Origin of the sequence: Candidatus Sulfotelmatobacter sp., assembly GCA_035504415.1 — a bacterium.
GTDB lineage: Bacteria > Vulcanimicrobiota > Vulcanimicrobiia > Vulcanimicrobiales > Vulcanimicrobiaceae > Vulcanimicrobium.
This window is the reverse complement of record DATJRY010000017.1, coordinates 172,391-545,296: the sequence shown is the minus strand read 5'-3', so window position 1 is coordinate 545,296 and position 372,906 is coordinate 172,391. Positions and strand designations below refer to the sequence as shown.

The following is a 372,906-nucleotide window of genomic DNA, read 5'->3' as shown; positions in this document are numbered from 1 at the left end:
CGATCACCTCGGCGCCCATGCACAGCACGTCGCGGACGATCCCCCCGATCCCCGTCGCCGCGCCTTCGAACGGCACGACCTGCGAAGGATGGTTGTGCGACTCGTGGGCGACGACGACGCCGTAGACGTCACCCTGCCACTCGCCCAGCCGCACGATCCCGGCGTCCTCGCCGACCCCGAGCAGCACGGTCGGTCCCTGCGTCGGCAGCTTGCGCAAGAAGTTGCGGGACGACTTGTAGGAGCAATGCTCGCTCCACTGCGCGTCGAACGCGAACAGCTCGGTCGGCGTCGGCGTGCGGTCGAGCTGCGTCGCGATGCGGCGCAGCTCGTCGCCGTCCAGCGCGACGCCCAGCCGGCGTGCGAGCGCGATCGTCTCGGTGTCGACTCCGGCGGTCATCTCAGGCGTGCGCGGCGCCCGGCGGCGCCGGGACCGGAACGTTCAGCTGCGCGTCGGCGGCCAGCACTTCGCTGCGCGCGTTGGCCTGCAGCAGCAAGACGCGACCGAAGACGACGGTGTCTTCCAGCGCAAAGGCCTTGGCGCACGCCAAGGCGATCTCCGCGGGCCGCGCCGCGCTCGCGTCGACGGCGAGGACCGGGTTCGCCGAGGCGTTGTCGACCAACGCGGCGAGCGCGCTGCCGGGCGCGCCGACGGCGACGACGACCATCCGCGCGAACGAGGCCTCGAGCTGGGTGATCAACTGCAGCGCGTAGCCGGGCGTGCGCGTCACCGAGACGACGTGGCGCACGGTACGCAGCCCGAACGTCCCCAGCGCGCGGCTGAGCTGTTCGATCAAACCGACGTGCTCCGGGCCGTCCGAGAGCAGCGCGACCATCCCTGGCAGCATCTGCGGGAAGCTGCCGACGACCTCCGCGACCTGTTCGTAGTTGGCTTTGATGGTCGCCAGCGCGTCGGGCGTGACGGTCGGCAGGTTGCGATAGAGCTGCTTGTCGAGCATCCGCTCTTCGCGGCCTTGCGGCCAGACGCGCCAACTATCGTTGTCGATCACGTCGGCGATGACGAGCTGCCCTTTCCCCTCGCCGCTGGCCAGCCGGCCGAACTCGATCTTGAGGTCGACCAGCAGCGCGTCGCGGCGGCGCCAGGCGTGCGCGAGGATCTCGTAGGTGATCCGCGCCAGCTCGGTCATCGTCGCCAGCTCCTGCGGCGTCGCGATCCCCTGCGCCACGATCGCGTCGGGCTCGATGAGCGGATCGTGCTCGGCGTCGTTCTTGAAGAAGAACTCGATCATGCGCGGGACCAGCAACGAGCCGCGCGCGATGCCCGGCCGGCGCTTGACCAGCGACCCGGCGGCGACGCCGCGCACGACGACCTCCAGCGGGATCATCGTCGCGCGGCGCACGAGCATCTCGTTGTCGTCGTCGTCCTCGCCGCCGTTGATGTAGTGCGTCGGCAGCCCGCACAGATTGAGCAGCCGGAAGACGCGCGCCGTCGTCTGCGCGGCGATGCGCCCCTTGCCCTCGATCACGTCGCGCCGTGCGCCGTCGCCCGCGGTGATCCCGTCCATCTGCTGGACGACCAGCACGTCCGGCTGCCCCTCGAGCTCGAAGAGAATCTTGGTCTTGCCGCGGGCGATCTCGTGGCCCTTACGCATGGTTCTGCACGGTCTCTCGGATGCGGGTGGCCAGACGGCGCGCGCGAATCGGCGCGTCGCCGACGTGGGTGAGCGGGTCGAGGCGTTCGCGCACTTCGGCCGGGTCGACCCAGTGCGCGATGCGCTCGTCGTCGGCCAGCAGCGTCGCGAGCGGGTTCGAGCGGCCGGCGGCCAGCTCGTCGTAGGCGCGCATCGCGCTCTCGCGGATCACCTCGTGCAGCTCTTGCCGGTCGGCGCCGCGCTTGGCGGCCTCCATCAAGATCGCTTCGGTCCCCGAGAACGGGCCGTAGGTCCGCAAGTTCTCGGCGATGCGGCGTTCGTCGACGCGCAGGCCGATCACGATCTTGGTCGCCAGGCTCACGATCTCGTCGCTGCACAGCAGCGCTTCGGGCAACACGGTCCGCCGGTTGGCGCTGTCGTCGAGCGTGCGCTCGAGCAAGTTGGTCGCCGCGTTCTGCCAGGCGACGTCGGCGTACGCCGGCAGGAGCCGCGCGAGCGAGTCGATGCGCTCGGCCATCACCGGATTGCGCTTGAACGGCATCGCGCTCGAGCCGACCTGCTTGGCGCCGAACGGCTCGGCGACGTCGCCGAACCCGGGGCTGGCGAGGATGCGCACGTCGAAGGCGAACTTCGAGAGCGAGGCGCCCAGGCCGGCCAGCGTCGAGAGCAACAGATAGTCCAGCTTGCGCGGATACGTCTGCGTCGCGACGTCACGCGCGGTCAAGCCGAACGCGTCCAGCACGTCCTGCTCCTGCTCTTCGGGGGTGCGGCCGGTGCCGTCGAGCAGGCGCGTGTACGAGGCCGACGTGCCGACCGCGCCGCGAATCCCCTTGGCCGTCAGCTGCTCGCGCGCGTTGAGCAGCAGCGCGCGGTCGATCAGCAAATCCTGGCCGTAGACCGCCAGACGATACCCGAGCGTCGTCGGTTCGGCGGGCTGCAAGTGCGTGTAGCCCATGCAGACCAGCTCGGCGTGCTGGTCGATGCGCTCGGCGAAGGCCAGCAGCAACGCGTCCAGGCCGTGCACGATCTCGTCGAGTGCCAGACGCAGCCGGTACGTCTCGACGGTGTCCTCGACGTCCATCGAGGTCGCGCCGAGGTGGATCTTTCCGCCGCCGACCGTCGCCTGTTTCGCGAAGACGCGGATCTCGGCCATCAGGTCGTGACCGATCTCGCGCTCGATCTCCAGCGCCGCCTCCAGATCGATCTCGTTCGCGTGCGCCCGCAGGTCGGCGAGCTCGTCGGGGGACACCAAGCCCGCTTGCTGTTGGGCCTCGGCCAGGGCGATCCAAACGGCCCGCCAGAGCTTGCGGCGCTCCCGCTCCGAGAAGAGCGCTCGGAGGCTCGGTCGTGCGTATCGCCACGAGAACGGCGAAGCGTAGGTGGTGTCGTTCATCGCGTCCCGGCGGCGGCTTCGCGGGGCCGGCTGGCCTTGCCTGGACGAGAAAGGTCGGATCTAGCGGGCGAGCCGCGCCGCCAGGTCGGCCGTCAGCAGCTCGATCATGGTGCGCGGGTCGTCGATCCGGCCGGTGACCACGCCCTCGAACCCGCGCACCGCCGCCTCGTAGCCGTAACGCGCGCGCCGCTCGCCGATCCGCCGGGCGATCGGGCGCAGTTGGCGCTCGCGCCAGCGGTGCCGGGCCGGCAACTCGCCGCCGCGCGCCAACTCCCACAGCAGCGCGAAGTCGTTCGCCAGCGCGCTGGCCAGCGGCACCGCGGCGCCGCGCGCGTCGTTGCCGAACAGCTCGAACGCGATCGCCAGCGCGTCGGCCGGCCGCCCGTCGAGCAGCGCCTGCGCGTAGTGCCAGGCCTTGGCGTCCTCGACCGTCACGCTCTCGCGCTCGAGGTCCTCGAAGGTGATGGTCGTGCCGTTCAGCGCCAGCTTTTCCAGATCGTTCTGGATGCCGCCGAGGTCGGCTTCGCCGTTGGCCAGCAGCGCGATCGCGCGCGGCTGCGCCTTGGCGCCCAAACGCGCCAGCGTGTCGCGCACGAAGCGCTCGCGCACGTCGGCGTTGGGCGTCGTATCGATGCGCAGTGCCTTGCGCCCCGCCAAGACGCCGAACGGCTCGGGCTTCGTCTTCTTGGCCGGCGCGAAGAGGTCTTCGAGGATCAGCGTGTTGCCGGCCGGGACCTGCTCGGCCGCCGCCCACAGATCGCGCCGCGGCTGCGCCCGCATACGCTGGCAGTTGCGCACCACGACGACCCGACGATCGGCGAGGAACGGCATCGCGCCGACCGCGTCGGCGACCGCGCGTCCGATCGCGTCCGTCTCCGGCCCCTCGAACGTATCGCAGTTGAGCGCGCGCATGTCCGCGGGCAACAGCCGATCGAGCAGCGCGTCGAGCGCGCGCTGCGCCAACAAGGGCTCCTCACCCTCGATCACGACGAGCCCGTCGATCTTGGGCTCCTTGTCGAGGAAGTCGTAGAATTTCACGGGTTGACGAGGGCCGCCAGATTGGGGCGCAATTCGAGGTCGGGGATGCTGTCGGCGTAGGGAGGCGCCAGGACGCCGTACTCGGTGATGATGCCGGTGATCAGCCGGCCCGGCGTCACGTCGAAGGCCGGGTTGAAGACGGGATCGTCCGGCGCGATGCGCACCTCGCCCGGCGCGCGCTCCTCGATCGGAATCTCGTCGCCCGAGGCGAGCGTGAAGTCGAACGTCGAGCGCGGCGCGGCGACGTAGAACGGAATCCCGTGATACGCCGCCGCGAGCGCGACGCCGTAGGTGCCGATCTTGTTGGCGGTGTCGCCGTTGCGCGCGATGCGGTCGGCGCCGACGACGACCGCGCGCACGTCTTTGCGCGCCATCGTGATCGCGGCGGCCGAGTCGACGATCAGCGTGCACGGCACGCCCGCCTCGCGCAGCTCGAACATCGTCAGCCGCGCGCCCTGCAGCAGCGGTCGCGTCTCGTCGACGAAGACGTGGAGCTTCTTGCCGGCCCGGTGCGCGGCGATGAAGCAGCCCAGCGCGGTCCCCTCGCCACCGGTCGCGATCGGTCCGGTATTGCAGTGCGTGAGCACGTTGCCGGCCGGCGGGAAGAGCGCGACCGACGCCTCGGCGATGCGCCGATCGACGGCGCGCTGCTCGTCGTGGATGCGTTCCGCTTCGACCAGCTCGGCGCCGGGCGCGTGCAAGACGCGGTCGACGGCCCAGGCGAGGTTGACGGCGGTCGGACGCGCGGCGCGAATGCGCGCGGCAGCGGCCTCGAACGCGGCACGATCACCGGCGTAGCGGCGCGCGGCCATGGCGACGCCGTACGCGCCGAAGATCCCGATCGCCGGCGCGCCGCGCACGGCGAGCGTCGCGATCGCCGCGACGACGTCGTCGACGCTGGTCGCGCGCGCGCGCACCACCGAGCCGGGCAGCGCGCGCTGGTCGAGATATCCGACGGCCTCGCCGTCGTACCACACCGATTCCACGCCGCGCGTTTCGGCGCGCGGCGTGGAACTACCGTCCGAGCGTCGTGTCGTTCAGCCGGTCAGGCGCGTACGGCGTTCATCGCCGTGTAGCAGTTCCGGCAGTAGACGGGTCGGTCACCGCGCGGCTTGAACGGAACGGTCGTCGCCGTTCCGCATTGCGCGCACACCGCGTCGTACATCTCGCGCATCCCCGAGGCGGACCCAGAGACACCCAGACCGGTGGCCCGCTGCGTCTTGCGCGCGGACCGGCAGCCGCGGCACCGCTGCGGCTCGTTTTCGAACCCCTTCTCCGCGTAGAACATCTGGTCGCGGACCGTGAAGTCGAACGAGTTGCCGCAGTCTTTGCAAATCAGGACTTTGTTTTCGTACACCGACCCTGGCCGGACGCGAAAACGCCCGGCCCCCCTCTAACGTGGATGCGGAACGCGACGTCGACCGGTGGTCAGCGTCGTAGGGGGAGTATACGGTAGGGGACGTTGCTTGGCAATCGGCTGAGAAGAAGCTGGGGACCGGGACACACCATCCAGCCGCATCCCAAGGAACCGAGCGGCTACCCAGGAAAGCTAGTCCGCGATGGTCCACCGCCGGCTGATCGTCGCGTTGGCACTCGGGGCGCTGGCTCTTCCGACGGGGCTCGGAGCACAGCCGACCGCCTCGCATGCATCCGCCCTCCCGGGCACGGGGGGACCCGGAACGTGCGCCGTTCTGGTTGACGCCGTTCAGGTCGCGCCCGGGCGGTATGCCGTCGAAATCGAGGACAACGAAACGCTCGAAGAAGTCGACGTACGGGTCGACGCCGTCCAGGGCCACTGGCTGTTCCGCGTGAGCACGCCTGAAGTCGTATTGCAGGCGCCCGTTCCGTCCGGCCCCGTCAACGTGACCGTCGTCGGCACGCGGCGACCCAACGCCGCGCTCTACGCGTGCGACGCCGCGGTTCATCCGCTCATGACCGGCGATCCTGCCCAAGCCGTGATCGACGACGCGAGGGGGGCGCCCTTGCTCCAACCATTCGACTCGCGTGTCGATCCGCCGATGACGTGCGCGAAGCCGTTCGCGCGGGCGACGACCGTGCACACGGTGCAGCCCATCATGCCCGCGAAGGGCCGCCCCGGCATCGTTCTCGTTCGGGTCGATCTCGACGCCGACAGCCACATCGTCAACGCGGCCATTTACAGCAGCGAGGATCCGGCACTCGACGCCGAGTCGCTCCGCGTCGTGCGCGCATCTACCTTTCAGACCCAGGTCTTCCGCTGCGTCCCGTTGCCGGCGTCGTACCTGTTCGGCGTGGAGTACAACTGACGTGGTCCGCACCGCCATCATCCGACGCGTCCTCGTGTTGCTCGCGGCCTCGCTCGCCTCGTTCGGTGCGTTCGTCTTGCCGTCGCCGCCTGCCCTCGCCGCGCCGCTGATACCGCCGGCGCAGGCCTGTGGGGTCGAATGGGGGAGTGCCCAGATCTCGCGGGGCAGCTACGCCGTGCTGCTGATCGTGGGTCAGCCGCTCGACGAGATCGAGCTTCGGCTCGACGACCGCAACGGCCATTGGCTGTACACCGCGACCGACTCGCACGTCATCCTCACCGCACCCGTCACGTCCGACGCGGTCAACATCAGCGTCGTCGGAATCAAGGACACCAACGGCGCGCGCGCGACCTGCGATCCCGTCGGAGCGCCGCCGTTCACCGACGGGCGCGCGCAGTCGATTCGCAACGCCGCCGCGAAGGCGACGCCGCTGCAGCCGACGAGCTACGCCGCCGACATGCCGGTGACGTGCAAGACGCCGTTCGCGACGCAGCACTTCGTCGCGTATCCCACCTTCATGGACACCGGCGACCCGTCACTCGCCGGGACGCTCAAGGTCCACGTCGCGATCGACGACCAGAGCCGCGTGACCGACGTCGAGGTCCTCGAGAGCAGCGATATCCGGCTCACGCAACCAACGCTCGAGCTGTTCCGCCATTCGCAGTTTCAGGTCGAAACGTTCCGCTGCGTCGGCGTCCCGTGGAGCTTCGACGAGCGGTTCGAGTGGAGGAGCGGCGGCCCGATCGAGGTCTACTGACAGCCGGTCAGCGAAACCCGACCCGCACGCCGGCGCGCTTGGGCTCGATGAGCGCGACCGTCGCGGCGGCGACCGCGGCCTCGTAGCCCTTGTCGCCGCGCTTCGGGTCGGCGCGCTCCTCGGCTTGCGCCCGGTTCTCGGTGGTCAGGATGCCGAAACCGATCGGGATGCCGGTCGAGAGCTGCACGTCCATGATACCGCGTGCGCACTCGCCCGCGACGTAGTCGAAGTGCGGCGTGTCGCCGCGGATCACGACGCCCAGCGCGACGACGCCGTCGAGCTTCCCGCCCTCGATCAAACGCGAGGCCGCCAGCGGCAACTCGAAACAGCCGGGGACCCGCACGATCTCGATCGCCTCGGGCGCGACGCCGCAGGCGCGCAAGCCACGCTCGGCGCCGTCTTGCAGCCACGCCGCGAGGTCGGCATAGAAGTCGGCGACGACGATCGCGAAGCGTTTCCCCGCCGCGTTCGGAAGCGTCGCCGCGGTTTTCTCGGCCTTGGTCTTCATTCCGCGCCTGCCGGGTTGGGCGCGCCGAACATGTGGCCCATCTTGTCGCGCTTGGTCTCCATGTAGTGCACGTTGTACGGCGTGGGCGCGATCTGGATCGGGACGCGCTCGGCGATGCGCAAGCCGAAGCCGTCGAGGCCGGCGATCTTGCGCGGATTGTTGGTGAGCAGGCGCATCTCCTTGACGCCCAAGTCGACCAGGATCTGCGAGCCGATGCCGTAGTCGCGCTTGTCGGCCGGCAGCCCAAGCAGCACGTTGGCCTCGACGGTGTCGGCGCCGGCGTCTTGCAGCGCGTAAGCGCGCAGCTTGTTGGACAGGCCGATGCCGCGGCCTTCCTGGTGCAGGTAGAGGAACACGCCGCGACCCTCGCGCGCGATCGCGGCCAGCGCCGCGTCACGCTGCGGGCCGCAGTCGCAGCGCAGCGAGTGCAGCGCATCGCCGGTCAGGCACTCGCTGTGCACGCGCACCAGCACGCCTTTGCCGTCGCCGATCTCGCCGAGCACGAGCGCGACGTGCGCGATCTTGTCGGTCTTCGACTCGTACGCAACGCCGCGAAAGGCGCCGTAGGTGGTGGGCAGCGCGAACTCGGCGATGCGCTCGACCAGCTTCTCATTGCGCATGCGGTAGGCGATCAGGTCCTTGACGGTGATCATGCGCAGGCCGTGCTTCTTCGAGAACTCCTCGAGGTGCGGCCGCCGCATCATCGAGCCGTCCTCGTCCATGATCTCGCAGATCACGCCGCCCGGATACAAGCCCGCCAAACGCGCGAGGTCGACCGACGCTTCGGTCTGCCCCGCACGCACCAGCACGCCGCCGTCGCGCGCGCGCAGCGGAAAGGTGTGACCGGGCCGCAAGAAGTCGGCGGGCCCGCAGCTGGGGTCGATCAGCGCCTGGATCGTGTTGGCGCGGTCGTGCGCCGAGATGCCGGTCGTGACGCGGCCGCGCGCTTCGACCGAGACCGAGAACGCGGTGCCCAGCGGCGCCGTGTTGTCGTTGACCATGTTCGGGATCTGCAGCGCGTCCAGCCGTTCGCCCAGCAGCGGGACGCAAATCAGGCCGCCGCCCTCCTTACGCATGAAATTGATCGCCTCGGGCGTCACCTTCTCGGCGGCCATCACGAGGTCGCCCTCGTTCTCGCGGTCCTCGTCGTCCATCACGACGACCATCTTGCCAGCGCGAATGTCGGCGATCGCCGACTCGATCGAGTCCATCATGCTCCGTTCCGTCGAGCGGCCGGCCAAGCGAGGCAGTACGGCCGCGAGCGCCCGGACGGTCCGGTACGACGGCTCCCGCCGCCCGCTGCGCAACAGCGAGATGGCGGCCTCCGTCAGACCCGAGCGCTGGGCCAGCGCGGCGGCCGAGATTCCGGCCTCCACCATCGCCGCCCGCAGCTCGTCCGAGAATCGCTCCACCCTCCGAGCATGCTCCTCGGACTTAACAACTGTCAAGATGATATACTTGGCACCCCGTAAACGGCCACCCCGCTGGCACACTTGGACCGTAACCTGGGAGCATGGACCGGACGCCGACCACCCTCCTGGAAGCCGTGACCTACTTCGCGGACGCCGATCGCGCCCACGAGTACGCCGTCCGCCTCCGGTGGCCGAACGGCATCGCCTGCCCCCGCCAGGGCTGCGGCTCGGCCTCGGTCCAAGTCCTCGCCAAGCGCCGGAAGTTCCGCTGCAAGGAGTGCAGGCGCGACTTCACTGCCAAGGTCGGGACGATCTTTGAAGAGTCGCCCATCCCGTTCACCAAGTGGCTCCCGGCGATTTGGCTCCTGGCGAATACGAAGAACGGCACGTCCTCGCACGAGCTGGGCCGCGCGCTCGGCGTGACGCAGAAAACGGCGTGGTTCATGCTCCACCGCATCCGGGTCGCGATGAAGGCCGACAGCTTCTCCCCGCTCGCAGGTGAGGTCGAAGCGGACGAGACCTTCGTCGGCGGTCGCACCCACAAGACCAAGGTCACGCCGACCGGCAAGCGCGTTCCGATCCACGGGCCCGCGACAGGCAAGACGACGGTGTTCGGTATGATCGAACGCGGCAAACCCTCGCGGGTTCGCGCGATGGTCGTCCCGGACCACAAGCGCGCTTCGCTGCTCCCGCACATCCAACAGAACGTGCTGCCCGGCTCGGTCCTCTACACCGACGCACTGCGGTCGTATCGGAACATCGGGCCCGAGTACCGTCACGAGTTCATCGACCACATGGTCACCTACGTCGAAGGCCGCGTCCACACGAATACGATTGAGAACTTCTGGTCGTGCCTCAAACGCACGCTGCACGGGACCTACATCGCGCCGCGCGCCTTCCACCTCGGCGCCTACGTTGACGAGCAAGTGTTCCGCTTCAACGAGCGCAAGGACAACGATGGCGGCCGGTTCGCGAAGGTCTTGAAGGCCACGGACGGTCACCGCTTGACCTACGCACAGTTGACGGCTTCTCATACGGTTTGGCGCCTGCGCCCCGGACGCGTTGCTCGCGGAATCGCACGCCGCGCTGCAATGCAAGCCGCGCCGATCCAGGGAACGAGCGACCGCACCTAGTCGCTCTCCTCGTCAACGATGGCGGGGCCTTGAGCGGGCGGCGGTCCAAGCGCTTCGTCCACGATATTCTCGGCCTCATGCTCAACCTTTTTGAGGTCGTCCTTGGCAACGCGAAATAGGCGCTTCGTCAAGTCCTCGAAGCGCTCCATTGGCGTTTCAGATGCGTCGTCGTCGTTCATTGTTGTTTTGCTTTGAGTTCTAACCGCCGTCGGCACCACCTTGACCAGCGCCCCGACACGGGCCGAAGACGAACCTCGACTTCGACTGTGGTCGGATCAACCAACGGCACGTTCTCGAAGTTCACGAATTGGAAGGCGCTCCGCTTATCGCGTGCTGGGATCGCACCGACATTGCCAAGAACGCCTTCTTCGCGAAGAGCAAGAAACGGAGCTTTGTCACCAAAGCTTATCTGGCTTCCTGGCGGCACAACAGGAAGTAAGCCTACGAATTTTACGCGCCCTGCAACGAGCCGCGCCTCAAACTCAGCGATCGTGGCCGGTACGGTCGAATGGTTTTCAACATTCATTAGCAACACTACGGTATAGCCGTTTATCTGCTCCATTCTCTAGTGAGCTAGATTGAACACAATGGGCACGAGACGAGGCGTATCAGCAGGCCGGAATAGCGGACGTATCAACGGCCACGCAAACGCCAACGCAAATAGCACTAACGCGACCGTCGCGTATACGGCTATTGGGACCTCATGAAGTAAGGCAATGAACTGGGCTGTTGGCGACTTCGGTTGAACTATAATCCTGACGCCCAGTCTATCTAAGAACTCAACCCGGCCACCGAGGTCCGCGCCACGGCTAATGAGGCCAGCGAAGACTACCACGAGGCCACCAAGTGCGGCCACGAGCCGGTTGAGGGTTTCCATCGCCTCCAGGGTCCGTCAGCCCGATGCCACCACCCTGGCATTTTGGGGCGCCAAATATATCGTCCCCACAACTGTCAAGCCACCGCCCTGAGCGTACCGCTCGGACGGATGGTTTAGTGAGCAGCGCCAGCCACCCCACCCAACCGGCCCAGATAACTCCCGTCCCGGTCACCGTCACGCCGACGCCGTCCTCACGTGGAAGTCCCTTGGTAGAGCCCGCGACGGGCCGAGCGGCGCCGGGGAGCCACCGGCGGTCGCGAGCACTTTTCAGTATCCGGTGCAGAGCGGCTTCACGACCGAGGCCGTCGACGGCGGGAGTTCGGGAACGCAGCCGCCGGCCAAGGCAAAGCGACGCTCGACGTCGACAATCGGCGCGCTCGCAACGGGCGCGAACGTCATCATCTACGACACGGCGTCGCCAAGATCGTCAGCAGGTCGTTCGGATCCTGCGAGGCCGACGGCGGCTACATCACCGAGTCGCCGGTGCTCGCGAGCGCGACCGCGAGGGGAATCACGCTCGTCGCCGCGTCAGGTGATCACGGCAACGCCTGCACGAACACCAGCAACGCGTTAGAATTCGGCGTCGCGTCTCCGTCGAGCGACCCGAACGTGCTGAGCGCCGGCGGCGACAGTGCTGCTGCCCGACGCCGCGCGCTAGCGAGGATGCGCGTCTCGGCCAGGCGCTGCGCGCGCCGGGTTGACGGTCACGCGCACCTTCGCGACCCACCTGGCTGGACGACCTCGCCATCGTCGCGCATACCTCGAAGCCGATCTAGCATCCGGCTCGTAGTCAATCACTGATGCGGAGGTGTGCTCACCCTACACTTGCCGCAAGAACGGCAAGTTGCTACACTGCTGGTAAGCGAAGCCTCCAGGCGGCGCCGATTCGTATTGCGGGTGGACAACGATGAAGAGTGGTGAACTCGTCAGACGCATTGCCGAGATTGCAACGTTTACCGTCACGATCGTGCAACTCATCTCCGCAGGCGTCAACCTCATTACGCGCTATCGCACGACGGCGTTCACGCTCTCTCCGGCGGACCTTCAACGATTCGAGACGACGACCTACATCGTCGAGGCCGTCGTCTTGTTCGCGCTGGTGTTGACACCGTATGCGTTGCCGCTCTTCACGACGAAACCAGAGTACGGCCGAGCGATCTCCGTCTTCTATCAATTCAGGACCTATTGGTTCTTCATCTGGGTGGTGTGGTTCTTCTGGTACGGCGTCGAGGCGACACTGAAGTACCTGAACGTGACCCCTTCGTTCATCGGAGACCTCGGGCTCGATCTGCTGTACTTGGCGTCAACTGCCTTATTCTTACTCTGCTTTCTCGTGATGGTCTTGCCGTCGGCCGAGGAGGATCGAAGCCGATGGATGGCCATTGTGACGCAAGTCTTCATCATCGCGATCGCCCTCGTCATCGTCGAGGCCGTCGCGACCCGGTTCGGTAACGCGCAACCCTTCTGCCGTGGCTTTGACGGACTCCTATCCGGCGTCGTGCTCGCACTCTTCGTCGGCCGGTTCGAAAGCAAGCTCCTCGAGACGCCGCGTTGGCTCGTTGCGACGTTGTACGCGTACGCGGTGCTGCAGTTCGCCTATCCAGTCCTCACGTCGCCGTTGCCCAACTCCGACCCCGTGAGCCTCGAACTCGCGCAGATCTTCATCGCCTCGCTGGCGCTCTTCTTCAAAGTGCTGCTCTATTGGTATGTCGGTAGCTTGATGCGCTCCGGAAAGCTGATCTACTACTTCTACGAATACCGCAGCCTGTTCTACACGAAAGAGTTCACGGAACGGCGCGATGAGCGGATCGCCGATATTTTGACCCCAGGGCCACAACCTGCCGGCAGCGGCGCGACGACCGGCTCATGAGTTCGGCCGTCCGAGAACGGACGGTTCGACGGGCTTGGACCTCGAACGGAGCGGCAACATCGTCTCGCGGAGGTCCTCGAGTGAAGCATGGCCACTTTCGCCGCGCCCGCGAAGGCGCGGTTGGCCTGACGGCGGCGCGCGTCGTCTTCGGCCTTTCGGCTGTGGCGTTCGGCGTTGTCTCGCTCGTGTGGCACGACTCGGACCTATGGCAACACGTTCACGCGATCGGACCGCAGGCTGCCACGATCGTCGTCTGGTGTTGCACGTTCGCGCAAGTCCTGGGTGGCATCGCCCTGCTGCTCCCGCGCGCGGCGCGTCCGGCGTCGGTGGTGCTGGGCATCGTCTACGGGCTCTTGACGCTGGGGTGCGTCGAAGACATCGCCCAGGCGCCGGCGTCTTACGGCTCATACATCGATTTCTTCGAGCTCGGCTCGCTGGTGTGCGGCGCGCTCGCTGCCTGTGCCGCGACCGAGGCGAGCGCCACGCGATCGCTGATGCTCGGCCGTATCGCGCGCATCGGGCTCGGGATTTGCACGGTCTCGTTCACGATCGCACAGATCTACTATTTCGGCCTGACCACCAAGCTCGTGCCGACGTGGATTCCGTTCGGCCAGACGTTCTGGGCGATCGTGACGACGGTCGCGTTCGCGCTCGCCGCGATCGCCATCCTCGTCAACGTCCGCGCGCGACTGGCGGTGCGGCTGATGGCCCTGATGATCGGACTCTTCGGCGTGCTCGTCTGGGTGCCGCTCGTCGTCGCCAAACCTGGAACGCTCTTCGACTGGAGCGAGTTGTCCTTGAATTTCTTGATCGCGGGCGCTACCTGGCTGGTGGCCGAGCCAACCCGCTATGCGCAGTAGGCAGAATTAGGGTCGACATAAAGGCCGTGGAGAACCCTGAGCTGCGAATAGCGCCGATAAGGGCTCTCTACTCGAACATACGTTCGTATGGAGAGCCCTTTCAACGTGTGTCTTGACGTATCGCGATATATCGCATAATATCGCGGCATGAACCATTTCTTCCACGAGCACGGCCACATCCATGGCCGTGGACGACACCGCCGGGGTGTCTTCGGACCCGGCTTCCCCTTCGACGTGCGCTTCGAGCGCGGGTTCGAGAAAGGCTTCGGCGGCCGCTGGAAGGCGCGCACGCGCCGCGGCGACATGAAGTTCTTGGTCCTCGAAACGATTGCCGAACAGCCGCGTCACGGCTACGAGATCATCCGCGCCATCGAAGAGAAGCGCGGCTTCCGTCCCAGCGCCGGCTCCATCTACCCGACCCTGCAGTTCCTCGAGGACGGCGGCTTCGTCAGCGGCGCCGAGGTCGACGGCAAGCGCGTCTACACGATCACCGACGCGGGCCGCGCCATGCTGGCCGACCGCGCCAACGAGCGTGAGGACGACGAAGATGCGATCGACGAAGACGACGATGCCCGTCACCGCCTCAAGCACGCCGCCATCAAGCTGGCCGGTGCCGTCATGAGCGCCCGCGGCGCCGACGAGTCGACGCTCGAGAAGGTCCGTACCATCCTCGATCGCGCGCGCAAAGAGATCTACGGTCTGTTGGCCGAGGACGAAGCCTAACCACGTGAAGGCCGCGGTCGTCGCAGAGCTCGGGCATGCGCCCGCAGCGGGAACGTTCTCGCTAGACTCCTGGCAGGGCGATCGAGGCTTCGGCGGCCAGGGCGCTTAGGTACGGATCGTCGTCGTGCGTGAGCGTCTCTACGCCGAGAACGCGGCTCACCCGACCTTCACGCAGTACCACAGCGCGCGAACAGAGCGCGAGCACGTCCGTGAGACTCGTCGTCGCGAGGACCAGCGTACCCCCCGAGCGTGCCACGGCGCCGCGCACCGCCTCGCGCATCGTCGGACGATTCTCCGCATCGACGTTCGCGAACGGCTCGTCCAGCAGCAGCGCCTGCGCCCGCAATGCGAGCACGCGCGCGATCCCCACGCGCTGACGCTGCCCAGTGGAAAGCCGTCGGGCGTCAGTTTCGGCCAGATCGGCCAGCCCCACCGCCGCGAGCGCCTCGGCGGCGCGCGCCTGCGCGTTAACGACGCCAAGCCGGCGCAGCGGCTCGGATACATTCCACTCGACGCGGCCGCGCAGCAGGGCCGGGGCAGCGAATAGCGTCGCTATCCGCTCGGGTCGGTCGATCATGCCCGTCGTTGGAACCAGTCCCGCCAGCGCGTGCAGCAGCGTCGTCTTCCCCGCGCCGTTCGGCCCAAGCACTGCCAGGCCGCCGGCGCCCGCAACGAGATCCTCAACCTCTAGCCGGAACGCTCCGCGCTCGACGCGCAGGGCGCGTGCCCTCACGCCCACCGCGCTTGTAATGCCAGTGCAACTCCGCTCGCCACGGCCATGATCCCAAGCAGCACCGCGACGTATCCGAACGCCTCGCCGAACTCCCCACGGCCGACGGCCAGCATCGTCGCCGTCGTCAGCACGCGCGTCTGTCCCTCGATGTTCCCGCCGCTCATCTGCGCCGCGCCGACCTCCGCGATGGCCCGGCCGAACCCGGCCAGGAGCGCGGCCACTAGACCGGGCGCGACCTCGCGCGCCAAGAGCACGTAGCGGTCGCGGGCGCGCAGACCGAGCCCGGCCAGTTGCGCGGGCAGTGTCGGGTCGATCCCGCGCAGCGCCACGACCGCAAGGGTGCCGATCAACGGGAAGACGACGATCGTCTGCGCGAGCACCATCGCCCCGGGAGTGTAGAGCACGTCAAGAAACCCCAGGGGGCCACTGCGCCACAATGCGAACGCGACGGCAAGGCCAACCGCCACCGGCGGCAGCCCTAAGCCGACTGTGAAGAGTGCCAGCAACGCGCGGCGGAACGGCGAGCGGCCGAAGGCGATCCATAGCGCACCGGGGATTGCGAGGACCGCGCCGAGCGCCGTACCGGCGGCTGAGACCGCGACGGAGAGGGCCGCGATCTCGACCACGCTATTCGCCCTTGCCAGCGTCGGGCGTGAACAGCGGCCGACCGAACCGCTCACGACCGAACGTTCGGATGATCTGCTGCCCCTGCGGCGAAACGACGAATGACGCGAACGCCTCGCCGCCGGCCAGGTCCGAGACGCGTCCCGGAATCGGCTTCACGACGATGACGTGGTAGACGTTCAGCAGATCCTTCGCGTCCTCGACGACCGGCACGAGCGAGAGCGTCGCTCGCTGCGAGAGATAGGTGCCGTCATCGCTTAGCGTGTACGCCGCCTTCTGCGAGGCAACGTGCAGTGTGTCGCCCATCCCGCTGCCCGTCTTCACGTACCACGAGCCCTCCGGTGTCACGCCGGCCGCCTTCCAAAGCGCCAGTTCCTTGATGTTCGTGCCCGAGTCGTCCGCCCGTGAGACGAACGGCGCGCCAGTCCGCGCGATCGCGGCGAACGCGTCCTGAGCGGTGGCGGAACCCTTCACGCGCGCCGGATCCGACGGCGGCCCGACCACGATGAACGCGTTATGCATCACGAGTGCGCGGGAGAGCCCGCGTCCTTTGGCCATGTACGAAGCCTCGGCGCCAGGTGCGTGCACCAACAGCACGTCCGCGTCGCCCCGCTCGCCCATAGCCAGCGCCGCGCCGGTCCCGACCGCGATCGTCTTCACCGTGTACCCGCTGGCCTTCTCGAATGCCGGGACGAGCACGTCGAGTAAGCCGGTATCTTGCGTACTGGTGGTCGTCGCGAGGACGACGGCCGGTGGCGCCGCGGCTGCGGGCAATGGCAGCAGACCCAGGCACAAGAGCGCGGAGAGGAACGCATGGCGAAACATCGCCGACCGTTTGCCGAGCGTTCAGCGGTGCTCCTGTGCGCCGCGCCTGTGGTCGCTTGCTCACCTCCAAGCCCCTGGTCGGCAAGCCCCGACTAGGTGTCGAGCAGGGCGACGCGCAGCGGTTCGGGCAGACGCGTCGCCTTCATCGTGCGGCGGTCGAGCGCGGCGAGCACGAGGCCGCCGTCGGCCAGACGCGTGCCGTCCTCGCGCGAGATCGGAAACGCGAACGTCATCGACGAGCCGCCGACTTTCACCAGCTCGGCGTGACAGAGCACCTCGTCGTCCAGCCGCGCCGGCGCTTTGAAGTGCAGCTCGAGCTTGACCCGGGCGATCCACACACCCAGGTCCTCGCTCAGGCGGTCGTACGGAAAGCCGAGCGCGCGAAAGAACTCGCTCTCGGCGGCTTCCATGAAGCGCACGTAGCGCGCGTAGTAGACGACGTCCATCTTGTCGACGTCGCTCCAGCGCACGCGCTCGCGCACGCTCGGGCCGGATCGGATCACGCGGTCGGGACGCCGGCGCGTGCGTAGGCGTCGAACGCGCCGCGCGCGTAGCGCGCGACCGGATCGACTTCGAGGTTGACCCGCGCGCCGACGCCCTTGGGGCCCAGCGTGGTGCGGCGCGCCGTCTCCGGGATCAACGCGATCGTGAACGCACCGTCCTCGACGGAGGCGACGGTCAGGCTGACGCCGTCGACCGCGATGTAGCCCTTCTCGACGATGAAGGGGGCCAGCGAGTCGGGCAAGCCGACGCGCAGCCGAAAGCCTTGGCCTTCGTCGTCCTTGGCCAGGATCGGCGCGGTCGCATCGACGTGGCCGTAGACGAGGTGGCCACCCAGCCGGTCGCCGAGCCGCAGCGAGAGCTCGACGTTGACGCGGTCGCCGGCACGCAAATCACCGATCTCCGTGCGCGCCACCGTCTCGGGAACGACGTCGAAGCGCATCAAGCGCGCGTCGAACCCGACGACCGTCAAACACACGCCGTCGATCGCGACCGAGTCGCCGTGCGCGACGCCGTCGGCGATCGCGCCGGGCGCTTCGACGGCCAACGTCATTCCGCGCGCGCCGTCGCCTTCGATCCAGGCGACCTTGCCCGCGTGCGCGATCAGGCCGGAGAACACGTGGTGAGATCCGCGGAGAGCAGCATGTCTTCGCCGACGCGTTCGATGCGGTCGAAGCGCCACCCGTCTTTCCCGGTCACATCGGCGCCGGCCAGGACTGGAACCGCTGCCGGCCCGCGCAGCAGCACCGGCGCGACGAACCACACCAGCCGCTCGACCAGCCCGCGTGCCAGCAGCCGTCCGGCCAACGTCGGGCCGCCCTCGCACAGCACGCTGCTCACGCCGAGCGCGTGCAGCGCGTCGAGCGCGGCCCCCAGCTCCAGCTCGCGCGCGGCGGCGTCGCCGACGTAGACGACCTGCGCCAGCGGTTCGAGCTCGGCGAAGGCGGCGCGCGCGCCCGCCGGCGCCAGCACGATGGTCGGCGCGTACGCGCCCGGTGGCGCGTCGGGCGGGGGGTGCAGGACCCGGCTGCCGGCCGGGATCGGCGCCGTCTCGCAGACGACGACGCGCCGATACGGCGCGCGGCGCGTGATGTGCGGGCGTACGGTGAGCTGCGGATCGTCGACGCGCACGGTACCGGCACCGACCATCACCGCGTCGTGCTCCCAGCGCAAACGCCGCACGCGTTCCGTCGCGGCCGGCCCGGTCAGCTGGCGCCGCTCGCCCGGGCGCGCGACGACGTAACCGTCGAGCGACATCGCCATCTTCAGGGTCACGTACGGCCGGTCGTGCGCGACCGTCCAGCGAAAGCGCTCGATCAGCGCCCGCGCCGCGGGCAGCTCGACGACCGCGACGTCGATGCCAGCCGCACGCAAGCGGCGCACGCCGCCTGCGGCCGTGCGCGGGTTCGGGTCGAGCGCGCCCGCGACGACGCGCGCGATGCCGGCCTCGACGAGCGCGAGCGAGCACGGCGGCGTGCGACCGTGGTGATCGCACGGCTCGAGCGAGACGTAGGCCGTCGCGCCGCGCGGATCGTTGCCGCGCGCGCGCGCGTCGCGCAACGCCTCGACCTCGGCGTGCGCCTCACCGCGACGGTGATGCCAGCCCTCGCCCAGCGTGACGCCGTCGCGCACCAGCACGCAGCCGACCGGCGGATTCGGCGCCGCATCCGGGATCGCGCGAGCGGCCAATTCGCACGCGCGCGCGAGGTAGACGCCCTCGGGGCCTACGGCTTGACCTCGACGCCCTTCCAGAAGGCGACGTAGCCCTTGATGTTCTTGGCCTCGTCGCTGGTCTCCGGATAGTACCAAGCCGCATCCGGGTTGTTCTTCCCGTCGACCTGCACCGTGTAGTAACTCGCGGTGCCCTTCCACGGACACACCGTGTGCGTGTCCGACGGCGCGAAGTATTGCTTTTTGATCGCGTCGGGCGGGAAGTAGTGGTTGCCCTCGACGACCTCGGTCTTGTCGCTCTCGGCCAGGACGGCCCCGTTCCATGTGGCTTTCACGCTGGCCAAGACCGCTCGCGGTCGGACGGGGTTCCGCCGGCCCGAGCCAGCACCACGAACCCGGCGATCCGCACGCCCGCGCCGCGCAGGGTGGCAGCGGCATCGATCAGGGTCGCGCCGGTCGTGCAGACGTCGTCCAGCAGGGTCACCGCCTCGGGCAGCGCGACGCCGCGCCGCAGCGAGAAGCGCCCGGCGGCCGCCAAGCGCGCCGCCCGATCGCGGCCGGCTTGCGGGCGGCCGTGCTTGCGCAGCAGCTCGGCGGCCGGGAGCCCGCGGCGGCGGGCGACCCGCCGCACCAGCTGCGTGGCCTGGTCGAAACCGCGCTGCGCGGCGCGGGCGCGTGAGGTCGGGACCGGGACCAGCGTCGCGTCGATCGGGATCGCGTCGAGCAAGGCGGCGAACGCGTCGAGCGGGTCGCGCAGGCCGCGCTTCATCGCGACGATCGCGGTGCGCAGCGGTCCCTCGTACGGGCCGAGCGCGCGCGCCGGCACCGCGCCGAGCGCGAAGTGGACGGCGAGTCCCGGCGGCGGCGCGCAGGCCGCGCACAACACCGGGCCGGCACGGTCGCAGGCGACGCACGCCGGTGGGAACAGCAGCGCGCGCAACCGGTCCAGCACGCCCGTCGTTCACGACGGCGCGCCGCGACGGCTAGGGGCTACACCACGGTCGGTTCGTTGGCGACGATCGCGTCGGCAAGCGTCGTACCGCCGGCCACGTCGTAGCCCTTGCCGACGATCGCGTCACGCACGACCGCGCCGGCGCCGACGCGCGCGCCCGTCCACAAGATGCCGCGTTCGACCACCGCCCGCTCGCCGAGCACGACGCCGTCGCCGACCACGCTCGGCCCGACGATGCGCACGCCCGCGCCGAGCCGCACGCCGTTGCCGACGCGGACGTCGCCTTCGATCCGCGCATCGGCCGGCACGTGCACGTCGGCGGGCACGCCGGTCGCGCGCGTGCCGCGCACGACGACCTTCCCCGAGAGCACGTCGTCGTTGGCGCGCCGGTACTCGTCCGGCGTGCCGACGTCGCGCCAGTATGCGTCGCGCAAGTGCATTCCGTAAAACGGCAGCCCGTCGGCGAGCAGCTCCGGAAACACCTGTTTGCCGAAGTCGTAGAACGTGTCGGCGGGGATGCGCGCGAAGATCTCGGGCTCGAAGACGTAGATGCCGGTGTTGGCGAGCTTCGAGCGCTCCGTCCCCTTCGCGGGCTTCTCCTGGAAGCCCGTGATGCGGCCGTCGCCGTCGAGGATGACGACGCCGTACTGATCGACTTCCTCCGCTTCGACCAGGCCGATGGTCGCCAACGCGCCGCGCTGCTGGTGGAACGCCACCAGCGCGGTCAGGTCGGCGTCGGTGAGATCGTCGCAGCCGACGACGACGAAGGTGCCCGCGAACCAGCCCTCCATCTGTTTGAGCGCGCCGGCGCTCCCGGTCAGCTCTTTCTCGCGCAGGTAGTGCAGCCGCGTGCCGTAGCCGCCGCCGTCGCCGAACGCCTCCTCGACCGCGTCGGCCAGGTAGAACGTGTTGATCGCGACCTCGTCGTATCCGTGCGAGGCGAGCCAGCGCATCACGTGCCCGCTGATCGGTTCGCCGGCCACCGGGACGAGGGGCTTGGGGACCTGTTTGGTGAGCGGGTAGAGCCGCGTGCTCATCCCGCCCGCGAGAATCATCGCGCGCATGTCAGGTTCGTATCTTCCCTTCGCCGCGCGTGGTTACCGTCTCGTGCAGCGCCGCCAACGCGAAGCGCGGCAGAGCCAACTGCCGGCGCCAGCGCCGCGGCTCCTTGACCAATCGGTACGCCCACTCGAGCCCGAGCCGCTGGACCAGGCGCGGCGCGCGCTCGACGTTGCCCGCGTAGACGTCGAGCGAGCCGCCGATGCCGATGCCCACGCCGCAGCCCGTCTGCGCGAGGTGCTGCGTGAGCCACAGCTCTTGCTTGGGCGAGCCCAAGCCGGCGAGCAGCACGTTCGCGCCGCTGGCTTCGATCGCGGCCGCGATCGCGCCGCTCTCGTCCTCGCGGAAGTACCCGTCGCGCGCACCGACGATCAGCGCGCCCGGATGGATGCGCCGCAGCGCGTCGGCGGCACGCTGCGCGGTGTCGCCCTTGCTGCCCAGCAGGTACAGGCGCACGTCGCCGGCGCTCGCCGAGCGTTCCGCCAGCGCGTCGACCAACTCGACGCCGGTCACCCGCTCGCGCAGCGGTCCGCCGCGCAGCCGCGAGGCCAGCAGCAACCCGACGGTGTCGCAGGTGACCAGCGCCGCGCCGTTGACGGCGGCGCGAAACGGCGCGTCGCGCTGCGCGGCCATCACCATCTCGACGCCGAGCGTGACGACCAGCGCCGCGCCGCCGGCGTTCGCCAACGCCGCGATCCGCTCGGCCGCCGCTTCGCGTCCGACCGGATCGACCCGGCAGCCGAGGATCAGGATCGCGCCCACTCCGGCCGGTACGGCGCGATCAGCGGCTCGAGTGCCGCCTGCAGCGGCTCGGGCAACGCGCTCAGCGGCGAGCGGCACGCGCCGACCGCGAAGCCGTACGTTCCCATCGCCCACTTCACCGGGATCGGGCTGCTGGTCGCGAACAACGCGGCGATCAACGGCGCCAGCTCGCGGTGGATCGCGCCGGCTCGCGCCACGTCGCCGGCGATGAACGCGTCGACCATCGTGCGCAGCTCGTCGCCCGCCAGATGCGCGGCGACCGAGACCAAACCGTAACCGCCGACCGCCAGCGCGGGCAAGAACAAGTAGTCATCGCCGCACCAGAAGGTGACGTCCTCGCGGGTGACGCCACGCAGGATCGCGGTGAACTGGTTGAGGTCGCCGCTGGATTCCTTGATGCCCACGATGTTGGGGTGACGGCGGGTCAGCTCGACGAACGTCGCCGGCAGCATGTTGGCACCGGTGCGGCCGGGGATGTTGTAGACGATGCAGGGCAACGACGTCGCCTCGGCGATCGCGCCGAAGTGCGTCAGCATCCCCTCTTGCGTCGGCTTGACGTAGGCAGGCACGGTGAGCAGCACGGCGTCGACGCCGACCTGCTCGGCGGCCTTCGTCAGCACGATCGAGCGGCGCGTGTTGTTGTCGCCGGTGCCCGCGATGACGGTGCCGCGCTTTCCGAGCGCGCGCTTGACCGTGTCGAACAGCGCGAGCTTCTCGTCGCTCTCGAGCGCGTTGCCCTCGCCGGTCGAACCGGCCAGCACGACGCCGTCGTTGCCGCGTTCGACCAGGAACTGGGCGATGCGGACCGACTCGTCGAGGTCGAGCGCGCCGCTCGCATCGAACGGCGTGATCATCGCGGTCAGAAGACGACCCAAGGACTTCATCGTGCTACTGCTCCCCGGCCCAGCCGGAAGGCGTCGTGGAGTGCCTGCTCCGCGGCGTCGGCCTGGTCGGTCGAGACCAGGATCGAGATGGTGATGTTCGAGTCGGTCGAGTGGATGATCTCGATCCCCGCGTCGCTGATCGCCTTGACGACGCGGTAGATGACGCCCGAGGTCCCCCGCATGCCGGCGCCGACGATCGAGATCTTCGCGCAGTGCGGCCGCATCCGCAGCGCCAGGTTCAGGTCGGCGAGCGCGGGACGCACCTGATCGGCGTGCTCGTCGTCGACCAGGAAGAACACGCCGGCGTCGTTGACGTTGACCATGTCGATCGAGATACCGCGTTCGGCGATGCGCGCCAGCACGTCGCGGTCGAGCTCCGAGCGGGCGGCTTCGTCGGTCAGGCCTTGGATGATGCGGCAGAACGTCACGTCGCGCAGCACCGCCAGACCGGTGACGGGACGTTCCGGATCGACCGGCGCGTCCTCGTCGACGATCGTGCCGACCCCGCTGCGCAAGCCCTTGATGCCGTACGGCGTGCGGGTCGTGTGGGCCAACTCGGCGGCTTTGTGGTGCATCACCTTCGCGCCGTTGCCGGCCAGCTCGACCATCTCGGCCTGGGTGACCTCGGGGATCGGGTGCGCGCCGGCGACCCGCCGTGGATCGGCCGTCATCACGCCCGAGACGTCGGTGTAGATCTCGACGTCCTTCGCGTCCAGCGCTTCGCCCAGCGCGACGGCGGTCAGGTCGCTGCCGCCGCGGCCGAGCGTCGTCGTCGCCAGCGCGCGCGTCCCGCCCTGGAAGCCGGTCACGACGGGGATGATGCCGCGCGCCAGCACGGCACGAATCGGAGCCGGGTCGATCTCGAGGATCTCGGCATCGGAGTAGGCGTCGTCGGTGATGATCCCGGCCTGCAACCCGGTCATCGCCTGCGCCAGCGCGCCCAGCGAGCACAGCAGCTCGGCGAAGACCGCGCACGAGATCGCCTCACCGCACGCGATCAGCAGATCGCGGTTAGGACCGTCACGCACCGGCGCGACCAGCTCGGCCAGCGTATCGGTCGCATACGGGTCGGGCGCGCGTCCGATCGCCGAGCACACCACGACCGGCGCGTCGCCGCGCCGCATGACGTCGAGCACGCGCGAGGCGGCGATCTCGCGCAATTCGCTCGTCGCCAGCGAACTGCCGCCGAACTTGAGCACGATGACCTGCGCGGTCTGACTAATCACGCGTTTACTCCGGCCAGACGCCCTAGTTGCAACAGCAGTTCGAGGATCTGGACGCCGTTGGTGGCGGCGCCTTTGCGGAGCTGGTCGCCGACGATCCACATCTGGAAGCGCGTGTCGGTGTCGTCGTCGGCTTCGGGGCGCAGCCGCGCGACGTGCACGAGATCGGTGTCTTCGACGTCGCGCGGCGTCACGATGCCGTGCTCGTGGAAGACCAGGCCGGGTGCGCCGCGCAGGGCGTCGGCCAGCTCGCGCGCGTCGGTCGGCGTCTCCGTCTCGAAGAAGACCGCCTCGCTGTGCGCGCGCATCACCGGCACCCGCACCGTCGTCGCGGCGACGTAGAGGTCCGGGCGGTCGAGCATCTTCTTGGTCTCGGCGGCCACTTTCTGTTCTTCCCCGGTGTCGCCGTCGCCGTTGCCGCTGCCGACCAGCGGGACGACGTTGCGGAAGATCGGCGCTGCGAAGGTCCCGTTGGGCGCGCCCCCGTCCTCCTCGGCGGCCAACGCCTCCAGGCCGGCGCGGCCGGCGCCGCTGACCGCCTGATACGTCGCCACCCGCACCGAGCGCAATCCGACCGCGCGCTCGATCGGCGCAAGCGCGACGCACAGCACGATGGCGGTGCAGTTGGCGACCGGGAAGATGCGGTGGTGCGCGTGGATCGCGTGCGGGTTGACCTCGGGGATCACCAGCGGCACCTGCGGGTCGAGCCGGAAGGTCGAGGTGTTGTCGATAACCAGCGTCCCGGCGCCGGCCAAGCTGCGGGCCAGCTCGGCGCTGGCGTCGTCGCTCGAGGCGAAGAACGCGACGTCGGGACGGTCGGCGGCGAGGCGCTCCGGCGTCGCCGCGTACACCGGGACCGTCGCGCCGCGGAAGGCGACGCCGTCCGCGCGGTCGCGCGACGCGTACGCCAGCAGCGTGTCGACGGGGACGGCGCGTTCGTCGAGCACGCGCAGGATGGTCGCGCCGACCACCCCGGTCGCACCGATCACCGCGATCTTCACGGTGCCAGCATCCGGTCGAGCAGCGCGTCGAGGCCGACGACGAGCGCGGTGGACGAACGCACGCCACGCACCGCGGCGACGATGCCGGCGGCGAACGAGGTGTGCGCGAGCGAGTCGTGGCGGACGCTCAACGTCTCGCCGATCCCGCCGAAGATCACTTCTTGGTGCGCCACTAGACCCGGTAACCGCACGCTGTGGATCGGCGGTTCCGGGGCACCGGTGGCGGCGATGCGGCGCGCGGTCAGCTTCGCCGTCCCGCTGGGCGCGTCGCGCTTGCGATCGTGGTGCAGCTCGATGATCTCGGCCCGGCCGAAGACGCGCGCGGCCTGTTCGGCGAAGCGCATCATCAGGTTCGCTCCCAGCGAGAAGTTCGGCACCAGCATCGCGCCGACGCCCGCCGCCTGCGCGCGTTCGGAGAGGGTCAGGATCTCGGTGTCGGTCCAGCCGGTCGCGCCGACGACGACCGGGATCCCGGCGTCGACCGCGCCCAGCGCGACGCCGACCGTCGCCGGATGGACGGTGCAGTCGACGACGACGTCGAGCCCGGCGAGAAAATCGGCCAGCGTGTGGGCGACGCGCGCGTCGCCGCACGCCGCGAGCGCCGGTTCGCCGCCGCCGGAACGCACGAGCACCGCCGACAACTCCAAGTCGTCCGCAGCCCGCACTGCCTCACACGCGACGCGCCCTAGTCGTCCGAGCGCGCCGGCTACCCCGACGCGCAGCATGGCGTCGGGCTATACCTTCTCCAGCGGCGCGTATTTGAGCATGACCATCTTCTGGCCGACGTTCGGGAAGTTGATGGTGAGCAAACCGTCGCCGCCCGCACCGACGACCTCGGCCACGACGCCCTCGCCCCACTTGGGGTGACGGACCTTGTCGCCCGGCGAGAGGTCCATGCCGACGCCGGCACCGGCGTTCTCGTGGATCGAGACCTCGCGCCAGCGGCCGCCGCCCGGACGCTGTCCGAGCCCGATCCCGCCGATCACCTCGATCGAGGGCATCTCCTCGATGAAGCGCGAGCGCGGGTGCGAGAAGGTGTTGCCGAACAGCGTGCGCCGCGCGGCGAAGGATAGGTAGAGCCGGTCCATCGCGCGGGTGACGCCGACGTACGCGAGGCGCCGCTCTTCCTCGAGCTCGGTCATGTCGGTGAGCGCCCGCGTGTGCGGGAAGACGCCCTCTTCCAAACCGGTGAGGAAGACGATCGGGAACTCGAGGCCCTTGGCCGCGTGCATCGTCATCAAGGTGACGAACGAGGCGTCGGCGTCGAGCGAGTCGACGTCGCTGATCAGCGCGATGTTGGAGAGGAAGTCGTCGAGCGTCGAGCCCGTCTCCGGGTTCTGCTCGAACTCGCGGGCGACCCCGACCAGCTCTTGCAGGTTCTCGATGCGGGCGCGGCCTTCGGCCGTCTCGTCGGCCTGCAGCTCGCGCAGGTAGCCCGACTCCTCCATCACCGCGATCAGCAGCTCGGAGATCGAGAACGTCTGCGCGCGCTCGCGCAGGTCGGCGATCAGCTCGGCGAAGCGCTCGAGCTCGCGCTGCTTCTTGGGCACCGCGCGCTTGAGCAGGTTCGAGTCGAACACCGCTTGGCCGACCGAGACGTTGGCCTGATTCGCCGCCTCGAGCAGCGAGGCCAGCGTCTGTTGGCCGATCGAGCGGCGCGGCACGTTGACGATGCGGCGGAACGCGACCGCGTCGGACGGGTTGACGATGTAGCGGAGGTAGGACAGCATGTCCTTGACCTCCGTGCGCGCGTAGAAGCCGACGCCGCCGACGACCCGGTAGGGGATGCCGTCGGCGAGGAAGCCCTCTTCGAAGTAGCGCGACTGCGCGTTGGTGCGGTAGAGGACCAGGAAGTCACGGTAGGCGGCACCGCCGCGCACGTGCTCCTTGATCTTCTCCATCACGTAGCGAACTTCGGCGCGCTCCGACTCGGCCTGGAAGGCCGTGACCTTCTCGCCCTCGGCGCGGCGGGTGAACAGCTTCTTGGGGCTGCGGCCCTCGTTGTGCGCGACCAGCTCGTTGGCGGCCTCGAGGATGGTCTGCGTCGAGCGGTAGTTCTCTTCGAGCTTGAAGACCTTGGCGCCCGGGAAGTCTTCCTCGAAGCGCAGGATCATGCGGTAGTCGCTGCCGCGCCAGGAGTAGATCGACTGGTCGTCGTCGCCGACGACCGTGATGTTGCCGTGCTCCTTGGCCAGCGTCGCGACGAGCCGGTACTGCGCGTAGTTGACGTCCTGGTACTCGTCGACCAGGACGTACTTGAACTTCGTCTGGTAGCGCGTGCGCGCTTCTTCGTCGCTGTCGAGCAGGTGGATCGCGCGGCCGATCAGGTCGTCGAAATCCAGCCCGTTCGACTCGGCCAGACGGCGGTCGTACTCACGGTAGACCTGCGCGTACTTCTCACCGGCGAACGAGGGGTTCTTCTCCTCGTACTGGTCGGGCGACCACAGGTTGTTCTTGGCCTTCGAGATCTCGGCCAGCGCCGCGCCGGGCGCGATCTGCCGCTCGTCGAAGTCCAGGTCGGCGATCACCTCGCGCACGATCGCGCGCTGGTCGGCGTCATCCATGATGGCGAAGTTCGGGGCGACCCCGATCTTGCGGCCGTCGCGGCGCAGCATGCGCACGCACATCGAGTGGAACGTCCCGACCCACAGGTCGCGGGCCGGCGCCCCGACCATTCGCTCGAGCCGCGCCTTCATCTCACCCGCGGCCTTGTTGGTGAAGGTAACGGCGAGGATGCGGTCCGGGAAGACCTGCTTCTCTTCGAGGAGGTGAGCAATCCGGTTCGTCAGGACACGGGTCTTTCCGGAACCCGCCCCTGCGAAGATCAGCACGGGACCGTCGGTATGCTCGACGGCCGCGCGCTGGACATCGTTGAGAAGTTCGGTCTGCGCGAGCATCACGATAACGTTCGACGCGCAGGCCTCTACAGCCTAGTACGGCGTGCGGGAGCGGAAAGAACGCTCCGAATGCAACCACGGTGGCTGCGCGCGGGTTCCGTTCGCGCGCGCAAGGTCAGCCGCTTTCCGCCAGCGCGCCTGCGACGAACTCGCGCACGTCCTGGAGGAGGGCCCGACCGTCCGCCTCGGGCAGCGCACGGGCCAGGATCATCCCGCCTACCATGCAAGCAAGGACACCGGCCGCCCGCTGCTCGCGCCGCGCCGGTGTCGCCGCCCCCGTCGCCAGCTCGGCCAACCGGCTCAGGCGGCGGCGCACCTGGGCCGCGAGGGACTGCCGCACCGGACGCGCACCGCGCACGAGCTCGCTTCCGAGCGCCGCCAGCGGACAGCCGCGCTCGGGGTGCGCGAGGTGCTCGGGGCTCAGATAGCTCGTGACGGCCTCGAGCAACGCGGTCGCCGGCGTGCCGCCATGCAGGCGTTCGAGGGAGGCCTCGCTGTCGGCGCCGGCCACCGGGATGGCGGCGGCGACCAGCTCGTCCTTGGAGCGGAAGTGGCCGTAGAAGCCGCCATGCGTCAGCCCCGCCCGGCGCATGATCTCGGCCACGCCGACCGCGTCGACGCCGCGCTCGCGCAGGGCGGCCGCGGCGGCCTCGAGGATGCGCGCGCGCGTCTCGGGTTTGTGTTCGGGAGCCCAGGGCATCAGGCTTGACACCTCATGATGATCGTCATATTGTGTTCGCGAGACCCTCGCACCTGCCGCGAGGGCGGAGCAAACCATGCTGGATCTCGTCGGTGCGCTCGCGTTGAGCGCGGCCATGGTCGTCGCCGTCGCCGTCGTCGTCGGTTCGGCCGCCATCAGCCGGCAAGCGAAACTGGTCGCCTTCGCGCTCGCCGCGGCGTGGTTCGCGATCCTCGCCGCGGTCGGCTCGGCCGGGGTGACGCGGATCGGTCCGGTCCCGTTCGTTCCGCTCGCGTTCGTCCTCGCCGTCGTCGCCGGCGCGCTCGCGTGGACGACCGGACCGCGCTTCCGCGCCGCGCTGCGCAGCGTGCCGCTCGTCGCCCTGGTCGGGGCCAACGGGGTGCGGGTCGCGGGCGTCTTCTTCCTCGTGCTCTATGCGCAGCACCGGCTACCGGCGCCGTTCGCGCAGTCGGCCGGCATCGGCGACATCGTCACCGGGCTCGGCGCGCTCGCGCTCGTCGCGTACGCGAGCCGTGGGGGCACCGTATCGCCGCGGCTGCTCGCGGCGTGGAACGCGTTCGGCGCACTCGACCTGGTGGTCGCGATGACGCTCGGGGTGGTCTCACAACCGGGATTGCCGATCCAGCTGTTCGGTGCGTCGGCGTCGGCGATTACCGCGCTGCCGTGGATGCTGATCCCGACCGCGCTGGTTCCGTTCTTGCTGCTCACGCATCTGGCGATCGCGGCGCGACTGGCCGCACCGAGCGCGCAACCGGTCGCGTTCGCGCGCTGATCAGCGCACGGCGCGCAGCGGGATCGCCGAGCGTCTGGCCATCGTCATCGCGCTGGTCATCCAGCTCAGGGTCGACTCCGCGCCGCGGTTGGCGTTGAGCCCGAAGGCGTCCAGGCCGTCGGCGCAGCTGCCGTCCGACGCCAGCACCAACCCGTGGACGTTTCCGCCCAAGAACCAGGCGTGCGCGATCGCGGCGACCTCGTGCCAGCGCTCGTCGCCGGTCGCGTCGAGCGCGACGAAGGCCGCCTCGACCAGCGCCGCCGCTTCGAGCGGCTGCTGGGCGAACCGCGCCTTGGGGCCGCCGCGCGGATACCAGCCGTCGCTCCCGACCGGCTCGAACACCGCGTCGACGATGACGGCGTCGGCATAGAAGCGGAGCATCGACAGGCCAGCCTCGCGATAGCGCGCGTTGCCCAGCGCCGTGCCGGCCCGCAGCAGCGCTTCGGGGATGCGCGCGTTGTCGTAGGTCATCATGTCCTCGCACCAGATCCAGTCGTCGGCGCGATGACGGTCGTAGTCGTCGGCGATCGCGGATGCCAGCGCGTCGAGCTGGGTGCGAACAGCCAGCTCGTCGCTCGGGCGCGACGCCAAGGCGGCGGCCAGGCCGAGCACCGCGTACGCACGCGAGCGCAGGTGTACCAGACCCGGCAGCGCGTCGCTCGCGTGGCGCCGCAGCGCGGCGGCCAAGGCGCGCCAGCTCGAACGCGGCGCGCGCCCTTCGGCGTAGCCCAGGCCCCAGAGCGCGCGGCCGATCTGGTCGCCCGTCCCGCCCCGGTCCTGCCAGCGGCGATCGTAGCCCATGAAGCCGTGGAATCCGCCGCCGGGCAAGCGCGCGTCGTGCAAGAACGAGAGGTAGGTCCGCACGAGCTTGGCCGCGGCGCGATCCTCGGGGTCGTGCTCGGCGGCGTCGCAGGCGACGATCAGCGCGCGTCCGACGTCGTCCGTGCAATAGCCGAACGATCGGTTGGGGACGTCGAGCGTGGCGTGCTGCAAGATGCCCACGTCGTCGGTCATCGCCAGCACGTGATCGAGCTCGGGCCAGCGGTGCGCGGGCATCGCGCGTGACGCCTTCAGGCCGGCGTCGCCAATGCCGCGCGTCGCGGCAACAGCGCGTCGAAGTACTCACCGTAGGCGTGCGCCACGTTCGGCCAGGTCATGTTGCGGCCGAAGCGATATGCGCGCCGCTGCGTGCTCTCGCGCAGCGCGGGGTCGTCGAGCAGCGCGAGCAGCGTCGTCGCGATCGCCGACGCGTCGCGGAAGGGGACGACGAAGCCGCGGCCGTGCGCCAGCAGCTCCTGCGCGTAGAGATAGGGCGTCGAGATGACGGCCTTGCCGCAGCCGACCGCGTACGCCAGCGTCCCGCTGACGATCTGCGTCGGGTTCAGGTAGGGCGTCAGGTAGAGGTCGCTGGCGGCGAGGTAGTCGAGCAGCTCGTCGAAGTCCAGGTATTTGTCGACGAGCACGACGTTCTCGGACAGGCCGAGGTCGGCGATCTTCGCTTCGAGCTCGTGGCGATACGACTCGCCTTCGTGACGGCGCACGACCGGATGGGTCTGGCCGAGGATCAGGTAGAGCGTCTCGGGGTGCGAGGCGACGACGGCCTGCATCGCGTCGATCGCGTACTCGAGGCCTTTGCCGCGGTTGATGAGACCGAACGTCGAGATCGTCGTGCGCCCGGCGTAGCCGAAATGTCCCTTGGCTTCAGCGGTGTCGCTGAGCGGCACGTCGGGAACGCCGTGCGGGATCACGCGCACCTTGCGCGCGTCGACGCCGTAGCGTTCGATCAACAGCTCGCGACCGGTCTCCGAGAGGACGACGATGCCGGCCGACGACGCGCAGAGCGCGCGCGCGACCCGCAAGTGCTGCGGCGAGGGATCCGGCACGACGGTGTGCAGCGAGGTGATGACGGGTTTGCGGACGCGCGCGATCAGATCCAGGACCCACTCGCCTTCTTCGCCGCCGAAGAGACCGTACTCGTGTTGGATGTTCAGCGCGTCGCACGGATGATCGTTGACCACGTCCGCGACTCGCAAGGCCGAACCGCGATCGTGCTGCACCAACCGAGCAATCACTTCCGGCGGATAGACGCGACCCTCTCCGCCCGGCTCGTCGATCGCGATCACGTCGCTGCGGGTCCCGAAGGCGCGATCGTAGCTGGTGACCACGTCCTTCATGAAGGTGGCGATGCCGCATTCACGCGGCGGAAACGAACCGAGGAAGAGCATCCGGGGCGCGGCAGTCACGTATTGGGTTCCCCTTTTGGCGGCCGAACGGTGATCCGGCAAAGCCCACGGGGCGCGGCGGCAGACACCAAGGTCCACCCCTGCGAACGCGCTCGCTTGGGCCGTCAATGACGTACCCCGTCGAGGAGCGCTACAAACCGCGACGCCGTGCGGGTCGCGGGCTCGACGTCAGGGCTCGACGGCGACCCGGGCGTTCGTCTCTACCAAGGAACCGGGTGCAATGGTTGCACCATGGCCGATCACGGCACCACGCTCCACGCGCGCGCCCGCACCGATGCGCGCGCGACTGGCGACGATCGACCAATCGATCTGCGCGCCCGCTTCGACGATGACGTCGTCCCATAACAGCGAGTCGGCGACCGTCGCACCCGAGCCGACCTGGCAGCGGTCGCCGAGCACCGCGTAGGGCCCGACCACCGCGTCGGCGGCGACCCGGCAGTCGCGGCCGACGAAGACCGGCGGGCGCAGCGCCGAGCGGGGAACGGTCTCGCGGCCCGGCCCGTCGACGTCGGGCGCCAAGCCCAGCGGCATCGCCCCGTCGAAGACGTGGCGATGGGCCGCGAGATACGCCTCGGGGCGGCCGAGATCGATCCAATAGTCGTCGGTCGTATAGGCGTAGAGGGGGCGACCGGCGGCGATCAGCGCCGGGAAGGTCTCGCGCTCGATCGAGACCGGGCGACCGGCGGGGATGCGGTCGAGGACCTCGGGTTCGAGCAAGTAGGTGCCGGCGTTGACCTCGTTCGTCGGCGCTTCGTCGCGCGGCGGCTTCTCGACGAAGGCCGAGATGCGGCCCTGATCGTCATGAACGACGCAGCCGAAGGCGCTGGGATCCTCGACGCGGATCAGATGCAGCGTCGCGACGCCGCCCTTCTGCCGGTGATACTGCATCATCGCGCGCAGGTCGAGCGAGGTGAGCACGTCGCCGTTGAGGACGAAGAACGGGCCGTCGATGTATTGCGCGACGTTCTTGAGGGCGCCGGCGGTGCCGAGCGGCGTTTCTTCGATCACGTAGCGGACGCGCAGTCCGAGCGCCGAGCCGTCGCCGAAAAATGAGGTGATCGCGTCCGGGAGATAGCCGGCCGGCAAGATGACGTCCTCGATGCCCGCGTCCTTCAACCGCCGCAGCGTACGTTCGAGGAAGGGCATGTTCATGACCGGGACCATGGGCTTCGGGGTCTCGAGCGTGAGCGGGCGGAGCCGCGTTCCCTCACCGCCGACGAGGACGATTGCTTGCACGACGTTAGGTTCGTGCCACCCCGGTGGCACGTCCCTCCGCTACATTGGCAACATGCGCACACACGATTGGGCTGCCGTGCAAGCATACTACGATGCCGGCCACGATCGGGACGCGTGCCGCGAGCGCTTCGGATTCCAACTGGCAGCTTGGTACAAGGCGATCCGGCGGGGGCGCCTTCGCGCCGCGACGGTGCCGACACGCTACGATTGGTCTGCCGTGCAGCAGTACTACGATGCCGGCCACTCGGTCCGTGACTGCTGCCAGCGGTTCGGCTTCACGCTGATGGCCTGGACCAAGGCGGTCCGCCGGGGGAGCGTGCGGCCGCGTCCCCGGAGCTGGACCGTCGAGGAGGTCCTGGCCCGGAGCCGCTACCGGGGCTCCATCAAAAGGCGCTTGATCCAGGCTGGTATACTCAGGAACGTCTGCGATGAATGCGGCCTGGACAGCTGGAGGGGGAAGCCCCTGGCCATCCAAATCGATCATCGAAACGGCGTTCGGGACGACCACCGGTTGGAAAATCTCCGGATGCTCTGCCCGAACTGCCACATCCAAACGGAGACCTTCGCGGGCAGGAACCCGCGCCGACGCAAATCGACAATCGAGCAATCCCGGTTGATGCAACGGTAGCATGCCTCGCTCTGGACGAGGTCATCGTGGTTCGAATCCATGACCGGGAGCCAACGGCCCTATCGTCTAGAGGCCTAGGACGCCGCCCTCTCACGGCGGTAACACGGGTTCGAATCCCGTTGGGGCTATTTGGGAAATCCTTGTTTTACAAGGGTTTTTCCATTTCCAGGGTCCGATTTAGTCACATTTTAGTCACCTATCCCGCAGGTCTACGCGATTTTGACGCTCCTCGGCGCGTCTCGGCAAGCCGAACCGTCTTCGCTTCCGGGCCCCGTCGTGGCCGGCAAACTCCAGGTCATCATCCCGCCCCGCGCGACGGCGGCGAACGCCCACAGTCGTCGCCCGCAGTGGATTTCACCCTGGACTTCGTACGCGGTCGCGACCATCTCGGTCGTCAACGGCGACGGCTCGCTGACGCCCTACGCAACCGACACGCTCCCGGTGACCACGACCGGCACGAATCCGCCGTGCGCGGTCGTCGGCGCGGACACGGAATGCACGTGGCCGGTTGTCGCTCCCATCGGGAACGACAACGCTTACGTCGACCTGTACGACGGCAGCAACAATCTGCTGGCGACAAATCGGACCGACGGCAATAATCCGTACGAAGCAGCCTTCACCGCCAGAGATCCGGCAGCGACCTCGAATCGGAGGAGGACTGTGCAGGCTCGCTTACATCGGCACTCGGTATCGCGGCCTCGGCGCTTTCGCCAGAACGCGGCGCGTGCAGCGGCAGTTCGACATGCCGGTCCGTCACCGTCGCATCCAGATAAGGCCCGTTCCACCCGAGCAGCGCGAGCATAGCGCGATTGAAGAGGTTTGCGAGCACACCACTTCGGCGATAGTTGTCCCAGAGAGCGTCCGATGTACGTTCCGAGCCGACGTGCCCTTCATGGACAACTTCGTGCCGCGATTCCAGGACCTCGGCTTCCTCCGTCGTGAGATTGATCCCAAGGTCCGTCCAGAAGTCCCTCTGTCGCTGCGCTGCGGACGCGTTGTTCAACGACTGTAGCTTGTTCAGGATCTTCGTTGCTTTGTCCGACGGAACGGACTCGGCCGCGAGCGATCTCTCGACGGCCGCACGAATGGGCTTAATCGCCCGCTGGAAGATGCGATTATCAATAATGCTCGCCTGGCGTTGATTTCCGATTTGAAGCGCCACAAGCGTATCAATCGCCACTGCAAGCATCAAGATGCGCGTGACCGGATACGACGAGTTCACGCCTTCGAAATAATGATGAAACGCTGCATCCAACTTAACGGGAGCCTTATCGCGCAGCCTCCTGATCGCGGAAAGCATCGCCTCGAATTGCGGCGCCACTAAATTTGTTGTCGTCGTCCAGTGGTCGAGTTGGATCGGCGGCTGTCCACGCTCCGTTGGTCCGCTACGCTCGTTAAATTCATATGTGAGGCGGCCAGTCGCATCGAACGTTTCCGTCGTGATGTGCTGCCCGCGATTGCCGCATAGATATTGGATCAGGGTCTGGACATCGTCAACCTGGCTGTCTTGCAGCGGCTCACCTTCGTGGATCAGCGACACGTGGTTCGCGCCTGACTGAACGATGCGGGCGTCTCGTCCGTAGATATTCACGATGTACGCATCCCGGGCCGTCATAAGGTCAAACCCGGTCGGGTATTCGGGCATGATCCGGTGCCCGAACCCCTTCAGCGTGAGTCCGCGGAAAGTTTCACGCGTTGCGGCAATATCTCCGTCCCCAAACGCTAACGAGACACGGGGTACCATAAAACGGAAGACCGCGTCACTTCCCCCGAAAGAGCCGCCAACATAGCGCGCATCTGTCGCTGACCACAGAGGCGTCGAAGGAGTACTCGGCGCAATGGCCCCGTGCTCCAATTTGCGGTAGACGACTGCCACGTCGATTCCTGACGGCTCGTCTACAAAAAGCGGATGCTCCGGCGCTTTGACGGTCGCTTCCGCACGCCCGTCCCTGATCGCTAGTGAAGCCAGTCCCGCCATGCGTTTCGTCGGAAAGGCGGCGGTTGCCGGTATATCTTCGACTTGCCATTCAGTGATGATCGGTATGCGAAGAACGCTGAGAAAACGGTCCGGCACCGCACGGTATTGGAGCTGTGCCAAGCCGGCGAGTGACCGAACCGGCCGTCCCCCACGATGTCGACGAGAAATCTGGTCGCCATAGGGTCCGTGCCGGACGTCGAACCTGCGGACTATCGCTGACTTGTCGCGTTCGAGGTCGTTGTACGCGCGGAGGACGTCCTCCACGACCTGGTAAAAGCGGTACCGCGTCGGGTCATCCTTGAGGGCTTCGGCGAGCACCGTTCCTGCGGCAACTTCAATGATCGGTTCGAATGCGGCCCGCACGGGATCACTGGCTGTGCTCTGACGCGGTTCTATCTCCGGTTGTAGTCTTTCAAGCGCGACGACAGACGCCCTATCAACTTCGACAGCAACGTCACGTAGGAGATGCTTCGCCATCGGTACGCAGTACGAGCGCCCGTTCTCCGTCTTAGTGATTCCTATCCGGGAGCGGTCACCCGATATTTCGAAGGCGACCGCGACACCGTCTGGAATTTCAGCGTTCGGCTCAGTCATGCTGATGCGTGTCTAAAGTGGCGGGCAAGCCGTGGACTTCTACTCCTTTGGATTCACAATCCCATGGTGCTTCGGCACCATGCCGAACGCATCACAAACCCAGTACAACTTCCCACCGCGTTTTTCGAAATGAACGGTCGGGGGATCCGATAAGTGTGCCGGGCATTTGAGCCGGGCTTCTTCTGTCGATTGTTCGCTTTCGGGCATATGCTCGTACTCTCTGTCGTACTGCGGTTACTATGCTGGACGTCCGAACGATGTCCCGGCGATAATATATTGCGCCGTGGCGTCGCCGAGAAGCGACTGCTCAGCCGTAACGCCAAGCCGCGCTTCGATATCACGAATCATTGCTATCGTCCGCTCCGTCAGCCAACTGGTCTTGACCGATGGCACGCGTTCATTCACTGAGCGCACAAGCTCGTCGTAGCGCCCGACGCCGAGCGTATTCTTCAGCCACGCATCATCCCACTGATGGGCAATCCGGAACGAGTAATCGTTCATGACCGCGAGACTCACCAGCGGAAAGCGGCCTGCGTAGTTGGACAGCCCTTCGTCCAGCGTGCAGAGGATCGAGAGCCACGCCTCGGGCGGTTCATCGCTAGTACCCAAGAAGTTCTCATGAATGATCGTCAAGTAAAGGTCGTACGAGGAGCCGATTAGGTGCTTGCGGCCGAAATTCGGGTTACCCGCGGTGATTTTTAATAGCCGTGCCAGCGTTCCAGAAAAGAACAGACGCGCCAGCACATGGAGACGCGGTTGAACAGAAGCCAAGTCGCGCACGATAAACGCATCGACTTCAGCGAGCCTCTCATCCAGCGGCCGCTGTTTCATAGCAAGGCCGACGTCGATCATCTTGAGCAACGCTGCATATATCACGATGTGATCGTGCGCGTGTCCGACGTCCCCTTTTTGCAGCATAAGGTCGACCTGCTTGGACGCAGCCTCTTCGAACGTTCGTACACCAAAGCGCTCTTCGAAGTGGTCGAGTATGGCTTCATCGAAGATCAGCCGCCCCGCCCCCTCGCTCGATTGCGGCCGCAATGCCTGCATCTTGAACATCGACACGACTGCCTTTTCGGCGTCGTTTCGCAGGTCGGCTATGGGTAGGCGGAGGACGAGTTCACGCAGATATAGCATGGGCTGAACTTCCGCGCGCCAAATGCGCGCGTGCTTTGCAAGGTCGATGACCCTCCGCGTCCGCGTCGGATCATCGGAACCGTGAACGAAGACTTCACGGAGCAATGAACACAGGTTCGAGTCGAGCCCGAGGATAGTACGACGCTTCGCAGGCCGATATTTTTGCGTCACCGCGTCGAAATACATCAGCCGGCCCGGCGCAAATGGCGCGACGAAGCGCAGGCCGGAGTCAGAGCCGAACGAGATCGCAGGCGGCGACGGATCGTCGTCCCGGCGCTGTTCCGGATCGAAGATCCAAATGCGCTGCACGTTCTCGCGGTCCGCACGAAGGCTGTTCACCGCGGTACGCAGCGCATCGGTCGGCTGATCAGAGAACGGCGTAATTAGCATTCGGTCGCCGCCTCCCGCGCCGCTGCCTCGAGGCCAGAGCCACCCGCATCACAGCGCCGTTCGCCAAAGCGCCCACGCTTGACTTCCGCGAAGGAGTGTCAGGACGGTGGCGCTCAGCCCGCCCATATTCTAGGCGGGTCCTGTTGACCGGCTGTACGGCGTGCCATACCGGCTAGTTTATTGAACACACGTTCCCCCGAACGTCTATTCCCGGAGGCTATCGTGGCAAGAGGCGCTGCCGAGGGGACACCCACCAGGGAATCGACCGCATCGCGAGCCGGCTGCTCCAAACGAGCAAGAACCCCGACGTCCGCAGCATCGCCGGGGCAGCCCTGTCAGACACCCGGACGAGCCCGCGAGCGCTTAACCCCGTGGCTCACACGAGCGCCAAGGTCGCTTCGACCGCCGGGTCGTTGCTGGCCACCGGCAAGAGCCCGGCAGTGCGGTCGCCGCATCGGTCCTCTCGGACCGGCAGACCTAGAAACGCTGAGGGCGAGCGCGATGGCAACCCTCACGGTCCTTCCCGGCGCGCGCGACCCGAAACCGTTCTCGATGAGCGCTCGCGGCGTGGTCAAGTTCATGCTCGCCTCACCGTACGCCGCTCGCAAGGTCGTCGAGGGCTACGCCTTCCCGAAAGAAGACAAGGCCCGGAAGATCCTTCCCGAACCCGCGAAGGAGATCGTGTGGCATACTTTCGCAGCGGGCGTGACGGCGCCGTACTGGAAAGCGCCATCGCGCGGCACGAGATCGTTGCTGCGAACGAAAACGGCTTCGAGAAGGGCCGGCGACGTCAGGTGACGAGTTCAACGTTCTGTATTGGCGAGCGCCAATGGACACGTACGTCGAACTGGGCGAGCAGGTTAATCCTTCGCGGCTCGCGGTGTACGAGCAGATCGCCAAGGCCGTGTCGGAAATCGTTCCTGACGGCTACGTGCGCTTCGTCGCCATTGGACTCGATCCGAGCGAAGGCCTCACGAATGTCCAGTCCCCGAACCTTGCGATCACCAGCGACGTGGTCGAACGCGCCCTCGCCGACGCAGAGGCGCTGATTGCCTGCACCTGCGCCACGAGCGGCGTCGACCGCGTCCACACCGCGCTGCATGCATACCTGCGCGTCGCAGCCGACAAGCACAATCTGGCGTATGCGCCGGATGCCGACATCACCGCGCTCATGAAAGTTCTACTGAAAGGGCATCCCGCGGTCGCGCAGAGCAGCGAGCAGACGAACAAGATCGGACGGGCGTTCGCTACCATCGTCGACGCGCTGAATCCCCTCCGGAACCAGCAGAGTATGGCGCATCCCAACGTGTCACTTCTTGCACCGGCGGAGGCGATGCTCGTCATCAACTCCGTCAGAACACTCCCGCACTACCTCGATGCGAATTTGCGGTAGCCAACGGTGGAGATCATAATCGGCGGACGGGCCTTCCGCACAAAGAAAGAGGCGCTGGCCACGATCTACGAAGTTCGTGAGCGCACCAAAGTCGCGGGCCGAGCGTTAGGCGGCGACGACGAGTTTCTTCGAGACCTTCTAGCTCTCCATCCGCAAGCCGAGACGAAGGTCGGGAACGGGGTTGATCACTTCGACGTCCGCCGGAACATCAACAATGACGGATTCTGGATCGTGCGGAGCGACGGAAGCGAGACGGACTTCTCGTTTATGCAGTGCCTCTATGGGACGTCGCAAAGCGCAAAGGTGCAAAGCGCCATGCGATACGCCGTGCTCGATCAGAAACTTGCCGCTCGTGATCGCGCCTTCGGTGACGCAGAAACGTTGATCTGCCCGGTCACGGGCGAAGTCATAGGACGCCAAGGCTGCCACATGGACCACGACGAACCGACGTTCATCGAGATCGCGGACGCCTTTGCCCGGTCCGTGGGCGGCTACGACAAAATCGAGACGGTGTCCGACGACGGTGGCATCGGACGGCGGTTCGTAGACGAGGCGATTGCGGAGCGGTGGCGGACCTTCCACCGAGAGCGCGCCCGGCTTCGAGCCGTGAGCATCCGGGCAAACCTTAGCGTTCTCCGCAGAAGTGTACCGAGGACGCAGCGACCTTAGACAAACTCGGCGACGAGCGAATCCGGACCTCCGCCACGCGGTGATCATCGCGGCGCCGGCGGAGCAGCATCCGCGCGACAGTGCGGATGACGAGGTAGCGAACCAGCGACACGAACACTTCGCGAATCCACGGGCCGGAGGCGCTGCTTACGCGGCTGCCTCCTGCGCGTAGCGCTCGACCTTGCGGGAACGATTTGCGCACTCTTGCGCCGGGTGCCCGACGTGTCGTCATACGACCAGGTACGGACCGTTCTGGTGATGCGGACGAACTCGCCCTTCGCAAGGGCGGTGAGTTGCCCCGCCACGTTGCCGAAGCCGACGGCGTCGAGTAAATCGGCCTTGGCGGTCTTCTTGCGCGAGCGGTCGCTGGCGATGGTCGTTCGCGCGAGCGTGACGTTGCCTGCGGTCTGGACTTCGGCCTCGCGGACGATGCGGCCGGTGACGCTGAGCGTAAAGACGATCTCGCGCAGCATGCACTGAACGACACACGGAGTGGCGGATCGGCGAAGGGAAGGGCATTGGCCGGCACCATCGCGTAGGTCGCAAGCCTCGGGTAGCCGATACAATGACGGCGATGTCGTCGGTCGCGTGTTGTCACCGACTCTGCCGGTGCCTGCCGTTTTCCCGCGGTCTCAGTCGGCGTCGCACGCGGGAAAATGCCGGTTTTTCGACTCCAGCGGTTTCAAGCGGACAGAGCCAACAGTTTCGAATCCCGTTGGGGCTACCATAATGAAGAGCCAGACATCCGTATAAAGTGGATTCTGGCTCTTCTCTTTCGTCGTTCGAAGAAAGCGTCGGCCCTGGCACAACGAGCTGCAGCGCTAGGGTAAATATGGCGTCGGGTCGATCGGCATTCCGCCACGACGCACCTCGAAAATGAGATGGGGGCCGGTCGATCGGCCCGTGTTCCCCGAGGCGCCGATGGCCTGCCCAGCTTGCACGTCTTGGCCGACGGTCACATAGAACGTCGACAGATGACCGTAGCCCGTCGAGAGACCGTTCCCGTGGTCGATCGCGATGTAGTTTCCATAGCCGCTGACCCATCCGGCGATGATGACGCGTCCAGCTGCCGCCGCGGCGACCGTCGTACCTACGTCAACCGCGATGTCGATGCCCGGATGGAATTCGGTGTTCGCGTGCGTGAACGGATTGAGCCGCATACCGAATGGCGAGGTAATCGGTCCTCGCAGCGGCCACTGCATGCCGCCGATCCGCGGCGCCGGCGGCGTCGGGATCCGACCAGCACGTCGCTGCCGAGCAATCTCCGCTTCTTGTTCGCGAATGAGCGCCTCGAGCTGCGCTTCTTCTTGCGCGGTGAGGTCCTCGAGCACGTGCACCTCCCGCGCGACAGACATGCGGTGCGCATCAGCCAGTGAGACGAGATCGGAGCGCTGCCGCCCGAGCGCACTGAGCTGACTTTGCTCTTGCGATTTTGCAGCGCGCTCCGACTGCAAACGTTGACTAGTCGCGAGGAGCACTTCTTGCGCGCGCGTGACGCGACGAACCGCCGCCGTTCGATCGACGATTTCTCGCTGGTCCTCGTGTGCGACGAGTGCGAGATCGTGCCAACGCTCCGTCAGGTCGATGAACGACGTCGCGCCGAAGAGGACGGCCAGCAGCCGGTCGGACGGACGCTCGTACATTTGCACGAGCCGGTGATCCGATGCGCGTCGTTGACGGCGAAGCGCATCCTGAGCCGCGTCCAGTCGGCGACGCGCCTGTTCTTCTGCATCGGTCGTGTTCGCAATTTGCTGGTCCAATGTCCCGATGCGCCCTTGGACGAGCGCGATCGACGCCGCCGTCTCGCCAAGTTGACGCTGCAGATCACGCTCCCGGAGTTCTTCGAAATTCAACTGTTGCCGTTTCAGCTCGAGGCGATGCCGGTTCGCGGAGATCTGGGCGCGTTGCCGATTGATCGCGTCGGCGAAGCTGCTCGCACCCACCGGCGCCGGCGCCAGCAAGGTGCCGAGCGCCACGATCAGCGCCGCGCGCCGCGAGCTGCCGACGGAGCGGCACACGGTGGCTATCCACGTTGTCAAGGTGAGTTCATGGCGTGAATCGCGACCACGGCGGCCCATTGCCACCGGATGCTCAAGATGCGCCGTCAACCAATCGGTGAAAGTCCTCCAACAATGCGTCGGGGCTCGCTTCGCGTAGGCGGGGCAGATATTCGGCTGCAGAGACTTTCGGGCGCAGGATGACTTCCGAGACTTGCATACGTACGCCGTCTTGCAAGAGGTGCTCGGCATCTTCCGGATCTCGCGTGGCAAGCACCGCACGTAATGCCGAAACGTGACCTTCCAACTCGTCTAAGTGGTCCGTCAACATGCCGCGGACACTGCGGTAGTCCGGACTCTCGACGGACACCGGATCGAATCCCAGGTAGTACTCCGGCCTATCGAGCCGCAGACCGATGAGGAGGCGGAATTCTCTCACGCCCGCCTCGCCGGCTCTTCACGCGGCCGCGCCGGATTCACTGCGAGTGACCGACCGAAGAAATGGGCGCCGTTGAGCTCCCGCACCGCACGGTCGGCATCGGCGCCGTCCATCTCTACGAAGCCGAAGCCGCGCGGGCGGTGCGTTTGGTGGTCGGTTGGGATACGGACGCGGACGACGGTTCCGTACGGGCGGAAGAGCTCGACGAGATCGTCTTCCTTGACCGAATAGTTTAGATTGCCGACGAAAAGCGAGACGGACATGGGATCCCTCCAGGAGTGTTGCAGAGGGCTACTCCGGATATTGATAAACTCCTCTCATTATCATTAGCGGATGGGAGAACCACGCCTGTGTCGAACGATCCCCCGATGCGAAAGAGCTTGCCCGAGCGTAGCACCCGCCAGCAGCGTGCCATCCGCGAAGTCTTCGAGCAAAGCGAACGCCCCCTCGCGACAGAGGAAGTCATGGCCGAGGCGGAGCGGCTCATCGGGTCGATCGGCATCGCGACGGTGTACCGCGGGATCCGAGCGCTGATCGCGGACGGCTTTGTCACGCCGGTGGAGCTTCCCGGCTACGCTCCTCTATACGAGCGTGCCGGCAAGGGACATCACCACCATTTCATCTGCACCAGCTGCGAGCGGGCTTTCGAGCTCGAGGGTTGTGAAACGGATATCCGAGCGAAGATTCCGCGCGGCTTCCGCGTCACGGGGCATGACGTGACGCTCTACGGATCGTGCGCGACCTGCCGCGCGGATGCCCCGGTGCCGAACCGAAAATCCAGGCGCGCCGTCGGCGCCACCCGGTAGACGCCTTCGGTCATCGTTGGTGCTCCGGCAACGCCCTGCGGCCGGTTCACCCTGTCGACGACAAAGGGGCATTGACGTACGGCTCGTAGACCGGCAGCCCGGCCGGATACGCGGACGCAGCCGAGGCCGGTATTTTCGTCAAGACGACGGAGAGCGCCGCCGCCAGGTCGATTCCGATGACGGCCTTCCAATAGGCGTGAAGCGCCTTCGCTTGCGCTCCGCGGTAGCGGGCGGGTAACGGCGCGCGGACTTCGTCCAACATCATCTTCATGATCTCGGGGGCACTGAACGGCGACGGCGAGCTCTCCAGCTCGAGCGCTCCTTCTTTCGTCTCGCGATCGTAGTAGAAGAACTCCGTCGGGACCGGCGTCGCCGTCCCCGGGATCCAGTGCGAGTACGCGGTCTGCTTTCCGTGGGGGAACATCAGCGCGGTGACGTGTTCCGGCGCCTGCGTGGCGTTCAGCACGGGCGGTAGGAAGTGCTCATCGCAGGTATACGCCGCAAACGCGCGCCCGCGGGCTTGGGGATCGCGCAGCACGGCGAGCAGGTCGAGACGACGGCCGTACAGCTCGCGGTACTCGCCGACCATCCACGAGCTGCCATCGTGGGCGATATCCAAGAGCAGGCGCAGCAGGTCGACGTGCGAGGCGATCTGTGAGCGTTCGACGTCGGTCGACGCCGTGTAGCGCCCGGTGTGGTCGCGCACGATGAGCGGGACGCGCATCGTCTCCTCGTAGGCGGTGACGCCTTTCCCCTGCAGGCCGTGCGAGCTGGCGTACTCGCCGTGATCGGAGGTGAAGACGATCACCAGATTCTCCCGCATCGCGTCAGGGATACCGGCGAGCAGCCTCCCGATCTCACGGTCCACGTTCGTCATCGCCTGCGTGTACATGTCCAGCGCGCGCGTCCAATAGCCGTGCGGCGCGAAAACGGAGCTCCACACCGCCTCCGCCGTCCGCCACGACGCGCAGAGCGGCGAGGCCTGCACCGCGAACCCGAGGCGCGGCTCGTCGTTGATGCCGCCGCACGTGAAGTCGGTCAGGGCGGAGAAAACCGGGGCGACGGTCGGCATGCCGGGCTGCAGCATGACGCTTTTGGATTGCCAATTCGCCGGCAGCGTGTAGCCGTACGTCGGCGGATCGTCCTCACCGGGAACGTCCTGCGGCGCCGGCTGCCGCGACGAAATGAGGCGCTCCAACAAACCGGCGAAGCGGGTCGTGCCCGCGTCCGTGAAAGCTCGGCTGAAGCGCACCGCCTCCGGGCCGCTCCAGAACCACTGCTTGTCGTGCGGGTTGATGAATCCGACGGTCAGGCAAAACGGCGTGCGAGCGTCGCTCGCCGCGCGGTTTCGAAGCCATTCCAGCGCCTGTCCCGCGATGCCGGCGTCGTCGATCAATCCATGCGCCGCGCCGACTCCTTGACCGACCACGCCGTTGGGATCCGGATTCGTGAGCCCGACGAAGCCGTAGTCGTCGAGATAGCCCGGCTGCCCCGGCATCGGCGGCGGATTCGACAGATGCCACTTGCCGATGTACGGCGTGTCGTAGCCGCTCTCGCGCAGGAGCTTGCCGTAGGTCGGAAAGTCGGGATCGAGCGGCGGCGTTTGCTGCCCGCCGCGCACCAGCAGCATGTTCGTCTGCTGGGCGTAGAGCCCGGTCACGAACGTCCCGCGGGCCGGCGAGCAGTCCGCCGCCGCGGTGTAGTAGCGCGAGAATCGGACACCGGGTTGCCACAGGTGCTGATACGTGTGCGGCATGAAGCGCGCGACGAACGCGTCGGCTGAGTCGATGCCGTCCGGGAAATGGACGGGATAACGCAGCTCGTCTACGTGGATGAACAGCACGTTCGGACGTGGCACAGTCGACATCGCGGCACCCTCCCCGCTTTCGCGTTGCGTGCTGTCTTCGCGCTCGCGAGGCCGCTCTCCCCACGTCATCGGTTCAGCAGTACCGCAACGTCGCAACAACGCGGCGAAAGCGAAAGGCGTCTGCCGCTACAACTTCTTCCGTCACCAAAAGCATGCAAAATAGCCGATTTCAGCGCGATCGGCGCCTGCGATTTCGTACGCTCGACTGTTCTCGCGGACGGCGCGATGGCTTATCATGTGCGGACGAGACGACGTCGGGAGCAGACTCCTATGAACGTGACACGCCTTGCAGCCCTAAGAGTCGGGCTCGGTACCGCCCTTTCTGTGTTCAGTCCGTCGGCCGCGCGCGCCGGCCTTCTCCATCATCGTCAGGAAGGAAGTGCAATGTCGCACCATCTCGATACGCCGGAGGCTGCGATGAATGGGCAGCTGTTCATCGACGACCTGTACGTATTCCCGAGCGAGGGTGGAACGGTATTCATCCTGGACGTCAACTCGAGCATTACCGGCGTGTACCAAGAAGGGGGCTTTCATCCGGAGGCGCGCTACGAGTTCAAGGTGCATTTCGACGGGGCCGATTACGAAGGACTGACGTACCGCGTGTCCTTCGATCACGCGGACACGGCCGGTCGCCAGGCTGTGACGCTGCATCTTCTCACCGGCAGCGAGGCGCGCGAGGACTCCGCGACCGGCCAAGTGGTGCTGCAAGGACAGACGGGCCAGCCGGCGAGCGCGGGTGGTATCCGACTGTGGGCCGGCGGACGCATCCAGGATCCCTTCTACATCGACCTGTCGCTCCTCGGCCGCGTCAACAGCGCGATAAAGAACGGCACTGCGGTCGACCTTTCCGCATGGCACCCGAAAGATGCGAAGGACAGCTTCGCCGGTACGACGGTCGAATCGATCGTGCTGGAGATTCCGCACACCGACGCGCAGCTGAAACCCGGCGCCCGCATCGGTGTCTGGGCTGCCACCAAACTTGCCACGGATAGCGGCGGCTGGCGACAGATCAACCGCGCCGGGCATCCGATGATGTGGCCGATCTTTTGGCCGGACGACGTCCATTTCAACATCCCGGCGGATACCCGGCACCCCTCCCAAGACTATCCGCAAGAAGGCAAGCAGCTTGCCGACAAGATATCCGCCGTCGTCGCGGCCAACGGCACCTCGGGCGCGCCGCAGGCCTACGGTCAAGCCGTGATGCACGAACTCTTCCCCGACTACCTCAACTACGTGGTCGGGACACCCGCCTTGTACGGCTTCGCGGGCCGCAACGGCAGAACGCTGACGGACAACGCTCCGGAAGTAATGCTATCGCTCGTCTCCGGGATGGCCGTGCCGTCAGGCCTGAATCCCTCCATTGCCGCGAAGCAGCGGTCCAGCACATTTCCGTACCTCGTCCTCGCGTGAGCTCGGCGAGCGCCGATCCGTGAGATCCTCGACGAATAGGTAAAAGGAGCGCGCCGGCCAGATGCGCTTTTGCTTCACGTCCGTTCTGGTGTTGTCGATGCTTGTCGCACTCGGCGGCTCCGCGTTGGGCAAGCCCAATTGGTCGCATCATTCCAAGCCGTTCGATCTGGTTTGGGATCGCAACAACGAAGATCTGAACGGTCTGCCTTTGAACCCGCAGTGGGGATATCAGCTCGACAATCCCGGCAAGCTGCCGAATTTCCAGTCGATCTGCGGCGGTGCGTTTTACAACGCGCAAGGAATGCCGGCGTCGTCGACGTCCGGCAGCGGCAACAACGCCGTCAATAATGCGATCCTTGCCAGAACCTGCACCTCGCAGCACACGTCCCTCGACGTCAGCACGTCGTCGTACGTCGGTGATTGGGCGTTGGCGCACCTGGGCGGGATGTCGTCCGCCTACTGCACGAGCGGAGCGGGCGGGTTCAATGGCCATCTCACGTGGACGGTCGCGACGTACACCGGCACGGTGCTGTGGAGCGATTGGTCGGGCAACCCGAGCTTCTTTTCGAATTTCGATCTGGCCGACGGCGACTACAACCTCGACTTGTTCCCGAGCCAGTACCCGCCCGACGACAACGCCGGCTTCACGTCCTTGAACGACTCCAAGAGCGGCGAATACGGCATCGGCTTGGAGTTCAACGACGGCGAGACGGTCGACAACGCCGGCAGCGCGTGGTGGAAGCAGCTGGTCAACAGCGTCGAGAACGGCGGGCAGCCCAGTCCTGGGCAGCTGTTCATGTCCGGCCCTCGGTCTTCGGATGACCCGCTCGGCGCGTTGTCGGCCGTCGTCACCGGCGTCGTCGGCATCGACGGCGTTCACGGCGACTACGCCGAGGTGCATCCCGTCTTCGCGCTCGCCGTACGGACCAGCTCGAGCTCGTCCAAGGGCAAAGTCACCGAGACCTGGAGCTACTTCTTGCGCGACTCGGGGAGCGGCGGTGGATGCAGCTCGAGCACCCTCTATTGGGAAGCTCCGCAATTCGACGATTCTCGCGACGCGCGGTTCTTCATCGGCCTGCCGTGGCCGCAAAATGCGACCGCCGTCAAGGTGCTGCAGAGCAACGGATTCAGCTGGCAGGGTGAACAGCCCGTGGCCGGCTCCTGGGTCGGCGCGTCGGGCAAGAAAGGCTGGACCGAAGTCGACGTCGTCTTCTACGACAAGGCGCAAAACTACGTCGGCGGCCTCGACGGTCAGGTAACGCTGGAATACACGGTGTCGTCCACGTCCTCCCAGAAGAAGGCGACGCCGCACGCGCCGGCGCCGAAGACCGAACCCGAAAAGTTCCGCGAGGACGAGTTCAAGGTCACCGACATCGACTCGTGGATCCCGGACGCGGCCACGCGCAGCGCGTTCCAGGCGGACGCGAAGGCGGCACTGGGGCCTCTGGTCGCGCGGCCGACGTCCAAGACGGTGACGGCCCAGCGGTTGGCGAGCGCGATCGAACCGCGACCGTCCCGAACGGCCGCCAGCAACGAACAGCTCACGCCCGCGAAGGCGGCACCCGATCCCGCCAAGCAGCGCCTCAACACCGCGCTCAAGACGCTCACGGACAAGTACCGCCCGCAACTGCGGCCGCTGCACGCGACGACCACCGCGCACTAGCGTAGCTCGAGCCTGCGTGGCGCCCGAGACGCTGCTTCACGTATGGTTAGGGAGGAAGACGCGCTACCTCCACCGGTGAGGCGTCTGCTCGTACCGTGTACTCATGTCGGAAAAGCTCGAGCTCGATCATCGACGCTTCGTTCTCGGCGCCGGTTTGACGATCGCCGCCGCCCCATTCGGCTTGCTCGGCACCGCGCGAGGCAACAGAACGACGGAAAACTTCTCGGGAGGAAGGTCAGCCATGACTCAGGTCCTCGAACAGACGGGCAGCGGTGCGAGTGCCGTTCGACCGTTTCCGCAACTGCACGTTCCCGATGCGGACCTTGCCGACTTGCGCCGGCGCGTCACCGCGACGCGGTGGCCGACGCGCGAGTTGGTCCCGGACGACACCCAGGGCGTACAGCTGGCGACGACACAGGCGCTGGCAAAATACTGGGGGAGCGACTACGACTGGCGCCGATGCGAGGCGCAACTCAACGCGATTCCGCAGTTCCTGACCCAGATCGACGGGCAGGACATCCACTTCATCCACGTGCGGTCGAAGCACGAGAACGCCCTGCCGCTCATCGTCACGCACGGCTGGCCCGGCTCCTACATCGAGCAGCTGAAGATCATCGCGCCGCTGACCGATCCGACGGCGCACGGAGCGAGCGCATCGGATGCGTTTCACGTCGTGATTCCGTCGATCCCGGGCTACGGCTTCTCGCCCGAACCGACCACGCTCGGCTGGGACCCGACGCGCATCGCGAAGGCGTGGCTCGTGTTGATGCAACGGCTCGGCTACGACCGATTCGGGGCGCAGGGCGGCGACTGGGGTGCGGCCATCACGCAAGAGTTGGCGCTGCTCGATCAGGTGCACCTGGTGGGCATCCACTCGAACATGCCGGGCACGGTTCCGCCTTCTCTCTACGTCGGCGCGACCACCGGCGCGCCGCCGCCGGCCGGTCTCGCGGGCGATGAGCTCCACGCGTACCAGCAGCTGAGCGACTTCTACACCAAGCATCTGGGCTACGCGGTCGAAATGTCGAACCGGCCGCAGACGCTCTACGGCCTGGCCGATTCACCGATCGGGCTGGCGTCCTGGATCCTCGATCACGACAAGGACAGCTACGAGCTCATCGCGCCGGCGTTCTTCGGGCACCCCGGCGGCCTGACGCGCGACGACATCCTCGACAACATCACGATGTACTGGTTCACCAATACCGGTGTATCGTCGGCACGCCTTTACTGGGAGAACAAGGCCGGCTTCTTCGACGTCAAAGGCGTCACCATTCCGACCGGCGTGAGTGCGTTTCCGCACGAGATCTATACCGCGCCGCTGAGCTGGTCGCAGCAAGCTTTTCCCAAGCTCGTCTACTACAAGAAGCACGAGGTGGGCGGCCACTTCGCCGCCTGGGAACAGCCGCAACTCTTCAGTGAAGACGTTCGCGCGACGTTCCGATCGCTGCGATCCTGAGCGCTGTGGGCTCTTGGCCGCAGGCCTAGCCGGCCTGCGGCTCCTCGTGCGGTAATTTCGCTCGGCGTCGGGAATAGGGCGAAGGCGATCGATGGATATGCAAACAATCGATGCGTCCAACCTACCCCGCACGGCGAACGTATCGTTCAACGTGAACGGCGAGCGCGCCGAGCTCGTGCTGGACACGCGCACGACGCTGCTCGACGCCCTGCGGGAACATCTGCGGTTGACGGGCACGAAGAAGGGCTGCGATCACGGCCAGTGCGGCGCGTGCACCGTGCTGGTCAACGGCGTGCGCATCAATTCGTGCCTGAGTCTCGCCGTCATGCACGCAGACGACGAGATCACCACCGTCGAGGGGCTCGGTACCCCGGCCGCCCTGCATCCGATGCAGGCCGCCTTCATCGCGCACGACGGCTTCCAGTGCGGATATTGCACGCCCGGCCAGATCTGCTCGGCGGCGGCGGTGCTGCGCGAGATCGAGGCCGACGTTCCGAGTCACGTGACGCCCGACCTCACGGTTCGGCCGTCCGCGACCGACGCCGAGCTGCGCGAGCGCATGAGCGGCAACATTTGCCGCTGCGGCGCGTATGCGAACATCCTCGCGGCGATGCGCGACGTCGTCGAGGAGCGCGTATGAAACCCTTCACCTACGAGCGTGCCGCGACGCCGGCCGCGGCTGCCGCGACCGCCGCGGGCACGCCGAACGCGAAGTTCATCGCGGGCGGCACGAACTTGCTCGATCTCATGAAGCTGCAAGTCGAAACGCCGGCCCACCTCATCGACCTGACTCGGCTCGATCTCGACCGCATCGACGACACGCCCGACGGCGGTATACGGGTCGGCGCGCTGGTCACGAACACGGCCCTGGCCGCGAACGGGCGCGTGCGGCGGGAGTACGGGGTCCTCTCGCGCGCGATCGTCGCCGGCGCGAGCGGGCAGCTGCGGAACAAGGCGACGACGGGCGGGAACCTGCTGCAACGCACGCGTTGCCCCTACTTCCGATACCAATCAGCCGTGCAACAAGCGCCGGCCCGGCACGGGCTGCGCGGCGATCGGCGGCGTGAGCCGCCAGCTGGCCGTCATCGGCGGCAGCGACGCCTGCATCGCCACGCACCCGAGTGACATGGCCGTCGCCATGCGCGCGCTCGACGCGACGGTGGAGACCGTCCGGCCCGACGGCTCGACGCGAGCCATCCCGATCGCCGACTTCCACCGTCTGCCGGGTGCGACACCCCACGTCGAGACGAGCCTGGATCCGGGCGAGCTGATCACCCATGTGACGCTGCCCAAGCCCGTCGGCGGAAAGCACCTCTACCACAAGGTGCGCGATCGGGCGTCGTACGCGTTCGCGCTCGTCTCGATCGCGGCGATCGTTCAGCCCGACGGCTCCGGCCGCGTCGCGGTCGGCGGCATCGCGCCGAAGCCGTGGCGGGTGGCGGCGGCGGACGCGGAGCTGCCGCGCGGCTCGCAAGCCGTCGCGACGCAACTGCTGGCCGGCGCGAAGCCGACCAGCGAGAACGCGTTCAAGCTTCGGCTCGTGCAGCGCACGCTGGCCGCGGTCATCGCCCAGGCCAAGGCGTCCGTATGAAGTTCGACACGCCGGCGACGATCAATCCGATCGACCAGATGAAGGTGATCGGGAAGCCGACCGACCGCATCGACGGCAAACTCAAGACCACCGGGACCGCGCCGTACGCCTACGAGCGGCACGACGTGGTCGCGAATCAAGCCTACGGATTCATCGTCGGCGCAGCCATCGGGAAGGGACGAATCGCCTCGATGGACCTCGCCGCGGCCAACGCGGCGCCGGGCGTCCTAGCCATCGTGACCACGCTGGACGTGCCCCGCCTGCCCCGCGGGCGTTCCAATTACGCCTCCCTGTTCGGCGGGCCAGAGATTCAGCACTATCATCAAGCCATCGCCATCGTCGTTGCCGAGACGTTCGAACAGGCGCGGGCCGCGGCGCACTTGGTGCGCGTCGAGTATCTCGAAGATGCCGGACGCTTCGATCTCGCCGCCGGGGCACCGGATGCGCCGCTGGTGGACAACGTCGCCGAGCACGTGCTGGCGTTTCAGCGCGTCGGCGACTTCGCGAGCGCCTTCGCGGCCGCGCCGGTCACGATCGACGAAGTCTACACGACACCGGATCAGAGCCACGCCATGATGGAGCCGCACGCCTCGATCGCGGCGTGGGACGACGGCCACCTCACGGTCTGGACGTCGAACCAGATGATCAACTGGAGCCACGAAGATCTGGCCAAGATCCTCGGCATCGCCGCCGACGAGGTGCGGCTGGAGTCGCCGTACATCGGCGGAGGCTTCGGCGCAAAGCTGTGGGTGCGAGCCGACGCCGTGTTAGCCGCGCTCGGGGCGAAAGCCGCCGGCAGGCCGGTGAAAGTCGCCTTCACCCGCCCCTTCGTCATGAACAATACCACCCATCGCGCGGCAACCATCCAGCGTATCCGGATCGGGGCCGACCGCGACGGAACGATCACGGCGATCGCTCACGCGAGCACCTCCGGCAATGTGCCCGACGGATTTCCCGAGGGCGCCGTCGCGCCGACACGACTGCTGTATGCCGGGGCGAACCGTCTCACCGAGATGCGCCTCGCGACCCTGGATCTGCCCGAGGGGAACTCGATGCGCGCGCCGGGCGATGCGCCGGGGCACTTGGCACTCGAGATCGCGATGGACGAGACGGCCGAGAAGCTCGGCATCGATCCGGTCGACTTCCGCGTCCGCAACGACACGCAGGTCGATCCGGCAAAACCGGAGCGCCGCTTCTCGTACCGGAATCTGAACGGGTGCCTGCGCCTGGGCGCGGAGAAGTTCGGCTGGAGCGCACGGAACCCGAAGCCGGCCCAGGTGCGCGACGGCCGGTGGCTGGTCGGAATGGGTGTCGCCGCCGGCATCCGCAACAGTCTGTTGATGAAATCCGGCGCGCGGGTGAGCGTCGACAAGCACGGTGTCGTGACCGTGGCGACCGACATGACCGACATCGGCACGGGCAGCTACACGATCATCGCACAGACCGCAGCGGAGACGATGGGGGTCGACTTGGACCGGGTGGTCGTGCTGCTGGGCGATTCCAACTCACCCGCCGCGGCCGGGTCCGGCGGGCAGTTCGGCGCCAACAACTCCACCTCAGGGGTGTACGCGGCTTGCATGAAGCTGCGATCGCTCATCGCGCAGAAGCTCGGACTCGACGCGGAGCAGGCCGAGTTCGCCGGCGGCAGCGTGCACGGCGCCGGCCGGAGCGTCCCGCTCGGAACCGCGGCCGGCGACGCAGGTCTGTGGGCCGAGGACAGCATCGAATACGGCGACCTCGACGAGCGCTACCAACAGTCGACGTTCGCCGCACACTTCGTCGAGGTGGGCGTCGACGCCGCGACCGGCGAGATCCGCGTTCGCCGCATGCTGGCGGTGTGCTCCGCCGGCCGCATTCTGAATCCGAAGACGGCCCGCAGCCAGCTCATCGGCGCGATGACGATGGGCGTGGGCGCCGCACTGATGGAGGCGCTGGCGGTCGACAAGCGGCGCGGCTTCTTCGTCAACCACGACCTGGCCGGCTACGAGGTGCCGGTCCATGCCGACATCCCGCACCAAGACGTGATCTTTCTCGACGAGGTCGACCCGATCTCGTCGCCGATGAAGGCGAAGGGCGTCGGCGAGCTCGGCATCTGCGGCGTGGGCGCCGCGGTCGCGAACGCCGTCTACAACGCGACCGGCGTCCGCGTGCGCGACTATCCGATCACGTTGGACAAATTCCTCGACCAGCTGCCGGATTTCGACACCTGATCGCGGCGCTTTCCATTCGTGCTACTCGCGCTCGACACGCTCGATCAGCGCGTCGCCGTCGCGATCGACGACCACGGTGAACACCAGCGGACGGCAACAGACGGGACAATCCTCGACGAACTGCTGGCGCCGTCCTTGCGTCGGATCGACCCCGACCGCGTTGGTCTCGCCACAGCTCGGACAGGTGTACTCGGCGTCGTTCTCGATCGGCATCAGTCCCTCGACGCCCCCCGGCAAGGGGGTCGAGCACTCGGTCTGCAACTCCAGACCTCGCCGCTCCTCTTGCGGCCGTCATTGCGAAAAGGGTGTATATGCATATGTCAATCAAGGGGATCGCCGTGCTCGGAGCACTGGGCGTTCTCATCAGCTTGCCGTTGCCGGCGAAGGCCGACAACCTCTTCACGTGCGTGCAAAACCTCGACACACGCCACAACTACTGCAGCGAGAAGAAAAAGAACGGCCACGTGGCACAGGCAGACTGGGTCGCGAAGGCGGTCGAGCACTTCAGCATTCCCGCGCGCCGCTCCGTCAACACGTACGGCGTCTCGCAGTGCGACAAGAAAAACGTGACGTGCTGGGAGCCGCCGCGCTCCTGAGAGGCACCGTCGAGCCCCCGCCCGCGCGGGGGCTTTTCTTTGTCCGGAGGGCGGCGCCGGCCGGGACGCGCTGACCCGCTGGGCGGCGGCCCGGGACGCAAGCGCTCGCTCGTCAAATCAGGACTGCGTGTACCAGGCGGTTCTGGCGGCGCTAGTGCTAGCCGTGGTCGCTCCGCTGCGACCCGCCGCCGATACGGACGTCGATCTCTGGACGCGCGCCGATGCGATCGCGGACGACGGCGGCCGCCTCACGCTCGCCGAGGTGCGCGCGCCCGACGCGCCGTGGCGTTCGGCTCCCACGCTCGTCGACCGCCACACGGCGACGCGAGCGCATCCCGCGATCACCTGGTTTCGGCTGCGCATCCGACCGCGCGAGCCCGGCGCCTACGATCTGCTCGTCTCCTGGCACACGCTCGACGCCGAGCTGTTCGTCCCGCGCGCCGACGGCGGCGTGGAGACCGTGCACACCGGCGGCGACGTCCCGACGGCCGACAAGCCGTTCCCGCACGCCCAAAATTTGATCCCGCTGCCGCGCGACGCGCTCGACGGCCGGCCGATCTATCTGCGCGTCCGCTCGTCCTTCGCGCACGCCTCCGTCTTCCGCCTGATGAGCGAGCGCGCGTGGTTCGGCTGGCTGGTCGAAGGCGCGGGGACGCGCGGACTGCAGCTCCTCTCCGCCGGGTTCGTCGCCGCCTTCGGCGTGCTCAACGTCCTGCTGGCGCTGCGCCTGCGACGGTCGACGTACGCCTACTACGCCGCCGCCGTCGTCGCGGCGGCGCTCCACGTGCTCGTGCTCAGCGGCGACGCGTGGCGCTGGCTGTGGCCCGGTGTCGGGATCGACTACGATCTGGCCGACAACACGACCTACGCGCTCGCGATCGGCTCCGCCGTCGTCTTCGGCCGCGCGTTCCTGCGCACGCGCTCGACGTTCCCGCGCACCGACGCGCTGATCCTCGCGCTGCTCGGGCTCTTCGTGCTCACGAACGTGCTGCTCGTCGTCGCCCCGGAGCTGCTGATCGGCGCAGGCGTCTGGGATTGGGCGGAGATCGTCACCACCGCGCTCGTTCTCGCGCCGCTCGCGCTGTGCGGGATCGTCGCCGCGTCGCGCGGCGACCGTGAAGCGGTGCTCTACGCGTTGGCGGTCGTCGGCGTGATGCTGGGCAACGTGATCGGGGGCGCGGGCATCAACCTGCTGGTGCAGTACACGGCGCTGCTGCACGTCGCGCCGACGCTCGGCTTCGCCTGGGAGGCGCTGCTCCTCTCGATCGCGCTGGCGGAGCGCCTGCGCACCTTCGAGCACGACGCGTTCTTCGATCCCTTGACCCGGCTGACGAACCGCCGCGGCCTGGAGCGTGCGATGGCCGAGGAACGCGCGCACGCGCAGCGCACGCACGCTCCGTATTCCGTGCTGGTCCTCGACGTCGACAAGTTCAAGAGCTACAACGACCGCTACGGACACCTCGCCGGCGACCAAGCGCTGAGCGCGGTGGCAACCGCGTTCGGCGGAGCGCTGCGTGCGGTCGATTGCGCCGCGCGCTTCGGCGGCGAAGAGTTCGTCGCGCTCTTGCCGGGGACCGACATCGAGGGCGCCGTGGCACTCGGCGAACGCGTCCGCCGTGCGGTTCGGGCGAAGGCGATCCCGCACGCCGACGGGGTGGACGGCGTGCTGACGGTCAGCATCGGCGCCGCCTGCGCGCTGGGTGACGAGCCCGGTGAAGCGCTGCTCGAACGCGCCGACGCGGCGCTGTACGCCGCCAAGCACGGCGGCCGCGACCGCGTCGAACCCGCTGCCCCGGCGCTCGCGTAACGCGGAAGGCCGCCTCCGGGCTCTGGCCGAACCCGAGTCGCAACGTCCCCGGGCGGTGGGGTCCGCCCGTCGGCAGTCGCCGCAAACCGCCCGCGTGGCCAATGACTCCTACGACCCGTCTCCACTCGACGCGTCGGAGGAAGTTCAGTGCTGCGCAATGGTGATTCCCGGGGTAGGCAACGGTGACCTTGACGCCCTTGGCCGTCCAGGCGTGTCAGGTCGGAGCGACGCTGTTCGTCTCTCCGCTGCTCACCGGACTCATCGCCCGCGCCTCCGCGATCGTGCAGGGCAAACGCGGGCCGTCGATCTGGCAGGTCTATCGCGACATCGTGAAGCTGCTGCGCAAGCAGCGCGTCACGCCCGACGTCGCCTCGCCCGTCTTTCGCATCGCGCCCTACGTGGCATGCGGCTGCTACGCGACCGTCGCGACGCTGATCCCGGTCCTGACGACGTATCCGTTGCCCGGCGCCACCTATGGCGACATCCTCGGCGGCGCGTTCGTCCTCGCGCTGGCGGGCTTCGTCACCGCGCTCGCCGCTCTCGACGGCGGCTCGCAGTACACCTCGATCGGCGCCAGCCGCGCGACGATGGTCGGCATCCTGGTCGAGCCGACGCTGATCTTCGTCTTCTTCTCGGTCGCGTTCATCACCGGAACCGACCTCCCGTACGCGATGAACGCGCTGCTCAGCCACTCGGTCGCGGCGGTCGTGCGCCCGGCGCACCTGTTCGCGATGGCGGCCTTCTTCTTGATGCTCCTGGTCGACACGGGCCGCATCCCGATCGAAAGCTCGAGCGCGACGATCGAGTTCGGCATGATCGACGACGCGCGGCTGTTCGAGCACGCCGGCCCCGAGATGGGCCTGTTCAAGTGGGGCGCCTCGATGAAGCAGTTCGTGCTCTACACGATCTTCTGCAACGTGCTCTTCTTGCCGCCCGGCCTGGCCGCGACCGGCAGCGTGGGCGCCGTCGCGCTGGCGCTCGTCACCGTCTTCGGCAAGATGCTGATCGTCGGGGCGGTCGTCGTCGTCATCGACACGTCGTTCGCTAAGCTGCGCCTCTACAAGATCACCGAGTTCATCGCGACCGGCCTGCTGCTGGCGGTGCTGGCCGTCGTCACCTGGGCGGCGCGGGTGGGATGATGACGCCCCACCCGCTCACCGCGGCCGACGCGCTCGCGGGCACGATCGTCGTCGCGCTCATCCTGACCCAACTGGCCATGTTCCGCTCGGTCATCCTCGGCGAGCTGATCTCGCTCTACGCGGTGCAATCGCTGTTCGTCGCGGCGGTCGCGCTCATCGTCGGCATCGAAGAGCACGGCTGGGACCTGATCGTGCTGGCCGTCCTCACGCTGGTCTTCAAGGTCGTCGTCCTGCCGGCATACATGCGCGGCTTGGCGCGTTCGATCGCGGTGCGCATCGAGCTGCCGATTCACGTCAACGTCACGCTCTCGATCCTGCTGGCCGCCGCGTTGACCGCCCTCGCGCTGCTGACCGCCGCGCGCCTGCCGCTGCCGTTCGGCGCGCTGCTGCCGCGCGCGGACCTGGCCGCGACGATGGCGATCGTCTTCATCGGCTTCCTGCTCGCCATACTGCGGCCGAATGCTCTCGCGCAGCTGATCGCGTTCCTGACCCTCGAAAACGGGCTGTTCTTCGGCACGGTGACGCTCGCGCCGGGGCTGCCGTTCGTCGTCGGCGTCCTGCTGCTGATCGACGTCCTGGTGGCGGTCGTCGTCTTCGCGGTGCTCGCCCGCATCATGATCGCGCGCCGCAACTCGGCTTCGATCCGCAGCCTCTCGGAGCTGCGCGGATGAGCACGCTCTCGTGGCTCGTCGTCATCGTGCCCGGGGCGCTGGCCGTCGCGACGGCGCTGCTTCCCTCGCGCGCCGGGCGGCCGCTGACGGCCGCCGGCGGCCTGGTCGCCGCCGCGCTGATGCTGCTCGACGCGTTCGGCGCCGGACGTCCGGCGCTCGACGCGCTCTCCGGGCTCTTCCTGATCCCGGTCGCGGTGGTGTACGGCGGGGTCGGCCTCTACGCGGCCTGGTACGTCGCGGCCGAGAGCCGCGACGACGCGGCCGGCGAGCGCTACCGGCGGCAATTCCTCGCGCTCACCAACGCCTTCGCCTGCGCCGAAGCCGTCGTGCCGCTGCTCTCGAACATGGCCGGCTTGTGGGTCGCGATGGAGGTCACCACGATCCTGGCGGCGCTGCTCGTTCGCCTGCAGGGCACCGACGGCGCGTTGGAGGCGGCCTGGAAGTACATCCTGATCGCCTCCTGCGGTCTGGCGATCGGCCTGGTCGGCGTGGTCGTGCTCTACGACGCCGGCACCAGCGTGCTCGGCGCGCACTACGCGCCGGAGTGGAGCGCGTACGTGCACGCCGCCAAGGGTCTCGACCCGAACGCCGTGCGGCTGGCGTTCTTGTTGGCGTTGATCGGCTTCGGCACCAAGATGGGCCTCGCGCCGATGCACACCTGGCTGCCCGACGCGCACGGCGCGGGCCCCACGCCGACCAGCGCAATGCTCTCCGGCGTCTTGCTCTCCGACGCGCTCTACGTCATCCTCCGCTTCGCCGGCATCACCAATGCCAGCGTCGGCGACACCATGACCCACCGGCTGTTCGGCATCGTCGGCATCATCTCGCTCGCGCTCGCGGCCTTTTTCTTGCTGCAGCAGCGCGACATCAAACGCATGCTGGCGTACTCGAGCATCGAGCACATGGGCGTCGTCGCGGTCGGGCTGGCCTTCGGCGCGCCGCTGGCGATCGCCGGCGCGCTGCTGCACACCATCAACCACGCCGCCTCCAAGTCGCTGGCCTTCCTCTCCGCGGGACGCCTCGCCGAGCGCTACGAGACGCGCGAGATCGCCGGCATCCGGGGCGGCATCCGCAGCCTGCCGGTTTCGGGCGTGCTGTTCGCGTTGGCGGGTCTCTCGCTGGCCGGCTTGCCGCCGTTCGGCGTCTTCCGCAGCGAGCTGATGATCCTCGCCGGCGGCTTCGGGCGCACGCCCTGGTTCGCCGCGATCGTCGCCGTCCTGCTGACGATCGCGTTCGCCGGACTGCTGCGCTGGGTCACCGCGACCACGACCGGCGACCCGCCGGAGCACACGCGGCGCGGCGAGCGCGCGCTCGTGCCGATCGCCGGGATGTGCATCGGGCTGATCGTCGTGATCGGCCTGGGCCTGGTCGTACCGGAGCCGCTGGTCGCGCTGATCGCCCGCGCGCAAGCGCTGTTCGAGGGCTCGCCGTGATCGTGCAACGCGCCGATGCCACGGCGCGGCAAGCGCGGGCGGCGGCGCGCGCACGAGTGGACGGCGGCGCGCGCTTCGTATGGTGCTACGCCGATCGCGACGAGCACGGCACGTTCGTGCGTTATGTCGTCGACGAGAACGGCGCGCTGCGCTCGTTCGACGGCTATCTGCAGAACGCGCTCGAGTCGCTCGGCCTGCCGGCGGCAGGCTGGCACGAGCGCGAGCTGGTCGAGCGCTGGGGCGTGCAGCTCGATGCCGCGCCGGGCGAACCCTCACCGCTGATTCCTTCCGCCGCCGAAGGCTATCGTCACGTCGACTCGCCTGACGCGTCGACGGTCTTGTACGGCCCCGTGCGCTCGGGGATCGGCGAATCGGCCCGCTGGATCATCGAGACGCGCGGCGAGGACTTCGCGCACGTCACGCCCTCGTTCGGATTCAAGTACCGTGGGCTGGAAGCGCGTTTCGCGGGCGTTCCGCTCGACCAGGCGCCGTTCGTCGCGGAGCACGTTTCCGGTGCCACCGCGGTCAGCCACGCGACGGCTTTTGCGCGCGCCGCCGAAGCAGCGCTGAACGTCGAGGTCCCACCGCGCGCGCGCGCCGCTCGCGCGATCCTGAGCGAGCTGGAACGCATCCACCAACACCTGGACGCGCTGGCCAAACTGGCCGACGACGGCTCGCTGAGCGTCGGTGCCGCGCACACCTACGCCGCGAAGGAACGTGTTCACCGGCTGCTGGCGCGCGCGGTCGAGAACCGCTTCGGTCGCGGCGTCGTGTGCGTCGGCGGGACGCGATTCGACGCCTTCGAGGCACTGCACGCGGCCTGCCGCACCGACCTCGAGCTGGTCGAGCACGAGACGCTGGCCGCCCTCGAAGCGCTTTTCGCGACGCCCTCGCTGATCGACCGGCTGGTCGGCACCGGACACCTCGACGCGGCGACGATCGGCGCGTTCGGCGCGGTTGGCCCGGTCGCACGCGGCAGCGGCGTGCCGTGCGACGCGCGAACGCGCGACGGCTGGAACTTCACGTCGCAGGAGGCCGACGAGGCGTTGGCCGCCGGCGGCGACGCGCTCGCCCGCGCGCAGGTGCGACGCGAAGAGATCCATCGCTCGTTCTTGCTGGTACGCAACGCGCTCGACGCCGCGCCACCCGGTCCGTCGTGCGCCGCCGTACCGTCGTTCGGCGCCGCCGAGGGGATGGCGCGGGTGGAATCACCGCAGGGCGAGCTGCTCTACGCGGTCCGCTTCGACGGACAGCTGCGACGGGTCGCGATCCGCAGCGCGTCGTTCCAGAACTGGCCGTTGTTCGTCCCCGCATTACCGGGCAACATCTTCACCGACTTCTCGTTCATCGAGCACTCGTTCGGGCTGATCGTGGCGGAGACCGACCGATGAATTGGTTTCTGCGCGGCCTCTCACGCGGCATTCTGACAACCCGCTATCCCGGCGGTCGCGAAGAGATGCCGGCCGACTGGCGGGGAACGGCCGCCGTTCTGCCCGGCGCTCCGCCGGAGGCCTACGAACGCGGCGCACGCGCTTGTCTGTCGAACGCGATCGATCTCACGCACGCGCCGCCGGTCGTGCTGCGCCAACGCTGTTTCCAGTGCGGCTGGTGCGCGCGTGTCGCGCCCGATGCGTACGCGATGCGCAACGAGTACGAACTCTCGCTCATCCCGACCGATCTCGCCACCACGCAGGCGCGCCTGGCGCGCCGCGCTTCGTCGCTCGGGCGCTCGGTCTTCGTGCGGCACGTCGACGGCGGCAGCGACGCGTCGTGCGATCAGGAGGTGCAAGCGCTCTTCAACCCGTTCTACGATCTCAACCGGCTAGGGATCTTTCTCACCGCGACGCCGCGCCATGCCGACCTGCTGGTCGTCACCGGAGTGGTCACCCGCGCCATGGCCGAGCCGTTGCGCCGGACGTACGAGGCGATGCCCGATCCCAAGCTGGTGGTCGCGGTGGGCAGTGCGGCCAGCTCGGGCAGCATCTACGCTCCGCAGGACGTGCTCGGCCCGGTCGACCGCGTCGTGCCGGTCGACGTCAAGGTCCCGGGCGCGCCGCCGGCGCCGCTGAGCATCCTGCACGGCTTGTGGGTCGCACTGGGCCGCGTCGCCGCGCACGCCCGCGAGGCACCCGAATGAGCGCGCTGCTGATCGCCTTCGCGCTGCTCGTCGCGGGCTTCGCGCTGGCGGCGCTGGTGCAGGGGCCGGTCGGCCGCGCGGCCGGTTTTCTCGCCACGGCGCTGGGCGGAGCCGCGGCACTCCTCGCCGCGGGCGACGTGCTCGCGCACGGCGCGCGCAGTTGGCGTGCGGCTCCCGCCTTGCATCTCGCGCTGCGCGTCGACCCGCTCGCCGCCGCGTTCCTCGGCATCGTCGGCGCGGTCGGCGTCGTCGTCGGCATCTACGGTCTGGGCGCGCGCACCGCCGACGAACGCGGCGACGGCCGCGCCGCCGCGTGCGCCACCGCCGGCGTCCTGTTCGCCTCGCTGCTCGTCTGCACGGCCGACGACGCGCTGCTCTTCGTGTTCGGCTGGGAGCTGCTGGCGCTGGCCTTCTATCAGGCCATCGCCTACGCCGGCACCGACCCGCGCGGGCCGTCCGCCGCCTACCTCACGCTGCTGCTCACCCACGGCGCCGCGGCGGGCCTGCTGGCCGCGTTCGTCGTCGTCGGCCACGGCACGTTCGGATTGCCGACGCTCTTGGCGGCCGGCGCGAGCGCGACGCCGCTGGTGCGCGGTGTCGCGTTCGCGCTGTTCCTGTGCGCGTTCGGCGCCAAGGTCGGCATCTTGCCGTTTCCGATCTGGATGGCGCGCGGCTACACCGCCGCACCCTCGCTGGTCGCCGCGATGATGGCGGGCGGCGCGCTCAACGTCGGCTTCTACGGCATCGCCCGCGTCGGCCTGGGGATGAGCGGAGCGACGCCGCTGTGGTGGGGGTTGCTGGTGATGGCGTGCGGCGCGCTGGCGGCGTTCTTCGGCATCGCCTGGGCCGCGGTGCAACGCGACGCGCGCACGCTGGCGGCCTACTCGAGCGTCGAGAACGCCGGGATCGTGCTGGTCGGGCTCGGCGTCGCGATCGCGGCGCGCGCGTTGGACTTGCCGTTCCTGTGCGGCATCGGGGTGGCCGCGGCGCTCGCGCACGCGACCGCGCATGCGCTCGCGAAGTGCACGCTCTTTCTGGCCTGCGCCGCAGTGCGCGCCGACGCCGGCACGACCTCGTTCCAAGAGCTCGGCGGCCTGTGGCGTTCGCTCCCGCTGGTGACGGTCGTCGTGCTGGCGGCAGCCGGCTCGCTCGTCGCGCTGCCGCCGAGCGGCGGCTTCGCCGGCGAATGGATGACGCTCGAAGCGTTGCTGCAGGCGTTCCGCACCGGCAACGTCACGGCGACGATCACCTTCGCGTTGAGCGGCGCCACGATCGGCATCGCCGCCGGCGTCGCGATCGTCGCGTTCGTGAAGCTCGTCGGGATCGGTTTCTTGGGGGCCCCGCGCACGCCCGCGGCCGAACGCGCGAGCGCCGGCCGCGATCCCTTTCGCGGCGCCGCGCTGGTCCTGGGCGCGGTCGGTGCGCTCGGCGTCGGCATCCTCGCGCCGCAGCTCATCAGCGCCCTGGGGCCCACGATCGACGGCTTGGCCGGCGTCCCGGCGACGGCGCGCATCCTGGCCGACGCGCCGGTCATCGAGCCGGCCTTCGCCGGCTTCTCGTCGGCGTGGCCGCTCGGACTCGGCTTGGTGGTGGGCGGCTTCGCCGCGGCGTTCGCCGTGCTGGTGGCGCTGATCCGCCGCCCGCGCTCCGCGCGTGTGCCGGTGTGGACGTCCGGCGAAGCGTACCGGCCGTGGACGCAATACACCGGCGTCGGCTACGCGAACCCGACCCGCGTCATCCTCGACCTCGCGGTCCGCGCGCGCGCCTGGGTCGGCGTCGCCGTCTGGAACCGGATCGGCGCGGCCTTCTTGCGCGCCGCCGACGTCGTGCGCGAGACGCAGTCGGGCGTGATCGCGCTCTATCTCTCGTACATTCTGGTGTTCACGATCGTCATGCTGCTCCTTTTCCCGGCCGTTCGCCACTGGTAGGCAGTCTATGTTCTCGCACGTGCTGGTCGGTTGGGACGAGACCGCGATCGCCGATCGCGCGGTCGACGTCGCCGCGGAGGTCGCGCGCCGGTTCGACGCCCGCCTCGCCATCGTCGACGTCGTCCAACCGGTCCCGCACGGCGGTCCGGACGAACGCGAGCGTCAAGCGGAGCTGCGCGGACATCGGCTGCACGGCGAGGAAGCCGTGGCGCGTGCCGCGCGGCACGGCGTCACCGCGTCGTTCGCATTGATCGAGGACGGCGACGCAGCACACGCGCTCGTCGACGCGGCGCACCGCATCGGCGCCGACCTCATCGTGGTCGGGCGCCGTCACAGCGGCAGCCTCGAGCGCAAGCTCCTGGGCAGCGTGTCGGACACGGTCCTCCGGCTGGCGCAAACACCGGTCCTCGTCGTGAGCGACGAGCTGCGGGGCTGACCGGTGTCAGCGCGCGTTGAGAAAGCGCCGGTACTCGACCCGCTCGAGCGTCACCGCGCCTTCGTCGATCATCTGCTCGATCTGCGGCAGCAGCGCCGCGATGCGCTCCTCGGAGTCGACGACCTCGATCAAGATCGGCAGTTTCCCGCCGATCGCGAAGACGCGGTTGAGGTGGATCTCGTGATGCGAGCCGAAGCCTTCGATGCCCCGAAAGGCGCTGGCGCCGGCGACCCCTTCGCGCTTGAGCAGTTCGATGATCGCGAGGTGGAGCGGCTGCCCATGGTAGTGGGCATCCTCGCCGACGAAGATCCGCAGCAGCTGCCCCTGGACGAAGGACGGGTCAGCGATCATGGCCGAGTGATACGCTACCGCGGGCGGCGGGCCTGTCGGACGGGCCGTTTCGACGAGGAGATGACCGGACCATGATCGCTCACAACGCCGTGCTCATGCGGATCTACGTCTCGGAGAGCGCGCGCACCGGCAAACGTTCGACGACGCAGGCGTTGGTCGAACGGCTGCTCGAGCACGGCTTCCGTGGCGCGACCGTTTTTCGGGGGATCGAAGGTTTCGGAAGCCATCGGCGGCTCTCGGTCGACTGGAACCCCGACGCGCCGGGGGACCTGCCCATGCTGATCGAGGTCGCGACGGACGACATCGAACGGCTGCGCGGGTTCTTGAGCACGATCGACGAGGTCTTGACCGACGGCCTGGTCACGCTCGAGCGCATCCAGCGTCTGATCTGCAAGTCGGGGGGCACCTGATCCGGCGACCGCTTCCGGCTACGCGCGCTTCGGCTTGTTGATCGTTCCGCGACAGCCCGGAACGCGGCAGCCGCAGCGCTTGCGGTCGGAGTGGTACGTGTCGACGTAGTCGACGGTGATCTCCTCGCCGGGCCGGATGTCGCGCAGCGCGAGGACGAGCAGTCGTTTTCCGAACGTCTGCAAGAACGCGTTGGGTCGGCACGAGTGGTTGATGTAATGGGTGCCGTTGCCGCCCCGGCCGCCGTCGATCGACCAGCGCTGGTCCAGGCCGCTGATGCGCAGCACCGGCCGGCCGGCGCTGCGGCGCGCGGCCTCGGCGTTGGTGATCCGCTCGCCGGTGTACTCGGCGATCTTGCGCCGCCGCGCGAAACGCGCGGTGGCGAAGCAGCCGCGGCCGTGAATCGCCGACGGCCCGACGCGCAGTCCCGGTGCGAGCTTCATCGGCCCCCGCTTTCAGCTCGACGCCGGTCTGTTCCGCTGACCGGAACGGCGTGGAAGGTCGCCTTGGCGCCGTGACCGTAGACCGCGCCATGTCGAGTGGAGTGACGCGCACGCTGGCCCGCTACGTCGTCGAGGCGCGCCCCGACGCGCTGCCCGCGCCGGTCCGCAAAGAAGCCGCCCGTGCCGTCGTCAACTGGGCCGGCTGTGCGATCGGCGGGTCGCACCACGAGACGCTGGACGTCGCGATCGCCGCGCTCGGACCGTTCTCGGGGCCGGCGACCGCGAGCGTCCTCGGGCGTTCCGAACGGCTCGACCCGCTCCACGCGGCGCTGATGAACGGCATCAGCTCGCACGTGTTCGACTTCGACGACACGCACTTGCGTACGGTCATCCACCCCGCCGGCCCGGTCGCGAGCGCGCTCCTGGCCTGGGCGGAGCAGCGGCCGATGAGGGGCACCGACTTCGTCAACGCGTTCGTGCTCGGGGTCGAGGTCGAGTGCCGGATCGGCAACGCCGTCTACCCGGAGCACTACGACGTCGGCTGGCACATCACCGGGACGACCGGTGTCTTCGGCGCCGCCGCGGCGATCGGCAAGGTCCTCGGATTGGACGAACAGCACATGGCGTGGGCGCTCGGGCTGGCGGCGACGCAGCCGGTCGGCCTGCGCGAGATGTTCGGCACGATGACCAAGAGCTTCCATCCCGGCCGCTCCGCGCAGAACGGTCTGGCCGCGGCGCTCCTCGCGGAGCGCGGTTTCACCTGCTCGGAGCAGGCGATCGAAGCGCCGCGCGGCTGGGCCAACGTGCTCAGCGTGGCGCGCGACTACGACGAGATCACGCAGGGACTCGGCGAGCGCTACGAGCTGTTGGCGAATACCTACAAGCCGTTCGCGTGCGGCATCGTCATCCACCCCACCATCGACGGCTGCATCCAGTTGCGCAACGCCGAGCAGCTCGTGCCCGGCGACATCGCGTCGGTCGCGCTGCGCGTGCACCCGCTGGTGCTCGAGCTGACCGGCAAGAAAACGCCGCAGACGGGGCTCGAAGGGAAGTTCAGCGTCTATCACGCGGCCGCCGTCGCGCTGATCGCCGGTGCCGCCGGCGAGCCGCAGTTCTCCGACGCGGTGGTCGCCGATCCGGCGGTCGTCGCGCTGCGCGATCGCATCCGCGCGGAGATCGATCCGGCGCTGGCCGCGGACCAAGCCCACGTCGCGATCACGCTCACCGACGGCACCATGTACGAGCTGCACGTCGAGCACGCGATCGGCTCGCTGGCACGCCCGATGACCGATGCCGACCTCGAGGCGAAGTTCCACGGCCTGGCCGATCCGATTCTCGGCCCGGAACAAGCGCGGCGCGTGCTCGCGCTCTGCTGGGACGTCGCCGGGCTCGGCGACGTCGCCCAGCTCGCGCAGGCCGCGCGGCGCGAGGCACCGGTGGCCAACGGACACGCCGCCATGGCGGTGACGCGTTGACCGCCGCGGCCGCGCCGCGCGTCTCCGTGCTGGGGCGCATCGATCGGCTGCCGCCCTCGCGCTATCTGCTCGGCGTCATCGCTCGCATCGCGAGCGGCGGCTGGTTCGAGTTCTACGAGCTGTTCATGCCGGGCTTCATCGCCCCCGGCTTCGTGCGCTCGGGAATCTACACCATCGAGAACAAGGGGCTGTTCGACTACCACAGCTTCGCCAGCTTCCTGGCCTCGTTCTTCGTGGGGATGTTCCTGAGCACCGCGGTATTCGGGTTCGTCTCCGACCGCGTCGGCCGGCGCGCCGTCTTCGTCTCCTCGATGGTCGTCTACTCGCTCGCGCAGCTCGCGATCGTGTTCCTGAGCGACCCGCTCCTCATCGACACCGCGCGGCTGATCGCGGGCTTCGCGGTCGGCATGCAGCTGGTGAACAACGACAGCTACATGGCCGAGCTGACGCCGCGCAGCCTACGCGGCAAGTACATGACGACCTCGTTCGTCTTCGTGCTCTCGGCGATCCCGGTCGCCGCGTTCCTGGCCGCCTGGCTCGTGCCACACGACCCGCTCGGGTTCTCAGGCTGGCGCTGGGTGGTGCTGATCGGCGCGCTCAGCGGAATCGTCGTCTTCTTCGTCCAGCGCGGGCTGCCGGAATCGCCGCGCTGGCTCGAGGCGCATGGGCGTGCCGCCGAGGCCGACGCCGTCGTCACCCGCATCGAGCAGGGCGTGATCGCCGAACGCGGCGGTTCGCTGCCGCCGCCCGATCCGAGCTCGCCGGAGCTGGGGATGCAGCAAGGTCATTGGCAAGAGATGTTCAGCCGCTTCTACCTGCCGCGCACGCTGATGATCTCGGTGTTCCAGTTCTGCCAGACGATTGCGGTCTTCGGCTTCACCTCGTTCGTGCCGGTGCTCTTGACCAAACAGGGCTTCCCGATCATCCACACGCTGACGTACACGGCGATCATCGTGCTGCTGGCACCGGTCGGCGCGCTGGTCGGCAGCTACTTCGCCGAACGCGTCGAGCGCAAGTGGCAGCTGGTGCTGACCGCGATCCTCATCGGCGTCGCCGGGACGATCTTCGCCGGGGCGCGGAACGTGCCGCTGATCCTGGTCTGCGGCGGCTTGATCGCGCTCGGCAACAACTGGATGATCAGCGTCTTTCACCCCTACGCGGCCGAGCTGTTCCCGACCCGCATCCGCGCTCGCGCGATCGGCTTCACCTTCTCGTGGAGCCGGATCAGCTCGATCTTCGTCGGCTACTGGGTCGGGAATCTGTTGGCCGCGTACGGCACGGTCGGCGTCTTCACCATGATCGACGCGGCGATGCTGGCCATCATCATCGGTATCGGCGTCTTCGGCCCGGTCACCAACGGCCGCGCCCTCGAAGCGCTCTCGCCCTGAACCTCCCGCGGAGGGGAAACGCGACATGAAGATCGGTGTCCTCGAAGGCGACGACATCGGACACGAGGTCGTGCCCGAGACCGTCAAGGTGATGCGGGCCGCGGCGCGGCTGAGCGGCTTGCAGATCGCATGGCAAGACGTTCCGATCGGCCGCCGGGCGTACGAGACGCTCGGCACGACGATGCCGGCCGATACGCTCGAGCGACTCGCGCAGCTCGACGGCTGGGTGCTGGGCCCGATCGGGCACATGGCCTATCCGAAGGTCGCCGAAGCGCCCAACCCGCACCCGATCTTGCGCAAGCACTTCGACCTGTTCGCCAACATCCGGCCGGTCAAGTCGTATCCCGGCATCCCGTCCGTCCACCAGGACGTCGACCTGGTGATCGTGCGCGAGAACAACGAAGGCTTTCAACCCGACCGCAACGTCGTGGCCGGCAGCGGCGAGTTCCGGCCCACGCACGACGTCACCATCTCGGTGCGCGTCATCACCCGCAATGGCTCGGCCAAGGTCGCGCGCGAGGCGTTCGAGCTGGCGCGCACGCGGGGCAAGCACCTCACCGTCGTTCACAAGGACACCGTCTTCAAGCTCGGCTGCGGGATGTTCGTCGAGGAGGTCAAGCGCGTCGGCCGGGAGTTTCCCGACGTCATGCTCGACGAGGCGATCGTCGACACCTTCGCGATGCGCCTGGTGATGACGCCGCAGCGGTACGACGTCGTCGTCACCACCAACATGTTCGGCGACATCCTCTCCGACGAGGCGGCCGGCCTGGTCGGCGGATTGGGTTTGGCGCCGGGCCTCTCGGCCGGGCCGCACAAGGCGATGGCGCAAGCGACGCACGGCTCGGCGCCCGACATCGCAGGCCGCAACGTCGCCAACCCCTACGCCATGATCGTCTCCGGCCAAATGCTGCTGGCGTGGCTGGGCCGCAAGCACGGCGACGCCGCGGCGAGCGACGCCGCGCAGCGCATCGCCGACGCGGTCGAGGCGGTGATGACCGCGCGAACGACGCTCACGCCGGATCTGGGCGGCACCGCCACGACGAGCGCGATGGGCGACGCGATCGTGGCCGCCCTGCGCTGAGATTCCGCGCCGCTACCAGTACTTCACGCAGTTGTTGCCGTTCGCGTCGCATACCGCGACCCAGCCGACGTACGGCCACGAACCGGTGTCGTCTTCGGTCCAGTCGATCCCCTGGCTCGACGCGTTGTCGTAGTAGTACCGGCCCTGCACGTAGACGTACTGGCCGGTCGCGACCCACGGCCACGCCGGCGGCTGATCGGTCGACGCCTCGGCCATCGCATCGAGGTTCGAGACGATCTCGATCTGATACCCCGACGGCATCGTGACGTAGAAGTAGCCGTGGTGACCGCTGCTGGTGTCTTGCTCGGCCAGCACGGAGGTGACGTTGCCGCACACGTCGACCAGCTGATCGCCGCTGAGCGTGCCCGCGCCGAACTCGCTCTGATCGGTCAGGAACTGCGCGTCGTTGCAGGCGAACGGCGTCGAGCCGGGGGTGGATGACGGCGCGGCGGTCGGCGTCGGGGATGCCGTCGGCGTCGGCGACGCGCTCGGTCGCGCCGACGGTGTCGCGCTCGGCGTCGCGGTCGCGCTCGGAGCCGACTGCGATCCCGACGGCGCGGACGGCGCGGCCGGTGTCCCCGAGCCGCCGCCGGAACAGCCGACGGCGAGCGCGAGGAAGAACACCGCACCGAAGGATTGGAAACGCACGCCGGCCTCCGAACGGAGCTGAGGAGTCGCGGGCGCCCTTTGGTGCGGCGTCGGCGAGCTCCTACGGCGGTGCGCAGGGACCGCACGATTCGCCGACGAGAGGTCCTCTGCGATGGCACAAGTGGACTATGACGTCGTCATCGTCGGAGCGGGGATCTCCGGCATCGACGCCGCGTACCGTCTCCACGAGCGCAACCCCGAACTGACCTATACGATCCTCGAGAGCCGCTCCGCCCTCGGCGGCACCTGGGACGTCTTCCGCTATCCCGGCATTCGCTCGGACTCCGACATCGTCACGCTCGGCTTCCCGTTCCGGCCGTACCGCGGTGAGAAGTCGATCGTCGACGGCGCGACGATCCGCGCCTACGTCGCCGAGACCGCCGCGCACTACGGGATCGATCGCCGCATTCGCTACCGCCATACGGTCGTGGCCGCCGAGTGGTCGAGCGCGCAAGCGCACTGGACCGTGACCTGTTCGGTGAACGGCGCGACCGCGACGTTGACCTGCGGCTTTCTGTTGGCGTGCGCGGGCTATTACGACTACGCGGGCGGATACGCGCCGGAGTGGCCCGGCATGGCGCGCTTCGCGGGGCCGGTCGTCTACCCGCAGTTCTGGCCCGCCGATCTCGACGTGCGCGGCAAGCGCGTCGTCGTCGTCGGCAGCGGCGCGACGGCGGTCACGCTGGTGCCGGCGCTGGCCGGAACCGCCGCGCACGTCACGATGCTGCAGCGCTCGCCCTCGTACATCGCGGCGCTCCCCTCGCGCGACGAGCTCGCGCACCGCATCCGCCGCTGGCTGCCGCGCCCGCTGGCCGACGCGGTCGTGCGGTGGAAGAACGTCGCCTACAGCTCGTTCGTCTACGGCTTGGCGCGCAAGCGGCCCGACCGCTTCCGGCAGCTGATCCGGCGCGGCGTGCTGCGCGCGTTCGGCGCGTCCTACGATCCGGCACGACACGACGTCGACGTGCACTTCAACCCCTCGTATCAGCCGTGGGACCAGCGGCTTTGCCTGGCCGCGGACGCCGATCTCTTCAAGGCGCTGCGCAGCGGCGACGCCTCGGTCGTCACCGGACGGATCGCCGAGCTCACCGAACACGGCGTGCGGCTGGAGTCGGGCGACGAGCTGCCGGCCGACGTGATCGTCAGCGCGACCGGGCTGACGATGCAGTTCTTCGGCGGCGTCGCGCTGCGCGTCGACGGCGAGCCGGTCGACGTCTCGCAACGCCTGGTCTACAAAGGCACGATGCTCGAGGGCGTGCCCAACCTGGCCTTCGCGTTCGGCTACACGCACTCGTCGTGGACGCTCAAAGTCGACTTGAACGCGCGCTACGTCGCCCGGTTGATCCGCTACATGCGCCGCCGCCGTTTCACGACCGCGACGCCGCGCCCGCTGCGCGAGGACCTCGCGCGCGAACCGTTGCTCACGCTCACCTCGGGCTACGTCCAGCGCGCCCGCGGCCGGCTTCCGCAACGCGGCCCGTTCCCGTGGCGCACCGGCGACAACTACATCCTCGACTTCCTGGCCCTGCACACCGGCCGCCTCGACGACGGCACCCTCCGCTTCGCCTGAGTCTTGACAATCTAGCCATGCCCTGTAGTACGCTATAGCGGGCTCCACTACTGACTGGTATAATCATAGCCGAGTGGGACCGAACGATTGCGAAGACGGGGATGACTGTCGTCTCGCGCAACATTCATCATGTTCAAGATCCTTCCAGTGCCGAACGCGTGGGTAGGCGTCGCCTACTTTCTTCCAACGATTTGCTTCGGCGTCATTCTCGCGATCAAATGGCGGCAATGGTTCACATCACGGCCGCGTAGCGCGCGCATGCGGCAGGATCTGCTCGCACTGAGCGGTCTGGAGGTTTCGCTCACCGCAATCGTCATGAGCCTGATGCACTTCTAGTGCGTTCTACGGGGTGCCGGCGACGCGCTGGACCATCGCGTAGATGATCTGCATCTGCGTGCCGGCCTTGAGGGCATAGCTCGGGTCGTCGTAGCCCCACCAGTCCCAGCAGCCCTGCGGGTTGTACGGCTGCGGGCCGGCCGACTCGACGGCGTACGGATAGAGGACGACGATGCCGTTGCCGTCGGCCCACTGATCGATGCCGCCCTCGGTGACGAAGTCGTCGCCGATTTGCGCGTGGCCTTGCAGGCATCCGTGCAGCGCGACGACGAGGCCGCAGCTCGCGCCGGCGGCGCACGTCTGCGGAACGAAGACCGTGCCGTTGGTATCCATCGAGTTCGCCGCCGACGCGCCGAACTCGGTCTGGTCGAAGCGCAACAGCGCTCCGCGCAGCGTCCCGTCGTTACGAGGCTGCAGCGTGCCGAGGAACAGCGTCAGCCAGGTCTGCTCGGAGTCGTACGGCTGTCCGTTCGCGCCCTCGCAGGCGATCATGTACGGCTCGGCCGCCGTGCCGCACGCGACCTGCCCGTTGGGTGACTCCCAACCGTGGTTGGCCGGATAGCCGTTGTCGAACGTGACGCGAGCACCGTAATGCTCGTACTCGGCGGCCAGATCGGCCATCTCTTTCGGGTTGACGACCTGGTCTTGCGTCCCCGACCACAGGTAGACGGGCTGACCGGCGATGTCCGCTTCCGGATCGATCGTCTGCGCCGCCGACTGCTGGTCGACGTACGACTCCGATTGCGCGAGCGTACTGCTGTAGAGCGCCTGACCGTTCACCGTCTCGCCGCCGCAGTCGACCAGCGCCAGCGCGACGTTGTCCTGCGCGCACCAGTCGACGCCGCCGGCATAGATCGCCGCGCCGCGCACCACGCCGGCGTGCGCGAAATGCATCTGCACGGCGAAGAACCCGCCCGACGAGATGCCCGCCACGAAGATCTTCCCCGGCGCGATGTGATACGAGCCGAGCTTGGTGATCGTCGCCGACGGCGTCACCGACGCGGCTGGCGAGGGCGATCCGGGCGGGGATGCGGAGGGCGTCGCCGAGCGCGAGGCTCAGCGCGAGCAGCCACGCTACCGACCGGGCACGGGAGGCCATGCTCCCTTGTGCACCGGCTCGGCGCCGGAGAAACCTGGTCCTAGAAGATGCGCAGCGCGCGCGCCCGGATCAACTCTGCGGCGCTCAGGTTGTGGAAACCGTGCGCTTCGGCGAGACGAATGTAGTCGGTGTCGATCCGCATCGCGCGCAGCGTGATCAGGTCGTGAAAGTCGACCGCCGGCAGCGCCGCGCGCATCGCGTCGACGTAGGCGAGCGAAAGGTCGAGGCTCGCCGCGCTGAACAGCCGCTCGTCGCTCGGCGGCGCGAGTCCGCGTTGCCGCAACGCGTCCAGGTACCCCGGGTTCGGCGTGAACGTGAACGTCCCGGCGCCGGAGCCCCCGCCGACCCAGCCGTCGCAGGCGAAGCGTCCGGCGTCGCGGTTGATGGTGAAGGTGACGTGATGCCCCGGCGCGTCGAGCTCGTGCAGCGAAAGGCCCAGATCGGCCGGCGCGTAGCGATCGCTCGAGAAGTCGGCGTCGTCGGTATCCAGGCGCAGCGCGAGGCGCGCCGGCGGGCCGGGCCGCTCGTGAACGCTCCAGTCGCCGCTGACCTGCTGCGCGGCGAGCACGGGGCGCGGCGCCGCCAGCAGCAGCAGCGCGAGCGCGCCCAGCCGCGCGAGCGATCGAAACGTCCTCACAGCAACCCGCTGGCGCGGATCCGCACGAGCTGATCGACCGACAAGTTCGTGAACCCGTGCGCTTTGCAGCTCTTGATGAAGTCGGGATCGATGCCGAACTCGCGCAGGCGGCGCAGGTCGTCGAAGCTCAGGTTCGGCAGACCGGCCGCGCGCATCTGGTCGGCGTACTCGGGCGTCAGCCCGACGGCCCGCGCGTTGGTGAGTTGTCCCGCGCTCAGGTTCCCGAACCGCGTTCGCATCGAGCGCACGTAGTCGGCGTCGAGCCCGAGCGCGCGCACCTGCTGCAGCTGCCGCAGATCGAGGTTCCCGAGTCCGGCGACGCGCATTTGGTCGGCGTACTCCGGCGTCACGCCGACCGCCTGCGCGTTGCGCAGCTCGCGCACGCTCGCGTTGCCGAAGCGCGCGCGCATCGTGCGGATGTAGTCTCCGTCGAGTCCGACGGCGCGCGCGCTGACGGCGTCGGAGACGCTCGGCGAGGCGAGGCCGTCGGCTTTGAGCGTCTGCACGTACTCCGGCGTCACGCCGACCGCGCGCAGCTGAACGACGTCCTCGACGCTCAGGGTATTGCCGAACAGCGAACGCATGCTGCGCACGTACGGACCGTCGACTCCCACCGCGGCCAGATGGACCAGCTCGTCGGGCGAGAGGTGCGTGAAGCCGGCCGCCGATAGGTCCCGGATCAGCGCCGGCGTGACGCCGACGCTACGCATCCGAATCAGCTGATCGAGCGTGAGGTGCGTGTAGCCGGCGGCGGCGAGCTCGCTGATGTAGTCGTCGTTCGCGACCTGCGTCGGGTCACCGATTCGCGCCGGCGCCGGGCTCGGCACCGGCTCGGGACGGGCGGCGTAGGCGTACGCGTACGGGCCGTACGTACGCCTTCCGTCCGCGGGCCGCGCTTTCACCGCGGCTGCGGGGACGGGCCGCAGCGGCGCGAGCGAAGCGACGGCCGGCGCGCGCTTGGGCACGGCGCTCGCGAGGGCCACCGCGCTCGCGTGGGGCGCGGCGGCGGCCGGGACGACCGCCCACTCGACCAGCCGTTGTTCCGGCGAGAGGGTATGCACGACGTGCGGCGTCGCGATCGCCGGCGGCGCCGCCGCTGTCGCGGGCGGTTCGTCGGCGATCGACGGCGAGACGTAGGCCGCCAGGACGCCCAGCGCCGCGATCGACGCCACCGCCAGCGAGGCCGGTCCGAGCGCGACCCGCGAGCGCACGTCGCGGTGCGCCGAGAGCAGCCGCTCGATGCGGATCGACATGCTGCGCCGGGTGACGAACACGCCGGGCGCGGCCATCGCGCGGTACGGCCAGCTGGCCGATTCGACCACCCGCACCAGGCAATGCGCGTACGGCAGCGGCTGCGCGGTCTGCGTCACGACCCAATCGTCGCACGCGACCTCGCGCTCGAGATCGAGCCGGGCGACCAGCCAGAGCACGGCCGGGTTGAAGAACAGCACCGCGCTCACCACGCGCTCGAACGCGTTGAGCCAGTCGTCGTTCCGGCGCAAGTGCGCGAGCTCGTGCAGGATGATGCGATCGATGTCCTCGCTCGAAAGCGCGTCGAGCAGCGCCTCGGGGACCAGGATCATGGCGTCGAACAGGCCGACCGCGATCGGGATCGTCACCTCGGCCGAGCGGCAGAGGCGTACGCCGCGCGATCCCTTGACCGCGTTCGTCCACGCGACGAGGCGGTCGCGATAGGCGAGCGGCAACGGCAGCGCGTTGCGCTTGAGGCCTTCGAGGTGCGCGAGGCTGATGACCAGGCGCAGGCCGACGTAGAGCATTCCCAGCAGCCACGCGCCGACGACGCCGAGCGCCAGCAGACGCGGGATCGGCAGGTTCCAGCGCTGGAACGCCGGCAGCCGCGGCTCGCTCGGCGGCGTCACCAGTGCGGGCAGGTCTTCGCGCAGCACCCGCACGCGCAACCGATCGTCGGCGTTCGTGCGCAAGACGATCGTCGCCGGGGTCGTCGCGACGGTCGCGGGCGCGCTGCGCAGCGTCAGCCACGCGGTCAAGAGCGGGACGACGACCACCGCGCACAGCGCGAGCACCAGCACCGCGTAGCGGGTCGTCGCGTTGCCGCGCGGCATCGAGCGCAGCACGAGCGCGGCCGCCAAGGCGAACAGCGCGCCTTCCCACACGCCGTCGAGCAAGTACACGAAGAGGACGTGCGCGAGCGGCGCGATCATGGGTTCTCCTCTTCATAGCGCGAGATCAGCTCTTTGAGCTTGGCCAGCTCGGCGTCGGAAGGCCGCGACTCCGCGACCAGCCGCACCGCCAGCTCGCCCTTGCTGTTGGCGAAGAACGACTGCACCAAATCGCCGACCGCCGAACCGACGGCGTCGTCGCGCTCGACGACCGGGAAGTAGCTGTGGGCACGCGCGTCGGCCTGGCGCTGCACGAAGCCCTTCTGCTCGAGGATGCGCAGCATGGTGAGCACCGTCGTGTAGGCGAGCGGCTCGGAAATCGCCGCCTGGACGTCGGCGACGGTGGCGCTGCGCAGGGTCCACAGGACCTCCATCACGCGCAGCTCGGCTTTGGTCAGGGGTTTGCGCTTCTCGCGGCCCAACGGACACCTCACGGCGAGACTACTAAGGCTTTAGTACACCCTAGCGCCTCAGCCGCGACTTGTCAACTAAGGCCTTAGTACATTCGCGCTCGGTCACTGGGCCAAGACCAGCGTGGGCGCGAGGTCCCGTAGCGTCGAGCAACACTACACGTGTCCCGATTGCACGGTGACCGGCGCTCTATACTTGTCCCTACCCAATGCTAGTGGTAGCCTGATACGGTAGCTGTCGGATGTCCAGCGTGGGGAGCGGACATGAGTTGCTCAACGGACGCGAACACGGGTAACGCGCGATCAGAGTTGGCGACGTTCTTGCGAACCAAACGCAAGCAAATCACACCGAGTACGTACGGGTTCATGGCAAACGGGAAGCGTCGCACCGTCGGCCTGCGCCGCGAGGAAGTGGCCGAGCTCGCCAACGTCGGCTCGACCTGGTACACCTGGCTCGAACAGGGCCGCGACATTCGCCCGTCGGTGCGCGTCCTCAGCAACATCGCCGCGGTCCTTCAACTCAACACGGTGGAGACGCAGTATCTCTTCGAGCTGGCGGGCCGCCCGCCGCAACATCCGGACGTCGCCGACGACGTCGGCGAGCAACCGTCGCTGCGCGACGTCGTCGACGAGTTCCGCTGTCCGGCGTTCGTGCGCAACGGACGGTACGACATCTTGGTCTGGAACCGGGAATTCGCCGCGATCTTCGGGATGCGGCCGAATGCGCAGGCCCTCGAGCGCAACTTCCTCTGGCGGCTGCTGCGCCAGGAATGGGGGCCGGCACACCTTGCGAATTTCGAACCTCTGGCGCGCGCGTGCGTCGCGGACTTTCGCATGACGTACGCGCGGCGCGGCGCGCCGCCGTCATTCGCCGCGCTGGCCGAGCAGCTCAACGCGATCAGCCCGCTGTTCGTGAAGTGGTGGGCGGAGTATGCGGTCGACGAGATCCACGAAGTGCTGCAGCCGGTCGAGCACGACCGCGCCGGCGAGCTGCTGCTGCGGTTCAAGCAATTCGACGTCGTCGAGCAGCCGGGGCTCAAGCTGGTTCTGTTCTCTCCGCAAACCGGCAGCGACACCGCCGAGAAGATCGCACTCCTCGGGGGGAGCAGCGCCTGAGACGAGCGGCGCTCAGCGCGTCGAGGAGCGGGTGATGCCGGGCGCGCGCCAGATCGAGCCGTCCGCGAAGCGAACCGCGACCGGCCGGCACACGTTGGGCCGCGGGCCGAGATATGCATAGCCGTTGAACTGGCCGAACGTGTGCGTGATCGACACGCCGGGCGAGAACGTTCCCTCGTCGACGACGTGCTCGACGGCGCCGCGGTAGTTCACCAAGAACGCGACGCGGGTCGCCGGTTGGCTGCTGCGATTGACGTACGTAATCTGCAGGCCGTCGGTGTACGGGCTGCCGTTCGGCGGAACGAACCACGGGTTCCAGAACGGATGCGCGCGCACTGGTTGATATTGCAGTACCGTGCAGGAGGTGACGGCGATTGGTGCGGGCGCCTGCGCGCCCACGGCGCGCGGCGCGACTGCGGCGAGCACGCCGATGATCGAAAGCCAACGCATGCGCTGATGGTACTCCCGCTGAGGCGGCCCGACTAGGGGTGTGGCGAAATCGTCGGCCCCGGCGTCGGTGCCGGGGGAGCCGGTAGCGGCGTGCCGCTCGGCGTCTCGACGGGTGCCGCCGGTGCGGCCGTCAGCGTCGGCATGGCGGACGGCGAGGGCGTGGGCTTCGGCGTGGCGGGCGGCACGCAGGCTTGCGGCAGCACGACGATCGTCAGATGCGGTGCCGGCGTGGTGACGGTCGGCGTCGGCGTCGGGCTCGGCGTGGGCTCGAGGGTCGGCGTCGCGGTGGGGGTCGGCGTGGGCGTCGGCGGCGGCTCACGATGCCCGCGACGCGGCTCCGGTGTCGGCGAGGGCGACACGGTGGGTTCGGGGGTCGGCGTCGGCGTATCGGTCGGCGCCGGGCACGGCACGGGATCGGCGTAGTAATGCTCGGTGAAGCCGACGACGAGATCGCGCTTGACCAGCTTGCCGAAATACGAGTCCGGGAACAGCTGCACGAGCCGGTTGAGGTAGACCCAGGCGCGATCTTGGTTCGCTTTTACCCAGATCTTGCGGTCGACGACCGTTGCCAAGAAGTACGTGCGCGCCAACTGTGGATCGTGCGGATATTTGCGACCCCACGCGTCGAGCGCTTCTTCGGCGAACGCGACCTTGGCGATGATCGCGGGATTGGTCGTGTGGTCGCCCGCCGTGATTGCGGCGTCATGAAACGTGTTGTTCATGCCGAGAAAGCTCATCTTCATCCGGCCGAAATACTCGTCGGCCGGCGCGGAAGCGCGATACATCTCCAGCTCGTGCTGTTGCCACTTGCTCAGATGCGGCGTCGGCTTTGGCTTCGGCGACGGCGAGGTGGTCGTCGCCGGCCTGACTGCCGGCGTGCGCGCGGGCGCAGCGGCGATTGCGGTAACGCTCAAGCACAGAGCGAAACTCGCGGCGCGTAGCTTCATCCCGGCGCGCATTCGCAGCGCGCGCGAGCACGGCCTTCCCGTCAGTGCCGGCGACGCGGCTTCGGATACGACGGGCGTGGCGGCCGGCGCACGATTGTGCGGCGCGGCGGTGGAACCGTCGCGTGCGGCGCGTGCGAGCCCCGTGCGCGCAGCGTCGCTTGAATCCCCGCGTCGGCTTCGTCCCGCAGCTCCGCGATGAAGTGGGCGTTCACGTACACGTCGGGGAAGCGCTGCGCTAACCAGAGATACAACGTCGCCAAGCGCGAGCGGTCCTCGTCGATCATGAGCCGGTCGCGTCCGCCCAAGCGCGCCAGCTCGTCGCCGGCCACGACGCCCTCGCGCGCGTGCGCCGCGCCCCAGCGGGCCAGCACGTCCAGGCTCGGGCCGCGCGTCGACACCGGCGCCCGGCTGTACACCGCGCGCGTCTCAAACGGCAGCGCGAGGAAGCCGTCAGCGAGCTCGAGCGCCAGCGCCACGTCGATCTGCGCGCTCACGTCGGCGATCCGCAGCTGCGCATCGTTCGCGAGGACGCGGGTGCGAAAGAAGTCCAGCAGGCGGCTGACCCGCGTCGTGCCGATGATCGCTCCGAGTCGCCGCAGGTGCTCGTCGGTCGGCGAGATCCAGAGCGGACCGTCCGGCGCCTCCGGCGCACGTCCTTCGACCGCGCGGCGAATCAGGCCGACGTCGCGCGCGTCGAGCGCGGTCACCAGCCCTTCCTCGTGCAACCCGTAGCGGCCGGCGCGGCCGGCGATCTGGCGGATCTCGGCGGCGGTGAGGTTCCGCGTCGCGACGCCGTCGAACTTGCGCACCGCCGCGAAGACGACGCGCCGAATCGGCAGGTTCAGGCCCAGGCCGATCGCATCGGTCGCGACGACGACCTGCGCTGCGCCGGTGCGAAACCGCTCCGCTTCGCGACGGCGCACACCGGGCGAGAGCGAGCCGTAGATCACCGCCGACCCCAGGCCCGCGCGCACGACCTGCTGCTGATACTCGATGACGGCGCGCCGCGAGAACGCGATCACGGCGTCGCCCGGCTGCAAGCCGCTCACCCCCGCCGCCGGCACGACGCGTAGCGGGTTCTTGCGTTCGAAGCGCCGCACCGCGATCGTCGTACCGAGCCGCTCGGCCAAACGCGTCGCGGCGCGCAGCCCGTCTTCCGAGCCGCACAGGATGACGTGCTTGGCGCGGACCGCGGCGATCGCGAGCGTCCAAGCCCAGCCGCGCTGCTCGTCCGCCAGCAGCTGGACCTCGTCGACGACCGCGACCTCGACCTCGCGCGTCAGATCGACCATCTCGACCGTCGAGCTGACGTGGCGCGCGCCGGCTTCGAGGATGCGCTCCTCACCGGTGACGAGGGACGCGCGCCCGCCCCACTCGATCAGGCGCTCGTAGACCTCGAGTGCCAACAGTCGCAAGGGAGCCAGATACATCCCGCTCTCAGCGGCCGCCAGCAGCTCGAGCGCGGCGTGCGTCTTGCCCGAGTTGGTCGGGCCGACGAAATACTCGAGCGTGCGTTCCGCGCCGCCCAGGCCCTCGAGGTAGAAGCGCAGCCCGAGCTCGGCCTCGACGCGCTCGTCGACGCGCCGGTTCTCGAGCGCGCGCCAGGCGTCGAGCAGAAAACGCCGCGCCTCTTCGAGCGCCGAGAAGAACGAGGGCCGATCGAACGTGCGCGTCTGCGTAACGTCGTCGGGGTCGGTGAGGATCGTACCGACCGCACGCCGCATCGCGTGCGCGAACTGCGCGACCGTCGGGTCGACCAGGGGTGCGACGGCGGCCGCGGCGGCCTCCGGCGTCAACTCGGCCGGGACGTCGATCGGCACGCGGCCGCGAACGACGATCGTGCGCGAGCCGACCGTGACCGCGCGCTCGACGCGCACCTCGACCGTCGCCGCGTCGACCAGCACCCAGCCCAACCGTTTGACGGCGCGCTTGAGCGACGCGCGCGCCGCAGCGGCCGCGCGATGCGGATCGTGCTCGTCGACGCTCAACGGTCGTTCGGGTCGTTGAAGTCTTCGACCGGCGCGATCGCGTTCGGAGCGTCGACCGGCGTCACCGCCGTGATGGGAATCGTGTTGTCGCCATAGCGCCGAACCGAGATCGTCGCCGCCCGCGCGGCCTGGTAGAGCGAGAGCTCTTTCTCCATGAAGCCGGGCTGCCGGTACTTCGGCAGCGTCGAGGTGGCCTCGTCGCGCGCGTCCTCGTCCATGCCGCCTCCTTCCCCGTCGACCGCGCCGGCCCCCAGGAGCCGCGCGTTTCGCCTGCCAAGGTCGTCGAGCGATGCCGGAGCTGCCCGACGTCGAGGCGTACATCAGCGCGCTGGAGCCGCGCATCGTCGGCCGGCCGCTCGAGCGCGTCCGGCTGGCCAACCCGTTTCTGCTGCGCACCGCCGATCCGCCGATCGGCGCCGTCGACGGCCGCACCGTGCGCGCGCTGCGCCGGGTCGGCAAGCGCATCGCGATCGGTTTGGAGGGCGACCTGTGGCTGGTGCTCCACCTCATGATCGCAGGCCGGCTGCACTGGCGCGCGGCGGGCGCGAAGCTGGCCGGCCGCAACGCGTTGGCGGCGTTCGACTTTCCCGACGGCTCGCTGGTGCTGACCGAAGCCGGGACGAAGCGCCGCGCCTCGCTGTACCTGGTGCGCGGCGTGGAGGCGCTCGAAGCGCTCGATCCGGGCGGGATCGACGTCTTCGCCGCCGACTTGCCCGCCTTTCGCGCCGCGCTCACACGCGAGAACCGCACCCTCAAGCGCGCGCTCACCGATCCGCGCTTCCTGAGCGGGATCGGCAACGCGTACTCCGACGAGATCCTGCACGCCGCGCGCCTCTCGCCGATCGCGCTCACGCGCGCGTTGAGCGATCCGGAGTGGCAGCGCCTCTACGACGCGACGCGCGCGACGCTGCGCGCGTGGACCGAGAAGTTCAAGGCCGAAGCGCGGGACGGTTTCCCCGAGAAGGTGACGGCGTTTCGCGACGACATGGCCGTGCACGGCCGCTACGGCCGGCCGTGCCCGGTTTGCGGCGAGCCGATCCAGCGCATCCGCTACGCGGACAACGAGACCAACTACTGTGCCAACTGCCAGACCGGCCGGCGCGTGCTGGCCGATCGCAGCCTCTCGCGTCTGCTCGGCCGCGACTGGCCGCGCACGCTGGACGAGCTCGAGACGGTCAAGCGCGGCTCGTGAGCCGCGGTTCCGCGCGGCGAACCAGCAGCTCGAGAATGCGGCGGAGCCGCCCTTCGACGTAGGCGAGGTCGAGCTCAACCGCGGCGGACGCGTTGCGCACGGCGCGCCCACTGATGACCAGGCGCGTCCGCCCGGCGTCGATCCCGTCGGCGCGAATCGTTCCCTCGAACATCGGCTCGCAGCGGCCTTCGTGCTGCCCGTCCAGGGCGACGGCGAAGCTGTCCGGGCCGGTCCGCGTACACGTCAGCACGACGCGGTTCGGGCTCACCTCGGCTTGCAGCCGTCCGGCTTCGCGTTCGACCAGCGCCACCACGGCGGGCGCGGTGAGCGGGAGCTCGCAGCTCACCACGACGGCGCTCGCCGACGGGTCGCGCAGCATGTGCGGCACGCCGTCCCGCGTCGGTGCAGCGGCCGGGAGCAGCCGCGCGAGGACGCCGCCGGAGGCGGCGACCCAATCGCGGATCACGGTACGAATGCGCGCGCTGCTGGCCATCGACGACGCTCCCTCCTGACGGGTGCTTGGACACAGCGAAGCCGATCGACGAGAAGCCGGCGTGAAGGCCGCGCGAAGGTCGTCGTTCCGTTTCGTCCGCCCGCCCGCGCACCGGCCTTCACGCCGCGTTCATCGGCTCTTCCAAGCGGAGCGAGAGCATCGTGGCACAGCTCGAGCTCTCGACGAGGAGGATGTTTCGACGATGGACAGCGACACCACGTTGCAGCGAGACGTGATCGACGCGCTGGCGCTCGATCCCAGCATCGACGCCGCCCGTATCGGCGTCATCGCCAAGAACGGGATCGTGACCCTGACCGGGACCGTCGCCAGCTACGCGCAAAAGCTCGCCGCGGAGGCGGCGTGCCGGCGCGTCAGCGGCCTGGACGGCATCGCCGATGAGCTGACGGTCGACCTTCCCGTACTGCACCGGCGCTCCGACGCCGACATCGCGCGCAGCGCCGCCGACGCGCTGGCCTACGACGTCACGATCCCCGCCGACAGCGTCGTCGTCACCGTTACCAATGGCTGGCTGACGCTCTCGGGCGTGGTCGACTGGCACTACCAGAAGGACAACGCCGCGCACGACGTGCGGCGGATGGTGGGCGTGCGCGGCGTCGCCAACGAGATTCTGGTCCAGGAAGACCGGTCCACCCCGCGGCTGCGTGACGACCTTCGAGGCGCCTTCGCGAACCGTTCCGGCGCCGGGTCTCGCGTGACGCCATGAGGCCTGCATTTTCGCGCCTCACCGTCCCCGTCGACGGGACGGCCTCGTCGGGCGAAGGAGTGCGCTTCGCTCTCGAGCTTGCCGCAGGCGGCGGTTCGGTGACCTTCTGTCACGCCGTCGACCCGTCCGAGAGCCTGTTGCCGCTCGCCGAGGGCGCCGGCGCCGGCTTCGACCCGCTGGTCGAAACGCTGCGCGAGGAGGGGCAATTCTACTGCGACGCCGCTTGCGCGATGGCGCGCAAGCGCGGTATCGGCGCCGAGGCATACGTCGTGGTCGGATCGCGCGAACGCGTGGTCGAGGACGTCGTGCGCGGCACGCGGAGCGAGGCGATCGTCATCGGGACGCACGCGCGCACGGGTCTCGCGCACACGCTGCTGGGCAGCTTTGCCGAAGGGCTGATGCGGCGCAGCGACGTCCCCGTCATCGCCTGCCACGTCGGCGATGCGTCGGGACGCGGACCGGTCGTCGTCGCGATCGACGGCTCACTGCCGGCGCGCGCGGCACTCGAAACCGCGATCGCGATTGCGCGCGCACGGAACGTCGCGCTGCGACTGATCATGGTCGTCGAACCGGGGCTGCCGCCCGGCATCGGCAGCGAGACCCTGGCCGTCGCGAAGCGCCACGTCTACGACGACGGCGTCCCGTGCACGACCATCGTGCGCAGCGGCGATCCGGGTGAGCAGATCGTCGCCGAGAGCCGGAGCTGCGATGCGTCGCTGATCGTCACCGGCACCAACGGACGGGCGGCGATGCCGCGCTTTTTCTTGGGCAGTGTGGCGGCCGATCTGCTCCAGCGCGCGCACGTCCCGGTGGTGGTGGTGCGGGCGCCGCTCGGCGTCCACGCGGGCGGCGCGACCGGCGAGGTGACGCGCACGCGGTAGCGCCGCTTCCCCGCTCGGGCCAGGAGTTCATCGACGCAGCCACGGAGTCTCGCGGACATGCCGGTCGGCGGTCCGAGCGGGCGGCTCGACGTTCACCATCATTTCGCTCCGCCTCCGTACGTCGAGGAGATGGAGCGACGCAACGTGCCGCTCCAGCCGGTGCTGCGGAACTGGACCGTGGACCGCTCGCTCGCCGACATGGCGCGCGGCGGCGTCACGTCGGCGGTCCTCTCGATCACGGCACCCGGCTTCTTCTTCGGCGACGCATCCGCGGCGGGCGCGCTGGTCCGCACCTGCAACGAGGCCGGTGCCGCGCTGACCCGCTCGCACCCGGGCGTGCTGGGGCTGTTCGCCGCCGTTCCGATGCCCGACGTCGAGGGAACGCTGGCCGAGATCGCCTACGCGCTCGACGCGCTCCATGCCGACGGGATCGCGCTGTTCACCAGCTACGGGCGGCGCTGGCTCGGCGATGCGTCCTTCGCACCGGTGCTGGCGGAACTGGACCGGCGCGGAGTCGTGGCGTTCGTGCACCCGATCGGCAACGCGTGCTGTACGGGACTCGTGCCGGGCGTCCCCGACAGCGTCGTCGAGTACGGGACCGACACCAGCCGCACGATCGCGAGCTTGCTCTTCGGGGGGGCTGCCGCGCGATACCGCCGCATTCGCTTCATCTTCTGCCACGCCGGCGGCTCGATGCCGTTCATGATCGAGCGCTTCGCGATGCTGGGCGCCAGTCCGGCGATGCACGGCGCGCTGCCGTTCGGCGCGCAGCACGAGCTGGTGCGCTTCTTCTACGACACCGCGCAGTCGTCGAACTTGGGCGCGATGTCCTCGCTGCGCCAGCTCGTGCCGCCGGCGCAGATCCTGTTCGGGACGGACTATCCGTTCCGCAGCGCGGGCGAATACGTCGGTGCGCTCGAGCGCTGCGGCTTCGATGCTGCGGCGCTGGCGCAGATCGGCCGCGGCAACGCCGAGAGGCTGATGCCCTCCCTGCGCGCCGGCTAGCCGCTCACCCGCACGCGCGGCCGTTCGGCCACCGGCGCGAAGAGCGCGTGAACGCGCGGTCCGCGCGCCTTCGTACGACGTTCACGGCTTCGCCATCCGCAGGCTCTACGCTGCGGCCATGCACCTGACCGTCGCGCCCGCGCAGCCCGGGCTCTCACCGCTTCCGCCGCCACCGCCGCCGCGCTCGCGCCGGCGCCCGTTGCTGCTGTGGGCCGGGCTCGCGCTGTTGCTGGCGCTGGCGGCGCTGGCGCTGGTCCTGCGGCTGCGCGGCGGCCGCGCCGTCGGCTACTTCACCGCCCCGGTCACACGCGGCAGCCTCGTGCAGACGGTTACGGCCGAAGGCACCGTCAATCCGCAGAACTTGATCCTGGTCGGCACCCAAGTCTCCGGGACGATCGCCGAGCTGGACGTCGACTACAACTCGCAGGTCCGGGCCGGCCAGGTGATGGCGAAGATCGACCCGACGACCTTCCGCGATGCGTACGACCAGGCCAGCGCGGCGCAGACGCAGTCCCAGCGTCAGTTCGCAGCCGGCGTCGCCACGGCGCAGAGCGCGCGGCAGACCTTCGTCGCCGCCGGCCGGAACGCGGCCGCCGACCGCGCCGCGCTCGCGTCCGCGGTCGCGCAGGTCGGGAAGGCCAAAGCCGCGCTCGACTTCGCGAACCTCACCGTTCGACGCGACCGCGCCCTGCTCGCGCGCGGCTACATCGCACAAAACCAGACCGACGCCGACGTCTCGGCCGCGGTCGCCGCCCAGGCCGCCTACGCGGCGGCGCGCTTGGCGGTCGAGCAGGCTCGCGCGCAGCTCGCCGCGCAAGAGGCGACCGCCGCCGCCGGCGACGCCCAGGCCCGCAGCGCCGACGCGAGCGCGAGCGCCGCCGCCGCGGCCGTCGACGTCGAGCGCGCGCAGGTCGCGCAAGCCGACTACAACGTCCGCCAAAGCGTGATCACCTCACCGGTGAACGGCACGGTCATCGCGCGCAACATCTCGATCGGACAAACGGTCGCGGCGAGCTTCCAAACGCCGACGCTGTTCTCGATCGCACAAGACCTCTCGAAGATGGAGGTCGACATCGCCGTCGGCGAGCCGGACGTCGGCGGCATCCGCGCCGGCGCGATCGCCGACTTCACCGTGCTGGCCTATCCGAACCGCACCTTCCACGGCGTCGTCTACCAGGTGCGACAGAACCCGACGACCGTCAACAACGTCGTCACCTACGACACCGTCGTCTACGTCGACAACCGCGACGGCGCGCTCTATCCGGGCATGACGGCCAACGCGACCATTCACGTCGCGAGCGTGACGGGCGCGCTGATCGTGCCGCTCGAGGCGCTGCAGTGGGCGCCCCCGGCCGGCGGCACGCAGCATCCCTCGACGGCGTCGACCTCGCCGTGGGGCACCACGATGGCGTCCGTCACGCGCACGGTCGTCGCCGGGCGCACCGGCCGCGTCTTCGTGCTCCGCGCGGGTCAACCGCAGCTCGTGCCGGTACGCATCGTCCTCGTCAGCGAGACGCAAGCGGCGGTCACGCCCCTGCGCGGCGCGTTGAACGCCGGCGACCCGCTGATCGTCGCCGACGCGAGCGAACGCGCCGCGTCCGCGACGCCGGCGCCGGCCTCGGCACTGACGCGAACGTCGAGCTCGCTGACCAGCGCCGGCGCGCGGCGATGAGCGACGCGGTCCCGGTCGTCCGCCTGGAACGGCTGCGCAAGCTGTATCAGCTGGCCGATCAGCCGACGGTCGCGCTGGCCGGCGTCGACCTGACCATCGAGCGCGGCGAGTTCGTCGCGATCATGGGCGCCTCCGGCTCGGGCAAATCGACGCTGCTGCACCTGATCGGCCTGCTCGACCGCCCCACCTCCGGGCGCTATTGGTTCGAAGGCAATGACGTCGCGCGCCTCGACGCCGACGCGCTGGCGGACCTGCGCTCGCGCCGACTGGGCTTCGTCTTCCAATCCTACAACCTGCTCCCGCGCACCAGCGCGATCGAGAACGTCGAGCTCCCGATGCTCTACGCGGGCGTCCCCGACGACGAGCGGCGCGAACGCGCGCGCAGCGCGCTCGCCATCGTCGGGATCGCCGAGCTGGCGCAGCACGAGTCCAACCAGATGTCGGGCGGTCAGCAGCAGCGGGTCGCGATCGCGCGCGCGCTCGTGAACGATCCCGGCCTGATCCTCGCCGACGAGCCGACGGGCGCGCTCGACACCACATCGTCACACGAGATCACCCAGCTCTTCCGCCGCCTCAACGCCGAGCACGGGATGACGATCCTGATGGTGACGCACGAGCCCGACGTGGGCCGTGCCGCCCAGCGGATCGTGACCATGCGCGACGGCGCGATCGTCTCCGACGCGCCGGTCGCGGAGGCGCTGCCGGTATGAGCTTGCGTACCTTGCTGCGCATCGCGTGGGAGGCGCTGGTGCGCAACCGCGTCCGGTCCGCCTTGACGATACTCGGCGTGATCATCGGCGTCGCCGCCGTCGTCGTCACGGTGTCGATCGGCGCCGGGGCGCGGGCCTCGGTGCAGGCGTCGATCACCGGCTTGGGGAGCAATCTCATCATCGTCATTCCCGGCAACGTCACGCTGAGCGGCGTGCGGACGGGGACCGGCGCCGCCTCGACGCTCACCCCGGACGACGGGCTCGCGATCGCGAAGCTGCCGCACGTCGCAGCCGTCTCGCCGGGCGTCGGCATCCGCACGCAGGTGATCGCCGGCGAGAACAACTGGTCGACCACCATCCTCGGCGCCGCGCCCACGTACACGTACATCCGCCAATGGAGCCTTTCCGCCGGCTCCTTCTTCACCGACACCGACGTTGCGCAGTCGGCCAAGGTCTGCGTCCTGGGCCAGACCGTCGTCGACAACGTGTTCCCCGGCGCCTCGCCGATCGGTAAGACCGTGCTGATCCGCAACGTCCCGTTCACGGTGATCGGCGTGCTTTCCGTACGCGGCCAGAGCGCCTCCGGCCAAGATCAGGACGACACGATCATCCTGCCGTACACCTCCGCGATGCAGCGCCTGACCGGGACGATCTTCGTCAGCGCCATCGCGGTGTCGGCCGACGACGCGGATACGATCGCACCCGTCGAGACCGAGATCACGCGGCTGCTCGAGCAGCGTCACCGGATCGTCGGCGACGAGCAAGACGACTTCAACGTGCGCAGCCTGCAGGACATCGCCAACGCCGCTGCCGCGACGACCGCCGTGATGGAGTATCTGCTGGCCGGCGTCGCCGCCGTCTCGCTCCTGGTGGGCGGAATCGGGATCATGAACATCATGCTCGTCTCGGTCACCGAACGGACCCGCGAGATCGGCCTGCGCATCGCGGTCGGCGCGCGCGGGAGCGCGATCCTCGAGCAATTCCTGATCGAAGCGGTGGTGCTGGCCAGCGTGGGCGGCGCGATCGGGATCGCGCTCGGCGTCGCCGGCGCGGCGGCGGTGGCGACCTTCGGCCACTGGCCGATGCTCGTCCCGCTCGACGCCGTCTTGCTGGCCTTCGCGTTCTCCGCGCTCACCGGCGTCTTCTTCGGCTACTATCCGGCCTCGAAGGCCGCTCACCTCAACCCGATCGAGGCTCTGCGATTCGAATGAAGCGTTCCACTCCTCCGCTGCTCGGTGCCGCCGCGCTGCTCGCGCTGCTCGCGCTGACCGCACTCGACGCCACGCCGCGCGCGGCGGCCGTCGACGCGGGTGCGAGCGACGTGCTCGCCCGCGGGCGCGCGCTGGTCGCGTTCGGCGCCTGCAACGACTGCCACACGCCGGGGTGGCGTGACTCGGACGCGATGCTCCCGGCCGAACGCTGGATGACCGGCTCGGCGATCGGCTTTCGCGGCCCGTGGGGAACCGCGTATCCGGCCAACGTGCGCCTGCGTTTCCAGCAGATCGACGAGGAACAGTGGCTGGCGGCGGTCCGCACCCGCGGCGGCCATCCGCCGATGACCTGGCACGACGTGCGCTCCCTCAGCGACGCGGATCAACGCGCGATCTACCGCTTCATCCGCGCGCTCGGGCCGGCCGGCACGCCGGCACCGAAGGATCTCGGCCCGGACGATTCGCCCACCACACCCTACGTCGAGCTCGTCCCCGCCACGCCGGCGCCGTGATCGCCGGCATCGCGTGGGGTGCTTCAGCGCGCGCGCAGCGCGCGAACGAAGACGGCCGCGACGAGCGCCGTCGTCAACGCCAAGACGCCCAGCATCGCGGCGCCGGAAAGACCGGCCGACGCCGCGCCGCAGGTGGCCGCCGCGGCGGCCAGCCACAACCGCAGCGCGGTGAGCGGCGCGATGCGCTGCTCGGCGCGCGCGCGCGCCAGCGCCAGGACGTCGAGCGGATCCCAATCCGCGCCCGCGACGCGCTCGGCGATCGTGCCGTCCGGCGCGATCACGATCGCCGCCTCGGTGTGGACGATCGTCAGCGGCGCCGTTCGGCGCGTCGCGATGCCGAGCCGGGTCGCGAGGTCGGCGACGTCGTCCGGCCGGCCGGTCACGAGCGTCCAGCGCGCCGGGTCCTCGCCGAACGCGCGCCCGTACCGGCGCAGCACGGCGGGCGTGTCGTAGGCCGGGTCGAGCGTGATCTCGACCAAGCGAATCGGCGCGGCTCCGAGATGGCGCTGCAGCCACGCGAACTTCCCCGACGCCGCCGGACACGCGCGTTCGTCGCCGCAGCGCGTGTAGACGAACGTCACCACCTGCACGCGCCCGGCGCCGCGCGCGAGCGAGAACGGGCGGCCGTCCTGCGCGACGAGCGGGATGTCCGGGACGGCGTCGCCGATCCGTTCCTCGGGAACGAACGGCGACGCCGTCGCCAGCAGCAGCGCCAGCGCTGCTACCACGTGCGCATGCCCGGCGCGAGGTACGCGTGCGCGCCGAGCTGCTGCGCCAGCGGTCCGGCGTACGAGATCACCGCCACCAGCAGCGCGAGCAGCGCCCAGCGGCCGGTCTGGTCGAACAGCGCCGGCGTCGGGCCGGCGTGCGGATCGGCCGGCGCGAACGAGAGCTCCGGCTGGTGCTCGTCGCGGACCGGATCGGTGAGGAACGTCCCGGTCGCGACGATCACGAAGAACAGCACGCCCAGTGCGACCAGCGCGCCGCCCACGGCCGCGCCGACCATCTCGGGGTGCCAGAGCTGCGCGGCCTGCGCGCCCAGGTACGAGACGTCGGACGTGCGCCGCGGCGCGCCCAGCAGCCCGGCCCAGTGCATCGAGAGCGACATGACCGCCATCCCGACGAACCAGGTGTAGATCGACGTGAGCGCCAGCTTCGGCGCGAACAGACGCCGCCCGGTCAGCTGCGGAACGAGCCGGTACGACGCGCCGATGAACGTCAGCGCGGCCGGTCCGCCCACCGTGATGTGGAAGTGACCGACGATCCACATCGTGTTGTGCACCAGCACGTCCATCGAGTACGAGTTGTTCACGATGCCGCCGAAGCCGCCGAAGATGAACAGGATCATCCCGAACGCCGGGCCGGCGAAGACCGGATCCCGCCACGGCAGCCACCGCACGGTGGCGATGAAGCCGCGCACGCCCGCGTTCCGCGCCGCGCGCTCGAACGAGGCGAAGATCGCGAACGCGGTCATGAACGAGGGCACGACGACGCCGAAGGTCAGCACGGTGTGCAGAAACTTCCAGCCCGCCGAGATGCCGGGGTCGAGGTACTGGTGGTGCAGCCCGACCGGCGTCGAGAGCAGCAGCAGCAGGATGAACGCCAGCCGCGTCAGCGCGTCGCTGAAGATGGTGCCTTTGTAGGTCGTCGGGACGACGGCGTACCAGATCGTGTACGCCGCCATGATCCAGAAGTAGACCAGCGGGTGGCCGAAGTACCAGAACAGCATGCGGGTCAGCTCGACGTCGACGCCCGGCGTCCAGCCGAGCGACCACGGCAAGAGGATCAGCATCTCCGCGACGACGCCCAGGGTCGCGATCACCCACATCGCCATGGTGGTCGCCGCCATGAACGCGGGCAGCGGGACGCGCTCGCCGGGATGGTGCCGCTTGAACCACACCACGTTCTCGAACACGTCGTAGGCGACGAACCAGGTCCCGGCCACCAGCAGCGTCGCGCCCAGATAGAAGAACGGGCTGGCCTTGAGCGGCGCGTAGAACGTGTAGAGGACGCTCGCGTTCCCGCTCAGGATCGTGATCGTCGCCATCACGGTGCCGATCAGCATGACGACGTAGCCGATCCGGTTGACCAGCGTCGAGCGCACCCGCGGGATCGCGTGGTAGACGCAGTACGTGAACAAGCCGGTGATGAAGAACGTCGTGAAGACCAGCGCCATCAGCACGCCGTGCGCGGTCAGCATCCGGTAGTAGTCGAACCAGGCCGGCATGACGATCCAGTTCGCGCGCGTGAAGCCCTGCAGCAGGCCGAACAGCGCGCCCAGGCCGAGTACCAGCGTCGCGGTGTAGACGTGGCTGAGCGCGACCAGATCGCCCTCGGCCTTGGAGAGCGCGAGCGCATCGGTCGACCCGGCGCGCGGGGAGGTCGTGACCCTCATTGCACGATCACCTTGGCGGCCATGAGCTGATGGCCGGCGCCGCAGTACTCGTTGCAGAGCACCAGGTACGTGCCGGGCTTGCGGAAGGTCTGTGAGACGGCGTTCACCCAGCCGGGCGTGACCGACGCGTTGACGCCGGTCTCGGGGATCGAGAAGCCGTGCATCACGTCGGTGCTGGTCAGGTAGAAGGTGACGTGGGCGCCGGTCGGGACGGTGATCGTCGCCGGGTCCCACGAGAAGATGTGTCCGACGTAGTAGGCCTCGTACTGACCGGGCCCGATCTGGTGCAGACCCGGGTGGTCGAACGGCGGGGTCGAGGAGACCTTGGCCGGGTCGATCGTTTGCGTGCGGCTGGGCGGAACGAAGCCGTCGACGACGGCCGACGTCGCGATCACCGCGATGAAGAACACCAGCATCGCTAGGCCCATGCCGATCCAGATGCGCTCGAGGCGGTGGACGTGCATCCTCACCACCGCGCGCGCAGCAGCGCGTACATGAGACACCAGCCGACGAGGATGCACGCGCCGATGGTCAGCACGAACCGCATGGTCAAGGGAAGAGGCTCGTCGACGGAAGTCTCCGCGACGGGCACGTCGTCAGATTGCATGTCGGTGAGCCTAGCAGCGCTCGGTGGCGAACTTCGGAACGGCGCGTGAACGGGCGTTCGCGCGGCCTTCGCGAGCCGTGCCGCGCCGGTCGTTACGCTCGAACCATGAGCCAGCTGCACCTCCGCCGTCCCGTCGCCTGCGCCGTCGGCCTCGCGCCGGGCTTCATCGACCGGTTCCTGGCCGGTCACCGCCGCGGCGACCAGACCGTCCTGACCTTACGGGCACCGCTCGAGATCGCCGGCCTCGCCGCGTTCGAGCTGGAACGCGACTGCGCCGTGCACATCCGGCGAGCCGACGATCGTGCGACGATGGTCGCCTCGTACCAGCTCTCGTGGCAAGCGACCGGCCAGGGCCCGTTTCCGGTCTTCCACGGCACCCTGAGCGTCGACGGCGACGACGACTACACGTCCTGCATCCTCGACTTGCAGGGTGGCTACGAGCCGCCGGGCGGCGCGGTGGGGGCGGCGTTCGACCTGGCCGTCGGCCACGCGGTCGCCGAGCGCGTCTGCCGCCAACTGTTGGACGACCTCGGCATCTTCTTGGAGACCGCCTATCGGCTCGAGGAACGGGAGAAAGCCGACCGCCGCGCCGCCATCGGTCCGGGGTGACGCGGGCGCAGAAGGTCGGCGCGCGCCGGACCCGTGAACGCTCGGGTACCGTGGAAAGCGCGCGTGCCCGAACCGTGCTGCTCGTCGACGACGAGCCCGCTCTGGTCGACGTCCTCGAGCACTACCTGATCGAGGACGGCTTCAGCGTGCTGCGCGCCGCCGACGGGCCGACCGCCGTCGCGTTGGACGAGCAGCACCACCCCGACCTGTTGATCCTGGACATCAACTTGCCGGGCTTTCCGGGCACCGACGTGCTGCGCCGCGTGCGAGCCACCCGTGACGTGCCGATCATCATGCTGACCGCCCGCGGCGAGGAGATCGACCGCGTCGTCGGTCTGGAGCTCGGGGCCGACGACTACGTCGCCAAACCGTTCAGTCCGCGCGAGGTGGTGGCGCGCGTACGAACCGTCCTGCGCCGCGCGGAGCGCGGGGCAACCTCGCCGGCGGCCGCCGCGCGCACGATTCGCCGCGTCGGCGGGATCGCGATCGACCCGGTCGGCCACGAAGTCACCGTCGACGGCAAACCGGTCATGCTCACGCCGACGCAGTTCAAGCTGCTCGACGTCTTGGCCGAGCACGTCGGCCAGACGCTGACCCGCGAGCAGCTGATCGAGCGGGTCAGCGTCGACGGCGACGTCTACGATCGCACGCTCGACCGCCACGTGGCGAACCTGCGCGCGCGCATCGAGGCCGATCCGACACGTCCGCGCTACGTCATCACCGTCTTCGGGGTGGGCTACAAGATGATCGCACCCGCGTGAGAGCGGCGCTGCACGAGATCCGCAACCAGCTGGCGGTCGCGGTGGCGAACGTCGAGGCGTTTCGCGACGGCGTCATCGCGCCCTCACCCGAACGCCTGGATCTCGTCCTGCGGGCGCTCGAGCAGATCGACGTCCTCTTGGGCGAAGTGTCCGTCCGCGGCGAGGAATCGAGCGGCGAAGCGCGCTAGCTGCCAGCCCTCCCGCGCCGTGACGACCGCGACGGCGATCGTGCTCGACGCCGCGTCGATCCGACCGTCCCCGCCTTGGTGGCGATTGACCCGCTCGTCGAGCTGCGCGCCGTGCCCTTCGAGTCCCGCGATCGCCGCGGCGCGCAGCGCCGGCACGTTCTCGCCGATCCCGCCGGTGAAGACGACCAGGTCGACGCGGCCCAGCGCGGCCACGATCGCGCCCAACGACGTGCGCACCCGCCAGGCCAAGACGTCGAGCGCCAAGCGCGCATCGGGATCGTCGGCGGCATCGAGCAGGACGCGCACGTCGCCGCTGCGGCCCGAGATACCCAGCAGGCCGGACTCCCGCTCGAGAATGCGCTCGAGCGAGGCGGGCGTCGCGCCGCGCCGCAACGCCTCGAGCAGGAGGCCCGGATCGACCGCGCCGCAGCGCGTCGCCATCGGAACCCCCTCGAGCGGGGTCAGCCCCATCGTCGTATCGATGCTGGCCCCGTCGCGAATCGCGCACAGCGACGACCCGCCGCCGAGGTGCAGCGTCGCCGCGCGGCAGCGCCGGACGTCCAGACCGGCGAGCCGCGCGCCGCGGTGCACCGCGTACTCATGGCTCAAGCCGTGATAGCCGCGGCGCCGCAGGCCCACCCGCGTCCATGCGCGCGGGACCGCGTAGGTCGTGGCGGCAGCCGGCAAGGTGCGGTGGAACGCGCTGTCGGCGACGGCGACCTGTACGACCGTCGGGTCCGCGTGCGCGACCACGGCGCGCAGCCGCAACGCGAGCGCGTCGTGCAGCGGCGCGCTGCCGGCAGCGGTCCCCATCCGATCGGCGGCGGCGGCGTCGAACGTCGTGACCGCGTTCCAATCGGGCGGCACGGCCACGACGCGATGGGCGACCACGTCGCCGTCGCGCAGCAGCGCCGGCAGCACCTCCTCCGCCGCGGTCGGAGCGAAGCAGCGGCTGAGGACGGCCGCCGGTGGTTCGTCGAGCGAGGGAAGCGTACCCGACGCCAGCTCGTATCGCTCGACCTTGACCGAGGTCGAGCCGGCGTTGACGGTGAGGAACTGCACGCGGGAGATCGTGCGTCCCCGCGGTGAACTTGGGTGGAACCCGAGGTGAACGTCGTTCGCCGCGGTGGGGGAGGTTGCGTGTCCGATGCGGGATCATCTGCGGCTGATCGTCCATGCCGCGCCGGTCGCGATCGTCGTCGCCGACGACGCCGGCGCGATCGTGCTCGTCAACGAGCAGGGTGAGCGCCTCTTCGGATACGACCACGAGGAGCTGCTCGGGCGCTCGGTCGAGACGCTGGTGCCGGCCCGGCTTCGCGCCGCCCATCCCGCCCTGCGAGCGGGCTACCTGGGCGCCCCGATCGGCCGGCCGATGGGCGCCGGCCGCGACCTCTACGGGCTGCGGCGCGACGGGACCGAGGTGCCGATCGAGATCGGTCTCAACCCGGTCGAAACGCCCGACGGCACGTTCGTCCTGGCGGCGATCATCGACATCACCGAACGCAAGCGCGCGCAGGAGATGCGCACGCAGCGCGACAGCGCGCTGGCCGCCTCGAAGGTCAAGTCGCAGTTCGTCGCCACCATGAGCCACGAATTGCGCACGCCGCTGACCGCGATCATCGGCAGCGCCGAGCTGCTCTCCGAGACGAACCTGGACGCGCGCCAGCGCGTCTACGTCGAGACGATCAACCGCTCCGCCGAGGCGCTCATGGCGCTGATCAGCGACGTGCTCGACTTCTCGAAGATCGAGGCCGGCGCGCTCGAGCTCCAAGTCACGAAGCTGCTCATGCAGACCGTGGTCGAGGACGCCGCCGCCGTGCTGACGCCGCAGGCGCACGCCAAGGGGGTGGAGCTCCAGACCTTCATCGACCCGCGCGTGCGGGTCGCACTGCGCGGCGATGTCGGGCGCTTGCGCCAGATCCTGCTCAATCTCATCGGCAACGCGGTCAAGTTCACCGAACGCGGCCGGATCGTCGTGCGCGCCGTGCCGCTGGCGACGACCGCCGCCGAGATGGTGGTGCGTTTCGAGGTCGAGGACACGGGGATCGGCGTCGAGCCCGCGCTCGTCGAGCGGCTGTTCGAGCCGTTCGTGCAGGCCGACGCCTCGACGACGCGGCGTCACGGCGGGACGGGACTCGGCCTCTCGATCTCGCGCCAGCTGGCGACGCTGATGGGCGGTGAGATCGGCGTCGAGAGCGCGCCGGGACACGGCTCGACCTTCTGGTTCACCGCGCGCTTCGCGCTCGAGCAGGCCGCGGCCGTGGCGAGCGAGGTCGAACGCGTCGCCCAGCGCGAGGTCCGCGGCAGCGTGCTCGTCGCCGAGGACAACGCCGCGCTGCGCGAGGTGCTCGAGCAGCAATTCGAGCGGCTCGGCGTGCGTGTCGTGATGGTGGAGGACGGCGCCGCCGCCGTCGCGGCGGTGCGCGACGGCGACGTCGCGCTGGTGTTCATGGACTGTCACATGCCGGTCCTCGACGGGCTGGCGGCGACGCGGGCCATCCGCGCGGAGGAAGCGCAGCGCGGGACGCCGCGCGTTCCGATCGTGGCGATGACCGCCAACGCGTTCGAGGACGATCGCTTGGCGTGCCTGGCCGCCGGAATGGACGACTATCTGGCCAAGCCCGTGCGCCTGGCCGATCTGCGCCGCGTCGTCGAGCTGTGGCTGGGCCGCGGCGGGGTCAGCGCCGCCACGTCCATCCCGTGACCTCCGGCAGGTCGTACCCTTCGCGGCGGATGAACGCCGCGTGCCGCGCGAGCGCGCCCTCGAACGCGGCGATCGCGGCGTCGGGGACGACGACGCTCCGTTCGCGCGCGCGCCGCAGGACGTCGAGCGCGAGATCGTAGCGGCTGGCGTGGTTGAGGACGGTCATGTCGAACGGCGTGGTCGTCGATCCTTCCTCGACGTAGCCGTGGACGTGGAAGCGTTCCGGCCGCGGCCGGCGGTAGATCAGCTCGTGCACGGTTCTCGGGTATCCGTGGTACGCGAACACCACCGGCGGCGTCGTGCCGAACAACTCGACGAACGCCTCGTCGCCGGTGCCGTGTGGGTGCAGCTCGGGTGAGGTCAGCGCGAACAGGTCGACGACGTTGACGACACGCAGGCGCAGGGACGGCGCGTGCTCGCGCAGCAGCGAGACCGCCGCCAGCGTCTCGAGCGTCATCACGTCGCCGGCGCAGCCGAGCACGACGTCGGGATCGGGGTCGTCGGCGGCCCATGCCCAGCGGGCCGCGCCGAGCGCGAGATGCGCGCGCGCGGCCGCCAGGTCGAGCCATTGCGGCGCATCCTGCTTGGGCGCGACGACGACGTTGATCCGGTCGGTCGTGCGCAGCGTGTGCTCGGCGACGCACAGCAGGCTGTTGGCATCGGGCGGGAGGTAGACGCGCACGTAGTCGGCCTTCGCCTCCAGCACCGTGTTGACGAAGCCCGGGCCTTGGTGCGAGTACCCGTTGTGCTCCTGCCGCCACACGTGCGAGGTCATCAGGAAGTTGAGCGCCGAGACCGGCGCGCGCCACGGCACGCCGGCCGCGGTTTTCAACCACTTGGCGTACTGCGCGACCATCGAGTCGACGATCGGCACGAAGCCTTCGTACGAGGCGAACAGGCCGTGCCGCCCCGAGAGGACGTAGCCTTCCATCCAGCCCTCGCAGGTGTGCTCGCTGAGCATCTCCATCACGCGGCCGTTGCGGGCGAGGTGCGTGTCGCTGAACGCGACCGGCAGGGTCCACGCGCGCGCGGTGACGTCGAACAGTCCGTCGAGCTTGTTCGAAACGGCTTCGTCGGGCGAGAAGACGCGCAGGTTGCGCTGCTCGGCGTTCGCTTCCAGCGTCGCCGCGAGCCAATTGCCCAGGGCGTGCGTCGCCGAACAGCTCGCGGCGCCGGGCGCGCCGACCGCCGTGGCATACTCGTCGATCGGCGGCAGGCTCAGCGGCACGCGCAGGTTGCCGCCGTTGGCGCGCGGGTTGCGCCCCAACCGTCGCGCCGGCGGCGGCAAGCACGCCAACACGTCGGCGATCGGGTTGCCGGTCGCGCTGAAGAGCTCGTCGGGCCGGTACGAGCGCAGCCACTGCTCGACGACCGCGCGGTGGGCGGCGTTGCCGTACGGATCGTCGACCGGGATGCCGTGCGCGCGCGGCGTCCCTTCGACCGGCAGGCCGTCGAGCGTGCGCGGGCCGGTCATCCCTTTGGGGCTGACCAGCACCAGCACCGGCGGCGACAACGGCGTCGCGCCGAGCCGCGCGCGGCGGCGACGGTCGTCGAGCAGGTCGGCCGCGTCGTCGAGCGCGCGCCACAGCGCGGCGTGCACCGTGTCACGGGCGTCGTCCTCGTCGACCTCGACGAACAGCGGCTGATATCCCATCCCGCACAGGTAGTCGTGCACGGTCGCACGCGGCATGCGGGCCAGCACGCTCGGCGCCGACAGCTTGTAGCCGTTGAGGTGCAGGATCGGCAGCACCGCGCCGCTGGTGGCCGGATCGCAGAAGGCGTGCGAGAGCCACGAAGCCGCCAGCGGGCCGGTCTCGGCTTCGCCGTCACCGATCACGCACGCGACGAACGCCTGCGGGTCGTCGAGCGCGATCCCGTACGCGTGCGAGAGCGCATAGCCGAGCTCACCGCCCTCGTGCAGGGTGCCGGGCGTGCGCGCGGTGAGGTGGCTGGGCAGTCCGCCCGGCCACGAGAAGTCGCGCAGCAGCGCCTGCATCCCGTCCTCGCCACGCGTATAGCGCGGGTCGGTCTGGCCGAGCGTTCCTTCGAGGTAGAGGTTGGCGTAGACGGCCGGCGCGCCGTGACCGGGTCCGACGACCAGCATCGCGTCGAGATCGCGGTCGGCGATCAGCCGGTTGAGGTGCGCGTAGATCAGATTCAAGCCCGGCACAGTGCCCCAGTGGCCCAGCACGCGCCGTTTGCAGTCGTCCGCTTCGAGCGGACGGCGGAGCAGCGGGTTGTGGCGCAGGTAGAGCTGCGCTGCGGCGAGATAGTTCGCTGCCCGCCAATACCGGTCGAGCCGTTCGAGGCGAACGTCGGTCGTCAGCAGCGTCGCTTCCATGCTCAGCGCGCCGCCGCGGCGACCGGCGTGACGGGGACGACGAGCACGGGCACCGGGCTCGTGCGGGCGATCGCCTCGGCGACGCTGCCCATGCGGAAACCGCCCGTCGCGTTGCGGTGCGCGCCGACCGCGATCAGATTGGCGTGCATGGTCTCGGCGGCGACCAGCAGCGCTTCGACCGGATCGCCGCCGAGCGTCGCGGCATCGGTCGAGACGTGCGCGGCGTGGGCCAGGCGGCGACCTTCTTGCAGCGCCTGCCGTTCGGCGGCGCCGTCGTCGCGCTCGGCCACGTGCGCGAAGAACACGGCTCCCCCATCGTGCGCCGCCAGATCGATCGCAGCCCGAACGGCGTTACGTGCGCCGGCCGAGGGGTCGAGCGCGACCAGAATCTGACGGAACGGTCGGGCGGCCAGCTCGGCGCTCTCCTCGTGCACCACGAAGGTCGGGACGTCCGTCTGGTGCAGCACGCCGGCCGCGGTGTTGCCCAGGATCAGGCGCGCGAGTCCGCGGCGCCCGTGGGTGCCCATCGCGATCGCGTCGACCTTCCGCTGGCGGGCCAGCGAGCAGATCTCCCGGATCGGGTTGCCGTCCGCCGCCAGCGTCAAGCAGCGAACGTTCGCCGCGTGCGCCTGCTCCCGCGCCCGTTCGAGGAGCGTCTCTTCGTCCTCGTCGAGCGCCGCGAGAACCGGGGTCGGATCGCCGCCGTACGGGGTGACGCACTCCGCGGCGATCGTGGCCCGGTCGATGACGTGGGTGACGATGACCTCGCCGTCCGGCGCGGCCAGCCGCAGAGCGAGCGCGAAGGCCGCATCCGCCGCGGCTGAGCCGTCCATCGGGACGAGGATCGAACGAACGTGCCGTGTGTCCATGCCCGCAGCCTAAACGGCGGCCGCGAACGGCGTATGAAGCTCCGTGGAGCGTGCGTTCACGCGGCGTTCTTCGGGTCCCGGATCTCCCGCGTGAGGCGGTCGAGCACGCTGCGCACGCAGGTCTCGACAGCGTCCCGGTCGCGCGCGCGATCGCTGTTCGCGCCGTGCGCGATGTGACCGCGAACGACGAGCCGCGTGTGACCGGGCGCGATGGTCGTCAGCTGCACGGTCCCCGCGTAGACCGCGCCGTGCGAGCGAGGCGTCACGGAAAACGCGAACGTGGACCAGGACGTACGCGCGAAGCCGAGCGTCGCGTGCGGCGCGAGCTCGCCTTCGAGGCGCGCGGCGCCGCGCTCCACCAGCCAGGCGACGACGGGGAGCGCGACCGAAAGGTCGCGTGCCTGCGCGAACGCGCCGTGGGCAGCGGTGTGGGCGTGGAGGTCGAGCCGGTCGAACCCAAGCATGCGCCCGATTCTCTCCCGGCCGGGTGAACGCGTCGCGAACGGTCTCTTCCCAACCCGTTCGCCTATGTTCGGTTTCGGTTAGGCCTCGGGCGCGTAGGCGGCGATGCCGGCGGCCAGGATCTCGCCGGCCAGCGCGCGGTCGTCGACGGCGCGCGCCAGCGTGAGCGCACCGACCAGGCCCGAGAGCACCGCGATCGCCTTGCGCCGGCGCGCCGCCGCGCTCCGCCCCGGAACGAGGTTCGCGAAGCGTTCCACGTAGCCGCGCAGCCCGTCCGCGAAGGCCCGCCGCACCGGCGGCGCTTGGCGCGGGGCCTCGCCGGCCAATGCCGCGAACGGGCAGCCGCTGCCGCGGTGGGTCCGGTGCCCCTCCGAGAGATACGTCCGCACGAACGTCGCCAGCGCCGCCTCGGGGTTCTCCTCGAGCAGCGGAGCCCAAGCGTCGCGTCGCGTCTGGACGGCGCGCGTGCAGGCCGCCGCCGCCAACTCGTCCTTCGAGCCGAAGTGCCCGTAGAAGCCGCCGTGCGTCAAGCCGGCGCGTTCCATGATCTCGGCGACCCCGACGCCCTCGAAGCCGCGCTCGCGGAACAGCACCGCCGCCGCGTCGACGATCCGCTCGTGGTTGGCCTGGGCCTGCTCGCGCGTGACCTTCATCGAGGGAGGCGTACGGCGGGCTTTTTCATGATTCCCGTCATCATTGACATAATCATGACATGTATCATATAAACGGTCAATGGCACAGGCGGCGCTCCCTCGGCTCGCGGCGACGGGCCGGCCGGGCCCGACGGCGGCGCCCGCTCCGGTCTCGGTCGTGGAGTACGGCCGGCGCCGCACGCTGATCGTCGTGGGCGTCATGCTGGCCGCGCTGCTGCAGACGCTCGACGCGACGATCGTCAACGTCGCGCTGCCGACGATCGAAGGCAACGTCGGTGCGTCGATCGACGACGGCGCGTGGATCGTCACCGGGTACATCATCTCGAACGTCGTCGCGATCCCGCTGGCGCCGTTCCTGCTGCAGCGCTTCGGGCGCCGCCAGTACTACGCTATCTCGATCATCGGCTTCACCGCCGCCTCGTTCTTGTGCGGAACGGCAACGACGCTCTCGACCCTCGTCCTGTACCGCATCGTGCAGGGCGCGTTCGGCGGCGCGCTGATCGCGACCTCACAGATCATCCTGCGCGAGACGCTGCCGCCGGAGAAGATCGGGGCCAGCTCCGCCCTGTTCGCCGTCGCGCTGACGCTGGGACCCGCGCTCGGGCCGACGCTGGGCGGCGCGCTGACCGACAACTTCTCCTGGCCGTGGGTGTTCGAGATCAACGTCGTCCCGGGCACGATCGCGGCGCTGATCATCCTGACGACGCTGCGCAATCCGGCGCCGCCGCGGCGCCTGCCGTTCGACGCGCTCGGCGTCGCGCTGCTGGTCGTCGGGCTGGGCTCGCTGCAGTACGTCCTCGACGAAGGCGAACGCAACGACTGGTTCGGCTCGGACCGCATCGTGCTCTTCGCCTGCGCCTCGGTGCTCGGACTCATCGCCTTCGCCCTGTGGGAGCTGTGGGGAACGAAGACGCCGATCGTCGACCTGCGGATCTTCCGCTACCGCAACGTGCGGGTCGGCGTGGGCAGCGCGATCCTGATGGGCGCCGTCGTCTTCGGCCCGACCATCATGCTGCCGCAGTACACGCAAGGGATTCTCGGCTTCACCGCCATGCTCAGCGGCCTGTTGATGCTGTTGCGCGCGGCGCCCGTGCTCGTCTGCACGCCGTTCGTCGCCCGCCTCGCGACGCGATTGGACCCGCGCGCGCTGCTGGTGCTCGGCTGCGCGACCAGCGGCGCAAGCTTCTTCCTCATCGCGCAGCGGATGACGACCGGCAGCGACTTCGGCACCTTCGGGCCGCTGCTGGTGCTCAGCGGGATCGGCCAGTCGATGCTGCTGGTCCCGCTGCTGGTCAGCGTGATCGGCACCGTGGTGCCGCAGGACGGGCCGAAGGCCAGCTCGTTCATCAGCCTTTCGTTCCAGCTGGGCGCCTCGATCGCCAGCACGATGCTGATCACGATCTTCGACCGGCGCACGTACTTCCACGCCGACATCCTGCGCTCGGCCGCGACCGCGGCCAATCCGCTGCTGCGTGCCGACGTCCCGCACGCGCTGGCGCTGCTGGCGCGCGCGGTGCTCGTCCAGGCGACGAACCTCGGCTTCGCCGACGCCATTCTGGCGCTGGTGCCGGTCAGCGCGCTGGGCGTCCTGCTCGTGCTGTTCCTGAAACGACCCGGACCGGCGACGGGCCCCGCGCCCGTCGCCGCCGAGTAACCGCGCTTCGCGCTACTTGAGCGTGAAGATCGCGATCGTATCGCCCAGCGGGTAGCCCAGCTGGAAGTTGCCACCGGCCGCGACGGCGATGTACTGCTTGCCGCCGACCGAGTAGCTGACGGGCGGAGCGTTGACGCCGGCGCCCAGTCCGTAGTGCCAGATGACCTGACCCGTGCGCGCGTTGACGGCGGCGAACGTGCCGTCGCCCTCACCGTAGAACACGAGACCGCCCGCCGTGGCGAGCGCGCCGCCGATCAGCGGCTGTTTGGTCATGTGGGTCCAGTCGACTTTACCGGTGTCGACGTTGATCGCGACCAGTCGTCCGTCTTGGAGACCGCCCGGCGCGACGTTGGTGAACGCGCTGCCCAGCCGCAGCTGGCCGGGCGTGTTCACCGCCGGCTCGGTCTGGAAGTTCATCAGCTGGTCCATCGCCAGCACGTAGACGTCGTGCGTCTGCGGCGAGAACGCCGGCGGCGACCACTCGGCCCCGCCGTTGGCGCCCGGCAGCATCTTCACGCCGGTCTTGGTCGGCTGCGAGAACATGTTGCGCGACATCGCGACGTAGTTCTGCGAGCGGGTGATGAGCTTGCCGGTGCGCCGGTCGACGATGAAGAACCAGCCGACTTTGCCCGCCTCGCCCGCGGCCGGGATCGTCCGGCCGTTCTTGTGCACGTCGAAGAGCACGACCGGGCTGACGGCGTCGTAGTCCCAGACGTCGTGCTTGACCTCTTGGTAGTACCACTTCATCTTGCCGGTGTGCACGTCGAGCGCCACGATCGAGTCGCTCCAGCGGTTGTCGCCCTTGCGCTTGTCGCCGTAGAGGTCGGGGTTCGGGTTGCCGGTGCTGAAGATCAAGAGGCCCAGCTTGGGATCGAGCGCGGGCGTCGTCCAGTTCATCCCGCCGCCGCTCTTCCACGAGTCGCCCGAATACGTGCTCGGGTCGGTCGCGTTCCAGCGCCAGATCTGCTTGCCCGTGTGCGCGTTGTACGCGGCGTCGAAGCCGCGGATCGCCCACTCGCCGCCGGCGCTGCCGATCAGGATCATACCGTCGTAGACTTGCGGCGTCATCGTCTCGGAGTAGCCGACCGACGGGTCCGCGACCTGTACGCGCCACTTGAGCGCGCCGGTGCGCGCGTCGAGCGCGACCAGCCGGTCGTCGAGGGTCAAGAAGTAGACGTTGCCGTACGCGACGGTGACGCCGCGGTTGACCGGACCGCAGCAGATCTTGAACGGCGTGAGCGTGTAGGTCGTCTCCCAGATGCGCGCGCCGGTGGCGGCGTTCATGGCGACGACCTTCATCTGGTTGTTGACGACCGGCGTCGAGGCGTACATGACGCCGCCCACGACGATCGGCGTGGTCTCGAAGCTGGCGGTGAAGCCCGTCTGCGCGATCGCCACCAGCTGGAGCGATCGCACGTTCGACGTGCTGATCTGCGAGAGCGGCGAGTAGCGATCGTTGTCCCAGGTGCGGCCGTTGACCAGCCAGTCGGCGGGACTCGACCAGCCGCGGCTGATCATCGCGTCGGTGACGCTGACGTTGGCACCGCCGGGGATCGGGCCGAACTGCTTGGTGATCGGCGCCGCCGCGCGCACGATCTCGACTTTCGGTTCCGCAGCCATCGCGGCCGCCGACGTGGTCACGCCGGCGAGCTTCAGATCGCCCGCGTTGGCGGCGCTGAATGTCGTCGAGTTGGCGGGATAGCCGTTCTTCGAGATGACGAAGGCGGTGACGTCGGCGTACTGCTGCGCGCTCAGCGTGCCGGGCGCATCCGCCGGCATCTGCTTGCTGATGAAGTCGAGCAGATCGGCGCCGGTCTTGTACGACGCGTTGATCGACTTCTTGAAGGCCGCGCCGACCAGCGTGGGTCCGGCGCCGCCTTGCAGGCTCGTACCGTGACAGACGGCACAGCGGCTGGCGTACACGGTGGCGCCGGAGTTGGCCTGGGCCGCCGTGTAGCCACCGGTGGTCTGGGCACTGGTGACTGCACCCGTGATCAGCAACGCCAGCGCTCCCACCGCCGTTGCCGCACGCCAGACCGGCGACTTCATACCATGGACAGGATCGCTCATAGTCGCTCCTTGCTGAAATGATAGCCGGGACGGAGAATACTTCCAGGCACTAGCACTTCGGACGAGGTTTCGCCTGCACGAACGGTGCCGCCGGGCAGGATGCGCGATGCGGCAAGCGCCATTTTCTCACCACCATGGATGAGGCACCCCGCGTCGCGATCGACGCCGTCAGCGACGGCCTCGCGGCCGTCGGCTACATCGCCAGCCGCCGGATCGCGACCGCGGTCTTTCTCGCGCGGGCGCTGCACAAGCCGATCCTGGTCGAAGGGCCGGCCGGCGTCGGCAAGACGGAGCTGGCGCGGGCCGCCGCGCAGCAGCTGGGGCTGCCGCTGGTGCGGATGCAGTGCTACGAGGGCCTCGACGAGGCGAAGGCGCTCTACGAGTGGCAGTACGGCAAACAGCTGCTCTACACGCAGCTGCTGCGCGACCGGCTCGGCGAGACGCTGCGCGAGGCCGGCGATCTCGACGGGGCGCTGGCCCGCCTGCGCGGCCTCGACGACCTCTTTTTCTCCGAGCAGTTCCTCGCGCCGCGACCGCTGCTGCGCGCGCTGCGCGAGCCGGCCGGCGCGGTGCTGCTGATCGACGAGATCGACAAGGCCGACGCCGAGTTCGAAGCGTTCTTGCTCGAGCTGTTGGCCGACTACCAAGTCACCATCCCGGAAATCGGGACGATCACCGCGGCCGTGCCGCCGCTGGTCGTGCTGACCTCGAACAGCACGCGCGACCTGGGCGACGCGCTCAAGCGGCGCTGCTTGCACCTGCACATCGGGTTTCCCGAGGCGGCGCTGGAAGAACGGATCGTCGCCACCCGCGTCCCCGAGATCGGCGAGCGTTTGCGCGCGCAGCTGGTGGCGTTCGTCCACGCGCTGCGCGGGCTCGACCTGCGCAAACCGCCGTCGGTCGGCGAGACGATCGACTGGGCGCGCGTGCTGGTGCTGCTGCACGTCGACGAGCTGGGGGTCGAGGTCGTGCGCGAGACGCTGACCGTGCTGCTGAAGATCGAGACCGACGTCGCGACCGCAACCCGCGAGCTGCCCGCGCTGCTGGCGCGGCGGCCGGCGTGATCCCACCGCTGGTCGACTTCCTCCAGACCGCGCGCCGCGCGGGCCTCCCGGTCTCGCCCGCCGAGAGCATCGATGCGGCGCAGGCGCTGGCGCTGGTCGGCTACGCGGACCGCGCGCGGCTCAAAGACGCGCTGGCGCTGGTGCTGGCCAAGTCCGCCGACGAAGAGCGCGTGTTCGACGAGTGCTTCGAACGCTATTTCTCGAGCGCCCCCGCGGTGGCGGATGTGCAGCCGCCGGGGGGCGCCGAACGCGTCGCGTCCGCCTTGGGCGGGCTGTTGCTCGGCGGCGGCGGCGCGGCGCTGACCGCGGCGCTGGAGACGGCTGCCAACGAGACCGGCGTGGGCGCGATCCGGCTCTCGACGCAGGCGAACCTGGCCGCCTACCGGATCCTCGAACGGCTCGGGCTGCGCCAGCTCGATCGCGAGATCGCCGCGCTGCGCGCGGGCGATCCGCAGGCGGTCGTCCTCGCCCAGATGCTCGACGAGCGGCGGGCGGCGCTGCGCGAGCAGGTGCGCGCGCTGATCGCGCGCCGCCTGGACCTGGCCGCGCCGGAGAACGAGCGCTGGCGCGACGAGTACCTGGCGACGACCCGCTTCACCCACGTCGACCGGCGCGATCACGCGCGCCTGCGGATCATCGTGCGGCAGTTGGCGAAACGGCTCGCGACCCGCTACGGGCGAACGCGCCGCCGCGCGCGCCGCGGCGTGCTCGACGTGCGCCACACGATGCGCGCCAACGCCGGCACCGACGGCGTGCCGTTTCGCACGGTCTGGAAGCGGCGGCGCATCGAGAAGCCGCGCGTGCTGGCGCTGTGCGACGTCAGCGGCTCGGTCGCGGCCACCGCGCAGTTCTTCCTGCTGTTCCTGTTCAGCTTGCGCGAGGCGCTGGCCGACGTGCACGCCTTCGCCTTCTCGAACCGGTTGGTCGAGGTGACCGAGCTGCTCGAACGCCAACCGGTCGACGAGGCGATCGCCTCGATCTTGCGGGTGATCGGTTTCGGCGCCACCGACTACGGCCGCTCGCTGGCCGAGCTGGCCCTCGAGTGGCTCGACCGCGTCGACCGCCGCACCTCGATCCTGATCGTCGGCGATGCGCGCAGCAACTATGGCAACCCCCGGGTCGACGTGCTGGCCGCCCTGGCCGCGCGCGCGCGGCGCGTGGTCTGGCTCAACCCCGAGACGCGCTCGTCATGGGGCAGCGGCGACTCGGAGATGTTGCGCTATCTGCCGTTCTGCGACGTGGCGCGCGTTTGCAGCAGCGTGCGCGACCTCGAACGCACGCTCGGCGACCTGCTGCGCGCGACGGCGTAAAAGAAAAACGACCCGGTCGAAACCGGGCCGCTCTTCGTCATGGACGCCGCTTAGCGCGAGTGGCTACGCGCGTCGAAGCAGGTGCGGCAGTACACGGGCTTGTCGCCACGCGGCTGGAACGGCACCTGCGCGACGCCGCCGCAACCACTGCAGGTCGCGGAGAACATCTCGCGTTGCGGACGGCTGCCACCGTAGCCGCCTCCGCCGGAACGGCCACCGCCGAACCCGCCGCCGCCGCCACCACCGGCTCCGCGCTGGGCCTTACGGGCCGCACGGCAATCCGGGCAACGGTTCGGCTTGTTCGTGAAGCCCTTCTCGGCAAAGAAGGACTGCTCGCCGGCGGAAAACGTGAACGGCTGCGCGCAATCAACGCAGCTCAAGGTCTCATCTGTATACATGGGGTCTGACTCCAGGCGCCTGTTTGTTTCTAAGACGTGCCATGTACCAGAGTTGCCTGAGCGACCACGGGAACCGACTCGTACGCGACAGGGCGAGACGGACGCCGTCGGCCGGCCCTGCGCGGCTACTATAACACGAATCGCGTCGAAAGAGTGCCAAGGGACCCCACGACCCGCCCGCGCCGATCTGCTCCCCTGGCGACCAAGCGAGCGTTCGGCGATCGTCGGGCGCCCGCAAACCGGCCGCCCGTACGAAGCGCCCGACGCGCCCTCAGCGGCGCGTCTTGCGTCCCGCCGACTTCTTGGCGGCTTTCTTGCGGGGCGCGCCGACGCGCTTCTTGGCGCCGCCGGCGCGTGCCGCCGGGCGCGGCGAGCGCGTCGAGGTTTCGCTCACGCCGCGCTGTTTGGCGCGTTCCCAGCTCGCGCCGATCGCGTCGAGCTCCTCGGCGTCGAGCAGTTTCTTGGCGACCGAGAAGACCTTCGACTCCTCTTCCTCGACGTGGTGCTTCACGCTCTCGCCCAGGACTTGCAGCTCGGCCTTGAACTTCTCGTCCGGCTTGCGGCCCGAGCGCAGCATCTCCATCAGCGCCCGCGCCACCGCGTGCTCGGTGTACGCTTCGAACACGTCGACCTGCTGTTCTTGCTCCTCCGCGCGCTTGCGCAGCTGCGCGTAGAACAGGCGCTCTTCGATGGCGAGGTGGAGCGAGAGCTTCTGTTCGATCTCGCGCGCAAGCTCGACCAGGCGCTGGTCGCCGGGGTCGCACCCGTCGGCGTCGTCGATCAGCGCCCCCACTTCCCGGTGCTCTTGCTTGATGATGGTCAGGACATCCATTGCCGCTCCTCCGTGCGAATGCAGTCGGCAGTTTGTACCTGCCGATGCACGCGCTGAAACGAGCGTCAGTGCGCTCCGGAGTACGGCGGGACGGTTTTCGGGTCGCGCGCGATCCCCGCTTCGGCGGCGACGGCGTGCAGAACGACGGCGAAGTCTTCCTTCGCGTAGCCGAAACCGCGCGCGGCGGTGAAGCTCTGCTGCGCCGACGCGCCGGTGCCCAGCGGGACCCCGATCTCGTGCGCGAGGTCCAGCGCCAGCTGCAAGTCCTTCTGGATCATGGTGACGTCGAACCAGGCGTAGTCGGGGGGCTCGAGCGCGAAGGGCATGCGGTACTTGAGTGCCGGCGAGGCGATCACGCCGCCGAGCAGCGTCTCGAGTGCGAGCCGGCGGTCGATCCCCATCTTCTCGGCCAACACGACGCCTTCGCTCATCGCGACGACTTGCACGGCCAGGTTGAGATTCGCCGCCAGCTTGAGCGCCTTGGCCTGGCCGACCTCGCCCACGTGACGCACCGTCGAACCGATCGCCTGGAAGGCCGGTTCGGCGCGCGCATACGACGCCTGCGGGCCACCGACCATGACCAGCAGGTTGCCTTGGCGCAAGGTGAGGATGCTGCCCAGCACCGGCGCGTCGAGCAGGTGCGCGCCGCGCTCGGCGACGCGTTGGGCGACCGCGCGCACCAGCGTGGGCGAGGTCGTGCTCATCTCGGCGAAGATCGCGCCCTTCTGCAAGCCCGCCAGGATGCCGTCCTCCCCGTCGAGCACGGCGTTCAGCGCCGCGTTGTCGGTCACCATCGAGATGATCAGATCGCTGCGCTCGGCGACCTCGCGCGGGCTGCCCGCGACGGCCATGCCGCGCGTGGCGAAGCGCTCCGCCTTGGCGCGCGTGCGATTCCAGCCGGTCAGCGGAAAGCCGGCGTCGAGCAGGCGTTCCGCCATGCCGGCGCCCATGTCGCCCAGGCCGACGATGCCGACCCGCAGATGGTGTGTGGTCACGAGATGCTCCTGTGTGGCAAAGGACGGATCAGGCGGGCGCGACCGCGATCGCCTGGATCTCCAGGCGCAAGCGCGGATCGGTCGCCAGCCGTTTGACCTCGACCGTCGTGCTGGTCGGTAGGTGTCCGCGGAAGAACTCGCCCTGCACGCGGTTGATGGCGTCTTGGTCTTGCGCGATGTGGGTGAAGAACCGGGTCAGGCAAACGACGTCGCCCGGCGTGCAGCCGGCCGCGCTCAACGCCAGCGCGAGGTGCTCGTACGCGATGCGCGCTTGCGACTCGGCGTCGAGCGGCATCGCGTCGAAGACGGCCGGGACATGCGGGTGATCGTGATAGACGGGCGCGCCGGTCACGCCCGAGATGAAGACGAGCTTTCCGCTCGCGACCTTGATGGCCGGCACGAACAGCGAGTTGATGGTCGGGTCGTAGCCCTCGTGATGGATCGTCTCGAGGTGCGCGCTCATCGCCCCGACCAGGCGGGAAACGGCACGATCGGCTTGCCGTGCGCGGCGTTGCCCGGGTACACGATGACCTGCTTGCCCTTCTGCCACTGCAGGATGTACGAGGTGTAGCCGAGCTGGATGCCGGTGCGCGGATCGACGCGCCACTCGCCGAGCAGCGTCTTGATCCGCACCGCGGCCAGCGCGTCGCGCAGCTTGTCGTGGTCGAGCGAGCCCGCGCTCTTGATCGCGGCCGCCAAGACCTCGAGCGCCGAGAAGTTGCTGGCGGCGTGATAGTCGGGGTCGCGGTGGAACTCGGCCCTGTAGCTGGACTTGAAGGCTTGGTTCTCGCGCGAGGTGCCCGCGGCGTCCCAGCCGGTGACCGAGAAAACGCCGTCGACGTCGGCGCCGGCGCTCTCGGCGAAGCGCGGATCGGACGGCCCGATCGCTTCGTAGAACATCTTGGGAGCGTAGTTCGACACCTTGAGCTGCCGCAGCACGCCGATCGAGTCGTTGGGGAACGCCATCGCCAGCAGCACGTCGGGGTTGGCGGCCTTGACCTTCTCGATCACCGAGGAGAAATCGCTGGCGCGCGCCGGGTAGAACTCTTGGTAGACGACGGCCTGCCCGAAGCCGCGTGCGACCCCGGGGACAGCGTCGGCCAGCGAGTGCGCGAAGGCCGTGTCGGGTCCGATCACCGCCAGCGACTTGAAGTGATGGTCGTGCGCGATCGAGAGGACGCCGAACAGATAGGTCTGCACCGGTCCCAGGCCCTGGAAGATGTAGCGGAAGCCGCGCTGGAACATCGCGACGTCGGCCGTCTCGGGGCAGATCATCGGCATCTTGTAGCGCTCGGCGACGTTCGCCGCCGGCGCCGTGATCGCGGTCCCGTAGGGGCCCATGATGACGTCGACCTTGTCCTCGTTGATCAGCCGCTCGTAGAGGCGCACGCCGGTCGCCGGATCGCTCTGATCGTCGTAGTACTTGAGCGCGAGCTGACGCCCGAGCACGCCGCCTTTGGCGTTCTGCTGCTTGATCCACAGCTGATAGCCTTCGAGCGAGTACTTTCCGCCGTCGGCGAAGATGCCGGTCAGCGAGAGGGAGGCGCCGACCACGATCGGCGCGCCTTGTGCCGCCGCCGGCAGCGGCTGCAGCGCGGGCGCCAGTGCCGCGGCACCGCTCGCCGACAAGAAACGGAGTCTGTTCATGACGATCACACCTCTCCCAAGAAGCGACGTTGCACGTCGGCGTTGCCGCGAATCGCGGCGGCGGTTCCTTCCATGACGGTCTTGCCTTCGGTCAGCACGTAGGCGCGCGACGCCAGCTCGAGCGCTTGGACCGCGTTCTGCTCGACCAGGACGACGGCGACTCCGTCGCGGTTGACGTCGCGCACGACGCCGAAGATCTCGAGCGTCGTCTTCGGCGCGAGGCCGAGCGAAGGTTCGTCCAACAAGAGCAGGCGCGGATCCGACATCAGGGCCCGAGCGATGGCAACCACCTGTTGTTGACCGCCCGACAGCGTGCCTGCCAAACGCGCCCGCAGCGCCGGCAATTGCGCGAAGCGCTCGTAGATCGCGGCCAGCCGGCGCCGGCCGGTCGCGCGCACCCGCGGCGGATGGGCGCCCACGAGCAGGTTCTCCTCGACCGTCATCTCGCGGAAGAGATGACGGCCTTCGGGGACCAGCGCCAGCCCGCGCTCGACGATCTCGCGCGGCGGCCGGCCGTCGATGCGCTGCCCGTCGAAGACGATCGTTCCGGCGGACGGCCGCACGATCCCGATCACGCTCTTGAGCGTCGTCGTCTTGCCGGCCCCGTTGCTGCCGATGATGGTGACGATCTCGCCCGGCTCGACGGTGAACCCGACGCCGTGCAGCGCGCGAAAGTCACCGTAGCCGGCTTCCAAGCCGGCGACCGCGAGCAGGCTCATCCGTCACCGAGCGGGGCGCCGAGATACGCTTCGATCACGGCCGGATCGCGCCGAATCTGTTCGGGCGTCCCCTGCGCGATCAGCTTGCCGGCGTCGAGCACGACGATCCGGTCCGAGATGCGCATGATCAACCGCATGACGTGCTCGACGCCGGCGACGGCGGCGATGCCGCGCTCGTGCAGGCGCAGCACGAACTCCGCCATCCCGTCCATCTCGGTCGGTGTCAAACCCGCCATGACCTCGTCGAGCAAGAGCAGCTTGGGCCGCAGCGCCAGCGCGCGCGCCACTTCCAACCGCTTGCGCTGGGTGAGCGTCAGCGAGGCGGCGGGACGATCGGCGTACGCGTCCAGGCCGACGAAGCCGACGATCTCGCGCGCGTCGCGCCGCGCGCGGGCGATCGTCGGCTCGTGGAGCAGCGCGCCGACGGCGACGTTGTCGACCACGGTCAGCCGGCCGAACGGGCGCACGACCTGATAGGTGCGCGCGATCCCGGCGCGCGCGATGCGATGCGGCGCGGCTCGCACGATCGAGCGGCCCAAGAACCGCACGTCGCCGCGCGCGGGCCGGAACACGCCGCTGATGACGTTGAACAGCGTCGTCTTGCCGGCGCCGTTGGGACCGATCAAGGCCAGGATCTCGCCGGCGCGCACCTCGAGCGAGACGCCGGCCAGCGCGCGCACGCCGCCGAAGGACAGCGAGACGTCGTCGACGACCAGCAGCGAGTCGCTCATCGCCGCCGCTCCGCCAGCAGCTTGGAGAGCGCGGGGACGATCCCGCGCGGCAAGAGCAGCAGCAGCACGACCAGCAGCCCGCCGAAGATCATCAGGTAGATCTCCGGGAAGCGCGCCCACAGCGCTTCGGAGATCTGCGTCATCACGACGCCGCCGACCAGCGGCCCCCACACCGTCCCGACCCCGCCCAGGATCGCCATCACGATCGACTGCAGGTCCAGGCGCGACGAGAAGACGGCGTCGGGCTCGATGTAGGTGAGGAACAACGCGTACCCCCCGCCCAGCAGGCCCGGGATGAGCGCGCTGAGCGTGAACGCCGCCATCTTGGCGCGGGTGACGTCGACGCCGAGCGTGCCGGCGACCTGCTCGTCCTCGCGCAGCGCCTGCAGGCGCAGGCCGAACGCGCTGCGATCGACCCAGAAAGTCAGCGCGATCGCGCCGACCGCGATCGCCAGCGTCCAATAGTACGCGTCGGCGACGTTGAAGTCAGGCGAGAGATACAAGCCCGCGCCGGCGCCGCTGGCCGGCAGCGCCGTCACCAGCACGCGCACCAGCTGCGCCATGCCGAACATCCCCATCGCGAAGAACGGCCCGCGCAGGCGCAGCATCACGTAACCGAGCGGCACGGCCAGCGCGCAGGCGACGCCGCCGCCGGCCAGCGCCGCCAGCACCCACTCCCAGTTCAGGTCCTTCACCAGCAGGCCGGTCGCGTACGCGCCCAAGCCGAAGAACGCGATCTGGCCGAACGAGAAGTAGCCGGCGTAGCCGGAGATCAGGTTCCACCCGTAGGCCAGCGCGACCGACAGCAGCGTCGTGTAGAGCAGGTTGATCACGTAGCCGTTGAGCGCGAGCGGCGCGAGCACCAGCAGCGCGATCGCGACGACCGCGAGCGCGATCGGCAGCGGACGCCTCATGCGGTGCGGCGTCCCAAGATGCCGGCCGGCGCGACCAGCAGGACCAGGATGAACAAGACGTAGGGTGCGGCTTCGGCCAGCGTCGCGCCGAGCACGTAACTGGCGAACGACTCGGTGAGCCCCAGGATCAGCGCGCCGACGATCGCGCCGGTGTAGTTGCCCAAGCCGCCGATGACGACGACCGCGAAGGCGTTGACGGTGAACGCGACGCCTTGCCCGGCGTTCAGGCTGGCGACGAAGCTCATCAGCGTCCCCGCGGCGGTCGCGACCGCGGTGCCGATCGCGAACGCCAGCGTGCGCACGCGGTCGACGTCGATCCCGCAGGCCAGCGCGCCTTCGAGATTCTGGCTGGTCGCGCGGATCGCGCGGCCCAGCAGCGTCGTGCGCAGCACGTAGGCGAAGATCAGCGAGAGGACGACGGCCACGACGAAGGCCAGCAGGCGCGCCTGCGAGATCGCGATCCCGCCCAGGTGGAACGCGCCGGTCAGATACGGCACCGAGACGAAACGGCCGCCGAAGACGATCATCCCCAAGCCGATCAGGAAGTACGAGAGTCCGAAGGTCAGCGTCAGCGACGCCGCTTCGGCCGAGGACACCTCGGGCGGCAGCCGCCGCAGCAAGAAGCGGTGGATCAGCGCGCCGGCGACGAAGCCGACCGCGACCGTCAGCGGCAAGAGCAGCAGCGGGTTGATTCCCAGCTGCGCGAACGCCCAGGCCGAGAAGACCGCCGCCAGCACGACGAAGTCGCCGTGCGCGAGATTGACCACCCGCATCACGCCGAAGATGACGTTGAAGCCGAGCGCCGAGAGCGCCAGCACGCCGCCGAGGAGAATCCCGTCGACGGCGATCTGCAGCACGTTCATCGGCTTACGCGATCACCGCGGCCGGCTGCCGTAATCGTAGGGGTTGGTGATGAACAGCTCCTGCGCCGGGAAGCGCGTGATGATGCTCGGGCCGCGCTCGGTCACGACGATCTCTTCCTCGATGCGCGCCGCCGAGTAGCCGTCGCCGGCCGGGCAGTACGTCTCGAGCGCGAACACCATGCCGACCTGGATCTCCATCGGGTGCTCGAGCGAGTTGAGCCGCGAGATGACCGGGCGTTCGTGCAGCGCCAGCCCCAGCCCATGGCCGAACTGCAGACCGAACGCTTCCATCTCGCTCGAGAAGCCGAACTCTTGCGCCTTCGGCCACGCGCGCGCGACCTCGTCGGTTCCCACCCCCGGGCGGATCAGCGCGATCGAGCGATCGATCCACTCGCGGCACTGCTTGTAGGCGTCCCGCTGCGCCGGCGTCGCGTAGCCGACGCTGAACGTGCGGTAGTAGCACGTGCGGTAACCGTTGAAGGCCGACATGATGTCGAAGAACGCCTGATCGCCGGGCCGGATCAGCCGGTCCGAGAAGTTGTGCGGGTGCGGGTTGCAGCGCTCGCCCGAGACCGCGTTGATCGACTCGACGTCGTCGGAACCCAGGTCGTAGAGCTTCTTGGTCGCCAGCGCCACGATCTGGTTCTCGCGGACGCCGGGTTTGAGGGCCTCGACGATGTCCTGATAAGCGCCGTCGACCAGCGCCGCCGACGTGCTCAGCAGCATGATCTCGTCTTCCGACTTGATCATGCGCGCGTCGTGCATGACTTGCTGCCCGTCGCGCACGGTGATGTTGTGCTGCTGCAGCGCGAACAAGAGCGGCGGCTCGAGGATGTCGATGCCGACCGGCAGCTTCTCGACGCCGGCTTCCTTCAACAGCGAGGCCAGCTCGGCGGCCGCGCCCTCGAACAGGCCGACGTCCGGCGCGATCGCGCCGCGCAGCCCGAGCAATCCGGCCTTGCAGTCGTGCGGATCGAGCCAGGGCGCGTGCAGACGGTGATGCTTGGCCGCCGAGCCGAAGTCCCACACGATCGGCGCGCGGCCGCGGGCCAGCAGACAATAGCGCGTCATCTTGTCGCGCGACCACTCGCCGATCATCGTCGAGCTGACATAGCGGATGTTGTTGACGTCGAACAGCAGCAGCGCGCCCAGCTCGCTGGCCTCGAGCGCGGCGCGCGCGCGGCGCAGCCGGTACTCGCGCAGCCGCGGGAAGTCGACCCGCTGCTCGAAATCGACCGCCATCACGCCCGGCGCGGGGATCGGCGCCGTCTCCGCGGTGCTCGGGGTCAAGCCGTCGATCGAACCAGCCTGCGTCGTCATGCGGGAAGAGACGACGCCGCGGGTCAGCCTTCCTGGGCGCCGCCCTTGCCGCGCGGCGGTCGAGCCGGGGGCACCTTCGGCGCGGCGCCGACGATGCCGGAGCTCATCGCCTTCGCGACCAGCGCCGCCGAGCTGACGACCTGCAGCTTCGCGAACAGCTTCTTGAGGTGGTTGCGAATGGTGAACTCGCTGCGGCCCCACTCTTGCGCCATCGTGCGTACCGAGACGCCGGCGCAGAGCGCCTCGAGGACGCGCCGCTGCTCGGGCGAGAGCACGACGGCCCCGCCGGCGCCGAGCTCGGCCGAACCGAGCCGGCGCTGCAGCTGTTGCGCGAGCGGATGCGTGGGCAGCGCGTCGACCAGCGCGCGCAGGCGTGCCGACTCGATGCGTTCGCCGCGCGCGGCCAGCTCGGCCGCCGCCGTCAGCGCACGGCGTACGTAGCGCAGCGACTCCCAGCGATCGAGCGCGTCGCGCAGCAAACGCGCGCGCTCGGCGTCCTCGCTCGCGGTCGCCGCGCGCGCGTGCACCTCGCGGGCGTGCACGCGCGGGTCCTGCACGAACGCCGCGTCGCCCGCGCCGGCCAGCTCGAAGTAGCGCGCGAGCCATTCCGTCGCGGCCGGTTCGCCGAAGCGCGCCGCGAGCACGACCGACTCGAGCAGCGCGCTGAGATCTTCGACTTCCGCCGTGGCCCAGTCGACCGTGCCGAGCTCGCGCACCGCGCGCGCCACCAGCCGGCGCGCCGCGGTCGGCTCGTCGAGCAAACGGTAGATCTCCGCGCGCTCGAGCATCGCGTGCGCGCGCAGCGCGGACCGGCTCGCCGCGTGCTCCGCGGCGTCGAGGCGGTCGAGCGCGCCGTCGACGTCACCGCGGTTGAGCGCGGCCAGACCCAATTGCACGTCGAGCTGGAACCGCAGCACCGCGTCGGCACCCGTCACGCCGCGCGCCTGGGCCGCGACGTAGTCGGCTAGTTCCGTGTCGCCCAGCTCCACGGCCAGGCTGCCCAGCGTTCGCAGGATCGCGACCGCCAACTCGTCGTCGCGTTCGGTGCGCTCGCGGAGCGCGCCGAGCGCGAGCCGGTAGGCGCGCGTCGCGGCGCCGAAGTCGCCGCGCGCCTCGGCCACCCAGCCGCTCAGGGCCAGCCCGCGCGCGTACAAGCTCCCGCGCGCCTCGTCGAGCGCGCGCGCCAACCACCGCTCCGCGACGTCGAAGCGCCGCTCCGCGTAGGCGGCCCAGGCCGACCAGTACGCCGCCTGCGCTCGCTCGTCGCCGGGGGGCGCCTCGCGGTAGCTCTGCTCCAGGCCCTCCAGACCGCGCGGGCGCGCACCGTCTCGAAAGCGGGTCAGCGCGGCCTGATACTCGCCGGTCGAGAAGACACGCGCAGCGTCGGCCAGGTCGGAACGCGTCCGGGTCGGCTTTGGCATTATGCGGAGGAGCGGCATAATCGTCACCGCTTCCTGCCACCGGCGGGACGCCGCCCGCAGCCAAGGGACCCAAGCGAACACTCGGCGGCATGCCGGCGCTAGTGGAACTCGGCTAGCTGACCGAGTGAGCCGAACGCCGCGATCCCGAACGGCAACGAAGCGCTAGCGATATCGCTAGTCCCCGCGACGAGACAAGTACGCAGGGGCTAGTTAATTGCTGTCAATCCAAAAATTTTCTGCGCCGGCGTTTCGCACCACAGCGCGCCGGCCGCCTCGACGACCCGGCGCCGGTGCCGGCGCCCCGCCTCGGCGGCACGCTCGGCCAGCCCCTCGTCGATCCCGCGCGCCGCCGGCGCCAGCTTCTCGTACGCGATGTGGATCTGATCGGGGAAGCGCGGCTCGGCCCGTTCGATCAGGGCGAAGGTGCGCCGTAGCGCCATCGCCGCCACGCCGGCCGGCTGGACCAGGGCCGCCAAGCGCGCACGCGCCAAGCGGTCGAGGAAGGCGCCGCGGTGATCTTCGGGGAGCATCGGAAAGCGCGACTCCATCGCCAGCGCGACGGCGACGTCTTCGGACCGCCCGCTGGCGAGCCGGATGTCGACCAGCGTCGAGAAGGTCATGATGGCGTTGATCGGCGTGTTGCGCGCCCACGGCGAATGGACGACCCGCTCGGACTCGACCAGCGCGGCCTCCAGCTTGCCCGACGCCGAGAGCGTGTGCGCCAGCGCCAGGCGCGCATGCCACTCGAAGTGTCCGAGCGGGACCGATCCGAGCGCGCGCCGGCGCCGCACGCCGGCGATGATGCGCAGCGCCTCCCGCACCCGTTCGACGGCCGCGTCGAGCCGGTTCACCGCGTAGTCGACCGAGCCGATCGCATAGTGCGCCTGCGCTTCGAGGACGGGGCCGGCCAAGACGGCGGCTTCGAGCTGCAAGCCAACCCACACGTAACAATCCGCGAAGCGCAGCCCGCGCCGCGCGGCGTCGGCCGCCGACTGCGCCAGCGCCGAGGCGACGGTCCACTCGCCGGCGTCGCGCGCTCGCGCATAGGCCGGCGTCGCACACGCGAACGCGTCCTCGCTCGCGCCTTCGATGAAACGCAGCCGCGCGGTGAGACTGTGCGCCTCCAGCTCGCTCGCCAACGCGCCCCCGCGCTGCGCTTCCGCGGCGGCTTGGCGTGCGACCGCGTGCGCCGCGTCGAGATGATTGAGCGAGATGAGCGCGTTGCCCATCGTCACCAGCGCGCCGGCGCGCGCGGCGGCGTCCGTCTCCGGCTCGCTCAGCTCGAGCGCACCGTCGAGCGAGTGCACCGCGGCCTGGAATTGGCCGGCGTGATATTGCGCGGTGCCGCGCGCGAGGTACAGCTCGCGCAGCAACGCCGTCGCGGCCGCCGACGTCGCCAGCGGTTCGAGTACCGCGATGCCGGCGTCGAAGGCGTCGAGCGCGCTGCTCCAGCCGGCGAACGCGACGTACGCGCGGCCGGCGTCGGCGTACGATTGCGCCGCCTCACGCGGCCGTCCAAGCGTGACCAGATGCTCGGCGACGCGCACCTTCGCGCTGGGATGCTCGTGCAGCGCGAGCCGCTCGGCGATGCGCGCGATCGTCTGGTGCCGCCGGGCCGGCGTCAGCCGCCGCAGCGCGACCTCGCCGAACAGCCCGAAGCTCAGCCGGATCGGCGGCGCGTCGGCCAGGATGCCGAACGCGATCAGCCGTTCGCGCGCGTCGCCGACGCGTTCGCTGCTCCAATCGAGCAGCGCGACCAGATCGTCGCCGTCGAGCTGCGGCTCGAGCGCGAGCAGCTCGGCGACGCGCTCGGCGTCGTCGCCGGCGGCCTGCAGCTGCTCCTCGAAGCGGCGCTCGACCGCGCGCGGAAAGTGCGGTGCCAGCGGCGAGTGTCCGCCGCGCGCGTCGGCGAGACGCTGGATCTCGGCCTGCACCAGCAGCGGGTGACCTTGCGCGCGCGGCCAGACCGACTCACCCAGCCGGCGCGCGTCGTCGGCCGGGAAGCAGCGCGCGAGCGCCAGCGCGACCTCGTCGGGACGCAGCGGACCCAGCACGAGCTCGCGCGCGTCGGGGTGCGCCGCGCGCACGGCGGCGAGCGTTTCGGGGCGCGCCTCGTGCACGCCGCGCCGTCCGCTCGCGAGCGCCGCCGCGAAGCCGTGCAGCGCGCCGCGCGCGTGCGCGAGCAGGGCCGACTTGCCGATCCCGGCCAAGCCGCTGACGATCAGCGCCGGCGCGGCGGCCTCGTCGGCCAACCACGCCGCGATCTCGGCCAGCTCGCTGGCGCGGCCGACGAAGCCGAGCGCGGCGACCGGCGGCGTCTGCTCGCGGGCGCCCACGCGCACCGCCAGCTCCGAGCTGGGCGCCGCCCCGAGGTCGGCCAGCGCCGCCGCGTAGCGGTGATAGACGAACTGCGCTTCGCGGCGATTGCCCGCCCGCAGCGCGTCTTCGATCAGCAGCAGGTAGGCGTCGCCGCAGTACGGATCGAGCAGTAAGATGCGGTTGGCCAGCGCCGGCGAGGGCCGCTCGGCCAGCTCGGCGCGCAGCATGTCCTCGTAGCGCGCCGCCAACCGGTCGCGCAGCTCGCTCGCCCAGGGCGCGTAGTCGCCCGGAAGCAGCTCGCCTTGGTAGAGCGCGAGCGCGCGTGCGCGCTCGGCCGGGACGTCGACCGAGCTGCGCTCGAACTCGACGGCGTCGATGGCGACGCCGGCGATCCAGCGCACGACCTCGCGACCCGCTTCGAGCACGCCCGACGGATCGACGCCGGCGTCGCGAAACGCTTTGCGAATCGAGGAGAGCGCGGTCTTGAAGTTGTTGCGCGCGCTGGTCGGGTCGGCGTCGGGCCAGAACTCGCTCATCACCGTCTCGCGACGGATGCGTTCTCCGGCTCGTCCGGCAAGATAGGCGAGCAGCGAGCGGGCTTTGACCGTCGCCGGCGGCGGCGACGCGACGCCGGCGACACGTAACTCGAAGTGGCCGAGCAAGCGTAACGCGACGTCGGGCGCGTGCGCGGAACGTCGCGCGACCCCGTTTACGATCGATTTACGGCGCGGTGCTACGACATGCGGAACGTTCCGGGTCGGAAACCCGGACGGGTCGTTCACGGGGGAGTCACGTCGTATGCGCTCCGGGTTAATTGCTATTGCCCTCCTATGTACGGGCCTGGCCGCATGTAGCGGCGGCGGGTCCGGGACCGTCACTCCGGCCGCCGGCACGCAGTCGGTCAGTCCGACGCCCGTGGCGACGGCGACGCCCACGCCGGCGCCGTCACCGAACGCGCTCGCCGCTGGAGACACGTTCGTCTACGCGGGGCAACTGGTGCAAAGCTTCCAGACCTTCACCGAGATCACCCCTCCCGGCGCTTCGCCGGAACCGATCGCCACGACGACGACGAACGTGACGCAAACCGTCACCGTCGCCGCCGGGCAGAACTTCAACGGCACCGCGGGTCTGGTCGATCTGCACGATGCCGAGACCGACGCGCTCAGCAGCGGGCTCAAGACGACGACGTCGACCACCGACGCCTACGAAGCGCTGACCAACACGCAGCTGCTCGCGTACGGCTCGCAGTTCGCCGACGAGGCGGGCGACACGCAGACGACGTTGGCGACGCCGGCCGACGTGCTCGACCAGCTACCGGAGACCGCCGGCGCGCGCTGGTCGAACGGTCCGGGCGCGACGATCGACGAGGCCGTCGCGGGCGACGCGAGCGGTTCGCCGATCACCGTCGTGCGCACCGTCAACGACGACGGCACCTACAACGAGAAGACCACCTACCCGCCCAACTACGCGGTCGCCGGCGCCGACGGCGTCGGCGACATCCAAGAGAACGCCGACGGCAGCGGAACGTTCGCGTTCGAGGCCAACGGCGAGACGCTGACGATCACCTACAGCCCGCCGGAACCGCAAGCCTCGGGTCCCGCGCTGATCACGATCAACGAGTATCTCGGACTCGACACGACCGTCGCCCCGTACCAGACCTTCCAAGTGCCCACGTGGTACGGCAACGCGCCGGCGCTCTACGACGAGAACGATCTGGACCAGGGGACGCAGACGATTCCGTCCGGCTGCGGGCTGACCGCGGCGTTCCCGGCGCAAGCGACGGCGCTGGCGCAGACGATCGCACGCACCGACACCATCCTGGGCTACACCGAGCAGGAAACGACGACGCGCTACGTCGCGCCGGGCTACGGGGTGCTGTGCACGGTCTCGACCGACCAGCAGACGTTCGACTACGACTTCAGCGGCGATCAGGCGTTCGCGTTCACCATGACCCCGCCGCTCGAGATCGCGACCGTCACCGAGACGCTCGGGATGCAGCCGAGCTCGACGATCCCCGGCCTCACGCTGAGCGGCGCGCGCCGCGCTCGCGGCACCGCGAGCGCGGCGAGCGTGCCGGGCGCCCGGCTCGACGTCGGCGCCGTGCTGCACGCGCGCTTCGAGCGCGCCGTCTTGGCCGCCCGTGTCCAGCGCGCCGCCCAGCTGGCGCGCGCGGCGGCCGCGCGCCTGCACCGTTCGGGAGGAGCCCTGTGAATCGCACCGCTTCCACGCTGGCCGCGACGCTGATCGCCGCCGTCGCGCTCTCCGCTTGCAGCGGCGGCGGCGGCCACGCCGGCGCGCTGCCGGCGACGCCGACGTCGTCCGGCGGCAGCAACGCCGCCACCGCCGGCGCCGCCACCTTCGCCTACGGCGCCGACGCGCCGGCCGGCGCGCAGTACGTCGGGCCGGCCAACGTCGGCACGATGGGCGTCGACGTCGCGCTGCAGCTGCAGAACGCCGACGGTCTGGCGCGCTACGCCGCCGCCGCCAGCACGCCGGGCTCGGCCAGCTATCGGCACTTTCTGACCCCGCAGCAGATCGGCGCGCAGTACGGCGCGTCGAGCGCGTCGCTCAACGCCGTCGCCGCGTACTTCGCCGGCTACGGTCTGCGCGTCGCGACCTGGCCGCAGCACCTCTCGCTGTTCGTCAGCGGCCCGCAGCACGCGCTCGAACAGGCCTTCCAGACCACCTTCGGCGTCTACCGCGCCGGAACGACGACGTTCCTGGCGCCGCACACGACGCCGCACTTCACCCGCGCGCTGCCGGTCAGCGCGATCACCCGGCTGGTCACCGCCAAGCGGCAGTTCCGCAACTACGTGCCGATCAGCGGCGGCGCGATCACGACCAGCGGCTACGGTCCGCTGCAGATCCGCAACGCGTTCGACTACACCGGCGCCTACGACGCCGGCTACACCGGCACCGGCATCTCGGTCGGCATCATCGGCACCGGTCCGATCAGCGCCGCCGACGTTCCCGCCTACGGCACGATGTTCTCCACCAGCGTCGCGCCCGTCAGCCAGGTCGACGTCACCGACGCGGCCATCGCGCAGAACGGCATCGAGAACCCGCCCGACACCGGCTTCCAGACGCCGCCGCCGGTGACGGCGCTGTGCGGCGGAACGCTGCCCGGCTGCAACCCCGAGGACGGCGAGGCGCAGATCGACACCGAGGCGGCCGCCTCGCTCGCGCCGGGCGCGCAGGTGCTCTTCTATCTCGGCTACTTGCCGGGATACTGCGAGGACAACAGCGGCAACGTCACGCCGCCGCCGTGCGGCAGCGGCACGACGCCGATCGACTTGATCGGCCTCGACGTCGCCGACGACGAGATCCAACAAGCGATCGCCGACGACAAGGCCGACGTGCTCAGCTTGAGCTACGGCGGCCCCGAACAAGCGCAGGTCGGCCTGGAGTTCGGTCCCGCCAACGATCCCACCGCGGGCCTGGGACCCGAAGAGTTCGCCGCGCTCGCAGCCGAGGGGATCGCGGTCTTCGTCTCCTCGGGCGACGCCGGCGCGGAAGGCTGCCAGCGTCCGGTCTATCAGGCCGCGATCGATCAGCCGTGCGTGAGCTATCCGTCGACCGATCCGAACGTCGCCGCGGTCGGCGGGGTCACCGTTCCACTCGACCGTTTCGGCAACCTCACCAATCAGATCACCGCCTGGGGCTTGGAAACCAGCGACGGTTCGGGCGGCAGCGGCGGCGGCGTCTCGGCGTACTTCTCGACCAGCCTCACGCCATGGCAGCAAGGGATTCCCGGCCTGATCGGCAGCACGCGCAACGTCCCCGACGACTCGCTGCTCGGCGATCCCGAGACCGGGATGTCGACGCTGATCAACGCCGCCTTCAGCCCCGTCGTCGAGTCGATCGGCGGCACCAGCGTCGCGGCGCCCGAGATGGCGGCGATGTGGGCGCTGGTGCTGCAAGCCTGCGCGTCGGCGCCAACCTGCGCGACCGCGCAAGGCGCCAAGAGCTACCGGCTGGGCAACGCGGCACCGCTGCTGTACGGCTTCTATTCCAAGAACGGCACGGTGCTGCCGGCCTACGCGCAGACGTTCTACGACGTCGTCTACGGCGACAACGCGCAAGTCGTCGCGCAGCCCGGTCCGACCTCGCCGCCGCTCGATCCCGGCTATCAAGCCGGCACCGGTTACGACCAGGTGACCGGGCTCGGCGTTCCGTTCGCGCGCGCGCTCATCAAGGCGGTGACCAACCAATGACCATCCGACACCTGACCGCCGGCGTCGCGGTGCTGGCCGTCTGCGCGCTCCAGGCGTGCGGCGGCGGCGGCGGCACCAGCTCGCTGCCGCGCACGAGCGGGAGCACGCCGACGCCCACGCCGGTCCCGTCGGGGACGGCGCAGCTCGCGGAGCAGTTCACGATCACGGTACCGACCGCGAGCGGCACCAGCGCACACCTGCGCTTGCCGCGCTACGTCTCGCCGAACACCGGCTCGGTCCGCATCGCCGTGCAGAGCGTCAACGGTGCGACCGTGACGCTGACGCCGACGATCGCCGCGCTGGCGGCGAACGCGCCCGGCTGCGCCACCGGCAGCGGCGGCGCGCTGGTGTGCACGATCAGCGCCGCAGCGGCGATCGGCCAGGACGTGTTCGCGATCTCGACCTTTCAGTCGAGCAACGGCAGCGGCACCGCGCTGGCGACGACGACCGTTGCCGAGACGGTGACCGCGACGAGCGCGGCGCCGGTCGCGCTCTCGCTCGGCGGCGTGCCGGCCAGCATCGCCTTCTCGCCGAGCGTCTTGCCGCTGGTCGACGACGGCGCGATCCATCGCTACGCGGTCACGCTCGACGCGCTCGACGCGTCGGGCGCGACGATCGTGGGCGCCGGCCCCTACGCCTCGTCGATCGGGCTGCAGATCTTCAGCGACCCGACCCACGCGCTCTCGCTCTCGACCGCCAGCGTCACCCAACCCGGCACGGTCGTGACCGTCACCTTCGATGCGAGCAAACAGCTGGTGAACGGAGCGATCCAGGCCACCGGAACCGGCGTGAGCGCGACGCTGACGGCGGCGCCGCTCTCGGTCGCGCCGCAGCCGCTGCTGGTGTACGACGACGCGAGCTCCGGCGTCGCGGCGACGCTGACGCAGGCCGGCTTCACCGGCAGCTTCACCGCCACGGTCGCGAACGCGGCCGACGCCAGCGTCAGCATCGCCGGCGGACCGCTCCAGAGCGGCAGCGCGGTGGCGACGATCGTGCCGCACACGACCTTCGACGTCACGCAGCTGCAGATCGGCAACGGCGCCTTCACCGCACCGGTGACGCTGACGGTCGCGCCGCACCCGGGCAGCTACGCCGGTTACGGGAGCGACCACCGGCTCTTGCAGCCCTACGGTCTCGTCGAATCGCCCGACGGCAAGCTGTGGACCGCCGACGACGGTCAGGGTCAGCTCACCTCGTTCGACCCGGTCGCGAAGACGTACACCTCGTACACGGTCGCCGCGCCGTTCGCCGGACCGTACGCGGTCGCGTTCGACGCGCAAGGCAATGCATGGTTCGCCGCCGGCTCGAGCGTCGGCGAGCTGACGCCGAGCACGAGCAACGTCGCGACCTACACCACCGGCCTGGAAGCGAACGCGAACGTCACCGGGATCGTCGCCGGCCCGACCGGGACGATGTGGTTCTACGATCAGGGGCTGAACCAGCCGCCGCTGAACGTCGGCCAGCCCAGCTGGTTGGGCAGCATCAACACCGGCAGCGGCGCGATCGTCGAATATCAGACACCCGACGCCGCCACGCCGGCGAACCCGTTCGGTCAGCCGATGATGTCGATGGTGCTCGGTCCCGACAACGGGATCTGGTTCGCCGACGGCGGCAACGACGCCGTCGGTCGCCTCGACGTCGCCGCCGGCAGCTACGTCGTGACGCCGGTCAGCACGCCCGCGTTCCCCGATCAGAGTCCGTTGCAGCTGGTGAACGGGCCCGACGGCAACGTGTGGTTCGACAGCTACAGCAACGCGGGGACCTCGACGATCGGCTCGATCGCACCGGCCACCAAAACCGTGCAGCTCATCACCGGCGGCGTACCGGCCGGCGCGTACGGCGCCGCGGCGCTGGGCTCCGACCACAACCTGTGGTTCGCGGAGCTACCCGGCAGCGGCTTCTTCTCCAGCTACGCCGACGTCACCGTCGTCAACCCGACGACGCGCGCGGTGTACACCTATGCCAACCTGATTCCGCAGTCTTCGGTCATCGCCGGTCTGGTCGACCGCGGCGATCGCACCCTGTGGATGCTCGACAACGCCTACGGTCAGATCGGAGCGGTGCCGTTCAAATGATGCGACGCACGTCTTCTCGCCTCGTCGTGCTCGGCGCGCTCGCCGCGCTCGCGCTGGCCGCCTGCGGCGGCGGCGGCGGCGCGACGCCGGCCGCGCTCGGCACCACGTCCGCCCCGACGCCCACCCCGACACCCGCAAGCGGCGCGACGGCCAGCCCGACGCCGGCGGCGACGCAGCTGCAAGCGTCGACGACGTCGATCGCGTTCAGCTCGAACGCGCCGGCCACGTTCACGGTCAGCGAGAGCGGCTACAGCGGAGCGTACACGCAGACCAACACCTGTAACCCGCTCACCGGCGCGATCGCGACGGTCAGCGGCGGCTCGTCGGGCGGCACCGCGAGCTACGCGGTGACGCCGGTCGGTCCCGGCACGTGCGCCGTCACCGTCAGCGACGCCAACGGCCACAGTGTGTCGGTCGCGGTCTCGGTCTCGGCCGCCGCGATCACGGTGAACTAGGAGATGCAGGTGAAACGATTGCTCGCTGCCGGCACGCTGTTCGCGCTGGCCGCTTGTTCGGGCCGCGGCGGCTCGACGGTCCCCGCCACGCCGGCCACGACGCCCGGCGCGCCGTCGGCGCCGAGCGGCGCGACGCGCGCGACGCTCACCATCGCCGTCCCGCGCGCCGGCGCGTCGAGCGCCGCCAACCGGCGCGCGCCGCGCTACGTCTCGCCCTCGAGCGCGAACTTGGTCGTCGCCGTCAACGGCGGGACGGCGTCGACCTACGGTCTCACGCCCCAGTCGCCGGGCTGCGTGACGCAGGCGGCGCAACTGCAATGCACGTTCCAAGTCGTCGCGCCGGCCGGCAGCGACACGTTCTCGCTGCAGCTCACCGACGGCGCCGGCAACGTCCTCTCGCGCAACGTCGTGCGCGCGACGATCGCCTCCGGCGTCGCGACGCCGATCGGTCTGACGCTGGCGGCCGCGACCGCGTCGGTCGTGATCGTGCCCGGCGCGGCCGCGACGGTCGACGGAACCAAGCCGCCGTATCACGTCCCCGGCTTGTTCGCGCAGCCGGTCGAGGTCGAAGCGCTCGACGTGGACGGCAACGTCATCATCGGCCCCGGCGCGCCGAGCGTCACCACCGTGAGCATGAGCACCGGTGGCAGTTACGCCGGCGTCGCCTCGGCGCAGAACAGCGATCCGTTCGCGTACGTGCTGCGCGCGAGCGGCGGGAGCGCCGGCGGCCAGACGGTCGCGATCAGCGCGACCGTGCAGGATGCGACCCTCGGCGACGGCACGACGCCGGCGCCGGTCAGCGGCACGACCGCGTACACGTTCACGCCCGCGATGGTCATCGCCGCCGGCACCCTCATCACCGCCGTCAGCCTGGAATCGCTCAAGACCGTCGCGCAGTTTCCGGTCTGCGCCTGCGAGGGGCTGACGATCGCCAACAGCATCGCGGCGGCGTCCGACGGTACGATCTACGCCGTGCACGCCTCGTTCCTGGGCCTGGGCGAATCGTTCGCCGTCTCGGTCTTCTCGCCGGGCGCGGAGAGCGCCGGGCGGTCGATCACGACCGGCGTCGGCGGCGCGCTGGCGCTGGCGGTCGACAAGAACGACGACCTCTGGGTGTTGACCGGCGGCGGCTTTCGCCAACCGCCCCCGAGCATCGCCGAGTTCGCGCCGAACGCGAGCACCGCGTCGTTCACGATCAGCGGCGGGAGCGCGCAGCTCTCGGAACCCGCGGGCATCGCAGTCGACGCGAGCGGCGACGTCTACGAGAGCGACAGCGCCGGCTACGTCAACGTCTACCCGGCCGGAACGAAGACGCCCGGGACGCAGCTCTCGGATCCCTCGCTCGCGCAGCCGGGTCCGATCGCGCTCGACGCCTCCGGCGGTCTGTACGTCAACGACGAGGCGAATCAGGACATCGCCTACTTCGCGGCCGGCTCGACCGCGCTGACGACGACGCTGTTCGACAGCTCGTTCTACAACAGCGGCGGTTCGATGCCGCTGGTGGTCGACGGCGGCGGCAACCTGTGGGCGTCGCTCAGCAGCATCCCGGAGATCGAACAGCTGGCCGCGTCGAGCCTCCCCAGCGCGGTCACGATCGACGCGTACATCAACGCCGTCTCCGGACCGATGGCAATCGTGCCCTAGCCCTGACCTGCTCGGGTGTGGGCGCGCGGGCGGATCGCCGGTGACCTCGCAGGGCCGGCCGGCGATCCGTTCGTCATGAACGGCTCATTGGCCGGACGCCTTCGCGGCACGTTCGATGAACCGTGCCACCTCGTCGGGGCGGGATCGGTAGACCGCGTGGCTGCCGGCGACTTCAATCGTTTCGCTGCCGGCGCGCTTGGCCATGGTGCGCTCGAGATCGGGATTGATGTTGTGGTCGTCGGTCGCGACCAGCGCCCAGCTCTTCTTCCGGTGCCAAGCGGCGGTGGTCACCGGCGCGCTCCCGGCGTCCTTCGCCGAAAGCATCGGCTGCGAACGCGCCATGAAGCTCGCTTCGGCCGGCGGGACGTCGGCGGCGAAATCGGCCGGAAAGGCTGCCGGGTCGATGTACAGGAAGCCGTCCTCGGTGGCACGCATGTCGTCGTTCGCGGCGGGAGCCGACGACAGCAGGCTGACCGCGCTTTCGCCCGTGTCGGGGATGAACGCGGCGACGTAGACGAGGCCGACGACGTTCGGCGCTTCGCCCGCTTCCGTGACGACGACGCCGCCGTAACTGTGACCGACGAGAAGCGTCGGGCCGTGTTGCATCGCCAGCACGCGTTTCGTCGCCGCGACGTCGTCGGCGAGTGACGTCAACGGTATCTGCACGACGCTGACCGTGTAGCCGTCCTTCTCGAGGATGTCGGCCACGCCGCGCCACCCGGAGCCGTCGGCGAATGCTCCGTGAACGATGACGATGTTGGTGGTCGGCGCGGCCTGCGCCGGCGCGACGGCGCCGCTCAGCAGTGCGGCCGCTGCCGTCGCGGCGGCAACGGGTTTGATTCCCATCGAGCTCTCCTTCATGATCGAAATAATTCAACCTATAGGTTGAATATAAGCCCGAGCTCGACGGATTGTCAACCTTCGGGTAGAATATCAGCAGCAGCGAGCATCACGTGGGCGGACACATGACCAAGATCGAAGCCGGGAGGACGCCCGCGTCGCGCACCGCGCGCCTGGACGCGGTGTTTGCCGCGCTGGCCGATCCGACGCGACGGGCGATCATCGAGCGGCTCTCGCGCGGCGAGGCGCGGGTGACCGAGGTCGCCCAGCCCTTCCACATGTCGTTGAACGCGGTGTCGAAGCACATCCGCGTGCTGGAAGCGAGCGGCGTGATCGAGCGGCACAAGCGGGGCCGCGACCACATTCTCTCCATCAACGTTCGTTCGCTGGACGAGGTCGACGGCTGGATCGAGCGGACGCGCTCGTATTGGGAACACCGGCTCGACGCCATGGAGTCCGTGCTGCGCGAGCTCGAGAGCGAAGGCACGTCACGCCGGAAGGATCGCAAGCATGGTTCGCGATGACGCGACGGGACCGACCGTGCGGATACGCCGCCGCGTGCGCGCCGGCGCCGAGCAGATCTTCGACCTGTGGACCAAACCCGAGCTGATGGTCCGCTGGATGAGCCCCTATCCGGGCCCGGTCGATTGCAAAGCGACCTGCGACCTGCGCCCCGGCGGAGCCTTCAGCCTGGTCATGTCATCGCAGGACTCCCGGCGCGAGGTGTCCGGCACCTACGTGCAGATCGACCGGCCGCGCAAGCTCGTGTTCACCTGGACCGGTCCGCTGACCGACGGCGTGGACACGCTGGTCACCCTCGAGCTCACCTCGCGCGGCGACGAGACCGATCTCGTGCTGACGCACGAGCGTCTGCCCACGCTCGCGATGCACGAGGGCCATACGCGAGGCTGGGGCATCATCTTGGACCACCTGGCCGACGTGGCGTCCGACGCGTAGCGCTCAGCCTCATCCGCCGTGCGGGAAGAGCGGCGACTCGAGGATGCCGTTGAGCATGAACTGCACCGCCAGCGCCGCGAGGATGATCCCGAGCAGCCGGGTGACGACGTGGATGCCGGTCTTGCCGATCGCGCGCAGCACCAGCGTCGCGCCGCGCATGCACGCCCACGTGACGATCAGCGCCGCCACGAACGCGCCGAACACCACCAGCAGCCGTTCGCGATCGCCGTGCGCGAGGCTCACCAGGAGCAAGATCGTCGCGATCGTGCCGGGTCCGGCGATCATCGGCACCGCCAGCGGGAAGACGGCGGGGTTGAGCGTCTCGGCCGCCTCGCGCTCCTCGGCTTGCGTCCCCTTCGCGCCGACCGGACGCGCGAACAGCATGTCGATCGCGATCAGCAGCAGCAGGATGCCACCGGCGATCGTGAACGCCGGCAGGGTGATCCCCAGGTAGCTGAGCAGCGCGCGGCCCAGGACGGCCATGAACAGCATCACGCCGGCGGCCACCAGCACGGCCCGGTCGACGATCGCCGAACGCTGCACCGGCGTGGCGCGCGCGGTCGCCGAGAGCGTCAGCGGGATCATCCCGATCGGGTCGATGATCGTGAACGCGGTGGCGAGCGCGGTCGCGGCGAAGCGGACGTCCATGACGGCGGCTACTCGCCCCGAGACGAACCCTCCTCGACCGCCCGACCTGGCCGACGCGGAAGACCTCGGCGCGCTCGGGGTCGTGCACCTCAAACGCCTGTGGTCGCGGACGATGCGCGCGCGCGCCTGCCTCCCGAAGACGGACGAGGATCGGCACGAGTGGGATCGCGACGACCTGGTCATTCGTGGGCTCGGGCTCAACCTGCGCGAGGCGTTCTCGCTGGCCCACGATACGTGGCCGAGCTTCGCGGCGTTCGAGACGGCCGTCGCGGAACGCGTCGGGTCCCGGCTGGCGCCCGACAACGTCGCGCGCTTGAACGCCGCGCTGCGCGGCGAAGACGTCGGGGCCCCGCCCGGCGTCGACGAGGCGCCGGTGCTCGACGACGCGGCGCTGGCGTTCTTCGCCGAGCACGGCTACGTCGTCGTCCCCGATGCGGTCCCGGCGGCGCAGTGCGCCGACGCCGCCGCCGCGATCTGGTCGTTCGTCGGCGCCGAGCGTTCACGGCCGGACAGCTGGTACGACGGACCGCAAGGCCACAGCATCTGGGTCCCGCTGTTGCAGCACGCGGCGATCGAAGCGAACCGCCGCGCGCCGCGCGTCTTTCGCGCCTTCGCGCAATTGTGGGGCCGTGAGGACCTGTGGCCCAACGTCGACCAGGTCGGCTTCAACCCACCCGAGCGCGAAGGCTGGACGTTTCCCGGCCCGCACCTGCACTGGGACACCAGCCTCACGCCGCCGATTCCGTTCGGACTGCAGGGGATTCTCTATCTCGAGGACGTCGCGCCGGACCAAGGCGCGTTCACCTGCGTGCCCGGCTTTCACCGCCGCGTCGAGGCGTGGCTGGCGTCGCTCCCGCCGGACGCCGATCCGCGCCGGCAAGACCGCGTCGACGCGCTAGGCGCGGTGCCGATCGCGGCGCCCGCGCGCAGTCTGGTGATCTGGCACCACGCGCTGCCGCACGGCAGCAGTCCCAACCGCGCGACGCGTCCGCGCGTCGTGCAGTACCTGCAGCTGGCTCCCAGCCGCTACGCGGTCAACCCGGTCTGGCGCTGAGCGTCAGCTCAGGCCCATCAACAAACCGCCGTCGATCGGAATCGTCGTGCCGGTGACGTAGCCGGCGGCCTGCGAGCACAAGAACACCACCAGCGGCGCGTACTCCTCGGGCGAGGCGAAGTGCTTGGCGGGGATCTCCGCGGCGGCTTTCTGCATCGCGGCGGGATCGTTGTACATGCTGCGCGCGCGATCGGTCAGGATGCGGCCGGTGGCGATGACGTTGACGGTCACGTTGTCGGCCGCGACCTCCCGCGAGAGCGTCTTGAGCGCGCCCAACAGGCCGGCGCGGAAGGTGTTCGAGAGCGCGAGGTTGGGGATGGGCGCCTTGATCGAGGTCGAGGCGAGGTTGACGATGCGGCCCCACTTACCCGCGCGCATCGGCGGCAGCACCGCTTCGACCAGCTGCAGCATCGAACGCAGCAGCAGCTGGTAGGCCGCGTCCCAGTCGGCCAGTTGCATGTCGGTGAAGGCGCCCGGCTTCGGGCCGCCGCCGTTGAGCACGGCGATCTGCGGATCGCCCTGCGCGGCACGCATCTGGTCGAGCAGCTTGGCGATCGAGGCCGGGTCGGTGAGATCGACCGCGTAGCCGTGCGCTTGCGGGCTGCCCGCCGCACGGGCGGCGGCGACGACCTCGTCGAGCTCCTCGCCGCGGCGCGCGGCGACCGCGATGCGCGCGCCCTCGGCCGCCAAGCCGAGCGCGACGGCCCGTCCGATCCCCGAGCTGCCGCCGGTGATCAACGCGAGCTTGCCGGCGATCCCCAAGTCCATGTGCTTACAGCATCTCCGGTGCGACGCCGACGATCACGTCGTCGAGCTGCTCGATTCGTTCGAGCGTCGCGACCGCATCGGCGACGAAGTGGCGAAAGAAATACCGGCACGTGGCGAGCTTGCCGGCGGTGAAGTCGCCGGGCGGCGACGCGGCGGCCGCGCGCGCCATCGCCAGCCAGCGGCCGGCGACGGCCAGCGTGCCGAACGCGTCGAGGTAGTCGGTCGACTCGGCCAGCGCGCGCTCCGGGCCGAGCGTCAGCTGCGCGGCGAGCAGCGCGCGCGTCACCCGTTCGAGCGTCGCGCTCGCCGCGCTCAGCGCGGCGCGCTCCTCGCGCAACAGCTCGACGCCGGCCGCCGCATCGACTTCGCCGGCCAGCGCGGCCAGGAACAGCCGCAGGCCCGCGCCGTCGTGCAGGCGCAGCTTGCGGCCCAGCAGGTCGAGCCCTTGAATCCCGGTCGTGCCTTCGTGGATCGGGTTGAGGCGCTGATCGCGCAGGTGTCGCTCGACCGGATACTCCGGCGAGTAGCCGTACCCGCCCAGCACTTGGATCGCAAGCGACGTGCACTCCACGCCGCGCTCCGAGGGCCAGGTCTTGGCGACCGGCGTCAGCACGTCGACCAGCAGCTCGGCGTCGGTGCGCGCCTGCGCGTCGGGGTGGGCCTTGGTGACGTCGATCAGCCGGCTGCACCACAGCACCAGCGCCAGCCCGCCTTCGGCGATCGCTTTGGCGCGCAGCAGCATTCGTTTGACGTCGGCGTGCTCGACGATCGGCACCGGCGGCGCGAGCGGGTTCTTGTCGGTCAAGCGCCGGCCTTGCGGACGGTCTTTGGCGTATTGCAACGCATACTCGTACGCGGCGACGTTGAGCGCGCTGGCGCCTGCGCCGACCGCGATGCGCGCCTCGTTCATCATGTGGAACATCTGGCGCATCCCGTCGTGCGGTTCGCCGACCAGGTAGCCGACGCACGCACCGCGCTCACCGAAGGTCAGCACCGTGTTGATGATACCGCGCTGGCCGAGCTTGTGGTTGAGCCCGGTCACGACGACGTCGTTGCGCTGCGCGCGCCGGCCCTGCGCGTCGACCAAATACTTCGGCACGATGAAGAGCGAGCTGCCCTTCACGCCCGGCGGTCCGCCGGGGATCTTGGCCAGCACCAGGTTGACGATGTTCTCGGCCAAGTCGTGCTCGGCGGCCGAGATCCACATCTTCGTTCCGGTCAGCCGGTACGTGCCGTCGCCGGCCGGTTCGGCCTTGGTGGTGATGTCGCCCAGCGAGCTGCCCGCTTGCGGTTCGGAGAGCGCCATCGTGCCCAGGTAGCGCCCCTCGACGAGCGGCGCCATCCAGCGCTCGCGCTGCTCGTCGTTCGCGAACGCGGCCAACAGATGCGCGGCGCCGATGGTCAGGAACGTGTAGCCGTTGGCCCCGTTGTTGGCGGCCGAGAAGACGAGCCCGGCCGCCGAGGTGACGGTGTCGGGCAGCTGCAGGCCGCCGTCCTCGGCCGAAAAGGTCGCGCCGACGAAGCCGGCGTCGACGTACGCGCGCACGGCGGCCTTGAGCGCGTCGGGCATCGCGACCTCACCGTCGACGAGCCGGAACGGGTAGGCGTCGAGCGCGGCGGCGAACGGCGCGTAGACCTCGCCGGCGATCGCGTAGGCGGTGTCGAGGATGCCGTCGACGGTCGCGCGGTCGTGCTCGGCGTAGTACGGAAAGCGCAGCAGCTCTTCGAGGTCGAGCACGTCGTAGAGCTGGAAATCGAGCTCGCGGCGGCGCGGCGCAACCGGCGCAGCCGCGGTGGCCACCGCCGTCATGCGCTGGTCACCTGGGCGGCGGCGTTCGCCGGCGCCGCGTACGCGCGCGCGATCAGGTCGGCGAAGCGCTGCTCGACGACGCGCCGGCGTACCTTCATGGCCGGCGAGAGGTCGCCGTCCTCGATGGTCAGGTCGCGCGGCAGCAGCGCGACGCGACGGATCTGCTCGAAGGTTGCCAGCTCCGCCGTCATCGCCGCGACTTCGTTCTGCACGAAGGCGTGGACGTCGTCGCGCGCGGCGATCTCGGCGGTCGGCACGTCGGGCGCGATGCCGAAGCGCGCGCGCACCGCCGCCCATTCGGGCGCGACCAGCGCGATCGGGAACGGGTGACCGTCGCCGAGCACCAGACACTGACCGACATACGGCGAGCGGCGCGCGGCGGCCTCGACCCGGCTAGGGGCGACGTATTTGCCGCCCGACGTCTTGATCAGCTCCTTCTTGCGGTCGGTGATGGTCAGAAAACCGTCGCCGTCGAGCTGGCCGATGTCGCCGGTCTGGAACCAGCCGTCGGACGTGAACCCCTCGGCGCTGCGATAGTAGCCCTTCATCACGCCCGCGCCGCGCACCAGGATCTCGCCGTCGTCGGCGATGCGAATCTCCATCCCCGGGATCGGCCGGCCGACGGTGCCGTAGCGGACGTCCTGCACGCGCTGCGCGGTGATCGTCGGCGAGGTCTCGGTGAGCCCGTAGCCCTCGCCGATCGGAAGTCCCATCCCGGCGAAGGTCAACGCGACGTCGAGGTGCAGCGGCGCCGAGCCGCTCACGAAGTAGCGCAGGCGGTCCAGGCCGAGCCGCTCTTTGATCGCCGGAAAGACCATCGCGCTGACGGCGGCGTGCTGCTGCGTGAGCTCGGCGCTCGGGGTGCGACCGGCGTGCAGCTCGGCGGCGTACGCGCGCGCGATCTCCAGCGCCTTGGGCACCATGACGGCGGCCTCGCCGCCCTGCGCGGCGGCGCCGGCGCGAATGCCGGTCAGGATGCGCTCGTAGATGCGCGGCACCAGCGAGATCGCGAACGGGTGCGACGCCTGCAAGTCGGCCAGCAAGAAGTCCGGCTGCGTGACGTAGACGTCGTAGCCGACGTGGAAGTATCCGAGCAGGCCGGTGTGCTCGTAGATGTGCGCGTAGGGCAGCACCGAGAGCACGATCTCGCCCGCCGTCTCGACGCCCTGCAGGCCGTAGTCGTACGAGCTGGTCGCGTTCGAGAGCAGGTTGTCGTGCGTGAGCATCACGCCTTTGGGGTTGCCGGTCGTCCCCGAGGTGTAGATCAGCACGGCGACCTCGCCCGGCTGCACGCCGTCGGCGAGCCGCAGCGCCGCCGCCGGATCGGCCGCGGCGCGGGCCGCACCGACCGCTTCGAACGCGCCGAGTCCGTCCGGACCCGGATCGTCGAACGCGACGATCCGCGGCGCGTGCGGACAGGCCGCGCGCACGCGCTGCGCTTGCGCCGCGCTCTCGACGAACAGCAGCTTGGCCTCCGAGTCGGCCAGGATGTAGTCGAGCTGGTCGAGCGCGATCGTCGCGTAGGTCGGGACCGGGACGCAGCCGGCGAACAGGATGCCGAAGTCGGCCGCGATCCAGTCGACGCGGTTGTTCGCCATCAGCACGACGCGATCGCCGGCCTGCGCTCCCGCTTCGCGCAACGCGCAGGCGATCGCGCGCGCGCGCTCGAGCATTCGCGTCGACGAGGTGAAACGCCACTCGGGCGCGCCGAGCCGCTCGGCGAAGGCGCGCTCACGGGGAGCGCGCAGGTGCTCGGCCAGGTACCGCGGGAGCGTCTGCATGCGGACGACTTGGCGGCGGGGCGGCCGCGTCCTGGCGCCCGCCCGCGCTACTGCGCCAGCGGCGTGATGCGGTACGCCGCGATGCGCCGGTCGCCGTCGAGCCGAAGCTGAACCAACATCCGGCCTTTGTCGAAGGCGACCGTGTAGTCGTAGCGCCCTTGCGCCGGCGTGCTGCCGGCGACGCTGAACCCGTGCATCGCGCCCATCGCGTGCATCGCGTCGGAGAGCTGCGCGACCGACGCGCTCGTGACCTGACTGCGCAGCGCCGGCTCGAAGTTCGCGACCGCCGCGTTCACGTTGTTCGCGTACACCGCGCGCGTCGTGGCGACCGCCAACTGCTGCGGCCCGGTGGGCCGCGAGCAGCCCGCGACGAGCGCCGCGAACGCGATCGCCGCGACGAGCGCCGGCGCGCGCATCGTCAGAGCGTGCCCCAGCCGTAGGAGCCGTCGGCGGCCGGCTTCAGCGTCGCGGGCGCGCGGCCGCTGGACGCGACCTGGCCGGCCGGCCGGCCGCGCTCGCGCAGCTGCTGCTCGAGCCCGACGACGATGCGGTGCTGCACCGCGGTCTCGTGCTTGTACTCGGCGACCAGCGCCGCTTCGTGCACGTACGCCTGGTGCTCGGCGGCGTACGCGGCCTGCGCATTGTTCGCCGCGGCCTGCTCCGCCGCGACCTCGTGATCGTAGGCGGCGTACTTCTCGTGCACCTTCTTGTTGTGGTTGATGATCAAGAGCGTGCCGGCGGCGGCGGCCGCGCCACCGATGATCCAGCCGGTCGCGTTGGCCGATGCCGGAGCGGGTCGCATGCCGAGGGTGGCGAGCGAGGCGGCCAGGACGATGCCGGTGAGCGTGCGTGTGGTGTTCATGGTGCGTTGGCGTACGTTGTACCCGCGCGCGGCGCGCGATTATCGCCCGACGGCAGCCTGCTTGCCTGCGTTTTCGCGCGCGCGGCGCCGGGTATCTGAGCAGGTGCGTCGACGTCCCGGCGGGGCCGGGAGACCGATCCGTCGGCGCGCTGTTGTGTGGAATCGGTGGGGTCAAACGCGTGGACTATCTGATGCTCTGCCCGAGCTGCCGGCACACGGCCTCGCTGCACTATCCCGACGGGTGTCATGGGAAAAACCTGCAGTGCGACTGTATGCTCGGACGAGACGAGGTCTACGCGTCGGTCGCGCGCACCGAAGCGCCGCGCACGCCGGCGCGCGTCGCCAAGACGCGCGCCGGCAGCCACCGCGCGCCGTAGCTAGCGCCGCGGCAGCCGGAAGATCGCGACCTCGTCGCCGCGCGCGTAGTTCAACTGGAAGTTGCCGCCGGCCGCGACGGCGACGTACTGCACGCCGTCGACCGCGTACGAGATCGGCGGCGCATCGACCCCGCACGGAAACGTGTGGTGCCAGAGCTCGCGCCCGGTGCGCGCGTCGAAGGCGTCCAGCGTCCCCGTGCCCTCGCCGACGAAGACCAGGTCGCCGGCCGTCGCCAGCGCGCCGCCGATCAGCGGCTTCGCCGTCGGGTGCTGCCAGGCGATCTTGCCGGTCTGCGTGTCGATCGCGCTGAAGGTTCCGGTTTGGACGGTCGGCTTGTAGGTGCTCGTGAAGACGCTGCCGACGTTCATGAAGCCCGGCGCGTGCGTGACGGTCGACGGTTTGAAGTCCATCAGCTGATTGATGCCGAGCACGTAGACGTCGTGGGTGCGCGGCGAGTACGCGGGCGGCGACCACTCCGAGCCGCCGTTGGCGCCCGGCAGCACGTGGTGCAGTCCGAACATGTTGGCGTTCATTCGCACGTACGGGGCCGACTTGCGAATCAGCTTTCCCGTCGCGCGGTCGACGATGAAGAACCACCCGACCTTGCCGGCCTCGCCCGCGGCATGGATCGTACGCCCGTGGTTGCGCACGTCGAAGAGCACGACGTTGCTGGCGGCGTCGTAGTCCCAGACGTCGTGCTTGACCTCCTGATAGTACCAGCGCAGGCGGCCGGTGCGCGCGTCCAGGGCGACGATGCTGTCGGTGTAGCGGTTGTCGCCGGCCCGCACCGATCCGAAGATGTCCGGGTTGGGGTTGCCGACGCCGAAGATCACGAGCCCCGTGCGCGGATCGAGCGCGGGCGTCGTCCACACCGTGCCGCCACCGTGCTTCCAGGAGTCGCCGGCGAAGCTCTTGGGATCGGTCGTGTACCAGCGCCAGCGCTGCTTGCCGGTGTGCGCGTCGTAGGCGGCGATGAAGCCGCGCAGCGCCCACTCGCCGCCCGCGCTGCCGACGATGACTTCGCCGTCGTCGATCTGCGGCGCCATGCTCTCGGAGTAGCCGGCGTGCGGGTCCGCGACGCGGGTCTCCCAGCGCTCCGCGCCAGTGCGCGCGTCGAACGCGACCAGCTTGGCGTCCATGGTCGTCACGTAGAGGTTACCGTAGGCCAGCGCCGGACCGCGGTTGTTGGCCCCGCAGCAGCCCTTGAAGTAGCCGATCGCGTACGACGTGCTCCACAGCGTCGCACCGGTGGCGGCGTTCACGGCCATGATCTTCATGCGGTGGCCGACGACCGGCGTGGTGATGTACATGACGCCGTCGGCGACCAGCGGCGTCGTCTCGAAGCTGGCGAACATCCCGGTGTGGACGATCGCGGCCGGCGTCAGCCGGCCGACGTTCGCGGTCGTGATCTGCGCCAGCGGCGAGTAGCGCTCGTTGTCGTACGTGCGTCCCGGCAACGGCCAGTCGTTCGCGTCGCGCGGCGCGGCGCGCAGCGCCGCGTCGTCGAGCGTGACCCGCGCGCCGGCCGGTACGTGCGCGGACGACCGCGGCGCCGCCGTCAGCGCCGGCGCCGGGTTGGCGGCGTTGCGTGGAAACGGCAGCAGCGCGACCTGCGCGAGCGAACTCTCGCCGAGCGGGCGGTCGCCGGACGGATACCCGTTCTTGCTCAGGATGAACGCCAGCACGTCGAGATACTGCTGCGGGGTCAGGCTCCCCGGCGCGTTCATCGGCATGCTGCCGCGGATGAAGGCGTACAGCGTCGCGGTCGTCAGGTGGCCCGTCGTCAGCGAGGTGCCGAAGCTCGCGCCTTGTAGCGGCGGCCCCGCCGCGCCCTCGAGCTGCGCGCCATGACAGGTCGCGCAGGTCTTCACGAAGATGAACTCGCCGCGCGTGGCCTGCGCGGGCGTGAACGCCGACGTGGCCGCGCCGCGCGCGGGCAGCACGGTGCCTGCCGCGAGGACGACCACCACGAGCCCAGCCAGCGAAGCGCAGGTCTGCAGACGCACGTCGAGGCGATACCCGGCGGCACCGCGCGCTGAAACCCGGTCAGGCGGGCGGGGTCAACACCTCGCGCGCCGCCACGGCGAGCAGCGCCACGTCCTCGGCGATGCGGCGCAGGGGTGCGAGGGCGTCGCCCGCGCCGTCGGGCGGGACCGTGCTCGGAACGAAGACCGCGCCGGAGGCGCCGGGAACCTGCGCCAGCACGTCCGCGAACGCGTCGACCGCGGCGTCGACCTCGCGCTCGCCCGCCGCGATCGGCTCGTTCGGCACGCTGGCGTGCGCGCCCAGCGCTTCGCGGGCCAGCAGGCGAGCGCGATACGCGCAATCGGCCAGCGTCGTCAGGGTCTGCTCCTTCGCCGGCGCGGGGACGTCGCTGCGCGGGCCCTCGGCGAGCGGACGCACGCGAGCCAGCAGCTCTTGCAGCTGCGCGTCGAGGGCGCGGGCCGCGTCGAGCGGTCGGGCGTCACGTCCTCGCAGCGCGTCGGTGCTGGCATGCACGCTCGCGCGCAGCTTGTCGGCGAACCCGCGTGCCGTCGCGGCAACCACGGCCCGCGTGCGCAGCGGCACCACGAAGGTCGCGGCCAAGCCGCCGCACACGCCGCCGATCAGCGTCTCGGTCAATCGCGCCAGCAACAGCTGGTCGGCCGGCCGACCGACCAGATCGTACGCCATCGCGATCAGCGCCGTCAGGAAGAACGTGAACAGCCAGTAGCGCCAGCGGAACGCGTACAGCGCCGCCATCGCGCAGAACAAAATCAGCAGCAGCTCCACCGCGTGCCGTCCCTGCAGCAGCGAGACCAGCGCCGTCCCGATCGCGACGCCGGCCATCGTCCCGACCACCCGCGCGATCGATCGCCGCCGGGTCTCGCCCGACGAAGCGACTTGGTTCGCGACCACGTACGCGGTCAAGACGGCCCAGTACGGCAGGTGCGGCGGCAGCGCGGCGCCGATCGCCATCGCCGCGCAGGCGGCGACGGTGACCTGCCAGGCGATGCGCGTCGTCGGCGCCATGCCGCCGATCTCCGGCGGCCGCGGTCCGGGCGGAATCGGCGCGTCCTTGTCCCCCGCCGGACGCGCTCGCGCGGCGCCGTCGAGGACGCTCGCCGCGCGCGCGTCGGCCTCGACGAGACTCACGACCGCGCCGGCCAGCGCGTTGTGTCCGGCCAGCGGCGCCGCGGCGGTTTTCGCGGCTGCCGCGTCACCGTGCGCGAACGCGTCGAGCGCGGGGGCGGCGGCAAGGCGCACGCCGCGGTCGCTCGCGACGGCCAGCTCGGCGAGTCGATCGGCGGCCAGCTCCGCGTCGAGCACCGCCAGCCGGGCGGCCTGCCGGGTCTGCTCGTCGAGCCCCAGCATCTTTTCCGCGAAGACGCGATCGACGGCGAGCGCGGCGGCGTCGAGCGCGACCGCCTCGCCGCGCAGCGCGTGCCACGGCGCGTGCGGCTCCGCTTCGGCGACCGCGCGGACGACGCCGGCGAAGACGCGCATCCGCGCGCGCAGCGCGATCCGCGCCGAGCGCAGCACCAGCAGCGGCGAGTCGGTCACGACGACGAAGTGCGCGAGCCACGCGCACGCCGAGCCGATCGCGATCGCCAGCAGCGCGCCGGGAACCTGCGCCAACGGCACGTTCACCCACAGCGTGAAGAACGCCGTCAACAGCGCCATCATCCCCAGGCCGAAGCCGCGCGGTCCGTACCGCCGCGCCCACTCGCACGGAAAGGTGATCGCCAGCAGCCCCAGTGCGCCCAGGATCGGGCTCACCGCCGCCAGCGCCGCCGCGAAGGCGACGCCCGAGGCGGCCGCGAGCGGCAGCAGCGCGGCCGTGACCCGGCGATCGCGCGGCGCCGGATCGTTCGCCATCAGCGTCGTCCACAAGGCCACCAGGACGCCGATCAGCGCGGCCGGTCCGGCCACCACGCCGAACCGCATCGCGAGCAGCACGATCCCGCCGGTCGCAAGCATCGCGAGCGTCGCGCGCAGCATCAGCCGCAAGCGCTCGAGCGGCGGATCGGAAGCCAGCAGGCGGTCACGCAACGACATCGCTCGTTCGTACCCACCAGCCGCCGAACTCCGGCTCCTACGTGCGCCAGCGGCCGCGGATCATGACGCGCAGCGGCTGCGCGCGGTCGCTGGCGAAGACGTAGCGGTCGACGAGCTCGCTGGGCGGCGCGCCCGCCAGCGGCGGGATCGTGTCGTCGAGCACGATCAGGTCGGCGCGGTTACCCGGTGCCAGCGCGCCGGCGGCGAAGCCGCACGCCTGGGCACCGCCCGCGGCGGCGCGCGCGTAGAGCGTCTCGCCGGCCGAGGCGCCGGGATCGAGCGCGGCGACGATGCGCCGGCGTTGGGTGAGCCGCTGGCCGTACTCGAGCCAGCGCAGCTCCTCGGCCGGCGCCAGCGAGACGTTGCTGTCGGAACCGACCCCGATCGCGCCGCGCGCGGCGAGGTACGGGTGCAGCGGGAACAGCCCGTCGCCCAGGTTCGCTTCGGTCGTCGGGCACAGGCCGGCGACGGCGCCGCTGCGCGCCAGCGCGTCGCGCTCGGCGTCTTCGAGGTGCGTCGCGTGGACCAGACACCAGCGCGCGTCGACCGCGAAGTTGTCGAGCAGCCAGGCGACCGGCGCGGCGCCCAACGCGGCGCGCACCGCCTCGACCTCGCGCAACTGCTCCGCCGCGTGCACGTGGACCGGCACGTCGGACGGCGAGCCGGCCAGCAGCGCGCGCAGCTGCTCGGGCGTGACCGCGCGCAGCGAGTGCGCACAGGCGCCGACGACGACGTCGGGATCGCGCGCGTAGTCGGCGCGCAGCGTGCGCGCGATCTCGAGCACGTCGTCGACATCGATCGCGAAGCGGCGCTGCTCCTCGCGCAACGGTGCGCCGCCGATGTCGGCGTGCGCGTAGAGCGCTGGCAGCAGGCAGATCGCGATCCCCGCCTCGCGTGCGGCCTCGACCAGCGCGCGCGCCATGATCGCGCGATCGGCGTACCAGGCTCCGTTCGCATCGCGATGGAGATAGTGGAACTCGGCGACGGCGGTGTAGCCGGCGGCCACCATCGCGCGGTAGACGTCGGCCGCCAGCGCGCGCAGCGCGTCGGGATCGAGCCGGTTCGCCAGCGCGTACATCGTCTGGCGCCAGCCCCAGAAGTCGTCGCCGCCGACACCGCGCCGCTCGGCCGTCCCGGCCATCGCGCGCTGGAACGCGTGCGAGTGCAGGTTCGGCATCCCCGGCATGACCGGCCCGTCGATCACCTCCGCGCCGCCCGGCTCGGTGCCCGGCTCGACCGTCAGGATCGTCCCGTCGGCGGCCAGCTCGAACGCGACGTCGGGGGCCCAGCCCCCGGGGAGGAACGCTTCACGCGCGAAGAGCCGCATGGTGACCTCGTACGACACGCTGTGGGTGAACGCCCGGCTCGCGACGATGACGCCCGGCGCCGATCCCTACGGCACGATCGACGACGGTGCGCTCGCGGCACGCGAGGGTGCGATCGTGTGGATCGGACCGCGCGCGGAGCTTCCCGCCGCGTCCGCCGCGCGCGGCGCGCGCGTGATCGATGCCGGCGGCCGCTGGATCACGCCCGGCCTGATCGATCCGCACACGCACGTCGTGTTCGGCGGCGACCGGATCGACGATTTCGCGCGGCGCGTCGCCGGCCAGCGCTACGCCGACGCGGCGCAGGGCGGCAGCGGCATCGCGTACACGGTCGCCCGCACGCGCGCGAGCGACGAAGCGACGCTCTTCGCCGCCGCCGCGGAGCGCGTGCGCGCGATGATCGCGAGCGGGACGACGACCCTCGAGAGCAAGTCCGGCTACGGGCTCGACGTCGAGACCGAGCTGCGCCTGCTGCGCGTCGGCCGCCGGCTGGGCGGCGAGCTGGGCATCAGCGTGCGCACGACGTATCTGGGCGCGCACGTCGTGCCGCCCGACTACGCGGCGCGCCGCGCCGAGTACGTCGCGCTGGTGTGCGAGACGATGATCCCGCGCGTCGCGCGTGAGCGGTTGGCCGACGCGGTCGACGTTTTCTGCGAGGGGATCGCGTTCGACGCGGCCGAGAGCGCGCGCGTGCTCGAGGCCGCGCGCGCGCACGGGTTGGCGGTGAAGGTCCACGCCGATCAGCTCGAGGACACCGGCGGCGCGCTGCTCGCCGCCGCGCACGGCGCGCTCTCGGCCGACCACCTCGAGCACACCGAGGAAGGCGGCGTCGCCGCGCTGGCGGCGGCGGGGACGGTCGCCGTGCTGCTGCCGGGCGCGTTCCACTACTTGCGCGAAACCGTCGCGCCGCCACTGGCGGCGCTGCGTGCGCACGGCGTTCCGATCGCGCTGGCGACGGACTGCAACCCCGGGACCTCGCCGGTCGGCACGCTGCCGACGGCGATGAACTTGGCCTGCGTGCTGTGGGGGCTGGCGCCGCACGAGGCGCTGGCCGGCGTCACGCGCAACGCGGCGCGCGCGCTGGGCCTGCGCGATCGCGGCGAGTTGCGGGTCGGCGCGCGCTGCGATCTGGCGCTCTGGGAGGTCGCGCAGCCGGCCGAGCTATGCTATTGGCTGGGAACGCACCGCTGCGCGGGCGTCGTCGTGGCCGGCCGGGAGCACGCGGTCGAGCGCGTTCTCGAACGCCGCTAACGCGCTGCGCAAGCGCGCCTCGGGCCCGGTCCCGTTCGGCACCGGCGTGCGCGCGTGCAGCTGCGCCGACACCAGCGCCGCACTCAGCACGAAGGCGCCTTCCAAGGCGTGCGCCGCCGACGGGTGCCGGCTCAACTGACGAGCCGCAGGAAGGGGACGTCGCCGGCCTGCGGCGGCTGCAGCGGCGCCGATTTCTCCTCGACGACGAAGTGCGCGACCAACGCGTCGAGCGCTTCGGCTTGCTCGCGCAGCGAGCGCGCCGTCGCGTCGACCTCTTGCACGCCCGAGGCCAGCTCGCTGGTCGCCAGCGCGGCTTGATGTGCCGCCGCGGACTGCTCTTCGGCCGCCGCCGCGACCGGCAGGATCGCCGCGCTGACGTCGCGCGTGGTGACTTTCATCTGCGTCGCGGCGGCCGCGTTCTGCTCGACCCCCGCCGAGGCGGTGGCGACGCTCTGCGTGACCTGCAGCGAGGCCTCGCGCATCGCGAGTGCCCGCCGCGCCAGCTCTTCCGCGACCGCGGTGGTCGCGGAGATCGCACGCTCGACGCCCTCGAGGGCCGTGCCGGCACGCTCGGCGACGTTCAGACCGCTCGCCACCGAGGCGTCCGAGGTGCGCATCGCTTCCGCGGCGGCCACGGTTTCGCGCCGGATCGCGGAGAGGATCTGCGAGATCTCGCGCGTCGCTTCGGACGAACGCTCGGCCAGCTTGCGGACCTCGTCGGCGACGACGGCGAAGCCGCGGCCGTGCTCGCCGGCGCGCGCCGCTTCGATGGCGGCGTTGAGCGCGAGCAGGTTGGTCTGATCCGCGATCTCCTCGATCGCGCGCACGATCTCGCCGACCTGCGCCGAACGCCCTTCGAGCGCGAGCATCGCGTCGGCGGCGCCCTGCGAGACGCCGCGCAGGTTCTCCATCGTGGCGCGGGTGGCGGCGACCGCGTCGCTGCCGCCGCCCGACTGTTCCGAGGCGTCGCGCGCCGAGCGCGCCAGCTCGCCGCCGTGGCTCGAGAGCGACTCGATCCCGTCGTCCAGCTGCCCGATCCCGGTGGTGGCGACGCCGATCGCTTCGGCCTGATGGGCCGCGCCCTCGGCGATCGACTCGGCCGAACGGGCCAGCTCTTCGATCGCCGCGCCCGCGCGCGCGATCTGCTCGGCCTGATCGCGCGCACCGGTGGCGACGCTGTCGACCGAGCGCGCGATCTGCTCGACCGCGCGCGAAGCTTCGTTGGCCGCGCTGGACGTCTGCTCCGAGGCCAGCGCGAGGCTGCGCGACGCGCCGACGACGCCGGCGATCAGCGAGCGCAGGTTCGCCAGACCCGCGTCGACCTCGAGCGCGAGCTGCCCCAGCCCTTCGGCCAGCTCGTCGTAGCTGCGCACGACCTCGGCGATCTCGTCGCCGCCGACGTCGCCGATCGGCTCGCGCGCCGACGTGAAGCTGCCGCACAGGTTGCCCTCGGCCAGGCCGCGGACGGCGTACGAGAGCCCCGCGAAGTCCTCGGTGACGACCGCGCGCAGCGCTTGCGCGACGCGCGCCAAGCGCGCGGCGATGCGGCGCGTCAGCACCAGGGTGATGCCGACCGTCAGCAGCAGTGCGGCCAGGCCGAGCGCGATCAGCCCCAGCTCCACCGCGCGCAAGCGGCCGTCGAAGGTCGCGCGCGCGTCGGCTTCGTCGCCGTCGGTCATCGCGGTGAGCTGGCCGATGTCGTCGTCGATGCCGTTCGCGTCCGCATCGGTCGCCTTGCGGTACCCGGCACGCTCGCGATCGATGGCCTTGTAGGCCGCCGAGTTGCGATCGAGCCGCTGCTGGCGTCCGATCAGGCCGAGCGTCATGTGCAGCCGGCCGGACAGCGAGCCGACGTGCTGCTTCAAGTCGGCGTAGATCAGCGCCATGTCGGGCTCGTTGCGCAGTTGCGGCCCGAGCTCGTCGACGTCCTTGTCGAGCCGGTCCGAAGCCTGGTTGAACATCGGCAGCGCGTTGGCGGCACCGACCGAGTAGCGCACCAGCGCGTAGCGCAGCTGCCAGGTCCGCAGCTCCGTGTCGTGGACGCTGCGCGCGATGTCGCGCTTGGCACGCGAATCGGTCTGGAGCGACTGCAGCTGCCCGAACAGCACCCAGACCGCCCCCAGCGTGCACGCCAGGGCCAGAATCGGAACGGCCACGGGCACGGCCACCTGCGCCGCGATGCGAAGCTTCATACGAGAAAGATCGGCTGGGCAAGCACGCGGACGGTGCCGAAAGCGGGGACTTGCGTCAAGCGATGATCAAGCGCCGGTTCAGTTCTCTTGACGGAGTCGCGAGCCGCGCGATCGGGATGCGGCCGACCGACGCCGACCTGCCCAACCCCATCCCGGCCGGCTTCAACCCGCGGCGATCGGTCAGCCGGCCAGCGCCGCGCGTTCCGGCGTCGAGACGACCAGGTGGAGGTGCTCCGCGCGCGACAGCCGCGCGTCGGCCGGCTTGGCCGTCCCCTCGCCCTCGACGACGAAGCGCGCGACCAGCGCGTCGAGGCGCTCGGCCTCGTCGCGCAACGAGCGCGCCGTCGCGTCGACTTCTTGCACGCCCGAGGCCAGCTCGCTGGTCGCCAGCGCGGCTTGATGTGCCGCCGCGGACTGCTCTTCGGCCGCCGCCGCGACCGGCAGGATCGCCGCGCTGACGTCGCGCGTCGTCTGCTTCATCTGCGTCGCCGCCGCGGCGTTCTCTTCGACGCCGGCCGACGCCGTCGCGACGCTCTGCGTGACTTGCAGCGAGGCCTCGCGCATCGCCAGCGCGCGGCGCGCCAGCTCTTCCGCGACGGACGCCGTCGCCGAGATGGCGCGCTCGACGCCTTCGAGCGCGGTCCCCGCGCGCTCGGCGACGCTCAGACCGCTCGCGACCGAGGCGTCCGAGGTGCGCATCGCCTCCGCGGCCGCGACGGTCTCGCGCCGGATCGCGGAGAGGATCTGCGAGATCTCGCGCGTCGCCTGCGACGAGCGTTCCGCCAACTTACGGACTTCGTCGGCGACGACCGCGAAGCCGCGGCCGTGCTCGCCGGCGCGCGCCGCTTCGATGGCGGCGTTGAGCGCGAGCAGGTTGGTCTGATCCGCGATCTCCTCGATCGCGCGCACGATCTCTTCGACCTGGGTCGACCGGCCTTCGAGCGCGACCATCGCGTCGGCGGCGCCTTGCGAGACGCCGCGCAGCTTCTGCATCGTGTCGCGCGTCGCGGCGACCGCGTCGCTGCCGCCGTCGGACTGTTCCGAGGCGTCGCGGGCCGAGCGCGCCAGCTCGCCGCCGTGGCTCGAGAGCGATTCGATCCCGTCGTCGAGCCGCTGAATCCCGGTCGTCGCGACGCCGATCGCCTCGGCTTGGTGCACCGCGCCGTCGGCGATCATCTCCGCCGAGCGCGCCAGCTCTTCGATCGCCGCGCCGGCGCGCGTGATCTGCTCGGCCTGGTCGCGCGCGCCGGTGGCGACGCTGTCGACCGACCGTGCGATCTGCTCGACCGCGCGCGAGGCTTGGTTGGCCGCGCTGGAGGTCTGCTCCGAGGCCAGCGCGAGGTTGCGCGAGGCACCGACGACGCCGGTGATCAGCTGGCGCAGGTTCGAGAGACCGGCGTCGACCTCGCCGGCGATGGCGGTCATGCCTTCGGCCAGCTCGTCGTAGCTGCGGATGAGGTCGGCGATCTCATCGCCGCCGTCGGCACCCATGGCCGGCCGCGTCGAGTGGAAGCCGCCGCGCAGGTCACCGTGCGCCAGCCGCTGCATCGCGCTCGAGAGGCTCCCGAAATCCTCGCGGACGACGTCGCGCAGCGCCTGCGCGACCCGCCCGAGGCGCGAGGTGATGCGCCGGGTCAGCCACACCGCCAGCACGATCGTCGCCAGCACGGTCAGCGCGCCCAGGGCCAGCATCCCGAGATAGATCTCCTGCAGCTCGCGGTCGAGCGCGGCTTGCGAGGACTCCTCCGCCGCCGAGGTGATGCTCGACATCTGGGCGATGTCGGCGTCGATGGCTTTGTTGTCGACGTCGTTCTGCGTGCGCATCGCGACGCGATGCGCGTCGATGGTCTTGAACTCGACCGAGTTCGGATCGAGACCGGCTTTTTCGCGATTGATGATCTGCGAGATCGTGCGCAGCCGGCCGGTGATCCCGGTGCTGCGCTGCCCCGCGTCGTCGATCAGCGTCGTCAGGCCCGGCACGCTCGCCGACTGTGCGCGCAGCTTCGAGAGGTCGTCACCGACCCGGGCAACCGCGTCGTCGAACATCTGCGGTGCCGTCTTCATGCCGAGCGTGTGCCGCACGGTCGCGTAGCGCTGAAGCAGGTTGTTGTACTGGAAGTCGTGCACGGTGCGCGCGATGTCGCGCTTGGCGACCGTGTCGGCGCGCATCTGCTGCATGTGCGCGAACAAGACCGAGACGACGGCCAGCACGACCGCGAGCGCGACGATGGGCACGGCGAAACCCGCGCCGATTTGAGCGCCGATCCGTAGCTTCATGCCTTCAAGATCGGCCGAGCAGGCGCACGCCCCAACGGACCGATCGTCAGGTCTCCGTTAAGACGGCGGCGGAGCCGTGCGTTCCCGCCTGCCGGGAACGCCCGGCTACCGGTATCGCTAGCGCAACGTCGCCGCGAAGACGGCGAAGGTCTCGTCCCAGGCGGCCTGCGCCACCGCAGGTCGATAGCTCTCCCGGTCGCGCGAGGCGAAGCCGTGGCCGGCGCCCGGATAGACGCGGATGCCGTAGTCCTTCTTCGCCTCGGAGAGCGCTTGCGCCAAACGGCCGTGCTCGGTCGGCGCGATCGACTGATCGTCGGCGCCGTAGATCAGCAGCAGCCGTCCGTGCACGTCGGGGACGCGATCGGCCAGCGGCTTGAAGTGGCGCGGCTGATCCGGCGCGATGCCGCCGCCGTAGAACGACACGGCCGCGCCGACGCGCGGCAGCGCGACCGCCGACAGAAACGCGAGCCGGCCGCCCATGCAGAAGCCGACCGCGCCCAGCGCGCTCTTGGCCACCTGCGGCTGCGCGTCGAGGAACGCGATCGCGTCGTTGACGTCGGCCAGCATCCCCTCGTCGGTGAGCGTCTGCAGCTTCGGCAACACCTTGTCGAACTCGTACGGGAAGACCTCACCGTGGAACAAGTCGGGCGCGATCGCCGCGTAGCCGTGCTCGGCGCAGCGCCGCACTTCGCTCTGCATGTACTCGTTGACGCCGAACGCCTCTTGGTAGACCAGGACGCCGGGGAAAGGGCCGGCGCCGGCCGGCAGCGCGTAATAGGCGCGCCGGTCGCCGCCGAACGGAACGAACTCGGCACGCGCGATCGAGTGCTTGTCAGCCATGGAGCGGGTCTTCTCCTTACGAGTGGGTGGGCGAGTGGGTCAGCGTCGCAGCCGACGCGAGCAGCGCCTGACAGACGCGGTGCAGGACGCGCGAGAGCCGCGCGGCCTTGGCGTCGTCCCACGCCGTGCGCGAACCGTCGGCCAGGTACGTCCGCTGGTTCAGCTCGATCTGGATCGCGTAGACGCCGTCGGCGGGTTTCCCGTAGCTGCGGGTGATGAAACCGCCCTTGAAGCGTCCGTCGAGGACGACGGAGTAGGTGCTCGCCTCGGCGGCCACGCGCGCCGACTCGCGCATCCGGGGCGGCAACGAGCGGCCGTCGTTGGTGCCCAGATTGAGGTCGGGCAGCTCGCCCTCGAACAGCAGCGGCAACCGGCCCCAGATCGAGTGCGCGTCGAGCAGGACCACGTAGCCGTGCAACGCGCGCACCCGCTCGAGCTCGGCGCGCAGCGCGGCGTGATACGGTTCGAACGCGCCGGCGCAGCGCTGCGCGATCTCGGCCGCACCGGGCTCGTCGCCCGCGGCGTAGAGCGGCTGGCCCTCGAACGTCTCGATCGGGCAGACCGAGGTCGTCCGCTGGCCGGGGTAGAGCGAGGCGCCGGACGGATCGCGGTTGACGTCGACCAGATAGCGCGACCACCGCGCGCACAGCACGGTCGCGTCGAGATCGCGCGCGAACGGATAGAGCCGGTCGACGTACCAATCGGTGTCGATCAGCGTGCGCCCGGCGTCGGTCAGCCGCGCCGCCAGCGCCGGCGGCAGCTCGGTCCCGACGTGGGGGACGCTGATCACCAGCGCGCCCTCGCCGCGCCGCAGCTCGGCCGCGTGCTCGCTCACGCCGGCGCCGCCGTCGGGAGCAGCTCGGCGGCGTAGCCGGCGAACGCGCCCGAGCGGACCAGGCGCGTCAGCGACGCGATCGCGGGCGCCAGCGCGCGGTCGCCGCCGAGATCGTGCGCGGGCGCGGGCGCGCCCGGATCGTCGGCCTGCACGGCGTCGGCGAGCGCGAGCAGGGCGTCCTCGAGCGGCGCCGAGCTGCGCAACGGGCGCCGGAAGGCGATCCCGCGCGCCGCCGCCAGCAGCTCGATCGCGACGATCGCGCACGCGTTGTCGAGCATCGGGCCCAACCGTCGCGCGGCGTGGGTCGCCATCGAGACGTGATCTTCTTGGCCGGCTGAGGTCGGGATCGTGTCGACGCTGGCCGGGTGCGCGAGCCCCTTGTTCTCCGAGGCCAGCGCCGCGGCGGTGACCTGGGCGATCATGTAGCCGGACTCCAGGCCCGGATCGGCGGCCAAGAACGCCGGCAGCTGGCTGAAGGTCGGATCGACCAGCAGCGCGGTGCGCCGCTCCGAGAGGTTGCCGACTTCCGCGATCGCCACCGCCAGCGCGTCGGCCACGAACGCGACCGGCTCGGCATGGAAGTTGCCGCCGCTGACGACCTCGCCCGTGTCGACGAAGACCAACGGGTTGTCACTGACCGCGTTGGCCTCGTCGACCAGGATCGCGCTCGCGTCGCGCAGCGTGCGCAGACACGCGCCCAGCACCTGCGGGATGCAGCGCAGCGAGTACGGGTCTTGCACGCGCCCGCAGTTGGCGTGCGAGTCGTTGATGGCGCTGCCCGCCAACAGGCCGCGCATCGCGCTCGCGATCGCGCTCTGCGCGTCGTGACCGCGGATGGCGTGGATGCGCGGATCGAACGGACGCGTGCTGCCGAGCGCGGCGTCGACGGTGAGCGCGCCGGCGACCAGCGTCGCGGCCAGCAGGTTCTCCAGCGTGATCAGCGCGCGCAGCGCGAGCGCGGTCGAGATCTGCGTGCCGTTGAGCAGGGCCAGGCCTTCCTTCGCCTCGAGCGCGAGCGGCGCGATCCCCGCGCGCGCCAGCGCGTCGGCGGCCGGCATCCGCTCCGCGCGGTGCCAGGCTTCGCCGACGCCGAGCAGCACCGCCGCGAGGTGCGCGAGCGGCGCCAGGTCGCCGGACGCGCCGACCGAGCCCTGCGCGGGGATGACCGGCACGACGTCGCGCTCGAGCAGCGCCAGCAGCGTCTGGATGACCTCCCAGCGCACGCCGCTGTAGCCGCGCGCCAGCGAGCCGGCTTTGAGCACGATCGCCAGGCGCGTCGTCGCGCGGTCGAGCGGCGCGCCGACGCCGCAGGCGTGCGAGAGCACGAGATTGCGCTGCAGGTCGGCCAGCCGTTCGCGCGGGATGCGCGTGTGCGCCAGCTTCCCGAACCCGGTGTTGACGCCATAGACGCTCTCGTCGCGCGCGGCGATTGCGCGCACCACCGCCGCGGCCCGCTCGACGCCCGCGCGCGCGGCGCCGTCGACCACCACCGTCGCGTCGTCCTGCAGCAAGGCGCGCACGTCGCGCGCGCGCAGCGCGCCCGGCCGCAGCACGAACGGCGGCCGCTCCAGCGCGCCGGTCACGATCCGTGCATCGGCAGGTGCAGGCCGTGCTCGCGCGCGCAGGCCAGCGCGTCGTCGTAGCCCGCGTCGGCGTGGCGCGCGACACCGGTCGCCGGATCGTTCCACAGCACGCGCGCGATGCGCTTCGCCGCCGCCTCGCTGCCGTCGCAGACGATGACGACGCCGGCGTGCTGCGAGTACCCGATCCCCACGCCGCCGCCGTGATGGATCGAGACCCAGGTCGCTCCGCCCGCGACGTTGAGCATCGCGTTGAGCAGCGGCCAATCGCTGACCGCGTCGGAGCCGTCGCGCATCCCTTCGGTCTCGCGGTTGGGGCTGGCGACCGAACCGCTGTCGAGGTGGTCGCGGCCGATGACGATCGGTGCCTTCAGCTCGCCGCGCGCGACCATCTCGTTGAAGGCCAGGCCCACCCGGTCGCGGTCGCCCAAGCCGATCCAGCAGATGCGCGCCGGCAAGCCTTGGAACGCGATGCGTTCGGCGGCCATGTCGAGCCAACGGTGCAGATGGCGGTCGTCCGGCAACAGCTCCTTGACCTTGGCGTCGGTCTTGGCGATGTCGTCGGGGTCGCCCGAGAGCGCGACCCAGCGGAACGGGCCGACGCCGCGGCAGAACAGCGGCCGGATGTAGGCCGGCACGAAACCGGGAAACGCGAACGCGTCGGCCAGCCCGGTCTCGAGCGCCATTTGGCGGATGTTGTTGCCGTAGTCGAACGTCGGCACGCCCAGGCGGTGGAAGCCGACCATCGCTTCGACGTGCGCGACCATCGAACGCTTCGCCGCGGCGGCGACGCTCCGCGGATCGCGCTCGCGCCGTTCGCGCCATTCCGCGAGCGTCCAGCCCGCCGGGAGATAGCCGTTGACGGGGTCGTGGGCCGAGGTCTGGTCGGTGACGGCGTCGGGACGCACGCCGCGCCGCAACAGCTCGGGCACCAGCTCCGCCGCGTTGCCCACCACGCCGACCGAGACCGGCACGCGCGTGCGCGTCGCCTGGTCGATCAGCGCCAGCGCTTCGTCGAGCGACTCGGCGCGGCGGTCGAGGTAGCGCGTCTGCAGGCGCTTCTCGATGCGGCTGGGATCGCACTCGATCGCCAGCAGCGAGGCGCCGGCCATGGTCGCCGCCAGCGGCTGGGCGCCGCCCATCCCGCCCAGGCCCGCGGTCAGCATCCAGCGGCCGCCCAGGTCGCCGCCGTAATGGCGGCGTCCCATCTCGACGAACGTCTCGTAGGTGCCTTGGACGATGCCCTGCGAGCCGATGTAGATCCACGAACCGGCCGTCATCTGGCCGAACATCATCAGCCCCTTGCGGTCGAGCTCGTGGAAGTGCTCCCACGTCGCCCAGTGCGGGACCAAGTTCGAGTTCGCGATCACCACCCGCGGCGCGTCGGGGTGGGTGCGAAAGACGCCCACCGGCTTGCCCGACTGGATCGCCAGCGTCTCGTCCTCCCCGAGCCGCTCGAGCTCGGCGACGATGCGGTCGAACGCGGGCCAATCGCGCGCCGCCTTGCCGATGCCGCCGTAGACGACCAGATCGCCCGGCCGCTCGGCGACCTCGGGATCGAGGTTGTTCATCAGCATGCGCAGCGGTGCTTCGGTCTGCCAACTCCGCGCGCGCAGCGTCGTCCCGCGCGGGGCGCGGACCGTCCGCGCGATGTCCTGGATCACGTCGTAGCCTCCGCGGACCTACTGCCGGCCCGCGGCCCGGGCTTCCTTCAGCGGCGCGGCCCGGCTACACGGCCGTGTTGAGGAAGCGGTTGAGGAAGCCGAACGAGCTGTTCGCGTTCTGCAGCGTCAGCAGCGAGATCTGCTGCTGGGTGATCAGCTGGTACAGTTCGGTCGAGGTCTGTGCCGCCGAGGCGTCGGTGATGTCGGCCGCCGACGCGGTGAGCGCGTTCGCGGCGGTGTTGTTGGAACCGATCTGATTTTGAATCGCGACCTGCTGCGCGCCCAGCGTCGCGCCGGCCGAGACGGTGGCCTGGACCGCTTCGTCGATCTGTCCGATCGCGTTCTGCGAGCTCGCGCCGGTGCTCAAGTCGACGTTCTGCAGGAACAGCGCGTTCGCGCCGGCGTTGGGCGTCGTCACGCCGGTCGTGTCGCCTTCGTTCGCGCCCGTCTGCACGTTCAGGTCCGGCGCGGTCGAGCCCGCGGCGGCGGCTTGGACTTGCACCGTCGCGGTCGAGCCGGCGTCTTGCGCGGTGGCGTTGCCGAGCGTGACCGTCGTGCCGTCGACGGCGAAGGTCGCGCCGGGCGCCTGTTGCCCGGCATTGGTGGTCGCGCCGGTCGCGGTGTCGGTGAAGGTCACGTCGACGGCCGCGCCGCCGGCGCCGTCGACGACGCTCAGCTGAATCGTCCCGGCCGTCGCGCCGCTCGCCGACGCCGCGCTCGCGACGAGGTTGCCGCCGCCGGCCAGCGCCGCGTTGGCGGTGACGGTCGCGTCGGCCGGCGTCGCCGGCGCGCTGCCGTAGGTGCCGTTGAGCAGCGGCACGCCGTTGAAGTTCGCGTTCTGCGCGTCGGTGTTGACCTGCTGGACCAGTTGGTTCGCGACCGTCTGCAGATCTTGGCGATCGGCGGGCGAGAGCAGATCGTTCGACGCGGAGACGGCCAGCGAGCGCAGCGACTGCAGCGCGTTTCGGGTGGTCGCGAGCGCGCCTTGCGCGATGTTGAGCGCGTTGCCGGCGTCGAGCGCGTTCTGCGAGCCGGCGTCGAAGCCGCCGGCCTGCGTCTGCAGCTCGGTCGCGATCGCATAGCCCGCGGGATCGTCGAACGGCGAGGTGACCCGCCGGCCGGTGGCGGCCGCGGTGTAGGGCTGGAGCAGCTGCTTTTGGATCTGCTCGAGCGGCGTGAGCGCCTGGTTGGCTTGGCTGGTGAGAGACCCGATACCGAACGACATCCTGCGTACCTCGCTCGGTTCTTCTGATCGGTCGCCGAGCGGTGCTGTTTGCGTTCGGAGGCTGTGACGACGAACACACCGTCCCGGCGCGGCGCGCTCAGCGGGGTCGGCGCACGTTCAGACCCGGCGGCGGCCGGTGACCAGGTTGTAGATCACCAGGATCACCGCGATCACCAGCAAGACGTCGATGATCTCGCCGCCGTGCCAGACGATCGCGTCGACGACGCAGATCGCGACGATGGCGATCACGATGTACCACAAGGCGCGCGAAATGCTCACGTGCCACGTGTACCCGCCCGGCACCCTCGCTTACCGGCCCGTGTCCTAAAGCGTGTGGACACCGGAGAACGTACCGCGACCCGCACGATGCGGGCCGCCCTCCTCGAGGCGCCCGGCGCGCCCTTCCGCGTGGCCGCGCTGGCCACACCGTCCCTGGCTCCCGGCGAAGTGCTCGTGCGCGTCCTGGCTTCGGGCGTCAACCCGCTCGACCTCAAGATCGCGGCCGGCGCCGCCGCGCACGCGCGCCACCCGCTGCCCGCCGTCCTCGGCCTGGATCTGGCCGGCGTGGTCGAGGCGGTCGGCGCCGAGGTCGGCCGCTTCCGGCCGGGCGACGCCGTCTACGGCATGACCGGCGGAGTCGCCGGCGTGCCGGGCTCGCTGGCGGAATACGCCGCCGTCGACGCGCGGCTGCTGGCCATCAAGCCGGAGAACCTCTCGATGCGCGAGGCGGCGGCGCTGCCGCTGGTCGTCATCACCGCCTGGGAGGGGCTGATCGACCGGGCCGCCGTGGGACCAGAGCAGAGCGTGCTCGTGCACGGCGGCGCGGGCGGCGTCGGCCACGTCGCGATCCAGCTCGCGCGCGGCCTGGGCGCGCGCGTCGCCGCGACCGCCTCGGCGCGTCATCGCGCGATCGTCGAGCGCTTGGGCGCGACGTTCGTCGACTACGCGAACGAGAGCGTCGCCGGGTACGTCGAGCGGCTCACCGCCGCTCACGGCTTCGACGTCGTCTACGACACCGTCGGCGGCGCGACGCTGGACGCCTCGTTCGAAGCCGTCCGTCGCTACGGTCACGTCGTGAGCGCGCTGGGCTGGGGCACGCACGCGCTCGCGCCGCTCTCGTTCCGCGGCGCCAGCTACTCGGGCGTCTTCACCTTGCTGCCGCTGCTGACCGGCGAGGGACGCGAACGCCACGGCGCGATCCTCGAGAGCGCGCGCGTGCTGATCGAAACGGGAACGCTCACGCCGCTGGTCGACCCGCACCGCTATACGCTCGAGACCGTCGGCGACGCCTACGCGCTGCTCGAACGGCGCGAGAACGAGGGCAAGATCGTCGTCGACGTCGGCCCCGCGCCGCAGGTCACCGAAGAGCGCGACGGCTTCGTCTACGGCGAGTTCTAGGCGGCCAGCGGAACGAACGCGTCCTCGAGCGCGTCGACGACCGGCGCCGGCAAGATCGAGACGACCAGGTGGCGCGGCAGATACCAGGTGACGCCCGCGATCGCGTGCTCGAACTCGTCCTCGCCGGCGAAGTCGTCGCGCACGACGCGGAAGACGAGCTGCTCGGGCGGATTCTGATCGGGTGAGACCAGCGCCAGCACGCCCGGATGCGCGATGCCGAGCGTGCGCGTGAAGTAGGTGTGCAGCAGCGGCCGCACGTAGGCCGGCAAGAGATGCTCGTCGGGCGCCTGCACTTCCATGCGGCCCGTGTCCTTGAGCACGACGCGGAAGGTCGGCTCTTCGGCCGGGACGACGCCGATGCGCGGCACCTCGAAGCCGCCGAACACGCGGCGCGTCACCAAGTCGCCGCAGGTGAACACCCACGCGGCGGTGTCGTCGAACGGCTCGATCGCGATGCCGAAGCCGCGCTCGGTGGCGGGCTCGAGCAGATCGAGCAGAGAGACCTCGCCCTCGCGCTCACCGAGCGGGACGTCGAGCGCGTAGTACGGGAAGCCGTCGGGGCCGGCGAAGATGCGCGGCTCGCGCGGCAGCAGGAGCGTCACCTCGAGCAAGTCGTAGAAGCGGTGCCGCCACTTGGCACCGCGCTCGTGCTCCGGAATCGCCAGGTGCGCACGCAGCTCGTTCATCCTAGCGTCGGTTTACCCGACGATGGCGTTTCGCCCGGCCGCTTTGGCTTGATAGCACGCCGCGTCCGCCTCGCCCAGCGCCTGCTCGGCATCGACGCTGTCGGCGTCGAGCGGCGCCAGTCCGACCGAGACGCCGACGCCGAGCTGCTGGCCGGCGTACTCGATCCGATAGGCGTCCACCGCCTCGCGGATCTTCTCGGCGACGCGGCGCGCGTCGCTCATCCGGCAGTTGCTCAGCAGCAGCGCGAACTCGTCGCCGCCGATGCGCGCCAACACGTCGCCGCCGCGCACGACCCGCCCCATGACGTGGCCGATCTCGCGCAACAAGCGGTCGCCGGTCGCGTGGCCGAAGCGATCGTTGACGACCTTGAAGTGGTCGAGGTCGAGGAAGCCGACGACGTGATGCTGGCCGTGCGCCCGGGCCGCGCGCAGCGCGTCGTCGAGCTGCTCGAGGAACGCGCGCCGGTTCTCCAGTCCCGTCAGCGCGTCGTGCGAGGCCTCGAAGCTGAGCTGCATCGCGCGGCCCTTCTCCGCCGTGATGTCGCGCAGCACGATGACCGTCCCCTCGGGCTCGCCCTCGATGTGCGAGGCCACGTAGGCGACGTCGATCATCCCGCCGGCGCGCGAGCGCAGGAAGCCTTCCCCGCGCACCGGCTCGTTGGCGCGCGCGAACAGCTCGACCGCACCGCCGGCGGCATCGATCACCTGCATGACGTCGTGCACGTCCCGGCCGTAGGCTTCGACCAGGTCGATCCCCAGCAGCACTTGCGCCGCGTCGTTGACGTAGTCGACGCGCCCGTCGGGCAAGACGGTGATCACCGCTTCGGCGATCGCCGCCAGCGTCGTCTGCAGCTTGCGCTTCTCCGCCGCCAGCGCCGCTTCGAATTGCTTGCGCGCGCTGACGTCGCGGTAGGTGACGACTTGCAGACCCGGCCCGTCGGAGGTCTGGACCGCGACGGTCGAGAGCTCCGTCCACAGCGGCGTGCCGTCACGGGTGGTGAACTCGACGACCATGCGTGCGTTCTCGCCGGCGGCCATCCGTTCGCGCAGCCAGTACAGCCGCTCGTCGCTGGTGCCCGCTCCCCACAGGACGTCGGCCGGGCCGCCGACGACGCTCTCCGCCGAATAGCCGAACAACCGCGTGAAGCCGGCGTTGACGTACAGGACGATCGGCGCGACGCGCACGTCGCGCGCGATCTGCAGGAGCGCGACCGCGTCGCCGAGATGCTCGATCCCTTCGATCAGCCGCTCGATCGCCGACGAGGGCTCCGCTTCCCCCGCGACGTCGCAGATCGCGCCGATCTCCGCGGCCAGGTTCGCGAGCACGCGCCCCTCGGCGTTGATCGACGGCACGGCGAGCAGCAGCTCGCCGTGCGTGCCGTCGCGCAGCTGCAGCGGGATGCGGCGCACGAACCGTTCGGCACTGGCCGGTTCACCGCGCACCACGCGCAGCAGCGCGCGGGCCGCCGCCGGCTCGCAGCCCCACGCCGCTACGGGCGTCTCGTCGCCGGTACGAGCGACGAGCGCCGCGGCCGCGCCGCTGAAACGGGCGGCGATGCGGAGCAGTGCGGTAGTAGCCTCCATCGGTCCCTTGCCGTAGTGATCGGCGCAGTGCCGACACGATCTCTACGGCATAGGAACGAGCGGTCGTCACAGATCGTCTCTCGTGCCGACCGACGTGAACCTCTCGCGTGGAGGCCTAGACCTGCGTCCAGGTATGTTGGATCTGACCAAAGACCTCGAACGGGATTCCAACGCCGATGCCGCCCGATACCGAGATGCCCATGAACTTGCCGCCCGCGTCGATGAGGGCGGTGATGCCGCCGACGAGGATCTCGCCGCCCATGGCCCCGACGCCGTAGCTCGTCCCGCCGAACTTCTCGACACCGCCGCCGACGATCGTGATCTGGACCACCGCGCTGACGCTCGCGATGAAGCCGAGCAGCCCTGAAACGGAGCCGTACCAGCCGAGTTTCCCGAGATTCGTTATCAAGAGTCCGGTGCCGAGCGACGCGCCGACGGCGGCGGCGAACGTAACGGCGACGCCGATTCCAACGGTCCGATTGGTCGCGGCCGTGACGGCGCGCGACGCGTTTATCGCTACGCCCAGCGGTGGTACCGCCATCGCCGCGCCGCCGATGATTGCGTCTTGCCACCACTCGAACTCTGCGCCGGACCCCATGTCGATCGGGGTGCGCCGCTCGGGCGGCGGCAGAACCGGTTGGCCGGCGGATGTCAGGCCTTTCGCGAAGACGTCCACGCGCGACGCAACCGGAGCGAGATCCAGCTCGACGGGCGGCGGCGACTCGATCAACTCTTTGAGGAACCCGTCAACCTCGTTCGGGTCGGCCCCGCATTTGATGGCGTACTCCGCTGCACCGATCGTGCTGCGGATGATTGGATCGGAGACTTGGGCGCGCGTGAGAACAAGCATCGATTGACCCCCGTGCAGTCGCTGCGGCGCAGCTCATGCCCGAAGGCGGCCGCGCCTGCTCACTGCTTGCGTTGCCCCTCCAGCGAGGACCTGCTCGTTTCCCTCGGCTGGTCGAGAACTCGATTCGCCACGTTCTGACCGCCCGCCTGACCAACGCCAGGTGCCTACGGCGCCGACGTTTCGTAGACCGGGAGTACCCCGTCGACCGCGGTGAGCGAACCGCTGTCGATAACGGTCCCCTCGACCGTCAACACGGTTGGGAGAAAAAGCAGCGCGGCGGCGATGAAGATCAACGCGATCGGCGTGCCGATCGGAACCTGCGTCGGATTGTCCTTGTGGCTCTTGAACTTCAAGATCGCCGCCATGGAAAACGCCAGTCCCGCGACGTAGGACGCAGCCGAGATCAGTTGCGTTATGCTGCCCGGACTGGAGAGATTCGTCTCGCCTGCGGTGCCGAGCGTCGCGGCTGGGGCAGTCCGCGCCACCGCCGCCAGGCCGGCGACCGCGCAGGTTCCGCCGGCAACAACGGGTCCGCTCGAGCTGGTCCCGTTGACGTTCGAGACCACGGTGGAGACGTCGGGCGTCGCGCCGGGATCGCATAGCGTGATCGTCGCCTGCGTCGCCGTGACGTTCGAGACGGCGAGAAAATAGCCCGACGTGTCGTCGAGGAAGATCACTGGCTCGCTCGCGGCGTTGAAAAAGACGTGGACGGTACCGGCGCCACCGTTCAGCCCGGAGACCTCTGCCTGCGCGACGCTGGTGACGTTCCCGCTGCCGTCCTTCTCACCCCAGACGGTCAACCCGAGCGGCCCCTGATTCGTCGGGATCGACGGGAGTTCGAAGAGCGGCACCACCGTGCTGCCGGCGACCCCGCCGAGCGCGAAGTCGTCGATGCTTTCCGCGGTGCCCGTCAGCGAGAGCGTCGGCAGCGTGGGCTCCGAGGGCGGACTCACGGCCGTCGGCGCACACGCTACGAGCGCGAAGGCCACCATCACCAGTGCGGACAGAACTCGCATCGCATACCCCCGGGCTGCACGTGCTCGGCGCCCATTCGACAGCTCGTCGTCGAGAACCGCTCACCTGCCGCACACGTCGCGGCAATGCGACGGCCGTACCGTCGAGCGGATGCGAACCCGTCCACCGATCGACGCCGCACCCGACGCGGCCGCCGCGATCGACGCCATCCTGGATCGCTTCGGTACCGGTGCGCTGCGACTAGCGGTTCGTGCCGGCGCGCGGCTGGTCCATCTGCGCGCCGGCGAGGCCTATCGCGACCGCTCGCGCGCGCTGCGCCGGCTCTCGGCCGGCGTCGACGATTGGCCCGTGCCGCCGGCCGGTTTGTTCGTCGTCGAGGAACGCACCGTGTATCTGCGCTCGACCTCGCCGATGACGGTCGCACACGAGTTCGCGCACGCGATCGACTGCGCGCTGGGCGGCGGCGTGTACCTGAGCAGCGTCGATCCGCGCGTGCGGCGTGCGTTTCACGCCGCCCGCGCGTTCGTCACGCCCTACGCGGCCTCGGGCTTGGACGAGTATTTCGCCGAAGCGATGCGGGCGTGGGTCGAGGCCAACGACGCGCGCTCACCGTGGCCGCGGGCGACGCGCGCGCGGCTGCGCGCGCTCGACCCGGCGATGGCGGCGATCCTCGAAGGCCTCTTCGCTCACGACCTCACGGCGACTTGACCGCCGGGAAGTCCGGCGCGTAGCGCGTGTAGAGCGCGTTGAGGGCGGTCGTTTGCGCCTTGTAGAGCGGGCTCGGCACGCGGCTGTCGCGGGTGAGCTGCCCCTTGCGCGACGGGTCGCTGCGCGCGTGGTGCGCCGCGATCGTGCCCGGGAACTTGAGCTGGATCGTGTGCGGCGCCAGCGCGAGGGCCGGCGCGGCGCGCAGCTGGGTGGTGAACGCGCCGCGCGTGGTCGGATCGCTGATCTTGGCGGCGATCTCATCCCAGTCGACGTCGGCCTCTTCGGCGCGCGCCGGCGCGGCGGCCAGCGTCATGCGCCGGGAGGTGTGCTTGGCCGGATCCTTGAGCGTGTAGTGCAGCGTGAACGTCCCGTCGATGCCGTCGCTCGAGCTGGTCGGACTGGGCAGACTGAACTCGACGTACGTCCACGGCGACTGCTGCTCGAGCGTCGGGCCGCTGACGCCCGCCTTCCACGACGTCCAGACGTCGCTCGACGAACCGGCCAGGCTGACCTTGGTCGCGTCCTTCGGCCACTGGACTTGCAGCGCGTAGGCACCGGCCAACCCGTTCCAGAGGTGCTCGTTCTCGCTGCACTCGCCTTCGTCACCCTGGTTGCGGATGAAGAACGCCCAGGTCTCGTCGACGCCGTCGCCGCTCATCTTCTCGCCCGTCAGCACGGCCATCGCGAGCACCGGGTGCACCTCGGTGTAGCCGCCGTGCACGCCGTCGATTCCGACCAGGCCGACGATGGTCGCCGGCTGGCCGTCGACGGTCGCGCTCTTCTGCGCGTCGGAGTCGTTGCCGAAGCTCTTCCACCACGGCGAGCCGAAGTTGTCGATCGTCTCCTTGGCGTCGAACTCCATCCCCAAGCCCGGATAGTTGCCGTCGGAGTCCTTCGTTTGCGCGGCGTCGGCGGGATCGAGGATCCCCAAATTGTAGTCGCCGTCCTGCGGCCAGCCGCCCGAGTAGTTGCGCCACTGCAGGTTCCCGGTGTAGGTCGCGAACGCCCAGTTGAGGTGTCCGTCGAACTCCGCGCCGGACTGGTTGCACAGCGTGAACACGCTGAACACGCCGGTATAGAAGTCGGTCGTCGGCAGCTGCGTGGTGCAGTTCGCGGCCAGCGTCCCGTCGTGGACGGTGTCGTTGCCGTGGAACGGCTCGTCGCTGCCGGAGAACGACGACCCGCAGATGCCGCCGAAGTCGGGCTTGTCCTTCGGATGGTCGACTTGATACCCCCACGTCGGGTTGAGGGGGAAGCCGTTGTCGTCGCCGGCGACGTTGACGTTCCAGGTCAGATCGAACGGCTTCTTCCACGGCGCCCAGCTCACGCCGACCGGCTTGGGCGGCGCGTTGGGCCTGAAAACCGAGAGCTGCACCCACGCCGGACCGACGTTGAGGCACTGGTTGTTGTTGCCGTTGTCGTGGCTGTAGTAGCCGTTGTCGCCGGGGCCGTCGTCTTGATAGCCCAGGTGCAGGAACAGCTGGCTGACGACGGCCGGCGCGAGGTGCGCACCGACGGTGAGCTTCTTGTTGACCAGCCCGGCATCGCGTTGCAAGCCGCCCCCGGTCACGCCCGGAATCCACATCAAGCCGCTGTAGTACTGCGCCGCGTTGTCGCCGGTCGGATAGACGTACGACTTCCAGGTCGCGCCCATCCCGCCGGTCTGCACGCAGCCGCCGGCCGCGAACGTGATCTGATCGCCCGGCTTGAACGTAATCTGCGGGTAGCTGGACGCCAAGGCGATGACGTCGGGATGATCGATGCGCCAGACCGTCGTCGAGCCGCCGCTGCTGGTGGTGGTGGTCGGCTCGCTGATGATGTTGAAGGTGTCGCGCCCGCTCTCGGAGCGCATCGAGGACATCACGCAGCGCAGCGTCCCGTCGACGTTGGTGATCGCGCCCTTGCACTGCGCCGCGTCGGGCAGTGTGGTCGTGATCGTGTTGCCGAAGAACCCGGTGCAGCCGGCGACCAGCGTCGTGCCCACCATCTGTATGAACTGACAGCTCGACTGGTACGGGCCGCCCGGCACGCCGGCGCGCGCCGGCGATCGCATCGCGAACACCAGCGTCGCCGTCAGTACGATCGAAAGACACGCCGAGACGGCGCGTGTTCGTACTCCACCACCCATTGTTCCACCCTCCTCCGGCGCGAATGCCCGGACGCGAACGATGGAACCATCGTCCGCTTACCGGAAGCTTACCGGCTCGGCGCAGGTGTGGTCAGGGGTCGCGCGTCACACCGCGCGGCGAAACGTGCCCGGCGGCTAGCCGCGGCGTCCGAAAATGGCGCGCAACAGCGCGACGATGCCCGGCGTGCGGCGACGATCGCCGGCGCGACGTTCCTCGGCGACCTCGACGCTCTCGCCGGTGCGCCGTGGCCCGTGGCGACGGGCCGGTTCGCTCTCACCGTCGGCCGACGGTTCCTCGGACACGGCGTACTGCTCGCGCTCCCAAGCGAACGGCTCGCCCAGGACGGCGCCGATCAGCGCGTCGAGTCCGGGCTTGCGGCGGCGGCGGTCGCCGCTGCGACGATCGACGCCGACCTCGAGTTGCGTGCGCCGGCGCGGACCGCGGCGTCGGTCCGGGAAGGGCAACCGCAAGAGCTCCTCGGTGATGTCCATCCGGTCATAAGAATATCGGCGTGGCGGCGTCTCGGATTGAGCGCCCCCAGCCCCGGGTTCGGCGGCGCACCGCCGCGCGCCCGCTCACGGGGCGAGCGAGCGCAGGTCGACCAGATCGACGCCGGCGCGCTGGGCGTGCCGCTCGAAGCGCTGCAGTGCCGGAATCGAGCTCGGGCGGGCGTGGACGACGGCGGTCGCGGCCCCGGTCCGGCGCGCGATCGCCAACGCCTGGTCGAAGAGAAAGTCGACGTAGGCGCGTTCCTCGCGAGCGTCGACGACCACGTCCCGGCTGACGGCCGGCACGTGCGCGGCGCGGGCGGCGCGATAGAGCGCGTCGTCGTGGTCGCGATCGTCGAACACCATGCCCCCACGGTCCGCGACCACGAGGGCGCGAGCGCGGGACGCATCGCCGGTCGAGCAGGCGATGCCGGCCGCGCCGGCCCGCCGCAGGCTGACCAGCGTCGCCAGGTCGACGCTCTGGCAGGCAACCAGCGCCGTCTTCCCGGCCTCGCGCACCGCCCGCAGCGCGTCGTGCGCGTCGCTGGGCGAAACGACCACCGTCAACGGCACCGGCTCGGCCAGCAGGGCGTCGAGCGCCGACGCGTCGCGCTCGCCGCCGACCACCACCACCGCGACCCGCGGGACGCCTCCGTCCGCCGGGGCGCGCCAGCCCTCGGGCCGGGCGGCGACGGCCGCGTCGGCGTCCCCGTACGGGTCCGGATCGGCGTCGCCGGGATCGAACGAACCCGCGCCGTGGAGCAGGCGCACCGTCGTGCGCGGCTCGATCGGCGCCGGCAGCGGTTCGTTCCCGTGCCGGGGCGGCGGCGGCAGCGCGTGCTCGCCGACGTGCTGGCCGCTCACGAACCCGGCTCCGATCGCGACGACGGAGCCGCCCAGCAGCAGCGACCAGAAGACGGTCGCGGTCCGGCTCACCGCGCCGGCGCGGCGCGTTCGCTCGAGATCGCCCAGACGAGCGCGACCAACAGGTAGTTCGTCACCAGCGAGCTGCCGCCGTACGAGATGAACGGCAGCGTGATGCCGGTCAGCGGGAACAGCCGCAGCACGCCGCCGACGATGATCAGGATCTGAAAGCCGAACACGGCCGCCAGACCGGTCGCGAGCAGCTTCGCGTACAGGTCGGGCTGGCGCGTCGCGATCCGCAGCGCACGCAGCACGACCGCGAGGAACACGCACAGCAGCGCGATCGAGCCGATCGCTCCCCACTCCTCGCCGAACGCGGCGTAGATGTAGTCGGTCGAGACGCTGGGGATGTAGTCGGGATGGCCTAGGCCGTAGCCGGTGCCGAACAGGCCGCCCGCCGCCAGCGAGAACAGCGACTGCACCGCCTGATAGCCGGCGCCCAGCGGATCGTGGAACGGATCGCGCCACACCGCGATGCGCGTCTCGACGTAGCGGTAGTGCGTCGCGGCCAGCCACGCCGCGAAGGCGAAGATGCCGGTCGCGCCGACGACCAAGTCGATGCGCCGCGTCGCGACGTAGAGCATCGCGACGAAGGTGGCCAGCAACAGCGTGGCCATGCCGAGGTCGCGCTCGAAGACCAGGATCGCCATCGAGACGCCCCAGCCGACGAACAGCGGGCCGAGATACTTCGCGTTGGCGCGCAGCGACCACGGCCGCGTGTGCGCGATGACGTCGGCGGTCTCGGCCAGATACGAGGCCATGAACAGCACGACCAGCAGCTTGATGACCTCGACCGGCTCGAACTGCACCGGCCCGAGCCTGATCCACAGCCGCGCACCGTTGACCTCTTGACCGAACAGCGCCAACGCGAAGAACAGCACGATCGCGCCCAAGATCCAGATGTACTTGTAGGCCGAGAGCACGCGAAAGCGTTCGAAGGCCGGACCGAGCGCGACCGCCAGCAAGAGCGAGAACGCCAGCCACACGATTTGTCGCTGGGCGAGGTCGGGCGCCACGCGCGCCACCGTCGCCAGGCCGATCGCCGAGAGCACGATCGCCAGCGCGGGCAGCGTGTCGTCGCGCACGACGCTTGCGGGACGCAGTGCCGGCCACGCCAGCGCCAGCGCGCCCAGCGCGAACGGCAGCCACACCGGCAGCAGCGCGCTGGGCGGCGCCAGCCGCAGGGTCGCGGCGGCCAGCAGCAGCGCGACGAGCATCGGCGCGCACGCCCGCAGGCGTACGAGCGCCGGCCTCACGTGGCGCTGAACAACAGGTGCAGAACCACCAGTGCGATCACGGTGGCGGCCAACAGCGCGGAAAGCGCGATCGTCGCTTCGCGCCGCTCGGGCGCGCGCGTGCGCGGTTCGGGCGCGACCTCGTCGAACGCGCGGCCGACGATGACCGTGCCGGCGCCGTCGCCGCGAATCCCGGCGATCGCCAACAGCCGCGCGGTGGCGTCTTCGGAAGAGCTGCACGCCGAGAGCGCATCGGCGATCTCGTGCTCGCCGAGCAGTCCGTGCAACGCGCCGCTGGAGAGGACCAGTGCGTCACCGGGCGCCAGCCGCAAGTGCGCGAGCGAGGGTTCGAGGGTCGGCTGCGTGCCCAAGGTGCGGGTGAGGACGCGCCACGGACCTTCGCCCAGCGCGTCGTCGGTGGTCAGCGCGGTCAGGCTGCCGGCGCGGCCGAAGTAGGCGCGCGTCGCACCGACGTGGCCGACGAAGGCGTGGTCGCCCAGGATCAGCGCGGCGGTCAGCGAGGTTCCCGAGGCGACGACGTCCTCGGTGCTGCCCGAGTGCGCGTAGACGCGCGCGTTGGCGGCGGCGAACGCGGCGGCCAGCGCGGCGCGCGGATCGCGGCGCTCGCTGCGCACGCGGCGGCGCACGCTGTCGCGGACGGCGTGGGCGGCGACGGTCGGGACCGGCTTCTCGCGGATGCGTCCGAAGCCGTGGGCGACGGCCAGCAGCACGATCCCCGGGGCGACGATCTCCGCCACGTAGGCTTCGTCTTCGCCTCGCTGCGGGGCGCCCGGTCGAGACCCGACCGCTATCTCCATGCTCCCACTCCTCGGAAGACCAAGGCTGCCGGACCGACGGTCAGCTCGTCGTCGACCTCCAGCCGGCGAGGCTCGGTCATCGCCACGCCGTTGACGAACGTTCCGTTGCGGCTCCCTAAATCTTCCCCGTAAACGCCATCATCGCGCATCTCGATCCGGGCGTGCAATCGGCTCACGCGCGGATCGGCGAGGCACAGGTCGGCGCTGGGAGACCGCCCGACCAGGATGCGCCGGCCGAAGCGGTACGTCTTGATCGTCCCGGCGTGCGCGACGGTCAGCTCGATCCCGGTCGGGATCGCGGCCTCGAGCGCCGGCGCCGGCGCCGGCCCGCGACGGTCGCGCACCAGGGCGACGAAAGCGACGTACGCGCCCGAGAGTCCCAGCGTGGCCAGCCGCGGATCCATTACGACACGTCTACCACGCGCAGCAGCGTGTCGCCCAGGGTCACCGTTTGCCCGTCGACGAGCCGCGCGCGCGCGACCCGCGTCCCTTCGATCCAGGTCCCGTTCGACGAGCGCAAGTCCTCGATCGCCCAACCCGCGCCGTCGGCCACGATTTTGGCATGCCGTCGCGACACGCGCGGGTCGCGCAGCACCAGGCCGCAGTCCTCACCGCGGCCGAGCGTCATCCCGTCGCCCAGCGTCACCCGGCTGCCGTCGCCGCGCAGGAGCGCCAGCACCGGGCCCCGTTCGTCGGAAACGGGCTCGATCGCGAGCGAGCCGGCGACGACGGCGGCGTCCTCGTCGAGCACGACGCGCGGCGTCTGATCGGGCAGCACCTCGCGCAGCATCGCGCCCCAACGGCCTTCGAGGAAGTCGCGGTCGGCGGCCAGCCGCGCGTAGTCGGTCGGGTGCACGCGCACGAGGTAGAGGTCGCCGTGCACGCTCTGCGCGGTGGCGACGAGGCGGCGGCCGATCTGCGCCGGATCGAGCGCGCTCGGAAACACGCGCGCGAAGGCGTCTTCGACGACGCGCGCGCAGACGTTCTCGATCCGCGCGAAGACGTTCATCCCCGGCGCAGCATGCGCGCCACGTAGAAGCCGTCCCTGCCGTCGATGCCGGGCGGCACCAGCACGTCGCCGGCGGGCGTCGCCAGCGGCGCGTAGCGCGCCGGCAAGGCGTCGCGGGCGAAGTCCGGCCGCTCGGCGAGGAACGCGTCGACGACGTCTTCCGCCTCGCGCCGGTCGGTCGAGCAGACCGCGTAGACGAGCGCGCCCCCCGGGCGCACGCAGCCGGCCGCGGCGGCCAGCAGCGGCCGCTGCACGGCCGCCATGCGCTCCGGATCGTCGGGCCGTTTGCGCCAGCGCGCTTCGGCTTGACGGCCGAGGATGCCCAGCCCCGAGCACGGCGCGTCGAGCAGCACGGCGTCGGCGTCCGCGCCGGCGCGCATGGTGCTCGCGTCGGCGGTGACGAGCGCGACCGACGCCGCGCCGGCGGCCTCGAGCCGCTTGGCGGTGCGCTCGACTTTGCGCGCGTCGTCGTCGACGGCCAGCAGGGTTCCGTCATCGCGCATGCGCGAGGCGATCTGCAGCGTCTTGTTGCCGCGGCCGCAGCACAGCTCGACGACGCGCATGCCGGGCCGCGGGTCGAGCAGATCGACCGGCATCGCCGCCGCTTCCGCGTGCAGGTGCCAGCGATGCTGCGCGAGCGACTCGAGCTCGCCGCTGGGCGAGGACGCGTCGAGCACCAGCTCGTCGGAGGCGAACGCGCTGGGCTGCGCGACCATCCCCGCTTCGAGCAGGGCCGCGCGCGCCTGGTCGGCGCTCACGTGCCGCAGGTCGACGCACAGTCCGACCGGCGCGGGCGCGTTGACGCCGGCGACGATCGCGTTGAGCCGGTCGGCGCCGAACCGCTCGCGCCAATGCTCGACCACCCAGGTGGGCAGCGACGCGCGCGTCGCCAGATCGCTCTCGCGCGGCGGCTCGGTCGAGACGCGCCGCAGCACCGCGTTGACCAAGCCCGCGGTGCCCTTGTGGCCGTACTTGCGCGCCAATCCGACGCTCTCGGAGACGGCGGCATACGCCTCGACGCCGTGCATCGCGCGCAGCTGGTACGCGCCCAACCGCAAGATCTCGACGATGGTCGGCGGCATCGTGGTCATGCGCTCGCCGATGAACGGCTGCAGCTCGAAGTCGAGCCAGCGCCGCATCTTGATCGTGCCGTAGGCCAGCTCGGTGGCGAACGCGCGATCGCGCGGCGCCAGCTCGCTGCGCCGCAAGCGATAGTCGAGCGCTTCGCGTGCGCCGCGCGGCTGCTGGCCGAAGACGTCGCGCACGACCTGCAGCGCGACTTCGCGCGCGCTGGTGGCGACCGCGCTCACCGGCGTACCGCCGAGCGGCGCCAGGCGGCGCCCGTCATCGGCGCGCGGTTCGGCGGCACGACGCGCAGCAGCACGACGCCGCGGTGGACGGTGCCCTCGTCGTTCGTCGGCGCGCCCTCCGGTTCGTCGGGACGGGCCACGCGCGCCGCCAGCAGCTTGACGGTCTCGCCGTCGATCAGCGCGCGCGCCGCGGGCTGCGGCGCCAGCGAGCGCACCAGGTCGACGATCCGCCGCGGCGGGTGCGTCCAATCCACCATCAGGTCTTCTTTCGTCAGCGGGCGGGTCGCGGTGGCGGCGATCTCTTCGATGCCGATCCCGTGCGCGTGGGCGACCTCGGCCTGCGTGCGGCGCTCGAGCGCGTTCACCGCCAGCAGCGCGAGCGCGTCGGCCGCCAAGCGCGCGCCGCGCAGCGCCAGCCGGTCGTGCAGCTCGCCGTACGTCTCGTCCGGACCCAGCGGCGTCGGCTCTTGCAGCAGCACGTCACCGGTGTCCATACCCGCGTCCATGGCGATGATCGTCACGCCGGTTCGGTCGCGGCCGTCGCGGATGGCGGCCTGCAGCGGTGTGGCGCCGCGGTAGAGCGGCAGCAACGAGGGGTGAACGTTGAGCGCGACCGGGACGAGGTCGAGCACGTTCTGCGGGACGATCCGGCCGTACGAGACGACGACGAACGCATCGGGGCGCAGCGGTCGCAGCTCGTCGGCGAAGGGCCGCAGCTTGGTCGGCGTGCGCACGTCCAGGCCGCGCGCCAGCGCCGCCGCTTTGACCGGCGTCGGCGTGAGTGCGTGTCCGCGGCCGGCGGGGCGGTCGGGCTGGGTGACGACGGCCAGCACGTCGTGCCGGTCGGCTACCGCGTCGAGCGTCGGGACGGCGAACGCGCTCGTCCCGAAGACGACGAGCTTCAGCTCGCGACCGGTTCGGGTTCGTCGGCCCGGCGCCGCGCGCCGGCCTCGTTGCCGGCGCCTTCGGCGGCGGCCAGCTCGTCGTCGGTCACCGCCGGCCGGATGTTGGTCGCCTTGTCGACGTACAGGATGCCGTCGAGGTGATCGTTCTCGTGCTGCAGGCAGACCGCGAAATAGTCGGTCGCGTCGAGCGTGAACTTCTTGCCGTTCCGGTCGAGCGCGGTCATGGTGACCTCGGCGAAGCGCTGCACGTCGCCGACCATGCCGGGCACCGAGAGGCAGCCTTCGAGCGCGGTGTGCTCGCCCTCGCGCCGGGTGAACTTCGGATTGATTGCCACCAGCTTGCGCCACTCCGGGTGACGCTCGTCCTGCATGTCGACGACGAAGATCCGCTTGGAGACGCCGATCTGCGGCGCGGCTAAGCCGATGCCGGGCGCCTCGTACATCGTCTCCCACATGTCGTCCAGCAGCTGCTGGAACATCGGGTCGGCGATCTCGGCCGGCTCGACCTTCTTCGCGACCTTGCGCAGGGTCGGGTGTCCTTCGGTGATGATCTCGCGGATGTACGCCATGGTGGGTGCCCCCAGTATAACCGGTCCGGGGCGGAAACGGTTGAAGGGGGCCGGTAGCCCCCTCCCGCCGCCTGTCCTACGCTTGGGTTACCGCTTCGCCCAGGCGATGCACCAGCCGTTGGGGCTGATCGTCCCGGTGACGATCGAGCAGCCGTGCGGCGCCCGGAAGAACCGGCAGCCGGCGCACTTCTTGCCGCCCGGACCCGGCTTGTCCTGATAGTGGAATTGCTTCTTGTTGTCAGCAGCCTGAGCGGCCGACAAGGTGGCGCCTACGGCGAACGCCGCGACCGGAATCGCGGCCAGTCGCCGAAGGACGAGTTTACGAGAGATTGATGCTTGCTTGTCGTGTGAGATGGCGCACGCCCCCTTCGTAAGCGACCCGTAAGGTATCCGCGGGTACGATGATGGTACCGATGCGCGCTCCCTCTGACGCCTTCCTCGTGGCGCCGGCGGCGACCACGGCTCGCCGCCCCCGAACGGATGGGCGGGAGCGCATCGCCGTGCCGTTCGTATCCGGCATCGTCGCCGCACTGCTCGCCAGCGCGATCGGTGTCGTCGCATCGTTGCTGGGCGTGCTCGTGGTGATGGTCGCGGTGGTCTTGGCGATCGGCCGAATGCCGTCGGCCGAGGCCGGCCACCCGCTGCTCACGGCGACCGAGCTGATCTTCTACGGCTGCGCCGGCGCGTTCGCGTGGCACCGTCTGCAGAAGCTGCGGCCGGGGACGCTGCGCGTGCCCAACCGCCAGGCGATGGTGGTGATCGCGATCGGCGTCGCCGCGCTGCTGCTCACGCGCGTCCTGCTGGCGATGCAATTGGTCTTCACGCGGCAGACGAACCACGTCCAGGCGGGCTTCGAGCACTACAGCATCGTCACGCACGACGTGCTGGTGACCGACGTCAACGTCGCGCTGAGCCTGTTCTCCTTGGTGCTGCTGGGCCCGTTCGTCGAGGAGGTCGTGTTCCGCGGGCTGCTGTTCGGCGCGCTGGCGTCGAAGCTCGGCGTGTTCGCCGGCGCGCTGCTCAGCGCGGCGATCTTCGGCGCGCTGCACGGCGATCCGGTCCTGTTCGCCTGGCTCGCCGCCGTCGGTTTGGTCAACGCCTTCGCCTACGCCGCGACCGGCAACCTGACCGTGCCGATCGTCCTGCACGCCCTCTCCAACGCCCTGGGCGCGAGCGTTCTGCTCGAAACGTCGCTGCACGCGATGCGCTAGCGCGCGCGGCAGCGACGCTCGCTACAAGATGTAGCTCGACAGATCCGAGTTGCCGGCGACGTCGGCCAAGCGCGTGCGGACGTACGCGGCGTCGATGACGATGGTGCCGCCCTCTTCGGGGGCGCGGAAGGCGACGTCGTCGAGGACGCGCTCGAGGACCGTGTGCAGGCGCCGGGCGCCGATGTTCTCGGTCTGCTCGTTGACGCGGGTGGCGATCTCGGCGATCTCGGTGATCGCGTCGGCGGTGACGTCGAGCGCGACGCCGTCGGCGCCGAGCAGCGCCTTGTACTGGCCGATCAGCGCGTTCTCCGGCTGGGTCAGGATCGTCTCGAAGTCCTTGGCCGTCAGCGACTCGAGCTCGACCCGGACCGGGAAGCGGCCTTGCAGCTCGGGGATCAGGTCCGACGGCTTGGAGACGTGGAACGCGCCGGCGGCGATGAACAGCACGTGGTCGGTCGAGAGCGGGCCGTGCTTGGTCTGCACGGTGCTGCCCTCGACGATCGGCAGGATGTCGCGCTGCACGCCTTCGCGCGAGACGTCGGGTCCGCGCGAGCCCTCGCGGCCGGCGACCTTGTCGATCTCGTCGATGAACACGATCCCGTGTTCGCCCGCGCGCCGCAGCGCCTCGCGCTTGACCGCGTCCATGTCGATCAGCTTGTCCGCCTCTTGTTGCGCGAAGATGCGGCGCGCGTCGGCGACGGTGACCTTCTTCTTCACCCGCTTCTTGGGCAAGAGGCCGCCGAGCATCTCGCCCATGTCGCCGCCGCCTTGACCGCTCATGTCGTTGCCGCCCAGCATCCCGATCGGCAGCTGCGGCGCTTCTTCGACCTCGATCTCGATCAAGCGCACATCGTAGAAACCGCGCTCGACGTCGGCCCGCGCGGCGGCGCGCACGCGCGCCGCTTCGTCGTCGGGCAGTTGGCGCGCGTTGGCCGCGGCCTGCTGCGGTGCTTGTTGGAAGGCGTTGCCGAAGATCGAGCCGAGGGAGCCGAGCGGATTGGGTGCTTGGGCCTGCGGCGCACGGGTCTCGGGGTGCAGGACGTCGACGACGCGCTCGATCGCGGCGTCGTCGGCGGCCGGCGCGACGTCGGCGTGGCGCTCGTCGGAGACCATCCGCACCGCCGCCTCGGCCAGGTCGCGCACCATCGACTCGACGTCGCGCCCGACGTAGCCGACCTCGGTGTACTTGGTCGCCTCGACCTTGATGAACGGCGCACCGGCGAGCAGCGCCAACCGGCGCGCGATCTCGGTCTTGCCGACGCCGGTCGGCCCGATCATCAGGATGTTCTTCGGCACGACCTCTTTGCGGACGTGCTCGGGGAGCCGCTCGCGGCGATAGCGGTTGCGCATCGCGACCGCGACCGCCCGCTTCGCGTCGGCTTGGCCGACGATGTAGCGGTCGAGCGCCGCGACGATCTCCCGCGGCGTGAGGGTGTCGGCGATGGTGAGGACCGGCGCGCCGCTGCTCATATGCTCAGCACCTCCACGTCGTCGTTCGTGTAGATGTCGATGCGGCCGGCAATGCGCAGCGCTTCGCGCGCGATGGCGGCGGCGTCGAGCTGTGAGTAGCCCAGCAGCGCCATCGCGGCGGCTTGCGCGTAGGGGCCGCCGCTGCCGATCGCGGCCACGCCTTCGTCGGGCTCGATCACGTCGCCGGTGCCGGAGAGGACGAACAGGTGCTCGGGCGTGCCGACGATCAGCAGCGCTTCCAGCCGGCGCAGCGCGCGGTCCTGGCGCCAGTCTTTGGCCAACTCGACGGCGGCGCGCACGACGTTGTCTTTGTAGGCGCTCATCTTGCCTTCGAACTTCTCGAGCAAGGTGATGCCGTCCGCGGCGCTGCCGGCGAAACCGGCCAGCACCTTGCCGCCGGCGATCGCGCGCACCTTGCGCGCGCTGTGCTTCATGACGGTCTTGTCGACGGTCACCTGACCGTCGCCCGCCATGGCGATCTTGCCGTCGCGGCGGACGGCGCAGATCGTCGTCGATCGAATCCGCATCCCGGCTCACTACTCCCCGCGCTCCGCACGGGTTGCAGGCTTCGCCTTTCGGCGAAGCTCCTCACCGTCGGCAGGCCGACGGTGAAGGCTTTCAGCGGACGATCAGGGCGTGAGGACTAAGCGCTCGGTGGGGCCGCGGTAGGGGCCGTGGAGGCGCCGGCGCGGTTCCGGGGCCGCCTCCGCGTCCCCGACGCGGAAGGTACCGACGATGCGCGCCAGCGAGGTGGCCTCGGCGCGAATCGTCTCCGTCGCCGCGGTCAGCTGGTCCATCTGCGCCGTCACTTCGACCGACGAGGTCGAGAGCGACTTGGCGGCCGAGGACTGCTGCTCGGCGGCCGACGCCAGCGTGCCGACCGTCTGCGCCACCGAGCCGGTCGTCATCGCCAGCTCGCGCGCCGCCGTCGCGTTCTCCTCGACGATCCCCGAGACGTTGCCCACGTGTGCGCTCAGCTCGCGGCTGACGTGCTGCATGCGCGTCCCGTCGGCCGAGAGCGACTCGGCCAGCTCGCGCGTCCGCCCGACCGCGTCGCCGACGCCCGAGAGCGTCCGCGAGGCGTCCTCGGCCAGACTGCGGCCCTCGTTCATCGTCGAGGCGGCGCTGCGCATCGCCTCGGCGACGCGCGCCGTCTCGGCGCGGATCTCTTGCAGGATCGTGCCGCTCTCGCGCGTCGACTGGGCGGCGCGCTCGGCGAGCTTGCGGACCTCGTCGGAGACGACCGCGAAGCCGCGGCCGTGCTCGCCGGCCCGCGCCGCTTCGATCGCGGCGTTGAGCGCGAGCAGGTTCGTCTGATCGGCGATCTCGTCGATCGCGGAGAGGACGTCGGCGACCGCCGCCGAGCGCTGCGCCAGCGTCGCCATCGCCTGTTCGGTCGCGCGGGCCTGATCGGACGAACGGGCCATCGCCTCGGCCGTCCGGGTGACGACCTGGCTGGCGTTGTTCGTCTCGCGCTCGACGCGCGTCGCCGCGTCGAGGAACTCCGTCGCCGTCGACGCCAGCCGCGCGATCTGTTCGTCGAGCAGCGCGACCTCGCTGCCGGCGGCGCGCACCGCCTCGGCTTGCTCGGCCGCGCCGTTGCCGATCTGCTGCGCAGTCACCGCCAGCTCGCGTGCCGCGTTGTCGATCTCGGCGACGCCGGTGGCCTGCTCGCGCGAGGCGGTCGCGACCCCGTCGCTGCCCTGCGCCACGAATGCGACCGCTTCGCTCGAGGTTCGTGCCGCCATCCCGATCTGCTCGCCGACGGCGGAGAGCTGCTGCGAGGAGTGCGCGATCGCGGCGATCGTATCGCGCAAGCGCGTGGTGGTGGCCGTGAACCGCTCGGCGTTGGCGTGCGACTCCTCGGCCAGCAGGTTGTAGCTGTCGACCAGCGCGGCGATCTCGTCGCCGCCGCCGCGCGCCAGCGGCTCGAGCCGCGGAAACTCGCGCGGCCGCAGATCGCCGGCGGCCAGACCGTCGTACGCGGCGCCGAGCGCCGCGTACGCGGTGGTCGCGATCTCGCGCATCCCGGCGCTGACCCGCTGCAGGCGCCGAGTCAGGCTGCGCGCCGTGCCCAGTGCGATCGCCAACAAGACGATGATGGCGACGGCGCCCACCGCGCTCATCCCCACCAACGCACCGCGCTGCGCGGCGCTGAACTCCGTGCGCGCGTCGGCGGCAGCTTGGGCCGACGCGTCGGTCAGCTTCTGCAGCCGCGACATCACCAGCGCGACCTTCATCTTGACCAGCGCGGGAACGAGTCCCGGCGCGCGAGCGCGCGCCATCGTGCGCAGCGCGTCGATCTGCTGATCGCTCTTGACGATCTCGGGGCGCACCGCGGCGACCGCGGCCGGCATGCCGGGGATCGCGACCGCTTGCGTGGTGAGCTTATCCGTATCGTCGGCGATCTGCTGCGTGACGTTGGTGTACGCGGTGACCCAGATCGGCGTCTCGCCGCGGTAGCCGAGCACGCGCACCAAGCTGACCTTGAACGTCAGCGCGAGGCGCAAGTCGGCCACGGTCTGATCGAAGTCGTGCGCGGCGCTGATCGCCGCGACCCGATCGCCCATCGCGCGCATCTCGCCGACGGCGACTCCGACCACGGCCAGCAGCGCGAGCGCCGCCACCGCGGCCTGCGCGTACAATCGCGCAGCAACCGATTTCTTGAACCACATCCCGCTTTACACCCTTACAGGACCGAACACCCAGGTCCGTCACGTCCCCGTGACTCTTGCTTGGCGTATCGGCCGGGACAAGGGACGACTTGAGCGTCCCTTTACAAAACGCTACGCGTTGGTGAGCGCGCGCGGGGCCAGCGCGGCCGCGAACGCGTCGATATGAGCCAGCGCGCGCTCCGCCATCTTGACCCTTCGCAGACGTTTGTCGCGAATGGTGGTCTCGAGAGGCGAAAAGAAGGTCCAGGTCACATTTGCGGGCTGGAAGTCGTTGGTCTGCGTGTTCTGCAGGTGCGCGACGACCGCGCCGAGCGCGGTGTCGGCGGGAACCGGTACCGCCGTCAGCCCCAGCCGCTCGCGGGCCGCGGCGAGTCCCGCGATGGTGCCGCACGCGGCCGCCTCGACGTAGCCCTCGGCGCCGGTGATCTGGCCGGCGAAGAACACGCGCGGTTCGGCGCGCAGCCGCAGCTCGGGGGTGAGCAGGCGCGGTGCGTCCAGGAACGTGTTGCGGTGCATGACGCCCAGCCGCAGCCACTCGGCGTTGGCGAGTCCCGGCAACTTGCCGAAGGCCTCTTTCTGCGCCGGCCACGTCAACCGCGTCTGGAAGCCGACCAGGTTGAGCGCGGTGCCCGCGGCATTCTCCTTGCGCAGTTGGACGACCGCGTACGGTGCGACGCCGGTGCGCGGATCGCGCAAGCCGACCGGCTTGAGCGGCCCGTAGCGCAGCGTGTCCTCGCCGCGCTCGGCCAGCTCCTCGATCGGCAGACAGCCCTCGAAATACGGCACGTCGCCGGTGGCCGCGTCGAGCTCGAAGCCCTTGGGCTGATGGCGCGGCAGCGCGCGCAAGTCGGCGACGAACTGCAGATACGTCTCGCGGTCGAGCGGAATGTTGAGGTAGTCGTCGCCGTCGCCCTTGTCGTAGCGCGACTTGCGGTACATCGGGGTGAGGTCGAGCGAATCGAGCGCGACGATCGGCGCAGCCGCGTCGTAGTAGTGCAGACGCCCACCGACCAGCGCGTCGATCGCCGCGGCGAGCGGCTCGGAGGGCAGCGGGCCGCAGGCGACGATCACCGTGCCGGCGGCCGGGATCGCGGTGACTTCTTCGCGCCGGATCTCGACGTTGGGGAGCTCGCGCAGCCGCGCTTCGACCAGCGCGCCGAACCGCTCGCGATCGACCGCCAGCGCGCCGCCGGCCGGGACGGCCGCCTCGCGCGCCGCGGTGACGATCAGCGACCCCAGCCGCGCCAGCTCTTCTTTCAGCAAGCCCACGGCGTTCTCGAGCGCCGCGCCGCGCAGCGAGTTCGAGCAGACCAGCTCGGCCAGCGCGCCGGTATGATGCGCCGGCCCGAACTTGTGCGGGCGCATCTCGTAGAGGACGACCCGTGCGCCCTGGCGCGCGGCTTGCCACGCGGCCTCGCTTCCCGCCAGACCGCCCCCGATCACGACGACGTCGGGCGCGTAGGCCACTAGACCGTCTCCAGCTCGGCCTCGTCGGCGTCCTCGGCGGTGCCCAGGCCGGTCGCGTGCGCCTTGTCCGTGTGGCAGGTGTAGATCACCTGACCACCGCGGCGGGTCTTCTCGGTCACGTAATCGCCGCACACCGCGCAGCGCTCCTTGGCGACCTTGTCCCACGACACGAAGTCGCACTTCGGATAGTTGGCGCAGCCGTAGAACGTGCGGCCCTTGCGCGAGCGCCGCTCGGCGATCATGCCGCCGCACTTGGGGCAGATCGCGCCGCTGTCCTTGAGGATCGGCTTCGTCGTCTTGCACTCGGGATAGCCCGTGCAGGACATGAACCGGCCGAAGCGTCCGGTCTTGATGACCATCGGCTTGCCGCAGTTCGGGCAGACTTCGTCCGTCGGCTCGTCGCGCTGCTCGACCTTGGGGAGCTTGCGCTCCGCCTCCTCGAGCTCTTTGGAGAACCCGCCGTAGAACTCGCCCAGCAGCTTGGCGGTCTCGCCCCAATCGCCGCCCTGCTCGGCCAGCGCGTCGAGCTGTGACTCCATCGAGGCGGTGAACGTCAGGTCGACGATCTCCTTGAAGTGCTCGACCAGCAGGTCGTTGACCGCCTCACCGATCTCGGTCGGCTGGAAGCGGCGCTCGATCTGCTCGACGTAGCCGCGCGCCTGAATCGTCTCGACGATCGCGCTGTACGTCGAGGGACGGCCGATGCCGTTCTCCTCGAGCGCGCGAACCAGCGAGGCTTCGGTGAAGCGCGGCGGCGGCTCGGTGAAGTGCTGCTTGGGCTCGATCGCCTTCGTCTCGAGCTGTTCGTTCTCGGCCAGCGCCGGCAGCAGCGGACGCTTCGCGCCCTTGCCGTTTTGCGCCGGATCGGCCGGCGCGTCGTCGACGCCTTCCTCATAGACGGCGGTGTAGCCGGCGAACTTGAGCACGCTGCCGGTGGCCCGGAACGTATAGCGCGCGGTCGCCGCGATGTCGACCGTCGTCTGGTCGTAGACCGCCGGCGCCATCTGCGAGGCGATAAAGCGCTCCCAGATCAACTGGTACAGGCGCATCTCGTCGCGCTTGAGGATGCCGGCCAACGAGTCGGGCGTGCGCATCGCCGCGGTCGGGCGGATCGCCTCGTGGGCGTCCTGCGCGCCTTCCTTGACCTTGAACTGCCGGCCGCCGCTGTGATAGGCCTCACCGAAGCGACCGACGACGTATTCCCGCGCGGCCTCGCGCGCCGAGTCCGCGATGCGGGTCGAGTCGGTGCGCATATAGGTGATGAGGCCCTGCGTCCCCTCGGACCCGCCCAGATCGACGCCTTCGTACAGAGCCTGGGCGATCTGCATCGTCTTGCGCACGCGGAACTTCAGCTTGCGCGAGGCTTCCTGTTGCAGGGTCGAGGTCGTGAACGGAGCCGCCGGGTTGCGGCGCGTCTCGCGCGTCTTGACCGACGCGACGCGGAACGGGGCGCCGGTGACGGCGTCGACGATCGCCTGCGCCTGCTCGCCGGTGGAAATCTCGGCCTTCTTCCCGTCGACCTGATACAGGTCGGCAGCGAAGACGATCGGCGATCCCTCCGACGCCAGCTGCGCCGTGATGGTCCAGTACTCGCGGGGGACGAAGGCCCGAATCTCGCGCTCGCGGTCGACGATCAACCGCACGGCGACCGACTGCACGCGCCCGGCCGACAGGCCGCCGCGCACCTTGGCCCACAGCAGCGGCGAGATCTTGTAGCCCACCAGCCGGTCCAGGATGCGGCGCGCCTGCTGCGCGTTGACCCGCGGCATGTCGATCGGATGCGGGTCGCGCAACGCCGCCAGTGCCGCGTCCTTGGTGATCTCGTGGAGCTCGATGCGCTTGGGATTCTCGAGCTTGAGGAGCTCGGCGAGATGCCACGCGATCGCCTCGCCCTCGCGATCGGGGTCGGTCGCCAGGTAGACGTCGGTCGCCGTTTTGGCCGCCGCCTTGAGCTCCTTGATGATGTCGCCCTTCCCTTTGATGGTCAGGTAGCGCGGCAGAAACTCGTTCTCGACGTCGACCCCGAGCGTCGACTTCGGGAGGTCCCGGACATGGCCCACCGACGCCTTCACGACGAAGCGCGCAGGCAAGAATTTCTTGATGGTTTTCGCTTTGGTCGGCGACTCGACGATGATCAGGGGCTTCGCCACTGCGGTCTCCCGTGGGTGCGGCTCGGTCAGGAACGAGCTTCGGGCCACAGTATAAACCCGGACGTCAAGCGTCTCCAACGCTTTCGCGGGCGCGCGTAGAACCGCCGCCGCGGCCCAAGAGTTGCACGAAACGCGAAATGCGTGTATTCTGCGATCAAATGCGCCGACGCGTCGGCGCAGTACCGATACGACACTCCGTCCGCGCGGACGAGGAGGTTGAATGACGGACATGGACACCGGCATGCCGGATGCGGCGCCGGCTGCGGCAGCGCCGCGACGCCGGAAGAGCAGCCGGAAAAAAGCCGGTACCCGCAAGAAAGCCACCGCCCGGAAAAAGACCGGCGGTCGCAAGAAGGCCGCCAAGAAGTCCACGACGGCGCGCAAGAAGACCGGCGGGCGTAAGAAGGCCGCCAAGAAGTCGACGGCGCGTAAGAAGACCGGCGGCCGCAAGAAGACGGCGGGACGTAAGAAGACCGCGAAGAAGACGGGTGGCCGGAAGAAGGCCGGTGGTCGGAAGAAGACCGCCGGACGCAAGAAGGCCGCCAAGAAGACCGGCGGTCGCAAGAAGACCACCCGGAAGAAGACGACCCGCAAGAAGGCTTCTCGCAAGAAGAAGGCCTGACCAAAACGGACGAGGGGAGCTCGCGCTCCCCTCGTTTCTTTTTTCGCCTCGCCGGCGCTAGCCGCTGATGACCGCCGGCCCGGCGCTCAAGTCCGGCGCTTTGCCGCCGTGCTCTTCGACCCAATGGCACGCGGCGCGATGTCCGGGCTCGTATTCGATGAACGCCGGCACCTGGACCGAGCAGCGGTCGAACGCAACCGGGCAGCGGGTGTGGAAGCGGCAACCCGAGGGCGGATTCACCGGCGAGGGGATGTCGCCGGTCAGGATGATCCGCTTGCGGCGCCGCTCGACGGCCGGATCCGGGATCGGGATCGCCGAGAGCAGCGCCTGCGTGTAGGGGTGCAGCGGGTTGGTGTAGAGACGGTCGCGATCGGCCAGCTCGACGATCTTGCCGACGTACATCACCGCGACCCGGTTCGAGATGTGGCGGACGACCGAGAGGTCGTGCGCGATGAACAGGTAGGTCAGCCCCAGCTGCTGCTGCAGGTCTTGGAGCAGGTTGATGACCTGTGCCTGGATCGAGACGTCGAGCGCCGAGACCGGCTCGTCGGCCACGATGAACTTCGGATCGACCGCCAGCGCGCGCGCGATCCCGATGCGCTGACGCTGCCCGCCGGAGAACTCGTGCGGATAGCGGTTGGCGTGGTACGGCTGGAGCCCGACCAGCCGCAAGAGCTCTTGGACCCGCGCATCGGCCGCCTTGCCGTGCGCGATCCCGTGGATCTCGAGCGGCTCGCGAACGATCGCGCCGACCGTCATGCGCGGGTTGAGCGACGCATACGGGTCTTGGAAGATGATCTGCATCTCCTTGCGCAAGGGACGCAGCTCGTTGCGCGAGAGCCCGATCAGCTCGCGCCCGGCGAAGGTCACGCTGCCCGAGGTCGCGGGGGCGAGACCGAGGATGACCCGGCCGGCCGTCGTCTTGCCCGAACCGGACTCGCCGACCAGACCCAGCGTCTCCCCGCGCCGGATCTCGAAGTCGATGCCGTCGACCGCTTTGACGTCGGCGACGTGGCGCTGCAGCAGCCCGGCGGTGATGGGGAAGTACTTCTTGAGGTCGCGGACGACGACCAGATCGTCGACGGCGGCGCCGGCCGCGGGCTCGATCGCGGCGCTCACGGCACGATCCCGGGCTGGGCGATCTTCGGTTGTCCCTCGGCGCGCGGATCGTACAGGAAGCACCGCGCGACGTGCCCGGCGCCGAAGTCGAACAACGGCACCGGCTCGTCGCAGATCGGCATCCGCTGCGGACAGCGCGGCGCGAACGCGCAGCCCGGCGGCATGCGCAGCAGGTTCGGCGGCTGGCCTTCGATCGGAACGAGCCGGTCGCCGGCCTGATCCAAGCGCGGCAGCGACTCCAGCAGGCCGACCGTGTAGGGCATCTTGGGCGCATCGAAGATCTGCTGGGCGCTGCCGTACTCGACCATGTTGCCGCCGTACATGACCAGCACGTTCTCGCAGGTCTCGGCGACGACGCCCAGGTCGTGGGTGATCAGGATGATGGCCGAGCCCAACCGCTCCTGCATCTCGTTCATCAGCTCGATGATCTGGGCTTGAATGGTCACGTCGAGCGCGGTCGTCGGCTCGTCGGCGATCAGGACCGCCGGGTCGCACGAGAGCGCCATCGCGATCATGACGCGCTGCCGCATCCCGCCCGAGAACTGGTGCGGGTAGTCGCGCACGCGCTTCTCGGCGGCCGGGATGCGCACCAGCCGCAGCATGTCGATCGCCTTGTCGACGGCGTCTTTCTTCGAAAGGCCCAAATGCAGCCGCGTCGCTTCGGCGATCTGCTCGCCGACCGTCAGGACCGGGTTGAGCGAGGTCATCGGGTCCTGGAAGATCATCGCGATGTCGCGGCCGCGGATGCGTCGCATCTCGGCCTCGCTCTTCTTCAACAGGTCCTCGCCCTTGAAGAGCACGCGACCGTGCTCGACCCGGCCGTTGGACGCCAACAGGCGCATGATCGAGAGCGAGGTGACCGATTTGCCCGAGCCGGACTCGCCGACGATCCCGAGCGTCGAGCCGGGCTCGACCGAGAACGAGAGCCCGTTGACGGCGGCGACGTCGCCGTCGTCCGTCTTGAAGATCGTCTTGAGGTCGTGGACCTCGAGCAGCGCCAAGAGCTAGATCCCGGTCAGTGAAACGATCGTGGCCACGACGACGAACGAGACGGCGACGAACTGCGTGACGCGCGCGATCTGCTGATCCAGACCCAGCCGCCGCGTCGAGGACTCGACGCGGCCGCCCAGCGTACCGCTGAGCCCTTCTTGCTTGGTGGTCTGGAGCGCGAGCAGCGTCACCAGCAGCACCCCCAGGATGATGAAGAGCCCGGCCAAACCGTGCGTCAGCCAGGGCGCGTGCGTCGCGATCGGCGAGTGCGGCGTCGTATCGAACGTGAGGCCCGGCGGCAGCGTGAGCGGAACGGTCTTGGCGGCGGCGCCTCCAGCCGTCTTGGCGGCGTGGGCGACGGCGTGACCGGCAGCGGTGGTGGCCGGCGTGAGCGCGGTCGTCGCGGCGGCGAGCAGGGCGGGCAGCACGATAGGGGACTCCTGGGTGAGAAGAACCGCCGGGGTTTGGCCTCGGCCCGGCTAAACCCCTCTTGCCCGAAAGGGCGGGCCGCCAAGGCGGCTCGCCCGTTCGCCTCGCGTTCGGCTCAGGTTCGACTCGGAGCGAGGGCCCGCACGCGCGCGGCGACGTTCTCGGCGGAGAGGCCGACGGCGGCGCGCTGCAGCTCGACCTTGTTGTGCTGGATGAGCACGTTCGGAACGCCGATCCGCTCGACGCCGACCGCGATCCCGCGGTCGTTGAGGAACTCCGTCACCGCCGAGCCGAAACCGCCCGCGAGGCTGTGCTCCTCGAGCGTGATGAAGCGCGAGTGCGTCTCGGCCAGCTCCAGCAGCAGCGTCTCGTCGAGCGGCGCGACGAAGCGCGCGTTCACGACGGTCGGCTCGACGCCGTCCGCCTCGAGCAGCGCGTACGCGTCGAGCGCGACGTCGACCGTGTTGCCGAGCGCGAGGATGGCGACCTCGCTGCCGGCGCGCAGCACCTCGGCGCGCCCGAGCACCAGCGGTGCGAGCGGCTCGTCGTGCTTCCCGCTGGTGGTGCCGCGCGGATAGCGCAGCGCGGCCGGTCCGTCGAGCGTCAGCGCGAGGTCGAGCATCGGCGCGACCTCGGCCTCGTTGCGCGGCGCCATGATCGTGATGCCCGGCAGCGTGCGCAGATAGGCGACGTCGTAGAGGCCCATGTGCGTCGGGCCGTCGTCGCCGACGAAGCCGGCGCGGTCCATCGCGAAGACGACCGGCAGCCCTTGGATCGCGACGTCGTGCACGACTTGGTCGTAGGCGCGCTGCAAGAACGTCGAGTAGATCGCGGCGACCGGTCGTAGCCCGCGGGTCGAGGCGCCGGCGGCGAAGCAGACGGCGTGCGCCTCGGCGATCCCGACGTCGAAGTACCGGTCGGGGAACCGCTTGGCGAACTTCGCCAGGCCCGTGCCGTCCGGCATCGCCGCGGTGATGCCGACCACCCGCTGATCGCGCTCGGCCGCGGCGATCAGCGCGTCGGCGAAGGCCTGCGCGAACGTCGGCCGGGCGCTCTTCTTCTCCAGCTTTCCTTCGTCGGGATGGTAGACGCCGGGCCCGACGCCGTGGAACGTGCGGCTGTCGTCCTCGGCGATGCCGAAGCCCTTGCCCTTGACGGTCTTGACGTGCAGCAGCACCGGACCCGGGATGCGCCGCGCGTTGGAGAGCACGTCGAGCAGCGTGTCGACGTCGTGACCGTCGATCGGGCCGATGTACCGGAAGCCCATCTCCTCGAAGATGACCGGCGCCTTGTGCTCCGCGGAGACGAAGCGCATCCCGGCCATCTCGGCGGTCGAGAGCGCCTTGCGCGCGGTCTCGCCGAGGGGGACGTGGTCGAGCACGCCCTTGACGAACTCGCGGCCGCGCGTGAAGAGCGGCTTGGAGCGCAGCACGCCCAGGTACGAGGCGATCGAGCCGACGTTGGGGGCGATCGACATCTCGTTGTCGTTGAGCACGACGATGAAGTTGCTCTTCAGCAGCCCGGCGTTGTTGATGGCCTCGTAGGCCAGTCCGCCGGTCATCGCGCCGTCGCCGATGACGGCGACGACGGTCTCGCGGCCGCCGGCCAGATCGCGCGCGGTCGCCATGCCGAGCGCCGCCGAGATCGCGGTCGAGGCGTGGCCGGCGCCGAAGTGGTCGTACTCGGACTCGCTGCGCATGGTGAAACCGCTGATGCCGCCGCCCTGGCGCAGCGTGTCGAAACGCGACGCACGGCCGGTCAGCAGCTTGTGGACGTAGCTCTGATGGCTGACGTCCCAGACGACGACGTCGCGCGGCAGGTCGAGGATGCGGTGCAGCGCGATGGTCAGCTCGACGACCCCGAGGTTCGGGGCCAAGTGGCCCCCGTTGGCCGCGCAGACCCGGATCAGCGTCTCCCGAATCTCGCGCGCGAGCTGGTCCAGCTCAGGGCGCGTCAGCCGCTTGACGTCGGCCGGCGAGGCGATGCGCTCGAGGATCATCCGGGGGTGTTCGACGGCAAGGGCCGAAGGCCCGTCCCCGTGCAGGCCCTCCCCCCGCAGCCGGCGTCGCTGCGCGTGCGCAAGCGAGCATGGACCGACGTGGCGCGGATCCTCTCGACGGTCTGCAACCCCTTCCTGACCTCGCTCGCACTGTTCGTCATTCTGGCCGGGGCCCGGTCCACCGGGACACACGACTTCCTGGTCCTGCTCTTCAACAGCGCGTTCTTCACCTCGATCGCGCCGATGCTGTTCATCTTCTACCTGTACGCGACCGACCGGATCTCGGACCTGGACATGTCGATCCGTTCCGAGCGCGAGCGGGTCTTCATCGCGTTCGTCATCTTCTACGCGCTGGGTGCGCTCGATCTGTGGGCGATCCACGCGCCGGCGATCATGACCGCCTCGATGGCCGGCTACGCCGCCAGCGCGCTGGTCGTGCAGTGGATCACGCGCTACTGGAAGATCTCGACGCACGCGCTCGGCATCACCGCGCCGCTGGTCGCGCTCACCGTGCTCTTCGGCGAGCGCCCCGTGCCGTTCTACGTCCTGATCCCGCTGGTCGGCTGGGCGCGCGTCTACCTGCGCGCCCACACCGTCCTGCAAGTCGTCGCCGGAACGCTCCTAGCGCTGGTGACGACCCTGCTGTTCTTTCGAATCTTTCACGTCGTCTAGAGACTGAGCTGCTCGGCCTCGATCAGGGCGCGGCCGGCCTCGTTGTAGCGGTCGCCCTTGACCTTGCTCGCGATCGCGTCGAGCTGGGCGAGGTCGTCGGCGTCGAGCGCGATCTGCAGCGCGCCGGCGTTCTCTTCGACGCGGGCGGGCTTGGTGGTGCCGGGGATCGGGACGAAGTGCTCGTTGCGCGAGAGCACCCAGGCGAGCGCGATCTGCGCCGGCGTCGCGCCGTGCTTCGCCGCGACGGCTTTGACGATCTCGACCAGCTTCGCGTTGTTCGCCGCGGCGTCGCCGATGAAGCGCGGGTTGGTGTGGCGGAAATCGCTCGCGTCGAGCGAGTCGGCCGTCACCGTACCGGTGAGGAAGCCGCGGCCCAGCGGGGAGTAGGGGACGAAGCCGATGCCCAGCTCCGCCAGCGTCGGCAGCACCTCGTCTTCGACGCCGCGCGTCCACAGCGAGTACTCGCTCTGCACCGCGGTGATCGGATGGACCGCGTGCGCGCGCCGGATCGTCGCGGCCGAGGCTTCCGAGAGGCCGATGAAGCGGACCTTGCCGGACTGCACCGCCTCGGCCATCGCGCCGACGGTCTCCTCGATCGGCACCTTGGGATCGACGCGGTGCTGGTACCACAGGTCGACGTAGTCGACGTTCAGCCGTTTGAGCGAACCTTCGAGCGCGCGCTTGGCGTTCGCCGGCGAGCTGTCGGCGCCGTCGATGCGCTTGCCGTCCTTGAACGAGAAACCGAATTTCGTCGCCAGCTGCACCTGGTCGCGGCGGCCGGCGATGGCGGCGCCGACGACTTCCTCGTTGCGGAACGGGCCGTAGATCTCGGCCGTGTCGATCATGGTGATGCCCAGATCGAGCGCACGGTGGATCGCTTGCGTCCCCGACTCTTCGGCCGGCGGGCCGTAGGCGAACGAGATGCCCATGCAGCCCAGCCCGAGCGCGGACGTCTCGAGCCGCCCGAGCGTGCGGCGCGGAATGGTGATCGTGCTCATGCCCGGTTCGACACCGGCACGTTTCGCGCGGATGCGCGCTAACGAGCGACCAGGCCTGCCACGCGTCCGGTCAGATCGCCGGTCCAGCGGCGCACCGATGCTTCGAACGCGACCGGATCGCCGTTGGTGTAGTAGGTCGTCGTTCCGTTGCCCGCCGGCAGACCCAGCCGCGCGACGAGCGCGTTCGTCGCAGCGGCTTGCGCGTGCGCGGGGTCGATGCGGGCGACGTTCGGGCCGAGCGCGCCCGCGAACCAGGCGTCGAGCAGCGGGTAGTGCGTGCAGCCGTAGACGAGCGCGTCGAGGTCGTCCGGCAGCGCGGCGACGACGGCCGCGACGGCGTCGCGCGCCGCATCGCTGTCCGCGGCACCACGTTCGACCAGCGGTACCAGCGGCGGCGCGGCCAGCTCGACGACCTCGGCGTGCGGAGCGGCGGCGCGGATCGCGCGGCCGTAGGCGCCGCTGCGCACGGTGGCGGCGGTCGCGACGACGCCGATCTTGCGCAGCGGCGAGCCCGCGAACGAGGCGCCGGCGGTCGCCACGATGTCGAGCACCGGGAACGCCGTCGCCGGCCAGCCGGCGCGCTGCGCGATCGCGCAGCTGGTGTTGCAGGCCGTCACCACCGCCGCCACGTCCAGCTCGGCCAACAGCGCGAGGTTCTCGCTCAGGTACCCGAGGATCTGCGCGTCGGTGCGGTCGCCGTACGGGACGTGGGCCTGGTCGGCGAAGTAGACGACGTCCTGGTCGACGCCGGCACCGCGTAGCGCGCGCAGGACGGTCAAGCCGCCCAGCCCCGAGTCGTAGAGACCGATCACTGCGGCGCGCTCAGCGAGCTCTGCTGCTGCGAGCCGGCGAAGCTGCGCACGCCGCTGGCGATCCCTTGCGCGACGTGCTGCAAGAACGACGACTCGCGCAACAGCGCGACGTCCTCGGGGTTGGTGATGAAGGCCGTCTCGATCAGCACGGCGGGCATCGTCGTATGTCTGATCACGTAGAAGTTCGCGTGTCGGGTGCCGTCGTCGGGCGTGCCGGCGGCGGCGATGACGCTCTTCTCGAGCGCCTGGGCGAAGGGCAGATCCTGCGGCTTGTACCAGAAGAAGGTCGTGCCGCGCGCGCTGACGATCGGCGCGCTGTTGACGTGGATGCTGATGAACAAGCGCGCGTTCACGTCGTTGGCGACGTCGCAGCGGGTCTGCAGGTAGGCGCGATCGGTCGGGTTGGGCAGGCCGTCGGCGCGCATCTTGACCAAGTTCGCCTGGCTGACCGGGTCGATGTCGGTGTCGCGCGTCATGCGCACGGTCCAGCCCTGCGCGATCAGCAGCGTCTTGAGCCGGTCGGCGATCTCGAGGGTCAGGGTTTTCTCGGTCAGGCCGTTGTGCTCGGTGCCGTGGTCCTCGCCGCCGTGCCCGGGATCAATGACGATGATGCGCGAGCCGTTGCCGAAGACCACCGGCGCGTACGGGGCCACCGGCGCCGGCGCCGGTGTCGGCGACGCCGCCGCGCCGTACTTCCAGGTGCCGTCGGGGTTCATCATCTCGCTGGGCGGCGAACCGGTCGGCACGGCGCTGGCGACCAGCGGCGCGCCGCCGGTGCGACCGCCGCCGCTGCGCGCCACGTCGGTCGTGGTGGCCGTCTCGACCGTGATGGCGAGGCCGGTGGCGACCGGGGCGAGATCGATCTGCTGGTCGCCGCTGAGCGAGAAGGCGATGCGCACCGCGGGCGCATCGTCGCTGCCGATCTGCGCGACCCGCACCGACTGCACCGCACCGAAGGACGGCTGCTCGTTGCGTCCCGGTCCGGTCAGCGTCGTGTTGGCGAGGTCGACGTACCAGCGATGGTCGGCCAAGCGGTGCCAGGTGTACGAGACCGCGCCGCTGAGCGCGACCTGCACCGTGAGCGCATCGTCGGCACCGGGCGTGATCTGCAGGTCGGTGACCGTCGCACGGCCGGCGACCAGGGGCGGCGCCGCCGTCGGCGGCGTCTGCGGATAGCTCGACGAGGGCGTCTGGTCCGTACCGGGTTCGGTGGCGGGTTCGGTGCCCAGCGGCGGCGGCGTCGGCGGCGTGCGTGAGAACACGCCGCCCGCGCCGCCGGCGGCGTCGAACACGACGGTCAGCGTCGCCGGCGTCGAGCCTTGCAGGATGCGGTGCGTCGAACCCGGCGCGCCGACGATCGTCAGCGTCGTGGTCGGCACGCGGGCCGAGCCGCCGACGCCGACGTCGACGGCGCGGACGGCGGGGCCGAGCGCGCTCTGCAGCGGCCCGACCGCGCTGCCCTGGCCGACGAACGCCAGCTGCAGCTGCTCGGGCGTGTCGCTCTGACTGCTGGTGACCAGCGGCATCGCCGCGCGCACGGTCACCGTCGTGCGGCCGCCGTCGGTGCGCACCTCGAGCGCGCCGATGCGCGGCTGCAAGACGGTCTCACCCTCGCCGGGCACGGGGTCGACGTACAGCGCGCGCGCCAGCGTGAAGAACGGCAGATCGACGTCGTCGCCGTCGGCGTGCGGCGCGAACGGTGCGCGCGCCCGCACGCCGCCGACCGTGTAGGCGGCGTCGCCGACCGTGAACACGATCGTGCGCCGGTCCTGAGCGGTGACGACGACGTACTTCTGTTGCGGGTCGTACGAGACCGTCGCGCCGAGCCGTTGGAGGAAGCGTTGCATCCCCGGGTCGCGGGTAGGGACCGCGAGGTCGTCGTCGAGCGGAATCGCCCGCGCGAGGATCAGCTGGGTCCCTTGGAACCAGAGTGGTTGCGTCTGCTGCGCGCGCGCCGGCGGCGCGATCGAGAACGCGAGCACCGCGCACGCCAGCGCGGCGAGAACGCGATCAGAAAGACGAGCGCGAGAGTGGTTCATCGAGCTCGAGGTGCCCTCCGGGAAGCGTCGCGATGCGGGAACCCTCGACGCGCACGCGCACGGCGTCGATGCCGAGCCCGGGCTGCGTGAGGGTCCAGACGAGTGCTTTGAACTCCGCCGCCTCGACGAAGCCGCCCTCGGCGGAGCTGTCGACTTCGCGCGAGAGGTCGACGTCGGCCGTCGTCCCGTCGAGGTCGAGGCTGCGCACGCGCGTGCCGGCCGGGAAGCGCACGGCTTCCACGCTCGGCGGCGGACCGGCGAGGCACTGGGTGGCGGCGTAGAAGGCGACGCTCGACCGGTCGCGGGCCGAGCCGAGCGAGACGCGCCACGGCACGAGCGTCGTGCCGTCCGTTTTCGCGTAATACACCGTCACCGCGTCGCCGACACCCGGCGTGGTCGTACGGTGGGTCGCCCACCACGCCGCCGCCACGGCAACGAAGAACAGGGCGATCAGCGCCAAGGCGCGCGACGCTCGCATCTTGGAGTGCAAACGTTCGTCGCGCCCTAGACGTTCGCCCGCCGCGCTACGTCGCGTTACGCCCCTGTCGGCGATATGTGATGCGGCCGCGCGTCAGATCGTACGGCGAGAGCTCGACGTCGACGTCGTCACCCGGGGTGATGCGGATGCGAAAGCGGCGGAGCCGGCCGGCCAGGCTGGCGAGGATCGTGTGACCGTTTTCGAGCTCGACCTTGAACGTCGAGCTGGGGAACGTTTCGATCACGCGGCCGACCAGGCTCAGCGTGTCTTCTTTCGGGGCGGATTGTTCGAGCGGGGCGCGGCGCCGGCGTTTGCCGCCGCCTCCCTTTCTGCGCGGAGGGGGAATGGGAGCTCCTTCGTTACTAGCGGTAGCTGCTCTGCAGGCAAGAGACACCTTCGGCGTCCGACTCGGATTCGCCGCTCGGCGCGGTGCTCGGATTCAGCCCGGGCACGGCCGCGTGGTAGTGAACTCCCCCTCCGGTACGCCGGTTGTAGGGTGCGTCATGCTCGAAATCGCAATCGGAATCGGCGCCGCGGGCGTCGTCGCCGGCTTCGCGTGGGACTTCTTCCACCGCGAAGCGCCGGACCAGGACGTCTAGCGCCCACCGCCGGCTCCCCTAGCCGGCCAACCCCTCGGCGATGGCCTCGTCCTCGCCGTACTGACCGCCGATCGCGAGCTCGAACCGGTAGCCGTCCTCACCAAGCGTCTCGCACAGCCGCTGTGCCAGCCGCCGATAGGTGAGGTCTTCGCTCTGGTCGGCTTGCCGCGGCGCGTGGACGATCCCCGCCCGCGTCGCGCAGAAGCCCAGCAAGCGCGCGGCGCGGCCCGGATCGTACCGCCCGGCCGCGATGATCGCCAGCGCCTGGACCGACCAGGTCAGGTGCTCGGGATCGCGCGCCTCGCGGGCCCGTTGCAGCGCCCGCTCGGCCATCCGGCGCGCCAGCTCCCAATCGCCCTGCGCGGCGGCGTAGAGGGCGAGGTTCGAGGACGCGTTCATGTCGAGCGCGGTCGAACCGGTCTGCTCGGCGGCGCGCAGCGCTTCGCGGCCTAGCGTCAGCGCGCGCGCCTCGTCGCCGGCCGAGAACTCCATCTCGCTCAGCCACGTCAGCGCCGAACCGACCATCCGCATGTTGCCGAGCCGCTCGAGCAAGACGATCGCCTCCTCGAGCGCGGCCCGCTTGGCGGGAAAATCGGCGATGTCGATGGTCAGCCCGCGCGTGCGCAGCGAGACCGCCAGCTGATACGGATCGCCCAGCTTGCGCGCCAGCGCGATCGACTCTTGCGCGTACGCGTCGGCCAGCTCGCGCTCGGCCCGAAAGTACCAGCCGATGATCTGCGCCAGCATGCGCGTCGCCTCGGCCAGCAGGGCGTCGTCGCCCAGCTCGCGGCAGATCGCGACCGCACGTTCGAGCGAGGCGCGAATCGTGGTCGCCGGACGGTCGCGCCGGCCGGAGTGCAGCGCCATCAGCAGCTGCGCTTGCAGCGCCGGCTCGCCCTCGCCGAGCGCGACCAACGCGCGCTCGTACCATTGCGCGCCCTCGGCGGGCGCGACGTCGTCGAAGAACGAGCGCAGCGCGGTCGCGATCTGCGCGCCCAGGACCGGCTCGTTGCCCTCGCCGAGCGACCACTCCAGCGCCTCGCGGTAGTTGTCCAGGTCGGGACGCCGCGCGGCGATCCACGCGTCGGCCGGCGTCGTCCGATAGATCGCCGCCCCCGCGCGCGCGACGTCGAGCACCGCGTTCGCATGGCGCCGCGCGGTCTGGTCGCGCTCGCCCGAGGCCAGCAGCTGCTCGCGCGCGTACTCGCGCGTCGACTCGAGCAGCCGGTAGCGCCGCTGCGCCAGGCCGATGTCTTCGACCAGCGACTTGCGCACCAGCGCGGTCAGCGTGTCGGCGACGTCGTCTTCGCACACCGCGCAGGCGGCTTCGAGGTCGAACCCGCCGGCGAAGACCGACAGCCGTCGCAGCACCGCCGCCTCGGCCGGCGCGAGCAGATCGTAGCTCCAATCGAACAGCGCGCGCACCGTCTGGTGGCGCGGCAGCGCGCTGCGGTCGCCGCCGGTCAGGAACCGGAAGCGCGCGCGCAGCCGCTCGGCCATCGCGGCCAGGCCCAGCACGCCGACCTGCGAGGCCGCCAGCTCGATCGCCAGCGCGATCCCGTCGAGCCGGCGGCAGATGTCCTCGACCAGCGCGTCGTCGCCGGCGCTCAGCGTGAAGCTCGGCGTGGCCGCGCGCGCGCGATCGACGAACAGCTCGGCGGCATCGTGCGCGTCGAGGGGCGGCAGACGGTAGAGGGTCTCGCCCGCGATCCCGAGCGGCTCGCGGCTGGTGGCCAGGATCGCGATCTCCGGCCGCCCGCGCAGCAGCGCCGCGGCGGCGTCGGCGGCCGCACCGATGAGGTGCTCGCAGTTGTCGAGCACCAGCAGCGCGCGCCGCCCGGCCAGCGCCTCGACCAGCGTCGGGATCGCGCTCGGATCGGGCGCCAGCGGAATGCCGAAGACCTCACCGATCGTCGTGCCGACCAGTGCCGGATCGGCCAGCGGCGCCAGGTCGACGAACCACGCGCCGTCGGTGAACCGCTCTGCCAGCTCGGTCGCGGCGTGGAGCGCGACGCGCGTCTTGCCCGTCCCGCCCGCGCCGACGACGGTCACCAGTCGGCGGTCTTCGACCAGCGTGCGCACCGCCGCGATCTCGCTGCGCCGGCCGATCATCCGCGTCAGCTCGATCGGCAGGTTGTTGGGGACGGCGGTGCGCTCGCGCCGCGCGCCGGCGGCGTCGGAGACGTAGGTACCGGCGACGACGCGGTCGCGGCCGCCGCGCTTCGCGCGATAGAGCGCTTCGTCGGCGCGGCGCAAGAGCTGCTCGGCCCCGATCGAGCTGTCCGGGACGATCGAAGCGACCCCGATGCTGGCCGACACGCGGCCCAGCGACGAGCCGGCGTGGACCAGCGTGAGACTCGCCAGTTCGGTGCGCAAGCGTTCGCCGAGCGCGATCCCGCCTTTGAGATCCGTGTCCGGCAAGAGCGCGACGAACTCTTCGCCGCCGTATCGCGCGGCCAGATCGGCCGGCCGCTGCACGCACGCCCCGAGCCGCCCGCCGACCTGGCGCAAGCACAGATCCCCGGCGGCGTGGCCGTAGGTGTCGTTGTAGGCCTTGAAGTGGTCGAGGTCGGCGATCAGCACCGTCAGCGGCGAGCGCTCGCGCAGCGCGCGCGTCCACTCGAGTGCCAGCGCTTCGTCGAAACGGCGCCGGTTGGCGAGCCCCGTCAGCGCGTCGGTGAAGGCCAGCTCGGCGTAGCGCCGCGTGTTGCGCAGCGTCCCCTCGTGGTGCAGCCGCGCCCCGACGAACAGCGCGCACGAGTCGAGCAGCGAGACCAGCACCGGATTCGCCGGGTCGCGGACGCCCTCGAAACGCAGCGTCCCCAGTGTCTGCATGGCGAAGCGGATCGGGACGACCAGGGCCCCGGGATCGGCCGGCTCGTCGGGCGTCGAGTCGTGCACGACCCGTTCGTCGTCGCCGTCGGACAGAATGACGACGACGCGCCGGGCGTCAGCCAAGAGTGCCAGCGGCACGGCGCAGCGCGACCACAACTCGTCGAGCGGTACGTCGGCGGCCAGGACGTGCGCGACGGTACGAGTCAGATACGCGCGGCGCGACGACTCGGAGTGCGACCCGTCCGGCCCTGACTCCGTGGCCGGTCCCATGCGCACGACTTCGACGCGGACCGGTCAGGTCTTACTGTCGTGCGGTGGCGTTGGCGATCTTGATCTTCCAACCGGCGAGCGGCGTACCCTCGAGCGTGCCGAGCGACGCGACGAGCGCGCGCAGCCGCGTTGCCGCCGGACCGTCGCCGGCCGTGCGCTGGTGGAGGAAGTCGGGTTGCCACGACTGGTACCACAGCGTCGCGTGCACGCGCAGCGTCGTCGGATCGACGCCGCTTGGGAGCGCGATGCGATACACGGTCTGCGCGCTGCCCGAGCCGTCGGCGTAGCGCGGATCGTCGCCCACGCCGACCGGCCGCGTCGCGTTGAGCCAGTGTGCGGGCAGCACGACGCCCGGCGGTCCGTCGCGGCGCCAGCCCTGCGGCAGGAGCCGGTTGTCCTTGACGGTGTGGTCGCGCATCACGAAGCTGTCGGTGAACTGGCCCGCTTTGTTCGCGACCAGCTCCTCGAAGATCTGGACCTGGTCGGGCCGCGTGATCGGATGCCGCGCGTCGTAGTGCGGCTGATACGCTTGCTTCCCGTCGGGCAGACGGGTGAAGAACTCGCTGGGCAGCGGCTTGCCGCCGTCGACGATGACGCCGTGGTCGTCGCTGTGACCCGACTCGAATACCGGCGTGCCGTCGGGCTTGGTGACGTCGAGCTCGATGAAGGCGCGACGGAAGCCGACGCCGCTGGGGAAGCGGTGGCCGGTCAGGTTCTCGACGTCGACCGTCGCGACCAGCGTCCCGCCCTCCGTGCGCGAGCTGACGCGCAGCCGCGCGGTCGACTCGGTGGCCTGGCGCATAACGTTGGCGATCGCGTCGGGGAGATCGTTGATCGAGCCCGACATGTAGTCGCCCAGCCGCACGCCCAGCACGTTCGGATCGGTACGGAACGTCTGCAACAGGAACGCGTTGAGGCCGAGCAGCTCGTGGCGCCGGAAGTCCTGCCGGCGATAGCTGACGGTGATGTCCGAGAGCGGCGCGTGATGCTCCGCCTGCGGGTAGGTCTGATCCTCGACCAGCGCGATGCGGGTCTGAATGGCCGGATCGTCGACGTGCAGCCGCGCGTTGGCGACCGACGGCGGCATGTGACAGTCTTGGCACGATTTGGCGCCGGCGAGCGGCTTGTACTCGGTCTGGAACCGGCTGTTGACCCACTCGACGTAGGTGTTCTGCTCGACGTCGTGCTCCATCGCCGGGACGATCGGATGGATCTTCGGCGGCGCGTCGATGACCGGCAAATTGATGCTATGGCAGCTGGTGCACAGCCGCGCGGACTTGGTGAGGGGGTCGTACTCCGGCGTGACGTCGATGGCGTTCTTCATCGGCGCGGTGGCCAGTCCGTCGTTCGAGAACGGTCCGTGGTACTTGTCGGGCGGGCCGACCGAGAACAGCCCGGTCGAGCGCGTCTCGAGCACGTACGCCAACGAGGCTTTCTCGCGCGGCGTCTGGGTGATGCGATGACAGACCGCGCAGCTGATGCCGTCGCGCGCGAGGCCGCCGTAGTGGAAGTCGGGCGAGGACGGATCGGCCCGGAACACCCATGCCTCGTTGAAGTGCGCGTCCGGGCCGTGGAGCGCATCGAGCGTGCGCTTTCCCATCACGCCGTGACAGCGCATGCAGGTGTCGACGACTTGCTGCTGCAGGATCGCACGGGTGCGGGCCGGATCGTCGCCGGCGATCTCCTTGCTCGGGATCGCGGCGATCAAGGCCTTCTCGCTCTCGAGCTGCGCGAAGAACACCGGATCGCGTCCGGCCAGCCCCATCGGCGACCAGCGCCATTCGCCGTACTCGGAGACGTTGACGCCGATCGGTCCCGCGTTCGCCGCGGGGGCCGGCGTGGGCGGCGCGAACGGCGGCGGCGTCAGCCACATCAGCGGGCCGGACGGCGCACCGGACGCCGCGCTGTGACAGCCCATGCACTGGTCGGAGGTGATGAACGGATGCGGGCCGTGGATGGTCGCGACGACGGTGTCGAGCGGCTCGGCCGGGAACGTCTGCACCGGCTCGGGCGTCTGCTCGGCCTCGATCGCGCGCGCCACGCGCAGCGAGGGCGCCGCGTTCTTCTCGTGCTCGCGCTCGAGGCTCGTCGGCTGCGGGGTGGGCGCCTGCGCGAGCGTGGGCGGCGGCGTACGCCAACTGTCGTCGACGTAGAACGTGATCGGATCGCCGGGGAAGCCCTTGATGTTCTCGGTCGCGGCGAAGGTCGAGAGCTTGTCGGCCGAACCGTGGCAGCGCAGACAGTATAGGCCGAAGCCGGCGTTCTGGTACGCCGTCTTGGAAGGCGGGTTGGAGAACATCGTCGTCCACACCTCGCCCCAGAACCAGCCGTCGCGTGAGGCGCCTTTGCGGCGGATTATGAAGGTCCAGTCGGTCGGCTTGAGCGCGCGCTCGGGCAATCCCACGTAGCGCGCCGCCGGCGTGGGGCTGTACTGTTCCTTGATGATGACCGCGCCGTCCGCGATCTCGCCGCGGCGGCCGTTGCGCAGCCACGCCATGACCTCGGGCGAATAGTAGATGCGCACCGCCGGATGCGTGCCGAAGTACTGTCCGTGGACGTAGGGGCCGGTGTCGCGCACCGACTTGTCGACGCACCAGCCCAGCTCGCGGTACTTGTAGCTGCCCAAATAGGCGAGGATGTGCTGTTCGAGCGCGACCGGATCGCCGGGCGGGACGTCCTTGGGGAGGGTCAGCGCGGCCGGCACGGCTTGCTCGTGCGGGCATGGCATCGGGTCCGCCGGGAGCGGAACCGCCGCGGTCGCCGCGACGTGCGGCAGCTGCGCGGCGAGAACGAACGCCGCCGCGACCACGCCGAGACCGAGCACCACCGAACGCATCCCGCTACCTCCGGCGACGAGCAGGTGTGAGGCTGCTTGCGACGCCGGCGGACGGGACTCCTCGGCGTCAGTGCATCAGGACGTAGTCGCCGCCGTTGGTGAAGAGAATGACGAGCAACGTCGAGACGAAGGTGAGGTCGTAGTACCAGCCTTCACCGCCGTCCTTGCCCCAGAAGCCCGTCTTCCAGACGACGACTTTCTTTTGGATCGCGCCGGCCATGATCGCGAGCAGCCCGAGCACGGCGAGCTGCTGCAGGACGCCCAGGATGATGCCGGCGCCGCCGGCGATCTCCGCGACCGAGAGAAAGATCGTGAAGCCCTGCGACTGGCCGATGCTCTTGGCGCGCGCGGCGGGGTCCTTGAGATCCTTGAGGCCGCTGCCGGCGTAGACCACGCCCACCATGATGCGCATGAGCAGCAGCCCGAGGCTGGTGAACTGTTCGAGATGGAACATCAGCGCTCTACTCCTTCGGGAACAAAACGCGCGTCGTCCCCGACTTGTCGACCTCGGTCACGTCGCGATACGTGAGGCCGAGAACGTCGGTGCTCGGGTTGGTCACGCCGAACCACAGGTGTTCGTTCTTGTAGTGGTGCCAGAGGTGGTACTTCTTGATCCAGCGGCCGTAGCCGGTGACCGGCTGGAACGGGATGTGCGCGACGTAGTGGACCCACTCGTAGTAGAACAGCCCCGCCAGGCTGCCGAACAGCAGTGAGAGCGTCCAGCCCGCATCGCGAGTGATCGCCGCGTAGATGCCCGCCGTCAGGAGCGTCACCGGGACGACGAACCACGGCGGCAGGAAGAGCAGGTCGAGCTGCGTCGGCGCGACGTGATGATCGTAGTGCAAGCGGTGTTGGAGCTTGAGCACGGTGGGATTCTTCATCGGCGGCGCATGCAAGAGGAAACGGTGCGTCGTGTACTCGGAACCGAAGAACACGAGCGCGCCGATGACCGCACCGAGCCAGTGGAACGGCGCGACACCGATCGCCAGCACGATCGCGACGACCGCGATCAGCGCCAGCAGCAACGTGTTGCTGCCGTGGCGCAGAAACGTCCATCCCATCAGCGTTCCTCCTCGGGCCGCCGGCGCGGCAGGGCGTACCACGCCTGGTCGCAAGCGCGCCGGTCGGCGTCGTCGAGCTCGATCGCCAGCGCGCCCAACGAGTCGCGCAGCTGATCGGCCCGGCTGGCGCCGACGATCGCCGCGGTGACGCCCGGCTGTTCGAGCGCCCAGCGCAGCGCGACGTGAGTGATCGACTTCCCGCGCGAGGCGACGTCGGCGGCCAGCTTCTGTACGACGTCGAGCTGCGCGTCTTGCCAGTAACGGGCCTGGTAGAGCTGCGCCGCGCTGCCGAGCGTGAAGCGCGTCCCCTCCTGCGGGCGTTCGCCGGGCTTGTACTTTCCGGTCAGCACGCCGCCGGCCAGCGGGTTGAAGACGACCGCGCCGACGCCGTTGGCTTGCGCCGCCGGCAGCAGCTCCGCCTCGATGTTCCGATACAGCAGATTGTAGCGCGGCTGGACCGCGTCGAAGCGCACCGTCCGGTTCGCGTCGGCGGTCCACAGCGCTTGCATCATCTGCCAGGCCGCGATGTTGCTGCACCCGGCGTAGCGGATCTTGCCCGCACGGCGCAGATCGTCGAACGCCCCGAGCGTCTCGTCGATCGGCGTCTGCGTGTCCCAGCGGTGGATGTAGTAGAGATCGATGAAGTCGGTCTTCAGCCGCCGCAACGACTGCTCGCAGGCGTCGATGACGTGCCGGCGCGAGTTGCCCTCGTCGTTCGGTCCCGGCCCGACCGGATTGTAGACCTTGGTCGCCACCACGAAGCGCGCGCGCTTGCCGGCCAGCCAGTCGCCGACGATCTCCTCGGTGCGCCCGACCGTCTCGAGCGTCCCGCCCACCGGGTACACGTCGGCGACGTCGAAGAAATCGACGCCCGCCTCGGCCGCGACGTCCATGATCCGGAACGCTTCGTCCCGGTCCGTCTGGAGCCCGAAGGTCATCGTCCCCAGGCAGATCTCGGAGATCTTCAGCCCCGTCCGCCCCAGCCGCACCGTCCGCATCGCCGCACTGGCTTCTCGCCGATACCGGCCGGCCCTCCGCTCAGCGCGACCTCGATGTCGGCGGTCCACTGCGGCACGTCGTGACTGTACGCGATCGGCGCACGATTCGCCCTCAGAGCGGCAGCGCGTAGCTCAGCCGTACGATGCGCCGTTCGGTCGGATGGAAATGATAGTCGTTGACGCCCTGGCCACCCAGCAGCGGATTGATCGCGGGATCCTTCGCGTAGGCGGGGTTCAGCGCGTCCTGGGGGACCCAGGATTGATAGTAGTATTCGACGTCGTCTGCCTGCGTGTTGTCGAACAGGTTGAGGACGTCGAGCGTGAGCCGGCGCCCGCGCGGGAGCTTACGGGTCAGCTGCAGGTTGACGATGTTCGAGGGCGTGGAGAACGCGTCGCCCGCCTGGTCCAGCGCGCGCGGGCCGAAATAGCGGTAGCGCAGGGAGGCCGCGAAGGCCGGTCGGTCGAGCGTGATCCCCGCCGACGTCACCGCGTTGAGCGACTCGGGAACGTAGGTTCCCTGGCCGTTGAAGTTAGACGTGAAGCGCGCCGTCGAGGTCGCGACGTCCAGGTCGAGCGTCAGCCAATGGTCGGGCGTGTAGAAGTTGGCGAACTCGAGACCGCGCCGGATCGTCGGTCCGGCCGGGGCCGTCGTACCGTTGTCGCCGTCGAAGACCAGCTCCGAGTTCATGTGCAGCTGCCAGGCCGAGACCGTGCTGGTCAGCAATCCGTTCGAGTAGCGGTAGCCGACCTCGGACCCCTGCGCGCGGTTGAGCGGCGAGTACTTCGTGACCGGATCGCCGCTCGGGTCGATGTCGGCGTGCGTCTGCGGGTCGAGCGTCTGCGTCGTCTCGCGGCCGTCGTTCGAATGGAAGCCGTCGCCCGCGTCGACGTAGAGCTCCTGGTGCCGATCGAACGCATACGCGGCCATCAGTTTCGGGCTCACCAGCGCGGCGTGGACCAGTCCCGAGTTCCCCGGCAGGTACGCCTGGACGTCGATCCGGTACGCGTCCTCGCGCACGCCGCCGATCAAGCGCAGCCTCGGCCCGATGCGGTACTGCGACTGCAGCCATAGGAACTGGTCGAACTCCGCGACGTGATCGTCGCTCAGGGTGCCCTCGGGGTACCGCAGGCGATCGCTGGTGAGGAAGAGTCCGACGACCGGGATGTTATCGTTGCGAAAGCCGGTGCCGATCGTCGTCTCGAACAGCCGGCTCGTATACGTGCGCTTCGCCGTCAGGCCGGTGACGAACCGTTGGTCGAGCTGCTCGCGCTGATCGCCGCAGGCGTAGGTGAACGGCGCGGGCGAGACCGATCCCGCCACCGTCGCGCCGCCGGTCGGCGTATCGTTCGCCGGGCAGTACGAGACGTAGCTGCCGACGTGGTTCGCGCCCGGCTTGCAGGTCGTGTAGAGCGGGTTGCAGGTGACCGGATTCGCCGTGACGTTGTAGTAGTCGGTCGCGTCGTCGAGATCGTAGGTGAAATCGGAGAACAGGTCGAGGCCGTAGAGCTCACCGAACGCGCTGACCTGGGAGACGCCCTCGGCGTCGGCGTGGACCCACTTGCCGTCCAGCACGTATCGATCGGTCGTGCCGCCGTCGCTCGGGTCGAACGCCGAATAGCGGTTCAGCACGCCCGCGTCGACGAGTCGCTGCGGGATCTGATCGGTCGAGTCGAACGCACCATGGTATGCCATCGCGTCGACGTCGACGTAGCTGTTCGCCGTTTGCCGGCTCCAGCGCAGCACGCCGTTGAACTTCTCGTACTCGTCGGGACTGATGAACGTCCCGTTGTCGCGATCGTACTCGAACGCGCCCAGCAGGTTGCCGCCGCCCGCCGAACGCGAGCCCGCGACCAGGTAGCGATCGTATCCGTAGTCACCGATCGCGAACTCCTCGATCGGGGCGATGGTGTCGCGATAGGTGAGATCGTACGAACCGGCCGTCGCGAAATCGCCCTCGTCGGCGTAGTACGGGCCCTTCTCGAAGCTGACGTACTGGACCAGCTCGGGGATCAACCAGTTGATGTCGGAATAGCCTTGCCCGTGCGCATGGGTCGGCATGTTGACCGGGACGTCGTCGACGGTGCCTTCGAGATCGGTGCCGTGGTCGAGCTGAAATCCGCGCAAGTAGTACTGGTTGGCTTTCCCCTCGCCGCTGTGCTGGCTGATGACCAGGCCGGGAATCTGCTCGAGCAGCTCGCCGGGCCGCAAGAGCGGACGCGTCGCGATCTGCTCGGCGCCGATCGTCCCAGCCGAGGCCGAGTCGGCCGTGCCGACCAGGTTCGTCGAACGGCTCGCCGTCGCGGTCGTCCCGATCGTCGAGAGCGTCGCACGCGGCGAGGGCGACGGCGATGCCGCCGCGTTCGGAGCCGGCGTAACGGCGGCAACGGCAAATGTCGCCGAGGTCAGCAAGAGCACGACCAGCACGTGCCCATGGTACGCGTAAACGGCCTACTCGAGCCGTCTACAACGAAGTCATTTCGGGCCCCGGTCGTCTACACCGTAGTCAAGAACCCCACGAGCGCGCGATCGCGTAGCGCCGAGCGTTGCCGTCGTAGCGCGAGAAGCGCGAGAGGACGAAGCTGTGCTGCGCGACGTCGTCGACCAGCAGCGCGCGCCCGAGCACGGTGTCGTCGTCGCCGCTCGGCAGCACGGCGTTCGCGCCGGTGTGCTCCTCGAACGTGACGACCTCGGTCGTGCCGATCTCGAACAGCGGATCACCGCTGGTCGCGGTGCAGTGACAGAGCGCGAGCCGCATCGATTCCGCCTTGTCCTCGCGCGCCAAGTGCAGGTGGTGCTGATCCCACGCGCTCTGCAGCGCACGGAACGCGTCGTGTCCGGCCAGCCACAGGAAGGCGACCACGCGATGACCGTCGCGCGAGGCCATGACGAACGCCGACGGCACCGGCCGCTCGCGTGCGAACTGCTCGATCATCGTCTCGACCGAGGACAGCACGGCCGGTTCGCGACCGGCTTTCGCGTCGAAGACGCCGACCGCGATCCACGCGCTCGACGCCTCGATGTCGACGTCCAAGCCGCCCGGACGATGGTCGACGGTCGTGTGCGGACGCACGTGCGTCGTGGCCGTCCCTTGGTGAAAGCGCGACATCCCCGTCTCCTCAGTGCCGATGGTGTTCGGGCGCGACGTACTCGAGCGCCTCGCGCGCGTAGCGGTGCCGGCGCGGCCCCGATCCGCCGGTGTGCAGGAACTCGACCTCGACCTGCGCGTCGGGGTGCACGGCGGTGACCCGTGCCTCGGCATCCTCGTCGATGACGCGCACGTGGTCACCGAGTCGCAGGACGTGAGAATCGCTCATGGCCTTGTCACCTCGCCGGCGGGCGTCTTACGAGATGGCGACGAGCTTCTTCGGCCGCGCCGGAGCTCCCGGTAGCAGGGCCGCGGCGTGTTGGAGGGGATCGTAGGCGCTGACCGCGACGACCTCGCCGCCGTCGCCGGCCCGGCGTGCCGCGCGCAGCGCGTCGAGCGCCTCCGGGAGCGCGTACTGCTCGCCGACGTAGCCGGCGACGAAGCGCCCGCCGCGGATCTCGCCGCGCGACTCCATTCGGCGCAGCGCGCCGAGCAGCTCGCGCCACGACGGCGCCAGCGTCTCGCGCGCGACGACGTCGCGGAAGACGACGCCCCAGCGCGCCAACAGCCGGCGCGCGAACGCTTCGGCGTCGATGGCCGGCGTGGGCGCGTTGAGCGGCGTCCAACGCCCGCTCGACGAGCGCGGTCGCGCGCGATGCCCTTTCTCGCCCAGGCGGCGCTTGGCGTCGATCAGCGAGCGCAGCGCGTCGAAGCCGTCGGCCGTCACCAAACCGGCGGCCACCAATTGCCAGAGCGCCTCTTCCACCTCTGCCGGGAGACGCTTCGTGCCGCGCACGACGTCGGTGAAGAACGGGGCGCCGCGGCGCACGATCTCCTCGAGCACCTCGCGTGCCGCCGGCGTGAGGCCGGCGGTATCCTCGGCGTCGCGATGAACGATCAGCGCCTCGGCGTCCTCGCGCGGGAAGAGCGCGATCGGCGCCAGCTTCGTCGGCCGAATCTTGCGCGCACGCTCGTCGTCCTCGCTGCGCAGCGTCGGGTGCGGCGCGAGCCGGCCCCACATCAAATCACCGCTGTAGCACAGGCGGTCGAGATATTCGCGCTTGTAACCGTTGACGCGCGCCGGCAAGATCGACGCTTCCCACGCCGCGGCCGGGATCTCGTAGCCGGCCAGCTGCCGGATGACCTGCATCGTGCCGTCGAGCCCGTGCAGCCGCGTGCCCGGCGCGACGTGCTGCCAGCGGTACAGGAAGCGGACGTACTCCGCGGTCGTGACCGGCTCGATCTCGCGCCGCAGCTTGCCCAGCGTGAGGTGATGGATGCGCGCCAGCACACGGCGATTGCACCACTCTTCGTCGCTGCCGCCGCGGAAGCGGCCGCGCAGCACTTGCCCGTCGACTTCGAGCCGCACCAGCGCGACCTCGATCGTGGCGGTGTCGACCGCGAAGCGCGCCGCCAGCTCGGCGACGGTCGCCGGGCCGCTCGACTCGAGCCAGCCGCGCAGAATCTCGGCGAACGCGTCCTCGCGCCGCTCCGGCAACGCCGGGGTCGGCACGGCCGCGATCTCCGGCGCGAGCGTCGCATCGGGATACGCCAGGCGCGCGAGCTCCAGCCGTTCGGCGCACGTCCACAGCGCGGTGCCGCCGGCGGTCGTCAGCGTCGTCGCGCGCCGCTGCGCGACCAGCTCGTCGTACCAGTCGCGCCAACCCGCGAGCGGCGCGACCACGACCAGCGTCGCGAGCGCGTCGTGCAGCTCGTCGGCGTCGCGCACCAGCGGCCACGCCGACTCGGCGACTTCGGCGATCGCGGCCGGATCGAGGATGCCGCTGCCGTCGAGGTCGGTGCGAATCGTGCGGCGCAGCGTGACGGCGCGCGTGCGGCGCTCTTCGAGCGGCGCGTCGTCGAGGTAGGCGTAGGGGTTCGCGCTGAGGATCTCGTGACAGAACGGCGAGGGCTCGGGCGTGTCGACCGCGACCGTGCGCAGCTCGCCGGCCTCGACGCGCCGGAGGATCGCCGTGAGGCCCTCGAGGTCCATCGCTTCGTGCAGGCAGTTCGTCATCGTCTCGTTGACGAGCACGTGATCGGGGATGCGCATCGGTCCGGTGATGTTCTCTTGGCAAGCCGCGGCATCGGGGAAGCAGGCGGCGAGCAGATCGTCCGAACGCATCCGCTGCAGCTGCGGCGGCACTTTTCGTCCGCCCATCCAACGCAGCACCGCCAGCGCCCGGGTGGCGTTCCAACGCCAGCGCGCGCCGAACATCGGCGCCGTCAACAGCGCTTGGCGCAGGGTCTCCTCGACGCTGGCCGATTTGACGTACTCCCAGACGACGTCGAGCGGGAAGGCGTGCTGATCGGTGAGCGAGAGCACCAGGCCGTTGTCGGTCGCGGCCGCCTGCAGCTCGAGGTTGAACGAGCGGCAGAACTTCTTGCGCAGCGCCAAGCCCCACGCGCGGTTGATGCGCGCGCCGAACGGCGTGTGCAGGATCAGCTGCATCCCGCCGCCTTCGTCGAAGAAGCGTTCCGCGACCAGCGTCGTGTCGGTCGGGACGACGCCGAGGATCGCTTTCCCCGCGCGCACGTAGGTGACGGCCTGCTCCGCGGCGGCACGGTCCATGGCGCACTCCTGTTGCAGCCACGCCACGGCGTCGGCGTCGTTGCGCTCGTCGATCGCGCGCCGCACCTGCGAGACTTCGAACGAGAGCTCGACGGTCCGGCCGCGGCCTTCGCCGTTCCAGAACGGGATCGAGGGCGGCGCGCCGTGCGCGTCGACCACGCGCACGACGCCGTTCTCGACCCGCCGGATCTGCCACGACGTCGTGCCCAGCAAGAACACGTCGCCGGCCATGCTCTCGACCGCGAAGTCCTCGTCGAGCGTGCCGACCAGCTGGCCGTCGGGCTCGGCGATGACGTTGAAGTTCGCCGTCTCCGGGATCGCGCCGCCGGACGTGATGGCCGCGATGCGCGCGCCGCGCCGGCCGCGCAGGCGCCCGTTGACGCGATCGTAATGCAAGTAGGTGCCGCTGCGGCCGCGCGAGCTGGCGATGCCGTCGGCCAGCATGGCGACGACGTCGTCGAACGCCTTGCGCTCGAGGGCGCGGTACGGATAGGCGCCGCGCACGAGCGCGAAAAGGGCGTCGGTACTCCACTCCTCGGCCGCGCAGGCGGCGACGATCTGCTGCGCGAGGATGTCGAGGGGCGCCGGCGGGATCGTCAGCGCGTCCATCGCGCCGGTGCGCATCGCGCGCACCAGCGCCGCGCACTCGAGCAGCTCGTCGCGCGTCGTCGCGACCAGCCGGCCTTCGGGCCGCGCGCCGATCCAGTGGCCGGAGCGGCCGATGCGCTGCAGCGCGGTCGCGATCGCGCGCGGCGAGCCCAGCTGCACGACCAGATCGATCGCGCCGACGTCGATGCCCAGCTCGAGCGACGCGGTCGCGACGACCGCGCGCAGCTCGCCGGCCTTGAGCTTCTGCTCCGCTTCGAAGCGTTTCTCGCGCGAGAGGCTGCCGTGGTGCGGCAGCACGACGCCTTCGCCGAGCCGTTCGGTCAGCGCGAAGGCGACCCGTTCGCTGGCGCGCCGGGTGGCGACGAAGATCAGCGTCGTGCGGTGCTCGCCGATCCACTGCGCGATCGTGTCGTACAGCTCGGCCCACATCTCGCCGCTGGCGACCGGACCCAGCTCGTCGCTCTGCGGAACGTCGACGGTCAGCGTCATCGGGCGCCGGTCGCCGACGTTGACCACCCGCGCCGCGGGGCTCAGGAAGCGCGCGACTTCCTCTAATGGGCGGACCGTCGCGGAGAGGCCGATGCGCTGCGGCTTCTTCCCGCCGGCGCCGGTGACCAGAGCGTCGAGGCGGGCCAGCGTCAGCGCCAGGTGCGAGCCGCGCTTGTCGGCCGCCAGGGCGTGGATCTCGTCGACGACGACGGTCCGCACGTTGCGCAGCACCGCGCGCGACTTCTCGGCCGTCATGAGGATGAACAGCGACTCGGGCGTGGTGACCAGGATGTGCGGCGGTTTGCGCAGCATCCGGGCGCGCTCGACCGTCTGCGTGTCGCCCGTGCGGACGGCGGTTCGGATGGCGGTCAACGGCAGCCCGCGGGCGGCGCCGCGCGCCTGCAGCTCGGCCAGCGGCGTCTCGAGGTTGATGCGAACGTCGTTGGTCAGCGCCTTCAGCGGCGAGACGTAGACCGCGACGACCTCGTCGGGCAGCGTGCCGTCAGCCGCCTCGCGCACCAGGCTGTCGAGGCAGAGGGTGAAGGCGGCCAGCGTCTTGCCGGAGCCGGTCGGCGCGGAGATGAGCACGTCCTCGCCTGCCCGGATGAGCGGCCAACCGTGAATTTGCGGCTCGGTCGGCTGCCCGAATCGCTCCTCGAACCACTCCCCGACCAGCGGGTGAAACTCGCCCAACATCTGCCTTTCCTCGAACACCGGTTCGAGAGATGGATTTGCGCCCCCGCCGCGAAATCGAGCTTCGTCGCCTCCCCGAGGCGACCGGACGTTTCCGACAGCGGGTGTGGGCGGGACGAACGGAGACCGTTTTTACGTGTGCTGTCGGAGTCCGTGCATCGTGTGACGGAGGGCTCCCTCATGGCAACCGCGACCACCGACCTCAAAGAGCTCGGTCTCGACCTGGCAGCGTCCGGCGTGACGCTCTACTCGCCGAACTACTCGCCCGGCATTTCGCTCTTCACGTTCCCGCAAACCGGCAGCGTGCAGCTGGTGTACGGCGTCGGCAATCCCGCCCCGACCAGCGTCGTCATCTACCATCAAGGCGGCGGGCAGACCAACGTGCCACCCGGCTCGGGCCAGTACAACGTCGGCTACGGCGACGTGCTGTACATCTTCGGCAACAACGCCAGCGCGAAGATCCAGTACATCTACAACTGACCGCGAGCGCACGACGGCGGACGGAGCGTTCCGTTCGCCGTCGTGCCGCGACGCCGGAGCTACGGGTAGGTCGTGTTCCCGGCCAGGATCACGTTGGAGCGCATGTACCAGCCGGCCTCGGCGTCGTACCACGGCCACGAATAGCCGCTCGTGCCGTACGTGCTCTGCACCTTCTGCTCGTAGACGCCGGCGCGCGCCGTGTCGCCCATGCGGGCGGCGGCATCGAACACGATTGCCCACGGAAACTGATCGGGGAAGCCGAAGTCGTCCCAGCCCGGGAACGCCGCGTTGAACTTCGCGTAGACGGACGTCGCTTGGGGCGAGGTCGGCGCGACGACGCCGTTGACGACCGGATAGAGCTGCGCGGTCGCGTCCGGGTACCAATTCGACAGGTTGGCGGCGGGCGCCGAACCGTCGGCGAACTCCGCCGGCGCATAATCGCCCGCGCCGGCATTCCACAAGTCGGCGGCGATCCCGGCGGCGACCCGATTGGCCACGCCTTGCCAGTACGCTGCACCGGTCGGGTCGTCGAACGCGGTCCCGAACAGATACGCGAGATCGCTGACGCCGCGATAGACCTCGCTATTGTCCATCAAATAGCGCACCGCGTAGTCGGGCTTGGCGATCGTCAGGCCGTCGGATTGCTGCGTGGCGACGATCACCCCGCCGATCGCCGTCAGCTGCGTCTGGATGCTCTTCACGTACGCTTGCGCCGAGGCGTTGCCGGTGTCGTAGTACGCGCGCGCGAGCGTCAGGAACGTCGCCGCGTAGGAGTCGGTCGAATCGCAGTTCCCCGTCGACGTCTCGGTTCCGGACGCGCTGACGGCATAGTCGTAGATCGTGCCGGTGAGTCCCCACTGGTCGGGGCTGTTGAGGTGTCGCAGATACCAGGCCATCCAGCCCTGCACCGCGCTCAGATGCGACTTCGTCTTGGCCAGCCCGATGGCGGCACCGTTCGCGAAGTACGGTTCGATCTCGGTGCTGCTGTAGATGATCGCGCCGTCCGCAAGCACGTCGTCGGCAACGAGCGCCGCGGCGTCGGTCGACTCGTCCACCGCGTACGCCGTCGTCTGCGACGTGGGGGCCGGCGCCGCGGTCGCCAGGCTGGGGCCGACCGTGGCCACGGCGTGCGGCACGCTGCCGCCGCCGCCACATCCGGCGACGCACGCCGCGAGCCCGAAGCACACGAGCAACAGACCCGTCCGAGAGGACGAGCCGGCAACAGCGATCATTCTGTAGGGGTTGTCGGCGAAACGGGCGCGTCAGCGCACGGCTTTGTACGATTTCTAATCCGGCAGCCGCGGAAGTGGGGACGCCCCGAGCGCCGAACCGGCTCGCATGGACTACACGTCGCTCGGAACGAACGGCCCGCTGGTCTCGGTCGTGGGGCTCGGCTGCATGGCGATGTCGGGGATGTACGGGCCGGCCGACCGCGCGGAGAGCATCGCGACGATCCACGCCGCGCTCGACGCCGGCGTCACCCTGCTCGATACGGGCGACTTCTACGGGATGGGGCACAACGAGCTGCTGATCGGCGAGGCGCTGCGCGGACGCAAGCGCGAGAGCGCCGTCATCAGCGTGAAGTTCGGCGCGCTGCGAGACCCGGCCAACGGTTGGCACGGATACGACTCCCGTCCGGCCGCGGTCAAGAACTTCCTGGCGTATACGCTGCGGCGGCTGGACGTGGACTACATCGACGTCTACCGGCCGGCGCGCGTCGATCCCAACGTGCCGATCGAAGAGACGGTCGGCGCGATCGCCGAGATGATCCAGGCCGGCTACGTCCGCGCGATCGGCCTCTCCGAAGCCGGCGTCGACACGATCCGCCGCGCCGCGGCGACGCATCCGATCTGCGACCTGCAGATCGAGTACTCGCTCATCTCGCGCGGCATCGAAGACGCCATCTTGCCCACCTGCCGCAGCTTGGGGATCGACATCACCGCCTACGGCGTCCTCTCGCGCGGGCTCATCAGCGGCCACTGGACGAAGGACGCCGCCCGGCCCGGCGACTTCCGCGCGCACAGCCCGCGCTTCCAGGGCGAGAACGCGGACAGGAACCTCGCGCTGGTCGACGCGCTGCGCGCGATCGCGAACGCCAAGGGCGTCACGGTCACGCAGATCGCCATCGCCTGGGTGATGACGCAGGGCGAAGACATCATCCCGCTGATCGGCGCGCGCCGCCGCGACCAGCTCACCGAATCGCTCGGCGCGCTCGACGTGCTGCTTTCACCCGACGATCTCGCCGCCATCGAGCGCGCGGTCCCCAAAGGCGCCGCCGCCGGCGAACGCTACGTCCCCGCGCAGATGGCGATGCTCGACAGCGAGCGCTGAGATGCTGATCGGGATCGGAATCGGCGCCGGCCTCGTGATGATCCTCGCCTCGATCGTCGAAACGGCGGCGCGGTACGGCAGCTTGCCGGACCGCGTCCCGATCCACGTGGGCCTGAACGGCGTGCCGGACAGGTATGGCCCGCGAGCGGCGATTTGGACGCTCGTCGCGGTGGAGCTGGGCACCGCGGGACTCTTCCTCGTCGTCGGGTGGCTTCTGGCGACGCAGGCGGCGCCAGGCCGCGGCCACGGCGCCGGCTTCCCCATCTTCGCTTTCGCCGTTCTCGCGCTGCTCTGGCGCACCCAGCGACTCGTGCTGGAGGCCGCGCGGACGGGGAAAGCGGACGTGCGACCGTTTTGGCTCTTTTTCGTCGTCGCGTTCGGGGTCGGAACCTGGGCGATGGTCGCCCTCTAACTCGACGTCAGGGTGAATCCTTCGAGCGCTTCGACGGCCAGTTCCCAGGCTTCCATCGCCGCGCCGCTCTCGGCGTTGACGCGGTCCATCTCGCGCTGCAGGCGCACGACGGCTTCCGGCGCGTCGTAGAGGTCGGGCGCGGCGAAGCGCGCTTCGAGCTGCGCGCGCTCTTTGTCGAGCTTGGCGACGCGGTTCTCGGCGTCGGCGACGGCGCGTTTGCGACGGCCCAGCTCGAGCTTCGCCTCGTGCGCGGCTTGACGATCGAGCTGCACCGGCGACGGCGCGGCCTTGCGCACCTCGCGATCGCGCGCGGGGGCCTCGGCGCGCTCGTGCTCGCGGCGCTCGTAGGCCTCGTAGTCGCCGTCGATGACGTGCGCGTTGCCGTCGCGGATCGCGATCACCCGCTGCGCGAGCCGCTTGAGCAGATAGCGGTCGTGGGAGACGACGAACAGCGCGCCGTCGTACTCGGCGAGGACGTCTTCGAGCGCCTCGCGGCTGGGGATGTCGAGATCGTTGGTCGGCTCGTCGAGGAACAGGCAGTCCGCGCGCTGTGCCATCAAGCGCGCCAGCATGATGCGCCGGCGCTCGCCGCCCGAGAACGCCTCGACCGGCTTGTCGCCGGAGTCGCCGCCCAGGTTGAGCCGGCCGAGCAGTCCACGCGCCTGCTCGTCGGTGACGCCCATCTGCATCACCGCTTCCGACGCGCTCACGCCGCCGGGAAGATCGTCGGCGGCGCTCTGCGAGTAGCTGGCGGTGCGCAGCCCGGTGCCGTACTTCACGCTGCCGCGGTCGGGCTGCAGCTCGCCTTGCACGATCCGCAGGAAGGTCGACTTTCCGGCGCCGTTGGGCCCGACGATGGCGATCCGCTCGCCGCGCGCGAAGCGCGCGGTGACGTTGGCGAAGAGCTGGTGATCGTAGGCTTTCGTCAGGCCGGTGACTTCGAGCGCGAAGCCGCTCGTCGCGCGGCGCGCGGCGGTCAGCGCGACGGCGATCGCGCGGCGTTCGGCGCGCGGCGCCTCGGCCGCGTCGAGCTTCGCGAACGCCTTCTCGCGACTGCGCACGCCGCTGTAATTGTGCGAGCCGTGCGTGCGCAGCTCGGCGATGACCGCCTGCTGGCGCGTGCGCTCGTCGAGATAGGCGGCGTAGTCGCGCGCCTGTTGCTCGCGCCGCGCCGCGCGTTCGGCGACGTACATGCTGTACGCGCTGCCGGGCTTCACCTCGTAGGTCGCCAGCTCGCCGCGGTCGAGCTCCCAGACGCGGTTGGCCACGCGCTCGAGGAAGTAGCGGTCGTGCGAGACGATCAGGTACGCGCGCGGGTCGCGGGCCACGAACGTCTCGAGCCAGCGCACCGTGTCGAGGTCGAGGTGGTTGGTCGGCTCGTCGAGCACCAGCCAGTCGGGACTCTCGAGCAGCGTGCGCGCCAGCAGCGCGCGCGTCCGCTGGCCGCCGGAGAACTCGCGCAGAGGCCGGTCCAGGTCGCTCTCCGCGAAGTCGAAGCGCCCGAGCGTCGCGCGCATCTCCCAGTCCTGGGCCGCGCCGCGCGCTTGCGCTTCTTCGAACGCCGCGCGCAGCGTCGGCGGACCGCTCTCGGCGGCGTCTTGCGCGAGATACCCCAGCCGCGTCTCGCGCGCGCGCACGATCGCGCCGCCGTCGGGCTCGTCGCGGCCGACGAGGATGCGCACCAGCGACGACTTGCCGGCGCCGTTGGGCCCGACCAAACCGATCTTGTCGCCCTCCCGCACGACCCCGTCGAGGCCGTCGAAGACGTCGTGCGCGCCGTAGTGGCGCGTGACCCCGGTGAAGCGCAGCAGCTCGCCGGCCATCAGCGCAGCGCGTCCGGCGCGAGCTTGGCGATGCGGCCGCCCGGGCCGACGACCCACGGCAGGCCCAGCGCGTTCCAGGTGCCCTCGTCCAAGGGCTGCCACGTGCGCCCGTCGTCGCGGCTGAGGTCGGAGCCGTTGGTCCCGGCCGCGATCCAGACGCCGCTGCGTGCCGCCCACGCGACGGTCGAGCGATAGCCGTGCGGCGGCGCGGCCGCCGCCGTCCACTGCGCGCCGTCGGCGCTCCAGGCCGCCGTGCCGGCACGCACGCCCGGTTGTTCGTAGTCGCCGCCGACCGCCAGCAGCACGGGGTGCGCGCCGTCCGTGCGCGCGGCGAGTGCGAACACGCCGGCCGCCTCACCGTCGCGCGCGAGCGGCAGCTCGGCATGCGTCCATCGGTCCGCACCGGGTCGCCGGACGTACGCGCGCGCGCCACCGGTCCCGAACAGCAGCGTCCCGTCGCGCAGCGCGAGCAGCGAGGAGTTGCTGGCCGCGAACGCACCGGTCGCGACGCCGTCCGTTTCGAGGCCGCGCGTCTGCAGCCGCGACCAGGTGTGCCCGCCGTCGGTGGTGTGCAGCACGACGAAGCGACCCGCGAGCGGATCGCCGAGCACGTAACCCTCGCCGCGCGACCGAAACACGAGCGCGTCCCAGAAGCCGGCCGGATCGGCGTTCGTCGCCAGCAACGTCCACGACGTACCGCCGTCGCTCGTCGCGTAGAGCCGGGACGCGGCGCCCGGCCCGCTCGACATCACGATCGCGTCGTTCGCATCCCAGGCCCACACCCCGCGGAAATCGAGCTTCTCCCCGCCGGGCGGTGCGGCGCACACCTGCCAACGTGCACCGCCGTCCGTCGTTCGGAGCACCGTCCCGCCCGTTCCGCTCGCCCAGGCGACCTCGTCGTCGACGGCATGAATGCCCCGCAGCCCGGCGGTCGTTCCGCTTTGCTGCAGCGACCAGGGCACGTTCTGCGGGGCGGCGGGCGGAGCGGCGATGAGGAGCACCTCGAGCACGACGAGGGGTGCGGCGCGGAGGGCCCAACGCATGAAGCCCACGGGTTCGACCGCCGGCCGGTGCGCGCCCTCGCGGCCCTCAGACGAGGGCCGCTTGCGCCAACGGCGCCGTCTGCACGAAGGCCTCGCTCAGATCGGCGATCAGGTCCTCGACGTCCTCGAGGCCGACCGAGAGGCGCAACAAGTCGTCGGTGATGCCGAGCTGCGCCTTGCGTTCGGGCGGCACCGTCTTGTGCGTCATCGCGGCCGGTACGCAGATCAGCGACTCGACGCCGCCCAGCGAGACGGCGAGGTTGAACAGCCGGGTCGTGCTCGCCAACGCCGCCGCGCGTTCGGCGCCGCCGCGAACGCGAAACGAGACGACGCCGCCGAAGCCGCGCTGCTGCCGCTTCGCCAGCTCGTGGTCGGGGTGTGATTCCAGGCCCGGATAGAACACCGTCGCGACGTCGTCGCGCTGCGCTTCCAGCCACTGCGCGAGCGCGAGCGCGTTGCGCTCGTGCTGGCGCATCCGCACCGCCAGCGTCTTGGCGCCGCGCAGCGTCAAGTACGCGTCCTGCGGTCCCGGCACCGCACCGACGGCGTTCTGGTGAAAACCGATCCGTTCCGCGAGCGCGTCGTCGCTGGTGACGACCGCGCCGCCGACGACGTCGCTGTGGCCGTTGACGTACTTCGTCGTCGAGTGCACCACCAGGTCGGCGCCCAGCTCGAGCGGCCGCTGACAGTACGGCGAGCAGAACGTGTTGTCCACCGCCAGCACGAGCCCCGGTCGCTTCAATGCCGCGAGCGCGCGCAGATCGGCGATCCGCAGCAGCGGGTTGGTCGGCGTCTCGATCCACAGCATGCGCGTCGTCGGCCGCAGCGCGGCGCGCACCGCTTCGACGTCGGTCGTGTCGGCGAAGGTCGTCTCGACGCCCCACCGCGCCAGCTCGTCGACGAACAGCCGGTACGTTCCGCCGTACAGGTCGCTGGTCGCGACGACGTGGTCGCCCGCGCGCACGATCGCGCAGGCGCCGAAGACCGCCGCCATCCCCGAGGCGAAGGCGAACCCGAAGCGCGCGCCTTCGAGATCCGCCAGCTGCCGTTCGAGCGCGAGTCGGGTCGGGTTGCCGGTGCGCGAGTAGTCGTAGCCGCGGTCGACGCCCACCGCGTCCTGCGTGAACGTCGCCGTCTGGTAGATCGGGACGATGGTCGAGCCGGTGGTCGGATCGGGATCCTGGCCGGCGCGAATCGCGCGGGTCGCGAAGCCGTCGCCGGCGCGACGGCGGGTGCTGGTGTCGGGGGTAGAGTGGCCGGCGGTCGGGGTCGGCATGAGAGGCACTCCGTGGCGGTGGGTGAGGAAGGCACGCGGGGAAACGAAAAGGCCCTCGCCGTCGGCGAGGACCTTCGTGGTGCGAAGCGCGCGAGCGCCGCTATCGCAAGACGAAGTACCGCCGACCGCTGGTGCGGGTGCGCATCATTCGCATCATGGACGCGGCGGTCGTGCGGATCATTGCGGGGACGGTACCACGTCGGCCGACGCCGCGTCAAGGGACGAACGCCGCCGCCAGCGTGCCGGCAGCGCGCGCACGGCGCCCAGCAAGCGGTCGAGCGGCGAGCGGCGCTCGGTCGCGGCGGCCGCCGCTTGCTCTTCTTCCGCGGCGGTCGCGAGGCCGCGCACGGAGGCGGACGCCGCGATGCGGTGCTCGGCGGCGTAGGCGACCTGGTTCGCGCCGACCCGGTCGAGCGCGTAACGGTAGTTGACCATCAACCCGTACGATTGCTCGACCCCGTGCTGGCTCGGATCGCCGAGCCAGTTGACGCGATCGGCGCTGGCGCCGTTGCCGAGGTGGAAGCGTTCGACCGCGTCGCGCGGCGCGCCGTCGGCGCGCTTCGCCGCGACGAGATACTGCGCGCCCAGCCGCAGCATCGGCTCGCGCAGCTCGGCCGTCAGCGTCGCGTCGCGCTGCCAGCCCGGCGTCGCCAGCGCCTGGCGCACGAACGCCGGCACGGCGTCGCCGCGCGAGCGCAGCCACGCGGCGAAGCCCGGCATCGGCGAGAGCGTCGCGAACGTGCGCAGCTTCGGCAGGTCGTTGCGCAGCCGCTCGACGCAGCGCTTGATCAGCGCGTTGCCGAGCGGAATGCCGGTCAACCCGGGCTCCGCGCTGGTGATCGAGTAGAAGGTCGCGGCGCGCGCCTGCGCCGGATCGACGCGCGGTGCGTCGCGGTTGAGGATGGCGCGAATCGTGGCCGGCGTCTCTTCGGTCAACGCGACCTCGGTGAACGCGAGCGGCACGTCGGGGAGCGCGGGATGGAAGAACGCGTAGACGCGCCGGTCCTCGTCGAGCCGGTCCTTGAGGTCGAACCAGCCGCGCACGGCGTGCACCGCTTCGGAGCGCGCCAGGCGCTCGAGGAGCGCGGCGGAGTCTTGCCACGTCAGCCGGCGCAGCTCGAGGATGCCGACGTCGAAGCGCGAGGCCAAGAAGCGCCGCAGGTCGTCGTCGAGCGCGGCCAGCTCGGCCTTCTCGCCGCCCGGCGCGAGGCGCAGCAGGCCGGCGCGCAAGGTCAAGATCAGCCGCAGCTCGCCCGGCGGTCCGGCCAGGTGACCCAGGACGCGGTCGCGCGCAGGCTCCAGGGCGACGCGCAGCTCGCCCAACGCGCGCCGCCAAGCCACCGGTTCGGCGGCCAGGTGCACGGTTTCGAGCGCCATCTCGACGTGGGCCGGATCGACGTCGAGCGCGTCCAACCGGCGCAGTAACGCGAGCAGCTCGTCGTCGCCGGCGGACGCGATCGCGTCGCGCACCACCACCACGTGCTCGCGCGCGGCGAGATCGCCGGCCGGCAGATGTCGCAGGGCCTCGATCGAACGCTCGACGTCACGACGCATGCACCACTCCTAACCGCCCGCCGCCCCGAAGAGGTTCTCGGCCCCCACCAGGCGGGCCCCCGTTTGTAGGCGGCACGAAAAACGCTGCCTACGATGGCTGCTATGGCGAACATCGACAAGGCTGACTTCGTCGGACCGGCCGACGTGGTGGCGGCGCGCTTCCAGGACCGAACCGAGGCCGACGCCGTGCGCACGAAGATCGAAGCGATGGGCTACTCTCCCGAAGAAGTCTCGTACGTTGCCAATCCCGAGAAATGCTCGGCCACGTTCACCGACCCGGGCAGCCACTGGGCACGGATGGCGCTCGGCGGCGCCGCCGTCGGCGGTGCCGGAGCCGGTTCCCTGGGTGCGGTCGTCGGAGCCGTCAGCCTCGGCAGCGCGGCGTTTCTCGGGCCGGTCGGACTGGTCGCGGGGGCCGCGATCGGCGGCGTGGTCGGATTGCTCCTCGGCGCCGGATTGCCGGACGGAACGGCGCAGACGTGCGCCCAGGCCGTCGAGGACGGCTCCTTGGTGATGGTCGTGCAAACGCACGCCGGCGACACCGACCGGGTGCGCGCCGCGCTGGGGCGTCACATCATCGGCGACCAGCGAGACGACTACAACGCCGCGACGCCGACGCCGTGAGCCTCAAAACCGGAAGTAGATGAACGGCTCGGACTGACCGGGCCACGCGCACAGCTCGAGCGCGAACAGCGCCGTTGCCGCCGCCGCGGCCTGCACGGCGACCGGCATGGCGCGCCAGTCCCAGCGTGCGCCGCGCTCCTGTGCGATCCCGATCCCGAGCGCGACCGCGACCGGCACCAACGGCCACACCACCAAGCCGCTCGGCCCGGCGCCGCCGGCGACCAGCGCGTGCGCGACGGTCACGACGTCGGCGAACGACTGCGCGCGAAACAGCACCCAGCCCACCGTCACCAGCAGAAACGTCACGCCGACCGCCGCGACCCGCGCGAGCCCGCGCGGCTCGATCAGACGCCGCCGGCCGCGCACCAGACGCTCGATGCACAACAGCGCGCCGTGATAGCCGCCCCAGGCGACGAAGGTCCAGTTCGCCCCGTGCCAGAGCCCGCCCAGCAGCATCGTGATCATCAGGTTGCGCAGCGTCGCGAGCGTGCCGCCGCGATTGCCGCCCAGCGGGATGTAGAGGTAGTCGCGCAGCCAGGTCGAGAGCGTGATGTGCCAGCGCCGCCAGAAAGCGGTGATGCCGGCCGCCAAGTACGGGCGGCGAAAGTTCTCCGGAAAGACGAACCCCAACAGGCGCGCGCTGCCGATCGCGATGTCGCTGTAGCCGGAGAAATCGAAATAGATCTGCAGCGCGAACGCGACCGTCGCGCACCACGCCGCCGGCGCGCCCGGGTGCGCCGCGACCGCGCCGTAGTAAGCGTCGGAGATCGGCGCGAACTGATCGGCGATCACCAGCTTCTTGATCATGCCGAGCACGATCTCGCGCACCCCGCGCTCGACCTGATCGGCGTCGGGCGCGCGCCACGCGTGCAGCTCGCCCAAGAAGCGCCCCGCCCGCACGATCGGCCCCGCCAGCAGCTGCGGAAAGAACCCGATGTAGAGCGCGTAGTGCAGCAGGTTCGACTCCGGCTTCACCCGCTCGCGGTAGACGTCGACCAGATACGAGATGCTCTGAAAGGTGTGAAAGCTGATCCCGACCGGAACCAGCCAGCTGACCGCCCACGGATCGCTCGGCAGGTGGAGCGCGAGCGCGAGGTTCGCGGTCACGAAGTTCGCGTACTTGAAGCTGGCCAGAAACGCCACGTTGGCCCCGACCCCGGCCGCCAAGAGCCAGCGGCGAGCGCGTATGCCCGGCCGCGCCAGCAGCAGCGCGACGACGAAGTCGCTCAGCGTCAAGGTCAGCAGCAGGAGCACGTACGACGCGTTCCAGCGCGCGTAGAAGTAATAGCTCACCAGCAAGAGCCAGCTCCAGCGCAGGCGCCGCGGCAAGGCGTAGAACACCAATCCCACCAGCAGCAGGAAGAGCACGTAGTCGTAGGACTGCGGCGGGAGCGGCACGCCGATCTCGAGCGCCGCGCGCAGCGCGTGCAGCAGCGGCGGCAGGACCGGCCGCGGCGCGGCGGCGGGGGCCGCCGGAACGGGCGGCGGTGCGGTCGGCGGCGCGCCGAGCGCGGCGCGGACGTCGCGTCCGAGCAGCTCGCTGAAGCGCCGGCTGCCCGCGCGGTCGAGATGATCGTGGTCGGCGAACAGCGCCGGGCGCTCGAGCGCGACGTAGGCGTCCTGCGGGATGACGTGCACGTCGCCGGCGCGCGCGAACGCGAGCACGGTTCCGCTGGGCGGCGGCGGCAACGCGCGATGCACCGGGCGGGTCGGGATGCGCACGAAGACGACGGGAACGCCGGCGGCGCGATATCGCGCGATCAGCGGCCCGAGCCAGCGGCGGCGATAGGCGGCGTAGGTGGGGCTGTCCTGGGGGACCGGCAGCACCTGGCGTTCCATCTCCGTCGCTTCCGCCGGCGAGACCCAAGCCGGCTCGACGATCGTGCCGCGCGCGAAGTCGACCCGCAAACCGGTCAGCGTGGTGGTGAACGGATGCGCGCCCTGCGGCGGGAACTCGTCGGCGGGCGGCGCGCGCAGCGCGGCGGCGCGGGCCTCCGGATCGGCCAGCAGCTCTTGCGCGTCTTGGCGCAGCTCGGGGCCGCGCAGCGTCATGTCGGCGCCGACTTCGAGCTGCAGCGGCGGGCTGCCGAACGAGCCGGCGAAGCGCGGCACCTCCGTCGGCGTCAGCGTGTCGACCAGCATGCGCGCGTCGACCGGGTGATCGTCGGCGTCGAGGCTGCCGATCGCGCTCGTGTCGTCGCCGTAGCTGTCGAACGGAACGACGAGCGCGCGATAGCGACGCGGATCGGGATCGAGCGATCGATCGAAGTAGTACCACGTGCGCGGCGTCGTCCCCGGAACGCCGGCGTTGACGAACCGCAGTCCGCCGCTCGCGGCGCCGGCGACGAGCGGGTCGAGGCCGCCGTAGATCCGCGAGTCGCCCAGCACCAGCACGTCGCGCGCCGGATCGGGGCGCCACGCGCCGAGCTGCGCGAGCGCGCGCTCGAAGATCGCGGTGCTCGAAGCCGGATCGAGCACGCGCCGGTACACCGGCGCGTAGAAGAGGACGAGGTTGGCGAGGGCCAGTAGCAGCGCGGTCGCTCCCGCCACGACCGCGAGGCGACGCCAGCCGCGGTCAGGCACGCGGAAACGAGGGAGCCCGGCGGATCACGCCGGGCTCTTGGGGTCGAACGCCGGAAATCCCGCTTAGCGCGCCGCGGCCTTGGCGACCGCGCGTGCGGCGTACACGTCGGCCATCGCGCTGCGGTACGCCGGCGAGGCGAACACGTCGCCGCGCGCGTCGACGCCCGCCGCCGTTCCGGCCGTCGCCGCCTGCACCGCTTTGGCATCACCCGGCGAGACGCCCGCGAGCGCCTTCTCGACGCCGGCGGCACGAAACGCCCGGTCGCCCACGCCGGTGACCGCGATGCGCGCGCCGCTCGGCGCCAGCACCGCGGCCGCGCCGACGACGGCGTAGTGCGAGGCCGGATGGTGGTACTTGACGTACGCCGACTTGGGCGCGGCGTCGAACGCGATCTCGGTCAGGACTTCGTCCGGCGCGAGCGCCGTCTCGAACAAGCCGCGGAAGAACTCGCCGGCCGTGACCTCGCGTTTGCCGCGCTTGCCGATCACGGTGAAGGTCGCATCGAGCGCCAGCAGCACGGCCGGATAATCGGCGGCCGGATCGTTGTGCGCGCTCGAGCCGCCGATCGTGCCGCGGTTGCGGACCTGCGGATCGCCGAGCTCGTTGGCCGCGTCCCACAGCGCGGGCGCGCTCTTGGCCAGCGCCGCGCTGGCCGCGATGGCGGCGTGCTTGGTGAGCGCGCCGATGCGCACGCGGTTGCCCTCGACGCGAATCGCGTCGAGCTGCGGGATGCCGCCGATGTCGATCAACGTCGCCGGCGTCGCGAGGCGCAGCTTCATCGCCGGGATGAGGCTGTGGCCGCCGGCGAGGAGCTTGCCGTCCTCGCCGTGCTCGCTCAGGAGCGCGATCGCTTCCTCGACGCTCTTGGCGCGGACGTAGTCGAACGCTGCCGGAATCATCGCACCGTTCCGTTCTGCTTCGTTTGCATCGCCGCCCAGAGTTTCTCCGGTTTGAGCGGCATGTCGAGGTGGCGAACGCCGAAGGCGCCCATCGCGTCGATGACGGCGTTGGCGACGGCCGGCGTCGAGCCGATCGTGCCGGCCTCGCCGATCCCCTTGATGCCCAGCGGATTGACCGTCGTCGGGGTCACCGTCGAGTCGAGGTCGGGCGAGATCAACATCGAGGCGCGCGGCGCCGCGTAGTCGAGCAGCGTGCCGGTCAGGAGCTGACCGTCCGGCGCGTACACGACCTCCTCGAACAGCGCTTGCGCGATCCCTTGCGCGAGGCCGCCGTGCAGCTGTCCCTCGACGATCAGCGGGTTGATGACCTTGCCGCAGTCGTCGACCGCGACGTACTTGACGAACGCGATCTCGCCGCTGCGCGCGTCGACCTCGACCACGCAGACGTGCGTTCCGAACGGGAACACGAAGTTGGGCGGCTCGAAGCGGCGCGTCGCGTCCAGGCCCGGCTCGACGCCGTCGGGCAAGTTGGTGGCGAGGAACGCGAGGAAACCGACCTCGGCGATCTTCATCGACTTCGACGGGTCGCCTTTGATCTGCAGCTTGCCCTCGCGGTACTCGACGTCGTCGGGATTCGCTTCCCACTGGTGCGCCGCGATCTTGATCGCCTTGGCGCGGATGTCGCCGATCGCCAGCATCAGCGCCGCGCCGCCCACCGGCGTGCCGCGCGAGCCGAACGTGCCGACGCCGTACTGCACCTTGTCGGTGTCGCCGTGCACGATCGTCACTTGGTCGATCGGGACGCCCAATTCGTCGGCGACGATCTGCGCGAACGTCGTCTCTTGGCCCTGGCCGTGCGGCGAGACGCCGGTCAGCACGGTGACCGAGCCGGTCGGCTCGACGCGCACCGTCGCCGAGTCCCACCCCGCGCCGCCCAGCGCCTTGGACGGGCCCATGCCGCAGACCTCGACGTAGGTCGAGACCCCGATGCCCAGATAACGCCCCTCGGCGCGCAGCTTCTTCTGCTTCGCGCGCAGCCCGTCGTAGTCGACGATCGCCAGCGCCTTCTCGAGGGCCGGCACGTAGTTGCCGGTGTCGTACGTCAAGCCGGTCGGCGTCGCGTACGGGAAGTCGCCGGGCTGGATGAAGTTCTTGCGCCGCACCGCGACCGGATCGAGGCCCAGATCGTGCGCGACCAGATCGAGCGCGCGTTCGACCAAGAAGGTCGCTTCGGGCCGCCCCGCGCCGCGATAGGCGTCGGTCGCCATCGTGTTGGTGAACACGCCGTGGACCGTGCAGCCAATGGCGGGATACTTGTAGCAGCCGGCCAGCATCAGCATCGTGAGCGTCGGCACGGTCGGGGTGAGCAGCTGATGATACGCGCCCAGATTGGCGGTGATCTCGACCTTGAGGCCGAGCACGGTGCCGTCGTTCTTGACGGCGACCTCGACGTCGTCGACCTGATCGCGGCCGTGCGTCATCGCCTGCAGGTTCTCCGAGCGCGTCTCCACGTACTTGACCGGCCGCTCGAGCGTGCGCGAGGCGAACGCCAGCGCGACGTCCTCGGCGTACACGTTCAGCTTGGCGCCGAAGCCGCCGCCGACTTCCGGGGCGATGACGCGGATGCGGTTCTCGCCCAAGCCCAGCATGATCGCCAGCTGCGTGCGCAACAGATGCGGGATCTGGGTCGAGACGTAGATCGTCAGCTGCGCCTCGCCCGGATTCCAGCTGGCCAGCGTCGCGCGCGTCTCCATCGGGATCGCGGCCAACCGCTGGTTGACGATGCGGCCCTTGACGATCTTGTCCGCGTTCGCGAACGCCGCGTCGAGGTCGCCGAACACCGCCGGCAGCGTGTAGGCGACGTTGGTGCCGAGATCGGCGTGGACGTAGGGCGGGCCGGCCTTGGCTTTGACCGCGTCGACGACGGCCGGCAGCTCTTCGTACCCGACGCCGACCAGGTCGGCCGCGTCGCGCGCCACGTAGCGGTCCTCGGCGATCACGATCGCGACCGGCTCGCCGACGAAGCGTACCTCGTCGGTCGCCAGCGCGTAGTGCGGCGGCCGCTTGAGGTCGGGCATCGCGTTGTTGCACGGCAGCGAGGCGGTGATCCCGCCTTTGACCAAGTCCTCGGCGGTGTAGACCGCGACGACGCCGTCGAGTGCCAGCGCGGCGTCTTTGTCGATGCCGGTGATCTTGGCGTGGCCGTACGGCGAGCGCACGAACGCGGCGTGCAGCAGGCCGACCATCTTGACGTCGTCGACGTAGGTCGCGCGCCCGGTGATGAGGCGGGGGTCTTCGCGGCGCGTGACGCGCGCGCCGACCATCGTGGTGAACGCCATCAGACGGTCTCCGGGCTCAGCTCGGGGTGTTCGATCTGCTCGCCGGTCAGCGGCGGCTTCTCGGCGGGCGGCGTCAGCGACAACAGCTCGGCGATCGAATGGCGCGGCGCGGACGCGCGCACCGCGTCGGCGGCGGCCTTGACCGCTTTGACGATGTTCTCGTAGCCGGTGCAACGGCATAGGTTGCCGTCGAGCCCGGAACGGATCTCCTCTTCGCTCGGGTCAGGCGTGCGCGCGATCAGGTCGATCGCGCTCATGATCATGCCGGTCGTGCAGTAGCCGCACTGCAGACCGTGCTTGGCCCAGAACGCTTCTTGCATCGGGTGCAGCGCGTCGCTGTGCCCGATCCCCTCGATGGTGGTGACCTCGCGGCCGGCGGCCTGGACGGTGAGGACCGTGCAGCTCTTCACCGACACGCCGTCGAGCAGCACGGTACACGCGCCGCAGCTCGAGGTGTCACAGCCGACGTGCGTTCCCGTCAGGCCGAGGTAGTCACGGATGGCGTGGACCAGGAGCAAACGTGGCTCGCACTGGATCGACGCGCGCTTTCCGTTGACGGTCAGCTCGATCGTCTGCATCAGACGCTTCTCTCCCTGAAAAGTAGCGGACGCCGAAGTTCCCCTGGGGTGACTCGAATCTCCTTGCCGCCCAGCGGCATGCATGAAGCAAGCGGATTCCAGGATCGGTCCGGGCGGCTGCGAAGCCTCGCGCATGGCGCACGCGGTCGACGTCGAGGACCTCCGTCACCGTCTGTTGCAGGCCGGGTACGTCGCGGACGTGGGCCTGGCGACCGCCCTCGCCTGCGCGGTCAGCCTCGAACGCGGCGTCCTGTTGGAGGGCGACGCGGGCGTGGGCAAGACCGACGCGGCGCGCGCGCTGGCTCGCGTCTTCGACGCGCAGCTGCTGCGCCTGCAGTGCTACGAGGGCCTGGACCTGGCCAGCGCGGCCTACGACTGGAACTACGGCAAGCAGCTGCTGGCGATCCGCAGCGCCGAAGGCGCGCACGAACGGCCGCCCGATCTGTATGCCGACGATTTCTTGATTCGCCGGCCGCTGCTCGCCGCGCTGGGGGCGAACCGCGAGCGCGGCATCGTTCTGCTGGTGGACGAGATCGACCGCGCCGACGACGAGTTCGAAGCGTTCCTGCTCGAGTTCTTGTCCGACTACGCGATCACGATCCCGGAACGCGGGACGATCGCCGCGGTCCACCGGCCGATCGTCGTGCTGACCTCGAATCGCACCCGCGACCTGCACGACGCGCTCAAGCGGCGCTGCTTCTACCACTGGATCGGACATCCGTCGGTCGCCCGCGAGCTGGAGATCTTGCGCCTGCACTTGCCCGCGGTCGCACCCGAACTGGCCGCCGACGTCGCGCGCGGCACCGCGGCGCTGCGCGAGCAAGGCTTGCGTAAGCCGCCCGGGATCGCCGAGTCGCTCGACTGGGCGCAGACCCTGCAGCTGCTCGGCGCGAACCGGCTCGACGCCGAGGTCTTCGAGCCCTCGCTGGGCGCGGTGCTCAAGTATCCCGAGGACGTCGCGCTGGCGCGCAGCGTGGCCGGCGCGATCATCGCTCGCGCGCGCGGCGAAGGCGCGGCGTGAGCGACGCCGCCGCGCTGGCGGCCGCCTTCGACGGCGCGCTGCGGGCCCAAGGCGTGGTGGCCGGCGCGCGCCGCGCGTTGACCTTCGCCGAGGTGCTGCACGCCCTGCCGCCGCGCTCGACGGCCGATCTCTATTGGCGCGCCCGCGCGGCGATGCTGCCCTCGATCGACGATCTCGAGCGCTTTCACGCCGCGTTCGTGCGCTGCTTCGCGCCCGGCGACGACGACGCGCTGCGCCGGCTGACCGAGTCGGTCCCGGCGCCCCCGCCGCTGCCCGAGGACGCGGCGCGGCGGCCCTCGCTGCCGCCCGCGCCGTCCGAGGACCGCGCGCAGGGTGAGGACGCGCGCCGAGCGCCCGAGCAGTGGGTGCTGGCCGCCTCCGACGAACGGCTGGCCGAACGCGACTTCGAAGCGCTCAGCGCCGACGAGCAGGCCGCCATCCTGCGGCTGATCTCGCGCGTGCGCGTCGCCGCCGAGGCGCGCGAGTCGCGCCGCCGCCGCGCCAGCCGCGGCGGCGACCGGTTCGACTTTCGCGGCACGCTGCGCGGCGCGGCGCGCACGCACGGCGAGCTGCTGCGGCGCCGCGCGACCGCGCGCCGCCACACGCTGCGCCCGCTGGTCTTCCTGCTCGACGTCTCCGGCTCGATGGAACCGTTCGCGCGCGCGCTCTTGCAGTACGCGCGCGTCAACGCGATCGCGCGGCCGCGCGTGCGCGCCTTCGCGTTCGCGACCCGGCTGACCGACCTGGCGCCCTCGCTGCGCCGGGCCGACGACCGCCGGCTGATGGCGACGCTGGCCCAGACGATCCGCGACTTCGGCGGCGGCACGCGCATCGGCGCCGCGCTGCGCGCCTTCAACGACGGCTACGCCCAGCGCGGCCTCGCCCGCGGCGGCACGGTCGTCATCCTCTCCGACGGGTGGGAGCGAGAGGACCCCGAGCTCGTGCGCCGAGAGATGGAGCGCCTGCGCCGGCTGACCCGCCGCATCGTGTGGGTCAACCCGCACAAGCGGCATCCGGCGTACGAGCCGTTGGCGCGCGGGATGGCGGCCGCTCTGCCGTATCTCGACGCCTTCGTCTCGGGTCATAACGTGCGGACGTTGGACGCCGTGGCCGACGCCATCGAAGGGAGAACCACCGTATGACCGACGTGCTGGACGCGATCGAGCGCTGGCGAGGGGAAGGCCAGCGGGTCGCGATCGCGACCGTCGTCGGGGTCGAGCGCTCCGCGCCGCGCGATCCCGGCTCGGCGCTGGCCGTCAACGAGCGCGGCGAGGTCGCCGGCTCGGTCAGCGGCGGGTGCGTCGAGTCGGCCGTCTACGAAGAGGCGCAGGACGCGATCGCGACCGGCCGCCCGCGCCTGGTGACCTACGGCATCAGCGACGCCGACGCGATCTCGGTCGGATTGACCTGCGGCGGCACCATCCACGTCTTCGTCGAACGGTTGGACTGGTGATCTTCGACCGCTTCGCGGCCGCGCTGCGCACCGACACGCCGGTCGCGCTGGTCACGCGGTTGGACGGCGAGCACGCCGGCGCCAAGCTACTCGTCTTCAAGGACGAGGTGTTCGGCGATCTGGGGACCAGGGGGCTGAACGAAGCGGCCGTCGCCGAAGCGCGCGCCCAGCTCGCGCTGGGGCAGAACACGCTGCGCAGCTTCGGCGAGGACGGCGAGCCGATCGGCATGGAGGTGCGCGTCTTCATCGCCGCCTACGCGCCGGCACCGAGCATGTACATCTTCGGCGCGATCGACTTCTCGCGCGCGATGGCGCGCATCGGCAAATACCTGGGCTATCGCGTCGTCGTCGTCGACGCCCGGCCGATCTTCGCCACCAAGCAGCGCATCCCGGACGCCGACGAGATCGTCGTCGCGTGGCCCGACGAGTACCTGCGCGGCGCGCGCGTCGACGAACGCAGCGCGCTGATCGTGCTCACGCACGACGTCAAGTTCGACATCCCGCTGCTGGAGGTCGCCGTGCGCACCAGCGCCGGCTACATCGGTGCCATGGGCAGCCGCCGCACCCACGCCAACCGGCTCGCAGCGCTGCGCGCGGCCGGGATCGGCGAAGCCGACATCGCGCGCGTCAGCGCGCCGATCGGCCTGGACATCGGGGCGCGCACGCCGGAAGAGACCGCGATCTCGATCGCCGCCGAGATCGTCGCCCTGCGCGAGGGTCGCAGCGGCGGCCGCCTCTCCGAAGGGAGTTTGCCCGTGCACGTCCCGCGCTCGACGGTCAGCCTGTCATGATCATCGACGACTCGTTCGACGTCGATGCCCCGGTCGACAAAGTTTGGCCGCTGCTCAAGGACGTCACCAAGGTCGCGAGCTGCATCCCCAACGCCAAGATCACCGACGTCGTCGACGACAAGACGTACAAGGCGACGGTCAAGGTCAAGGCGGGCCCGGTCGCGGTCGACTACGGCGCGACGATCTACGTCGAGGAGTTCGACGAGGCGACGCACACCGCACGCTTGCGCGTGCAGGGCAATGAGTCGCGGGGGCGCGGCGGCGTCAAGGCCAGCGTCGTCTCGCAGGCGACCGACACCGGCGGGAAAACGCACGTCACCCTGCACACCGACGCGCAGATCAGCGGCATCGTGGCGACGGTCGGCGGCCGCCTCATCGAGGGCGTCGCCAAGAAGACCGTCGCCGAGTTCGCCGCCAACTTGGCGAAGCTGCTCTAACCGCTCGCGGGGCGCGCCGCCTTCGCGGCGGTGCGCGCCTTGGCGGTCGTCGTCGCCTTCGCGGGGGCCTTCTTCTTCATCGCGGTTGGCTGCGTCGCGGATCGCTGCGCGGCTTGCTGCACGGCCTTCGGCGGCGGATCTTGCGTGAAGATCGTCGTTTGCGCGAACGCGACCGACGGCGCCGCGGCCAGGGCCGCGGCAACGGCGAGTGCTCGCATCGTGGGGATTTTCACAGAACGCATGCAGTCGGCGTACCCAGCCGCGGCTAGTACGGCAACGTGAGCGCCTTCGCTTTTGCGTCCGTGAGCGGCGAGGTGCCGCTCGCCGGATGGTGGTTCGCCTTCAGCAAGAACGCCATGATCGCCGCGTATGACGCCGGTTTGAGTGAACCCGGCGCGTCGGCCGGCATCTGGGTCGAAAGGACGGCGTACACTTCGGACGCGCTCGGGGACCCGGCCACGTTCGCGCTCAGCAGTGAGGGTGCGCTCACACCTTGCAGTTGGGCGCCGTGACACGTGCTGCAGCGGGCGGCGAACAGTTTGGCACCCTGCGCCGCTTGCGCGGCCGTGTACGGAGCGGGCGCGGGCGTCGCGGCGAGCGCGGCGGCCGAGAGCAGGACGGCGCCCAGCGCCGTCAGGGGCACGAACGAGCGATGCACCGCGCCCTTGTACGCCGTGCGGGGGAGCCGCCCTCTTCGACGCGAAGGCATCCGGCGAAGGAAGTTTCCTCTTCCTGCGGCAGCCGGCGGTGACGGGTTTCACTCACGGCCCGCTCGCCGCGCACTCGTTCTATCAGGGAGAATCGTGTGACCGCATCACTCCTACGATCCGTTCTCTCCACCGTGATCGCCGGCGCGCTGCTCGTCCCCGCCGGCAGCGCGCTCGCGCAGACCACCAGCGGCGACGGCGCCACCTGGCCGGTCTACGCCCGCACGCTCTCGGGCCACCGCTATAGTCCGCTCACCCAGATCTCGACCGCGAACGTCAACACGCTCGGAACGGCGTGGAAGAACGTCTTGGGTCCGCCGATCGGCATGGAAGCCACGCCGATCGTCATCCACGGCGTGATGTTCGTGACGACCGGCAAATCCGCCGTCTACGCGCTCGACGCGAAGACCGGCAAGAAGCTGTGGAGCTACGTCTATCCGCTCTCGCCGGCCGCGTTCCCGCACTCGTGCTGCAACTACGACAACCGCGGCGTGACGCCGTTCGGCAACACCGTCGTGATGGGCACGCTCGACGCGCATCTGGTCGCACTCGACCAGAAGACCGGCAAGGTCGTGTGGAACACGACGGTCGCCAACGTCAACGACGCCTACACGATCACCAGCCCACCGCTGCCGGTCAAGAACATGCTGATCACCGGCGTCGGCGGCGGTGAGTTCCCGACCCGCTGCTTCATCGCGGCGTACGACGGCGCGACCGGCAAGCTGCTCTGGAAGCACTACACGATCCCGTCCAAGGGCGAGCCGGGCTACGACACCTGGGGTATCCCGGGCAACGCGGAACGCGGCGGCGGCGCGACCTGGCTGCCGGGCGCGTACGACGCCAAGACGAACACCCTCTACTGGGGCGTGGGCAATCCGAATCCCGACTGGGATCCCAACGGCATCAAGGGTTCGCTGCTCTACACCAGCTCGATGCTGGCGCTCAACGCCGACACCGGCGCGATGAAGTGGTACTACCAGTTCACCCCGCACAACTTCTACGACTACGATGCGGTCGGGCAACCGGTGCTGGCCGACATTCCGATCGCCGGCAAGCGGGTTCCCGCGCTGGTGCAAGCCGATCGCAACGGCTACCTCTACGTGCTCAACCGCCATACCGGCAAGCTGGTGTACGCGGTGCAGTACCTGGACAAGGTCAACTGGGCCAGCGTCTCGCGCGACGGCGTCATCACCATCAACCGGCAACAGCTCGCGACCGCGAAGGCGCACAAGCCGTTCGCGCTCTACCCGGCCGTGATCGGCGGCGCGAACTGGGAGCCGCCCGCATACGATCCGGTCCATCACCTGTTGTTCGTTCCGGCCCTGGAGAGCTGGCAGACGGTCACGCCCGAGAAGACCGTCGACTTGCACCCGAAGAAAGGCGCGCTGAACTTCGGCGGCCTGCCGGGCGGACCGGGCGCGTTCGCCGGCAGCATCTCGGCCTGGGATCTGACCACCGGCACGAAGGTGTGGAAACACCACTTCCGCTCGCCGGCGTTCGGCGGCGCGCTCGCCACGAAGGGCGGGCTCGTCTTCGTCGGCGAGATGGACGGCAAGCTCGACGCGTTCGACGAGCTAACCGGCAAGGAGCTGTGGTCGGCGCCGACCGGCAGCGGCATCACCGCTCCGCCGATCAGCTACCTGCTCGGCGGCAAGCAGTACATCGCGGTATCGGTCGGACAGGGCGGCGTCTTCCCGCTCGTCTTCCTGCCGTTCACCCCGTGGCTGAAGAACGTTCCGCCGACCTCGGCCGTCTTCACCTACGCACTGCCCGCGACCACCGCGTCGGCGCAGTAACAACCCCGACCGCCGCGAAGTCCGGGTCCCGATGACGGAAGGGACGCTCCTCTGGACCCCGGACCCCGCGGCGGTGGAGGCCAGCCAGGTCGCACGATTCGTGCGCTGGCTGGCCGCCGAACGCGGCGTGCGCGTCGCGTCGTACGAAGAGCTCTGGCGCTGGTCGGTGACCGACCTCGACGGTTTCTGGAGCGCGATCTGGGCGTTCTTCGCGATCCGCTCCGACGCGCCGTACGCGCAGGTCGTCGACCGCCGCACGATGCCCGGCGCGATCTGGTTCGCCGGCTCGCGCGTCAACTACGCCGAGCACGCGTTGCGCCGCGCCGAGAGCGCGCCCGCCGACGAGGTGGCGCTCGTGCACAGCTCCGAGCTGCGCCCGCTGGCGACGACGACCTGGCACGAGCTGGCGGCGCAGGTGCGACAGGTCGCGACGCACCTGCGCGCGCTGGGCGTGCAGCCCGGCGACCGCGTCGCGGCGTACATGCCGACGATTCCCGAGACGGTGGTCGCGATGCTGGCGACGATCGCGATCGGCGCGGTCTGGTCGTCGGCGGCGCCGGAGTTCGGCGCGCGCACCGTCATCGACCGCTTCGCGCAGATCGAGCCGGCCGTGCTGCTGGTCGCCGACGGGTACCGTTTCGGCGGCAAGGACTTCGATCGCGCCGCCGAGATTCGCACCATCCTCGCCGAGCTGCCGACGGTCCGGACGGTGGTGTGGCTGCCGTACCTGCGCCCCGACGCGACCACGCCGCCGGTCGACGGTGCGCTGCGCTGGGACGAGCTGCTCGCCGGCGCGCCGGTCGCGGCCGACGCGTTCGCGTTCGAGCGCGTCGACGCGCAGCACCCGCTGTGGATCCTGTTCTCGTCCGGCACGACCGGCTTGCCGAAGGCGATCGTGCACGGTCATGCCGGCCTGGTCGCCGAGCACCTCAAGAGCACGGTGCTGGCGCAAGACCTCAGCCCCGCGACGCGGATGTTCTTCTACACCACGACCGGCTGGATGATGTTCAACGCGCTGTGCTCGGCGCTGTTGGCCGGCTCGTCGATCGTGCTCTACGACGGTCATCCGGCGTATCCGGGACCGGAGCTGCTCTGGCGACTCGCGGAACAAAGCCGCGCGACCACCTTCGGCGCCAGCCCGACCTACGTGCAGATCATGCAGAAAGCCGGCATCGTGCCGCGCGAGCGCTTCGATCTCTCCGCGCTGCGCGGCGTGCTGCTGACCGGCTCGCCGGTGACGCCGGAATCGACCGCGTGGTTCTACCAGAACGTCAAGGCCGATCTCGCCGTGACCTCACCCTCGGGCGGGACCGAGCTGTGCGCGGGCCTGGTCGGCGGTACGCCGATGCTGCCGGTGCGCGCGGGCGAGATCCAAGCGCGACTGCTCGGCATGGACGTCCACGCCTGGAACGAGGACGGCCAGGAAGTGATCGACGAGGTCGGCGAGCTGGTCGTGACCAGCCCCGCGCCCTCGATGCCGCTCTTCTTCTGGAACGATCCCGGCGACCGGCGCTACCGCGAAACGTACTTCGAGCGCTTCCCGGGCGTGTGGCGGCACGGCGACTTCATCAAGATCAACCGGCGCGGCGGCGCGTACATCTACGGCCGGTCCGACGCGACGCTCAACCGGTTCGGCGTGCGCATCGGTTCGGCCGAGATCTATCGCGCCATCGAACGGCTCGACGCGATCGCGGACAGTCTGATCGTCTGCCTCGAGCAGCCCGGCGGCGCGTTCTGGATGCCGCTGTTCGTGCGGCTCGCGCCGGGCGCGGTGCTCGACGACGAGCTGCGCGCGCGGATCGCGGCGACCTTGCGCGCCGACTGCAGCCCGCGCCACGTCCCCGACGAGGTGCACGCCGTCGACGCGATCCCCTACACGCTGACCGGCAAGAAGATGGAGATTCCGGTCCGCCGCATCCTCGGTGGGACGCCGCCGGACAAAGCCGCCAGTCCCGACGCGATGATGGACCCGCGCGCGCTCGACTGGTACGTCGACTTCGCGGCGCGTCAGCGGGCGGCGGCGACGAGCGCCTGAGCCGCGGCGCGCAGGACCGGCGTGGCCTCGTCGGCCGCGAGCACCTGCGCGCTGACGAAGGCGCCGTTGATCAGCACCAGCAGCTGCGCGGCGAGCTCGGCGGGATGCGCGACCTCGAGCCGGCGCGCGATCGCTTCGAGGCGCCCGCGCAGGGCCTGTTTGTGGGCGGCCGCGACGACGCGGGCGGGGTGATCGGCGGCCGGGAACTCGGCCGCGACGTTCAACTGCGGACAGCCGCGGTAGTTGGGCCGCGCGAGGCGCTCCCCGATCCAGGCCATGTGCGCGTCGAGCTCGGCGTGCGGGTCGCCCGCGTGCGCGCGCGCGACGGCGTCCCAGTGCGCCCAGAAGTCCTCGTCCTCGCGACGCAGGAAGGCCGCGATCAGCTCGTCCTTGGTGCCGAAGTGGCGGTACAGGCTCGTCTTGGCGACCCCGGCGACCTCGACGACCCGGTCGACCCCGACCGCGTGGACCCCCTCGCGATAGAACAGCTCCGCGGCGGTGGCGAGGATGCGCTCGCGCGGATCGGTCGTGGCCATGCTTGATATGATACAGACCTGTCTGTTTTAATGCAAGCTCCAGCGCAACAGACCGGTCTGTATCGGGAGGGTTCCATGACCATCGCAGTCGTCGGCGCGACGGGACACACCGGCCGCTTCGTCCTGGCGGAGCTCGTGCGGCGCGGCATCCCCGCCGTGGCCATCGGCCGTGTCCCGGCCAAGCTGGCGGCGCTCGCCGCGGCGCCCGGCGTGCAGACCCGCGTGGCGGCGATCGACGACCCGCTCGCGCTCGATCGCGCGCTCGCCGGCACCGACGCGGTCATCCACTGCGCCGGACCGTTCCTCGACACGGCCGTGCCCGTTATCGCTGCCGCCCTGCGCGCGCGCATCCACTACGTCGACCTGACCGCCGAGCAGATGAGCGCGCTCTCGACCTTCCTTGCGTTCGACGCGCCGGCGCGCGCGGCGGGCATCGTGCTCGCGCCCGCCGCGGGCTTCTTCGGCGGCCTGGGCGATCTGGTGGCGACCAGCGCGCTGGGCGATTGGGCGCAAGCCGACGAGGTCGAGCTGCGGATCGCGCTCGACCACTGGTGGCCGACGCGCGGCACCCGCGAGACCGGCGCGCGCAACGCGTTCGCGCGTTTGGTTCGCGAGCACGGAACCCTGGCGGTGCTGCAGCCCGGCAGGCACGGCGGGTGGGACGCCGGCGCGCCGTTCGGCACCGTGCAGCTGGTGCCGATGCCGTTCAGCGAGATCGTCCTGATGGCGCACCATCTCAACGTGTCGACGCTGCGCAGCTTCCTGAGCGAGAACGCACTGCGCGACGTGCGCGATGGCGCGACGCCCGAGCCGCTCGCCGCCGACGAACGCGGGCGCTCCACGCAACGCTTCGTGCTGGAAGCGCTCGCGCGCAAGGACGGCGCCGAACGCCGCGCGCGCGTGCGCGGACGCGACATCTACGCGGTCAGCGCGCCGCTGGTGGTGGAAACCGCGACCCGTCTGTGCGCGGGCGCCGGCGCGCCGGGTGCCCGCGCGCTGGGCGAGCTGTTCGACGCCGACGCATTCCTGGACGCGCTCGGCGAGCACCTCGCACGCTGAACAAGGTCGGCCGCGTCGCCTCCGGAAGAAGCGCCCGATGCAACCGGTGCGAATCGGCCTGCTCGGGATCGGGACCGTCGGCGGCGGTACGTATCGCGTCCTCGAGCGCAATCGTGAAGAGATCGCCCGGCGCGCCGGACGACGGATCGAGGTCGCCTGGGTCGGCGCGCGCGACGTGGCCAAGGCGCGCGCCGTCGTCGGACCCGACGTCCCGATCGTCACCGATCTCGTGCGCGCGGTCGCGGATCCGTCGATCGACATCGTCGTCGAGGTGATCGGCGGCACGACCGTTGCCAAGGACGCCGTGCTGGCGGCGATCGCGCACGGCAAGCACGTCGTGAGCGCCAACAAGGCGCTGCTCGCGCTCCACGGCAACGAGATCTTCGCCGCCGCCGGCGCCAACGGCGTGATGGTCGCGTTCGAAGGAGCCGTCTCCGGCTGCATCCCGACCATCAAGGTCATCCGCGAAGGCTTGGCCGCCAACCGCATCGAGTGGATCGCCGGCATCGTCAACGGTACCAGCAACTTCATCCTCTCCGAGATGCGTGCCAAGAAGCTGCCGTTCGCGACCGTGCTGGCCGAAGCGCAGCGCCTCGGCTACGCCGAAGCGGATCCGACCTTCGACGTCGCGGGGATTGACGCGGCGCACAAGCTCACGCTGCTCTCGGCGATCGGGTTCGGCATCCCGGTGCAGTTCGACAAGGCCTACGTCGAAGGCATCACGCAGCTGACCGATCGCGACATCACCTACGCCGAAGAGCTCGGCTACCGCATCAAGCTGCTGGCGATCACCAAACGCACGCCCGAGGGGATCGAGCTGCGGGTCCATCCGACGCTGATTCCGGCCGAACGGCTCATCGCCAGCGTCAACGGCGCGATGAACGCCGTGCTCGTGAAGGGCGACGCCGCCGGCGTCACGCTCTACTACGGCGCCGGTGCCGGCGCCGATCCGACCGCGTCGGCGGTGCTGGCCGACGTCATCGACGTCACCCGGCTGATGCGCGCCGAACCGGAAGAGCGCGTCCCGCACCTGGCGTTCCAGCCCGAGTCGCTCAGCGACGTGCGCATCCTGCCGATCGGCGACGTCGAGACGTCCTACTATCTGCGGGTGCGCGTCACCGATCAGGTCGGCGTGCTGGCCGACATCGCGCGCACGCTGGCCGACGCCGGCATCTCGATCGACGCGATGCTGCAGCAAGGCCCGGGCGACACGCTCGGCGAGACCGACATCGTCATCCTCACCCACCGCACCCGCGAGCGCAACTTCGACGCCGCGCTCGCCAAGCTCGTGCAGTTGCCGGCGATCCGCCCGGAGTACACGCGCATTCGCCGCGAGGATCTGGGGTGAACGCCGACGCCGCGCAGGTCGCGTTCGCCGCGCCGCTGGTCGCGGCGGTCGGACGGCCGGCGCCGAACTTCGTCGTCGACGGCCTCGACGGCACGCCGGTCAGCGCGCGTCGCTTTCGCGGCCGGCCACTGTTCATCAACGTCTTCGCCAGCTGGTGCGGGCCGTGTCGCATCGAGCTGCCCGGCATCGTGCGCAGCTACGCGCGCTACGGGCCGCGCGTCGCGTACCTCGGCGTCGACGAGCAAGAGCCGCCCCAGACCGTCAGCCGCTTCGCGCACCAGATGGGGATGCGCTACCCGCTCGGAATCGACCAGGGCCAGTTGGAGGCGAGCTACCGAGCACACCAGATCCCGACCAGCATCTTCGTCGACCGCCGCGGCGTGGTCCGGGCCTACTACAAGGGCCCGATCCCGGTCGACGTCCTCGAGCGGGACCTGGCGCTGATCGCGGGAACGTAAGCCGCGGGAGGGCGCGGCCATGCGGCGAGCGAGCTTCATCGGCGGAACGGCGGCGACGCTGGCCCTGACGGCCGGCGGCAGGGCGATGGCGCAGACGCCGCGGCTGGGAACACGCGTGACCCTGGCCGGTCTGTTGGCCGCCTATCCGAGCGCGACCGCCGGCGACGTCGTGCAATACGAGCTCGGCTTCGGCGCGCAGTACGACAAGCAGATCGGCTTCGGCGACGAGCACGACCGGGACGTCGCGCGCCGGTACGTCGAGACGCAGGTCGGCAACGGCGATCACGCGTGCAATCCCAACACGCTCAAGAAGATCTACCTCAGCCAGCGGCACTTTTCGAACGTCTTCACGCCGTACGCGGCCGCGGTCTACGTCGCCCGTTCGAGCAACATGATGACCCGCTGGGGCGACGGCGTCGGTCCGGCGGCGGCGCCGCTCCTGCTGTTGGACGCGAAGACGCTCTACGATCCGCGACCGGCGCGGGTCACCGCCGTCGGGCACGAGCGCCTCACGATGCGCAACACGACGGTGACGACGACGCGCGTCGCGGGCCGCTACGACCACGCGCTGGACGGACGGCTGCACACCTTCGAGCTGTGGCTCTCGCCCGACGTCCCGCTGGCGCTGGTGCGCATGGATGCGACCGCACCGGGCCTCGATCCCTACAGCCTCTCGCTCTACACCTTCGGACGCGCCTTCAAGACCTCGCTGGCGATGTCGCTCGACACGGTGCGGCTGCTGACCGGGAACACCGGCGACGTCCCGGTGCTCGCGCAGTAGGCGCGACCGCTACGCGGTCACCAAGAACAGGGTGAACTTCGCCTCTTGCGCCTGGTTGACGGCGGCGACGCCGGCCGGAACGAGCAGCGCGCCCGGGACCAGATGCCGGCGCAGGTCGGCCAGCACGACCTCGACCGGGTCGCTCGAGATGCTGTAGGTCAGCGCGATCGCGTTCGCCAGTCCGGTCAGGGCGTTGTTGCAGGCGAAGAACGACGCGCCGCGCTTGGCCAGCGCCGTCAGCGAGCCGTCGTGATAGAACCCGTGCGGCGCGCTCGGCGCGTCGTGCGGGTCGAGCGACGAGGTCGCTGCCAGAAACGGGTTCGCCGTCGCGGACCCGGGCCGCGACACCGCGTCGCCACGGCGCTGCAGGATGCTCGCGATTTTATACTTCGCCCACGCCGCGTCGTCGACGAGCAAGGCGACGCCGGAGCCGTAGCACACGGCCGCGACGTGCGTCACGCCGGGCTCGCCGTAGTCGAAGTCGTAGGCGTTGAGCGTGTTGAGCGCATAGTGCAGCACGTCGCCGTCGGCCACTTTCGCCGTGCCGATGACCTGCCGGTGGGTCGCCGGCCGCGCCAACGCGGCGGCGATCGCCGGAAAGTCGAACGGCGATGGCCCGCTCGCGGCGAACGCCGTCGCCGGCGTCCCGGCGAGCGCCGACGCCGCGGCCAGCGTGGCGGTGCCGGCCCCCAGGAATGCTCCTCGTGTCGTCATGTGCGGATGCTTCGCCGGAGGCGATCGAGAACCGCTCCACCATGACCGCACCCCAGACGCGGCAGGCGGCCGCACTCGCGGCAGCGCTGGCGCTGGTGGCCGGCTTCTGCGACGGCATCGCCTACGTGCGCTGGGGCGCCTTCGCCGCGAACCAGACCGGCAACACCGTCCTGCTCGGCATCGCGGCCTATCACGGCGACGCGACGATGATCGAGCGGTCGTTAGGCGCGATCGCATCGCTGGCCGTCGGCGCGACGATCGCCTCGCTGCTGCGCACGCGCACCTCGTGTGTCGTCCCGCTCTCAGCCGAAGCGGCGACGCTCGCCGCCGCCTCGTTCGTACACGGACACGCGGTGCAGCTCGACGTCATCGCGTTCGCGATGGGCCTGCAGAATCAGGCGATCACGACCTTTGCCGGCGTGAAGCTCAACACGAGCTTCGTCACCGGGCACTACACGCAAATCGGCGTCGCCATCGGCGACATGCTGCTCGGCAAGGACCGCGATGGAGCGCAGCGGCGGTTGGTCATCCTGGCCGCCCTCGTCGTCTTCTACTGCGGCGGCGGCGCGGCGGCGGCGTGGTCGGCCGCACGGCTCGAGCACGCCCTGCTGCTCGTGGTTCCGATCGTGCTGGCGATCGCGTACGTCGCGCGCCGCACACCGGGGACGGTTCGCTAGCCGCCGGCCAGCCAGATGTAGCGGATCAGCAGCAGCACCGCGACGACGTAGAGCAGCGGGGCGACGGCCTTGCCGCGCCCGCTCAGCAGCATGATGGCGGCGTAGGCGATCACGCCGAAGCTCACGCCGTTGGCGATCGAGAACGTCAGCGGCATGGCGATGATCGTCAGGAAGACCGAGATGACCAGCGCGTAGTCGTCCCAGTCGACGTTGCGCAGGCTCTGCAGCATCATCGCGCCGACGACGATCAGCGCCGGCGCGGTCGCCGCCGCCGGGATCACGCCGGCCAGCGGCCACAGCACCGTCGAGCACAGGAACAGCAGGCCGACCGTCACCGCGACCAGTCCGGTCCGGCCGCCCTCGGCGATGCCGCTGGCGCTCTCGATGTAGGCCGTCGTCGTGCTGGTGCCGAGCGCCGCGCCGACCATCGCGGCCAAGCCGTCGCAGGCGAACGTGCGCCGCGCCCGCGGCATGTCGCCGTTCTCGTCGAGGACGCCGGCCCGCGCGGCCAGACCGACGAGCGTCCCGGTCGCGTCGAAGAAGTCGACGAAGAAGAACGTGAACACCACGACCGCCACGCCCAGGCCGAGCGCGGCGCGCAAATCGAGCGCGCCGACCAGGCCGCTCGGCCACATCGGCGTGGCGACGACGCCGTTCGAGAAACCGGCGAACGGAACCAGCGTGTCGTGCGGCCCCGGGTAGACCGCCGCGTGCGTGACGACGCCCAGCAGGGTCGCGCCGATGATGCCGTACAGCACCGCACCGGGGATGCGGCGCGCGAGCAGCGCCGCGGTGACGACCAGCCCGGCGAACGTGATCAGCGCGGGCGCGGCCGTAAGCGTTCCCAGCGTCACGAAGGTGGCGGGATTGGGGACGACGATGCCGGCGTTCTTGAGGCCGAGGAACGCGAGAAAGGCGCCGATGCCGGCGGTGACCGCGTTCTTGAGCGCCCACGGGATCGCGCGCACGACCGCTTGTCGGACGCCGAGCACCGAGAGCAGCACGAAAATCGAGCCCGAGACGAACACGGCCCCGAGCGCCGTCTGCCACGGGATCTTCTGCCCCAGCACGACCGTGTAGGCGAAGTACGCGTTGAGCCCCATGCCGGGTGCCTGGGCGAACGGATAGCGCGCGATCAGTCCCATCAACAGGCTGCCGATCGCGGCGGCCAGCGCCGTCACGACGAGCAGCTTGGCGAAGCCGTCCGGGATGCCGGTGATCGCGTTGCCGAGGACCGCAGGGTTGACGAACAGGACGTACGACATCGTCAGGAACGTCGTCAGTCCGGCCCGCACCTCACGCGGGATCGTCGATCCGGCGGCGGCGATGCCGAAGAAACGATCAAGCCCCGAGGGTCGAACGGCGGTCGCCTCGCGCATCCGGCGTCCTTTCGCCTAGGGGGCGACCGCCCACTCCCATGCGTTCCAAAAATCGCGGCCCAGCGGGTTTGGCCGAAAGTCGAACAGACGCGGCGCGACGGCGTACACGCTGCGCTCGAGTCCGAGCGGGATGATCGGGACCTGGTCGGCCAGGATGTCGCCGGCCGTGCGATACCAGCGCGCGCGCACGGCCGGATCGTAGGCCGCCGCACCCGCCGCTTCGGCGCGATCGAAGGCCGGATCGCACCAGCCCATCGCGTTGCCGCCCAGCGGCGGAACCGCGGCGCAGCCGAACAGGTACGAACGGTCGGGATCGAGCGTCGGCGACCACGACGTCAACGCCAGATCGAAGCGGCCGTTTTCGAGCACACCGCCCGCGTCGCGCGCGCCCCAGAACGTCGCTTCGGTCGACGAGCGGATCGTCGTCGCCACGCCGGCCCGCCGCAGGTCGTCGGCGATCTCGATCGCGGCGTCGGCGCTGCGCCGCCAGTCGCCGGCGATCGCGAGGTCGAGATGCAGGTGCAACGGCGAGAGCACGCGCGCAGCGGCGAGCGGATCGTAGCGCGGCAGCGGACGCCGGCCGTCGAAGGTGCGATCGAGCTGCACGCCGTCACCGGGGACCAGCGCGTCGCGATAGATCGTGCGTGCCAAGCGGGCGCGGTCGATCGCCTGCGCCAGCGCGCGGCGCACCCGTGCCGCGCGCAGCGCCGGCCGACGCAGGTTGCATTCCAGATAGTCGATCAGGTTGGTCGTGGTCGCGACGAGCCGCAATCCGCGGGCGCGCGCGGCGTCGATTTGCAGCCCGGTCAGGGGCACCGCATCGAGGTCGCCGGCCAGCAGCTCGACCAGACGGGTCGGCGCCGCCGGGACGATCTGCACGACGACTCGGTCGCTGCGCGCGTGACGCCACGCGTACGGGTTGCGCTCGAACTCCAACCGCTGCCCGCGCACCCAGCGCGTGAGGCGGAAGGGGCCCAAGCCCACCGGTTGCGTGTCGAGCACGCTGTGGTTCAACGACGGCAGCGCGGCAACGAGGTGGCGCGGGAGGATCGCGAACGGATCGTTCGCGCCGAGCGTGAGGAACGAGGCGACGAACGGCGCCCACGGACGCCGCAGGTGCACGACGAGCCGGTCGGGACGCGGCGCCGCGACGCTCACGATCGGCGCGACGGCCGACGTGTCCGGCACGGCGGTGCGCGGATCGCGCAACGCCGCGACGGTGAAAACGACGTCGCGGGCGTCGAACGGCGCGCCGTCGCTCCAGCGGCCGGTGCGAATCTCGTACACGATCGTGCGCCCGTCGCGCGAGATCAATCCGTTGGCTTGTGTCGGCACGCGCAATGCGCGGTCCGGGACCAACCGGCCGCGGTCGTCGACCAGGAACAGGTAGCCTTGCGTGAGTGGGCCCAACGACCAGCCGAAGGGCGTGTTCAGGATCGTGTCGAGCGAGTTGGGATCGCCGTCGATGACGAGCGTCGGCGGCCGCGCCGGCACCGCGCTCGCGGGGCCGAGCAGCACGGCGGCGAGGACGGCCGACGCCAGGGCGAACGGTCGCGCGAACATTCCTCGTCTGGTGCGAGACGGCGCCCTCGAAGGCCTGGCGCCGCCGTGACGGCTAGTCCGTCACCACGCCTTGCCCGCGGTCGCCGCGACGAGCTTCCACGTCGTCGATTGGCGCGCCACCGTCCCCTGCCACCAGTGGCCGTCTTCGTGAAAGAACACGACCGTCGTGTTCGGCGTCCCGAAGGTCCCGGTGAAGAACAGGTCGTTCGCGATGTAGCCGAAGCCGGAGCTGTTGTCGACGAGCATCCACGAGATGTTGTACGCCGAGAACGTCCCGAGGAACCAGTTCGCGTCGTCCGGGTGATAGAACAAGATCGCTTCGCTGCCGTTGAACTTGCCTTGGAAGAACACGCCCGTCGCCTCGCCGCCGCCGAATTGCGTGGCGCTGTTGTTGGCGACGCCCCACTTCATCTGACCGCCGACGAACGCTCCGACCCACCAGTTCTCGTCGGGCTGGTTGAAGAACAGCACTTGATCGAACTCGCCGCCGACGAAGTTGCCCACCCAGAACCGATGCACCGGCGGCGGCGCCGAGATGTCGCCGAATCCCACCGTGTTGCCGACCTGGGCGAACGTCATCGTCGTCCCGTTGAAGCTGCCCAAGAACCAATTGCCGTCGCCCGGATGGTAGAACAGAACGCTGTCCGCGGTCTGGCTCGAGAAGTGTCCGACGAAGAACAGCCCGCTCGCCTCACCGCCGCCGAACCCTTTCGAGTTCGTCGCGAGCTTCCACGTGATCTTGCCGGTCGCGTCGAACTGCCCCAGCCACCAGTTCGCGTCGTACTGATTGAAGAACAGGATGTTGTCCTTGCCGCTGCCGTCGAACGCCCCGACCCAGAACCGGTGCGCGGGCGGCGGGCTCGAGATGTTGCCGAATCCGGCCGTATTGGCGGCCAGCGACCAACTGAGCTTCGCGTTCGAGCCGGAACCCGAGAAGCTGCCGATCCACCAATTGTTGTCGTACGCGTTGTAGAACAGGATGTCGCTCGATCCGGCCGTGATGAAGTTGCCGACCCAGAACTGGTCGCCCGAGACGTTCCCGAAGCCGGCCGTATTGTCCACGTTCGTCCAGGTCAGGGTGCCGGCGGAAAACGTACCGAGCCACCAATTGTTGCTCGGCGGATTGTAGAGCAGCAGACTGTCCTGACCGCCGAAGTTTCCGGCCCACGTCATGAACGGGATGTGCGGCTGCGCGAGCGCCGAGGGGTCCTTCAAGCCGTACGCCGAGCGGAAGACGCCGCGAATCTGCGCTCCGTTCAAGTGCTGCGAGATGGAGGGACACGAGATCGCGATCGTTTCCGTCGTCGGACCGCCGACGTTCATCCTGATCTCGGCGTCGTTGTTGAAGGGGTCGTTGGGGTCGTAGACCTTCAACGTCAGATTGTTCTGCGCGTCGAGATCGTACGCCCACGCCAAGACCTGATGCGACTCGCTCAGCGCCGCGATGATGCCTTTCACGTCGCCCGGGCCGCACCACGGCTTCGCGACCAGCGAGAGCGGCGAGGGTCTGCCGGCGTCGATGTCGGCCTTGATGGCGGGCCACTCCGTTTCGATCATGCGCTTCGAGAGGCCGGCGCCTTCGAGCTCGATGGTGACGTCGTGATCTTGTACCTGCGTCCACTGCACGTCTTTGGGACCGTTGGCGTCGAGACTGTCGAGCAACCGCGAGGAGAGGTAGTTGAAGAGCGGCGACGGATCGGGCGGATTGGTCGTGTCGTTGGGCGGCAAGAGCCGCGGCGCGTGCAGAAACATGTCGAGCGCCGTCATGACGAAGCCGCCGCATAGGCCCTTGTTGGCGTCTTGCGAGGCGACGGTCCCGATGACGGGCAGCGTCACGACGGGGTAGTTGGTGCCCTTGTTCCAACTGTTCGGGAAGTGGAGGCCGGACTGACTCGGGAGAAAACCCGGAACTTGTGCCGACGACATGGCGCGCGCCCTCGACCGACGTGGGAGGCGGGGGTCGAGCAACATTCCGAGGCCCCCCGGCGCGGTCCTTCTACCGAGCCGCCCAACCGAGCCAAATCTTCCCGACGGGGAAAGGAAAACGCATGCGCTGGCGCTGGTACTTCCTGCTCCTCATCCCGTTCATCGCGCTGCTCGCCCCAGTCTATCTGACGGCGACGCCCGCGCTGTGGGGCTTTCCCTTCTTCTATTGGTACCAGTTCCTGTGGCTGGTCCTGAGCGCCGGGTTGACGTGGATCGTCTACCTCGCGACCCGTGAGGAACGGCAATGATCGACGGCGTCGCGCTGACGGTCTTCATCCTGCTCTTCCTGGTCGTCACCGTGCTCGGGTTCTGGGCCGCGCGCTGGCGCCGCGGCAACCTGAGCGACCTCAACGAGTGGGGCCTGGGCGGCCGCCGCTTCGGGACGGTCATCGTCTGGTTCTTGCTGGGCGGCGACCTCTACACGGCGTACACGTTCATCGCCGTGCCGGCGCTGATGTTCGGCAGCGGCGCGATCGGCTTCTTCGCCGTCCCGTACACGGTGCTGATCTATCCGATCGCGCTGGTCTTCATGCCGCGCCTGTGGGCGGTCTGTCACCGGCACCGCTTCGTCACGCCGGCCGACTTCGTCCACGGCCGCTACGGCAGCCGCGGCCTCGAGCTGGCCATCGCCCTGACCGGCATCCTGGCGACGATGCCGTACATCGCGCTGCAGCTGGTCGGCATCCAGGTCGTGCTGGCCACGATGGGTATCACCGGCAGCGGTCTGGCCGCCGACCTCCCGCTGATCGTCGCGTTCGTCATCCTGGCCGCGTACACGTACACCAGCGGCCTGCGCGCGCCGGCCATCATCGCGCTGGTCAAGGACACCTTGATCTACGTGACGATCATCGTCGCGATCATCGTCATCCCGCTCAAGCTGGGCGGCTTCGGCCACATCTTCGCGGCCGCGCAGACGGCGCTCGCGGCGCATCCGAAGCCCGGCTCGATTCTCATCTCACCGGCCGGCTTCGGCGCCTATGCGACGCTTGCGCTCGGTTCGGCGATGGCGCTGTTCCTCTACCCGCACAGCGTGACCGGCGTGCTCAGCTCGCGCAACGCCGACGTCATCCGCCGCAACGCCGCGCTGTTGCCGGCCTACAGCTTGCTGCTGGGGCTGATCGCGCTGCTCGGCCTGATGGCGCTCGCGGCCGGCATCGCGCCCAAGAACACCAGCTTGGCGGTGCCGCTGCTCTTCCAGGCGATGTTCCCCTCGTGGTTCGTCGGGTTCGCCTTCGCCGCGATCGCGATCGGCGCGCTCGTCCCGGCGGCGATCATGTCGATCGCGGCGGCCAACCTGTTCACCCGCAACATCTGGGTGCGGTACGTGCAGACCGACGCCTCGCCGGCGGCGGAGTCGCAAGTCGCCAAGCTGGCCTCGCTGGTGGTGAAGCTGGGCGCGCTGGTGTTCGTCGTCGCGATCCCCCTGCAGTTCGCGATCAACTTGCAGCTGCTGGGCGGCGTGTGGATCCTACAGACGTTCCCGGCCGTGATATTCGGCCTGTACGGACGCTGGTTCCACGCTCGTGCGCTGTTGATCGGCTGGCTGGTCGGAATGGTGCTGGGCACGGCGATGGCCGTCTCGCAGCACTTCACGTCGGTCTTTCCGCTGCGGCTCGGCGATGCGACCTATCCCGCCTACGCCGCGATCTACGCGCTCATCGCGAACGTCGTGGTCGCCGTGATCCTCACGCCCGTCTGCGACGCGTTGCATCTCGCCCGCCGGCCCGACGTCACCGTGCCGGACGACTACGACGATCGCGGCCGCGAGACGGCGCTGCCGTTGCCCGCTACACCGTAGCCTGCGTCTGACCTGAGAGGCGGCCGCAGGAGCAGGCATGCGCGCGCGCGGAAAGCGCGCGCATGCCGGGCCTCTCGCGATCGCGCTTCCTCTCGCTGGCCGCCGGGGCCACCACGGCCGCGGCGCTCACGCCGTACGCCGAATGGATACGACCCGCGTTGGCGCAGGCGGCGCCGGCGAAGCTCACCGACATCGATCACATCGTGATCCTGATGCAAGAGAACCGTTCGTTCGACCACTACTTCGGCACGCTCTCCGGCGTGCGCGGCTACGACGACACGAAGGTGGCGACGATGCCGGACGGCCGGCCGGTCTTCTACCAGCCCGATCGCAATTCGGCCAAGGGCTACGTCCTGCCGTTCCACCTCGACACCAAGCACACCAGCGCGCAGCGCCTGCACGACCTCAGCCACGCCTGGTCGGTGTTGCACGACTCGTGGAACGGCGGCCATTTCGACGGCTGGGTCACCGCGCACCGCCGCTCCAACGGCGAGAGCGCGCCGCTGACGATGGGCTACTACACGCGCGAGGACCTGCCGTTCTACTACGCGTTGGCGGATGCGTTCACGATCTGCGACGGCTACCATGCCTCGCTGATGGGACCCACGAATCCCAATCGCTACTACTGGATGAGTGCGTCGATCGACCCGGAGGGCAAGCACGGCGGCCCGGCGACCGATAACGGCGGCAAGCGCTACACGTGGGAGACGTATCCCGAACGGCTCGACCGCGCCGGCGTCTCGTGGCGCATCTACCGCACCGAGAGCACGAGCGAGTATCCCGTCGGGCTCGACGTGATCATGAACTTCGCGGCCTTCCAGGACGCACCCAAGACCTCGTCACTGTACGAGAACGCGGCCAAGGTGCGTTCGGCGGACACGCTGCTCGGCGACATTCGCACCGGCAACCTCCCCGCGGTGACCTGGATCGTGCCGCCCTACGAGCTGTGCGAGCATCCCAACATGCTGCCGGCGTCGGGCGAGGCGTTCGTCCATCTCATCCTCAACGCGTTCTGGTCGAACCCCAGCCTGTGGGCGAAGACCGCGTTCGTGATCGTCTACGACGAGAACGACGGCCTGTTCGACCACGTCGTTCCGCCGACGCCGCCGCCCGGTACGCCGGGCGAGTTCGTCGGCACGACGCCGATCGGGCTCGGCTTTCGCGTCCCGTGTCTGGTGCTCTCGCCGTTCGCGCGCGGCGGCTACGTCTGCAGCGACACGTTCGACCACACCTCGACCCTGCGGCTGATCGAGAAGCGTTTCGGGGTCGAGGTCCCCAACCTCACCGCCTGGCGCCGCGAGACCTGCGGCGACCTGACCAGCGCGTTCGGGTTCGGCGAGGCGCCCGACCCGAGCATTCCCGTCCTGCCGGAAACGACGCGAGCGCTCAAGATCGTCGAGATGCAGATCCGCGGCCTGCCGGCGCCGACGGCGCCCTCGATCCAGTCGATGCCGAAGCAGGAGGCCGCGACGTTCCAGCGGCGCCGCCGCGGCGCCGTGACCACCTGACGCGGAGGAGCAGCCTGCCGCCCGGCCAATTCTCTACGGTGCTTCGTCTGACGACGAGCCCCTAGGAGCGTCGCCGTGTCCGGGTCCGCCGTACAACAAATCGGGCTGATGGCCGCCGAGGCCATCTTCGTCGGCATCCTATTGCTGGCGGCCCTGCGCCTGCGCGGCTGGTTCGGTCCCTCGCTCGTCTACATCATCTTCGGCGGGATCTTCCAGCTCGCAGCGCTCTTCGCCGGCGGCGTGTACGTGCAGCTCACGCCGTGGCTGGTCGTCAGCTCCGGATCGGTCGTGCTGTTCCCGGCGGCGATGTTCTTGGTGCTCTACGTCTACCTGATCTCCGACGCACAGGACGCACGCAAGCTCATCTACGGTCTGGCCGGCGCGAACGTGCTGCTCATGCCGCTGACGTTCTTCGTCGCCTGGCAGCTGCGCTCGCCCGTCGTGGTCAACCCCTATCACCTCGAGCCGCAGCTCTTCGACCACCAGTGGCGAATCATCGTCTCGAGCGCGGTCGTCCTGTTCTTGGACACCGTGCTGGTCTGCGTGCTCTACGAGCTGGTCAGCCGCTTCTCGCGCAACGTCTTCGTGCGCGTCTTCGTATCGCTGACCGCGACGCTGTGGTTCGACTCGGTTGCATTCGTCACCGGCTCGTTCGGCGGGCACGCGGATTTCAACACCATCCTGGTCTCGCAGCTGATCGGCAAGACCGGCGCGGCGGTGATCTACTCGATCCTGCTCGGGGTCTACCTGTCCGTCTTCGGCGAATTGGAGGGCGTCGTCGTCGGCGACGGACGCGGGCTCGGTTCGACGCTGCGCTCGCTGACCTATCGCCAGCGCTTCGAGGAGCTGCAGAAGCTGGCGGAGCGCGACCCGCTGACCTCGGTCTACAACCGCGGCTACTTCGACGATGCGCTGCAGCGCCACACCGAGATCGCACGCCACGCCGGGCGTTCGCTGAGCGTGCTGATGATCGACGTCGACGAGTTCAAGCGGGTCAACGACGCGCTCGGACACGCCGAGGGCGATCGCGTGTTGCAGCGGATCGCGACCGTGCTCGGGAACTGCCTGCGATCGTCCGACTGCGTCTGCCGCTACGGCGGCGACGAGTTCGCGATCCTCTTGCCGCAGACCGGGACGACCGACGCGCTCGCGTCGGCCGAGCGCATCGTGGCCGAAGTGCCGCGCGCGTGCGCCGCTGCGGCCGCCGGTGCGCGCGGGACCGCGATCACCGTGACCATCGGCGTTGCGACGCTCCCGCACGACGGCTCGACGGCCGAGGAGCTGTTGGCGACCGCCGATCGCCGGCTCTACGAAGGCAAGGCCGCCGGGCGCAATCGCGCCGTCGGCGAGAAGGGTCCGCGCGTCACCTCGCGGACCTGACCCTCACGTCGCATACGGCAGCGTCGTCGAGGTGCACGACGGGCACGGCACGACGACCTGGTTGACGCCGGGCTGCAGCGAGAAGGTCACGACCGCGCCGGCGTGGCCGGCCGGCGTCACGTTCGCCCCGCTCATACCGAGGGCTGCCGGATCGGCCCACAGCGCGATCCCGAAGTGCAGCGCGATCGGCGCTTGGAAGGTCAGCAGCAGCTGACCGGCGCGCACGCCCGCGCTCGTGAGGGTCGGATAGTCGGCGTACGAGAGCGGCACCAACGGGACGTCGTAGGCCGAGGTCGGATCATCGGAGTAGCGGAAGGCGCGGGTCGGCAGCGTGTGGCCGGCGAGGAACGTCATGCCGATCTGCGCGTCGTGGAAGTCGATGGTGGCCGGATAGACGCGACCGCCGTCGAGCAAGCTCGGGAACGACGAGCCGCCGGCGATGAACGGAAACGCGATCGCGCGCGGTGCCGCCGACGCGCTGCGCAGCGTCGCATCCGCTTGCGCCAGCGTCTCGGTCTTCATGCCGTCGGCGACGGCGCGCGCGTACATCGCGGCGAGGATCTGCTGGTCGCCGGGGTTCGTATCCTCGGCGCTCTCCTGCTGCGACATCATCACGATCGGCTGCGTCGTGCCCGCGGCCGCGTAGACGTCGACCAGCTCTTGCACGTACTGCTCGGCGGCGGTCGCGCTGAAGCCGCCGCGCTGCTGCAAGTCGTCGGGGTCGGTCGAGAACGCGGCCTCGGCCGTGAACGGCTGCCCGGTCGTGTCCGACAGGTACGCGCGGGTGAGGTCGCGCGCGGTCCACTCGAACGCGAGCAGCGTGCAGCCGCCGTCCGGCTGGGGCCGCTTGTACGAGGTCGGATCGGCGCAATAGGTGCCCCAGGGCGCCCCCAGGTCGTAGGTGTCGTCGGTTCCGTGACTGTTCCACGCGATGCCCCAGAAGCCGGTCTCGCCACGCGCGAGATCCGCCTGCACGTCGCGCTCGTGCCCGGCCCCGTCGACCGACACCATCGGCACGTACCACGAGAACAGCGCCTGCATCCCGCTGATGAGGCTCGGGTCCGGTTCGGCTTCGACGTCGTCGCCGTCCGCCGTGTGGTAGCTCTGGTAGAGATCGACGTCGGTGAGGTAGTCGGCATCGCCGATCATCCACGTCACCGGCACGCTCGCGCCCGCGGCCGCGGTGTGGATCGTCTCCATTCCGGCTTCCGAGTACACTTCTTGCAGCGAGGTCGCGATGAAGACGGCTTGCGTCGACGCGCTCGGCTTCGCCCAGCGCGGAATCGGCGGCGCGGCCAGCAGCGCGCCGCTGCACGACGAGCGATGGTTCGTGTCGATCGGCGAGAACGCGCCGGCGGGGAGCGCGTAGGAGATCATCCCGTCGACGGTCGCGGTACAAGCGGTCGTCGCTTGGTCGATGACGCCGCTGGTATCCGGCGGCACCGCGGGGACGACCGTGGCGCGCCCGCAGGCCGCCAGCGCGGCGGCGACGAGCGCGACGAGCGGCCGCACCCTCACGGGTTATTCGACCGGGCCGCTGTCCGGCAAACGGCGCATGATCTCATGCGCGATCGCGTTCGGGTCTTCGTCGCGGCGCAGCTCGACCGCGATGCGAGGATAGCGTTCCCCGCGGGTCTCGAGCACGAGACAGTCGCGATCGCCGGCGGCGTCGACGAAAATCAGGCCTTCCGGGTTCGCGAAGACGCCGACCGACTTGTAGAAGCCGAAGTTCGTCCCTTGGATGTTGTATTGCAGCTCGAGGTCCTCGAAGCCGCTGACGTAGGCGTTGGTGACGTGCGCGTACGGCACGTCGAGCTTCCCGTCGAACCCCAAGAGGCGGTCGACCAGGGAAAACGTGATCTCCAGGTGGTCGTCCAGCAACCTCACGTCAGGCACGCGACACCTCCGCGCCCGACCGTTCGGCCGGGACCGGCGTCATCCTTGCTCGGCCGGCCGGCCGCTACAACCGTTTCGCGAGAACGACTGCCGTCGTTCCGGTCAGCGGCAGAATGTACGTCTCCGGGACCTTCGCGTACCCCCGCGCTTCGTAGAAACGCAGCGCGGTCCGCGTGCTCTCCAGCCGGCACGTTTCGAGTCCCATCGCACCGGCCGTTTCCTCGAGCCGCTGCAAGAGGGCCGTGCTCACGCCGCGCAGGCGCGCGGCCGGTGCGACGTAGTTGAGGGTGATCTTCCCGTCGTCCGTCATCGCGCCGACCCCGACGACCGCGCCGTCCTCCTCGACCACGAAGAAGTGCGATTGCGCGATCCACCGCCGCACGTTCTCGAGCGTCTTGTTCGACAACCAGCTGGCGATGTAGCCTTCGTCCCCGCCGTGATCGAGCGTGCACAGCTCCCGAATCGATGCCCGTATGACCGCACACGCCCCGGCAGCGTCGTCTTCGGTCGCTCGTCGTACCTGCACGTCGTCGCTTGCTTATGTCTCGATGAGACCGGCTATTCGGCGTCGATGTCCGGCTGCACGCTGTGTGAGATGTACGCCTTCGAGATGAAGGCGAGCAGGCTGCCGCATTCGTTTCGAAATTCGTGCAGATAGTGTCGATCGGAGAGGCCGTTCGCTCGGAAGAATGCGAGTTGGTCGACGAGCAGCGCTCGGTCGCGGTAGGTCAGGTCGAGCGCATCCGAATGCTGCGTCTTGACGACGAGCAGCCACGATTGGGTCATAGATTGCTTTCTGACCGCTCGGGCCTGGTGAGGAGGCAACGAGATCGCATCGCTTATACCCGTTAAATAAACCGCGCGACGAGAATCGCCGTATCGTCTTCGAACTCGACGCGTGAGAACGATCGGACTTCCGACAGCACGGCCGCGAGCACGCCTTCCGCGTCTTTGTCACAGTTCGCGTCGATCAGCCGCAGCAGGCGCTCGAGCCCGAAAAACTCGCCGCCCGGACCACGGCTTTCGGTCAGACCGTCGGTCGCGGCGACGAGCAGCGTGTTGCTTTCGACCGTGAGACGTGCCTCGCCGAAGAGCTCCGCGGGGTCATCGAAGAGCGCCAAGAGTGGAGCGGTGACGGGCAGTTCGTAGGCCGGCCGTCCTGGCTCGCGGATCGCGATCGGGTCGTGGGCCGCCGAGGCGTAGCGCAACACACCGGTCGCCGGATCGAACGCCGCGACGAACGCGGTGACGAACGACTCCTCGCCGTCGTTGATGTTTTTCTCGATGTACAGGCGGTTGAGCGAACGCAAGATGCGGTCGGGCGAGAATCCTTCCGAAGCATACGCTCGCATCGAGTATTTGACCAGCGCCGCATCGACGGCCGCCTTCACGCCCTTGCCGGAGATGTCCGCTATCGATAGCACCGTCTGCCCGTCGAGCAGACGGTAGACGTCGATGATGTCGCCGCCGACGTGCTCCCGGTTGCCGGCGTGCCGATATGCGAGTGCGATCTCCATGCCGGGCAGGCGCAGGAACTGTGGTGGAAAGAGATGCTCCACCAACGTCGCGGCGGCCGCGGCTTCGGAGCTGGGAGTCGAGCTCATCGTACGACGCTCACGTTGGCGCAGTGGGAGCGTGATCCCCCGTGGATTGAAAGCCAAACGGTTGGGTACGGTCTGAAGTGGACCCGCCATCGATCTCGGTGGCGATTTGAAAGGCCCCAATGAACAACATCTTGGCGATCGCATCGCGTCGCCTCGTCATCGCATCGGCGCTCCTCGCCGCGGCGACCTTCTCGTTCCCCGCCGCCGCTCGAGCCGACACGACCTCGACCGCCGCCATCGCCGCCGGTGCGGCCGCGATCGTCGGGGCGCTGCTGATCGACGGAAACAACCGCCCGTACTACATTCGCAACAACCACCGATACTACGTTTCACAGTCTCAAGCGAGCTACTACCGCAATCATCACCATACGGTCCAACGCCGCGCCTACGTTCCGGAAAACGAGTATCCGGTCGCGAACGGCAACAACCGCCACCACGGATAATCGCCACATGACGACGAGGCACGTGCGGCGGACGACGCGGCCGCCCGCGTCGAAGGGCCGGCTCTCGGCCATCGCGGCCGGCCTCGCCGTCGGACTCATCGCGGTGCTGTCGGAGCCTGCGCGCGCCGAGCCGCCGCCGATCACGCCGACGGTCGCCGTTCCGACGACGACGACGCCGCAAGCCGTGCTGGGGCAATTCGCCACGGCATGGGCGACCGTCACGTCGTACACGGCGACCGTCTCGATCTTCGAACGTGCCGGCACGCAGACCCAGAACGTCGTGCTCGAATACACGTTTCACCGGCCGTCCAACGTCAGCGTTCACGTCGACGCCGGCCCGAACGCCGGGGTCACGATGGTATGGGACGGCGGAACGACGGTCGTCGCGCACCGGGGCTCGGGCCTCGCCGCCCTCTTCAAGAAGACGTTCCCGCTCCACGACCCGCTCGCGACGACGATCCGCGGCTCGTCGGTCGACCAGCTCAGCTTCGGGGCGATCCTCGCCCATGCGCAAGACGAGACCGGACGGCTAACGCAGGCACCGCAAGCGGACATCGACGGCGTAGGCGTCGCAGCCGTCACGCTGACGTCGGCCGATCCGGCGGCGGACGCGGGGCTGACGCGCGAAATCGTCGAATTGTCGAGCACCACGCGCCTGCCGGTGCAGGTCCTCGGTTACGACGGGACGATGCTCGTCCGCAAGATCGATTTCTCGAACGTCGTCGTCGAGCGGTAAAGGGGGGCGCATACGCGCGTACTCGATCGGGCAGATCTCCCGCTCGACACCGTCAAGCTCGCTCGTTTTCTGATCGGTAAGATCGTCGTGCGGACATTGAGCGGCGGCGTGGCCGCCGGCCGCATCGTCGAGACCGAGGCCTATCCCGTCGGCGACCCCGCGGGTCACGCCTATCGCGGGCAGACCGAGCGTAACGAGGCGCTGTTCCTCGAACGCGGCCACGCGTACGTCTACATCGCCTACGGCGACTCGTCCATGCTCAACGTCTCGAGCGAGAAAGCGGGCGTCGGCGCGGGCATCTTGATCCGAGCGCTCGAGCCGACCGACGGTATCAGCATCATGGAACGAAACCGTGGCACGGAGCAGCTGCGCGATTTGGCGCGGGGACCGGGGCGGCTCTGCGCCGCGTTGCGCATCGACCTCCGGCTCAACGGGATCGATCTCTGTCACGAAGGCCCGCTCTGGCTCGGCTCCGACGGTCGTCCGGCGGGCGAGATCGGTGCGGGCAGGCGCATCGGCATCACCCGCGCGGCCGACAGCCCGTTACGCTTCTACGTGCGCGGCAACCGATTCGTCAGCGGCCCGCAAGCGCTCAACACGTGACGCCGGCGGCTCTGCGGCGCCCAACGAAAAATGCTCCATCCCAATAACTCCCCGCCGGTGGGCGATCGAGCGAGTCGCTGGGATGAAGCATCTACATGGGGCTCTATCCCAACGGCGGCCCGACGGCGCGACCGGTCATGTCGTGGATGTAGCCGCCGTACCGGTAGCCGACGGCGTTGCCTCGCGCACTGTAGATGAATTCGAAGGCCATGTTCCGGTCGCTCCTACTTCAGATTGAGTGCTTGGAGGCGGTACCCGAGTGCTTCTTTCGAGACCATCAGGGCATGAGCGACGCGATCCGGGTCGCCGTGTTCTTCGCGCCAAACGTCGCGCACGAGCCCTTCGGGCATCAAAAGATGCGCGGCGAACTTGTTCGCTCGAATCTCTTTGACTTTTCGGAGCCACGCTTTGGATTCCGCGCGAGCCTCGTCCATCGTGTTGAGGCTCTCGTCGTCTTCGGTGCAAGCGAACACTTCGGGATCCGCGGTCTCGAATAGCGACACCGCATTCCCGTGTCCGTGCTCAAGCTGCACGTGCCCGATTTCGTGCGCGAGCGTGAAGCGCTGACGAACGAGAATCTGACGACTGTCGACCATGATGGCGTTCAAGGTCGGGCTGAAGAGTCCGAGCAGCGGCTTGCCGCCGAGGTCGAGATCGGGGACGAACCACGGTTCGATCTTGCAGAACTCGCGCACGATTCGTTCGACGTCGACGGCCCGGTTGTTCGCCATCCGCGGCTGTCCCGAGCGAAGAAGCGTCGCATCGGCGAGGGCGGCCGGATTCGGACGGACCGGCTGGGTCATAAAACGGCTCACCGTTCGCGCCGCTCCCGAAGCTTCAGCAGATCGTTCAGCGTCGCGCTCGTCTGGCCGCTGTTCTGCTCGTCACGGGCGGCGATGGAGACTTGCTTGTTGGCGCCTTCCTTCGCCATCGCGAACGAATGGAAGTTGTTGAGCGTTTGAATGAGCTTCTTGAGTTGAACCTCGTTTGTTCCGCACTTCGCGATGAGGTACGATTGGAATTCCGGCACGTTCAGATCGTCGAGCCGGCCTTGATTCGTGTCCGCGATCTTCTTGAGGATCGGCGCGACGTCGATTTTGGGGGATGTCTTCAAGAACTCGTCGATGAGCTTCGCCAGCGGTGCGCGCGGAATGTTCTGGAACGCGTCTCCGACGCGCTCGGCGACGGCATCGCGATTCTTGAGATATTCGGCCGCGAGCACGGTCATTTCGTCGCGAGGCTTCATGACGACGGGTCCTTCCGGTTTTGCTCCAAGCCCGTGTTGAGCTTAAGTCTGGCGCGCTCGCGGATTTTTCGCGAGTTCGCTGGTGTGATGAGTTCGCCGAATTTTTCCTCGAAGTGTTCGGGGATCGGAACTTCTTGGGCGTCGGCGACGAGCGCCTCGAAGTAGCGCGGATTCGACTCGCGCAGCTCGGTCAACAGGTTGATTTTCTCACTCATGTCTTCGAGTCGGACGAGAAGCGCCGCGGGGTCGTCGCTCCGCGGAGCCGCGACGTCGAGGACTTCGTCTCCGGTATCGCCGAGCCGGTCGTCGAATCGCTTCTTTTCGGCCTGAAGACGCAGGGCGCACGTCTTCAGGAAGCCGCGAATCTGCGGCGCCAGCGCGTAGCTGGGCTCGCCGTCGTGAAGTTTTTTTGAGATTTCGATGAGCGCTTCTTGTACGATCTCGGCCTTGTTGTCGACGTCTCCACGCAGGAACAGGTAGAGCAGGCGCTCGAGCTGGTCGTAATCGCGTGTGGTTCTCGCTTCATCGAGGATGTCGACGACCGTCATTTTGCTCGTCACGCCGCGGCGACCCGCGGCGGGAGCACGGTGCGCCAGCCCGCCGCGTCGAGCGGGTAGTGCGGGCAGGGGCCTTTGACGTACGGGTCCGGCTTCATGGTGTGCGTGAGGCCATCATACCGGACGACCGCGGGGACCGGGAAATCGGGCGCGTAGCCGGTCATCAGGCTGAGCATGCTGCTCACCGCCTGGGACGCGAGGATGCCGTTAAGCGAAACTACCTGCTGCTCGGGGCGGCCGGCGAGATATTCCTGACGGTCGAGCAGCAGCGCTTCCTCCGTGACGACCTCGGCGCACCACAGGCAGGGGCCGCCGGGAACCGACGTGACGATCTGGCCGCCGATGGCCTGGACGGTCGTCTCGTCCTCGGCGACGTGGATCCTCAGGCCGATGTCGATGTACGGCACGAGGGCCGCACGGCAGAAGCCCTCGATGTTGTTCCGGGACCGCGCGCCATCGACGGCGCCGAAGACGACGTCGCTCTGCTCGATCCAGCGGCGCGCCTCGCGGGCCTCCGCCTTGTGCGGCACGGGGATGATGCGAGTTCCAAGATCTCCGAAGCGCCGGGCGAGCAGCGCGGCCTTCAGCTCGCCGACGTCCTTGTAGCCGGCGCCGACGACGCGGTTGACGTTGTGGTCTTCGAGCGGATCAAAGTCGACGAGGGGGAGGCGACCGACGCCCAGGTGCGCGACCTGCTGGGCGAGGTGCGACCCCCCGCCCCCTGCCCCGAGGACGGTGATGGTGGCTTCCCGCAGCCAGGTCAGGCCATCGCCGAGGAAGCTCATGCGGCTCATCGTGTTCATGCGCTTACCCGCAGCTCGCCGAAGCGGTCCGGGACGACGATGACCCTCGTGTCGGTCAGGCCGCTGGCAACGGCGAGGACGCACCGGGCGTCCGTTTCGCTCAGGACGACCGCACCGAACGGCGACGTCTCGGCGCCTACGGCGAGCGCCGCCATGATGGACCGGTTGGTGCGCGCGTCGACGCCGCTGAACATGGGCATGCCGACCCCGCCGTGCGAGTGCGTGAGCATCAGGCCGACGTTGCCCGGGATGCCGGCATTGGCGACCTCAATCGCCCACTCGGTGCTGAAGTTGGCGCCGGCCGGTCCCTCGACGTAGGCCTCGTCCGGGAACGGAAGGACGCCGACGGCGACGACCACCGTTCGGCTGTCTTCCGAGGCGAAGCGGACCCGGAGAAACGCGAGCGGCTCGGGCCGCTGTCGGTTCGGGCGCGTCACCTCGCGCAACTCGTGGATGACGGATCGCGGGATGCGTAGCCGGTAGCGGGCGGGCTCGGCGGCGACGGGCGGTGCCGCCTGCGGCCGCGACGGCCCGAACAACCAGGCGACGAATCGGAGAACGGCCTCAATCATGGCGCGGCCTCGTAGAGGCGCAAGTGCGCCAGGATGCCTTGGTGGAGCGGCAGGTCGGCCGGGACGCCGTTGTAGCTCGCGGCGTACATCGTGCGCCCGCAGAGCACGTCGGTGACCGTCTGCGGCGTGGCGCCGTTCGCGCCCCGGATCGGCGTCTCGAAGAAGAGCCGCGTCGAGTAGCCGCCGTGCGCCGATGCGTGGTATATCGCGAACGCCGCCGACGGCGCCGCCCCGGCGGGCAGCTTCAGCTTGGGCAAGATGATGAGGCGCCGCGGCGGCTCGACGACCTCACGGACGCCGGAGCCGGCGAGGGCCTCCAGCGTCCGCAGTTCGTCGCCGCTCAACTCGCGTGGCCCACCGGCGGGACGGTGATGAAGCGCTCGCCTTCCTTGAGGTGGACGCGCTCCTCGTCGCCGATCTTGACGCGCTGCCCGTCGTGGAGCAGGCGGTACAGCAGGTTGCCGGGCGGGCGGTGCGCCAGCGCCTTGATTTCGGCGCCCGTGCGAACCTCGCGATGCGAGACGTACGGGTCCCCGTCGACCTCGATGCGGATTGAGACGTGGTGCGGGTGATGGACGATGACGAAGCGCTCCTGCTCGTGCAGGTGCACGATCTCGTCGTCGTCGACGCGTTGGCGCTCGTCGCCGTCGAGGCGGAACAGTTCCCCGTTCTCCTCGTCGACCAGGGCCTTGATTTCGGCTCCGGTGCGGCTGGCGTGGTGGACGTCGTGGCGGTGGCCGTTGATTTCGATTTGGATGGTCGTGTGGTGCATCGCGGTGTCTCTCTGAGCCCTTGGGGGTCCGGGACCGAGCCGGAATCTTGGCTTTCATGGAGAGGTCATCGCGACGGGATCGAACGTGACAGGTCGGCCACAAGCTTTTTTAGCCCCGAACCGGGACGGCTCGCCCTTCCGCAACTTTTGCGCCGCGATGAACCGCCGGGAGCGGCAACCGGCCGCGTCGGCCGGCCCATCTTCCAGCGCCGGTGTGCCACACGTCTGGCAGTTTTGCAGACTCCGTTCAGAGAGGAGCGGCACTCTGTTCTAAGCGCCTTCTGCGCTCGGGGCATCTTGGATTTCCCGATGCTCTCGAGGCGTACTTTCGCGCCAGACCGAGAGCGTACGATCTCGCCGCCTGCAGCCCAAACCTACGCCTGAAGCCAGTCCAGGCGGTTGATGAGGTCCCGAACGATCTTCAGCACATCGTACGCGAAGGCGAAGTCGTAAATGTGCTGAGCCGCCGGGTGGGTGGTGCGGTTACGCTGGTCGCGGATGATATTCCAAAGCCGGACGTCGCTCGGCTCAATGATGCCGGCTTCCGATAGCGCCTTGATGTTTTGCTCGAACGTGAAGAAGCGTTTTCCGATAGGCTGATTGATGCCACGTTCCCTGCATGCGGCCGCGGCGGCCGAATCCGCGATGCGGAGCATGTCGTGCGCGCCGAGTGTGAGCGCCGGATAGTACCAGCCGGCATAGCACATCGCGCCGCGGCTGAAAGCGAACATCCGCCGTATCTCCCACGGAACCCGAGCGTCGAGTTCGATGGCGAGCACGACGGGGACCCAGTCCTCGGGTTCTTGATGATAGATGTCGCCGGTCGACCGTTCGCGTTTGACCATGGTCGCAACGATAGGATCGACTGTCAGGACGTTGTCGAGCGTTACGGCCTTGAAGCCGAAGTGCGGTTCGGCAGGAGGTTCGGTATTGTTCGTCGTCACGATAGCCGACGTTCCTTGAGCCAGTCCCGAAACTCTTTGATGTTGTTGAACTTCTTCGGTATCTTCCCGATGAGCGCAAGAAGATTGACCGATATTTCGCGGAGCTGTCGTTCCGCTTTGTCGTTTTCGATTTTCTCGCCGGCATGAGAGATTTTGTTTCGAAGCCGGTAGAGTTCACCAATAGTTTCGGAAAGCATCAGCCGATTCTTCAGGTTCGAGGACAGGATCATGGCCGAGCCCTCTGCGAGGTCTCTGCTGAGGGGATTTCCACCGCCGTCGGACGTGAAGAACGTCTCGATGGACGTGATGAAGCTCGTGATTTTGTTCTCGAGCAGCTCCTGCCGGCTGCCATCTGCGATCCAGTGCATCGAGGTGAGCATTCGCTTTTCGAAGTCGGTGCGTTCTTCTTCGGACTTCGCAAGTGCGTCGAGGATGGCGCGGAATCCGCTCTTCTTGAGACTTGCGAGCCGGTTGGCGTTCATTTCGAATCGGAAGTCGAACAGAAAGCGGTTCATAGTGTGGATGCTGCTTTCATCACTCGCGATTACAAGCGTGATTGGCTGCTTCGTGAGGAGGTCGCCGCCGGTTCGAATTCTGATTCCGCGTTCCGGCGGCTCATAAACTACCGAAGCGAGCTGAAGAAAGTCGAGGATGGGAGCGACGCGGCGTTCTGCTTCGGCTTGTGCTTTGTCCGGGTCCGTCCGCACGATGACTTCAGCACACGGTTGGTTCAGAAGAAGAGTCGTCATTTCGACGATTTCCCCACGGAGCCGCTCCTTCTCGACTTTGTTGTGTGGTGTCGATTCGACTATCCTGAAGAACATCGAACGAATGCGGCGCTGCCGAGCCGCGGTAATGGTGTGAAGCTTGATGTCGGGAAACACCAATCGCATCTTGCCGAGAAAAAGACGGGCGATTGGGAGCACGACCGTGAATTTAGGCGCTTCCCTTTCGAGGCATTCGACGGCGCGAGTCGTTGCGGTGAGGACGGCGTCTTCCGAAGGATCGTCGATTGCTGCACCGACAAGATCGCTCTCGGCGCTGTCGAGATATTTCTCTGACCACTTCGCGCGCCAGGCTTTGCGTTCAGAAAAGCTCTCGCGGAAGGCGATGAGGGCGTCCAACGTCTCGCGTCGACGGAAGTGGATGATTTGCTGTTTGAGGGTGAACGTTTTCCACTCTGCATGGGGAATCGTCAGGCTTGCCGGTGGGCGGCCCTCTTTTTTCAATTCGGCGACGAACAAGCAGAGCGCGTCAGCGATGGCTTTGATGGCTTTGTGATTCATCGTTGACTCCGATCCGTGGAGGAGGCCCGGGCTCATCGTTTTGCTATGAACCTCCAACTGCCCGGTCTATCGTCAGTCGCTTTGTCGATACTCGAAAAGCTCTACGACGGCGTCGTCGACTTCAACAACAACGTCGTTGGCCGCCGCCGCCGGAGTGATATTACATCAAGAACGGCCACCTCGACGATCTCGTGCCCGCCGCGGACATCGTCGACGGGAACGGACAGAATCGCCCAACGGCGACAGTGACTGGGACGAAAGCGCCCAATCACGAAAAACTCAATCCCCTCTGCCGGGGAGTCGCTGGGCGATCTCACTGGCAGAGGGGATTGAGCACGTACATGGCGATATGGTGGAGCTGCCGGGGAGCCGCCCCCCGGGTCCGAAAAGCCGGACCGCCGCTTTCTCCAGGCTCAGTACCGATTTTGTCTTAGACGTCCCAGCTTCTCGGAACAGGAATCAGGGACGTCGCATCTCCGGTTGAGTTTCGGATGCCTCTCGGAGCGCCTCAGCATCCTAGCCGGACTTGATGACCGTCGGCAGAGTGGATCCGGCTACCCTCCGCGGACGGTCGCTGTTAAGTGTTTAGCTTAAGCAGCGAGAGCGTATTCGTTGTTCGCGTGTAAACGCTTGTGATCGTTTTAGGAGGGCTCACAACTCCGCCTGCTTACGTCGGCCACGGATCTCCCCGTCGAGACTACTCAGCCCCGCGAACGAGTCCCGTAGGACCAGCACCCCACTATAACACGGTACCCAAACCGGCGGTTCCCGCCGGCGTGCCGCTCGCTTCGGCCACCGAGGCGAAGCCGTCCCGGCGCAGCAGCGCGGCGAGCTCGCGCTTGATCCGGGTCACCAGGGCCGTCCCCTCGTAGATCAGGCCGGTGTAGAGCTGCACCGCGCTCGCGCCCGCCCGGACCTTGGCGTAGGCGTCCGCGCCGGAGGCGACGCCGCCTACCCCGATCAGCGGGATCCGTCCGCCGGTCAGGTCGCGCACGCGCGCCAGCAGCGCGGTCGAGGGTGCGAGCAACGGCCGGCCCGAGAGCCCGCCGGGCTCGGCCGCCGCGGCGCCGTGCAGGCCGCGCGGACGCGTGCGCGTCGTGTTGGCGACGACGATGCCGTCGATGCCGCCCGCGACCAGGGTCGTCACGAGGCGTTCGAGCAACGCGTCCTCGACGTCGGGCGCGAGCTTGGCGACCATCGTCGGGCGCGCGCCGTACCACGGGATCGCCGCCAGTTGGGCGAGCAGCTCGGCCAATCGCACCGGATCGAGAAAGAGCTGTCCGTTCTCGCTGTTCGGGCACGAGATGTCCAGCGTGAGGTAGTCCGCGTGCGGCGCGAAGCGGCGTGCGAGCCAGACGAAATCGGCCGTCGGATCGTCGCTGTCGCCGTTGGCGGCGAGGTTGACGCCGAGCGCACCGAGCGGCCCGCGTCCCTTGCGCGCCAGCCGCGCTTCGAGCGCGTCGGCGCCGTCGTTCGGAAAGCCCATGCGATTGATGACCGCGCCGTCTTCGGGCAAGCGGAACACGCGCGGTCGCGGATTGCCGAGCTGCGGTTTGGGCGTCACACCGCCGATCTCGACGAACCCGAAGCCGTGCGCGGCCATCCGTTCGTAGACGCGCCCGTTCTTGTCGAACCCGGCGGCCAATCCGATCGGGTTCGGCAGCGCACGCCCGAACAGCGTCGTCGCCAAGATCGGATCGTCGTCGCGCGGCTGGCCCGGCACGAGCCCGCTCTCGAGCGCGCGCAGCGTCAGCTCGTGCGCGTCTTCGGGGTCGAGGCGATGCAGCAGCGGCCGCGCCAGCCGGAACGGGTCGAACACTCAGGCCGTCTTGCGGTCGAAACCAGCCGTGAACAAGCTGAGTATCCAGGAGATGATCGCGGTCGCGATCGCGCCCCAGAAACCGGCCCAGAAGCCGTGGACGTAGAGTCCGATTCCCAGCGAGCCGACGAGCCAGAACAGCAAGCCGTTGATCACGAGCGTGAACAAGCCGAGCGTGACGATCTGGAGCGGCAGGCTCAGGATCACCAGAATCGGACGCAAGATCGCGTTGACGACGCCGAGAATCAGCGCGGCCAGCAGCGCCCCGCCCACCCCGCTCACGCCGACCCCGTGGATCAACCCGAAGTATGCGATGACGTAGAGGGCGATCGCGTTGACGATGACCCGGATGATGAAACCCATGCACGCTCCTTCGCTCTGCTCGCTGCGGTGAACCGCCGGCGCTTCATGCTCGCCACGGCGGCGACGCTCGGCGCCGCTGCGTTCGCGCCCGCACGGGGCGCGGCCCCCGAGGGCGTCTCTTTTCCCGCCGCGGGCGGTTCTCTCGCCTATCGCCGCTTCGGCACGGACGGCCCGATCGACGTCTTGCTGGCCGGCGGCCCCGGCATCGATTCGACCTATCTCGACCCGGTCGCCGAACGGCTCGCGAACGGCCGGACCGAGCTGGTCTTCGACCAGCGGGGTACCGGCGCGTCGCGCGCCGCGGAAGCCGACGGCGCGCAGATGACCCTGGCCGGCTTCATCGCGGACCTCGACGACCTGCGCACCCAGGTGGGGCTCGAACGGCTCGCGCTGATCGGTCACTCGTGGGGCACGATGCTGGCGATGGCCTATGCGGCCGCGCACCCCGAACGCGTCGCATCGCTCGCGCTGCTCGATCCCGGCGGCCCGGACCTGCGCTTCGGCCAAGACTTCGAGCGCCGGATTCGCGCCCGCCTCACGCCGGCACAGCGGGCAGCCGCGCAGGCGGCGGGCACGGCGGGGCGACCGGACCTCTACGCGATCCTGCCGGGGTACTTCTTCGACAACGCGCTCGGCGCGGCGTACGCGGCGCGTCCGGGCGCGATCGTCGTGCACGACGACGTGCAGAACCTGCTCTGGCCCGATCTCACGAAGCACTACGACGTCAAGGCCGCCCTGCGCGGCACGACCATCCCCACCCTGGTCGTCTACGGCGACGTCGACCCGTCGCTGGCGGCGAAGCCGGCGCTCGACGCGCTCTTCCCGCACGCGACCGTCGTCACGATCCCGCGCGCGGGGCACTTCCCGTGGCTCGAGAATCCGGACCCGTTCTACGCCGCGCTGACCGCGTTCCAGGCCGGCGCGTCCGGGCCGACCGCTCCCGGTCGGCCCGCGTCCGCGTCGTAGGCGACGGCCCTACTCGTCTTCCTCGACGTCCTCGTCGTCGACGTCCTCGTCGTCGTCGTCGTCGTCTTCGTCGTCGTCGTCTTCGTCGGTATCGTCGTCGTCGTCCACGGTAACCTGGATCGCGTAGTCGTTGCGCTCGTCGAAAAACGGCATCGGAAGGTTGCTGACCTCACTGACTCGTGGTGTGCTGCTGTGTCGCTCGTGAGCGGAGCCTTGCGATCGTACCCGCGAATGCGCCGGTTACGCTCGGTCGCGCGACGACGACGACCTGCGCGACGGTGGCATGCACAGCGGTCGAGCTGTGCGTCGTGTGACGCTCCGCCGGAAGGCGTGCTAGCGCTCGAGGCCGGCCTTCACCCGTGATGCCAACGCCGGCGTCATCCCCTTGACGGCCGCGATCTCGTCGACGGACGCGCGACGAATCGCGGCCACCGAACCGAACGCCGTCAGCAGCCGTTTGCGGCGCACCGGGCCCACGCCGTCGAGCGCGTCGAGCGCCGAGCGCGTCATCGACTTCCCGCGCCGGTTGCGGTGGTGGGTGATGGCGAAACGGTGCGCCTCGTCGCGGATGCGCTTGACCAAATGCAAACCGGGCGAGTTGGGCGCGAGCACGATCGGCTCCGACTGTCCGGGAAGGTAGAGCCACTCGTGCTCCTTGGCCAGCCCGGCGACCGGGATGCCCCACATGTCGAGCTCGTGGAGCACCTCGACGACCGCGTTGAGCTGTCCCTTGCCGCCGTCGATCAAGAGCAGATCGGGCTGCTGGTGGAAGCGCTCCTTCTTGCGCACCTGCGCCTCGAGCGCCAGCGCGGCGGCGTTCCGCTCGTCGATCGGCGGCCGGTCGGCGTCACGGCGCAGATAGCGCAGCCGCCGCCGCAGCGTCTCTTGCATCGAGGCGAAGTCGTTGGGTCCCTCGACGGTCTGAATGGTGAAGTTACGGTAGTCGCTCTTCTTCGGGCGCCCTTCGATGAAGACGACCATCGAGGCGACCGAGTTCGTCCCCTGGATGTTCGAGATGTCGTAGCATTCGATGCGGTGCGGCGGCTCGGGCAAGTCGAGCGCGGTCGCCAGCTCCGTCAGCGCGCTGGCCGAGGCGCTCTCGACCGCTTCCTGGTGCGCCAGATACGCGCGCAGGTTCTGCTCGGCGTTCTTCTTCACCAGGCTCAGGTACTCGCGGCGCTCGCCGCGCTCGGGGCGCAGGACGCGCACCCGTTGGCCCTTGATCTCCGTCAGCCAGGCTTCGATCACGCTGCGGTCGTCGGGGAGCGCCTCGACCAGGATCTCCTTGGGAACCGCCGACTCCCACGCCCGGCGCCGCCGAGCGTGCGTCTTCTCGGCCATCGGCACGGGCTGGTCGCGCGCGGCGCGCAGTGCCAGCGGTGAGGTCTCGACCGCGCCGTCAAGACTGCCCGCGTCGCGCGCGCCCGTGCGCGCCGTGTAGAACTGCTTGAGGAACTCCGAGAAGATCTCCGCGTCGCTGGCCTCGTCGGTCCCGTCGAGCACGAAGTATTCCTGACCCAGCAGCTTGCCGTCGCGGACGAGGAAGACTTGCACGCACGCCTGACCTTGACCGCGCGCGAGTGCCATCAGGTCGACGTCGATGCGCGAGCGCCAGACGACCTTCTGCGCTTCGATCGTGCGCCGCACCGCGATGATGCGGTCGCGCAGCCGCGCCGCCGCCTCGAAGTTGTACTGCTCGGCCGACTCCGTCATCTCGCGCTGCAGCCGCTCGATCAGCGGATCGTAGTGCCCCTCGAGGAACAGCACGACCTCGTCGACCAGCTTGTCGTAGTCGTCCTCGGACTGGTAGCCCACGCACGGCGCCAAGCAGCGCTTGATGTGGTACTGCAGGCAGGGGCGCGCGCGCCGGCCGTCGATCGGCTCGCGACAGGTTCGCAGCGGGAAGACGATGCGCACCAGATCGATCAGCTCACGCAGTCCGGCGGCGTTCGTGTAGGGGCCGAAGTAGCGCGCGCCGTCGTCCTTGAGCACGCGGGTGAAGACGACGCGAGGGAAGTGCTCGTTGGTGACCTTGAGGTACGGGAATCGCTTGTCGTCGCGCAGCCGCACGTTGAACGGCGGCTGATGGCGCTTGATGAGGTTGGCCTCGAGGATCAGCGCCTCGACCTCGTTGGTCACCACGACGGTACGCACGTCGACGACGCGCTCGACCATCTTCTGCGTGCGATACGGGTGCGCGGCCGAGTCCTGGAAGTACGAGCGCACGCGGTTGCGCAGCGAGACGGCCTTCCCGATGTACAGGATGCGGCCGTCCGCTCCGATCATCTGGTAGACGCCGGGGAGGTCGGGCAGTTGCGCGAGCGTGCGCTCGAGTCGATCGTCGTGGTTCATTTCGGGCGGCTCGGGGCGAAGCCCCGAACGCGACGGATTCGGCCCTCAGGCCGAATCCACTAGGCCGCGAGGTCGCCGGCGGCGGCGGCCTTCTTGCGGCGCGCGCGCCAGAACAGCCAGCCGGCGACGGCCACCACCACGACCAGCACGACGATCAGCACGGCCGCCTTGTGCAGCGCCGCCAGGATCGTGTCGAGGTTGCGGCCGGCTTCGTTGCCCAGGAACGCCAGGCCGAAGCAGAACAGCGCCGAGCCCAGCGCGGTGTAGGTCAGGAAGTAGCGCTTGGGCATGCGCGAGAGCCCGGCCGGCAGCGAGGAGACGCCGCGCACGAACGGGATGAAGCGGCACCAGAACACCGTTGACCCGCCGTAGCGCGCGAAGTACGCGTGGACCCGGTCGTACTCGTGCTCCTTGAAGCGGATGTAGCGACCCCAGCGGTGGACGAACGGCAGCCCGCCGTAGTAGCCGATCGCGTACAGGATCGAGGTCCCGATCAGCTCGGCGCACAGCGCGACGATCGCCGCGACGACCCACCCCGGCACCGCCCCGACCGGCGGCAGGTGCCCTTGCCCGGCCAAGCCGCCGGCGGTCGTCAGGACGACCTCGAGCGCCGCCGGAACGCCCAGATTGCCCAGCACGACGACGACGAACAGTCCGGCGTAGCCGTAGTGGAGGATCAGGCCGTGGAGGATCTGGGTCAGGTGTTCCATGCGCGCCTCAAGATGTCGGCGGCCAGCCCGCCGCCTTCGGTACGAATCGCCTCGAACAGGTCGATCGGCTCGATCTCCCGGTCGCCGGCCAGGCGTTCGGCGACATGTACGATCGTACGCACGCGGGGTGTCACCAAGATGCCCTCCCAGGACCGCCCGTCGCCGGTGCCGAGCGAGCGCTTGACTTCGGCGTGGATGCGCGCCGGATCCACCTGCTCGGAAGCGAGCAGGGCGTCGATCCGGCCGTCATGCTCCTCCAGCAGCGCGTACAGCATGTGCTCGGCGCCCACGTAGTAGTGGTTATGGTTCCGGCACTCTTGCTCCGCTGCTCGGAGCACGCGACGGGCGGCTGGGCTGAAACGTGAGAACAACGGCGGCCCGGAGGGGAGGGGTGATGGTCGGGGCGGCAGGATTTGAACCTGTGACCTCTGCGTCCCGAACGCAGCGCTCTACCAAGCTGAGCTACGCCCCGTAACCGGCTCGGACCAGCCCCGAATTCGTAAGGCCCATGGCGGCTCCTGCCCCGGGGAACAATGACCGCAACAACGAACTGCAAGGTCGCCCCCATGAGATACCTGATCGTCGGCTGCGGCCGGGTGGGCTCAACGCTCGCCAAGCTGCTCGTCGCCGACAAGCACGACGTCGTGGTCGTGGACGAGAACCCCGCCGCGTTCAAGCGGTTGGGGAACCGCTTCGCAGGCCAGGTCGAGGTCGGCACCGGTATCGACTACGACGTCCTCAAACGCGCCGGCGCCGATCGTGCCGACGGCTTCGTCGCGGTCACCGACGGTGACAACCGCAACGTCATGGCCGCCCTGATCGCGCAGCGGATGTTCCGGGTCCCCAAGATCGTCGCGCGCATCTACGATCCGCCGCGGGCCCAGCTCTACCGCGAGCTGGGCATCGAGACGTTCTCGCCGACCACCATCGGCGCGCACTTCCTGCGCGACCGGCTGCAGGACGTCGCCTACGCCAGCGTCCCCTCGTTCGACTTCGGCAAGCTTTCCTCGCTGGTCGCGACCGTGACCCGGGCCCAGGCGGGCAAGCGGGTCGACGAGATCGAGGTCGACGGTAAGATCCGTATCGCCGCCATCCGGCGCCTGGGCAGCGTGAGCATCGCCGCCGGCGGCGACATGCTGCAAGAAGGCGACGAGATCAACGCCATCGTCGCACCCGACGCGCTCAGCGCGTTCGCCGCCGCCTTCGCAGCGGCCCGGCCCGAAGCGAGACTGACCGCGTAAGCGATGTTCATCCTGATCGTCGGTGGCGGCAAAGTCGGCACCTATCTCGCGCGCGGCCTGATCAAGCAACAGCACGAGGTCGTCGTCATCGAAAAGGACGCGCGCAAGGCGCAGATGATGACGAACCTGCTCGAGACCGACGTCGCGATCGTCGGCGACGGCTGCGATCCGAACGTCCTGCTGCAGGCCGGCGTGCAGCGCGCCGACGTCGTCGTCGCCGACACGGGCGACGACGAGGACAACCTGGTCGTCTGCATCATCACCAAGAAGCATTCGCAAGCGCGATGCATCGCGCGCGTCAACAATCCGAAGAACAAGCTGATCTTCGAGTCGCTCGACACCGAACGGCCGGTCACGGTCATCTCGTCGACGGAGATCATCCTGGGGATCATCGACGACCGGGTCAACGCCACGCTGCTCGAACCGCTGGCCCGGGTGGGTCGCGGCGACCTCGAGCTGGTCCAAGTGACGATCGCCGACCAGAGCCCGGCCCGCGGGAAACGGCTGGCGGACGTCGCGCTCCCGCGCGGGAGCGTCATCGTCGCGATCGACCGCGGCAGCGGTGACGTGCTGGTGCCCAACGGCGACACGACGCTCGAGAACGGCGACGAAGTCATCGCGATGATCAAGCGTGAGACCCGCGGCGACGTCTGCGCCGCCCTGGTCGGATAGACCCTAGCCGCGCATAGCTCGGCGCGTGAGGGAGGGGTGCATCACCCCTTCCGGAGACGACGCGCTGCGATGTACTTGCCACCGCTGTCCACGCCCAGCCCGACCTTTCACGACGGCTACGAGTCCGGCATGCCCGCGATGAGCGGCGCGCCCGTTCCGTTCGGTGCAACCGCCGCCTCCGGTCCCGGCGATGGGCTCGGTTCGTCATGGTCGTGCGGCAACGGGGGCGCGAACGGCGCCGGGTGCTCGACGCAAAGCGGCGGCCTGCTCGCCAATCTCAGCTCGCTCTTGACCTCGCTGGTTTCCGCGTTGCAGCAGCTGCTCGGAAGCCTCGGCGCGTCCGGCGGCGGCGGATACGGGAACGGGAACGGCTACGGCGCCGGCAACGGCTATGGCGGGACTGGGTACGGGAACGGCTTCGGGAACGGCGGCAGCTCGTACGGATACGCGGGTTTCGGCGGCGAGCCGCGCTTCGCGGGGTTGAGCGAGCCGTTCTCCGAGGTGACGATCTCGTCGACCGGCGATCCGCACCTCGCGGAGACCGGGACGCTGGTCGGCGGCCAGGCCGTGAACCAGCGCTACGACAGCATGAGCGCGCAGCCCGATCTCGTCAGCAGCAATCTCGCCGGCGGCTACCGCGTCTCCACGACCGTCACCACGCCGAACGCGCACGGTGTGACTTGGAACCAAACGGCGAGCGTCAGCGCCGATCACGGCCGCGACCTGGTCACCATGGACGACGACGGTTCCTTCACCGTCAGCGAGGAGGGCCGGGCGCTCGCGCTCCAGCGCGGTCAGACCCTGACGCTCGGCGGCGGCGAGACGGTCACCGAGAACACGGACGGCTCGCTGGTCGTCAACGCTGCGAACGGGCGCGGCGGCACCGTCGCGACCACGCTGCAAGCATCGGGCGGCGGCGTGAACGTGACGACGACCGCCCACAACGTCCAACTCGGCGGCGCAGTCGTCGCGCACGGCCGCTAGTTTGACAGGCCCTGTGGAGACCTGTGCAGACCGTGGGAACGTACGTTCGCACCTTCGCTGCTCATCCACGGATTTCAGTAGGAGAACTCTGCGCAGGTTCCTGGTAATGTCGGGCCGTGAGTGCGGAAGCTTATACGCTCGTGCTAACGCAGGGCGTCCACGTAGTGAGGAATGATGTTGCGCGCGCGATTCTCACGGCTATCGAAGCTGGCAGCAGGACCGTCGATGTCGACATCGACCTTTTCGGCGGCCCTAATTCTTCGAGGCGTACGACTATTGTGACCGCTCACGTCGTCGCCCTCATCGAGGCTAAGCCGAACACACGCGACGTCATCAGCGCTTCGAATGGAAAAGTGCAATCGATCCGGCGCCCTTCTACGAGCCCTTGAGGCGCCGCTCTCGGCGCTGAATATCGACCTCGCGCGCGACGAGGCCCGCGATCTGACGCGCGACATCGGCTGCGTCGGACTGCTCGAACGCGCCACGATGACCGAAACGGACGTTGATGTAGCGGTCGATGATCTTTCGCGCGTCCTCGCTAAGGGCATGTGGCGAAAAGCGACATACACCGCAGATCGGCAAAACGAGCTCCGACTCGAGAAACTCGCGCTGCACCTCGCTAAAGCCTTGTGTACTCAGCGGCTCCAGAATGTGCGTCGGAATTCCAATCGTTGCCCCAAGCTGCGAATCGCACACAAGGCAACTGCGTTGGTCGTCCGAGAGCTCGATCACTCGGCGAACTGCGCCACCACCCGTGACAAGCGACACTTCAGACCAATTTCCGAGCCGACCAGCGTAGTCGTCGATCCATTGACTCAGCTTATCCGGGTTCCGAAGCCCACGCGGAGCGGGCGGCGTATGGCAATAGGCACACTCTTGAGCAAGGCTAACGCGGATACGGCCCTCATCGCTGATCTCGAGCTCCATAGCCAGCAACTCATTGTCGTCAGCAAACATTGTGACGAGGCTCGCAAGACACGGACGCTTCGTCTATACAAACACCCGTTCGTAGTCTTCCTCAACCACTCAACCACACATGATATTGTAGGTGCACGCTAAGGCGATCCGGGTCTTCACAAGCATTTTACGGAATCTGCTGATTGAGACCGTGTCGTAATCAATTTAATTTAGCTAATCGGATCAGTGCGTGTGGGTGAAGTTGCCGAGCGGGACGCCGAGTGCGCGGATGTGCTCGAGTGCGAAGCGCATCCCGAGCGGATCCGTCGGGCGGCCGACGGTGGCGAAGTAGCGCTCGGGGTCGATGTTCAGCGTGCGCGTCTGCACCAGCGCGACCGGATGCGCGCGTAGGAACGCGTCCAGCGTTTCGACCTCGGCGCGCTCGTCGGTCACGCCCGGATGGGTGAGATAGTTCAGCGAGACGCGCAGTCCGGCGTCGACCGCCAGCGCGATCGACTCCAGCACGTCGTCGAGCTCGTATCCCGTCGGCCGGTAGTACCCCGCGTAGACGTCCGGCCGGAACGAGTTGAGGCTGATGCGCACCGCTTGCAGTCCGGCGTCGATCAGGCGGCGCAGGCTCTTGGGCAGCGAGCCGTTGGTGTTGAGGTTGATGGTGCCGTTCGTGCGCTGGGCGCGGATACGTTCGATCGCGCGCTCGATGGTCGTCACCCGCAGCAGCGGCTCGCCCTCGCAGCCTTGCCCGAACGAGACGATGCCGTCGGGGACGCGCTCGAGGTGGTGGACGGCGATGCGCACGAGATCGTCGACGTCGGCTTCGAAGTCGACCCGCGTCTGCGGCGAGGGCATCCCCGCATCGGGCGCCAGCTCCGAGATACAGCCGACGCAGGCCGCGTTGCAGCGCGGCGAGACGGGCAGCGCGGCTTCGCCCCGCTCGAGGAACACGTTCTGCGCGGTGAAGCAGCCGTACTCGCGCGAGCACAGCGCCAGCTGCGCCAGCGTGCGGTTGCGCGGATCCTGCGCCTGGCGTTCCGCCAGGATCGCTTCCAGCTCGCCGCCGGCGTACACGCGCGGCGTCCAGTCTTCGCTCTCGTCCGTGCGCATCGCCGCGACGTGCAGCTCGTCGTTCACCACGCAGGCGAAGGTATAGCCGAACAGCGGCAGCGGCGGCGCGTTCTTGCCGTGACGGTACGCGGGCAGCAGCAGGCGCGTGTAGCCGGCCGGCAAGAGCACGCCGAGTGCGGTGCGGCGCTCGGCGAGGCGCCCGTCGGCCAGCAGCGGTGTCCGGCCCGGCAGCATCGTCGGTACGGCGCCGGGCGGCGCGGGGATCAGCTCGTCGGAACGCACCGCGCGTTCGACGCCGCCATCGGCCAACGGTTCACGCGACTCATCGTAGTAGATGCGGCCGCGCGCGTCGGTGTACGCGAGGCCGATCACGCCAGGACTCGCTCGAACTCCACGACCGCGTCGCCGACCAGCGTCGCCCGTCCACCCGCCGCCCATTCGACGTCGAGCACGCCGCCCGGCACCTGCAACCGCACCGGCGAGGTCGCCTCGCCGGCGTCGATCAGCACCGCGCTCACGGCGACGGCGCCCGTTCCGCAGGCTTGCGTCGCGCCCGCGCCGCGCTCCCAGTGCCGTACCCGCCAGCCCTCGCCGTCGCGCATCACGAAGTGGACGTTGGTGCCGTGCGGATAGCGCTGATCGCGTTCGATGCGCGGGCCCAGCGTCGCCAGCGGAATCGCGTCGACGTCGTCGACGCGGATCACGACGTGCGGGTTCCCCAAGTCGACCGGCACGGCGGTGAAGCCGGCCACCGCGTGCGGCTCGCCGATGCGGGGCTCGCCCATCTCGACCGCGACGCGGTACGGCGCGCGGTCGACGACGCGCGTGCGGATCGGGCCGGCCAGCGTCTCGACGACGGCTTCGTCCAGCCCCCAGTGCTCGTCGAGGTAGCGGCCGACGCAGCGCATCCCGTTCCCGCACATCTCGGCCTCGCTGCCGTCGGCGTTGACGATCCGCATCCGCGCGTCGGCGGTCGACGAGGTGCCGACGAGCAGCACGCCGTCGGCGCCGACGCCGCGTACCGGGTCGCAGACGTCGCGCGCGAACGTCACCGGATCAGCGATCTTCACGTCGCGCTCGTCGACCAGCACGAACTCGTTGCGCGCCCCGTTCGTCTTGACGATCGGGATGCCCGCAATGCTCACGACGCTTCGACCTGGTCCTCGTCGCGGACCAGCGGCGCGGTCACCGGGCCCATCGGCGAGATCGTCGAGACGGCGTGCTTGTAGATCAAGTGCGCCTTCTTTTCGTACTCGAGCACGATGGTGAACGGGTCGAACCCTTTCACGACCCCGCGCAGCTGAAATCCGTTCATGAGATAGATCGTCACCGGGACTGCTTGCCGTTTGACCTCGGCCAGGTAGGCATCTTGCAGCGGCAGCACGCGTGAAGTGGCCATGTGGCTGCCTTAGCCCCGTGCCCCGCCGGGACCCTCATCGCTCAACCGCGGGCGCGGCTGCGACGGTTGCCGCGTCAGCGCCAGCCCGGGAGCGTCGCGGCGATGTCGCTCGCCTGCTCGAACGCCTCAGCGTCCGCCACCGACACGAGGTCGGGCTCGCTGCGCAGCCAGGTCGCCTGGCGTTTGGCGTACCGGCGCGTGTTGCGGGCGAGGTGCTCGCGCAGCTCTGCCTCGGTTGACCAGCCGGCCAGGTACGCCAGCGCCTCCCGATAGCCGACGGCGTCGGCCGCGACCGCCCGGGCGCCGACCCGCTCGGCTTCGTCGAGCAGTCCGGCCGCCAGCATCGCGTCGACCCGCGCGTCGATGCGACGCGCCAGCACGTCCGGCGCAACGGCCAGCGCGATCTTGCGGTACGGTACGCCGAGGGTCCGCAGGTTTTGCGCCGGGGCCGCGGCCGCGTCGGCGCGCGCCGGCCCGGCGCGCTCTGCCAAAGCGACCTCGAGCGCGCGCGTGATCCGGTACGGATCGTTGGGGTCGATCGCCGCCGCCCGCTGCGGTGCGAGCGCGGCCAGCCACTCCGCCAGCGCCTCGGTCGGATGGATGCGCGCTTCGTGCGCGAGCCGCTCGCGCAACGCGGCGTCGTAGGCCGGCGAGAGGCCGACGTCGCCGGCCAGCGCCCGGATGTAGAAGCCCGTCCCGCCGACCACGATCGTGCGGCGACCACGCCCGGCGGCGGCGTCGACGGCCCGCAGCGCATCGGCGACGAAGCGCGCGGCCGAGTAGCGCTCGTGCGGATCGAGGAACCCGATCAGGTGATGGGGCACTCGGGCGAGCTCGTCGGCGCCGGGCGCCGCCGTCCCGATCGGCATCCCCCGATAGATCTGGCGCGAATCGGCCCCGACGATCTCAGCGTCGAAGCGTTCGGCGAGTGCCAGCGCGAGGGCCGACTTCCCGGACGCCGTTGGGCCGGTCACGATCAGGACGCCGGTCGGCACGCCGCGCCGTTTGGCCAGCGGCAGCCGGCCGCCCTCTACCGAACCGGCGGCGCGATGGCATCCACCAACGGTCCTCGTCGCTACGGCGTCGTCGGCGCCGGCGTCATGGGCGGCGCCTTGCTGCGCGCCCTGCTCGATCATGGCGTCGCGCCGAACCTCTGCTGGGCGACCGCGGCATCGGAAGAAACGTGCGCGCGCGTGCACGACGAGTACGGCGTTCGCTGCACGACCGAGGTCCCGGCCACCGCGCTGGCGCTGACGGGGACGCTGCTGCTGTGCGTCAAGCCGTACCAGATCGACGCCGCGGCGCAGGCGCTGACGCAAGCGGGACTGGGCGGCGGAACGGTCGTCGTCTCGATCGTCGCCGGCGTCACGACCGATCGTCTGCACCAGCTGCTCGGACCGGTCCCCATCGTGCGCGCGATGACGAATACGCCGGCGATCATCGGCGAGGCGATGACGGTGCTGGCGCGCGGCGCGCACGCCGACGACGCCGCGATCACCGCCGCGCACGCGGTCTTCGACCACGTCGGCATGACACTCGAGCTGCGCGAGTCGATGCTCGACGCGGTCACCGCGCTCTCGGGCAGCGGTCCGGCGTACATGTATCTGATCGTCGAAGCGTTGGCCGACGCCGGCGTGCGGGTCGGGCTGCAGCGCGAGGTCGCGCTGACCCTGGCCACCCAGACGATGCTCGGCGCCGCCCGCATGGTGCAGCGCAGCGGCCGTCATCCGGCCTCCCTGCGCGACGACGTCACCACGCCGGCCGGCTGCACGATCGGCGCGCTGCTCGTGCTCGAAGATGGCAAGCTGCGCTCGACGCTGGCCCGCGCGGTCGAGGAAGCGACGCAGATCGTCGGCGACCTCGGCCGCCCCGGCCGCTGACGCTCAGATCCGCTTGAAGAGCTTGGCGATGCGGTCGGGTTCGAGCCGGACGATCGTCGGGCGCCCGTGCGGGCAGTGCATCGGGTTCTCGCAGCGCTGCAGGCGTTCCACCAGCGCCGTCATCTCGGGGTACTCGAGCCGCTCGTGGGCGCGCACGACCGAATGGCAGGCCAGCGACGCCCACACGCGCTGATCGGCGTCGAGGCCGCGCACCTCGTCGGCCAAGCACTCGACGAAGTCGGCGACGTCGAACGGTCGCGAGCGGCCGGCGTGGACGAGGCGCGCCGGCGTCGCGGTCACCCGATAGGCCCGTTCGCCGAAGTGCTCGACGTGCAGGCCGCTCGCGGCCAGCGTGTCGAGCGTTGCGTCGAGCTTCTCCGCTTCTTCCGGCCGGACTTCGAACGAGTACGGGATCAGCAGCGGCTCGGCGGCGGCGTGCGCGGCCGCGTTGGCGGCCAGCTGCTCGAACACGATCCGCTCGTGCGCGGCGTGCTGGTCGATCAGCACGACCGCGTGTCCGTCCGTCGCGAGGATGAAGGTACGGTCGATTTGCGCCAGCACGCGCAGCGCCTGCGGCGGCGCCGCCGCGCCGTCGCTCGATTCGGTGCCCGGCACGAACGCTTCCGTCCAATCGATCGTCGTCGCGAGCGCCGTCGCCTGGCCGCCGTCGAGCGGCGGTGCCAGTGAGATCGCGCGTTCGAGGCGCGCGCTCGCGCCGCGCCGCAACGCGCCGGCGATCGCGTCCTTCACCACCCCGACGACCCGCTCGCCGTGCCGCAGGCGCACGTCGCTCTTGGTGGGGTGGACGTTCGGATCGACCTCGTCGGGCGGGATCGTCAGCTCGAGCACGCCGTACGGATAGCGCCCGACCATCGCGAAGGTGCGGTACGCCGCGGCCCACGCGCCGCTGAGCAGCGTGCTGCGCAACAGTCGTCCGTTGACGAACAGGACCTGGTTGCGGCGATCCGGACGGTCGTCGCCCGGCGAGCTGACCCAGCCGCGCACGCCGACGCGCGGGTCGTCGATGGCGACCGCGACCATCGCGCCGGCGCCGGCGCCGAAGACGTGCCGCAGGCGCGGTGCGGGATCGGCGCCCGGCGCGAACGCGAACGTCTGCTTGCCGTCGTGCTCGAGCGTGAAGCCGACCTGCGGATAGGCCAGCGCCAGCGTCCCCAGCCACGCGGAGATGCGCGCGAACTCGGCGCCCGGCGTGCGCAGGTACTCCCGTCGGACCGGGACGTTCGCGAACAGGTCGCGCACGACGACGCGCGTGCCGGGCGGCGCGGCTTGCGCGCGCGGCTCGTCGATCGTCTCGCCGTGCGCGTCGATCGCGTAGCCGACCTCGGCGTTCGCCGTGCGCGACACGATCGTCACCTGCGCGACGGCGGCGATCGACGCCAAGCCTTCGCCGCGAAAGCCGAGCGTGTCGACGCGCGTGAGGCCGGTGGCGTCGGCGAGCTTCGAGGTCGCGTGGCGGGTCAGCGCGAGGTGCAACTCGTCGGGCGGGATGCCGACGCCGTCGTCGGCCACCTCGATCTCGGTCGAGCCGCCGCCGCGCACGCGCACGGCGATCCGCGTCGCGCCGGCGTCGAGCGCGTTCTCGACCAGCTCCTTGACGACCGAGAGCGGTCGCTCGACGACCTCGCCGGCCGCGATCTGCCCGATCGTCTCGGGATCGAGTTGCCGAATCACGCGGGCGGCAGCAACAACTCGTCGACCGTCAGCACGAGGTCGGGGAATGCCTCCGGAGCGATCGCGTCTCCTCCACGGGCGACCCGCGCTACGCGAAAGCCGTTGGCTGCAGGGTCGAGATAGAGCTCGACCCGTCGGTGCGCAACGTCGACGATCCAATATTCTCGCACGCCGCCGGACGCATACGCCTCGAGCTTCGGGCCGCGGTCGTAGCGGACGGACGTCACCGCAACCTCCACGACGAGGAGCGCATCCGCGGGCGTCGGGTGCACACGCCGATAGCGCTCAGCCGGCAACCGAAGGAGCACGAGGTCGGGCTGCAGTTCCGAAAACTCGCCCAGACGAAATGGAAGCTGCACGCTGACCACGGCGCAGCTGCCAACCCGATCCTGGAGGAGAGCGTCGAGCCGGCGGAGCGCGTAGGCGTGCTTCGGGCCGATCGGGGGCATGGTTCTCAACAAGCCGTTGAGGAGCTCGACCCGCTCCTCCGGCTTGATGATCCCGACGTCGCCCAAACGGTAATACTCGGCCACGGTGAACGGCCGCGGATGCGGCTCTTGCTCTGCGATCGTCGTCTGCATCTCACTCACGGCAGCGTGGCACCTCGACGTCGCCGATTCGCTGCCGTGAGGTTGCCGCCCTTATCCGGGGCCGCTGGTGCGGGTGTCGTCGACCGTGCGGACGCGCTGGCCGTTGCTCGCGGCGGCTTGGCGCGGCGCGCCGTCGAGGCGCGGCGCGGGCGCCTGCTCGCGCTCCTCGAGTGCCGGGACGCGCAGGCGCGGCAGCGCTTGCGGCTGACGGTCGCGCAGGTATGCGACGATGCCCTCGCGCGCGAAGCAACGCAGATCCCACAGGTCACCGGAGTTGCGCGCGCTGACCAGCACCCGCACCTGGATCGCGCGATCGGTCGCGTCGGTGACCTGACAGTTCTGCACCTTGCCGTCCCACAGCTTCGTGCGCTCGAGGATCTTCGGCACCTCGGCACGCAGCGCTTCGACGTCGAGCGTCCAGTCGGCGAAGAAATAAACTTCGCCGATCAGGTTGGCCGTGCGCCGCGTCCAGTTCTCGAAGCTGTTCTCGATGAACCATGAGAGCGGAACGACCAAGCGCCGCAGATCCCAGACCTGGATGACGACGTAGGTCGAGTGGATCTCCTCGACACGCCCCCAATAGCTCTGCACGACGACGACGTCGTCGAGCCGAATCGGCTGCGTGAACGCGAGCTGAATGCCCGCGATGAGATTCTCGAACAGTGGCCGCGCCGCGATGCCGGCGCCGATGCCGATGATGCCGGCCGAGGCCAGCAGCGTCGTGCCGACCGCGCGGATCGGCGGGAAGGTCATCAGCATCAAGCCGACCGTGAAAACGACGATGACGATCGTCAGCACCCGGTTCATGATGTCGATGCGCGTGCCGAGCTGGCGCGCCAGGAGGTTGTCCTCGACGTCGAAGCGATGACGCGCGATCGCGACGTCGCCGTAGACGCGAATCGCCGCGACGAGCAGCCACGCCAGCGCCGCCAGCACGCACAGTCCGACCGTGTGGAGGATCGCGGGCTTGTACTGGCCGGCATCGAGCTTGACGATCGGCAGCACCGCGAGGACGCAAAGCAGCGGCAACGTGAAGGCGGCCGGACGCTCCGTCTGCCGCACGAACGCACGCAGAAACGCATTGCCGTTTCGGTTCGCGAAGCGGGTAAGAAAATACCGGATCGCGCGGTGAACCAGCGTGCCGAACAGGATGGCACCGATCACCCAGAGTGCCGCGACGAGCACCTGGAACTGAATGTGGGTCAGCACGAGCCCTTGACTCATCGCGGCGTTCTACCCGCGATGCGTCAATCGATATCGAAGAGGAGCGGCTGCTCGGTCACGGCGGGCTTGGCGAGTTTGCCCCGCAACGGAGCGGCGACTTCCAGCGTCGGACGGCCTTCGAGCACGGCCGCAATCTCGCGTGCGCGGGCGACCACGGCCGGCGGGAGACCGGCCATCCGCGCGACCTCGATACCGAACGAGCGCGACGACGAACCCGGCAGCACGCGATGCGAGAACACCGGCGCGCCGCCCTTGGTGCTCTCGACGGCGGTGATGTGGAAGTTCGCCACCAACGGCCAACGATCGGCCAGCGCGCACAGCTCGTGGAAGTGCGTCGCGAACAGCGCGGACGGCGCACGGGCTTCGCGCTCGAGCAGGTACTCGCAGATCGCTTGCGCGATCGCCAGCCCGTCGACGGTTCCCGTCCCGCGACCGATCTCGTCGATCAGCAACAAGCTGCGGTCGGTCGCGCGGCGCAAGATCGTCGCCGCTTCGGCCATCTCGACGTAGAACGTCGACTGCCCCGAGGCGAGATCGTCCCCGGCGCCGATGCGCGTGAAGATTCGGTCGACGATGCCCAGGCGGGCCGCGCGCGCGGGGACGAACGACCCGATCTGCGCCAGCACGACCAACAGTCCCGTCTGCCGCAAGTACGTCGACTTGCCGCCCATGTTGGGTCCGGTCAGCAGGACGAAACGCGCGTGCTCGGCGTCCAGGTGCAGGTCGTTGGGGACGAAGGTCGAGCCGAGCAGCGCCTCCATCACCGGATGGCGCCCGTCGACGAAATCGACGACGCTCTCCTCGACGAACGAGGGCCGCACGTAGCCGCGCTCGCCCGCGACCTGCGCCAGCGAACAGTAGGCGTCGAGCTCGGCCAGCGCGTCCGCCGTCGCCAGCAGGTCGTCGACCCGTTCCGCGAGCCGCTCGACCAGTTGCTCGTAGAGCACCTGCTCGTGCCGCAGCTGGCGCGACTCGGCCGAGGCGATGGCGACGTCCAACTCGCGCAGCTCCGGCGTCACGTACCGCTCCCCGTTCGCCAGCGTCTGCTTGCGCGTGTAGTCGGCGGGGACGTTGCCGGTCTGCGCCTTCGGCACTTCGATCGCGTAGCCGAAGGCGGACGCGTACTTGACCTTGAGCGACTTGATGCCGCTGCGCTCGCGTTCGCGCTCTTCGAGCGCGGCGATGCGGGAGCGCGCGTCACCGCGCAGCGCGACGCACTCGGCCAGCTCGGGGTCACGCTCGGGGCGGATGACGCCGCCGTCGGCCAACGTCGCCGGCGGCTCGTCGACGAGCGACGCGGCCAGGTCGTCGCGCATTAGGTCGAAGTCGCCGATCCGCGCCGCCAGCGCGTGCAGCCCGACCGGCAGGCTCGGCTCGCGCAGCGCGTCGCCGATCGGGTCGAGCAGCGCCAGCGTCCGGCGCAGCGAGGCCAAGTCGCGCGGCAGCGCGCGCCGAAAGCGAATCTTCTGCGCGATCCGCTCCAGGTCGAAGCAGCCGTGCAGCACGTCTTGCAGGGCCAGCCGGCGCGCGGCATCGCCGACCATCGCCTCGACGCTATCCGCGCGCGCGGCGATCGCGGGCGCCGACACGAGCGGCGCGAGCAGCCAGCGGCCGAGCATACGCGAGCCCATCGCCGTTCGCGTCCGGTCGACGGTCGCCAGCAGCGTCGCTTTGGGGTTCGCGCCCAGCGCTTTGGTCAGCTCGAGGTGCTTACGCGTGTTCGGGTCCAGCGCCAGGAAGGTGGCCTGCCGGTAGAAGGCCGGCTCGCGCAGCGCGCTGCTGCCGACGTGTTGGACCGCCACGCGACGGACGAACGCGCCGAGCGCGTCGAGCGCGCGGTGCATCGCCAGCGAGGCGTCGAGCGAAAAGCCGTCGACGTGCTCGCGCGTGCGCACGTCGACCGCCGTCAGCACCGGCGCCGCGACGCGCGTGCGTGAGACGTCGAGCGCGGCGTCGAGCGCGGCGCGCACGTTGGGCGCGACGTCGGCGACCAGCTCGGCCGGATCGAGCCGCGCGACCTCGGCCAGCGCGTCCTCGAGCGCCGTCTCGCCCTCGAACGCGGTCGCGGCGACGTGACCGGTCGAGATGTCGGCGTGCGCCAGCGCGACGACGTCCTCGGCGGCGGTCAACGCGGCCAGATAGTTGTGCTGCGAGCGGTCGAGGATGTGCTCTTCGAGCAGCGTCCCGGGCGTGACGACGCGCACGACGTCGCGACGCACCAGCTTGTTGGGGATCGGTGCCTCGAGCTGCTCGGCGAGCGCGACGACGCGCCGCTGCGCGACCAGCTTCGAGAGGTACCCGTCGAGCGCGTGGTGCGGCACGCCGGCCATCGCGATCCGCCGGCCGCCGCCGGCTTCTTTCGAGGTGAGGGCGATGGCGAGCGCGCGAGCGATCGTCTCGGCGTCGTCACCGTAGGCCTCGTAGAAGTCGCCGACGCGCGAGAGCAGAATCGCTTCGGGATAGCGTGACTTCATCCCGAAATACTGCTCGAGCATCGGCGACCAGGTGGTGGTCGTGGTCATCCGACCCCGGATCGCATCGACGTCACGTTCCCGCCGCCTGCCTGTGCATCCCTGTGGAGAAGGTGGACAACCGCGCGCGCGGCGCTACGCGCCGAGCGCCACCAGGTCGAGAATCGGGCGCGCCACCGGCGTCGCGCCGCCTTCGTACGTCGCGCTGCGCCCGACACAGGTACCGCGCACGCCCCACACCGACGCGCTCTCGATCTGCACGTCGACCCATGGGTGCGCGGGATCGGGCCGCGCTTCGACCATCGGGAAGTTGACCGTCACGTTGTCGATCGTCTTGGCACTCAGCTTGGCCGGGTCTTTGCGCGAGACGCCGTGGATCAGCGCGCGCACGGTCGAGCCGACCTTGCGCTGGTGGTATGCGACGACCGCCGCGTCCTGAACCGCGACCAGCCGCTTGAAGCGATCTTGCGCCACGGCCGGCGCGACCGGCTCCTTGGCGTGCCAGACGGCGGCCGGCGTCCCGCGCCGCGGCGAGTACACGAACATGTACGCCTGCGCGAACACGCCGGTCGCGCAGACGTCGAGCGTGCGCTGGAAGTCCTCTTCCGTCTCGCCGGGGAAGCCGACGATCAGGTCGGTCGTGATCGCCCAGTCCGGGTTGTGCGTGCGGAACGTCCCGATTCGGTCGAGGAACTCCTCGATCGTGTACTTGCGGTTCATCCGCCGCAGCATCGGGTTCGAGCCGGACTGCAGCGCGAGGTGGAAGCGCGGGTTCATCTTCGGCAGCGTCGCGCAGACGCGGCCGAGCTTCTCGGTCATGTCCTTGGGATGCGAGGAGACGAACGTCACCCGCTCGACGGCGTCGAGCGCGCACACCGCTTCGAGCAAGTCGGCGAAGTCCGCGCCGGTCGCGGGCTCCTTGTACGCGTTGACGGTTTGGCCGACCAGCGTGATCTCGCGCGCGCCTTGCGCCGTCTTCGCGCGCACCTCGGTCAGGATCTCGCCCATCGGGCGGTGGTCGAAGCGCCCGCGCACGTGCGGCACGATGCAGAACGTGCAGTAGTACGAGCAGCCGCGCTGCACGTTGACGAAGCCGCGCAGGTGGTCGTAGGCGCCGGGGATGCCTTCGCCCGCGCCGCCGATGATGGTCTCGATCTCGCGCTCGGGGAGGTAGGCGTCGTCGTCGGGGTAGTCGGCGCGCCAGGCGCCGAGCGCGTCGCCGAGCGCGCCCAGCTCGCGCGTGCCGAAGACGCCGTCGACGTGCGGCGCGATCTTCCGCATGCGGTCGCGGTCCTGTTCGGCCAGACACCCGGTCACGACGACCTTGACCGACGGGTCGGCGTCCTTGACCGCCTTCCAGTGGCCGATCCGGCCGTAGGCGCGCTGCTCGGCGTTGTCGCGCACGGTGCAGGTGTTCAGGATCAGCACCGAGGCGTCTTCGGGACGCTCGGCCAGGGTGAAGCCGGCGGCCAGCGCGCGACGCGCCACCTCTTGCGAGTCGGCCTCGTTCATCTGACAGCCGTGGGTTTCAATGTAGATCTGCGGCACCGCCGGCGACCATTCGACGAGCAGGGGCGGTTTGCCGCCGGGCGGCGTCAGCGCGACCCGGTGAACAGGGTCAGCAGCTCGAGCGGGAGGTAGAGCCGGGTGCCGATCAGGGTCGGGGCGGTATCGTAGTCGACCGTGCGCCCGTCGACCCGATAGGTGGTCAGACCGAGCCGGCCGACCGCTTCGTGGCCGCCGTAGCGTACGACGATCTTGTCGCCGTCGACCTCGACGGCGTCGCGCGGCAGGTAGTCGTCGGCCGGGGCGACGACGGTCGGCCGCGGCGGGGGAACGTCGGGGACGAGCACGACCTCGGTGCGGGTGTCCGGCCAGACCGTGACGCTGCGGGTCATCTTGGCGTTCGCCGACCGGACGACCAGCTCGTGGGTGCCCGCGCTGGCCGGATAGCTGCCGCCCTTGCCCGGATGGACGACCTGACCGTCCAAGCGGACCTCGTCGCCGGTGTCCCCGTGCAGGACGATGCTGCCGCCGGCCGGCCGCAGGCCGCCGGTCTGCCGCAGCCGGGTCGAGCTCAGGGTGGTCTGCCCGCTCACGATCGAGACGTCGAGCTGCTCGGTCGTCCAGCCCGACTTGGCCAGGCCGACGGCATGGTGACCGCTCGCCAGCGCGTCCAGGACGACCGGGCTGCGGCCCACGTAGGTGCTGTCGACCCACACGTCGGCGCCGCTGGGCAGCGTCGTCACGTAGAGGGAGCCGGTCGGTACCGCCCCGAGAAAGACGACGCACGCGGCCAAGACCGCGAGGCGACGGAGCATATCGATGGAAGCTTGGGCGGTCATGGCCGAAGCCCTCGCATCAACCCTACGTGTGCGCCCGGCAACGGTCGCGGTCGTCGGCCGCCCCAACGTGGGGAAGAGCGCCCTCTTCAACCGTCTGGTCGGCCAGCGGCTGGCGATCGTCGAGGACACGCCCGGCGTGACTCGCGACCGGCTGTACGCGCTGGCCGAGTGGCGCGGGCGCACCTTCACGCTGGTCGACACCGGCGGCATCGAGACCGAGATCGAGCCCGGCGACCAGATCGCGCTGGGCACGCGCGCGCAAGCGGAGTCGGCCGCCAACGACGCCGACGTCATCGTGTTCGTCGTCGACGCGATCGACGGGCTGATGGGCGTCGACCGCGACGTCGCCGACATCTTGCGGCGCACGCGCAAGCCGGTGCTGCTGGTTGCGAACAAGGTCGAGTCGCCCAAGGCGTTGGCCTCGGTGCACGCCGAGTTCAGCGGCTTGGGCTTCGGCGAACCGTACGCGGTCTCGGCCATCCACGGCGAAGGCACCGGCGATCTGCTCGACGCGATCGTCGAACGCTTACCGCCCGAAGACCCGACCGCGCTCGAAGAGACGGAACTGGCGATCGCGCTGGTCGGCCAACCCAACGTCGGCAAGTCCTCGCTGCTCAACGCGCTGCTCGACGAAGAGCGCACGATCGTCTCCGACGTTCCGGGCACCACGCGCGACGCGATCGACACGCTCTTCCGCTGGAAGGGTCGCAACTTCCGTTTGATCGACACCGCCGGCGTGCGGCGCACCGCGACCAAGCACGGCTCGATCGAGTACTACTCCTCGCTGCGCTCGCTGCGCGCGCTGGCTCGCTGCGACGTCGCGGTGCTGCTGATCGACGCGCTCAAAGGCCCCACCAATCAGGACCGGCGCTTGGCCGGGATCGCGCTCGAAGAGCGCAAGGCCCTGATCATCGTCGGCAACAAGTACGACTTGGTGCGCGAGCTGGGCGAGTACAGTCAGAACGAGCTGGCCAACGAGATCCACGCGCAGATGCCGTTCGCGTCGTTCGCGCCGGTGACGTTCCTCTCGGCCAAGACCAAACGCCGCTTGCAGAGCTTGATGCCGATCGTCGAGAAGGTCGCCGTCAACCTCGACCGCCGCATCCCGACCGCCAAGCTCAACGCCGTCGTGCGCGACGCGGTGCTCGCGCACCCGCCGCCGATCCACTCCGACAAGGCACTCAAGATCCTCTACTGCGCGCAGCCGCAGACGCACCCGCCGCTGTTCCTCTTCCACGTCAACGATCCGGACCTGGTGCCGAGCAGCTACCGCCGGTTCATCGAGAACACCCTGCGCGCGGAGTTCGATTTCGAGGGCGTCCCGCTGACGCTCGAGTTCCGCAGCCGCCGCGAGGGAGACGCGACCGAATGAATCCGCTCGTCGACGCCGCCGCGGTCGTCGTCGCGTTCGTGGTCGGCGCGATCCCGTTCGGCGTGCTCGTCTCGCGCGCGTTCTACGGTACCGACATCCGCAGCCGAGGCAGCGGCAACATCGGCGCGGCGAACGCGCTGCGCACGCTCGGACGGCGCGGCGCGATCGCCGTGCTGGCACTCGACGCCCTCAAAGGCTTCGCGCCGACGCTGGCCGCGTACGCGCTGGGCGGACCGATCGCGGCGGCGTCGGCCGGCTTCGCGGCGACGCTCGGGCATTGCTACTCGCCGTTTCTCGGCTTTCGCGGCGGCAAGGGCGTCGCGACCTATTTCGGCGTGCTATTCGCGCTGTGGTGGCCGGCCGGACTGGCGTTCGCGGCGATCTGGGTCGCGGTGGTCCTGACGACAGGGTATTCCTCCGTCGGTTCGATGCTGGCCGCCGTCGCGATGGGCGCGGTCCTGTGGCTGGGGCTCGGCTGGACCGGCGTCGTCTACGGGGTCGTTTCGGCGCTCTTCATCATCGCCCGGCACCGCGAAAACCTCGACCGCTTGCGGCGCGGGACGGAAAACCGCCTCTCGCTGCTGAAAGCGAACAGGACATGATCTCGTCCAACGACTTCAGAAACGGCGTCACGATCGTCATCGACGGGCAGTTATGGACCGTCATCGAGTTCCTGCACGTCAAGCCCGGCAAGGGCTCCGCGTTCGTCCGCACCCGGCTCAAAAACGTCAAGACCGGGGCGACCGTCGAGCGCACGTTCCGCGCCGGTGAGAAGCTCGAGCGCGCCACCGTCGACAACCGTGAGATGCAGATGCTCTACAACGACGCCGACGGCTACCACTTCATGGACAACGAGACGTACGAGAACTTCACGCTGGATCGCGACCTGATCGGCGATCCGGCCGACTTCCTCAAGGACGGGATGAAGATCGACGTGCAGTTCCATGACGGCACGCCGATCGGCGCCGGGCTGCCGGCGCACGTCGAGCTGCGCGTCGAGGAAACGGACCCCGGCTTCAAAGGCGACACCGCCACCGGTACCACCAAGCCGGCGAAGCTCGAGACCGGCGCGACCGTGCAGGTCCCGCTGTTCGTCAATCCGGGCGACGTGATCCGCATCGACACGCGGGACCGGCGTTACATCGGGCGCGTCCAGAGCTAGCACGAACGGAAGGAGCGGACGATGCGCATTCGACGGCTTCGGGTCCTCGGTGTCGCACTCGTCCTCTCCTTGATCGCGGTCGGGATCAGCCTGGTCCTCTTCCTCTTACCGCGCAACGTGTTGGCGAACGCCAACAGCGTCGGCGACTTCGTCGCCGTCAACGACGGCAAGTTCTGGGTCGACGACCATCCGTGGCTGGCCAACCTGTTCCACTTCCCCGACCGCGACACCGAGAACGAGCACCTGCGGCTGGTCGCGATCGACGAACCGTCGCTCAACCCGCCGACCGATCCGAAGAATCCGGGCCTAGGTCAATTCCCGTGGGACCGCCGCGTCTACGGCGTCCTGCTGCGCCGCCTGCACGCGGCGGGCGCGAAGGTCGTCACGTTCGACGCGGCGTTCTTCGAGCCGACGCACGACCCGGCGCAGGACGCGGCGTTCGCCGCCGGGATGCGCGTGCAGCCGTCGGTGCTCGCCCTCGCGCTGGGCGTCACCACCGGCGGGATCTTGGTCGAAGCCGAGAAGCCCCCGCCGGTGTTGGCGGCGGCGGCCGCGCAGCTCGGTTCGACGACCGTCGACAACCCCGGCGGCTGGCTCGTCGGCCAGCCGCTGGTGGTGACGGCGACCAGCCCGACCGGCGCGCACACCGACTATCCGTCGCTGGCCGGCGCGACGGTCGAACGGTATTCGGGCGATCGCATCGTCCCGATCGACGCCTGGCACGCGCGTTTCGGCGGCGTCACCGTCCCGCTCGACGGCGAGGGCGAGCTGCTGATGCTGCCGTTCAAGACGCACGAGTTCGTCGACATCGGCAACAGCGGCGCGGGCGGCCCGACGACGCGTGCCGGCTCCGTCGACGAGACGGCGGCGTTCTTCCAGTCGATCTCGTTCGTCGATCTGCTCAAGATGGATCTCGCGACGCTCAAGGCGTTCGCCGGCGGCGACGTCATCGTGGTCGGGGCGACCGCGCAGGCGCTGGGCGACTACATCGTCACCCCCAACGGCCGCTACCCGGGCGTCTTCTCGAACCTGCGGCTGATGGACCAGCTGATGCGGCACTACTACATCACGCGCGTTCCGCCGTGGATCGACATCGCGCTGATCGTCGCGCTGCCGCTGCTGGTCGGCTTCGCCGTCACGCAGCTGCGCGCGACGGTCGGCGTCGCGGTCGCGCTGGGCATCGTGGTGCTCTACTCGCTGTTCGCGATCTGGCTGTTCGGAGCGACGCTGCACTGGATCGACCTCATCCACGTCGACCTCGGGATCGTGCTGGCGGCGCTGTTCGTGGCGCTCTACCGGACCATCACCGAAGGCGCCGACAAACGCGTCATCCGCGAGATGTTCGGCAAGCACGTCTCGCCCGCGCTGGTCGACCAGATGCTCTCGCACGACGACCCGCTCAAGGCGCTCGACCTCTCCGGCAAGCGCGTCAAGGTGACGATCTTCTACTCCGACATCCGCGGCTTCACCGCCATGTCCGAGAAGATGACGCCGGAACAGATCTACGGCCAGCTCAACGAGTACTTCGAAGAGATGTGCCGGATCGTGTTCCAATACGGCGGCTACGTCGACAAGTTCATCGGCGACTGCTTGATGGCCGTGTTCTCGGCGCCCAATCCGGGGCCCGACGACGCCTACAACGCCGTGCGCAACGCCTGGGACCAGCAGCAGCGCATCCTCGAGATGATGACGGAGTGGGCGGCCCAGGGACGTCAGGTGTTCACCGTCGGGATGGGACTGAACACCGGCGAGGTCGTGATGGGCAATCTGGGCTCCAGCGATCGCCTGAACTACACCGTCATCGGCGACAACGTCAACACCGCCGCCCGTCTGTACAACGTCGCCAAAGGCGGCCAGACGATCATCAGCGAGTCGACCTACGAAGAAGTCAAAGACCGCTTCATCGTCAACGAGCTCACGCCGGTCTTCGTCAAAGGCAAGGTCTTGCCGCTGCGCAACTTCGAGGTCCTGGGCTTGCTGGAGCCCGGACAGCCGAACACCTCGACGCTGCTCGATCCGAACAACTTGCCCGAGGCGGCGGTCGCCGCGGACCACTGAGCGCGCTGACCGCGCTCGCGCTCTTCGCGAGCGGCCTCGTCGCGAGCGTCTTCGGCTCGCTGGCCGGACTCGGCGGCGGCTTCGTCGTCGTCCCGCTCTTGCGCGTCGCCTTCGGCATCGCGCCGGCGGCCGTCGCCGGCACGTCGTTGATCTTCGTCCTGGCGAACACCGCCGCATCGTCGGTCGGCTACCTGCGCGACGGCAAGACCGACGTGCGACTGGCGGCGTGGATGACCGCCGGGGCCGTGCCGGCCAGCATCGTCGGCGTCCTCGCGGTGCGGCGCGTCTCGGGCTCCGGGTTCGACATCGCCTACGGCGTGCTGCTGGCCGCCATCGCGGTGCTCGTGATTCGCCGCCGCGGCGTCGCCTCGCGCGCGGCCGGCGAGCGGACCTTCGCGCACGATTGGCGCGTCGGCCTCGCCGCCGGACTCGTGGTCGGCTTCTTCTCCTCGCTGTTCGGGATCGGGGGCGGTTTCGTGACGATCCCGCTGCTGCTGATCGCGGCGCGCATGCAGCCGCACACCGTGACCGCGACCAGCTCGTTCGTCATCATGACGACCGCGCCGGTCGGCGTCATCGCGCACGCGCTGGCCGGCGACGTCGATTGGATGCTCACCCTTCCGCTGGTCGCCGGCGGCCTCATCGGCGGCGCGCTCGCCCCGCCCCTCGCACGTCGCGTCTCCTCGCCCCGCCTGCTGACGATCCTGGCCTCGGCGCTGTTCCTCGCCAGCGCGGGGATGATCGCCCGCCATGTCATCTAGCACGGTCGACATCCCCGCCGACGCCGTCATCCGCGCGCCGGCCGAGTCGATCTTCGCGGTGATCGTCGACGTCGACGGCCAGAGCCGTTGGCTCACGAAGTCCTCGTCGTTCCGCGGCACGACCGCGGTCTCGTCGAACCAGTTCGCGCTCGGTACGACCTACCGCGAGCCCGGGCCGCTCGGCGTGCGCAACGGGCGCGTCGTCGAGTACGAGCGCCCGACGCGGATCGCGTTTCACCAGCCGATGACGTTGCGCTTCGGTCTGGGCACGATCGACGTGACGATGCGCTACACGCTCGAGCCCGGACCGCAAGCGACGACCCACGTGCGGCGCCTGGTGACGATCGGCATTCCCCGTTCGCTGCGGCTGCTTCGGCCGGTGATCGTGCGCGAGTTCCGCGCCGAGAGCGCCCGCACCCTGCGCGCGCTCAAAGCCTACTGCGACGGCCGCACGACCGGATGACCCGGCAAACGCATCTCGCCGCGCTCCCGGCCGGGACGCGCGCGGTCGATACGGTCGTCGGGCGCCTGGTATAATCGCACCGTGGAGGGTCCGGATGAAACCGACGACCGCGGAAATCTCACCGTTCTTCATCGTCAGCGACGTCGAGCGCACCACGGCGTTCTATCGTGACATGCTGGGGTTCGAGACGACCTTCCAAGAGCCCGCACGGAGCCCGTTCTTCGCCATCGTGCGCCGCGACGGAGCGCAGCTCTTGGTGAAGTCCGACGCGAGCGTGACCCCGCTGCGGAACGCCGCGCGCCACCCCTACATGCGGTGGGACGCATACGTCTACGCGCCGGACCCCGACGCGCTCTCGGCCGAATTCGTCGGGCGCGGCGCAGCCTTGAGCACGCCGCTCGCGAACACGCACGAAGGCCTACGCGGCTTCGAGGTCACCGACCCGGACGGCTACGTCCTCTTCTTCGGCCGCCCGCGCGATGCGGCGCCCGATTAGCGGCGGAAGCGCGACGCTGCTTGGGCCAGCTCGACCGGACGTACCTCGACGACTTCGAACGCCACCAGCGGCTTGCGGCACTTGGCGCACACCAGGTATGCCGACGGCTTCTTCTTGCGCAGCACTTCCATCGTGCACTTCTCGCAGCGTAAGATGTAGCGCTTCTGCGATTCGTTGAGCGGGCGCGCGGTGCCGAGGTCGTGGTAGATCGACTTGAGGCCCAGCTCGCGCATCTTCTTCTTGAAGGTCGCGGTATGGCCGGGGTTCTCGCCGCGCGCGTAGAGCCACGCGTGGATCATCTCGTGCAGGAGCGTGTCGCGCAGCTCGTCCGGCTTGCCGGCCAAGTGCTTGGGCGAGAGCTCGATCATCGGCGGCTTGTAGGTGATGCGGCCGGCGAGGTTCGAGAAGCGCCCGTTGTAGGCGATGCGATGGGTCGGAATCTCGCCGCCGAAGTGCAGCAAGTTCAGCTGCGCGAAGATCATCTGGAGCTCGGCGACGCTGGGCAGACCGGGGAGCACGCCGTCTTCTTCGCCAAGAGCACGCCGTGGGCTTGCCGCCGCGTCTCGCGCTTCCGATCCTGGTCGTCTTCGCCGTCCTGTTCCTGGGTTTGATGGGATGGTTTCTCCACCAAGGCTACGGGACGACCGGCTCCGCGTTCGGGCCGGGCGTGGTGGCGGAACAGGGCGACGCGCGCATTCAGGCGACGCCCGCGCCGATCGCGACCGATCCGCCGGGGACGTTCACCGTTCCCCAGACCGGTACCGGACCGATGACGGGCGGGTCGACCGCGCTTCCCGGCCGCTCGACGGGCGGCGGCTCGCCCGTCGGTCCGCCGGCGCCGGTGATGGCGGAGCTGCAGGCGCTGCGCGGCCGGCTCGCGCGCAACCCGAAGGACCTCGCCGCGCTGGTCGGTCTGGGCGACATGGAGTTCGACGCGCAGAAGTTCGACCGCGCCCACGACTACTTCGCGCGCGCGCTGGCGCTCGATCCCACCAACCCCGACGTGCGCACCGACGACGCGATCGCGCTGCACATGACCGGCCACGACCTCGACGCGCTGCGCGAGCTCGACGGGGTCCTCGCGCAGCGGCCGGGCTTCACGCCGGCCATCTTCAACCGCGGCATCGTCCTACAGGCGATCGGGCGGCGCACCGACGCGATCGCCGCCTTCCACCGCTTCTTGCAGGTGGCCGGCCCCGACAACCCACGCGACGCCGACGCCAAGGCGGCGTTACAGCAGCTGGGCGCGTGAAGGTCGCCTATCAGGGCCACGCCGGCGCCTTCAGCGACGTCGCGGCGCGCACGCTCGTCCCCGACGCGGAGACGCACGGGTACTCCTCGTTCGACGCCGCGATCAACGCGCTCGACACCGGCGAGGTCGACTTCGCGGTGGTGCCGGTCGAGAACGCGATCGCCGGACCGGTGCCGCGCAACTACGAGCTGATCTGGGAGCGGCGCGCGGTGACGATCCGCGGCGAGACCGTGCTGCCGGTCGAGATGTGCCTGATCGGCGTCGACGGCGCCACGATCGAGCAGCTGGTCGAGATCCGCTCGCACCCGGTCGCGCTCGAGCAAGTGCGCCGCCTCGCCGACCGGTATCCGGCCTGGCGCCGCACGACGACCACCGACACGGCGGGCGCGGTGCGCGAGATCGTCGCGCAAGGCGATCCGACCGTCGCCGCGATCGGTCCCGCGCTGGCCGCCGAGCTGTACAAGGGCACGATCCTGGCGCGCAACGTGCAGGACGAGACGCAGAACTTCACCCGCTTCTTTCTGCTCACGCGCGGCGAGACGGGGCCGTCCGGCAACCGCGCCTGCGTCGGGATCGAGATCCAAGACCGTCCCGGCTCGCTGCGCGACGCGCTCTCGGCGTTCGCCGACCGCGCCATCGACCTGCGCTTCCTGATCGCGCGCCCCGACCGCCGCATCCCCTTCCGCTACCGCTTCTTCTGCGAGCTGACCAACGTCGACGAGCCGCGCCTGCAGGCCGCCCTCGCCGAAATCGGCGGCGACCAACGCATCCTCGGCCGCTACTAGCGGAGCCCGTCGAGCGCGGCGGCGAGGCCGGAGAGATCCTGCAGCGCCGCCAGCGACGTCGCGCGCACGGTACAGGTTTGCACACGATCGGGGAGCGCTTCGCGTTCGAAGGTCGCGCGCACGCGCGCTAGCCACGGCTCGCCCAAGTATGTCGCCAAGCTTCCGAGCACGATGACGTCGAGGGCGAGCAGGTCGGCCAAGAGGGCGCACGCGGCGCCGGTCGCCGCGGCGTTCTCGTCGATCGCGGCGCGCGCGATCGGGTCGCCGTCGGCCGCCAGCGCCGCGACCTGGTCGCCGGTCGACGCGCTGAACGCCGGATCGATTCGGCGCGCCAGCTTCGGCAGCGCGCTCGCCGCGGCGTAGGATTCGAAGCAGCCCGGTTTCCCGAAGACGTCGGGCCCGTCGTCGCGATAGCGCACGTGCCCCAGCTCGGGCGAGGCGCCGGAAGCCCCGTAGCGGATGCGTCCGCCGAGCACGATCCCGGCGCCGAAGCCGGTGCCCGACGTCAGGTAGGCCAGGCCGTCGACGTCGCGGTCGCGGCCCCAGCGCACCTCGGCCAGCGCGCACGCCGCCGCGTCGTGATGAACGGACACCGGGCGCCCGAGTGCCGTCCGCAACCGGCCCGCCAACGCGACGGCGTGCAGTCCGGGCAAGTGGGGCGGTGCGATGACGATCCCGCGCCGCGCGTCCATCGGACCACCGACGGCGACGCCGACCGCCCGCGCGTCGGCGGCCACCGCACGGATCGCGGCGATGACGGCGGCGAGCAGCGCCTCGCCGTCGGCGGCCTGCGTCGGCCAGGCCGTGCGCGCGCGGATCTCGCCCGCGGCGGTCCCGAGCACGACGCTGGTGGTCGTGCCCCCGATGTTGACGCCCGCCAGCAATCCGGTTGCGGTCACCGGGCCGCGCCGCGCAGGAAGCTTCCGGCCGACTTGTTGAAATGCGCAACAGTTCTCGCGGTAAACAAAATCTCGTCCTCGCGCCAGGAGACGTCTTCGTGACCGACTTCGCGCCCACGCTCGACTTCGTCTTCGAAGCACGCGTCTCGGTTGCCGAGCCGGTCGATTTCGGCGATACGCCGCGCGGCTTTCGGCGGCGCATCGTCCCGATCACCGGCGGCACCGTCGACGGCCCGCGCTTGCGCGGCCGGGTGTTGCCCGGCGGCGGCGACTGGCAGACGATCCGCCCCGACGGCACCTGGGAGCTCGACGCGCGCTACGCGCTCGAGGCCGAGGACGGCACCCCGATCACCGTCGTCAACCACGCGCTGCGACACGCGCCGCCGGCGGTGATGGCGCGCCTGAGCGCGGGCGAATCGGTGCCCGCGCACGAGTACTACTTCCGTGGCACGCCCCACTTCGACGTGGCGGCCGGACCGCACGACTGGTTGACCCGCACGCTCTTCGTCGCCACCGGTGAACGGCTGCGCGACGTCGTCATCATCCGCGTCTTCGCGGTCGGCTGACCGCTTCTCCGAAGGAGCTCGCATGCGTCCATCTCGCCTTTCGATCCTTGCCTGCGGCCTCGTGATGGCCGTCGGCCCGCTCGGCGCGGCCGCGGCACCCGCCGGTCCGCCGATTCACCTCGCGGCCATCTTCTCGACCTCCGGCCGCTACGCGCCGCTGGGCGGTCCGGAGAAAGACGCCGTGCTGTTGGCGGTCGAGCAGATCAACGCCCGCGGCGGCGTCAACGGCCGGCCGGTCGACATCGAAGTCCTCGACGATCAGGGCAAGCCCGACGTCGCCTCGCAGCTGGCGACGCAAGAGATCGGCAAGGGCGTCGTCGGGATCGTCGGCGGCACCTCCACCGACTGCAGCGCCGCCATCGCGCGCGTCGCGAACGACGCCAAGATCCCCGAGTTCTACACCACGCCGTCATCCGAGGTGTGGGACACGCGCGCCGGCGTCGCCAAGTACGTCTTCGAGACCAATCCCAACAACGCGATCGAAGCACCCGCGCTGCTCGACTTCGCGGCCAAGAAGCTGGGCGCCAAGAAGATCGCGGTCATCCACGACGAGAACGCGTACGGCGCCGAAGGCGCGCGCATCGTCGCCGGCTTGGCCAAAGAGCACGGCGTCGAGATCGTCACCGACCAATCGTATCCCGGCGCGTCGACCGACTTCACGGCGCAGCTGGTCGCGATCAAGAACTCCGGCGCCGACACGGTCGTGCTGTGGGGCGCGGCCGCCGCGCCGCCGCTGATCGTGCGCGGCATCCGTCAGCTCGGGCTCAAGGTCAACGTGATCGGCTCGAACGGCATCGTCTCGAACCTGTTCCTCAAGATCGCGGGCACGGCCGGCGACGGCGTGTACTCCGACACCAACATCGACTACACGCATCCGACCGCGACGCAGAAGCCGTTCCTGAACGCCTATCACGCTAAGTACAAGGCGCGGCCGGCGAACTTCGCCGCCTACGCGTACGATGGCGTCGCGCTGCTGGCGTATGCCATCCGGACCTCCAAGCAGACGACCGGCGACGCGATCGTCGGCGCGCTCGAGTCGATGAAGCCGCTGCCGCTGATCACCGGCACCTATCACTTCACGCCCAAGGACCACAACGGGCTCTCCCCCGCCGACGTCCACCTGGCCGTCGACAAGAACCAGATCTGGTTCAACCTGGACTGAGAGGCTTCGCTGCGCGTAGCCGTCGCGTTCGGGCTTCGCCCGAGCCGCCGCATATAGTTGACTACGCAAACGATTTGACAGGTCAACGATCTTGCGGGTAGACTGTCCGGGCAGGCGGCTCCGTCGAAGTCGCCGTTGAAGGAGCCCCCTGCGTGGACACCTCCGCCTACCTCTACGACCCGCGGCCACATGCGGATCGGAGCGTGCTCCGGCCGGTGACCTTCGGCGCGCTCTTCGACGCGACGACCGCCCGGCGGCCGGAGGCGGTCGCCGCGATCGAGGACGGCCGGCGCTCCACCTGGGCGGAGCTGGCGACCCAGACGGACCGCTTGGGCGGCTGGCTGGCCGCACGCGGAATCGGCCGCGGCGACGTCGTCGGGCTGCACCTCCCCAACGGCGTCGCCTACGTGGTCGCGCACGCCGCGCTGGCCAAGCTGGGCGCGGTCCTGCTGACCCTACACCCGGCCTACCGCGAGCACGAGCTGCGCGCGATCCTCGCGCACGCGCGGGCGCGCGCGCTGTTCTGTCCGGCGAGCGCCGCCGACCGGCTCGCGCCGCTGAGCGCCGAGCTCGGCCTGCTGACCATCCCGGTCGGTGATCCCGCACGCGGCTTCGCCGCGATCGTCGCCGATACGTCGCTGCGCGCGCCGGCCTGGCCGCCGGTCGCGCCCGACGATCCGATGGCGCTCCTGCCCACTTCGGGCACCGAGTCGCTGCGCCCGAAGATCACCATGCACGCGCACGAAGGACTACTCTCGAACGCCGATCAGGTCGCGCGCGACGCGAACGTCGGCGAGGACGACGTCTTCCTGAGCGCCAGCGGCTTCACCCACGCGTTCGGCCTGCTCTCGTTACACCTGTGCGTGCTCCGCGGCGGCCGCTTCGTCGCGCTGCCGAAGTGGGATCCGGCGCGCCTCGTGGCCCTCGTGCGCGACGAGGGTGTGACCCGCGCCTGGGCCGTTCCCGCGCAGCTCGCCGATCTGCTCGTCCTGCTCGGGGAGAGCGCGATCGGCGCGCCTGCGCTGCGCGAGGTGCGCACCGGCGGCGCGGCCGTTCCCGCCGCGTTCGTGCGCGGGGTGCGTGCCGCGTTCGGCTGCGAGCTGATCGTGCAGTGGGGGATGTCGGAGCTGGGCGCGGGCTGCACCACCGGCGCCGGCGATCCGGAGGCCGTCGTCGCCTCGACGATCGGCCGCCCGCTGGCCGGTGCGCGCGCGCGCGCGGCCGATGCGCACGGCGGTGAGGTCGCGCCCGGCGAGAGCGGCGAGTTTCTCTATTGCCGCGCCGACATGTTCCGCGGCTACCTCGACGAACCGGAGCTGACCGCGGCCGCGTTCACGCCCGACGGCACGCTGCGCACCGGCGACGTGGTCGCGCTGGTCGACGCGGGCCGCGTCGCCTTCCGCGGACGCACCAAAGACCTCATCAACCGCGGCGGCATGAAGATCAGCGCCTACGAGCTGGAAGCGCACCTGGTGCGCTTGCCGCAGGTCCGTCAGCTGGCGGTCGTCGCGTACGCCGACGAACGGCTGGGCGAACGCGTCTGCTGCGTCGTCTCGCTGCACGACGGACACGCGCTCGCGCTCGACGACGTGCTGGCGTATCTCGACGGCGCCGACGTCGCCAAGTACAAGTGGCCCGAGCGCCTGCTGGTACTCGCGGCGCTCCCGACGACGCCGAGCGGGAAGGTGCACAAGGCCGCCGTGCGCGAGCTGGTGCTGCGCGAAGAGGTCGTCGCCGGATGAGCTTCACCGTGCGCGTCACGCAGTTCGACGAACCGTTCACCGTCGAGATGGGCGAGACGATCGTCGACGCCGCTCTGCGCCAGGGCTTGGCGTACCCGCACTCGTGCCGGGCCGGCAACTGCTCGACCTGCAAGTCCGAGCTGATCGCGGGCGAGGTCGACCTGATGGAGTACTCGGAGTTCGCGTTGACGGACGCCGAACGCGCCGCCGGCAAGATCCTCGCCTGCCGCGCCGTCCCGTGGTCCGACTGCACCGTCGCCTATTTGAACGAAGACGAGATGGTCGCGCACCCGCAGCGCATCCTGACCACCCGCATCGTCGCGCTCGAGCACGCCGCGCACGACGTGGTCGTGCTCAAGCTCGCCGTCCTCTCCGGCGGGCCGTTCACCTTCTCGGCGGGCCAATATGCGTCGCTCGCGTTCCCCGGTTTGCCGCGGCGCGACTTCTCGATGGCCAACGCGCCCGGTGACGAGCCGCTCGAGTTCCACATCCGCGCGCTGCCCGACGGCGTCGTCTCGGCGTACGTCGCGACGCGGGCCGCGGTCGGCGACGAGCTGCGCGTGATCGGGCCGTTCGGCGGCGCGTACCTGCGCGACGCGCACACCGGCCCGCTGCTGCTCGCCGGCGGCGGCACGGGTCTGGCGCCGATCCTCTCGATCGTGCGGACGGCGCTGGCGCGGGACCCGCAACGGCCCGTCGAGCTGTACGTCGGCGTGCGCGACGAACGCGACCTCTACGCCGAAGCCGAACTCGACGCGTTGGCCGCGAAGCACCCCAGCATGCACGTCCATCGCATCCTCTCCGCACCGAGCGGCTCGACCGCGCGCCGGACCGGTTTCATCCACGACGCGATCGCGGCCGACCTCGGCGCGCTGACCGACGTCAAAGCGTACGTCGCCGGTCCGCCGGTCATGGTCGACGCGGTCAGCGAGCTGCTGACCGCCCGCGGCTTGGCCAAGCGCGACCTGCACGCCGACGCGTTCTTCCCCGCCGCCCAAGGAGCGCCGGCGTGAGCGCGCTGCACGGACGGGTCGCGATCGTCACCGGCGGTGCGCGCGGTATCGGCGCCGCGATCGTGCGCGCGCTCGTCGGCGCGGGCGCCAAGGTCGTCGCGATCGACAACGGGGCGTCGATCGACGGCCTGGGCTTCGAGCCGAACGTCTTGGCGCCGCTGGTCGCCGAGCTGGGCGCCGCGGTCGCGCCGCTCGAGCGCAACGTCGCCGATCCCGGCATCGCCGACGAAGCGGTCGCGCTGGCGCAGTCGCAGTTCGGCGGTCTCGACATCGTCGTCAACAACGCGGCGATCCTGCGCGACGCGTTCGTCTTCAAAGGCAGCCGCGCCGACTACGAGGCCGTGCTGCAGACCAACCTGATCGGCGCCTACGCGCTGATCCGCGCCGCCGCACCCGTGCTGCGCGAGAACGCCAAGCTCAACCGCGGCGGCGAGCCCTATCGCTGGGGCCGCATCGTCGACATCGTCTCGTCGGCCGCCATCTGGGGCAACTTCGGCCAAGCCGCGTACGCCAGCGCCAAAGGCGGCCTGATCGCGCTGACCCGGGTCGTCGCGATGGACCTGGCGCGCTCCAACGTCACCGCCAACGCGATCGCGCCGTTCGGCGCGACCCGCGTCACCGACTCGATCGTGCCCGCCAACGACGCGCAGGCCGCGTACAAGGAAGCCGCGCTGACCGTCGATCCCGCCCACGTCGGCCGCTTCGTCGCATACCTGTGCAGCGCGGACGCGCAACCGATCACCGGCCAACTGTTCGGCGTGCGCGGGCGCGAAGTGTTCCTGTTCTCGCAGCCGCGCCCGATCGCGCGCTTCACCACCGACGCCGCCCCGTCGCTCGACGCGATCGCCGCCGACGTCGCGCGCACGTTCACGCCCCATCTCACCGGCCTCGAGACCGATCTCGAGGCGTTCAGCACCCCGCCCGTCGTTTAGCCGAAGGAGACACCCGTGTCCGCCGCCCTCGAAGTCAAGACCGCCGCCGACCTCGCGCAGCAACCGCAAGAGTACCAGGACGCGGTCCGCAAGATCGTCATCTCCCACGCCGTCAACGAGCTCTACGGGGCGCAGGTGTTTGACGAACCCGCCGTGGCCTTCGCGCCCACGCCCTACTGGAAGTGGCTCACCTGCCGCGTCGCGATGGAAGAGTACGGCCACCACGTGCGCTTCTTCCAGCTCGGGCGCGACATGGGCGTCCCCGAAGAGAAAATGATCCCCGACCGCACCGCGAAGCGCCCGCTCTCGATCTTCGAGACGCCGCTCGAATCGTGGGAAGAGTTCTGCGTCATCAAGTTCTTGGCCGACATGGCGGAGATCCTACAGGTCGAAGATCTGCTGCACTGCACCTACATCCCGCTGCGCAACGCCGGCCGCGCGACGATGCCCGAGGAGCGCTTCCACGCCAAGTTCGGTGAGGATTCGGTCTCGGAGCTGGTGGCCACGCCCGCAGGCAAAGCGAAGGTGCAGGCGGCGATCGACAAGATTTGGCCGACGCTGCCCGCGTTCTTCGGCGGCTCGAAGTCGAAGAACAACGAGATCTTCCGCAAATGGGGGATCAAGCAGCGCACCAACGACGAGATGCGGACCGACTTCATCGACCGCGCGCAGGCATTGGTCGCGAAGTACGGCCTGACGCTCCCGGAGCTGCCGGCCGAATCCGTCGCGTAGCGCGATGACCGTCGATCTCGACGCCGTGCGCGCGATCGCCGGCGCGATGGGCGCCCGGCCGTGGTTCACGCGGTTGGGCGTGCCGTTGACCGGCGACGAGCTCGCACTGACGCAGGTGGCGGCCGGTGGCTATCGCGTCACCGGCGTCGATGTCGTGCCCGATCTGGCGGCGGCCAAGGCGCTGGTGCTCGACCCCGCCGGCGCGGCCGCGGCCGATGCCGACGCGGTCGAGGCGCGCGTCCTGCGCGACCGCGCGGTGGCGGCGGCCGGCGAGCGCGCCGTGCTCGGCGATCTGAGCGCGATCGTCGACGCGTCGCTCGAGCCGACGATCGCGGCAGCGCGCACGGCGCTCGCCGCGGCGAGCATCGCCGACGACGAGTTCGCGCGCGTCCTGGCCGGGGCGGCGGCGCTGGCGGCGTATCATGCCGCGCTGGCGAAGGCGTGCGGCATGTCCGACCACGCGTTCGTCGCGATCGACGCACTGTTCGCGCGCGGCCGCTGGCCGCTCGGCCCGCACGCCGGCCGGTTCGCGGTGCTCTGATGCGCCTGGCACTGTTCGACGACTGGCGGCTGGGCGCCGTCGACGCCGCGGGGACGTCTCTGGTCGACGTGACCGCGGCGATCCCCGACTGGTCCGACGACGAGCTGGGTGCCGGCTGGTGGGTGCGACTGGTGCGCGACTTCGCGCAGCGGCGCGGCGCGATCGAGCGGCTCGCCGCCAACCCCAACGCAACCGCGATCCCGCTCGAGCGCGTACGGCTGCGCGCGTCGGCGCTCAACCCGACCAAGATCGTCGCGGCCGCCGCCAACTACGCGGCACACGTCGAGGAGATGCGCGGCGGCGTGCTCGAGCGCGTCGCCGGCGGCGTCGATCCGGCGTTGCTCGACTTCGACGTCTTCCTCAAGGCGCCGTCGGCGCTGTGCGGCCCGTCCGATCGCATCGTGCTCCCGCACGGGCCGCTGGTCGACGGCAAAGAGGTCCATCACGAGTGCGAGCTGACCGTCGTGATCGGCGAGCGGGCCACCGCCGTCGACGCCGCCGACGCGCTCGACCACGTCTTCGGCTACACGATCGGCCTGGACGTCACCGTGCGCGGCAAGGGCGAGCGCGTGCGTCGCAAGAGCTACGACACCTTCGCGCCGATCGGTCCGTGGGTGACGACCGCCGACGAGATCCCCGATCCGATGGCGCTCGACATCGACCTCACCATCGACGGCCACGCGCGCCAGCACGTGAACACGAGAGACATGACGGTCGGCGTGGCGGATCTGATCGCTTACGCCTCGGCCGCGATGACACTCGAGCCCGGCGATCTGCTGATGACCGGCGCGCCGCCCGGCGTCGGGGAGATCCACGCCGGCGAGACGCTCGTGTGCACGGTCAGCCGCATCGGCTCGTTCTCGATCGGCGTCACCGCGCCGACCCACGCAGGAGGTTCCGCATGATCGCTCACGACACGCTCGAGGCGCTGTTCGCCGACGGTGCGCAATCGGCCGTCGATCCGCTCTGGACGAACATGCACGCCATCGTGCCGCCGGTCCCGCGCCCCAAGGGCGTTGCGCACGTCTGGCGCTACGGCGCGATCCGGCCGCTGCTCGATCGCGCCGGCCGGCTGGTCAGCGCCGAGGACGCGGAACGGCGCGTGTTCATGTTGACCAACCCGACGCTGAAGGCGCCGTACACGACCGACACGCTCTACGCCGGGCTGCAGCTCATCCTGCCGGGCGAGGTGGCGCGGGCGCATCGCCACACCTCGTTCGCGCTGCGCTTCATCGTCGAGGGCGAGGGCGCGTACACCGCGGTCGGCGGCGAGAAGGTCCTCATGGGGCGCGGCGATCTCGTGTTGACGCCCTCGTTCGAGTTCCACGACCACGGCAACGAGTCCGACCGTCCGATGGTGTGGCTGGACGGCCTGGACATCCCGCTCTTCCACTTCTTCCCGGCCAACTTCGCCGAGCCGTGGACGCAGCCGCGTTTCCCCTCGGAGCCCGCGCCGGCCGACTCGCGCCTGCGGTTTCCGTGGGCGCAGATGCAGGCGCGGCTCGACGACGCCGGCGGCACCGTCGAGCTGCCGTACGAGGACAAGCGCGCCGGCGGCCCGATCGCGCGCACGACGGCCGCTTCGGCGCTGCGTCTGCAGCCGGGCGTGCCGACGGCCACCGTGCGCGAAACCTCGAGCGCGATCTACCACGTCGTGCGCGGCAGCGGCCGCACGCGCGTCGGCGACCAGGTGCTGGAGTGGAAAGAACGCGACACGTTCTGCGTCCCCTCGTGGCAGCCGTACGCGCACGAGACCGACGGCGGCGAAGCGGCGTATCTGTTCCGCTACGACGACGCGCCGGCGTTCCGCGCGCTGGGCATGTACCGACGCGATGCCGCCTGAGCCACGCGGCCGCGTCTCGCGGCTCGACCTGCGCGTGCGCTTCGGCGAAACCGACGCGTTCGGCATCGTCTTCTATCCGAACTTCTTCCAGTATTTCGATCTGGCGACCGAGGAGCTGTGGCGGCAGAGCCCCTACGACTTCTCGGCCGGGATCACCGGCGGCGGGATCGGCTTTCCGATCATGGAGACGGGCGCGAAGTTCTTCGCACCGCTGCACCCGGGCGATGAGTTCACCGTCGTCACCACGGTGACCGAGGTGCGCACGCGCGGGCTGCGCGTCGACCACGAGATCCGCCGCGGCGAGACGCTGATCGCGACCGGCTTCGAGGTGCGCGCGCACGCGCGCAAGCTGCCCGGCGAGGAGAAGCTGGTGATGGAAGCGATCCCCGACGATCTGCGCGCGTGGCTGTTGCCCACGACGGCGGACGCGACGGCGTGAGCCGGCGTGGCCTCGAGCGGCTGTTCGCGCCGCGGTCGATCGCCGTCGTCGGCGCCTCGACCGCACCCGACAAAGCCGGTCACCAACTGCTCAAGAACCTGCGCGGCTTCGACGGCGCGCTGTATCCGATCAACTCGAAGGCCGATGAGGTCCTCGGCTACCGCGCCTATCCGACCTTGGCCGCGATCGGGACGCCGGTCGATCTGGTCGCGTTGGCGATTCCGGCCGACGCGTGTCCGCCCGCGCTGGCCGCCGCCGACGCGGCCGGCGCCGGCGGCGCGCTGATCGCCGGCGGCGGCTTCGGCGAGAGCGGCGCGTCGGGTGCCTCGTTGCAGGACGCGCTGGCCACGGTCTGCCGCAACGGGTCGATCCGCTTGTTGGGCCCGAACACGGCCGGTTTCGCCAACCCCGTCGCCGGCTTCGCCGCGTCGTTCGCGCCCGGCCTCGAACGACTGCCGGCCGGCCGCATCGCCGTCGTCGCGCAGAGCGCGGGCGTCAACATCACGACCGCGTTCTTGCTGCAGAACCGCGGCTACGGCGCGCGGCTGGCAGTCGGTTTGGGCAACAGCGTCGACGTCACCGCCGCCGACGTCGTCGACTGGTTGGCCGACGATCCGCACACGGACGTGATCGCGCTGCACCTCGAGGGGATCCCCAACGGACGCGCACTGACCGCGGCGATCCGCCGTGCGGTACCGGCGAAAGCGGTCGTCGCGCTGACCGTCGGCCGCGCCGACGTCGCGACCTTCGCGCAGTCGCACACCGGCAACCTGATCGGCGACTACGCGCGCAAACGCGCGGCGCTGCGCGCTGCCGGCGCCGTGCTGGTCGAGACGACCGACGACCTGGTCGACGCGGCCATCGCACTCGTCCACGGCCGCATCCCGCCGACCGCGAACGCCGGCGTCGGGCTGATGACGGCGCAAGCGGGACCGGGGCTGCTGATGCTGGACGCGCTGCGCGCGAGCGGCGTGCGGATTCCGACGCTCGGCGACGCGGCGGCGGCGCGCATCGCCGAGCTGCTGCCGCCGATGACCTACGTGCGCAACCCCGTCGACACGGCGCGCCCGGCGGCGACGTATCCCGACGTGCTGCGCGCCATCGCCGGCGACCCCGACGTCGATGCGCTCGCGGTCTACACGCTGCACGAGCCGGCCGCCGTCGATCCGGTCGCGGTCTTTCGCGCCGCGAAAGCCGAGCTCGGCGTGCCCGTCGTGTTCGGCACGATGGGAATCGACGGCGACGTCGCACCGACCTTCGCCGCACTGCGCGAGCTCGGGGTCGCGGCGTATCCCGGCCCCGAACGTGCGGCGCGCGCGGTGCGCGCGCTGGTCGAGGACGCCGCGGGACGCGCCTCGGTGCTGCGCGCCCGAGCGACGGCGAACGCCGCGCTTTCGGGGCCGGTGCGCGCACCGCTCGACGAGCTCGGCGGCAAGGCGCTGCTGCGCGCGTACGGCATCGCGACGCCGCGCGCGCAGGCGTGCGCGACGCGCGCCGAGGCGCACGCGGCCTTCACCGCGCTGGCCAAACCGGTCGTCGTCAAGGTGCTCAACCCGGCGATCCTCCACAAGACGGAAGCCGGCGGCGTGCACCTGTTCGTCGATACGCCGGAACGGCTCGACGCCGCGCTGGACGCGATCGATCGCATCGACGCGCCGGCCCCGTCGCGCTACGTCGTCGAGGAGATGGCGCCGCCGGGCCTCGAGCTGATCGTGGGCGCGCTCAACGACCCCTCGTTCGGCCCGACGGTGCTGATCGGGATGGGCGGTACGCAAGCCGAGGCGCTGCGCGACACGGCGACCGCACCGGCACCGCTCGACGCCGACGACGCGCTGGCGCTGCTGGGCTCGCTGCGCACGGCCGCGCTGCTCGACGGGTGGCGCGGCGCGCCGGCGGTCGATCGCCGCGCCCTCGCCGACGCGATCGTCGCGGTCGGCCGGCTCATCGCCGCACACCCCGAGGTCGCCGAGCTCGACGTCAACCCGCTGCGCGCGTATCCGGGCGGCGTGCTCGCCCTCGACGCCGCGGTCGTGCTCGCACCAGGCACCAGCAAGGCAAGCGTCGTAGCCCCGGCCTGATGCCGGCCGTGAACGAGAGGATCCGTATGCTGCGAACGCTCCTGGGCGGCGCCCTCGCGCTGGCCGTCGTCGCGAACGCGACGCTCGTTGCCTGCGCCCAAGACGTTCCCGTCCCCGCGCAGTGCACGCCGCAGGTCAACGCGCACCTCAGCGATTTGATCGCGTCGAACCGGACGGGTGAGGTCGACAACGTGATGGTGTGCGGCACCACGATCAGCGCGTCGCGCACGCAGCGCGGCGGACCGCACGGCAACCACGAGATCCTGCCGTTGCGCGTCCACTTCCCCGACGGGTCGGCGCAACTGATCCAGGTCGTGATCAACGACTCGCTCGACGGCAAGGTCACCGCCCCCGCCCACGCCGCCGTGTTCGCCTTCGGTCAGTACTTCAACGACGGCCCGGGCGGGCATTTCGCGGCCGGGATCCACGACGTCCACTGCTCGACCCATCGCGGGGCGGACAACGGCTGGGTCGTGGTCAATGGAACCAAGACTCCGGCCAGTTGTTGAGAATCGCTCTCGACTTCACAACTTGTTCCGCTTCACCCGGGTAGAGTAGAGTACAGATGATGAGCGCGCTCTTCGCGATCCTCGCCGTGGCGATCGTCCTGGTCGTCGGCGACTTCGGGTCGACCTTCTTCTACCACGTGCCGCAGCACGTCTGGTTCAAGCTCCACCTGCGGTACCACCACGACAACCGCCGCTCGTTCTGGGACCACGCGATCGTCTCGCGCGACCCCTGGGTGCTGCTGGACGGCTTCTACGGCTGCGTCCCCTACATCATCGTGGCAGCGGCTTGCTGGCGTCTCTCGCCGGTCGGAGCGATCATCGGCCTGCTGATCGGCGAGTTCCACGTCTGGTGGCGCCATACGACCGAGATCGGCTTCCGCACGCCGGCCTGGTTCCGGCTGCTGACCCGGCCGACCGGACTGGTGCTGCCCGAGGACCACAACGGGCACCATAAGGACCCGGAGACCGAGTTCGGCGACATCTTCCGCTTCTACGACGCTCCCGCGCGCGTGATGATCGCCGCGCTGCGCGCCGTCAGCGGGCCGCGCGCCGTCCGCGTGCGCAACGCCAAGCGCGCCGTGACCGCGATGTTCATCGCCGGCTTCCGCGTCGCCGCGGGCCGTCCACGCCGCCGCCGCGTGCTGGTGCGCGCGGCCAGCCGGGCCTAGCCGGCGACCGAACCGATCAGCGTCGCGAGCGCTTTGTCGAGCGCCGCGACGTGGGGCTCGCCGGCCGGGACGCCGACGCCTGCCGCGAGCGCGGCCATGTCGGCTGCGGCGACCTGCACCGCGCCGTTTTGCTCCCACACCAACAGCTTGATGGGCAGGTGGAGCGCCATCAGCGGATACGCTTCCATCAGGGGCGTGCCGCCCTTGGGGTTGCCGAAGACGATCAGCGTCGTCGGCCGCATCGTCAGACCGACGCTCTGCGCCGCCGCGGCCTGATCGATCGTCACGAAGATGGTGTTCCCACCGCCGGTGATCGTCGACGTCAGCCGATCGATCGTCTCACGATACGCATAACGGCTCTTCTGCTGCATGCACGGCGCTTCGCGCCGCATGGAGCGGCTTCCGTTCCTAGGCCGCCGGGTTTTCCAACAAGATCACCACGCCTTGACCGCCGCCGGCGCACGCGCCGGCGATGCCCCAGCGTTCGCCGCTCTCGCGCAGCGCGCGCGCCAGCGTCAGCGTGCAGCGCACGCCGGTGGCGGCCAGCGGGTGGCCGATCGCGATGCCGCCGCCGTTGACGTTGAGGCACTCGTGGTCGATCCCCAACTCGCGCTCGACGGCAAGGATCTGCGCGCCGAAGGCTTCGTTGATCTCCCAGCGGCCGATGTCGCCGAGGTCGAGCCCCGCCTTCGCCACCATCGCCCGCGAGGCCGGGACGGGGCCGATGCCCATGATCTCGGGCGGGACGCCGAACGAGACGGCACCGGCGACGCGCGCCAGCACGCCGTCCTGCTCGCCCTTCACGACGATCGCGCCGGCCGCGCCGTCGACGATCGCGCTGGAGTTGCCGCCGGTCTGCACGCCGCCGAACGCGGGCTTGAGCTTGCCCAGCGTCGCGGCGTCGGTCGGACGCGGGTGCGTGTCGCGCGCGACCGACTCGGTGCCGCGCTCGAGGCGCAGGGTGCGGTCTTCGTAGCCGTCGCGCGCGAACGTCGCGTTGCGCAGCGGCACGACCTCGTCGTCGAAGTAGCCGCGTTCTTGGCCGGCGAGCGCGCGGGCGAAGCTGTCGGCGGCGAAGGCGTCGACCTCCTCGCGCTGCAGGCCGTATTGCTTGGCCAGGTTCTCGGCGGTGTCGCCCATGCGGATGCCGGGCGCGGTGTCGAGCGTCGCTTCCCACAAGAAGTCGGCGAACTGGACCTGACCCATCTTGAAGCCGCCGCGATGCGTGTAGGCGACGACCGGGTTGCGCGACATCGACTCGGCGCCGACGCACAGCGCGCGGCTGGCGCGCCCGAGCGCCAGCGCGTCGGCGGCGTTCACGATCGTCTCGAAGCCCGAACCGCAGACGCGCATGACTTGCAGCGCCGGCACCTCGATCGGCACGCCGCTGTACAGCCCGACGTGGCGCGCGAAGCAATATGCGTCGAACGAGGCTTGCGCGACGCTGGCGGCGATGACGTGGTCGACGTCGGCCGGGTCGGTGCCGGTCTTCTCCAGCGCGGCGCGGGCCGCCGCGATGCCCAAGTCGGTCGGCGAGACGTCGCGGACCGGACCGTTGTAGTCGACGAACGGCGTGCGCGCGCCGCCCAACAGCCAGACGTCGTCGTAGAGAACGGGATTCATCGGATCGGCAGGACCTCGGGATCGAGCGGGTCGGCGTACAGACGCGCGACGTCGGCCGCGCGGCGCGTCAGCACGCGCCGCTGGTTGACGGAGCCTTTGTCGGTGATCTCGCCGTCGGCGCCGCTGGGCGCGTCGGGCAACAGCAGCACGCGGGTCACGCGCTGCGAGAGGCCGCCGGCGCGGGCGTTGCGTTCGAGCAGCGCCGCGCGCAGCCGCTCGCGCACCGCCGGATGCGCGGCCAACTCGGCGCGCTCGGCGTTGGGCAGGCCGGCCAGCTCGCGCGCCGCGGCCAGGTTCACGAAGCCCAGCAGGCCCAGCTCCTCCTGGTCGGCGCCGGCGACGACGACGTCGTCGAGCAGCGGCGCCGTCGCTTCGACGCTCGCCAGACGCACCGCGCCGACGTTGACCCACGTGCCCGACGAGAGCTTGAAATTCTCGCTGATGCGGCCGGCGAAGACGATGCCGCGCGCGGGGTCGTTCGGATCGAGCAGCTCCGCGGCGTCGCCGCTCTTGTAGTAGCCTTCCTCGTCGAACGCCGCGGCGGTCGCGTCGGGGTTGCGCCAGTAGCCCGGCGTCACGCTCGGGCCGCGCACGCGCATCTCCCAGCGATCGTCGACCGGCGCGAGCTTGATCTCGACGCCCGGCACCGGCGTGCCGATCGTTTCAGGCGCGGCCGGGCGCGGTCCCCACACGGCGGTCGCCATCGGCGCGGTCTCGGTCGCGCCCCAACACGAGACGACCGGAATCTCGCGGCCGGCATACCGGAGCGCCAACTGCGCCAAACGCGCGCGCAGCGTCTCGTGGATCGCGGCGCCGGCGTTGAGCAGCACGCGCACGCGCGAGAAGAACGCAGCCGCCAGCGCTTCGTCGCGCTCGAACGCATCGGCCAGCAGCTGGTAGCCGCGCGGCACGTTGAAGTAGAACGTCGGCGCGACCTCGCGCAGGTTGCGCAGCGTCGCGTCGAATGCGCCCGGCAGCGGTCGCCCGTCGTCGACGTAGAAGGTGCCGCCGTTGCGCAGCACCAGACCGAATATCTTGCTGCCCGAGGCGACGTGGCTCCACGGCGCCCAATCGACGACGACCGGATCGTCGACGCGTTCGGCCCAGATCTGCGTGAGCATGGTCTGGTTCGAGCACAGCATGCGGTGGGTCGTGACGACGCCCTTCGGCGTGCCGGTCGAGCCCGAGGTGAACAGGATCTTGGCGACCGTGTCGGGGCCGATGCGCGCGAACGCGGCATCGGCCAACTCGCGGTCCCCGCGCAACGCCGCGACGTCGGTCAGCAGCGGGAGGCCGCGCACGCCGCGGGCGACGTTGTCCGCCAACGTCGCGTCGGGGACCAGCACCGCCGCCGGGTGCAGCACCTCGAGCAGCGCGCGCAGCCGCGCGGGGTCGGCGTCGGCGCGCGCGTAGTTCACCGAGAGCGGCGCCACCGGGATGCCGGCGTACAGCGCGCCCAGCACCACCAGCGCGTGGTCGATGCCGTTCTCGGCGATCACGGCCAGCGGATGGTCGGGGCCGCCGATCGCCAGCAGCGCACCGCCGATCTCGCGCGCACGCTCGAGCGCGCGCGCGTAGGTGACCGTGCGCCAGCCCTCGCCGGCGCGCTGCGCCATGAACACGTGATCGGGCCGCTGCGCGGCCCAGCGGACGAGATCGTCGCCGACCCGGTCGGGATACCGTCCCAGCGGGACCTCCGAGCGCAGCACGCGCTCGGCCCGGAGCGCGCTCGTCACGCTCATCGCACCCGCCGCTCCAGGAAATCGGTGATGCGCTGATACCCTTCGCCGCTGGACTCGACCAGCGCCGCGACCAGCGACTCGGTGAACAAGCCCGCGTCGGGCGGCATCGTCGCGATCCGTTCGAGCGCGGTCACGATCGCGCGGTTCGTCCCCTGCGCGTTGGTGACGATCTGCTCGGCCAGCGCGGTCGCTTTCTCGAGCGCCTTGCCCGGCTCGACCACGTAGTGGGCCAGGCCCAGCGCCAGCCCTTCGCGCGCGTCGTAGCGATGGCCGGTCAGCATCATCTCGATCATGCGGTGCACGCCGATGATGCGCGCGACGCGCACTGCCGCGCCGCCGCCGGTGAAGATGCCGCGCTGCCCTTCCGGCAGGGCGAAGAACGCGGTCTCGTCGGCGACGCGCACGTGCGTCGACGCGGCCAGCTCCAGGCCGCCGCCGACGACCGCGCCGTGCAGCGCGCTGACGACCGGGATCCCGCCTAGCTGGATCTTCTCGAACACGCGCCGCCAGAGCTGCGAGTGGTCGAACGTCTCTTGCGGCGTGCGCTGGCGCGCCTCGGTCAGATCGAGACCGGCGCAGAAATGATCGCCCTCGCCCGAGATCACCCACACGCGCGTGCCGGGCGGCGGGGCGCTGAACGCCGCCTCGAGCGCGAGGATCAGATCGACGTTGACGGCGTTGCGCTTGTCGGGCCGGATCAGGCGAACGTGGGCGACCGGGCCGTCGGCGTCGATCCGCAACGGCGGCAGCGGCGTGGGGGAGGGTGCGCTCATGGTGTCCTCGACCGCATTCTAGCGCGAATTGTTGCGTCCAGCAACAATATTGGCGGGGCTGGTCAGCTTGCCCAAGAGGCGTAGCAGCGTCGCGCGCTCGGCGGTGCTGAGCGGGGCCAAGAGTGCCTCTTCGGAGGCCAGCACCTTGGGCAGCATGGCGTCGACGTAGGCGCGACCCTTGGCGGTGAGGACCGGCGGCGCGACCCGCCGGTCGGCGCGCGAGCTGCCGCGCTCGATCAGCTTGGCCTCCTCGAGCCGGTCGACCATCCGCACCATCGTCGAGCGGTCCAAGCTCAGCACCTTGGCCAGCGTCGTCTGCTTGATCCCCGGATTGGCTTCGACCAGCAGCAGCACGGCCAGGTGCGGCGGCGTGATCCCCTTGCGGGTCGCCTCGGCGGGGAAGTCGTCGTACGCGCGCAGCTGCGCGCGGCGCAAATGGTAACCGACAACCGGCGCGAGCCGGCCGAGCTGAACGGGCTCGCTCATGCCGGCTCACCTCCGGTGTGGCCGCCCAGATAGATCTCCTGCACGCGCGCGTCGGCGGCGAGTCGCTCCGCGGTGTCGTGCAGCACGACCGCGCCGTGCTCGAGCACGTACGCGCGATCGGCGTGACGCAGCGTCAAGTACGCGTTCTGCTCGACCAGCAGCACCGCGACGCCGCCGCGCGTCAGCTCGGCGACGATGCCGAAGATCTGCTCGACGATCTGCGGCGCGAGCCCGGTCGAGGGCTCGTCGAGCATCAACAGCTTCGGCTTCGCCATCAGCGCGCGGCCGATCGCCAGCATCTGCTGCTCGCCGCCGGAGAGCGAGAACGCGGTCTGGCCGCGCCGCGCCGCGAGTTGCGGGAAACGCGCGTAGACCGCGTCCAACTCGGCGCCGAGCGCGCGGCGATCGGCGACGTACGCGCCCAGCCGCAGGTTGTCGTCGACGCTCAGCTCGGTGAACAGCTGCCGCCCTTCGGGGACCTGCAGCAAACCCCAGCGCACCAATCGTTCCGTCGTCGCGCGCAGCGCGTCGTGGCCGTCGAACCTGATGCCGCCCGCGCGCACGTCGGCGTCGTAGCGCGAGATCGCCCGCAACAGCGTGGACTTGCCGGCGCCGTTGGCGCCGAGCACGGCGACCAGCTCGCCCGCGTCGACCTCGAGGTCGACGCCGCGCAACACGTCGAGCGCACCGTAGCCGGCGGACAAGCCGCGCACCTCGAGCAGCATCAGCCGGCGGTCCCCAAGTACGCGGCGACGACCTGCGGGTCGTTCCGCACCGCGGCCGGCACGCCGTCGGCGATGGTGTGGCCGAACTCCAGCACCAGCACGCGCTCGGAGATGGTCATGACCAGCCGCATGTCGTGCTCGATCAGCAGCAGCGTGACGCCGCGGTCGCGCAGGGCCAGCAGATCGCCTTGCAGCGTCTCGCGCTCGGACGCGTTGAGGCCGGCCGCCGGCTCGTCGACCAGCAGCAGCCACGGGTCGGCGGCGATGGCCCGCGCCAGCTCGACGCGGCGGCGATCGCCGAACGGCAGATCGCGCGCGTAGGTGCCGGCCAAATGCTCGATGCGCAGCTGCGCCAGCGTGTCGCGCGCGCGCTCGATCGCCTCGTGACGCGCGTGCGTCGCGGCGGGCAGGCCGAGCAAGTCGGCGGCGAAACCGGTGCGCTCGGCGCGAAACGCGCCGGCCACGACGTTCTCGAGCACCGTCATCTCGCCGAACAGGCGCGCGTTCTGGAAGGTGCGGCCGACGCCGAGCTTGGCGATGCGGTGCGGCTGCCAGCCGGTGACGTCGACGCCGCCGATCCGTACCTGGCCCGCGCTCGTGCGGCCGACGCCGCAGATCGCGTTGAAGAGCGTCGTCTTGCCCGCGCCGTTGGGACCGATCAGCGAGGTCAAGCTGCCGGGCGCGAGCGCGAACGAGACGTCGTCCACCGCGACCAGGCCGCCGAAGCGCTTGGTGACGCCGCGCACCTCCAGCGGCGTCGCCGCCGGCGGCGCGATCGGCCGGGCCACGGGCGCGCGCTCGCTGACCGTGCCGACGCGCGCGACGGGCGCCGTGCGGCGACGCGAACCGCGCCGCACCAGGCCGAACAGACCGCCCGGCGCGACCACGACGATCGCGATGACCAGCAGCCCGTAGACGACCTCGCGCCAATTCTCGAACTGGTTGCCGACCACGTCGAGAAAGCCGATCGCGACCGCGCCGACGATCGCGCCCGAGACGCTGCCCGCCCCGCCCAGCACGACCATCAACAGGAAATCGATCGAGCGATCGACGCCGAACGCATCCGGCACGACGACGCCGATCAGCGGCGCGTAGAGCGCCCCGGCCAGCCCGGCCAGCGCACCGGCGTACGCGAAGGCGACGATCTTGTAGCGCCGGGTCGGCACGCCCAGGACTTCGGCGGCCAGCTCGTCGTTGCGGATCGTCTCGAACGCGGTGCCGGTGCGACCGCGCAGCAGGTTGAGGGTCAGCGCGGCGACGACCAGCGCGACGATCCACACGCACGCGTAGCCGGCCGTCCCGGCCAGCGAGAACGGCCCGAGCTTGACGATCGGCAGATCGGTGAAGCCGCTCGCGCCGCCCAGCGCCTGGCTCTGGTGGAACACGCCTTGCACGATCAGCCCGAACGCGAGCGTCGCCATCGCCAAGTAGTGACCGCGAAAGCGCAGCGCGATGAAGCCGAGCACGACGCCGACGACGCTGGCGACGACGATCCCCGCCACGGCGCCGACCCAGAACGGCAGGTTCGCGAGGTCGATGCAGGCGGCGACGGCGTAAGCGCCGATCGCGAAGAAACCCGCTTGGCCGAGCGAGATCTGGTTGACGTTGCCCAGCAGCACCGAGAGCCCGATCGCGGCGATCGCCCACATCGCGGCGTACGTCGCGGCTTGGACGAAGCCGGCGCCGTGGAGGAACAGGCCGCCCAGCAGCACCAGCAGCGCGATGGCCGGCAGCACGCGCGCGTCGGCGCGGAGACGGTCGATCAATCCCGCACCGCTCCGCGCGTGCCGAACAGCCCTTGCGGGCGCAGCAGCAGCATCACCAGCAAGAGCGCGTAGACGGTCGGCTCGGCGCGGCTGGCGCCCAGCCCGCTCTGCAAGAACTTCTCGACGACGCCGACCAGCAGGCCGCCGGCGACGCAGCCGATCGGCGAGTCGAGGCCGCCGACGATCGCGCCGACGAAACCCTTGATCGCGATCGCGACGCCGCCCGCGCCGCCGACCAGCGTGATCGGGCCGATAATCGTGCCGCCGTACGCCGCCAACGCGATCGAGAGCCCGACGCTGATCGCGCGCGCGCGCGTCACGTCGATGCCGACCAGCCGCGCGCCCAGCGGGTTGTTGGCCGCCGCGCGAATCGCCTTGCCGTAGTACGTGCGCTCGAAGAAGACGTACAGCGCCGCCAGCGCCAGCAGCAGCAGCGCGCCGATCCACAGCGACTGGATCTGGATCGTCGCCCCGGCGACGACGATCGCGTCGCTCAGCCGGCCGGTGAACGGCGGCAGCGGCTGCTGCAGCGAACCCCAGGTGGGCACCAGCGCGTGACCGTACAGCAAGACGAAGACCGTTCCGACGGTCGCGATGGTGACGCCCATCTCGCCCGAGCGCGCGGCGGGCCGCAGCACGAAGCGTTCGAAGCCCAGGCCGAGCACGAAACCGCAGATGGTAGCCCCGATCAGCGCCACCACGCTGGTGGCGTGGAACGTCTGCATCAGCGTCAGCGCGATCAGGCCGCCGACGACGGTGAACTCACCCTGGGCGAAGTTCATCACCCGCGTCGCGCGCAGGATGATGTGTAAGCCCAGCGCGACGAGCGCGTAGCCGCTGCCGACGGTCAGGCCGGCGACGATCAGCTGGAGCAGCGCGATCCTCCTTCGCTCCGGATGTTGTTGCGCTTCGCAACAATATCCTGTCCGGCGACCTACGCCGCGGGGTCGGGCAGAACCGGTCCCTTGACGCGGTACGAGACGCCGCGGAAGAGCGCGACCAGCTCGCCCTCGCCGCGCGTGACGGTGACGTCGTAGACGCCGGTGCGGCCTTTGCCCGAGCGCTCCTGCGCCTCGGCGACGAGCCGGTCGCCGAGCTTTCCCGCCGCGACGTACGAGATCGAGCACTGCAGCGCGACGGCCGCCTCGTTGCGCGAGTTGCAGGCGAAGGCGAACCCGCTGTCGGCCAGCGTGAACACGACGCCGCCGTGCGCGATCGCGTGGCCGTTGACCATCTCGTCGCGGATCGTCAACGCCACCCGCGCGTAGCCGGGCCGCGCCTCTTCGATCTCGATGCCGAGCGCCTGCGAGGCGCGATCGCGCCGCAGCATCTCCGCGGCGCAGGCGCGCGCGAGCGCATCGGGATCCATCGCGGTCGTCACCCGCGGGAGGTTGGCGCGCGCCGAGCGGCCTACCTGTCACGCTGCGATGAGCAGCGAAGTTCCGGCCGCCGGCGCGCTCGCGGGCGTGCGGGTCGTCGATCTCTCGGCACGCTTGCCGGGCCCGCTGGCAACGCTGTTTCTCGCCGCGGCCGGTGCCGAGGTGACGCGGGTCGAGCCGCCCGGCGGCGACGTGATGCGCCGCGCCGACGGCGTCTGGCCGCAGGCGCCGGCGGCGTTCGCGCTGTTGCACGCGGGCAAGCGCTGCATCGAGCTCGACCTCAAAGATCCCGCCGGCTACGACGCGCTGATCGGGCTGGTGCGCGAGAGCGACGTGGTCGTCGACGGCTTCCGGCCCGCGGTCGCGCGGCGGCTCGGACTCGACCACGCGACGCTCGCGCGGCACGCGCCGCGCATCATCACCTGTTCGATCGTCGGCTACGATCCCGACGGCCCCGACGCGGCGCGCGCGGGGCACGACCTCACCTATCTCGCCGAGCGCGGCGTGCTGGCGCTGCTGCGCACCCACGACGGCGTGCCCGCGCTGCCCGGCGTGCTGCTGGCCGACGTCGGCGGCGGCTCGTACCCGGCCGTCGTCAACATCCTGCTCGCGCTGTACGCGCGCGAGCGCACCGGACACGGCGCGCACCTCGACGTGCCGCTCGCCGACGCGTTGGCACCGTTCACGCTGTGGGCGCGAGCGACGGCCGCCGGCGGCGGATCGCTCGACGTCGCGCGCGGCGTGTTCACCGGCGGCTCGCCGCGCTACGGCTGCTACCGCACGGCCGACGGCGCGTGGTTGGCGGTCGGCGCGCTCGAGCCGCACTTCTGGCGCGCGTTCTGCGCGACGCTCGCGATCGACGAGAGCGCCGACGTCGCGGCGGTGGCGGCGGCGGTCGCGCGACACGACGCCGCCTGGTTCGCGCGCCTGCGCGAGGTCGATACCTGTGCGGCGTTCGTCGCTCCGGTCGCCGCCGCCGCCGGCGAGGGCACGTTGCCGCTGCCGCTGGCCGCGGCGGTGCGCGCCGACCCGGACGGCGCGTCCTCGGCCGCGAAGGATACGCGACCATGACCACCACCGTGCTCTCGAGCACGAGCAGCGAAACGCTCGCGCTCCCCGTCCGCCAACGGCTGGCGTTGGCGCTGCGCGTGCTGGCCGCACACGGGATCGCCGACCTCGCGGCCGGCCATGTCACCGTGCGCGAGCCCGGGACGGCGACCTGGTGGACGAACCCGTGGGACCACTTGTGGCCTTCGATGCGCGCGTCGGACCTCGTCCGCGTCGATGCGAGCGGGCGCGTCGTCGAAGGCACGACCGCGCCCAGCGAGTACCTCGAGGTTCACTTCGCACTCTACCAGCGCGCGCCCGAGCTGGCGTGCGTCGTGCACAACCATCCGCGCTGGGCGCTGCTGTTCGCGGCCTCCGGTGCGCCGCTGCTCACCCTCGACCAGCAGAGCGCGCTGTTCTTCGAGCGGCACGTCGTCTACGACGAGTATCGCGGCTTGGCGAGGGGCGCCGACAAGACGCTGCCGGCGGTCGAGGCGATGCTCGCCGCCGGCGCCCACACCGCTTATCTGCGCTCGCACGGGCTGGTCGTGTGCGGCGAGTCGTTGGAGACGGCGCTCTTCCGCACCATCTACGCCGAGCGCGCCGCCGAGCTGAGCTGCCGCGCACGGATGAGCGCGGGCACGCCGATCGCGATGGACGAGGCGGTCGCGCGCGCGACCCGCGACTCGTTCGAGCGCGGCGAGCCGCCGGTCGTCGCGCTCAACGCGGCCGCGCTCTATCGCGACGTGCTGCGCACCGACCCGACCGTCCTCGCGTGAGCGGCGGCGAGGGGCGTGTGCGCGCGATCGTGCGCCTGCGCGGGCGGGTCCAGACCGTCGGCTTTCGCGACACCGTGCTCGAGGTCGCCCGGCGACACGCGGTCTTCGGCCACGTACGCAACGTGCGCGACGGCGAGCAGTTGGAGATCGACGTCGAAGGCACAGCCGACGACGTCGACGCCTTCCTCGACGACGTGCTGGCGCACCCGCCGCGCTACGCTCGCGTCGAAGGGGTCGAGCGCGAAGCGGCGCCGCCGACGGGTGCAACTCGCTTCGCGCGCGCGAGTACGTCCTGAGGTGCTGCGCGATCCGCTGGTCCTGGCCGGCTACGTCATCGCCGTCCTCGCGACGCTGCTGCTGATCCGCCACGTCGCGCGCCTGTGGCCGAACGCGCCGCCACGCATTCCGCTGCAAATCGGCCTCGACGGCCGGCCACGCTGGCTCGCGCCGCGCGGCTTCGTCTGGCTGGCCCCGGCGATCGTGGCCGCCGTCGTCATCGTGCTCGGCTTCGCGGTCGCCGCGACGCCGCCCGACGGTACCTCCGCGCCGGCATTGTTCCTGGTCTTCCTCACGATCGCCGAGGTCTGCGGGCTGGTCGGCTGGACGACCGGGTTGCAAGTCCAGCTCGGCCGCAACCAGACCTATCGCATCGCCCCGATCCGCTTGCTGCGCGCCGCGGTCCCGATTCTGCTGACGGTCCTAGCGGCCGTCTACGTCGGAGCGACCGGGTGACCGCCGGAGTGCGACCTGATACCGAGCCACTTCAACGCGCAATCTCTCCACGTCATCGCCGTGCGACCATAACGTCACTAGCGCGTTCGCGACACTGGAAGAGAACGACGCGCAAACTGGGTCCAAGCCCGAAGCGTCGAAACTTGAATGATGTCGACGCTTCTTGCTAGATACGGCCGGAGTCGCCATGAGTAATGTGCCTTTAGAGGCGACTTGGGGACGCATGACTGAGGACATTCGTAGCTTTGAAAATCTTGAACATGCGGTTCAACTTGCAAATACAAGGTTCGGCTCCGACGTTTACTGGCGGGGACACGGCAACGCTGCATGGAATCTTCGGCCTCATGTTTTTCGTGATCCTAGGTATCACGAAATCTCGTTGTTGATTCGATTCACCCTCGGGGCTCCGGCGCGCATGCCTAATCCACCACCCTCGGCCGATCTCTTTGCATGGCTGCAATACGCGCAACATTATGGACTTCCGACTCGCCTGCTGGATTGGTCAGCGAGCCCATTGATAGCTTTGTACTTTGCGGTATGCAATGTTGAGCACGACGATGAAGATGGTTGTATCTGGGCGCTAAATCCAAGCGGGCTCAACAAACAACATCGCAATCAGTATACGCTCTTGATGCCAAGCCACCCAGACGTGATGGTGCTCGTGCAACAAGCGTTCGGCCAAGTAGCTCCTTACGATGGGGCTGCATCCCGACGGGCACTTGCCGTTACGGGCCATCTAATTGACCTTCGTATGCTCGTGCAACAAGCCCAATTTACGATTCATAGCGAGGGGACCGATTTGAGGGACTTGCCCTCTGTCGACTGGCTACTATATCAGTGGCACATCCCAAAAGGTTCAAAAGGCTTCTTACGAAGTTGGCTTCGAAGATGGGGCGTCACCAAAGGAACGGTTTACCCCGATCTTGGCGCATTTGCAGAGGAACTCGGGCAACTTCCGAGTCCCTAGCCGGCGCGATAATCGAGCGAGATAACGGCGCCGATGTTGCGACGAACCGTGATCATCCACTATCAATCGATCGACAAGGGCGCGGATATTCCAAGCCTAGACCCCTTTCGGCAGAGCCGTGTCGGGCTAGAAGACCGGGATGATGTCTTCGGGGCCGATGTCGCTGACGTCGACGCCGTCGAGGTCGAGCTCGGGGATGGCGGGGAACTCGATCCCCCACTCGCCGACGATCGCGCGCACGCGCGCCAGGGCGACCCGCCAGTTTTCGGCCTGCTCGTCGTAGGTCAGCACGCCCAGGCCGGCGTCGCGCGCGTGCTGCACGAGCACGCGGTGGTTCGGCAAGAAGTAGTCGGGGATGTCCCAGAACTGATTGGGCGGCTCCCACAGGATCATGCTCAGGAACACGAAGCCCGCCCGCAGCTGCTTGGTGATGAGCGTCTTGTACTCGTCGGAGAGTCCCGGCCAGTCGCGCTCGAGTACCGTCAGACAGATCGCGAGGTGGCGCGCTTCGTCCTGGCCGACCTTGGCGAAGATCTGCTTGAAGACCGGGTGCGTCGCCTTCTTCGACATGCCGAAGAACAGCGTCGAGCTGGCGACCTCACCCATTAGGAACGAGGTGAACAGCACGCTGAGCGGATACTTCTGCAACGAGTTCGAGTAGCCGGACCAGTAGCGGCCGCCGTTGTGATAGAGCCAACCGATGTTGTTCTGCGCGGCGCGCGCGAGATCGCTGGTGGCCGTGAAATCCATCGGGCCGCCCGGCACGAGCTTTTGGATCGCGCGCTGGCAGACTTCCTCGTGGTTCATCTCGTCGCGCGTGATCGCGAAGAAGCACTTGCGGATCGGGTCTTCCTGGTGCGTCTCGAACGCGTGGATCGTCGCCTTGGCGAACACGGCCGGACCCGAGCCGTCGAAGTTCGCCAGCACCGCGTACCAGTACATGATCCCCAGCCGCTGCTCTTCGGTGAAGTCCTCGGCCCGCAGCGTGTCCCACGGAAAGTCGGACGGATTCCAGACGTGGCGCTTGGAGCGCTCGTAGATCTCGGCCAGCTTGGGCGTCTCGACGCGCCACTCCATCGGGAAGATGTTGGGCTGCGGGACCTCCGGGAACGGCGCGAAGCCGCCGGCGGGGACGACGAGCTGCGGGACCTGGGCCGTGCTGGACATGCTGCGGGTTCCTCTCCCTACCAAATGGTCGGTTCATGCCCAGTATACCCGAGCCGGTGGTGCAGGGCAACGGGCAAGCTTCGAGAAGCCGCTCGCTCGACATGGTCAGCAACTTCGTACCGCGCAGCTCGACGGTGACGCGCGCCGGTGCCGTGCTCTGCCTCGTCGTGCTGGGCTGCGTCGTCTACGGCATCGGGCACGCCGCGAGCGGGCACCCGGTGGGCAGCCCCACCACCTGGGGTTGGGCGCCGGTCCTGTTCGCGACCGGTCTGACCGCCGCGGCCACCGGGCAGTGGAACCCGTTCTCGATCGCGGCGGGCGCCGACGGACGCTTGAGCCTCTCGAAGTGGCAAACGGTCATCTGGACGTTCGTCGCGCTGTGGGCGTACGTCGTGCTGTTCGTCCACAACGTCGGCCTCGCGTGCACGCCGTCCGACGTCCAATCGTGTCAGCTCGGCTTCCCGCAGAGTCTGCTGGTGCTGCTCGGCTTCTCCGCCACGACGCTGATCGGCGCCGCCGGCATCACCGGCAGCCAGATCGCGAAAGGCACGATCGTCAAACAACAGGCGCAGCAGCTCGACCTGAACTGGAAGTGGCTGGTCCTCGGCGACGACGGCAACATCGATCTGACCCGCTTCCAAGTACTGCTGTGGACGCTCGTCTCCGTCGGCGTCTTCGTCGGCGACGCCGTCGCCGCGCTGGCCGGAGCGACGTTCACGCCGAACCTGCCCGACATCGGCAACGCGCTCGTCCTCTTGATGGGCTTCGGTCAGGCGACGTATCTGGGCGGCAAGCTGATCGTCACGCCGGGCCGCCCGACGATCCTGAACTTCTCCGCACCCAGCGTGCAGGTCGGTCAGTCGGTGACCGTGACGGGAACCGGCTTCGGCGCGGCGGATCCCGGTTCGACGTTGCGCCTCAACGGCGCCGTCGTGCCGACCACGTCGTGGGCCGACACCACGATCGTGTTCACCGTCCCGCCGGCGCAACCGTGGAACCAGCAGCCCTGGCAGCTGCCGGCGACGCCGGGTGTCACCGTGCTGGTCGGCGCGCTGACCAGCGAGGCGAAGACGCTCACCGTCGGCAGCTAGCGCAGCGGTACGATCGCGCCGAGCGCGGCGGCGATCGCGATCCACGCCAGCGGGTTGAGCTTCCAGCGCAGCGTCGCGAGCATCGTCGCAAGCGCGATCGCGCCCAACGCCGCCGCGATCCACGCGTTCGAGGACGGCCACGCGCGCACGGCGCTGAGCCACACCGCGATAGCGGACGCCAGCATGAGGCCGCCGGCGACCGGACGGAGCGCGCGCCGCAGCGCGCCGACGGTCGCGTTGTCCTGATGGTGCCGCAGCCAACGCGCGCCGGCGACCGCGACCAGGGTCGAGGGGACGACGAAGGCGAGCAGCGCGACGCCCGCGCCGGCCAGACCGGCGACGTGCCAGCCCACCAGCGGCACCAAGAGCAGGTTCGGGCCGGGCGCCGCCTGCGCCAGCGCGACCGACGCGTTGAACGCCGCCGGCGTCAGCCAGTGCATCTGGGTGACGGTGGTGGCGTGGATCGCCGGCAGCAGCGCGTTGACGCCGCCCACCGCGATCAGCGAGAGCCCGGCGAAACGCAGCGCCAGCACCGGCAACGGATCGTCGGTCATCGCGCCCGGCGCAGCGCGAGCAGCTCGACCGCGAAGCCGACGCCGACGGCCGCGATCGTCGCGTACGGCATCTGCGTCGAGCGCCACAGCACGAACGCCGCCAGCGCGCCGCACAGCGCGAACGCGAACGTGCGCCGCTGCGCGATCGTGCCCAGCACGCGCAGCGTCGTCGCCAGCGTCAGGCCCGCGCAGGCGGCGACGATCGCGGACTCGACCGCGACGACCCGCGCCGCGCCGGCGAACGGTTCGATCAGCGCGGCCAGCACGAGCGCGACCACGGCCGGCGGCACGATCAGCGCGGCCAGCGCGACCAGCGTGCCGGACGGCCCGTGCCAGCGATCGCCGCAGATCGCAACCAGATTGACGATGTTCGGACCCGGCAGCGCTTGGCCGACGCCCGACAGCTCGGCGAACTCCTCGGGCGAGAGCCACTGCGTGCGCGTCACGAAGACGTGATACGCCTGCGGGCCGATGCCGCCGAACCCGAGCAGTCCCAGTCGCCCGATCTCGCGCGCGATGGCCGCGAGCGTGGGCGTCGCGTGCGACTCAGCGGCCGCGGACACCGAGCCCCTCGAACACCATCAAGACGACCGTCGCGGTGACCGTCGCCGGCTCGAGCACGCCGCCGGGCCGGTACCACTCGACGACCGAGTTCGACATGCCGAACACCAGCCGCACCGCTAGCCGCGGATCGAGATCCGCACGCAAGTCGCCGTCGCGTTGCGCCCCGCGCACCAGGTCGGTGACGATCCGGTCGAACTCGCGCCGCCGCTCGAGCGCATCGCGCTCGCTCTTCGCCGTCCCGCGCGCGCGAAAGAGCACGGTCAGCTCCGGCAACAGCCGCAGCGTCACCTCCGCGACGCGGGAGACGATGTACTGCAAGCGCGCCAGCGCACGGCCTTCGAGGGCACCCGGCTCGCGCAGGATCGCGAACAGCGCGTCGAGCGCGCGGGTCAGCCCGCGCTCGAGCAACGCCTCCTTGCCGCTGACGTGGTGATAGATCGAGGCTTTGGTGATTCCGGCCGCGCGCGCGACGTCGTCCATCGACGCGCCGTCGTAGCCGCGCTCCGCGAAGACGCGCAGCGCGACGTCGGTCAGCGTGTCGATGTCGTACGGGCGACGCGGCTCCGAGCTCACGGCGACGAGGAAGGCGCGGGAGACGGCGTCGACGGCGCGGGCGGCGCCGCGCGCATCGACGGCGAGGCGAACACCCCGGGTCCGAGCAGGCCGACCACGTCGCGGCGCACCGCTTCGTAGCGGGTGCGCAGCGCCGCCAAAGCGGCCTCGTGTTGGGAGAACGGGGGCTGCAAGCTGCCGCCGAGCTGACCCATGAGCGAACCGATCTGCTCGCGCATGCCGTCGGGCTGCGTGACCCCGTCCTCGTCGTTGCGATCGTTCGCGGTCAGCTCGTGCTGCAGCGCGAGATAGCGCGCGCGCTGCGCCGGCGTCGCGGTCTTCAGCCGCGCGTCGATCGCGTTGAGCGCGCGATCGACTTCGTCGTACCAACCGAACAGCGTGCGCAGGAAGTCGTGGCGTGCCACGCGCTGCTCGGGGGTGAACGGACTCTGCGGATCGTCGACCAGCGTGAAGGTCTGGGTGAAGACGCGGCCGTCGCGGTGCAGTTTGGCGACGTACGTTCCCGGCAGGGCCTCGGGGCCCGAGAGCGGCCCCATGTTCTGCACGCTGGTCCCGTTCCAGCGCGTCGGGCCGTCTTCGGTGCCGTCCCAATTGACGCGCACGATCCCCTTGCCGTTGGGCACCCAGTATTTGCGGCCGTCGTCGGTCAGGTACGAGCCGCGCAGCTCGCGCACCGGGACGCCGTCGGTGGTCGCGATCTCGATCCACGGCCGCTGCTTGGCCGGCGTGGCTTGATAGAAGCTCAGCAGCGCGCCGCCGGGCGCGGCCGGGCCGACGAAGAAGTTGGACGGCATCGAGCCGCCGTCGCCCGGTTCGACCGACGGGAACGACGCCCACAGCGTCGCGGTGCGCACCGGGAAGAACATCGTGCCGGCGGCGCGCGCGGCGGCCAGCCGCTGCAGCGGCGTCGCGTCGTCCAGGACGTAGAAGCCGCGGCCGTGCGTGGCCAAGATCAGATCGTTCACCTGCGGCTGCACGGTCAGGTCGTAGACCGGCGTGCGCGGCAGGCCGAGCCCGACGCGTTCCCAGCGCCCGCCGCGATCGTACGAGACGAACAGACCGTTCTCTGTCCCCGCGTAGAGCAGGTTCGGCTCGCGCGGATCCTGGCGCACGACGTGCACCGGCGCGTCGGCAGGCAGGTTCGACGGGATCGCGTGCCAGCTCGCGCCGTAGTCGTCGGTGACGTAGACGTACGGCCGGTCGTCGCCCAGATCGTGCCGGTCGAGCTGCACGAACGCGGTGCCGGCCGCGTACGGGCTGGCGTCGATGGCTTCGATGCGGCCGTAGGTCGGCCAGCTCGACGCGCGCACGTCGCGCCAGTGCGCGCCGCCGTCGCGCGTGATCTGCACGAGCCCGTCGTCGGTCCCGACCCAGATCGTCTGCGGATCCTTCGGCGAGGGCGCGATCGCCAGCGTGGTGTCGTAGTACTCGGCACCCGAGACGTCGAGCTCGATCGGACCGCCCGACGCGCGCTGATGGGCCTTGTCGTTGCGCGTCAGATCGGGGCTGATCGGCGTCCAGTGGCGGCCGCGATCGGTCGTCGCGAACACCACGTTGCCGCCGAAGTACGCCGTCTTTCCGTCGGGCGAGAACGCGAGCGGAGCGTTCCAGTTGAAGCGGTACGGCGAGGCGGCGAACGAGTCACGCGAGGTGAACACGTCGCGCGGGAACGGCGTCACATCGATGCTCTGCCGCGCTTTCTGATCGTAGATCCCCAGGATGCCGTCCTCGGTGTTGGTCCAGATCAGGTTGGGATCGCGCGGATCGGGGATCGCGAACATGCCGTCGCCCCCGGCGATGGCGAACCAGTCGCGGTTGAGCAGGCCGATGCCGTTGCGCGCGGTCGTCGGACCGCACCACGAGCTGTTGTCCTGCAGCCCGCCGCAGATCAGGTACGGCTTCTCGTCGTCGGTCGCGACGTGATAGAGCTGCGCGAGCGGGATGCGATCGAGGAACGACCAGCTCCCGCCCCCGTTGCGGCTGAGCACGACGCCGCCGTCATTGCCCTCGATGATGCGCTTGCCGTCGGCCGACCACCAGATCGCGTGGTTGTCCGGGTGCAAGTAGCCTTCGAGGTGCTTCCAGTGCTTGCCGCCGTCGGTCGAGACGGTCATGTACATCGAGAGCGAGATGACGCGGTTCGGGTTCGTCGGATCGACGCTCAGGTGGCTGAAGTAGAACGGCCGCTGCTCCGGCAGCGTGCTGGAGGACATCTTCTTCCAGGTGTCGCCGCCGTCGTCGGAACGCCAGATCGTTCCCTGCTTCGACTGCACGACCGCGTAGACGCGGCGCGGATCGCTCGGCGCGACCGCGACGCCGATGCGTCCGAGCAGATCGGTCGGAAAGCCGTGCCCCTGGATCTTCGACCAGGTGCGGCCGCCGTCGCGCGAGCGGTAGAGGCCGTCGTTCGGGCCGCCGCTCGAGAAGTACCACGGCCGGCGGCGGAACTGCCACATCGCCGCGAACACCGTCCGCGGCGCTTTCGGGCTCCACGCCAGGTCGGCCGCGCCGCTCGATGGCCCGAGCGCCAGCGTGCGCGACCAGGTGCGGCCGCCGTCGGTCGTCCGATAGACGCCGCGCGCGTCGCTGTCGGCCCACGGATCGCCGAGCGCGGCGACCAGCGCGACGTTCGGATCGTGCGGATCGACCAGGATCTTCGCGATCGTCTTGGTCGCCTCGAGGCCGACGTGCTTCCAGTGCTTGGCGCCGTCGCGCGAGACGTAGACCCCGTCGCCGTACGAGACGTCGTTGCGCGGGTTGGCCTCGCCGGTCCCCGCCCACACCACCTTCTCGTTGCTCGGCGCCACCGCCAGCGCGCCGACCGCGCCGAACGCCGGTCCCGTCCACGCGGACGCGAACGACGTCCCGCCGTCGCTCGACGCGAACACGCCGCCGGCCGCGCCGCCGACGTAGTAGACGCGCGGATCGCGATCGCTGCCCGCCACGGCGCTGACGCGGCCTCCCGACGCGGCCGGTCCGACCGCGCGGAAGGTGAACGTCGGCGGCACCGGTGTCGGCTTGACCGCCGGGCGTTTGACCGACGGGCGCAGGACGGCGCCGCGCGGCGCGGTGGCGGGGGACGCGGTCGCGCCCCCGAGGCTCGGAAGCGCCGTCACACAAAGCGCGACGACGAGCACGGGAGCGGTTCGCATGCGGCGTCATTCCGAAGGCAACGTGCCGTTCCCCGCCCACCCGACCGCTCGGTAGGTGCCGTCGGCGGAGCGCCGGAAGGGGACGGACGACGATGCCGACCACCGCCAGCAGCCCGACGTTGACCCGCGAGCAATCGCTCAAGCTTTTCCGCGACATGGTGACCCAGCGAGCGGTCGACACACGCGGTTTCCAACTCAACCGGCAAGGGAAGATCGGCATCGCGATGGGCTCTGAAGGGCACGAAGCCGTGCAAGCCGGGACCGGCCTCGCGTTCGAACGCGGCAAGGATCTGCTCTACCCGTACTATCGCAACACCGGGCTGATTCTGGCGGTCGGCTTCCCGCTGGTCGACTTGTTCCGCTCGCAGCTGGCGCGCGCGAACGATCGCACCGGCGCGCGCTCGATCATCAACCACGTCACCGCCAAAGATCTGGGGATCGCGTCGATCTCCTCGATCATCGCCGCGCAGTGCACGCACGCCGTCGGCGCCGCCTGGGCGCTCAAACGCGCGGGCGCGCGCGACCGCGTCGTCTTCTGCCAGTTCGGCGAGGGCGCGACCAGCCAAGGCGAGTGGCACGAAGCGCTCAACTTCGCGGCCGTCCACGCGCTGCCGGTGCTGTTCCTGTGCGAGAACAACCAGTGGGCGATCTCGACGCACGTCTCCAAGCAGATGCGCGTGCCCGAAGTGGCGCCGCGCGCCGACGGCTACGGCATCCGCGGAATGAGCTGCGACGGCTTCGACCCCGTCGCGGTTTATACGACCGTGCGCGACGCGCGCGCGCACGCGGCGGCCGGCGACGGCCCGGTGCTGGTCGAGTCGCACTGCTACCGCTTCCTCTCGCACACGACCGACGACGACGACCGCACCTATCGCTCGCGTGACGAGGTCGCCGGCCAGCGCCCCAACGATCCGCTGCCGAAGTTCGAGCAGTCGCTGATCGAAGCGGGGACCCTAACCGCCGACGAGGCGCGCGCGATTCGCCGCGAGATCGCCGACCTGGTCAATCGCACGACCGACGAGGTCGAAGCGGAGCCGTTGCCCGCGGCGGCGACGCTCTACGGCAACGTCTACGCCGGCGCCGACGACGCCTGGATCACGACCTGATCGCGCTGCTCGCGCTCGGAACGCTGCTCGCCGCGGCGCCGACGCCCTCCCCGACGCCGACGCCGCGCGCGCACGCGAAGCTGCTCGTGCCCGGACCGCAGTACGTCAGCATCGGCATCACCGCCGTGCCGCAGGTGCGCGATGAGCACGATCCGCTCGCGGCGATCGGCGCGAGCGAGCCGTCGGCGTGGCAGGCCGGCGAGTCGCGGCTGTTCGGTCGCTACGCGGTCGCCAGCGTCACGGAATACCGCTGGTACCTCGATCCGCCCGGGCCGGCGGCGATCCACCGCTTCGAGGTCCAAGCCGGCGGCGGGGTCGGGATTGCGCCGCACCTGTACGTCGGCGGCGCGACGTTCGCGCGCCCACAACAGGGCGATCCGCCGATCCACGGGCTCGGTTACGGCCTGCTGTTCATGCCCAACCCGAACGCCGCGGTCGCGCCGTACGGATGGGGCTACGCGTATCCGAACGTCGGCGGCAACGCGCTGCTGCCGGACGGCTTGCACACCGCGCTGACCTATCGCGGCACGTCGTATCGTATCGGGGTCTTGCTGCGCCGGCCCGGCAACCGCGCGGCACTCGACCTGAGCTGGTCGCGCACCGCGCTCTTCAACCGCACCAACGCGCCCACGCCGTATCAGGAGAGCGCGCTGGCGATCGGCCTGAACTACCGCCTGGGCCGCTAGCCCCGGCGCACGACGATCGCGCCGTTCACCGACGAGAGCGAGAGGTGCTGCGCGCCGTCGCCGAGGACGCCGTTGGCCTTCGCGCCCAGGCCGTACATCGAGCGCGTGACGGCGAGACCGTCGGCTCGGATGTCGCCGTTGAGCGTGTTCGCGCTGACGGTGACGCCGCTGCCGGCCGGCAAATCGATCTCGATGCGGCCGTTGACGCTGCTGGCGCGCAGCGGAGCCGACGAACGCCGGCGCTCCCAGACGCGCACCCCGCCGTTGACGGTCGTCGCTTCGTCCACGTGCGGCGCGTCGATGCGTACTTCACCGTTGACGCTCGTCCCGCGCGCCGGGCCGGCGGCGACGACGTCGACCGGGCCGTTCACGTTGGCCGCCGCGACCCCCACCCCAGCGGGGACCGTGATGTCGAAGTCGACCTCGGTGTCGTTGTCGTTCGCGCCCTGCGAGCGCTGATCGCACCCGCGGTCGGTGTCGGGCGGGTAGCGCACGCAGACCGCGACGCCGTCGGCCGACGTCTCGACCTTTACCGCGACCGTGTTCGGATCGCTGCGCTCGGCGTGTTTGCGCGCGTCGATGACCAGATGCGAGCCGACCCGCACGCGCACGCGCCCGCTGAGGTCGTGCACGGTCAGCGTCTGCCCGGGCCGAATCGCCGGCTCGGCGTGGAACGGGGCGCCGGCGAGGGCCATAACTAAAAACATAGTTACAAGGTACAAGGGGCTATCACTTCTGTCAAGGGGTGTCCCACAGTAGCTCGCCGTGCCGCGCGCGAAGGGCCGCGCATGCGAATGGAGCGCGGATCGTTCCTGCGGATCGGGGCGGCGCTCGGCATCGCGCCGCTGCTCGGCGCGGCTGCCGCTGTCGCCGAGCCGACGTTCACCGCCGAGGTCGTCCGCGCCGACCTCGACGCCATCTGGGCAGCGCTGCTCGACGTAGGGGCCGATCCGTTCCTGGCCGCCGACCGTGCCACCGTCGAAGCGCTCTATCGCTCCACGCGCGAAACGATCCGCGTGCCGCTCACCGTCCGCCAAGCGTGGCTCGCGATCGCACCGGTGCTGGGCGCCCTGAACGACGGCCACGTCTCGCTCGGCTTCGACGGCCTACTCGCCGCGGCGGCGCGGCGCTTCCCGCTGCGCTTCGCCCTCGCGCCGGACGACGCGCTGGTCGTTCTCGTCGACGAGAGCGCGACGATTCCGCGCGGCAGCGAGATCGTCTCGATCGACGGCATCGCCGCGCCGGAGTACGTGCACCTCGCGCTCGCGGCGCTCGGCGGCCAAACCGAGAGCCTGCACCGCACCCGCGTCTCGACGGAGGGGTCGGCCGTGTCGTTCGCGCTCTTCGGCGAACGACCGACCTATCACGTCGTCTGGAAGTCGGACGGCGCGGTGCACGAGCGCGACGTCTCCCTCGCGACGGCACCTTCGCGCGCGACGACGACGACGTCCGAGCCGTACACCTATGGCACGATCGCCGGCGGCGGCGTGGGCTATCTCGACTACCGTCGCTGCGAAGGGTTCGCGCGCTTCGGGCGATTCCTCACCGAAGCGGTGCCCGCCATGCACGACGCGTCGATCAAAGCACTCGTGGTGGACATTCGCCGCAACGGGGGCGGCGACAGCCGCCTGAACGACGAGCTCTGGACGGCCGTTTCGAGCAAGCCGTTCAAGCAGTTCGGCGGCGTCATCGTCAAAGCGTGCGATCGGCTCAAGCGCGAGTACGGTGAAGACAAGTACGTCGAGATCTACGGCGCCCGCGCGTGGTCGGCGCCTGACGGGACCATCATTCCGATCCGTGAAGGGCCGAACGACGACCTCTTCACGCCGGCGCGCGACGTGCCGAGCCGCTACACGGGACCCGTCTATCTCCTGATCTCGCCGCAGACGTTCTCCTCGGCGATGTCGTGCGCGCTGGCGGCCAAGGACTACGGTCTGGCGACGATCGTCGGCGAGGAAACCGGCGAGCCGGTGGACTCGACCGGTGAGGTCTACACCTTCACCTCGCCCGGTCTCGGCTTCAAAGCCTACTTTACCACCAAGGTCTTCCTGCCGCCCAAGCCGCAGCCGCCGCGCCAGGGCGTCGTGCCGGACGTCGTCGTACGGACGACGCCGGCGGACGTGGCGGCCGGCCGCGAGCCGGTGCTCGATCGAACGCTCGCGCTGATCGCGTCTGCCTAACGGCGCTCACCGATCGCGGCGTCATCCCGCGTACGCTGCGTGTACAGACGCAGCTCGGCGATGTCGCGCCGGAACAGCAGCCCCAGCGTCCAATCGATCGCGACGCGGAACCGTCGGTCGAGCCCCGGCAGTCGAACCAGATAGTACGATCGCCATAAGAACCAGGCCGGGAAGCCGGTCAGCACGATCCCGCCCGGCAGCGCCGCGACGGCGGTGCGCGCGCCGAGCGACGCCATCGTGCCCAGCGCGGTGAAGTGGAACGGTTTGGTCGGCTGGCCGCGCAGCGTCGCGACGAGGTTGTCGGCCAGCGCCGGACCTTCACGAATCGCGTGTTGCGCCGTTTGCGGATACCAATCGCCGCGATTGCTCTGCTGCGCGTCGGCGACCGTCGGGATCCAGGCGCAGTCGCCCAGCGCCCACACCTCCGGCCGATTGAGCGCGACGAAGTCCTGGTGCACCATGATGCCGCCGTTGCGCGCGTGCACGACGCCGTCGAGATCCTTGAGCACCGGCGAGGGCCGCACGCCGGCGCTCCACACGATCGTCGCCGAAGGCACCATGCGACCCGACTGCAGCGCGACGGCATGACGGTCGATGCGGGTCACGCCGTCGCCCAGCATCAGCTCGACCTTGCGGCGCTGCAGGTTGCGGGTCGTGTAGCGCCCCATCTGCGGCGGCAAGTCCGGCAGCAGCGAGGCACCGGCTTCGATCAGCACCATCCGCACGTCGACCAGTCGCAGCGGATGATAGAACGGCACGATCGAGCGGAACAGGTCGACCAGCTCGCCGGCGCACTCGCAGCCGGTGTACCCGCCGCCGACGACGACGAACGTCAGCAAGCGATCGCGCTCGGGGCCGGGCGGCGTGACGACGGCCTGCTCGAGCGCCGCGACGATGCGATTGCGCAGCACCTCCGCGTCTTCGAGCGACTTGAGCGGGAGCGTGTACTCCTCGACGCCGGGGATGCCGAACGTCGAGGTCACGCTCCCCAGCGCCAACACGAGGTGGTCGTACGCCAGGTGCGTCATCGCACCGGTGATGACGTGCTGTGCGTCGACCTCACGCAAGCGCAGGTCGAGCCGGGTGATCTCGCCGAGCACGAACGTCGTCCGCTTCAGCTGCGCGCGGATCGGCGTCGCGATGTGGCGCGGCTCGAGCTCGCCGGAGCTGACCTCGGGCAGCATCGGCGTGAACAGCGTGAAGTTCTCGCGGCTCACCAGCGCGATCGACGCCTCGTCGGGGCGCAGCCGCCGCTCGAGCCGCTCCGCGACCGAGACGCCGGCGAAGCCGCCGCCGAGGATGACGATGCGCGGACGCCCGTCGGCGGCAGGCGTGCTCGTACTCACGCTCCCACCGACCCGGTCACACGGCTGCCGGTTCCGAGCTCTCGCGCGCGATCGAGAGCTTCAGCGCGCGGACGGTGCTCCGGTCCACGGCGTCACCCACGGGTGCCACACCATCGCGACGATCAGCAGGACGCCGAGCACCAGCAGCGCCCACAGCGCCGCGCTAACGAGCCTAGCGGGCATCGGGGGCCGCGAGCAACGCGGCGATGCGGGTGCGGAACCAGTTGCCGGTCGCGGTCGCCTCGGCGGGCTCGAGCGGGAGCGGTGACGCACGCAGGCGCGCGATGTCCCAGCGCTCGCCCTCGCCCGCGCCGAAGTAGCCGTCCTCGAGCGCCGCTTCGGCGTGCGTGCGCACGGCGTCGAGCGCGATGCCGTAGGCACCCACCAGCCGCGCGGCGAGCACGCACAGACCCTCCGCTTGCGCCGCCGTGATCGGTGCGCCGCCGAAGTCGTCGGGACGCGCGTCGCGCATCGCCGCGACGGCCAGGCCGATCGACCAGCTGTTGCGGCCGCGCGTATGGGCGGCGTAGGGCTCGTCGGGCGCGAGCCGCACGTCGCGCATGTTGTCGCGCAGGTCGTGCGTGTGGTGCACGACCACGTCCTGCGGGCCGGTCAGGCAGAAATGGTATGCCGGAAAGACGGCCGCGTAGTCGCCCCCGCTCCAGTGCAACGAGATCGAGCGCAGCGTGCCGGCGGGAAAGGTCGGCCGCCATTCACGGAGCGGGACGGGCGGAGCGAGAATCACCGGGAGATGTACGACGACGACCAGCGCCCGCCCGAGGACCGCCTCCAGCAGCCTCGGCAGGGCAAGCAAGGCGGCGCCGCGCGCACGGCCGGCGGCGCCGTGCTCGGACTGGCCGCGCTGGTCGCCAAGTTCTTCGCCGCGATCAAAGCCGGGTTGCTCGCGCTGGGCGGCCTCAAGTTCCTGATCTTCGTCCCCAAGCTCATCAGCTTCGGGTCGCTGTTCGCCTCGATCCTACTCTACGCCGCGCTGTTCGGCGGCTGGAAGATCGCGATCGTGTTCGTGGCGATGATCCTGGTCCACGAGCTGGGCCACTACTTCACCTGGCGCAACTTCGGCGTCCCGGCCCGGCTGCCGGTCTTCATCCCGGGGCTGGGCGCGTTCACCGCCGCGCCGGGCGGAACGCCCGCGCAGAACGTCGCCGCCGCGATCGCGGGGCCGATCTTCGGCATCGGCGCCGCCACCGTGTGCTGGATCTACGGCCTGGAGACCGGTGAGCGTTTCTGGATCGCGTGCGCCTACATCGGCTTCTTCTTGAACTTCTTCAACTTGATCCCGCTGCCGCCGTTCGACGGCGGCGCCATCGCCGGCGCGATCGACGCGCGCCTGTGGTACGTCGGGATTCCGCTGTTCGCGCTGTTCATGATCTTCTTCGCGCACAGCGCGTTCAGCCTGATCTTCCTGGTCCTGATCGGCTTCGCCGCGTACCCGCGCCTGCGCGCGCTCTGGCACGGCCAGATCGATCCGCGCGCCTCCGGGCTCACCCCGCGACAGCGGCTGTGGACCGGCATCGCGTACTTCGCCACCGGGTTGATCGCGTTGGCCGGTGCCTCGGCGACGATCGTGGAAAACACCGCCGCGCGATGAAGGACGACGACGAGGGGCGCGCGCCCGATTTCGCCATGCAGCGCGCGGTCGAGATCCTGGCGCAGGTCTACGAGCGCTCGCGGGCCCGCGCCAACGTGCCGCCCGCGCCGCTGGACCGCCCCGTCGTGCTGACCAGCGATCAGCTCGTGTTCGCGGTCGGCACGACGACGCGCGCGGACGTCGAGAAAGCCTACGGCGTGGCCTTCCAATACCCCATGCGCGGCTGGCACAGCTACGCCGCCCGCGAAGGCGGCGCGCGCAACTTCCTGAGCCTGTTCTACTCGAAAGACGTGTTGGTCGCGGCCGAGTACTATCTGCCGAAAGCCGATCGCGCGCCCGGCTTGGCGGCGCGCGACTACGGCAGCTTCCGCTTCTCACCCGGCGACGTCGCGCTGGGCGCCTCGACCGCCGCGCTCGACGAACGCTACGGTCCGGCGGTCGGCGGTCCGGCGCCGGTCGTCTACGCCGAGGTGTTCGAAGCGCGTTTTCCCGGCGGCGTCGCCTACGTCATGGGCAACCACGGCCGGATCGAGCGGCTCGGCCTCTACGCCGGCACGTAGCGCGGCGCTAGCGCTGGCGGTCCTCGCCGCGGCGCTGGCGTTCCTGATCGTACCGCCGCCGCCGACGCAAGGCCCGTACGGCCGCGACTTCGAGGCGTACTACGCCGCCGGCGCGACCTGGAACGCGGGCGGCAACCCGTGGTCGCGCGAGCTCTGGCGGGTCGAGCGCACGATTCCCGGTGTGCGCGCGCAACGCGACGAGCTGCTGCCCTACGTCGGGCCGGCCGCGGCGTTGCCGCTGTTCGGCGCGCTGGCGCGGCTGCCGTTCGCGACCGCGGAGCGCGTGTGGAGCGGGCTGCTCGTCGCGGCGCTCTCGACGTTGGTGCTCGTCGCGCTGGCGCTGGTCCGCACCCGCAGCGTGCGCGCGCTGTTGGCCGCGTTCGCGCTGGCGCTGACGGCCGGCCCGGTGACGAGCGCGCTGGGCCTGGGGCAATCGGCGTTGCTCGCCGCGGGCGGGATCGCCCTCGCGCTGTGGGCGCTCGAGCGCGACGACGTCGCAACCGCCGCGCTCGGTGCGCTGCTCGCGGCCGTGCAGCCGAACCTGGCGCTCGCGCTGGCGGCGCGGTTGCGCGACCGGCGCGCACTGACGGCGATCGCGCTCGCGCTAGGCGCGTTCGCGCTGCTCACCGGGTGGGCGTCGCCCGACCTGGCCGGCTATCTGCGCGTGCTGAGCCGCCACGGCGCGGCGGAGCGGTTCGACGCCATCCAGTACACGCCGGGCGCGATCGCCTGGAGTCTGGGCGCGCCGGCATCGCTGGCCAACGCGCTGGGTCTGCTGTGCGCCGTGCTGGCGCCGGCGGCACTCGTCGCGGTCATCGTGCGTACGCGCGCCGGCGCGCTCGAGAGCACGCTGCTGGCGTTGGCGGCGCTGCCGTTCGCGGTGCCGTTCTTCCACGAGCACGACTTCGCCATCGAGCTGCTGCCGCTGCTCGTGCTGGCACGCACGACCCGCGGGCCGCTGCGCGCTTGCACCGGCGTCGCCCTGACGCTGATCCTCACCGACGCGTTCGGCCTCGCGCAGCGCCCGGGGGCGCAGCTCGCGATCCTCGCGCAAGGTCTGGCGGTCGCCGCCGCGTTCGTCGCGCTGGGGCGCGAACGGGTACGCGCCGCCGACCTCGCGCCGGTCGCGACGCTGGCGCTGTTAGCGCTGCTCGCCGTGCCGCTGGCGCGCTCGGCGCCGGCGCCGGTGTGGCCGGACGCGCTCGGCGCGAGCTATCGCGCGCCGGCCGGCGCGGACGCCGGTGCGCTGTGGGCCGACGAGCAGCGCGCCGCCGGCCTGGACGCGCGGCGGCCGCAGTGGGGCGCGCTGCGCGCGCTCCCGCTGCTGGGTTGCCTCATCCTTGGTGGGGCTTTAACACTCCGCTTGGCGGACCGCAGCGCAGCGAGGACCGCGAAGGGTTCGGCATAGCCGAACCCACCTAGATGTCGACGTTCATCATGTCGTCGAACGGCGAGACCTGGTTGGGGTGGAAGTTCTTGAGGTCGCTGTTGTAGCCGTAGATGTCCTCGCCGATCCACATGATGACCGTCGGCACGTCGTTCGCGATGTGCTCCTGGACGATGTCGGCATACTTCTGACGGGCTTTGGGGTCGTAGATGCCCTTGAAGGCCTCCATCGCCGCGTCGACCTGCGCGTTGCAGTACCGCACGACGTTCTGGCCGTTGGGCGGGATCTGGTTGCACTCGTAGAGGTTCGAGAGGTCGCCGATCGTGTCGCCGCCCCACTGGAAGACGATGATGTCCCACTTGCCCTTGAGCACGATGCCGCCTTCGGCCATCGGCGCGAACATCAGCGAGGACGGGTAGTGCTGGACGTTGATCGCGACGCCGATCTTGCGCCAGTCGGCGCGGATGAGCTCGATCATCGAGTCGGTGTCGGGCGTGCCGGCCGAGGTCGCGAAGTCGAGCACGAGCCGCTTGCCACCCTTCGTCCGCACGCCGTCGGCGCCGCGCCGCCAACCGGCCTGATCGAGCAGCGCGTTGGCGCGCGCCAGATCGAAGGGCACCTTCGGGATGTGCGAATCGAAGGCGGGGTTCTTGGGCGACACCGGCGTCTCTTGGAGGATGCCCAGCCCGTGGCGCAGCTTTTGCCGGATGTTGTCGCGGTCGATCGCCAGCCGCAGCGCTTCGCGCACGCGCACGTCGGCCAGCACCGGGTGCTGGTTCTGGAAGTCGAGGTGGCTGAAGTAGTAGCTGGGCTCGCGCAGCGTCGCGACGCCTTGGATCGCCTGCACGCGCGGATAGTACGACGCCGGGACATACGGCCAGAGATCGATCTCGTGCGTCGTCAGCTGGGTCAGCACCGTGTTGCGGTCGGGGATGACCTTGAAGATGACCTTCTTGAGCTTGGGCATCCCGCGGAAATAGTACGGGTTGGCCTCCATCTCGACCGAGTCGCCGCGCGTCCACTTGGTGTAGCGGAACGGTCCGATGCCGACCGGCAGCGCGTTGTACGGCGCGTTGTTGATGTTGGGCAGATTCCCCAGCAGGTGCTTGGGCAGGATGCACGGGTTCGCGCCCGCCGAGCCGAAGAACGTCGGGAGATACGACGCGTACGGTTTGCGCAGATGGTAGACGACGGTGTACTTGTCGGGCTCGTCGATCTTCGTGATCAGATCCCAGCCGTCGCGGCTGACCTCGTTGTTGGCCTTGTTGAGCACGACGTTGGTCGAGAACACGACGTCGTCGGCGCTGAACGGCTGCCCGTCGGACCACTTGACGCCTTTGCGCAGGTGCCAGGTGATCGTCTTGCCGTCCTTGCTGATCCCGCCGTTCTGCTGCGTCGGGATGACCGTCAGCAGCTCGGGAACGGGCTTGTTGTCGCGGTCGTACTTGGCCAGCCACGCCATCGTCATCGACGACATGTAGCCCAGCGTCGTCTGCTGGACCAGGTGCGGGTTGAGCCCGGCGACGTCTTCCGCGTTCGCGTAGCGCAGGACGTGCGGCTCGGTCCACAGGTGCTCACCGCCGGCACCGGTCTGACCGGTTCCCGTCGAGCCGGGGCTGCCGCTCTGCGTGCAGCCCGCCAGCGCCGTGGCGATGATGATGGCGGCGAACGATCGCTTCAAGGTCCGTGCTCTCCTAGATGTCGGCGTCGACCAAATCGTCGAACGCGGAGACGTTGTTGGGATGAAACCCGTGCAGGTCGTCGTCGTACGCGAAGACGTCTTCCCGTGCCATCGTCACGATCGTCGGGACCTCGGCCGCCAACCGCTCCTGGAGCGTGTCGGCGGCGGCCCGGCGGACCGCTTCGTCGTCGCTCGCGTTGAATCGTTCCATGGCGGCGTCGGCGGCCGCGTCGCACCAGCGCATGACGTTCTGTCCCGCCGGCGGCGCGCGTTTGCACTCAAATAGGTTACTGACGTCGCCGTTCGGCCCCGTGTACCAAGCGAAGTAACCAACGTCGAACTTGCCGGCGTAGAGGACCCCGCCGGCCTGAAACGGCGCGAAGTACAGCGGCGAGGGGTAGTGCTTGACGTCGATCGCGACGCCGACCGCCGACCACCAGGTGCGAATGAGCTCCATCATGGCGTCGCTGTCGGGACTGCCCGCCGCCAGCGTGAGCGTCAGCGCGAGGCGCTTTCCGTCACGCACGCGGACGCCGTCGGAGCCGCGCCGCCAACCCGCTTGGTCGAGCAGTGCGTTCGCCGCGGCGGGGTCGTACGGAACGCGCGGCAGATCGACGTGGTACGGGTGCCCGGGAGCGAACGGCGTCTCTTGCAAGATGCCCACGCCGTGCCGGACCTTCGCGAGGATCGTCGGCCGGTCCAGCGCGAGGCGCAGCGCGCGGCGCACGCGCACGTCGTCGAGCGGCGGGTGCTGCAGCTCGAAATCCAGGTGCTCGTAGCCGTACGACGGACGGCGCAGCACGGCCACCGCCGGGATCGCGCGCACGTCGTCGTAATAGGCCGGCGGCACCGGCAGCCAGAGATCGATCTCGTGCGTGCGCAGGCGGGTCAGCGCGGTGTCGCGGCTGGTGACGATCTGGAACTCGACCCGCTGCAGCTTGGGCTTGCGCCCGAAGTAGAGCGGATCGGGAACGAGCACGACGCGGTCGCCGCGCTGCCACGAGGCATATTTGAACGGACCGATCCCGACCGGCAGCGCGTTGTAGGGCGCGTCGTTGATATTGGGCAGCTTCCCCAGCAGATGCTCGGGCAGGACGCACGGATTCGCCCCGGCCGAGGTGAAGAAGTTGACCGGAAAGCCCACGTCGACGCTGCGCAGCCGCACGACGACCGTGTACGGATCGCGCGCTTCGATCGTCTCGATGTGGTCGAACCCGACGTGCGTGCCTTCGTCGTTCGACGGGTTGAGCACCGCGTGGGCGGAGAACACGACGTCCGCGGCGGTGAACGGCGCCCCGTCCGACCAGCGCGCGCCGCGGCGCAGACGGTACGTGTACGTGCGCCCGTCGGCCGAGATCCCGCCGTTCGCGCGCGAGGGGACGGCCAGCGCCAACTCCGGCACCGGGCGGTTGTGCTCGTCGTACCGCAGCAGCCACGCCATCGTCAACGACGAGAGGTACGAGAGCGTGAGCTGCTGGGCGAGATGCGGATTGAGGCCGACGATGTCTTCGCCGGTCGCGTAGCGCAGGACGTGCGGGATCGTCCACGGGTGGCGCGCCCGCTCGCCGGGCGCCGCGGGCGCGATCGTGCCGGCGAAGAAAACCAGGCTCGCCAGCGCCGGCACGAGTGCGCGCACGCTCAGTAGTGCAGGTTCCAGACGTCCCAGAACGGCGTCGTGATCACCGGCGTGGGCTGGAACCCCTTGAGCGCGCTGGTATACGCTTCGGCGTCCTTGCGGAACCACAGGATGATCGACGGATCGTCCTTCGCAAACTCTTCCTGGACGATGTGGTAGAGCGCGATCCGCTTCGGTTCGTCGACGGTTTGGTTGGCGGCGTTCATCGCGTCGGTCGCGCGGCGGTTGTTCCAGAACAGCCCGTTCTGCCCGTGCGGCGCGAAGTCGTCACCGGAGTAGATCGCACTGTTGTCGATGTCCGCCGCCGCCGTCCAGGCGAACAGCACGACGTCGGACTTGCCGCCCTGGATGATGCCGTTCGCCGTGTTGTCGAAGAACATCGGCGTCGGGTAATTCTTGACCTCGGCGTCGGCGCCGACCGCGCGCCAGTACGCCTGGAGCTGCGCCTGGACGCGCTTGCCCTGATCGGACTCGACCTGGGTCGAGATCTGGAAGCTCAGCCGCTTGCCGTTCTTCACGCGAATGCCGCCCGGACCGACGTGCCAGCCGTCCTGGTCGAGCAGCGCCTTCGCCTTGGCCGGATCGTACGGATACGTCATCACCTTCGGATCCTGCATCTTGGGAAACAGCGTCGGATCGAGGAAGGTGTTGCTCAGCTCGCCCAGCCCCAGACGCACTTTGTCGAGCAGCGACTTGCGGTCGATGGCGTAGGTCAGCGCGCGGCGCACCAGCACGTCGTTGAACGGCGGGTGGCGCAAGTTGAAGTCGACGTGGTCGAACACGTAGACGACCGGGGTCGCGACCTTGACGCCGGCCGCGCGCCCGAGGAAACCCATCGACGCCGGCTGCAGATTCCACGCCACGTCGACCTCGTGCGTCTGCACCTGCGTCGCCAGCGTGTTCTGGTCGGGGATGATCTTGTAGACGACCTCGTCGATCTTCGGCTTGCCGAAGACGAAGTTCGGGTTGGCCTGCATGCGGATCGCGTTGCCACGCTCCCAGGAGAGGAACGTATACGGCCCGCTGGTCACCTGCGGCCCCGAGTTGTAAGAGGCGGTGTTGAAGCTGCCCTTGGCATCGTTGTACTTGGCCAGCACGTGCTCGGGCATGATCGGACCGTTGCCGTTGACGCCCCACAGCTGTTGCAGAAACGGCGCGTAGACGCGCTTCATGTGCACGACCGCGACGGCCGGATTGCGGCAGTCCAGGTCCTTGATGTCCCGCCAGCCCTCCGTCGTGTTGACGTTGTTGCGCGGGTTGATCATCACTTGCCAGGTGAAGCGGAAGTCGCTGCACGTCACCGGGACGCCGTCGCTCCACTTGTCGCCCGGACGGATCTTGTAGATGAGCGTCAAGCCGTCTTTGGAGACGTCGCCGTTGGCGATGGTCGGCACCTCGCTGACGGCGTCGGGAACCGGCCGCGCGTGGTCGTCGTAGAGCACCGCGTATTGGTACAAGAAGGCCGAGAGCGTCCCGACGGCCTGCGAGGTCGCCAGCGCCGGGTTGAGGTTCTTCGGGTCTTCGGCGGTCGAGATCGAGAGCACGTTGGGATGGCTGGTGTCGCTCATCGCGTTGCCGCCGGTGGTCCCTTCCCCGACCTTGGTGCAGCCGCCCAGGCCCAGCGCGAGCAGCGCGGCGAGCGCGAGGGCGCGGCGCGCGCGCATCAACGCATCGTCTCCGGGTCGACCCCTTGCGCGGCGCAGAAGTCGCGGAAGGCTTGCGGTGCGATCTCGGACGGCTTGATCTCGCTGCGGCCGCCCCAGAAGACGTTGGTGTAGTCGAAGTCGATCCCCGCTTCCCGCAGGTGCTGATCGATCGCGGCCTTGTGCGCCAGAACCGTCTCCTTCTCCGTGCCGTGTGCGACGCCCATGACGTTGACGCCGCGAAACTCCGCGCCGCCTTCGCGCCAATAGGCATGGGTCATGATGTAGTGCCGTCCCACCTCACGACCGGCGTCGATCTCGCGCCCGACCGGGACCTTCCAATGGAAGAGCGCGTTGTAGCGGGTCACGCTGGCGCCGCCGGCGGCGGCGTTGGGCTTGACGTGCTCGAGGAAGGTCGAGAAACGCCCGATGACCTTCTTGGCGTCGAGCGCCTTGCCGACGCGCTCGAACTCCGCGAGCGAGACGCCCGCCGCCGCCGCCCGCGGCACCCACAGATCGCGCACGATCTCGTCCGGCGCGAACTCGCGCTTGATCGCCGTCAGCACGCGCCACTCCAGCGGGTCGAGCGAGACGATCTCGGTGTCCTTGGCCTCGGCCAGCACGTCGGCGCGCGCGCCGGGCTCCATCCCGCGCCGCCGCACGTGCCCCACGCCCAGCGCGAACAGCCGTTTCGCCGGCATCAGGCGGTAGTGCTCGGCACCGATGCGCTGCGCGAGGAACGCGACGTACTTGGCGATGTCGTAGCCCTGCGGCACCTTGAGGGTCGTCCACAGCCGGTAGTTGGAACCGGCCGTCGCCGCGTCGGTGGTCCGGATCACGACGTGGCCCGAGAACGGGTCGACGTCGGACAGCCACGCGAAGGCGTCGTTCAGCCGGTCGGCCGGCACCTGCCACGCGCACAGGCTGCCCTCGGCCAAGTTGGTCGCCATGAGCGTCTGGCGCACGCGGCGGATCGTGCCGGCGCGCAGCATCGCCACGACCCGCTCGAGGACCGTGGCGACGTCGACGCCGCTGCGCTCGGCGATCTCGCCGAACGGGTCGAGCTGGAAACCTTGGAGGCGATCCTCGCTGACCGCGAGGATCGCCGCGTTGGTCGGATCGTCGATCCAGACCGGGACGGTGGAGGGCATCGGGCTAGGGTTCTCACCCAGCCGCGTTGGCGCCCTCCGCGTAGAGCAAGGCCTGTTCGGCCTGGCGCACCGCGTACACCGCCGAGACTTCGTCGGTCAGCGCCTGGGTGATGCCGACCTGGGCGTTGAGCAGCAGCGGCAGGGTGGTGACCCCGGCCTTGTACTGCGCCTGGGTCGAACGCAGGACGTCCTGCGCCTTGGCCAGCTCGGCGTCGGTCTGCGTGAGCGCCGCATAGGCGGCCACCAGGTTCACCAGCGCCGACTGCACGTTGAGCTGGATCGACTGCTGCTCGGCGACGAGCTGCGCGACGGCGTTGTCGAGCTGCCCTTGCGCCTGCGCCGTCTCCGCGCGCGTCGCGCCGCGGTCGTAGATCGGGATGTCGAGGTCGAGCCCGATCGAGCCCGAGTTCCGATAGGCGGCCCCGCCCGGCGAGGTCGAGTCGATGTTGTAGCCCCCGGCCAAGCTCAGCGTCGGGAAATTGCCGAGCTTCGCCGCGCGGAAGTTCCATTGGTACGAGAGGACGGTCTGCTGCGCCGAGGTCAGGTCGGGGCGCAAGAGATTCGCGCGCGCGTACGCCTGATCGTACGAAGGCGTCGGGAACGCCGGCGAGAGGCTGATCGTCCCCGACGTCGCGCTCAACGGCGGGACGTCGTCCTTCGGCTGCACGTTGATGGCGGCATCGATACCCAGCGTGTTGGCGAACGTCGCCAGTGCGACTTTCTCCGTCGCCTGCTGCTTGATGACCGCGACGCGCGCCTGTTCCGTCGGCAGCTGCGCGGTCGAGAGATCGGCCGCCGCTTCCGTACCGGCGCGGATCTGCGCGGCGACGAGGTTCTCTTGAACCTGGTCGAGCGCGACCGTCGCGATGTCGACCTGCCGCTGGCGCTGCGCGGCCAACACGTTGTAGTAGGCGTTGGCGACGTTGTACGCGATCGTTTGCAGCTCGCGCTGATAGGTCGCGATGGTCGCACTCTGCGTCGCGCGGGCCGAGCGAATCTCGTCGGCGACGTGGCCGCCGTCGTAGATCAGCTGCTGCAGCGAGAGCGACAGCCCGCGGTCGGTCGACCAGCCGCCGGTCGTCGACGTCGTCGGCGCGCCGGTCACCGGGTTGATGCTGGTCGACGTGCCGGCCTGGGTGTGATCGTAGGTGTTGGTGGCGGTGGCCGAGAGCTCGGGGAACAGCGCGCTCTGCGCCAGCGCCACCGGCGCGGTGGCGATCGCGACCTGGGCGCGCGCCTCGGCCAGCAGCGGCGAGCGCGCGTAGGCGATCAGAATCGCTTGCTGCAGGGTGATGACCTGCGGCACCGCCGGGTCGACGTGCGGCGGCGAGGCCGGCGCCGGCGTACCGTAATAGGGAAACGGCAGCGGCGACTCGGTATCGGCCGAGGGCAGGCTCGGCATCGCGTTGGGGGAGACGGGCACGTACGAGGGCGCCGGCAGCGGTGCCGGCGTCGTCGTGACTTGGACTGCGCTCGGGGTCCCGGTCGCGAGCGGCACCGGCGAGACCGCCGGCGCCGGCTGGCGCGGACGAGCCGCGACGGTCTGCGGCAGCACGGAGGTCAGCGCGAGCACGGCGACCGTCCCGAGCGCCAATCGGCGCGTGGGGCGCAGCGGCATCTACTGTGCTCCGCTCGGGCCGGCCGGCCCACCGATCATGATGGGGCTGTTGTTGTCCAGCCGATCCGGCCGGGTGACGATCACCGTCGTCCCGGGACGAATCAGCGGGCTGCGGACCTCCGCCAACGTATCGGTCTGCAAACCAACCTGCACCGGCACCACCTTTGCTGTCGCCAGCTTCACACTCATCGCGGCTCCCTGCTTTGCGCCAGCCGCTCCACCCTTCTGTGGGGCGGCGGCCCCCTTGCTCATACCCGGTGAAGCTGGCATTTCGGCCACCGTGAAGACATTCGAGCCGCCCTCGCCCGAGAAGACGGCGGCGCGCGGGACGACCACCGCGCCGCGGTGCTCGGCGGTCAAGACGTTGACCGCGACCAGCATCCCGCCGCGCAGGTCGCCGCCGGGGTTGTCGACGCGCAGGCGCGCGCGGTAGGAGAGTGTCCCTTGCGTCGGCGTCGCGTTGACGTCGAAGACGTTGGCGTGATAGCTGCGCGAGGCCAGGCTGGTCGCGGTGAACGTGACCGGCGTGCCCTTGCGCAAGTAGACCAGGTCTTCGTCCGGCACGTTGACGTTGACGTAGACCGTGTCGACCTGCGAGACCTGGACGACCGGTTGATTCGGCCCGGCGAACGCGCCGGGATCGAGCAGACGCTGCGTGACGACGCCGTCGAACGGCGCGACGATGTTGGTCTGTGCGATCTCGGTCTGCAGCAATTTGACCTGCGCTTGCGCGGCCGCGAGCGCGCCGCGGTTCTGCGCGATCTGTTGCGCCTGGATCGGCGCCGCGTTGACGCCCTGCTGCTGCGCGGCCTTGAGGGCGACCTCGGCCTGCCGCTGCGTCACCTTCGCGGTGTTGAGCGTCTGCAGCGCTTGCACGTAGGCCGCTTCGGCTTGAATGTACGCGGTCTGCGCGACGTAGCCTTGCTTGATGAGCGACTGGTCGGCCACGTAGGTCGCCTTCGCGCTCTCGTAGGCCGATTGCGAGGTCTGCACGGCGTTGCGCGCCGAGGCCAGCTGCTGCTGGGCGGTCTCGATGGTCGAGGTGCCCTGCGCGGCGGTGACCGGGTACTGCAAGTTCGAGGAGCTCAACGCCGCGGTGCCTTGCTGCACCAGCGCGACCTGTTGAGCCAGCGTGGCGCGCAGCGCGGCGTCGTCGATCTTCGCCAACAGCTGGCCGCGGTGGACGCGCTGCCCTTCGTTGACGTAGACCGCCACCAGGTTGCCCGACTGGGGCGAGCTCAACGTCGACTGCTGCAACGGCGCGATCTGACCGTCGAGCGTCACGTAGGTGGCGATGTCGCTCCGCTGCGCCTTGGCGACGTCGACGGCGAGCGGCGGCGGCCCCTGCTGCGCAGGCGCTCCCCCTTTGCCGCATGCCGCCAGCGCCACGACCAGGATGGTCGCGGCCAGCGCTGTGCGCCGACTGAGTCTCATGATGCTCCTTCTCCGTGGTCGCGCCGAACGCTCGGACGCGACGTCGCCGGGCGGTCTCTTTCGTCGCCCGCCCGGTACTACGGCTGGAACGTGAAAATGATTCGTCCGGTTGCCGGTCGTATGGTGCCCGCGGGATGCGGGGCAAGATCGAGGTCGGGAGGTCCTACCAGCGCCAGACTCGGGTTGAGGAGTGGATGACGGCCGAGAAGGCCGGCAATGCCGGTGTCGACGTGCTGTCGACACCGATGCTGCTCCAGCTGGTCGAGGAGGCCGCGATGCAGTGCATCGCCCCGGTCCTGGACCCCGACGAGATCACCCTGGGGACCCACGTCGACCTCTCGCACCTGGCCGCCACCCCGGTGGGCCTGATCATCCGGACCGAGGTCGAGGTCCTCAAGGTCGACGGCCGCCGGATCGAGTTCGCCTTCGCCGCCTTCGACGAGCGCGAGAAGATCGGCGAGGGGACCCACGAGCGCTACGTCACCTCCCGCGAGAAATTCCGCGAGCGCCTGGACGAGAAGCTCGGCTGACGAGCCCGTTCGGGCGCCGGGGCGGAACCCTCACAACCCTCGTTGACGTTCGAGGGGAAGATCGGGAACCCCGGGGTTACCTCGGGGATTGACCGGCGACGCTCCTGGGTACTCGATGCACGTCCGTGCCCGAGCACCGGCGGAGGCCCGCCGCCTTCGGCTTGTCCCGGCACTCTTCCACCTCTCACAATCACCACGTAGCATGGGAGACACCAATTCAGTGAAACGACTGAGCACCGGACTTCTGGCAGTGCTGGTTGCCGCCGGGATCGGTACGACGTCGGTTTCGGCACAGCAATCTGCGGCGCAAGGAAACACTCGAAGCTTCGCGCCGACGCAGATCGCCCAGACCGCCGACCAAATGCCGCCCGCCGACTTCGGCGCCCCGCCATCGGGCGAAGTTCCGATCCTCTTCAACGATCGGCACGTTTACTCGAAGCCCGACACGCTGAAACAGAACCGCGTTCTGGCTGCGCTCGTCCGCGGCAACACCATCCTCATCCCCCTCCGCTCGATGTTCGAGCAGATGGGCGCAACGGTTTCGTACGATCCCGCGACGCGTACCGCCGACGTTTCGAAGCCCGGTTCCGACGTGAAAGTCACCGTCGGTCGGCCGGAAGTCGTGATCAACGGTGAGACCCGTCCGCTCGACGTTCCTCCCGAGATCTACAAGGGCTCCGTCGTGGTGCCCGTTCGTGTCATCTCGGAAGGCATGGGCGCCTACGTTCAGTGGGTTCCCGACCGTCGCATCGTGGTCGTTCGTTACGTAGCGGCTCCGCCGCCGCCGGCGCCGACCCCGGTTCCCACGCCGGTTCCGACTCCGGTCGCGACGCCGGTCCCGACCCCGGTTCCGACCCCCGTCCCCACCCGGAAGCCTCGTTACTACGAGCACTTCATCGCGGGCGACTACATCTTCGAGCCGACGGTCTACAACGAGTTCTCGCCGGGCAACAAGGACATGGGTCCGTCGTTCGCCGGTCGTGCTGCGCTCGAATTCCCGGCCTTCAACATCCCGTGGATGATCGAAGTCAACGCCGAGCAGTTCGCCTACCAGCACGTCGGTGACTTCGACACCTCGGTGCCGCGCAACTCACCCTGCGTCCCCGGTGCGCCGCAATACGGCAACCGTGGCTGCGTGACCCCGATCGGTTCGGGCGGCACGGGCGTCTACGTCCCGTCCTTCCTGGCCGAGGATCGCGACCTCGACGTCCGTCTGGGCGTGGAAGTCGCCTGGCCGCGCATCTACATCGGCGTTGGCTACCTGTGGCGCAACGACAACTACGGCTACCCGCAGCAGAACGGCTTCGGCTTCGGCGTCGAGAAGCTCCCGGACCTCGACCGTTCGCTCTCGCTGTTCGGCAGCTACTGGTACTACCCGAGCATCCAGGGTAACTTCACCGATCCGACCACGGGCATCGGCTACGCGCTGCAGTACCGTGACTCGAAGTACCAGATCGGTGCCGCCTGGAGCGTTCCGTTCTTCACCAACGGCGGCGTCTTCTTGGAAGGCGGCTTCATGGGTGACCGCGGCTACGCGAAGCAATTCGCGCCCGACGGCTTCATCCACGACGGCTGGTTCGCCGGCATCGGGGTCCGCTTCTAAAGCTCGCTCGGGCGGCGCGGCCGCACGACGAGAGAACCCCGCGATCCGGGTCGAGCGTAGCTCGGCCCGGATCGTTTTTTCGTCTCGTCCATCACATGAGCTAACCGGGTGGCCGCACGTTACAGGGGAGGAGCCCTCTTTTGCCCGAACGAGCGACCAGAGGGCCCGCACGGCTTGCCGAGCGGCCGGTCGGTGCGTTGGCGTACCGGCATTCCCTCTCGACACCACGCCATTGTAGGGAGATTTACGTGAAACGACTGAGCACCGGGGTTCTGGCCGCGATCTTCGCGGTCGGTATCGGTATGACGTCGGTTCTGGGCCAGACGGCCGCATTCGCGCGAGGCAACACAGGTACGCTCGCGCACGTGCAGGTCGCTCAGGACCAGTCCGGCATGCCGCCCGCTGACTTCGGCACGCCACCATCCGGCGAGATCCCGATTCTGTTCAACGACCGGCACGTCTACACGAAGCCGGATCGCTTGACCGCGAACCGCGTTCTCGCCGCCTTGGTGCGCGGCAATACCATCCTCATCCCTCTGCGCTCGATGTTCGAACAGATGGGCGCGACCGTGTCGTACGACCCCGCGACGCGCACGGCCGACGTCTCGAAACCCGGCTCCGACGTCAAGGTGACGGTCGGACGACCGGAAGTCGTCATCAACGGAGAAAGCCGCCCGCTCGACGTTCCGCCCGAGATCTACAAGGGCGCCGTCGTCGTACCGGTACGCGTCATCTCCGAAGGCATGGGCGCCTACGTCCAGTGGGTTCCGGACCGTCGCATCGTCGTCGTCCGGTACGTCGTGGCTCCGGTCCCGACCCCGGTACCGACGCCCGTTCCCACCCCGGTCGCCACGCCGGTCCCGACCCCGGTTCCGACCCCCGTCCCCACGCCGGTGCCGACGAAGAATCCGTACGAGCACTTCGTGGTCGGCGACTACATCTTCGCCTCCAAGGTCTACAACGAGTTCTCGCCCGGCAACCAGGAAAAGGGCGCCTCGTTCACCGGTCGCGCGGCGGCGGAGTTCCCGCTCTTCGGCCTGCCCTGGATGATCGAAGACGATTATCGCCAGTGGGCCTACCCGCACAATCCGGGTTACGTCACCACCATCGGTGGCGACGGCTCGACGTTCGTGCCGTCCTTCCGCGCGGTCGACACCGACAACGACGCGCGCCTGGGCATCAAGATCGCCTCGCCGCGTATCTACATCGGCGTCGGCTATCTCTCGCGCGCGGAGAACTACGGTTATCCGCGCCAGAACGGCGTCGGCTTCGGTGCCGAGAAGCTCCCCGATCTCGATCAGCCGCTCTCGGTCTACGGGAGCATCTGGTACTACCCGAGCGTCTCGGGACCGTTCACGTTCCCCGACGGCTCGACCTCGGATATCGAGGCACGCTTCATGAAGTACGAGGTCGGCGCGACCTGGACGCTCGGTTCGTCCGGGCTGTTCCTGGACGCGGGCTTCTTGGGTGACCAGATCACCAACAAGCAGCTCATGCCCGACAACGCGGCCCACGCCGGCGGCTACGTCGGACTCGGGTTCAAGTTCTAAGCGCTCCGGCGCGCGGAACGAAAACGGCCCCTGGGCGCATGCCCGGGGGCCGTTGCTTTTCCGCTCCCGGTTACGGCTGGTTCGGCTCGGGACTGACCAGCGCGGCCGGGACGGCGATCGGCGCCGCGGTCGCGCCCGCGTCCTCGCGCTGCCCCTCGGCGATGATCGTGGCATGCGGGTACGCCCGGCGCAGCCAAGCCCAGACGGTGTGCACGTGACGGACGCCGTCCTCGGTGTGGATCTTCGCGTAGAAGTGCTCGAGTGCGTAGATCGTGGTCGGCAGCCAGCTGTCGCAGGGGTACTTGCGCTGCCAGTCGCGCATCGCGTCTTCGGTCAGCGCGATCGCGCCGAACGTGTCGGGAGCCTTGTTCGGGTCGGCGTCGATCTTGAGACCCTGGTCCTTGATCGTGTTGCGGATGCCCAGGATGCTCATCTTCATCCGTCCGAAGTACTCATCCGCGGGGGCGACCTTGCAAGCGACGCGGACCACGTGGTGCACCGGCTTATGGTGCGTGTTCGCGGTCTGCCGCACGTGCCGGCGGTGCGTCGGAGATGCGGCACCAGCCGGAGCCGCGGGGACGAGCGCCGCGGCGGACGTGGCGAACACGAGTGAAAGACATACGACCAAACGTGTCATACGACGACCCTCAGCGAGCCCGTCCATGAGCTCGGCTTCTCCTTTGGAGCGATTAGGTAGTGAACGCTAGACCGACCGCCGTTAGTGCCGTTCAGCTGCAAGCTCACGACCGTGCCGATTTCAGCGAGCGCTGGCCCGCGATCCTGGCACGCATCGTGGCCGCGGCCGAAAACGGCGCGCGCTTGATCGTCGTCCCCGAAGGGACCGTCCCCGGATATGTTATCGGTGCCGACCCGGTCGACCCGCAGTTGCTTGCTGATGCCGCGCAAGACGTGATCGCGGTCGCATGCCGGAGCGGCGCGACGATCGTGTACGGTAGCGCACGAAACGGCGAGCGCGGACTCGCGAACGCAGCCTACGTGGTAACCGCCGACGGCGTCGTCGGCTTCGCCGACAAGTGCTTTCTGTGGCACTTCGATCGCCGCTGGTTCACCGCCGGCGACGCGTTGCAGCCGGTCGAGACGCCGCTCGGTCGACTGGGCGTCTTCATCTGCGCCGACGGCCGCATCCCGACCATTGCGGCGACGCTGGTCGACGCCGGCGCGGAAGTGCTCGTCGTTCCGACCGCCTGGGTGAGCAGCGGCCGCGATCCCGACGCGCTCGAGAACATCCAGGCGGATCTGATGATTTCCGTGCGCGCGCGTGAGAACGGCGTTCCGCTGATCGCCGCCAACAAGGTCGGCGTCGAAGCGCGCAGCGTGCTCTACTGCGGCAAGAGCCAGATCGTCGCGGCCGACGGCAGCCCGGTCGCACTGGGCTCGCAACACGACGAGCAGATCGTGCACGGCACGATCGCGATCGGCCCCGCCATCGTCGCGCGCGGCGCGACGCCGGCGGTCGCGCGCGGCAACGGCGCCGCGCTCCCGGCGAGCCTGCGGGTCGCGATCACCGCGCACGTCGATCCCGCCCTGCACGCGCTGGCCGCCACGGCCGGCGCCGAGCTGGTGATCGATCCGCACGCGCTCGCGACGAGCGCGGAGATCGCCCACGTCGACGACGAGGCCGTGCTCGATCCGCGCGCGCTGGTGGCGCCGCGGCTCGACGGCGTTCGGCTGTTCGTCTGGCGCGCCTCGATCGACGAGCACTGGACGACGCGGTTCGCGCGCACGCGCGCCGCCGAGCTGCGCTGCTACGTCGTCGTGCTCGACACGCTGCACCGGCGCGCCTTCGCCGTCGATCCCGACGGCGCGATCGTCTGCGGCACGCACGGCGCGTTCGAGCTGGCCGCGTTCGGTTTCGATCGCGCGCGCACCGAGGCCTGGCGCGTCGCGCCCGACACCGACGTGCGCAGCGGCCTCGAGCGCGTGCGCGAGCTGACCGCGCCGGTGGCGCGATGAGCGAAACGCCCGCCGACCAGCCCGTCTCCCGGCGCGTCCGCGTCCCCGAAGCGCTCGCACCCGAGGGAACGCAGCATCACGACGCGCCGCACTGGATTCCGGTCGCCGCCGCGGTGCTGGCGCTGTGCTCGGCGGTCTCCGGCTTCCTCGCCAGCACGCTGCAAAGCGAGGCGCTGCTGGTCAAGAACGAGCAGATCGCGATCTTCACTCGCGCCGCCGACACGTTCAACGAATACGAGGCCGGGCGCATCAAGGTCGCCGTCTACCGCGCCGCCATCGACAGCGGGAACGCCAAACACCCGGATCTGCTCGCGGCCGATGCCAAGCGCGAGGAGGCCAAAGGACCGCCGCTGCTGCGCAGCGCCGCCGAGGACAAGAAGCGCTCGGAGGCCGAGGGCGAGCGTTCGGAGCACTTGGCGACGCGCCACCGGTGGGTCGAAAGCGGCACGACGCTGTTCGAGATCGCGATCGTGCTGGTCTCGATCACCGCCTTAGCCGGCTCGCGTCTGCTCCCGATCACGGCCGCGATCGCCACCGCGTGCGGCCTGGTCGTCGACACGATCGGCATGCTGATCTGAGTCGTTCGCGCGCGCGGCGAGTCCGGTCCACACCAGCCCGAGCACGACCAGCACCGATCCCAGCGCGAGCGCCCAGGTGTCCGGCGCCGACGCGATCGCGAGCGCGGGATAGCTGCCGACCGTGAGCTGCACGGTCACGCCGCCGAGCACGACCGGCTCGCCTTGGGTGATCGTGATCCCCATCGGCGTGCCGCGATCGTCCTGCGCGGTCAGGATGACGCCCGGCTTGGTCGGATCGCCGACGTGATGCGGAAAGTTCGCCAGCTGCCTGGGCGTGAAGTAGAGCGCGCGAAAGACGCGGTGCAGGGCCGGCGTGGCGAAGGTGTCGACCGGGACGGTCAGCGCGTCGTTGATGCGCTGCATGGTGCCGAATTGCAGCACCGGCGAGAGGAACGCCGTGCCGGTGGGTTGGGTGATGGTCAGATGCGCGCCGCGCGCGTCGCTGGCGTGCACGTAGACGGCGGGGTGCGGCGCCAGGCTCAGCACCGACTCGCCGAACAGACGGCGCGTGCCCGTGCCGAGCACGACGTCGCCGTGGCCGCGCCGCCGCAGCACGATCGTTCCGTCGCCGCGCGCGATCGCCGCCGCATCCGCCGGACCGAAGAACGCCGCCGCGCCGAGCGCGGGAACGGGAACGACCGTTCCCGGCGCGCCGCTGACGTCGGCCGTGTCGGGGCCGAGCAGTCCGGACGCCAAGCCGGCCACATCGACGATCGCGGCGCCTGCCAGCGCGACCAGCAAACGCCGGCCCACGACGCCGTCGGCGCCGCGCCGCACGCCGTGCGCGTAGCCGATCAGCAGCGCGAGCGCGAGCGCCAGCGCCAGCGCGTACTGCCAGCTGTGGTAGAGCGCGTAACCGGGCTCGAGATCCTGCGCGACCACCAGCGCGATCGCGACGGCGGCGACCACCAGGGCCGTCGTGCGGGCGGTCATCGCGCGGCGAGCGCCGGAGCGACGGCGGCGCGCATCTGCGCCAGCGTCATGGCGCCGTCGATGCCGCGCACGATCTTGCCGTCGCGCCCGACGACGATCGAGGTCGGCAAACCCAGCGCCGCGTAGGTGCGCCCGTACTGCTGCTGCTCGTCGACGAGGATCGGAAAAGTGACGCCGTGCGCGCGTGCGAACGCGCCCGCGACGCCGGCCGACTCGCCCTGATCGACGCCGAGCACGACGACCTTGCCGGCCTCTTCGCGCGCGAAGCGCTCGAGGGCGGGCATCTCTTCCTGACACGGCGGACACCAGGTCGCCCACAGGTTCATCAGCACGACGCGACCGCGGTAATTGGCCAAGCCGTCGGTCCGGCCGTCCGTGCGCGGGACCAGGTACGACTGCGCCGGCGCCCCGGTCAGCATCCCGGGACCGCCACCGCCGGCGGCGCTGCCGGGGTCGGGGGTGTTGTAGCACCCGCATAGGAGGAGCACCACGACGAGGACGAGCGGGACCCGAGGCACGCCGGGGGTTTCGTGGTAGACGCCGACGCTCCGCCCGGCTGGCGCCGCCACACGCTCCGGGCCGCCGGACTCGAGCTGGCGGTCTTCGAGACCGGCGCGCCGGACGGGCCGCCGGTCCTGCTGCTCCACGGCCTGGGACTGTGGACCTCCGTCACCTGGGACCGGCTGGTCGCCCGGCTGGACCCACGGCGGCGCTACGTCGCCCTGGACCTGCCGGGCTTCGGCGCCAGCGAGAAGCCGGACGCGCGCTACGACACCGCCTTCTTCCGGCACGTCCTCGAAGCGGCCGTGCCGGCGCTGGGCGCGGGGCAGGTGGCGCTGGTGGGGCACTCGCTGGGCGGGCTGCTGGCGGCCGACTTCGCGGGCGCCCACCCGGATCGGGTCCGCCGCCTGGTGCTGCTGGCGCCGGCCGGCTTCGCTCATCCGCGCCGGCACTTGGCGCTGGCGGTCGCCGCGCGGCTGGCCCGCCCGCTGTTCATGCGCCCGCCGCGGCGGGCACTGATCGCCGCCACCCTGCGGGGCAGCGTCCACGATCCGGCCAGCCTCGACGCGGGGATCGTCGAACAGGCCCAGGCGCTGGGCGCCGATCCCGCCCTGCGCCGGGCCTTCGCGCGGGTCTACGCCGCCGGTCTGCCGGCGTTCGCTTCGCCGGCGCACCGGCGCACCGCGCAGGCGCGCTACGCGCGCTACGGGGGCCCGGTGCTGTGCGCGTGGGGCCGCCGCGACCGGTACTTGCCGATCGCCGCGCTCGCGATCGTGCGCCGCGTGTACCCGCAAGCGCGCACGCTGATCCTCGAGCACAGCGGTCATCTGCCCACGCGCGAAGAACCGGCCGCGCTCGCGACGGCGATCGACGCGTTCCTGTCGTGACCGCGTGACGCCGGCGCGGGCTCACCAGTCGCCCATGCGCTCCTCGTCGACGTAGCCTTCGAACACGATCGTGCCCGGCGCCAGGATCGCCGAGGCGACCGGCAGGCCGGCCCAGCGCAGCTCGCGCCGCAACGCGTCGTCGCCGGTGCGCGCGGTCAAGGCGGCCACCCGCACCAGCACGTCGGGCGAGCACAAGATGCGATCGGGATGCGTGTTGTAGAGCCGGTTGAAGCCGGCCAACGCGTCGTCGAGCGCGGCGAGGTCGAAGCTCACGCCCAGGTCGACGGTCCGCCGCACGCGTTCCAGGGCCGGCCTCCTAGCCGCCCGAAACACGCGAGCGATGCCCGCCCGAATCCTGGACGGGCGCGCGCTCGCGACCGAGCTGCGCGCCGAGATCGCGCAGCGCGCGGAACGCTTGCGCGCCCGCGGCGTCGCCCCGCGCCTGGTGGTCGCGATCGTCGGCGAGGACGCCGCCAGCATCGCCTACGTGCGCAGCATCGAGCGCGTCGGCGCGAAGGTCGGCGTCGACGTCGCGGTGGCCACGTTGCCGGCCGACGCGTCCGAGGGCGCGCTGCGCGGTCGCCTGCAGGCGCTCGGCGAGGATCCGCTCGTGCACGGGATCATCCTGCAACAGCCGCTGCCCGCGCACCTGGGCATTCGGCGCATCGCCGAAGCGATGCCGGCCGACAAGGACGTCGACGGCGCCAACCCGGTCAACCTCGGCCGGCTCGCGTTCGCGCAGCACACCGCGTTCGTCCCGGCCACGCCGCTGGCGGTGCTGCTGCTGCTCGAACGCTCCGAACGCTGGCCGCTGCGCGGCGCGCGCTGCGTCGTCGTCGGCCGCTCCAACGTCGTCGGCTTGCCGGTCTCGCTGCTGCTGCTCGGCCGCGGCGGGACGGTGACGGTGACGCACAAGGAGACGGCCGACCTCGCGCACCACGTCCGCGATGCCGACGTGCTGGTCGTCGCGACCGGCGTGCCGGGCCTGATCCGCGCCGGCATGGTGCGTCCCGGCGCGACCGTCATCGACGTCGGCACGACCTTCGTCGACGGCGTGCTGCTGGGCGACGTCGCACCCGAGGTGGCCGACGTCGCGGGCGAGCTGACGCCGGTTCCCGGCGGCGTCGGTCCGGTCACCAACGTCGCGCTGTTGCGCAACGTCGTCCAAGCCGCGGAGAACCTCGCGGAATGAGCGCGCGGCGCGCTACGAAAGCCGGCCGCTCAGGCTGACGGCACCCCCGAGCCCGTCGCTCGCGACGACGCGCAGCGCGTCGAAGCCGGCGTACGGGAACGCCCACGTCGACGTCAGCTGCTCGCTCCCGGGCGAGAACGTGTCGCCCCGCCGCAGACCCGAGACGAGCGCCAGGTACAGCGTCGCGGGGACGGTGTAGTCGACGCTCGCCCGCGGATCGAGGAACGTGCTGAGCACCGGCTGACCGCTCTTGCTCAGCACCGCCCAGACCGGAGCGGCGGCGAGGCCGTTGCGAACGCTGATCGCGCCGTCCGCGGCGGCGTGCCCGATCCGGGCGATCGTCGTGGGAAGCGTCGGCTCTTGCGGTTCGGCGGTGATCTCGAACTGGTCGCGCTCCCGCGCCTCGAGCAACTGCGTCCGCGTGGCCGGTTCCGCGGCGGCGAGGCCGCTGACCTCGAACGTCGACGGCAGCACGAAGTCCCACGACGCGCCGCCACCCGCGAGGAAGACGTACTCCCACGCCGCTACCAGCGTGCTCGCGAGGAACGGCTCGTTCTGCAGGAAGGCGATGAGCTCGAGGCCGCCCTTCGTCTCGTTCACGACCGAGACGGCCAGATCGCGCGCCATGGGCGGCTTCTTTCTCCGTCCGCCCCGAGGTCCCTCAGTTCTGCGAGAAGTGCTTGCCGAAGTACTGCTCTTGGTGCGCGCGGAACTCGCCGCCCGGCGCGTCTTCGCGCACCACGCGTTCCTGAGTGCGCTTGCGTTCGAGCAGCCCGCGCAGCTGCGGCAACAGCCGGCGCAGGAATCCCAGCTCGGCCGCCAGCCGCGCCTCGGCGCTGCGCAGCTCGAGCAGCCGCTGCTTGAGCGCGTCGGCGACCTGCAGCGCGTCGCCGACGACGTAGCTGGCGTCGACCGGATCGCTGGGGACTTCGACGGCGCTGGGCCGGCCGGAGAACGCGACCAGCAGCTTGACGTACTCGTCGAACTCACCGCGCACGCGCAGCGTCAGCTCGTCGGCGCGCGGGTCCTCGACGTCCTCGTCGAGGAACTCGACCTCGGCGCGCAGATACGGCTCGCGGCTGACGATGCGGGCGATGCGAAAGCGGCGCCGGCCGGTGGTGCTGATGTAGTAGCGGCCGGCCGGGAGCGGTGTGACCTCGGCGATCTCGGCGGTTGTGCCGATCTCGTGGGGCGTCACGTCGGGATCGCCGGCCTCCTGGCCGTCACGAATCAGCACGACGCCGAACGCCTCGCCCGCGTCGAGACATTCGGCGATCATCGTGCGATAGCGCTCTTCGAAGACGTGGAGGTTCAACACCGCGCCCGGGAAGAGCACGGTGTTGAGCGGGAAGAGCCGGAGCTGCCCCGTGTCCCCCATTCCCTTGTCAGGCGGATCGGGCGAAGCCCGAACGCGACGGATTCCGCACGGCGGAATCCACTAGCCGCGGGTGACCGACTTGGCCGCGTTCAGGCGCTTCTCGATGACGCCCCAGTCGACGTTGGAGAAGAACGCCTCGATGTACTTCGGGCGGTCCGCCGGCTTGTAGTCGAGCAAGAACGCGTGCTCCCACACGTCCATGACCATGATCGGCACGAAGCCCGCGACGTTGCCGTCCTCGTGCAGCGTGATCCAGTGGTTGGTGATGCGCTGCGAGGCGGGATCGTAGTACGCGATCGCCCAGCCCACCCCGCGCATGCCGCCGGTCGCGGCGAAGTCCTTCTTCCAGGTATCGAAATCGCCGTAGACGCCGCCCAGCGCTTCTTGCACCGCGGCGCCCGGGTTCCCGCCCGCGTTCTTGGTCATGTTGCCGAAGTAGTACTCGTGCAGGGTCATGCCGTTGTACTCGAAGCCGAGCCGGCGGGTCAGCTCGGCGAAGACCGGGTTCGCCCCGGCGGCTTTGCCATCTTTGATCTGTTCGGCAATCTGCTCGTTGAGCAGATTGGTGTTCTTCACGTAGCCTTCGTACAGGCCGAAATGCACCTCGAGCGTCTTGTCCGAGATTCCCTGTAACCCGGCAAGATCGAACTTCTTCGGCGTGTATGATTGCTGGACGAGCGTTGCCAACGGAAGCCTCCTGATTGTGCGTGTCCTGGAGCATTCGACGAATGCGCCGACGCGTCCGGCAGGTTCCCGCCCCTGGCGGGCGGCAAACATGGGGCTATCGTGCGCGATCTTGCCTACCTTGCACGGCTCCACAATGAGCCGTCGCCGCTGCTCCTGGAACTGGAACAGCACGGGACGCGCGAAGGGATTCCGATCGTCGACCGGGCCGCCGGTCGGCTCCTTTCGGTGCTGGTTCATTGCATGCAGGCGAACCGCGTCCTCGAGCTGGGGACGGCCTTCGGCTATTCGACCTTGTGGATGGCCCTGGCGCTGCCCCCGGCCGGCCACATTTGGACCATCGACCCCGACATGGAGCGGACCGAGATCGCGGCCTCCTACTTCAAGCGGGCAGGCGTCGACGGACGGGTCGAGGTCATCAATCAGCCCGCGCTCGAAGTGTTGGAGTGGTTCCCGCAGCGCAACCTCGACATCGTCTTCATCGATGCCGTCAAGACCGAGTACGTCGACTATCTCGAGGCGGTCGTCCCGATGCTCAAGCGCTCGGGAATCGTGGTCGTCGACAACCTGCTGTGGGGCGGCCGCGCCGCGGCGGCGCCCTCGTCGAAGGACGACGCGGACACGCGTGCGATCCGCGAGTTCAACAAGGCGTTCCTCAGCCATCCGGAGCTCGACGCCACGATCCTGCCGCTGGGCGACGGAATCGGCATCGGTGCCCGCATCGACTGACGCTTTCCGGGCCGCGATGCGCCGCTTCCCGACCGGCGTCACCATCGTGACCACGGCGCACGAGGGCCGCATCCACGGCTTTACCGTCAACGCGTTCGCCAGCGTCTCGGCCGACCCGCCGATGGTGCTGATCTGCGTCAACCGCGGCGCGCGCGCGCACCCGCTGATCACCGTCTCGCAGCGCTTCTGCGCCAACATCCTCGCGCTCGAGCAGCGTGCGCTCGCGGAGCGCTTCGCCGACGGCGAACCGCACTCGCGCTTCACGGGGGTCGGCTATCGGCTCGGGCCCAGCGGTTGCCCGATCCTCGCCGGCACGCTGGCCTACGTCGACTGCACGCTCGCCGAAGAGCTGAGCGCGTCGACCCACACGATCTTCCTCGGCACGGTCCTCGAAGCGGGGCACCGCGAAGGTGCGCCGCTGGGATACTTCGACCGCGCCTACCGTGACTTCGGAGTCGGTGTATGATCGTCGAAACGTTCCCGGTCGGCGTGCTGGGCTGCAACTGCACGATCCTCGGTGATCCGGAAGCCGGCGAAGCGATCGTCGTCGACGGCGGCGACGAGGTGCCGGAGATCGCGCGTCGGCTCGAGACGCACGGCCTGCGCGCGCGCTGGCTCGTGCACACGCACGCGCACATCGACCACATCGGCGCGGTCGGCCCGTTACGCGAGCGGACCGGCGGCGAAGCGTTGCTGCACCATGCCGATTTGCCGCTCTACGCGACGCTCGCGCAGCAGGCGCGGTGGCTGGGGATGCTCGCCCCGCCGCAGGTCGTCGCGCTCGACGGCGACCTGGCCGACGGCGAGGAGCTGCGCGCCGGTGCGATCGCGCTGCGCTGCGTGCACACGCCGGGGCACACGCCCGGCTCGACCTCGTTCGCGCTCGAGCACGACGGCGCGACGACGCTGTTCACCGGCGACACGCTCTTCCGCGGCGCGGTCGGCCGCTGGGATCTCGGGGGCACCTCGCTCGAGGACATCGTCGACTCGATTCGCACCAAGTTGCTGGTCTATCCGGATGCCGCGGTCGTGGTTCCCGGCCACGGCCCCGCGACGACCATCGGGATCGAGCGCCGCGAGAACCCGTTCTTGACCTGACGGACAGCGACCGTTCTTTCGCCACGCGTCGGCGCGTTGGCCGAGCTTGACGTCGACGTCGTCCGTCACGCGTTCGTGCACGGCGCGGCCGAGCAGATGATCGGCAGAATCTTGCCGTCGTCCGAGGGGCCGAGCAGCAGCGGGCGCAGCAGCGGGAGCGCCGGATCGCCGTACTGCAGGAGGTCGTGGTGGAAGCGCGCCAGGGTGAACGCCGGGCCGAGCTTCTTGCGGTAGTCGGCGCGCAGCTTGAGGATCTCGAGCTTGCCGAGCGTGTAGTACCCGTAGGTCGCGTCCTGCGTGCCGCGATACGCTTCGGCGCGCGCGTTGGCCGGATCGAGGAAGGCCTGGGTCTCGAAGAACCGGATCGCCTGCGGGACCGTCATCCCCTGCGTGTGCATCTTCACCCCCGCGACGTAGCGCGCGTTGCGCCAGATGGCCTCGCGCAGCTGCATGAAGCGCACCCGCGGATCGCCGTCGCCCCAGCCTTGGTCGACCATCATCTGCTCGTCGTAGTGCGCCCAGCCCTCGACGAACGAGGTCGCCGTCAGCAGCTTCTCGCTCAGCGTCAGCGGCAGGTGGCGGTCGATGACGAAGTTGGTGAAGTGGCCGGGATAGACTTCGTGCGCCGAGACGATCGGCCGTTCGTAGTCGTTGAAGCTCGCCAGGTACGCCTGCTGCACCGCGGGCGGATCGTGCGGATCGACCGGCGTGACGTAGTAGTAGGCCTGCTTCGCGACCTGCTCGAGCGGGCCGGGCGAGTCTTCGGCGGCCTCGGTCGTCGAGCGCATGAACGGCGGCGTCGGCGTCACCGCGATGCGCGCGTCGGGCGGCAGGTCGATGATGTGGTGGGCGATGACGAACGCACGCAGCTTCACCAGATCGCCTTGCGCCGCCGGGATCAGTCCGGCGGCCGTCGGGTGCTGCCGCGAGAGCTCGGCGATCACCTGCGTGACGCCGGCGCCGGGATGGATGGCGTGCGCGCTCGCGATCATCTGCGCGCGCGTCTGCGCCAGCGCCTTCTCGCCGATCGCCAGGTACTCGCTCAGCGGCAGGTCGACGCCTTCCTCGTACTTCAGTCGCGCGCTGTAGTTGGCGGCGCCGATCGCGTAGGTGCCCTTCGGGTGCGCGATCCAGGTCGTCTTGAGGTAGGCGATGTACGACTTCGTCGCGCCGACCGCGACCAGTGTCGCGTGACGGAACTCGACCCGCGTCTCCGCATCGCCGACCCCGGCGAAGGCTTGCGGAATCGTCGTCTGCAGCAGGTCCAGGCTGCCGGTGGCGTCCTGCATCGCAAGGGTCGCGGTGTCGCGATCGACGGCGGTCAAGTTCCGGCGCGCCATCGCGTAGATCATCGGGATCTCGGCCTCCCGCGACATCGTCGCGCGCAGGCGCGCCAGCGGCGGTGCGAAATTGCGCGAGATCAAGAGGAAGACGCCGTTGGAGGCGGTCTGCACGTAGCCGTCGGGCTGATGGCGCCACATCGCCATCGTGCCGTTGATCAGCAGATCGTCGTGCAACGCATTGCTCAGCATCTCGGCGTCGAGGTGGACGCGCGGCGAGAGCTGCGTTCGGTCGATCGCCGCGAGCGTCCGGAGCGTCTCGCGGTCGAGCGCGAGCTGCCGCGCGTAGTCGGCCGCCGTGAACGAGCCGAGCAGGTTGTCCCAGCGATGGATGCCGACATAGGTCGCGCTGACCGGGTTGGCGTGGAACTGCGCCATGAAGTAGTCCCGTGCCAACTGCGCGTACCGATTGTCGGCGCCGGCCTGCGCGGCGCCGGGCGCGGGGATCAGGAGCGCGGCGAACGCGAGCGTGACGAGGAGGCGGGCGAAACGCTGCATGCGGCCCGCTTCAGGCAGCGGGCGGGGTCAGCCTTCGTCGGCGGCGCAGCGCGCGCGCAGCCAGTAGAACTCGCCGCGATGGCCGGGCTCGAGCGCGGGCACGTCGGTTTCGACGTACGGTTCGCCGCCCAGCGGGATGCGCGGCCCGGCCAAGCGCGTGAAGCGCGTGCCGAGCGTGGCCGGCGGCACCGCGGCGCGGACCGGTTGGGTCGCGTTCGCCGGCCACAGCCACAGGTCGGCGCGCGCGCAGACCACGCTCGTGCGCGGTACGGCGGGAACCGACGGTGCCGGCGTCGCGGCCGCGAGCGCCAGCGCCAGCAGCATCAGTGCAGCTTGATGGTGACGACGCCGCCGTCGTCGATGACCTTGGGGCCGGCCTTCTCGTCCTCGGAGGTCGTGCCGTTCCCGCGCCGCGCCGCCGCGGCGGCTGCGACCGTCGCCCGGGCCTGCTCGAGCATCGCGTCGGTGATGCGCCCCTCGGCGCGCCCGCGCCGGTAATCCTCGATCGCCGCCTGCAGCGCGAAGCGCGAGCGCTCGGGGTAGTCCTTCTTCTTCTCGGGATAGCCGTCCAGCGCGGCTTCGATGTCGGCGTCGGTGATCAGCAGCGCTTCGTCGATCGTCTTGCCGCGCGCCAACTCGACCAGCAGCGAGCAGGTCGCCGTGCCGAAGCCGCAGCCGGTCGTGAAGTACGAGACGTCCTCGATCACGTCGCCCGGCCCGACCTTCAAGAAGAACGTGTACAGGTCGCCGCACGAGTCGCTGAAGTACTCACCGCTCGCGGTCGGCTGCTCCATCGTGCGGAATCCCGTGCGATGCTCGACGAGCTGCTGGAACTTGGCGAAATTCATTCTAACGGCGCTCCGCCCAAGGCTCCGCGCCCCCCCACGCAAAGCGTGGGGCCCCCGGCCCGACCTCGCAACAACAGTTCTTTGATTGCGCGGTAACCCTGCGCTCGGTCCATCAACATCATCGTACGTTGATTTCGAACCGGCACTCGTTGCCGCCGGTTGCGAGCGACTCCGTCTGCTGGGCTTGACCCGGCACGACGTGCTCGAGGATGGTGTGGATCGCCGAGCACGCTTCCGGGTTCTCGGCCACCACCGACGCGTACGGGCAGCAGTGCTCGTGCAGCACGATCGTGCCGCGCTCGGTCCTCTGCATGTCGGCGGTGACGCCGGACGCTTTGAGCACCGAGACCAGCGCGGCGATGCGCTCCTCGGCCGGCTTGTCGGCGACCGCCGCGCCCAGGCGTTCGCCCGAGCGGTGGCCGATCCGATCGAAGATGCCCTTGACGGCCTCGTCGCCGCCGGCATGCCGGATCTCGCGCAGCACGGCGTTGAGCATCTTGTCGTAGCGCTGCGGGAAGTACCGGTCGGCTTCGGCCGTCAGCGCGTACTCGACCGTCGGCTTGGTCCGGCTGCGGCGCACGCTGTGACCGGCCACCAGACCGTCTCGTTCCAGCACGACCAGCTGCTGGCGGATCGCGTTGGGAGACAAGCCGAGCAGGTCCGCCAGGTCGAAGGCGGACGCCGAGTGGCGCTCGCGCAACGCCCCGACGATCTTGCCGCGCGTCGACTCGAAGAAGCGGTCGTGCATCCCGCCCCACCCTACCACGGAAGTCGCAGATAGTCCAGGCTTTCCTTGACTTTCTCACCCCGGCCGCCTACGATGGCTAGGCATGTCAAAGGGGCTGATCACGCGCGACCTCCGGGTGGCCGTCGAAGGAAAAGAGATCCTCAAAGGCATCGACCTGACGGTCGAGCCGGGCCGCGTCCACGCGCTGATGGGCCCCAACGGGAGCGGCAAGTCGACGCTCGCCTTCACCATGGCCGGCCACCCCGGCTACACGGTGACCGGCGGCTCGGTGACGCTCGACGGCGAGGAGCTGCTCGATCTGCCGCCCGAGAAGCGGGCCCAAGCCGGCCTGTTCCTCTCGTTCCAGTACCCGGCGGCGATCCCGGGCGTGACGGTCGCGAACTTCATCCGCACCGCGCGCCAAGCGGTCCGCCCCGGCGACCTCGCCCCGGCCAAGTTCCGCCAGCTGGTGTTCGAGAAGCTCGACACGCTCGACATGGACCCGGCGTTCCTGGGCCGCTACGTCAACGACGGTTTCTCCGGCGGTGAAAAGAAGCGCCTGGAGATGCTGCAGATGGCGATCATCGGGCCGAAATACGCGATCCTCGACGAGACCGACTCCGGGCTCGACGTCGACGCGCTGCAAGCCGTCGGCAAGAGCGTGCAGGCGTTGCGCGCGAGCGACGAGGGCAAGGACACCGGCTTCCTGGTGATCACGCACTATCCGCGCATCCTGCAGCATCTGCCGGCCGACGTGGTGCACGTCCTCATCGACGGACGCATCGTCAAGACCGGCGGTCCGGAGCTGGCGCAGCAGATCGAGCGCGAAGGCTACGACGGCATCCGTGACGAGGTTGCGGCCGCGGGTGTCTAGCGCGACCGAAACGCCGGCCGGCGCGATGTTCGCGCCGACGGCGGCCGGGCTCGACGCGGCGGTCGCGGTGCTCGCGAACGCCGGCGAGCGCAGCGGCGGCGTCCTCGACGCCGACGAGCGCCGCGCCGCGCTGACGCGTTACGAGACCGCGATGCTGCCCGGCGGCCGTCCCTCCCGCGGCTGGCGCCACGACTACGCGAAGCTGCGCTTCGACGAGCTGCGCTACACGTCCGACCGCGTCGCGATCCCGGAGAGCACGGGCGCGCTCGTCCACCGCGGCGCGACCGTGCTGACCGCGCCCGGCAGCGTCGTGAGCGATTCGCGCGTCACCGTGCTGCCGCTGGCCGACGCGGCACGCGACGAACGTTTCCGCGCGCTGATCCCGGCGCTCGACGAGGGCGCGCAGGCGGACAAGTTCGCCGCGTTGGCGACCGCGTTCCAGAACTGCGGCGCGTTCGTCCACGTCCCCGCCGGGGTCGTGCTCGACACGCCGATCCAACTCGTCTTCGCGCAGGCCGAACCGTACGCCGACGCGATCTTCCCGCGCATCGTCGTCGTCCTGGGCGAAGGGGCGCGCGCGACCGTCCTCGAGCGCCAGATCGGCGAAGGCGCGGGGCTGGTGTGCGGCGTCGTCAGCGCGCAGCTGGGCGCGAACGCCGAGCTCGACTACGCGGCGATCCAACAGCTGGGCGAGGAGGCGCGCGTGCTGATGTATCGCAGCGCGCACACCGGCGCCGCCGCGAAAGTGCGTTGGCACCTGGCGGAGCTGGGGGCGACGCTGGCCCGCACCGTGCTGGGCACGCACCTCGAAGCCGGCGGCGCCGACACCGAGTGCGACGCGCTCTTCTTCAACACCGGCTTCCAGCACGTCGAGCTGACCACCAACACCGAGCACGCGGTCGGGAACACCCATTCCTCGACCATCGTGCGCACCGCCGCCGCCGATCGTGGCCAAGGCCGCTTCTTCGGCAACATCACGATCCGGCCGCACGCGCACGGCAGCGACGCCTCGCTGCGCGACGACGCGCTGTTGCTCTCGCGCCGTGCGCACATCGACTCGGTGCCGGCCTTGGCGATCGCGGCCAACGATGTGAGCGCCTATCACGGCGCGACGGTCGGTTCGCTCGACCAGGACGCGCTCTTCTACGCCGCCAGCCGCGGCATCGCACGGCCCGACGCGGTGCGGATGGTCGCGCTGGCGTTCTTCGAGCCCGCCATCGCGCGCTTCCCCGGCGATGCGCTGCGCGAAGAGATCCGGACCGCGCTCGACGACAAGATCGACGCCGCGACGGAGATCGACGCATGACGGCGGCGACCGCGACGATCGACCGTGCCAAGCAGGACCGAATCGTCGCCGACTTTCCGATCCTGGCCAAGCCGACCTCGCGCGGGAAGCGGCTGGTCTACCTCGACTCGGCGGCCAGCTCGCAAAAGCCGCAGGCCGTCATCGACGCGCTCGTCCACTATTACGAGAACGACAACGCCAACATCCACCGCGGCGTCTACGAGCTGGCGTCGCGCGCGACCGATCAGTTCGAGGCCGCGCGGGAGAAAGTCGCGCGCTTCGTCAACGCGGCCGACACGGCCGAGATCATCTGGACGCGCAACACGACCGAGTCGATCAACCTGGTCTCGTTCTCGTGGGGCCTGCGCAACCTCGGCCCGGGCGACGCCATCCTGACCACCCAGATCGAGCACCACTCGAACCTGGTGCCGTGGCAGCTGCTGGCCGCCAAGACCGGCGCCGAGCTGCGCTTCATCCCGGCCGACGACGCCGGCAACCTCGTGCTGGACCAGCTCGACGCGCTGCTCGACGGCGTGAAGCTGGTCGCGCTGGCGCACGTCTCCAACACGCTCGGCTCGATCGCACCGCTGGACGTCATCGTCCCGCGCGCGCACGCCGCCGGCGCGCTGGTGCTGGTCGACGCCGCCCAATCGGTCCCGCACCTGCCGATCGACGTGCAGGCGCTCGACGTCGACTTCCTCGCCGCCAGCGGCCACAAGATGTGCGGTCCGACCGGGATCGGCTTCCTGTACGGCAAACGCGCGCTGCTCGAGGCGATGCCGCCGTTCTTGACCGGCGGCGATATGATCAAGCGCGTCTCCTACGAGACGACCTCGTACAACGAGCTGCCGTGGAAGTTCGAGGCCGGCACCTCGAACATCGCCGACGCGATCGCCCTGGGGGCCGCGGTCGACTATCTGAACGGCGTCGGGATGGAATGGATCCGCGCGCACGAGGTCGCGCTGACGGCCTACGCGCTGGACCGCTTGCGCACGCTCGAACCGCGCGGCCTGGCGATCTACGGCCCGCCGCGCGCGCAGGACCGCGGCGGCGTCATCTCGTTCAACTTCGCCGACGTGCACGCCCACGATCTGGCCTCGCTGCTCGATCTCGAAGGCGTCTGCGTGCGGGCCGGGCACCACTGCACGATGCCGCTCATGGACAAGATGGGCTGGCCGGCGACCGCTCGCGCCTCGTTCTATCTCTACAACACCGAAGCCGACGTCGACGCCCTGGTGGCCGCAATCGAAAAGGCCGCCACCGTGTTTAAGGTGGCATAGCAGCATGTCGGCAGACCGAGCGCAGAACGATCGCGACGCTATCGAAATCTCGTTGCGAGGTCCTCGCGGGGGCCCCGCGACGCGCGGCGTCGTGGGGGGCGCGGAGCCAGGGGCGGAGCGCCTTTAAAATGGACGATTTCTATAAAGAGTATATTCTCGACCACTATCGCAATCCGCGGAACTTCGGGCACCTGGAATCACCGACCGCGACGGCGGAAGACTTGAACCCGCTGTGCGGTGATACGATCACGATGGAACTGGCCGTTGGTGACGACGGCAAGGTGACCGACGTGAAGTTTTCCGGGCGCGGCTGCGCGATCTCGCAGGCGTCGGCGTCGATGCTGACCGAGTCGATCAAGGGGATGCCGCTCGAAGAGGTCGCCAAGCTCTCGCAAGAGACGGTGCTCGAGAACGTCGGCATCGGCATCAGCCCCAGTCGGATGAAGTGCGCGATGCTCGGACTCAAGGTCCTCAAGAGCGCGGCGCTGGGCGAAATCGCCTCCTGGCCGGACGAGAAGCACTAATCAGCTGAGACGGGCGCCGGCGCCGCCGGCGAGTGGACGTGCTCGGCGCGGAAACCGATCCCGACGATGTAGGCCGGGATGCGCCGCAAGAGCGGGATCGACGCGAACAGGCGCACCGGCAGCGGCGCGCGCGGCAGCGAGGTCGTTTGCAGCGTGGGCTTGAGCACCATGTTCTGGATGAACACCTGCAGCGCTTGCGTCGCCTTGGTCGGCCACTCGCGGCGGCGTTGCACCGCGCGCAGCTGATCGATGGTCGGCGCACCGTTGCGCAGCGGTCGCCAGAGCAGGTTGGCGGCGGCGACGGCGTCCTGAATCGCCAGGTTGATCCCGACGCCGCCGACCGGCGACATCGCGTGCGCCGCGTCCCCGATGCACAGGAGCCCGGGCTTCGCCCAATCGCGCAAACGGTCGACGGTAACAGTCAGCAGCTGGACCTGATCCCAGTCCTTCAGCTCGTCGACGCGATCGGCGAGGAACGGCGCGAGCCGCGCGACGTCGTCGCGAAAGGCCGGCAGTCCGCGCGCCTTGATTTCGTCGAACGCGCCCTTCTTGATCACGAACGCGCACTGATAGTAGCCGCTGCGCGGAATCGCGACCAGGAAGCCGCCCGGCCCGATGTTCCCGAAATCCGCCCCCGGATCGCCGTCGTTCCGCGAGAGCCGCATCCAGAGCACGTCGATCGGCGCCCCGACGTCCTCGACGACGAAGCGCGCCCGCTCGCGCAGCGTCGACGAGCGTCCGTCGGCCGCGACGACCAGGTCGGCGTGCACGACGTGCTCGCCGTCCTTCGTGCGCACGCGCACGCCCGCGACGTGGTCGCCGTAATAGACGACGTCCGTCGCCTCGGCCTGCATCGCCAGCCGGAAGGCCGGATACCGCTTCGCCTGCGAGGCGAGGAAGTTCAAGAAGTCCCACTGCGGCATGAAGGCGATGAACTTGCAGGGGCCCGGCACGTGGCGCACGTCGACCATGCGCAGCGCCGAGCTGCCGACGTGCGCGGTCAACTCGCGAATCTCGTCGTGCGGCGTCGCCAGGAACTGGTCGAGCAGGCCGAGCTCCTGCATCAGTGTCAGCGTCGACGGGTGGATCGTGTCGCCGCGGAAGTCGCGGAAGAAGTCGGCGTGCTTCTCGAGCACGAGCACCTCGATGCCGGCGCGCGCGAGCAAGAAGCCCAACATCATCCCGGCCGGCCCGCCGCCGGCGATGCAACACCGTACGCGTTCGGGGAGTCCGGTGCTCTCGCTCATGGCGCAGGGGTAGGACGGTGGGCTTGGGCCTCCCTGCGAGGCCGGCAGGATGCGCGCGTGCCGCGCGCGGAGCAAACGGGCGTGCTCCTGTTTTCGGTGCTCGCCATCCGCGTCGCGTTCGCGGTCGTCCTCAACGCGGGGGCGTTCATCGTGTGGGACGTCGGGACGCGTCCTCCGCTCACGCTGTTCGCCGACGTGCGCAGGGCACTCGGTACGCGGCGCGGGATCGCCGCCGGTGCGATTCGATTCGTGTGCGGGCTGGCACTGATCTGGCTCGCCGCGCTCGCCGTCGGCCCGGTGATGCCCGACCGCCGCACCTTCACGGTGGCCGAGACCGGCATCTTGATCGCCGCGTTGCTGCTCGAGATGCTGGTCGGCCCCGCGCTGCGGCGGACCCGTCGTTAGAGGTCGCGGGCGCCTTCGATGCAGACGTTCTGGATGTCGTAGGCGCGTTCGAGCACGACCTTCGGGCCGTGCGGCGTCTCGAGCGTCAGCCAGATCGGTCGCGAGCCGTTCTCGACCTGATTCGTGACGACGACGCGCGTCATCGTCACGTAGTCGCCGTCGAGACCCAGCGCGCGCGCGGTGTTCGGCAAGCGCAGCGGCTGGCTCGGCCAGTACGCGAACCCGCCGCCGACCGCGTGAATCGTCTTGTCCAACGCCGCGTCGCCCGGATAGGGCTCGTTGCGGATCCGGTCGTCGGTCGAGGCGACGATCGACTCGATCGCCGTCTGCTTGACCGCGCGGTTTTCGCAGTCGGCGTGAACGGTCAACGGCATCTGCAGGCGCGGTACGTGGGGCGAACACGCCGCCAGCAGCGCCACCGCGAGCGGAAGGAACGGGCGCAGGGTCACGATCCCACCGAGTTCCGGACGTGGCCCGAAATGTCCGCTGCCGGTCTCGCGGCGGTCTTCCGCATGCGCCGCGGGCCCGCGACAATAGTCGCATGCCGCATACACCGCCCGCTCCCATCGCTTCCTCGGCCCTGCTGGTCATCGACGTGCAAGACTCGTTCAAAGCCGGCGCGCGCTGGGCACAGCGCGGCAACCCGCGCTTCGAGGACAACCTGCGACGCCTGCTGGCCGCCTACCGCGCCGCACACCTGCCGGTGATCTTCTTCCTGCACAGCGACGAAGACGAGCACTTCCAGACCGACAGCCCGGCCTACCGGCTGATGGACTTCGTGCAGCCGCTGCCCGGCGAGACGCTGCTCCACAAGACGACCCGCAACTGCTTCACCAGCACCCGCCTGCAGCAGCTGCTCACGCAGCGCGGGATCCGGCGCTTGATCGTCACCGGCATCCAAACCGAGCAGTGCTGCGAGACGACGGCGCGGCTGGGCGGCGACCTCGGCTACGACGTCGACTTCGTCTCCGAGGCGACCCTGACGTTCCCGATCCCGCTGGTGCCGGGCCGGCGCGAGGGTGAGCTGCCGGTCGAGGCGGTGGTCGAGCGCACCGAGTTCGCGCTGCGGCGGCGCTTCGCGCGCATCGCGAGCGTGGATGACATCCTCGCCGAAGTCGCCTAACATGCGCACATGCGCGTCGTCTTCCTGATCGGCGAGAGCGTCGAGCTGTTCGACCTCGCCGGCCCCGTACAGGTCTTCCACGAAGCGAACGCGCTGGGCGCGGGCTACGAGATCGTCTTCGCCGGCACCGCGCGCTCCGTCGCCAGCGAACAGGGCGTCGCGCTCGCCGAGCTGCAGCGTCTGCCGCGCGCCGCGCGGGGCGACCTCATCGTCGTGCCCGGTTCTCGGCTGCTGCGCGAAGCGGGTCGGCGCGGCACGCCCGACCAGCCGGCGCTGGTCGCGTGGGTGAAGGCCGCTCACGCGGCCGGCGCGACGATCGCTTCGGTCTGCGTCGGCGCATTCTTGCTCGCTCGCGCGGGGCTGCTCGACGGACGCGAATGCACGACGCACTGGAAACACGTCGACGAGCTGCAACGCCGCTTTCCGAAGGCACGCGTCCTCTCGGATCGCCTGTACGTGCAGGACGGCCCGATCGTCAGCAGCGCGGGGATCGCCTCCGGCGTCGACATGGCGCTGGCGCTGGTCGAAGCGCACGCCGGGCCGCGCGTCGCCGCGACGGTGGCGCGCGAGATGGTCGTCCACGTGCGGCGCCCCGGCGCCGACGCGCAGTTGAACTCGTTCCTGGACCGGCGCGACCACCTCGACGCGGCCGTGCACTTGGTGCAGGACCGGATCGTCAACCACCCGGCCGAGCGCCACACGCTCGACGAGCTGGCCGAGATCGCACGGCTCAGCCGCCGCCACCTCAGCCGCACCTTCCGCGCCGCGACCGGCATGACGGTCGGACAGTATCACATGCGCATCAGGCTCGAGCACGCGCGCACGCTGCTCCCCAACCGCCGCCTCACCATCGAAGAGGTCGCGCAGCGCTGCGGTCTCGAGGACGCACGCCACCTGCGCCGTGCGTGGAAGGCCGCCTTCGGCACCAGCCCCGGCGAGGGACGGCGCTGACTCAGCCCAACCGCCCCGAGGTCTTCTCCAGCAGGTCCCACGCCCGATCGCCGAAGCGGGTCTTCCATTTGCCGTAGAACCCCGAGGCGGCGAGCTTGGCGCGAAAGCTGCCGGTATCGGGGCGGAGTATCGTCATGCCCTGGCGCGCCAGCTTGTCGGCCAGCGCGTCGTTGAGGCGCGCGGTATCGCCGCGCTGCAGCAGCGCGAAACGCGTCAGGGAACGCTCGACGATCGTCTGCACGTCGCGCGGCAACGCGTTCCACGCGTCTTGGTTGCCGAGCAGATGATAGGCCGACCACATGTGGTTGCTGACGCTCAAGTACTTCTGCACTTCGAACAGACGCGCCGTCTCGACGATCGCGAACGGGTTCTCCTGACCGTCGAAGACCTTGGTTTGCAGCGCGGTGTAGACTTCGCTGAAGTTCAACGGCCCCGGCGCGGCGCCGAGGGAACGGAACAGATCGACCCACAGCTCGCCGGCCGGCGTACGGATCTTGAAGCCGGCCAGATCCGCGGCGCTGCGAATCGGGCGGTTCGACGCGGTGATCTGGCGCATCCCGTTCTCCCACATCTTGGGATGCACGTACAGGCCGGCGGCCCGAATCTGATCGCGCACGTCGTCGCCGAGCGCGCCGTCCATCGCGCGAAACGCTTCGTTCGAGTCGCGGAACGCGAAGCCGATCGCCTGGATCGCCGCGATCGGAACGACCCCCTGCAAGATGCCGCCGTCCAGCGTGAAGAACTGGACCGCGCCGGACCGCAGCTGTTGCAGGACCGCCGTGTCGCCGCCCAGCTGGTTGTTCGGGAAGAGCTGCACGTCGAGCCGGCCGGCGGTCTGCGCGCGCACCGCATCCCAGCATTGGCGCATCCGCACGTTGAGCGGATGCTCGATCGGCAGATTGCTGGCGTACTTGTACGTCCACTGCGCGGCGCGGGCCGGCGTGCGCGCGAACGCGACGCTCGCCAGCGCGGCTGCGCCGGCGGCGGCGAAACGGCCGCGGGAGATCCTATCGGTCGGCATCGGCATCGGCACCCTTTTCGGCGTCAGTCCAGCATCAGTCCGCCGTCGACGGTCAGCGTCTCACCCAGCACGAACGCGGCGCGCGGCGAGAGGAGCCACACGATCGCCTCGGCGATCTCCCGCGGCTCCCCGACCCGTTCGAGCAACGTCGAGCCCTCGATGCGCGCGCGGTGAGCGGGGTCGGCGAAGACCTCGCGCAGCATCGCCGTGTCGGCCGGCCCGGGCGCGACGCAGTTGACGGCGATGCCCAGCGGCGCCAGCGCGCGGGCCGCGTTGCGCGTGAGCGCCAGGACCGCACCCTTGCTGGCGGCATAGGCCGCCGTCCCCGACAGCCCGCCGCCGCGCTTTCCGGCGACGCTGGCCACGGTGCAGATCCGCCCGCCGGGCCGCATCCGCCGCGCCGCCGCTTGGATGCAAAGGAACGTTCCGATCACGTTCACGTCGTGGAGACGCCGGAACGTGGCCGGGTCGAGCTCGAGGAACGGTGTCGTGTCGACGATGCCGGCCGGGGTCGCCAGCGCGTCGAGGCTGCCCGCGAACGCGGCCAGCACCTCGTCGAAGCAGCGCGTCACGGAGGTCTCGTCGGCGACGTCGACGGCGAACGCGTGGCCGTCGATCTGGTATGCCAGCGCTCGCGCGGCCTCGACGTCGCGGTCGGCGACGGCGACCCGGTAACCGGCCTCGGCCAGCAGCTCGCACGTCGCCCGGCCGATTCCGCCGGCGCCGCCGGTCACCAGCGCCGTGCGCGGCGGCTCGCCGAACCACTCCATCCGTCCCCCTGGCCCGCGTCCACGGGCTGGCCCTCGCGTTCTCGCCGCCCCTCGCCGAGACTTCTTCCGAACGGAGGGTGGGTCGGACGCAGGAACGTTTCCTCGTTCCCAGCTAAAGCGGCTGCCAAGTCCTTATCCGGCCGTCCACTTAAAGGAGTCGAGCCCGTGAAGAACACTCTGTCGCGCGGTCGTTTCGTCGCCGGCACCGCCGGCGCAGCCGCCATTACGCTGGGCAGCGCCCCGTACGTCATCGCCGCACCGACCAAGGAAATCGTCGTCGGCCTCAACGTTCCGCTGACCGGGCCCTACTCCGACCAAGGCGCCGACCAGATCCGCGCCTACAACCTCGCCATCGAAGAAGTGAACGCGAAGGGCGGCATCCTCGGCATGCCGGTCCGCGCCGTCAGCGGCGACACCCAGTCCAAGCCCGCCGTAGCGCGCGACAACGCCGAACGCATGATCGATCGCGACGGCGCGATCATGATCACCGGCGGCTCGTCGACCGGCGTCGCCGTGGCCGTCTCCGCGCTATGCCAAGAGAAGAAGACGATCTTCATGGCGACGCTGACGCACGGCGACGAGACGACGAATCAGAACTGCCACAAGCACACGTTCCGGCGCTACAACGACGCCTACATGAGCGCGCAGTCGTTGGCGCGCACGATGGTCAGCAAGTACGGGACCGGCAAGTGGTTCTTCATCACGGCTGACTACGCGTGGGGGCACTCGAACTTCGACAACATCACCTCGGTCATCAATCCGAAGGGCGCCAAGGTCGTCAAGAACGTGCTCACGCCGTTCCCGGGAACGACCGACTTCTCGTCCGGTCTCGCCGAGGCGCAAGCCGCCAAGCCCGACGTGCTGTGCATCATTCAGTTCGGTGGCGACATGGTCAAGTGCGTCAATCAGGCGGCGCAGTTCGGCCTCACCAAGTCGGCCAAGATCCTCGTCCCGCTCGTCGACGAGTACATGGCCAAGGGCGCCGGCGCGAACTTCGACAACGTCGCTTCGACGGCGCCGTTCTACTACAAGTACCACGCCGACAAATATCCGGGCGCGAAGCGTTTCGTCGACGCGTTCACCAAGAAGTACGGCTTCCCGCCCTCGAACGGCGGCGAGTGCGCCTACGCCGACATCCTGATCTACAAGTGGGCCGCGGAGAAGACGGGCTCGATCGACCCGGCCAAGATCATCTCGGCGCTCGAAGGGAACAAGTTCCAGTTCACCAAGGAAGTGGAATGGTACCGCCCGGAGGATCACCAGGGCGTCAACTCGTGCCTGGTCGTCGAGGGCCTGCCGGTCGCGCAGCGCACCGAGAACGGGTTCGGCTACGGCCGGGTGCTGGAAGTCCACCCCGGTGAAAGCGTCGTCGCGCCGCTCTCGAGCCTGGTCTGCAAGATGGAGTCGGCATAAGCCTTCGGGTCCCCAAGCTCCCCACGGGTCGGCGCCTGCACGGACGCCGACCCGTTTCCGTATCTCAACATAGGTAAGACGTGGAAGCGCTCATCCAAGCACTGCTCAACGGATTGGTACGGGGCCTGATCTATGTGGCGATCGCCGTCGGTCTCACGATCGTCTTCGGAACGCTGCGGCTGGTCAACTTCGCGCACGGAGCCTTCTACGCGATCGGCGCGTACGTCGGCCTGGTGGTCGCGCAGCACTTCGGTTTGATTCCCGCGTTCTTGGCGGCGCCGATCGCGGTGGCGATCTTCGCGGTCTTCCTCGACCGCGTGGTGCTGCGCCACTTCTACGACAAGGGACCGACCCTGCAAATCCTGGTGACGTTCGGCATCGCGCTCGTCGTCGAGGAGACGCTGCGGCTCATCTTCGGCGGGACGACGGTGCAGTACCCGATGCCGGCGGCGCTGGCGTCGGCGTCGACCACGATCGGGCCGATCACCTACCCGACGTACCAGCTCCTGTTCGCGCTCGGCGTCATCGTGATGCTGGTGGTGGTCTGGCTCTTCATCCAATACACGACCTACGGGCTGATCGTCCGCGCGGGCGTGCGCGACCGCATCATGGTGCAGTTGCTGGGCGGGAACGTGCGGCTCGCCTCGACGATCGTCTTCGCGCTCGGCGCCGCGATCGCGGGCTTGGTCGGCGCGGCGGCCTCTCCCATCTACAGCCTCGACCCGGAGATCGGCTTCGGCTTCCTGGTCCCCTCGTTCGTCGTCGTCGTCGTCGGCGGGCTGGGCAGCTTCTGGGGAGCCGTCATCGGGGGCTTGCTGATCGGCGAGCTGCAGGCGGTCACCACGCTCTACTACGCTCCCGCCGCCGACGTGGTCATCTACGTCTGTATGGCGCTGATCTTGTTGCTGCGACCGCAAGGACTGCTCGGCGAGAGCGAGGTCATTCGCCAGTCATGACCTCGACCACGAGCGAGGCGACGCCCGCCGTCGCCTCCCCGCGCACCGGCTTGCTCGGCGCGGACCTGCGTTTCCTCGCGCTGACGGCGCTGGGGCTGGTCGTCTTCCCGTTCGCGCTGCACCTGATCGGCGGGTATGCGGGCCTGGCCACGCAGATCCTGATCGTGAGCATCGCGACGATCGGGTTCAACGTCCTGCTCGGGTACGCCGGCATGCTCTCCTACGGCCAGTCGATGTTCTTCGGCGGCGGCGGCTATCTGGCGGCGATCCTGCTGCTCCACACGATGCCGGACCATCCGAACCTGTGGCTGGCGGTGCTGGGCGCGACGATCGTCACGACCGCGCTGGCGGCGCTGATCGGCGCGCTGAGCGTTCGCCTGTACGGCATCTACTTCGCTCTGCTGACGTTGGCGTTCGCGCAGATGGTGTTCTTCATCGTCGAACAGGCGCGCTCGTGGACCGGCGGAGACGACGGCCTGCAATCGTTTCCGAACGCGCTGCTTGCGCTCGGACCCTGGAACGTCGATCTGCAAACGCCGCTCCCGGCGATCGCGCTGGGACCGTTCGGCAACCTCGGCGACCTCAAGCTGTGGTACGTCTTCGCCGCCGTCATGCTGCTCGCGGTGCTGTGGTTCGTGCGCGCGCTGACCCGCTCGCAATTCGGCGAAGTGCTCGACGCGATCCGCGAGAACGAGGAGCGCAGCGTCTTCGTGGGCTTCAACGCCGCCGCGTACCGGGTGATGGCGGTCGCGATCGCCGGGGCGCTCACCGGGTTCTCCGGCGCGCTCAAAGCGCTCTACGACGGGACGGTCTCGGTCGACTCGGTGGGTATCGAACGCAGCGGATCGTTCGTCATCTACGCCGTCGTCGGCGGCATCCAGACGCTGTTCGGCCCGGTCATCGGGACCGGGATCATCATGTATCTCGAGAACGTGCTCTCGGGCGTCGTCTCCTACTGGCAGCTGATCGAAGGGGTGATCTTCGTCCTGGTCGTCGTGTTCTTGCCCAACGGCATCGTCGGGACGATCCTCAAGCGGAGCCGAGCACGCAAGACGCTGTTGGCTTCGGTGCGGGTGAAGTGATGGATCCGATCCTGCGGACCAGCGGCTTGGGCAAGTCGTTCGGACACTTCGCGGCCAACGCCGACATCGATTTCTCGGTCGCGCCCGGCGAGCTGCGCGCCGTCATCGGCCCCAACGGCGCCGGCAAGACCACCTTCTTCAACCTGATCGCCGGCACGACGCCGGTGACGACCGGGACGATCTGCTTCGAGGACCGCGACGTCACGCGCACGACCGGACATCATCGGGTGCACCTGGGGATCGCCAAGGCGTTCCAGACGGCCAACCTCTACCCCGACCAGAGCGTGTTGCAGAACGCGCGCTTGGCGGCGCTCGCGCACGTGCAAGGCGCCTTCGCGCCGCAGCTGCTGCGACGTTCGACGCGTCTGGGGCGCGTCGACGAGCTGGCCTGCAACGCGCTCGCACGGCTCGATCTCGAGCGCGTGAGCGAGCTGCGCTGCGGCGACCTCTCGCACGGCGACAAGAAGCGCCTCGACATCGCCATCGCGCTAGCGACCGAACCGCGAATGCTGCTGCTCGACGAGCCGATCGCCGGAATGTCGCGCGACGAGGCCCGCAAGACCGAAGCGCTGATTCGCAAGCTGGCGACCGAGATGACGGTGCTGATCATCGAGCACGACATGGACCTGATCATGGGCATCTCCGACTCGATCACCGTGCTGCACCAGGGCCGCGTGCTGGCGACCGGGACGCCGGCCGAGATCCGCGAGAACGCCGCCGTCCAGGAAGCCTACCTGGGCGGCCACAGCGAAGCGGAGCTGCACGCATGACCGCCACCGCCGTTCAAACGCGCCTGCGCGTCGAGGGGATCGACACCTATTACGGCGACAGCCAAGTCCTGCGCGGGGTCTCGCTGCACGTGGGCGCCGGCGAGACCGTCGCGCTGCTCGGCCGCAACGGCGTCGGCAAGACCACGACCCTCAAGTCGATCGTCGGCTGGCTCACGCCGCAGGCCGGCAGCATCACGCTCGACGGCCAGGAGCTGGTCGGGCGCGACATGATGACGATCGCGCGGATGGGCGTCTCACTGGTCCCCGAGGAGCGGCGCATCTTCACCAACCTGACCGTCGCCGAGAATCTCAAGCTGGCGCAGGTCACCGCCCGCAAGCCGGGCTGGACGCTCGACCACGTCTACGAGAAGTTCCCCCGTCTGCGCGAGCGGCTCACGCACAAGGGCGATGAGATCTCCGGCGGCGAGAAGCAGATGCTCGCCATCGCGCGCGCGTTGGTGCAAGACGTCCACGTTCTGCTGCTCGACGAGCCCACCGAAGGCCTCGCCCCGCTGATCGTCCGCGAGGTCGAGAACGTGATCCGTGAGATCAAGGCCTCCGGGATCACCACGCTGCTGGTCGAGCAGAACCTGTTCAGCGCGCTGGCCGTCGCCGACCGCTGCTACATCATCGACCAGGGCGAGATCAAGTTCGAAGGGACGCCCGAGCAGATTCGTGAGAACGCGGACTTGCGCCGCCGTTACCTCCACGTCTAGACTCGAAGACGTCATGTACTCCGACGACGACCCTTCCAAAGAGATGATCCACGACCTCGGGCTCGATCCGGCGCTCGACGAGGACATCGGGGACGATCCGCTCTTGCGCCAAGCGCGGCGGAACGTCGAGGGGACCGTGCGCCACGCGCACGAACAGCACGAGCAGGACGAGAAACCCGGATGAACCGCCGCACCCTGCTCACGAGCGCAGCCGCGACGCTGGCCGCGCCGGCGCTGCTCGCCGTGCCGACGCGCGCGCCGGCAGCCGACGCCGCCGAACGGCGCCTGGCGACGATCGAGCTGCGCACCGGCGGTCGCCTCGGCGTCGCCGTATCGGACACCGGGACAGGCCACACGCTGGCCTACCGCGCGCACGAGCGTTTCCCGATGTGCAGCACGTTCAAGGCGCTCGCCGTCGCCGCGGTGCTACGCCGCGTGGAGTCGCGCGAGGAGCAGCTCGACCGCCGCATCCCGTACACGCAAGCCGACCTGCTCGCGTACGCTCCCGTCACCCGCGAGCACGTTCACGAGGGCGGCATGACGGTCGAAGCGCTGTGCGCCGCGGCGATCGAGTACAGCGACAACACCGCCGCGAACCTCTTGCTGGCGAGCCTGGGCGGTCCCGAAGGGGTCACGCGTTTCGCCCGCGCGCTGGGCGATCGGGTCACCCGGCTGGATCGCACGGAAACCAGCCTCAACACCGCGATCCCCGGCGATCCCCGCGACACGACGACGCCCGCGGCCATGGCGGCCGACCTGCGAGACGTGCTGATCGGCAACGCGCTGCTGCGCCCCGCACAGCTCCGGCTACAGGGCTGGATGGACGCCTGCAAGACCAGCGCCGCGCGCCTGCGCGCCGGCCTCCCGCGCGGTTGGGCCGTCGGTGACAAGACCGGCACCGGCGAGAACGGTACGGCGAACGACATCGGCATCGTGCGCCCCGTCGGCCGCAAGCCGCTCCTGGTCGCCGTCTACCTGACCGGCGCGACGGCGATCGACGGCGACCGCCGTGACGCCGCGATCGCCGACGTCGGCCGCGTCATCGGCGAAGTCTTCCGCTAGCCGTTACTCTTCGAGGGTGGTGACGTCGCCCAGCTCTTGGCCCGTCTCTTGGGCTTTGAGCAGGCGGCGCATGATCTTGCCGCTGCGCGTCTTGGGGAGCTTGGCGGTGAAGCGGATGGCGGACGGGGTCGCGATCGCGCCCAGCTCGGTGCGCACGTGCGCGACCAGCTGCGCGGCCAGCTCGTCCGAAGCGCTGTAACCGCCGCGCAGCACGACGTAGGCGACGATCGCTTCCCCCTTGAGGTCGTCCGGGACCCCGCACACGCCGGCTTCGCCGCAGGCGGGGTGCGAGACCAGCGCGCTCTCGACGTCGGCCGTCGCGATGCGGTGCGCGGCGACGTTGAGGACGTCATCGGCGCGGCCCAGGATGGCGAGGAAACCCTCGGCGTCGCACGTCGCGACGTCCCCCGCGACCTACGTGCCCCAGCGGAAATACTGTGCGTGGCGCTCGCGGTCGCCCCATACGGTGGCGAACATGTGCGGGAGCGGGTTCTCGATCACCAAGAGGCCGCCGCTACCGCCGGGCGGGATCGGCGCGCCGTTGCCGTCGCGGATCGAGAACGCGATCGGTCCCAGCGCCTTGCCGCTGCGATCCGGCCGCACCGGCGTGGTCGGGAAGAAGCCGCAGGCCGGCGCGGCGACTTCGGTCTGCCACCACTGGTTGAGCACGGCGACGCGCCGCTTGCCGATGACCTCGTACAGAAACCGCCACGCCTCGGGGTTGAGCGGCTCGCCGGCGCACCAGATCGCCTCGAGCTTGGAGAGGTCGTGCCGCTCGGCCAGCTCGGCGCCTTGGCGCAGCAGCATGCGCGCCAGCGTCGGCGCGGTGTAGAGCTTGGTCACGCCGAGCTGCGCCATCGTCGCGTAGACGGCGTCGCTCGCCGGATAGTCGGGTGCGCCTTCGCGCAGCACGCAGCGGTAGCGGTTGGTCAGCGCGCCGTACACCATCATCGTGTGGCCGACGATCCAGCCGATGTCGCTGGTGCACCAGTAGACGTCCTGCGGCGTGATGCCGGTGGTCTGGGCCAGCAGCGTCGCGGCGCCGACCAAATAGCCGCCGTGGTTCATCACCACGCCCTTCGGCTTGCCGGTCGTGCCGCTGGTGTAGAGGATGAACAGCGGGTGCTCGGCGTCGACGATCTCCGGCTCGGCGGTCTGGGGGTGGCCGGCGAGGAAGGCGTCCCACTCGATCTCGCGCCGATCGCGCGTGCCGCCCGGCCCGCCGCGGCGATGGACGACGATGCGCTCGACCTGCGGCAGCTCCGCCACCGCGACGTCGGCGATCTGCTTGAGGTCGACGGTCTTGCCGCGGCGGTAGGTGACGTCGCCGACGAACAGCACCTTCGCCCCGGCGTCCAGGATCCGGTCGCGCAGCGCGCCTGAGCCCAAGCCCGCGTAGATCACCGAGTGGATCGCGCCGATGCGCGCGCAGGCCAGCATCGCGACGATCCCCTCGACCGTCAGCGGCATGTAGATGCAGACGCGATCGCCGGAGCGCACGCCGTCGGCTCGCAGCGCGTTGGCCAGACGGTTGACCTGCGCCAGCAGCGCGGCGTAGGTGACGCGCCGCGCTTCGCCCGTCTCGCACAAATACTCGTACGCGACCGCGTCGGGATGCGTGCGCGCGGGCTCGTCCAAGCACGACACGGTCGCGTTGAGCCGCCCGTCGGCGAACCAATGCTGGTCGTCGATGCGACCGTGGAACACGCTGGTCGGCTCGCTCGCCCAGACGATGCGCTTTGCCGCCGCGCGCCAGTACGCGTCGGTGTCGCGCAGACCGTCCGCGACGTACGCGTCCTGATCCGGCAGGTGGAACCAGTGCGCGACGCCGGGCGGCGGCGGAACGATCTCGCCGGTCGAGAGCAGGCCTTCGATGGTCGAGGGGATCGTGGACACGGCGGGCTCCTCCTCGCGGCGATCAGATCTTGATGTAGTCGTGCTGGTCGATGACCGGTCCGTTGGCGCCGCGAACGACGTGATAGGTGGCGGCGTACGCGCCGCGCGCGGTGCTCAGCTCCGCTTCGATCGTCACCCCTTGCGCGTCGACGTGGCGCGTGCGCAGCGAGGTGATGCGCGCACCCGAGTCGAGAAAGGCTTGTTCCGTCAGCTCGACGTTCGGGTCGCCCGGGCTCGCCCCGAAGGCGGCGTACGCGGCGTTCTCGTCCCCGCCGATGATCGCGTCGAGGTACCGGCGGACCGTGCCCTGCGCCTGCGCGGCGAAGGTGTCGGCGGTGCGCTCGACCGGGCGCGCCGTCGGCGCGCGTTCCGCGTACGTCGGCAGCGTGGGCTCGACGCGCGGCGCCGGCGTGATGACGACGTCGGTCGGCACCGCGCGCGGCGCCGCGGCGAGGCGGTGCGGCGTCGCGGGCGGCGCGGCGGTGGATGCGGCGGTGGCGTGCGGGGTCGGCGCGGCGGTCGCCGCCTTGGCCAGCGCCGCCGGCGTCGCGTTCGCGTGCGGGGTCGCGCTCGCCGCCGGCGTCGCCGTCGCCGCGGGCGTGTTGGTCGCCGCGGGCGTGGCGGTAGGCGCGAGCGTCGGCGTCGCCGTCGCGCGCGCGACGAGGGTCGCCGTCGCAACCGGTCCGCGCGTCGCCTGCGCGACCGGCGTCACGATCGGGAACGCGCCGGTCGGGCTCGGCGCGGGACCGCCGCCGTTCTTGCTCTGCAGCGCGGAGAGAAAGGCACCGATGCCGAGTCCGGCGACGACGACGCCGATGCCGAGCGCGATCGTCGGCAGGAGTCCGCCGCCTTCGCGCGACGTGGAGCGACGCGGCGGCGACGACGGCGAACGGCGGCGACGGGGCGGTTCCGGCATCGCCGCCGAGTTCCGCGGATACACCGGGAAGCCCCCTGCCCTTGCGGGAATCATCACCCTCGAGTATGCTCCGGGTCGCTGTTCCCATCGACGTAACGACCGTCTCGTGCACCGCATCGGCCGCATTCGCGCTGGCCACGCCGCTACGCGTCGGCGACTTGCTCGCCGCGGCCGTCGTCGAAGCGCTGGGGCCGCGCGCACCGGCGGACAAGCGTGCGCGCGTGATCGCCTCGACGTTGGCGGGGCTGCGCGACCGTACGTTCATCGTCGAGATCGACGGCCGTACGTACACGGACCCCGACGACGTCGCGGTGTGCTCGGGTACCGTCGCTCTGCGTTTCTTCCTCCGACGCGCACTGGCCGCGTGAACGCGGCCGGAGACGGCGAGCGCCTCCCGTCGACCATCGGCGGGTTGGTGGACCTCGCCTTGGAGAGCGTCGTCACCCGCTTCTGGCTCTACCTCGCGCTGGCGCTGGTGATGATCGGCGCGACCGCGGCGATCGAGTATCTGATGCCGGCGCGCGACATGACCGCGTTCGAATGGCGCACCGAGTTCGTCGAGTGGGCGACGGTGCTGATCAGCGCGTACGCGATCGCCGTCGTCGCGCTCGACGTCGGCAGCCGCGTCGCCGGCGAGCGGGCCGAGACCGGCGCGCTCGCGCGCGGCGCGGCGCTGCGTTTCGGACGCGTCGCGGTCGCGGCGATCCTCTTGCAGTTCGTACTGGACAACACTGAAGTCGCCGGCGCGCTGACCGGTCCGCTCGATCCGTTCGCGCTGGCGCTGGCGCCGTTCGTGTGGTTCTTGTGGGGCGTGCTCGGCTTGGCGCCGCCGATGGCGGCGCTCAGCGGCGAGCGGGGTGCCTTCGCCGCGCTCTCCAGCTTCGTCCGCGCCGCCGGCTTCAGCCTCCAGGCGGCGAACCTGCCGCGCTTGGCGCTGCTCGCGCTGCTCGCGGTCGCGCCTTCACTGCTCGCCATCGTGCTCATCGACGCGCTCGGCCCCAAGGTGCCGACGATCTCGCACGCCTACTTCTGGTGCAACGCGCCGATCGAAGCGCTCACGCTGGCGCCGCTGACCGCGGTACAGACGGCGTTCGCGCTCGACTTCGCCCGCCGCGCCGGCCGCCTCTCTCGCTAAGGCGACTGCGCGTAGAGCTCGCCGCGGCGGGTCAGCACCAGTTCCGCGTACAGCGCGTTGGGCCACGCGAAGTCTTCGCGCGTGTACGCTTCGGGCCAGTTGGCGTTGAACGACTCGTGCAAGCGGTGGTCGCCGACGTCGGACGCGGCGATGTAGCCGAAGACGCGGCCGACCTCGGCCTCGTCGGTCGCCGTCAGCGCCTCGACGCACAGCGCGAGCGGCCACACGTAGCCGTGCGGGGTGTGCGGACTGCCCTCGCCCTGCGCGTAGCGGCCGCTGAAGTAGTACGGGTTGCGATCCGAGAGCGCGAACTTGCGCGTCGCCAGGTACAGCGAGTTCGTCTTGGGCAGGTAGCCGAAGTACGGGATCGAGAGCAGCGAGGGGATGTTCGCGTCGTCCATCACGTTGGCATGACCGCGCCCGTCGACTTCGTACGCGTAGATGCGGCCGAACGGCTTGAGGTCGAGCGTCCCGTACTGCTCGATGCCGCGCTGGATCTCGACCGAGAGACCCCAGGCGTTCTCCGCCATGCGGTTGTCGTGCCAGACGTCGCGCGCGAGGTCGGTCAGATCGCGCATGACGACCACGGCGAACATGTTGACCGGGATGTTGAAGTGGTAGCGCACCGGGTCGTCCGAGGGGCGGAACGCCGTCCACACCATCCCGGTGTAGCGCACCGGACTCCCGTGCCCGCCGTTGGCGAGCTGCGGGTTCGTGTAGTGCGACCGCTGCGGGTGGTGCTGCTCGACCCGCAGGGTCGCCAGCACTTTCTCGAACGCGGCTCGGACGGTGGGCGTGAAGATGCTCCGGTCTCCGGTCTGCCGGTAGTAGTCGTAGGCGAACCAGATCGGGTAGAGCAGCGAGTCGACCTCGAACTTGCGCTCGGTGACCTTGTAGTTGCGCGAGAAGGCGTTGGCGTAGGGGTCGATCAGGATGTACTTGGCCTGGCGCGCCACCACGCCGCGCAGGGTCGCTTGGACGCCGTTGTCGTGTTGCGAGAGCCCGATGTACGGTTTGACGATCGCGCTGGCGTCGCGCAGCCACTCCGAGTCGATGTCGCCGGTCGAGACGTAGGTCGTCCCGTCCCGCGTCAGGGTCGCGTGCCGCTGGATCGTCTCGTCGTAGGCGGTCAGATAGAGCCG

The 372,906-nt window shown here is 69.8% G+C and carries 371 protein-coding genes, 3 tRNA genes, 1 other RNA gene, 1 pseudogene and 1 riboswitch (1 of these 377 running past the window's edge); of the genes and pseudogenes, 154 read left to right on the top strand and 222 right to left on the bottom strand.

Annotated elements, in window-relative coordinates; genetic code table 11:
- The 6 genes from VMD91_16355 to VMD91_16330 all read right to left on the bottom strand — a co-directional run.
- Window positions 1–397 (bottom strand): AIR synthase related protein (locus tag VMD91_16355; protein HTW85643.1); only part of this gene is annotated, 397 nt, incomplete at its 3' end.
- A gap of 1 nt (window position 398) precedes the next feature.
- Window positions 399–1,610 carry a phosphoribosylaminoimidazolesuccinocarboxamide synthase gene (locus VMD91_16350; protein HTW85642.1) on the bottom strand — a complete coding sequence of 404 codons (1,212 nt, stop codon included), beginning with the start codon at window positions 1,608–1,610 and terminating at the stop codon, window positions 399–401.
- Window positions 1,603–3,003, bottom strand: coding sequence for an adenylosuccinate lyase (gene purB / locus VMD91_16345; GenBank protein HTW85641.1), 1,401 nt, complete (start codon window positions 3,001–3,003; stop codon window positions 1,603–1,605). Before purB ends, VMD91_16350 begins: the two co-directional genes overlap by 8 nt.
- A 60-nt stretch (window positions 3,004–3,063) precedes the next feature.
- On the bottom strand, window positions 3,064–4,041 hold the full coding sequence (locus VMD91_16340; GenBank protein ID HTW85640.1) for a hypothetical protein: 978 nt from the start codon (window positions 4,039–4,041) through the stop codon (window positions 3,064–3,066).
- The gene (gene mtnA / locus VMD91_16335; GenBank protein ID HTW85639.1) at window positions 4,038–5,027 is read right to left on the bottom strand and encodes an S-methyl-5-thioribose-1-phosphate isomerase; all 990 of its coding nucleotides are present in this window, start codon (window positions 5,025–5,027) and stop codon (window positions 4,038–4,040) included. Before mtnA ends, VMD91_16340 begins: the two co-directional genes overlap by 4 nt.
- A 59-nt stretch (window positions 5,028–5,086) precedes the next feature.
- A complete protein-coding gene (locus VMD91_16330; GenBank protein HTW85638.1) occupies window positions 5,087–5,398 on the bottom strand; it encodes a zinc-ribbon domain containing protein in 312 nt (103 codons plus the stop codon).
- A gap of 202 nt (window positions 5,399–5,600) precedes the next feature.
- On the opposite strand from VMD91_16330, the gene VMD91_16325 reads away from it, so the two are divergent.
- Window positions 5,601–6,326, top strand: a complete 726-nt coding sequence (locus VMD91_16325; protein ID HTW85637.1) for a hypothetical protein — start codon at window positions 5,601–5,603, stop codon at window positions 6,324–6,326.
- Between the two features lies 1 nt (window position 6,327).
- Entirely contained in the window at window positions 6,328–7,083 is a 756-nt protein-coding gene (locus VMD91_16320) for a hypothetical protein (protein HTW85636.1), read from the top strand.
- A 7-nt stretch (window positions 7,084–7,090) separates the two neighbouring features.
- Here the strand turns inward: VMD91_16320 and ribH are convergent, their stop codons facing one another.
- Together ribH and VMD91_16310 are read right to left on the bottom strand one after the other, a co-directional pair.
- A complete protein-coding gene (gene ribH, locus VMD91_16315) occupies window positions 7,091–7,591 on the bottom strand; it encodes a 6,7-dimethyl-8-ribityllumazine synthase (GenBank protein HTW85635.1) in 501 nt (166 codons plus the stop codon).
- Window positions 7,588–9,003 (bottom strand): bifunctional 3,4-dihydroxy-2-butanone-4-phosphate synthase/GTP cyclohydrolase II, encoded by a 1,416-nt coding sequence (locus VMD91_16310; protein ID HTW85634.1) that lies wholly within the window; start codon window positions 9,001–9,003, stop codon window positions 7,588–7,590. The genes ribH and VMD91_16310 overlap by 4 nt, the downstream gene beginning before the upstream one ends.
- A gap of 101 nt (window positions 9,004–9,104) precedes the next feature.
- Here VMD91_16310 and VMD91_16305 point away from each other — a divergent pair, with 101 nt between their 5' ends.
- Window positions 9,105–10,136, top strand: coding sequence for an IS1595 family transposase (locus VMD91_16305; GenBank protein HTW85633.1), 1,032 nt, complete (start codon window positions 9,105–9,107; stop codon window positions 10,134–10,136).
- Here the strand turns inward: VMD91_16305 and VMD91_16300 are convergent.
- The 3 genes from VMD91_16300 to VMD91_16290 form a co-directional block, all read right to left on the bottom strand.
- Window positions 10,133–10,315, bottom strand: a complete 183-nt coding sequence (locus VMD91_16300; GenBank protein HTW85632.1) for a hypothetical protein — start codon at window positions 10,313–10,315, stop codon at window positions 10,133–10,135. The genes VMD91_16305 and VMD91_16300 overlap by 4 nt on opposite strands.
- Window positions 10,312–10,698, bottom strand: a complete 387-nt coding sequence (locus VMD91_16295; protein ID HTW85631.1) for a hypothetical protein — start codon at window positions 10,696–10,698, stop codon at window positions 10,312–10,314. The genes VMD91_16300 and VMD91_16295 overlap by 4 nt, the downstream gene beginning before the upstream one ends.
- A 582-nt stretch (window positions 10,699–11,280) precedes the next feature.
- Window positions 11,281–11,412 carry a hypothetical protein gene (locus tag VMD91_16290; GenBank protein ID HTW85630.1) on the bottom strand — a complete coding sequence of 44 codons (132 nt, stop codon included), beginning with the start codon at window positions 11,410–11,412 and terminating at the stop codon, window positions 11,281–11,283.
- 508 nt (window positions 11,413–11,920) lie between these two features.
- Between VMD91_16290 and VMD91_16285 the strand changes: the two genes are divergently transcribed.
- The 3 genes from VMD91_16285 (at window position 11,921) to VMD91_16275 (ending at window position 14,466) form a co-directional block, all read left to right on the top strand.
- A complete protein-coding gene (locus tag VMD91_16285) occupies window positions 11,921–12,883 on the top strand; it encodes a hypothetical protein (protein ID HTW85629.1) in 963 nt (320 codons plus the stop codon).
- An 80-nt stretch (window positions 12,884–12,963) separates the two neighbouring features.
- Window positions 12,964–13,743, top strand: coding sequence for a DoxX family protein (locus tag VMD91_16280; GenBank protein ID HTW85628.1), 780 nt, complete (start codon window positions 12,964–12,966; stop codon window positions 13,741–13,743).
- Between the two features lie 147 nt (window positions 13,744–13,890).
- Complete coding sequence (locus VMD91_16275; GenBank protein ID HTW85627.1) at window positions 13,891–14,466, top strand: PadR family transcriptional regulator; 576 nt, start codon at window positions 13,891–13,893, stop codon at window positions 14,464–14,466.
- Between the two features lie 61 nt (window positions 14,467–14,527).
- On the opposite strand, the gene VMD91_16270 is transcribed toward VMD91_16275, so the two are convergent.
- The 16 genes from VMD91_16270 to VMD91_16195 all read right to left on the bottom strand — a co-directional run bounded on the left by VMD91_16270 (window position 14,528) and on the right by VMD91_16195 (window position 28,298).
- On the bottom strand, window positions 14,528–15,199 hold the full coding sequence (locus VMD91_16270) for an ATP-binding cassette domain-containing protein (GenBank protein ID HTW85626.1): 672 nt from the start codon (window positions 15,197–15,199) through the stop codon (window positions 14,528–14,530).
- Window positions 15,196–15,825 carry an ABC transporter permease gene (locus tag VMD91_16265; protein ID HTW85625.1) on the bottom strand — a complete coding sequence of 210 codons (630 nt, stop codon included), beginning with the start codon at window positions 15,823–15,825 and terminating at the stop codon, window positions 15,196–15,198. Before VMD91_16265 ends, VMD91_16270 begins: the two co-directional genes overlap by 4 nt.
- A 1-nt stretch (window position 15,826) precedes the next feature.
- On the bottom strand, window positions 15,827–16,648 hold the full coding sequence (locus VMD91_16260) for a substrate-binding domain-containing protein (protein HTW85624.1): 822 nt from the start codon (window positions 16,646–16,648) through the stop codon (window positions 15,827–15,829).
- Between the two features lie 92 nt (window positions 16,649–16,740).
- The gene (locus tag VMD91_16255; protein ID HTW85623.1) at window positions 16,741–17,151 is read right to left on the bottom strand and encodes a thioesterase family protein; all 411 of its coding nucleotides are present in this window, start codon (window positions 17,149–17,151) and stop codon (window positions 16,741–16,743) included.
- Window positions 17,148–17,768 (bottom strand): riboflavin synthase, encoded by a 621-nt coding sequence (locus tag VMD91_16250; GenBank protein HTW85622.1) that lies wholly within the window; start codon window positions 17,766–17,768, stop codon window positions 17,148–17,150. Before VMD91_16250 ends, VMD91_16255 begins: the two co-directional genes overlap by 4 nt.
- On the bottom strand, window positions 17,753–18,958 hold the full coding sequence (gene ribD, locus VMD91_16245; protein HTW85621.1) for a bifunctional diaminohydroxyphosphoribosylaminopyrimidine deaminase/5-amino-6-(5-phosphoribosylamino)uracil reductase RibD: 1,206 nt from the start codon (window positions 18,956–18,958) through the stop codon (window positions 17,753–17,755). The genes VMD91_16250 and ribD overlap by 16 nt, the downstream gene beginning before the upstream one ends.
- Window positions 18,874–19,155 (bottom strand): DUF427 domain-containing protein, encoded by a 282-nt coding sequence (locus tag VMD91_16240; GenBank protein ID HTW85620.1) that lies wholly within the window; start codon window positions 19,153–19,155, stop codon window positions 18,874–18,876. Before VMD91_16240 ends, ribD begins: the two co-directional genes overlap by 85 nt.
- The gene (locus VMD91_16235) at window positions 19,152–19,772 is read right to left on the bottom strand and encodes a hypothetical protein (protein HTW85619.1); all 621 of its coding nucleotides are present in this window, start codon (window positions 19,770–19,772) and stop codon (window positions 19,152–19,154) included. The genes VMD91_16240 and VMD91_16235 overlap by 4 nt, the downstream gene beginning before the upstream one ends.
- 38 nt (window positions 19,773–19,810) lie before the next feature.
- On the bottom strand, window positions 19,811–20,836 hold the full coding sequence (locus tag VMD91_16230) for an NDP-sugar synthase (protein HTW85618.1): 1,026 nt from the start codon (window positions 20,834–20,836) through the stop codon (window positions 19,811–19,813).
- Between the two features lies 1 nt (window position 20,837).
- Window positions 20,838–21,593, bottom strand: coding sequence for a WecB/TagA/CpsF family glycosyltransferase (locus tag VMD91_16225; protein ID HTW85617.1), 756 nt, complete (start codon window positions 21,591–21,593; stop codon window positions 20,838–20,840).
- On the bottom strand, window positions 21,578–22,477 hold the full coding sequence (gene dapA, locus VMD91_16220; protein HTW85616.1) for a 4-hydroxy-tetrahydrodipicolinate synthase: 900 nt from the start codon (window positions 22,475–22,477) through the stop codon (window positions 21,578–21,580). The genes VMD91_16225 and dapA overlap by 16 nt, the downstream gene beginning before the upstream one ends.
- On the bottom strand, window positions 22,474–23,703 hold the full coding sequence (locus VMD91_16215; protein ID HTW85615.1) for an aspartate kinase: 1,230 nt from the start codon (window positions 23,701–23,703) through the stop codon (window positions 22,474–22,476). The genes dapA and VMD91_16215 overlap by 4 nt, the downstream gene beginning before the upstream one ends.
- Window positions 23,700–24,701, bottom strand: coding sequence for an aspartate-semialdehyde dehydrogenase (locus tag VMD91_16210; GenBank protein HTW85614.1), 1,002 nt, complete (start codon window positions 24,699–24,701; stop codon window positions 23,700–23,702). The genes VMD91_16215 and VMD91_16210 overlap by 4 nt, the downstream gene beginning before the upstream one ends.
- A complete protein-coding gene (gene dapB, locus VMD91_16205; protein ID HTW85613.1) occupies window positions 24,698–25,426 on the bottom strand; it encodes a 4-hydroxy-tetrahydrodipicolinate reductase in 729 nt (242 codons plus the stop codon). The genes VMD91_16210 and dapB overlap by 4 nt, the downstream gene beginning before the upstream one ends.
- A 9-nt stretch (window positions 25,427–25,435) precedes the next feature.
- The gene (locus VMD91_16200; protein HTW85612.1) at window positions 25,436–27,598 is read right to left on the bottom strand and encodes a DUF3553 domain-containing protein; all 2,163 of its coding nucleotides are present in this window, start codon (window positions 27,596–27,598) and stop codon (window positions 25,436–25,438) included.
- Window positions 27,599–27,713: 115 nt separating this feature from the next.
- Entirely contained in the window at window positions 27,714–28,298 is a 585-nt protein-coding gene (locus VMD91_16195) for a TetR/AcrR family transcriptional regulator (protein HTW85611.1), read from the bottom strand.
- A gap of 76 nt (window positions 28,299–28,374) precedes the next feature.
- Here VMD91_16195 and VMD91_16190 point away from each other — a divergent pair, with 76 nt between their 5' ends.
- Window positions 28,375–29,070: a hypothetical protein gene (locus tag VMD91_16190; protein HTW85610.1), complete on the top strand. Its 696-nt coding sequence runs from the start codon at window positions 28,375–28,377 to the stop codon at window positions 29,068–29,070.
- Here VMD91_16190 and VMD91_16185 read toward each other — a convergent pair whose 3' ends face one another.
- From VMD91_16185 to VMD91_16175, 3 genes are all read right to left on the bottom strand, one after another.
- Window positions 29,071–30,126: a hypothetical protein gene (locus tag VMD91_16185; GenBank protein HTW85609.1), complete on the bottom strand. Its 1,056-nt coding sequence runs from the start codon at window positions 30,124–30,126 to the stop codon at window positions 29,071–29,073. It lies immediately after the preceding gene.
- Window positions 30,127–30,140: 14 nt separating this feature from the next.
- Complete coding sequence (locus VMD91_16180) at window positions 30,141–31,313, bottom strand: glycosyltransferase family 4 protein (protein HTW85608.1); 1,173 nt, start codon at window positions 31,311–31,313, stop codon at window positions 30,141–30,143.
- A 168-nt stretch (window positions 31,314–31,481) separates the two neighbouring features.
- On the bottom strand, window positions 31,482–32,549 hold the full coding sequence (locus VMD91_16175) for an NDP-sugar synthase (protein HTW85607.1): 1,068 nt from the start codon (window positions 32,547–32,549) through the stop codon (window positions 31,482–31,484).
- A gap of 76 nt (window positions 32,550–32,625) precedes the next feature.
- Between VMD91_16175 and VMD91_16170 the strand changes: the two genes are divergently transcribed.
- The 3 genes from VMD91_16170 (at window position 32,626) to VMD91_16160 (ending at window position 33,305) form a co-directional block, all read left to right on the top strand.
- Window positions 32,626–33,177, top strand: a complete 552-nt coding sequence (locus VMD91_16170) for an HNH endonuclease signature motif containing protein (protein ID HTW85606.1) — start codon at window positions 32,626–32,628, stop codon at window positions 33,175–33,177.
- Window positions 33,157–33,230: transfer RNA gene (locus tag VMD91_16165), tRNA-Gln, on the top strand. Before VMD91_16170 ends, VMD91_16165 begins: the two co-directional genes overlap by 21 nt.
- 2 nt (window positions 33,231–33,232) lie before the next feature.
- Window positions 33,233–33,305 (top strand) — tRNA-Glu (locus VMD91_16160).
- Between the two features lie 488 nt (window positions 33,306–33,793).
- On the opposite strand, the gene VMD91_16155 is transcribed toward VMD91_16160, so the two are convergent.
- Both VMD91_16155 and VMD91_16150 read right to left on the bottom strand, forming a co-directional pair.
- A complete protein-coding gene (locus tag VMD91_16155) occupies window positions 33,794–35,632 on the bottom strand; it encodes a hypothetical protein (GenBank protein HTW85605.1) in 1,839 nt (612 codons plus the stop codon).
- A gap of 354 nt (window positions 35,633–35,986) precedes the next feature.
- Window positions 35,987–37,276 (bottom strand): hypothetical protein, encoded by a 1,290-nt coding sequence (locus VMD91_16150; protein ID HTW85604.1) that lies wholly within the window; start codon window positions 37,274–37,276, stop codon window positions 35,987–35,989.
- Window positions 37,277–37,777: 501 nt separating this feature from the next.
- On the opposite strand from VMD91_16150, the gene VMD91_16145 reads away from it, so the two are divergent.
- Genes VMD91_16145 through VMD91_16135 form a run of 3 tightly spaced genes read left to right on the top strand, consistent with a single transcriptional unit; the run spans window position 37,778 to window position 39,338 of the window.
- Window positions 37,778–38,074 carry a hypothetical protein gene (locus VMD91_16145; GenBank protein HTW85603.1) on the top strand — a complete coding sequence of 99 codons (297 nt, stop codon included), beginning with the start codon at window positions 37,778–37,780 and terminating at the stop codon, window positions 38,072–38,074.
- Window positions 38,075–38,105: 31 nt separating this feature from the next.
- Window positions 38,106–38,669, top strand: a complete 564-nt coding sequence (locus VMD91_16140) for an abortive infection family protein (protein ID HTW85602.1) — start codon at window positions 38,106–38,108, stop codon at window positions 38,667–38,669.
- 6 nt (window positions 38,670–38,675) lie between these two features.
- Complete coding sequence (locus tag VMD91_16135) at window positions 38,676–39,338, top strand: DCL family protein (GenBank protein HTW85601.1); 663 nt, start codon at window positions 38,676–38,678, stop codon at window positions 39,336–39,338.
- Window positions 39,339–39,382: 44 nt separating this feature from the next.
- Here VMD91_16135 and VMD91_16130 read toward each other — a convergent pair whose 3' ends face one another.
- From VMD91_16130 to VMD91_16115, 4 genes are all read right to left on the bottom strand, one after another.
- Complete coding sequence (locus VMD91_16130; GenBank protein HTW85600.1) at window positions 39,383–39,811, bottom strand: single-stranded DNA-binding protein; 429 nt, start codon at window positions 39,809–39,811, stop codon at window positions 39,383–39,385.
- Window positions 39,812–40,159: 348 nt separating this feature from the next.
- Entirely contained in the window at window positions 40,160–41,446 is a 1,287-nt protein-coding gene (locus VMD91_16125) for a peptidoglycan DD-metalloendopeptidase family protein (protein ID HTW85599.1), read from the bottom strand.
- Window positions 41,430–41,774, bottom strand: coding sequence for a hypothetical protein (locus tag VMD91_16120; GenBank protein HTW85598.1), 345 nt, complete (start codon window positions 41,772–41,774; stop codon window positions 41,430–41,432). The genes VMD91_16125 and VMD91_16120 overlap by 17 nt, the downstream gene beginning before the upstream one ends.
- A complete protein-coding gene (locus tag VMD91_16115) occupies window positions 41,771–42,037 on the bottom strand; it encodes an RNA-binding protein (protein HTW85597.1) in 267 nt (88 codons plus the stop codon). The genes VMD91_16120 and VMD91_16115 overlap by 4 nt, the downstream gene beginning before the upstream one ends.
- 87 nt (window positions 42,038–42,124) lie before the next feature.
- Here VMD91_16115 and VMD91_16110 point away from each other — a divergent pair, with 87 nt between their 5' ends.
- Window positions 42,125–42,580 (top strand): transcriptional repressor, encoded by a 456-nt coding sequence (locus VMD91_16110; GenBank protein ID HTW85596.1) that lies wholly within the window; start codon window positions 42,125–42,127, stop codon window positions 42,578–42,580.
- Window positions 42,581–42,626: 46 nt separating this feature from the next.
- Here VMD91_16110 and VMD91_16105 read toward each other — a convergent pair whose 3' ends face one another.
- Window positions 42,627–44,447, bottom strand: a complete 1,821-nt coding sequence (locus tag VMD91_16105; GenBank protein HTW85595.1) for a sulfatase-like hydrolase/transferase — start codon at window positions 44,445–44,447, stop codon at window positions 42,627–42,629.
- A 384-nt stretch (window positions 44,448–44,831) separates the two neighbouring features.
- On the opposite strand from VMD91_16105, the gene VMD91_16100 reads away from it, so the two are divergent.
- From VMD91_16100 to paoC, 7 genes are all read left to right on the top strand, one after another.
- Window positions 44,832–45,857, top strand: coding sequence for a DUF4331 family protein (locus VMD91_16100; protein ID HTW85594.1), 1,026 nt, complete (start codon window positions 44,832–44,834; stop codon window positions 45,855–45,857).
- A 97-nt stretch (window positions 45,858–45,954) separates the two neighbouring features.
- Window positions 45,955–47,520, top strand: a complete 1,566-nt coding sequence (locus VMD91_16095; protein ID HTW85593.1) for a hypothetical protein — start codon at window positions 45,955–45,957, stop codon at window positions 47,518–47,520.
- Between the two features lie 241 nt (window positions 47,521–47,761).
- Window positions 47,762–48,976: an epoxide hydrolase gene (locus VMD91_16090; protein HTW85592.1), complete on the top strand. Its 1,215-nt coding sequence runs from the start codon at window positions 47,762–47,764 to the stop codon at window positions 48,974–48,976.
- Window positions 48,977–49,067: 91 nt separating this feature from the next.
- Window positions 49,068–49,616, top strand: a complete 549-nt coding sequence (gene paoA / locus VMD91_16085) for an aldehyde dehydrogenase iron-sulfur subunit PaoA (GenBank protein ID HTW85591.1) — start codon at window positions 49,068–49,070, stop codon at window positions 49,614–49,616.
- Window positions 49,613–50,101: an FAD binding domain-containing protein gene (locus tag VMD91_16080; GenBank protein HTW85590.1), complete on the top strand. Its 489-nt coding sequence runs from the start codon at window positions 49,613–49,615 to the stop codon at window positions 50,099–50,101. Before paoA ends, VMD91_16080 begins: the two co-directional genes overlap by 4 nt.
- A complete protein-coding gene (locus tag VMD91_16075) occupies window positions 50,040–50,567 on the top strand; it encodes an FAD binding domain-containing protein (protein ID HTW85589.1) in 528 nt (175 codons plus the stop codon). Before VMD91_16080 ends, VMD91_16075 begins: the two co-directional genes overlap by 62 nt.
- Complete coding sequence (gene paoC, locus VMD91_16070) at window positions 50,564–52,777, top strand: aldehyde oxidoreductase molybdenum-binding subunit PaoC (protein HTW85588.1); 2,214 nt, start codon at window positions 50,564–50,566, stop codon at window positions 52,775–52,777. The genes VMD91_16075 and paoC overlap by 4 nt, the downstream gene beginning before the upstream one ends.
- 21 nt (window positions 52,778–52,798) lie before the next feature.
- Here the strand turns inward: paoC and VMD91_16065 are convergent, their stop codons facing one another.
- Complete coding sequence (locus VMD91_16065; GenBank protein ID HTW85587.1) at window positions 52,799–52,990, bottom strand: CPXCG motif-containing cysteine-rich protein; 192 nt, start codon at window positions 52,988–52,990, stop codon at window positions 52,799–52,801.
- Between the two features lie 104 nt (window positions 52,991–53,094).
- Between VMD91_16065 and VMD91_16060 the strand changes: the two genes are divergently transcribed.
- The 9 genes from VMD91_16060 (at window position 53,095) to VMD91_16020 (ending at window position 62,924) form a co-directional block, all read left to right on the top strand.
- The gene (locus VMD91_16060) at window positions 53,095–53,373 is read left to right on the top strand and encodes a hypothetical protein (GenBank protein ID HTW85586.1); all 279 of its coding nucleotides are present in this window, start codon (window positions 53,095–53,097) and stop codon (window positions 53,371–53,373) included.
- A 127-nt stretch (window positions 53,374–53,500) separates the two neighbouring features.
- On the top strand, window positions 53,501–55,180 hold the full coding sequence (locus tag VMD91_16055) for a diguanylate cyclase (protein ID HTW85585.1): 1,680 nt from the start codon (window positions 53,501–53,503) through the stop codon (window positions 55,178–55,180).
- A 42-nt stretch (window positions 55,181–55,222) separates the two neighbouring features.
- Window positions 55,223–55,298: riboswitch (Fluoride riboswitch) on the top strand.
- Between the two features lie 64 nt (window positions 55,299–55,362).
- Window positions 55,363–56,319: an NADH-quinone oxidoreductase subunit H gene (locus VMD91_16050; protein HTW85584.1), complete on the top strand. Its 957-nt coding sequence runs from the start codon at window positions 55,363–55,365 to the stop codon at window positions 56,317–56,319.
- Window positions 56,319–56,990 (top strand): hypothetical protein, encoded by a 672-nt coding sequence (locus tag VMD91_16045; protein ID HTW85583.1) that lies wholly within the window; start codon window positions 56,319–56,321, stop codon window positions 56,988–56,990. Before VMD91_16050 ends, VMD91_16045 begins: the two co-directional genes overlap by 1 nt.
- Window positions 56,987–58,423, top strand: a complete 1,437-nt coding sequence (locus VMD91_16040) for a proton-conducting transporter membrane subunit (protein ID HTW85582.1) — start codon at window positions 56,987–56,989, stop codon at window positions 58,421–58,423. The genes VMD91_16045 and VMD91_16040 overlap by 4 nt, the downstream gene beginning before the upstream one ends.
- Complete coding sequence (locus tag VMD91_16035; GenBank protein ID HTW85581.1) at window positions 58,420–59,814, top strand: hypothetical protein; 1,395 nt, start codon at window positions 58,420–58,422, stop codon at window positions 59,812–59,814. Before VMD91_16040 ends, VMD91_16035 begins: the two co-directional genes overlap by 4 nt.
- Window positions 59,811–60,560 carry a hypothetical protein gene (locus tag VMD91_16030; protein HTW85580.1) on the top strand — a complete coding sequence of 250 codons (750 nt, stop codon included), beginning with the start codon at window positions 59,811–59,813 and terminating at the stop codon, window positions 60,558–60,560. The genes VMD91_16035 and VMD91_16030 overlap by 4 nt, the downstream gene beginning before the upstream one ends.
- Complete coding sequence (locus VMD91_16025) at window positions 60,557–62,488, top strand: proton-conducting transporter membrane subunit (protein HTW85579.1); 1,932 nt, start codon at window positions 60,557–60,559, stop codon at window positions 62,486–62,488. The genes VMD91_16030 and VMD91_16025 overlap by 4 nt, the downstream gene beginning before the upstream one ends.
- Before the next feature lie 7 nt (window positions 62,489–62,495).
- Window positions 62,496–62,924: a universal stress protein gene (locus VMD91_16020; protein ID HTW85578.1), complete on the top strand. Its 429-nt coding sequence runs from the start codon at window positions 62,496–62,498 to the stop codon at window positions 62,922–62,924.
- Window positions 62,925–62,930: 6 nt separating this feature from the next.
- On the opposite strand, the gene VMD91_16015 is transcribed toward VMD91_16020, so the two are convergent.
- Complete coding sequence (locus VMD91_16015; protein HTW85577.1) at window positions 62,931–63,275, bottom strand: DUF190 domain-containing protein; 345 nt, start codon at window positions 63,273–63,275, stop codon at window positions 62,931–62,933.
- A gap of 71 nt (window positions 63,276–63,346) precedes the next feature.
- Here VMD91_16015 and VMD91_16010 point away from each other — a divergent pair, with 71 nt between their 5' ends.
- A complete protein-coding gene (locus VMD91_16010) occupies window positions 63,347–63,685 on the top strand; it encodes a DUF190 domain-containing protein (protein HTW85576.1) in 339 nt (112 codons plus the stop codon).
- Window positions 63,686–63,703: 18 nt separating this feature from the next.
- Here VMD91_16010 and VMD91_16005 read toward each other — a convergent pair whose 3' ends face one another.
- Window positions 63,704–64,126: an SET domain-containing protein-lysine N-methyltransferase gene (locus tag VMD91_16005; protein ID HTW85575.1), complete on the bottom strand. Its 423-nt coding sequence runs from the start codon at window positions 64,124–64,126 to the stop codon at window positions 63,704–63,706.
- Between the two features lie 89 nt (window positions 64,127–64,215).
- Between VMD91_16005 and VMD91_16000 the strand changes: the two genes are divergently transcribed.
- Genes VMD91_16000 through VMD91_15990 form a run of 3 tightly spaced genes read left to right on the top strand, consistent with a single transcriptional unit; the run spans window position 64,216 to window position 68,070 of the window.
- Window positions 64,216–65,601, top strand: a complete 1,386-nt coding sequence (locus VMD91_16000; GenBank protein HTW85574.1) for an MmgE/PrpD family protein — start codon at window positions 64,216–64,218, stop codon at window positions 65,599–65,601.
- On the top strand, window positions 65,598–66,989 hold the full coding sequence (locus tag VMD91_15995) for an MFS transporter (protein HTW85573.1): 1,392 nt from the start codon (window positions 65,598–65,600) through the stop codon (window positions 66,987–66,989). Before VMD91_16000 ends, VMD91_15995 begins: the two co-directional genes overlap by 4 nt.
- Before the next feature lie 25 nt (window positions 66,990–67,014).
- On the top strand, window positions 67,015–68,070 hold the full coding sequence (locus tag VMD91_15990) for an isocitrate/isopropylmalate dehydrogenase family protein (GenBank protein ID HTW85572.1): 1,056 nt from the start codon (window positions 67,015–67,017) through the stop codon (window positions 68,068–68,070).
- Window positions 68,071–68,082: 12 nt separating this feature from the next.
- On the opposite strand, the gene VMD91_15985 is transcribed toward VMD91_15990, so the two are convergent.
- Window positions 68,083–68,718 carry a hypothetical protein gene (locus VMD91_15985; protein ID HTW85571.1) on the bottom strand — a complete coding sequence of 212 codons (636 nt, stop codon included), beginning with the start codon at window positions 68,716–68,718 and terminating at the stop codon, window positions 68,083–68,085.
- A 112-nt stretch (window positions 68,719–68,830) separates the two neighbouring features.
- Here VMD91_15985 and VMD91_15980 point away from each other — a divergent pair, with 112 nt between their 5' ends.
- Both VMD91_15980 and VMD91_15975 read left to right on the top strand, forming a co-directional pair.
- Window positions 68,831–70,288, top strand: coding sequence for an NAD(P)/FAD-dependent oxidoreductase (locus tag VMD91_15980; protein HTW85570.1), 1,458 nt, complete (start codon window positions 68,831–68,833; stop codon window positions 70,286–70,288).
- 129 nt (window positions 70,289–70,417) lie between these two features.
- Window positions 70,418–70,624 carry a hypothetical protein gene (locus VMD91_15975; protein ID HTW85569.1) on the top strand — a complete coding sequence of 69 codons (207 nt, stop codon included), beginning with the start codon at window positions 70,418–70,420 and terminating at the stop codon, window positions 70,622–70,624.
- 6 nt (window positions 70,625–70,630) lie between these two features.
- Here the strand turns inward: VMD91_15975 and VMD91_15970 are convergent, their stop codons facing one another.
- The 4 genes from VMD91_15970 to VMD91_15955 all read right to left on the bottom strand — a co-directional run bounded on the left by VMD91_15970 (window position 70,631) and on the right by VMD91_15955 (window position 74,935).
- Window positions 70,631–71,620: a PHB depolymerase family esterase gene (locus VMD91_15970; protein ID HTW85568.1), complete on the bottom strand. Its 990-nt coding sequence runs from the start codon at window positions 71,618–71,620 to the stop codon at window positions 70,631–70,633.
- A 143-nt stretch (window positions 71,621–71,763) separates the two neighbouring features.
- Window positions 71,764–72,360: a hypothetical protein gene (locus VMD91_15965; protein HTW85567.1), complete on the bottom strand. Its 597-nt coding sequence runs from the start codon at window positions 72,358–72,360 to the stop codon at window positions 71,764–71,766.
- A complete protein-coding gene (locus VMD91_15960; GenBank protein ID HTW85566.1) occupies window positions 72,357–74,543 on the bottom strand; it encodes a M56 family metallopeptidase in 2,187 nt (728 codons plus the stop codon). Before VMD91_15960 ends, VMD91_15965 begins: the two co-directional genes overlap by 4 nt.
- Entirely contained in the window at window positions 74,540–74,935 is a 396-nt protein-coding gene (locus tag VMD91_15955; protein HTW85565.1) for a BlaI/MecI/CopY family transcriptional regulator, read from the bottom strand. The genes VMD91_15960 and VMD91_15955 overlap by 4 nt, the downstream gene beginning before the upstream one ends.
- 240 nt (window positions 74,936–75,175) lie before the next feature.
- On the opposite strand from VMD91_15955, the gene VMD91_15950 reads away from it, so the two are divergent.
- Window positions 75,176–76,027, top strand: coding sequence for a helix-turn-helix transcriptional regulator (locus VMD91_15950; protein ID HTW85564.1), 852 nt, complete (start codon window positions 75,176–75,178; stop codon window positions 76,025–76,027).
- Between the two features lie 12 nt (window positions 76,028–76,039).
- Here the strand turns inward: VMD91_15950 and VMD91_15945 are convergent, their stop codons facing one another.
- The 4 genes from VMD91_15945 to VMD91_15930 all read right to left on the bottom strand — a co-directional run bounded on the left by VMD91_15945 (window position 76,040) and on the right by VMD91_15930 (window position 79,630).
- Window positions 76,040–76,477: a hypothetical protein gene (locus tag VMD91_15945; protein ID HTW85563.1), complete on the bottom strand. Its 438-nt coding sequence runs from the start codon at window positions 76,475–76,477 to the stop codon at window positions 76,040–76,042.
- Window positions 76,478–76,509: 32 nt separating this feature from the next.
- A complete protein-coding gene (locus tag VMD91_15940) occupies window positions 76,510–77,391 on the bottom strand; it encodes a hypothetical protein (protein HTW85562.1) in 882 nt (293 codons plus the stop codon).
- 74 nt (window positions 77,392–77,465) lie between these two features.
- Window positions 77,466–79,412 (bottom strand): helicase-related protein, encoded by a 1,947-nt coding sequence (locus VMD91_15935; protein HTW85561.1) that lies wholly within the window; start codon window positions 79,410–79,412, stop codon window positions 77,466–77,468.
- The gene (locus VMD91_15930; GenBank protein HTW85560.1) at window positions 79,409–79,630 is read right to left on the bottom strand and encodes a hypothetical protein; all 222 of its coding nucleotides are present in this window, start codon (window positions 79,628–79,630) and stop codon (window positions 79,409–79,411) included. The genes VMD91_15935 and VMD91_15930 overlap by 4 nt, the downstream gene beginning before the upstream one ends.
- A gap of 71 nt (window positions 79,631–79,701) precedes the next feature.
- On the opposite strand from VMD91_15930, the gene VMD91_15925 reads away from it, so the two are divergent.
- Window positions 79,702–80,604: a DNA-formamidopyrimidine glycosylase family protein gene (locus VMD91_15925; GenBank protein ID HTW85559.1), complete on the top strand. Its 903-nt coding sequence runs from the start codon at window positions 79,702–79,704 to the stop codon at window positions 80,602–80,604.
- On the opposite strand, the gene VMD91_15920 is transcribed toward VMD91_15925, so the two are convergent.
- On the bottom strand, window positions 80,588–81,097 hold the full coding sequence (locus VMD91_15920) for a hypothetical protein (GenBank protein HTW85558.1): 510 nt from the start codon (window positions 81,095–81,097) through the stop codon (window positions 80,588–80,590). The two genes, VMD91_15925 and VMD91_15920, sit on opposite strands and share 17 nt — an antisense overlap.
- A 61-nt stretch (window positions 81,098–81,158) precedes the next feature.
- Here VMD91_15920 and VMD91_15915 point away from each other — a divergent pair, with 61 nt between their 5' ends.
- The 7 genes from VMD91_15915 (at window position 81,159) to VMD91_15885 (ending at window position 87,812) form a co-directional block, all read left to right on the top strand.
- Entirely contained in the window at window positions 81,159–81,821 is a 663-nt protein-coding gene (locus VMD91_15915) for a BON domain-containing protein (protein ID HTW85557.1), read from the top strand.
- Entirely contained in the window at window positions 81,818–82,702 is an 885-nt protein-coding gene (locus tag VMD91_15910) for a universal stress protein (GenBank protein ID HTW85556.1), read from the top strand. Before VMD91_15915 ends, VMD91_15910 begins: the two co-directional genes overlap by 4 nt.
- A gap of 57 nt (window positions 82,703–82,759) precedes the next feature.
- Window positions 82,760–83,707, top strand: a complete 948-nt coding sequence (locus tag VMD91_15905; protein ID HTW85555.1) for an amidohydrolase family protein — start codon at window positions 82,760–82,762, stop codon at window positions 83,705–83,707.
- Window positions 83,708–83,825: 118 nt separating this feature from the next.
- Window positions 83,826–85,379, top strand: coding sequence for an efflux RND transporter periplasmic adaptor subunit (locus VMD91_15900; protein ID HTW85554.1), 1,554 nt, complete (start codon window positions 83,826–83,828; stop codon window positions 85,377–85,379).
- Window positions 85,376–86,089: an ABC transporter ATP-binding protein gene (locus VMD91_15895; protein ID HTW85553.1), complete on the top strand. Its 714-nt coding sequence runs from the start codon at window positions 85,376–85,378 to the stop codon at window positions 86,087–86,089. Before VMD91_15900 ends, VMD91_15895 begins: the two co-directional genes overlap by 4 nt.
- On the top strand, window positions 86,086–87,300 hold the full coding sequence (locus VMD91_15890; protein HTW85552.1) for an ABC transporter permease: 1,215 nt from the start codon (window positions 86,086–86,088) through the stop codon (window positions 87,298–87,300). The genes VMD91_15895 and VMD91_15890 overlap by 4 nt, the downstream gene beginning before the upstream one ends.
- Complete coding sequence (locus VMD91_15885) at window positions 87,297–87,812, top strand: hypothetical protein (protein ID HTW85551.1); 516 nt, start codon at window positions 87,297–87,299, stop codon at window positions 87,810–87,812. The genes VMD91_15890 and VMD91_15885 overlap by 4 nt, the downstream gene beginning before the upstream one ends.
- A gap of 23 nt (window positions 87,813–87,835) precedes the next feature.
- On the opposite strand, the gene VMD91_15880 is transcribed toward VMD91_15885, so the two are convergent.
- Genes VMD91_15880 through VMD91_15865 form a run of 4 tightly spaced genes read right to left on the bottom strand, consistent with a single transcriptional unit; the run spans window position 87,836 to window position 90,814 of the window.
- A complete protein-coding gene (locus tag VMD91_15880) occupies window positions 87,836–88,540 on the bottom strand; it encodes an SCO family protein (GenBank protein ID HTW85550.1) in 705 nt (234 codons plus the stop codon).
- Window positions 88,534–90,207: a cbb3-type cytochrome c oxidase subunit I gene (locus VMD91_15875; GenBank protein HTW85549.1), complete on the bottom strand. Its 1,674-nt coding sequence runs from the start codon at window positions 90,205–90,207 to the stop codon at window positions 88,534–88,536. Before VMD91_15875 ends, VMD91_15880 begins: the two co-directional genes overlap by 7 nt.
- Window positions 90,204–90,671, bottom strand: a complete 468-nt coding sequence (locus VMD91_15870) for a cytochrome c oxidase subunit II (GenBank protein ID HTW85548.1) — start codon at window positions 90,669–90,671, stop codon at window positions 90,204–90,206. Before VMD91_15870 ends, VMD91_15875 begins: the two co-directional genes overlap by 4 nt.
- A gap of 2 nt (window positions 90,672–90,673) precedes the next feature.
- Window positions 90,674–90,814 carry a hypothetical protein gene (locus VMD91_15865; GenBank protein ID HTW85547.1) on the bottom strand — a complete coding sequence of 47 codons (141 nt, stop codon included), beginning with the start codon at window positions 90,812–90,814 and terminating at the stop codon, window positions 90,674–90,676.
- Window positions 90,815–90,919: 105 nt separating this feature from the next.
- On the opposite strand from VMD91_15865, the gene VMD91_15860 reads away from it, so the two are divergent.
- Window positions 90,920–91,423 carry a hypothetical protein gene (locus VMD91_15860; protein ID HTW85546.1) on the top strand — a complete coding sequence of 168 codons (504 nt, stop codon included), beginning with the start codon at window positions 90,920–90,922 and terminating at the stop codon, window positions 91,421–91,423.
- Window positions 91,424–91,473: 50 nt separating this feature from the next.
- The gene (locus VMD91_15855) at window positions 91,474–92,184 is read left to right on the top strand and encodes a response regulator transcription factor (GenBank protein ID HTW85545.1); all 711 of its coding nucleotides are present in this window, start codon (window positions 91,474–91,476) and stop codon (window positions 92,182–92,184) included.
- 83 nt (window positions 92,185–92,267) lie between these two features.
- Here the strand turns inward: VMD91_15855 and VMD91_15850 are convergent, their stop codons facing one another.
- Window positions 92,268–93,434: a hypothetical protein gene (locus tag VMD91_15850; GenBank protein ID HTW85544.1), complete on the bottom strand. Its 1,167-nt coding sequence runs from the start codon at window positions 93,432–93,434 to the stop codon at window positions 92,268–92,270.
- Window positions 93,435–93,519: 85 nt separating this feature from the next.
- On the opposite strand from VMD91_15850, the gene VMD91_15845 reads away from it, so the two are divergent.
- Window positions 93,520–95,076 carry an ATP-binding protein gene (locus tag VMD91_15845; protein ID HTW85543.1) on the top strand — a complete coding sequence of 519 codons (1,557 nt, stop codon included), beginning with the start codon at window positions 93,520–93,522 and terminating at the stop codon, window positions 95,074–95,076.
- On the opposite strand, the gene VMD91_15840 is transcribed toward VMD91_15845, so the two are convergent.
- The 4 genes from VMD91_15840 to VMD91_15825 all read right to left on the bottom strand — a co-directional run bounded on the left by VMD91_15840 (window position 95,051) and on the right by VMD91_15825 (window position 99,401).
- On the bottom strand, window positions 95,051–97,417 hold the full coding sequence (locus tag VMD91_15840) for a phosphoketolase family protein (GenBank protein ID HTW85542.1): 2,367 nt from the start codon (window positions 97,415–97,417) through the stop codon (window positions 95,051–95,053). The genes VMD91_15845 and VMD91_15840 overlap by 26 nt on opposite strands.
- A 2-nt stretch (window positions 97,418–97,419) precedes the next feature.
- Window positions 97,420–98,286, bottom strand: coding sequence for a universal stress protein (locus VMD91_15835; protein ID HTW85541.1), 867 nt, complete (start codon window positions 98,284–98,286; stop codon window positions 97,420–97,422).
- Window positions 98,287–98,342: 56 nt separating this feature from the next.
- On the bottom strand, window positions 98,343–98,750 hold the full coding sequence (locus VMD91_15830) for a hypothetical protein (GenBank protein ID HTW85540.1): 408 nt from the start codon (window positions 98,748–98,750) through the stop codon (window positions 98,343–98,345).
- Window positions 98,751–98,828: 78 nt separating this feature from the next.
- Window positions 98,829–99,401: a helix-turn-helix domain-containing protein gene (locus tag VMD91_15825; GenBank protein ID HTW85539.1), complete on the bottom strand. Its 573-nt coding sequence runs from the start codon at window positions 99,399–99,401 to the stop codon at window positions 98,829–98,831.
- Window positions 99,402–99,480: 79 nt separating this feature from the next.
- Here VMD91_15825 and VMD91_15820 point away from each other — a divergent pair, with 79 nt between their 5' ends.
- Window positions 99,481–101,055: a DHA2 family efflux MFS transporter permease subunit gene (locus VMD91_15820; protein HTW85538.1), complete on the top strand. Its 1,575-nt coding sequence runs from the start codon at window positions 99,481–99,483 to the stop codon at window positions 101,053–101,055.
- Window positions 101,056–101,067: 12 nt separating this feature from the next.
- Here VMD91_15820 and VMD91_15815 read toward each other — a convergent pair whose 3' ends face one another.
- Entirely contained in the window at window positions 101,068–103,125 is a 2,058-nt protein-coding gene (locus VMD91_15815; protein ID HTW85537.1) for a PQQ-binding-like beta-propeller repeat protein, read from the bottom strand.
- A gap of 134 nt (window positions 103,126–103,259) precedes the next feature.
- On the opposite strand from VMD91_15815, the gene VMD91_15810 reads away from it, so the two are divergent.
- Both VMD91_15810 and VMD91_15805 read left to right on the top strand, forming a co-directional pair.
- The gene (locus tag VMD91_15810) at window positions 103,260–104,189 is read left to right on the top strand and encodes a MoxR family ATPase (GenBank protein HTW85536.1); all 930 of its coding nucleotides are present in this window, start codon (window positions 103,260–103,262) and stop codon (window positions 104,187–104,189) included.
- Window positions 104,186–105,499 (top strand): VWA domain-containing protein, encoded by a 1,314-nt coding sequence (locus VMD91_15805; protein HTW85535.1) that lies wholly within the window; start codon window positions 104,186–104,188, stop codon window positions 105,497–105,499. The genes VMD91_15810 and VMD91_15805 overlap by 4 nt, the downstream gene beginning before the upstream one ends.
- A 50-nt stretch (window positions 105,500–105,549) precedes the next feature.
- On the opposite strand, the gene VMD91_15800 is transcribed toward VMD91_15805, so the two are convergent.
- From VMD91_15800 to VMD91_15745, 12 genes are all read right to left on the bottom strand, one after another.
- Window positions 105,550–105,897, bottom strand: coding sequence for a zinc-ribbon domain containing protein (locus VMD91_15800; GenBank protein HTW85534.1), 348 nt, complete (start codon window positions 105,895–105,897; stop codon window positions 105,550–105,552).
- A 271-nt stretch (window positions 105,898–106,168) separates the two neighbouring features.
- Complete coding sequence (locus VMD91_15795; GenBank protein HTW85533.1) at window positions 106,169–106,729, bottom strand: hemerythrin domain-containing protein; 561 nt, start codon at window positions 106,727–106,729, stop codon at window positions 106,169–106,171.
- 65 nt (window positions 106,730–106,794) lie between these two features.
- Window positions 106,795–107,724, bottom strand: coding sequence for an NAD(P)-dependent oxidoreductase (locus VMD91_15790; GenBank protein ID HTW85532.1), 930 nt, complete (start codon window positions 107,722–107,724; stop codon window positions 106,795–106,797).
- A 28-nt stretch (window positions 107,725–107,752) separates the two neighbouring features.
- Entirely contained in the window at window positions 107,753–108,187 is a 435-nt protein-coding gene (locus VMD91_15785; GenBank protein HTW85531.1) for a RidA family protein, read from the bottom strand.
- Window positions 108,184–109,371, bottom strand: coding sequence for an amino acid ABC transporter substrate-binding protein (locus tag VMD91_15780; GenBank protein ID HTW85530.1), 1,188 nt, complete (start codon window positions 109,369–109,371; stop codon window positions 108,184–108,186). The genes VMD91_15785 and VMD91_15780 overlap by 4 nt, the downstream gene beginning before the upstream one ends.
- Window positions 109,372–109,376: 5 nt before the next feature.
- Complete coding sequence (locus VMD91_15775; protein HTW85529.1) at window positions 109,377–110,090, bottom strand: ABC transporter ATP-binding protein; 714 nt, start codon at window positions 110,088–110,090, stop codon at window positions 109,377–109,379.
- On the bottom strand, window positions 110,087–110,821 hold the full coding sequence (locus VMD91_15770; GenBank protein ID HTW85528.1) for an ABC transporter ATP-binding protein: 735 nt from the start codon (window positions 110,819–110,821) through the stop codon (window positions 110,087–110,089). The genes VMD91_15775 and VMD91_15770 overlap by 4 nt, the downstream gene beginning before the upstream one ends.
- On the bottom strand, window positions 110,818–111,735 hold the full coding sequence (locus VMD91_15765) for a branched-chain amino acid ABC transporter permease (protein HTW85527.1): 918 nt from the start codon (window positions 111,733–111,735) through the stop codon (window positions 110,818–110,820). Before VMD91_15765 ends, VMD91_15770 begins: the two co-directional genes overlap by 4 nt.
- Window positions 111,732–112,598 carry a branched-chain amino acid ABC transporter permease gene (locus VMD91_15760; GenBank protein ID HTW85526.1) on the bottom strand — a complete coding sequence of 289 codons (867 nt, stop codon included), beginning with the start codon at window positions 112,596–112,598 and terminating at the stop codon, window positions 111,732–111,734. The genes VMD91_15765 and VMD91_15760 overlap by 4 nt, the downstream gene beginning before the upstream one ends.
- Window positions 112,599–112,610: 12 nt before the next feature.
- Window positions 112,611–113,918, bottom strand: a complete 1,308-nt coding sequence (locus VMD91_15755; protein HTW85525.1) for a Xaa-Pro peptidase family protein — start codon at window positions 113,916–113,918, stop codon at window positions 112,611–112,613.
- A gap of 23 nt (window positions 113,919–113,941) precedes the next feature.
- Complete coding sequence (locus VMD91_15750; protein HTW85524.1) at window positions 113,942–115,339, bottom strand: LuxR C-terminal-related transcriptional regulator; 1,398 nt, start codon at window positions 115,337–115,339, stop codon at window positions 113,942–113,944.
- A gap of 206 nt (window positions 115,340–115,545) precedes the next feature.
- Window positions 115,546–118,320, bottom strand: a complete 2,775-nt coding sequence (locus tag VMD91_15745) for a hypothetical protein (GenBank protein ID HTW85523.1) — start codon at window positions 118,318–118,320, stop codon at window positions 115,546–115,548.
- 253 nt (window positions 118,321–118,573) lie between these two features.
- On the opposite strand from VMD91_15745, the gene VMD91_15740 reads away from it, so the two are divergent.
- The 5 genes from VMD91_15740 to VMD91_15720 are packed head-to-tail and all read left to right on the top strand — an operon-like array spanning window position 118,574 to window position 126,046.
- Window positions 118,574–119,869: a hypothetical protein gene (locus VMD91_15740; protein ID HTW85522.1), complete on the top strand. Its 1,296-nt coding sequence runs from the start codon at window positions 118,574–118,576 to the stop codon at window positions 119,867–119,869.
- Window positions 119,866–121,872, top strand: coding sequence for a protease pro-enzyme activation domain-containing protein (locus VMD91_15735; GenBank protein HTW85521.1), 2,007 nt, complete (start codon window positions 119,866–119,868; stop codon window positions 121,870–121,872). Before VMD91_15740 ends, VMD91_15735 begins: the two co-directional genes overlap by 4 nt.
- Window positions 121,869–123,947 carry a hypothetical protein gene (locus VMD91_15730; protein HTW85520.1) on the top strand — a complete coding sequence of 693 codons (2,079 nt, stop codon included), beginning with the start codon at window positions 121,869–121,871 and terminating at the stop codon, window positions 123,945–123,947. The genes VMD91_15735 and VMD91_15730 overlap by 4 nt, the downstream gene beginning before the upstream one ends.
- Window positions 123,944–124,402, top strand: coding sequence for a hypothetical protein (locus VMD91_15725; protein HTW85519.1), 459 nt, complete (start codon window positions 123,944–123,946; stop codon window positions 124,400–124,402). The genes VMD91_15730 and VMD91_15725 overlap by 4 nt, the downstream gene beginning before the upstream one ends.
- A 9-nt stretch (window positions 124,403–124,411) precedes the next feature.
- Entirely contained in the window at window positions 124,412–126,046 is a 1,635-nt protein-coding gene (locus VMD91_15720) for a hypothetical protein (GenBank protein ID HTW85518.1), read from the top strand.
- A gap of 84 nt (window positions 126,047–126,130) precedes the next feature.
- Here the strand turns inward: VMD91_15720 and VMD91_15715 are convergent, their stop codons facing one another.
- Window positions 126,131–126,892, bottom strand: a complete 762-nt coding sequence (locus VMD91_15715; GenBank protein HTW85517.1) for an alpha/beta hydrolase — start codon at window positions 126,890–126,892, stop codon at window positions 126,131–126,133.
- 119 nt (window positions 126,893–127,011) lie between these two features.
- Between VMD91_15715 and VMD91_15710 the strand changes: the two genes are divergently transcribed.
- The gene (locus VMD91_15710) at window positions 127,012–127,410 is read left to right on the top strand and encodes a metalloregulator ArsR/SmtB family transcription factor (GenBank protein HTW85516.1); all 399 of its coding nucleotides are present in this window, start codon (window positions 127,012–127,014) and stop codon (window positions 127,408–127,410) included.
- On the top strand, window positions 127,397–127,843 hold the full coding sequence (locus VMD91_15705; GenBank protein HTW85515.1) for an SRPBCC domain-containing protein: 447 nt from the start codon (window positions 127,397–127,399) through the stop codon (window positions 127,841–127,843). The genes VMD91_15710 and VMD91_15705 overlap by 14 nt, the downstream gene beginning before the upstream one ends.
- A 9-nt stretch (window positions 127,844–127,852) precedes the next feature.
- On the opposite strand, the gene VMD91_15700 is transcribed toward VMD91_15705, so the two are convergent.
- Complete coding sequence (locus VMD91_15700; GenBank protein HTW85514.1) at window positions 127,853–128,491, bottom strand: MarC family protein; 639 nt, start codon at window positions 128,489–128,491, stop codon at window positions 127,853–127,855.
- On the opposite strand from VMD91_15700, the gene VMD91_15695 reads away from it, so the two are divergent.
- Window positions 128,490–129,545 carry a phytanoyl-CoA dioxygenase family protein gene (locus tag VMD91_15695; GenBank protein ID HTW85513.1) on the top strand — a complete coding sequence of 352 codons (1,056 nt, stop codon included), beginning with the start codon at window positions 128,490–128,492 and terminating at the stop codon, window positions 129,543–129,545. The genes VMD91_15700 and VMD91_15695 overlap by 2 nt on opposite strands.
- Window positions 129,546–129,548: 3 nt before the next feature.
- Here the strand turns inward: VMD91_15695 and VMD91_15690 are convergent, their stop codons facing one another.
- From VMD91_15690 to VMD91_15670, 5 genes are read right to left on the bottom strand one after another with little or no spacing between them, the layout of a single operon-like run.
- Complete coding sequence (locus VMD91_15690) at window positions 129,549–130,313, bottom strand: SDR family oxidoreductase (protein HTW85512.1); 765 nt, start codon at window positions 130,311–130,313, stop codon at window positions 129,549–129,551.
- A 4-nt stretch (window positions 130,314–130,317) separates the two neighbouring features.
- Window positions 130,318–132,123 (bottom strand): acyl-CoA dehydrogenase, encoded by a 1,806-nt coding sequence (locus VMD91_15685; protein HTW85511.1) that lies wholly within the window; start codon window positions 132,121–132,123, stop codon window positions 130,318–130,320.
- A complete protein-coding gene (locus VMD91_15680) occupies window positions 132,120–133,904 on the bottom strand; it encodes a long-chain fatty acid--CoA ligase (GenBank protein HTW85510.1) in 1,785 nt (594 codons plus the stop codon). The genes VMD91_15685 and VMD91_15680 overlap by 4 nt, the downstream gene beginning before the upstream one ends.
- Window positions 133,905–133,951: 47 nt before the next feature.
- The gene (locus VMD91_15675) at window positions 133,952–134,320 is read right to left on the bottom strand and encodes a hypothetical protein (GenBank protein HTW85509.1); all 369 of its coding nucleotides are present in this window, start codon (window positions 134,318–134,320) and stop codon (window positions 133,952–133,954) included.
- Between the two features lie 2 nt (window positions 134,321–134,322).
- Window positions 134,323–134,766, bottom strand: a complete 444-nt coding sequence (locus VMD91_15670; GenBank protein ID HTW85508.1) for a hypothetical protein — start codon at window positions 134,764–134,766, stop codon at window positions 134,323–134,325.
- 179 nt (window positions 134,767–134,945) lie between these two features.
- Here VMD91_15670 and VMD91_15665 point away from each other — a divergent pair, with 179 nt between their 5' ends.
- Entirely contained in the window at window positions 134,946–135,143 is a 198-nt protein-coding gene (locus tag VMD91_15665; GenBank protein ID HTW85507.1) for a hypothetical protein, read from the top strand.
- Here the strand turns inward: VMD91_15665 and VMD91_15660 are convergent, their stop codons facing one another.
- From VMD91_15660 to VMD91_15650, 3 genes are read right to left on the bottom strand one after another with little or no spacing between them, the layout of a single operon-like run.
- Window positions 135,144–137,150: a PQQ-binding-like beta-propeller repeat protein gene (locus VMD91_15660; protein HTW85506.1), complete on the bottom strand. Its 2,007-nt coding sequence runs from the start codon at window positions 137,148–137,150 to the stop codon at window positions 135,144–135,146.
- Between the two features lie 40 nt (window positions 137,151–137,190).
- Window positions 137,191–139,182, bottom strand: a complete 1,992-nt coding sequence (locus tag VMD91_15655) for an FUSC family protein (protein ID HTW85505.1) — start codon at window positions 139,180–139,182, stop codon at window positions 137,191–137,193.
- 37 nt (window positions 139,183–139,219) lie between these two features.
- Window positions 139,220–140,527, bottom strand: coding sequence for a formimidoylglutamate deiminase (locus VMD91_15650; protein HTW85504.1), 1,308 nt, complete (start codon window positions 140,525–140,527; stop codon window positions 139,220–139,222).
- On the opposite strand from VMD91_15650, the gene hutI reads away from it, so the two are divergent.
- Entirely contained in the window at window positions 140,511–141,758 is a 1,248-nt protein-coding gene (hutI, locus tag VMD91_15645) for an imidazolonepropionase (protein ID HTW85503.1), read from the top strand. The genes VMD91_15650 and hutI overlap by 17 nt on opposite strands.
- Before the next feature lie 131 nt (window positions 141,759–141,889).
- Here the strand turns inward: hutI and VMD91_15640 are convergent, their stop codons facing one another.
- From VMD91_15640 to VMD91_15605, 8 genes are all read right to left on the bottom strand, one after another.
- Entirely contained in the window at window positions 141,890–143,950 is a 2,061-nt protein-coding gene (locus VMD91_15640) for a methyl-accepting chemotaxis protein (GenBank protein HTW85502.1), read from the bottom strand.
- Window positions 143,951–144,130: 180 nt separating this feature from the next.
- The gene (locus VMD91_15635) at window positions 144,131–146,227 is read right to left on the bottom strand and encodes a methyl-accepting chemotaxis protein (protein HTW85501.1); all 2,097 of its coding nucleotides are present in this window, start codon (window positions 146,225–146,227) and stop codon (window positions 144,131–144,133) included.
- A 117-nt stretch (window positions 146,228–146,344) separates the two neighbouring features.
- Window positions 146,345–147,067, bottom strand: a complete 723-nt coding sequence (locus tag VMD91_15630; protein ID HTW85500.1) for a dienelactone hydrolase family protein — start codon at window positions 147,065–147,067, stop codon at window positions 146,345–146,347.
- A 16-nt stretch (window positions 147,068–147,083) separates the two neighbouring features.
- Complete coding sequence (gene hutG / locus VMD91_15625; GenBank protein ID HTW85499.1) at window positions 147,084–147,902, bottom strand: N-formylglutamate deformylase; 819 nt, start codon at window positions 147,900–147,902, stop codon at window positions 147,084–147,086.
- Window positions 147,899–149,485, bottom strand: coding sequence for a histidine ammonia-lyase (hutH, locus tag VMD91_15620; protein HTW85498.1), 1,587 nt, complete (start codon window positions 149,483–149,485; stop codon window positions 147,899–147,901). Before hutH ends, hutG begins: the two co-directional genes overlap by 4 nt.
- Entirely contained in the window at window positions 149,482–151,146 is a 1,665-nt protein-coding gene (hutU, locus tag VMD91_15615) for a urocanate hydratase (GenBank protein HTW85497.1), read from the bottom strand. The genes hutH and hutU overlap by 4 nt, the downstream gene beginning before the upstream one ends.
- A gap of 64 nt (window positions 151,147–151,210) precedes the next feature.
- On the bottom strand, window positions 151,211–152,371 hold the full coding sequence (locus VMD91_15610; GenBank protein HTW85496.1) for a flagellin: 1,161 nt from the start codon (window positions 152,369–152,371) through the stop codon (window positions 151,211–151,213).
- A 117-nt stretch (window positions 152,372–152,488) separates the two neighbouring features.
- The gene (locus VMD91_15605; GenBank protein ID HTW85495.1) at window positions 152,489–152,650 is read right to left on the bottom strand and encodes a hypothetical protein; all 162 of its coding nucleotides are present in this window, start codon (window positions 152,648–152,650) and stop codon (window positions 152,489–152,491) included.
- Between the two features lie 87 nt (window positions 152,651–152,737).
- Here VMD91_15605 and VMD91_15600 point away from each other — a divergent pair, with 87 nt between their 5' ends.
- The gene (locus VMD91_15600; GenBank protein HTW85494.1) at window positions 152,738–153,769 is read left to right on the top strand and encodes a zinc-dependent alcohol dehydrogenase family protein; all 1,032 of its coding nucleotides are present in this window, start codon (window positions 152,738–152,740) and stop codon (window positions 153,767–153,769) included.
- On the opposite strand, the gene VMD91_15595 is transcribed toward VMD91_15600, so the two are convergent.
- The 4 genes from VMD91_15595 to VMD91_15580 all read right to left on the bottom strand — a co-directional run bounded on the left by VMD91_15595 (window position 153,766) and on the right by VMD91_15580 (window position 157,842).
- Complete coding sequence (locus VMD91_15595; protein ID HTW85493.1) at window positions 153,766–154,455, bottom strand: hypothetical protein; 690 nt, start codon at window positions 154,453–154,455, stop codon at window positions 153,766–153,768. The two genes, VMD91_15600 and VMD91_15595, sit on opposite strands and share 4 nt — an antisense overlap.
- A 12-nt stretch (window positions 154,456–154,467) precedes the next feature.
- A complete protein-coding gene (locus tag VMD91_15590) occupies window positions 154,468–156,039 on the bottom strand; it encodes a diguanylate cyclase (protein HTW85492.1) in 1,572 nt (523 codons plus the stop codon).
- A gap of 115 nt (window positions 156,040–156,154) precedes the next feature.
- The gene (locus VMD91_15585) at window positions 156,155–156,889 is read right to left on the bottom strand and encodes a hypothetical protein (protein HTW85491.1); all 735 of its coding nucleotides are present in this window, start codon (window positions 156,887–156,889) and stop codon (window positions 156,155–156,157) included.
- A gap of 164 nt (window positions 156,890–157,053) precedes the next feature.
- Window positions 157,054–157,842, bottom strand: a complete 789-nt coding sequence (locus VMD91_15580; protein ID HTW85490.1) for a hypothetical protein — start codon at window positions 157,840–157,842, stop codon at window positions 157,054–157,056.
- Between the two features lie 172 nt (window positions 157,843–158,014).
- Between VMD91_15580 and VMD91_15575 the strand changes: the two genes are divergently transcribed.
- Window positions 158,015–158,572: a hypothetical protein gene (locus VMD91_15575; protein HTW85489.1), complete on the top strand. Its 558-nt coding sequence runs from the start codon at window positions 158,015–158,017 to the stop codon at window positions 158,570–158,572.
- On the opposite strand, the gene VMD91_15570 is transcribed toward VMD91_15575, so the two are convergent.
- The 11 genes from VMD91_15570 to VMD91_15520 all read right to left on the bottom strand — a co-directional run bounded on the left by VMD91_15570 (window position 158,559) and on the right by VMD91_15520 (window position 168,220).
- Window positions 158,559–160,634 carry a hypothetical protein gene (locus VMD91_15570; protein HTW85488.1) on the bottom strand — a complete coding sequence of 692 codons (2,076 nt, stop codon included), beginning with the start codon at window positions 160,632–160,634 and terminating at the stop codon, window positions 158,559–158,561. The genes VMD91_15575 and VMD91_15570 overlap by 14 nt on opposite strands.
- 201 nt (window positions 160,635–160,835) lie before the next feature.
- Entirely contained in the window at window positions 160,836–161,192 is a 357-nt protein-coding gene (locus tag VMD91_15565; GenBank protein HTW85487.1) for a hypothetical protein, read from the bottom strand.
- Window positions 161,193–161,276: 84 nt separating this feature from the next.
- Complete coding sequence (locus tag VMD91_15560; protein ID HTW85486.1) at window positions 161,277–162,125, bottom strand: divergent polysaccharide deacetylase family protein; 849 nt, start codon at window positions 162,123–162,125, stop codon at window positions 161,277–161,279.
- Window positions 162,122–163,369: an FtsW/RodA/SpoVE family cell cycle protein gene (locus tag VMD91_15555; GenBank protein HTW85485.1), complete on the bottom strand. Its 1,248-nt coding sequence runs from the start codon at window positions 163,367–163,369 to the stop codon at window positions 162,122–162,124. Before VMD91_15555 ends, VMD91_15560 begins: the two co-directional genes overlap by 4 nt.
- Window positions 163,366–164,166 carry a protein phosphatase 2C domain-containing protein gene (locus VMD91_15550; protein HTW85484.1) on the bottom strand — a complete coding sequence of 267 codons (801 nt, stop codon included), beginning with the start codon at window positions 164,164–164,166 and terminating at the stop codon, window positions 163,366–163,368. The genes VMD91_15555 and VMD91_15550 overlap by 4 nt, the downstream gene beginning before the upstream one ends.
- On the bottom strand, window positions 164,157–164,570 hold the full coding sequence (locus VMD91_15545) for an FHA domain-containing protein (protein HTW85483.1): 414 nt from the start codon (window positions 164,568–164,570) through the stop codon (window positions 164,157–164,159). The genes VMD91_15550 and VMD91_15545 overlap by 10 nt, the downstream gene beginning before the upstream one ends.
- Entirely contained in the window at window positions 164,570–165,175 is a 606-nt protein-coding gene (locus VMD91_15540) for an FhaA domain-containing protein (GenBank protein HTW85482.1), read from the bottom strand. Before VMD91_15540 ends, VMD91_15545 begins: the two co-directional genes overlap by 1 nt.
- Entirely contained in the window at window positions 165,172–166,485 is a 1,314-nt protein-coding gene (locus VMD91_15535) for a transcription antitermination factor NusB (GenBank protein HTW85481.1), read from the bottom strand. Before VMD91_15535 ends, VMD91_15540 begins: the two co-directional genes overlap by 4 nt.
- On the bottom strand, window positions 166,482–167,390 hold the full coding sequence (locus tag VMD91_15530; protein HTW85480.1) for a methionyl-tRNA formyltransferase: 909 nt from the start codon (window positions 167,388–167,390) through the stop codon (window positions 166,482–166,484). Before VMD91_15530 ends, VMD91_15535 begins: the two co-directional genes overlap by 4 nt.
- Window positions 167,387–167,959: a peptide deformylase gene (gene def / locus VMD91_15525; protein ID HTW85479.1), complete on the bottom strand. Its 573-nt coding sequence runs from the start codon at window positions 167,957–167,959 to the stop codon at window positions 167,387–167,389. Before def ends, VMD91_15530 begins: the two co-directional genes overlap by 4 nt.
- An 87-nt stretch (window positions 167,960–168,046) precedes the next feature.
- Window positions 168,047–168,220 (bottom strand): high-potential iron-sulfur protein, encoded by a 174-nt coding sequence (locus VMD91_15520; GenBank protein ID HTW85478.1) that lies wholly within the window; start codon window positions 168,218–168,220, stop codon window positions 168,047–168,049.
- 239 nt (window positions 168,221–168,459) lie between these two features.
- Here VMD91_15520 and VMD91_15515 point away from each other — a divergent pair, with 239 nt between their 5' ends.
- A complete protein-coding gene (locus VMD91_15515) occupies window positions 168,460–169,170 on the top strand; it encodes a CPBP family intramembrane glutamic endopeptidase (protein HTW85477.1) in 711 nt (236 codons plus the stop codon).
- Window positions 169,171–169,191: 21 nt separating this feature from the next.
- Here the strand turns inward: VMD91_15515 and hslU are convergent, their stop codons facing one another.
- From hslU to topA, 5 genes are all read right to left on the bottom strand, one after another.
- The gene (gene hslU, locus VMD91_15510) at window positions 169,192–170,640 is read right to left on the bottom strand and encodes an ATP-dependent protease ATPase subunit HslU (GenBank protein HTW85476.1); all 1,449 of its coding nucleotides are present in this window, start codon (window positions 170,638–170,640) and stop codon (window positions 169,192–169,194) included.
- Window positions 170,637–171,167: an ATP-dependent protease subunit HslV gene (gene hslV, locus VMD91_15505; GenBank protein HTW85475.1), complete on the bottom strand. Its 531-nt coding sequence runs from the start codon at window positions 171,165–171,167 to the stop codon at window positions 170,637–170,639. Before hslV ends, hslU begins: the two co-directional genes overlap by 4 nt.
- A gap of 102 nt (window positions 171,168–171,269) precedes the next feature.
- Window positions 171,270–173,315 (bottom strand): methyl-accepting chemotaxis protein, encoded by a 2,046-nt coding sequence (locus tag VMD91_15500; protein HTW85474.1) that lies wholly within the window; start codon window positions 173,313–173,315, stop codon window positions 171,270–171,272.
- A gap of 111 nt (window positions 173,316–173,426) precedes the next feature.
- The gene (gene trmFO, locus VMD91_15495) at window positions 173,427–174,782 is read right to left on the bottom strand and encodes a methylenetetrahydrofolate--tRNA-(uracil(54)-C(5))-methyltransferase (FADH(2)-oxidizing) TrmFO (GenBank protein HTW85473.1); all 1,356 of its coding nucleotides are present in this window, start codon (window positions 174,780–174,782) and stop codon (window positions 173,427–173,429) included.
- Entirely contained in the window at window positions 174,782–176,932 is a 2,151-nt protein-coding gene (gene topA, locus VMD91_15490; GenBank protein ID HTW85472.1) for a type I DNA topoisomerase, read from the bottom strand. The genes trmFO and topA overlap by 1 nt, the downstream gene beginning before the upstream one ends.
- 220 nt (window positions 176,933–177,152) lie before the next feature.
- Here topA and VMD91_15485 point away from each other — a divergent pair, with 220 nt between their 5' ends.
- The gene (locus tag VMD91_15485; protein HTW85471.1) at window positions 177,153–177,554 is read left to right on the top strand and encodes a hypothetical protein; all 402 of its coding nucleotides are present in this window, start codon (window positions 177,153–177,155) and stop codon (window positions 177,552–177,554) included.
- A gap of 57 nt (window positions 177,555–177,611) precedes the next feature.
- Here VMD91_15485 and VMD91_15480 read toward each other — a convergent pair whose 3' ends face one another.
- From VMD91_15480 to dxs, 4 genes are all read right to left on the bottom strand, one after another.
- The gene (locus VMD91_15480; protein HTW85470.1) at window positions 177,612–178,673 is read right to left on the bottom strand and encodes a dipeptide ABC transporter ATP-binding protein; all 1,062 of its coding nucleotides are present in this window, start codon (window positions 178,671–178,673) and stop codon (window positions 177,612–177,614) included.
- A complete protein-coding gene (locus tag VMD91_15475) occupies window positions 178,670–179,674 on the bottom strand; it encodes an ABC transporter ATP-binding protein (protein HTW85469.1) in 1,005 nt (334 codons plus the stop codon). The genes VMD91_15480 and VMD91_15475 overlap by 4 nt, the downstream gene beginning before the upstream one ends.
- A 3-nt stretch (window positions 179,675–179,677) precedes the next feature.
- The gene (locus VMD91_15470) at window positions 179,678–180,091 is read right to left on the bottom strand and encodes a hypothetical protein (protein ID HTW85468.1); all 414 of its coding nucleotides are present in this window, start codon (window positions 180,089–180,091) and stop codon (window positions 179,678–179,680) included.
- 116 nt (window positions 180,092–180,207) lie between these two features.
- Window positions 180,208–182,091 (bottom strand): 1-deoxy-D-xylulose-5-phosphate synthase, encoded by a 1,884-nt coding sequence (dxs, locus tag VMD91_15465; protein ID HTW85467.1) that lies wholly within the window; start codon window positions 182,089–182,091, stop codon window positions 180,208–180,210.
- Between the two features lie 39 nt (window positions 182,092–182,130).
- Here dxs and VMD91_15460 point away from each other — a divergent pair, with 39 nt between their 5' ends.
- Window positions 182,131–182,763, top strand: coding sequence for a phosphatase PAP2 family protein (locus VMD91_15460; protein ID HTW85466.1), 633 nt, complete (start codon window positions 182,131–182,133; stop codon window positions 182,761–182,763).
- Here the strand turns inward: VMD91_15460 and VMD91_15455 are convergent.
- From VMD91_15455 to VMD91_15390, 14 genes are all read right to left on the bottom strand, one after another.
- Window positions 182,760–183,761, bottom strand: coding sequence for an aldo/keto reductase (locus VMD91_15455; GenBank protein HTW85465.1), 1,002 nt, complete (start codon window positions 183,759–183,761; stop codon window positions 182,760–182,762). The genes VMD91_15460 and VMD91_15455 overlap by 4 nt on opposite strands.
- 38 nt (window positions 183,762–183,799) lie before the next feature.
- On the bottom strand, window positions 183,800–184,573 hold the full coding sequence (gene murI, locus VMD91_15450) for a glutamate racemase (GenBank protein ID HTW85464.1): 774 nt from the start codon (window positions 184,571–184,573) through the stop codon (window positions 183,800–183,802).
- Complete coding sequence (locus VMD91_15445) at window positions 184,570–186,612, bottom strand: N-acetylmuramoyl-L-alanine amidase (GenBank protein HTW85463.1); 2,043 nt, start codon at window positions 186,610–186,612, stop codon at window positions 184,570–184,572. The genes murI and VMD91_15445 overlap by 4 nt, the downstream gene beginning before the upstream one ends.
- Entirely contained in the window at window positions 186,584–187,090 is a 507-nt protein-coding gene (locus VMD91_15440) for a GerMN domain-containing protein (protein HTW85462.1), read from the bottom strand. The genes VMD91_15445 and VMD91_15440 overlap by 29 nt, the downstream gene beginning before the upstream one ends.
- Before the next feature lie 46 nt (window positions 187,091–187,136).
- Complete coding sequence (gene infA, locus VMD91_15435) at window positions 187,137–187,484, bottom strand: translation initiation factor IF-1 (protein ID HTW85461.1); 348 nt, start codon at window positions 187,482–187,484, stop codon at window positions 187,137–187,139.
- 223 nt (window positions 187,485–187,707) lie between these two features.
- Window positions 187,708–190,794 carry a diguanylate cyclase gene (locus VMD91_15430; protein HTW85460.1) on the bottom strand — a complete coding sequence of 1,029 codons (3,087 nt, stop codon included), beginning with the start codon at window positions 190,792–190,794 and terminating at the stop codon, window positions 187,708–187,710.
- 31 nt (window positions 190,795–190,825) lie between these two features.
- On the bottom strand, window positions 190,826–193,630 hold the full coding sequence (locus tag VMD91_15425) for a hypothetical protein (GenBank protein HTW85459.1): 2,805 nt from the start codon (window positions 193,628–193,630) through the stop codon (window positions 190,826–190,828).
- 67 nt (window positions 193,631–193,697) lie between these two features.
- The gene (locus VMD91_15420; protein HTW85458.1) at window positions 193,698–194,084 is read right to left on the bottom strand and encodes a DoxX family protein; all 387 of its coding nucleotides are present in this window, start codon (window positions 194,082–194,084) and stop codon (window positions 193,698–193,700) included.
- Between the two features lie 7 nt (window positions 194,085–194,091).
- Window positions 194,092–194,691 (bottom strand): sterol desaturase family protein, encoded by a 600-nt coding sequence (locus tag VMD91_15415; protein HTW85457.1) that lies wholly within the window; start codon window positions 194,689–194,691, stop codon window positions 194,092–194,094.
- The gene (locus VMD91_15410) at window positions 194,691–195,689 is read right to left on the bottom strand and encodes an aldo/keto reductase (GenBank protein ID HTW85456.1); all 999 of its coding nucleotides are present in this window, start codon (window positions 195,687–195,689) and stop codon (window positions 194,691–194,693) included. Before VMD91_15410 ends, VMD91_15415 begins: the two co-directional genes overlap by 1 nt.
- A gap of 112 nt (window positions 195,690–195,801) precedes the next feature.
- Window positions 195,802–198,114 (bottom strand): TonB-dependent receptor, encoded by a 2,313-nt coding sequence (locus VMD91_15405; GenBank protein ID HTW85455.1) that lies wholly within the window; start codon window positions 198,112–198,114, stop codon window positions 195,802–195,804.
- A gap of 79 nt (window positions 198,115–198,193) precedes the next feature.
- Complete coding sequence (locus VMD91_15400; protein HTW85454.1) at window positions 198,194–198,796, bottom strand: hypothetical protein; 603 nt, start codon at window positions 198,794–198,796, stop codon at window positions 198,194–198,196.
- A gap of 10 nt (window positions 198,797–198,806) precedes the next feature.
- A complete protein-coding gene (locus VMD91_15395) occupies window positions 198,807–199,004 on the bottom strand; it encodes a hypothetical protein (protein HTW85453.1) in 198 nt (65 codons plus the stop codon).
- Window positions 199,005–199,031: 27 nt separating this feature from the next.
- Window positions 199,032–203,141 carry a DEAD/DEAH box helicase gene (locus VMD91_15390; GenBank protein ID HTW85452.1) on the bottom strand — a complete coding sequence of 1,370 codons (4,110 nt, stop codon included), beginning with the start codon at window positions 203,139–203,141 and terminating at the stop codon, window positions 199,032–199,034.
- Window positions 203,142–203,318: 177 nt separating this feature from the next.
- Between VMD91_15390 and VMD91_15385 the strand changes: the two genes are divergently transcribed.
- Complete coding sequence (locus VMD91_15385; GenBank protein HTW85451.1) at window positions 203,319–203,618, top strand: hypothetical protein; 300 nt, start codon at window positions 203,319–203,321, stop codon at window positions 203,616–203,618.
- A 59-nt stretch (window positions 203,619–203,677) separates the two neighbouring features.
- Here the strand turns inward: VMD91_15385 and VMD91_15380 are convergent, their stop codons facing one another.
- Window positions 203,678–204,850, bottom strand: coding sequence for a hypothetical protein (locus tag VMD91_15380; GenBank protein HTW85450.1), 1,173 nt, complete (start codon window positions 204,848–204,850; stop codon window positions 203,678–203,680).
- Window positions 204,851–204,956: 106 nt separating this feature from the next.
- Between VMD91_15380 and VMD91_15375 the strand changes: the two genes are divergently transcribed.
- Window positions 204,957–205,949 (top strand): aldo/keto reductase, encoded by a 993-nt coding sequence (locus VMD91_15375; protein ID HTW85449.1) that lies wholly within the window; start codon window positions 204,957–204,959, stop codon window positions 205,947–205,949.
- A 1-nt stretch (window position 205,950) separates the two neighbouring features.
- Window positions 205,951–206,361: a DUF1648 domain-containing protein gene (locus VMD91_15370; GenBank protein ID HTW85448.1), complete on the top strand. Its 411-nt coding sequence runs from the start codon at window positions 205,951–205,953 to the stop codon at window positions 206,359–206,361.
- On the opposite strand, the gene VMD91_15365 is transcribed toward VMD91_15370, so the two are convergent.
- The 4 genes from VMD91_15365 to VMD91_15350 form a co-directional block, all read right to left on the bottom strand.
- A complete protein-coding gene (locus VMD91_15365; GenBank protein ID HTW85447.1) occupies window positions 206,358–208,184 on the bottom strand; it encodes an ABC-F family ATP-binding cassette domain-containing protein in 1,827 nt (608 codons plus the stop codon). The genes VMD91_15370 and VMD91_15365 overlap by 4 nt on opposite strands.
- Entirely contained in the window at window positions 208,184–209,227 is a 1,044-nt protein-coding gene (locus VMD91_15360; GenBank protein ID HTW85446.1) for a YCF48-related protein, read from the bottom strand. The genes VMD91_15365 and VMD91_15360 overlap by 1 nt, the downstream gene beginning before the upstream one ends.
- A gap of 46 nt (window positions 209,228–209,273) precedes the next feature.
- Entirely contained in the window at window positions 209,274–210,503 is a 1,230-nt protein-coding gene (locus tag VMD91_15355; GenBank protein HTW85445.1) for a cystathionine gamma-synthase, read from the bottom strand.
- Between the two features lie 177 nt (window positions 210,504–210,680).
- Window positions 210,681–212,057 (bottom strand): malonyl-CoA decarboxylase family protein, encoded by a 1,377-nt coding sequence (locus tag VMD91_15350; protein ID HTW85444.1) that lies wholly within the window; start codon window positions 212,055–212,057, stop codon window positions 210,681–210,683.
- A 93-nt stretch (window positions 212,058–212,150) separates the two neighbouring features.
- On the opposite strand from VMD91_15350, the gene VMD91_15345 reads away from it, so the two are divergent.
- The gene (locus tag VMD91_15345) at window positions 212,151–212,681 is read left to right on the top strand and encodes a hypothetical protein (protein HTW85443.1); all 531 of its coding nucleotides are present in this window, start codon (window positions 212,151–212,153) and stop codon (window positions 212,679–212,681) included.
- A gap of 3 nt (window positions 212,682–212,684) precedes the next feature.
- Here the strand turns inward: VMD91_15345 and VMD91_15340 are convergent, their stop codons facing one another.
- From VMD91_15340 to VMD91_15325, 4 genes are all read right to left on the bottom strand, one after another.
- Window positions 212,685–215,231 (bottom strand): MBOAT family protein, encoded by a 2,547-nt coding sequence (locus VMD91_15340; protein HTW85442.1) that lies wholly within the window; start codon window positions 215,229–215,231, stop codon window positions 212,685–212,687.
- Between the two features lie 96 nt (window positions 215,232–215,327).
- Window positions 215,328–216,164, bottom strand: coding sequence for a xanthine dehydrogenase family protein subunit M (locus VMD91_15335; GenBank protein ID HTW85441.1), 837 nt, complete (start codon window positions 216,162–216,164; stop codon window positions 215,328–215,330).
- A complete protein-coding gene (locus VMD91_15330) occupies window positions 216,161–218,503 on the bottom strand; it encodes a molybdopterin cofactor-binding domain-containing protein (protein ID HTW85440.1) in 2,343 nt (780 codons plus the stop codon). The genes VMD91_15335 and VMD91_15330 overlap by 4 nt, the downstream gene beginning before the upstream one ends.
- Window positions 218,503–219,081, bottom strand: coding sequence for a (2Fe-2S)-binding protein (locus tag VMD91_15325; protein HTW85439.1), 579 nt, complete (start codon window positions 219,079–219,081; stop codon window positions 218,503–218,505). Before VMD91_15325 ends, VMD91_15330 begins: the two co-directional genes overlap by 1 nt.
- A gap of 133 nt (window positions 219,082–219,214) precedes the next feature.
- Here VMD91_15325 and VMD91_15320 point away from each other — a divergent pair, with 133 nt between their 5' ends.
- Genes VMD91_15320 through VMD91_15300 form a run of 5 tightly spaced genes read left to right on the top strand, consistent with a single transcriptional unit; the run spans window position 219,215 to window position 222,783 of the window.
- The gene (locus VMD91_15320; protein ID HTW85438.1) at window positions 219,215–220,102 is read left to right on the top strand and encodes a MoxR family ATPase; all 888 of its coding nucleotides are present in this window, start codon (window positions 219,215–219,217) and stop codon (window positions 220,100–220,102) included.
- A complete protein-coding gene (locus VMD91_15315; protein HTW85437.1) occupies window positions 220,099–221,244 on the top strand; it encodes a VWA domain-containing protein in 1,146 nt (381 codons plus the stop codon). The genes VMD91_15320 and VMD91_15315 overlap by 4 nt, the downstream gene beginning before the upstream one ends.
- Window positions 221,241–221,555, top strand: coding sequence for an XdhC family protein (locus tag VMD91_15310; protein HTW85436.1), 315 nt, complete (start codon window positions 221,241–221,243; stop codon window positions 221,553–221,555). The genes VMD91_15315 and VMD91_15310 overlap by 4 nt, the downstream gene beginning before the upstream one ends.
- Window positions 221,552–222,346: an XdhC/CoxI family protein gene (locus VMD91_15305; GenBank protein HTW85435.1), complete on the top strand. Its 795-nt coding sequence runs from the start codon at window positions 221,552–221,554 to the stop codon at window positions 222,344–222,346. The genes VMD91_15310 and VMD91_15305 overlap by 4 nt, the downstream gene beginning before the upstream one ends.
- Window positions 222,343–222,783, top strand: a complete 441-nt coding sequence (locus VMD91_15300) for an SRPBCC family protein (protein ID HTW85434.1) — start codon at window positions 222,343–222,345, stop codon at window positions 222,781–222,783. The genes VMD91_15305 and VMD91_15300 overlap by 4 nt, the downstream gene beginning before the upstream one ends.
- On the opposite strand, the gene VMD91_15295 is transcribed toward VMD91_15300, so the two are convergent.
- Both VMD91_15295 and VMD91_15290 read right to left on the bottom strand, forming a co-directional pair.
- Complete coding sequence (locus tag VMD91_15295; GenBank protein HTW85433.1) at window positions 222,780–223,025, bottom strand: hypothetical protein; 246 nt, start codon at window positions 223,023–223,025, stop codon at window positions 222,780–222,782. The genes VMD91_15300 and VMD91_15295 overlap by 4 nt on opposite strands.
- Before the next feature lie 23 nt (window positions 223,026–223,048).
- Window positions 223,049–223,441 carry a c-type cytochrome gene (locus tag VMD91_15290; protein HTW85432.1) on the bottom strand — a complete coding sequence of 131 codons (393 nt, stop codon included), beginning with the start codon at window positions 223,439–223,441 and terminating at the stop codon, window positions 223,049–223,051.
- Between the two features lie 183 nt (window positions 223,442–223,624).
- On the opposite strand from VMD91_15290, the gene VMD91_15285 reads away from it, so the two are divergent.
- Both VMD91_15285 and VMD91_15280 read left to right on the top strand, forming a co-directional pair.
- Complete coding sequence (locus VMD91_15285; GenBank protein ID HTW85431.1) at window positions 223,625–225,286, top strand: PQQ-dependent dehydrogenase, methanol/ethanol family; 1,662 nt, start codon at window positions 223,625–223,627, stop codon at window positions 225,284–225,286.
- Between the two features lie 31 nt (window positions 225,287–225,317).
- Entirely contained in the window at window positions 225,318–227,321 is a 2,004-nt protein-coding gene (locus VMD91_15280) for an acetoacetate--CoA ligase (protein ID HTW85430.1), read from the top strand.
- Here the strand turns inward: VMD91_15280 and VMD91_15275 are convergent.
- Window positions 227,294–227,857, bottom strand: coding sequence for a helix-turn-helix domain-containing protein (locus VMD91_15275; protein HTW85429.1), 564 nt, complete (start codon window positions 227,855–227,857; stop codon window positions 227,294–227,296). The genes VMD91_15280 and VMD91_15275 overlap by 28 nt on opposite strands.
- Window positions 227,858–227,932: 75 nt before the next feature.
- Between VMD91_15275 and VMD91_15270 the strand changes: the two genes are divergently transcribed.
- The 4 genes from VMD91_15270 to VMD91_15255 are packed head-to-tail and all read left to right on the top strand — an operon-like array spanning window position 227,933 to window position 231,503.
- On the top strand, window positions 227,933–228,916 hold the full coding sequence (locus tag VMD91_15270) for a saccharopine dehydrogenase NADP-binding domain-containing protein (protein HTW85428.1): 984 nt from the start codon (window positions 227,933–227,935) through the stop codon (window positions 228,914–228,916).
- Window positions 228,917–228,953: 37 nt separating this feature from the next.
- Window positions 228,954–230,264, top strand: a complete 1,311-nt coding sequence (locus VMD91_15265) for a homoserine dehydrogenase (protein HTW85427.1) — start codon at window positions 228,954–228,956, stop codon at window positions 230,262–230,264.
- Entirely contained in the window at window positions 230,261–230,722 is a 462-nt protein-coding gene (locus tag VMD91_15260) for a TlpA disulfide reductase family protein (GenBank protein ID HTW85426.1), read from the top strand. Before VMD91_15265 ends, VMD91_15260 begins: the two co-directional genes overlap by 4 nt.
- 19 nt (window positions 230,723–230,741) lie before the next feature.
- Entirely contained in the window at window positions 230,742–231,503 is a 762-nt protein-coding gene (locus VMD91_15255; protein ID HTW85425.1) for a hypothetical protein, read from the top strand.
- A gap of 9 nt (window positions 231,504–231,512) precedes the next feature.
- Here VMD91_15255 and VMD91_15250 read toward each other — a convergent pair whose 3' ends face one another.
- Window positions 231,513–232,217 carry a hypothetical protein gene (locus tag VMD91_15250; protein HTW85424.1) on the bottom strand — a complete coding sequence of 235 codons (705 nt, stop codon included), beginning with the start codon at window positions 232,215–232,217 and terminating at the stop codon, window positions 231,513–231,515.
- 41 nt (window positions 232,218–232,258) lie between these two features.
- Here VMD91_15250 and VMD91_15245 point away from each other — a divergent pair, with 41 nt between their 5' ends.
- Entirely contained in the window at window positions 232,259–232,894 is a 636-nt protein-coding gene (locus tag VMD91_15245) for a YoaK family protein (protein ID HTW85423.1), read from the top strand.
- Here the strand turns inward: VMD91_15245 and VMD91_15240 are convergent.
- From VMD91_15240 to VMD91_15230, 3 genes are read right to left on the bottom strand one after another with little or no spacing between them, the layout of a single operon-like run.
- The gene (locus VMD91_15240) at window positions 232,891–234,273 is read right to left on the bottom strand and encodes an NCS2 family permease (protein HTW85422.1); all 1,383 of its coding nucleotides are present in this window, start codon (window positions 234,271–234,273) and stop codon (window positions 232,891–232,893) included. The genes VMD91_15245 and VMD91_15240 overlap by 4 nt on opposite strands.
- A gap of 15 nt (window positions 234,274–234,288) precedes the next feature.
- Window positions 234,289–235,836: an ABC transporter substrate-binding protein gene (locus tag VMD91_15235; GenBank protein HTW85421.1), complete on the bottom strand. Its 1,548-nt coding sequence runs from the start codon at window positions 235,834–235,836 to the stop codon at window positions 234,289–234,291.
- 60 nt (window positions 235,837–235,896) lie between these two features.
- On the bottom strand, window positions 235,897–237,762 hold the full coding sequence (locus VMD91_15230) for a hypothetical protein (GenBank protein ID HTW85420.1): 1,866 nt from the start codon (window positions 237,760–237,762) through the stop codon (window positions 235,897–235,899).
- Between the two features lie 122 nt (window positions 237,763–237,884).
- Between VMD91_15230 and VMD91_15225 the strand changes: the two genes are divergently transcribed.
- The 4 genes from VMD91_15225 (at window position 237,885) to VMD91_15210 (ending at window position 242,508) form a co-directional block, all read left to right on the top strand.
- Window positions 237,885–238,070 (top strand): DUF3311 domain-containing protein, encoded by a 186-nt coding sequence (locus VMD91_15225; protein ID HTW85419.1) that lies wholly within the window; start codon window positions 237,885–237,887, stop codon window positions 238,068–238,070.
- Complete coding sequence (locus VMD91_15220; GenBank protein ID HTW85418.1) at window positions 238,067–239,620, top strand: sodium:solute symporter; 1,554 nt, start codon at window positions 238,067–238,069, stop codon at window positions 239,618–239,620. The genes VMD91_15225 and VMD91_15220 overlap by 4 nt, the downstream gene beginning before the upstream one ends.
- A 62-nt stretch (window positions 239,621–239,682) precedes the next feature.
- Entirely contained in the window at window positions 239,683–241,128 is a 1,446-nt protein-coding gene (locus tag VMD91_15215) for an alkaline phosphatase family protein (GenBank protein HTW85417.1), read from the top strand.
- Window positions 241,129–241,236: 108 nt separating this feature from the next.
- Entirely contained in the window at window positions 241,237–242,508 is a 1,272-nt protein-coding gene (locus VMD91_15210; GenBank protein HTW85416.1) for a diguanylate cyclase, read from the top strand.
- A gap of 3 nt (window positions 242,509–242,511) precedes the next feature.
- Here VMD91_15210 and VMD91_15205 read toward each other — a convergent pair whose 3' ends face one another.
- The 5 genes from VMD91_15205 to VMD91_15185 form a co-directional block, all read right to left on the bottom strand.
- Window positions 242,512–244,020, bottom strand: a complete 1,509-nt coding sequence (locus tag VMD91_15205) for a hypothetical protein (protein ID HTW85415.1) — start codon at window positions 244,018–244,020, stop codon at window positions 242,512–242,514.
- A gap of 9 nt (window positions 244,021–244,029) precedes the next feature.
- Complete coding sequence (locus tag VMD91_15200) at window positions 244,030–244,404, bottom strand: hypothetical protein (GenBank protein HTW85414.1); 375 nt, start codon at window positions 244,402–244,404, stop codon at window positions 244,030–244,032.
- Between the two features lie 64 nt (window positions 244,405–244,468).
- Window positions 244,469–244,930: a GNAT family N-acetyltransferase gene (locus VMD91_15195; GenBank protein ID HTW85413.1), complete on the bottom strand. Its 462-nt coding sequence runs from the start codon at window positions 244,928–244,930 to the stop codon at window positions 244,469–244,471.
- 32 nt (window positions 244,931–244,962) lie between these two features.
- Window positions 244,963–245,190, bottom strand: a complete 228-nt coding sequence (locus VMD91_15190) for a hypothetical protein (GenBank protein ID HTW85412.1) — start codon at window positions 245,188–245,190, stop codon at window positions 244,963–244,965.
- A gap of 62 nt (window positions 245,191–245,252) precedes the next feature.
- The gene (locus VMD91_15185; GenBank protein ID HTW85411.1) at window positions 245,253–245,963 is read right to left on the bottom strand and encodes a PP2C family protein-serine/threonine phosphatase; all 711 of its coding nucleotides are present in this window, start codon (window positions 245,961–245,963) and stop codon (window positions 245,253–245,255) included.
- A 164-nt stretch (window positions 245,964–246,127) separates the two neighbouring features.
- Between VMD91_15185 and VMD91_15180 the strand changes: the two genes are divergently transcribed.
- The 3 genes and pseudogenes from VMD91_15180 (at window position 246,128) to VMD91_15170 (ending at window position 247,790) form a co-directional block, all read left to right on the top strand.
- Window positions 246,128–246,451: a hypothetical protein gene (locus VMD91_15180; protein ID HTW85410.1), complete on the top strand. Its 324-nt coding sequence runs from the start codon at window positions 246,128–246,130 to the stop codon at window positions 246,449–246,451.
- A 7-nt stretch (window positions 246,452–246,458) separates the two neighbouring features.
- Window positions 246,459–247,187, top strand: coding sequence for a hypothetical protein (locus tag VMD91_15175; GenBank protein ID HTW85409.1), 729 nt, complete (start codon window positions 246,459–246,461; stop codon window positions 247,185–247,187).
- Window positions 247,188–247,217: 30 nt separating this feature from the next.
- A pseudogene (locus tag VMD91_15170) lies at window positions 247,218–247,790 on the top strand (DNA-3-methyladenine glycosylase).
- Window positions 247,791–248,014: 224 nt separating this feature from the next.
- On the opposite strand, the gene VMD91_15165 reads toward VMD91_15170, so the two are convergent.
- The 12 genes from VMD91_15165 to VMD91_15110 all read right to left on the bottom strand — a co-directional run bounded on the left by VMD91_15165 (window position 248,015) and on the right by VMD91_15110 (window position 256,152).
- A complete protein-coding gene (locus VMD91_15165; protein ID HTW85408.1) occupies window positions 248,015–248,593 on the bottom strand; it encodes an ImmA/IrrE family metallo-endopeptidase in 579 nt (192 codons plus the stop codon).
- Between the two features lie 8 nt (window positions 248,594–248,601).
- Window positions 248,602–249,036, bottom strand: coding sequence for a hypothetical protein (locus VMD91_15160; protein ID HTW85407.1), 435 nt, complete (start codon window positions 249,034–249,036; stop codon window positions 248,602–248,604).
- Entirely contained in the window at window positions 249,033–249,584 is a 552-nt protein-coding gene (locus tag VMD91_15155; protein HTW85406.1) for a hypothetical protein, read from the bottom strand. The genes VMD91_15160 and VMD91_15155 overlap by 4 nt, the downstream gene beginning before the upstream one ends.
- An 8-nt stretch (window positions 249,585–249,592) precedes the next feature.
- Window positions 249,593–250,396, bottom strand: a complete 804-nt coding sequence (locus VMD91_15150; protein HTW85405.1) for a ThiF family adenylyltransferase — start codon at window positions 250,394–250,396, stop codon at window positions 249,593–249,595.
- Window positions 250,393–250,935 (bottom strand): hypothetical protein, encoded by a 543-nt coding sequence (locus VMD91_15145; protein ID HTW85404.1) that lies wholly within the window; start codon window positions 250,933–250,935, stop codon window positions 250,393–250,395. Before VMD91_15145 ends, VMD91_15150 begins: the two co-directional genes overlap by 4 nt.
- Window positions 250,936–250,964: 29 nt before the next feature.
- Window positions 250,965–251,312 (bottom strand): hypothetical protein, encoded by a 348-nt coding sequence (locus tag VMD91_15140; GenBank protein ID HTW85403.1) that lies wholly within the window; start codon window positions 251,310–251,312, stop codon window positions 250,965–250,967.
- A complete protein-coding gene (locus tag VMD91_15135; GenBank protein HTW85402.1) occupies window positions 251,309–251,740 on the bottom strand; it encodes a multiubiquitin domain-containing protein in 432 nt (143 codons plus the stop codon). The genes VMD91_15140 and VMD91_15135 overlap by 4 nt, the downstream gene beginning before the upstream one ends.
- A gap of 374 nt (window positions 251,741–252,114) precedes the next feature.
- Complete coding sequence (locus tag VMD91_15130; protein HTW85401.1) at window positions 252,115–252,684, bottom strand: hypothetical protein; 570 nt, start codon at window positions 252,682–252,684, stop codon at window positions 252,115–252,117.
- Window positions 252,681–253,970 carry a hypothetical protein gene (locus VMD91_15125; GenBank protein HTW85400.1) on the bottom strand — a complete coding sequence of 430 codons (1,290 nt, stop codon included), beginning with the start codon at window positions 253,968–253,970 and terminating at the stop codon, window positions 252,681–252,683. The genes VMD91_15130 and VMD91_15125 overlap by 4 nt, the downstream gene beginning before the upstream one ends.
- 350 nt (window positions 253,971–254,320) lie before the next feature.
- Window positions 254,321–254,679, bottom strand: a transfer-messenger RNA (tmRNA) gene (gene ssrA, locus VMD91_15120).
- A 30-nt stretch (window positions 254,680–254,709) separates the two neighbouring features.
- A complete protein-coding gene (locus VMD91_15115) occupies window positions 254,710–255,789 on the bottom strand; it encodes a quinone-dependent dihydroorotate dehydrogenase (GenBank protein HTW85399.1) in 1,080 nt (359 codons plus the stop codon).
- On the bottom strand, window positions 255,790–256,152 hold the full coding sequence (locus tag VMD91_15110) for a phage holin family protein (GenBank protein HTW85398.1): 363 nt from the start codon (window positions 256,150–256,152) through the stop codon (window positions 255,790–255,792).
- Window positions 256,153–256,179: 27 nt separating this feature from the next.
- Here VMD91_15110 and VMD91_15105 point away from each other — a divergent pair, with 27 nt between their 5' ends.
- Window positions 256,180–257,118, top strand: coding sequence for an alpha/beta hydrolase (locus VMD91_15105; GenBank protein HTW85397.1), 939 nt, complete (start codon window positions 256,180–256,182; stop codon window positions 257,116–257,118).
- A gap of 9 nt (window positions 257,119–257,127) precedes the next feature.
- Here the strand turns inward: VMD91_15105 and VMD91_15100 are convergent, their stop codons facing one another.
- The 5 genes from VMD91_15100 to VMD91_15080 form a co-directional block, all read right to left on the bottom strand.
- Entirely contained in the window at window positions 257,128–257,271 is a 144-nt protein-coding gene (locus VMD91_15100; protein ID HTW85396.1) for a hypothetical protein, read from the bottom strand.
- A gap of 180 nt (window positions 257,272–257,451) precedes the next feature.
- Window positions 257,452–259,470, bottom strand: coding sequence for an excinuclease ABC subunit UvrC (uvrC, locus tag VMD91_15095; protein HTW85395.1), 2,019 nt, complete (start codon window positions 259,468–259,470; stop codon window positions 257,452–257,454).
- A 59-nt stretch (window positions 259,471–259,529) separates the two neighbouring features.
- A complete protein-coding gene (locus VMD91_15090; protein HTW85394.1) occupies window positions 259,530–260,180 on the bottom strand; it encodes a DedA family protein in 651 nt (216 codons plus the stop codon).
- On the bottom strand, window positions 260,168–260,518 hold the full coding sequence (locus VMD91_15085) for a Clp protease N-terminal domain-containing protein (protein HTW85393.1): 351 nt from the start codon (window positions 260,516–260,518) through the stop codon (window positions 260,168–260,170). Before VMD91_15085 ends, VMD91_15090 begins: the two co-directional genes overlap by 13 nt.
- Window positions 260,519–260,575: 57 nt before the next feature.
- Window positions 260,576–260,652, bottom strand: a tRNA-Pro gene (locus VMD91_15080).
- Window positions 260,653–260,746: 94 nt separating this feature from the next.
- On the opposite strand from VMD91_15080, the gene VMD91_15075 reads away from it, so the two are divergent.
- The 3 genes from VMD91_15075 (at window position 260,747) to VMD91_15065 (ending at window position 263,077) form a co-directional block, all read left to right on the top strand.
- Window positions 260,747–261,421, top strand: coding sequence for a TrkA family potassium uptake protein (locus tag VMD91_15075; protein ID HTW85392.1), 675 nt, complete (start codon window positions 260,747–260,749; stop codon window positions 261,419–261,421).
- 3 nt (window positions 261,422–261,424) lie between these two features.
- Window positions 261,425–262,093, top strand: coding sequence for a TrkA family potassium uptake protein (locus VMD91_15070; GenBank protein ID HTW85391.1), 669 nt, complete (start codon window positions 261,425–261,427; stop codon window positions 262,091–262,093).
- Between the two features lie 69 nt (window positions 262,094–262,162).
- Entirely contained in the window at window positions 262,163–263,077 is a 915-nt protein-coding gene (locus tag VMD91_15065) for a hypothetical protein (protein ID HTW85390.1), read from the top strand.
- Window positions 263,078–263,452: 375 nt separating this feature from the next.
- Here VMD91_15065 and VMD91_15060 read toward each other — a convergent pair whose 3' ends face one another.
- The 5 genes from VMD91_15060 to miaA all read right to left on the bottom strand — a co-directional run bounded on the left by VMD91_15060 (window position 263,453) and on the right by miaA (window position 267,451).
- Window positions 263,453–264,034 carry a hypothetical protein gene (locus VMD91_15060; protein ID HTW85389.1) on the bottom strand — a complete coding sequence of 194 codons (582 nt, stop codon included), beginning with the start codon at window positions 264,032–264,034 and terminating at the stop codon, window positions 263,453–263,455.
- A gap of 183 nt (window positions 264,035–264,217) precedes the next feature.
- Complete coding sequence (locus VMD91_15055) at window positions 264,218–265,429, bottom strand: radical SAM protein (GenBank protein HTW85388.1); 1,212 nt, start codon at window positions 265,427–265,429, stop codon at window positions 264,218–264,220.
- On the bottom strand, window positions 265,426–266,202 hold the full coding sequence (gene dapF / locus VMD91_15050; GenBank protein ID HTW85387.1) for a diaminopimelate epimerase: 777 nt from the start codon (window positions 266,200–266,202) through the stop codon (window positions 265,426–265,428). The genes VMD91_15055 and dapF overlap by 4 nt, the downstream gene beginning before the upstream one ends.
- A complete protein-coding gene (gene hfq / locus VMD91_15045) occupies window positions 266,199–266,456 on the bottom strand; it encodes an RNA chaperone Hfq (protein HTW85386.1) in 258 nt (85 codons plus the stop codon). Before hfq ends, dapF begins: the two co-directional genes overlap by 4 nt.
- A gap of 74 nt (window positions 266,457–266,530) precedes the next feature.
- Window positions 266,531–267,451, bottom strand: a complete 921-nt coding sequence (miaA, locus tag VMD91_15040; GenBank protein HTW85385.1) for a tRNA (adenosine(37)-N6)-dimethylallyltransferase MiaA — start codon at window positions 267,449–267,451, stop codon at window positions 266,531–266,533.
- Window positions 267,452–267,505: 54 nt separating this feature from the next.
- Here miaA and proC point away from each other — a divergent pair, with 54 nt between their 5' ends.
- Window positions 267,506–268,336: a pyrroline-5-carboxylate reductase gene (proC, locus tag VMD91_15035; protein ID HTW85384.1), complete on the top strand. Its 831-nt coding sequence runs from the start codon at window positions 267,506–267,508 to the stop codon at window positions 268,334–268,336.
- A gap of 3 nt (window positions 268,337–268,339) precedes the next feature.
- Here the strand turns inward: proC and mutL are convergent, their stop codons facing one another.
- The 6 genes from mutL to VMD91_15005 all read right to left on the bottom strand — a co-directional run bounded on the left by mutL (window position 268,340) and on the right by VMD91_15005 (window position 276,634).
- Window positions 268,340–270,028: a DNA mismatch repair endonuclease MutL gene (gene mutL, locus VMD91_15030; protein HTW85383.1), complete on the bottom strand. Its 1,689-nt coding sequence runs from the start codon at window positions 270,026–270,028 to the stop codon at window positions 268,340–268,342.
- Entirely contained in the window at window positions 270,025–270,609 is a 585-nt protein-coding gene (locus VMD91_15025) for a Uma2 family endonuclease (GenBank protein ID HTW85382.1), read from the bottom strand. The genes mutL and VMD91_15025 overlap by 4 nt, the downstream gene beginning before the upstream one ends.
- A 60-nt stretch (window positions 270,610–270,669) precedes the next feature.
- On the bottom strand, window positions 270,670–271,842 hold the full coding sequence (locus VMD91_15020; protein ID HTW85381.1) for a mechanosensitive ion channel domain-containing protein: 1,173 nt from the start codon (window positions 271,840–271,842) through the stop codon (window positions 270,670–270,672).
- Between the two features lie 23 nt (window positions 271,843–271,865).
- Window positions 271,866–274,364 carry a DNA mismatch repair protein MutS gene (mutS, locus tag VMD91_15015; protein ID HTW85380.1) on the bottom strand — a complete coding sequence of 833 codons (2,499 nt, stop codon included), beginning with the start codon at window positions 274,362–274,364 and terminating at the stop codon, window positions 271,866–271,868.
- 84 nt (window positions 274,365–274,448) lie between these two features.
- Window positions 274,449–275,861 (bottom strand): tRNA (N6-isopentenyl adenosine(37)-C2)-methylthiotransferase MiaB, encoded by a 1,413-nt coding sequence (miaB, locus tag VMD91_15010; protein ID HTW85379.1) that lies wholly within the window; start codon window positions 275,859–275,861, stop codon window positions 274,449–274,451.
- A 47-nt stretch (window positions 275,862–275,908) separates the two neighbouring features.
- The gene (locus tag VMD91_15005) at window positions 275,909–276,634 is read right to left on the bottom strand and encodes a PEGA domain-containing protein (GenBank protein ID HTW85378.1); all 726 of its coding nucleotides are present in this window, start codon (window positions 276,632–276,634) and stop codon (window positions 275,909–275,911) included.
- 4 nt (window positions 276,635–276,638) lie between these two features.
- Here VMD91_15005 and der point away from each other — a divergent pair, with 4 nt between their 5' ends.
- The 7 genes from der (at window position 276,639) to VMD91_14970 (ending at window position 282,970) form a co-directional block, all read left to right on the top strand.
- Window positions 276,639–278,030, top strand: a complete 1,392-nt coding sequence (der, locus tag VMD91_15000; GenBank protein ID HTW85377.1) for a ribosome biogenesis GTPase Der — start codon at window positions 276,639–276,641, stop codon at window positions 278,028–278,030.
- On the top strand, window positions 278,027–278,632 hold the full coding sequence (gene plsY, locus VMD91_14995) for a glycerol-3-phosphate 1-O-acyltransferase PlsY (GenBank protein HTW85376.1): 606 nt from the start codon (window positions 278,027–278,029) through the stop codon (window positions 278,630–278,632). The genes der and plsY overlap by 4 nt, the downstream gene beginning before the upstream one ends.
- The gene (gene efp / locus VMD91_14990) at window positions 278,629–279,192 is read left to right on the top strand and encodes an elongation factor P (protein HTW85375.1); all 564 of its coding nucleotides are present in this window, start codon (window positions 278,629–278,631) and stop codon (window positions 279,190–279,192) included. The genes plsY and efp overlap by 4 nt, the downstream gene beginning before the upstream one ends.
- Window positions 279,193–279,213: 21 nt before the next feature.
- The gene (locus VMD91_14985) at window positions 279,214–281,250 is read left to right on the top strand and encodes an adenylate/guanylate cyclase domain-containing protein (protein ID HTW85374.1); all 2,037 of its coding nucleotides are present in this window, start codon (window positions 279,214–279,216) and stop codon (window positions 281,248–281,250) included.
- A complete protein-coding gene (locus tag VMD91_14980) occupies window positions 281,247–282,011 on the top strand; it encodes a sulfite exporter TauE/SafE family protein (GenBank protein ID HTW85373.1) in 765 nt (254 codons plus the stop codon). The genes VMD91_14985 and VMD91_14980 overlap by 4 nt, the downstream gene beginning before the upstream one ends.
- Complete coding sequence (locus tag VMD91_14975) at window positions 282,001–282,474, top strand: SRPBCC family protein (protein ID HTW85372.1); 474 nt, start codon at window positions 282,001–282,003, stop codon at window positions 282,472–282,474. The genes VMD91_14980 and VMD91_14975 overlap by 11 nt, the downstream gene beginning before the upstream one ends.
- Window positions 282,475–282,568: 94 nt before the next feature.
- Window positions 282,569–282,970: a VOC family protein gene (locus VMD91_14970; GenBank protein ID HTW85371.1), complete on the top strand. Its 402-nt coding sequence runs from the start codon at window positions 282,569–282,571 to the stop codon at window positions 282,968–282,970.
- Here VMD91_14970 and VMD91_14965 read toward each other — a convergent pair.
- Window positions 282,967–283,488, bottom strand: coding sequence for a SprT-like domain-containing protein (locus VMD91_14965; protein HTW85370.1), 522 nt, complete (start codon window positions 283,486–283,488; stop codon window positions 282,967–282,969). The two genes, VMD91_14970 and VMD91_14965, sit on opposite strands and share 4 nt — an antisense overlap.
- Window positions 283,489–283,520: 32 nt before the next feature.
- Between VMD91_14965 and VMD91_14960 the strand changes: the two genes are divergently transcribed.
- Together VMD91_14960 and VMD91_14955 are read left to right on the top strand one after the other, a co-directional pair.
- Window positions 283,521–284,222, top strand: a complete 702-nt coding sequence (locus VMD91_14960; GenBank protein ID HTW85369.1) for a tetratricopeptide repeat protein — start codon at window positions 283,521–283,523, stop codon at window positions 284,220–284,222.
- Window positions 284,219–285,007 carry a prephenate dehydratase domain-containing protein gene (locus tag VMD91_14955; protein HTW85368.1) on the top strand — a complete coding sequence of 263 codons (789 nt, stop codon included), beginning with the start codon at window positions 284,219–284,221 and terminating at the stop codon, window positions 285,005–285,007. The genes VMD91_14960 and VMD91_14955 overlap by 4 nt, the downstream gene beginning before the upstream one ends.
- On the opposite strand, the gene VMD91_14950 is transcribed toward VMD91_14955, so the two are convergent.
- On the bottom strand, window positions 285,004–285,906 hold the full coding sequence (locus VMD91_14950) for an ROK family protein (protein HTW85367.1): 903 nt from the start codon (window positions 285,904–285,906) through the stop codon (window positions 285,004–285,006). The genes VMD91_14955 and VMD91_14950 overlap by 4 nt on opposite strands.
- 98 nt (window positions 285,907–286,004) lie before the next feature.
- Here VMD91_14950 and VMD91_14945 point away from each other — a divergent pair, with 98 nt between their 5' ends.
- From VMD91_14945 to VMD91_14885, 13 genes are all read left to right on the top strand, one after another.
- Complete coding sequence (locus VMD91_14945) at window positions 286,005–286,472, top strand: DUF3237 domain-containing protein (GenBank protein ID HTW85366.1); 468 nt, start codon at window positions 286,005–286,007, stop codon at window positions 286,470–286,472.
- A 22-nt stretch (window positions 286,473–286,494) separates the two neighbouring features.
- On the top strand, window positions 286,495–287,634 hold the full coding sequence (locus tag VMD91_14940; GenBank protein ID HTW85365.1) for an ABC transporter substrate-binding protein: 1,140 nt from the start codon (window positions 286,495–286,497) through the stop codon (window positions 287,632–287,634).
- 152 nt (window positions 287,635–287,786) lie between these two features.
- Window positions 287,787–289,376: a class I adenylate-forming enzyme family protein gene (locus VMD91_14935; protein ID HTW85364.1), complete on the top strand. Its 1,590-nt coding sequence runs from the start codon at window positions 287,787–287,789 to the stop codon at window positions 289,374–289,376.
- Window positions 289,373–290,389 carry a 2Fe-2S iron-sulfur cluster-binding protein gene (locus tag VMD91_14930; GenBank protein HTW85363.1) on the top strand — a complete coding sequence of 339 codons (1,017 nt, stop codon included), beginning with the start codon at window positions 289,373–289,375 and terminating at the stop codon, window positions 290,387–290,389. The genes VMD91_14935 and VMD91_14930 overlap by 4 nt, the downstream gene beginning before the upstream one ends.
- Complete coding sequence (locus VMD91_14925) at window positions 290,386–291,321, top strand: SDR family oxidoreductase (protein ID HTW85362.1); 936 nt, start codon at window positions 290,386–290,388, stop codon at window positions 291,319–291,321. The genes VMD91_14930 and VMD91_14925 overlap by 4 nt, the downstream gene beginning before the upstream one ends.
- Before the next feature lie 15 nt (window positions 291,322–291,336).
- Complete coding sequence (locus VMD91_14920; GenBank protein ID HTW85361.1) at window positions 291,337–292,053, top strand: Phenylacetic acid catabolic protein; 717 nt, start codon at window positions 291,337–291,339, stop codon at window positions 292,051–292,053.
- Between the two features lie 4 nt (window positions 292,054–292,057).
- The gene (locus VMD91_14915; GenBank protein ID HTW85360.1) at window positions 292,058–292,594 is read left to right on the top strand and encodes a hypothetical protein; all 537 of its coding nucleotides are present in this window, start codon (window positions 292,058–292,060) and stop codon (window positions 292,592–292,594) included.
- Window positions 292,594–293,499, top strand: a complete 906-nt coding sequence (locus VMD91_14910) for a fumarylacetoacetate hydrolase family protein (GenBank protein HTW85359.1) — start codon at window positions 292,594–292,596, stop codon at window positions 293,497–293,499. The genes VMD91_14915 and VMD91_14910 overlap by 1 nt, the downstream gene beginning before the upstream one ends.
- Window positions 293,496–294,437, top strand: a complete 942-nt coding sequence (locus VMD91_14905) for a cupin domain-containing protein (protein HTW85358.1) — start codon at window positions 293,496–293,498, stop codon at window positions 294,435–294,437. The genes VMD91_14910 and VMD91_14905 overlap by 4 nt, the downstream gene beginning before the upstream one ends.
- Window positions 294,427–294,876, top strand: coding sequence for a thioesterase family protein (locus VMD91_14900; GenBank protein ID HTW85357.1), 450 nt, complete (start codon window positions 294,427–294,429; stop codon window positions 294,874–294,876). The genes VMD91_14905 and VMD91_14900 overlap by 11 nt, the downstream gene beginning before the upstream one ends.
- Window positions 294,873–296,954, top strand: a complete 2,082-nt coding sequence (locus VMD91_14895; protein ID HTW85356.1) for an acetate--CoA ligase family protein — start codon at window positions 294,873–294,875, stop codon at window positions 296,952–296,954. Before VMD91_14900 ends, VMD91_14895 begins: the two co-directional genes overlap by 4 nt.
- Before the next feature lie 26 nt (window positions 296,955–296,980).
- Complete coding sequence (locus tag VMD91_14890) at window positions 296,981–297,463, top strand: hypothetical protein (protein ID HTW85355.1); 483 nt, start codon at window positions 296,981–296,983, stop codon at window positions 297,461–297,463.
- A 59-nt stretch (window positions 297,464–297,522) separates the two neighbouring features.
- A complete protein-coding gene (locus tag VMD91_14885; GenBank protein HTW85354.1) occupies window positions 297,523–298,131 on the top strand; it encodes a sterol desaturase family protein in 609 nt (202 codons plus the stop codon).
- Here the strand turns inward: VMD91_14885 and VMD91_14880 are convergent.
- The 9 genes from VMD91_14880 to paaI all read right to left on the bottom strand — a co-directional run bounded on the left by VMD91_14880 (window position 298,128) and on the right by paaI (window position 306,627).
- On the bottom strand, window positions 298,128–298,502 hold the full coding sequence (locus VMD91_14880; GenBank protein ID HTW85353.1) for a DUF302 domain-containing protein: 375 nt from the start codon (window positions 298,500–298,502) through the stop codon (window positions 298,128–298,130). The two genes, VMD91_14885 and VMD91_14880, sit on opposite strands and share 4 nt — an antisense overlap.
- A 37-nt stretch (window positions 298,503–298,539) precedes the next feature.
- Window positions 298,540–299,754: a thiolase family protein gene (locus tag VMD91_14875; protein ID HTW85352.1), complete on the bottom strand. Its 1,215-nt coding sequence runs from the start codon at window positions 299,752–299,754 to the stop codon at window positions 298,540–298,542.
- On the bottom strand, window positions 299,751–301,490 hold the full coding sequence (locus tag VMD91_14870) for a feruloyl-CoA synthase (GenBank protein ID HTW85351.1): 1,740 nt from the start codon (window positions 301,488–301,490) through the stop codon (window positions 299,751–299,753). Before VMD91_14870 ends, VMD91_14875 begins: the two co-directional genes overlap by 4 nt.
- A 2-nt stretch (window positions 301,491–301,492) precedes the next feature.
- Entirely contained in the window at window positions 301,493–302,269 is a 777-nt protein-coding gene (locus tag VMD91_14865) for a crotonase/enoyl-CoA hydratase family protein (protein HTW85350.1), read from the bottom strand.
- Between the two features lie 18 nt (window positions 302,270–302,287).
- Window positions 302,288–302,755 carry a MarR family transcriptional regulator gene (locus tag VMD91_14860; GenBank protein ID HTW85349.1) on the bottom strand — a complete coding sequence of 156 codons (468 nt, stop codon included), beginning with the start codon at window positions 302,753–302,755 and terminating at the stop codon, window positions 302,288–302,290.
- On the bottom strand, window positions 302,752–303,480 hold the full coding sequence (locus VMD91_14855; protein HTW85348.1) for an ABC transporter ATP-binding protein: 729 nt from the start codon (window positions 303,478–303,480) through the stop codon (window positions 302,752–302,754). Before VMD91_14855 ends, VMD91_14860 begins: the two co-directional genes overlap by 4 nt.
- Window positions 303,480–305,246, bottom strand: coding sequence for a branched-chain amino acid ABC transporter ATP-binding protein/permease (locus VMD91_14850; protein HTW85347.1), 1,767 nt, complete (start codon window positions 305,244–305,246; stop codon window positions 303,480–303,482). Before VMD91_14850 ends, VMD91_14855 begins: the two co-directional genes overlap by 1 nt.
- Window positions 305,243–306,097: a branched-chain amino acid ABC transporter permease gene (locus VMD91_14845; protein HTW85346.1), complete on the bottom strand. Its 855-nt coding sequence runs from the start codon at window positions 306,095–306,097 to the stop codon at window positions 305,243–305,245. The genes VMD91_14850 and VMD91_14845 overlap by 4 nt, the downstream gene beginning before the upstream one ends.
- 83 nt (window positions 306,098–306,180) lie before the next feature.
- Complete coding sequence (gene paaI, locus VMD91_14840; protein ID HTW85345.1) at window positions 306,181–306,627, bottom strand: hydroxyphenylacetyl-CoA thioesterase PaaI; 447 nt, start codon at window positions 306,625–306,627, stop codon at window positions 306,181–306,183.
- Between the two features lie 46 nt (window positions 306,628–306,673).
- Here paaI and VMD91_14835 point away from each other — a divergent pair, with 46 nt between their 5' ends.
- The 5 genes from VMD91_14835 (at window position 306,674) to VMD91_14815 (ending at window position 310,150) form a co-directional block, all read left to right on the top strand.
- Window positions 306,674–307,696, top strand: a complete 1,023-nt coding sequence (locus VMD91_14835; protein ID HTW85344.1) for a CaiB/BaiF CoA-transferase family protein — start codon at window positions 306,674–306,676, stop codon at window positions 307,694–307,696.
- The gene (locus tag VMD91_14830; GenBank protein ID HTW85343.1) at window positions 307,693–308,451 is read left to right on the top strand and encodes a class II aldolase/adducin family protein; all 759 of its coding nucleotides are present in this window, start codon (window positions 307,693–307,695) and stop codon (window positions 308,449–308,451) included. The genes VMD91_14835 and VMD91_14830 overlap by 4 nt, the downstream gene beginning before the upstream one ends.
- Window positions 308,448–308,747: an acylphosphatase gene (locus VMD91_14825; GenBank protein ID HTW85342.1), complete on the top strand. Its 300-nt coding sequence runs from the start codon at window positions 308,448–308,450 to the stop codon at window positions 308,745–308,747. The genes VMD91_14830 and VMD91_14825 overlap by 4 nt, the downstream gene beginning before the upstream one ends.
- 1 nt (window position 308,748) lies before the next feature.
- Window positions 308,749–309,183 (top strand): hypothetical protein, encoded by a 435-nt coding sequence (locus VMD91_14820; GenBank protein HTW85341.1) that lies wholly within the window; start codon window positions 308,749–308,751, stop codon window positions 309,181–309,183.
- Between the two features lie 223 nt (window positions 309,184–309,406).
- Window positions 309,407–310,150, top strand: coding sequence for an FRG domain-containing protein (locus tag VMD91_14815; GenBank protein HTW85340.1), 744 nt, complete (start codon window positions 309,407–309,409; stop codon window positions 310,148–310,150).
- Window positions 310,151–310,276: 126 nt separating this feature from the next.
- On the opposite strand, the gene VMD91_14810 is transcribed toward VMD91_14815, so the two are convergent.
- Window positions 310,277–311,317, bottom strand: a complete 1,041-nt coding sequence (locus tag VMD91_14810) for a hypothetical protein (protein HTW85339.1) — start codon at window positions 311,315–311,317, stop codon at window positions 310,277–310,279.
- 101 nt (window positions 311,318–311,418) lie between these two features.
- Here VMD91_14810 and VMD91_14805 point away from each other — a divergent pair, with 101 nt between their 5' ends.
- On the top strand, window positions 311,419–312,408 hold the full coding sequence (locus VMD91_14805) for an IPT/TIG domain-containing protein (GenBank protein HTW85338.1): 990 nt from the start codon (window positions 311,419–311,421) through the stop codon (window positions 312,406–312,408).
- Here VMD91_14805 and VMD91_14800 read toward each other — a convergent pair.
- The 4 genes from VMD91_14800 to VMD91_14785 are packed head-to-tail and all read right to left on the bottom strand — an operon-like array spanning window position 312,405 to window position 317,251.
- Complete coding sequence (locus VMD91_14800) at window positions 312,405–312,962, bottom strand: chromate transporter (protein HTW85337.1); 558 nt, start codon at window positions 312,960–312,962, stop codon at window positions 312,405–312,407. The two genes, VMD91_14805 and VMD91_14800, sit on opposite strands and share 4 nt — an antisense overlap.
- Window positions 312,959–313,525: a chromate transporter gene (locus VMD91_14795; GenBank protein ID HTW85336.1), complete on the bottom strand. Its 567-nt coding sequence runs from the start codon at window positions 313,523–313,525 to the stop codon at window positions 312,959–312,961. Before VMD91_14795 ends, VMD91_14800 begins: the two co-directional genes overlap by 4 nt.
- Window positions 313,509–314,099, bottom strand: coding sequence for a TetR/AcrR family transcriptional regulator (locus VMD91_14790; GenBank protein HTW85335.1), 591 nt, complete (start codon window positions 314,097–314,099; stop codon window positions 313,509–313,511). The genes VMD91_14795 and VMD91_14790 overlap by 17 nt, the downstream gene beginning before the upstream one ends.
- Window positions 314,096–317,251: a hypothetical protein gene (locus tag VMD91_14785; protein ID HTW85334.1), complete on the bottom strand. Its 3,156-nt coding sequence runs from the start codon at window positions 317,249–317,251 to the stop codon at window positions 314,096–314,098. Before VMD91_14785 ends, VMD91_14790 begins: the two co-directional genes overlap by 4 nt.
- Window positions 317,252–317,343: 92 nt before the next feature.
- Between VMD91_14785 and VMD91_14780 the strand changes: the two genes are divergently transcribed.
- Window positions 317,344–318,357 carry a thiamine pyrophosphate-dependent dehydrogenase E1 component subunit alpha gene (locus VMD91_14780; protein HTW85333.1) on the top strand — a complete coding sequence of 338 codons (1,014 nt, stop codon included), beginning with the start codon at window positions 317,344–317,346 and terminating at the stop codon, window positions 318,355–318,357.
- An 86-nt stretch (window positions 318,358–318,443) separates the two neighbouring features.
- Complete coding sequence (locus VMD91_14775; protein ID HTW85332.1) at window positions 318,444–319,043, top strand: hypothetical protein; 600 nt, start codon at window positions 318,444–318,446, stop codon at window positions 319,041–319,043.
- Here the strand turns inward: VMD91_14775 and VMD91_14770 are convergent.
- Window positions 319,040–319,738, bottom strand: a complete 699-nt coding sequence (locus VMD91_14770; GenBank protein ID HTW85331.1) for a hypothetical protein — start codon at window positions 319,736–319,738, stop codon at window positions 319,040–319,042. The genes VMD91_14775 and VMD91_14770 overlap by 4 nt on opposite strands.
- Before the next feature lie 93 nt (window positions 319,739–319,831).
- Here VMD91_14770 and VMD91_14765 point away from each other — a divergent pair, with 93 nt between their 5' ends.
- Window positions 319,832–321,223, top strand: a complete 1,392-nt coding sequence (locus VMD91_14765) for a S41 family peptidase (GenBank protein ID HTW85330.1) — start codon at window positions 319,832–319,834, stop codon at window positions 321,221–321,223.
- Here VMD91_14765 and VMD91_14760 read toward each other — a convergent pair.
- From VMD91_14760 to VMD91_14750, 3 genes are read right to left on the bottom strand one after another with little or no spacing between them, the layout of a single operon-like run.
- Window positions 321,220–322,569, bottom strand: coding sequence for an NAD(P)/FAD-dependent oxidoreductase (locus VMD91_14760; protein ID HTW85329.1), 1,350 nt, complete (start codon window positions 322,567–322,569; stop codon window positions 321,220–321,222). The two genes, VMD91_14765 and VMD91_14760, sit on opposite strands and share 4 nt — an antisense overlap.
- 60 nt (window positions 322,570–322,629) lie before the next feature.
- A complete protein-coding gene (locus tag VMD91_14755) occupies window positions 322,630–322,752 on the bottom strand; it encodes a hypothetical protein (GenBank protein ID HTW85328.1) in 123 nt (40 codons plus the stop codon).
- The gene (locus tag VMD91_14750; GenBank protein HTW85327.1) at window positions 322,742–323,314 is read right to left on the bottom strand and encodes a hypothetical protein; all 573 of its coding nucleotides are present in this window, start codon (window positions 323,312–323,314) and stop codon (window positions 322,742–322,744) included. Before VMD91_14750 ends, VMD91_14755 begins: the two co-directional genes overlap by 11 nt.
- A gap of 6 nt (window positions 323,315–323,320) precedes the next feature.
- Between VMD91_14750 and VMD91_14745 the strand changes: the two genes are divergently transcribed.
- The 3 genes from VMD91_14745 to VMD91_14735 all read left to right on the top strand — a co-directional run bounded on the left by VMD91_14745 (window position 323,321) and on the right by VMD91_14735 (window position 326,146).
- Window positions 323,321–324,178, top strand: coding sequence for a site-2 protease family protein (locus VMD91_14745; GenBank protein ID HTW85326.1), 858 nt, complete (start codon window positions 323,321–323,323; stop codon window positions 324,176–324,178).
- Window positions 324,175–324,738 (top strand): hypothetical protein, encoded by a 564-nt coding sequence (locus VMD91_14740; GenBank protein HTW85325.1) that lies wholly within the window; start codon window positions 324,175–324,177, stop codon window positions 324,736–324,738. The genes VMD91_14745 and VMD91_14740 overlap by 4 nt, the downstream gene beginning before the upstream one ends.
- A 181-nt stretch (window positions 324,739–324,919) precedes the next feature.
- Window positions 324,920–326,146 (top strand): glycosyltransferase 87 family protein, encoded by a 1,227-nt coding sequence (locus VMD91_14735; GenBank protein HTW85324.1) that lies wholly within the window; start codon window positions 324,920–324,922, stop codon window positions 326,144–326,146.
- A 10-nt stretch (window positions 326,147–326,156) separates the two neighbouring features.
- On the opposite strand, the gene VMD91_14730 is transcribed toward VMD91_14735, so the two are convergent.
- The 6 genes from VMD91_14730 to VMD91_14705 are packed head-to-tail and all read right to left on the bottom strand — an operon-like array spanning window position 326,157 to window position 335,288.
- Entirely contained in the window at window positions 326,157–327,806 is a 1,650-nt protein-coding gene (locus tag VMD91_14730) for a peptide ABC transporter substrate-binding protein (protein ID HTW85323.1), read from the bottom strand.
- A gap of 13 nt (window positions 327,807–327,819) precedes the next feature.
- On the bottom strand, window positions 327,820–329,442 hold the full coding sequence (locus tag VMD91_14725; GenBank protein ID HTW85322.1) for a peptide ABC transporter substrate-binding protein: 1,623 nt from the start codon (window positions 329,440–329,442) through the stop codon (window positions 327,820–327,822).
- A gap of 2 nt (window positions 329,443–329,444) precedes the next feature.
- On the bottom strand, window positions 329,445–331,106 hold the full coding sequence (locus VMD91_14720; GenBank protein HTW85321.1) for a peptide ABC transporter substrate-binding protein: 1,662 nt from the start codon (window positions 331,104–331,106) through the stop codon (window positions 329,445–329,447).
- Complete coding sequence (locus VMD91_14715) at window positions 331,106–332,236, bottom strand: hypothetical protein (protein ID HTW85320.1); 1,131 nt, start codon at window positions 332,234–332,236, stop codon at window positions 331,106–331,108. The genes VMD91_14720 and VMD91_14715 overlap by 1 nt, the downstream gene beginning before the upstream one ends.
- Window positions 332,237–332,249: 13 nt before the next feature.
- Window positions 332,250–333,854 (bottom strand): TolC family protein, encoded by a 1,605-nt coding sequence (locus VMD91_14710; GenBank protein HTW85319.1) that lies wholly within the window; start codon window positions 333,852–333,854, stop codon window positions 332,250–332,252.
- Window positions 333,855–335,288, bottom strand: a complete 1,434-nt coding sequence (locus VMD91_14705) for an efflux RND transporter periplasmic adaptor subunit (GenBank protein ID HTW85318.1) — start codon at window positions 335,286–335,288, stop codon at window positions 333,855–333,857.
- 134 nt (window positions 335,289–335,422) lie between these two features.
- Here VMD91_14705 and VMD91_14700 point away from each other — a divergent pair, with 134 nt between their 5' ends.
- The 3 genes from VMD91_14700 (at window position 335,423) to VMD91_14690 (ending at window position 338,971) form a co-directional block, all read left to right on the top strand.
- Window positions 335,423–335,818, top strand: coding sequence for a thioesterase family protein (locus VMD91_14700; protein HTW85317.1), 396 nt, complete (start codon window positions 335,423–335,425; stop codon window positions 335,816–335,818).
- A gap of 115 nt (window positions 335,819–335,933) precedes the next feature.
- Window positions 335,934–337,421 (top strand): copper amine oxidase N-terminal domain-containing protein, encoded by a 1,488-nt coding sequence (locus VMD91_14695; GenBank protein HTW85316.1) that lies wholly within the window; start codon window positions 335,934–335,936, stop codon window positions 337,419–337,421.
- A gap of 248 nt (window positions 337,422–337,669) precedes the next feature.
- Entirely contained in the window at window positions 337,670–338,971 is a 1,302-nt protein-coding gene (locus VMD91_14690) for a copper amine oxidase N-terminal domain-containing protein (GenBank protein HTW85315.1), read from the top strand.
- A gap of 70 nt (window positions 338,972–339,041) precedes the next feature.
- Here VMD91_14690 and VMD91_14685 read toward each other — a convergent pair whose 3' ends face one another.
- Window positions 339,042–339,503, bottom strand: coding sequence for a hypothetical protein (locus VMD91_14685; GenBank protein ID HTW85314.1), 462 nt, complete (start codon window positions 339,501–339,503; stop codon window positions 339,042–339,044).
- A gap of 164 nt (window positions 339,504–339,667) precedes the next feature.
- Here VMD91_14685 and VMD91_14680 point away from each other — a divergent pair, with 164 nt between their 5' ends.
- Entirely contained in the window at window positions 339,668–340,945 is a 1,278-nt protein-coding gene (locus VMD91_14680; protein ID HTW85313.1) for a carbon-nitrogen hydrolase family protein, read from the top strand.
- Window positions 340,942–341,523, top strand: a complete 582-nt coding sequence (locus VMD91_14675; GenBank protein ID HTW85312.1) for a DUF4337 family protein — start codon at window positions 340,942–340,944, stop codon at window positions 341,521–341,523. The genes VMD91_14680 and VMD91_14675 overlap by 4 nt, the downstream gene beginning before the upstream one ends.
- Here VMD91_14675 and VMD91_14670 read toward each other — a convergent pair.
- Entirely contained in the window at window positions 341,437–342,456 is a 1,020-nt protein-coding gene (locus VMD91_14670; GenBank protein ID HTW85311.1) for a hypothetical protein, read from the bottom strand. The two genes, VMD91_14675 and VMD91_14670, sit on opposite strands and share 87 nt — an antisense overlap.
- Window positions 342,453–342,974, bottom strand: a complete 522-nt coding sequence (locus VMD91_14665) for a TlpA disulfide reductase family protein (GenBank protein ID HTW85310.1) — start codon at window positions 342,972–342,974, stop codon at window positions 342,453–342,455. Before VMD91_14665 ends, VMD91_14670 begins: the two co-directional genes overlap by 4 nt.
- A 12-nt stretch (window positions 342,975–342,986) precedes the next feature.
- On the opposite strand from VMD91_14665, the gene VMD91_14660 reads away from it, so the two are divergent.
- Window positions 342,987–343,844, top strand: a complete 858-nt coding sequence (locus VMD91_14660) for an alpha/beta fold hydrolase (protein ID HTW85309.1) — start codon at window positions 342,987–342,989, stop codon at window positions 343,842–343,844.
- A 21-nt stretch (window positions 343,845–343,865) separates the two neighbouring features.
- On the opposite strand, the gene VMD91_14655 is transcribed toward VMD91_14660, so the two are convergent.
- Window positions 343,866–344,141: a hypothetical protein gene (locus tag VMD91_14655; protein HTW85308.1), complete on the bottom strand. Its 276-nt coding sequence runs from the start codon at window positions 344,139–344,141 to the stop codon at window positions 343,866–343,868.
- A 43-nt stretch (window positions 344,142–344,184) separates the two neighbouring features.
- Here VMD91_14655 and VMD91_14650 point away from each other — a divergent pair, with 43 nt between their 5' ends.
- Entirely contained in the window at window positions 344,185–345,036 is an 852-nt protein-coding gene (locus VMD91_14650) for a bifunctional 5,10-methylenetetrahydrofolate dehydrogenase/5,10-methenyltetrahydrofolate cyclohydrolase (protein ID HTW85307.1), read from the top strand.
- A 12-nt stretch (window positions 345,037–345,048) separates the two neighbouring features.
- Here VMD91_14650 and VMD91_14645 read toward each other — a convergent pair whose 3' ends face one another.
- From VMD91_14645 to VMD91_14635, 3 genes are read right to left on the bottom strand one after another with little or no spacing between them, the layout of a single operon-like run.
- Window positions 345,049–345,663: a hypothetical protein gene (locus tag VMD91_14645; GenBank protein ID HTW85306.1), complete on the bottom strand. Its 615-nt coding sequence runs from the start codon at window positions 345,661–345,663 to the stop codon at window positions 345,049–345,051.
- A gap of 34 nt (window positions 345,664–345,697) precedes the next feature.
- Complete coding sequence (locus VMD91_14640) at window positions 345,698–346,414, bottom strand: LON peptidase substrate-binding domain-containing protein (protein ID HTW85305.1); 717 nt, start codon at window positions 346,412–346,414, stop codon at window positions 345,698–345,700.
- A gap of 60 nt (window positions 346,415–346,474) precedes the next feature.
- Window positions 346,475–347,338 carry a superoxide dismutase gene (locus VMD91_14635; GenBank protein HTW85304.1) on the bottom strand — a complete coding sequence of 288 codons (864 nt, stop codon included), beginning with the start codon at window positions 347,336–347,338 and terminating at the stop codon, window positions 346,475–346,477.
- Window positions 347,339–347,341: 3 nt separating this feature from the next.
- Between VMD91_14635 and VMD91_14630 the strand changes: the two genes are divergently transcribed.
- The 3 genes from VMD91_14630 to VMD91_14620 are packed head-to-tail and all read left to right on the top strand — an operon-like array spanning window position 347,342 to window position 348,925.
- Window positions 347,342–347,827 (top strand): O-methyltransferase, encoded by a 486-nt coding sequence (locus VMD91_14630; GenBank protein HTW85303.1) that lies wholly within the window; start codon window positions 347,342–347,344, stop codon window positions 347,825–347,827.
- Window positions 347,828–347,843: 16 nt separating this feature from the next.
- Entirely contained in the window at window positions 347,844–348,293 is a 450-nt protein-coding gene (locus VMD91_14625; protein ID HTW85302.1) for a flavin reductase family protein, read from the top strand.
- Window positions 348,290–348,925, top strand: coding sequence for an MBL fold metallo-hydrolase (locus VMD91_14620; protein HTW85301.1), 636 nt, complete (start codon window positions 348,290–348,292; stop codon window positions 348,923–348,925). The genes VMD91_14625 and VMD91_14620 overlap by 4 nt, the downstream gene beginning before the upstream one ends.
- Before the next feature lie 65 nt (window positions 348,926–348,990).
- Here the strand turns inward: VMD91_14620 and VMD91_14615 are convergent, their stop codons facing one another.
- The 4 genes from VMD91_14615 to VMD91_14600 form a co-directional block, all read right to left on the bottom strand.
- Window positions 348,991–350,763, bottom strand: coding sequence for a DUF885 domain-containing protein (locus tag VMD91_14615; protein HTW85300.1), 1,773 nt, complete (start codon window positions 350,761–350,763; stop codon window positions 348,991–348,993).
- 27 nt (window positions 350,764–350,790) lie between these two features.
- Window positions 350,791–351,087: a hypothetical protein gene (locus VMD91_14610; protein ID HTW85299.1), complete on the bottom strand. Its 297-nt coding sequence runs from the start codon at window positions 351,085–351,087 to the stop codon at window positions 350,791–350,793.
- Window positions 351,087–351,611: an iron-sulfur cluster assembly scaffold protein gene (locus tag VMD91_14605; GenBank protein ID HTW85298.1), complete on the bottom strand. Its 525-nt coding sequence runs from the start codon at window positions 351,609–351,611 to the stop codon at window positions 351,087–351,089. Before VMD91_14605 ends, VMD91_14610 begins: the two co-directional genes overlap by 1 nt.
- Window positions 351,612–351,729: 118 nt before the next feature.
- Window positions 351,730–352,359 carry a helix-turn-helix domain-containing protein gene (locus tag VMD91_14600; GenBank protein ID HTW85297.1) on the bottom strand — a complete coding sequence of 210 codons (630 nt, stop codon included), beginning with the start codon at window positions 352,357–352,359 and terminating at the stop codon, window positions 351,730–351,732.
- A gap of 82 nt (window positions 352,360–352,441) precedes the next feature.
- Here VMD91_14600 and sufC point away from each other — a divergent pair, with 82 nt between their 5' ends.
- From sufC to VMD91_14580, 4 genes are all read left to right on the top strand, one after another.
- Window positions 352,442–353,212 carry a Fe-S cluster assembly ATPase SufC gene (sufC, locus tag VMD91_14595; protein ID HTW85296.1) on the top strand — a complete coding sequence of 257 codons (771 nt, stop codon included), beginning with the start codon at window positions 352,442–352,444 and terminating at the stop codon, window positions 353,210–353,212.
- Window positions 353,205–354,518, top strand: a complete 1,314-nt coding sequence (gene sufD, locus VMD91_14590) for a Fe-S cluster assembly protein SufD (GenBank protein HTW85295.1) — start codon at window positions 353,205–353,207, stop codon at window positions 354,516–354,518. Before sufC ends, sufD begins: the two co-directional genes overlap by 8 nt.
- Window positions 354,515–355,777: a cysteine desulfurase gene (locus tag VMD91_14585; protein ID HTW85294.1), complete on the top strand. Its 1,263-nt coding sequence runs from the start codon at window positions 354,515–354,517 to the stop codon at window positions 355,775–355,777. The genes sufD and VMD91_14585 overlap by 4 nt, the downstream gene beginning before the upstream one ends.
- A 128-nt stretch (window positions 355,778–355,905) precedes the next feature.
- On the top strand, window positions 355,906–356,301 hold the full coding sequence (locus VMD91_14580; protein ID HTW85293.1) for an SUF system NifU family Fe-S cluster assembly protein: 396 nt from the start codon (window positions 355,906–355,908) through the stop codon (window positions 356,299–356,301).
- On the opposite strand, the gene VMD91_14575 is transcribed toward VMD91_14580, so the two are convergent.
- Window positions 356,298–357,548 carry an FAD-dependent oxidoreductase gene (locus VMD91_14575; protein ID HTW85292.1) on the bottom strand — a complete coding sequence of 417 codons (1,251 nt, stop codon included), beginning with the start codon at window positions 357,546–357,548 and terminating at the stop codon, window positions 356,298–356,300. The genes VMD91_14580 and VMD91_14575 overlap by 4 nt on opposite strands.
- An 81-nt stretch (window positions 357,549–357,629) precedes the next feature.
- On the opposite strand from VMD91_14575, the gene VMD91_14570 reads away from it, so the two are divergent.
- On the top strand, window positions 357,630–357,953 hold the full coding sequence (locus tag VMD91_14570) for a hypothetical protein (GenBank protein ID HTW85291.1): 324 nt from the start codon (window positions 357,630–357,632) through the stop codon (window positions 357,951–357,953).
- On the opposite strand, the gene VMD91_14565 is transcribed toward VMD91_14570, so the two are convergent.
- Window positions 357,950–358,402: a hypothetical protein gene (locus tag VMD91_14565; GenBank protein HTW85290.1), complete on the bottom strand. Its 453-nt coding sequence runs from the start codon at window positions 358,400–358,402 to the stop codon at window positions 357,950–357,952. The genes VMD91_14570 and VMD91_14565 overlap by 4 nt on opposite strands.
- Before the next feature lie 92 nt (window positions 358,403–358,494).
- Here VMD91_14565 and VMD91_14560 point away from each other — a divergent pair, with 92 nt between their 5' ends.
- Both VMD91_14560 and VMD91_14555 read left to right on the top strand, forming a co-directional pair.
- On the top strand, window positions 358,495–359,076 hold the full coding sequence (locus VMD91_14560) for an isochorismatase family protein (GenBank protein ID HTW85289.1): 582 nt from the start codon (window positions 358,495–358,497) through the stop codon (window positions 359,074–359,076).
- 9 nt (window positions 359,077–359,085) lie between these two features.
- Window positions 359,086–360,027 carry a DJ-1/PfpI family protein gene (locus tag VMD91_14555; protein ID HTW85288.1) on the top strand — a complete coding sequence of 314 codons (942 nt, stop codon included), beginning with the start codon at window positions 359,086–359,088 and terminating at the stop codon, window positions 360,025–360,027.
- A gap of 1 nt (window position 360,028) precedes the next feature.
- Here the strand turns inward: VMD91_14555 and VMD91_14550 are convergent, their stop codons facing one another.
- Together VMD91_14550 and VMD91_14545 are read right to left on the bottom strand one after the other, a co-directional pair.
- Complete coding sequence (locus VMD91_14550; protein ID HTW85287.1) at window positions 360,029–361,048, bottom strand: TRAP transporter substrate-binding protein; 1,020 nt, start codon at window positions 361,046–361,048, stop codon at window positions 360,029–360,031.
- 23 nt (window positions 361,049–361,071) lie between these two features.
- Entirely contained in the window at window positions 361,072–361,818 is a 747-nt protein-coding gene (locus VMD91_14545) for an SDR family oxidoreductase (protein ID HTW85286.1), read from the bottom strand.
- Between the two features lie 165 nt (window positions 361,819–361,983).
- On the opposite strand from VMD91_14545, the gene VMD91_14540 reads away from it, so the two are divergent.
- The 7 genes from VMD91_14540 to bla all read left to right on the top strand — a co-directional run bounded on the left by VMD91_14540 (window position 361,984) and on the right by bla (window position 367,817).
- A complete protein-coding gene (locus VMD91_14540; GenBank protein HTW85285.1) occupies window positions 361,984–363,231 on the top strand; it encodes an ABC transporter substrate-binding protein in 1,248 nt (415 codons plus the stop codon).
- An 80-nt stretch (window positions 363,232–363,311) separates the two neighbouring features.
- Complete coding sequence (locus VMD91_14535) at window positions 363,312–364,187, top strand: branched-chain amino acid ABC transporter permease (GenBank protein HTW85284.1); 876 nt, start codon at window positions 363,312–363,314, stop codon at window positions 364,185–364,187.
- Window positions 364,184–365,269, top strand: a complete 1,086-nt coding sequence (locus VMD91_14530) for a branched-chain amino acid ABC transporter permease (GenBank protein ID HTW85283.1) — start codon at window positions 364,184–364,186, stop codon at window positions 365,267–365,269. The genes VMD91_14535 and VMD91_14530 overlap by 4 nt, the downstream gene beginning before the upstream one ends.
- On the top strand, window positions 365,269–366,039 hold the full coding sequence (locus tag VMD91_14525; protein ID HTW85282.1) for an ABC transporter ATP-binding protein: 771 nt from the start codon (window positions 365,269–365,271) through the stop codon (window positions 366,037–366,039). The genes VMD91_14530 and VMD91_14525 overlap by 1 nt, the downstream gene beginning before the upstream one ends.
- Window positions 366,036–366,755 (top strand): ABC transporter ATP-binding protein, encoded by a 720-nt coding sequence (locus VMD91_14520; protein ID HTW85281.1) that lies wholly within the window; start codon window positions 366,036–366,038, stop codon window positions 366,753–366,755. Before VMD91_14525 ends, VMD91_14520 begins: the two co-directional genes overlap by 4 nt.
- Window positions 366,756–366,768: 13 nt before the next feature.
- Entirely contained in the window at window positions 366,769–366,939 is a 171-nt protein-coding gene (locus VMD91_14515) for a hypothetical protein (GenBank protein HTW85280.1), read from the top strand.
- Window positions 366,936–367,817, top strand: coding sequence for a class A beta-lactamase (gene bla, locus VMD91_14510; protein HTW85279.1), 882 nt, complete (start codon window positions 366,936–366,938; stop codon window positions 367,815–367,817). The genes VMD91_14515 and bla overlap by 4 nt, the downstream gene beginning before the upstream one ends.
- Window positions 367,818–367,820: 3 nt before the next feature.
- Here the strand turns inward: bla and VMD91_14505 are convergent, their stop codons facing one another.
- The 3 genes from VMD91_14505 to VMD91_14495 form a co-directional block, all read right to left on the bottom strand.
- Complete coding sequence (locus VMD91_14505; GenBank protein ID HTW85278.1) at window positions 367,821–368,114, bottom strand: hypothetical protein; 294 nt, start codon at window positions 368,112–368,114, stop codon at window positions 367,821–367,823.
- Window positions 368,115–368,231: 117 nt separating this feature from the next.
- Entirely contained in the window at window positions 368,232–369,713 is a 1,482-nt protein-coding gene (locus tag VMD91_14500) for an AMP-binding protein (protein HTW85277.1), read from the bottom strand.
- Between the two features lie 22 nt (window positions 369,714–369,735).
- On the bottom strand, window positions 369,736–370,629 hold the full coding sequence (locus VMD91_14495; GenBank protein ID HTW85276.1) for a hypothetical protein: 894 nt from the start codon (window positions 370,627–370,629) through the stop codon (window positions 369,736–369,738).
- Window positions 370,630–370,694: 65 nt separating this feature from the next.
- On the opposite strand from VMD91_14495, the gene VMD91_14490 reads away from it, so the two are divergent.
- Entirely contained in the window at window positions 370,695–370,997 is a 303-nt protein-coding gene (locus tag VMD91_14490; protein ID HTW85275.1) for a hypothetical protein, read from the top strand.
- A complete protein-coding gene (locus VMD91_14485; protein HTW85274.1) occupies window positions 370,994–371,764 on the top strand; it encodes a hypothetical protein in 771 nt (256 codons plus the stop codon). Before VMD91_14490 ends, VMD91_14485 begins: the two co-directional genes overlap by 4 nt.
- On the opposite strand, the gene VMD91_14480 is transcribed toward VMD91_14485, so the two are convergent.
- Window positions 371,761–372,906, bottom strand: partial view of a glycoside hydrolase family 125 protein gene (locus VMD91_14480; protein ID HTW85273.1) — the 3' portion only. 60 nt of this gene lie beyond the right edge of the window; the window shows 1,146 of its 1,206 coding nt (coding positions 61–1,206); its start codon lies off the right edge, out of view — the gene reads right to left on this strand; the stop codon is at window positions 371,761–371,763. The genes VMD91_14485 and VMD91_14480 overlap by 4 nt on opposite strands.

What these genes read in the sequence shown, in the direction of transcription:
- VMD91_15240 (HTW85422.1), bottom strand. Translation starts at nt 234,273, where the DNA reads ATGCGCGAGGCGACCGCCGTTCGACCCTCGGGGCTTGATCGTTTCTTC.
- VMD91_15600 (HTW85494.1), top strand. Translation starts at nt 152,738, where the DNA reads ATGCGGGCCGCCCTCCTCGAGGCGCCCGGCGCGCCCTTCCGCGTGGCC.
- VMD91_15230 (HTW85420.1), bottom strand. Translation starts at nt 237,762, where the DNA reads ATGTCGTCGGCACAAGTTCCGGGTTTTCTCCCGAGTCAGTCCGGCCTC.
- VMD91_15210 (HTW85416.1), top strand. Translation starts at nt 241,237, where the DNA reads ATGGCCGCCGAGGCCATCTTCGTCGGCATCCTATTGCTGGCGGCCCTG.
- VMD91_15415 (HTW85457.1), bottom strand. Translation starts at nt 194,691, where the DNA reads ATGGGATGGACGTTTCTGCGCCACGGCAGCAACACGTTGCTGCTGGCG.
- VMD91_16080 (HTW85590.1), top strand. Translation starts at nt 49,613, where the DNA reads ATGAAACCCTTCACCTACGAGCGTGCCGCGACGCCGGCCGCGGCTGCC.
- VMD91_14630 (HTW85303.1), top strand. Translation starts at nt 347,342, where the DNA reads ATGCAGGCGAACCGCGTCCTCGAGCTGGGGACGGCCTTCGGCTATTCG.
- VMD91_15860 (HTW85546.1), top strand. Translation starts at nt 90,920, where the DNA reads ATGAGCCAGCTGCACCTCCGCCGTCCCGTCGCCTGCGCCGTCGGCCTC.
- VMD91_15385 (HTW85451.1), top strand. Translation starts at nt 203,319, where the DNA reads ATGGCAACCGCGACCACCGACCTCAAAGAGCTCGGTCTCGACCTGGCA.
- VMD91_16015 (HTW85577.1), bottom strand. Translation starts at nt 63,275, where the DNA reads ATGATCGCTGACCCGTCCTTCGTCCAGGGGCAGCTGCTGCGGATCTTC.
- VMD91_16140 (HTW85602.1), top strand. Translation starts at nt 38,106, where the DNA reads ATGGACACGTACGTCGAACTGGGCGAGCAGGTTAATCCTTCGCGGCTC.
- VMD91_14940 (HTW85365.1), top strand. Translation starts at nt 286,495, where the DNA reads ATGCGTCCATCTCGCCTTTCGATCCTTGCCTGCGGCCTCGTGATGGCC.
- VMD91_14745 (HTW85326.1), top strand. Translation starts at nt 323,321, where the DNA reads ATGTACGACGACGACCAGCGCCCGCCCGAGGACCGCCTCCAGCAGCCT.
- VMD91_14755 (HTW85328.1), bottom strand. Translation starts at nt 322,752, where the DNA reads ATGCCCGCTAGGCTCGTTAGCGCGGCGCTGTGGGCGCTGCTGGTGCTC.
- VMD91_16350 (HTW85642.1), bottom strand. Translation starts at nt 1,610, where the DNA reads ATGCGTAAGGGCCACGAGATCGCCCGCGGCAAGACCAAGATTCTCTTC.
- VMD91_15865 (HTW85547.1), bottom strand. Translation starts at nt 90,814, where the DNA reads ATGCAATCTGACGACGTGCCCGTCGCGGAGACTTCCGTCGACGAGCCT.
- VMD91_14930 (HTW85363.1), top strand. Translation starts at nt 289,373, where the DNA reads ATGAGCTTCACCGTGCGCGTCACGCAGTTCGACGAACCGTTCACCGTC.
- VMD91_14875 (HTW85352.1), bottom strand. Translation starts at nt 299,754, where the DNA reads ATGAATCCCGTTCTCTACGACGACGTCTGGCTGTTGGGCGGCGCGCGC.
- VMD91_15310 (HTW85436.1), top strand. Translation starts at nt 221,241, where the DNA reads ATGACCGACGTGCTGGACGCGATCGAGCGCTGGCGAGGGGAAGGCCAG.
- VMD91_15690 (HTW85512.1), bottom strand. Translation starts at nt 130,313, where the DNA reads ATGGACTTGGGGATCGCCGGCAAGCTCGCGTTGATCACCGGCGGCAGC.
- VMD91_15420 (HTW85458.1), bottom strand. Translation starts at nt 194,084, where the DNA reads ATGTTCCATCTCGAACAGTTCACCAGCCTCGGGCTGCTGCTCATGCGC.
- uvrC (HTW85395.1), bottom strand. Translation starts at nt 259,470, where the DNA reads ATGAACCACGACGATCGACTCGAGCGCACGCTCGCGCAACTGCCCGAC.
- VMD91_15320 (HTW85438.1), top strand. Translation starts at nt 219,215, where the DNA reads ATGGCGCACGCGGTCGACGTCGAGGACCTCCGTCACCGTCTGTTGCAG.
- VMD91_15395 (HTW85453.1), bottom strand. Translation starts at nt 199,004, where the DNA reads ATGAGCGATTCTCACGTCCTGCGACTCGGTGACCACGTGCGCGTCATC.
- VMD91_16285 (HTW85629.1), top strand. Translation starts at nt 11,921, where the DNA reads ATGAAGAGTGGTGAACTCGTCAGACGCATTGCCGAGATTGCAACGTTT.
- VMD91_14810 (HTW85339.1), bottom strand. Translation starts at nt 311,317, where the DNA reads ATGTCCAGCACGGCCCAGGTCCCGCAGCTCGTCGTCCCCGCCGGCGGC.
- VMD91_15595 (HTW85493.1), bottom strand. Translation starts at nt 154,455, where the DNA reads ATGAACGAGCTGCGTGCGCACCTGGCGATTCCGGAGCACGAGCGCGGT.
- def (HTW85479.1), bottom strand. Translation starts at nt 167,959, where the DNA reads ATGGCGTACATCCGCGAGATCATCACCGAAGGACACCCGACCCTGCGC.
- VMD91_15445 (HTW85463.1), bottom strand. Translation starts at nt 186,612, where the DNA reads ATGAACCACTCTCGCGCTCGTCTTTCTGATCGCGTTCTCGCCGCGCTG.
- VMD91_15960 (HTW85566.1), bottom strand. Translation starts at nt 74,543, where the DNA reads ATGATCGCGCCGCTCGCGCACGTCCTCTTCGTGTACTTGCTCGACGGC.
- VMD91_14720 (HTW85321.1), bottom strand. Translation starts at nt 331,106, where the DNA reads ATGCGCGCGCGCCGCGCCCTCGCGCTCGCCGCGCTGCTCGCGCTGGGC.
- VMD91_15245 (HTW85423.1), top strand. Translation starts at nt 232,259, where the DNA reads ATGACCGCACCCCAGACGCGGCAGGCGGCCGCACTCGCGGCAGCGCTG.
- VMD91_14770 (HTW85331.1), bottom strand. Translation starts at nt 319,738, where the DNA reads ATGGCCCTCGCCGGCGCCCCGTTCCACGCCGAGCCGGCGATTCGGCCC.
- VMD91_16200 (HTW85612.1), bottom strand. Translation starts at nt 27,598, where the DNA reads ATGCTCGCGCAGACCGAACTTCTCAACGATGTCCAGCGCGCGGCCGTC.
- efp (HTW85375.1), top strand. Translation starts at nt 278,629, where the DNA reads ATGATCTCGTCCAACGACTTCAGAAACGGCGTCACGATCGTCATCGAC.
- VMD91_15070 (HTW85391.1), top strand. Translation starts at nt 261,425, where the DNA reads ATGTTCATCCTGATCGTCGGTGGCGGCAAAGTCGGCACCTATCTCGCG.
- VMD91_15430 (HTW85460.1), bottom strand. Translation starts at nt 190,794, where the DNA reads ATGGGACCGGCCACGGAGTCAGGGCCGGACGGGTCGCACTCCGAGTCG.
- VMD91_15835 (HTW85541.1), bottom strand. Translation starts at nt 98,286, where the DNA reads ATGGACACACGGCACGTTCGTTCGATCCTCGTCCCGATGGACGGCTCA.
- VMD91_15135 (HTW85402.1), bottom strand. Translation starts at nt 251,740, where the DNA reads ATGCACCACACGACCATCCAAATCGAAATCAACGGCCACCGCCACGAC.
- VMD91_15335 (HTW85441.1), bottom strand. Translation starts at nt 216,164, where the DNA reads ATGATTCCGGCAGCGTTCGACTACGTCCGCGCCAAGAGCGTCGAGGAA.
- VMD91_14670 (HTW85311.1), bottom strand. Translation starts at nt 342,456, where the DNA reads ATGACCGCCCGCACGACGGCCCTGGTGGTCGCCGCCGTCGCGATCGCG.
- VMD91_15350 (HTW85444.1), bottom strand. Translation starts at nt 212,057, where the DNA reads ATGCGTCGTGACGTCGAGCGTTCGATCGAGGCCCTGCGACATCTGCCG.
- hfq (HTW85386.1), bottom strand. Translation starts at nt 266,456, where the DNA reads ATGGCCACTTCACGCGTGCTGCCGCTGCAAGATGCCTACCTGGCCGAG.
- dxs (HTW85467.1), bottom strand. Translation starts at nt 182,091, where the DNA reads ATGATCCTCGAGCGCATCGCCTCGCCGGCCGACGTCAAGCGGCTGACG.
- VMD91_15725 (HTW85519.1), top strand. Translation starts at nt 123,944, where the DNA reads ATGATGCGACGCACGTCTTCTCGCCTCGTCGTGCTCGGCGCGCTCGCC.
- VMD91_15655 (HTW85505.1), bottom strand. Translation starts at nt 139,182, where the DNA reads ATGTCGTTGCGTGACCGCCTGCTGGCTTCCGATCCGCCGCTCGAGCGC.
- VMD91_14910 (HTW85359.1), top strand. Translation starts at nt 292,594, where the DNA reads ATGCGCCTGGCACTGTTCGACGACTGGCGGCTGGGCGCCGTCGACGCC.
- VMD91_15275 (HTW85429.1), bottom strand. Translation starts at nt 227,857, where the DNA reads ATGGCCACGACCGATCCGCGCGAGCGCATCCTCGCCACCGCCGCGGAG.
- VMD91_15565 (HTW85487.1), bottom strand. Translation starts at nt 161,192, where the DNA reads ATGGACATCACCGAGGAGCTCTTGCGGTTGCCCTTCCCGGACCGACGC.
- VMD91_15390 (HTW85452.1), bottom strand. Translation starts at nt 203,141, where the DNA reads ATGTTGGGCGAGTTTCACCCGCTGGTCGGGGAGTGGTTCGAGGAGCGA.
- VMD91_15610 (HTW85496.1), bottom strand. Translation starts at nt 152,371, where the DNA reads ATGTCGTTCGGTATCGGGTCTCTCACCAGCCAAGCCAACCAGGCGCTC.
- VMD91_14605 (HTW85298.1), bottom strand. Translation starts at nt 351,611, where the DNA reads ATGAATTTCGCCAAGTTCCAGCAGCTCGTCGAGCATCGCACGGGATTC.
- VMD91_15815 (HTW85537.1), bottom strand. Translation starts at nt 103,125, where the DNA reads ATGAGCGATCCTGTCCATGGTATGAAGTCGCCGGTCTGGCGTGCGGCA.
- VMD91_15330 (HTW85440.1), bottom strand. Translation starts at nt 218,503, where the DNA reads ATGGCGTTCACCACGATGGTCGGCGCGCGCGTCACGCGCCGCGAAGAC.
- VMD91_14785 (HTW85334.1), bottom strand. Translation starts at nt 317,251, where the DNA reads ATGCGAACCGCTCCCGTGCTCGTCGTCGCGCTTTGTGTGACGGCGCTT.
- VMD91_15695 (HTW85513.1), top strand. Translation starts at nt 128,490, where the DNA reads ATGACGGCGGCTACTCGCCCCGAGACGAACCCTCCTCGACCGCCCGAC.
- VMD91_14905 (HTW85358.1), top strand. Translation starts at nt 293,496, where the DNA reads ATGATCGCTCACGACACGCTCGAGGCGCTGTTCGCCGACGGTGCGCAA.
- VMD91_15455 (HTW85465.1), bottom strand. Translation starts at nt 183,761, where the DNA reads ATGAGCACGATCACCATTCCGCGCCGCACGCTCGGGCGGCTCGAGACG.
- VMD91_14520 (HTW85281.1), top strand. Translation starts at nt 366,036, where the DNA reads ATGACCGCCACCGCCGTTCAAACGCGCCTGCGCGTCGAGGGGATCGAC.
- VMD91_15900 (HTW85554.1), top strand. Translation starts at nt 83,826, where the DNA reads ATGCACCTGACCGTCGCGCCCGCGCAGCCCGGGCTCTCACCGCTTCCG.
- VMD91_14985 (HTW85374.1), top strand. Translation starts at nt 279,214, where the DNA reads ATGCGCATTCGACGGCTTCGGGTCCTCGGTGTCGCACTCGTCCTCTCC.
- VMD91_16145 (HTW85603.1), top strand. Translation starts at nt 37,778, where the DNA reads ATGGCAACCCTCACGGTCCTTCCCGGCGCGCGCGACCCGAAACCGTTC.
- VMD91_15950 (HTW85564.1), top strand. Translation starts at nt 75,176, where the DNA reads ATGAGTTGCTCAACGGACGCGAACACGGGTAACGCGCGATCAGAGTTG.
- VMD91_15220 (HTW85418.1), top strand. Translation starts at nt 238,067, where the DNA reads ATGATCGACGGCGTCGCGCTGACGGTCTTCATCCTGCTCTTCCTGGTC.
- VMD91_15785 (HTW85531.1), bottom strand. Translation starts at nt 108,187, where the DNA reads ATGAGCGCGCACCTCGAGACGATCCATCACGAGGGCTACGACCCGACC.
- VMD91_16105 (HTW85595.1), bottom strand. Translation starts at nt 44,447, where the DNA reads ATGTCGACTGTGCCACGTCCGAACGTGCTGTTCATCCACGTAGACGAG.
- VMD91_14900 (HTW85357.1), top strand. Translation starts at nt 294,427, where the DNA reads ATGCCGCCTGAGCCACGCGGCCGCGTCTCGCGGCTCGACCTGCGCGTG.
- VMD91_14675 (HTW85312.1), top strand. Translation starts at nt 340,942, where the DNA reads ATGAGCGAAACGCCCGCCGACCAGCCCGTCTCCCGGCGCGTCCGCGTC.
- VMD91_14815 (HTW85340.1), top strand. Translation starts at nt 309,407, where the DNA reads ATGACTGAGGACATTCGTAGCTTTGAAAATCTTGAACATGCGGTTCAA.
- VMD91_15670 (HTW85508.1), bottom strand. Translation starts at nt 134,766, where the DNA reads ATGAACACCACACGCACGCTCACCGGCATCGTCCTGGCCGCCTCGCTC.
- VMD91_15930 (HTW85560.1), bottom strand. Translation starts at nt 79,630, where the DNA reads ATGGACGAGGACGCGCGCGACGAGGCCACCTCGACGCTGCCGAAGTAC.
- VMD91_15060 (HTW85389.1), bottom strand. Translation starts at nt 264,034, where the DNA reads ATGTTTGCTGACGACAATGAGTTGCTGGCTATGGAGCTCGAGATCAGC.
- VMD91_15255 (HTW85425.1), top strand. Translation starts at nt 230,742, where the DNA reads ATGCGGCGAGCGAGCTTCATCGGCGGAACGGCGGCGACGCTGGCCCTG.
- VMD91_14610 (HTW85299.1), bottom strand. Translation starts at nt 351,087, where the DNA reads ATGCTGCTGGCGCTGGCGCTCGCGGCCGCGACGCCGGCACCGTCGGTT.
- VMD91_15540 (HTW85482.1), bottom strand. Translation starts at nt 165,175, where the DNA reads ATGAACGTCTTCGCGCGGATCGAGAACGTCTGCGCGCGCGTCGTCGAA.
- VMD91_15005 (HTW85378.1), bottom strand. Translation starts at nt 276,634, where the DNA reads ATGCTCCGTCGCCTCGCGGTCTTGGCCGCGTGCGTCGTCTTTCTCGGG.
- VMD91_16020 (HTW85578.1), top strand. Translation starts at nt 62,496, where the DNA reads ATGTTCTCGCACGTGCTGGTCGGTTGGGACGAGACCGCGATCGCCGAT.
- hslV (HTW85475.1), bottom strand. Translation starts at nt 171,167, where the DNA reads ATGCGGATTCGATCGACGACGATCTGCGCCGTCCGCCGCGACGGCAAG.
- VMD91_15585 (HTW85491.1), bottom strand. Translation starts at nt 156,889, where the DNA reads ATGCTTGTTCTCACGCGCGCCCAAGTCTCCGATCCAATCATCCGCAGC.
- VMD91_14615 (HTW85300.1), bottom strand. Translation starts at nt 350,763, where the DNA reads ATGCAGCGTTTCGCCCGCCTCCTCGTCACGCTCGCGTTCGCCGCGCTC.
- VMD91_15700 (HTW85514.1), bottom strand. Translation starts at nt 128,491, where the DNA reads ATGGACGTCCGCTTCGCCGCGACCGCGCTCGCCACCGCGTTCACGATC.
- VMD91_15410 (HTW85456.1), bottom strand. Translation starts at nt 195,689, where the DNA reads ATGCGGACGGTGCGGCTGGGGCGGACGGGGCTGAAGATCTCCGAGATC.
- paoA (HTW85591.1), top strand. Translation starts at nt 49,068, where the DNA reads ATGGATATGCAAACAATCGATGCGTCCAACCTACCCCGCACGGCGAAC.
- VMD91_15795 (HTW85533.1), bottom strand. Translation starts at nt 106,729, where the DNA reads ATGGATGTCCTGACCATCATCAAGCAAGAGCACCGGGAAGTGGGGGCG.
- VMD91_15885 (HTW85551.1), top strand. Translation starts at nt 87,297, where the DNA reads ATGAAGCGTTCCACTCCTCCGCTGCTCGGTGCCGCCGCGCTGCTCGCG.
- VMD91_15925 (HTW85559.1), top strand. Translation starts at nt 79,702, where the DNA reads ATGCCGGAGCTGCCCGACGTCGAGGCGTACATCAGCGCGCTGGAGCCG.
- VMD91_16090 (HTW85592.1), top strand. Translation starts at nt 47,762, where the DNA reads ATGACTCAGGTCCTCGAACAGACGGGCAGCGGTGCGAGTGCCGTTCGA.
- VMD91_15760 (HTW85526.1), bottom strand. Translation starts at nt 112,598, where the DNA reads ATGAACGTGCTGCAGATCGCCGTCGACGGGATTCTCCTCGGCGGCGTG.
- proC (HTW85384.1), top strand. Translation starts at nt 267,506, where the DNA reads ATGGCATCCACCAACGGTCCTCGTCGCTACGGCGTCGTCGGCGCCGGC.
- VMD91_14530 (HTW85283.1), top strand. Translation starts at nt 364,184, where the DNA reads ATGACCTCGACCACGAGCGAGGCGACGCCCGCCGTCGCCTCCCCGCGC.
- VMD91_15110 (HTW85398.1), bottom strand. Translation starts at nt 256,152, where the DNA reads ATGGGTTTCATCATCCGGGTCATCGTCAACGCGATCGCCCTCTACGTC.
- VMD91_14835 (HTW85344.1), top strand. Translation starts at nt 306,674, where the DNA reads ATGAGCAGCGAAGTTCCGGCCGCCGGCGCGCTCGCGGGCGTGCGGGTC.
- VMD91_15025 (HTW85382.1), bottom strand. Translation starts at nt 270,609, where the DNA reads ATGCAGACGACGATCGCAGAGCAAGAGCCGCATCCGCGGCCGTTCACC.
- VMD91_14915 (HTW85360.1), top strand. Translation starts at nt 292,058, where the DNA reads ATGACCGTCGATCTCGACGCCGTGCGCGCGATCGCCGGCGCGATGGGC.
- VMD91_14855 (HTW85348.1), bottom strand. Translation starts at nt 303,480, where the DNA reads ATGCTGCTCGAGGTGCGCGGCTTGTCCGCCGGCTACGGTGCGCTCGAC.
- VMD91_15020 (HTW85381.1), bottom strand. Translation starts at nt 271,842, where the DNA reads ATGAGTCAAGGGCTCGTGCTGACCCACATTCAGTTCCAGGTGCTCGTC.
- VMD91_14635 (HTW85304.1), bottom strand. Translation starts at nt 347,338, where the DNA reads ATGAACCAGCACCGAAAGGAGCCGACCGGCGGCCCGGTCGACGATCGG.
- VMD91_16290 (HTW85630.1), bottom strand. Translation starts at nt 11,412, where the DNA reads ATGACGTTCGCGCCCGTTGCGAGCGCGCCGATTGTCGACGTCGAGCGT.
- VMD91_15500 (HTW85474.1), bottom strand. Translation starts at nt 173,315, where the DNA reads ATGTGGTTCAAGAAATCGGTTGCTGCGCGATTGTACGCGCAGGCCGCG.
- VMD91_15640 (HTW85502.1), bottom strand. Translation starts at nt 143,950, where the DNA reads ATGAAGCTTCGCATCGCGGCGCAGGTGGCCGTGCCCGTGGCCGTTCCG.
- VMD91_14740 (HTW85325.1), top strand. Translation starts at nt 324,175, where the DNA reads ATGAAGGACGACGACGAGGGGCGCGCGCCCGATTTCGCCATGCAGCGC.
- VMD91_14575 (HTW85292.1), bottom strand. Translation starts at nt 357,548, where the DNA reads ATGAGCGAGAGCACCGGACTCCCCGAACGCGTACGGTGTTGCATCGCC.
- dapB (HTW85613.1), bottom strand. Translation starts at nt 25,426, where the DNA reads ATGCTGCGCGTCGGGGTAGCCGGCGCGCTCGGACGACTAGGGCGCGTC.
- VMD91_16190 (HTW85610.1), top strand. Translation starts at nt 28,375, where the DNA reads ATGCTGGATCTCGTCGGTGCGCTCGCGTTGAGCGCGGCCATGGTCGTC.
- VMD91_15590 (HTW85492.1), bottom strand. Translation starts at nt 156,039, where the DNA reads ATGGAGGCTACTACCGCACTGCTCCGCATCGCCGCCCGTTTCAGCGGC.
- VMD91_14975 (HTW85372.1), top strand. Translation starts at nt 282,001, where the DNA reads ATGTCATCTAGCACGGTCGACATCCCCGCCGACGCCGTCATCCGCGCG.
- VMD91_15440 (HTW85462.1), bottom strand. Translation starts at nt 187,090, where the DNA reads ATGCGAGCGTCGCGCGCCTTGGCGCTGATCGCCCTGTTCTTCGTTGCC.
- VMD91_14525 (HTW85282.1), top strand. Translation starts at nt 365,269, where the DNA reads ATGGATCCGATCCTGCGGACCAGCGGCTTGGGCAAGTCGTTCGGACAC.
- VMD91_14600 (HTW85297.1), bottom strand. Translation starts at nt 352,359, where the DNA reads ATGCACGACCGCTTCTTCGAGTCGACGCGCGGCAAGATCGTCGGGGCG.
- VMD91_15300 (HTW85434.1), top strand. Translation starts at nt 222,343, where the DNA reads ATGATCATCGACGACTCGTTCGACGTCGATGCCCCGGTCGACAAAGTT.
- VMD91_16130 (HTW85600.1), bottom strand. Translation starts at nt 39,811, where the DNA reads ATGCTGCGCGAGATCGTCTTTACGCTCAGCGTCACCGGCCGCATCGTC.
- VMD91_15090 (HTW85394.1), bottom strand. Translation starts at nt 260,180, where the DNA reads ATGGAACACCTGACCCAGATCCTCCACGGCCTGATCCTCCACTACGGC.
- VMD91_15215 (HTW85417.1), top strand. Translation starts at nt 239,683, where the DNA reads ATGCCGGGCCTCTCGCGATCGCGCTTCCTCTCGCTGGCCGCCGGGGCC.
- VMD91_14495 (HTW85276.1), bottom strand. Translation starts at nt 370,629, where the DNA reads ATGCCGGAACCGCCCCGTCGCCGCCGTTCGCCGTCGTCGCCGCCGCGT.
- VMD91_15360 (HTW85446.1), bottom strand. Translation starts at nt 209,227, where the DNA reads ATGCGTTGGGCCCTCCGCGCCGCACCCCTCGTCGTGCTCGAGGTGCTC.
- VMD91_14585 (HTW85294.1), top strand. Translation starts at nt 354,515, where the DNA reads ATGACGGCGGCGACCGCGACGATCGACCGTGCCAAGCAGGACCGAATC.
- VMD91_15980 (HTW85570.1), top strand. Translation starts at nt 68,831, where the DNA reads ATGGCACAAGTGGACTATGACGTCGTCATCGTCGGAGCGGGGATCTCC.
- VMD91_14580 (HTW85293.1), top strand. Translation starts at nt 355,906, where the DNA reads ATGGACGATTTCTATAAAGAGTATATTCTCGACCACTATCGCAATCCG.
- VMD91_16060 (HTW85586.1), top strand. Translation starts at nt 53,095, where the DNA reads ATGTCAATCAAGGGGATCGCCGTGCTCGGAGCACTGGGCGTTCTCATC.
- VMD91_15890 (HTW85552.1), top strand. Translation starts at nt 86,086, where the DNA reads ATGAGCTTGCGTACCTTGCTGCGCATCGCGTGGGAGGCGCTGGTGCGC.
- VMD91_16325 (HTW85637.1), top strand. Translation starts at nt 5,601, where the DNA reads ATGGTCCACCGCCGGCTGATCGTCGCGTTGGCACTCGGGGCGCTGGCT.
- VMD91_15175 (HTW85409.1), top strand. Translation starts at nt 246,459, where the DNA reads ATGACGACGAGGCACGTGCGGCGGACGACGCGGCCGCCCGCGTCGAAG.
- VMD91_15975 (HTW85569.1), top strand. Translation starts at nt 70,418, where the DNA reads ATGTTCAAGATCCTTCCAGTGCCGAACGCGTGGGTAGGCGTCGCCTAC.
- VMD91_16115 (HTW85597.1), bottom strand. Translation starts at nt 42,037, where the DNA reads ATGTCCGTCTCGCTTTTCGTCGGCAATCTAAACTATTCGGTCAAGGAA.
- VMD91_15810 (HTW85536.1), top strand. Translation starts at nt 103,260, where the DNA reads ATGGATGAGGCACCCCGCGTCGCGATCGACGCCGTCAGCGACGGCCTC.
- VMD91_14715 (HTW85320.1), bottom strand. Translation starts at nt 332,236, where the DNA reads ATGCCCTCCACCGTCCCGGTCTGGATCGACGATCCGACCAACGCGGCG.
- sufC (HTW85296.1), top strand. Translation starts at nt 352,442, where the DNA reads ATGTCAAAGGGGCTGATCACGCGCGACCTCCGGGTGGCCGTCGAAGGA.
- hslU (HTW85476.1), bottom strand. Translation starts at nt 170,640, where the DNA reads ATGAGCAGCGGCGCGCCGGTCCTCACCATCGCCGACACCCTCACGCCG.
- VMD91_14625 (HTW85302.1), top strand. Translation starts at nt 347,844, where the DNA reads ATGCGCCGCTTCCCGACCGGCGTCACCATCGTGACCACGGCGCACGAG.
- ribH (HTW85635.1), bottom strand. Translation starts at nt 7,591, where the DNA reads ATGAAGACCAAGGCCGAGAAAACCGCGGCGACGCTTCCGAACGCGGCG.
- VMD91_16040 (HTW85582.1), top strand. Translation starts at nt 56,987, where the DNA reads ATGAGCACGCTCTCGTGGCTCGTCGTCATCGTGCCCGGGGCGCTGGCC.
- VMD91_15295 (HTW85433.1), bottom strand. Translation starts at nt 223,025, where the DNA reads ATGCGTTCTGTGAAAATCCCCACGATGCGAGCACTCGCCGTTGCCGCG.
- VMD91_15485 (HTW85471.1), top strand. Translation starts at nt 177,153, where the DNA reads ATGACGGACATGGACACCGGCATGCCGGATGCGGCGCCGGCTGCGGCA.
- VMD91_14620 (HTW85301.1), top strand. Translation starts at nt 348,290, where the DNA reads ATGATCGTCGAAACGTTCCCGGTCGGCGTGCTGGGCTGCAACTGCACG.
- plsY (HTW85376.1), top strand. Translation starts at nt 278,027, where the DNA reads ATGAATCCGCTCGTCGACGCCGCCGCGGTCGTCGTCGCGTTCGTGGTC.
- VMD91_15750 (HTW85524.1), bottom strand. Translation starts at nt 115,339, where the DNA reads ATGCCAAAGCCGACCCGGACGCGTTCCGACCTGGCCGACGCTGCGCGT.
- VMD91_14970 (HTW85371.1), top strand. Translation starts at nt 282,569, where the DNA reads ATGAAACCGACGACCGCGGAAATCTCACCGTTCTTCATCGTCAGCGAC.
- VMD91_15235 (HTW85421.1), bottom strand. Translation starts at nt 235,836, where the DNA reads ATGTTCGCGCGACCGTTCGCCCTGGCGTCGGCCGTCCTCGCCGCCGTG.
- VMD91_16000 (HTW85574.1), top strand. Translation starts at nt 64,216, where the DNA reads ATGTCGAGTGGAGTGACGCGCACGCTGGCCCGCTACGTCGTCGAGGCG.
- VMD91_15325 (HTW85439.1), bottom strand. Translation starts at nt 219,081, where the DNA reads ATGCAGACGATCGAGCTGACCGTCAACGGAAAGCGCGCGTCGATCCAG.
- VMD91_14765 (HTW85330.1), top strand. Translation starts at nt 319,832, where the DNA reads ATGCGAATGGAGCGCGGATCGTTCCTGCGGATCGGGGCGGCGCTCGGC.
- VMD91_14885 (HTW85354.1), top strand. Translation starts at nt 297,523, where the DNA reads ATGAGCGCGCTCTTCGCGATCCTCGCCGTGGCGATCGTCCTGGTCGTC.
- VMD91_14645 (HTW85306.1), bottom strand. Translation starts at nt 345,663, where the DNA reads ATGGCGCGCGATCTGGCCGTCTCGGTCGTGAACGAGACGAAGGGCGGC.
- VMD91_15820 (HTW85538.1), top strand. Translation starts at nt 99,481, where the DNA reads ATGGCACAGGCGGCGCTCCCTCGGCTCGCGGCGACGGGCCGGCCGGGC.
- VMD91_15685 (HTW85511.1), bottom strand. Translation starts at nt 132,123, where the DNA reads ATGACGGCGGTGGCCACCGCGGCTGCGCCGGTTGCGCCGCGCCGCCGC.
- VMD91_15575 (HTW85489.1), top strand. Translation starts at nt 158,015, where the DNA reads ATGCGAACCCGTCCACCGATCGACGCCGCACCCGACGCGGCCGCCGCG.
- VMD91_15920 (HTW85558.1), bottom strand. Translation starts at nt 81,097, where the DNA reads ATGGCCAGCAGCGCGCGCATTCGTACCGTGATCCGCGATTGGGTCGCC.
- VMD91_15845 (HTW85543.1), top strand. Translation starts at nt 93,520, where the DNA reads ATGCGGGATCATCTGCGGCTGATCGTCCATGCCGCGCCGGTCGCGATC.
- VMD91_16185 (HTW85609.1), bottom strand. Translation starts at nt 30,126, where the DNA reads ATGCCCGCGCACCGCTGGCCCGAGCTCGATCACGTGCTGGCGATGACC.
- VMD91_15830 (HTW85540.1), bottom strand. Translation starts at nt 98,750, where the DNA reads ATGCTTGGGTTCGACCGGCTCGACCTCCACGCCCACACCGCTGCCCAC.
- VMD91_14860 (HTW85349.1), bottom strand. Translation starts at nt 302,755, where the DNA reads ATGAGCGAGCCCGTTCAGCTCGGCCGGCTCGCGCCGGTTGTCGGTTAC.
- purB (HTW85641.1), bottom strand. Translation starts at nt 3,003, where the DNA reads ATGAACGACACCACCTACGCTTCGCCGTTCTCGTGGCGATACGCACGA.
- VMD91_16065 (HTW85587.1), bottom strand. Translation starts at nt 52,990, where the DNA reads ATGCCGATCGAGAACGACGCCGAGTACACCTGTCCGAGCTGTGGCGAG.
- VMD91_14800 (HTW85337.1), bottom strand. Translation starts at nt 312,962, where the DNA reads ATGACCGACGATCCGTTGCCGGTGCTGGCGCTGCGTTTCGCCGGGCTC.
- der (HTW85377.1), top strand. Translation starts at nt 276,639, where the DNA reads ATGGAAGCTTGGGCGGTCATGGCCGAAGCCCTCGCATCAACCCTACGT.
- VMD91_15840 (HTW85542.1), bottom strand. Translation starts at nt 97,417, where the DNA reads ATGGAAGCGACGCTGCTGACGACCGACGTTCGCCTCGAACGGCTCGAC.
- mutS (HTW85380.1), bottom strand. Translation starts at nt 274,364, where the DNA reads ATGACCACGACCACCACCTGGTCGCCGATGCTCGAGCAGTATTTCGGG.
- VMD91_16305 (HTW85633.1), top strand. Translation starts at nt 9,105, where the DNA reads ATGGACCGGACGCCGACCACCCTCCTGGAAGCCGTGACCTACTTCGCG.
- VMD91_14710 (HTW85319.1), bottom strand. Translation starts at nt 333,854, where the DNA reads ATGCCGCTGCGCCCCACGCGCCGATTGGCGCTCGGGACGGTCGCCGTG.
- VMD91_15355 (HTW85445.1), bottom strand. Translation starts at nt 210,503, where the DNA reads ATGCCGACCCCGACCGCCGGCCACTCTACCCCCGACACCAGCACCCGC.
- dapA (HTW85616.1), bottom strand. Translation starts at nt 22,477, where the DNA reads ATGAAGTCCTTGGGTCGTCTTCTGACCGCGATGATCACGCCGTTCGAT.
- VMD91_14700 (HTW85317.1), top strand. Translation starts at nt 335,423, where the DNA reads ATGCGGGGCAAGATCGAGGTCGGGAGGTCCTACCAGCGCCAGACTCGG.
- paoC (HTW85588.1), top strand. Translation starts at nt 50,564, where the DNA reads ATGAAGTTCGACACGCCGGCGACGATCAATCCGATCGACCAGATGAAG.
- VMD91_15545 (HTW85483.1), bottom strand. Translation starts at nt 164,570, where the DNA reads ATGGATCCGCGGCTGGCCACGCTGGGACTCTCGGGCGCGTACGTCGCT.
- VMD91_16100 (HTW85594.1), top strand. Translation starts at nt 44,832, where the DNA reads ATGTCGCACCATCTCGATACGCCGGAGGCTGCGATGAATGGGCAGCTG.
- VMD91_15270 (HTW85428.1), top strand. Translation starts at nt 227,933, where the DNA reads ATGACCATCGCAGTCGTCGGCGCGACGGGACACACCGGCCGCTTCGTC.
- VMD91_15150 (HTW85405.1), bottom strand. Translation starts at nt 250,396, where the DNA reads ATGAACACGATGAGCCGCATGAGCTTCCTCGGCGATGGCCTGACCTGG.
- VMD91_14555 (HTW85288.1), top strand. Translation starts at nt 359,086, where the DNA reads ATGCGCGTCGTCTTCCTGATCGGCGAGAGCGTCGAGCTGTTCGACCTC.
- VMD91_15710 (HTW85516.1), top strand. Translation starts at nt 127,012, where the DNA reads ATGACCAAGATCGAAGCCGGGAGGACGCCCGCGTCGCGCACCGCGCGC.
- VMD91_16155 (HTW85605.1), bottom strand. Translation starts at nt 35,632, where the DNA reads ATGGCGAAGCATCTCCTACGTGACGTTGCTGTCGAAGTTGATAGGGCG.
- bla (HTW85279.1), top strand. Translation starts at nt 366,936, where the DNA reads ATGAACCGCCGCACCCTGCTCACGAGCGCAGCCGCGACGCTGGCCGCG.
- VMD91_15870 (HTW85548.1), bottom strand. Translation starts at nt 90,671, where the DNA reads ATGCACGTCCACCGCCTCGAGCGCATCTGGATCGGCATGGGCCTAGCG.
- VMD91_14805 (HTW85338.1), top strand. Translation starts at nt 311,419, where the DNA reads ATGGTCAGCAACTTCGTACCGCGCAGCTCGACGGTGACGCGCGCCGGT.
- VMD91_14650 (HTW85307.1), top strand. Translation starts at nt 344,185, where the DNA reads ATGCCCGCCCGAATCCTGGACGGGCGCGCGCTCGCGACCGAGCTGCGC.
- VMD91_15800 (HTW85534.1), bottom strand. Translation starts at nt 105,897, where the DNA reads ATGTATACAGATGAGACCTTGAGCTGCGTTGATTGCGCGCAGCCGTTC.
- VMD91_15895 (HTW85553.1), top strand. Translation starts at nt 85,376, where the DNA reads ATGAGCGACGCGGTCCCGGTCGTCCGCCTGGAACGGCTGCGCAAGCTG.
- VMD91_15680 (HTW85510.1), bottom strand. Translation starts at nt 133,904, where the DNA reads ATGCAGACGCTCCCGCGGTACCTGGCCGAGCACCTGCGCGCTCCCCGT.
- VMD91_15065 (HTW85390.1), top strand. Translation starts at nt 262,163, where the DNA reads ATGTACTTGCCACCGCTGTCCACGCCCAGCCCGACCTTTCACGACGGC.
- VMD91_14490 (HTW85275.1), top strand. Translation starts at nt 370,695, where the DNA reads ATGCTCCGGGTCGCTGTTCCCATCGACGTAACGACCGTCTCGTGCACC.
- VMD91_16095 (HTW85593.1), top strand. Translation starts at nt 45,955, where the DNA reads ATGCTTGTCGCACTCGGCGGCTCCGCGTTGGGCAAGCCCAATTGGTCG.
- VMD91_14880 (HTW85353.1), bottom strand. Translation starts at nt 298,502, where the DNA reads ATGCAGCAGAAGAGCCGTTATGCGTATCGTGAGACGATCGATCGGCTG.
- VMD91_14560 (HTW85289.1), top strand. Translation starts at nt 358,495, where the DNA reads ATGCCGCATACACCGCCCGCTCCCATCGCTTCCTCGGCCCTGCTGGTC.
- VMD91_14780 (HTW85333.1), top strand. Translation starts at nt 317,344, where the DNA reads ATGCCGACCACCGCCAGCAGCCCGACGTTGACCCGCGAGCAATCGCTC.
- VMD91_15100 (HTW85396.1), bottom strand. Translation starts at nt 257,271, where the DNA reads ATGCCGTTTTTCGACGAGCGCAACGACTACGCGATCCAGGTTACCGTG.
- VMD91_14830 (HTW85343.1), top strand. Translation starts at nt 307,693, where the DNA reads ATGACCACCACCGTGCTCTCGAGCACGAGCAGCGAAACGCTCGCGCTC.
- VMD91_15910 (HTW85556.1), top strand. Translation starts at nt 81,818, where the DNA reads ATGAGGCCTGCATTTTCGCGCCTCACCGTCCCCGTCGACGGGACGGCC.
- VMD91_16295 (HTW85631.1), bottom strand. Translation starts at nt 10,698, where the DNA reads ATGGAGCAGATAAACGGCTATACCGTAGTGTTGCTAATGAATGTTGAA.
- VMD91_16030 (HTW85580.1), top strand. Translation starts at nt 59,811, where the DNA reads ATGAATTGGTTTCTGCGCGGCCTCTCACGCGGCATTCTGACAACCCGC.
- VMD91_15125 (HTW85400.1), bottom strand. Translation starts at nt 253,970, where the DNA reads ATGAATCACAAAGCCATCAAAGCCATCGCTGACGCGCTCTGCTTGTTC.
- VMD91_15715 (HTW85517.1), bottom strand. Translation starts at nt 126,892, where the DNA reads ATGGGAATCAAACCCGTTGCCGCCGCGACGGCAGCGGCCGCACTGCTG.
- VMD91_15425 (HTW85459.1), bottom strand. Translation starts at nt 193,630, where the DNA reads ATGCGTTCGGTGGTGCTCGGTCTCGGCGTGGTCGCGGCGGCGTTCGTT.
- VMD91_15755 (HTW85525.1), bottom strand. Translation starts at nt 113,918, where the DNA reads ATGACGACGCAGGCTGGTTCGATCGACGGCTTGACCCCGAGCACCGCG.
- VMD91_15155 (HTW85406.1), bottom strand. Translation starts at nt 249,584, where the DNA reads ATGACGGTCGTCGACATCCTCGATGAAGCGAGAACCACACGCGATTAC.
- VMD91_14515 (HTW85280.1), top strand. Translation starts at nt 366,769, where the DNA reads ATGTACTCCGACGACGACCCTTCCAAAGAGATGATCCACGACCTCGGG.
- VMD91_15905 (HTW85555.1), top strand. Translation starts at nt 82,760, where the DNA reads ATGCCGGTCGGCGGTCCGAGCGGGCGGCTCGACGTTCACCATCATTTC.
- VMD91_15875 (HTW85549.1), bottom strand. Translation starts at nt 90,207, where the DNA reads ATGAGGGTCACGACCTCCCCGCGCGCCGGGTCGACCGATGCGCTCGCG.
- VMD91_14545 (HTW85286.1), bottom strand. Translation starts at nt 361,818, where the DNA reads ATGGAGTGGTTCGGCGAGCCGCCGCGCACGGCGCTGGTGACCGGCGGC.
- VMD91_15825 (HTW85539.1), bottom strand. Translation starts at nt 99,401, where the DNA reads ATGAAGGTCACGCGCGAGCAGGCCCAGGCCAACCACGAGCGGATCGTC.
- VMD91_15180 (HTW85410.1), top strand. Translation starts at nt 246,128, where the DNA reads ATGAACAACATCTTGGCGATCGCATCGCGTCGCCTCGTCATCGCATCG.
- VMD91_15780 (HTW85530.1), bottom strand. Translation starts at nt 109,371, where the DNA reads ATGAACAGACTCCGTTTCTTGTCGGCGAGCGGTGCCGCGGCACTGGCG.
- VMD91_15400 (HTW85454.1), bottom strand. Translation starts at nt 198,796, where the DNA reads ATGTCGCGCTTTCACCAAGGGACGGCCACGACGCACGTGCGTCCGCAC.
- VMD91_15635 (HTW85501.1), bottom strand. Translation starts at nt 146,227, where the DNA reads ATGAAGCTACGGATCGGCGCTCAAATCGGCGCGGGTTTCGCCGTGCCC.
- VMD91_15990 (HTW85572.1), top strand. Translation starts at nt 67,015, where the DNA reads ATGAAGATCGGTGTCCTCGAAGGCGACGACATCGGACACGAGGTCGTG.
- VMD91_16045 (HTW85583.1), top strand. Translation starts at nt 56,319, where the DNA reads ATGACGCCCCACCCGCTCACCGCGGCCGACGCGCTCGCGGGCACGATC.
- VMD91_15225 (HTW85419.1), top strand. Translation starts at nt 237,885, where the DNA reads ATGCGCTGGCGCTGGTACTTCCTGCTCCTCATCCCGTTCATCGCGCTG.
- VMD91_16300 (HTW85632.1), bottom strand. Translation starts at nt 10,315, where the DNA reads ATGAACGACGACGACGCATCTGAAACGCCAATGGAGCGCTTCGAGGAC.
- VMD91_15770 (HTW85528.1), bottom strand. Translation starts at nt 110,821, where the DNA reads ATGAGCGACTCGCTGCTGGTCGTCGACGACGTCTCGCTGTCCTTCGGC.
- VMD91_16010 (HTW85576.1), top strand. Translation starts at nt 63,347, where the DNA reads ATGATCGCTCACAACGCCGTGCTCATGCGGATCTACGTCTCGGAGAGC.
- VMD91_15630 (HTW85500.1), bottom strand. Translation starts at nt 147,067, where the DNA reads ATGGCTGACAAGCACTCGATCGCGCGTGCCGAGTTCGTTCCGTTCGGC.
- VMD91_14890 (HTW85355.1), top strand. Translation starts at nt 296,981, where the DNA reads ATGCTGCGAACGCTCCTGGGCGGCGCCCTCGCGCTGGCCGTCGTCGCG.
- VMD91_15365 (HTW85447.1), bottom strand. Translation starts at nt 208,184, where the DNA reads ATGGCCGGCGAGCTGCTGCGCTTCACCGGGGTCACGCGCCACTACGGC.
- VMD91_15165 (HTW85408.1), bottom strand. Translation starts at nt 248,593, where the DNA reads ATGACCCAGCCGGTCCGTCCGAATCCGGCCGCCCTCGCCGATGCGACG.
- VMD91_15550 (HTW85484.1), bottom strand. Translation starts at nt 164,166, where the DNA reads ATGGAGATAGCGGTCGGGTCTCGACCGGGCGCCCCGCAGCGAGGCGAA.
- VMD91_15345 (HTW85443.1), top strand. Translation starts at nt 212,151, where the DNA reads ATGGCTGCTATGGCGAACATCGACAAGGCTGACTTCGTCGGACCGGCC.
- VMD91_15775 (HTW85529.1), bottom strand. Translation starts at nt 110,090, where the DNA reads ATGAGCCTGCTCGCGGTCGCCGGCTTGGAAGCCGGCTACGGTGACTTT.
- VMD91_16260 (HTW85624.1), bottom strand. Translation starts at nt 16,648, where the DNA reads ATGTTTCGCCATGCGTTCCTCTCCGCGCTCTTGTGCCTGGGTCTGCTG.
- VMD91_15190 (HTW85412.1), bottom strand. Translation starts at nt 245,190, where the DNA reads ATGACCCAATCGTGGCTGCTCGTCGTCAAGACGCAGCATTCGGATGCG.
- VMD91_14705 (HTW85318.1), bottom strand. Translation starts at nt 335,288, where the DNA reads ATGAGACTCAGTCGGCGCACAGCGCTGGCCGCGACCATCCTGGTCGTG.
- VMD91_15250 (HTW85424.1), bottom strand. Translation starts at nt 232,217, where the DNA reads ATGACGACACGAGGAGCATTCCTGGGGGCCGGCACCGCCACGCTGGCC.
- VMD91_15160 (HTW85407.1), bottom strand. Translation starts at nt 249,036, where the DNA reads ATGAAGCCTCGCGACGAAATGACCGTGCTCGCGGCCGAATATCTCAAG.
- VMD91_15375 (HTW85449.1), top strand. Translation starts at nt 204,957, where the DNA reads ATGGACTACACGTCGCTCGGAACGAACGGCCCGCTGGTCTCGGTCGTG.
- VMD91_15730 (HTW85520.1), top strand. Translation starts at nt 121,869, where the DNA reads ATGACCATCCGACACCTGACCGCCGGCGTCGCGGTGCTGGCCGTCTGC.
- VMD91_15945 (HTW85563.1), bottom strand. Translation starts at nt 76,477, where the DNA reads ATGCGTTGGCTTTCGATCATCGGCGTGCTCGCCGCAGTCGCGCCGCGC.
- VMD91_16195 (HTW85611.1), bottom strand. Translation starts at nt 28,298, where the DNA reads ATGCCCTGGGCTCCCGAACACAAACCCGAGACGCGCGCGCGCATCCTC.
- VMD91_15370 (HTW85448.1), top strand. Translation starts at nt 205,951, where the DNA reads ATGCTGATCGGGATCGGAATCGGCGCCGGCCTCGTGATGATCCTCGCC.
- VMD91_16150 (HTW85604.1), bottom strand. Translation starts at nt 37,276, where the DNA reads ATGCTAATTACGCCGTTCTCTGATCAGCCGACCGATGCGCTGCGTACC.
- VMD91_16025 (HTW85579.1), top strand. Translation starts at nt 60,557, where the DNA reads ATGAGCGCGCTGCTGATCGCCTTCGCGCTGCTCGTCGCGGGCTTCGCG.
- VMD91_16230 (HTW85618.1), bottom strand. Translation starts at nt 20,836, where the DNA reads ATGCGCGCGATGATTCTCGCGGGCGGGATGAGCACGCGGCTCTACCCG.
- VMD91_15765 (HTW85527.1), bottom strand. Translation starts at nt 111,735, where the DNA reads ATGAGGCGTCCGCTGCCGATCGCGCTCGCGGTCGTCGCGATCGCGCTG.
- VMD91_14695 (HTW85316.1), top strand. Translation starts at nt 335,934, where the DNA reads ATGCACGTCCGTGCCCGAGCACCGGCGGAGGCCCGCCGCCTTCGGCTT.
- VMD91_15265 (HTW85427.1), top strand. Translation starts at nt 228,954, where the DNA reads ATGCAACCGGTGCGAATCGGCCTGCTCGGGATCGGGACCGTCGGCGGC.
- VMD91_15075 (HTW85392.1), top strand. Translation starts at nt 260,747, where the DNA reads ATGAGATACCTGATCGTCGGCTGCGGCCGGGTGGGCTCAACGCTCGCC.
- VMD91_16275 (HTW85627.1), top strand. Translation starts at nt 13,891, where the DNA reads ATGAACCATTTCTTCCACGAGCACGGCCACATCCATGGCCGTGGACGA.
- VMD91_15280 (HTW85430.1), top strand. Translation starts at nt 225,318, where the DNA reads ATGACGGAAGGGACGCTCCTCTGGACCCCGGACCCCGCGGCGGTGGAG.
- VMD91_15675 (HTW85509.1), bottom strand. Translation starts at nt 134,320, where the DNA reads ATGCGCGCGCCGGCGCTCGTCGCGGCGATCGCGTTCGCGGCGCTCGTC.
- VMD91_14865 (HTW85350.1), bottom strand. Translation starts at nt 302,269, where the DNA reads ATGAGCGCACCCTCCCCCACGCCGCTGCCGCCGTTGCGGATCGACGCC.
- VMD91_15705 (HTW85515.1), top strand. Translation starts at nt 127,397, where the DNA reads ATGGTTCGCGATGACGCGACGGGACCGACCGTGCGGATACGCCGCCGC.
- VMD91_16005 (HTW85575.1), bottom strand. Translation starts at nt 64,126, where the DNA reads ATGAAGCTCGCACCGGGACTGCGCGTCGGGCCGTCGGCGATTCACGGC.
- VMD91_14550 (HTW85287.1), bottom strand. Translation starts at nt 361,048, where the DNA reads ATGCCGACCGATAGGATCTCCCGCGGCCGTTTCGCCGCCGCCGGCGCA.
- VMD91_15380 (HTW85450.1), bottom strand. Translation starts at nt 204,850, where the DNA reads ATGATCGCTGTTGCCGGCTCGTCCTCTCGGACGGGTCTGTTGCTCGTG.
- VMD91_14640 (HTW85305.1), bottom strand. Translation starts at nt 346,414, where the DNA reads ATGGGGGACACGGGGCAGCTCCGGCTCTTCCCGCTCAACACCGTGCTC.